Source organism: Gordonia sp. NPDC127522, from assembly GCF_042672305.1.
Taxonomy (GTDB): domain Bacteria; phylum Actinomycetota; class Actinomycetes; order Mycobacteriales; family Mycobacteriaceae; genus Gordonia; species Gordonia hongkongensis.
In genome coordinates, this window is sequence record NZ_JBHXVK010000002.1 from 57,210 (window position 1) to 518,582 (window position 461,373).

The 461,373-nt window shown below is 67.5% G+C and carries 411 protein-coding genes, 3 tRNA genes and 4 pseudogenes (2 of these 418 running past the window's edge); 214 read left to right on the forward strand and 204 right to left on the reverse strand.

Annotated elements, in window-relative coordinates; all coding sequences use genetic code 11:
- From ACFVHY_RS04560 to ACFVHY_RS04585, 6 genes are all read left to right on the forward strand, one after another.
- Positions 1-678, forward strand: partial view of a lipase family protein gene (locus ACFVHY_RS04560; protein WP_390270311.1) — the 3' portion only. Its footprint begins 522 nt before the window's first position; the window shows 678 of its 1,200 coding nt (coding positions 523-1,200); its start codon lies off the left edge, out of view; its stop codon occupies positions 676-678.
- Positions 679-825: 147 nt separating this feature from the next.
- The gene (locus ACFVHY_RS04565; protein ID WP_065631340.1) at positions 826-1,257 is read left to right on the forward strand and encodes an STAS domain-containing protein; all 432 of its coding nucleotides are present in this window, start codon (positions 826-828) and stop codon (positions 1,255-1,257) included.
- A 6-nt stretch (positions 1,258-1,263) separates the two neighbouring features.
- Positions 1,264-1,725, forward strand: coding sequence for an ATP-binding protein (locus ACFVHY_RS04570; protein WP_137809081.1), 462 nt, complete (start codon positions 1,264-1,266; stop codon positions 1,723-1,725).
- Between the two features lie 285 nt (positions 1,726-2,010).
- Positions 2,011-3,180 (forward strand): hypothetical protein, encoded by a 1,170-nt coding sequence (locus ACFVHY_RS04575; RefSeq protein ID WP_390268968.1) that lies wholly within the window; start codon positions 2,011-2,013, stop codon positions 3,178-3,180.
- A 143-nt stretch (positions 3,181-3,323) separates the two neighbouring features.
- Positions 3,324-4,121 (forward strand): hypothetical protein, encoded by a 798-nt coding sequence (locus ACFVHY_RS04580; protein ID WP_390268971.1) that lies wholly within the window; start codon positions 3,324-3,326, stop codon positions 4,119-4,121.
- Between the two features lie 87 nt (positions 4,122-4,208).
- Positions 4,209-5,501 (forward strand): hypothetical protein, encoded by a 1,293-nt coding sequence (locus tag ACFVHY_RS04585; RefSeq protein ID WP_390268973.1) that lies wholly within the window; start codon positions 4,209-4,211, stop codon positions 5,499-5,501.
- Between the two features lie 70 nt (positions 5,502-5,571).
- Here ACFVHY_RS04585 and ACFVHY_RS04590 read toward each other — a convergent pair whose 3' ends face one another.
- A complete protein-coding gene (locus tag ACFVHY_RS04590; RefSeq protein WP_390270314.1) occupies positions 5,572-6,114 on the reverse strand; it encodes a dihydrofolate reductase family protein in 543 nt (180 codons plus the stop codon).
- Positions 6,115-6,394: 280 nt separating this feature from the next.
- On the opposite strand from ACFVHY_RS04590, the gene ACFVHY_RS04595 reads away from it, so the two are divergent.
- The gene (locus tag ACFVHY_RS04595; protein WP_390268976.1) at positions 6,395-7,192 is read left to right on the forward strand and encodes an SDR family oxidoreductase; all 798 of its coding nucleotides are present in this window, start codon (positions 6,395-6,397) and stop codon (positions 7,190-7,192) included.
- Here the strand turns inward: ACFVHY_RS04595 and ACFVHY_RS04600 are convergent.
- The 9 genes from ACFVHY_RS04600 to ACFVHY_RS04640 form a co-directional block, all read right to left on the reverse strand.
- Complete coding sequence (locus tag ACFVHY_RS04600) at positions 7,171-8,454, reverse strand: lipopolysaccharide biosynthesis protein (RefSeq protein ID WP_390268978.1); 1,284 nt, start codon at positions 8,452-8,454, stop codon at positions 7,171-7,173. The genes ACFVHY_RS04595 and ACFVHY_RS04600 overlap by 22 nt on opposite strands.
- The gene (locus ACFVHY_RS04605; RefSeq protein ID WP_390268981.1) at positions 8,451-9,446 is read right to left on the reverse strand and encodes a glycosyltransferase family 2 protein; all 996 of its coding nucleotides are present in this window, start codon (positions 9,444-9,446) and stop codon (positions 8,451-8,453) included. The genes ACFVHY_RS04600 and ACFVHY_RS04605 overlap by 4 nt, the downstream gene beginning before the upstream one ends.
- A 42-nt stretch (positions 9,447-9,488) precedes the next feature.
- Positions 9,489-10,319: a family 16 glycosylhydrolase gene (locus ACFVHY_RS04610; protein WP_390268984.1), complete on the reverse strand. Its 831-nt coding sequence runs from the start codon at positions 10,317-10,319 to the stop codon at positions 9,489-9,491.
- A gap of 187 nt (positions 10,320-10,506) precedes the next feature.
- Positions 10,507-12,720 (reverse strand): hypothetical protein, encoded by a 2,214-nt coding sequence (locus ACFVHY_RS04615; RefSeq protein WP_390268986.1) that lies wholly within the window; start codon positions 12,718-12,720, stop codon positions 10,507-10,509.
- Between the two features lie 2 nt (positions 12,721-12,722).
- Positions 12,723-13,907, reverse strand: a complete 1,185-nt coding sequence (locus tag ACFVHY_RS04620) for a DegT/DnrJ/EryC1/StrS family aminotransferase (RefSeq protein WP_390268989.1) — start codon at positions 13,905-13,907, stop codon at positions 12,723-12,725.
- Entirely contained in the window at positions 13,904-14,671 is a 768-nt protein-coding gene (gene rfbF / locus ACFVHY_RS04625; RefSeq protein WP_390268992.1) for a glucose-1-phosphate cytidylyltransferase, read from the reverse strand. The genes ACFVHY_RS04620 and rfbF overlap by 4 nt, the downstream gene beginning before the upstream one ends.
- A complete protein-coding gene (locus ACFVHY_RS04630; RefSeq protein ID WP_390268995.1) occupies positions 14,668-15,702 on the reverse strand; it encodes an NAD-dependent epimerase/dehydratase family protein in 1,035 nt (344 codons plus the stop codon). Before ACFVHY_RS04630 ends, rfbF begins: the two co-directional genes overlap by 4 nt.
- Positions 15,699-16,805 (reverse strand): glycosyltransferase family 4 protein, encoded by a 1,107-nt coding sequence (locus ACFVHY_RS04635; protein WP_390268998.1) that lies wholly within the window; start codon positions 16,803-16,805, stop codon positions 15,699-15,701. The genes ACFVHY_RS04630 and ACFVHY_RS04635 overlap by 4 nt, the downstream gene beginning before the upstream one ends.
- Positions 16,806-16,808: 3 nt before the next feature.
- Positions 16,809-17,657 carry a glycosyltransferase family 2 protein gene (locus tag ACFVHY_RS04640; RefSeq protein WP_390269000.1) on the reverse strand — a complete coding sequence of 283 codons (849 nt, stop codon included), beginning with the start codon at positions 17,655-17,657 and terminating at the stop codon, positions 16,809-16,811.
- 673 nt (positions 17,658-18,330) lie between these two features.
- Between ACFVHY_RS04640 and ACFVHY_RS04645 the strand changes: the two genes are divergently transcribed.
- Complete coding sequence (locus ACFVHY_RS04645; RefSeq protein WP_390269003.1) at positions 18,331-19,665, forward strand: TetR/AcrR family transcriptional regulator; 1,335 nt, start codon at positions 18,331-18,333, stop codon at positions 19,663-19,665.
- Here ACFVHY_RS04645 and ACFVHY_RS04650 read toward each other — a convergent pair.
- The 10 genes from ACFVHY_RS04650 to ACFVHY_RS04695 all read right to left on the reverse strand — a co-directional run bounded on the left by ACFVHY_RS04650 (position 19,653) and on the right by ACFVHY_RS04695 (position 31,093).
- Positions 19,653-20,612: a phosphotriesterase gene (locus tag ACFVHY_RS04650; RefSeq protein WP_390269006.1), complete on the reverse strand. Its 960-nt coding sequence runs from the start codon at positions 20,610-20,612 to the stop codon at positions 19,653-19,655. The two genes, ACFVHY_RS04645 and ACFVHY_RS04650, sit on opposite strands and share 13 nt — an antisense overlap.
- A 127-nt stretch (positions 20,613-20,739) precedes the next feature.
- Positions 20,740-22,179 carry a cytosine permease gene (locus tag ACFVHY_RS04655; protein WP_390269009.1) on the reverse strand — a complete coding sequence of 480 codons (1,440 nt, stop codon included), beginning with the start codon at positions 22,177-22,179 and terminating at the stop codon, positions 20,740-20,742.
- 235 nt (positions 22,180-22,414) lie between these two features.
- Positions 22,415-23,317, reverse strand: coding sequence for an alpha/beta hydrolase family protein (locus ACFVHY_RS04660; protein WP_390270317.1), 903 nt, complete (start codon positions 23,315-23,317; stop codon positions 22,415-22,417).
- A 50-nt stretch (positions 23,318-23,367) separates the two neighbouring features.
- Positions 23,368-24,936 carry a hypothetical protein gene (locus tag ACFVHY_RS04665; protein WP_390269012.1) on the reverse strand — a complete coding sequence of 523 codons (1,569 nt, stop codon included), beginning with the start codon at positions 24,934-24,936 and terminating at the stop codon, positions 23,368-23,370.
- Between the two features lie 206 nt (positions 24,937-25,142).
- Positions 25,143-25,541 (reverse strand): hypothetical protein, encoded by a 399-nt coding sequence (locus ACFVHY_RS04670; protein ID WP_390269015.1) that lies wholly within the window; start codon positions 25,539-25,541, stop codon positions 25,143-25,145.
- A gap of 326 nt (positions 25,542-25,867) precedes the next feature.
- On the reverse strand, positions 25,868-26,707 hold the full coding sequence (locus ACFVHY_RS04675; RefSeq protein WP_390269018.1) for an HpcH/HpaI aldolase/citrate lyase family protein: 840 nt from the start codon (positions 26,705-26,707) through the stop codon (positions 25,868-25,870).
- Positions 26,704-27,867, reverse strand: a complete 1,164-nt coding sequence (locus ACFVHY_RS04680) for an acyl-CoA dehydrogenase family protein (protein ID WP_390269021.1) — start codon at positions 27,865-27,867, stop codon at positions 26,704-26,706. The genes ACFVHY_RS04675 and ACFVHY_RS04680 overlap by 4 nt, the downstream gene beginning before the upstream one ends.
- Positions 27,868-27,924: 57 nt before the next feature.
- Complete coding sequence (locus ACFVHY_RS04685; protein ID WP_390269024.1) at positions 27,925-29,310, reverse strand: MmgE/PrpD family protein; 1,386 nt, start codon at positions 29,308-29,310, stop codon at positions 27,925-27,927.
- Positions 29,307-30,524 (reverse strand): CaiB/BaiF CoA transferase family protein, encoded by a 1,218-nt coding sequence (locus ACFVHY_RS04690; RefSeq protein WP_390269027.1) that lies wholly within the window; start codon positions 30,522-30,524, stop codon positions 29,307-29,309. The genes ACFVHY_RS04685 and ACFVHY_RS04690 overlap by 4 nt, the downstream gene beginning before the upstream one ends.
- On the reverse strand, positions 30,521-31,093 hold the full coding sequence (locus ACFVHY_RS04695; RefSeq protein WP_390269030.1) for a MaoC family dehydratase: 573 nt from the start codon (positions 31,091-31,093) through the stop codon (positions 30,521-30,523). Before ACFVHY_RS04695 ends, ACFVHY_RS04690 begins: the two co-directional genes overlap by 4 nt.
- Before the next feature lie 255 nt (positions 31,094-31,348).
- On the opposite strand from ACFVHY_RS04695, the gene ACFVHY_RS04700 reads away from it, so the two are divergent.
- From ACFVHY_RS04700 to ACFVHY_RS04710, 3 genes are all read left to right on the forward strand, one after another.
- Positions 31,349-33,427 (forward strand): hydantoinase/oxoprolinase family protein, encoded by a 2,079-nt coding sequence (locus ACFVHY_RS04700; RefSeq protein ID WP_390269033.1) that lies wholly within the window; start codon positions 31,349-31,351, stop codon positions 33,425-33,427.
- 1 nt (position 33,428) lies between these two features.
- Entirely contained in the window at positions 33,429-35,249 is a 1,821-nt protein-coding gene (locus tag ACFVHY_RS04705) for a hydantoinase B/oxoprolinase family protein (protein ID WP_078114076.1), read from the forward strand.
- Positions 35,250-35,386: 137 nt separating this feature from the next.
- Positions 35,387-36,589, forward strand: coding sequence for an amidase (locus ACFVHY_RS04710; RefSeq protein WP_390270320.1), 1,203 nt, complete (start codon positions 35,387-35,389; stop codon positions 36,587-36,589).
- Positions 36,590-36,593: 4 nt separating this feature from the next.
- Here the strand turns inward: ACFVHY_RS04710 and ACFVHY_RS04715 are convergent, their stop codons facing one another.
- The 6 genes from ACFVHY_RS04715 to ACFVHY_RS04740 form a co-directional block, all read right to left on the reverse strand.
- Positions 36,594-37,319 (reverse strand): FadR/GntR family transcriptional regulator, encoded by a 726-nt coding sequence (locus ACFVHY_RS04715; RefSeq protein WP_390269037.1) that lies wholly within the window; start codon positions 37,317-37,319, stop codon positions 36,594-36,596.
- Positions 37,320-37,442: 123 nt separating this feature from the next.
- Positions 37,443-37,748, reverse strand: coding sequence for a hypothetical protein (locus ACFVHY_RS04720; RefSeq protein WP_390269040.1), 306 nt, complete (start codon positions 37,746-37,748; stop codon positions 37,443-37,445).
- A 275-nt stretch (positions 37,749-38,023) separates the two neighbouring features.
- Positions 38,024-39,268: a DUF222 domain-containing protein gene (locus ACFVHY_RS04725; RefSeq protein WP_390269043.1), complete on the reverse strand. Its 1,245-nt coding sequence runs from the start codon at positions 39,266-39,268 to the stop codon at positions 38,024-38,026.
- A 264-nt stretch (positions 39,269-39,532) separates the two neighbouring features.
- Positions 39,533-39,967 carry a hypothetical protein gene (locus tag ACFVHY_RS04730; RefSeq protein WP_390269046.1) on the reverse strand — a complete coding sequence of 145 codons (435 nt, stop codon included), beginning with the start codon at positions 39,965-39,967 and terminating at the stop codon, positions 39,533-39,535.
- Positions 39,964-40,194: a DUF2510 domain-containing protein gene (locus ACFVHY_RS04735; RefSeq protein WP_390269049.1), complete on the reverse strand. Its 231-nt coding sequence runs from the start codon at positions 40,192-40,194 to the stop codon at positions 39,964-39,966. The genes ACFVHY_RS04730 and ACFVHY_RS04735 overlap by 4 nt, the downstream gene beginning before the upstream one ends.
- 91 nt (positions 40,195-40,285) lie before the next feature.
- Positions 40,286-41,035: a DUF72 domain-containing protein gene (locus tag ACFVHY_RS04740; RefSeq protein ID WP_390269052.1), complete on the reverse strand. Its 750-nt coding sequence runs from the start codon at positions 41,033-41,035 to the stop codon at positions 40,286-40,288.
- Positions 41,036-41,167: 132 nt separating this feature from the next.
- Here ACFVHY_RS04740 and wrbA point away from each other — a divergent pair, with 132 nt between their 5' ends.
- The 4 genes from wrbA (at position 41,168) to ACFVHY_RS04760 (ending at position 44,502) form a co-directional block, all read left to right on the forward strand.
- Positions 41,168-41,767: an NAD(P)H:quinone oxidoreductase gene (gene wrbA / locus ACFVHY_RS04745; protein WP_390269055.1), complete on the forward strand. Its 600-nt coding sequence runs from the start codon at positions 41,168-41,170 to the stop codon at positions 41,765-41,767.
- 288 nt (positions 41,768-42,055) lie between these two features.
- Positions 42,056-42,550: an FBP domain-containing protein gene (locus ACFVHY_RS04750; protein ID WP_390269058.1), complete on the forward strand. Its 495-nt coding sequence runs from the start codon at positions 42,056-42,058 to the stop codon at positions 42,548-42,550.
- Between the two features lie 896 nt (positions 42,551-43,446).
- A complete protein-coding gene (locus ACFVHY_RS04755) occupies positions 43,447-43,875 on the forward strand; it encodes a nitroreductase family deazaflavin-dependent oxidoreductase (RefSeq protein WP_065630635.1) in 429 nt (142 codons plus the stop codon).
- Between the two features lie 78 nt (positions 43,876-43,953).
- Positions 43,954-44,502 carry a dihydrofolate reductase family protein gene (locus tag ACFVHY_RS04760; protein ID WP_390270323.1) on the forward strand — a complete coding sequence of 183 codons (549 nt, stop codon included), beginning with the start codon at positions 43,954-43,956 and terminating at the stop codon, positions 44,500-44,502.
- Positions 44,503-44,508: 6 nt separating this feature from the next.
- Here ACFVHY_RS04760 and ACFVHY_RS04765 read toward each other — a convergent pair whose 3' ends face one another.
- The gene (locus ACFVHY_RS04765; RefSeq protein WP_390269061.1) at positions 44,509-44,943 is read right to left on the reverse strand and encodes a DUF309 domain-containing protein; all 435 of its coding nucleotides are present in this window, start codon (positions 44,941-44,943) and stop codon (positions 44,509-44,511) included.
- Positions 44,944-45,056: 113 nt separating this feature from the next.
- On the opposite strand from ACFVHY_RS04765, the gene ACFVHY_RS04770 reads away from it, so the two are divergent.
- Positions 45,057-45,488 carry a DUF6325 family protein gene (locus ACFVHY_RS04770; protein WP_390269064.1) on the forward strand — a complete coding sequence of 144 codons (432 nt, stop codon included), beginning with the start codon at positions 45,057-45,059 and terminating at the stop codon, positions 45,486-45,488.
- Positions 45,489-45,509: 21 nt separating this feature from the next.
- On the opposite strand, the gene ACFVHY_RS04775 is transcribed toward ACFVHY_RS04770, so the two are convergent.
- Entirely contained in the window at positions 45,510-48,104 is a 2,595-nt protein-coding gene (locus ACFVHY_RS04775) for a LuxR C-terminal-related transcriptional regulator (protein ID WP_390269067.1), read from the reverse strand.
- A 615-nt stretch (positions 48,105-48,719) separates the two neighbouring features.
- Here ACFVHY_RS04775 and ACFVHY_RS04780 point away from each other — a divergent pair.
- Positions 48,720-49,100, forward strand: coding sequence for an SHOCT domain-containing protein (locus tag ACFVHY_RS04780; RefSeq protein ID WP_390269070.1), 381 nt, complete (start codon positions 48,720-48,722; stop codon positions 49,098-49,100).
- Between the two features lie 52 nt (positions 49,101-49,152).
- Positions 49,153-50,454: a DUF1254 domain-containing protein gene (locus ACFVHY_RS04785; protein ID WP_390269073.1), complete on the forward strand. Its 1,302-nt coding sequence runs from the start codon at positions 49,153-49,155 to the stop codon at positions 50,452-50,454.
- A 65-nt stretch (positions 50,455-50,519) separates the two neighbouring features.
- Here the strand turns inward: ACFVHY_RS04785 and ACFVHY_RS04790 are convergent.
- Positions 50,520-50,605, reverse strand: a tRNA-Leu gene (locus ACFVHY_RS04790).
- A 277-nt stretch (positions 50,606-50,882) separates the two neighbouring features.
- Here ACFVHY_RS04790 and ACFVHY_RS04795 point away from each other — a divergent pair.
- The 7 genes from ACFVHY_RS04795 to pknB all read left to right on the forward strand — a co-directional run bounded on the left by ACFVHY_RS04795 (position 50,883) and on the right by pknB (position 60,735).
- Complete coding sequence (locus tag ACFVHY_RS04795) at positions 50,883-52,208, forward strand: FhaA domain-containing protein (RefSeq protein WP_390269076.1); 1,326 nt, start codon at positions 50,883-50,885, stop codon at positions 52,206-52,208.
- A 222-nt stretch (positions 52,209-52,430) separates the two neighbouring features.
- The gene (locus ACFVHY_RS04800; protein ID WP_390269079.1) at positions 52,431-52,895 is read left to right on the forward strand and encodes an FHA domain-containing protein; all 465 of its coding nucleotides are present in this window, start codon (positions 52,431-52,433) and stop codon (positions 52,893-52,895) included.
- Positions 52,892-54,406, forward strand: coding sequence for a PP2C family protein-serine/threonine phosphatase (locus tag ACFVHY_RS04805; RefSeq protein WP_390269082.1), 1,515 nt, complete (start codon positions 52,892-52,894; stop codon positions 54,404-54,406). Before ACFVHY_RS04800 ends, ACFVHY_RS04805 begins: the two co-directional genes overlap by 4 nt.
- Positions 54,403-55,836: an FtsW/RodA/SpoVE family cell cycle protein gene (locus ACFVHY_RS04810; protein WP_390269085.1), complete on the forward strand. Its 1,434-nt coding sequence runs from the start codon at positions 54,403-54,405 to the stop codon at positions 55,834-55,836. The genes ACFVHY_RS04805 and ACFVHY_RS04810 overlap by 4 nt, the downstream gene beginning before the upstream one ends.
- Entirely contained in the window at positions 55,833-57,332 is a 1,500-nt protein-coding gene (locus ACFVHY_RS04815) for a penicillin-binding protein 2 (RefSeq protein ID WP_065630651.1), read from the forward strand. The genes ACFVHY_RS04810 and ACFVHY_RS04815 overlap by 4 nt, the downstream gene beginning before the upstream one ends.
- Positions 57,329-58,696, forward strand: a complete 1,368-nt coding sequence (locus ACFVHY_RS04820) for a protein kinase (RefSeq protein WP_058253015.1) — start codon at positions 57,329-57,331, stop codon at positions 58,694-58,696. The genes ACFVHY_RS04815 and ACFVHY_RS04820 overlap by 4 nt, the downstream gene beginning before the upstream one ends.
- Positions 58,697-58,788: 92 nt before the next feature.
- Positions 58,789-60,735, forward strand: a complete 1,947-nt coding sequence (gene pknB / locus ACFVHY_RS04825) for a Stk1 family PASTA domain-containing Ser/Thr kinase (protein WP_390269089.1) — start codon at positions 58,789-58,791, stop codon at positions 60,733-60,735.
- A 117-nt stretch (positions 60,736-60,852) separates the two neighbouring features.
- On the opposite strand, the gene ACFVHY_RS04830 is transcribed toward pknB, so the two are convergent.
- Positions 60,853-61,512, reverse strand: a complete 660-nt coding sequence (locus tag ACFVHY_RS04830) for an aminodeoxychorismate/anthranilate synthase component II (protein ID WP_390269092.1) — start codon at positions 61,510-61,512, stop codon at positions 60,853-60,855.
- Between the two features lie 149 nt (positions 61,513-61,661).
- Here ACFVHY_RS04830 and crgA point away from each other — a divergent pair, with 149 nt between their 5' ends.
- Positions 61,662-61,952 (forward strand): cell division protein CrgA, encoded by a 291-nt coding sequence (crgA, locus tag ACFVHY_RS04835; protein ID WP_010843022.1) that lies wholly within the window; start codon positions 61,662-61,664, stop codon positions 61,950-61,952.
- 115 nt (positions 61,953-62,067) lie between these two features.
- A complete protein-coding gene (locus ACFVHY_RS04840) occupies positions 62,068-62,571 on the forward strand; it encodes a PH domain-containing protein (RefSeq protein ID WP_159369729.1) in 504 nt (167 codons plus the stop codon).
- Between the two features lie 13 nt (positions 62,572-62,584).
- On the opposite strand, the gene ACFVHY_RS04845 is transcribed toward ACFVHY_RS04840, so the two are convergent.
- Positions 62,585-63,298 carry a rhomboid family intramembrane serine protease gene (locus ACFVHY_RS04845; RefSeq protein WP_338856402.1) on the reverse strand — a complete coding sequence of 238 codons (714 nt, stop codon included), beginning with the start codon at positions 63,296-63,298 and terminating at the stop codon, positions 62,585-62,587.
- Positions 63,299-63,507: 209 nt separating this feature from the next.
- Positions 63,508-64,029, reverse strand: coding sequence for a peptidylprolyl isomerase (locus ACFVHY_RS04850; protein WP_058253011.1), 522 nt, complete (start codon positions 64,027-64,029; stop codon positions 63,508-63,510).
- A gap of 110 nt (positions 64,030-64,139) precedes the next feature.
- On the opposite strand from ACFVHY_RS04850, the gene ACFVHY_RS04855 reads away from it, so the two are divergent.
- Both ACFVHY_RS04855 and ACFVHY_RS04860 read left to right on the forward strand, forming a co-directional pair.
- Positions 64,140-64,319: a hypothetical protein gene (locus ACFVHY_RS04855; protein WP_171011560.1), complete on the forward strand. Its 180-nt coding sequence runs from the start codon at positions 64,140-64,142 to the stop codon at positions 64,317-64,319.
- 932 nt (positions 64,320-65,251) lie between these two features.
- A complete protein-coding gene (locus ACFVHY_RS04860) occupies positions 65,252-65,497 on the forward strand; it encodes a DUF4190 domain-containing protein (protein WP_058253056.1) in 246 nt (81 codons plus the stop codon).
- Between the two features lie 125 nt (positions 65,498-65,622).
- On the opposite strand, the gene ACFVHY_RS04865 is transcribed toward ACFVHY_RS04860, so the two are convergent.
- Together ACFVHY_RS04865 and ACFVHY_RS04870 are read right to left on the reverse strand one after the other, a co-directional pair.
- Positions 65,623-66,825: an acyl-CoA dehydrogenase family protein gene (locus tag ACFVHY_RS04865; protein WP_068971163.1), complete on the reverse strand. Its 1,203-nt coding sequence runs from the start codon at positions 66,823-66,825 to the stop codon at positions 65,623-65,625.
- Positions 66,822-68,192, reverse strand: a complete 1,371-nt coding sequence (locus ACFVHY_RS04870) for an LLM class flavin-dependent oxidoreductase (protein WP_390269099.1) — start codon at positions 68,190-68,192, stop codon at positions 66,822-66,824. Before ACFVHY_RS04870 ends, ACFVHY_RS04865 begins: the two co-directional genes overlap by 4 nt.
- A gap of 216 nt (positions 68,193-68,408) precedes the next feature.
- Here ACFVHY_RS04870 and ACFVHY_RS04875 point away from each other — a divergent pair, with 216 nt between their 5' ends.
- The 4 genes from ACFVHY_RS04875 to ACFVHY_RS04890 are packed head-to-tail and all read left to right on the forward strand — an operon-like array spanning position 68,409 to position 73,667.
- Positions 68,409-70,091: an ABC transporter substrate-binding protein gene (locus ACFVHY_RS04875; RefSeq protein ID WP_390269102.1), complete on the forward strand. Its 1,683-nt coding sequence runs from the start codon at positions 68,409-68,411 to the stop codon at positions 70,089-70,091.
- Positions 70,088-71,077: an ABC transporter permease gene (locus ACFVHY_RS04880; RefSeq protein WP_390269105.1), complete on the forward strand. Its 990-nt coding sequence runs from the start codon at positions 70,088-70,090 to the stop codon at positions 71,075-71,077. The genes ACFVHY_RS04875 and ACFVHY_RS04880 overlap by 4 nt, the downstream gene beginning before the upstream one ends.
- Entirely contained in the window at positions 71,074-71,985 is a 912-nt protein-coding gene (locus tag ACFVHY_RS04885) for an ABC transporter permease (RefSeq protein ID WP_390269108.1), read from the forward strand. Before ACFVHY_RS04880 ends, ACFVHY_RS04885 begins: the two co-directional genes overlap by 4 nt.
- A complete protein-coding gene (locus ACFVHY_RS04890; RefSeq protein ID WP_390269111.1) occupies positions 71,982-73,667 on the forward strand; it encodes a dipeptide ABC transporter ATP-binding protein in 1,686 nt (561 codons plus the stop codon). Before ACFVHY_RS04885 ends, ACFVHY_RS04890 begins: the two co-directional genes overlap by 4 nt.
- Before the next feature lie 274 nt (positions 73,668-73,941).
- Here the strand turns inward: ACFVHY_RS04890 and ACFVHY_RS04895 are convergent, their stop codons facing one another.
- Positions 73,942-75,426, reverse strand: a complete 1,485-nt coding sequence (locus ACFVHY_RS04895; RefSeq protein WP_390269114.1) for a DHA2 family efflux MFS transporter permease subunit — start codon at positions 75,424-75,426, stop codon at positions 73,942-73,944.
- A gap of 78 nt (positions 75,427-75,504) precedes the next feature.
- Here ACFVHY_RS04895 and ACFVHY_RS04900 point away from each other — a divergent pair, with 78 nt between their 5' ends.
- The 3 genes from ACFVHY_RS04900 to ACFVHY_RS04910 all read left to right on the forward strand — a co-directional run bounded on the left by ACFVHY_RS04900 (position 75,505) and on the right by ACFVHY_RS04910 (position 77,421).
- Positions 75,505-75,756 carry a hypothetical protein gene (locus tag ACFVHY_RS04900; RefSeq protein WP_058253009.1) on the forward strand — a complete coding sequence of 84 codons (252 nt, stop codon included), beginning with the start codon at positions 75,505-75,507 and terminating at the stop codon, positions 75,754-75,756.
- The gene (locus ACFVHY_RS04905; RefSeq protein WP_390269117.1) at positions 75,746-76,594 is read left to right on the forward strand and encodes an SDR family NAD(P)-dependent oxidoreductase; all 849 of its coding nucleotides are present in this window, start codon (positions 75,746-75,748) and stop codon (positions 76,592-76,594) included. Before ACFVHY_RS04900 ends, ACFVHY_RS04905 begins: the two co-directional genes overlap by 11 nt.
- A gap of 107 nt (positions 76,595-76,701) precedes the next feature.
- Entirely contained in the window at positions 76,702-77,421 is a 720-nt protein-coding gene (locus tag ACFVHY_RS04910) for a type 1 glutamine amidotransferase domain-containing protein (RefSeq protein ID WP_058253007.1), read from the forward strand.
- 233 nt (positions 77,422-77,654) lie between these two features.
- Here ACFVHY_RS04910 and rpsR (ACFVHY_RS04915) read toward each other — a convergent pair whose 3' ends face one another.
- The 4 genes from rpsR (ACFVHY_RS04915) to rpmB are packed head-to-tail and all read right to left on the reverse strand — an operon-like array spanning position 77,655 to position 78,652.
- Positions 77,655-77,918, reverse strand: a complete 264-nt coding sequence (rpsR, locus tag ACFVHY_RS04915; RefSeq protein ID WP_058253006.1) for a 30S ribosomal protein S18 — start codon at positions 77,916-77,918, stop codon at positions 77,655-77,657.
- A gap of 28 nt (positions 77,919-77,946) precedes the next feature.
- The gene (gene rpsN, locus ACFVHY_RS04920; protein ID WP_058253005.1) at positions 77,947-78,252 is read right to left on the reverse strand and encodes a 30S ribosomal protein S14; all 306 of its coding nucleotides are present in this window, start codon (positions 78,250-78,252) and stop codon (positions 77,947-77,949) included.
- The gene (gene rpmG, locus ACFVHY_RS04925) at positions 78,252-78,416 is read right to left on the reverse strand and encodes a 50S ribosomal protein L33 (RefSeq protein WP_058253004.1); all 165 of its coding nucleotides are present in this window, start codon (positions 78,414-78,416) and stop codon (positions 78,252-78,254) included. The genes rpsN and rpmG overlap by 1 nt, the downstream gene beginning before the upstream one ends.
- Positions 78,416-78,652, reverse strand: coding sequence for a 50S ribosomal protein L28 (gene rpmB, locus ACFVHY_RS04930; RefSeq protein WP_004020952.1), 237 nt, complete (start codon positions 78,650-78,652; stop codon positions 78,416-78,418). The genes rpmG and rpmB overlap by 1 nt, the downstream gene beginning before the upstream one ends.
- A 104-nt stretch (positions 78,653-78,756) precedes the next feature.
- On the opposite strand from rpmB, the gene mrf reads away from it, so the two are divergent.
- Together mrf and ACFVHY_RS04940 are read left to right on the forward strand one after the other, a co-directional pair.
- The gene (gene mrf, locus ACFVHY_RS04935; protein ID WP_390269122.1) at positions 78,757-80,106 is read left to right on the forward strand and encodes a ribosome hibernation factor-recruiting GTPase MRF; all 1,350 of its coding nucleotides are present in this window, start codon (positions 78,757-78,759) and stop codon (positions 80,104-80,106) included.
- 37 nt (positions 80,107-80,143) lie between these two features.
- A complete protein-coding gene (locus ACFVHY_RS04940; protein WP_165629297.1) occupies positions 80,144-80,401 on the forward strand; it encodes a type B 50S ribosomal protein L31 in 258 nt (85 codons plus the stop codon).
- Positions 80,402-80,420: 19 nt separating this feature from the next.
- Here the strand turns inward: ACFVHY_RS04940 and ACFVHY_RS04945 are convergent, their stop codons facing one another.
- Positions 80,421-81,698 carry a protein kinase gene (locus tag ACFVHY_RS04945; RefSeq protein ID WP_390269126.1) on the reverse strand — a complete coding sequence of 426 codons (1,278 nt, stop codon included), beginning with the start codon at positions 81,696-81,698 and terminating at the stop codon, positions 80,421-80,423.
- A gap of 67 nt (positions 81,699-81,765) precedes the next feature.
- Positions 81,766-82,335 (reverse strand): TetR/AcrR family transcriptional regulator, encoded by a 570-nt coding sequence (locus ACFVHY_RS04950; protein ID WP_390269129.1) that lies wholly within the window; start codon positions 82,333-82,335, stop codon positions 81,766-81,768.
- A gap of 74 nt (positions 82,336-82,409) precedes the next feature.
- Between ACFVHY_RS04950 and ACFVHY_RS04955 the strand changes: the two genes are divergently transcribed.
- Positions 82,410-82,976 carry a dihydrofolate reductase family protein gene (locus tag ACFVHY_RS04955; protein ID WP_280360328.1) on the forward strand — a complete coding sequence of 189 codons (567 nt, stop codon included), beginning with the start codon at positions 82,410-82,412 and terminating at the stop codon, positions 82,974-82,976.
- An 8-nt stretch (positions 82,977-82,984) separates the two neighbouring features.
- On the opposite strand, the gene ACFVHY_RS04960 is transcribed toward ACFVHY_RS04955, so the two are convergent.
- Positions 82,985-83,917 (reverse strand): saccharopine dehydrogenase, encoded by a 933-nt coding sequence (locus ACFVHY_RS04960; protein WP_390269132.1) that lies wholly within the window; start codon positions 83,915-83,917, stop codon positions 82,985-82,987.
- A 98-nt stretch (positions 83,918-84,015) separates the two neighbouring features.
- On the opposite strand from ACFVHY_RS04960, the gene ACFVHY_RS04965 reads away from it, so the two are divergent.
- Entirely contained in the window at positions 84,016-84,594 is a 579-nt protein-coding gene (locus ACFVHY_RS04965) for a helix-turn-helix domain-containing protein (RefSeq protein ID WP_390269135.1), read from the forward strand.
- A gap of 122 nt (positions 84,595-84,716) precedes the next feature.
- On the opposite strand, the gene ACFVHY_RS04970 is transcribed toward ACFVHY_RS04965, so the two are convergent.
- From ACFVHY_RS04970 to dnaA, 9 genes are all read right to left on the reverse strand, one after another.
- Positions 84,717-84,792: transfer RNA gene (locus tag ACFVHY_RS04970), tRNA-Ala, on the reverse strand.
- Between the two features lie 61 nt (positions 84,793-84,853).
- Positions 84,854-84,927: transfer RNA gene (locus ACFVHY_RS04975), tRNA-Ile, on the reverse strand.
- Positions 84,928-84,993: 66 nt separating this feature from the next.
- Complete coding sequence (locus ACFVHY_RS04980; protein ID WP_058253052.1) at positions 84,994-85,884, reverse strand: DUF3566 domain-containing protein; 891 nt, start codon at positions 85,882-85,884, stop codon at positions 84,994-84,996.
- Between the two features lie 118 nt (positions 85,885-86,002).
- Entirely contained in the window at positions 86,003-88,492 is a 2,490-nt protein-coding gene (gene gyrA, locus ACFVHY_RS04985) for a DNA gyrase subunit A (RefSeq protein WP_390269139.1), read from the reverse strand.
- Positions 88,493-88,536: 44 nt separating this feature from the next.
- Positions 88,537-90,603 carry a DNA topoisomerase (ATP-hydrolyzing) subunit B gene (gene gyrB, locus ACFVHY_RS04990; RefSeq protein ID WP_390269142.1) on the reverse strand — a complete coding sequence of 689 codons (2,067 nt, stop codon included), beginning with the start codon at positions 90,601-90,603 and terminating at the stop codon, positions 88,537-88,539.
- A 342-nt stretch (positions 90,604-90,945) separates the two neighbouring features.
- The gene (locus tag ACFVHY_RS04995; RefSeq protein ID WP_390269145.1) at positions 90,946-91,530 is read right to left on the reverse strand and encodes a DUF721 family protein; all 585 of its coding nucleotides are present in this window, start codon (positions 91,528-91,530) and stop codon (positions 90,946-90,948) included.
- The gene (recF, locus tag ACFVHY_RS05000; RefSeq protein ID WP_137809134.1) at positions 91,527-92,723 is read right to left on the reverse strand and encodes a DNA replication/repair protein RecF; all 1,197 of its coding nucleotides are present in this window, start codon (positions 92,721-92,723) and stop codon (positions 91,527-91,529) included. The genes ACFVHY_RS04995 and recF overlap by 4 nt, the downstream gene beginning before the upstream one ends.
- A gap of 42 nt (positions 92,724-92,765) precedes the next feature.
- Positions 92,766-93,935 (reverse strand): DNA polymerase III subunit beta, encoded by a 1,170-nt coding sequence (gene dnaN / locus ACFVHY_RS05005; RefSeq protein ID WP_390269149.1) that lies wholly within the window; start codon positions 93,933-93,935, stop codon positions 92,766-92,768.
- Between the two features lie 654 nt (positions 93,936-94,589).
- On the reverse strand, positions 94,590-96,098 hold the full coding sequence (dnaA, locus tag ACFVHY_RS05010) for a chromosomal replication initiator protein DnaA (RefSeq protein WP_065630839.1): 1,509 nt from the start codon (positions 96,096-96,098) through the stop codon (positions 94,590-94,592).
- 499 nt (positions 96,099-96,597) lie between these two features.
- Between dnaA and rpmH the strand changes: the two genes are divergently transcribed.
- From rpmH to ACFVHY_RS05060, 10 genes are all read left to right on the forward strand, one after another.
- A complete protein-coding gene (gene rpmH / locus ACFVHY_RS05015) occupies positions 96,598-96,741 on the forward strand; it encodes a 50S ribosomal protein L34 (protein ID WP_004020968.1) in 144 nt (47 codons plus the stop codon).
- 46 nt (positions 96,742-96,787) lie between these two features.
- The gene (rnpA, locus tag ACFVHY_RS05020; RefSeq protein ID WP_390269153.1) at positions 96,788-97,216 is read left to right on the forward strand and encodes a ribonuclease P protein component; all 429 of its coding nucleotides are present in this window, start codon (positions 96,788-96,790) and stop codon (positions 97,214-97,216) included.
- Positions 97,216-97,641: a membrane protein insertion efficiency factor YidD gene (yidD, locus tag ACFVHY_RS05025; RefSeq protein WP_390269156.1), complete on the forward strand. Its 426-nt coding sequence runs from the start codon at positions 97,216-97,218 to the stop codon at positions 97,639-97,641. Before rnpA ends, yidD begins: the two co-directional genes overlap by 1 nt.
- A 27-nt stretch (positions 97,642-97,668) precedes the next feature.
- Positions 97,669-98,874 (forward strand): membrane protein insertase YidC, encoded by a 1,206-nt coding sequence (yidC, locus tag ACFVHY_RS05030; RefSeq protein ID WP_390269158.1) that lies wholly within the window; start codon positions 97,669-97,671, stop codon positions 98,872-98,874.
- Between the two features lie 45 nt (positions 98,875-98,919).
- The gene (locus tag ACFVHY_RS05035) at positions 98,920-99,606 is read left to right on the forward strand and encodes a protein jag (RefSeq protein ID WP_390269161.1); all 687 of its coding nucleotides are present in this window, start codon (positions 98,920-98,922) and stop codon (positions 99,604-99,606) included.
- 1,062 nt (positions 99,607-100,668) lie between these two features.
- Positions 100,669-100,926: a hypothetical protein gene (locus tag ACFVHY_RS05040; protein WP_390269164.1), complete on the forward strand. Its 258-nt coding sequence runs from the start codon at positions 100,669-100,671 to the stop codon at positions 100,924-100,926.
- Between the two features lie 361 nt (positions 100,927-101,287).
- Positions 101,288-101,995: a 16S rRNA (guanine(527)-N(7))-methyltransferase RsmG gene (gene rsmG, locus ACFVHY_RS05045; RefSeq protein WP_390269167.1), complete on the forward strand. Its 708-nt coding sequence runs from the start codon at positions 101,288-101,290 to the stop codon at positions 101,993-101,995.
- A 169-nt stretch (positions 101,996-102,164) separates the two neighbouring features.
- Positions 102,165-103,118: a ParA family protein gene (locus ACFVHY_RS05050; protein ID WP_058252988.1), complete on the forward strand. Its 954-nt coding sequence runs from the start codon at positions 102,165-102,167 to the stop codon at positions 103,116-103,118.
- A 64-nt stretch (positions 103,119-103,182) separates the two neighbouring features.
- On the forward strand, positions 103,183-104,235 hold the full coding sequence (locus ACFVHY_RS05055) for a ParB/RepB/Spo0J family partition protein (protein WP_058252987.1): 1,053 nt from the start codon (positions 103,183-103,185) through the stop codon (positions 104,233-104,235).
- A 148-nt stretch (positions 104,236-104,383) separates the two neighbouring features.
- The gene (locus ACFVHY_RS05060; RefSeq protein WP_390269171.1) at positions 104,384-105,238 is read left to right on the forward strand and encodes a hypothetical protein; all 855 of its coding nucleotides are present in this window, start codon (positions 104,384-104,386) and stop codon (positions 105,236-105,238) included.
- Here the strand turns inward: ACFVHY_RS05060 and ACFVHY_RS05065 are convergent.
- The 9 genes from ACFVHY_RS05065 to ACFVHY_RS05105 all read right to left on the reverse strand — a co-directional run bounded on the left by ACFVHY_RS05065 (position 105,183) and on the right by ACFVHY_RS05105 (position 112,931).
- Entirely contained in the window at positions 105,183-106,361 is a 1,179-nt protein-coding gene (locus ACFVHY_RS05065; RefSeq protein ID WP_390269174.1) for an N-acetylmuramoyl-L-alanine amidase, read from the reverse strand. The two genes, ACFVHY_RS05060 and ACFVHY_RS05065, sit on opposite strands and share 56 nt — an antisense overlap.
- A 269-nt stretch (positions 106,362-106,630) precedes the next feature.
- On the reverse strand, positions 106,631-106,969 hold the full coding sequence (trxA, locus tag ACFVHY_RS05070; RefSeq protein WP_058252984.1) for a thioredoxin: 339 nt from the start codon (positions 106,967-106,969) through the stop codon (positions 106,631-106,633).
- Positions 106,970-107,027: 58 nt separating this feature from the next.
- Entirely contained in the window at positions 107,028-108,044 is a 1,017-nt protein-coding gene (gene trxB, locus ACFVHY_RS05075; protein ID WP_390269178.1) for a thioredoxin-disulfide reductase, read from the reverse strand.
- 146 nt (positions 108,045-108,190) lie between these two features.
- Positions 108,191-108,964: a hypothetical protein gene (locus ACFVHY_RS05080; RefSeq protein WP_390269181.1), complete on the reverse strand. Its 774-nt coding sequence runs from the start codon at positions 108,962-108,964 to the stop codon at positions 108,191-108,193.
- A gap of 191 nt (positions 108,965-109,155) precedes the next feature.
- Positions 109,156-109,722 (reverse strand): RNA polymerase sigma factor SigM, encoded by a 567-nt coding sequence (gene sigM / locus ACFVHY_RS05085; protein WP_058252981.1) that lies wholly within the window; start codon positions 109,720-109,722, stop codon positions 109,156-109,158.
- Between the two features lie 96 nt (positions 109,723-109,818).
- Positions 109,819-110,190, reverse strand: coding sequence for a thiocyanate hydrolase (locus tag ACFVHY_RS05090; protein WP_390269185.1), 372 nt, complete (start codon positions 110,188-110,190; stop codon positions 109,819-109,821).
- A gap of 3 nt (positions 110,191-110,193) precedes the next feature.
- Entirely contained in the window at positions 110,194-110,910 is a 717-nt protein-coding gene (scnC, locus tag ACFVHY_RS05095; RefSeq protein WP_390269188.1) for a thiocyanate hydrolase subunit gamma, read from the reverse strand.
- Entirely contained in the window at positions 110,907-111,764 is an 858-nt protein-coding gene (locus tag ACFVHY_RS05100; RefSeq protein WP_390269191.1) for an SH3-like domain-containing protein, read from the reverse strand. Before ACFVHY_RS05100 ends, scnC begins: the two co-directional genes overlap by 4 nt.
- Before the next feature lie 453 nt (positions 111,765-112,217).
- Positions 112,218-112,931 carry a TetR/AcrR family transcriptional regulator gene (locus tag ACFVHY_RS05105; protein ID WP_390269194.1) on the reverse strand — a complete coding sequence of 238 codons (714 nt, stop codon included), beginning with the start codon at positions 112,929-112,931 and terminating at the stop codon, positions 112,218-112,220.
- Between the two features lie 103 nt (positions 112,932-113,034).
- Here ACFVHY_RS05105 and ACFVHY_RS05110 point away from each other — a divergent pair, with 103 nt between their 5' ends.
- The 3 genes from ACFVHY_RS05110 to ACFVHY_RS05120 all read left to right on the forward strand — a co-directional run bounded on the left by ACFVHY_RS05110 (position 113,035) and on the right by ACFVHY_RS05120 (position 116,046).
- Positions 113,035-113,970: a sterol desaturase family protein gene (locus tag ACFVHY_RS05110; RefSeq protein WP_390269197.1), complete on the forward strand. Its 936-nt coding sequence runs from the start codon at positions 113,035-113,037 to the stop codon at positions 113,968-113,970.
- A 77-nt stretch (positions 113,971-114,047) separates the two neighbouring features.
- Complete coding sequence (locus tag ACFVHY_RS05115) at positions 114,048-115,289, forward strand: MFS transporter (RefSeq protein WP_390269200.1); 1,242 nt, start codon at positions 114,048-114,050, stop codon at positions 115,287-115,289.
- Positions 115,276-116,046 (forward strand): MerR family transcriptional regulator, encoded by a 771-nt coding sequence (locus tag ACFVHY_RS05120; protein WP_390269203.1) that lies wholly within the window; start codon positions 115,276-115,278, stop codon positions 116,044-116,046. Before ACFVHY_RS05115 ends, ACFVHY_RS05120 begins: the two co-directional genes overlap by 14 nt.
- 9 nt (positions 116,047-116,055) lie before the next feature.
- Here the strand turns inward: ACFVHY_RS05120 and ACFVHY_RS05125 are convergent, their stop codons facing one another.
- From ACFVHY_RS05125 to ACFVHY_RS05135, 3 genes are read right to left on the reverse strand one after another with little or no spacing between them, the layout of a single operon-like run.
- Positions 116,056-120,135: a lipid II flippase MurJ gene (locus ACFVHY_RS05125; protein WP_390269206.1), complete on the reverse strand. Its 4,080-nt coding sequence runs from the start codon at positions 120,133-120,135 to the stop codon at positions 116,056-116,058.
- Complete coding sequence (locus tag ACFVHY_RS05130; RefSeq protein WP_390270326.1) at positions 120,132-122,774, reverse strand: DUF6049 family protein; 2,643 nt, start codon at positions 122,772-122,774, stop codon at positions 120,132-120,134. The genes ACFVHY_RS05125 and ACFVHY_RS05130 overlap by 4 nt, the downstream gene beginning before the upstream one ends.
- 58 nt (positions 122,775-122,832) lie before the next feature.
- Positions 122,833-124,065: an NUDIX domain-containing protein gene (locus ACFVHY_RS05135; protein WP_390269209.1), complete on the reverse strand. Its 1,233-nt coding sequence runs from the start codon at positions 124,063-124,065 to the stop codon at positions 122,833-122,835.
- Positions 124,066-124,299: 234 nt separating this feature from the next.
- Here ACFVHY_RS05135 and ACFVHY_RS05140 point away from each other — a divergent pair, with 234 nt between their 5' ends.
- Complete coding sequence (locus tag ACFVHY_RS05140) at positions 124,300-125,748, forward strand: CCA tRNA nucleotidyltransferase (protein ID WP_390270329.1); 1,449 nt, start codon at positions 124,300-124,302, stop codon at positions 125,746-125,748.
- Positions 125,749-125,772: 24 nt separating this feature from the next.
- On the opposite strand, the gene ACFVHY_RS05145 is transcribed toward ACFVHY_RS05140, so the two are convergent.
- On the reverse strand, positions 125,773-126,681 hold the full coding sequence (locus ACFVHY_RS05145) for a diacylglycerol/lipid kinase family protein (protein ID WP_390269212.1): 909 nt from the start codon (positions 126,679-126,681) through the stop codon (positions 125,773-125,775).
- Between the two features lie 49 nt (positions 126,682-126,730).
- Between ACFVHY_RS05145 and ACFVHY_RS05150 the strand changes: the two genes are divergently transcribed.
- Both ACFVHY_RS05150 and ACFVHY_RS05155 read left to right on the forward strand, forming a co-directional pair.
- The gene (locus ACFVHY_RS05150) at positions 126,731-127,327 is read left to right on the forward strand and encodes a TetR/AcrR family transcriptional regulator (RefSeq protein WP_390269215.1); all 597 of its coding nucleotides are present in this window, start codon (positions 126,731-126,733) and stop codon (positions 127,325-127,327) included.
- A gap of 33 nt (positions 127,328-127,360) precedes the next feature.
- Positions 127,361-128,884 carry a glycerol-3-phosphate dehydrogenase/oxidase gene (locus ACFVHY_RS05155; protein ID WP_390269218.1) on the forward strand — a complete coding sequence of 508 codons (1,524 nt, stop codon included), beginning with the start codon at positions 127,361-127,363 and terminating at the stop codon, positions 128,882-128,884.
- Between the two features lie 23 nt (positions 128,885-128,907).
- Here the strand turns inward: ACFVHY_RS05155 and ACFVHY_RS05160 are convergent, their stop codons facing one another.
- Entirely contained in the window at positions 128,908-129,999 is a 1,092-nt protein-coding gene (locus ACFVHY_RS05160; protein WP_390269221.1) for an aminotransferase class V-fold PLP-dependent enzyme, read from the reverse strand.
- A 120-nt stretch (positions 130,000-130,119) separates the two neighbouring features.
- On the opposite strand from ACFVHY_RS05160, the gene ACFVHY_RS05165 reads away from it, so the two are divergent.
- Complete coding sequence (locus ACFVHY_RS05165; RefSeq protein WP_390269224.1) at positions 130,120-130,677, forward strand: hypothetical protein; 558 nt, start codon at positions 130,120-130,122, stop codon at positions 130,675-130,677.
- On the opposite strand, the gene ACFVHY_RS05170 is transcribed toward ACFVHY_RS05165, so the two are convergent.
- Positions 130,658-131,992, reverse strand: coding sequence for an MFS transporter (locus ACFVHY_RS05170; RefSeq protein WP_390269227.1), 1,335 nt, complete (start codon positions 131,990-131,992; stop codon positions 130,658-130,660). The genes ACFVHY_RS05165 and ACFVHY_RS05170 overlap by 20 nt on opposite strands.
- A 145-nt stretch (positions 131,993-132,137) precedes the next feature.
- Between ACFVHY_RS05170 and ACFVHY_RS05175 the strand changes: the two genes are divergently transcribed.
- Complete coding sequence (locus ACFVHY_RS05175) at positions 132,138-132,731, forward strand: YqgE/AlgH family protein (RefSeq protein ID WP_065630864.1); 594 nt, start codon at positions 132,138-132,140, stop codon at positions 132,729-132,731.
- Between the two features lie 146 nt (positions 132,732-132,877).
- Entirely contained in the window at positions 132,878-134,929 is a 2,052-nt protein-coding gene (locus tag ACFVHY_RS05180) for a CocE/NonD family hydrolase (RefSeq protein WP_390269230.1), read from the forward strand.
- Between the two features lie 472 nt (positions 134,930-135,401).
- Here ACFVHY_RS05180 and ACFVHY_RS05185 read toward each other — a convergent pair whose 3' ends face one another.
- Both ACFVHY_RS05185 and ACFVHY_RS05190 read right to left on the reverse strand, forming a co-directional pair.
- A complete protein-coding gene (locus ACFVHY_RS05185; protein ID WP_390269233.1) occupies positions 135,402-136,418 on the reverse strand; it encodes a bile acid:sodium symporter family protein in 1,017 nt (338 codons plus the stop codon).
- A gap of 43 nt (positions 136,419-136,461) precedes the next feature.
- The gene (locus ACFVHY_RS05190; RefSeq protein ID WP_390269236.1) at positions 136,462-136,971 is read right to left on the reverse strand and encodes an SdpI family protein; all 510 of its coding nucleotides are present in this window, start codon (positions 136,969-136,971) and stop codon (positions 136,462-136,464) included.
- Between the two features lie 107 nt (positions 136,972-137,078).
- Between ACFVHY_RS05190 and leuS the strand changes: the two genes are divergently transcribed.
- A complete protein-coding gene (gene leuS, locus ACFVHY_RS05195; RefSeq protein ID WP_390269239.1) occupies positions 137,079-139,961 on the forward strand; it encodes a leucine--tRNA ligase in 2,883 nt (960 codons plus the stop codon).
- A gap of 497 nt (positions 139,962-140,458) precedes the next feature.
- On the opposite strand, the gene ACFVHY_RS05200 is transcribed toward leuS, so the two are convergent.
- Entirely contained in the window at positions 140,459-140,791 is a 333-nt protein-coding gene (locus ACFVHY_RS05200; protein WP_058253756.1) for a TfoX/Sxy family protein, read from the reverse strand.
- A gap of 72 nt (positions 140,792-140,863) precedes the next feature.
- On the opposite strand from ACFVHY_RS05200, the gene ACFVHY_RS05205 reads away from it, so the two are divergent.
- Positions 140,864-142,057 (forward strand): acyl-CoA dehydrogenase family protein, encoded by a 1,194-nt coding sequence (locus ACFVHY_RS05205; protein WP_390269242.1) that lies wholly within the window; start codon positions 140,864-140,866, stop codon positions 142,055-142,057.
- 123 nt (positions 142,058-142,180) lie between these two features.
- Here ACFVHY_RS05205 and ACFVHY_RS05210 read toward each other — a convergent pair whose 3' ends face one another.
- Positions 142,181-143,428, reverse strand: a complete 1,248-nt coding sequence (locus tag ACFVHY_RS05210) for a lipase family protein (protein WP_390269245.1) — start codon at positions 143,426-143,428, stop codon at positions 142,181-142,183.
- Between the two features lie 60 nt (positions 143,429-143,488).
- Positions 143,489-144,373: an RDD family protein gene (locus ACFVHY_RS05215; protein WP_390269248.1), complete on the reverse strand. Its 885-nt coding sequence runs from the start codon at positions 144,371-144,373 to the stop codon at positions 143,489-143,491.
- A gap of 111 nt (positions 144,374-144,484) precedes the next feature.
- Between ACFVHY_RS05215 and ACFVHY_RS05220 the strand changes: the two genes are divergently transcribed.
- Positions 144,485-145,480, forward strand: coding sequence for a stage II sporulation protein M (locus ACFVHY_RS05220; RefSeq protein WP_390269251.1), 996 nt, complete (start codon positions 144,485-144,487; stop codon positions 145,478-145,480).
- Between the two features lie 80 nt (positions 145,481-145,560).
- Positions 145,561-145,836: a hypothetical protein gene (locus ACFVHY_RS05225; protein WP_390269254.1), complete on the forward strand. Its 276-nt coding sequence runs from the start codon at positions 145,561-145,563 to the stop codon at positions 145,834-145,836.
- Positions 145,837-146,193: 357 nt separating this feature from the next.
- Here ACFVHY_RS05225 and ACFVHY_RS05230 read toward each other — a convergent pair whose 3' ends face one another.
- From ACFVHY_RS05230 to ACFVHY_RS05255, 6 genes are all read right to left on the reverse strand, one after another.
- Positions 146,194-146,928 (reverse strand): RraA family protein, encoded by a 735-nt coding sequence (locus ACFVHY_RS05230; RefSeq protein WP_390269257.1) that lies wholly within the window; start codon positions 146,926-146,928, stop codon positions 146,194-146,196.
- Positions 146,928-148,433: a tripartite tricarboxylate transporter permease gene (locus tag ACFVHY_RS05235; protein ID WP_390269260.1), complete on the reverse strand. Its 1,506-nt coding sequence runs from the start codon at positions 148,431-148,433 to the stop codon at positions 146,928-146,930. Before ACFVHY_RS05235 ends, ACFVHY_RS05230 begins: the two co-directional genes overlap by 1 nt.
- Positions 148,433-149,002, reverse strand: a complete 570-nt coding sequence (locus tag ACFVHY_RS05240; RefSeq protein ID WP_390269263.1) for a tripartite tricarboxylate transporter TctB family protein — start codon at positions 149,000-149,002, stop codon at positions 148,433-148,435. Before ACFVHY_RS05240 ends, ACFVHY_RS05235 begins: the two co-directional genes overlap by 1 nt.
- Positions 148,992-149,390 (reverse strand): universal stress protein, encoded by a 399-nt coding sequence (locus ACFVHY_RS05245; RefSeq protein ID WP_390269266.1) that lies wholly within the window; start codon positions 149,388-149,390, stop codon positions 148,992-148,994. Before ACFVHY_RS05245 ends, ACFVHY_RS05240 begins: the two co-directional genes overlap by 11 nt.
- A gap of 65 nt (positions 149,391-149,455) precedes the next feature.
- Complete coding sequence (locus ACFVHY_RS05250) at positions 149,456-150,502, reverse strand: Bug family tripartite tricarboxylate transporter substrate binding protein (RefSeq protein ID WP_390269269.1); 1,047 nt, start codon at positions 150,500-150,502, stop codon at positions 149,456-149,458.
- 218 nt (positions 150,503-150,720) lie between these two features.
- Entirely contained in the window at positions 150,721-151,401 is a 681-nt protein-coding gene (locus ACFVHY_RS05255) for a GntR family transcriptional regulator (RefSeq protein WP_390269272.1), read from the reverse strand.
- A gap of 108 nt (positions 151,402-151,509) precedes the next feature.
- Here ACFVHY_RS05255 and acnA point away from each other — a divergent pair, with 108 nt between their 5' ends.
- The 4 genes from acnA to ACFVHY_RS05275 all read left to right on the forward strand — a co-directional run bounded on the left by acnA (position 151,510) and on the right by ACFVHY_RS05275 (position 156,657).
- The gene (gene acnA / locus ACFVHY_RS05260) at positions 151,510-154,107 is read left to right on the forward strand and encodes an aconitate hydratase AcnA (RefSeq protein ID WP_390269275.1); all 2,598 of its coding nucleotides are present in this window, start codon (positions 151,510-151,512) and stop codon (positions 154,105-154,107) included.
- A 92-nt stretch (positions 154,108-154,199) separates the two neighbouring features.
- Complete coding sequence (locus ACFVHY_RS05265; RefSeq protein ID WP_390269278.1) at positions 154,200-154,493, forward strand: hypothetical protein; 294 nt, start codon at positions 154,200-154,202, stop codon at positions 154,491-154,493.
- Positions 154,494-155,345: 852 nt separating this feature from the next.
- On the forward strand, positions 155,346-155,711 hold the full coding sequence (locus ACFVHY_RS05270; RefSeq protein ID WP_390269281.1) for a nuclear transport factor 2 family protein: 366 nt from the start codon (positions 155,346-155,348) through the stop codon (positions 155,709-155,711).
- A 370-nt stretch (positions 155,712-156,081) separates the two neighbouring features.
- Entirely contained in the window at positions 156,082-156,657 is a 576-nt protein-coding gene (locus tag ACFVHY_RS05275; protein WP_390269284.1) for a TetR/AcrR family transcriptional regulator, read from the forward strand.
- Between the two features lie 450 nt (positions 156,658-157,107).
- Here the strand turns inward: ACFVHY_RS05275 and ACFVHY_RS05280 are convergent, their stop codons facing one another.
- From ACFVHY_RS05280 to ACFVHY_RS05305, 6 genes are all read right to left on the reverse strand, one after another.
- Complete coding sequence (locus tag ACFVHY_RS05280; RefSeq protein WP_390269287.1) at positions 157,108-157,512, reverse strand: DUF202 domain-containing protein; 405 nt, start codon at positions 157,510-157,512, stop codon at positions 157,108-157,110.
- Complete coding sequence (locus ACFVHY_RS05285) at positions 157,485-157,901, reverse strand: YidH family protein (protein ID WP_390269290.1); 417 nt, start codon at positions 157,899-157,901, stop codon at positions 157,485-157,487. The genes ACFVHY_RS05280 and ACFVHY_RS05285 overlap by 28 nt, the downstream gene beginning before the upstream one ends.
- Positions 157,898-158,890: an ABC transporter substrate-binding protein gene (locus ACFVHY_RS05290; protein ID WP_390269293.1), complete on the reverse strand. Its 993-nt coding sequence runs from the start codon at positions 158,888-158,890 to the stop codon at positions 157,898-157,900. The genes ACFVHY_RS05285 and ACFVHY_RS05290 overlap by 4 nt, the downstream gene beginning before the upstream one ends.
- Before the next feature lie 54 nt (positions 158,891-158,944).
- Positions 158,945-159,703 (reverse strand): ABC transporter ATP-binding protein, encoded by a 759-nt coding sequence (locus tag ACFVHY_RS05295; protein ID WP_390269296.1) that lies wholly within the window; start codon positions 159,701-159,703, stop codon positions 158,945-158,947.
- A gap of 1 nt (position 159,704) precedes the next feature.
- A complete protein-coding gene (locus tag ACFVHY_RS05300) occupies positions 159,705-160,307 on the reverse strand; it encodes an ABC transporter permease (protein ID WP_390269299.1) in 603 nt (200 codons plus the stop codon).
- 284 nt (positions 160,308-160,591) lie between these two features.
- Positions 160,592-161,887 (reverse strand): aryl-sulfate sulfotransferase, encoded by a 1,296-nt coding sequence (locus ACFVHY_RS05305; protein ID WP_390269302.1) that lies wholly within the window; start codon positions 161,885-161,887, stop codon positions 160,592-160,594.
- A 170-nt stretch (positions 161,888-162,057) separates the two neighbouring features.
- Here ACFVHY_RS05305 and ACFVHY_RS05310 point away from each other — a divergent pair, with 170 nt between their 5' ends.
- A complete protein-coding gene (locus tag ACFVHY_RS05310) occupies positions 162,058-163,140 on the forward strand; it encodes a LacI family DNA-binding transcriptional regulator (RefSeq protein ID WP_390269305.1) in 1,083 nt (360 codons plus the stop codon).
- 119 nt (positions 163,141-163,259) lie between these two features.
- Here the strand turns inward: ACFVHY_RS05310 and ACFVHY_RS05315 are convergent, their stop codons facing one another.
- From ACFVHY_RS05315 to ACFVHY_RS05335, 5 genes are read right to left on the reverse strand one after another with little or no spacing between them, the layout of a single operon-like run.
- On the reverse strand, positions 163,260-164,552 hold the full coding sequence (locus ACFVHY_RS05315; protein WP_390269308.1) for a DUF58 domain-containing protein: 1,293 nt from the start codon (positions 164,550-164,552) through the stop codon (positions 163,260-163,262).
- Entirely contained in the window at positions 164,552-165,634 is a 1,083-nt protein-coding gene (locus ACFVHY_RS05320; RefSeq protein WP_390269311.1) for an AAA family ATPase, read from the reverse strand. The genes ACFVHY_RS05315 and ACFVHY_RS05320 overlap by 1 nt, the downstream gene beginning before the upstream one ends.
- Positions 165,631-166,923 carry a DUF4350 domain-containing protein gene (locus ACFVHY_RS05325; RefSeq protein WP_390269314.1) on the reverse strand — a complete coding sequence of 431 codons (1,293 nt, stop codon included), beginning with the start codon at positions 166,921-166,923 and terminating at the stop codon, positions 165,631-165,633. Before ACFVHY_RS05325 ends, ACFVHY_RS05320 begins: the two co-directional genes overlap by 4 nt.
- Positions 166,920-167,600, reverse strand: a complete 681-nt coding sequence (locus ACFVHY_RS05330; protein WP_390269317.1) for a DUF4129 domain-containing protein — start codon at positions 167,598-167,600, stop codon at positions 166,920-166,922. Before ACFVHY_RS05330 ends, ACFVHY_RS05325 begins: the two co-directional genes overlap by 4 nt.
- Positions 167,597-168,541 (reverse strand): glycerophosphoryl diester phosphodiesterase membrane domain-containing protein, encoded by a 945-nt coding sequence (locus ACFVHY_RS05335; protein WP_390269320.1) that lies wholly within the window; start codon positions 168,539-168,541, stop codon positions 167,597-167,599. The genes ACFVHY_RS05330 and ACFVHY_RS05335 overlap by 4 nt, the downstream gene beginning before the upstream one ends.
- Before the next feature lie 316 nt (positions 168,542-168,857).
- Between ACFVHY_RS05335 and ACFVHY_RS05340 the strand changes: the two genes are divergently transcribed.
- Positions 168,858-169,247: a nuclear transport factor 2 family protein gene (locus ACFVHY_RS05340; RefSeq protein ID WP_065631129.1), complete on the forward strand. Its 390-nt coding sequence runs from the start codon at positions 168,858-168,860 to the stop codon at positions 169,245-169,247.
- A 321-nt stretch (positions 169,248-169,568) separates the two neighbouring features.
- Here ACFVHY_RS05340 and ACFVHY_RS05345 read toward each other — a convergent pair whose 3' ends face one another.
- Entirely contained in the window at positions 169,569-170,249 is a 681-nt protein-coding gene (locus ACFVHY_RS05345) for an SDR family oxidoreductase (RefSeq protein WP_390269324.1), read from the reverse strand.
- 85 nt (positions 170,250-170,334) lie between these two features.
- On the opposite strand from ACFVHY_RS05345, the gene ACFVHY_RS05350 reads away from it, so the two are divergent.
- On the forward strand, positions 170,335-171,675 hold the full coding sequence (locus tag ACFVHY_RS05350; RefSeq protein WP_390269327.1) for an amylo-alpha-1,6-glucosidase: 1,341 nt from the start codon (positions 170,335-170,337) through the stop codon (positions 171,673-171,675).
- Here ACFVHY_RS05350 and ACFVHY_RS05355 read toward each other — a convergent pair.
- A complete protein-coding gene (locus ACFVHY_RS05355; protein ID WP_390269330.1) occupies positions 171,672-172,295 on the reverse strand; it encodes a TetR family transcriptional regulator in 624 nt (207 codons plus the stop codon). The two genes, ACFVHY_RS05350 and ACFVHY_RS05355, sit on opposite strands and share 4 nt — an antisense overlap.
- Before the next feature lie 122 nt (positions 172,296-172,417).
- On the opposite strand from ACFVHY_RS05355, the gene ACFVHY_RS05360 reads away from it, so the two are divergent.
- Positions 172,418-173,893 carry an MDR family MFS transporter gene (locus ACFVHY_RS05360; RefSeq protein WP_390269333.1) on the forward strand — a complete coding sequence of 492 codons (1,476 nt, stop codon included), beginning with the start codon at positions 172,418-172,420 and terminating at the stop codon, positions 173,891-173,893.
- 26 nt (positions 173,894-173,919) lie between these two features.
- On the opposite strand, the gene ACFVHY_RS05365 is transcribed toward ACFVHY_RS05360, so the two are convergent.
- Together ACFVHY_RS05365 and ACFVHY_RS05370 are read right to left on the reverse strand one after the other, a co-directional pair.
- Positions 173,920-174,252 carry a hypothetical protein gene (locus tag ACFVHY_RS05365; RefSeq protein WP_390269336.1) on the reverse strand — a complete coding sequence of 111 codons (333 nt, stop codon included), beginning with the start codon at positions 174,250-174,252 and terminating at the stop codon, positions 173,920-173,922.
- A gap of 125 nt (positions 174,253-174,377) precedes the next feature.
- On the reverse strand, positions 174,378-174,668 hold the full coding sequence (locus ACFVHY_RS05370; protein WP_390269339.1) for a WhiB family transcriptional regulator: 291 nt from the start codon (positions 174,666-174,668) through the stop codon (positions 174,378-174,380).
- A gap of 570 nt (positions 174,669-175,238) precedes the next feature.
- Here ACFVHY_RS05370 and ACFVHY_RS05375 point away from each other — a divergent pair.
- From ACFVHY_RS05375 to ACFVHY_RS05435, 13 genes are all read left to right on the forward strand, one after another.
- The gene (locus tag ACFVHY_RS05375) at positions 175,239-175,622 is read left to right on the forward strand and encodes an ethanolamine utilization protein (protein ID WP_058252945.1); all 384 of its coding nucleotides are present in this window, start codon (positions 175,239-175,241) and stop codon (positions 175,620-175,622) included.
- An 8-nt stretch (positions 175,623-175,630) separates the two neighbouring features.
- A complete protein-coding gene (locus ACFVHY_RS05380; protein ID WP_390269342.1) occupies positions 175,631-176,215 on the forward strand; it encodes a dimethylamine monooxygenase subunit DmmA family protein in 585 nt (194 codons plus the stop codon).
- Positions 176,212-177,213 carry a PDR/VanB family oxidoreductase gene (locus ACFVHY_RS05385; protein ID WP_390269345.1) on the forward strand — a complete coding sequence of 334 codons (1,002 nt, stop codon included), beginning with the start codon at positions 176,212-176,214 and terminating at the stop codon, positions 177,211-177,213. Before ACFVHY_RS05380 ends, ACFVHY_RS05385 begins: the two co-directional genes overlap by 4 nt.
- Positions 177,210-178,742 carry a heme-dependent oxidative N-demethylase subunit alpha family protein gene (locus ACFVHY_RS05390; protein ID WP_390269347.1) on the forward strand — a complete coding sequence of 511 codons (1,533 nt, stop codon included), beginning with the start codon at positions 177,210-177,212 and terminating at the stop codon, positions 178,740-178,742. Before ACFVHY_RS05385 ends, ACFVHY_RS05390 begins: the two co-directional genes overlap by 4 nt.
- On the forward strand, positions 178,739-179,737 hold the full coding sequence (locus tag ACFVHY_RS05395; protein ID WP_390269350.1) for a PDR/VanB family oxidoreductase: 999 nt from the start codon (positions 178,739-178,741) through the stop codon (positions 179,735-179,737). The genes ACFVHY_RS05390 and ACFVHY_RS05395 overlap by 4 nt, the downstream gene beginning before the upstream one ends.
- Entirely contained in the window at positions 179,734-180,744 is a 1,011-nt protein-coding gene (locus ACFVHY_RS05400) for a DUF3445 domain-containing protein (RefSeq protein WP_390269353.1), read from the forward strand. Before ACFVHY_RS05395 ends, ACFVHY_RS05400 begins: the two co-directional genes overlap by 4 nt.
- Positions 180,745-180,800: 56 nt before the next feature.
- Positions 180,801-182,171: an ammonium transporter gene (locus ACFVHY_RS05405; protein WP_065631120.1), complete on the forward strand. Its 1,371-nt coding sequence runs from the start codon at positions 180,801-180,803 to the stop codon at positions 182,169-182,171.
- 227 nt (positions 182,172-182,398) lie between these two features.
- Positions 182,399-183,757, forward strand: coding sequence for a type III glutamate--ammonia ligase (glnT, locus tag ACFVHY_RS05410; RefSeq protein WP_390269356.1), 1,359 nt, complete (start codon positions 182,399-182,401; stop codon positions 183,755-183,757).
- Positions 183,758-183,821: 64 nt separating this feature from the next.
- Complete coding sequence (locus ACFVHY_RS05415; protein ID WP_390269359.1) at positions 183,822-184,718, forward strand: glutamine amidotransferase; 897 nt, start codon at positions 183,822-183,824, stop codon at positions 184,716-184,718.
- Positions 184,706-185,464 (forward strand): protein glxC, encoded by a 759-nt coding sequence (locus ACFVHY_RS05420; RefSeq protein WP_390269362.1) that lies wholly within the window; start codon positions 184,706-184,708, stop codon positions 185,462-185,464. Before ACFVHY_RS05415 ends, ACFVHY_RS05420 begins: the two co-directional genes overlap by 13 nt.
- 529 nt (positions 185,465-185,993) lie before the next feature.
- Positions 185,994-187,325, forward strand: coding sequence for an FMN-binding glutamate synthase family protein (locus ACFVHY_RS05425; RefSeq protein WP_390269365.1), 1,332 nt, complete (start codon positions 185,994-185,996; stop codon positions 187,323-187,325).
- Positions 187,322-188,512, forward strand: a complete 1,191-nt coding sequence (locus ACFVHY_RS05430; protein WP_390269367.1) for an NAD(P)/FAD-dependent oxidoreductase — start codon at positions 187,322-187,324, stop codon at positions 188,510-188,512. The genes ACFVHY_RS05425 and ACFVHY_RS05430 overlap by 4 nt, the downstream gene beginning before the upstream one ends.
- Positions 188,513-188,607: 95 nt before the next feature.
- Positions 188,608-189,255: a helix-turn-helix domain-containing protein gene (locus ACFVHY_RS05435; RefSeq protein ID WP_374100822.1), complete on the forward strand. Its 648-nt coding sequence runs from the start codon at positions 188,608-188,610 to the stop codon at positions 189,253-189,255.
- A gap of 9 nt (positions 189,256-189,264) precedes the next feature.
- On the opposite strand, the gene ACFVHY_RS05440 is transcribed toward ACFVHY_RS05435, so the two are convergent.
- The 10 genes and pseudogenes from ACFVHY_RS05440 to ACFVHY_RS05485 form a co-directional block, all read right to left on the reverse strand.
- A complete protein-coding gene (locus ACFVHY_RS05440; RefSeq protein ID WP_390269370.1) occupies positions 189,265-189,951 on the reverse strand; it encodes a hypothetical protein in 687 nt (228 codons plus the stop codon).
- A 436-nt stretch (positions 189,952-190,387) separates the two neighbouring features.
- Positions 190,388-191,674, reverse strand: a complete 1,287-nt coding sequence (locus tag ACFVHY_RS05445; protein ID WP_390269373.1) for an MFS transporter — start codon at positions 191,672-191,674, stop codon at positions 190,388-190,390.
- Between the two features lie 57 nt (positions 191,675-191,731).
- Positions 191,732-192,205 (reverse strand): MarR family winged helix-turn-helix transcriptional regulator, encoded by a 474-nt coding sequence (locus ACFVHY_RS05450; RefSeq protein ID WP_390269376.1) that lies wholly within the window; start codon positions 192,203-192,205, stop codon positions 191,732-191,734.
- A 90-nt stretch (positions 192,206-192,295) separates the two neighbouring features.
- Positions 192,296-192,925, reverse strand: a complete 630-nt coding sequence (locus tag ACFVHY_RS05455; RefSeq protein ID WP_390269379.1) for a TetR/AcrR family transcriptional regulator — start codon at positions 192,923-192,925, stop codon at positions 192,296-192,298.
- A gap of 130 nt (positions 192,926-193,055) precedes the next feature.
- A complete protein-coding gene (locus ACFVHY_RS05460) occupies positions 193,056-194,585 on the reverse strand; it encodes a long-chain fatty acid--CoA ligase (RefSeq protein WP_390269382.1) in 1,530 nt (509 codons plus the stop codon).
- Positions 194,586-194,592: 7 nt separating this feature from the next.
- Complete coding sequence (locus tag ACFVHY_RS05465) at positions 194,593-195,720, reverse strand: DUF5938 domain-containing protein (RefSeq protein ID WP_390269385.1); 1,128 nt, start codon at positions 195,718-195,720, stop codon at positions 194,593-194,595.
- Positions 195,721-195,797: 77 nt separating this feature from the next.
- Positions 195,798-196,601, reverse strand: coding sequence for an SDR family NAD(P)-dependent oxidoreductase (locus tag ACFVHY_RS05470; protein WP_390269388.1), 804 nt, complete (start codon positions 196,599-196,601; stop codon positions 195,798-195,800).
- Between the two features lie 260 nt (positions 196,602-196,861).
- A complete protein-coding gene (locus ACFVHY_RS05475; protein ID WP_390269390.1) occupies positions 196,862-198,952 on the reverse strand; it encodes a PhoX family protein in 2,091 nt (696 codons plus the stop codon).
- Positions 198,953-199,208: 256 nt separating this feature from the next.
- Positions 199,209-201,256 (reverse strand): annotated as a pseudogene (locus ACFVHY_RS05480) (TPM domain-containing protein).
- A gap of 92 nt (positions 201,257-201,348) precedes the next feature.
- The gene (locus tag ACFVHY_RS05485) at positions 201,349-202,140 is read right to left on the reverse strand and encodes an LLM class F420-dependent oxidoreductase (RefSeq protein ID WP_390269393.1); all 792 of its coding nucleotides are present in this window, start codon (positions 202,138-202,140) and stop codon (positions 201,349-201,351) included.
- A 92-nt stretch (positions 202,141-202,232) separates the two neighbouring features.
- Here ACFVHY_RS05485 and ACFVHY_RS05490 point away from each other — a divergent pair, with 92 nt between their 5' ends.
- The 3 genes from ACFVHY_RS05490 (at position 202,233) to ACFVHY_RS05500 (ending at position 205,701) form a co-directional block, all read left to right on the forward strand.
- The gene (locus ACFVHY_RS05490; RefSeq protein ID WP_390269396.1) at positions 202,233-203,396 is read left to right on the forward strand and encodes a MalY/PatB family protein; all 1,164 of its coding nucleotides are present in this window, start codon (positions 202,233-202,235) and stop codon (positions 203,394-203,396) included.
- A gap of 182 nt (positions 203,397-203,578) precedes the next feature.
- Positions 203,579-204,226, forward strand: coding sequence for a class I SAM-dependent methyltransferase (locus tag ACFVHY_RS05495; RefSeq protein ID WP_390269399.1), 648 nt, complete (start codon positions 203,579-203,581; stop codon positions 204,224-204,226).
- A gap of 113 nt (positions 204,227-204,339) precedes the next feature.
- Positions 204,340-205,701: an alpha/beta hydrolase gene (locus ACFVHY_RS05500; protein WP_390269402.1), complete on the forward strand. Its 1,362-nt coding sequence runs from the start codon at positions 204,340-204,342 to the stop codon at positions 205,699-205,701.
- A gap of 37 nt (positions 205,702-205,738) precedes the next feature.
- On the opposite strand, the gene ACFVHY_RS05505 is transcribed toward ACFVHY_RS05500, so the two are convergent.
- Together ACFVHY_RS05505 and ilvD are read right to left on the reverse strand one after the other, a co-directional pair.
- Positions 205,739-206,005, reverse strand: coding sequence for a lipopolysaccharide assembly protein LapA domain-containing protein (locus ACFVHY_RS05505; RefSeq protein WP_390269405.1), 267 nt, complete (start codon positions 206,003-206,005; stop codon positions 205,739-205,741).
- A 120-nt stretch (positions 206,006-206,125) separates the two neighbouring features.
- Positions 206,126-207,841: a dihydroxy-acid dehydratase gene (ilvD, locus tag ACFVHY_RS05510; RefSeq protein WP_065631105.1), complete on the reverse strand. Its 1,716-nt coding sequence runs from the start codon at positions 207,839-207,841 to the stop codon at positions 206,126-206,128.
- Between the two features lie 174 nt (positions 207,842-208,015).
- Between ilvD and ACFVHY_RS05515 the strand changes: the two genes are divergently transcribed.
- The 9 genes from ACFVHY_RS05515 (at position 208,016) to ACFVHY_RS05555 (ending at position 216,801) form a co-directional block, all read left to right on the forward strand.
- Positions 208,016-208,855, forward strand: a complete 840-nt coding sequence (locus ACFVHY_RS05515) for an alpha/beta fold hydrolase (RefSeq protein WP_390269409.1) — start codon at positions 208,016-208,018, stop codon at positions 208,853-208,855.
- Between the two features lie 177 nt (positions 208,856-209,032).
- Positions 209,033-209,998, forward strand: a complete 966-nt coding sequence (locus ACFVHY_RS05520) for a helix-turn-helix domain-containing protein (RefSeq protein WP_390269412.1) — start codon at positions 209,033-209,035, stop codon at positions 209,996-209,998.
- Positions 209,995-210,225: a hypothetical protein gene (locus ACFVHY_RS05525; RefSeq protein WP_390269415.1), complete on the forward strand. Its 231-nt coding sequence runs from the start codon at positions 209,995-209,997 to the stop codon at positions 210,223-210,225. Before ACFVHY_RS05520 ends, ACFVHY_RS05525 begins: the two co-directional genes overlap by 4 nt.
- Positions 210,195-210,914: a helix-turn-helix domain-containing protein gene (locus ACFVHY_RS05530; protein WP_390269418.1), complete on the forward strand. Its 720-nt coding sequence runs from the start codon at positions 210,195-210,197 to the stop codon at positions 210,912-210,914. The genes ACFVHY_RS05525 and ACFVHY_RS05530 overlap by 31 nt, the downstream gene beginning before the upstream one ends.
- Before the next feature lie 106 nt (positions 210,915-211,020).
- Entirely contained in the window at positions 211,021-211,857 is an 837-nt protein-coding gene (locus ACFVHY_RS05535; protein ID WP_390269421.1) for an alpha/beta fold hydrolase, read from the forward strand.
- 35 nt (positions 211,858-211,892) lie between these two features.
- Positions 211,893-212,720 carry an alpha/beta hydrolase gene (locus tag ACFVHY_RS05540; protein WP_390269424.1) on the forward strand — a complete coding sequence of 276 codons (828 nt, stop codon included), beginning with the start codon at positions 211,893-211,895 and terminating at the stop codon, positions 212,718-212,720.
- A gap of 227 nt (positions 212,721-212,947) precedes the next feature.
- Complete coding sequence (locus ACFVHY_RS05545; protein ID WP_058252919.1) at positions 212,948-213,235, forward strand: DUF1490 family protein; 288 nt, start codon at positions 212,948-212,950, stop codon at positions 213,233-213,235.
- A gap of 87 nt (positions 213,236-213,322) precedes the next feature.
- Entirely contained in the window at positions 213,323-215,464 is a 2,142-nt protein-coding gene (locus ACFVHY_RS05550) for a heavy metal translocating P-type ATPase (RefSeq protein ID WP_390270331.1), read from the forward strand.
- Entirely contained in the window at positions 215,461-216,801 is a 1,341-nt protein-coding gene (locus ACFVHY_RS05555; RefSeq protein ID WP_390269428.1) for a carboxylesterase family protein, read from the forward strand. The genes ACFVHY_RS05550 and ACFVHY_RS05555 overlap by 4 nt, the downstream gene beginning before the upstream one ends.
- 215 nt (positions 216,802-217,016) lie before the next feature.
- Here the strand turns inward: ACFVHY_RS05555 and ACFVHY_RS05560 are convergent, their stop codons facing one another.
- Entirely contained in the window at positions 217,017-218,339 is a 1,323-nt protein-coding gene (locus tag ACFVHY_RS05560) for a VWA domain-containing protein (RefSeq protein ID WP_390269430.1), read from the reverse strand.
- 178 nt (positions 218,340-218,517) lie between these two features.
- Positions 218,518-219,450, reverse strand: coding sequence for an ATP-binding protein (locus ACFVHY_RS05565; protein ID WP_390269433.1), 933 nt, complete (start codon positions 219,448-219,450; stop codon positions 218,518-218,520).
- A gap of 604 nt (positions 219,451-220,054) precedes the next feature.
- On the opposite strand from ACFVHY_RS05565, the gene ACFVHY_RS05570 reads away from it, so the two are divergent.
- The 4 genes from ACFVHY_RS05570 to ACFVHY_RS05585 all read left to right on the forward strand — a co-directional run bounded on the left by ACFVHY_RS05570 (position 220,055) and on the right by ACFVHY_RS05585 (position 224,888).
- Positions 220,055-221,932, forward strand: a complete 1,878-nt coding sequence (locus tag ACFVHY_RS05570; RefSeq protein WP_390269436.1) for an ABC transporter ATP-binding protein — start codon at positions 220,055-220,057, stop codon at positions 221,930-221,932.
- Positions 221,929-223,686 carry an ABC transporter ATP-binding protein gene (locus ACFVHY_RS05575; RefSeq protein WP_390269439.1) on the forward strand — a complete coding sequence of 586 codons (1,758 nt, stop codon included), beginning with the start codon at positions 221,929-221,931 and terminating at the stop codon, positions 223,684-223,686. Before ACFVHY_RS05570 ends, ACFVHY_RS05575 begins: the two co-directional genes overlap by 4 nt.
- 9 nt (positions 223,687-223,695) lie before the next feature.
- A complete protein-coding gene (locus ACFVHY_RS05580) occupies positions 223,696-224,352 on the forward strand; it encodes a TetR/AcrR family transcriptional regulator (RefSeq protein ID WP_390269441.1) in 657 nt (218 codons plus the stop codon).
- 131 nt (positions 224,353-224,483) lie between these two features.
- Positions 224,484-224,888, forward strand: a complete 405-nt coding sequence (locus tag ACFVHY_RS05585) for a VOC family protein (protein WP_390269444.1) — start codon at positions 224,484-224,486, stop codon at positions 224,886-224,888.
- Between the two features lie 342 nt (positions 224,889-225,230).
- Here ACFVHY_RS05585 and ACFVHY_RS05590 read toward each other — a convergent pair whose 3' ends face one another.
- The 12 genes from ACFVHY_RS05590 to ACFVHY_RS05645 are packed head-to-tail and all read right to left on the reverse strand — an operon-like array spanning position 225,231 to position 239,795.
- On the reverse strand, positions 225,231-226,067 hold the full coding sequence (locus ACFVHY_RS05590) for a class I SAM-dependent methyltransferase (RefSeq protein WP_390269447.1): 837 nt from the start codon (positions 226,065-226,067) through the stop codon (positions 225,231-225,233).
- A 51-nt stretch (positions 226,068-226,118) separates the two neighbouring features.
- On the reverse strand, positions 226,119-226,868 hold the full coding sequence (locus ACFVHY_RS05595) for a class I SAM-dependent methyltransferase (RefSeq protein ID WP_390269450.1): 750 nt from the start codon (positions 226,866-226,868) through the stop codon (positions 226,119-226,121).
- Positions 226,865-228,151: an MFS transporter gene (locus ACFVHY_RS05600; RefSeq protein WP_390269453.1), complete on the reverse strand. Its 1,287-nt coding sequence runs from the start codon at positions 228,149-228,151 to the stop codon at positions 226,865-226,867. Before ACFVHY_RS05600 ends, ACFVHY_RS05595 begins: the two co-directional genes overlap by 4 nt.
- Positions 228,148-229,422: an acetyl-CoA carboxylase biotin carboxylase subunit family protein gene (locus tag ACFVHY_RS05605; RefSeq protein WP_390269456.1), complete on the reverse strand. Its 1,275-nt coding sequence runs from the start codon at positions 229,420-229,422 to the stop codon at positions 228,148-228,150. The genes ACFVHY_RS05600 and ACFVHY_RS05605 overlap by 4 nt, the downstream gene beginning before the upstream one ends.
- Positions 229,419-230,711 carry an ATP-grasp domain-containing protein gene (locus ACFVHY_RS05610; protein ID WP_390269459.1) on the reverse strand — a complete coding sequence of 431 codons (1,293 nt, stop codon included), beginning with the start codon at positions 230,709-230,711 and terminating at the stop codon, positions 229,419-229,421. The genes ACFVHY_RS05605 and ACFVHY_RS05610 overlap by 4 nt, the downstream gene beginning before the upstream one ends.
- Entirely contained in the window at positions 230,708-231,949 is a 1,242-nt protein-coding gene (locus ACFVHY_RS05615; RefSeq protein WP_390269462.1) for an aminotransferase class V-fold PLP-dependent enzyme, read from the reverse strand. The genes ACFVHY_RS05610 and ACFVHY_RS05615 overlap by 4 nt, the downstream gene beginning before the upstream one ends.
- A complete protein-coding gene (locus ACFVHY_RS05620; RefSeq protein ID WP_390269465.1) occupies positions 231,946-233,286 on the reverse strand; it encodes a pyridoxal-phosphate dependent enzyme in 1,341 nt (446 codons plus the stop codon). The genes ACFVHY_RS05615 and ACFVHY_RS05620 overlap by 4 nt, the downstream gene beginning before the upstream one ends.
- 1 nt (position 233,287) lies before the next feature.
- The gene (locus ACFVHY_RS05625; protein WP_390269468.1) at positions 233,288-234,775 is read right to left on the reverse strand and encodes a Y4yA family PLP-dependent enzyme; all 1,488 of its coding nucleotides are present in this window, start codon (positions 234,773-234,775) and stop codon (positions 233,288-233,290) included.
- Entirely contained in the window at positions 234,772-236,295 is a 1,524-nt protein-coding gene (locus ACFVHY_RS05630; protein ID WP_390269471.1) for an ATP-binding cassette domain-containing protein, read from the reverse strand. The genes ACFVHY_RS05625 and ACFVHY_RS05630 overlap by 4 nt, the downstream gene beginning before the upstream one ends.
- A complete protein-coding gene (locus ACFVHY_RS05635; RefSeq protein WP_390269474.1) occupies positions 236,285-237,148 on the reverse strand; it encodes an ABC transporter permease in 864 nt (287 codons plus the stop codon). The genes ACFVHY_RS05630 and ACFVHY_RS05635 overlap by 11 nt, the downstream gene beginning before the upstream one ends.
- Positions 237,145-238,107 (reverse strand): ABC transporter permease, encoded by a 963-nt coding sequence (locus tag ACFVHY_RS05640; RefSeq protein ID WP_390269477.1) that lies wholly within the window; start codon positions 238,105-238,107, stop codon positions 237,145-237,147. Before ACFVHY_RS05640 ends, ACFVHY_RS05635 begins: the two co-directional genes overlap by 4 nt.
- A gap of 11 nt (positions 238,108-238,118) precedes the next feature.
- Positions 238,119-239,795, reverse strand: coding sequence for an ABC transporter family substrate-binding protein (locus ACFVHY_RS05645; RefSeq protein WP_390269479.1), 1,677 nt, complete (start codon positions 239,793-239,795; stop codon positions 238,119-238,121).
- Between the two features lie 228 nt (positions 239,796-240,023).
- Here ACFVHY_RS05645 and dinB point away from each other — a divergent pair, with 228 nt between their 5' ends.
- The 6 genes from dinB (at position 240,024) to ACFVHY_RS05675 (ending at position 247,507) form a co-directional block, all read left to right on the forward strand.
- Positions 240,024-241,268: a DNA polymerase IV gene (gene dinB, locus ACFVHY_RS05650; RefSeq protein ID WP_390269482.1), complete on the forward strand. Its 1,245-nt coding sequence runs from the start codon at positions 240,024-240,026 to the stop codon at positions 241,266-241,268.
- A gap of 121 nt (positions 241,269-241,389) precedes the next feature.
- Positions 241,390-242,877, forward strand: coding sequence for a CitMHS family transporter (locus ACFVHY_RS05655; RefSeq protein ID WP_390269486.1), 1,488 nt, complete (start codon positions 241,390-241,392; stop codon positions 242,875-242,877).
- A gap of 146 nt (positions 242,878-243,023) precedes the next feature.
- On the forward strand, positions 243,024-244,715 hold the full coding sequence (locus ACFVHY_RS05660; protein ID WP_390269489.1) for an ATP-binding protein: 1,692 nt from the start codon (positions 243,024-243,026) through the stop codon (positions 244,713-244,715).
- On the forward strand, positions 244,712-245,377 hold the full coding sequence (locus ACFVHY_RS05665; protein ID WP_390269492.1) for a response regulator: 666 nt from the start codon (positions 244,712-244,714) through the stop codon (positions 245,375-245,377). The genes ACFVHY_RS05660 and ACFVHY_RS05665 overlap by 4 nt, the downstream gene beginning before the upstream one ends.
- Before the next feature lie 64 nt (positions 245,378-245,441).
- The gene (locus ACFVHY_RS05670) at positions 245,442-246,752 is read left to right on the forward strand and encodes a TrpB-like pyridoxal phosphate-dependent enzyme (protein WP_390270334.1); all 1,311 of its coding nucleotides are present in this window, start codon (positions 245,442-245,444) and stop codon (positions 246,750-246,752) included.
- Positions 246,753-246,778: 26 nt separating this feature from the next.
- Entirely contained in the window at positions 246,779-247,507 is a 729-nt protein-coding gene (locus tag ACFVHY_RS05675) for a DUF429 domain-containing protein (RefSeq protein ID WP_390270337.1), read from the forward strand.
- A gap of 13 nt (positions 247,508-247,520) precedes the next feature.
- On the opposite strand, the gene ACFVHY_RS05680 is transcribed toward ACFVHY_RS05675, so the two are convergent.
- Together ACFVHY_RS05680 and ACFVHY_RS05685 are read right to left on the reverse strand one after the other, a co-directional pair.
- Positions 247,521-248,096 (reverse strand): GNAT family N-acetyltransferase, encoded by a 576-nt coding sequence (locus ACFVHY_RS05680; RefSeq protein ID WP_390269495.1) that lies wholly within the window; start codon positions 248,094-248,096, stop codon positions 247,521-247,523.
- 314 nt (positions 248,097-248,410) lie between these two features.
- The gene (locus ACFVHY_RS05685) at positions 248,411-249,028 is read right to left on the reverse strand and encodes a TetR/AcrR family transcriptional regulator (RefSeq protein ID WP_390269498.1); all 618 of its coding nucleotides are present in this window, start codon (positions 249,026-249,028) and stop codon (positions 248,411-248,413) included.
- A gap of 141 nt (positions 249,029-249,169) precedes the next feature.
- On the opposite strand from ACFVHY_RS05685, the gene ACFVHY_RS05690 reads away from it, so the two are divergent.
- A complete protein-coding gene (locus ACFVHY_RS05690) occupies positions 249,170-250,288 on the forward strand; it encodes a homogentisate 1,2-dioxygenase (protein ID WP_390269501.1) in 1,119 nt (372 codons plus the stop codon).
- Positions 250,285-251,472, forward strand: coding sequence for an alpha/beta fold hydrolase (locus tag ACFVHY_RS05695; protein WP_390269504.1), 1,188 nt, complete (start codon positions 250,285-250,287; stop codon positions 251,470-251,472). Before ACFVHY_RS05690 ends, ACFVHY_RS05695 begins: the two co-directional genes overlap by 4 nt.
- Positions 251,473-251,777: 305 nt before the next feature.
- On the opposite strand, the gene ACFVHY_RS05700 is transcribed toward ACFVHY_RS05695, so the two are convergent.
- A complete protein-coding gene (locus ACFVHY_RS05700) occupies positions 251,778-252,407 on the reverse strand; it encodes a hypothetical protein (protein WP_390269507.1) in 630 nt (209 codons plus the stop codon).
- Between the two features lie 151 nt (positions 252,408-252,558).
- Entirely contained in the window at positions 252,559-253,950 is a 1,392-nt protein-coding gene (locus tag ACFVHY_RS05705; protein WP_390269510.1) for an acyl-CoA synthetase, read from the reverse strand.
- 186 nt (positions 253,951-254,136) lie between these two features.
- Here ACFVHY_RS05705 and ACFVHY_RS05710 point away from each other — a divergent pair, with 186 nt between their 5' ends.
- Positions 254,137-255,306 (forward strand): low temperature requirement protein A, encoded by a 1,170-nt coding sequence (locus tag ACFVHY_RS05710; protein ID WP_390269513.1) that lies wholly within the window; start codon positions 254,137-254,139, stop codon positions 255,304-255,306.
- On the opposite strand, the gene ACFVHY_RS05715 is transcribed toward ACFVHY_RS05710, so the two are convergent.
- Entirely contained in the window at positions 255,307-255,930 is a 624-nt protein-coding gene (locus ACFVHY_RS05715; protein WP_068972316.1) for a TetR/AcrR family transcriptional regulator, read from the reverse strand.
- 189 nt (positions 255,931-256,119) lie between these two features.
- On the opposite strand from ACFVHY_RS05715, the gene ACFVHY_RS05720 reads away from it, so the two are divergent.
- From ACFVHY_RS05720 to ACFVHY_RS05730, 3 genes are read left to right on the forward strand one after another with little or no spacing between them, the layout of a single operon-like run.
- Positions 256,120-257,898, forward strand: coding sequence for a nucleotide disphospho-sugar-binding domain-containing protein (locus ACFVHY_RS05720; RefSeq protein ID WP_390269516.1), 1,779 nt, complete (start codon positions 256,120-256,122; stop codon positions 257,896-257,898).
- Positions 257,895-258,884 carry an alpha/beta hydrolase gene (locus ACFVHY_RS05725; protein WP_390269519.1) on the forward strand — a complete coding sequence of 330 codons (990 nt, stop codon included), beginning with the start codon at positions 257,895-257,897 and terminating at the stop codon, positions 258,882-258,884. Before ACFVHY_RS05720 ends, ACFVHY_RS05725 begins: the two co-directional genes overlap by 4 nt.
- 43 nt (positions 258,885-258,927) lie before the next feature.
- Positions 258,928-259,179 carry a DUF6480 family protein gene (locus tag ACFVHY_RS05730; RefSeq protein ID WP_078112504.1) on the forward strand — a complete coding sequence of 84 codons (252 nt, stop codon included), beginning with the start codon at positions 258,928-258,930 and terminating at the stop codon, positions 259,177-259,179.
- On the opposite strand, the gene ACFVHY_RS05735 is transcribed toward ACFVHY_RS05730, so the two are convergent.
- Together ACFVHY_RS05735 and ACFVHY_RS05740 are read right to left on the reverse strand one after the other, a co-directional pair.
- The gene (locus ACFVHY_RS05735; protein ID WP_390269522.1) at positions 259,176-259,643 is read right to left on the reverse strand and encodes a hypothetical protein; all 468 of its coding nucleotides are present in this window, start codon (positions 259,641-259,643) and stop codon (positions 259,176-259,178) included. The two genes, ACFVHY_RS05730 and ACFVHY_RS05735, sit on opposite strands and share 4 nt — an antisense overlap.
- Positions 259,644-259,726: 83 nt before the next feature.
- Positions 259,727-260,359 (reverse strand): helix-turn-helix transcriptional regulator, encoded by a 633-nt coding sequence (locus ACFVHY_RS05740; RefSeq protein WP_390269525.1) that lies wholly within the window; start codon positions 260,357-260,359, stop codon positions 259,727-259,729.
- A gap of 260 nt (positions 260,360-260,619) precedes the next feature.
- Between ACFVHY_RS05740 and ACFVHY_RS05745 the strand changes: the two genes are divergently transcribed.
- Complete coding sequence (locus tag ACFVHY_RS05745; RefSeq protein WP_137810171.1) at positions 260,620-261,360, forward strand: response regulator; 741 nt, start codon at positions 260,620-260,622, stop codon at positions 261,358-261,360.
- A gap of 13 nt (positions 261,361-261,373) precedes the next feature.
- On the opposite strand, the gene ACFVHY_RS05750 is transcribed toward ACFVHY_RS05745, so the two are convergent.
- Genes ACFVHY_RS05750 through ACFVHY_RS05770 form a run of 5 tightly spaced genes read right to left on the reverse strand, consistent with a single transcriptional unit; the run spans position 261,374 to position 266,994 of the window.
- Positions 261,374-262,255, reverse strand: a complete 882-nt coding sequence (locus ACFVHY_RS05750; RefSeq protein WP_390269529.1) for an HAD family hydrolase — start codon at positions 262,253-262,255, stop codon at positions 261,374-261,376.
- Complete coding sequence (locus tag ACFVHY_RS05755) at positions 262,252-263,376, reverse strand: cysteine protease StiP family protein (protein WP_390269532.1); 1,125 nt, start codon at positions 263,374-263,376, stop codon at positions 262,252-262,254. The genes ACFVHY_RS05750 and ACFVHY_RS05755 overlap by 4 nt, the downstream gene beginning before the upstream one ends.
- Positions 263,376-264,671: a phosphoribosyltransferase family protein gene (locus ACFVHY_RS05760; protein WP_390269535.1), complete on the reverse strand. Its 1,296-nt coding sequence runs from the start codon at positions 264,669-264,671 to the stop codon at positions 263,376-263,378. Before ACFVHY_RS05760 ends, ACFVHY_RS05755 begins: the two co-directional genes overlap by 1 nt.
- The gene (locus ACFVHY_RS05765; protein WP_390269538.1) at positions 264,668-265,885 is read right to left on the reverse strand and encodes an HpcH/HpaI aldolase/citrate lyase family protein; all 1,218 of its coding nucleotides are present in this window, start codon (positions 265,883-265,885) and stop codon (positions 264,668-264,670) included. Before ACFVHY_RS05765 ends, ACFVHY_RS05760 begins: the two co-directional genes overlap by 4 nt.
- Positions 265,882-266,994, reverse strand: coding sequence for a hypothetical protein (locus ACFVHY_RS05770; protein WP_390269541.1), 1,113 nt, complete (start codon positions 266,992-266,994; stop codon positions 265,882-265,884). The genes ACFVHY_RS05765 and ACFVHY_RS05770 overlap by 4 nt, the downstream gene beginning before the upstream one ends.
- Before the next feature lie 248 nt (positions 266,995-267,242).
- Between ACFVHY_RS05770 and ACFVHY_RS05775 the strand changes: the two genes are divergently transcribed.
- The 3 genes from ACFVHY_RS05775 to ACFVHY_RS05785 are packed head-to-tail and all read left to right on the forward strand — an operon-like array spanning position 267,243 to position 269,357.
- Positions 267,243-267,863: an AIM24 family protein gene (locus ACFVHY_RS05775; protein WP_033204169.1), complete on the forward strand. Its 621-nt coding sequence runs from the start codon at positions 267,243-267,245 to the stop codon at positions 267,861-267,863.
- A 16-nt stretch (positions 267,864-267,879) separates the two neighbouring features.
- Complete coding sequence (locus ACFVHY_RS05780; RefSeq protein ID WP_065629494.1) at positions 267,880-268,596, forward strand: AIM24 family protein; 717 nt, start codon at positions 267,880-267,882, stop codon at positions 268,594-268,596.
- Positions 268,593-269,357: an AIM24 family protein gene (locus ACFVHY_RS05785; protein WP_058252893.1), complete on the forward strand. Its 765-nt coding sequence runs from the start codon at positions 268,593-268,595 to the stop codon at positions 269,355-269,357. The genes ACFVHY_RS05780 and ACFVHY_RS05785 overlap by 4 nt, the downstream gene beginning before the upstream one ends.
- 384 nt (positions 269,358-269,741) lie before the next feature.
- Here the strand turns inward: ACFVHY_RS05785 and ACFVHY_RS05790 are convergent, their stop codons facing one another.
- The 4 genes from ACFVHY_RS05790 to ACFVHY_RS05805 all read right to left on the reverse strand — a co-directional run bounded on the left by ACFVHY_RS05790 (position 269,742) and on the right by ACFVHY_RS05805 (position 273,771).
- Positions 269,742-270,911, reverse strand: a complete 1,170-nt coding sequence (locus ACFVHY_RS05790; RefSeq protein WP_390269546.1) for a DUF475 domain-containing protein — start codon at positions 270,909-270,911, stop codon at positions 269,742-269,744.
- A 145-nt stretch (positions 270,912-271,056) separates the two neighbouring features.
- Positions 271,057-271,632 (reverse strand): TerD family protein, encoded by a 576-nt coding sequence (locus ACFVHY_RS05795; RefSeq protein ID WP_058252891.1) that lies wholly within the window; start codon positions 271,630-271,632, stop codon positions 271,057-271,059.
- A gap of 293 nt (positions 271,633-271,925) precedes the next feature.
- Positions 271,926-273,017 carry an inositol-3-phosphate synthase gene (locus ACFVHY_RS05800; protein WP_065629492.1) on the reverse strand — a complete coding sequence of 364 codons (1,092 nt, stop codon included), beginning with the start codon at positions 273,015-273,017 and terminating at the stop codon, positions 271,926-271,928.
- Positions 273,010-273,771, reverse strand: coding sequence for a PadR family transcriptional regulator (locus ACFVHY_RS05805; RefSeq protein WP_078112529.1), 762 nt, complete (start codon positions 273,769-273,771; stop codon positions 273,010-273,012). Before ACFVHY_RS05805 ends, ACFVHY_RS05800 begins: the two co-directional genes overlap by 8 nt.
- Before the next feature lie 273 nt (positions 273,772-274,044).
- Between ACFVHY_RS05805 and ACFVHY_RS05810 the strand changes: the two genes are divergently transcribed.
- The 5 genes from ACFVHY_RS05810 (at position 274,045) to ACFVHY_RS05830 (ending at position 279,966) form a co-directional block, all read left to right on the forward strand.
- Positions 274,045-274,437, forward strand: a complete 393-nt coding sequence (locus tag ACFVHY_RS05810; RefSeq protein ID WP_065629491.1) for a DUF5318 family protein — start codon at positions 274,045-274,047, stop codon at positions 274,435-274,437.
- A 127-nt stretch (positions 274,438-274,564) separates the two neighbouring features.
- On the forward strand, positions 274,565-276,925 hold the full coding sequence (locus ACFVHY_RS05815; protein ID WP_390269552.1) for a transglycosylase domain-containing protein: 2,361 nt from the start codon (positions 274,565-274,567) through the stop codon (positions 276,923-276,925).
- Positions 276,840-278,531, forward strand: coding sequence for a glycosyltransferase family 87 protein (locus tag ACFVHY_RS05820; protein WP_390270340.1), 1,692 nt, complete (start codon positions 276,840-276,842; stop codon positions 278,529-278,531). Before ACFVHY_RS05815 ends, ACFVHY_RS05820 begins: the two co-directional genes overlap by 86 nt.
- Before the next feature lie 52 nt (positions 278,532-278,583).
- On the forward strand, positions 278,584-279,522 hold the full coding sequence (locus ACFVHY_RS05825; protein WP_390269555.1) for a hypothetical protein: 939 nt from the start codon (positions 278,584-278,586) through the stop codon (positions 279,520-279,522).
- Between the two features lie 36 nt (positions 279,523-279,558).
- Positions 279,559-279,966, forward strand: a complete 408-nt coding sequence (locus ACFVHY_RS05830) for a hypothetical protein (protein WP_390269558.1) — start codon at positions 279,559-279,561, stop codon at positions 279,964-279,966.
- Between the two features lie 4 nt (positions 279,967-279,970).
- Here ACFVHY_RS05830 and ACFVHY_RS05835 read toward each other — a convergent pair whose 3' ends face one another.
- Positions 279,971-280,543 (reverse strand): GNAT family N-acetyltransferase, encoded by a 573-nt coding sequence (locus ACFVHY_RS05835; RefSeq protein ID WP_390270343.1) that lies wholly within the window; start codon positions 280,541-280,543, stop codon positions 279,971-279,973.
- The gene (locus ACFVHY_RS05840; protein WP_390269561.1) at positions 280,540-282,024 is read right to left on the reverse strand and encodes a hypothetical protein; all 1,485 of its coding nucleotides are present in this window, start codon (positions 282,022-282,024) and stop codon (positions 280,540-280,542) included. Before ACFVHY_RS05840 ends, ACFVHY_RS05835 begins: the two co-directional genes overlap by 4 nt.
- 167 nt (positions 282,025-282,191) lie before the next feature.
- Between ACFVHY_RS05840 and rpsF the strand changes: the two genes are divergently transcribed.
- The 4 genes from rpsF to rplI all read left to right on the forward strand — a co-directional run bounded on the left by rpsF (position 282,192) and on the right by rplI (position 283,928).
- Positions 282,192-282,473, forward strand: coding sequence for a 30S ribosomal protein S6 (gene rpsF / locus ACFVHY_RS05845; protein WP_058252882.1), 282 nt, complete (start codon positions 282,192-282,194; stop codon positions 282,471-282,473).
- 114 nt (positions 282,474-282,587) lie between these two features.
- A complete protein-coding gene (locus ACFVHY_RS05850; protein ID WP_058252881.1) occupies positions 282,588-283,109 on the forward strand; it encodes a single-stranded DNA-binding protein in 522 nt (173 codons plus the stop codon).
- Positions 283,110-283,195: 86 nt separating this feature from the next.
- A complete protein-coding gene (gene rpsR / locus ACFVHY_RS05855) occupies positions 283,196-283,453 on the forward strand; it encodes a 30S ribosomal protein S18 (protein ID WP_004020662.1) in 258 nt (85 codons plus the stop codon).
- A gap of 19 nt (positions 283,454-283,472) precedes the next feature.
- Positions 283,473-283,928: a 50S ribosomal protein L9 gene (rplI, locus tag ACFVHY_RS05860; protein WP_058252880.1), complete on the forward strand. Its 456-nt coding sequence runs from the start codon at positions 283,473-283,475 to the stop codon at positions 283,926-283,928.
- 348 nt (positions 283,929-284,276) lie between these two features.
- Here rplI and ACFVHY_RS05865 read toward each other — a convergent pair whose 3' ends face one another.
- Positions 284,277-284,939 carry a hypothetical protein gene (locus tag ACFVHY_RS05865; RefSeq protein ID WP_390269566.1) on the reverse strand — a complete coding sequence of 221 codons (663 nt, stop codon included), beginning with the start codon at positions 284,937-284,939 and terminating at the stop codon, positions 284,277-284,279.
- Between the two features lie 567 nt (positions 284,940-285,506).
- On the opposite strand from ACFVHY_RS05865, the gene dnaB reads away from it, so the two are divergent.
- Together dnaB and ACFVHY_RS05875 are read left to right on the forward strand one after the other, a co-directional pair.
- Entirely contained in the window at positions 285,507-287,735 is a 2,229-nt protein-coding gene (gene dnaB / locus ACFVHY_RS05870) for a replicative DNA helicase (RefSeq protein WP_390269569.1), read from the forward strand.
- Positions 287,736-287,882: 147 nt separating this feature from the next.
- Complete coding sequence (locus tag ACFVHY_RS05875) at positions 287,883-288,923, forward strand: hypothetical protein (protein WP_390269572.1); 1,041 nt, start codon at positions 287,883-287,885, stop codon at positions 288,921-288,923.
- Positions 288,924-289,236: 313 nt separating this feature from the next.
- Here ACFVHY_RS05875 and ACFVHY_RS05880 read toward each other — a convergent pair whose 3' ends face one another.
- Together ACFVHY_RS05880 and ACFVHY_RS05885 are read right to left on the reverse strand one after the other, a co-directional pair.
- Positions 289,237-290,697, reverse strand: a complete 1,461-nt coding sequence (locus tag ACFVHY_RS05880) for a hypothetical protein (protein ID WP_390269575.1) — start codon at positions 290,695-290,697, stop codon at positions 289,237-289,239.
- Positions 290,690-291,715 (reverse strand): hypothetical protein, encoded by a 1,026-nt coding sequence (locus ACFVHY_RS05885; RefSeq protein ID WP_390269578.1) that lies wholly within the window; start codon positions 291,713-291,715, stop codon positions 290,690-290,692. The genes ACFVHY_RS05880 and ACFVHY_RS05885 overlap by 8 nt, the downstream gene beginning before the upstream one ends.
- A gap of 157 nt (positions 291,716-291,872) precedes the next feature.
- On the opposite strand from ACFVHY_RS05885, the gene ACFVHY_RS05890 reads away from it, so the two are divergent.
- Together ACFVHY_RS05890 and ACFVHY_RS05895 are read left to right on the forward strand one after the other, a co-directional pair.
- Positions 291,873-293,189 carry a helicase-associated domain-containing protein gene (locus tag ACFVHY_RS05890; RefSeq protein ID WP_390269581.1) on the forward strand — a complete coding sequence of 439 codons (1,317 nt, stop codon included), beginning with the start codon at positions 291,873-291,875 and terminating at the stop codon, positions 293,187-293,189.
- Positions 293,190-293,293: 104 nt separating this feature from the next.
- Positions 293,294-294,574 carry a nitrate/nitrite transporter gene (locus ACFVHY_RS05895; protein WP_390269584.1) on the forward strand — a complete coding sequence of 427 codons (1,281 nt, stop codon included), beginning with the start codon at positions 293,294-293,296 and terminating at the stop codon, positions 294,572-294,574.
- An 11-nt stretch (positions 294,575-294,585) separates the two neighbouring features.
- On the opposite strand, the gene ACFVHY_RS05900 is transcribed toward ACFVHY_RS05895, so the two are convergent.
- Entirely contained in the window at positions 294,586-295,446 is an 861-nt protein-coding gene (locus tag ACFVHY_RS05900) for an LLM class F420-dependent oxidoreductase (protein WP_390269587.1), read from the reverse strand.
- A 220-nt stretch (positions 295,447-295,666) separates the two neighbouring features.
- Here ACFVHY_RS05900 and ACFVHY_RS05905 point away from each other — a divergent pair, with 220 nt between their 5' ends.
- Positions 295,667-295,981 (forward strand): hypothetical protein, encoded by a 315-nt coding sequence (locus tag ACFVHY_RS05905; RefSeq protein WP_226511901.1) that lies wholly within the window; start codon positions 295,667-295,669, stop codon positions 295,979-295,981.
- A gap of 66 nt (positions 295,982-296,047) precedes the next feature.
- Entirely contained in the window at positions 296,048-297,556 is a 1,509-nt protein-coding gene (locus ACFVHY_RS05910; RefSeq protein WP_390269590.1) for a class I adenylate-forming enzyme family protein, read from the forward strand.
- A gap of 40 nt (positions 297,557-297,596) precedes the next feature.
- Here ACFVHY_RS05910 and ACFVHY_RS05915 read toward each other — a convergent pair whose 3' ends face one another.
- The 4 genes from ACFVHY_RS05915 to ACFVHY_RS05930 form a co-directional block, all read right to left on the reverse strand.
- Positions 297,597-298,925, reverse strand: a complete 1,329-nt coding sequence (locus tag ACFVHY_RS05915; protein ID WP_390269593.1) for an MFS transporter — start codon at positions 298,923-298,925, stop codon at positions 297,597-297,599.
- A 68-nt stretch (positions 298,926-298,993) separates the two neighbouring features.
- Positions 298,994-299,182: a hypothetical protein gene (locus tag ACFVHY_RS05920; protein ID WP_390269596.1), complete on the reverse strand. Its 189-nt coding sequence runs from the start codon at positions 299,180-299,182 to the stop codon at positions 298,994-298,996.
- Between the two features lie 216 nt (positions 299,183-299,398).
- On the reverse strand, positions 299,399-299,854 hold the full coding sequence (locus tag ACFVHY_RS05925; RefSeq protein ID WP_390269599.1) for a Rieske 2Fe-2S domain-containing protein: 456 nt from the start codon (positions 299,852-299,854) through the stop codon (positions 299,399-299,401).
- A gap of 1,176 nt (positions 299,855-301,030) precedes the next feature.
- Positions 301,031-301,900 (reverse strand): TetR/AcrR family transcriptional regulator, encoded by an 870-nt coding sequence (locus ACFVHY_RS05930; RefSeq protein WP_390269602.1) that lies wholly within the window; start codon positions 301,898-301,900, stop codon positions 301,031-301,033.
- 90 nt (positions 301,901-301,990) lie between these two features.
- Between ACFVHY_RS05930 and ACFVHY_RS05935 the strand changes: the two genes are divergently transcribed.
- Entirely contained in the window at positions 301,991-302,698 is a 708-nt protein-coding gene (locus ACFVHY_RS05935) for a TetR/AcrR family transcriptional regulator (RefSeq protein WP_390269605.1), read from the forward strand.
- Positions 302,699-302,831: 133 nt separating this feature from the next.
- On the opposite strand, the gene ACFVHY_RS05940 is transcribed toward ACFVHY_RS05935, so the two are convergent.
- On the reverse strand, positions 302,832-303,086 hold the full coding sequence (locus tag ACFVHY_RS05940; protein WP_390269608.1) for an SDR family oxidoreductase: 255 nt from the start codon (positions 303,084-303,086) through the stop codon (positions 302,832-302,834).
- Here ACFVHY_RS05940 and ACFVHY_RS05945 point away from each other — a divergent pair.
- Both ACFVHY_RS05945 and ACFVHY_RS05950 read left to right on the forward strand, forming a co-directional pair.
- Positions 302,989-304,455: pseudogene (locus ACFVHY_RS05945) on the forward strand (hypothetical protein); the annotation flags it as partial. The gene ACFVHY_RS05940 and the pseudogene ACFVHY_RS05945 overlap by 98 nt on opposite strands.
- A 286-nt stretch (positions 304,456-304,741) precedes the next feature.
- Positions 304,742-305,491 carry a FadR/GntR family transcriptional regulator gene (locus ACFVHY_RS05950; protein ID WP_137810243.1) on the forward strand — a complete coding sequence of 250 codons (750 nt, stop codon included), beginning with the start codon at positions 304,742-304,744 and terminating at the stop codon, positions 305,489-305,491.
- 14 nt (positions 305,492-305,505) lie between these two features.
- Here ACFVHY_RS05950 and ACFVHY_RS05955 read toward each other — a convergent pair whose 3' ends face one another.
- From ACFVHY_RS05955 to ACFVHY_RS06005, 11 genes are all read right to left on the reverse strand, one after another.
- A complete protein-coding gene (locus ACFVHY_RS05955) occupies positions 305,506-306,651 on the reverse strand; it encodes a Wadjet anti-phage system protein JetD domain-containing protein (RefSeq protein WP_390269611.1) in 1,146 nt (381 codons plus the stop codon).
- Positions 306,648-310,046, reverse strand: a complete 3,399-nt coding sequence (locus ACFVHY_RS05960; RefSeq protein ID WP_390269614.1) for an ATP-binding protein — start codon at positions 310,044-310,046, stop codon at positions 306,648-306,650. Before ACFVHY_RS05960 ends, ACFVHY_RS05955 begins: the two co-directional genes overlap by 4 nt.
- On the reverse strand, positions 310,039-310,617 hold the full coding sequence (locus tag ACFVHY_RS05965; protein ID WP_065629471.1) for a DUF4194 domain-containing protein: 579 nt from the start codon (positions 310,615-310,617) through the stop codon (positions 310,039-310,041). Before ACFVHY_RS05965 ends, ACFVHY_RS05960 begins: the two co-directional genes overlap by 8 nt.
- Positions 310,614-312,056 (reverse strand): DUF3375 domain-containing protein, encoded by a 1,443-nt coding sequence (locus ACFVHY_RS05970; RefSeq protein ID WP_390269617.1) that lies wholly within the window; start codon positions 312,054-312,056, stop codon positions 310,614-310,616. The genes ACFVHY_RS05965 and ACFVHY_RS05970 overlap by 4 nt, the downstream gene beginning before the upstream one ends.
- A gap of 37 nt (positions 312,057-312,093) precedes the next feature.
- Positions 312,094-312,492 (reverse strand): type II toxin-antitoxin system VapC family toxin, encoded by a 399-nt coding sequence (locus tag ACFVHY_RS05975; RefSeq protein WP_065629469.1) that lies wholly within the window; start codon positions 312,490-312,492, stop codon positions 312,094-312,096.
- On the reverse strand, positions 312,489-312,722 hold the full coding sequence (locus ACFVHY_RS05980; protein WP_065629468.1) for a type II toxin-antitoxin system Phd/YefM family antitoxin: 234 nt from the start codon (positions 312,720-312,722) through the stop codon (positions 312,489-312,491). Before ACFVHY_RS05980 ends, ACFVHY_RS05975 begins: the two co-directional genes overlap by 4 nt.
- A gap of 69 nt (positions 312,723-312,791) precedes the next feature.
- On the reverse strand, positions 312,792-314,246 hold the full coding sequence (locus ACFVHY_RS05985; RefSeq protein ID WP_068972152.1) for a wax ester/triacylglycerol synthase domain-containing protein: 1,455 nt from the start codon (positions 314,244-314,246) through the stop codon (positions 312,792-312,794).
- Positions 314,243-315,736 (reverse strand): HAD-IB family hydrolase, encoded by a 1,494-nt coding sequence (locus ACFVHY_RS05990; RefSeq protein WP_058252824.1) that lies wholly within the window; start codon positions 315,734-315,736, stop codon positions 314,243-314,245. Before ACFVHY_RS05990 ends, ACFVHY_RS05985 begins: the two co-directional genes overlap by 4 nt.
- Positions 315,733-318,081, reverse strand: a complete 2,349-nt coding sequence (locus ACFVHY_RS05995; RefSeq protein WP_390270346.1) for a glycerol-3-phosphate 1-O-acyltransferase — start codon at positions 318,079-318,081, stop codon at positions 315,733-315,735. Before ACFVHY_RS05995 ends, ACFVHY_RS05990 begins: the two co-directional genes overlap by 4 nt.
- A gap of 67 nt (positions 318,082-318,148) precedes the next feature.
- Complete coding sequence (locus ACFVHY_RS06000) at positions 318,149-318,913, reverse strand: oxygenase MpaB family protein (protein ID WP_390269622.1); 765 nt, start codon at positions 318,911-318,913, stop codon at positions 318,149-318,151.
- A gap of 127 nt (positions 318,914-319,040) precedes the next feature.
- On the reverse strand, positions 319,041-319,244 hold the full coding sequence (locus ACFVHY_RS06005) for a cold-shock protein (RefSeq protein ID WP_058252822.1): 204 nt from the start codon (positions 319,242-319,244) through the stop codon (positions 319,041-319,043).
- Positions 319,245-319,461: 217 nt separating this feature from the next.
- On the opposite strand from ACFVHY_RS06005, the gene ACFVHY_RS06010 reads away from it, so the two are divergent.
- Positions 319,462-322,893, forward strand: coding sequence for a protein kinase (locus ACFVHY_RS06010; protein ID WP_390269625.1), 3,432 nt, complete (start codon positions 319,462-319,464; stop codon positions 322,891-322,893).
- A 115-nt stretch (positions 322,894-323,008) separates the two neighbouring features.
- The gene (locus ACFVHY_RS06015; RefSeq protein WP_390269628.1) at positions 323,009-323,842 is read left to right on the forward strand and encodes an aldo/keto reductase; all 834 of its coding nucleotides are present in this window, start codon (positions 323,009-323,011) and stop codon (positions 323,840-323,842) included.
- 235 nt (positions 323,843-324,077) lie between these two features.
- Here the strand turns inward: ACFVHY_RS06015 and ACFVHY_RS06020 are convergent, their stop codons facing one another.
- The 4 genes from ACFVHY_RS06020 to ACFVHY_RS06035 all read right to left on the reverse strand — a co-directional run bounded on the left by ACFVHY_RS06020 (position 324,078) and on the right by ACFVHY_RS06035 (position 328,893).
- Positions 324,078-324,872 (reverse strand): class I SAM-dependent methyltransferase, encoded by a 795-nt coding sequence (locus ACFVHY_RS06020; protein ID WP_390269630.1) that lies wholly within the window; start codon positions 324,870-324,872, stop codon positions 324,078-324,080.
- A gap of 93 nt (positions 324,873-324,965) precedes the next feature.
- Complete coding sequence (gene xylB / locus ACFVHY_RS06025; RefSeq protein WP_390269633.1) at positions 324,966-326,366, reverse strand: xylulokinase; 1,401 nt, start codon at positions 326,364-326,366, stop codon at positions 324,966-324,968.
- Complete coding sequence (locus ACFVHY_RS06030) at positions 326,363-327,838, reverse strand: mannitol dehydrogenase family protein (RefSeq protein WP_390269636.1); 1,476 nt, start codon at positions 327,836-327,838, stop codon at positions 326,363-326,365. The genes xylB and ACFVHY_RS06030 overlap by 4 nt, the downstream gene beginning before the upstream one ends.
- Positions 327,835-328,893, reverse strand: coding sequence for an NAD(P)-dependent alcohol dehydrogenase (locus ACFVHY_RS06035; RefSeq protein ID WP_390270349.1), 1,059 nt, complete (start codon positions 328,891-328,893; stop codon positions 327,835-327,837). The genes ACFVHY_RS06030 and ACFVHY_RS06035 overlap by 4 nt, the downstream gene beginning before the upstream one ends.
- 150 nt (positions 328,894-329,043) lie before the next feature.
- Between ACFVHY_RS06035 and ACFVHY_RS06040 the strand changes: the two genes are divergently transcribed.
- The 6 genes from ACFVHY_RS06040 (at position 329,044) to ACFVHY_RS06065 (ending at position 335,412) form a co-directional block, all read left to right on the forward strand.
- On the forward strand, positions 329,044-330,084 hold the full coding sequence (locus ACFVHY_RS06040; RefSeq protein WP_390269639.1) for a sugar-binding transcriptional regulator: 1,041 nt from the start codon (positions 329,044-329,046) through the stop codon (positions 330,082-330,084).
- The gene (locus ACFVHY_RS06045) at positions 330,081-331,439 is read left to right on the forward strand and encodes an ABC transporter substrate-binding protein (RefSeq protein ID WP_390269642.1); all 1,359 of its coding nucleotides are present in this window, start codon (positions 330,081-330,083) and stop codon (positions 331,437-331,439) included. Before ACFVHY_RS06040 ends, ACFVHY_RS06045 begins: the two co-directional genes overlap by 4 nt.
- Before the next feature lie 2 nt (positions 331,440-331,441).
- Positions 331,442-332,395: a carbohydrate ABC transporter permease gene (locus ACFVHY_RS06050; RefSeq protein WP_390269645.1), complete on the forward strand. Its 954-nt coding sequence runs from the start codon at positions 331,442-331,444 to the stop codon at positions 332,393-332,395.
- Entirely contained in the window at positions 332,395-333,282 is an 888-nt protein-coding gene (locus ACFVHY_RS06055) for a carbohydrate ABC transporter permease (RefSeq protein WP_390269648.1), read from the forward strand. The genes ACFVHY_RS06050 and ACFVHY_RS06055 overlap by 1 nt, the downstream gene beginning before the upstream one ends.
- Before the next feature lie 107 nt (positions 333,283-333,389).
- A complete protein-coding gene (locus ACFVHY_RS06060) occupies positions 333,390-334,496 on the forward strand; it encodes an ABC transporter ATP-binding protein (RefSeq protein WP_058252812.1) in 1,107 nt (368 codons plus the stop codon).
- 133 nt (positions 334,497-334,629) lie between these two features.
- Positions 334,630-335,412, forward strand: coding sequence for a sulfite exporter TauE/SafE family protein (locus tag ACFVHY_RS06065; RefSeq protein WP_165629390.1), 783 nt, complete (start codon positions 334,630-334,632; stop codon positions 335,410-335,412).
- Between the two features lie 51 nt (positions 335,413-335,463).
- Here ACFVHY_RS06065 and ACFVHY_RS06070 read toward each other — a convergent pair whose 3' ends face one another.
- Both ACFVHY_RS06070 and ACFVHY_RS06075 read right to left on the reverse strand, forming a co-directional pair.
- Entirely contained in the window at positions 335,464-336,417 is a 954-nt protein-coding gene (locus tag ACFVHY_RS06070) for a DUF808 domain-containing protein (RefSeq protein ID WP_058252869.1), read from the reverse strand.
- A 133-nt stretch (positions 336,418-336,550) separates the two neighbouring features.
- On the reverse strand, positions 336,551-336,889 hold the full coding sequence (locus tag ACFVHY_RS06075; protein WP_390269653.1) for a hypothetical protein: 339 nt from the start codon (positions 336,887-336,889) through the stop codon (positions 336,551-336,553).
- Positions 336,890-337,163: 274 nt separating this feature from the next.
- On the opposite strand from ACFVHY_RS06075, the gene ribB reads away from it, so the two are divergent.
- Both ribB and ACFVHY_RS06085 read left to right on the forward strand, forming a co-directional pair.
- Entirely contained in the window at positions 337,164-338,396 is a 1,233-nt protein-coding gene (gene ribB, locus ACFVHY_RS06080) for a 3,4-dihydroxy-2-butanone-4-phosphate synthase (protein ID WP_390269656.1), read from the forward strand.
- A gap of 208 nt (positions 338,397-338,604) precedes the next feature.
- A complete protein-coding gene (locus ACFVHY_RS06085) occupies positions 338,605-339,258 on the forward strand; it encodes a response regulator (RefSeq protein WP_390269659.1) in 654 nt (217 codons plus the stop codon).
- Between the two features lie 15 nt (positions 339,259-339,273).
- Here the strand turns inward: ACFVHY_RS06085 and ACFVHY_RS06090 are convergent, their stop codons facing one another.
- The gene (locus tag ACFVHY_RS06090; RefSeq protein WP_390269662.1) at positions 339,274-339,642 is read right to left on the reverse strand and encodes a LytR/AlgR family response regulator transcription factor; all 369 of its coding nucleotides are present in this window, start codon (positions 339,640-339,642) and stop codon (positions 339,274-339,276) included.
- Between the two features lie 229 nt (positions 339,643-339,871).
- Between ACFVHY_RS06090 and ACFVHY_RS06095 the strand changes: the two genes are divergently transcribed.
- From ACFVHY_RS06095 to ACFVHY_RS06105, 3 genes are all read left to right on the forward strand, one after another.
- Positions 339,872-341,548 carry a GAF domain-containing sensor histidine kinase gene (locus ACFVHY_RS06095; RefSeq protein WP_390270352.1) on the forward strand — a complete coding sequence of 559 codons (1,677 nt, stop codon included), beginning with the start codon at positions 339,872-339,874 and terminating at the stop codon, positions 341,546-341,548.
- Positions 341,549-341,666: 118 nt separating this feature from the next.
- Entirely contained in the window at positions 341,667-342,488 is an 822-nt protein-coding gene (locus ACFVHY_RS06100) for an alpha/beta fold hydrolase (RefSeq protein WP_390269665.1), read from the forward strand.
- Between the two features lie 94 nt (positions 342,489-342,582).
- On the forward strand, positions 342,583-342,945 hold the full coding sequence (locus tag ACFVHY_RS06105; protein WP_390269668.1) for a UBP-type zinc finger domain-containing protein: 363 nt from the start codon (positions 342,583-342,585) through the stop codon (positions 342,943-342,945).
- Positions 342,946-342,982: 37 nt separating this feature from the next.
- On the opposite strand, the gene ACFVHY_RS06110 is transcribed toward ACFVHY_RS06105, so the two are convergent.
- The 3 genes from ACFVHY_RS06110 to ACFVHY_RS06120 all read right to left on the reverse strand — a co-directional run bounded on the left by ACFVHY_RS06110 (position 342,983) and on the right by ACFVHY_RS06120 (position 344,941).
- Positions 342,983-343,489, reverse strand: a complete 507-nt coding sequence (locus tag ACFVHY_RS06110; protein ID WP_390269671.1) for a flavin reductase family protein — start codon at positions 343,487-343,489, stop codon at positions 342,983-342,985.
- Positions 343,486-344,001, reverse strand: a complete 516-nt coding sequence (locus ACFVHY_RS06115; protein ID WP_390269674.1) for an NADPH-dependent FMN reductase — start codon at positions 343,999-344,001, stop codon at positions 343,486-343,488. The genes ACFVHY_RS06110 and ACFVHY_RS06115 overlap by 4 nt, the downstream gene beginning before the upstream one ends.
- A gap of 82 nt (positions 344,002-344,083) precedes the next feature.
- Positions 344,084-344,941 (reverse strand): GntR family transcriptional regulator, encoded by an 858-nt coding sequence (locus tag ACFVHY_RS06120; RefSeq protein ID WP_390269677.1) that lies wholly within the window; start codon positions 344,939-344,941, stop codon positions 344,084-344,086.
- A 273-nt stretch (positions 344,942-345,214) separates the two neighbouring features.
- Between ACFVHY_RS06120 and ACFVHY_RS06125 the strand changes: the two genes are divergently transcribed.
- The 8 genes and pseudogenes from ACFVHY_RS06125 to ACFVHY_RS06160 all read left to right on the forward strand — a co-directional run bounded on the left by ACFVHY_RS06125 (position 345,215) and on the right by ACFVHY_RS06160 (position 356,157).
- Entirely contained in the window at positions 345,215-346,357 is a 1,143-nt protein-coding gene (locus ACFVHY_RS06125; protein ID WP_390269680.1) for an ABC transporter permease, read from the forward strand.
- Between the two features lies 1 nt (position 346,358).
- A complete protein-coding gene (locus tag ACFVHY_RS06130) occupies positions 346,359-347,258 on the forward strand; it encodes an ABC transporter permease (RefSeq protein WP_390269683.1) in 900 nt (299 codons plus the stop codon).
- Between the two features lie 61 nt (positions 347,259-347,319).
- Complete coding sequence (locus ACFVHY_RS06135; RefSeq protein WP_390269686.1) at positions 347,320-348,939, forward strand: ABC transporter substrate-binding protein; 1,620 nt, start codon at positions 347,320-347,322, stop codon at positions 348,937-348,939.
- Positions 348,936-349,772 carry an ATP-binding cassette domain-containing protein gene (locus ACFVHY_RS06140; RefSeq protein ID WP_390269689.1) on the forward strand — a complete coding sequence of 279 codons (837 nt, stop codon included), beginning with the start codon at positions 348,936-348,938 and terminating at the stop codon, positions 349,770-349,772. Before ACFVHY_RS06135 ends, ACFVHY_RS06140 begins: the two co-directional genes overlap by 4 nt.
- Entirely contained in the window at positions 349,769-350,542 is a 774-nt protein-coding gene (locus ACFVHY_RS06145) for an ABC transporter ATP-binding protein (RefSeq protein ID WP_390269692.1), read from the forward strand. Before ACFVHY_RS06140 ends, ACFVHY_RS06145 begins: the two co-directional genes overlap by 4 nt.
- A gap of 87 nt (positions 350,543-350,629) precedes the next feature.
- Complete coding sequence (locus ACFVHY_RS06150; protein WP_390270355.1) at positions 350,630-351,964, forward strand: NtaA/DmoA family FMN-dependent monooxygenase; 1,335 nt, start codon at positions 350,630-350,632, stop codon at positions 351,962-351,964.
- A 561-nt stretch (positions 351,965-352,525) separates the two neighbouring features.
- Positions 352,526-354,215, forward strand: a pseudogene (locus tag ACFVHY_RS06155) (DUF222 domain-containing protein).
- 295 nt (positions 354,216-354,510) lie between these two features.
- Positions 354,511-356,157, forward strand: coding sequence for an acyl-CoA synthetase (locus ACFVHY_RS06160; RefSeq protein ID WP_390269695.1), 1,647 nt, complete (start codon positions 354,511-354,513; stop codon positions 356,155-356,157).
- 91 nt (positions 356,158-356,248) lie between these two features.
- Here the strand turns inward: ACFVHY_RS06160 and ACFVHY_RS06165 are convergent, their stop codons facing one another.
- From ACFVHY_RS06165 to ACFVHY_RS06190, 6 genes are all read right to left on the reverse strand, one after another.
- Positions 356,249-358,744: a polynucleotide kinase-phosphatase gene (locus tag ACFVHY_RS06165; protein WP_390269698.1), complete on the reverse strand. Its 2,496-nt coding sequence runs from the start codon at positions 358,742-358,744 to the stop codon at positions 356,249-356,251.
- Complete coding sequence (locus ACFVHY_RS06170; RefSeq protein WP_390269701.1) at positions 358,741-360,153, reverse strand: 3' terminal RNA ribose 2'-O-methyltransferase Hen1; 1,413 nt, start codon at positions 360,151-360,153, stop codon at positions 358,741-358,743. Before ACFVHY_RS06170 ends, ACFVHY_RS06165 begins: the two co-directional genes overlap by 4 nt.
- A 164-nt stretch (positions 360,154-360,317) precedes the next feature.
- A complete protein-coding gene (locus tag ACFVHY_RS06175) occupies positions 360,318-361,598 on the reverse strand; it encodes a competence/damage-inducible protein A (RefSeq protein ID WP_390269704.1) in 1,281 nt (426 codons plus the stop codon).
- 87 nt (positions 361,599-361,685) lie between these two features.
- Positions 361,686-363,218, reverse strand: coding sequence for a catalase (locus ACFVHY_RS06180; protein WP_058252802.1), 1,533 nt, complete (start codon positions 363,216-363,218; stop codon positions 361,686-361,688).
- A 72-nt stretch (positions 363,219-363,290) separates the two neighbouring features.
- On the reverse strand, positions 363,291-364,469 hold the full coding sequence (locus tag ACFVHY_RS06185) for a CaiB/BaiF CoA transferase family protein (RefSeq protein ID WP_390269707.1): 1,179 nt from the start codon (positions 364,467-364,469) through the stop codon (positions 363,291-363,293).
- A gap of 32 nt (positions 364,470-364,501) precedes the next feature.
- The gene (locus tag ACFVHY_RS06190) at positions 364,502-364,996 is read right to left on the reverse strand and encodes a MarR family winged helix-turn-helix transcriptional regulator (RefSeq protein WP_058252800.1); all 495 of its coding nucleotides are present in this window, start codon (positions 364,994-364,996) and stop codon (positions 364,502-364,504) included.
- 55 nt (positions 364,997-365,051) lie between these two features.
- On the opposite strand from ACFVHY_RS06190, the gene ACFVHY_RS06195 reads away from it, so the two are divergent.
- Positions 365,052-365,474, forward strand: coding sequence for a DUF5313 domain-containing protein (locus tag ACFVHY_RS06195; protein WP_078112627.1), 423 nt, complete (start codon positions 365,052-365,054; stop codon positions 365,472-365,474).
- A gap of 19 nt (positions 365,475-365,493) precedes the next feature.
- Here the strand turns inward: ACFVHY_RS06195 and ACFVHY_RS06200 are convergent, their stop codons facing one another.
- Positions 365,494-366,330, reverse strand: a complete 837-nt coding sequence (locus ACFVHY_RS06200; protein ID WP_068970414.1) for an SDR family oxidoreductase — start codon at positions 366,328-366,330, stop codon at positions 365,494-365,496.
- 433 nt (positions 366,331-366,763) lie between these two features.
- Here ACFVHY_RS06200 and ACFVHY_RS06205 point away from each other — a divergent pair, with 433 nt between their 5' ends.
- On the forward strand, positions 366,764-368,365 hold the full coding sequence (locus tag ACFVHY_RS06205) for a GMC oxidoreductase (protein WP_390269712.1): 1,602 nt from the start codon (positions 366,764-366,766) through the stop codon (positions 368,363-368,365).
- Here ACFVHY_RS06205 and ACFVHY_RS06210 read toward each other — a convergent pair whose 3' ends face one another.
- Positions 368,366-369,004, reverse strand: coding sequence for a TetR/AcrR family transcriptional regulator (locus tag ACFVHY_RS06210; protein WP_390269715.1), 639 nt, complete (start codon positions 369,002-369,004; stop codon positions 368,366-368,368).
- Between the two features lie 247 nt (positions 369,005-369,251).
- Between ACFVHY_RS06210 and ACFVHY_RS06215 the strand changes: the two genes are divergently transcribed.
- On the forward strand, positions 369,252-371,246 hold the full coding sequence (locus tag ACFVHY_RS06215; protein ID WP_065629512.1) for an OPT family oligopeptide transporter: 1,995 nt from the start codon (positions 369,252-369,254) through the stop codon (positions 371,244-371,246).
- Positions 371,247-371,262: 16 nt separating this feature from the next.
- Positions 371,263-371,874, forward strand: coding sequence for a maleylpyruvate isomerase family mycothiol-dependent enzyme (locus tag ACFVHY_RS06220; RefSeq protein ID WP_390269718.1), 612 nt, complete (start codon positions 371,263-371,265; stop codon positions 371,872-371,874).
- 17 nt (positions 371,875-371,891) lie between these two features.
- On the opposite strand, the gene ACFVHY_RS06225 is transcribed toward ACFVHY_RS06220, so the two are convergent.
- A complete protein-coding gene (locus ACFVHY_RS06225) occupies positions 371,892-372,461 on the reverse strand; it encodes a type 1 glutamine amidotransferase domain-containing protein (RefSeq protein WP_058252794.1) in 570 nt (189 codons plus the stop codon).
- A gap of 153 nt (positions 372,462-372,614) precedes the next feature.
- Between ACFVHY_RS06225 and ACFVHY_RS06230 the strand changes: the two genes are divergently transcribed.
- From ACFVHY_RS06230 to ACFVHY_RS06245, 4 genes are read left to right on the forward strand one after another with little or no spacing between them, the layout of a single operon-like run.
- The gene (locus tag ACFVHY_RS06230) at positions 372,615-373,718 is read left to right on the forward strand and encodes an alpha/beta hydrolase (protein ID WP_390270358.1); all 1,104 of its coding nucleotides are present in this window, start codon (positions 372,615-372,617) and stop codon (positions 373,716-373,718) included.
- 57 nt (positions 373,719-373,775) lie between these two features.
- On the forward strand, positions 373,776-374,171 hold the full coding sequence (locus tag ACFVHY_RS06235; protein WP_390269721.1) for a hypothetical protein: 396 nt from the start codon (positions 373,776-373,778) through the stop codon (positions 374,169-374,171).
- The gene (locus tag ACFVHY_RS06240; protein ID WP_390269724.1) at positions 374,152-375,705 is read left to right on the forward strand and encodes a sensor histidine kinase; all 1,554 of its coding nucleotides are present in this window, start codon (positions 374,152-374,154) and stop codon (positions 375,703-375,705) included. Before ACFVHY_RS06235 ends, ACFVHY_RS06240 begins: the two co-directional genes overlap by 20 nt.
- Complete coding sequence (locus ACFVHY_RS06245) at positions 375,702-376,370, forward strand: response regulator transcription factor (protein WP_065629444.1); 669 nt, start codon at positions 375,702-375,704, stop codon at positions 376,368-376,370. The genes ACFVHY_RS06240 and ACFVHY_RS06245 overlap by 4 nt, the downstream gene beginning before the upstream one ends.
- 7 nt (positions 376,371-376,377) lie before the next feature.
- Here the strand turns inward: ACFVHY_RS06245 and ACFVHY_RS06250 are convergent, their stop codons facing one another.
- Positions 376,378-377,523 carry a hypothetical protein gene (locus ACFVHY_RS06250; protein WP_390269727.1) on the reverse strand — a complete coding sequence of 382 codons (1,146 nt, stop codon included), beginning with the start codon at positions 377,521-377,523 and terminating at the stop codon, positions 376,378-376,380.
- Between the two features lie 4 nt (positions 377,524-377,527).
- Entirely contained in the window at positions 377,528-378,661 is a 1,134-nt protein-coding gene (locus ACFVHY_RS06255) for a phosphotransferase family protein (RefSeq protein WP_390269730.1), read from the reverse strand.
- Positions 378,662-378,778: 117 nt separating this feature from the next.
- Between ACFVHY_RS06255 and ACFVHY_RS06260 the strand changes: the two genes are divergently transcribed.
- From ACFVHY_RS06260 to ACFVHY_RS06270, 3 genes are read left to right on the forward strand one after another with little or no spacing between them, the layout of a single operon-like run.
- The gene (locus tag ACFVHY_RS06260; RefSeq protein WP_390269733.1) at positions 378,779-379,366 is read left to right on the forward strand and encodes a TetR/AcrR family transcriptional regulator; all 588 of its coding nucleotides are present in this window, start codon (positions 378,779-378,781) and stop codon (positions 379,364-379,366) included.
- 28 nt (positions 379,367-379,394) lie between these two features.
- On the forward strand, positions 379,395-379,820 hold the full coding sequence (locus ACFVHY_RS06265; protein ID WP_058252786.1) for a CoA-binding protein: 426 nt from the start codon (positions 379,395-379,397) through the stop codon (positions 379,818-379,820).
- A gap of 16 nt (positions 379,821-379,836) precedes the next feature.
- Positions 379,837-380,607, forward strand: coding sequence for a hypothetical protein (locus tag ACFVHY_RS06270; RefSeq protein ID WP_390269736.1), 771 nt, complete (start codon positions 379,837-379,839; stop codon positions 380,605-380,607).
- Positions 380,608-380,780: 173 nt separating this feature from the next.
- On the opposite strand, the gene ACFVHY_RS06275 is transcribed toward ACFVHY_RS06270, so the two are convergent.
- The gene (locus tag ACFVHY_RS06275) at positions 380,781-381,659 is read right to left on the reverse strand and encodes a LysR family transcriptional regulator (protein WP_390269739.1); all 879 of its coding nucleotides are present in this window, start codon (positions 381,657-381,659) and stop codon (positions 380,781-380,783) included.
- Between the two features lie 93 nt (positions 381,660-381,752).
- Here ACFVHY_RS06275 and ACFVHY_RS06280 point away from each other — a divergent pair, with 93 nt between their 5' ends.
- The 4 genes from ACFVHY_RS06280 to ACFVHY_RS06295 all read left to right on the forward strand — a co-directional run bounded on the left by ACFVHY_RS06280 (position 381,753) and on the right by ACFVHY_RS06295 (position 385,424).
- The gene (locus ACFVHY_RS06280; RefSeq protein WP_390269742.1) at positions 381,753-382,121 is read left to right on the forward strand and encodes a YybH family protein; all 369 of its coding nucleotides are present in this window, start codon (positions 381,753-381,755) and stop codon (positions 382,119-382,121) included.
- Positions 382,122-382,224: 103 nt separating this feature from the next.
- Entirely contained in the window at positions 382,225-383,625 is a 1,401-nt protein-coding gene (locus ACFVHY_RS06285; protein WP_390269745.1) for a phosphotransferase family protein, read from the forward strand.
- Positions 383,626-383,662: 37 nt separating this feature from the next.
- On the forward strand, positions 383,663-384,934 hold the full coding sequence (locus ACFVHY_RS06290; RefSeq protein WP_058252783.1) for an acyl-CoA dehydrogenase family protein: 1,272 nt from the start codon (positions 383,663-383,665) through the stop codon (positions 384,932-384,934).
- Positions 384,935-384,947: 13 nt separating this feature from the next.
- A complete protein-coding gene (locus ACFVHY_RS06295) occupies positions 384,948-385,424 on the forward strand; it encodes a hypothetical protein (protein ID WP_065629435.1) in 477 nt (158 codons plus the stop codon).
- Positions 385,425-385,708: 284 nt separating this feature from the next.
- On the opposite strand, the gene ACFVHY_RS06300 is transcribed toward ACFVHY_RS06295, so the two are convergent.
- The 3 genes from ACFVHY_RS06300 to ACFVHY_RS06310 form a co-directional block, all read right to left on the reverse strand.
- The gene (locus ACFVHY_RS06300; protein WP_259936614.1) at positions 385,709-386,236 is read right to left on the reverse strand and encodes a DUF1697 domain-containing protein; all 528 of its coding nucleotides are present in this window, start codon (positions 386,234-386,236) and stop codon (positions 385,709-385,711) included.
- Positions 386,233-387,522 carry a DUF4185 domain-containing protein gene (locus ACFVHY_RS06305; protein WP_390269750.1) on the reverse strand — a complete coding sequence of 430 codons (1,290 nt, stop codon included), beginning with the start codon at positions 387,520-387,522 and terminating at the stop codon, positions 386,233-386,235. Before ACFVHY_RS06305 ends, ACFVHY_RS06300 begins: the two co-directional genes overlap by 4 nt.
- A 348-nt stretch (positions 387,523-387,870) precedes the next feature.
- Positions 387,871-388,638, reverse strand: coding sequence for a methyltransferase domain-containing protein (locus ACFVHY_RS06310; RefSeq protein ID WP_226511846.1), 768 nt, complete (start codon positions 388,636-388,638; stop codon positions 387,871-387,873).
- 59 nt (positions 388,639-388,697) lie between these two features.
- Here ACFVHY_RS06310 and rnhA point away from each other — a divergent pair, with 59 nt between their 5' ends.
- The 3 genes from rnhA to ACFVHY_RS06325 all read left to right on the forward strand — a co-directional run bounded on the left by rnhA (position 388,698) and on the right by ACFVHY_RS06325 (position 390,969).
- Positions 388,698-389,192, forward strand: a complete 495-nt coding sequence (rnhA, locus tag ACFVHY_RS06315; RefSeq protein ID WP_068971454.1) for a ribonuclease HI — start codon at positions 388,698-388,700, stop codon at positions 389,190-389,192.
- A complete protein-coding gene (locus tag ACFVHY_RS06320; protein ID WP_390269754.1) occupies positions 389,189-390,100 on the forward strand; it encodes a D-isomer specific 2-hydroxyacid dehydrogenase family protein in 912 nt (303 codons plus the stop codon). The genes rnhA and ACFVHY_RS06320 overlap by 4 nt, the downstream gene beginning before the upstream one ends.
- A gap of 77 nt (positions 390,101-390,177) precedes the next feature.
- The gene (locus ACFVHY_RS06325) at positions 390,178-390,969 is read left to right on the forward strand and encodes an SDR family oxidoreductase (protein WP_390269757.1); all 792 of its coding nucleotides are present in this window, start codon (positions 390,178-390,180) and stop codon (positions 390,967-390,969) included.
- A gap of 14 nt (positions 390,970-390,983) precedes the next feature.
- Here ACFVHY_RS06325 and ACFVHY_RS06330 read toward each other — a convergent pair whose 3' ends face one another.
- Positions 390,984-391,682, reverse strand: a complete 699-nt coding sequence (locus ACFVHY_RS06330) for a hypothetical protein (protein WP_390269760.1) — start codon at positions 391,680-391,682, stop codon at positions 390,984-390,986.
- Positions 391,683-391,727: 45 nt separating this feature from the next.
- Between ACFVHY_RS06330 and ACFVHY_RS06335 the strand changes: the two genes are divergently transcribed.
- Positions 391,728-392,300: a YdeI family protein gene (locus tag ACFVHY_RS06335; RefSeq protein WP_390269763.1), complete on the forward strand. Its 573-nt coding sequence runs from the start codon at positions 391,728-391,730 to the stop codon at positions 392,298-392,300.
- Positions 392,301-392,358: 58 nt separating this feature from the next.
- Here the strand turns inward: ACFVHY_RS06335 and ACFVHY_RS06340 are convergent, their stop codons facing one another.
- From ACFVHY_RS06340 to ACFVHY_RS06365, 6 genes are all read right to left on the reverse strand, one after another.
- Positions 392,359-394,278, reverse strand: a complete 1,920-nt coding sequence (locus ACFVHY_RS06340) for an ABC transporter ATP-binding protein (RefSeq protein WP_390269765.1) — start codon at positions 394,276-394,278, stop codon at positions 392,359-392,361.
- Positions 394,275-396,008, reverse strand: a complete 1,734-nt coding sequence (locus ACFVHY_RS06345; RefSeq protein WP_280360273.1) for an ABC transporter ATP-binding protein — start codon at positions 396,006-396,008, stop codon at positions 394,275-394,277. The genes ACFVHY_RS06340 and ACFVHY_RS06345 overlap by 4 nt, the downstream gene beginning before the upstream one ends.
- 171 nt (positions 396,009-396,179) lie before the next feature.
- The gene (locus ACFVHY_RS06350; RefSeq protein ID WP_058253785.1) at positions 396,180-396,989 is read right to left on the reverse strand and encodes a family 1 encapsulin nanocompartment shell protein; all 810 of its coding nucleotides are present in this window, start codon (positions 396,987-396,989) and stop codon (positions 396,180-396,182) included.
- A gap of 35 nt (positions 396,990-397,024) precedes the next feature.
- On the reverse strand, positions 397,025-398,029 hold the full coding sequence (locus tag ACFVHY_RS06355; RefSeq protein WP_390269770.1) for a Dyp-type peroxidase: 1,005 nt from the start codon (positions 398,027-398,029) through the stop codon (positions 397,025-397,027).
- Positions 398,030-398,127: 98 nt separating this feature from the next.
- Positions 398,128-399,801, reverse strand: coding sequence for an FAD-binding dehydrogenase (locus tag ACFVHY_RS06360; protein ID WP_390269773.1), 1,674 nt, complete (start codon positions 399,799-399,801; stop codon positions 398,128-398,130).
- A 75-nt stretch (positions 399,802-399,876) separates the two neighbouring features.
- Positions 399,877-401,355 (reverse strand): amidase, encoded by a 1,479-nt coding sequence (locus ACFVHY_RS06365; protein ID WP_390269776.1) that lies wholly within the window; start codon positions 401,353-401,355, stop codon positions 399,877-399,879.
- A gap of 437 nt (positions 401,356-401,792) precedes the next feature.
- Here ACFVHY_RS06365 and ACFVHY_RS06370 point away from each other — a divergent pair, with 437 nt between their 5' ends.
- The gene (locus ACFVHY_RS06370; protein ID WP_065632259.1) at positions 401,793-402,758 is read left to right on the forward strand and encodes an alpha/beta hydrolase family protein; all 966 of its coding nucleotides are present in this window, start codon (positions 401,793-401,795) and stop codon (positions 402,756-402,758) included.
- A gap of 445 nt (positions 402,759-403,203) precedes the next feature.
- On the opposite strand, the gene ACFVHY_RS06375 is transcribed toward ACFVHY_RS06370, so the two are convergent.
- Positions 403,204-404,556, reverse strand: coding sequence for a DUF3068 domain-containing protein (locus tag ACFVHY_RS06375; RefSeq protein WP_390269779.1), 1,353 nt, complete (start codon positions 404,554-404,556; stop codon positions 403,204-403,206).
- A 99-nt stretch (positions 404,557-404,655) separates the two neighbouring features.
- Positions 404,656-406,023: an ABC1 kinase family protein gene (locus ACFVHY_RS06380; RefSeq protein ID WP_390269782.1), complete on the reverse strand. Its 1,368-nt coding sequence runs from the start codon at positions 406,021-406,023 to the stop codon at positions 404,656-404,658.
- Positions 406,024-406,278: 255 nt separating this feature from the next.
- Here ACFVHY_RS06380 and ACFVHY_RS06385 point away from each other — a divergent pair, with 255 nt between their 5' ends.
- From ACFVHY_RS06385 to ACFVHY_RS06405, 5 genes and pseudogenes are all read left to right on the forward strand, one after another.
- Positions 406,279-407,322 carry an NAD(P)-dependent alcohol dehydrogenase gene (locus tag ACFVHY_RS06385; RefSeq protein WP_390269785.1) on the forward strand — a complete coding sequence of 348 codons (1,044 nt, stop codon included), beginning with the start codon at positions 406,279-406,281 and terminating at the stop codon, positions 407,320-407,322.
- Positions 407,323-407,409: 87 nt separating this feature from the next.
- Positions 407,410-408,506 (forward strand): annotated as a pseudogene (locus tag ACFVHY_RS06390) (hypothetical protein).
- A 16-nt stretch (positions 408,507-408,522) separates the two neighbouring features.
- Positions 408,523-408,618 (forward strand): DUF6766 family protein, encoded by a 96-nt coding sequence (locus tag ACFVHY_RS06395; RefSeq protein ID WP_390269788.1) that lies wholly within the window; start codon positions 408,523-408,525, stop codon positions 408,616-408,618.
- Positions 408,619-408,723: 105 nt separating this feature from the next.
- On the forward strand, positions 408,724-408,912 hold the full coding sequence (locus ACFVHY_RS06400; RefSeq protein WP_390269791.1) for a hypothetical protein: 189 nt from the start codon (positions 408,724-408,726) through the stop codon (positions 408,910-408,912).
- A 31-nt stretch (positions 408,913-408,943) separates the two neighbouring features.
- Positions 408,944-410,050, forward strand: coding sequence for a hypothetical protein (locus ACFVHY_RS06405; protein ID WP_390269794.1), 1,107 nt, complete (start codon positions 408,944-408,946; stop codon positions 410,048-410,050).
- Positions 410,051-410,109: 59 nt separating this feature from the next.
- On the opposite strand, the gene ACFVHY_RS06410 is transcribed toward ACFVHY_RS06405, so the two are convergent.
- From ACFVHY_RS06410 to ACFVHY_RS06420, 3 genes are read right to left on the reverse strand one after another with little or no spacing between them, the layout of a single operon-like run.
- Positions 410,110-410,715, reverse strand: a complete 606-nt coding sequence (locus tag ACFVHY_RS06410; RefSeq protein WP_390269797.1) for a flavodoxin family protein — start codon at positions 410,713-410,715, stop codon at positions 410,110-410,112.
- A 42-nt stretch (positions 410,716-410,757) separates the two neighbouring features.
- Positions 410,758-411,192 (reverse strand): SRPBCC family protein, encoded by a 435-nt coding sequence (locus ACFVHY_RS06415; protein ID WP_390269800.1) that lies wholly within the window; start codon positions 411,190-411,192, stop codon positions 410,758-410,760.
- 15 nt (positions 411,193-411,207) lie between these two features.
- Positions 411,208-412,809 carry a phytoene desaturase family protein gene (locus ACFVHY_RS06420; protein WP_390269803.1) on the reverse strand — a complete coding sequence of 534 codons (1,602 nt, stop codon included), beginning with the start codon at positions 412,807-412,809 and terminating at the stop codon, positions 411,208-411,210.
- Between the two features lie 205 nt (positions 412,810-413,014).
- Here ACFVHY_RS06420 and ACFVHY_RS06425 point away from each other — a divergent pair, with 205 nt between their 5' ends.
- A complete protein-coding gene (locus tag ACFVHY_RS06425; RefSeq protein WP_390269806.1) occupies positions 413,015-413,980 on the forward strand; it encodes an SDR family NAD(P)-dependent oxidoreductase in 966 nt (321 codons plus the stop codon).
- 46 nt (positions 413,981-414,026) lie between these two features.
- Here ACFVHY_RS06425 and ACFVHY_RS06430 read toward each other — a convergent pair whose 3' ends face one another.
- Complete coding sequence (locus ACFVHY_RS06430) at positions 414,027-415,553, reverse strand: FAD-dependent oxidoreductase (protein WP_390269809.1); 1,527 nt, start codon at positions 415,551-415,553, stop codon at positions 414,027-414,029.
- A gap of 195 nt (positions 415,554-415,748) precedes the next feature.
- On the opposite strand from ACFVHY_RS06430, the gene nadB reads away from it, so the two are divergent.
- From nadB to ACFVHY_RS06465, 7 genes are all read left to right on the forward strand, one after another.
- Entirely contained in the window at positions 415,749-417,398 is a 1,650-nt protein-coding gene (gene nadB, locus ACFVHY_RS06435; RefSeq protein ID WP_390269812.1) for an L-aspartate oxidase, read from the forward strand.
- A gap of 54 nt (positions 417,399-417,452) precedes the next feature.
- Positions 417,453-418,490 (forward strand): alpha/beta hydrolase, encoded by a 1,038-nt coding sequence (locus ACFVHY_RS06440; RefSeq protein ID WP_390269815.1) that lies wholly within the window; start codon positions 417,453-417,455, stop codon positions 418,488-418,490.
- A gap of 179 nt (positions 418,491-418,669) precedes the next feature.
- The gene (locus ACFVHY_RS06445) at positions 418,670-419,503 is read left to right on the forward strand and encodes a hypothetical protein (protein WP_390269818.1); all 834 of its coding nucleotides are present in this window, start codon (positions 418,670-418,672) and stop codon (positions 419,501-419,503) included.
- Positions 419,504-419,669: 166 nt separating this feature from the next.
- Positions 419,670-419,963 (forward strand): metal-sensitive transcriptional regulator, encoded by a 294-nt coding sequence (locus tag ACFVHY_RS06450; RefSeq protein WP_004020389.1) that lies wholly within the window; start codon positions 419,670-419,672, stop codon positions 419,961-419,963.
- 51 nt (positions 419,964-420,014) lie between these two features.
- Positions 420,015-420,221, forward strand: coding sequence for a heavy-metal-associated domain-containing protein (locus tag ACFVHY_RS06455; RefSeq protein ID WP_259935405.1), 207 nt, complete (start codon positions 420,015-420,017; stop codon positions 420,219-420,221).
- Between the two features lie 2 nt (positions 420,222-420,223).
- Positions 420,224-420,406, forward strand: a complete 183-nt coding sequence (locus ACFVHY_RS06460) for a hypothetical protein (RefSeq protein WP_058253801.1) — start codon at positions 420,224-420,226, stop codon at positions 420,404-420,406.
- Positions 420,403-422,691 carry a heavy metal translocating P-type ATPase gene (locus ACFVHY_RS06465; protein ID WP_390269822.1) on the forward strand — a complete coding sequence of 763 codons (2,289 nt, stop codon included), beginning with the start codon at positions 420,403-420,405 and terminating at the stop codon, positions 422,689-422,691. Before ACFVHY_RS06460 ends, ACFVHY_RS06465 begins: the two co-directional genes overlap by 4 nt.
- 86 nt (positions 422,692-422,777) lie before the next feature.
- Here the strand turns inward: ACFVHY_RS06465 and ACFVHY_RS06470 are convergent, their stop codons facing one another.
- On the reverse strand, positions 422,778-424,250 hold the full coding sequence (locus ACFVHY_RS06470; protein WP_390269825.1) for an FAD-binding protein: 1,473 nt from the start codon (positions 424,248-424,250) through the stop codon (positions 422,778-422,780).
- Between the two features lie 140 nt (positions 424,251-424,390).
- Here ACFVHY_RS06470 and ACFVHY_RS06475 point away from each other — a divergent pair, with 140 nt between their 5' ends.
- Entirely contained in the window at positions 424,391-425,974 is a 1,584-nt protein-coding gene (locus ACFVHY_RS06475) for a molybdopterin-dependent oxidoreductase (protein WP_390269828.1), read from the forward strand.
- 28 nt (positions 425,975-426,002) lie between these two features.
- On the opposite strand, the gene ACFVHY_RS06480 is transcribed toward ACFVHY_RS06475, so the two are convergent.
- Positions 426,003-426,401, reverse strand: a complete 399-nt coding sequence (locus tag ACFVHY_RS06480) for a VOC family protein (protein ID WP_390269831.1) — start codon at positions 426,399-426,401, stop codon at positions 426,003-426,005.
- A gap of 472 nt (positions 426,402-426,873) precedes the next feature.
- Between ACFVHY_RS06480 and ACFVHY_RS06485 the strand changes: the two genes are divergently transcribed.
- From ACFVHY_RS06485 to ACFVHY_RS06515, 7 genes are all read left to right on the forward strand, one after another.
- The gene (locus ACFVHY_RS06485) at positions 426,874-427,962 is read left to right on the forward strand and encodes a Re/Si-specific NAD(P)(+) transhydrogenase subunit alpha (protein ID WP_058253805.1); all 1,089 of its coding nucleotides are present in this window, start codon (positions 426,874-426,876) and stop codon (positions 427,960-427,962) included.
- Positions 427,962-428,267: an NAD(P) transhydrogenase subunit alpha gene (locus ACFVHY_RS06490; protein ID WP_058253806.1), complete on the forward strand. Its 306-nt coding sequence runs from the start codon at positions 427,962-427,964 to the stop codon at positions 428,265-428,267. The genes ACFVHY_RS06485 and ACFVHY_RS06490 overlap by 1 nt, the downstream gene beginning before the upstream one ends.
- Before the next feature lie 20 nt (positions 428,268-428,287).
- Entirely contained in the window at positions 428,288-429,814 is a 1,527-nt protein-coding gene (locus ACFVHY_RS06495) for an NAD(P)(+) transhydrogenase (Re/Si-specific) subunit beta (protein WP_165630771.1), read from the forward strand.
- 165 nt (positions 429,815-429,979) lie between these two features.
- On the forward strand, positions 429,980-430,414 hold the full coding sequence (locus ACFVHY_RS06500; protein ID WP_390269834.1) for a nitroreductase family deazaflavin-dependent oxidoreductase: 435 nt from the start codon (positions 429,980-429,982) through the stop codon (positions 430,412-430,414).
- A gap of 221 nt (positions 430,415-430,635) precedes the next feature.
- Positions 430,636-432,027 carry a DUF222 domain-containing protein gene (locus tag ACFVHY_RS06505; RefSeq protein ID WP_390269837.1) on the forward strand — a complete coding sequence of 464 codons (1,392 nt, stop codon included), beginning with the start codon at positions 430,636-430,638 and terminating at the stop codon, positions 432,025-432,027.
- 117 nt (positions 432,028-432,144) lie between these two features.
- Positions 432,145-432,609, forward strand: coding sequence for a DoxX family protein (locus tag ACFVHY_RS06510; protein WP_390269840.1), 465 nt, complete (start codon positions 432,145-432,147; stop codon positions 432,607-432,609).
- A gap of 97 nt (positions 432,610-432,706) precedes the next feature.
- Complete coding sequence (locus tag ACFVHY_RS06515; RefSeq protein ID WP_390270361.1) at positions 432,707-433,714, forward strand: YdcF family protein; 1,008 nt, start codon at positions 432,707-432,709, stop codon at positions 433,712-433,714.
- Between the two features lie 112 nt (positions 433,715-433,826).
- On the opposite strand, the gene ACFVHY_RS06520 is transcribed toward ACFVHY_RS06515, so the two are convergent.
- Positions 433,827-434,402 carry a TetR/AcrR family transcriptional regulator gene (locus ACFVHY_RS06520; protein ID WP_390269843.1) on the reverse strand — a complete coding sequence of 192 codons (576 nt, stop codon included), beginning with the start codon at positions 434,400-434,402 and terminating at the stop codon, positions 433,827-433,829.
- Between the two features lie 77 nt (positions 434,403-434,479).
- On the opposite strand from ACFVHY_RS06520, the gene ACFVHY_RS06525 reads away from it, so the two are divergent.
- Positions 434,480-435,304 carry an alpha/beta fold hydrolase gene (locus ACFVHY_RS06525; RefSeq protein ID WP_390270364.1) on the forward strand — a complete coding sequence of 275 codons (825 nt, stop codon included), beginning with the start codon at positions 434,480-434,482 and terminating at the stop codon, positions 435,302-435,304.
- Between the two features lie 123 nt (positions 435,305-435,427).
- Here ACFVHY_RS06525 and ACFVHY_RS06530 read toward each other — a convergent pair whose 3' ends face one another.
- On the reverse strand, positions 435,428-436,180 hold the full coding sequence (locus ACFVHY_RS06530; RefSeq protein ID WP_390269846.1) for a metallophosphoesterase: 753 nt from the start codon (positions 436,178-436,180) through the stop codon (positions 435,428-435,430).
- A gap of 359 nt (positions 436,181-436,539) precedes the next feature.
- Between ACFVHY_RS06530 and ACFVHY_RS06535 the strand changes: the two genes are divergently transcribed.
- The 5 genes from ACFVHY_RS06535 to ACFVHY_RS06555 are packed head-to-tail and all read left to right on the forward strand — an operon-like array spanning position 436,540 to position 442,952.
- A complete protein-coding gene (locus ACFVHY_RS06535; RefSeq protein WP_390269849.1) occupies positions 436,540-437,040 on the forward strand; it encodes a MarR family winged helix-turn-helix transcriptional regulator in 501 nt (166 codons plus the stop codon).
- The gene (locus tag ACFVHY_RS06540) at positions 437,037-438,740 is read left to right on the forward strand and encodes an MDR family MFS transporter (protein WP_390269852.1); all 1,704 of its coding nucleotides are present in this window, start codon (positions 437,037-437,039) and stop codon (positions 438,738-438,740) included. The genes ACFVHY_RS06535 and ACFVHY_RS06540 overlap by 4 nt, the downstream gene beginning before the upstream one ends.
- Entirely contained in the window at positions 438,737-439,606 is an 870-nt protein-coding gene (locus ACFVHY_RS06545; RefSeq protein ID WP_390269855.1) for a DUF998 domain-containing protein, read from the forward strand. Before ACFVHY_RS06540 ends, ACFVHY_RS06545 begins: the two co-directional genes overlap by 4 nt.
- 32 nt (positions 439,607-439,638) lie before the next feature.
- Complete coding sequence (locus ACFVHY_RS06550) at positions 439,639-441,624, forward strand: BTAD domain-containing putative transcriptional regulator (protein ID WP_390269858.1); 1,986 nt, start codon at positions 439,639-439,641, stop codon at positions 441,622-441,624.
- Positions 441,519-442,952 (forward strand): hypothetical protein, encoded by a 1,434-nt coding sequence (locus ACFVHY_RS06555; protein WP_390269861.1) that lies wholly within the window; start codon positions 441,519-441,521, stop codon positions 442,950-442,952. Before ACFVHY_RS06550 ends, ACFVHY_RS06555 begins: the two co-directional genes overlap by 106 nt.
- Here the strand turns inward: ACFVHY_RS06555 and ACFVHY_RS06560 are convergent.
- From ACFVHY_RS06560 to ACFVHY_RS06570, 3 genes are all read right to left on the reverse strand, one after another.
- Complete coding sequence (locus ACFVHY_RS06560) at positions 442,930-443,619, reverse strand: hemerythrin domain-containing protein (RefSeq protein ID WP_390269864.1); 690 nt, start codon at positions 443,617-443,619, stop codon at positions 442,930-442,932. The two genes, ACFVHY_RS06555 and ACFVHY_RS06560, sit on opposite strands and share 23 nt — an antisense overlap.
- 146 nt (positions 443,620-443,765) lie before the next feature.
- Positions 443,766-444,521 (reverse strand): dienelactone hydrolase family protein, encoded by a 756-nt coding sequence (locus ACFVHY_RS06565; protein WP_390269867.1) that lies wholly within the window; start codon positions 444,519-444,521, stop codon positions 443,766-443,768.
- A gap of 33 nt (positions 444,522-444,554) precedes the next feature.
- Complete coding sequence (locus ACFVHY_RS06570; RefSeq protein ID WP_390269870.1) at positions 444,555-446,924, reverse strand: ATP-dependent DNA ligase; 2,370 nt, start codon at positions 446,922-446,924, stop codon at positions 444,555-444,557.
- Positions 446,925-446,995: 71 nt separating this feature from the next.
- On the opposite strand from ACFVHY_RS06570, the gene ACFVHY_RS06575 reads away from it, so the two are divergent.
- From ACFVHY_RS06575 to ACFVHY_RS06585, 3 genes are all read left to right on the forward strand, one after another.
- The gene (locus tag ACFVHY_RS06575; protein ID WP_390269872.1) at positions 446,996-448,003 is read left to right on the forward strand and encodes a Ku protein; all 1,008 of its coding nucleotides are present in this window, start codon (positions 446,996-446,998) and stop codon (positions 448,001-448,003) included.
- A gap of 71 nt (positions 448,004-448,074) precedes the next feature.
- Complete coding sequence (locus tag ACFVHY_RS06580) at positions 448,075-449,409, forward strand: MFS transporter (RefSeq protein WP_390269875.1); 1,335 nt, start codon at positions 448,075-448,077, stop codon at positions 449,407-449,409.
- Between the two features lie 114 nt (positions 449,410-449,523).
- The gene (locus ACFVHY_RS06585; protein ID WP_390269878.1) at positions 449,524-450,771 is read left to right on the forward strand and encodes a hypothetical protein; all 1,248 of its coding nucleotides are present in this window, start codon (positions 449,524-449,526) and stop codon (positions 450,769-450,771) included.
- Between the two features lie 61 nt (positions 450,772-450,832).
- Here ACFVHY_RS06585 and ACFVHY_RS06590 read toward each other — a convergent pair whose 3' ends face one another.
- Together ACFVHY_RS06590 and ACFVHY_RS06595 are read right to left on the reverse strand one after the other, a co-directional pair.
- Complete coding sequence (locus tag ACFVHY_RS06590) at positions 450,833-451,744, reverse strand: LysR family transcriptional regulator ArgP (RefSeq protein ID WP_390269881.1); 912 nt, start codon at positions 451,742-451,744, stop codon at positions 450,833-450,835.
- Between the two features lie 58 nt (positions 451,745-451,802).
- On the reverse strand, positions 451,803-452,864 hold the full coding sequence (locus tag ACFVHY_RS06595) for an ABC transporter permease (protein WP_390269884.1): 1,062 nt from the start codon (positions 452,862-452,864) through the stop codon (positions 451,803-451,805).
- A gap of 93 nt (positions 452,865-452,957) precedes the next feature.
- Between ACFVHY_RS06595 and ACFVHY_RS06600 the strand changes: the two genes are divergently transcribed.
- The 9 genes from ACFVHY_RS06600 (at position 452,958) to ACFVHY_RS06640 (ending at position 460,164) form a co-directional block, all read left to right on the forward strand.
- Complete coding sequence (locus ACFVHY_RS06600; RefSeq protein ID WP_390269887.1) at positions 452,958-453,581, forward strand: TetR/AcrR family transcriptional regulator; 624 nt, start codon at positions 452,958-452,960, stop codon at positions 453,579-453,581.
- Positions 453,582-453,650: 69 nt separating this feature from the next.
- Complete coding sequence (locus ACFVHY_RS06605; protein WP_390269890.1) at positions 453,651-454,277, forward strand: LysE/ArgO family amino acid transporter; 627 nt, start codon at positions 453,651-453,653, stop codon at positions 454,275-454,277.
- Positions 454,278-454,458: 181 nt separating this feature from the next.
- Positions 454,459-455,352 (forward strand): YhjD/YihY/BrkB family envelope integrity protein, encoded by an 894-nt coding sequence (locus ACFVHY_RS06610; protein ID WP_390269893.1) that lies wholly within the window; start codon positions 454,459-454,461, stop codon positions 455,350-455,352.
- Complete coding sequence (locus ACFVHY_RS06615) at positions 455,336-456,079, forward strand: CDP-alcohol phosphatidyltransferase family protein (protein WP_390269896.1); 744 nt, start codon at positions 455,336-455,338, stop codon at positions 456,077-456,079. The genes ACFVHY_RS06610 and ACFVHY_RS06615 overlap by 17 nt, the downstream gene beginning before the upstream one ends.
- A 97-nt stretch (positions 456,080-456,176) precedes the next feature.
- The gene (gene idi, locus ACFVHY_RS06620; RefSeq protein ID WP_390269899.1) at positions 456,177-456,746 is read left to right on the forward strand and encodes an isopentenyl-diphosphate Delta-isomerase; all 570 of its coding nucleotides are present in this window, start codon (positions 456,177-456,179) and stop codon (positions 456,744-456,746) included.
- Positions 456,747-456,790: 44 nt separating this feature from the next.
- Positions 456,791-457,729, forward strand: coding sequence for a phytoene/squalene synthase family protein (locus tag ACFVHY_RS06625; protein ID WP_390269902.1), 939 nt, complete (start codon positions 456,791-456,793; stop codon positions 457,727-457,729).
- Positions 457,726-459,330, forward strand: a complete 1,605-nt coding sequence (crtI, locus tag ACFVHY_RS06630; RefSeq protein ID WP_390269905.1) for a phytoene desaturase family protein — start codon at positions 457,726-457,728, stop codon at positions 459,328-459,330. The genes ACFVHY_RS06625 and crtI overlap by 4 nt, the downstream gene beginning before the upstream one ends.
- Before the next feature lie 87 nt (positions 459,331-459,417).
- Positions 459,418-459,585 carry a hypothetical protein gene (locus ACFVHY_RS06635; protein WP_156422435.1) on the forward strand — a complete coding sequence of 56 codons (168 nt, stop codon included), beginning with the start codon at positions 459,418-459,420 and terminating at the stop codon, positions 459,583-459,585.
- Between the two features lie 171 nt (positions 459,586-459,756).
- Entirely contained in the window at positions 459,757-460,164 is a 408-nt protein-coding gene (locus ACFVHY_RS06640; protein ID WP_390270367.1) for a nitroreductase/quinone reductase family protein, read from the forward strand.
- A gap of 26 nt (positions 460,165-460,190) precedes the next feature.
- On the opposite strand, the gene ACFVHY_RS06645 is transcribed toward ACFVHY_RS06640, so the two are convergent.
- Positions 460,191-461,373: the 3' portion of a phytoene desaturase family protein gene (locus ACFVHY_RS06645; protein WP_390269908.1), read on the reverse strand. 314 nt of this gene lie beyond the right edge of the window; only the last 1,183 of its 1,497 coding nucleotides appear in the window; its start codon lies off the right edge, out of view; its stop codon occupies positions 460,191-460,193.

Here is a 461,373-nt window from a genome sequence, read left to right on the forward strand (position 1 = left end):
GCGGGCCGGGAGTTCTCCTCGACTCGACCTGTCGCACAACGGTTGTCGCGCTCCTGGGCGGCGGTCGGGCAGTCACAGGGCGGCGGCGCGGCCATCTACACCGCGCGCTACGCGACCGAGTTCGGCGGTGGAGAGCTCGACTACCGGGGTGCCGTCGGCACCGGCACGCCGGCCTACATCGAACGACTGGTCCAGATCGCGGGTCCGGGCGTCCCGCCGGTGGCGATCTCCCCGGCGCTGACCGCCTACCTCAGCTACATCCTCGCCGGACTCCGATACGCACACCCCGAGCTCGGCATCGATCGCATCCTCACGCCGACCGGCCGGAAGTATGTGGCCCTCGCCGAGACCCGCTGTGTCGGCGAATTCGAGGAGCAGCTCCGGGGCATCTCGCTCGGCGACTACTTCACCGCCCCGCTGACCAGTCTGCCGAAATTCTCGGCGACCCTGGCGAATTACCTGGGTATGCCTGAAAAGGGTTTCGACAAGCCATTTTTCATGGGCCACGGCCTGTTCGACACCGACGTGCCGTATCCCACCACCGCGGCCTATGCGGCGACGCTGACCGCCAACCGCCAGCCGGTGACCTTCCGGACCTATCCGAGCGACCACAGCGGCACGCTGGTCCGGTCGCAAGCCGACACCATCCCCTTCCTCGGCCGGCTCTTCGGAAAGTAACCGCCGAGGGCGTTCGCGCACCCCGGTACCGGCGTGGCGTCATGCCGTGGCACGATGGGATCACCGGTTGAGCAGCTGCCGTCGTACATCTCCCGGGACGGGGCCGCAAGTCGGGCTGCCGCCGTCCCCCGTAGAGAGGGCCACCCGATGCAGGCAGAGAATCCTGATGCTGTGATCGTCGACGACAGTGGCCTGAGTGCCGGACGCGCGCTGATGTCGGTGGTGTCCGCAGCACATGAGCAACTGGTGATCCTGACCGTGGAGGGCAGCATCGACGTGCTCACCGCCCCGCAATTGTCCGACGCCGTGTCGCAGGCGCTGAGCGGACAACCCGACGGTCTGATCATCGACCTGACGACCACCGAGTTCCTGGCCTCCGCCGGGATGGCGGCGCTCGTCGCGGCACACGAGGCCATCGCACCCACCGGCATGTTCGGAGTCGTGGCCGCCGGACCGGCGACCGCCCGCCCCCTCACCATCATGGGCCTCGACCAGACGATGGTGCTCTACCCGACGCTGAACCATGCGATCACGGCCATGACCACCACAGAGGGGCTGGCCGACCGTCCGGCTGGTTAGTCACAGATGGTTCGGATCTCATCGGCTCACCGAGACCCCGGCGACTCGGACGGGACGGACGCGACCGGTCTCGCATTTTCGGTCACGGCCTCTCCCGAGTCCGCCTACCGCTTCCGGCAACAGTTCGCGCAGTGGCTGGACGCGACGATCAGCGTGGACGCCGAGCGTCGCAGCGACATCGTCCTCGCGGTCTACGAGGCGGTCGCCAACGCGGCCGAGCACGCCTACGCCACCCCATCGCCCGGCACCCGGCCCGGTGCCATCGATGTCCGGGCGCGGAAGACGCGCGACGAGTCCCTGGAGGTCATCGTCACCGACACGGGGCAGTGGAAGACAGATGCGTCGTCGTCGCCGTACCGCGGTCGCGGACTCGCCCTGATCTCGGCACTCTGCGACGCATCCGACGTCACCAGCGGACCGCACGGGACCTCGGTGACCCTGAGCTGGCGTCAACGACAGAGCGTCTGAGAACCGCCCGAGAGACGGGTGTCCCCCGGGCTGGGGACACAAGTACTTCTTGTCGGTTAACAACCGATGCCTGAGTCAGCCGGGCCGCCGACCTAGGGGTACGGTTCGGGCAAGGCTTCGTCGACGGGTCTGTTCAAGTGACCAAGTCTGTCGGCCGAGTCACATAACCTGAAGTCCGAAGGCGGGTTCGGGGCCGGCCGTCGAACAGCTCGGTGGAGCGTGCTCCCGATCCTGACATCGCTGCACAATGCGCATGCACGTCAGCGCACGAGGAAGGGAGTCGAGATGACCGACTTCACCGTGGACTCGAACATCGACGACGCGTGGCGCACGTTCGCGTTGCACGTCGGAGATCGTCTGTCGCATCTCGAGCCGGGCGAGACCCTCACGATCCAGCAGGACCCCGCCATCCCGGAGGGTCCGCACGGGACGATGCGATTCTCGGTCACCGGTTCGCGCCGGTTGCGCTGCACCATCGAGGACACCGACCTGCATCCCACGCCGGAGTACTTCGCCGAGCACCTCGACCTCCTCGCCGCCCTCGGGTGGCGACGTCTGCGCAACGGCACCCACATCGTCGAAGTCGGGCGGCGCCGTGTCGATCAGCTCGCGCACACGACGGTGCTGACGCTCCGTCAGGTCTGGGAGGTCGTGCACCCCGCGTTCCTCGACCATTCCCCCGCCGCGCGCCCCGAACCCCAGATCGAGGTCGCGGTTCAGCCGTTCGACGCCGACCATCTGCGGGCATTGCTCGTCGGCTCGCTCGAGGACCTCACCGGCTGCCGTATCCAGACCGACGCCGACGGCGACATCGCCCTGCCCACCAAGCCCGTCTCGTCGTGGCTGAGTCCGCGCAGCGACGCACCCCGCTTCGAGTTCTTCGCGCGCCTCGCCGGTGACATCACCGACCGCCGGCGCGCCGCCGACATCGTCGCCGCCCAGCCGACCATGGGGTCGGCGGTACGTGTGCATCTCCTCGAGGACGAGGTCTTCGCGACGCTGACCGTCGAGTGCGCCGTGTACCATCCGCACAACCTGAGCTCGGCGCTGGCCGAGTGGTTCACTTTTTTGGCCGACTGCGCCCCGTCGGTCATCGCCAAGGTCGGTGAGGACGCACCACTGACCGCGAGGAACGACGGCCGTTTCCCCGACGCTCTGCAGACACTGCTCGAACTCGACCCCGACGGCCGGTCGCTGTCCGCCCGCGAGGTCGCGAAGATCTGCCGGTACAGCCAGGCCGACATCCTCTCGTACATCAACACCAGCGAGGAGCAGCACCTCACCTGGCGGCGGTCGGCGGTCGACGCGGCCGCCGCGTCGGACCCGGCCGAGGCCGACGCGTGCCGCCATGAAGCCGAGGCCTGGAAGGCGACCACGCACAACCTCCGGGCGGCGCTGCGCGTCGTCGTGCTGTCCGACGACGACGCCGCGGATCGCAGCTCACCGGCCAAGTGACTCAGGCAAATCGGTACCGGCAACACCTCTGCACGTAGTCCACGCGGACGATTTTCGACGCGGAGCATCGCACCGCGGCCAGATGAGGCGTTCAATTGGTTAGGCAACCCTCAGCGGTTCCAGTCATCGATCGGAGCCCTCACATGGCCATCACCACGGATCGCGGCGCACTCACGATCACCTTTCCCGAACTGGGTCGCGACGCGCGGTTGCACGTCACGTTCCAGCGGGCTCTGCGCACCCCGGACCCGGTCGGACGGCCCGGCTCGGTCGGCGGCCATGGCGCCCTCCGCCTCGCCCAGGGTTCACCAGACGGCGACGCGCACGCGACCATCCCGATGTGGCAGTCGGAGGCCACCTGGCTCGACTTCTCCTCGCCGCACCTGCACCCGTTCCTGGTGATGGTCGGCGTCGACGGTGTCAACGTCGTCAGCGGTAGTGCGTTCACGGGCGTGCCGGACTTCGACGCCGGCGACTACCTCGAGGTGCCCACACAACCGTCCCTCGCCTCGTATCGGAGCCTTGCCGGCGACAACCGTCAGTTCGTCGCACCGTCGACGCACACCGTGGGAAGCGCCGCCGGGACGCTCGTGCAGTTGACGGTCATCCCGATGCGCGCCGAAGCGTGGGCCGGACGCCGCCGTCATCTGCCGTCGGCGTCGGGGACCTGTGTGCTCTGCGACATGTCGCGAGCCGGGCAGTCCGGTGCGCATCCCCGGCTCCCCGCGCCGCGCGTGATGGGTCCGCTGGAGTCCGCGGACACCTGGCATCCGACGACGTCCGACGCCGCCGCGGTCCGCATCGTCAACTCGATCACGTGGAAATCGCTCACCGGGGAACCGGTACCCCACGTGGCGCTGACGAGCACCGACTACGCCGACCACGATCTCCCGTGGGACCCGGTCTACGACGAGACGATCGAGCACTCCGCCCCCCTGTAGTTCTGTTGCGGGTGTCGCCACGGGTGTCTGCGCGGCGTCGTACTATTCGGATCCGGTCCGCGTACGTCCCGCCCACGAGGAGCCTGCATGTCCCCCGATTTCGACGCCGACCTCGAGGCGGCCTGGCGGGACTTCGCCGACACTCTCGCGGTTCGGGTGCCACGTCTCCTGCCGGGTCAGACGCTGTCGATCGTCGAGGCGGCCGCCGGAGGATGGCGACGACGGATGACCTTCGCGGTGGCCGGAGGTCCCGAGTCGGCAGACCGCCTGCGCTGCACCATCTCGGCGGGGGACCTCACCTGGACCGACAAGGACCGGTGGATGCGCCAGGCCACCTACATCGTCGACCGTGGCTGGTGCCGGCTCGAGGGTCGCAGCGCCTTCTGCTTCGAAGCCGATGCCGTTCGGTCCGGCGACCTCGCCGGCGCCGCCGTGCGGGCGTTGCGCGAGGTGTGGGGTGTCATCCACCCGTCGTTCGTGAGCATCGGCGACCCGTCCTTCGCTCGACACCACTCCCCGGCTGACGGTATCGACACCGACGACGCCGACGAGACCGACGCCGGCCGGCCGGTTGACTCGGATCGAGTCGGCAGCACGGACGCCGACACCCTGCGCTTCACCGCCCCGGCCCGTTTCCTCGACGCCCCCGTCGAGGGCGGGGTGGTGCCGCAGTCGAAAGACCATCTCGTCGAATTGGCCCGCGCCGCGATGAGCGCGGCCGGACGTCCCGCCGTGGTGAGCCCACGCAAGGCCATCTTCCTGCGGTCGACGGGCACCTCACTGCTCCGACCGACCCGAGACGCCCGCTCCCTGGAGATCGTGACCATCCTCAGCTCGTCGGTGCCCGCTCCCTCGCTGCTCGGAATGGTCGTCGCCGAGTTCTCGCCGCGGTGGCCCGAAGTCGCGCTGGTCGTGCGCAACGGGCTCGTCTTCGCCCAGCGCCGCATCGACGTCGCGGTCTTCAGTCCGGCCAATCTCGATGCCGCACTCCGACGCTGGGACGACTTCGCCCGGTCGGCGCGTGGGGAGATGATCCGACGCCTCGAGAGCGGCCCCAAACTGGAGCACCGCCGCCGTGGCGATCGCCTTCCCGTGGCGCTGCAGGGGCTCCTACGGGTCAACCAGAAGCTCGACAACAAGCTCTCCCCGACGACCGTGCTGGCCATGTGCCGTCAGGATCGTGAGCGCGTCCACGAGTTCTTCGACATCTGCGCGGCCGAGATGCGGGAGTGGATGGACAATCTCACGACCGCCCGCAAGGCCGAACTCGGCGACGAGGAGATCGCGCTCTGCGAGGCCGAGCACCAGGCCTACGCCCGCGTCGCCCGGTTGCTCCTCACCGCGATGGACCTCGCCGACGGGCCTTCTTCCGCTCCCTGAGGTGTCGCTTCGCGCGCTCTTCAGAGAGCGGAGACGCCCGCACCTCTGAGTCCAAGCCGTCAGCAGCCGCTCAGTCGGTGGAGCTGTACGACAGGTGCACGACGCCGTTGTCGAACACGTCGGTGCCGACGAGCGTGAGCGGCAGGTCCGTCAGACCGTCGAACAGGCGGGCACCGCTGCCGAGTACGACCGGATAGACCAGCAGGTGCAACTCGTCGATCAGCTTGTCGCGCAGCAGCGCCCGCACGAGGGTGCCGCTGCCGCTGATGTAGAGGTCACGGTCCTTCTTGAGGTCGCGGATCCGGTCGGCGTCGTAGGCCCCGATGACCTCGGAGTTCTGCCACCCGGTCGCCTCGTCGAGGGTCGAGGACACCACGTATTTGGTGGTGTCGTTGAAGAACGGGGCGCCGGGATCGTCGTCGACGGTCCGGTCCGACCATGCCGGGCCGAACATCTCGAAGGTGTTGCGTCCGAGCAGGATTCCGGTGCAGTCGTTCATGAACGAACTGAGTGTCTCGCCGAGCGCGTCGGGGAACCCGTACGGCATCGTGAAACTCGGGTCCTCGTAACTGCCGTCGAGGGTGATGAACTCGTGGACGTGGATCTTTCCCATTGCGCTGCCTCTCGTCACTTCGGTGAACGTCACGATGTCAGACCGTGGGGCGGCGGGAAAGTCATCGGCGTCGAGAGTCTCGTGACTCTGTCGGGACCCTTCGTGACGCGCCCTCCGCAAGCTCCGGGCGCTCCTCAGGGAGCGGAGGGGGGCGCCCTCCGCAAGCTCCGAGCGCTCCTCAGGGAGCAGAAGGGGGTGAGCCCCTTCCCGCCGGCTGAGCCTGTCGAAGCCCCTCCGTCTGGTAACTCTGGACCCACACATCGGCGATCGAAGGAGATCCATGGACGTCGCAGGCAAGGTTGCCATCGTCACGGGTGGCGGTGGAGGTATCGGCGCGGCGATGGCGCACGCCCTGGTCGGTGCGGGCGCGCGGGTCGTCGTCACCGATCTCGACGAGTCCGGAGCCCGGGCCGTCGCCGAGGAACTAGGCGATTCGGCGGCCGCGCTCGCCGGTGATGCCTCGTCCGACGAACACATCGACGCCGCGGTCCGGTTGGCGGAGAACACCTTCGGTCCGGTCGACCTCTACTTCGCCAACGCCGGCGTCGGACTGGGCGGGGGCGTCGACACCGGGGAGGACGTGTGGGATCTCGCCTTCGACGTCAACCTCCGCGCCCACATCCGAGCAGCTCGACGCCTGATCCCGGGCTGGGTGGAGCGAGGCAGCGGCTACTTCGTCAGCACGGCGTCGGCCGCGGGTCTGCTCACCCAGATCGGCAACGCGCCGTACTCGGTCACCAAACACGCCGCAGTCGGTTTCGCGGAGTGGCTCAACATCACCCACGGGGACGACGGGGTCCGGGTCAGCTGCCTCTGCCCGATGGGCGTCGACACCAAGCTGCTACGGCCCGACGGTGATTCCGCCACCGCCGAACAGCGGTTGATGCAGCGGGCGGTGGAGAGCGCCGGCGCGGTGCTCACCCCCGGGACGGTGGCCGCGATCGTGTTGGAGGCCGTCGCCGACGAACGCTTCCTCATCCTCCCGCACCCGGAGGTTCTCGACATGTACCGCCAGAAGGGCGCGGACTACGACCGCTGGCTTCGCGGGATGCGCCGCTACCAGGCGAGCTTGCGGTGACCCTTTGCGTTCGACAACCATCGTCGTCTCAGGTCCCAGGTGCCGACAGCGCCCAGCAGGAGCGAGCTGACGAGCAGACCCGAGCCCGCACCGATGCTGCCCCAGGTGCCCGCCAGCACGAGGGTGACCGGAAAGGTGATGACGAACACCACCGTGTTGCATCGCAGGATCGTCTTGGTGTCCAACTCCGCCCGGAGCACTGACATCCAGATCGAATAGGGGACGCGAAGGACCGAGGCGGCCGCGAGCAGGCACAACGACGTCGTGAACTCCGAGCCCGAGTAGGCCGGGCCGAAGATCTTCCCGACGATCGGCGAGGCGGCGATCAGAACCCCTGCTCCGACCACGACCAGACATTGCGAGATGGCCCAGATTCGACGGATCTGCCCGGCCAGTGCCGCTGGATCGCGCGCGAGATGTGCGGTGAGCGCTGCTCCGATGCCATCCGGCACGAAGTCGAGCACCTGTGCCACCGCGAGCGCCAAGGCCAGAGTCGCACCCGCGACCGGTCCGGCGACGAGCGTGGTGAGGAACGGCAGCACGAGGATGAGTCCGAACGAGGTCGCGCTTCCGATGCCATCGCGAAGAGCGAACATCGGCATCTGGGCGCGATCCACCACCACGACACGGTGCGGGCTTGTGCGGTTCTCGGGGCGCCGCAGAATCCGGGGCACGAGGATGACGAACACCACGCACGCCCCGAGCGCGGCGGGCACGATCGTGGCCCACACCGCAGCGAGCGATACGACACTCGCCAACACGCAGACCAGGGCCACTTTCAGAACCACGGCGGCCACATTGACGATCGGAAGCCAGCGCGAGGCGTGCAGTCCGATCAGAGCGGCGTCCTTGAGTACGAACAGCGCCATGACGACGGACCCGCAGGCCACCAGCACGACGGTCGCCACCCGGTACTCGAGCATGTCGCCCGCGATCATCCCGCCCATCACGCCGAAGACGGCGGCCGAGCCGATGGTGATGAGCAGGCCCTCGAGCAACCGTTCGCGACGTGGGCAGTCGGGCGTCGACAGCATCGCCTTGTAGGCACTTCCCACCCCGTACGCGGTGATGGTGCCGACCGTCGTGACAAGTGACAACAGCGCGGTCTGGATGCCGAGCGCATGTGGAGGGATGACCCGGGCCGAGACCACCCAGAAGAGCATTCCCGCCCCAGCCGTGACGAAGAAGCTCGCCACCACGGCGACGGAGTCCACCGTCATCGCCCTCGAACCGAGCATCACCGGCCTGCTCACGATGCTCATGTCTGAGGACTCAACTCGCGCAACGTGCTTCGCGCTTCGGTCATCATCGCGAAGAGGTAGCCCAGACCTGCTGCGACGACGGTCCCGGCGAGAACGGTGCAGCGTCCGAGACCTCCGGGATCCGTCCTGCGCCGCTCGACCGTCACACCGTCGCAGAAGTAACGCATGATGGCCGCCGGGACCGTCCTGGCGAGATACGAACGCTCCGAGCTCGTGGCGTCCGCCGCCCCGACGAGGCCACTGATCTGTCTCTTGGAGACGCCCTCGCCGAACGACCGTCGCAAGACGTACCGGACGTGTGTCCTGTTCCGGCTCACATGGTGTCGCACACGGACATCCGGGTCGAAGATGATCCTCGCAGCCGGGTCATGACGGGCGATCCGGATACACAACTCGGTCTCTTCGCAGCCCACCGGCAGCGTGCCCACCCGTCCGAGGTCGGTGTCGAATCCCCCGACCTCGAGCAAGGTCCGGCGACGGAACGCCATGTTGCACCCCATCAGGTTGCGGACCGGCGCCGGCGCGGTCGGCAAACCCGCGTAACTGCATCCCACCGTCCAGTCACATTCCCGGGGAAACCAACGGGGTCGGTCGCCGGGCCACACCGGCTCCGCGTATCCGCCCACCGCCGCAACATCCGAATCGGTGAACTGCCCGGAAAGTCGCCGACGCCAACCGGGTTCGACGGCGGCGTCGTCATCGACGAACCCGACGATCGGACCGGAGGCGAGACGGGTGCCGCAGTTGCGGGCACCGGAGAGACCGCGCTTCTCGTCGTTGGCCACCACCCAGATCAGCGGCTTGAGCGACGAGGCGAACTCCCGCCTCGCCAGGTCGAACAGCTCGTCGTTGTGGTCGATCACCACGATCAGTTCATCGTCGTCGGTCAGTTCGCGTTCGGCGGCGTCGACCGATCGGATCAGGTCAGCCCATCGGTCGGTGGTGTAGGCACAGATCACCACCGACAACTTGCCGATGTCACTATTTCCCATCAGTCCTCTTCAGTTCCGGTCGAAGTCTTCGCTCGTGCAAGGTCATTCCTCGTACGACCACACCGCAGCCCAGTCCACGAGAACCCGGCCGCGGTTGTTCCCGTCGCCTCGGGTCTCGGTCTGCAGTTGCCAGCGCATCGGTGTCGTCGGGACCCACTGCGTGCTGTCCAGGACCACGGTGTCGTCGAGCAGGTACCGCACACGCCCCGGCGACCATTCGATGGTGTAGGTGTGCCAGTCGGTGAAGCGCGCCCCGATGTCCCGGGACGGGATCTTGCACCCGTCGCAGGAACCTTCGCCGGCGAAATGCTGCCATCCACCAACGGTTCTCGACAGCCAGCCCTCCGGAAAGTCGAGTTCGCCGTCCCGCGGCCACTGTTCCGATTGCGGCCACAGGAGCCATGCGACGTAGTACTCGTCGAGGTCTGGTGTGTCGACCCGCATCCGAACCGAGTAGCGCCCGTAGGTCTGGTACTGGCTGCCGGTGTCGAGTGTCGGTGATGCACTCGCCCCCGCCGGAACCCCGTCGACGTTGTGCAGATCGAAGACGAGGTACCCGTTGTCCACACTCAGTACCTCGTCCGCTCGATACGGCCGACGGTCGAAGGTGTCCGGGAAACACCGCGGATAGGTCAACCACTGCTGGCCTTCCGCGCCGGTGTACACGACGTCGTACGGGGAGCACTCGTTGGCCCAACTCCCCACCGGCGCATCACGATCGAAGTCGTCGAAGAACACCTGCTTCCAGCCGGGGAGGTCTCCGCGAGGAAACCCCCGCGCCGGTGTCATCCCACATCCGACTATCGGGGCGAGGAGAACCACCGTCAGCACTTGCAGGAATGTCCGGAACCAACCACCTCGCGCACGCGTCATATCCGGCCCACCATGTAGAGCAGGGCGGAAGCGCAGGCGATCGCCGTGGTCGTGATCGCCACGACGGTGAGGAGATGTGACACGCGATCGGTGCACACTACTCCCCGTGGAGGGACCCGATGCTCGCGCCGAACGCTGGCGGCTACGAAAAAGGCTGCGGCCGTGACGAACAGCAGAACGGTCGCGATCACGGCGCGGCCTCCAGATCGATGTCGGGCGCCCCCAGGCGCTTCAGCACGTGGACCTCTCCGTCGTCGTAGGCGGAGACGAAACCGTCCCGTTGCACCATCAGCGCGAGTTGTCGGGCGACCTCGTCCGGGCTGATCCCGTACCGGTACTGCAAGAGTTTCTCGTCCTCCTCGGATACCAGCAGATAGTCGATGTCCTCAGCCGCAGTGCATTCCGCCAGTTCGCGCTGTTCGGCGATGCACGAGGCCCCGATGTCGTAGGCCCGCGGCAGTCCGATCGTCGAGCCGTGCCCCCAGTAGGCGATCGCGGACGACGGCGCCTGGGTCACCAGCTCGTCGGAAACCCGCACGGTGGCCGGCCGCGAATACTCGAACGAGGTGTTGAGCGCACGATTGGAGACCCCCAACACCGCGACCACGAGAGTGACTGCGACCGCGCCGATCGCGAACACGGTGGCGGGCATGCGCGCGGAACCGCGGATTCGACGCGCCGCACCGACCACGGCGAGCGCGGCCAGTGCGGCCAGCGCGGGTGACGCATACAGGAAGCACCGTACGAGCACCTCGCCGCCGTAGCTCTGCACCACGACGAGTGCGAACGGGACCAGAGAGAGGATGGCGAGGGGTGATCGGAATCGGCTCTTGCCGAGACGGAACCAGCTGATCGTGGCCACCAGGAGGAGCAGGGCGGTGCCACCGATCCTGAGGTACTGCATCCGACCGTAGACCGGATCCCCGGTGATTCTGTCAGACAGCCCGGAGCTGACACTCGCGGTGACGTCGCCGATCTCGGTCAGGATCTGATCGAGGTGCCCGAGCCAATACCCGCTCGCACCGAAGGTGAACCAGGCACTGAACAGGAGCAGTCCGGCCAGCCAGAGCAGTTTGTGTCGTGTGGACCCGACGAGGGCGAGCCCCGCCAGGGCGGCAATGGTCACCATCGGGGTCAACTGGTGACTGACCACCATCGCGGCGATGAGGACGATCACAACTCCCTCGACCGCGTATGAGAATCCAGGTCCACGACCACGTGGTCGTCCTGGCACGCGTCGCCATGCGCGCCAGAAGCCGACGGGCGGGAGGGGTGAGACCCTCAGCTGCCAGATCAGCACAGCCACGATCGTCACGTACAACTGCATCGCGAGCGCCTGGGGCGCAAAGTAATCCTGCTGGTACCAGTTGAAGAGAATGTAGATGGTGACGGTCCCCCATCCGACGCGCGCGCTTCCGGACACGCTGTGTCCGAGTGCGTACAGGGGAAACATCAGCAGAGTTCCGAAGATCAGCGACGCGCTGGTGAGGAAGACCGTGCTGTCGTCGAGCCCACCCGTCCTCATCACATGCGCCGCGCCCGCGAAGAAGCCGCTCCAGCTGATCCGGCCGTCGACCGCGGGCGGCAGCGCGCCGAGCTCGGAGTACCAATCGGTCAGGAACCGGTGCACGTAGGCGGTCGGGAAAGGCGGTGTGCCACTAGACCATGCGACCGGCATGCTCATGTAGACGATGAGCATCACGTTGGTCGCAGCAAGACCCGTCCGGTGCAGACGGCGTCGGCGATACTCTCGGAACAGGGCCACGCAGAGCGCAGCCAATCCGACGAAGTAGGAGACCCCGAGGATCGGCACGAGCCCGTACACGCCCGCCTGCTCGGGATGCAATCGGGCGACCGCGATCAGAAACAGGACGAGGGATCCGCCCAGCAGCGCCGCGGTGACCCGATCGAACGTCCGGACCGACGTGATCACCGCCGACGCCGCCGCTCCGGCGCCCGCGCGCAGGTCGGACGACGGACGCGGACATCGCGCTCTGATGAGTACACCGGTTGCGACGGCAGCGATGACGAGGATGACCCCCTGCGCGAGCAGCGGATGCCAGAAGCCGGCGAGGAGCGAGGCCAGCGCGATGATGGCGGTGATGCTCAACGACAAGGCGATGGCGACGCTCGGCAGAAGTCCGTTGCGCGGCCACACGAACAGCCCCGCGATCGGTAGCCCAGGGAGAACCAGGGTCACACTCACCACCGCCACGGCGCGGAGCCCTTCGGGAAGGAGCTGAGCCACCCCGGACGCCGTCAGAACGCCCATCAGCGCCGAGACCGCGATCGCCATCATCGACAGGAGCGCGACGACGGCCGGTGCACGGTCGGGGATCGCGTGCGCGGTCGGCGGGGTCGGTACCGCCCGCGCGACCGCGCCCTCGAGTCGGTGAACCACGGCTATCCGTCCGTGGCCCGGCCCGAGCCGATCGCGGGGCGGTAGAAGGATGTCACCGCGGAAGCAACCCGGTCGAGATCCGCTTCGCTCATGTACGAGTGGAGCGGAAGGGTCAGAACCCGGTCGGCAGCGGCTTGGGTCACGGACAGATCGCCGCGTCGGCTGTTCCGGTAGTAGCTGAATTCATGCGCCCCCTGAAAGTGGATCCCGGTGGCGACCCCGGCGGACTTCAAGTGTTCGACCAACCGGGCGCGTTCGGCGCGACCCCCGGTCCTGATCACATAGATGTACGGTGCGACGTCAGACCAGTCCGTGTCGAACAGCTCGAGCTCGGGGATGTCGGCGAACGCCGAATCGTAGTGGCGGCAATAGCGTTGGCGATTGGCGATGAACTCGTCGACCCTGGCCAGTTGGGACAGACCGATCGCGGCGGGCACCGAGCCCAGATGGCACCGGTAGCCCTGCCGCACGACGTCGAAGTCCCAGTTGCGCTGGTTCCGGTATCGCGCGTCGGTGTCGGAGTCGATACCGAGATGGCGAAGCTCCCGAAGCACCTGCAGGTCAGCCGGATCGGAGGTGACGATCGCCCCGCCCTCGAGCGTCGTGATCATCTTGACCGGTCCGAAGCTGAAACATGTGATGTCACCGTGTGATCCGACGCGGCGTCCAGCCCGGATGCTACCGAAGGCGTGGGCGGCGTCCTCGATCACCCGCAGCCCGTGCTCGCGCGCAATGGCCATGAGCTCGTCGAGATCACACGGGAAGCCGAGGTAGTCGACCACCAGAATCGCCTTGGTGCGAGGCGTGATCAGCTCGCGCACACGCTGCGGGTCGATGTTGAGGTACCGGGGTTCGACGTCACAGAAGACCACCTCGGCTCCGGTCCGTGTCAGCGCCTGATGACCTGCCACGTAGGTGAACGACGGACAGATCACTTCGTCGGACGGGCCGAGTCCGATCAGCCGGGCCGCCAGATGGAGGGCTTCGGTACACGAATTCGTCGACACAACAGTTCTTTCGGACGCACCGAGGTAGGTTCCGACTTCTTCCTCGAACTGTTTGCTGAGTGCACCCATGCCCAGCCATCCGGCCGCGAGGGCATCGACCGCAGCCTGCTGGACATCCTCGCCCAGGTAGGGGCGGTAGACGGGCACCGTCGAGGTGGCTCGTTCCATCGACATCGTCATGACCAGCACCTCCACGGCGCCTCGCCGCGATCCCAGAGATCATTGAGGAAGACCTTGTCCCAGATGGTGTCCATCCCGCGCCAGAATCCGTCGTGCTGGTATGCCGACAGCTGCCCCTCAGCGGACAGGGTCTCCAGCGGCTCCTTCTCCAGCAGGGTGGCGTCGCCCGCGATGTAGTCGAGGATCTTCGGCGACGAGACGAAGAAACCGCCGTTGATCCAGCCGCTGCTGCCTTCCGGCTTCTCGACGAATCTGGTCTGCGACGACGAGACGTCGAGCGTGCCGAACCGCCCGGGCGGTTGCACGGCCGTCACCGTCGCGATGCTGCCCGACATCTCGTGATGTGCCAACACCTTTCGGATGTCGACGTCGGCGACTCCGTCGCCGTAGGTGAACGAGAAGGTCTCGTTGCCGATGTGTTCGCGAGCGCGCAGGAGGCGGCCGCCGGTCATCGTGTCCAGACCGGTGTCGAGGAGGGTGACGCGCCACGGCACGCCGTTCGACGAATGGTTCTCGATCGCGCCGGTGCCCAGATCCACGGTGACATCGCTGGCGTGCAGGAAGTAGTTGGCGAAGAACTCTTTGATCATGTAGCCCTTGTAGCCCAGCAGCACAACGAAATCCGTGACGCCGGCGGCCGCGTAGATCTGCATGATGTGCCAGATGATCGGGCGTCCGCCGATCTCGACCATGGGTTTCGGCCGGTCGACGGACTCCTCACTGATCCGGGTGCCTCTGCCTCCGGCGAGGATCACCGCTTTCATGACCGATCACCCGTCCATCGCAGATCGGCGTCGAGCGCGTCGGCGTCGAGGAGCTCGCGCAGGACTCGCAGCCGGACGAAGTCGTTTCCGTTGAACCGGTCCGCGCTCAGGCCCGCGTCGACGTAGGCGGCGTGGATCTCCGCGATGCCGGTGGCCAGGGTCCACTGCGGCGCATAGCCCGGTAGCGACGTCTCGATCTTGGTGAAGTCGACGACGTAGTTCCGGATGTCGGCGACGACGTCGTCGGCGAAGGCCACCTCGCACTCGGGCACGATGTCGGCGACCATCTTCGCGACATCCCGGATCTGATGGTTGTCGCTGTTGCGACCGACGTTGAACACCTCGTTGTGCACGGTGGCCGGTGGCGCCTGCAGGACCGTGACGATCGCGTGCGAGATGTCGCGGACATGGACGAGCGGTCGCCAGGCGGCGCCATTGCTCATCAACAGCACCTTTCCGGACGTGACCGCATGCCCGACGAGGTTGTTCACCACGACATCCGTGCGAAGGCGACGAGAGATCCCGTACGCGGTGGCGTTCCGGAGAAAGGTAGGGCAGAAGGTGTCGTCGGCCAGCTCGGTGATCGCCTGTTCGGCGCGGACTTTGGATTCGCCGTACGGAGTGACGGCCTCCATCTCGGCATCCTCGCTGAGCGCACCCTCCGCGCCTGCCCCGTAGAGGCTGCACGACGACGAGAAGACGAAGCGGGTTACACCGGCCGCCTTCGCGGCTCGGGCGATGCCCACGCTGGCCTCGAGATTGATGTCGTAGGTGAGCTCCGGGTTCAGCTCGCTGACCGGATCATTGGACAGTGCCGCCAGGTGGACGACGGCGTCGAAGCCCGCCAGATGACGCTGCTCGACGTCACGGATGTCCATGTCGAGCGTGGGTACGCGCAGCGGTTCCGTGCGGAAATCGCGGTCCCGGTAGTAGTCGGTGTCGAGCCCGACGACGTCGTGTCCGGCGTCGACGAGCATGGGGACCAACTCGGCTCCGATGTAACCGAGATGTCCGGTGACGAGAACCTTCATCCCCGTCCTCCTGTTCGTTGGCTGTCGAGGTGCCGAGTGGGCGCCTCGCTGAATACCGGGTCGATCCCGGCGTAGATGTGTCTGATCTGTTCCGTCATGCGGATTTCGCTGAATTCATCCGCTACGGCGAACGCTCTGTGCGCGAGCCGATTCCACGACGTCCGATCGGTCAGCACGTCGTTGATCCGGTCGGCACGGTCGTCCGCCTGCGGGTCGATGGCGACCCCGCACGACCTCTCGTTCACGATGTGTGCGATCTCGCCGCACGGGGTTGTCGCCACCGGCGTGCCGCTGGCCAGCGCCTCCAGCGCCGACAGCGGTAGTCCCTCCCACCGCGATGTGAGCAGGAACATCCGGGACCGGGCAACCTGTGCGCGTGTATGCGCGTGGGTGTCCCCGACGCTGATCTGGACCACGTCCTCGAGACCCAGTTCTTGGCGTCTTCGGAGAAAGTCGTCCTGCAGCGGTCCCCTACCGGGAGAGATCCACAGGCAACGAAGACTTTCCCGCCGCTCCGAAAGCTCCTTCACCAGTTCGAGGAACAGCAGCGGGTCCTTCTGCTCGTCGAACCGCGCGACGTTCACGAGGTCGTATGACCTGTCCTCATAGGCGGCCACGCCGGCGCCCAGCTTCCGTACCCCGTTGTGCACGACCGAGACCCGCTCAGAAGACACGTGTGGGAAGTTCGCGAGCAGTGACGCCCGGACGGCGCCCGACACCGCGACGATCCGCTGCGTGCGATACGACAGGCCGCGATGGTCGGTGAGCACGTTGTGTACGTGTTCGACCGTGCGGGAACCACGCCCGAGCGCAGCGGCGATCAGTCCGAGAAATCGTTGCTGACAATGGATCACGTCGGCGGATCGCAGTGCGCGGAGTGCTGCGGAGTCGGTGAGACGAAGCCGTCGGATGCCGGCATCGGCGAGCCGATGGTCCCATTCACCGGCCGCCAGCGACAGCACGTCGACCTGATGTCCCTCGCCCGCGAAGTGGGTCGCGACCTGCAGGATGAAATGACTCACCCCGCCGGGACTCATCCGATCCGTCATCACCACGATCCGACCACGCCGCTCACCGGCGTCGTCGACCTTGACGGAGGTCACGGCTCAGCCGGCCGGGTGACCCGAGGAGACCTGGGCGGCGCCTCGATGATTGTCATCAGGACGTATCGTCGCCGGCCGCCTGCCACCTCGCGCCTGCCACACGGTGCGCAGCACCCGTCGGCCGTCGGAGATCGCGTTGAGATTGGAATTACCTGTGCGACGGGGCATTTCCAGGCTCGGAACCTCAGCGATCCGCAGGCCGGCCTGCACCGCGCGGACAGTCATCTCGGCCTCGATCTCGAAGCCGGTCGCCTGCAGATCCAGAAGATCCAGGTATCGCCGATGGAAAGCGCAGAAGCCGTAACACAGATCGGTCAGCTCGGTTCGGTACAAGCTGTTGAAGAACGCGAGCAACCCGTAGTTGCCCAACCGCCGGAACCGGGTGATGTCGAGTGACCCGCCCCCGCCCATGAACCTCGAGCCCTTGACGAAGTCGTAACCGTTCTCGAGAAAATGCAAGAAATGCGTGATCTCCTGCGGAGCCATACTGCCATCGGCGTCCATCATGACGATCATGTCGGACGTCGCGGCGGCGAAACCGGTACGCAACGCACTGCCCTTGCCGGGTCCGCTCTGTTGCACGACCTTGATGTCGGGGCGGTAACTCCGCGCGGTGATAAGTGTTGCGTCGGTGGAGTTTCCGTCGATGAGGATGATCTCGTCGATCCGCTTGGGGATCTGTTCCAGCACCCACCCGATGTTCCGTGCTTCGTTGCGAACCGGAATGATGAGGCTCACCGTGGATGTCGTGGGGCCACGATCTCGGTGAGTGCCGAATTGCGTGTTGCTGAGTCGATGCTGGGCATCTGGTTGCGCCGCAACAGTTGCGGTCCCGTTGTTCTGGCCGGTCATTTCGATCACTGTGTCCATTCCCGCGCACGGTCCAACCACACGTGTGTGTACGAGACTTCCCCCCGGAAGCATCGACTGAACGAGTCGAGCGAGTGCGCGTTCTGAAGTAGAGAGACAGGGCCGTCCTCCCCGACGACCCGATTCGGACACTAGCAGAGGATTGGCGAGATGGGGAGGCGTACAGCGCGCCTGTGAAGCTTCGCAGAGTGAACGGATTCTGAATTCGGAACGCGCCGCAGCGCAACCGAACTCGTGCCTGGCCTACGTACCTGACGGTACGGACAGGCATCCTCCAGCCGCGGAGCACACGTCCCGGGTTAATGGCTGATACACGCGGTAACGCAATGCCTCCCGGGCGCGAAAACGGAATGAAACCACAGCACAGCGGCCGGCTTCCACACGCGGTCGGCGGAGTCAGTGAGTCGCCGTTACACACGCTGCGTCGTCGACCCGCGACTCACAGCTGGGTTCGAAGCGTCGTCCGACGACCGCGGTCCGCGGCCCCGAGCCGGGGACTCACGCCTACGCCGCGTGGTCAAGAGTCGTTCGGTTTCGATCCCAGAATCGAGAGTGTGATTCGCGGCACTGTTCGAGATCCACCCGGCGGGCTCCAACGAATGGAAAGTGACCCCCGAGGTCGTCAGACACGAGCAGGAGAGGCTGCCGGCGCGCGATGAACTCACCCACACCTCCGTCCCCGTCACGGTCGGCGCCGATCCCCGCGCCCCGAGACGAGAAGCCGGGGCGACCCCCGGAACCGCGGGTCGAGCAGCTCATCGCGGAAGCGACCGCGCTCTTTCAGGACGCCGGCTACCGGAATGTGAGCGTCGAGGAGATCGGCGCCGCCGTCGGACTGACCGGGCCGGCGGTGTACCGATATTTTCCGTCCAAGCAGGACATTCTGGCGAAAGCGCTGGCGACGCAGGTGGAGGGGGTACGCGCACTCCTGACCCAAGCCGAGGAGCGCAGCGAATCGCCGACCGAACAGCTCGGCGTGTTCTTCGACCTGCTTGCGACCAGGGCGGCGCACGGCGATGTCTCGACACTGTGGACCCGCGAGCGACGGCATCTCGACCGATCCGATCTCGACGACATGGACGCGCACCACCGCACCCTGATCGACGCATTGGCGTCGAAGTTCGACACCACCGAGGCCGGCATCGACCCCCAGACCGCGAAACTCCTCGCGACCGCGGCGGTCAGCGTGTTCTCGAGCACCGCCGCGATGCGGGGTTCGCTCACCCCACGGCGGCTCACGCAGATCCAGCGGGCGGTCGTGGACTCGATCCTGAGCTGTTCGCTTCCCCGCGGGGCACAGTCCCGTACGCGGTTCGCCGATGGATCCAGCCGGCAGCCCGCTGCGCGGCGTGATCGGATACTCGCCGCCGCGACCCGGATGTTCTTCGCGCGCGGATTTCCCAACGTCCGCATCCACGACATCGCCGCCGAAGCGGATGTGTCGCCGGCGACGGTCTACCAGGAGTACGCGGGAAAGACCGACATCTTGATGACCATCATGCGTCGAGGTCTCGAGAATCTGCACTGGATATCCGTCGACGCACTGGCGGAGTCCTCGGCGGTCGAAGCGCTGGACGTCCTTGTGGGTGTGTTCCTCGAGTACTCGCTCGGCCCGAACGGTCGATTGTTGGCCATCGCCATCCAGGACATCGTGTATCTGCCGGAAGCAGACCAGGTCTCACTTCGCCGGACGGCGTCGGATTACACCGCCGAGTGGACTGCCGCCATCCTGGCCCGTTCACCGACCCTGACGCACGCCGACGCCAACGCGCTCACGCAAGCACTCGCCGGATTCGTCTACCAGGTCATCTCGTCGCCGGAGCTCCGCTCGCGGCCGGGCATCGAAGGCGAGTTCCGTGCGCTGGCATCCGCCATCCTGAGCCCGGTCGAACTCTGTGGCGGTCCCGGTACCCAGGGCCTGAGTCCGCGCCGGCTCGCCGATATTCCGCGAAGCGAAGTGGTCCGTGCATCGCGGCCCTACTCGAAGTAGCGGCGCGGCACGTCGACGAGCATGGTCGCGATGTCGGCCTCACTCACACCGCGTTCCCGCAGGGCCGGCAACACCTCTTCACTGATGTGCCGGTAGTTCCACTTCGGGAGTGCTTGCTTCTTGGCCTCGTGGTCGAACCAGTCGATGAAGCAGGCGGCGTCGTGCGCGAGCGCCATGCGGTCGGCATAGCCGCGCTTGCACAGTTCGGCGACGGTGTTCACCCGTTCGTCGAATGGCAGGAGGAGGTCGAGCCCGAAACGATCCATGCCGAGGATGGAACCGGCGTCGGCGAGCTTCATCAGGTAGTCGAGGTCGACGCTGTCACCGGAGTGGCCGATGACCACCTTCGTCAGGTCGGCCCCTTCCTCGGCGAAGATCTTCTGGGCGACCAGTCCCGACTGGCTGTGCGGATCGGTGTGGACCGTGATCGGCGCACCGGTCTGGGCGCTCGTCTGTCCCACCGCGCGCATCACGCGCTCGACACCCGGTGTCAATCCCTGTGATTCGATGGCGCACTTCAGGAAGGCGGCTCGCACACCGGTGTCCGCGATCCCCTCGGTGAGGTCCTTCGTGAACAGGGTGACCAACGGTTCCGGGACGTCGAACAGCATTCCCGGTCCGGCATAGTGGAACTGGAACGGGATGTCGTTGTAGGTGTAGAGGCCGGTCGCCACGACGATGTTGAGGTCGATCTGTTCGGCGATCCGTTGGATACGCGGGATGTACCGGCCGAGACCGAGAACCGTCGGGTCGAGGATCGTGTCGATCCCGAGCTCCTTCAGTTCGGTCAGGTCGCGGACCGCTTCGGCGACCTTGTCATCCTCGTCCCAGTCATCCTGGTAGTTCTGCCGGAACTCCTCGCCGAGGACGAACACGTGCTCGTGCACCAGCACGTTTCCGAGGTCTTCGGAATCGATCGGGCCGGTCGCGGTGTGGACGGTGGCCATGGAACCTCCTCACCGAGAGGCCGCATTGCCTCCCACTCCGCCGAACCCTAGTCGACGCCCTGATGTGGCAGGCGGCTTTCGCCGTTCGTTGTCGCCGGCGACCGCCACGGTCCTCACCGGCCGGGTCTCAGGCAGCACGTGGCGCGGTGAGTTTCTCCATGGCCCAGTACGACGTGCCGGCGACGACCGCTCCGGCGAGCCACGACAGATCGATCCCACCGAGGGCGACGGCGACGGGGCCCTGCAGCACGGGCAGCATCCCGTACATGAACATCCACGTGGCCGTCACACCGAGAGCCAGCGCGACCAGTGCGGTCGGCCGCACCATCGGCAGGACACTGTCGGCCGGTGCGGCGAACAGGCGCTCGGCGTCGATCTGCTGCCGGGCGATCAGGAACCAGTGCACGAGAACCACGCTGCCCCATGGGCTCAACCATCCGACGATCGAGATCAGCCAGAAGTCGATCGTGGTCGCGAAGTCGCTGTTGAGCACGAAGTAGACGACGATCGCCATCGCCACGACACCGATGATCAGATTGAGCACACGTCGGTCGACGCGGATGTCGAGTGCCTGCGTCGACACCGTGCACGTGTAGATGTTGAGGATGTTGGTCGCGAGTGGTCCGTGGATCACCAGCAACAGAACCGGCAGTGCGAGAACGCCATACGCGTCGACGATGATCTCGCCCGGATCGGCGGAGTCACTCAATGTCGCCAGGGACGCGCCCAGCACACCGAGCCAGACGACCGGGATGAACTGTCCGAGTGCGCTCGCGAGAAACAGCTTGCGCGACGGGACGTCCCGGGACACGAAGCGCGAGTAGTCGCCGGCGTAACCGATCCACGTCAGGCCCCAGCCGATGCCGATCGCGGTCATCACCGCGGTGATCGCGCCGATGTGGGCCGACCCGGTCAGCTCCGGCGCGGTCGTCTGCCCCCAGTTCACGTCCAGGCCGACCCACGCGACGACGGTCATGACGAGCAGGATCGCGACCGTCGGGGGCACCGTCCACCGCTCGAAGGCGGAGATCACCCGATAGCCGAACCACGCGATCGTCACCTGCATAGCCATGATGACCGCCGCCACGACGATCCGTGCGCCGTTGTTGTCGAGCTCCGGGTCGACGAGCCCCAACTCGCCGAGCAGCGCCATCACCAGATCGAGGACGATCCAGGTGTTGACCGCGCACCAGCCCATGCAGACCAGGGCCTGCACGGCGGCGGGGACGTAGGCACCCCGACGCCCGAAGACGGCCCGCGAGAGCACCATTCCGGTGACCCCGGTGCGTTGGCCGATGACGACGAAGATGCCGAAGATCGTCATGCCGATGGCGTTGCCGACGACGAGGACCGCCACCGTCTCCCACAGGCCGAGGCCCATGGTGACGCCGAGCGCGCCCAGGACCCAGTTGATGGGTGCGATGTTCGCACCGGCCCAGATCCAGAACTGTCCGCGCACATCGTGGGTCTTGGCGGATTCGGGGATGAGTTCGAGTTCGGCCTCGGCCTGCGGGATCGAATGGTTCGGTCCGGGTGCCGACGGGGACGCGGCGTCGAGTGCGGTCATGGAGTCCGTCCAGAGATCTCGGCCCCGAGGTTCGGGCGCGGTCGGGCAGGGCGCGCGACGATGCGCAGTGTGTCCATCGTGGTCCGTCGCATCCGGACACGACAGCTACAGAACGCCCGCATTCTGTCCACCTGACACCGACAGTCTGTCCCGCCGCCGCTCGCGAATGGGCACGCGGGGATCAGGGTGCGCTTTGTCCCGGGAACCGGGAGAAAGCGCAACGGGATCCGATCTGTCAGGCCACGTCCTGCACGTCGGCGGCCGACGCGCCGGTGATGATGTCGAGGACCCGGGGGTATTCGGGTGCGTTCGAGGCGACCACCGAGCCGTGGTTGCCGCCCGGGATGAGTACGGCCTCCGCGTCGCCGCCGGCCTTGACGACGGCGGCGGCGTACCGCTGTGAGTTCGCCGGTGAGACCATTCGGTCGGCGGTTCCGTGGACGGCGACCACCGGGGTGTCGGGATCGATGTTCTGGATGGGATCGACCATCGTGTACCGCTGCGGAACCTGGGTCGGGGTGCCGCCGAGGGCGGTCACGATGCGGTCGTCGCCATGCGTTGCCGCATAGGTCATGTCGAGTGGACCGGCGAGGGAGACGACGCGCGTCGGGCGGAACAATGGTCGGGCACCGACCTCGTCGTCCTCCAGCTTGTGCCGGGTACCGCCCCACACCGCGAGTTGTGCACCCGCGCTGTGCCCGACGATCAGCTCGTCGTCGGTGTCGATCTGCGGGAACTGCCGGTCCACGACGACGACGTGATCGAGGGCGCTCGCGACGTCGCGGAACGTCGTCGGCCATCCACCGCCCGAACCGACTCGGCGGTACTCGATGTTGTAGACGGCCATGCCGCGGCCGGCGAGGTCTTGCGCCAGCGGCTCGAAGATGTCCGCGCCGAGAGCGCTCTGCCACGCACCGCCGTGGATGAGGACCACGAGCGGAATCGAATCGACCCGCTGCTCACCCGCGGGTAGATACAGTTCGGCCCAATTCTGCTCGGAGTCACCGTCATCCGGCGTCGGGTAGTCGACCCGGTGGACGGTCACCTCGTCGAGGTACTCGGCCGGGGCCGCCGTCGCACTGCTGGACGGGGTCGTGGTCGTCGTCGATCCGCCGGAACACGCGGACAGACCGACCACGCTCGCGACGAGAACGGCCGATGCGATGCGGCCGCCGACCGACGACGTCCTCACCGCGCGCTCAGGGGCACGGGGGTGATCGACGGGCCACTGCGGACGGTCGCCGGAAGCGGCCCGAATCCCGGCCACAGATTCACCGGCACCGTGACCGTCGCGCCCGCGGGCAGCGAGATCGACGTCGGGCTGACGGCGATCCGATCGGTGAAGGTGTCACTTCGTTCGACCTCCAGACGCAGTCGCTGCGCCCGTCCCTCCGACCGGACGGTGACACCGGTACTCGCGGTTCCGACCGACACCGCGGAACCCGGGCCGACGGCCAGCTGGGTGGTCTCGGTCGACAGCGAGCGCAGCGAGTTCTCGGTCGCGACCTGGAACTCGGCAGTCGATGCTGCCGACGAGGTCACCCGCATCCCGTGGCGCGCCGGGTCGGCATCGATGGCCGCGACCGCGCCTGCGGGCACCTCGAGATCACCCATCGCCACGACACCACCGGCGCTGAGCACCGTGGCGTCGATGTCCGCGGTGCGACCCGCCTCCACCCCGTCCACGATGATCCGGAACGGGCGGTTCGCGGGGACCGTGAAGGTGGCGGTGTTGTCATTGTTGAACAGGATCTTCTTGTCGACGCCCGGGATCGTACGACCCGCGGGGTCGGTGACCCGCACATCCCAGTCGACGTCGCCGGCGCCGCGGGCGCCACCGTTGTTGTCCGAGACGATGACCACGGTCTCGTCGCTGCGCAGTTCCGGATCCTGGTGACGTGCCAGGATCGGCGCCAACGGGACGAGCATCATCTTGTTGAGCGGGGAGCCCTGGAACAGCAGGGTCGGCTCCGACGGATTGGTCGCGGTCGAGTAGTACCAGCTGTTCGCGGCGGGGTCGGCGACGATCATCTTCTCGACGCCGGGGAAGTTGTTGTCGTACACGACGATGCCGCGCTTGCCCTGGCCGAGGTCGCGGATCGCGATCGGGTTGATGGCGTGTCCGGCGCTCTGTTCCTCGTCGGTGTAGATCGCCAAGACGTAGTTGTCGTTGCGCGCCCACGCCGACCGCAGACGGGACAGTGCCTGGGTGACCGTGACCTCGGACTGCGCCAGGTCGGTGGGCGGGAACCCCTGGGTGATGAACATCCGGGCGATGAGTTCGTCGAGCGGTGCCGACGGGCGGATGCTGTAGATGGACTGCCACGGCATCGCCAACGGGAACGGGTTCAGACGCTTGGTGGCATACAGTCCGGCGAGTGCGGCCATTCCGAAGCAGTGCCCGCCCGCCATCGACTCGTTGAATTCCTGCTGCACGAGTTCGGCCACCGTCGTCGGCGAACACACCCCGAGCACGATGCGGGCGCAGACCTCGTCACCGAAGACGGCACGCATGCCCTCGATGCTCAGGCCGCGGGTGTGCAGAGCATCATTCGGTCCCCAGTTCTCGAACGAGAATCCGTCTCGCCGGACCTGGAAATCGGTCTGCGCGACGAGCTTTCCGGCCCCGGGGTTCACCACGGGCGCAGCCTGCGACGGTCCGGACGAGACGATGGACAGACCTGCGGCCACGACCAGCACAAGTGCTGCCGCGGCGAGTCGGATCTGCCATCGATTTCCGCGTGCGCCAGTGAGCATTGCTAAACACTAGCGGACATTTCCGGCGTCGCCGGACGAGCTGACCAATTCGCGAAATGATCCCGGTAATGCGTCCCGAAATCGTCGCTCAGCACTTACCGAAATCGCACCGTGAATGTATGTACAAAAGGTCGACTCCCGACACAGCACACCGCCGGCCGCTCGGGAGAGCGACCGGCGGCTCGGTACCGGATGGGTGGGTGGGGTCAGCTGTAGAAGGTGACGGTCTTGGTCTGGGTCGTCCCGGGCTCACCCCAGTAACCGCGGATGACGGCCCGGTACTGGGTGTCCTCATACGCGGTGGCGAGGCTGCGGCACGTGTTGCCCGCAGAGCCGCCGGCGTAGGTGTTGCGCTCGGTGAAGTCGTGGCTCGGGCCGGGGCGACTGATGGCGGTCAGGGTGACCCGGACCGTACGGACTCCCTCGGTGTTCCACGCGAAAGCACAGAACCGGTCGCCCCCGTCGTCGTAACTCGCTGTGCCACCATGCGTGCTGGTGGAGAACGAGTTCGCCGACGCACCCGGCGAACCCACCACGCTGAGGACCGCCGCCGCGCCCATCGTCGCGGCGACCACCGACATCTTCTTCACCACAGATCGATTCATGATGCCGACCCTAGGATCAAGATCAGCGCATCACGAGGGGCCTCGAGCAGACTTCACCGAGCCTTCACCAGGGGTTCGTCGGTGATCCCTACGCGTCGACCCCGGGCCCGCCGGAGTTCGCCGAAATCTCCCCCGGATGTCCGCAGGTGGCCTACTTGACGCCCGAGAACACGTACTGCAGGACCGCCAGTGCCAGCTCGTTGTCCTGAATCGCCTGCCACAAGATGGTGTCCACCATGTCTGTCTCCGTTTCGATGTCGCGTGAGGTGTCGGGTCCGGCACGCCAGGCGGGAACCGTGGAGTCCCCCGACCCGGCGTCACCGATCTTACGTTGGCTGCCGGGCGAGAGTTCTTCGGGCGATCCGCGCGACGGCCTCATCGACGAGGCGGCCGGCGCTGTCGGTCGCCGCGCCACCACCGGCCGCGTCGAATGCGACCAGGACATCCCGAGCCGTGGCCACCTCGGACTCGGATGGAGCCATGCCGGATCGCGCGGGCGCGATCTGACGCGGATGGATGCAGGCCCGTCCGAAGAACCCGAGACCGATCAGCTGCCTGGTCTCGACCTCGAACGCGGCGTCATCACCGATCGAGGGCGACGCCGCCGCCAGGGGCGGACGGATCTTCGCGGCGGCTGACGCCGCCACCACTTGCGAACGTGCCCAGAGCAATTCGTTGCCGACCACTGGTGAGACACCGAGATCCGCGGCAAGGTCGACCTCGCCGATCTGGACGAACGCCACCCGCGGGCCCGCTGCAATCGCCGCCGCGTTGCACAGCCCGGCACCGGTCTCGATGAGCGGCGACACCGGCGTTCGCGGGCCGCCGAACTCGGTTTCCAGTTCCGTCAGCAGACCGTCCACACGGTCGAGGTTCGCCGCGTCGTCGACCTTGGGTAGCCAGACCCCGTCGGCGCCGGCCCGGACCGCCATGGTCAGGTCGTCGAGCAACTCGGGGCCCGGGTTCACCCGCACCCAGGCGGGCACACCCGCGCGGTCTCGGCTCGCCAGCCATTCGCCGACCGCTATGCGCGCGGTGTCCTTCCCGGCGAGCGGGACCGCGTCCTCGAGGTCGAGGACAATCGCATCGGCGCCAGAACCTGCCGCCTTGTCGAACCGCTCCGGCCGGTCCCCCGGGACGTACAGGAAGATCAGCGCCGGCGTCATCCGACGGTGACGGTGCCGTTGACCAGGGCCTTGGCGATGACGGTGCGCATGATGTCGTTGGTGCCCTCGCCGATGGACATGAGCGGGGCGTCGCGGTAGTAGCGCTCGACGTTGAACTCCGTCGAGTAGCCGTAACCACCGTGGATGCGCATCGCCTCCAGGCTTGCGGTGATCGCCGTCTCGGAGGCGAAGTACTTGGCCATGCCGGCTTCACCGTCGACGCGAGCGCCCGAATCCGCCTTCGCCGCAGCCCAATACGTCATCAAGCGGGCGGCCTGCAGCTGGGTGGCGATGTCGGCGAGCTTGAGCTGGATCGCCTGGAAGTCCGAGATCGGCTTGCCGAACGCGGTCCGCTCCCGCGAGTAGTTCAGCGCCGCGTCGTAGGACGCCTGGGCGATGCCGACACTGCGTCCGGCAATATTGAGGCGCCCGATCTCGAGGCCCGACAGGGCCTGCTGCATACCGCGACCCTCGACGCCGCCGAGCAGCGTCGACTGCGGGACGCGCACCTCGTCGAGGAAGATCTCGCACGACTCCGTGCCCTTGTAGCCGAGTTTGCCCATGTCGCGCTGGACCTCGAAGCCGGGAGTCGTGGTGTCCACCAGCAGGATACTCATGCCCTTGTGTGCCGGAGTGGCGGTCGGGTCCGTCTTCACCAGCACCGGAAGCACATTCGCGTGCCGCGCATTGGTGATCCAGGTCTTGGTGCCGCGGATGACGTAGTCGTCGCCGTCCTTGGTGGCGGTGGTCTTGATGCCCTGCAGGTCGGTCCCGGCCCCCGGTTCGGTGAGGCCGATGCCGGTGCGGCACTCGCCGCTCGCCAGGCGCGGGAGCCACTGCGCCTTCTGCTCGTCGGTGCCGTGGCGCGCGATCATCCAGCAGGACAGATTGTGGCTGCCCAGGATGCCGGCGATGCCCATCCAGCCACGCGCGAGTTCCTCGTACACGAGCGTGAACGACACCATGTCGAGTTCGAGGCCGCCGTACTCCTCGGGTGTGGTGATCCCGAACAGACCCATCTCCCGCAACCGGTCGACGATCTCGGTCGGATAGCGACCAGTGCGTTCCCACTCGTTGGCGACCGGGATGATCTCCTTGTCGACCAGCTGACGCAGGGCGGCGCGGAAGTCGCGCTGTTCCTCGGTGAAGCTGAAATCCATTGTGTTCTCCGTACTGTGAGGATGAAAGGCCGGGAGATCCCGGGCAGGGGCGAGCGTTCAACCGGCCGCGACGATGGCGGCCGCGAACTCGGTGAGCGGCGCCACCGACGGTGCGTCGCACAGACCGAAGACCGCGTCGACGAGAGCTTCGGTGTCGTCTCCCCCGCCGGTGTTGCCCCGGAACTTCTCGGCGACCGCGTCGTCGTCCATGGGCTGTCCCGACGTCCCGCGGCTGCACGGGACCTCGCCGACGACGCGCGTGGAGTCCTCGAAGGTGATGACCGCCCGGCCGGCGGCATCGGCGGCCGGGCGGTCATCGGGTACGGAGACGACCTCGACGAGACCGGCGGTCGTCGCGACCTCGGATCGCGCGATCGAGTGTTCGGCGTAGGTGTCGACGGTCACCGCACCGTCGTGGACCAGTGCGGCGACGCTCCACGGGAGGTCGAACTTCGCGTCGTAGACGCTGCGCGGTGCGCGGGTCCCGGTCCCGGGTCCGCAGACGATGTCCAGGCTGTCGGGGTGCACATCGACGAAGATGCTCGTGATCCGTTGCGGCGCTGGGTCGGCGCCGTCCTCACGCGCGGCCGCGAGGGCGGCGGCAACGGCGTCGAGCGAGGCGTGCATGAGCTGGCAGCTCGGGTACGGCTTGATCCCGATGGTCGCGCCCTCCCAACGGGTTCCGAGGTCGGCGACGATGGTGTCCGGGTCGATGTCGCGGTCGGCGAGCGCGCGGTACAGGCCACGTCGCCCCTCGAGCACCGACTCCGGTCCGCTCGCCCCCGCCACGGCCAGGCGCGCGGCCAGCACACCGCTGAGACCGGCGTTGCCCGGGTGCAGGGTCTTGGTGTTGGCACCGGTGTCGAGGAACTCGAGCAACCCACCCGACGACGACGCGGCGATCCCGATCGCATCGGTGAGCACGTCGGTGTCGGCACCGTAGAGGAGTCCGGCGGCCACGGCCCCGGCGAGGGGTCCGACCACTGCGGTCGCGTGCAGGCCCCGAGCGTGAAACCCGTGCGGAGCCGCCGCACCCAGACGACACGCGACCTCGAGCCCGGCGACCAGTGCGGTCACCGCCTGCGCTCCGGTGGCGCCGACCTCTTCGGCGACTGCGAGAACCGCGGGCGCCACAACGGTCGTCGGATGCACGAGAGCGCCGGCGTGCGTGTCGTCGAAGTCGAGCGCGTGCATCAGCACACCGTTCGCGAAGGCCGCTGCGGGTGCGGAGATCGCCTCGGCGTCCCCGAGTGGATGTGCCTGCGCCGGACCGCCGAGGCCGCGCGCCACGGACAGTCCCGGCCCGCCCTGGTCACGGCGTCGGGCACCGATCCCGTTGCCGAGACCGTCGAGGAGGTGCCGGAGCGCGGCGCGCCGGGTCTTCTCCGGAATGGCGTCGAGGCTCAGGCCGGTGGCCCAGCTCGCGAGTCGGCGGGCGGTCACGACGATTCCGGTGTCCGGTCGACAGACCCGAACGCGCCACCGTCGACGAGACCCCGGATGTCGTCCGCGCTGTATCCCAGCAGGCTCATCACCTCGTCGAAGTTCTCGTTGCGATGTGGTGCCCGACGATACTCGGGCGGCTCGGCGCCGAAGCGCACCGGTGAGGTCACCTGGCGTACCTCACCCCACACCTCGTGCTCGGTCGTCGCGATGAGTCCGCGCGCGAGCGTGTGCTCCTCGGTGAGTGCTTGCTCGACGTCGTTGATCGGGCCGGTGGGCACACCTGCGGTGGTCAGCAACCCCACCCAGTGCTCGACCGAGGCCTCGGCAAACCGCTTCTCCAGCAATGGGAGAAGCTCGTCCTTGTGCTGACCCCGGGCGGCGAAATCGGTGAACCGCGGATCGTCGAGCAGCTCCGCCAGGCCGATCGCCTCGGCGAGCCGAACCCAGAACTTCTCCTTGGCGCAGCCGACGACGAACCAGCCGTCGGCGGCCTCGAACGCCTGGAACGGGACGAGCGAGGGATGAGCCGAGTTCTTGGTCCGGCCGGGACGGTAGCCGGCGTTGAGGTGCCAGGCCGCCGGGTAGGTGAGCATCGAGACCGCGGTGTCGTACAGCGACACATCGCAGTCGCCGCCCACGCCGTCACGACGGGCCGCGTGCAGGCCGGCCAGCAAACTCAGCGCCGCGACGAAGCCACCGGAGAAATCCACAAGGGACAGACCGGATTTGGTGGGCGGGCCGTCCGGGTCACCGGTGAGGTCCATCCAGCCCGCGAGGCCCTGGAGGATGTAGTCGTAACCGGGCTGCTTTGCGCGCGGACCGGTCATGCCGAAGCCGGTGAGGCTGCAGCACACGATCGCCGGGTTGAGGTGCTTGAGGTCGTCGTAGGTGATCTTGATCTTCGCCGGGACGTCTCCCCGCAGATTCGAGTACACCGCGTCGCTGGTCCGCACCAGATCTTCGAAAACCCTGCGCCCGCCGGGTGTTTCGAGGTCGAGGGACAGGCTGCGCTTGTTGCGGTTGAAGGTCTCGAAGAACAGCGAGTCCTCACCGGAGTTGTACGGCGGGACATAGCGTCCCACGTCGCCGCCGGACTTCGGTTCCTCGATCTTGAGCACATCGGCACCGAGATCGGCGAGGTGGACGCTGCCGAACGGGCCGGCGCCGTACTGCTCGATCGCGATGATCCGGACGTCCTCGAGCGGCCTCATCGGACGGCCTCGGAGGTGGCGGTCTCGGAGCTCGCGACGGGGGCGATCTCGGTCAGCGCCGGCGCCTTGACCTCGGGGAAGTAGTTCTGGCCGATGCCGCTCTCGCGGGTCGCGACCATCACCGACCGCTTCCAGGAGATGACGACCTCACCGTCCTGATTGACCCCACGCGTCACCATCGACACGATCCCCGCGTAGGGGCGCGACTTCGACAGACGCAGGTCGGTGCAGATGCTCTCGGCGTAGATGGTGTCGCCGACATACACCGGGTGGGCAAGCTTGACGTCGGTGAACTGCAGGTTGGCCACCGCGTTCTGGCTCATGTCGATGACCGAGAGTCCGAGCACCAGGGCGATGGTCAGGCCCGAGTTCACGATGACCTTGCCGTCGGTGATGGGGTTCGTCGCGGCCAGATGTTCGTTGAAGTGGTTCTGGTTGGTGTTCATCGACAGGCACGTGATCCATGCGTTGTCGGTGTCGGTGATGGTGCGGCCCATCGGGTGTTGGTAGACGTCGCCCACGACGTAGTCCTCGAAGAAGCGTCCGAGCGTGGCGGGATGGGTGGTCAATGGTCCTCCTCAGGGTGCGGCGTCGTGGGGTGCACACAACGAGCCGTGACGCGGACCACCATAAACATCTGATCTTTAGGACGTCAAGGTCGTGTCATTCCTGGCGATACCTCGAATTTACATCCAGGTGTTGCCGAAACCATCGGATGTATTGCATGATGCTCCCGAGCGCATCTATGGCTCAGATCACTCCCGTCATCGGGGACACAGCTGAAGACGTCGGGGTGACGGCATGGAAAGAGGAAGCGAGTTTCGATGAAGCGAATCGGCGTGGATGTAGGCGGCACGTTCACCGACCTGGTCCTGTGGGACGACGACGGGACGGTCACGGTGCACAAGACTCCGTCGACCAACCACGATCCCTCGATCGGCACGATGGACGGGATCGGGGTGCTCGCCGAACGCGCGGGTATCGACGTCGCGGACATCGAGATGTTCTTCCACGGCACCACCGTGGCCACCAACATCGTGCTCGAGCACAACGGCAGCGACGTCGGCATGATCACCACCGACGGCTTTCGGGACCTCCTGCACATCGCGCGCAAGAAGCGCCCCTTGAACTACTCCAATTACCAGGACCTGCCCTGGCAGAAGTGGCAGCTGGTCCCCCGCCGCAACCGGCGGACCGTCGCGGAACGGATCGACGCCGCAGGCAACGTGCTGACCCCGCTCGACGAGGACGCGGTTCGTCGTGAGATCGGCCTGCTCCGCGAGCGCGGCGTCGAGGCGATCGCGGTCGCGTTCCTGCACGCCTACCGCAACCCCACGCACGAGCGTCGCGTCCGCGAGATCATCGCCGAGGAGTACCCCGGCGTGTTCGTCTCGCTGTCCAGCGATGTGGCGTCGCAGTACCGCGAGTACGAGCGCTTCTCCACGACGGCCCTCAACGCCTTCGTCGGTCCCAAGACCTCGCGCTACATCGAGAACCTGGCCGGCAAGGCGAAGGCCGCCCAGGTGGGCGAGGACGTCCACCTGATGACCTCCGCCGGCGGACTGGTGACCTCCCGCAGCGCGAGCGAGGTGCCCGTCTCGCTCCTGACCAGCGGCGTCGTCGCCGGCCTGCTCGGCGGCTGCTTCATCGGCAAGGCGTCGGGCTATCCGAGCGTCATCACCCTCGACGTCGGCGGTACCTCCGCCGACATCGGCGTCGCACCCGACGGCAAGCTCCGCATGAAGCACCTGCTCGACACCCGCATCGGCGACTACCACGCGATGGTCCCGATGGCCGAGGTCGACACCATCGGCGCCGGCGGCGGCTCGATCGCCAGCATCGACGAGGGCGGCATGTTCCGCGTCGGGCCGCGCAGCGCCGGCGCGATGCCCGGACCGGCCTGCTACAACCGCGGCGGCACCGAACCCACATCCACCGACGCGATGGTGGTCATGGGCTGGCTGGGCGCCGACAGCTTCCTGTCGGGAACCATGGAGGTCAAGCCGGAGCTCGCGACCGACGCGGTCAGGACCCACATCGCCGACAAGCTCGGCGCCGATCTCGAGCATGCCGCCATGGGCATCTTCCAGATCCTCGCCCATTCGATGACCGAGGCCATCTCGCTGCACTCGGTCCGGAAAGGCTATGACCCGCGCGAGTTCTCGCTGGTCGCCGAGGGCGGCGCCGGGCCGCTCTACGCCTGGCAGATCGCCGAGCACCTGGGCATACCACGCGTCATCGTCCCCGGCCATCCCGGGATCACCTCGGCGGTCGGCCTGCTGACCACCGACGTGCGCTATGAGGTCCCCACCACCGTGTGGACCTCGTCGGCCGAGCCCGACCTCGACCTGCTGCGTCGTGAGATGGATCGACTGTCCGAGCAGGCCGTGGCCCAGCTTCGGGCCGACGGCATCGCCGAGGACGCGATCACCCTCGAGCGCAGCGTCGACTGCCGTTATGTCGGACAGGGTTACGAACTTCGGGTGCCCGCACCCGCCGGGGACATCACCGCCGACTGGGTGGAGCAGACCGCGGCCACCTTCCACGAGGTGCACGGCCGCACCTACTCGCAACGCTTCGACGACAAGCCGGTCCAGCTGGTCAACATCCGCGTGACCGGTGTCGGCGCGGTCGAGCACATCCGTATCGCCGAGATCGAGAAGGGCGACGCCGACGCCTCGGCCGCGATCAAGAAGACCACCCGCGCGCTCTTCTGGAAGAACGACTCGGCTGATCCGGAATGGGTCGACACTCCCGTCTACGATCGCACACTCTTCAAGGCGGGCAACACCTTCGAGGGCCCGGCCATCGTCCAGCAGTTCGACTCGACGACCATCGTCGGCATCGGACAGAAGGCCACGGTCGACGCCGTGGGCCACATCATCATCGAGAGGAGCGCCTGACATGGCGAAGGCCCTGATGCCCACGGACGGCGTTTCGCTCGCCGCCGAGGCGAACCGGACATGGAACACCGTCGAGGTCGACCCGATCACGCTGCGCGTCATCGGCGGTGCGCTGAACTCGATGGCCAAGGAGATGGCCCAGGTCCTCTACCGGATGGCGTACTCGAGCCTGATCCGCGAGTCCGAGGATCTCGGCGCCGGCATCTTCGACGTCAACGGTCGCGAGCTGTGCGAGTCGGATTCGACTCCCATGCACTGTGGTTCGATCCCGGCCTACATCCGCGGCGTGAACCGCAAACTCGCCGGAACCTACAAGCCGGGTGACGTCATCCTGCACAACCACCCGTATCACGGTGCCGCGCACTCCCCCGACTACGGCGTGATCATCCCGATCTTCTGGGAGGGTGAGCACATCGGTTTCGCCGGCTGCACCGGCCACGTCTCCGACATCGGCGGCAATTTCCCCGGCCTGTGCATGGACGTCGTCGACGTCTGGGCCGAAGGCAAGCTGATGGACTCGATGAAGATCTACGACGGCGGCGTCCGCAACGACATGCTGATCCAGCACATCCTGGACAACGTGCGTACCCCCGAGCAGAACCGCGGCGACCTCGAGGCCCTCATCGCGTGCTCGCGCATCGGCGAGAAGCGGTTCGTCGAGTTGCTCGAGAAGTACGGCCTCGACGTCGTGATGTCCGCCGCCGACCGGTGGATGGACTACTCGGAAGAGATGCTGCGCAGCCGGATCCGCCAGATCCCCAACGGCAGCTACGAGGCGCCTATCGGTTATCTCGACGACGACGGCAAGAATCGCGGTGTGCCGCTGAAGGTCGCGGTGCGCGTGCAGGTCGAGGACGAAGACGTCCTCATCGACCTCACCGGCTCGAACGACCAGGTGCCGACCGCGTTCAACGTGCCGTTCGAGGGTTCGGTGCTGCCGGTCGCGGTCAGCGCCATCCGCACGATCCTGCTCGATGAGCACCTCACCGAGGAGTTCGTCCCGCAGAACGACGGTTGTTTCCGTCCGGTGCGCGCCTACGCGCCGGAGGGCACGATCTTCAACCCGGACTTCCCGGCGTCGTGCTTCGCACGCTTCTCGCAGGTGAACCGCATCTTCGACTCGATCAACCTGGCGCTCGCGCCGGTGCTGCCCGAGCGGGCGATCGCCGGTTCGTCGGCCGCCCTGTGCGCGATCGCCTACTCCGGTCTGGCCGAGGACGGCGAGTCGTACTGGGTGTACATCGAGATCAACGAGGGTTCCTACGGCGCCCGTAACGGCAAGGACGGCATGGACGCCGTCGACGCCCTGATGGCCAACACCCGCAACAACCCGATCGAGGAGCTCGAGCTCAACCACGCGATGCGTGCCGAGCGCTACGAACTCCGCGACGAGTCACCGGCACCCGGCCAATGGCGCGGCGGCATCGGCAGCGTGCGGACCTGGTACATGCAGACCGACACCTTCCTGGGGTCGGAAGCCGACAACCGGACCGACCCGCCCGCCGGCGCTCTCGGCGGCGGCGACGGCGCGTCGGGATCCTTCGTCCGCAACCCCGGTACCCCGGACGAGGAGGTGCTGTTCTCCAAGGTGACCCAGGAGGTCATCCGCGAGGGCGAGCGACTCGAGATCCGGATGCCGTCGGGCGGCGGCTTCGGCGATCCGTTCCTGCGCGACCCGTTCGCCGTCCTCTCCGACGTGTGGGACGAGTACCTCACCGCCGAGGAGGCACGCCAGGACTACGGTGTCGTCGTGAACACCGACGACTGGACGGTCGACGCAGCGGCCACCGAGCAGCTGCGCTCGTCGCGGGTGGCGTCCTGAACAGTTCGACAGGAAGGGCCGGTGATTCTGTCGCCGGCCCTTCCGGCGTCGGTGGCATTCCGCCCGCTCGCTCCGCTCCCAGCGCGGGCGGGAGTTCCTCTGCCGAAATCGTATCGCTCGCTGAGCAATTGAACACGGTGATCTCGTGGGTGCCCGAGGAGCTCGGCGTCGACCCCGGGGTTGAATCCGGCCCGCTGTCCGGGGCGCGGATCGGTGTGAAGGACAACATCGAGGTCGGCGGGGTGCGGTCCACCTGTGGGTCGGAGTACTTCGCCGACCGGGTGGCAGAGTCCGATGCAGCCTGTGTCGGTGCGTTGAAGCGTGCGGGTGCGACGATCACCTCGACGTTGAACCTCGCCGAGTTCGCGGTCGGTGTGACGAGTCAGAATTCGGCCTCGGGCGGGCCGGTGAACCCGTGGGACCCGACGCGTGTGCCGGGCGGGTCGAGCGGCGGTTCCGGTGTCGCGGTGGCGGCGGGAGTCGTCGATGTGTCGCTCGGTACCGACACGGGTGGATCGATTCGTTTGCCCGCCGCATGCTGCGGCGTGACCGGTCTGCGGCCGTCGGTCGGCGTGCTCGACATGTCCGGGATCTTCCCCGTCAGTGCGGACTTCGACACCGTCGGTCCACTGGCACGATCGGCCGCTCTGGTCCGGGACACGTTCGCGGTGCTCGCCGGCACTGATCCGACGCCGCTGCGGATCGGACCGCTGCGCATCTCGATGCCGTGGCCGTTCGTCACCGACGACGTGGATCCGGCAGTACGGGATGCGATGACCGGCGTCGCGGACCTGCTTCGCGAACTGGGCCACAGCATCGTGAATGTGCCGGTGCGTCACAGCGAGTCGGCACAGGACGTCGTCTACACCCTCATCTACTCGGATCTGGCGGAGGTCCACGCTGAGCGGTTGAACGATGAGCCGAGCCGGTTCCAACCCGCGACCCGGGAACGAATCCGTCTGGGCCTGAGCATCTTCGACGAGGAGGTCGTGGCCGCTCGGCGACAGCGTGACGTGTTCCGTGCCGGGACCGCTGAGTTGTTCGGCGAGGTCGATGTGGTCCTCACCCCGGCGATGCCCGGCGACGTCCCGCCGCTCGGTGGAGGTGATGCCGTTGTGGCTCAGGCGCGTCGGATGGGACAGCTCACCTACCCGTGGTCGCTGCACGACGGCCCGACCCTGGCGCTACCGGTGGGCGTGCATCCGTCCGGCATGCCCATCGGGGCGCAGTTGACCGCGGCGAGAGGTGGCGAGGGAACCTTGTTCGCACTCGCCGAACAGTTCCAGGCGCACACCGACTGGCATCGGCGACTTCCGCCGGTGCGAGTCGGCGAGGGCTGACAGCTCAGCCCTGGCGTCGGAGAAGGTCCATCTGTTTGTAGACGTCGCCCAGGTGGTCGAGGTGGCGGCGCATGAGGGTCATCGCGGTCATGGAGTCCCGCGCCTCGACCGCGTCGAGGATGGCGCGGTGATCTTCGTCGACGCACTTCCAGAAATCCTCGGGAGCGGCGTCGCGGCTGAATCGGCTGCCGATGACGCGGAAGACCGGCACGGTGATCAGGTCGAGCAGCGGGTTGTCCGCGGCCCGAAGCAGCACGCGGTGGAACTCCTGGTTGTTGGCGTACACCTCGGGACCGATCTCACCGGTTGGGTCGAAGATGGTGGCGCGCAACTCTTCCAGATGTACGTCCGTGTGCCGGTATGCCGCGACTCCCGCGGCGGGCACCTCGGTGAGCTGCCGGACCTCCATCAGTTGGTCGACGGTGACCCCCTCGGCCGCCGCGAGCAGGGTGACCCCGGCTTCGAGGTGAGCGCTCAGCTGGCCGATGTCGGGGGTGGCGACGAACGTCCCGCCGGTGACGCCGCGCGTGGTGTGGACCAGGTTCTCGCTGGCGAGCGAGCGGATGGCCTCGCGGACGGTGCTCTGCCCGACGCCGAACTCGGCCCGCAACTCGGTGTCGGATGGTAACCGCGTACCGGGGGTCAGCTCTCCCGCCAGGATGCGCACCCGGAGCGCATCGGCCACGACCTGGTACGCCGGGCGCCGCGCCGACTTATTCGCTTCCGTCACAACATCTTCCGATCGTGGATAGGTGTGACCCAACTTACCAGATCGACGAGAACCTCCCGTACTTCCCGACTTCGCTTCGACGACGCGACCTCGATCGAGGTCGCGTCGTCGAGCTGAGGTCTTTCAGTTGTGTGCTCTGGGAGGCCGTCGTGCGGTTCGTCGGCGCGCGGTTCGCCGCTCCGACGCCTCGACCTCCGCAATCGCAGTGCGGAGCATCTCCGCGAAACGACCCCAGTACGCGGCCTCGTCGTCGTAGACCCGAATTGTCAGCGGGTCGATTGCTGCCAACCGGGCACCGTTGGCTCTGCTCTGCCAGTTCTCCCACTGGTCCTCACACACCTCGAGGTAGCCGGCGAGTCTGGCGGCGCCGTGGTCTCTCAGTGCGGCGATCCTGCTCGGCATCGAAGTCCCCTCGTCGGTGTGATTCATGCACACGCTATGCCGTGGGTACGACACTCTCGGAAACCCACGATCGCCCCGGCATGCCGCCGGGATTCTGCAGCGAAAGTGCCTGCTGTACAGTGCCGCCGACCAACTGCTGGTTGAGCCGGTACCGAGAGCAGCGAGGAGCCGGGTCGAAGCCACCCAGCGTGGGCTCGCTACAGAATCCCGGGGGCCGGGTTCGGTCTCACACTGTGGAGTTGTCAAAGGTCGTGTGGCGTCGAGGTCGACGCCGGAGGGGCTGGTGAGGCCGGGGGGCCCGGTTAGACGAGGGCGTCGTCGAGTCGCATGGTGCGCCTGTTGTAGGCAGGCCGGGGTAGGTGTCGCGGGTCGATATCGGCCGGCGGGATCAGCCACGGATGCCGGTCCGGGCCCATCACCACCTGCCACCCGTGATGATGGACTTGGGTGTGACAGCGCTGGCAGAGTAAGCACCCGTTGTCCAGATCAGTCGGCCCACCCTCGCTCCAGTGGACCAGATGATGCACTTGCGTATGCGCGGCTGGCGCACCACATTTCACACAACACTGATCCCGCACGATGATCGCGTGACGGAGATGATGGGGGAACAGGCGTTTGGTGGTCCCCATCTGTAACGGCACGCCTTCGGCGTCGAGGACGATCTCGGCGACCCCGCCATCACACGACAACCGTTGCGTGGTCGACGCCGATACGGCTCCGACCCACGGCAAGCGTGCCGGATCAGCGCCGTCGCCCGGGATGGTGACCAGTAGTTGGGTGCGGGGTGCGCCGGCGGAGGTCATCGCTGCACCGATCGCAGCCTGATCGAGCAGCAACTCCAAACCATCCGCGCGGCGTTGGGCCGCGTCGCGTCGGTCGCCGACGCCGTCGGGTTCGGGACGTGGGCATGATCGTTCGTCGATCATCGTCAGAAACTTCTCGCCGATCGTCGCGGTCACGTCGGCGGTGATCGCGACTCTGCCTTCCTCGGTCATCCGGGTGTGCAGGGTGTTCAGTGATGCATCATCAGCCGCCGGGACCACATCGGAATCGGATGCGGTAGCACGCAGGGCGATAGTGCGGGCGTGGGTGTCGACCTCGGCGGGGGTGGCACCGGAGAACGCCTGCGCGAGCAAGTCACTCTCGAACACCGGCCGGTCCTCGTCGGTCACCGCAGCCGCAGCGTGTTTGTCGATGAACGCGATACCGCGGACGACTGCGTCGACGCACTCGGCAGACAAGTACCCCTCGGCGGCGCAGTGGGCGACTTTCGGCAACGATCCCAGCCCGCCGGCGATCCGCGCGCCCCGGTAGGCGGCCGAGGGTGGCATTCCCATGTCGATCAGCCACGACCGGGTTGTCGACCCGGCACGCACAGCCGCACCCGACGCGTCCAGGAGGGCGATGTGGACGGCGATCTGATGATCGAGAGCATTACGCAACACGCGCAGTTCGTCGAGTCGCTCCATGACCTTCCGACCAGTGCCGTCGTCGGGCGGTGGCTGCAGAGAGATGAGGGTGTCGCGGAGCTCAGTGATCGAGGGCATGACATCAGGGTACTCGCCGACACGTTCGACGACGAGATTTGTCCACAGCCCCATCGGATTCGATTTCAACTGTGCTGCAATTGATGTCACTCACGACCCAGCGGTGAACCGTGGTGAACTGCAGTGAACAGAAACCCCATTCGTCACATGTTCGGCTGTACCAGTGACCGGTCGATCACTGCCATGGCTGTGGATCTGCGACTGTCAGCCGTCGTGACGCTCGAGAGAGGCGCTCCGCCAGGCAGCCCGATTCACCTGGATCGGTCAGGTCGCGCCCGCCAGCACCGCAGCGCCGAGCCAGACGAGTGCGATCACCTTGACGACCTCGAATCCGACGTAGGCGACGTGGGCGTGACTCCGCGGTTCTTCGTGCCCGGCGAGCACGGCGTCGGATCGCTTGGTCAGCGCGGGTCGTACGAACGCCACCTGAATGACGAGCGCACCGATCGCCACCCCCGCTGCGACCGGCTCGGCGAGACCGGGCCACGACCCCAGCACGATCGCGACGAGAATGCCGACCGCCCACACGATTTCGGCCGCGTTCAGGGCGCGGAACACCAGCCGGCCGATGCCGAGTCCGATGGGCAGGGTCACCCCAGGTGCGCGGAACTTCAGCGGTGCCTCGATGAACGAGATGGCGAACACCATGCCGAGCCACAGTAAGGTCAGCGCGGTGACGAGCGCTCCGGAAGTGCTCACCGGGCGGGGTCGACACGAGGACGGGTGTGGGCGGTCCAGGTCTGGCCGTCGTGGTACCGGTCCGCGCTCGTGTCCTGGGGGTCCGGATACCAGCCACCCACGCCCCGTGCGTCGTCGACGGTCGAGCTCTTAGACTTCCGCGACATCAACACGACGATGCCGGCGATGATGCCGCCGAGAACGGCCACCAGCACGAGCAGGGCGAGGAGCATCAGGATGATCGACATGTCCGCACCGTACCGAGCGTGGCGCTCGATGCCACGTCCTCGACGCCGACCGCGCCCCGGTTCCGTCGAACGACGGACCCGCCCGTGAGGGTCAGCCGACGGTCTTCACCGGTATCCCCATCCACTGCGCGCGACGAATCATGGTGACCGCGTTGTCGATCGCTGCACACCCTGGGTCGTTGTTGAAATAGACGTAGACATCGCAGGAGTCGTCGTACGTCTCGGTCAGACGGCGCAACCAGCTGTCGATCGCTCGGGTTCCGTAACTCATCGGCCGCCGCGCCGTTCCGTCGTGCAGCCGTAGATAGCCGAAATCGCCTGTGCGCCAGAGCGGATTGAGTATCCGGTTCTTGCGGTCGGCCCAGCAGAGCGTCGCCTTGTGCCGTTCGAGGACCGACCTGACCTCGTCGGTCCACCAGGACTCGTGCCGGGGTTCGACGGCGACCTGGACCGTCTTCGGGAACAAGGAAAGCGTCTCGTCCAGGGCGTCGGGTGCGGCACGGAGGTTGGGCGGCAGCTGCAGGAGCACCGGTCCCAACCGTCCGTCGAGACCCGCCGAGCGATCGAGGAAGCGCTGGACCGGCTCGGCCGGCTCCTTCAACCGCTTGATGTGCGTCAGGTACCGGCTCATCTTCGCGGCCATCCGGAAGTCGGCGGGGACGGTCTCGGCCCAGTTCTCGAACGCCTTCCTCTCGGGCAGCCGATAGAAGGTGTTGTTGACCTCGGCGGTCGGGAACCGCTGCGCGTAATAGTCCAACCACAACCGCTGCGGGAGCTTCGCGGGGTAGAACGCGCCACGCCAGTCCCGGTACTGCCAGCCGGAGGTGCCGATGAACAGCATCGCGCAACTATCCGTTCGGGACGGGGCTACGAATCCCGTCCACGACGAGTGCCCGATATGCGCGTGGGTGTCGACTCACGGCTCGTGGGTACCCGTCGGTGGCACACGCCAATCACCGAGACGGGAGCACACATGACCAAGCTGGCGATCATCTACTACTCGGCCACCGGACACGGCACCGCAATGGCGCAGGCACTGTCGGACGCCGGTGAATCCGCCGGAGCCGAGGTCCGGGTCCGCCACATCGCCGAGACGAGGGATCCGGAGACGTTCGCCGACAACCCGGCCTGGTCGGCCAACTACGAGGCCACCAAGGACCTGCCCGCCGCGGCCGGCGACGACATCGTGTGGGCAGACGGCGTGATCTTCGGGAGCCCGACGCGGTTCGGCAGCACGGCTTCGCCGTTCCAGACATTCATCGATTCGCTCGGCGGACTGTGGGCCGAGGGCAAACTGGCCGACAAGGCCTACGCCGCCTTCACCTCCAGTCAGACCGTGCACGGCGGACAGGAGACCACCCTCACCGGTCTCTACACATCGCTGATGCACTTCGGCGGCATCCTCGTCCCGCCCGGGTACACCGACGGACTGAAGTTCGCCGACGGCAACCCGTACGGCGTCTCGCATGTCACGGGCCCGGAGAACAAGAACGAGCTCGACGACGCGACGAAGGCCGCGCTCGAACACATGGCGCAGCGGGTGGTGCGGATCGCGGGCCTCCTGGCCGCCTGACACCTTCGCTCACGAGATCCGTTCCCGCTCAGCCGGTTGGTTCGGGCGGGGACGGATCTTGTGAGCGTGCGGCCGCCGTAATCGAGTTGACAGCGAAGGTTCGGCGGTTCACCATCGGTGCTCGTGTATGTCAGTGTGTCGCCCTCCGGGCGTGAGGAGGTCGTCGGCGTCGTGCGCGCCGACGGTTGAGTAACCCGCTCCGATCGGCGCGCGTCCCCGCAGTGGTGGACCGCGCCCGTCGAATCGTGCACTCTTCTTCCTCCTCCGACACCTGAGGTGTACCCACTCATGCATTCCTTGACCGAAACCCAGATCCGCTCGTCGTTCGTCAACGCCTCCCAACGCGAGCGCAAGAGCGTGACCCTCCCACCCGATTTCAGCGACTTCGACTGGGAGCAGCTCGATTTCGTCGGCTGGCGCGATCCGAAACTACCGATGGTCGGATACGTGGTCATCCCGACCGACGACGACGTCGTGGGGATCATGCTCCGACTCGGTGGCCGCCAGCCGCGAACCCGTCCCCTGTGCTCGTTCTGCGAGGACGTGCATCTGCCCAACGAGGTCGCCTTCTTCAGTGCCAAACTCGCCGGCGCCGCGGGACGCAAGGGCAACACGGTCGGGACGTTGATCTGCTCGAACTTCGAGTGTTCGGCGAACGTCCGCGCCAAGCCGTCGGCCATCTTCTCCACCGACGACCCCGAAACCGTTCGACAACAGCGCATTCAGGCATTGCAGACCCACCTCGTGGGATTCGCGCAACGAGTGGCGAGCGGCGACAGCTGACGCGAGCCACTGCTCCCTGAGCTGAGGAGCCGCCGGAGCTTGCGGAGGGCGCGACCAACCCCGTTTCCTGATCCGAGAGAACGACGGATCAGCGGTTCCGGAGTCCGGAGAGCGGCCTGCGGGTCGAACAGATCACAACGGAGGGCGCCGGGCCCGTGACCGGCAGACTTCAACTCGACCGATGGACTTCGATCGAAGTCTAGGAGTCGAGTTGAAGTCTGTCGGTCACGAAAAATGCGGCAGGTATGCGAGACAGCTGCGCCGCCTGAGGCCGATGGTTCGTGCGGGTAGAGCGTTCCGGCCGGCGGGTGAGACCACACGACAGGTGCGCTACCTCGATCGTCCGCGTCACAGTGCACGCGAGTAGCGCAAGTTCGGCCGAAGTAGCGCTTCACGATAGGGCCGCAACGATGCAGTTCTTTCGACCCCACGACGGCCGCAGATACTGAGGAGCGTCCGGAGCTTGCGGAGGGCGCGTCAGCCCCCGTTCCCTGAGCCCTTCCAGCTATTACTAGGAGCGTCCGGAGCTTGCGGAGGGCGCATCAGCCCCCGTTCCCTGAGGAGCGTCCGGAGCTTGCGGAGGGCGCGTCAGCCCCCGTTCCCTGAGGAGCGTCCGGAGCTTGCGGAGGGCGCGTCAGCCCCCCCGTTCCCTGAGGAGCGTCCGGAGCTTGCGGAGGGCGCGTCACGAAGGGTCGTGCCACGCATCTCACCAGTACCCTTCGTGACGCTCGCAGGCTCGCTTCTCAGGGAGCGGGGTCTTCTCGAAGTCCACGATGGCCGCCAGGCCGCAGTAACTGAGGTGCGAGGAGCGGAAGCCGCCGATCCGCGCAATCGACGCAGGAGCGCCTCGAGGTCGAAAGGTCCCCTCTCGGCTCGACATCCGAGATAGTGGACCCATGACGTCGCTGTTCATCCGCGCACTGCAGACCCACCAATGGCTCTACGAGCATTCCGGCGGACTCGTCGGCCATCGGTTGCTGATGGGCAATCCCACGCTGCTGCTGCGCACGATCGGCCGCCGCACCGGTGAGGCGAGGTGCAATGCGCTCACCTATGCGCGCGACGGTGAGGCCTACCTGGTGGTCGCGTCGAACGGCGGATCGCCGCGACCACCGGGGTGGCTCGCCAACCTCAAAGCGCACCCCAACGTCGAAGTCCAGGTGGGTCGTCGTCGGATTCAGGTCACCGCGCGGGCGACCTACCCGGACGACCCGGACTACGCCCGGCGCTTCGTTCTCGTCGACGAAGTCAACAAGGGTCGCTACGCCGGCTATCAGAAGAAGACGACGCGCCCACTCGCCATCGTGGAGCTGACGCCGCGATAGGGGCGTGCCGTTCCGATGACTATCGACCGGCCCGCCGGTCGGTATCTGGGAGACAACGTCAACGACCCCGGGAGAGGCATGCGCACGCTGGCGATCACCCAGAACATGACGCTCGACGGTTCGATCGAGATGCTGACCAACTGGTTCGACCCGACCGTGGAGGCACCGGACCTCATGGCCGAATCGCACCGACAGGACGCCGAGGCCGACGCGCTGCTCGTCGGCCGGCAGACCTTCGAGGACTTCCGCGGCTTCTGGCCGCACCAGACCGACGACGCCACCGGGATCACCGACTACCTCAACACCGTGGACAAGTACGTGGTGTCGAGCACGATGACCGACCCGGAGTGGCAGAACTCGGCCGTTCTGTCCGGCGATGTCGTCGCCGAGGTGACCGCACTGAAGAACGCCGACGGCAAGGACATCGTCGTGACCGGCAGCATCAGCCTCTGCCACACGCTGATCGAAGCCGGTCTGGTCGACGAGTACCGGCTGTTCGTCTACCCGACCGTGCAGGGCGCGGGACGCCGCCTGTTCCCGGACGGCCTCGAGATCCCTGCGCTGCGACTCGTCGACACCCAACGCTTCGAGCTGGGCGTCTCGCTGCTGCGTTACCGGACGGTGTGACCCGATTCAGGCGGGGTCGGAGTCGATCTCCGCGAACGCACGGTCGCGGATCGCCGCGAGATCCATCCCGTATGTCAGTCCGTGAGACTGCTCGTACTCCTCCAACCGCGCAGCCGCCCGATCGTAAAGTCGGCGGGCACCGACGGCGTTCCCCCGACGGTGGTGCGTCAGTCCGACGCAGAGCTGCGCGAGTCCCTGCCACAGCGGCCGCTCCTCCGGCGGACACGACTTCCACCGGGTCTCGAACACCTCGTGCGCCGAGAACGGCCGCCCCTCTTCGAGCAACTGGCACGCGAGCGCGATCGTCTCATCGGGCGGCAACGGCTCCTCGGACACCGGTTCGACGCCCTGCGCGCCATACGGCAACGGCCTGCCCAACTCGTCGCGCGGCCGGGCCTGGCGGGCGCGACCATCGGGGTCGCGATCGCGGGCCTTGTCCATGGCTCACCTCCGGTTCGTCGAGACCGCCAGAACTGGCCTCGCTCACCCATTCAGCATGACGACATCGCCCGTCCTGCCGCGCACACTCTCCTCACAACGCGGAAGGAGTGACGATGACCAGAGAGCTCGGCCCGGTCGACTACGTCGTGGTGGAACTCCCGGCGGGTGCATCGTCCCTCGACAGGACCGTGCGCGACGAGCTCGCCGGGCTGGTCGACAACCACCTCGTCCGGGTGCTTGATCTGCTCGTCGTCAGCCGCCGCGCGGACGGAACCGTCGCGGTTGCCGAATTCGAGGACTCCGACCTGGACGAGCACGACTCACTCGGCAGTTCCATGATCGAGTTGCTCTCCCTCGAGGACGTCGAGAACCTCGCCATGGCCATCTCACCGGGCGGCTCCGGTCTCGCCATCGTCTGGGAGTACATCTGCACCGCGTCGTTCTTCTCGGCGGTGGCGTCGGCCGGAGGTCACCTCACCGCGCACGGACGAATACCTGAGCGAGCCATCGTCGCATCGCTTCGTGCCGCCAGGGAGTCGTCGTGAACGACCTCGTCATCGACTGCGCTACAACAGGTTCTGTTCTCTGGCACGGTCTACGGCATCCCGGCGCGACGACACCCCCAACTTGCGGTAGATCGCCTGCTGGTGGGTCTTGACCGTGTTGACCGACACGAACAGATCCGCGGCGATCTCTGCCGCCTTGTACATCGTCGGCAGGTACCGGAGAATCACCAACTCGCGTTCGGTCAACGCTTCGCCAACCGGTTCGGCGACGTCGAGATCGCCGGTGTGCGGGGCATCGTCGCCGAGGACTCCGAGCAGATCGAGAGCGAAACCGAGATCGACGTGCGGTCCGGCGGTCCGGACATGCCGGGCGAGCAGCACCCGTGCGGGCTCACCCATCGCCGCGAACGGACGGACCTGACCGGTCTCGGCCGCCAGCGCGACCGCAGCAGCCATCTGATCGAGCGCAGCGGATTCACGACGGAGTTGATGAGCCGCGACCGCCCACAGCACCCCGGCATCGACCGCCTGCAACCGGAACGGCGCGTAGTCGGTCAACCGGCCCAGCTGCGCAATCGCGTCAGCCGGCCTGCCGAGCTCCAAAAAGGCCCTGGCACGGGTGATTCGCCGGAGCACATCCGGGTAGGCGCCGATCGATCGCGTACCCGAGGCGTCGTGGACATCATCGAACGGTGCCCGCGCGACGACAGCGGCGTCACCTGCGAGGATGGCCACTTCCGCCGCGACCACGTCACACCAACTGCGCAGGAGCTGCGGCAGCGGGCCACATCGTTCGACGACCACCGCCATCCGACGCTGGGCCGCCCGGGCCGCGAACGCGTCCCGACGCGACACGGAGACGCCCACCGACGCGATCTCCACCAGCAACAACGCCGCGCTGTCGGGAGCCTGCCCGACAATTCGGCGAGCCGCGTCGATGGCGGCATCGGCGGCATCGAGCTCGTGACGTTCCAGCAGGAGCAGTGTCTGCGCCGCATACATCGCCATCATCTGGGGTTGCTGCGTCCAACCGCGGCGCCGGGCAATCGATTCGACGGTCGCGACGCGCTCGGCCGTTCGTGGCAGGTCTCCGACGATCAGATCGGTCAACGCCAGGTGCGCTTGCGTCGCCATGGCCATCAACGCCATCCCGGCCGCCTCCGCGGCCGCGTGCGCGCCCTCCAGTTCGGCTGCGGCCTCGCCGAAGTCACCGCGGTGGACCAGTCCCATGGCACGGTTCGCACGACCGATCAACGCGTAGGCCGGAGCCGCAGGCAGGGCGCTGCCCGATGGTGAGGTCGCCACCCTCGACACGGCTTCGCATCGGGACACGACGTCGTCGACAGCCTCGGCCCGGGCGCGCACCATGGCCGCGAGAGCCAGGATGATCTCGGCGGCCGCCGTCTTCAGATCCTCACGTTGCGCAACCGCGTCGGAGGCCGCCTCCGCGTGATGGAACATGACGCTGAAATCCCGGTCGTGGAACGAGGCGATCACGGAGGCGAGAAGTGTCTCGGCAGTGGGTTGTCGCGCTGCGTGCTCGACCGCGGGCCGCAACGCGGCCGCCAGCTCGCCCGCGTGCGGGGACAGCACGAGCGGAACTGCGGATCCCCCCAGGACCTCCAGGAGCCCGGCCCAATCCTGCGCCGACGCCAGATGCCGGATCGCCGAGATCGGGTCACCGGTACGACCGAACCAGGCCGCCGCCCGACGATGCAGTTCGGCGGGCGCATCCGGACTCTCGGCGGCCAGGCGCTCGGCCAGCAACTGCCGGAACAGCGGGTGGTAGGCGTACCAGTCCCGGCGACCCTCCAATCGAACGGTGAACAGGTTCGCATCGGCCAGCGATTCGAGAATTCGGCGGCAGTCCGGTCGTAACGTGATCGCCCCGGCCAGTGTCGGATCGAGCGCCTCCGCGACGCTGGTCGCCAGCAGGAACTTGCGGTCCGTCGGCGGGATCTGTTCGAGGACTTCCTCGAGCAGGTAGGACGCGATCAGCCGACCGGGTCCTCGCTTCAACCAAGCGCGTAGTCCTGAGGGTCCCGCACTCAGCAGCGCGAGTCGTACACCCGCCGCCCAGCCTTCGGTGCGTACCCAGAAGCCGACCAGATCGTCGTCGGACATGGGTCCTGCGCCGGCAAGCTCGGCGAACTGACCCACCTCGCCCCTGGTCATCGTCAGGATGTCCGCACCGATCTCGGTGAGACGCCCGTCGAGTTGCAGTCGTCGCAGGTGAAGACGTGGCGTCGTGCGCGAGATGACCACCAGGTGGACCTGGTCGGGCTGCGCCGCGATGAAATGCGCGATCGACTCCAACACGTCGCGATCACTGATTCGCTGGACATCGTCGAGGACGATGGTCAGCGGCTCCGGATGTGAGGCGAGGGCGTCGGCGATGAGGCCGACCTCGGCGAGCCCGAAGTCGTTGCCGGGCACCATCTCGGAGAACGAGCCATCGGCCAGGACCTGCGCTGCGGTCAGTGCACCGAGAAGGTCACCCCAGAACGTCGACAATCCGTCGATGTCGCTGACGGCAAGCCACACCGCCCGGTGCCGGTCGTCGCGGGCGGCGAGGTGAGCTGCGACCGCAAGTGTCTTGCCGTATCCGGGTCCCGCCGCGACGACGGTGACGTGGCGCGGTCCCCGAGGCCGCAAGTGCGTTTCGAGCCGGGGCCGCGGGACGAATCCCGGAGGAAGCTCGGGACGGGAGATGCGAAGCCGAAGAGACGGTGGGAGGCGTCGGCTCGCGTCGTTCACCTCGCTGCCTTTCCTCGATTCCCTCGGACCGACGTCACAAGGGTGCCGCAAATAGTAGTCGCGGCGATACGAGCGCGCGCGTAGAAATCGTCCGGTTCGAATGACGACGGCTCGACGACGACGAAGGAGCATCGAGCGGAGTATTCGTCGACCATCGGAGATCTCATGCCCCTTCGTCCCGGCCGGTCCGGCCGTCGGGCCGTCATAGGTCATCCCGTCGTCCGGGTGCTCGCGCGCCCGGGATCCGCGGATCTGATCGACCGATACGCCCGGGGCCTCGCTGCCGAGATGACGCTGCGGCACAACAGATCCGAGACACCGACGTCACCCGAGGGACACAACTGAGCCGCGATACCTGCCGCGTCTCACGGTGACCTCCCGACTGCCGGAACTCATACGAGGCGGGTGATCCGATCGGCACCCGAAGACGTCATCCTGACTCCGGGCTACCTGCCTCCTGGCCGGCTGCCGACACTCATCCTGTTCTGAACCTGGCCCCGAAGGAGAGAATTCATGTGGGATTCGTTCTGGGATTTCATCTGGTACACGCTGGTGATCTTCGCGTTCGTCGCTTACCTGATGATTCTGTTCACCATCCTCACCGACCTGTTCCGCGACCGTGAGTTGTCCGGCTGGTGGAAGGCGGTATGGGTCGTGGCGCTGGTCTTCGTGCCGTTCCTGTCCGCGCTCGTGTACCTCATCTCCCGCGGCAGCGGCATGCACAGCCGCGCTCTCGACGCGCAGCGGCAACTACAGCAGCAGACCGACGACTACATCCGTTCCGTCGGTCCGAAGTCATCCGCCGAGCAGATCGCCGATGCGAAAGCGCTCTTGGACTCCGGCGCGATCGACGACAACGAATTCTCCGCGCTCAAGGCCAAAGCACTCGCCTGATCGAGGTGCATTGCCACCCGGCGTGTAACCGACTCACACAAGGAGTTTCGTCATGACACGGTTGTCCGACGACCTCGCGTCTCTCAGCGCGGACGCGTACACCTACCTCTACTCACTGGTGACGATGGACGTCAGTCGTCGCCAACAGACTGCTCCCGGCGCGTCCGACCGTCCGGGCTTCGGACCCGCCAATCAGTTCCACCATTTATCGGAGTTCCCGTCGGCAGATTTCCGCGCGGTGGTCCGGCCGAACTTCGACACGCTGTATTCGTCGGCCTGGCTGGATCTGACCGGCGGCCCGGTCCTCATCGAGATCCCCGACAGTCAAGACCGCTATTACATGATGCCGATGCTGGACATGTGGACCGACGTCTTCGCCTCCCCTGGCAAACGAACCAGCGGCACCGGCCCTCAGCGGTACGTCGTCGCCCTGCGGGAGCACGACACCTCGCAGATCGACGACGCCGAGGTGATCGTGGCGCCGACCCCCTACGTCTGGGTGATCGGCCGTACCCAGACCAACGGGCCCGCCGACTACGCGTCGGTCAACGAGTTCCAGAAGGGTCTGTCGGTGACTGCTCTGGGGTCGCCGACCACCTCATCCGAGGAACCGGTGGACCCGACTGCCGAGCCGCTGCGCATCGTGAACGCGATGTCGGCCGTCGAGTTCTTCACCCGGGCGGCCGAGGTGTTGAGGGTCGTCCCACCGCACGCCACCGACAACTCCGTACTGATGCGGATTGCCGGACTCGGACTCGTCCCCGGCCGCAGCTTCGACGCGAGTCGCTTCGGCTCGGACGCGATCGCCGAGATCGAACGGGGAGCGAAGTCGGCTCTCGCGTCCATCGGCGATGTCATGCGCCTCGGCAGGGTCGCCAACGGCTGGGAAGTGGTCACGAAATCGATCGGGGTGTACGGCAACGACTATCTGGCGCGATCTCAGGTGACTCTGGTGGGGCTGGGCGCGAATCCGCCCGAAGACGCCATCTACCCGCTGTTGTTGACCGACTCCGACGGTCAACCGCTGTCGGGGGAACACGACTACCGACTTCACTTCGCCGCCGGAGAACTACCACCGGTCGATGCGTTCTGGTCGGTGACCATGTACGACGCCGAGGGCTACCAGGTCGGGAACGAGATCGACCGGTTCGCGATCGGCGACCGCGACAACTTGCGGTTCAACGACGACGGCTCACTGGACCTGTATCTCCAGCACGTCAACCCCGGGCCGGAGCTCGTCGACAACTGGTTGCCCACCCCCCGCGGGCCGCTGGGTGTGACGTTGCGCCTGTACGCGCCGCAACGGGCGGCGCTCACCGGGGCCTGGACTCCGCCTCCGGTGCGGCGGGTCTGACACGATCCGCACCGACGAAAAAGGTCAGGTCGCATGCGACCTGACCTTCTTCATGAGCTCTGCTCTGGTGGGCGAAGGGGGACTTGAACCCCCACGTCCCGAAGGACACTGGCACCTGAAGCCAGCGCGTCTGCCATTCCGCCACTCGCCCGTGGCCACCGGAGTTCCGGTGGGCATGTCGTCGAACTGGGTGTGTCCGGCGACTGGACGACGATAGCAGCACGCCACCGCCGAAACAAAACTCGATCTTCGACGTTGCATTTGTGCAGTACGTCGGGTTACGTCAGATGCCGAATACACACCACTGGGACAGGTGTTGCAGACGGTGCACCAGTTGCCTTGGTGGCACAGTTGGCCGTTGATGTCGCTATCATCAAACAAGGCCAGATGCACGGCGACACGCTCCATTGCCGCGAAAGGAGGTCTCGGTGGGGATCCTGCAACGACTGGAACGCAAGCTCGAAGGTGCAGTTGACGACGGTTTTGCCCGTGTCTTCGGTGGTCAGGTGGCCCCGCAGGAGATCGAGAACGGGCTACAGCGAGAAGCCGAGGAGTCGCTCGAGAACCTCGGTGACGGTACGGTCCTTGCGGCCAACAGCTACACGCTGCTGTTCAGTCCCACCGATCATCAGCACATCGCTGCGGAATACGAGCTGAACCGCAAGACTTTCTCGAAGCATTTGGAAAACTTCATCAAGGACAACGGGTGGCAGACCTACGGCAAGGTCGTCGTAGAGTTCGAGCAATCGCCGTCCTTGCACACGGGGATCTTCCGCGCACGCGGCACGGTCAACCCGGACGCGCGGCCCCGCCCGGTGGCGGCGCGTTCGGAACAGCCGCACGGTGCACCGGTCCCCGGCCGGCCGGCCGGACGCCCGGCCCCTGTTCCCCCACCTACCGACGCCCCCGACCAAGGAGCCCCCAAGATGACTCAGAATCCCGGATACGACCAGCGCAGGGGCGCCGATCCCGCGTACGACCAGTACGGCCAGGGATCGGGACAGCAGGGCGACCAGGGTTACGGCCAGCAGGGCTACGACCAGTACGGTCAGCAGCCCGGCTACGACCATGGATACGACCAGCAGGGCTACGGCCAGCAAGGGTACGACCAGGGTTACGGCCAGCAGCCCGGTTACGGCCAGCAGGGCTACAGCCAGCAACCCGGCTACGAGCAGCAGGGCTACAGCCAGCAACCCGGCTACGGACAACAGGGCTACGACCAGGGTTACGGCCAGCAGCCCGGTTACGAGCAGCAGGGCTACAGCCAGCAACCCGGCTACGGACAACAGGGTTACGACCAGCAGGGCTACGGCCAGCAGCCCGCCTATGACCAGGGTTACGGTCAGCAGGGCTATGAGCAGCAGGGCTACGGCCAGCAGGCCTACGGTCAGCAACCCGCCGGGTACGACTACCAGGGCGGTTACGACCAGGGTTACGGCGCGGGCCGGCCGGCAGCCGGGTACGCCCCGTCGTCGATCACGCTGCTCCTCGAGGACGGCAGCAACCGCACCTTCCAGCTGCACGAGGGATCCAATGTGATCGGCCGCGGACAGGACGCACAGTTCCGTCTTCCCGACACCGGCGTCTCGCGCCGTCACGTGGAGATCCGCTGGGACGGCGCGACCGCCATGCTCACCGACCTCAACTCGACCAACGGCACCACCGTCAACGATCTCCAGGTGAACACCTGGGAACTCGCCGACGGCGACCGCATCCGCGTCGGACACTCCGACATCACCGTCCGGTTCCAGTAGACCCGCATACGCCGAGCGCACGCCCACCGCGGGCGCGCGGCAGTCGACACCGGCCAGAGACCACTCCGGCCGGTTGATACTGAACTGTCATATCCGAATGACCGGGTTCGGCGGATCTGCCCATAAGATGCAGTCGGGTCCGCTCCTTTCGATCGGCGGTCCGACGACTGCTGCCGCGGGTACGACCCGACCGAGACGGAACGCGCTGGAGGTGAACACGACATGCAGGGCTTGGTGCTGCAACTGACCCGCATCGGGTTCCTGTTGTTGCTCTGGTTGTTCGTCTTCGCCGTGATCCGCACCCTGCGCGCCGACATCGCGTCGGCCGGCGGTCTGCGCATCCCCCGGTACTCGGGCGGCTCGGAGAAACGACGCCGCGGTGGTGGCGTCCGCGGCGCGGCCCGCTACCTCGTGGTGACCCACGGTGCACTGGCCAACACGCGGATCAGCCTCGGCCAGCAACCGGTCCTGCTCGGACGCGCGGACGACTCGACGCTCGTGCTCACCGACGACTACGCCTCCGAGCGGCACGCGCGGCTCTCGCGACGCGGCGACGACTGGTACGTCGAAGACCTCGGCTCCACCAACGGCACCTACCTCGATCGTTCCAAGGTGACGACCGCGGTCAAGGTGCCGCTGAACACGCCGATCCGCATCGGCAAGACCGTGATCGAGTTGCGCCCGTGACACTTGTGTTGCGCTACATCGCGCGCAGCGACCGCGGTCTCGTTCGGTCCAACAACGAGGACTCCTTCTACGCGGGTCCGCGCCTGCTCGCACTCGCCGACGGCATGGGCGGCCACGCGGCCGGCGAAGTCGCCAGCCAACTGGTCATCCGCGCGCTCAGCACGCTCGACGACGACGAGCCCGGCGGCGACCTGCTCACCCAGCTCGACAGCGCCACCCGCGCCGGCAACGAGGCGATCGCCGCGCAGGTGCAGGAGTCACCCGAACTCGACGGCATGGGCACCACGCTCACCGCGATCCTCTTCGCCGGTAGCCGAATCGGGTTGTGCCACATCGGCGATTCCCGCGGCTACATGTACCGCGACGGTGCCCTGACCCAGATCACCCGCGACGACACGTTCGTCCAGACCCTCGTCGACGAAGGTCGGATCACCGCCGAACAGGCACACACCCACCCGCAGCGTTCGCTGATCATGCGCGCACTGACCGGCACCGAGGTCGAGCCGACCCTCACCATGCGGGAAGCGCGCGCGGGTGACCGGTACATGCTCTGCAGCGACGGCCTGTCGGACGTCGTGACCGAGGACACCATCGCCGAGACCCTCGGCTCCATCGCCGACCCCAAGGAGTGCGCGGACCGCCTCATCGAGCTCGCACTGCGCGGGGGCGGCCCCGACAACGTGACCGTCGTCCTCGCCGACGTCGTCGACACCCAGTACGGCGACTCGCGGCCGATCGTCGGCGGGGCGGCCGGCGGCAACGAGGAGATCTACACCCCCGATCCCGCCACCGCAGCGGGACGCGCCGCGGCACTACGCCCACCGCCAGCCGAACCGCAGCGTCCGACGGTGCTGACCGAGGCCGAGCCCCCCGCCAAGCAGAAGAGCAAGTACCGCCGCTGGATCGTCGCCGGAGTCGCGCTGGCCGTGATCGCCGCGCTCGTCGTCGGAATCTTCGTCGTCCGCGCCATCGTGCGCAGCAACTACTACGTGGCCGCCGACGACACCGGCGATGTGCTCATCTACCAGGGTTCACCGGAGAAGGTCTTCTTCCTGTCGATGAGCAACCCGGTCCAGCGCGTCTGCGTCGAAGATCTCGACCAGGCGGAACCGAGCTACACGTTCATCTCCTACGACGCCTCCTGCGAGTTCCCGCTCAACGTCGACGACCTGGTGTCGGGACCTGCCCAGTCGGTCAAGAACGTGATGATCCGGAACAAGAGCGAAGAACAGATCCAAGGCGTCGTCACGGACGAGCTCACCTTCCGCTGCGACAACGCACCCTCGTCGCCCTCCCCCGCGCCGACTCCCCCGGCACCGGCACCGTCGGAGTCGACGCCGAGCACCGATCCGTCCGCCCCGGCACCCCGCGCCACCGCGGCGCCGGCACCGGGCATCCCCCAGCAGGGCGCCACCGAATCGGTGGCACCGTCCACCGGCAACGCCGGGCCGGCCGACACGCCCGCACCTGACCAGGACGCCGTCACGAGCTGCCGGCAGCAGGTGAGATGACTCAAGCCGCGCCCGCCCCGCACGCCCCGCCACGCCAACCCGCCACGAGCACCGGCCGCAACGCCGAACTGCTGCTCCTGGGATTCGCCATCGGCCTGGTGACGGTGGCGCTGCTCATCGTCCAAGCCGCCCAGGGCCAGAACCTGACCTGGGACATCCTCAAGTACGTCGCCGCGTACACCGCACTGTTCGGGGTCGCCCATCTGGTGGTTCGCCGCTACGCACCCCACGCCGATCCGATCATGCTCCCCGTCGTGGCCGTCCTGAACGGTCTCGGCCTGGTCCTGATCCATCGTCTCGACCTCGGCACGGGCAACACCGGGGAGTCGGTGAACGCCACCGAGGCGACCCGCAACGCCGACCAGCAGTTGCTGTGGGCAGTGCTGGGCATCGTGGCGTTCTCCGCGGTGCTCATCCTGATCCGCGACCACCGCACGCTCTCGCGGTACGCCTACACGCTCGGCCTCGGCGGACTGGTCTTCTTGATCATCCCGGCGATCCTGCCCAGCGCGTTCTCGGAGATCAACGGATCGAAGAACTGGATCATCACGCCGTTCTTCTCGATCCAGCCCAGTGAGTTCTCCAAGATCCTGATCATCATCTTCGCGGCCGCCGTGCTGGTCTCCAAGCGTGATCTGTTCATCACCGCAGGTCCGCACGTGCTCGGTGTCGACCTCCCGCGCGCCCGTGACCTCGGTCCGCTGCTGGCTGCCTGGGCCATCGCCATCGCCGTCATGGTGGTCCAGAAAGACCTGGGTACGTCGCTGCTGATCTTCGCGACCATCCTGACGATGCTCTACGTGGCCACCTCGCGCGTCGAGTGGCTGGTGCTGGGCATCGGGCTCTTCGCGATCGGCGCGGTCTTCGCGTGGTCGATCTTCTCGCACCTGCAGACCCGGGTCTCGGTGTGGCTGAACCCCTTCGAGGACTTCGACGGCTCGGGCTACCAGATCGGGCAGAGCCTGTTCGGTCTGGCCACGGGCGGACTGTTCGGCACCGGACTCGGTTCGGGCCGGCCCAACATCGTGCCGTTCGCCAACACCGACTTCATCATCTCGACCATCGGCGAGGAACTCGGCCTGGCCGGCCTCACCGCGATCCTGCTGCTGTACATGATCTTCATCCACCGCGGGCTGCGGACCGGCATCGCCGTCCGCGACAGCTTCGGCAAACTCCTGGCGACCGGCCTGGCGTTCACCATCGCGATGCAGATCGTCGTCGTCGTCGGCGGCGTCACCAAGCTGATCCCGCTGACGGGTCTCACGACGCCGTTCCTGTCCTACGGCGGATCGTCGCTGCTCGCCAACTACATCCTGGTCGCGTTGCTCATCCGGATCTCGAACGCCGCGCGGGAACCCGATCCCGGGAAGAAGCGTCCCGCCGCCAAGCCCGTCGAGGCACTGCCGACGCAGGTGGTGAAGCGTCGATGAACAAGCCGATCCGCAATGTGTCGATGGCGGTGATCGTGATGATCATCGCCCTGCTCGCCAACGCCACCTACGTGCAGGTGTTCAAGGCCGACGCCCTCAAGACCGACCCCCGCAACAATCGGGTGCTGCTCGACGAGTACTCCCGGCAGCGCGGCCTGATCACGACCGCCGACGGCACGGTGATCGCGTTGTCGGTGCCGATCGAGAGCCGCCTGAAGTTCCTGCGCCAGTACCCGCGGGAGGGCGCCGAGGCATTCGCCCCGGTCACCGGTTTCTACTCGTTCCAGTACCTTGCGAGCCAGATCGAGCACTACGAGAACAGCATCCTGAACGGATCCGACGACCGACTCTTCGGTCAGCGGTTCATGGACATGTTCTCCGGGCGCGACCCGCGCGGCGGCAACGTCGTCACGACGATCAACCCCAAGGTGCAGCAGGCGGCGTACCAGGCCATGCTCAACGGGCCGTGCGACGGTCCGTGCCGCGGGGCCGTCGTGGCGCTGCAGCCGAACACCGGCAAGATCCTGGCGATGGTCTCGACGCCGAGCTACGACCCCAACCGGCTCGCGAGCCACGACCAGGAGGTCCGCGAGAGCAGCTGGGAGGCGTGGAACCGGCCCGGTGACACCGCGCAGCCGATGCTCAACCGCGCGATCAGCCAGCTCTACCCGCCCGGCTCGACCTTCAAGGTCGTCACCTCCGCCGCGGCCCTGCGCGACAACATCACCCCGGGCATCCGCCTCACCGCAGCTCCGACCTTCCCGTTGCCGGGCACCGACGTCTCCCTCCCGAACTACGGCGGCGAGACCTGCCCCGGGTCGTCGGGCGGAACCGTGTCGCTCGAGACGGCGTTCAAGTACTCGTGCAACACCGCCTTCGCCGAACTGGTGACCGAGAAGATGTCCGACGCGATCCCCAAGTTCACCGAGACCGCGAGCCTGTTCGGCCTCGACCAGCCCGGCCCCGACATCCCGATGCCCGTCGTCGACTCGACGGTCGGGCAGATCCCGTCCCTCGACGTCCTCGCGCAGGCGTCCATCGGCCAGCGTGACGTCCGGCTCACCCCGCTACAGAACGCGATGATAGCCGCGACGGTGGCCAACGGAGGTGTGCGCATGCAGCCGTACCTGGTCGACAAGTTGCAGGCGGCGGACCTGCGGACCCTGCAGACCACACCGCCGACGACGGCCAACAAGCCGATCACGCCCGAGCAGGCCGCCGAGCTGACGTCGATGATGATCGAGTCGGAGCGGTCGACGGCCGGCGCGGGCGGCCCGGTGTCGATCGCGTCGAAGACCGGTACGGCGGAGAGCGGATCGAGCACGGACACCCCGTTCTCGTGGTACATCGCCTTCGGACCGTCGTCGAACGCACAGATCGCGGTGGCCGTCGTGGTGGAGAATGGACAATTCGGCGCGGACTCGGTCGGAGGGACCGTCGCGGCGCCGATCGGACGAGAAGTGATCAACTCACTGGTGGGAGGTGGCAGTCGATGAGCCTGCAGAACGGCACCACCATCGGCGACCGGTATCGACTCATCCGCCTGATCGCCACGGGCGGCATGGGCCAGGTGTGGGAGGCGCTCGACACGCGCCTGAATCGTCGCGTCGCGGTGAAGGTCCTCAAGGCCGAGTACACCAGCGATCCGGAGTTCATCGCGCGGTTCCGCGCGGAGGCCCAGACCACCGCGAAGCTGAACAACCCCGGGATCGCCAACGTCTTCGACTACGGCGAGACCCCGGATTACAACGGCGGCGACCCGCTCGCGTACCTGGTGATGGAACTCGTCGACGGTGAGCCCCTGAACTCGGTGATCTCCCGCCTCGGGCGGTTGTCGCTGACCAACACCCTCGACATGCTCGAGCAGACCGGCCGCGCCCTGCAGGCCGCGCACAGCCAGGGACTCGTCCACCGCGACGTCAAACCCGGCAACATCCTGATCACCCCCGTCGGCCAGGTGAAGATCACCGATTTCGGCATCGCCAAGGCCGTCGACTCCGCCCCGGTCACCAAGACCGGGATGGTCATGGGTACCGCGCAGTACATCTCCCCGGAGCAGGCCACCGGCGACGAGGCGACCGCGGCGTCGGATGTCTACTCGCTCGGTGTCGTCGGCTACGAGGCCCTCACCGGGCGTCGTCCGTTCCTCGGCGACGGTGCGATCACCGTCGCGATGAAGCACATCCGGGAGGCACCGCCACCCCTGCCGACGAACCTGCCGTCCGGGGTCCGCGAGCTCATCGAGATCACGATGGCCAAGGACCCGCGGCAGCGTTACGCCAACGGTGGTGAGTTCGCCGACGCGGTCGCCGCCGTGCGTGCCGGGCGTCGTCCGCCGCGACCAGGTGCGATCGCCGGTGCCGCGGCAGGCGCAGCGGGAGCCGCCGCGCTCGGCGCCGCAGTCGCTCGTGGGGCCACCCCGACGGGTGCGGCCTCGCGGCCGGTGACCCCTCGGCCGACGTCGCGGACCGCGGTGGCGCCACCGCCGCCGGACAACAGCTGGACCACCGGTCAGAAGGTCCTGGCCGGCATCGCGGCCGCCCTTCTCGTCGGTGCCATCGGGCTCATCGGGTTCTATCTGGTGAACAGCGGGAACGGGGACGCGGCGACACCGCCGCCGCCGTCGACGACGGTCGTCGAGACCACGACCGCGGTGGAACCGACGGAGGAGCCCGACGAGCCGACCACGACTCGACGCACGACCCGTACGACCACCAGCGAAGAGACGTCCAGCGAAGAAACGACGACGGAGACGACCACGCCGCGTCAGCAGACCGACACCTCCGAGCCGCCGCCGGACCCCGGTGCCGCCACCGGCACCCCGTGTTTCCCCGGCGTACCGTTCTCACCGCTGTGCTGATGGTGCTGCGTGTACGAGCCGCGCGTTTGAGCCGATAGTTTCCGAATGACCCGTTCTGACCACAGATCCTGAGGGGCGAACCACCGAGGCCGATGTCGACACCACACCACCTCTCCGACCGCTACGAACTCGGCGAAACGCTGGGTTTCGGTGGCATGTCCGAGGTGCACTACGCGCGCGACCTGTTGCTGCACCGCGACGTCGCGGTGAAGGTGCTGCGTGCCGACCTCGCCCGTGACCCGTCGTTCTATCTCCGGTTCCGCCGCGAGGCCCAGAACGCGGCGAAGCTGAACCACCCCACGATCGTGCAGGTCTTCGACACCGGCGAGGCCGAGACCGAGGACGGCCCGTTGCCGTTCATCGTCATGGAGTACGTCGACGGCGACACCCTCCGAGATGTGTTGCGCGCCAACGGCCCCATCTCGCCGCGACAGGCGATGACGTGGATGGCCGATGTCGCCGCGGCGATGGACTTCTCGCACCGCAACGGGATCGTCCACCGAGACATGAAGCCGGCGAACGTTATGATCGACAAGTCCGGCGCCGTCAAGGTCATGGACTTCGGCATCGCCCGCGCGATGAGCGACTCAACGTCGACGATGACCCAGACGTCCGCGGTCATGGGTACGGCGCAGTACCTGTCGCCCGAACAGGCCCGTGGCATCAAGGTCGATCCGCGCAGCGACATCTACTCGATGGGGTGCGTGCTCTTCGAACTGCTCACCGGCGAGCCACCGTTCACCGGGGACTCGCCGGTGGCGGTCGCACACCAGCACGTGCACGAGGATCCCCCGTGGCCGTCGCACGTCCGGCCGGAGATCCCGCGCGAACTCGATTCCGTCGTCCTCAAGGCGATGAGCAAGAACAAGGACAACCGGTATCAATCAGCGGCCGACCTGCGCGCCGATCTGATCCGGGTGCTCGCCGGTGGCAAACCGTCGGCGCCGATGCTGCTCTCGGACGAGGAACGCACCGAGTTCATCGACACCGGACCGCGCCGTCCCACCCGGACGGAGACGACCGGTCCGCGTCGGCCGATCGCGGGCCGGACCTCGAACGGCAACGGCGGAAACCACCGGCGTGACGAGGACACCGAGGAGACACCCCGACGCCGCTCACGGCTCCTCATGGCCGGCGCGCTGCTCGCCGTCGTGGTGCTCGTCGGAGGTCTCTTCCTGTGGTCGCCGTGGGGTTCGGGCTCGGCGGCGGAGGTGTCGGTGCCGGCGGTCTCGGGACTCAGCTCCGACGACGCGCAGGCCTCGCTGGAACGGGCCGGCTTCGAAGTCCGCGTGCTGGAGGAACCGAGCCTCGACGTCGGTGTCGGTCTCGCCACGCGGTCGACCCCGGGTGAGGGCGTGATGGCGGCCGAGGGATCCGAGGTCGCGCTCTATGTCTCGACGGGTCCTCAGCGTGTTCGATTGCCGTCGGATCTCGTGGGCAAGACGCCGGCCGAGGCGCTGGACCAGCTCAAGGTGCTCGGGTTCACCAACGTGCGAACCGACCGCGTGGATTCGACGACCGAGATGAAGGACAAGGTGGTCTCGACGGCACCGGCCGTCGGCGCCGAGGTCCCGGTCAACGGTGCGGTCGTCGTCAACGTGGGCAACGGCCCGCGCGAGGTGACGGTCCGCGATGTCGTCGGCATGTCCGAGAGTCAGGCACGAGCCGTGCTGGAAGAGCTCGGCATGATGGTCGTCGTGGTCGCGGCCGACTCCGAGCGTCCGGCCGGAGAGGTCATCAGCACCTCACCGGGTCCCGGGTCGACCACAGAGCAGGGCAGCACCGTGCAGATCAGCGTGTCGCGGGGCAACCTCTTCACCGTCCCGAACCTCCGGGGCAAGACGCCTGCCGAGGCCCAGGCCGATCTCGAGCGGGCCGGCTGGGAGCGGTCGACGCTGACGCGGCAGACCCGCAACGTGCCGCTCGGCAGCCCCGACGACGGTCGCGTCGTCGGCCAGGAGCCGAATCCCGGGTCCCAGGCCCGCAAGAGCGGTTCGATCACGATCATCGTCGGCCAGGCGAGCCTGCTGCCCAACTGATCGTCTCTGCTGGTTGAGCCGGCACCGAGCGGAGCCGCCGGGCCGAGCAAGCGACGAAGGAGCGCGCCGAGGTCGAGGAGCCGAGTCGAAACCACTTCGGTGACCTCGCCACCGAAGTCAGCCGACCGCGGTCGCCATCTCGGCTTCGAGGGCGGCCACGCGGGTCTCGTCGATCTCGATCCCACATGTCTTGAGCCAGTTGGCGAGCATCCGGTGACCGCCCTGGGTCAGGACGCTCTCCGGGTGGAACTGCACGCCGTGGATGGGCAGTTCACGGTGGGCCATCGCCATCACGATGCCCGACTCGGTGCGTCCGGTGACGACGAGTTCGTCGGGGATCGTCTCGGGCAGCACCGTCAGCGAGTGGTAGCGCGTGGCGGTGAACGGATCCGGCAGTCCTTCGAGCACGCCGGCGTCATTGTGGAAGACCAGTGAGGTCTTGCCGTGCAGGAGTTCGGGTGCGCGGTCGACGGTGCCGCCGAACGCCGCACCGATCGCCTGGTGTCCCAGGCACACGCCCAGCAGCGGCAGTTCCTGTTCGGCGGCGACACGGACCATCGGCATCGTCGCACCGGCCCGCTGGGGCGTGCCGGGACCGGGGCTGAGGAGGACGCCGTCGAATCCGGCAACGGCCTCGCGCAGATGGTCGGGATCGGCCGGGGAAAGTTGCGGGTCGTCGTTGCGCCACACGACGGCCTCGACGCCCAGCTGGCCCAAGTACTGGACCAGGTTGTAGACGAAGCTGTCGTAGTTGTCGACCACCAGAATGCGACTCACGCGAGAAAGGCTACCGCCGAAGCGGGTGGTCGGCGTCGGCGACCTGGTGAGATACCGTAGAACTCGAGTGTTTGCCAGTGGCGGGGACGAGCTCACCTTCTCCCGCCCGCGTACGACCGCCCCGGCGGTGCCGCACAACAGAGGAAGTCATGCCGAAGTCAAAAGTCCGGAAGAAGACCGATTACACCATCAACCCGGCCAGCCGGACGCCGGTCAAGGTCAAGGCTGGCCCTTCGAGCACCATCTATGTAGGCGTCATGCTCGGCCTGATGGTGCTGGGTCTCGCCTGGCTCGTCGTCTACTACCTGGCCGCCACGCCCACCGCGTACGGCGGCGAGGGCCAGGTCCTGCACTGGATGGCCGAGCTCAACTCGTGGAACTTCCTGATCGGTTTCTCGCTGATGGTGGCGGGCCTGTTGATGACGATGCGTTGGCGGTAGACGCCGACGGTTGTTCGCGTGTCGAATGCGCTGAGCTGCTGAAACACACGCGTGTAAGTTATCCACACTGTGGAAATCACATGTGTGTAAGTCATCCCCACTGTGAGTAACTCCTGTGGATAACTCCGAGGTCTCTTACACACATGCGTGGGCGACCCCCGTCGGCGCCGGTCTGGCCGGCTGCCTCGGCGGCGTCGCGTTGGTGGTGGCGGCGGTCGTCGCCGCCGCCGATCCGGCCGGCATGGTCCTGATGGGCGTCGCCGGGATTCTCCTTCTCGTGCTCGGCGCCTACACCCTGCTGGTGCGTCCCCGGCTGGCCATCACATCGGGGCCGAACCCCGCTCTGGTCCTCGGGACCTTGCGAGGCCAACGGACGTACCCCCCGGAACGCATCGAACGGATTCGGACGCTGTCGATCCGTCGGGTCGGCCGGCGGGTCGGACAGTTGGAGATCGACGTTCTCGACGACGACGCAGCCGGCACGACCGCGCACGACCGCGGCGTCGGCCCTCGCGACGACACCCGACTCGTGGTCTTCAGCCGCTGGGACCTCGGGACCGACCTGCCGACCGTGGTCGACGCGCTGCGCGACGCCGGCTTCGTCGTCGACGAGGGATAGGTCGCGCCGCAGCTCAGCGGATGTAGACGAGCCCGTCGTACGCGACGCCCGCGCCGATGCCGAGCCCCAGCGCCACGACGAACAGTGCGGCGAGCGCGATCCAGCCGACACGACTCGCGGCCTGGGGAGTCCGACGACCCGCGGGCAGCACGGCGTCGGGGAGGTACACGATGGCCGCGGTGGCGGCCGCTCCGAAGGCGAGCCCGCCGAGATGCCCGAGGACCGAGATGCCGGGCAGTGAGAACGACAGCACCACGTTGAAGCCGATGATGAGCAGAACCGGGACCGGGGACACGCGGGCCTTGAGGATGATCACGAGCATCGCGCCCATGAGTCCGTAGATGGCTCCGGAGGCTCCGGCGGTCAGGGCGCGGTCGTCCTCGAAGAGCATGACGGCAGCGCTGCCGCCGAGCAGTGCGATCAGGTAGACGGCCAGGTATCGGCCGATGCCGAGGGCGAGTTCGAGATCGCGGCCGAGGATGTAGAGCGACAGCATGTTGACGGCCACGTGCATGACGCTGAAATGCAGGAAGCCCGCGGTGAGGAGACGCCAGTACTCGCCGGCTGCGACATCGCTCTTGAGGAGGTCGCCGGCGCCGAAGATCGCCGCCCCGCCGGGATCGCCCACTCCGGCCTGGAGTACACACAGGGCAAAGATCAGCAGGTTGACCGCGATCAGCGCGTAGGTGGCGTAGGGCTGCGTCGGGGCCGTGCGGGTGCGCGCCATCACGGGGACACCGCGGCGTGGGCCGCCGAGTGATGGCGACCGTTGCACGCCGTCGTTGCGGAGGCACTCGAGACAGTGCTGGCCGACCGATGCCGGACGCAGGCACTCGGGACACGCCGGCCGTCCGCACCGGCTGCAGGACAGGCCGGTGGGACGGTCGGGATGCCGGTAACACACCGCCCGCTGCGGGGCGGTGTGTTCCGGAGAGGTCAGTTGACCTCGATCTTCTCGATGACGACCTCGTCGAGCGGGCGGTCGCTGCGGTCGGTCGACGTCGTGGCGATCGCGTCGACGACCTGCTGCGAAGCCGGATCGGTGACCTCACCGAAGATGGTGTGGCGACGGTTGAGGTGCGGGGTCGGGCCGACGGTGATGAAGAACTGCGAGCCGTTGGTACCCGGGCCGGCGTTGGCCATCGCGAGCAGGTACGGACGGTCGAACTGCAGCTCCGGGTGGAACTCGTCGCCGAACTGGTAGCCGGGGCCGCCCATGCCGGTTCCGGTAGGGTCGCCGCCCTGGATCATGAAGCCGGAGATGACGCGGTGGAAGACCGAGCCGTCGAAGAACGGGCCGGAGTTGCCGCCGGACGCGTTGGGCTTGCTGTACTCCTTGCTGCCGTCGGCCAGCCCGACGAAGTTCTCGACCGTCTTGGGTGCGTGGTTCGGGAACAGGTCGACCTTGATGTCGCCGCGATTGGTGTGGATGACTGCGGAGCTTTTCGGTGTAGTCATCCCTCCATCCAACCACTCACCCGGATCCGCTGGTCGGGACACGGCCCCGAGGTGCGCAGATGCACCGGGCGGGGTGGCAGCGGCGCACACCGGCTGGCACTCTTGAGCCCATGTCCAAGAACTACCTCTTGACCGCGCTGGGTGTGGTCGCCGCGTCCGTCACCGCCGCCGTCGTCGTCGGCTCGCTGCGCCGCGCCCGACGCGTGGTGGCCCCGGTGTCCCCGACCGTCCCGCGGATCGAGGAGGTCCGCGAGGCGCTCGCCGAGAGCACCGAGACGCAGGCTTCGTGACCCGCCGCGGCCGACGCGACACCGGGCCGCTCGCCACGCACGGGTAATTTGGTCTCGTGACCTCAGACGACGAGCGCTCCCCGAACCCGCCGCCGGGGTCCGGCGGCGCAGACGACCGGACCCGCGAGTCCTGGTCGGCGCCCGAGAGCTCCGCACCGACGAGCAACCCGGCGCCGTGGGAAAGGTCCCCCGCACGACCTGCGGGCTCGCCGACCTCGTCGCAGGGAGCCGACGCTCCCGACCGTTCCGACGGTCGGCCGGCGCCCCGCGGTGACTTCACGCCGCCGCCGGGGGGTCGACCGCCCACCAGACCCGGGCCCCCGCCGGGCCGGCGACCGGCCCCGCCGCGCGGTGACTCGTTCGGGACGTCTGGTCCCTCCGGGGGACCGCACCCGCCCGGTGCGCCGCGTCCGCGGCCGAACGGCCCCGGGCCCGCGCCGGCCGGGCCGGTGGCGGGCGGGCCGGTGGCGGGCGCCAACCCCACCGTGCAGCGCCCAGGCGGCAATCCGCCCGGCCCGGGTCCGCGACCGCCGATGCCATCCGGTCCGCCCGGACGCCGACCCCCGCCCGGTCAACGTCCGGGCCCGGGAGGAGCGCCGTTCGCCAAAGGCACTCCGCCGCAAGGCAATAGGACCACAGATGGCTCCCGTCCACCCTTCGCCGGACCCCGGCCGGGTGCAGCCCCGGGCGGACGACCCGACTCCGCCGGTCGGGATTCCGACCGGGACGATCACGCGACACAGGTGGTGGGTGCGGGCGGGCTGGCAATCGGTCTGTCCGGCGATCCGTCCCCTAATACCCGCGTCGTGGACGGTCCCGGAACGGCCGGCGCACCTGCGGCCGACCGCCCGGACACCGAGACCTCGGGCCCTGCCTCCCCGGCGACCCAGGCCTATTCAGCAGTCGAACCCGCCAGAAGTTCGGAGGACAGCGTGGCTCCCCAGTCCGGTGCCGGTCCGCGCGTCAATCGGATGGCGTTGTGGGCCCTGGCGTTGTCGATCCTCGGGATCACCTTCATCGTGGGACTGGTCCTCGGATACCGTGCGCGCACCCAGATCCGGCAGCGTCGCGAGGCGGGTCTCCCCTTCGCCACCGCCGCCATCTGGGTCGGCTGGGCCTACGCCGGGGTCTTCGTCTTCGGGCTGCTCGTCTACGGGTGGATTCTGTTCATCGCCTGAGCCGGACTCACAAGCGGCAAGCCGCCCTCCGCGTCCCCCTCTGCTCCCTGAGGAGGCCGGAGCTTGCGGAGGCCGTCACGAAAGGTCCTGGCGAGATGCGTCACCAACGGGACTGACACGCCCGGTCAGAAGTAGCCGTTGCCCGGCAACGGGGTGTCGTTCACGCGGAGGTCCCCGATGGCGACGGCCTTGTACGACGTGGGGTTGTGCAGGGTGATGGTCCGGATGTTGCGCCAGTGCCGGTCCAGGTTGCGGCTGCGGCTCGCCGACGACGCGCCACCCACGTCGAAGACGGCCGCCGCCGCCGGGAGGGCGATGCGATCGACGTGCACCTTGACGCGCGCGGCGGCGAGCGACGCCTGCGCGAACTGCTCGACGTCGATGACCCCGCGTCGTGCCAACGCGTTCGCGGTCTCGACATGTCGCGCGGCACTCAGGACCGCGTCACGCGCGACGTGTGCGGCCGCGTCGATCTCACCGATCCGTTCCAGCAGGATCGGATCCTGCCGTGGCTCGGGCGACGGCGCATGCTCGAAGGTCCGCGCACGCGAATGCAGCAGCGCCACTGCGTCATCCGAGGCGGACAGGAGGATGCCGGCGATCAGCGCCTGCAGGAACAGCTGCAGGAACGGGCCGTCGTTGGCGGCGGGCGGAGTGGAGTCGTCGAGTTCGACGAACTCGAGGACGTCGTCGGAGGTGACCCGGACATCGTCGAACAGCGTCGAGCCCGTGCCCGTGCGGTGTTGCCCGATGCCGTCCCAGTCGTCGACGACGCTCACCCCGTCGCGGTCTACCGGGACGACCACTTTCACCAGCCGTGAACGCAACGCGTCCGGGACGATCGCGAGCACCGTGACGTAGTCCGCGAAAGCCGTTCCGGTGCTGTAGAACTTCTCGCCGCGCAGGCGCCAGCCGTCGCCATCGGGGACGAGCTGTGTCGCGTACTGCCGTGACCCGGCGGCGACACCGCGTTCACTGGACGCGTTACCGACGATGGCCCCCGCGGCGATCCGCTCGCTCCAGCGGCTGCGCACCGGCCCGACCGGCAGACGTTCGATCTGCTCGACGAACCAGTAGTGGGCGCGCAGGATGTGCGCCGCGATCGGGTCGGCCCGGGCGAGGTCGATGATGAACTCGAAGAGTTCGACGCTTCCGGCCCCGGCACCCCCCGACTGCGTGTCGAGGGACAGCGCGGTCAGCCTCGACCGCCTGAGCAAGGCCACGGCCTCCCGCGGGTCCCGCCCTTGGCGCTCGCGCTCGGCCGAGCCGGCCGCGATCTCGGCGAGGATCTCGTTCCGGTCGGTCACGACCCGCGCGGGTGCGGTCATGCGGGGACCCCCGCGAACGCGCCGCGATAGCGTGCCGCGGGGTGTGACTCCGGAAGTCGGTCACGGCCAGACAGTTTGGCCCGTGAGGTCCCCTCGGCGTACTCCCGCTTCGCCAGGCCCCGCTCGCGCAGGACGGGCAGCACGTGTTCGGCGAACTCGACGTAGCTGCCGGGGATGGTCGCGTTGATGACGTTGATGCCACCCACGCCGGCGTCGCGCCACTGCTCGAGCCGGTCGGCGATCTGGTCCGGTGTGCCGACGACCCGGCCGGTCCGGCTCCGCAACTGGGCGAGATCGCGCACGGTCGGCTCGCGGTCGGGCACGGCTTCCCGGAGCCACAGCAGGAAGCTCTGGGAGCCCTCGGTGTGGATCTGCCCGATCGGGGTGTTGAGGTCGTAGTGTCCGAGATCCACGCCGATGCCGCCGGCCGAGTGGGCGATGATCGTGCTCGGGTCGATGAGCTCGTCGAGTTCGCGCGACTTGCGCGCAGCTTCCTCCTCGGTGCTTCCGATCACGAACGAGAGTCCCTGGAAGAACTGGAGATCCGTCGGTTCCCGGCCGGCCTCGGCTGCCAGCCGCCGGGTGTCGGCGATCAGCGTGCGAGCCGCGTCGGGCGACGGCGAGAGGATGAACTGGGCCTCGGCGTTGCGCGCCGCGAAGCTCCGTCCGGCAGGCGAGGAGCCGGCTTGGAACAGTACCGGGGTCCGCTGCGGGGACGGTGACACCAGATGTGGTCCCTCGACACGGTAGTGCTCGCCGACGTGGTTGATTTTGTGGACCCGGTCGTAGTCCCCGTGCAGGCCGCCGGTCTTGTCCTGGATGAGCGCACCCTCGTCCCAGGAACCCTCCCACAACTTGTAGGCGACGTCGACGTACTCGTCGGCCCACGCGTAGCGGTCGTCGTGTTTGGTGATCCCGTCGTATCCGAAGTTGCGCCAGGCGTTGTCGGACAAGCTCGTGACGATGTTCCACGCGATCCGACCCTTGCTCAGATGATCGAGGGTGGAGACCTTGCGAGCGAAGTCGAACGGGTGCTCCTGCAGGATCGAACTCGTGATGGCGATGCCCAGATGCTCTGTGTGCGAGGCGATCGCGGATGCCAGCACCAGCGGGTCGTTGCTCGGGATCTGCAGGCCGGAGTCGACGAACTTCTTCCAGTCTCCCTGATAGTCGTCGTACAGTCCGACCACGTCGGCGAAGAAGATGAAGTCGAACCGGGCCTCCTCCAACAGTTTTGCGAGGCCGATCCAGTGGTCGAGGTCGTTGAAGCGGTGTTGCTGCGCCTCCGGTGCCCGCCATGCTCCGTGCAGGATGTGCGACGTCGTGTTCATGACGAAGGCGGCGATGTTCAAGGGGGGCGCGGACATGGATGCTCCTGATCACGAGGCGTCGGACTCAGCGCGACGTTACGGCCGACCACGCGTGCGCGGCGACTTCGGATCACGGTGGCCTCAAGGGGTGCCCGACACCGTCCGAAGCCCCTAGGTTGTGGTGATTCCCGTCCCGACGCCGGGCTCGCGCTGTCGTGTCCCACGACCTCGAGCGGCGTTCGCCGCCATCTGTGCTGCCCGAGGAGATGTTCTGTGCTGCGACGAAGTCCTGTGCTGCGACCACCGCGCCGATCCCGCCTGCTGCCCGCGATCGGCATCGCTCTGACCTGCGCGGCATTGCTCGCCGGATGTGCCCAGCCACGCACCGGTGACGGCGAGTCGACAGGGGTCCCCGCCACACCGGGCCAGTACGTCTCGGGCGGAACCATCTCCTACGGCCACGAGCAGGAACCGCCCTGCGTGCACGGTGGGTGGGTCCAGAACGCCTATCTGGCAAGGCAATACCTCGACAACCTGGTGTCGCTGGACGACTCGGGACGAGTGGTGCCGTGGCTGGCCACCCGCTGGGACATCTCCCCCGACGGGCGCTCGTACACCTTCCACCTGAAGCCCGGTGTCGAGTTCAGCGACGGCACACCGCTCGACGCCGAGGCCGTTCGTACGACCTTCGCGTCGTATCTGAATCCGGACAAGCCCAACGGCACGGTGGTGTCCTACATCGGCAAGTACTTCGAGTCCGACGAGGTCGTCGGACCGCTGACCTACCGGATGAACCTCAAGTCGCCGTACACCCCCCTCCTCACCGTGCTGACGCAGGGTTACTTCGGAATCCAGTCGCCGACCGCGCTGGCGCGTGGTCCGAAGGCGAACTGCACCAGCCCGGTCGGGTCCGGTCCGTTCATCATCGAGCGCTGGGATCGCAACCGCAGCATCACTTTCGTGCGCAACCCGAACTACACCTCGCCGCCGGCGAACGCGAAGAACCAGGGTCCGGCCCACGTGGACAAACTGATCTGGAAGTTCCTCAAGGATCCGGTGCTGCGCTACGGATCGCTGCGCAGCGACTCCTCCGACGTCATCTACAACGTGCCGGCCATCAACTGGGCGGACGCGACCAGCCGCTATCAGGTCAGCCGCTACGTGACGCCGGGGCGCCCGAACGCCATCACCCTCAACGTCGACCATGCTCCATTCGACGACGTCCGGGTCCGCCAGGCGTTCGCCTACTCGGCCGACCGTCGCAAGGCCGTCGAGACGGCGTTTCTCGGCGTCGTCCCCTACAACGCCAACGGCGCCCTCAGCCAGAGCACCCCGGATTACGACCCGGCGGCCGGGAACTACCCGCACGATCCGGCGGCGGCCGCGGCCCTGCTCGACGAAGCGGGCTGGACCGGCAGAGACGACGACGGCATCCGCACGAAGGACGGCCGACGTCTGACCGCTCGGGTCGTGTACGCCGCGGACGCGATCGTCGGACCCGAGGGTGCCGCGATCCTGCAGGCGGTGGCTCGACAGGCGCGTGACGTCGGCTTCGACATCCAGCTCGTCCCGGCCACCCAGAGTGCCTACTTCGGCGGGCAGTACGCCAAGGCGCCGACCTACGACGCCTACGTCGGCTATTGGACCAGCCCGACCCCTGGCCTGCTGTACATCAACTGGCGTCAGCGACTCCCGGACAGTCCCAACCCGCACAACACCGCGTACTACAACGACCCACACCTGCAGACCCTCATCGAGCAGGGCAATTCCTCCTCGGATCCGGTGCAGGCCCGGGCGTTCTACCGCGACGCCCAGCGCCTCATCGGTGACAACGCGCTGTCTATCGGGTTGTACACGCAGACAACGTCGTTGGCGGTGTCGCCGCGCCTGCACGGGGTGTGGGTCGAGAAATCACAAGGCGAACCGGTGTTCGCGGATGCGAGGTTCGTGCGATGACCCTGGTCGACGACCCGGCCGCGGCCAGACGCCAGGTCCTCCCCCCGCGGGGCCTGACCCGGTGGGCGGGCAAGATCGGATCCGCTGTCTTCGTGCTGTGGGCCGCGGCCTCGGTCACCTTCCTGCTCCAGGTCCTCGCCCCCGGTGACCGCGCGACCCTGCTCCTCAACCTCTCATCGGGTGAGAGCCGGGAACGCACCCCGGACGAACTCGCCCCGGTCAATGCCGAGTACGGCTTCGAAGACTCGGTGTGGTCGCAGTACCTGGATTATCTCGGTGGCCTTCTGCACGGCGATCTCGGCATCTCGTACCAGCTGCAACAGCCGGTCACCGAGATCATCGCCGACCAGATCGGACCCACGCTCGTTCTCACCCTCACCGCCCTGGTCGTCGCGTGGCTCTTCGTGCTCGTCCTCACGACGCTCACCGCGGGCCGCCGCGGGCCCTGGGGCGCGGCCGGGTCCTTGATCGAGACCGTCAGCGCCGGCCTGCCGCAATACTGGGTGGGATCGATTCTCCTGGTGGTGTTCGCGATCAACCTCGGTTGGTTTCCCGTCGAGAGCGGAACCGGCCTCTGGGGACTCGTACTTCCGGTGCTCACCCTGGCCATCCCGCTGTCGGGGTTCCTCGGCCAGATCGCCCGCGACGAATTCGCCCGCGCACTGGATCAACCCTTCGTGCTCACCGCGCGGAGTCGGGGACTCGGTGACCTGTCGGTCCGATACCGACATATGTTGCGACACTCCGTCCTTCCCGCGATCACGGTCTCGGGTTGGGCGATGGGCGCGCTGTTGTCCGGTGCCGTCATCGCCGAAACCGTCTTCGCGCGTGCGGGTATCGGCCAGACGCTCGTCGCGGCGGCCAGTTCGCGCGACGTCCCGCTGGTGAGCGGCATCGTGCTCTTCGTCGCGCTCGTCTACACGGTCGCCAACCTCGTCGTGGACTTCCTCTACACCGTCATCGACCCCAGGATCGAGGTCCCATGACCCTCACCAATCCGGTCCGGCCCGCACTGACGAACGCGCTCTCGGCGGTCCGCAGGTCCACCACCGGCACGTCTCGCGGGCAGGACGACCACCCGCATCGCTCGTGGCCGCCGGCGACGGTGATCGCCGCGCTCGTGGTTCTCGCGCTACTGCTCGTGGCGGCGGTGGCACCCAACCTGCTCGCACCCTACGACCCGCTCGCCGTCGACCTGGACGCGACGTTGCAACCGCCCAGCTGGGCGCACCCGTTCGGCACCGACCTGTCGGGCCGAGACCTGCTGAGTCGCGTCATCGCCGGGACAAGACAATCGCTGATCATCGGGCTCGGCGCGGTCGCACTCGCATCGGTCCTGGCGGTGTTGCTCGGCATCGCCGCGGGGCTGTCCGGCCGCGTCGCCCAGGCACTGGCCAACAGGTGGATCGAGGTGATGTTCGCCTTTCCCATCGTGCTGCTGGGCCTGCTCCTCACGTCGGTGTTCGGCCCCGGGCAGTGGACACTCATCCTGGCGATCGGCATCGGTATCGCGCCCGGGTACGCCCGCATCGTCCGCGGTCAGGTCCTTGCCGTGCGCAACGCGCCCTACATCGAGGCCGCGACCGCCCTGGGACATCCTCGTCGCCGAATCCTCCTGCAGCACATCGCACCCAATGCACTCCGCCCGATGATCGTCACCGTGACACTCGGCGTGGGGCAGGCCATCATCTGGGCGTCGGGACTGGCCTACCTCGGACTCGGCGTACCACCACCCGCACCCGAGTGGGGCGCACTGCTCGACGCCGGACGCACCTACATCACCGTTGCCTGGTGGCTCGAGATCTTCCCCGGTCTCGTGATCGTCGCGGTGGCACTGGCATTCACGACCGTGGGCCGGTACCTCGGCACTCGCCTGGAAGGAGAACGTCGATGACCGTCGTCACCCGGGAGGCAGTGTCCGCCACCCGTGAAAACCCCACCGACACAACGCTGGCCGAGGTCCGCGACCTTCGCGTCTCGTTCGCCGGCCGCGAGGTCGTGAAGGGCGTGTCGTTCAAGGTCGACGCCGGACAGTGCCTGGCAATCGTCGGCGAATCGGGTTCCGGCAAGTCCGTCACCGCACGCACCCTGATCGGCCTCACCGGGCCGGGAGCCGAAATCGACGCCGCCGCCTTGTCGTTCGACGGACGCGACCTCCGCGGCCTGGTCGACCGCGACTGGCGCGCCATCCGAGGCCGCGAGATCGGATTCGTGCTCCAGGACGCCCTGGTGTCCCTGGATCAACTACGCACGGTGGGCAGCGAGATCGCCGAATCGCTGACCGCGCACGGTGGGGTCGGCCGCCGGACCCCGAAGCGGCTCGGGCGGGCGCTCCGAGAGGAACGAGTCGTCGAGCTGCTCGACCTCGTGGGCGTCCCCGAACCGCGGGTCCGGGCGCGTCAGCGTCCCCACGAACTCTCCGGCGGTCTCCGCCAGCGTGCCCTCATCGCATCCGCGCTCGCCCAGGATCCGAGACTCCTGATCGCCGACGAACCGACGACGGCCCTCGACGCCACGGTCCAGGCACAGATCCTCGACGTGCTGGCCGAGGCGAAGTCGCGTGGCAACGGCATCATCCTCATCTCGCATGATCTGGCCGTCGTGTCACGCCTCGCCGACCGCGTGGCCGTCATGCGCGACGGCGAGATCGTCGAGTACGGCAACACACGCGAGGTGCTCACCGCTCCCCAGCACGAGTACACCCGGGGTCTCATCGACGCGATCCCATCCCGCGCGTCCAAGGGCACGCTGCTCGTCAGCGGTGAACAGCTCGCGACTCCGGCGACGCCGAGACCCGAACAGCCACTCGCCCTGCGTGTCCGCGACCTGCACAAGTCGTTCACCGGCAAGGCGATCACCGCCCGACCGGCCGTGGCCGGGGTCAGCTTCGACCTCGCGCCCGGTCGTACCCTCGGCATCGTCGGCGAGTCGGGCTCGGGCAAGACCACCACCGCGCGGATCATCCTCGGTCTCACCGAACCCGATTCCGGCACGGTCGAATTGAACGGCGCGGCGTGGTCCGGACTCTCCGAAGCCCGCCGCCGCGAATCGCGCCACCTGATCTCGGTGATCTACCAGGACCCGCTCAGCTCGTTCGACCCACGATGGACCGTCGACCGCATCCTGGCGGACGCCCTGCGGGTGACCGGCGTTCGCAGCGCAGACCTCGACCACCGGATCACCGAACTCCTCGACCAGGTCGGACTGCCCGCTGAGTACCGGTACCGGCACCCCTCGCGTCTGTCGGGCGGACAGCGCCAGCGCGTCGCGATCGCCCGTGCGCTCGCGCCGCGGCCGGCCGTCATCGTGTGCGACGAACCGGTTTCGGCCCTCGACGTGTCCATCCAGGCGCGGATCCTCGACCTGCTGGCCCGCCTGCAGGCGGAAACCGGTGTCGCCCTGGTGTTCATCTCCCACGACCTGGGTGTCATCCACCACGTCAGCGACGACATCGCCGTGATGCGTGCCGGCGAGGTCGTCGAATACGGTTCGGCCGATGCGGTTTTCGACGACCCGCAACACCCGTACACCCGCGAGCTCCTCGCCGCGGTGCCGCGGATTGACCCTGCCCCCTGAGCCGGAAGAACTGCATAACCACTGCTCCCTAATCCGAAAGAACCTCAAACCCCTGATCCCTGAGGTGCGAGGAGCGCCAGCGACGAGCCACGAAGGGCCTGGTGAGGCGTGTTGCTACACCCTTCGTGGCTCGCTTCGCTCGCACCTCAGGGAGCATGGAGTTCTGACGCTCACGAGTTGCTTTTTCGCAGTCCACGACGGCCGCCAGGCCGCAGATACTGAGCAGCGAGCTCGCGCACATCACCCCGCACCCTCAGCAGCAAGCTTGCGAGCGTCACCCCGCCCCCTGAGGAGCGAGCTTGCGAGCGTCTCGAAGGGTCCGCCGCGCCGGCATCACGAACACGGCCGCGAGCAGGGCGCACACGAGAAGACCGGCCGTGAGGAGATACGTGTCGGCGATCGCCGAGGCCAACTCGGGCGCGGCGTCGATGCGTTCGGCGGGACTCAATGACATCGCACCCGCCACTCCCCGACCGTCGACCGCCGTACTGCGCGAATTCATCAGGGCCGCAATGGTGGCCGTGATCGCGGCCGACGCCAGCGCGACGGCGAACTGGTTCGAGGTCGTGAGGATGGTCGTGCCGCCCGGGGTGTCTGCGCCCTCGAGGTCGCGGGTGGCGGCCGTCATGGTGGGCAGCATCGTCGCGCCGACACCGATCCCCATGAGAGCGAGGATCGCGACGACGGCCGGGTAGGGGGTCGACTCGTCGAGCAGCGTGGCCATCAGAATCATCGCCGTCGTCGACAGCACGATGCCGCACATCGCAACCCGTCGCGGGTCCACGGAATCGGCGACCCGCGTGGCGATCTGGAGAGTGATGCCGCTCAGGAGCGCGGGGAGGACGAACAGCATGCCCGCGGTCGTGGCCGAATCGGACCGGACCGACTGGACGTAGATGGGCAGGATCGTCATCGACCCGAAGTACGCCCCGGCGAAGAAGATCATCACCACGACGCCACCGCGCAGACGCGCGTGCGCCAATAGCCGGAGATCCAGGACGGGCGTGCGGCTGCGCAGCGATCGTCGGACGAAGTATCCCAGCAAGACCAGTCCGATACCGACCGGGACAAGTATCGATGCCGTGAGCAGCGACCCGGTGTCCCCGGCGCGGGACAGGCCGAGAACCAGGAACGCCCCGCCCGGTGACAGCGCCGCCACGGCTCGCAGGTCGATTCGCGGCATGCCGCGCGTGGCGGTTCGGGGGAAGAACCGCCACGCCAGGGCCGCCGCGATCAGGCCGAGGGGCACGTTCACCGCGAAGACGACACGCCAGCTGCCGTGGTCGACGAGAACGCCGCCCAGCACCGGACCGAGCACGGGACCGACGAGGGTGGGCAGTCCGAGGATGGCCATCATCCGTCCGCGCAGCGCCTCCGGCACCGCCTGCAGCGCGATGGCCATGCCGACGGGTTGCAGCATCCCACCACCGAGCCCCTGGAGCGCACGAAACACGATGAGACTGCCGATGTTCCAGGACAGGGCGGTGAGGAGCGAACCGAGAACGAAGACCAGGAGGGCCGCGCAGTAGACCCGTCGGCCGCCGAAGCGGTTGCTGGCGTAGGCCGACAGCGGCATGACCGCGACAAGGGCCAGTGCATACGCGGTGGTCACCCACTGCACGCTGGACAGCGGCGCGTCGAATTCGGTGGTCAGTTGCGGCAGCGCGACGGTCACGACCGTCACGTCGAGCATCACCATGAGGGTCGGGACGACGAGGATGAGGCCGATACGCCGGCTCGCCGGGTCGAGTGTGGTCACGACGACGAGCACACAACCTCAAGTTCAGTTGAAGTCAAGGGCGGTGTGAAATCCTGCGTCTTGGGGCAAGGTGGAGAGATGCCGGACAACGAGAAGCCCACCTGGACCACGACCGACGATGAAGTGAAGGCCGACCCCGACATGCGGAGCGACCCCGACGAGAATGACGGGCCGGCCTCGGCACTGCCCACCGCAGGAGACACCGAGATCGGCGAGACCGACCGAATCCGGGAAGACAAGGCGTCTTACGACGGAGCACAGCCACCGGCCGACCACACTGACGAGGGTCACGCGGTCGGCGGATCGGAGGGCACGACCGATGGCCAGTGACACCCCCTCCGGACAGAAACGCACCATCGTCCTCACCGGCGCCAGCGACGGGATCGGCGCGATCGCCGCGCGTTCCCTGGCCGGACCCGACACCGACCTCGTCCTCGTCGGACGCTCGGCGAAGAAGCTGGCGCCGATCGCCGCCGAGACCGGTGCGCGGCAGTTCTCCGCCGACTTCTCCGCGCTCTCGGAGGTGCGGGATCTAGCCGCCGAGATCAATTCCGCCGTCGGGACCATCGACGTCCTGATGAACAACGCGGGCGGGACGTTCGACGCGTCGCAGCGGACTTCCGACGGACACGAACCGAACTTCCAGATCAACCACCTCGCGCCGTTCCTGCTGACCCACCTCCTACGGGACCGACTGGCCGCGGCCCCGCAATCGCTCGTCCTGAACACGTCCAGCGTCGGCAACCTCTTCGGGAAGGTCGACCTCGACGACCTGGATTTCGAGAAGCGCCGGACCCTCGCGATGCGGCCCTACGGTACGGCCAAGCTGATGAACATCCTGTTCACACGCGGGATCGCGCAGCGCTGGACCGGTGACAAGATCTATTCCGCCGCAGTGCATCCCGGACCGGCGGCGACGAGCTTCGGCCGCGACTCGCGCTTCGTCGGGCTCGCCTACCGGTCTCCGCTGACGCGCCTGGTGACCATCACCCCCGAGCAGGGAGCCGCCCCGCTCATCGCCCTGGCCGAGCGCGGCGCCGACCCGACGGTCAACGGCGTGTACTTCGATCGCCACAAGGCCAATGGTCGGGAGAACCGTCAGGCCCATGACCAGAAGCTGATCGACGGGTTGTGGCAGCGATCGGCGGAACTCACCGGTCTCACGTGACCTGACCCGTCTCCCCTGGCCTGACCTGGGCCGTGGCCGAGACCGCGGTTGTTCTCTACGTTGGCGGTCGGAGACCGACACCGTCTACCTGGACACAGGAGGTTCAGATGACACGCAACATCCTCTTCATCATGACCGGCGCCGGCAGCTGGACGCTGAATGACGGCTCGAGCCACAAGACCGGGTTCTGGGCCGAGGAGGCCGTCGCGCCGCTGGAAGTGTTCCGCGCAGCCGGCTACAAGGTGACCGTAGCCACTCCGAACGGCGCGAAACCACCCGTCGACGAGACGAGCCTCGCGGTCGAGAGCATCGGCACACCTGAGCGCGCCGCGGAGATCCGCCACGTCGTGGAGACCGCTCCGGAGCTGCAGAAGCCGATCGCGCTCACCGACGTTCGCATCGCCGACTACGACGCCGTGTTCGTCCCGGGCGGCCACGGACCCATGGAGGACCTGGCCGTCGACGCGGACGCGGGAGCTCTGCTGATAGCGGCCGACGAGGCGCAACTGCCGCTCGGAATCGTCTGTCACGGTCCGGCGATCCTGTTGGCGGCGAACAACTCCGACGGCGTCAACGCGTTCGCCGGCCGCACGGTGACCGGCTTCAGCAACGCCGAGGAGGAACAGGCCGGGCTTGCCGACAAGGCTCCCTGGCTCCTCCAGGATCGGCTCACCCAGGCAGGTTTCAAGGTCACCCTCGCCGAACCGTGGACGGTCCACATCGAGACCGACGGCAACCTGCTGACCGGCCAGAATCCCGCGTCGTCGGAATCCTTGGCACGCACCCTGTTGGATCGCCTCGAGAACGTGCCGCAGGGTTCCAAGTAGCACCTGCACCCCCGCTCCCCGAGGAACGCGACCCCATCTGCCCCCTGAGGTGCGAGGAACACACCATGCTCCCTGAGGTGCGAGGAGCGCAAGCGACGAGCCACGAAGGGCTGGTGACGTACGTTGCCACACCCTTCGTAGCTCGCTCCGCTCGCACCTCAGGGAGCAAGAATTGGACGCTCACGAGTTTTTTCGTGGACCACGAAGGCCGCGGGCCACCGATAGCCCAGTCCTCAGTGCCGAGAGTCGTACGGCAGCAACGCCATCTCTCGCGCGTTACGGATCGCGGTGGCTACCTGGCGCTGCTCCTGCGGGCTCAGCCCCGTGAGGCGTCGGCTGCGGATTCTGCCCTTGTCGGACAAGAACTGCCGCAGCAGCGCGACATCCTTGTAGTCCACTGGATTACGACCGTCGACCCGCACGCCCTGTGCGATGAGCAGGTTCCGTTTGCGCTTCGCCGGCACTTCCTCGCGCTGGCGTTGTCTTCTGTTGGCCATCACTGTTCCTAGTAGTCGTAAGTCCGGATCACCAGCTGGACTTCTGGATTCCGGGTAGTTCACCGCGGTGCGCGAGTTCACGGAACCGCACGCGGGACAGGCCCGCCTTGCCGATGTACCCGCGGGGGCGACCGTCGACGGCGTCCCGGTTGCGCAATCGAGTCGGGCTTGCGTTGCGCGGCAATCTTTGTAAGCGTCGTAGCGCTTCCGAACGCTCCTCGGGCGTCGAACTGGCTGCGACGCTCGCGCGCTTCAGTTCGGCGCGGAGGTCGGCATACCGCGCGACGACCTCGCGGCGCTGTTCGTTACGGACGATCTTGGACTTCTTGGCCATCAGCGGTCCTCTCGGAAGTCGACGTGGGCGCGGGCGATCGGGTCGTACTTGCGCAGCACCATCCGGTCGGGATCATTGCGGCGGTTCTTCCGGGTCACATAGGTGTATCCGGTCCCGGCGGTGGACCGCAGTTTGACGATCGGCCGGATCTCGTTGCGCGCCATCAGACCTTCTCCCCTCGGGCACGGATCTTGCGCAGCACCGACTCGATGCCGTGCTTGTCGATCGTCGAGATCCCCTTGGCGCTCACGCGCAGCGTCACGTACCGCCCCTCGCTGGGCACGTAGTAGCGACGGCGCTGGATGTTCGGGTCCCACCGGCGCGACGTCCGCTTGTGCGAATGCGACACCTGCTTGCCGAAGCCGGGTACCCGACCGGTGACCTGACACCTCTTGGACATGCTGCCTCCTGTTCTTATCGATAATGATTGGCATTAACTGTGCGGCCACGGTACCGTCGTCGAAGCACAAATGGAAATCATTCTCAATAGAACGGAGTGGAGTCGTGCTCGACGATCAACCCGCGAACCACCCGCAGGACGCCCCGGGCGACCAACGAACCCCGGTCGTGCTGGTCACCGGGCTCGACGCGTCGTCGATCCACCGGGTGGGCGACGCGTTGGAGTGCGGCGGCGTCGGCAGCGTCCAGGTCCACCACGACCTGACACAGGTCGAGGACGGCCGCGTCGTCCGGACCCTCAGCTGGCGGGGCCCCGACGGTCGCAGCCACCATGACGTCTGCATCGTGGAACTGGCCCACGGTTGCATCTCGTGCACCCTTCGCGAAGATCTGCTCCCTCTGTTGCGGCGGCTGCATCGTCGACCGTCGGTGAACCGGATCGTCCTCACACTCGATCCCGTCCTCGAACCCGAGCAGGTCGCCTGGTCGATCGAGAACGTCATCGTCTCGGACATGCCGGGGTTCGACGACGCCCCGGCGGCGGCCGACGTCCGCGTCGATCTCACCGTTGCCTGTGTGGCCGAGGAGGATTGGCTGACGTCGGCGACCGGCGATCTCTCACTCGCCGAGGGTGGGCATGTCGCGCTCGACGACGACCGCACCCTTGCCCAGGTGGCGGTCGGTCAGGTCGTTTTTGCCGACGCACTGGTGGTCGCAGCATGCGACCCGACCGTCCGCGACGCCTGGGCGTCCGCGCGACTCGTCGCCGTCCTCAAACGGCTCGCGCCGAACGTCCCGATGATGTTCGAGTTGCCGCAGCGCCCGATCACTCCCGTCCTGGCCGAGCAACTGCTCGCCGCGGTACCGCCCCGTTCACGTCGCGGACGCATCGACGGTCCGCACGACCCTCTCCTCGCGGGCGAACCGCCACTGGACTCCGACTGCGGGGTCACGTGGGTCGAGTTCCACAGCGATCGACCGCTGCACCCGGGTCGCTTCCACGAGGCGATCGACGCCCTCCTCGACGGGGTCGTCTGTGCCCGCGGGCGACTCTGGATCGCCACCCAGCCCGACGAGGCGCTCTGGCTCGAGTCGGCCGGCGGCGGACTGCGCGTCGCGCACGGAGGTCCCTGGCTCGCCTCGATGACCGATGACGAACTCGCGCAGGTACCCGACGAGCGTCGGGCTCTCGGTGCACTGCGCTGGGACGAGACCTTCGGCGACCGGCACACCTCGCTCGTCGCGCTCGTCCATCAGGGCGACCCCGCCGAGATCGAGGAGGCCCTCCGCGGCGCCTGCCTGAACGAGGTCGAATTCGCTGCCGGAGAACAGTTCTGGTCGACCTTCGTCGATCCGTTCGGGCAGTTCCACGCCGACCCGTGCGATGACCTCGACGTCGGCGAGTCGACCGTGGACGCATTCCCCGGCGTCGACGCTGATCCCCGGGACAACTGAACCCGCACCGACCCACATCTCACCGGAAGGCACCCACATGAAGAAGGGCATCCACCCCGATTACCACCCCGTCGTCATCCGCGACGGTTCGACGGGCAAGGAGTTCCTCACCCGATCGACGGCGACATCGTCGACGACCGTCACCTGGTCCGACGGCAACGAGTACCCGCTCATCACCGTCGATGTCACCAGCGACTCGCACCCGTTCTACACCGGGGTGAACACGATCCCCGACGTCGCCGGCCGGGTCGAGAAGTTCCGCCGGCGCTACGCGCACCTGAACAAGGACGACTGAGGGACGTCGATGGGCGACGTCAGTTCTTGTCGTCCTTCGGTTTCCCGTTCCCCTTGTTCTCGCTCTTGCCACCACCGCCGTTGCCACCACCGCTGTTGCCCCGCCCGTTTCCGCCGCTTCCGGCCGGTCCCTCCTCGGTCTGGGGGGTGTCGATCTCCGTCGCGCCGGTCGGCAGAGGGATCGGCGCGGGCGGGTCGATCGTGCTCGGCGGTGGAGTCGGCCGTGATTCGGTGGTCGAGGACTCGGCGGCCGGCAGGGAGGTCGGGGTCGCCGGAACTGGGGTGTCGTCGTCGGATCCGGTGGCGATGACGACGACGGCGACGAGAAGGGCGGTCAGCAGAGCGGCGGCGCCGCCCAGCACCGCGATCGACGTTCGACGTCGGGAGCGGTTCGGCCCTTCCGGAAGCGAAGCCGTCCCCGAGGCGGTGCGAGTTGGCGGGGACGGTGGCGGCATCGGCGCCGTGAGCCGACTCGTCCCGTCCGGGCCCATGTGGTCGCCATGCCCGGCCAGCGCCGCGCTCATCGCCGCAGCACTCGGAAACGGCACGGTGTCACCCGGACGCATGGCCCGGTCGATCGTCTCGCGCAGTGCCGGCGCGACATCCGGACGGATGTCGGCCAGCAGTGGCGGCGGCGCGTGCAGGATCGCGTGCGCGACGGCGGCAGGGTTGTCGTGGTCGTACGCTCGGCGACCCGTCAGAGCCTCATATGCGACGACCGCAGCCGCGTAGAGATCGTCGGCCGGTGTCGCCGCCCGGCCCAACACGCGACCGGGACTGAGGTAACAGATGGTTCCGACCACTTCTCCCGTCGCCGTGTGCGCCATCCCGGCCGTCTTGGCGATGCCGAGATCGGCAACCTTCACCCGGTCGCCGGACATCAGCAAGTTCGCGGGTTTGATGTCGCGGTGCAGCACCCCGGCGGAATGGGCGGCGTACAGGGCGGCCAGGACGTCCTCGAGGATCGCGGCGACGCGGTGGGGCGGCAACGGCCCGCCGGCCATGAGATCGCCGACCGTTGTGCCACTCAGCCGTTCCATCACGATGTACGGCGTTCCGTCGTGCTCGCCGAAGTCGTGGACGGCGACGATGTTGGGGTGGTTGAGCGCGGCGGCCGCCCGCGCCTCTGCAATGAACCGGTCACGTGCGACCGTCGGGGTCTCCGGCTCTGAGCGCAGTAGCTTGATGGCGACCGACCGGTGGAGTCGCCGGTCCCACCCGTCGTGGACCACCGCCATGCCACCGCGTCCGAGAACTCCCCGGATCTCGTAGCGTCCGTCGAGCAGGTCTCGGTCCACTTGTTCACGGTAGCGGGTGCCATTCCCGGCCATCGTCGACCCGGAGCCGGAGTCGGACGGCGTGATCTCAGCCCGGCAGCAACCCGTCGACCAGCGCGTCGACGATGTCGTCGACAGGCACATCCGGGAGCAGTGGGCCGGTCAGCTGGTCGAGGAGGAGTCCGTCGACGGCGTAGTGGAAGAGGGCGATCTCCCGGGCCGTCCCCGGCAGGCCGGCTTGTTCGTTGAACGCCACGTCCCCGGTGAACCCGGTCCGACGCCATTCCCCGATGATCTCCGCGACCTCGGGACGTCGAATTCCTTCCAACCGGAGTTCGATCAGTGCGATGGTGACGGTCCGGTTCACCATCAGGCGCTCGACGATGTTGCGGAGATACTCGGCGAACAGCTCGCGCGTCGGTGTCCGTCCGACCCGCTCGGCGATGAACTCGTCACTCGGTGCCAGTCGCTCGTAGATGCGCTCCACCAATCCGGTGAGAAGTGCTGAGCGAGAACGGAAGTAATTCGTCGTCGTACCGAGGGGCACGCCGGCGGCACGGTCCACCGCGCGGTGGGTGAGCCCCCGCGCGCCGGCGTCGGCGAGCACTTCTAGACCCGCATCGGCCAGGGCGCGTCGACGGTCGTCGTTACGGGCCATGAGAAAACGATAGCGCAACCACTACATGTGCTGTAGTTTCTCAACCACTACATCTGAAGTGATTGGGGATCAGCATGCGTGAACTCGTGTACTACGTGGCCGTGAGTCTCGACGGGTACATCGCCGGACCGGACGGCCAGTTCGACGCCTTTCTGATGGAGGGCGATCACATGGACGGCATCAACGAGCGGTTCGCCGACACCATCCCGACGGACTACGCCGCCGCACTCGGGATCGACCAGAGCACAGGGATTTTCGACACCGTCCTGATGGGAGCCGGTACCTATGCCGCCGGGTTGCCAGAGGTGACGAGTCCGTATCGCCACCTCGACCAGTACGTCTTCACCCATCGTCGACGCGACCCGGTGGACGGCGTGACGTTCACGGATCGCGACCCGGTCGAGGTGGTGCGTGAGCTCAAACAGCGCAAGGGAAAAGACATCTGGCTCTGCGGAGGCGGCGATCTCGCGACTCAACTGGCCGACGAGATCGACCGGTTTGTCCTCAAGCGTCAGCCGGTGATGTTCGGGAGCGGCATTCCGCTGATGGCGCCCGGCCGGTACGCGCCCAGGAGGTTTCGACGCGTCAGCGCACACGACTTCGACACCGGCGTGTCGATCGTCGAATACGCCGCAGCGTAGGAGCGGACCTACCTCAGCACCGTGAGCGCGTCGTCGAGTGAGACCAGGTCGGCCATCGTCACTATTCTCTTGGCGCCATGGAGTTCCGTCGCGGCGCGGATGGCGGCCAGCGCCGTCAGTCGGCCCGTGGCGTCGGACTGCCCCGTCCCGGAGGCCTCCCGACGCTCACCGGTGCGCCGATTCTCGGCGATGACGTGCCAGGCATCGGAACCAAGGGGAGGCGCCCACGTCAGCGTGCTGCGCAACGCCGGCACCCGCCCGATCAGGCCGAGCGCCGCGGTCATCGGGGCCGAGCTGAGAGTGAGATACGACCGGACCACGCCGGGTCTGTCGCCGAGAAGGACATGGTCGGGGAAGTCCGCGCGTAGGTAGCGCCGGGTCCGGCCGTCGGGTCCGGTCGCTTGCCGGCTTTCCCGGAGATTCCGCACCGGCCGAGTCTCCGGCGGGCAGTGGACGTCGGAGCCGACCAGTCCGACGGTCCACGCGACCGCGGCGGGACCGTGTTTCTCCCCGGCTCCGAGCATCACCAGCACATCGAGGTCGTCGTCCGGGCGCGAGTCGAGTGCGGCGGTCAGGATCGTGCTGAGCCCGGGCGCGAGGCCTGCCCCCAGGACGACGGGTCCGGTGGCGGTGGCGCGTAGTCGGTCGAGATAGGCACCGGAGGCCGAGATGTCGACCAGCGGCGTCTGCACGATCGCGGCTCCCAGCTCCGGGCGTTCGATGCCGGAGGCGTTGACGACGACATCGTTTTCGGCAGCGAGGTCGCGCAGGGTCGCGAGGTCGCCGCGCAGATCGATCCGGGCGTCCCCGCTCGCCGTGCGACTCGTCACGGTCACGACGTGACCGTCCTGCTCGAGTTCGCGGGCAACGACGGTGCCCACCGCTCCCCGTCCGCCGAGAAGCAGGACTCGGAGGTGCTCACCCTTGTTCGATTCGTTCATCTACTCCCCTTTCCTTGTTCCCGGTTCCTTCGGGACCATGCTCGGGGACGGCGGTCGCGACCGGCGAGGACTTTTGCGGAATCTGCAAAGATGGCGCCATGATCGCTGACCTGGGGGACCTGATCGGCGCGATCGGTCCGCGGCTGCGCGCTCTCCGTCTCACGCGGGCAATGACCCTGACAGCTGTGGCCGAGGAGTCGGGCCTCTCGGTCAGCACGCTGTCCCGGGTGGAGACCGGTAAACGGCAGCCGACCCTCGACGTCCTGCTCCCCCTGGCGCGCGTCTATCGGGTGTCCCTCGATCAACTCGTCGACGCACCGCCCACGGGTGATCCTCGCGTGCACCTCGAACCGCGGTCGATGGCGTCCGGGGGTGTCATCGTTCCCCTCACCGATTACCCCGGACGTGTGCGTGCGTTCAAGCACGTCCTCGGGCCTCGCGAACCGCGCCTGGCGACCCACGACGGACACGCGTGGCTCTACGTTCTCGCCGGCAGACTGCGGTTGCTCCTGGCCGACGCCGAGCACATCCTCGAACACGGCGAGACGGCCCAGTTCGATCCGACGACGCCGCACTGGTTCGGACCGGCCGATGACAACCCGGTGGAGATCCTGCATCTGTTCGGTCCACACGGTGACCGGCCGGTGTCGCGCCTGGACGACGTCAGCCCGCAATGACGGCGACCACGGTGACGTCCCGGACCGCACCGTGTGGCGTCGCCCGACCGACGTACGAAGACCGCGGCAATACGAAAGGCGACGAGGGCTCGTCGAGCCGCTGCGTCGCCTTCGAGGTGAAGTGGTGGAGCCTAGGAGATTCGAACTCCTGACATCTGCCTTGCAAAGGCAGCGCTCTACCAACTGAGCTAAGGCCCCGTGCCGTACCGATCGGTTCGGCGGGATGCGAGATTCCGATGTCCGAAAACATCTGTCGCAGTGGGCCTAGGAGGACTTGAACCTCCGACCTCTTCGTTATCAGCGAAGCGCTCTAACCGCCTGAGCTATAGGCCCTTGAACCGAGGAGTGAGATTACCCGACCGATGCCCCAACAAACAAAACGGCTGGTCAGGGGCTCGCTCAATCGAGGTCGGCGAGAGTCACCTCGGCGCCGCCGACGAGGTCGGCACAGATGTTGTAGATGTAGCTGCCGATCGTCGCGAGCGCGGTCAGCAGGATCGCGTTGATGGCGCCCAGGAGCGCCGCGGCGCCGAAGACGGTGCCCGCCCCGATCACGTCGTTACTCGCGGCCGATTCCTCCGCCATGAGCGTTCCGAAGCTGTTGTTCACCTGATCCCACACGCCCATGCCGTCGAGGATGAGGTACAGCACGGCGACGGAAATCATCCAGATGAAGAACCCGACCACCGACAGCACGGCCGCGACCTTGAACGTCGCCCACGGGTCGATCCGACGCACCTGCACCGAGGCGCGCAGCGCGGTCCCGGCGGCGAGTACCTGGCGAGGCGCCGACCGCGGTGCGGAGGGCTTGGATCCCGGCGCCTGTGCCGTCTCGGGTCGCTTCAGGTCCGCCGTGTGGTGGATCTGATCGAGGTCGGGCAGATCGTTCTCCGGAAGGTGTCCGCGGTCGATCGTGCTGGTGGGTGACTCGACGAAGCCGGGTTCCTCGGTCGCCGTCGCCGTACCCGATCGGCGCGGACTCTCCAGCTTGGTCACCGGGGCCTGCTGGCCGCTCATGCTGGCGGCAGCGGTGCCGCTGTTCGTCACGACGCCACGCGGCGGCGGGCCGCCCGGGTTGTTCAGCGGCGGGCCTGCCGGGCCCTCACCGGTGCTCGGACGCTGGGCGGCGTCGCGGTTGAACGTCTCGGTCGGGGCGGCTGACGGATCGTCGGCCGGCCCCCGCTGCCACGGCGGCACCAGTCCCCCGGTCGGGGTTCCCGTTCCGGGTCCCGCCGGTCCCCCGGCGGGGCGCCCGTTCTGGTCCTGATGCGGCTCGTTCGGTGTGCTCACAGACATTCCCTCACTCAGGCGTTCCTGACGTTGCTCGCTCGGCGCCGGGTCCGAGCCCGCCGTTCCCCGACCCGTCGACTCGCGACGGGTCGAGCAACAGTGGCCTTCACCCTAACGCCTAGGAAGAGACCTCTGTCTCGTCCGGCTCGTCGGCGTTGCGGGCGATGGCGATGACCGTGGTGCCCTCGTCGATGTTCATCAGACGGACACCCTTGGTCTGGCGTCCGGCCTTGCGCACCGATTTTGCCGTGGTGCGGATGACGCCGCCCCCCGAGGTGATGGCGTAGAGCTCGGAGTCGTCGTCGACGATGAGCGCGCCGATCAGTTCACCGCGTCGACGATCGTGGGCGATCGTCAGCACACCCTTGCCGCCGCGACCCTGCACCGGGTAGTCGTCCATACCGGTCCGCTTGGCGTACCCGCCGGACGTGGCGACCAGCAGGTAGGTGCCCTCGCGGACGACGTTCAGTGACAACAGCGTGTCGTCGGTGTTGAACCGCATGCCCTGGACGCCGGAGGTCTGCCGGCCCATCGGCCGCAGGGCTTCGTCGTCGGCGTGGAACCGGATCGACTGTCCCTTCTGCGACACCAGGAGCAGATCGTCGTCGGCGCTGCACAATTGGGCGCCGACCAACTCGTCCTCGCCACGCAGGTTGATCGCCGCGATGCCGCCGGAGCGGTTGGAGTCGAAGTCGACCAGTCGCGACTTCTTCACCAGGCCGTTGCGGGTGGCGAGCACCAGATACGGCGCATCCTCGTAGGTCTTCAGCTGGATGACCTGGGCGATCCGCTCCTCCGGCTGGAAGGCCAGGAGGTTGGCGACATGCTGACCACGGGCGGTGCGGTTCGCCTCGGGCAGCTCGTAGGCCTTGGCGCGGTAGACGCGACCCTTGGTGGTGAAGAACAGGATCCAGTCGTGGGTCGAGCACACGAAAAAGTGTTTGACGATGTCGTCCTGCTTGAGCCCGGCACCCTGCACACCCTTGCCGCCGCGACGCTGACTGCGGTACAGGTCGGTTTTCGTGCGCTTGGCGTATCCGGTCTCGGTGATCGTGACGACGACGTCCTCGCGGGCGATCAGATCCTCGTCGCTGACATCGCCGTCGGCCGCGATGATCTTGGTCCGACGCTCGTCACCGTACTTCTCGACGACCTCCTTGAGCTCGTCGCGCACGATGGCGCGCTGACGCTCGGGCCGGTTGAGGATGTCCTTGTAATCGGCGATCTCGAGTTCGATCTCGGCGAGTTCGTCGACGATCTTCTGGCGTTCCAGGGCCGACAGACGGCGCAACTGCATCGCGAGGATGGCATCGGCCTGGATCTCGTCGATGTCGAGGAGGTCGATCAGGCCGGTACGCGCGGTCTCGGTGTTGGCCGAGCGGCGGATCAGCGCGATCACTTCGTCAAGCGCGTCAAGGGCTTTCACCAGACCGCGCAGAATGTGTGCGCGCTCCTCGGCCTTGCGCAACCGGTACCGCGTCCGTCGCACGATGACGTCGATCTGATGCGCCACGTAGTAACGGATCATCTGGTCCAGACGCAGCGTGCGGGGCACGCCGTCGACGATGGACAGCATGTTCGCACCGAAGCTGGTCTGCAGCTGGCTGTGCTTGTACAGGTTGTTCAGGACGACCTTCGCGACGGCGTCGCGACGCAGCGTCACCACGATCCGCATGCCGACGCGGTCCGAGGACTGATCCTCGATCCGGCTAATGCCCTTCAGCTTTCCTTCGTTGACCTGCTCGGCGATCGATTGGATCAGGTTGTCCGGGTTGACCTGGTAGGGCAACTCGGTGACCACCAGCGTGGTAGATCCCTTGTTCTCCTCGATGTCGACAACACTGCGCATCCGGATGCTGCCACGCCCGGTGGTGTAGGCGTCCTTGATCCCCTGGCTGCCGACGATCAGTCCGGCCGTGGGGAAGTCGGGTCCCTTGATGCACTCCATGCACGCGGCGAGGGTGGTCTCGTCGTCGGCGTCGTGGTTCTCCAGCGCCCAGAACACCGCATCGGCAACCTCGTTGAGGTTGTGCGGGGGCATGTTCGTCGCCATGCCGACGGCAATACCGCCGGAACCATTGATCAGCAGGTTCGGGATACGCGACGGCAGGACCGTCGGTTCATTCGTCTTGCCGTCGTAGTTGGGGACGAAATCGACTGTCTCCTCCCCGATGTCGCGCAGCATCTCCATGGCCAGCGGGGTGAGACGGGCCTCGGTGTAACGCATCGCCGCGGCGCCGTCGTTGCCCCGCGAGCCGAAGTTGCCCTGACCGTCGATGAGCGGGTACCGCATCGACCACGGCTGGGCGAGGCGCACCAGGGCGTCGTAGATCGCGGTGTCGCCGTGCGGATGGTAGTTACCCATCGTCTCCGCAACGGGTTTCGCCGATTTGACGTAGCTGCGGTCCGGGCGGAACCCGGCGTCGAAGGACGCGTAGAGGAGGCGGCGGTGCACCGGCTTGAGACCGTCGCGGACCTCGGGAAGAGCGCGACCCACGATGACGCTCATCGCGTAGTCGATGTAGCTCTTCTGCATCTCCTGCCCGAGATCGACGGGCTCGATGCGATCGCCTTCACCGCCGGCGGGCGGCAGGGTGGTGTCAGTCATGTGTGTACTTTCTCCGATCGGAGCGGAATCGCAGGAACCCGCGATCAGACATCGAGGAAGCGAACGTCTTTCGCGTTGCGGGCGATGAAGCTGCGTCGGGCGGCGACGTCCTCACCCATCAGGATGGAGAACAGTTCGTCGGCGGCCGCGGCATCGTCGAGGGTGACCTGGCGCAGGACACGCACGGCCGGGTCCATCGTGGTCTCCCACAGTTCCTTGGCGTTCATCTCGCCGAGGCCCTTGTACCGCTGGATGCCGTCGTCGGTGTTGATCTTCTTGCCCGCCGCACGACCGGCCTCGAGCAGTCCGTCCCGCTCGCGATCGGAATAGGCGAACTCCGGAGCCGACTTCTGCCACTTGAGCTTGTACAGCGGCGGCATCGCGAGGAACACGTGACCGTGCTCGATGAGCGGCCGCATGAAGCGGAACAGCAGGGTGAGCAGGAGGGTCGAGATGTGCTGACCGTCGACGTCGGCGTCGGCCATCAGCACGATCTTGTGATAGCGGAGCTTGCTGATGTCGAACTCGTCGTGGATGCCCGTGCCAAAGGCGGTGATGATCGACTGGACCTCGGTGTTCTTGAGCACCCGGTCAATGCGCGCCTTCTCGACGTTGATGATCTTGCCGCGCAACGGCAGGATCGCCTGGTACATCGAGTCACGGCCCGACTTGGCGCTGCCGCCGGCCGAGTCGCCCTCCACGATGTAGACCTCGCACTTGCCGGGATCGTTGCTGCGGCAGTCGGCGAGCTTGCCGGGGAGACCACCGATGTCGGTGGCGGTCTTGCGGCGCACCAGATCGCGGGCATTGCGCGCTGCCATCCGGGCCCGCTGCGACTCGACGATCTTCTTGATGATCGTCTTCGCCTCGGCCGGGTTGGCCTCCAGCCAGTGCCCGAGGTGTTCACTGCAGACCCGCTGGACGAATCCCTTGACCTCGGTGTTGCCCAGCTTGGTCTTGGTCTGGCCCTCGAACTGCGGATCCCCGACCTTCACCGAGATCACCGCGGCGAGGCCCTCGCGGATGTCGTCACCCGAGAGGCGGTCTTCCTTCTTGTCCTTGATGAGCTTCTTGTCCACCGCGTACTTGTTCACGGTGAGGGTCAGCGCGGCGCGGAAACCCTCTTCGTGAGTACCGCCCTCGTGAGTGTTGATGGTGTTGGCGAAGGTGTGGACCGATTCGGAATAGCCTGCGTTCCACTGCATCGCGACCTCGACCTCGTGGCCGGTGCCCTGGCCGGTGAAGCCGACGACGGTGGTGTGGATCGACTGCTTGGTCCGGTTGAGGTGCTTGATGTAGTCGACGAGCCCGTCGGGGTAGTGATAGGTCCGAGTCTTCGGCTTGGCCGCGGCGGCGGCCTTCTCCTCCTCGGACTTCACCGCCTCGGCGGCCTCGGTGGTGCCGCTCTCCTCGTCACCGTCGGCGTCACCCGGCGGTTCGATGGCCTGCGGGCGCTGATCGGTCAACGTGATGGTGAGGCCCTTGTTCAGGAAGGCCATCTCCTGCAGACGACGCGCCACGGTCTCGGCGTTGAATCGTGTGGTCTCGGTGAAGATCTCGGGGTCCGGCCAGAACCGCACCGTGGTGCCGGTCTTGCGCGTCGGGGTCCCCTTCTCGAGGGCGCCGGGTGTCGCGTAGGTGTAGGTCTGCTCCCAGTTGAATCCGTCGTTCTGGATCTCCAGCTCCACCTTGGTGGACAACGCGTTGACCACCGAGATGCCGACGCCGTGCAGGCCACCGGACACCGCGTAGGCGTCGGAGTCGAACTTGCCGCCGGCGTGCAGCTGGGTCATAACGACCTCGACGGTCGGCACGCCCGTGCGGTGCATGCCGGTGGGGATGCCGCGGCCGTCGTCGACGACCTGGACACCCCCGTCGGCCAGGAGGGTCACGTCGACGCGCGAGGCGAAGCCGGCCATCGCCTCGTCGACCGAGTTGTCGACGACCTCCCAGATCAGGTGGTGCAGCCCTCGCTCACCGGTGGATCCGATGTACATGCCGGGCCGTTTGCGGACGGCCTCCAGACCTTCGAGGATGTTGATCGAATCGGCGCCATACTCTGACGGCTTCTTCTTGTTCTTCTTCGGTCCGGTGTCGTTGGTGTCGGCCACGAGGTGCGTCCGCTCCTGTTCTGCTCATCGACGGATCAGGTGGTCTCCGGATCCGTCGTCGATCCTTCTCGACGGGGCACACGGCGGTTGCGCGCACAGGAATACCCGGTGGGTACATCCGGGTAGCCTGGAGGCGCTGTCTGTCTGCTGTTGTGCACCCCTGTCGGGACAACTCTCCACAGTGTACTGCCTGACTCGCCCTGGAACGCGCATCCGGGGCCGCTAACAGGCCCTCAGAACGATTTTTTTGCCTCGATCCCGGTTCGATCGTGGCTTGGGGATGGAAAACGGCCCACGAGGCTCTGCAACTAGTAAAGTGCGGTCGAGTCTGCTAGCGGCGCGTCAGCCGTAGGTGTCGCGTGGGCCGCGCCCGCGCACATGCCGTTCACCCTTACGCCACGACGGGCCCTTCGGACCACTGATCCGCAACGAGGTGACCTGGCCGTTGCCGATGGCGGCCGCGATCTTGGCGAGGATCTGGGACTGGATGTAGCGAAGTTGCGTCGCCCACGCCGTCGACTCGGCCTGCACGTGGAGGACGTTGTCGCGCAACGCAACCGGCTTCGCATGAGCGGCGATGTCCGAACCCACGATCTGCTCCCACATCCCGAACAGCGCGCCTTCGCCGATCTTCTCCTGCCACCCGCGATCCTTCGCCAGACCTCCGACGAGCCGGCCGAACGGCTGCGGATCCCGCGGATCCGGACCGGAGCCGGACCAGCGTCGACGCCCCTGGGATCCGCGCGGGACCCGACGGACGGGCGACGCCCGGCCCCGGCCGACCGACTTACCCGCGGCACGGGCCTGTGCCCGGGCCTCCTCGAGCGCCTTGCGGGCACGCTCGTACCCGCCGAGTTCGCCGGGCGGTGTCGGCCGTGGTGCGGGGTCGGCGGGATCCGGGGACCCGGACGGGCGATCGTCACTCATGGGTGTCCTCCCCCCGCTGCCGTCACATCGTCGAGCGCTTCGTCGACGATGTGCGACCGCCGGCCCGCGTCGTCGTCGACCACATCGACGCCGATCCGCCGGCCACCAATCCGCCCGGGGATGTCCTCGGCGACGGCGGCGGTGATGAGGAGTTGCTCGGCGTCGGCGGTGAAATCGACGAGTTGCGCGCGCCGCTTGGCGTCGAGTTCGGCGAACACGTCATCGAGCATGATCACCGGCTCGACACCTTCGGCGCGGGTGAGCTCGACGGAGCCGAGGCGCAGAGCCAGTGCCAACGACCAGGATTCCCCGTGTGAGGCAAAGCCTTTCGCGATATCGCTGCCGAGCACGATGTCGATGTCGTCGCGATGCGGACCGACGAGACACAGGCCCCGCTCGATCTCCTTGTCGCGCAACTCCGTCAGGCGTAGTGCCAGCACGTCGGCGATCGCCTCGGGTGTGTGCTCCTCGATCTCGACACCGCCGGCGGGACGATACCGGAGCACGGCCGGCCGTGAATGCGGCGCGATCGAGGCGTATGAGCCGGTGAAGTGCGGCTCGAGCTCGGCGAGCACCGACAACCGTGCGGCGATCACCTGACCGCCGAGATCCGCGAGCTGACCATCCCAGACATCAAGTGTGCTGACCACCGAATCTGCCTGTTGCCCACCACGTCTCAGCGCCGCGGCGGCAGTCTTGAGCAAGGCCGACCGCTGACGCAGGACCCGGTCGTAGTCCGCGCGGGCGGCGGCGTAACGGGGACCCCGCTGGGCGACCAGTTCGTCGACGAAGCGTCGGCGGTCGCTCGGGTCACCACGCACCAGGGACAGGTCCTCGGGCGCGAACAGCACCGTACGGAGGATGCCGAGCAGGTCGCGGGGCCGCCGCGCCGGGCTCCGGTTGATGGTCGCCTTGTTGGCGCCCTCGGCATTGATCCGCAGCTCGGCGGTCAGCTCACGGCCGTCGTTCTCAACCGTCGCGGTGACCGACGCCGACGCGGAGCCCGCGTGTACGAGCGGTGCATCGGAACTCACCCGGTGTGAGCGCAGCGTCGAGAGATAGAACAGCGCCTCGAGCAGATTGGTCTTGCCGAAGCCGTTGCGGCCGGTGAAGACCGTCGGCCCGGGTGCCAGATCGAGGTCGACGGACCGCCACGATCGGAAATCGCGCAGATGCAGCTCACGGACGAACACGAGTCGGCGTCGATCCTGAGGACGGTGAGGCCGTGGCGGCCGTCAGCCCGGGAGGCGGACGGGCATCAACAGGTAGCTGAACGCGCTCTCGGGAGCGACGAAGGCGCCGGACTCGTCCGCGACCGGATCCTCTCCGCTGGCCGGGCGGAGGACGGCAGGCCGGCTGGGGGTGGTGAATCCGAAGTCCACCGCGTCGGCGTTGATCGCCGACAATCCGTCCTGCAGGTACCCGGGGTTGAACGCGATCGTGAGGGGCTCACCCTGGAACGACACGGGCAGCTCTTCCTCGGCCTTGCCGGCCTCGTCGCCGCCCGCGGTGAGTAGCACGGATCCCTCGGAGAACTCCATCCGGACCTGCGCGCCGCGCTCGGCGACCAGGGCCACACGACGGATCGCCTCGATCAGCGGGCCGCTGTCGATGGTGGCGACGGCGGTGTGACTGGCCGGGAGCAGCTGGCGGAACTTCGGGAACTCCGCGTCGAGCAGGCGGGTGGTGGTCTTCTTGGTCTCGCCGAGGATGCCGAGGATGCCGTCGGATCCGATGGCCGCGCCACCACCGAACGCCAGCGAGACGACGCCGGTGCCCTCGGCACCTGCGGTCTTGGCGCTCTCCGAGAGCGTCTTCGCGGGCACGAGGACGGCCCCCTTGGTGTCGGGATCGGAAGGCTCCCACTGCAATTCACGCACCGCGAGGCGGAATCGGTCGGTCGCGGCGAGGACGACGGAGTTGCCCTCGATCTCGACGCGGACACCGGTGAGCATGGGCAGGGTGTCGTCCTTGCCGGCCGCCACGGCCACCTGCGAGATCGCCTCGGCGAAGAGCTGCGACGGGATCGTTCCGGTGACGGAGGGCACGTCGGGCAACTGCGGGTAGTCCTCGACCGGCATCGTCGGGAGCGAGAACTTGGCGCTGCCACAGGTGATGGCGACGCGTGCACCGTCGAGGGTCACGTCGACCGGCTTGTTGGGCAGGGCCTTGGTGATGTCGGCGAGGAGCCGACCGGAGACCAGGACCTGTCCGGGCTCGGCGACCTCCGCGCCCAGATTTTCCTGGGCCGAGACCTCGTAGTCGAAACCCGAGACGGTCAGGCCGTTTTCGCCGACGTTGAGCACCACGCAGCCGAGAACCGGGACGGGCGGACGAGACGGGAGACTGCGGGCGACCCAGGCGACGGAATCAGCGAACTCGTCACGCGCGACACGAAACTTCATGCTGGGAGGTTGCCCTTCTCTCGTTCTCGTTCCCGCCTGGATCGCCGGGTCGGCGCCGCAGTGGGTCGGCCGGCCTGGAGTGGGATCCCGCATCCGGGAATCCCACTGTAGAACGCCGCCGCCGGAGCCGGAGTGGTTGGGGCCAAGTCAGACCGTCGTCGGAGCCGGCTGCGGCCGACCCGATCGGCGACGGTCTGTGCACAGACCTTCTTACAAAAGAATCTCTTTCTAGAGGGATCCATCTCAGTAATAGGAGTTGTGCAATCTGTGGACAACCATGACATCGGGCCAGTCCGGGCGGGTGTGGACGTGTGCATGACCGGTGGAGCAACGTCGAGCGGATCCGTCCGGGGATGTGGAGTTCTCATGTTGTTCGCGCGGCGTCCACCGCCGATGCACATGCCGACCCTGGTTATCCCAAGGATTGTTCACAGCTGGTGATCGATTCTGAGCAGGGTCGATGTCGGCCGAATCCGGGTGCGGGACGGAGGTCCACGGCGTCGAAGACTCTCGACCTGAGGACCAGACTTGGCATTCGGAGGGGCCATCGGGGCCGCCATCGGATGCCACTGCGGGTGGCGGAACACCCCCAGACGTCCGCACCCCCGGGCCGTCGTGGCCTCGGGGGTGCGGAGAGCTGTACGTGTGAGCGTGTCAGCCCACGGCGCGCTGCTTGATGCGGGCGGTGAGTTCCTGGACGTGGTCGTACACCCGGCGGCGCTCGGCCATCTCCTTGCGGATCTTCCGTTCGGCGTACATGACCGTCGTGTGATCGCGGTCGAAGGTCTCGCCGATCTTCGGCAGCGAGAGGTCGGTGAGCTCACGACACAGGTACATGGAGATCTGGCGGGCCTGAGCGATCGACCGTGTCTTACCGGGACCTCGGAGTTCCTCGACAGAGATGTCGAAGTACTCGGCGGTGATCGCGAGGATGCTCGCCGCGCTGACCTCCAGGGTCCCCGAGTTGGGCAGCAGGGCCTGCAGGACGACGTCGGCCAGGGACTTGTCGAGAGCGGCGTCGTTGAGCGACGCGAACGCCGTCACGCGGATGAGTGCGCCCTCGAGTTCGCGGATGTTGCGCTCGATCTTCGACGCGATGAGTTCGAGGACGTCGTCGGGAACCGCGATGTTGTCCATCTGCGCCTTCTTGCGCAGAATCGCGATCCGGGTCTCCAGATCGGGCGGCTGGACGTCGGTGATCAAGCCCCACTCGAACCGTGTACGGAGCCGATCTTCCAGTGTCGCAAGCTGTTTCGGCGGCCGATCAGAGGAGATGACGATCTGCTTGCTCGCGTTGTGCAGGGTGTTGAAGGTGTGGAAGAACTCTTCCTGGATACCTTCTTTGCCCACGAGGAACTGGATGTCGTCGACCAGCAGCACATCGACGTCGCGATACCGGCGCTTGAACGCCACCCGCCGGTCGTCGCGGAGCGAGTTGATGAAGTCGTTGGTGAATTCCTCGGTGGACACGTACTTGACCCGCATGCCCGGGAAGAGGCGTTGCGCGTAATGGCCCGCGGCGTGCAGCAGGTGCGTCTTGCCGAGTCCGGACTCTCCCCAGATGAACAGTGGGTTGTAGGCCCGGGCGGGGGCTTCCGAGACCGCCACCGCCGATGCGTGCGCGAATCGGTTCGACGCGCCGATGACGAAGGTGTCAAAGGTGTACTTGGGGTTGAGGTTTGCGCCGGTGGCCGGCGGCGTCGAGGTGGGCCGCTCGGCGAAGTACGACGCCCAGTCGCCGGACGGGCGCGTCGACTCCGGCATCGGGGACGGCGCGCGGCCCGCGCCCACGGGAGCGGCCGTGTAGTCAACTGCTGCGGCCGCTCCGGCGATGGGCCGTACGTCGGGAACGGGTGTTTCCGCCACCGGCTCGTCGTTACGCGGGGTGGCGATACGGACGCCGAGATCGACGGGTTCGTCGAGGTGGCGGCTGAGGACCGAGCGGATGGTCTCCCGGAGATTGCGTTCGATCTGTTCCTGGACCAGTGCCGTGGGCACGGTCAGCAGGGCGAAGCCTTCGGTGAGGGTCAGGGGTCGAACCAGTGACAGCCACGCCTTCTGCTGGCGTGTCAGTGGTTCGTGGTCGCGTGCGGCTTCGTCGTCGTTGAGTTCGGCGACGACCTGTTGCCACACCTCGCCGAAAGTGTCTCGGTCTGAAGTCACGGGGCTGGCCTCCTGGTCCGGAAAACTACCAGCGATCGCGAGAGCGGTGGCATCTGCGCCGTAGTGCCCGTCTCTCCACAGGGTTATCCACACCTGTGTACAAAGGTGACGAACTGGGGACTTCGGTCGGAGCCAGGTCCTCGAAGATCTACCTCGACGGGAGGGGGTGGCCGACGCTGTGAGTGAACGTAACAGAGGTCGAGGAGGGCCACAAAGCGATCGGGACGTTTGACTCGATTCTGCTGACAATCTTGCTTTCGTGGCCCAGAACACACTGGTCGCGAACGGTCCCGGAGAACGGACGTCGTCGTTTGATTTGGACGCCCGGTGTCAGTAGTCTCGACTGGTCATCCAGGTTGCGGATTTGCGCGGCGAACTTCCGTGTTCGCCGAGTCATCACCGACACCAGTTCGGCACCGTCCTGGATCAACAGACCAACCACAACATGTGGGTCATGCCCGGGTAACCGGCGTGCCCACAGGGAGCACAAGGAGTCACCGTGGCCAAGGGCAAGCGTACTTTCCAGCCGAACAACCGTCGTCGCGCGCGCGTGCACGGATTCCGTCTGCGCATGCGGACCCGCGCCGGACGTGCGATCGTCAGCGGCCGTCGTTCCAAGGGCCGCGCGAAGCTCACCGCCTGATCGTCGGCTCTCACCGGGTCCCGCACGGGGCCCGGTCAGCTGTTCGATGACTGCGCCCCTTCATCGGATCTCACGGGGATCCGACTTCTCTCGCACCCTCAAGTCCGGTGCGCGGGTGAACAGTCGTGACTTCGTCGTCCATCTCGCGATGGTCGGTCGTGAATGGCCCGACCCCCGCGGCCTTCGACGGGACGTGGCGATGTCCGGCGGTCCCTGGTTCGGTCTCGTGGTCAGCAAATCCGTCGGCGATGCGGTGACGCGCCATCTCGTCGCCCGCCGACTTCGCGCGGCATTCGCCGGCGCATCGCATCTGCTTCCCGACGAGACGTATGTGGTCGTCCGTGCCCGCCGAAGCGCGGCCGAGCGATCCAGCGACGAGCTCGCCGACCAGCTCCGCGACGCGTTCACCAGTCGTCGTGTCCTCGCCCTGTCCGAGGCCGTCGCGGCGTCGGCCGACGGAGCGGGACCGCGGTGATGAGCGGCACTACCGACACCACGCCGTCGCCCGAGACCGAGGCGGATCCGGCGACTCCGCACGCGGCCTCGAGCGGAACCGGCGCGCGCCTGTGGCGCGGACTCCGCCTTCTCCCCCGCCGCACCGTCATCTTCCTCATCGAGCTGTATCGCACCTGGGTGTCGCCGATGCGTCTGCCGTCCTGCAGGTTCGAACCCACCTGTTCGGGATATGCGGTCGAGGCACTGGACCGGCACGGCTTCCTCTATGGCTCGGTGCTGTCGGTCATCCGGCTCGCGAAGTGCGGGCCCTGGCACAAACCCGGCTACGACCCGGTTCCCGAACGCGGCTTCGGCGAACTGTGCCGCGACCTGTGGCGCTCGGCGACCGGCACACACCGACCTCGAAACCATCAGCACGCGTCCGGCGAGACGCCTGCTCTGTGAGTACAACAAGTGAGGGGTAACTGACCCGTGCTCGACTTCATCTATTACCCGGTCTCCGGGATCATGTGGGTCTGGCATTGGCTCTTCAGCCATGTCACGCCCGACTCCCCCGGTGGCGACGGCATCGCCTGGGCCCTGTCGGTGGTGTTCCTCGTGTTCACCCTGCGTGCGATTCTCTACAAGCCCTTCGTGAAGCAGATCCGCACCACGAAGAAGATGCAGGAGATCAACCCGCAGCTCCAGGCGATCCGTAAGAAGTACGCCAAGGATCGGGTGAAGATGACCGAGGAGATGCAGAAGCTGCAGAAGGAGCACGGGTTCAACCCGATGCTCGGCTGTCTGCCGATGCTGCTGCAGATCCCGGTCTTCATCGGTCTGTTCCACGTGCTGCGCTCGTTCAACCGTATGGGCACCGGCATGGGTCAGCTCGGCATGAGCGCGGCAGAGACCCGGTCCCAGGGCAACTACGTGTTCAGCGCCGAACAGGTGCAGAACTTCCTGGACGCCCGCCTCTTCGGTGTTCCGCTGTCGTCGTACCTCGTCGAGCCGGCGACCGAGTTCCAGGCCTTCGTCGAGCCCGGCTCCCCCATCGACTTCACGCGCCCGCAGATCGCGTTCGTCGTCATCCCCATGATGATCGTCGCCTCCATCGCGACGCACCTGAACTCGCGTGCGTCGGTCGCCCGCCAGCCGGAGGCGGCGCTGGAGAATCCGCAGACCCGGATGATGAACAACCTCGCGCTGTACGTCTTCCCGATCGGCATCCTCGTGACCGGTCCGTTCTTCCCGGTCGCCATCCTCCTGTACTGGATGAGCAACAACATCTGGACCTACGGTCAGCAGCACATCGTCTTCGGGCACATCGCCAAGGAAGAAGAAGAGGCCAAGCTCCTCAAGCAGGAGAAGCTGAAGGCCAATGCGCCGAAGCCGGGCGCGCGACCCGACCGGAAGAAGAAGCCCGCCGCGACGAACACCAACGGCGCCGCCTCGACGAACGTTTCCCTCTCGAAGGACGGGTCGTCGGACAAGGCCGGGACCGACGGTGTCGATGCAGATGCGTCGCCCGACGAGTCGACGACCGCCGCAGCGGACACCGGGGCGGGAGCCAAACCCAAGCCGGGTCAGAAGCCCACACGTCCCGGCGCCGGCGCCGCACCGGGCAAGAAGCAGAACCACAACCGCGGAAGCCGTTCGACAGCCAAACGCGGAAACAAACGCGGTGGCAAACGATGACCGCCCCAGACTTGTTCGATGAAGCACAGAAGTTAGGTGAATGAGATGACAGCAGAGACTGCAACTCAAGCCGGTACGGACGCCGAGACCACGGCGGGACCCCAGACCGAGGACCAGGCCGATACGTCTTCGTCGGCCGTCGGCGACGACGGTGCGGTGTCGGACAACGCCGTCACGGAAGCGGCGGATGTCGACGCCGATGATGAGGCCTCGGACGAGTCCGACGTCGATGAGTCCGATGACGACGACTCGGATGAGGACGAAGACGACGAAGACCGTCTGGTCGAAGAAGGCGAGATCGCCGGCGATTACCTCGAGCAGCTGCTCGACGTCCTCGACTTCGATGGCGACATCGACCTGGATGTGGATGGCGACCGAGCAGTCGTCAGCATCGATGGCGGCGACGACCTGACGAAGCTCGTGGGGCGCAAGGGCGAGGTCCTCGACGCGCTCCAGGAGCTGACCCGCCTGGCTGTCCAGCAGGCGACAGGTGAACGCAGCCGCCTGATGCTCGACATCGCCCGGTGGCGGGCTGATCGCCGCGATCGGCTTGCACGCCTCGGTCGTGAGGTCGCCGAGCGAGTCCTGTCGTCCGGCGAGCGCGAAGCGCTGGATCCGATGACCCCGTTCGAGCGGAAGATCGTGCACGACGCGGTCGCGGTCGTCGACGGCGTCGTCAGCGAGAGCGAGGGTGCAGAGCCGAAACGTCGCGTGGTGGTCCTCCCCTCGTAGCAAGCACTCCCCTCCCCCACGAGGTCAACAGGCCCCGACCGTCTCGGTCGGGGCCTGATTTCGTTTTCTGGGTACAGCTTGGTTGGGGCGGACACGAGGACGGCAGTTCATCAGAGCGTTCGCGATGGTTACTTACACGGGTGTTGTTTCACGTGAAACATCAGCCTGGCCGTTGAGGCGACCAGCAGAACGGATGCGCGCGGGGGTGCTGTTGACCGATCGACTCGACGGCCGCCGACCCTGCGACTCGGGTCGAGGTCGTACGTCCCAGGATGTGGCCGCCGGAATAGGTAACCGTCACCTTCGCTCCCCGCGCCCTGTGGCCGACTCAGTCGGCGACTTTGGTTGATCCTGTGTCCGACACAATGTGGTTGCTACACATGGCGGTGGCCGCGAACTCACACTGCATATGTCGCCATAATGCGGTGGATGCCTACGTGTACCGGGCGCGACGAGAGGTGCCCGAAGCCGTTCAGTTCCCGGCCAGGTCGAGGTGCGATCGGTCGAGCGTGGTCGGCGGCGCTGGTCTCGGCGGCCGCTGTAGCGATAGGGCAGATCCGGGTGTTGGCAGCGTGGACCGCGGCGGAGAGTCTCGGGCGGCACTGGCCAATGACACCGCTCGCTGCTCGGGTCCGGATGCAGAGCGAACGAATCGTCACGTGACGTTTCCGTTCGGCACCAGGGTGTGAGTCAGATCGGGTCGTCCTCAGGACCACCGAGGCTCGCTTCGCTCGCACCTCAGGGAGTTGGTCACGCCGAGCTCGCACGTCGGTATCTGTAGCCCGGTGACCGTTGTGGACCTCAAAACAACACTCGTACGACGTCGTGCTCCCCCTGGTCTGAAAGAACGACGTGCCTTCCGCTCTCTAAGGAGCGCCTGGAGCTTGCGGAGGGCGCGTGTGCTTCTGTTCCCTGAGGAGCGCCTGGAGCTTGCGCGTGTGCTTCTGTTCCCTGAGGAGCGCCTGGAGCTTGCGCGTGTGCTTCTGTTCCCTGAGGAGCGCCTGGAGCTTGCGGAGGGCGCGTCACGAAGGGTCTTCGCAACCCGAGTCACCAGGACCCTTCGTGACGCTCGCAAGCTCGCTCCTCAGGGAGCTGGTCGTGACGCTCGCAAGCTCGCTCCTCTGGGGGCTGGTGGTGGTGCTTGCGAGCTCGCTCCTCTGGGGGCTGGTGGTGGTGCTTGCGAGCTCGCTCCTCTGGGGGCTGGTGGTGGTGCTTGCGAGCTCGCTCCTCTGGGGGCTGGTGGTGGTGCTTGCAAGCTCGCTCCTCAGTATCTGCGGCCTGGCGGCCGTCGTGGGCTACGAGGGAACCTCCGCTCCCTGAGGAGGCCGGAGCTTGCGGAGGCCGTCACGAAGGGTCCTGGCGAGATGCGTCGCGAACCCGTCGAGCCTGGTCGACCTCGACCGTGCTGCTTCGTCGCGTGCTGGGCCTGGCGGCTTGTGCTTCTGACACCCCAGCTATCTAGAGGATCTCCCGGACTCGGGAGCGGGAGGGGCCGTAAGCGACGCAGATGTCGATCGCGGGTTCGACAGGTCGTCGCGCTCTGCCCTACCGGGGTGTCGCAGAATAACACTGATGTGTTTCACGTGAAACACCGCGCCCGGACCCCGATGTGCACCGACCTGGCAGAGGGTTGGGTTTCACGTGAAACACTGTCTAGGAATCCCACTCGAACGGAGGCGAAGTGCCGTCTGACGCACAACCCGAGCACGAGCACGATCTTGATGCGTTGGCGGTTCCGCCAGACATCGCGACTGATGTCTTCGGTGACCGGGTGGCGCTGGCGGTGGACTACTGGCGCATCCTCGCCACCGACGGGATCGACCACGGACTCATGGGTCCGAGAGAGGTCCCGCGACTGTGGGATCGTCACATCCTCAACTGCGGCGTACTCGGTGAGCTCATCTCGCGCGGGTCGCGCCTGATCGACATCGGCAGCGGTGCCGGCCTCCCCGGCATTCCCCTCGCCATTGCACGTCCGGATCTCTCGATCACGCTCATCGAACCGCTACTCCGACGCAGTACTTTCCTGGAGCGTGCCACTGCCGCGCTCTCGCTGGACAACGTGGTTGTGGTTCGTGGGCGAGCGGAAGAGAAGGCGGTGCGCGCCGCGGTCGAGCCCGCCGATGTGGTGACGTCGCGGGCGGTCGCGCCGCTCGAACGATTGGCGAAGTGGTCCGCTCCCCTGGTCCGTCCCGGAGGTCAGATGATCGCGATCAAGGGATCGTCAGCCGCCGAAGAGATCGAACGGGATCGGGCGGTGGTCGGACGCTCTGGGATCACAGAACTGACGGTTCACACGTGTGGCGGTCGAGTTCTCGAGACGCCGACGACCGTGATCGTGGGGACGAAGACCGAACGGTCGCGCGGTGGCCGTTCCGGACGGCGCTGAGGAGGCGATCGGATTGGTGTGGAGTCCGCGAAGGGCGCAGAATAGGAAGCGTTCTGTCGGCACCCCCGAAGGTGCTGCAATGGACGCTTCCGCGACCGTGGGGTCGGCAGCTACAGCCGCCGGCGGTACGGACGCGAGTCCGTACGAGGTCGGTCAAAGGAGTGCACGCGTGGTCGATCAAGACCCGAATGTTTCACGTGAAACCCCGGCAGGGGGTCACCCCGGAGTTGACGGCCAGCCTTTCGCCGACACCCCTATCGCAATGGCCGCCGAGCGCGCGAGCCAGGTCCTGACTCCCGGGGGTGCGGGGCAACTACCCAAACCGCCGCATACACGGATCATGACCGTCGCCAATCAAAAGGGCGGCGTCGGGAAGACCACGACGACCGTCAACCTCGCGGCGGGACTCGCCCTGCGCGGTCTTCGCGTCCTGGTTGTCGATCTCGACCCCCAGGGCAACGCCAGTACTGCGCTCGGCATCGACCATCGCGCGCAGGACATCGCATCGGTGTACGAGCTGTTGCTCGGTGAAGTCACCCTCGAGGAAGCGATCCAGGAATCGCCCAGCCAGCGCGGCCTGTTCTGCGTGCCCGCGACTCTCGATCTGGCCGGCGCCGAGATCGAACTCGTGTCGCTGGTGGCCCGCGAGAATCGGTTGCGTAATGCGCTCGCCGACGACGTGCTTGCCAAGTACCAGATCGACTACGTGTTCATCGACTGTCCCCCATCACTGGGTCTGCTCACCGTCAACGCGATGGTGGCCGCCCGTGAGGTTCTCATCCCGATCCAGTGCGAGTATTACGCACTCGAGGGTGTCGGACAGTTGCTGCGCAACATCGAACTCGTACAGGCGCACCTCAACCGTGAGCTCCACGTCTCCACGATCGTGCTGACGATGTACGACGGCAGAACAAAACTAGCCGACCAGGTGGCCGAAGAAGTGCGGCGTCACTTCGGCGACAAGGTGCTGAGCACGATCATCCCGCGGAGCGTCAAGGTCTCCGAGGCCCCCGGATACGGGATGACGATCATCGAGTACGACCCCGGCTCTCGCGGCGCAATGAGTTACCTCGATGCTGCACGCGAACTGGCGTTGCGGGCTGCCGAGGGGGCGCCGGCGTGATGCGGTATCGCCTCGGTTCACGTGACACGCCGGCCCACGACCATCATCGCGAAAGGGAGCACCAATGAGTCAACGAGACGCCGCTCAGCGCCGGGGTGGACTCGGACGAGGGCTCGCGGCGTTGATTCCGACCGGGCCTGCCGACGACCAATCGGGCGCCCCTCGCCTCGGCAACGCCGCAGCGGATGTCGTCATCGGCAAGGGTCCGACGACGGCTGATGATGGCGTCAAAACCTCGTCGACCGCCGCTACGCAGGCGACCGGGACGCAACCTCTCAGCCCGGAAGAGGCGGGCGCGGTGTACCGCGAGCTGCCCCCGAAGGAGATCCAGCCGAATCCAAGTCAGCCCAGAACCGTCTTCGATGACGAGGCGATGGCGGAGCTCGTGCATTCGATTCGAGAGTTCGGACTGATGCAGCCCATCGTGGTGCGCCGACTCAAGCAGCCCACCGCGGATGGGATCGCCTATCAGATCGTCATGGGTGAGCGCCGGTGGCGGGCCAGCCAGGAGGCAGGGCTAGAGGCCATCCCGGCGATCGTGCGGGAGACGCCTGACGGTGACATGCTGCGCGATGCGTTGTTGGAGAACATCCACCGTGCGCAGCTCAACCCACTCGAAGAAGCTGCGGCCTATCAGCAGCTGCTCGAGGAGTTCGGTGTGACGCACGAGGAGCTCGCCTCTCGCCTCGGCCGTTCCCGCCCGCTGATCAGCAACATGATCCGGTTGCTCAAACTCCCGATTCCGGTGCAACGCCGGGTCGCGGCGGGGGTGCTGTCGGCCGGCCATGCCCGCGCTCTCCTGTCCCTCGAGACCGGAAGCGACGCTCAGGAAGCTCTCGCGGCGCGGATCGTCGCCGAAGGATTGTCGGTGCGGGCGACCGAAGAAGCTGTCACGCTCGCCAATCGTGGCGACGGTCCGGAAGCGAAATCTCCGTCGGCACCGAAACGCCGTCCGATGCAGATGCCAGGTCTCCAGGATCTCGCGGAGAGACTGTCCGACAGTCTGGACACCAGGGTTACAGTCAGTCTAGGGAAAAGAAAAGGCAAGATCGTGGTGGAGTTCGGCTCGGTCGACGACCTGGAACGCATTGTCCAGTTCATCGATCCGAAGAAGTGAATTTCGGCGCGGGATTTCCGGTACCACTTAGACGCGGAAGTAATGTCACAGTGACGATTGAGGTAGCCAGCGGGCGCTCGTGCAGCGAAAGCTGTTGTTGCGCTGCTACATTCGGCATCCGTGGAACTCTCGACCGGGGCGCACCGACATGAGTGTGTCCGTCACTCGGTTGGAACTGGGATCCTTCGCCTCGCTCCCCCACCACACCCGCAAATGCGTCTTCTGGGAAGTCGAGCCCGTGGCGCAGACGAGCCGCGGCACGGGACCGGGCCCCGGCGATCTCGAACCCTACGAAAGCGAGTTCGACAAGGAGGCGTGGATCTCGGGTCTTCTCCTCGATTGGGGTGCGTGCGGGCAGGTCGCGATCGAGTCGAGCACGAACACTGTCATCGGTACAGCCTTCTACGCGCCGCCCAATCGTGTTCCGCGGTCGCAGCACTTCCCTACGTCGCCGGTCAGCCACGACGCCGTGCTGCTCACCAGCATCCGTACCGAGCCCGGACACGACGAAGTCGCCACCATCCTGCTGGACGCGGTGCTGGGCGACCTGATCCGGCGAGGCGTCCGGGCGGTCGAATCGTTCGGTCTGGTACGGAACGGGTCCGGCGCGGATCCCTTCGTGCTCGCCGGGAGCGCGGGCGGGGTGGCCGACGATCTCGAGCTCTGGTCGGATGAGGCGATCGTCGAAGTCGCGCGTGAGATCCTCGACGACCCACAGGCCGACCTCTGCACGAACTGTATGAATGACGCGTCGTTTCTGAAAGATTCCGGGTTCGACGTCGTGTCGTCGCACCAGAGGTTCCCGCGTTTCCGACTGGAGCTCGACGAAGGACTCGGCTGGAAGGTCGAGGTGGAGAGTGCGCTGCAGAAACTGGTGGTGATGGCCGAGATGGATCTGGCCGGTCGGCAACGGACGGCGGTCCCGGTGGGAAAAGGGCCGCAGCGGGTCAGCGGGAGCTGTTCTCCGCGGCCAGCAGATCCGCGAAAGTATAAGTGCCCGTAGGACGATCGTCCTGATCGAGCAGGTACAGTCGCTTCACCGCCACCACGATGGCGTCGGCGATGACGTTGCGCCAATCCGAATCAGCAAGCACTGCAGCGTCGTTCGGATTCGTGATGTAACCGACGTCGATGAGGGCCACGGGCATCCTGGTGAGCCGGAGGACATCCCAGGTGCGCTCGTGGGTCCGGCAGTCCGACAACGGCGTGCGTGCCGCGATCTCCCGCTGGATGAAGCCGGCGAGGTTGCGCCCGATCGTCGAGTACGAGTCGTTGTTGCCGAAGTAGAACGATGCGACACCGTTGGCGCGCGCGTTCCGGTAATGGCCGCAGCGGAGCGAGATCATCAAGTCGGCGTCCATCAGATTCGCGACGCGAGCGCGCTCGTCGTCCCCGGGACGTCCCCGACCGTCATGCGACAGGAACGTCTGCATCCCTGCGGCCGCCATCCGGCCTTCGAGACGAGCACCCAGGTCCCACAGCAGTTCCGACTCGCGATCGGCGACCTCACCCGTCGACAGGGCGTGGAGCCCACCGGAGCCGGGGTCGATGAGGATCCGCTTCCCGGACAACTGCGGTCCGGAACGACGGACGTGCTCTTCCTCGCGGATCGCGTACGGCGAACCGCCGGTCACCCTCGTACCGAGGCGCTCCAGCGAACGCAGGGTGGCCGGACCGCAGATCCCGTCGGAAGCGAGACCGTATTCACTCTGGTAAAGGCAGACTGCGTTATGAGTGGTCAGGCCGAAGACGCCGTCGACCAGCGACGTGAAGTAACCGAGGTTCTGCAGCCGGCTCTGCAGGGTCGCGACATCGTCGCCGACCATGGGCGCCGACAGCTGATACGAGAGTACTCGAGCGCCGAGTCGGTAGGACGCCTCGCGCAGGACGCGGTAGGTCGCCGGACCGACGATGCCGTCGACGATCAGGCCGCGCTCCTGCTGAAACGCACGGACGGCCCGGTCACACGCCTCGTCGAAGACGGCTTCGGGGGGATTCCACCCGTTCGCCGAACCACCGTGTGTGGCGTCGGAGGATCCATCGTCGGGCAACAGACCACGGCCGACGAGGATGGCGCGGATCTCGGCCACCGCCGAGCCGTGATCACCAAGTCGGAACAATGGCATCTGGTCACCCCTCGTACGAATCGCGGCAGGTGCGGCTCTGCGCGATGTCCGATGTAGCCATGCGGTACACCGGTGAAACGTCAGCCTGCATTCTCGCAGCTGGACTTCACTACACCAAACTGCACGGAGCCGAATCGGTGTGATCCGGCGTGCAGGGGTCTCCGGTCGAGACCACGGCCGACACTACCAACGCAAACAGTCCGCGGGTGGAACGGCAACGTCGTTCACCCGTCGGACTGTCGCGTCGATGTGCGGAGAATCGCAGGTCGTCAGGCCGACTGGCCGACGACCGAGTCGAGCTCACGAAGCAGAGCGGCCTTGCCCTTGGCGCCCACGATCGTCTTCACCGGCTGACCCTTGTCGAACAGGATCATGGTCGGGATGGACATGATCTGGAAGTCGCGCGCGGTCGACGGGCTCTCGTCGACATCGAGCTTGGCGACCGTCAGCTTGTCGCCGTGGTCGCGAGCGATCTCCTCGAGAACCGGAGCGACCATCCGGCAGGGACCGCACCAGGTGGCCCAGAAGTCCACCAGAACCGGCTTGTCGGCGCCGAGAACGGCGTCCTTGAACGTGGTGTCGGTGACGGCAACGGTGTGTGCACCCATGATCTGATCTCCTTGGTCGGACCGGGCCGTGTGGCCCAGGTGGTAAGTGGTTGACGGTTCAGGCGGGTGCCTGAACAGCGTCGATCTCGGAAACGGAGGCCGCCTCGGCGTCGTCCACGGTGAGGTCGGCTGCCTCACCCTGCTCGGCCAGCCAGCGCTCGGCGTCGATGGCCGCCGAACATCCACTGCCCGCGGCGGTGATGGCCTGTCGGTAGGTGTGGTCCACGAGGTCCCCGGCGGCGAACACGCCGGGAAGAGAAGTGAGGGTCGTACGTCCCTGAACCAGCACGTAACCCTCGGGATCCAGATCGACCTGCCCGCGGACCAGCTCGCTGCGCGGATCGTGGCCGATCGCGACGAACATGCCGGTCACATCAAGGGTGCTGACCTCGCCGGTGCGCGTGTCCTCGACCTTCAGGCCCGACACCGAACCGTCGCCGACCACGGACTGCACCGCGGCATTGGTGACGAAACGGATCTTGTCGTTGGCACGTGCCCGCTCGAGCATGATCTTCGACGCCCGGAACTCGTCACGACGGTGGACCAGCGTGACACTTCGCGCGAACTTGGTCAGGAACGTGGCCTCTTCCATCGCGGAGTCGCCGCCGCCGATGACGGCGATGTCCTGGTCCTTGAAGAAGAAACCGTCACAGGTGGCACAGGCGGACACACCGCGGCCGAGGAGCTGCTGCTCCCCCTCGATGCCGAGATAGCGCGCCGCCGCGCCCATGGCGAGGATGACGGCGCGAGCCCGGTAGATCTCCCCGCCGACCTCGACCTCCTTGATCCGGTCGGTCAGCCGGACGGTGTCCACGTCCTCCATGCGCAGGTCGGCGCCGAAGCGGATGGCCTGCTCTCGCATCTCGTCCATCAACGCCGGACCCTGGATACCGGTCTGGAAACCGGGGAAGTTCTCCACCTCGGTGGTCGTCATCAGGGCGCCACCGAACTGGGTGCCCTCGAAGACGATGGGAGATAGCTCGGCGCGCGCGGCGTAGATCGCTGCGGTGTACCCGGCAGGACCAGATCCGATGATGATCAACTCGTGGATCTGCTGGGTCTCTGGCTGGCTCACTTGTCCTCCGTGCTGTGGGTTTAGCGAGACCCGCCCAGTCCAGGCGGGTCACGGCTGCTTCAACACCAGGGTAGGCGGAGATGTTCCCGCTGACGCGACGCGTGCCCCGGCCGGTCGGCGCAGCCCTGGGTTTCGCGACGTGCCGGTCACCCGCCGACGATGCCCCGTGAGATCAGCGCCGGGTTTCCCAGGTCACAGTCGAGGCCGACGATCAGCGCGTCGAAACGTCCTGCCACGCCCGTCGACAAGAGAATCGCGGCGGCCCCGGTGCCGTCGACGAGGATGCGACCGGAACCCACGATCACCACCTCGACCGGTACCAGGTGCGCGGCGGTGCAGCGGCGGAGCGCCTCCACGGAACCGAACGGTGCTCCGTCGGTACGGCCGAGGACCGAGAGTGCGACCGCGACGCCCGCGGGACCCGCCGGGGTCGGGACCGACGACGACTGGGCGCGCGGTGTCTGCCCGGGACCGGTCGCGTCGGGCGTCGAGACCAGCCGCAGTACCCCGACCGTTCCGACCGCGACGATGATGACCGCGGCGGCAGCCAGTAACAGACGGCCGGCAATTCGACGGTCGTCGCGCGATCGGGAACGGTCGGGTCGACGCCTGCGGCGGCCGGCCGAGATGTCGACCGGTGCGGGATCCGGGCCGAGCGCGGCGAGGGTGGTCGCGACGTCTGCACGGACCTGGTCGGGAACGGGCGCGGGTGCCGGACCGGCGGAGCGCAGATCGTCGGAGGTGTGATCCAACGCGGCCAGGATCGATTGCCCGGCAACGTCATCGACGATGCGGGAACGGATGTGTGCGGCTGTCCGGTCGGGCAGTGCACCGGCGTGCAGGTCGGCGAGGATCTCCGCCGAATACGGCGGGTCCGGTAGATCGCCGGTCTCGTGGTCGTCTGGTCCCCGAGGGGTCATGGTGTCAGTCTTCCATTCCGGGGGATGGCGGGCGTTCGTGGAGTTCGGCTGGTTCACGAGCGGAGTCGGGTCAGAAGGAGGCGGACTCCCGGTCGCGATCCGTCGGATACTTGGACGCGGCCCGCCCCGATTCGGTTCCCCCGGACCGCGATCTGTCGGGAACGGGATGGACCAATCGGGGTGATGACGAGTCAGCCGCTCCGCAGATGTCCGAGGACCTGGGCGAGTTTGAGGCGGCCGCGAGCGCATCGACTCTTGATCGTGCCCTCGGCGACACCGAGGATCTCGGCCGCTTCGGCGACCGTGTAACCCTCGATGTCGACGGCGACGATGGCCGCTCGTTGCCCTTCGGGGAGGACGTGCAGCGCCCGCCCGATCGACACCGACAGGTCGACAGCGGCGATGTCGTCGGTGGTGTCGGCGATGGAGACCACGTCCCATTCCGGCAGCGGCACGGTTCTGCGGACCTTGTTCCGTCGGATGCGATCGAGGCCGGCGTTCACGACGATCCGGTGCAGCCAACTCGTCACCTTGGCATCGGACCGGAAGTCGTGTGCGGTCCGATGCGCGGCGAAGAGGGCGTCCTGCAACGCGTCTGCGGCATCCTCGGGATTCTGGCTGGTCCGCAGCGCCACCGACCACAGGTAATCGAGATGGCGGCTGATGAGATCGGAGAAGGCGTGTGGGTCACCGGCGAGGTGAGCATGCAGAAGCTGCTCGTCGCTACGCGTGTCGATCGCGTCGTTCCCCCCGGGCATGGGCTGAGAGTAGTGGAGCCGACACCGCGTCATCCGTTGGAGCGACGGCTGTGCACAGCTGTCGCCGGGTGACGGATCTGTCCTCAGGCCGGCCGGTCAGGACTCCAGGCGGGCGCGCACCGCAGCCAGCCGCGTCCGCAACTCACTCTCGTCGATGACCCCGCGGTCGAGCAGTGTGTGTGCCAGGGCGACCAGTTGGTTCTCGGGGTAGGGCAGGTCGGCGTAGATGGTCGCCGACAGCCGGTCCTCCTCGTCGCGTCGTTCGACGACGCCGGGGGTACCCGCGCTCACCGCGGTGGAGTCGGCGACCCGGTCGAGCGCATCGCAGAGACCGTCGAGGCTTGTCTTCCACGGTGGAACAGGGTTCTCCACACCGTATTTCGCGGCCATCCGGTGCCACACCTGGTTCCGGTCGACGATCTCCCCGAGTGGCCCGTGGGATGATCCGGTGCGTCCGTCCTCGGTCATCGGCTACTCCCCCGCCGGGTGGACGGCCGGGCGGATGGTCGAGACGACGTTGGTGGTGACACCCGGTCTGGGGAGCGCGACGCCGATGAGGCAGTCGCGGGTGATGATCTCCGACAGCTGCTGCTCGGTCCATCCTTCGGTGCCTGCCGGGCGCTGCGGCATCACCATGAAGCGGTGCTTCTGATTGGAGTCCTGCACGCGTACGGACACGCCCTCCGGGAGCTGGAGTCCGAACTCGGACAGCACCTGTCGCGGCCACCGCACCATCCGGCGGCGGTAGTTCGGCGTTCGGTACCACTCGGGCGAGTTCCCCAGGATCGGGCGCGGATAGCACGAGCACAGCGCACAAACGATCACGTGATGGATTGTGGGGGTGTCGGCGAGGATCTCGAAAGCCGTGAAATCGCTGGGGGTTCCGAAACCGGTCGGTTCGAGCCAGTCGACGCCGACCACCTTGCTGGCGGCCATCGGGTCGTCGAGTGCCAACCGCTCGAACTCGGGGTCGAGCCAGGCCCGGGCGACGAGCGTCGCAGCGGGCGTCGGGCCGATCTGTTCGGCGAACTCGGTGAAGCGGCGGTGCTCCTCGGCGGTGAAGAGTCCCTTCTCGATGCACAGCTCACGCAGCGCGATCTCGAGAACCTCGAAGTCGGTGATCTCGTCGACCATCGGCTTGACCGTCTGGTCGTGGTCGTGGTCGTGGGAGTCGTGATCGTCGCTCATCGGCGATCGTCCTCTCCGCCGGCGGATTCGAGCCAGCGTTCGGGGATCTCGGTCTGCAGGGTGTCGTCGGCGGGCCCGGTGTAGCCGTGCCAGAGGTCGCCCATGGTGAACCGGACCACGTAGAACCACTCCGGTTGGGCGTCGGAGAGACCCCAGGTCTCGTCCTCGGGCGCTGGGCTCTCGTAGGCGACGGCCGCGACCTCGCCGACCGCGCCCCGGACGTATTCCGGTGTCCGCGTGTACAACAGGACGGGCAGCTCGCGGACCCGGACCCGGTCCCCGATGCCGAATGCGGCGTCGCCCGCCCGCCCGGCGTAGATCTGCGGGTCGCCGATTCCGATCGCGTGCCGGTGGTGTGTGTTCCGCGGGACGTCGGATCCGTCACCGACGCCGCGCGGGCGGGCCTCGAGCCGCCGGCCGTCCAGTCCGCCCGCGTATCGCTCCCGAACCTCGAGCATGCGTTCACTGAGCTCGCCGAGCGCGATGTGGTGCTTCTCGACGAGAATTCTGGCGACAGCCAGCAACCAGCGTCCGTAGTACGGGATTCCGAGGTAGACCGCGCGACCGACGTCGACGTTGCCGATCCGACGCCGCTCTTCGGACAACCAGATCCCGCGCCAGGCGAGCACCTCACACATGACATAGGTCATGTGCTCCCATTCCTCGTACGCCTTGCCCTCGTAGGTGATCGGTGCGTCGGGCTCGCCCCCGACGTCGTGCACCGGCTTCATGTAGGCGACGAAGCGATCGTGGTCGAGAAGATCGGGCGTCGGGGCATCCGGCAGCTCGGGATACGAGGACTCAAGTCGCGCAACGAGTTCGAGTCGTCTCGCACGTTGTTCGGCAGTGGTCACCGGACACCTCCCGGACCCTTGTCCGACGGTTGCAGCGCAGTTGCAGGAGAACTTACACTCCGGCCGCGGGGTTCAGGAGCGTTTTCGGCACGCCCTTGCTCCCCGATCCGAACGAACGACAGACCGCTGGCCCGCTCTGCTCCGTGAGGAGCGCCCGGAGCTTGCGGAGCGGGCGACCAACTCCTGCTCCGTGAGGAGCGCCTAGAGCTTGCGGAGCGGGCGACCAACCCCTGCTCCCTGAGGAGCGCCCGGAGCTTGCGGAGGGCGCGTCACGAAGGGTCCTGGTGAGATGCGTCGGCAACCCTTCCTGGCTCGTCGCTTGCGCTCCTCGCACCTCAGGGAGCAGAGGGAGGGCATCGCTGTCACCCCAACACAGCAGCGGTTCTGTAGTTCTTTCGGATTCAGGGAGCGATGGGGGTCACTTCTTGCGGATCAGGGAGCAGCCTCGAAGGGTCAGGTCAGAAGCCGGCCGTAGGCGGCGACGAAGAGCTCCACACAGACGTCGAGGATCTCGTCGAGCGCGTAGCGTTCCGCGTCGGCCTCCCCCGCACCGGCGACGTACCAGTCGACGAGAAGCTGGGTGACTGCCCCGACCAGGCCCACCGACGCCAGCCGTTCGCGGTCCGACGTCGGTCGCGAGCCGCGAGCGAGCGCCAGGATGAGCGCGGCCCAGTCGTGGATCGCGCGCATCCGGACCCGCTCGATGTCCGGGGACACCCCCACCACTTCGACGAGCATCACGCGCGCGCGTCGGGGATCGTCGGCGAGGCAGGACATGAACGCGCCGAGAGCCGCTCGTGTGACCTCTGGAACGCGCTCGGCGGCAACGCCTTCCACCGAGTCCGATGATCCGGGGGCGGCGTCGACGATCGCCGCCGCGGCATCGACGGTCGCCGCCCTGACGAAGTCGACACAGTCGTCGTACACGGCGACGAGCAGTGCCGCGCGGTCGGTGAAGGACTCGTAGAAGTACCGCTGCGTCAGCCCGGCGAGGTCGCAGATCCCCTTCACCGACACGTTCGCGTACCCGTCGGTTCCGAAGGCATCGAGCCCGGCCGCGATCAGGGCGGCTCGGCGTCGTTCGCGCCTCTGCGTCGGATCGGCCCCGCCATAGCGTCGCCCGGGCGGGGTCGCCGTCGACGGGGTCGGTTCCGGTACGGCTGTCACGCGAACTCCCTCCCGGGGTCTTTACAGCGGATCTTCTGACACGTTACCTTGTCAGACGTAAGTGACATGGCGTCGTGTCAGATATCGCTGTGAGGGGACAATCGTGCTGGAGTTCTTGCCGGAGCCGATGCGTGAGCCGACCGTGCTCGCGGTCCCGTTCTTCGTCACCCTGCTGGCCATCGAGTGGTTCGCCGCGGCCAAGCTCGAGCACGATGACACCGACACGGCGCCGCCGGGCGCCTACGACTCGCGGGACGCGCGGTCGAGCGTCTCGATGGGACTGGTGTCGATCGCGACCAGCGCCTTCTGGAAATCCCTCGGACTCCTGCTGTACAGCGTGCTGTTCGCCTATGTCGCCCCGTGGCAGCTGCCCGCGGACGAGTGGTACACGTGGGTGATCGCCTTCCTGGGCGTGGACTTCCTCTTCTACTGGAGTCATCGCGTCTCGCATCGGGTCCGCCTGGTGTGGGCGACCCATCAGGCCCATCACTCCAGCGAGTACTTCAACTTCGCGACGGCGCTGCGGCAGAAGTGGAACATCAGCGCCGCGGTGCTGATGTGGATCCCGCTGCCGCTCCTGGGCATCCCGCCCGCACTGGTGTTCGCCGCCTACTCGCTGAATTTGATCTACCAGTTCTGGATTCACACCGAGCGGATCGGAAAACTGTGGGCACCCATCGAATTCGTGTTCAACACACCATCACATCATCGCGTGCACCACGGACGCGACCCCGAGTACCTCGACCGCAACTACGGCGGGGTCTTCATCCTGTGGGACCGCGTGTTCGGCACGTTCGCGCCGGAGATCCGCCGACCCCGCTACGGCTTGACCAAACCGGTGGACACCTACAACATCCTGCGTCTGCAGACGCACGAGTACGCCGCGATCGCTCGTGATGTCCGCGCCGCATCGTCGTGGCGTGCCCGACTCGGTCACGTCTTCGGACCGCCGGGATGGACGCCGCGCGATCAGGTCGGACAGGAGGCGTCGGTGTCGGCCGCGGATTCCGTCCGTCGATCTCCGTCGGCCGGCCACTGACCGGCGCGACGGGCGCAGGTGACCACCTGTACGCGCGGAGTTGACCCCGTCCCTACGTCATGGTTTCGACTGGGGGCATGCGCACACCCGTTGCCTATCTCGCCTCGTACCTGCTCTCGGTCCTCGGAAACGCGATCGCCGCAGTGGCTTTCCCGCTGATCGTTCTCGATGTCACGGGCAGCGCACTGGGAGCAGGGATCGTCGCCGCGTCGACGGCTGTCCCCGCGATCGTCGCGGGCATGTTCATGGGCGTCGTCATCGATCGGATCAACAAACGCACCTCGTCGGTGCTGACCGATCTGATATCCGCTGCGTGCGTCGCCGCGCTTCCGGTCGTCGACATGATCTGGGGGCTGGCGCTCGGCTGGTTCATCCTCTTCGGGATCCTCGGTTCGCTCGGGGACGTCCCCGGACTGACCGCTCGGGACGCTCTGCTCCCGGCGATCGTGCGTTCCGGTTCGCTCACCTCCGAGCGGCTCGTCGGTCTCCGCGAGAGCTTCGGTGCGGTGGCGCTGCTCCTGGGCCCGGCGCTGGCCGGGACGCTGATGGCCGTGTTCGGTGGCTCGACGCTGCTCTGGGTCACTGCAGCCACATCAGCAGCGGCCGCGGTGTGCACCCTTCTCATCCCTCGTCCCGTCGGGGAGGTGGCCTCGGCAGGTACCCGGGCGGGTGGCGCGTGGGCCGAACTCCGCGCCGGCTGGCGGGTTCTCGCCCGAAGTCGGTTCCTCGTGGCGACGACGATGCTCGGCGTGGCCGCGGTCGTCGTGCTGACCGGCTTCCAGGGCCTGGTGCTCCCGGTCTACTTCACGATGGTCGACGAGCCGGGGATGCTCGGCTTCGTCCTGACGGCGCTGGCCGCGGGATCGCTACTCGGCGGTGGTGTCTACGCGGCCGCCGGTGCCCGTGGGCGGAGAGCGATCTGGCTGGTGGCCGGACTCGTCGGTACCACAGCGGGTTTCGCGGTGATCGCGGGCCTCGCCTCGATTGCCGCGGTCTTCGGTGGCGCGGTTCTGGTCGGGGTCGCGAACGGTGTGTTCGGAAGCCTCATCGGCGTACTGATGATCGAGCGGATCCCCGAAGCGATGAGGGGGCGGATCATGGGGACGCAGAACGCGATCATGACCGCCGCACCCACCGTCGGTATCGTCGTCGCCGCGTTGGTCACCGAGTACGGCAGCGTGGAAGCCGCGGCAGTGGTGGTACCGCTGGTCTGGCTTATCGGCGTCGCACTGTTCACCCGCCCGGTTCTCCGTAACCTGGAGGCCGACGAACAGCGGCCGATCGCACACGAGGCGGTGACAATCGATGCGCAGCGGTGAACTTGCCGGTCTTGCCGGCGTCAGCGTTCGGGCCCTGCGGCACTACCACCAGGTGGGCGTCCTCGCCGAGCCCGCGCGACGCTCGAACGGCTACCGGACCTACGACGTCGAGGATCTGGTCCGGGTTCTGCGCATCAAACGCCTCTCGTCGCTGGGCATTCCACTGGACCGAATGTCCGGCCTCCTCGACGATTCTGCTGGAGCCGGCCCGGGCGCAACCGACTCGTTTCTGGAGGATCTGGATCGCGAACTCGCGGATCAGATTGCGCGACTTCGGGAACAGCGAGCAGCGATCGCGCATCTTCGCACCCATCGCACCTCTCCCGACATCCCGCCCGAGCTCGCCCGGTACTTCGCCGCCTACGCGGATGCCGGGGTGCCTGCAGCCGTGGCGCGAGTGGACCGCGACGGGTCGGTTCTGCTGACCCATCTCGTCGGCGCGGACGGGATGGCCGAGCTCGCGTCCTTCTACGAACGGCTCAGCGACCCGACGATCATCGGTTCGGTCGTCGGTCTCATCGACGAGTTCGGCAGGCTCGGCGCCGATGGCGCCGGCCATGACAGCGCTGACGACATCACAAACCTGGTGGACAGGTTCCTGGCGGTCGTGGCAAAGGCTTTCGCCGACCTCCCGGACCCCGAGCCCCCGATCGAGCTGGGCGCGTCCGCCCGCCTCCTGGGCGAACTCGTCGAGGGGCGTCTCAACGAACGTCAGCGGCAGGCGATTGCGCTACTCACCACGCGCCTGAACACCTGACGATGAGCGTCAGCCGGCCATCGTGACGCGCGAGATCTCGGCCTGGTAGCCGCTTCCCGAACTCGGCAGGCTCGTGAGCCACACCATGACGTAGCGGGTGGTCGGCGGCTGGGCGATCGGAATCGTGGTGGACGCCTGGTCCACCTGACCCGACGCCACCGGCGTCGTCCGGGCGAACGCCGGACGCGCCGACGGCGACGTACGGATCTCGACGCTGATCCCGGGCGTCGGACTCTCGATGGTGACCGACCGCACCGGGCGTTCCGCTCCGAGGTCGAACATGAGGCCCAGCCCCGGCTTGAGTCCGCCGAAGTCCGGACGTCCGCGGTAGTTGTCGGTCTGCCACGGCGGGGCGGCTCCGGTGATCACGTTGCGTACGTTCGCCGAATTGTCCGGCGTCTGCGCGGAGAAGTCGACGACCGAGACCGACTGCAGCGCAATGGGTTGCGGGGCCGCGGGCGTCGGCGGCGGCTGGGCGCCGGGCGGCGGCTGGGCGCCGGGCGGCGGCGAGGGCTCGGTCGTGGTGAGGATCGAGTCGATGTCGCTCGAGCCGCTGCTGCCGCCGAAGATGTTGGTGGCACCCACGATCAGCGCGATCACGATGAACAGGGCGAGGAGTCCGGCCCCGATGAGCAGCGCCAGGTTGCGGCGCGGTGGCTTCTCGTCGCCACCGGCACCCAGTCGGGGCGCCACGCTCACCGGCGGCGGGGCGTCGGCGTCGGTGATGGCCGGCAACATGTCGGTGTTCAGGTCGACGACCGTGGCCTGATCGAGGACGTGCTGCACCGTGGCCGCGGTACGGATCCCGCGGGAACCGTCGAGCGCGCGCGCCGCGACCGCCGAGATCTCGAACGGGATGTCGGGCTTGCTGAGCCGCGGCTCGACCGGCTGGCCGTCCTCACCGGGCGTGGCCACGGGGATCCCACCCACGGGCTCGGTGGAGTCGGCGTTGGTGATCAGCCGGGATCCGTCCGCGGGATCGAGCGCCCAGCGGTTGAGCAGGAGCGCGTACAGCACGGCCCCGAGGCCGCGGACATCGGACGCCTTGTCGTCCCCGGCGAGGGTGCCAGGGAACGCCAGCACGGCATTGCCGTCGTGGCTGATGCGGATGCGGTCGGGATGGTCGATGGACAGCGCGCCACCGGAGCGGTGGGCGATCTCGGCGGCCGCGGCGAGTGAACGCACTGCCCGCGCGGCGCCGATCGGCGACGGTCCCGACCCGGCGACGTCCGCCAGGGACGATCCGGGCACCCATTCGGCGACGACGATGCCGCCCGACGATCCGCGGACGACGTCGAGGACCCGTGCCACTCCGTCGGAGTTGATCTGGCCCAGGCGCAGGGTGCGCGACAACACGGCCTGCGGTCCCTGATCGGACAACTTGGCGGCCTGACCACGCTCGGGCGGCGGTGCGAGTTGCTCGGCGTCTACGAAGGTCAGCGCGACCTCGCGGTCGAGGTTGATGTCCTGGGCCCGCCAGAACTGCAGACCGCGGGTGCCGCCGTGCTGCTCGAGCAGTCGATACCGGCCGCCGGCGACCGCCGCGCCGGGGATGAGGCGCGGTCCGCGGCGGCGTGGGCTCGCCGGGCTGTCGGCCGCACCGGTCTCGGCGGCGGGAGTCGGGGTCGGTGGAGTGGGTGCGTCGCCGGCTCGGGGCTCGGCGGGCGGCCCGGTGGCAGCAGTGGTGTCGACCTCACTGTCACTCACGCGACGGACTCCTCTCCTGCGGTATCTGATGTCGCGCGGTACCGGCGCGCGTTCGGGGATGGGGCGCACATCCCGGGTCGTGCCGATCGCGCCACCGGAGTGTACGGAGTACGACTGCCACGTCGCGGTACCTCTGTCGAAGCGGCGCAGCACCTGTACCTGACCAGAGTACGGGAGCGATTCGTCGCCGGTGACGCGCGGAAACTGAACTGTGATCGCCGGTGACTGTTCACGTTCGGGCTGCGGCGGCGGCGCTAGCGCCGGGATGAACCGGCCGAGGAGACGGCGTACGGCCAGCCCGATCGCGACGACATCCGGTACGCGGGCCGCGGCGAGGCCGGCGTAGGTCACCGCGAGCACCACCGCGGCGGTCAGCCCGAGGTAGAGGACCGACCCCACCTTGCCCAGCCAGCCGATCATGTCGTCGAGGCCGGTGAGTTTCGCTACGGCCCACACGGTGGCGGAGACGCCGACGGAGACGGCGAGGGTGACGACGGATGTGCGTGCGACATCCGAGAGGCGGGCTCCGCGCAGACGGCTGCGGAGCAGGAAGTGACCGACGACGGCACCGACCAGATAGCCCAACCCATTGGACAACGCGAGCCAGCGCACGACGAGTTCGGGATCGTCGAAGAGCACCGGCCCCAGGTACGACGACACCACCTTCACCACGGTGATGCCCAGCGCGATGAACGTCGGGGTCCACGCGTCCTCGCGGGCGTAGAACACGCGCAGCTGGACGAGGGTCATGGAGTACGGGATGAGGGTGAACGCACCCCACGACAGCACCGAACCCAGCTGCGACGCGGAGGCGGCGTCGAACTTGCCGAAGTTGAACACGGCGATGGCGATGGCCGGTCCGAAGAACGTCATGAACGACACGACCGGGACGAGGGCGACCATCGTGAGTCGCGTCGCGAGGGAGAGGTCGTCGACGACGGCCTTGGTGTCGTCGGCGGTGGCGTTGCGTGACAGTCGCGGCATGATCGCGGTCAGGATGGTCACGCCCAGCACGCCGTACGGGAGCTGCAGCAACTGCCAGTGGGTGAAGTAGATGCTGACCCCGGACGCGTCGGCTGACGACGCGATCCGGTAGGTCGCGATCAGTCCCACCTGGAGCAGCGCCACATACGCGACGATCGCGACGGCCATGTTCCCGAACTGGCGCAGGCGCGCGTCGATGCCCCACTGCAGGCGCAGCCGCACCCCCGACTTGCGGAGGAACGGCACCAGTATCAGCGCCTGGAGCACGACACCGGTCGTGCAACCGATACCGAGCACCAGGAGCTGCGGATCGGTCATCCGGACGGGGTTGAGGGTGATCTCGCCGGGCACCGCCTCGTACAGCACGAGCGTGGTGATCTGCACGACGTTGTTCAGGACGGGCGCCCACGCACCCGGCTTGAAGTAGCCGCGCAGGTTGAGGATCGCGATGAACAGCGCGGACAGGCCGTAGAACAGGATCTCCGGCAACAGCAGGTAGGCGAGCGCGGTGGACAGCTCGCGATTGACCTGCCCGTCCCCCAGATTCAGGTAGGTGAGCAGCGGCGCCGCGATCACCGCCAACACCGTCGCGGTCCCGAGGACGACGACGGTGATGGTGAAGATCCGGTTGATGAAGCCCTCGCCGCCGTCGTCGTCCTCGGCCTCGGCCCGGGCGAGCAGCGGGATCACGATCGCCGTCAGTACGGCGCCGAGGACGACCTCGGCGATCATGTTCGGCAACACGTCGGCCGCCTGGAACGCCGAGGCGATGGCAGGGCCGAGCATCGCGAGGATGAGCACGGTCCGCAGGAAACCGGTGATGCGACTGAACAGGGTGGCGATCGCGATCGACCCGCTGGTGCGCAGGATGCTCGAGTCCGAGTCCCGCGCCAGACCGGTCGACGACGCTTTCCCGTCGGGCGCCTTCTCGTCGGGGGTCTTCTGAACGGACACCGCGCCGGCGGCCATCGGACCGTTCGACCGTCGACGGGGATCGGACGCGGTCATGACCCGGGCGTTGTTCTGGTCCGGTGACACGTCCGGCCGCGCCGGCGGGGTCGGTGGAGTAGGTGCCGATGGCGCGGGCGGACGCGGGGCCGAGGGTGCCGGCCCGCCCGGCCGCGGCGGCGCGGGTCGTGGGGCCGCAGACCGCGCGTCGGGCGATCGCGGTGCAGCAGGCCGTGGCGCAGTGGGTCCCGGATCCCGGGACCCGGGCGGGATCCGCGTCGGAGGGACCCGGCCACCCGGAACCCGGTTCGGCGGAATCCGCTGGGGTGCGGCGCGCTCGGGACGCTGGGGCGGCACCGGGCCGGGTGTCCCCGACCGCGGTGCACGCGGCTCATCGTTCCGGGTCACGTCGCTAGGGCCGCCGTCCTCGGGTCGTCTGATGTCGGTCATGGAGGGTCGTCGCCCGGTTCCTCGCCGTGCGTCCGACCCTCGCTCTGCAGGGTACGGCGTCGCTCCTGATACCCGCTTCCGGCAAGCATTCGCTCGAGTTCGTCGGGCTCGGGACGGTCGGCGTCGGCGGGATCGGGCTGGCCGCGGAAACGATGCCAGAGGCGACGCGCGGTGAGCAGGACGAGCGCTGCAGCGGCGATGATCGTGATGTAGAACAGCGGCTTGCCGTACGCGTTGGTGTGCACCGACAGGCTGATCGGCTGGCCCAGTGGCACGCCGGTGACCGTCGACAACCGGATCTGCACACTGATCGCCTCGGAAGCGTCGCCCTGGGTGGGCAGCTGGATCTGCCGGGTGCCGCGCGCCGGGATCTCGATCACCCCGAGGTCGCCGATCTCGATGCCCGCGGGCTCGGACGTGGTGATCCGGGCACGCACCGGGAGCGCGAGATCGTTGCTCACGACCAGCAGCAGCGGACTCCGCTCGGAGGCCAGCGTGTAACGACCGCCGGGATCGAGGATGGTGACCGACTGCGACATCCGGTACAGGGTCGACGAGACCGCGTCGATGCGTTCGGTCTGCGCGCGCCGCAGGTGGGTGTAGACGGCCGACCCCTGGGCATCCGGGGAGCGGATCGCCCGGAGCTGGTCCTCGCGCAGCGGCGACATGTACCGCTCGGGGGTGGCGGCGACATCCGCCGAGCGCACCAGGGCGCCCTCGAACTGCCAGCTGTCCTCGACATTGCGTCGTATCGATCCGGTCGCGTCGCTCGTCAGCACCGAGCCCACCTCGCCCACCGGACCGACCCCGGGCGGGTCGACCAGCCGCGCCTGCTCGGGCGCGGAACCGAGGTCGGCGGCCAGCGTCGACAGCGGAGCCGGTGTCGCGGCACCCGATTCGAGGAGCAGCCGTGCGGTGGTGAACAGGGCCTCGGCGTCGGCGGACGTGGGCGACCAGTACGTCGGGGGCATCAGGAACGCTGATCTGCCGACGACCGGGTCGGGCGACGGGCGTGCCCCGGGTGCGGTCGGACCGGGTTCCGGCGCGGCGATCGCGGGATAGGCGAGGGCACCGATCGCGCTCTGGCGCCTGCTTCCCTCGGACTCGTCGGACAGGTCGACGCGCTGACTCGGAGGCGTCAGAGCGGGGGTGGACGGTGCCGTACCGAGCGCGGCGAACGAGGCGGTGACGGGCGCGTCGTAGGTCTGGGCGGCGAGGTCACCGATCCGGTAGCGGCCGGCGGCGTCGCGGCGACCGACCGGCGCGATGGAGTTCGACGACACCGCGGTCGCGGTCATCTCGGCCTCGGTGAGGGCGGCCGCGCCGTCGGCGTCGATCGCCCCCAAGGCGGGGATCGAGAGACCGCGCACGCTCCGGACGCCGAGCACGGTGTCGATGATGTCCGCCGGTGACCGCAGCGCGGCCTCGGTGAGGCCGGTGTTGCCGATCCGGGTCAGGGAGGTCAGGTCGGCCTGCGCGTACGGCAGGGCCACCACACACATCCGCTGCGCGATCCATCGCAGGGTGGCGAGCCACCGACCGGCGGCCTCCGCGCCGTTGCCGGGCCGGGTCGTCGACCTCGGATCGGCGGGATTGTCGGACACCTCGTACCCCAGCGACATCGCGCGCACCGTGACGACGAGGTCGGGGTCGATCGCCAGGCACATGCTGTCGGCGAGCTTCTCCGATCCGGGCAGTGCGCTTGGTTCCGGGTTCTCCGGTGTCCCGGATGGCGGGGTGTCCGATGGCACCGAATCCGATTGTGCGGGTGGGGGTTCCCCGACGACCCGCTGCAGCGCGGCGAGGAGCTCGGCGAGTCTGCCACCGGCGGCGAGCGACCGCGCCATGTTCTCGTTGATCAGCCGGACCGGTTCGGTGTTGCCGCCCAGCACACCCGGCGCGAGCTGCGGTGGCGCGGCCAACGGCCACACCATCGTCATGCGTGCCGGGCTGGACAGGTTCGCCGACACCGACCCGTCCGGCCCGAGCCCGGCGACCGGGTCGGCGTCGGAGTACTCGGTCGACGGGTCGACGTAACCGGCGGCCCGGGTGTCGTCGGGCGGCAGGGACAACACCGGCAGCAGCATCCGCGATCCCGCGACCTGCGCGGTGTTGCCGTACTCGGGGGTGCCGTTGACGTTGACCTGCATCGGGTACACGCCGGGCTGGGAGATGGCCAGGCCCTGGCCGTCGGGACCGTTGTTGGCCGAGAGTGCCATCGACATGCGGAAGCCGATGCTCTCGCCGGGGGCGAGCGAGTCGGACAGCGCCTCGAAGGGGCCGGCCACGGCGACGGCCGGATCGTCGTCGGCGAGGTCGGTGCGCAGGCCCGCGGCCGACGCCACCGGATCGCCGCGCTCGAGCCGGATGGTGAGGTCGGTGATGGACCGGTCGCCGACGTTGTCGACGCGTCCGCTGACGGTGACCACCGGCCGGCTGGTCGTGGTCACGATGTTCGGGGTCATCGAATCGATGACGATCCGGGCGAAGCGGCTCGGTGACCGGTCCGACGTATCGGAACCGCTGGTGGCCGTCTCCGGCGCCGCCGACGCCGGTCCCACCGCGCCGGACAGGACCGTCAGACCGAGAACGGCCAGGACCACGGCGGAGGCCAGCGTCGCGAGCGCGCCGGACCGCATCGCATGCGAGAAGGCGAGAGAACGAGACGAACGGGGCTCGGCGGCGGACGGGCGCGGCTCAGCCATCGCCGGCCGCGGGCCGTCGTGGACGGCGCCGGCGCCGGCGCGGACGAACCGGGGGCGGTGGCTCGTTGCGGCGCTGGTTGCGCGCGGCGGCGGCTTTCTCATAGGCGTTGGGTTCGGTGCGGATGCTGTCGGCCTCGGACTGGGCCAGCCGGGTGGGGTCGGCGGCGAGTTCGGCGATCACACCCCGGGCCATCCGGGCGAGTCGCCGCTCGTCAGAGTACGTGAGCCGACGCGGGAGCTCGTGTAACGGCACCCAGGCCACCTCGGACACCTCGTAGTCGGCGTCGGACAGCTCGCCGCCCGTGCACCGCAGCAGGTAATGATGCACGGTCTTGTGGATCCGACGACCTTCGCTGACGAACCAATAGTCGATCTTGCCGAGCGGTGCCACCACCGTGCCCTGGATCCCGGTCTCCTCCTCGACCTCGCGGATGGCGGTCTGCTCGGCGGTCTCGCCGGTTTCGATGTGTCCCTTGGGCAGTGACCACATGGTGCGGCCGCGACGGTCGACGCGACCGATGAGCGCGGCTGACAACTGGTCGACGGGGAGGTCGAGGTCGGAGATGACGAGCCCCCCGGCCGAGGTCTCGCGCACGGTGCGGAGTTTCTCGTTGCCCGCGCGGTCGGGGTGGGCGCGCTCGGCGACCGGGCGTTCGGACGCGCGGTCCGCCCGCGCCGTGCGCCGTCGACCCTTCGACGCTTTGCCGCCGGCCTGGGTCAAACCGGTCTTGGTGAGCTTGGCGCTGACGGCGACCATGTCCGACGGCTTCGGCGGGGTGACGCGGGGTCGCGCACGCTCGGGATCGACCGGGAGCTTGTCGACGGGCTCGGCCTCGACCGGATCCGGGCACGCGGGATCGGCGGCCCGGGCGCGGGCGAGGTCATTTGGAGTCGGGTGATGAGTGGTGGGTGCCGGTTCGGAGGCCGGGTTGGGCGAGCCCGGTTTGTGGCCCGGCCGCGAGCCCGCCTGGCCGGGAGTCGGCTGTTTGTTCTTGGGTTGGGCATGACCGCTCTGTTTGTGCCCGTGGGGACTGTGCGCCGTCGGGGTGTGAGCGGGCGCCGCACCTCGGTTCTCGGACTTGCGCCGGCCCCGGCGGCGTCGGCCGCGCCGGGCACGACGCCCCTGGCCGGAGGCGTTCTGCTCGCCTTGTCCGCCACCCTCACCGTGCGCACCCGACGAGACGCCGCTGACGTCTGAAGGGTTGGTCGAGGAATCGGTGGACACTCCACGATGCTAGCGGCTGGTCACCTGCAGTTTGTCCGGACGCCTCCGAGGGCGCGTAGGTTGTGGATTCGCAGTGTCGCGAGTGCGCCGGGCGTGTATGAGTCGTCGCCGACGAGCTGTGCGGCGTCGTCGTCGCGGGTCACGACGGTAGGGTGGCAAGCCGTGAACGACACTTCCTCGTCCGGTGCGGCGGCGTCTGGGCGATTCCGGAATGGGGCAGCCCAGCCGGACCAGGTGCACTCGGCGGACCCGGAACGGCGCACCCGCCTGCTCGCCGCCGCGGCGATCGCACTGCGCGACCTCGACGACGTCCTCGTGCCCCTCGGCAAGCTGTTCGAGACCGCCGGCCACGAGCTGTACCTGGTGGGCGGCTCGGTGCGCGACGCGGTTCTCGGGCGTCTGGGCAACGACCTCGACTTCACGACCGATGCGCGCCCGGAAAAGGTCTCGCAGCTCCTCCGCGGCTGGGCCGACGCGTTCTGGGACGTCGGCATCGAGTTCGGCACGGTCGGGGTCCGCAAGGGTGACCACCTGATCGAGATCACGACGTTCCGAGCGGACTCGTATGACCAGGTCAGCCGCAATCCCGAGGTCACCTTCGGCAAGACCCTCGACGACGACCTGATCCGACGCGACTTCACCGTCAACGCGATGGCGGTCCGGATCGGCTCGGCGGGCGCCCAGGACTTCCGGGACCCGCTCGACGGGATGACCGCCCTGCTGGCCGGGGTCATCGACACCCCCGCCACGCCTGCACAGTCCTTCGGCGACGACCCGCTCCGGATGCTCCGCGCCGTCCGGTTCGTCTCCCAGCTCGGATTCCGGCTCGCGCCGCGCGTGTGGCAGGCGATCACCGACATGAACGGTGAGATCGAACGCATCACCGTCGAACGCATCCGCACCGAGCTGGACAAACTGATCTGCGGCGAGTTCCCGATCGAGGCGATCGACGCCATGGTCGAGACCGGTCTGGCCGAGCGGGTGCTGCCCGAGGTGCCCGGCATGAAGCTCACCATCGACGAGCACCACCAGCACAAGGACGTCTATCAGCACTCCCTGACCGTGCTCCGCCAGGCCATCGACCTCGAGGACGGCGATCCGGACCTGGTGTTGCGCTGGGCGGCCCTGTTGCACGACATCGGCAAACCCGCGACGCGGCGGCACGAACCGGGGGGTGGCGTCAGCTTCCATCACCACGAGGTCGTGGGCGCGAAGATGGTGCGCAAACGGATGCGGGCGCTGAAGTACCCGAAGGCGGTGGTGTCCGACGTGGCGCAGCTGGTCTTCCTGCACCTGCGCTTCCACGGTTACGGCGACGGCGCGTGGACCGACTCGGCCGTCCGCCGGTACGTCACCGATGCCGGCCCCCTGCTCGACAAGCTGAACAAGCTGGTGCGCGCCGACTGCACCACCCGTAACAAGCGGCGCGCCCGGCGGCTGCAGCAGAACTACGACAGTCTCGAGCAGCGGATCGCCGACCTACAGGCGGCCGAGGATCTCGAGAAGGTCCGGCCCGACCTCGACGGCAACGCGATCATGGAACTCCTCGGCGTACCGCCCGGCCCGATCGTCGGACAGGCGTGGCGTCATCTGAAGGAGCTACGCCTGGACCGTGGACCGCTCAGCCGCGACGAGGCGGAGGATGCCCTTCGCGAATGGTGGGCGGCGCGCAGCGGTCAGTGAGGACTGCGAGACTCCCCGGGGCTTTCAGCTCGCCGGCGCGAACACCTCGATCGCGTGCGGTACCGCCTCGAAGACCGCCGGCAGCTCGCCGATGAGGTCACCGTCGACCGACACGAGAGCCGGCGGATCGCAGTACAGCTCGACCTCCGCACCGCGCATGGTCCGGACGTTCGGACTGTCGATGTGCTTGCCGGAGAACACCTTCGGGAAGACACGCGCAATCGTCCAACGTGCCAGCCGCGGTGGGTTGAGCGCGAGGGTCACGTCGAGCCGGCCGTCGGTGATCGACGCCTGCGGCGTGATCTTCATGCCACCGCCGTACGACGTGGTGTTGCCGATCGCGGCGAAGATGAGGTCGGATTCGACGGCCTGGTCGTCGACGCGGACCTGGTAGTGACGCGACCGCAGAGCGAGTAGTTCGAGCAGCGCCGCGATCGTGTACCGGGACTGGCCGCGCGGCCGGCGCATGTCGATGGCCCGCGCGGTGACCGCGGCGTCGAACCCGGTGGCGGCGACCGTGCTGAACAGCGCGGTCTGCCCGTCCGGGAAGCTGACCCGGCCGAGGTCGATGGGTCGCCGGTGGCCGGCCAGGATGACCTCGACGGCGTCGGCCGGATCCAGTGGGATGCCGAGGTTGCGGGCGAAGTCGTTCCCGCTCCCGGCCGGGATGACGGCCAGCGGCTTGCCCGACCCGATCGTGGCCTCGACCGTCAGACGCACCGTGCCGTCGCCCCCCACGACGACGAGGACGTCGGTGTCCCCCCGGGCTGCCTTGCCGGCGAGATCGGCGGCGTCGGCGATGTCCTCGCCGACGATGATCTCCACTTCCACGCCGCGGGCACGCAGCAGCTCTGCGGCGTCGTGGGCGACGCGCAGGCCCGTTCCGTGCCGTGCGTACGGACTGGCCACGAGTGTGGCGTGTTCGATAGTCATATGAGTCGGCCCCCCGCCGTTCAAGTGATCCGTTACAGTGTTACACATCATGGCAATCCGTAACGAGGAGATCGGGGATCTCGTTCTGGATGCAGCACGGAGCTGTCTGCTGCGTAGCGGCGGACGCAAGGTGACTGTCTCCGAGGTGGCCCGACAAGCAGGCGTGAGCCGACCGACGGTGTACCGCCGGTGGCCTGACATCGACGAGATCATCCGCGGGCTGTTGACCCGCGAGGTCCTGGGGGTCGTCGAGGACGCCATCGGCGGACGAGGCGAACCCGCCGATCTGGATGCGCTCGTCGATCGGGTGGTCGCGGTCGTCGGCGCGCTCCGCGACGACGAACTGATCGCCTCGCTGTGGCGCGAGCAGCGAGACTTCATGGCGCCGTATGTCTTCGAGCGTCTCGGTACGAGTCAGCAAGGGGCGCTCGCGATTCTCTCGGACATGCTGTCGCAGGCCCAGGAACGGCGCCACGTCCGGGCGGGTGACGCCAAACGGATGGCGGCGATGGTGCTGCTGATCGCGCAGTCGTTCCTCCAGTCCGGGGCGCTGGTCTCCGACATCATCGCCGAGGGCTGGAGCACCGAGTTGCACGAGATGCTGGCCGGGTATCTGCGTCCGGCCGGTGCGGGCGTCGACGGATGACGTCGTGAGCGCCGGTCGCGCGGTGCGAATCTGATGGCGACCCTGTCCGCCGACACCCGTCGTCGTGCGCTCGACCGTCTGACGTCCGGCGATCCCCTGGATCTGCTGGTCATCGGCGGCGGTGTGACCGGCGCCGGGGTGGCGCTCGACGCCGCGACCCGTGGCCTGCGCGTCGCGCTCGTCGAGAAGGACGACCTCGCGGCCGGAACCTCGCGCTGGAGCAGCAAACTCGTCCACGGTGGTCTCCGTTATCTGGCCAGGGGTGATCTGCGGATCGCGCGCGAAAGTGCCGTCGAACGTCATCATCTGATGACCGCCATCGCGCCGCATCTGATCGCTCCCCTCCGCCAGATCATCCCCGACCGCGGCGGCAGGCAAACCTCGATCATCCGATTGGGCCTCCGCGCGGGAGATGTGCTCCGACGCAACGCCGGTACCCCCGACTCGCTGTTGCCGCCGCCGACCCGGGTGTCGGCGCTGGAGACCCTCGCCCGCTTCCCGGCGGTGTCCCCCCACGGTCTGCGCGGCGGTATCTCCACCTCCGACGGTCAGCTCGTCGACGACGCTCGGCTCGTCGTCGCCCTCGCACGTACGGCGGCTGGCTACGGCGCATCCGTCTGCACCCGGGTGCGGGCCGAGCGCGTGGACGGCCGCGGGGCCACCCTCACCGATCAGTTGACCGGTGAGAGCTTCGACGTCGGCGCGCGGATGGTCGTCAACGCCACCGGTGTCTGGTCCGGCGGCATCGATGATGCACTCGCCGTACATCCCAGTCGGGGAACGCATCTCGTCGTCGACGCGGCGCGGTTGGGATTCCCCGACGCCGCGCTGATGACCCCGCTCGGCACCTCGGTGTCCCGGTTCGTCTTCGTGATCCCCGCGCAACTGGGGCGCGTCTACGTCGGCCTCACCGATGTCGCGGCGCCCGGGCCGATCCCCGACGTCCCGATGCCGGACGAGTCGGAGTTCGACTTCCTGCTCGACGCCGTGAATCCCGCTCTCGCACGGCCGTTGGATCGCTCGGACATCATCGGCACGTTCGCGGGTCTGCGACCGTTGGTCGACACCCGCGGCGGCGGCCGCGACTCCGAGGCCCTCGCCGACGTCTCGCGGCAGCACCACGTCGGCGTCCGCGGCGATGGTCTCGTCAACGTCCTCGGCGGCAAGCTCACCACCTACCGGCGCATGGCCCAGGACGCCGTCGACGCCGCGCTCGCGACCACCGACCTCACCGCCGGGGACTGTGTCACGACCACGACCCCGCTGGTCGGAGCCCTGCGGAGTCCGCGTGAGCAGGGGCTGCCGGCTTCGCTCGTGCAGCGGTTCGGCGGGGAGGCGCCGGCGGTGGTGGACGCCGCCGTTCTCCCCCGTCCCCTGGATCCGATCGTCCCCGGCATCGATGTCACCCGCGCCGAAGTCGAGTTCGCGGTCACGCACGAGGGTGCCCTCGACACCGACGACATCCTGCACCGGCGCACGCGGATCGGCCTCGTGCAGGTCGACGCCGACGCGGCACGGCCGGAGATCGAGCGGATCGTCGGCGAGATCCTCGGGTGAGCGCGCTCGGCGTCGGGTGAGCGTCAGTAGCCCATGGTGCGCAACGTGTCTGCGACGCGGTCGAGTTCGGACCGGCGTACGTCGAGGTGCGGGCTGATCCGGAGGACCGGATGCTCGGTCGCCAGCGGGGCGCGCCAGGTGTCCGCGGCGGTGACCAGGACACCGAGTGACAGCAGCTTGTCGCGGGCCGCGGCGACGTCGTCGAACTGCCATCCGGGCGGTGGTGCGAGGGTGATGATCGCCGACGGCTCGTCGATCGGTTCGAGGACCTCCCAGCTCGCGATGCCGTGGAGTCGTTCGCGGGTGACCCGGCCGATCTTCGCGAGTTCGCGGAAGACGCGCTGCTGGCCGATCTCGAGCAACTCGCGGACCGCGACACCGAGTCCGAGGCGCCCGGCGATGAATGCCTCGGAACCGTCGATTCGTACCGGCCGCAACGAGTCTCGACGCACCGCGACGAACCCGACGCCACGCGGGCCGGTGAGCCACTTGCGGCTGGTGCCGTAGACGACGTCGGCACCGGTGACGGTGGGGACGTGACCGACCGACTGCGCCATGTCGACCACGACGGGCACACCGGCCCGGTGCGCGAGTTCGACGATCCGCGTGACCGGCTGCACCACACCGGACATCGAGCCGATGTGGCAGACGTGGATGAAGTCGGGCTGCTCGAACTGCAGCATGTTCTCGAGCGCGTCGGTGTCGACGTGACCGTAGACGTCCCCGTCGGGCATGGTCCGTACCGCGTACCCGCGGCGCTCGAACTCCTCGAGGTTGGGCCCGAACTCGTTCTTCGCCACCCACACGGTCGATGTGACGGGCAGGCTCCAGTTGGTGAGAAGGGCGCGCAGAGCGGCGCGGGCGCTCTCACGGAAGACCACCTCGTCGCCGGTGTGTCCGATCAGGGCAGCGAGATTCCTTGTGTCGCGCGAGATCTCCTCGGCGCGGTCGTCGGCGGCGACATACGACCCGCGTTCGGTCTCCCGCCAGAGATGCGCGGTCATCGCGCCGATCAGTGCGTACGACGAGCGGCCCGCCGAAGCAGAGTCGAGATGTGCCAGGGCTGGTTCGAGCCGGGCCGCATGCCACTGCTCGCCGAGATCGCTGACGTACATGGGCCACAACCTACCGGGTGGTCGAGGTGTCCACACCCATCGGGAACCGCACAGTGGGAACCCGGGCGCTGGGAACCGATCGATGGGAACCGGATTGGGCCCCGTTGCGTCCAAGACCTCATGGACCCGGCGATCGAGTACTTCTTCGGGACCGGCGACGGTCCGACGACGCGCTGGTCCGGGACCGCCGACCTCGCGCTCGGGGATCCGCGTTCCGATGTCCTGGACGCGATCGGGCTCGACTTCGACGGCGACGGCCGTCGCGATGACGCGATGTGGGACACCGACGCCGACGGTGTCGCCGACGTCGCCGCGCTCGACACCGACGACGACGGCGAGCCCGACGCCTTCTACCGCGACTCCGGTGCCGGTCTGTGGGACCGGCCCGTCGCGCGAGCCGACCTCGTCGGCGAACAACTGCCGCGGCGCGACGTTCCTGAGCGGACCCCGCAAACCCCGCCGGCGCAGGTCACCCGGGTCGACCTCGACGACGACGGCGACCCCGACGTCGAGATCGTCGGCGCCGACCGGGGCGGCCGGATTGTCGGCGAACGACTCTACGTCGACTCCGACGGGGACGGCAGCCACGATGTGATGCTGGTGGACCTGGATGCGAACGGCGTGGCCGACGCCGCCTACGACAACCGGGACCCGCGGTTCACGCGGCGGGGTCGGTGACGGTGTGCCGCACCGTCGTGGGCTCGGCGGACCAGTGCCCACGCGGATGCAGGAGGCGCACCACGAGCATGCCGAGCAGGTACAGCACCACCCCGAGCACGACGAGCCCGACCGCCCGGCCGTCGTCGGGGATCGCGAGGGCAGCGACGGTCACCGCACCCACGTAGGCGATGTTGAACACCGCGTCCTGCACCGAGAACACCTGTCCGCGCACCGCGTCATCCACGTCGACCTGCATCGCCACGTCGCCACACAGCTTGGCGATCTGCCCGATGAGTCCGAGTACGAACGCCGACCCGCAGATCACCGCGAATTCGAAGCTGAGTACGGACAGCTCGGCGACCGCGCCGACGGCCAATGCGGCGAGCAGCGTCACGTACCGGCCCACCCGCGCCACCGCGATCGGTGTGATGACCGCGGCGAGAAGCGCCCCCGCGCCGGTGAAACCGATGACCACGCTGACGCGGTCGACGCCGTCGCCGGGACCCATCTGGCGCGTCAGCACCAGGATCATCAGCGTGTTCATCCCGAACACCAGCCGGTGGGCCCCGATCGCCGACAACGCGGCGGCCACGGTCCTGTGGTGGACGACGGCGCGGGCACCGTGCCAGAGTCCGACCGAGACCGCGTGCACGGCCGAACGACCCGGATCGTCGGGCTCGTCGGGACCGAGTTGCAGGGGACGGAACCGATGCGCCAACCCGCCGGAGACGACGGCCAGCACGATCCCGGCGATCATCGTGAGGGCACTGCCCACGTTGTCGTCGCCGAAGATCGCGCGGAGTCCCAGGGTGATGCCGAGGCCGACGGTGAGCATCGCGCCGCCCAACGTGGTGAACAACGCATTGGTGGCGACCAGCACCTCACGCCGCGCGACGTGCGGCAGTCCGGCCGACAGTCCGGCCGCCACGAACCGGCTCGCACCCGTCGCAGCGAGGGCGGTGATCAGCACCACGACATCGGGTGCGCCGGAGGCGACGGCCAGTGCGACGAGCCCGATGATCAGCCCGCGCAGCAGGTTCGCGTACAGGAGAACGTTGCGTCGATCCCAGTGGTCGAGCAACGCGCCCGCGAACGGGCCGATGAGCGAATACGGCAGCAGCAGCACCGCGAGGCCACCGGCCACCGCGAGCGGATCGGCATGGCGCTCGGGGTTGAACAGGATGCTGCCGACCAGCGCGGCCTGGAAGATCCCGTCGGTGATCTGACTGGACAACCGGACCGACAACAACCGTCCGAGTCCTGGCGACGAACGGAGGGAGTGGACGAACACCGACCACCCGCGTTGGTCACGGGTCGCCTGGGTGCTGCTCACCGATCCAGCCTACCGAGCTGACGATGGACGTCGTCGGCCACGGACGTGCGATGATGGTCGGGTGGCCGGAGGTGAAGACGCAGACGATCCCGCACCGGAATCCCGCCCCGGAGAACACTCGGCGGACAGCGGTGGTGGTGCGCGTATGCCCGGCGTCCCCTGGGATGCCGACCCCACGCCGCGGGTGCGTCCGGGCACCGCGCTGATCGCCTCGACCGATCTCATCGAACCCACCTTCGCCCGAACCGTCATCTACGTCATCGAGCACAACGAGTCGGGCAGTCTCGGGGTCATCCTCAACCGGATGAGCCAGACCGCCGTGCACAACCTCCTGCCGCAGTGGACCGACATCGCGGCCTCGCCGCGCGCCCTCTATGTGGGCGGGCCGGTGAACCAGGAGGCGGCGCTGTGCCTGGGGGTGGTGAAACCCGGCACCGACATCGACGACGTGCCCGCCCTGCGTCCGGTCGACGGCCGGGTCGTCCTCGTCGATCTCGACGCCGACCCCGAGCCCCTCGCCGAGGTCCTCGAGGGTGTCCGGATCTTCGCGGGTTACAGCGGATGGGGCATCGGGCAACTCGACGACGAGCTCGACCAGTTCAGTTGGATGGTCGCCTCGGCACTCCCCCGCGACCTGCTCGCGCCGCCGGCGTCGGACGTGTGGTTCGACGTCCTGCGCAGGCAGGCCTGGCCGAAACCTCTCCTCGCGACCCACCCGATCGATCTCAGCGTGAACTGAGTCCGTCCGTCCGGACGGTGATGCTGAGCATTGCTTGAGACACCCGGTGATCCACGTCACCCGCGGGGTGTTAGGTTGTGGACGCTTGATCAATTTCTCGCTGGACAACCGTGGATTGCTCCAGCGCATGACATGCGGGGGTGTGCATGAGCGGGTCGAAGAGTGCGCGGGTTCTGGTCGGGGTGATCCTCGCGGTGGTCGCGCTGGTGGCGCCCATCGCCGTGGCAGGCGCCGCGCCGGTCGGACCCACCGGCGGCACCGACGGGGCGCGATGGGCAGCGAGCCACGACGGCCCGCAACCCTATGCCGGCGTCAACGTCACCTGGGATGTGCCGATCCGGATGAGCGACGGCACGGTTCTCCGGGCCAACGTGTACCGCCCGGCCGACGCACGTGAGCGCCCGACGTCGACGAAGACCCCGGTCGTCGTGAACATGACGCCCTACACCAAGCTCATCACCACCGTCGGATCCGCGGTGTTGCAGAACCCGGTGCTCGAGCCCTACTTGCTCCAGCTCGCGCGGTCGATCAATCTGTCCGGCACCCCGATCGACGGCGTCAACGACATCGCCCACACCATCCGCGACGGCGGCGCGAAGACCTTCCTCGTCGACTTCGATCTCGTCCGTAGCGGATACACGCAGGTCGTGGTGGACGTTCGGGGCACCGGCTTTTCGCAGGGAGTCTGGGACGTCTTCCAGTCGCGGGAACAGCGCGACACCATCGAGGTGATCGACTGGGCGTCGAAGCAGCGGTGGTCCAACGGCAAGGTCGGCATGTCGGGTGTGTCCTACTCGGCGATCAACCAGATCCAGGCCGCCAACAAGAACCCGAAGGCACTCAAGGCGATCTTCCCGGTCGAGCCGGGCGGCGACCTGATCCGCGACATCGTCGCCCCGGGCGGCGCTCTGGGCGTCGGCTTCCTGCCGCTGTGGCTGACGCTGGTCAACACCACCAAGATGATCCCGAACGTCGCGTCGATGCTGAACGGCACCTTCGACTGGAAGTGGTTGGCGGACCGGATCTCCGACCCGTTCACCTTCTACCCGCAGCTGTTCGCCGCGCTCCTGACCCCCGACATCCCGTCGGTACCGCCGAACCTGAAGGCGTTGCTGGACAACGGTTCCGAGCCGAGGTCGTCGTGGCTCGACCACGCCGACCGCATCACCACGCCGACGTTCATCTACGGCGGCTGGTTCGATCTCTTCACCAACAGTGAAGTCCGGATGTACAACAAGATCCCGCTGCCGCCGGGCCAGAAGCAACTCATCATGGGCGACGGTTATCACCTGACGATCGGCGGCGGCCAGGAGGGCAGACGCAACACCCCACCCCGGTTGGACGTCTTGCAGAAGGCGTGGTTCGACAAGTGGCTCAAGGGAATCGACAACGGTGTCGACGCCTACGGGCCCGTCAACCTCAAGCAGGTCGGCGACTCGTGGATCACCGCCCAGCAGTTCCCGCGGGCCGGGATGGAACGCCAGCGGCTCTACCTGACCGACCGGCGCAGCGGTACCGCGGCCCATGCGGTCCGTGATGGCAGCCTGACGCCGGTAGCACCCGCATCTCGTGCCCGGATGACCATCGCGCCCGGTCTGGCGCCGATGTGTTCACGCGACGCCGCGCAGCAACTGGCCGGTGCACTCGCCATCTTCCCGTTCTGCTCCGACGACGCCCGCATCTCCGAGCGCGCCGCGTTGACGTTCACCACTCCCCCGATGACGTCGACGCGCAGCGTGTCCGGGTACGCCAACGTGCGGTTGAACACCGTGCTCGACGCCACCGACGGGTACTGGACCGCCACCCTCAACGATGTAGCTCCCGACGGGACGTCGAAGGTCCTGACCTCCGGGCAGGTGATGGCGTCGCTGCGCGGATACGACGACGCGAAGTCGCAGTTCGCGCCCAACGGCGATGTGATCGACCCGTTCTACGAGCTCACACTGGCGTCACGCCAACCCGTCGCGCCGGGCCGCCCGGTGAGTGTCGACATCGGTCTGCTGCCGACCGAGGCACTGATCCAACCGGGACACCGCCTGCGGATCGACGTGTTCGCGATGAACTTCCCGCGCGGTCTGCCGTTGCGTCCGCTGCTGAACGAGTCCGGACTCCGGCCGCAACACATCCAGCTCGACCCGAACCGTCCGAGCTTCGTGAACCTGCCGTTGTCGACCCCGGTGGGACCCCCTGCTCCCTGAGGAGCGCCCGGAGCTTGCGGAGGGCGCGTCACGAAGGGTTCGGTGACCGAGGTTGCGAAGAGCCTTCGTGACGCTCGCAAGCTCGCACCTCAGCATCTGCGGCCTGGCGGCCGTCGTGGGGTCGAAAGAACTGCATCGTTGCCGCCCTATCTTGAAGCGCAATCTCTGCCGAACTTGCGCTACTCGCGTGCACTGTGGCGCGGACGATCGAGATAGCGCGGCTGTCGTGCCGTCTCACCGCCGGCCGGAACGCTCTACGCGCACGAGCCATCGGCCTCAGGCGGGCGCGGCTGTCTCGCGTGCCTGCCGCATTTTCGTGACCGACGAACTTCAACTCGACTCCTGGACTTCGATCGAAGTCCATCGGTCGAGTTGCAGTCTGCCGGTCGCGGGCCCGGCGCCCTCCGTTGTTTCTGCTCTACCCGCAGGCCGCTTTTCGGACTCCCGAACCGCTGACCTGGCGTTCTTTCGGTCAGGGAGCCGGGGTGGGCGCGCCGGCCGCTTCGGCGTCGTCCGCCTCGCGTCCGTACCGTGTCGCCAGCCACGAGCAGATCATGAGCTGGATCTGGTGGAAGATCATCAGCGGCAGCACGATGAGGCCGACGGTGGTGCCGGTGAACAGGACGGTCGCCATGGGCAGGCCGGTGGCCAGGCTCTTCTTGGTGCCGCAGAACTGGATGGCGATCGTGTCGGCGCGGCCGAAGCCGAGCCGCTTCGGGAGCCAGCCGGTGATCGCGAGCATCACGATGACGAGCAGCAGCGAGATGACGGTCACGGCGATCACCTGACCCACCTCCACCGACGACCAGATGCCCTGGACGACGCCCTCACTGAACGCGACGTAGACGACGAGCACGATGGCGCCGCGGTCGGCGAGCTTGGTGATCTTCGCGTGCCGGGTGAAGAACGGGCCGACCCACCGGCGGGCGAGCTGCCCGAGCAGGAACGGCACCAGGATCTGCGCGACGATCTTCAGGGCCGACGTCGCGTCGATGCTGATGTCGCCGGCGTTCTGCATCAGCGCGACCACCAGCAGCGGGGTCAGGAAGACGCCGAGGATGTTCGACGTGGATGCGCTGACGATCGCCCCGGCGATGTTGCCTCTGGCCATCGAGGTGAAAGCGATCGACGACTGCACCGTCGATGGGACCAGGCATAGAAAGAGCAGTCCGGCATAGAGGTCTTCGCCGATCAACGGCTCGACGACCGGCTTCAACGCCAGTCCCACGATCGGGAACACGATGAACGTGAACGCGAGGATCGTGACGTGCAGCCGCCAGTGCCGGAGACCTTCGAGCGCCTCGCGTGGATGAAGTCGAGTGCCGTAGAGGAAGAACAGTGCGGCGATCGCGACGATCACCACCCAGTCGAGTGCCTCTGCTGCCGCGCCGCGAGCCGGCAGGAATGCGGCCACCGCGACGGCGATGCAGATGGCCAGGATGAAGCCGTCGATCGGAGAACGATCGAGGAGATTCTTGAGAGTACGCATGGATGTGCCCCGAGATCAGTGGTGTGAGACGACGCCGGCCGGCTCAAGCCTGGGCCGAGTCACCTGCGCAGACGCCGCGCAACGAGCAGGCACCGCAGCTGCTGGTGCCGCAGTCGGCCGCCGGGTCCGAGGGGTTCTCGTCGGCGGCATGGCTGTGGGCGTCGCCGCCGGAACAGCAGGAACAGCCGTCGTCGTCGGCGGGTACGGCTGCAGCGGCGCGTACCCCGATGCCGCTGACCAGTCCGACCACCACGAGCGCGGCCACCAGCGCAACGAGTCCGAAGGCCAGTGCCCACCCGCCCGGGACGGCAACGGTCGCGATGGCCCCCAGCGTGAGGATCACCGACGCGCCGAGGGTGCCCGGTCCGGCGATGCGGTTGGCGATGCGGAAAGCCTCGTCGGATCGCATGGTCTCCGCGGAGCGGACGCCGATCCAACGATTGCGCGGGAGGGTGCCGCGGAGTCCGCGGATTCCTACCACCGCCCAGAGTCCGGCCAGCACGAAGAGCAGTACGGCAACGGCGACGGACACGGCATTCACGACCCACAGCATACGACCGTGCGTCGTACCGAGGTGAATCGGCATCGGACGAGCCGGTGCCGGTCACAGCGGAGGCGACCGGATTGGGGGCGGCGACGGACAGGATTTACCCTGGTCGCGTGACTTCAGCCGAGAAGACGAGCGGCGACACCGCCGGTACGACCGCCCACCGCTACACGGCGGCGGTCGCCGGCGAGATCGAGCAGCGCTGGCAGCAGACCTGGTCCGACGAGCACGCCTACGAGGCGCCGAATCCCGTCGGGCCGCTCGCCGGTGACCTGTCCGCCTTCGGCGGCGGGGACGCCGACGCCGCCGACAAGCTCTTTGTGCAGGACATGTTCCCCTACCCGTCCGGCGCAGGCCTGCATGTCGGCCACCCGCTCGGCTTCATCGCGAGCGATGTCTTCGCGCGCTACCAGCGGATGACCGGCAAGAACGTGCTGCACACGATGGGCTTCGACTCGTTCGGCCTGCCCGCCGAGCAGTACGCGGTGCAGACCGGCACCCATCCGCGCACCACCACCGAGCAGAACATCGAGCGCTACCTGGGCCAGATCCGACGGCTCGGGTTGGGTCACGACGAGCGCCGTCGGGTGGCCACCACCGATGTCGACTTCTACCGGTGGACCCAGTGGATCTTCCTGCAGATCTACAACGCGTGGTACGACACCGACCAGGGCAAGGCTCGGCGCATCTCCGAGCTGGTCGACGAATTCGCTTCAGATGCACGAGCATTGGGTGGAAAGCACGAGGGGCGCAGCTGGGCCGACCTCTCCCCCGCCGAGCGCACCGAGATCCTCGACGACCATCGCCTGGTGTACCTGAGTGATTCGCTGGTCAACTGGTGCCCGGGGCTGGGCACCGTGCTGGCCAACGAGGAGGTCACCGCCGACGGCCGCAGCGACCGCGGCAACTACCCGGTGTTCCGGAAGCACCTGCGGCAGTGGATGATGCGGATCACCGCGTACTCCGACCGGTTGCTCGACGACCTGGATGTGCTGGACTGGCCGGAGAAGGTCAAGACCATGCAGCGCAACTGGATCGGACGCTCGCGCGGCGCCCAGGTGCGCTTCGACGTGCCCGGCGTCGGCGGCATCGAGGTGTTCACGACCCGTCCCGACACCCTGTTCGGCGCCACCTACATGGTCCTCGCGCCGGAACATCCACTCGTCGACGAGCTGACCGCAGGAGAATGGCCTGCCGACACCGACCACCGCTGGACCCGCGGCGCGGCCGACCCCGCGGCCGCGATCGCGGAGTACCGCGCGTCGATCACCGCGAAGTCCGACCTCGAGCGCCAGGAGAACAAGGAGAAGACGGGCGTCTTCACCGGCAGCTTCGCCGTCAATCCCGTGAATGGCGAGCAGGTCCCGGTCTTCGTCGCCGACTACGTCCTCATGGGATACGGCACCGGCGCGATCATGGCGGTCCCGGCCCACGACGCCCGCGACCACGAGTTCGCGACGGTGTTGGGGCTGCCGATCCGCGAGGTCATCGGCTCCGACACCGATATCGCCACCGAGGCCTACATGGGCGACGGTCCCCTGGTGAACTCCGGGTTCCTGGACGGTCGCAACGTCGAGGAGGCCAAGGCGGCGATCGTCGAACATCTCGAGGCCGACGGTGTGGGCACCGGGAGAATCCAATACAAGTTGCGCGACTGGCTGTTCGCCCGTCAGCGCTACTGGGGCGAACCCTTCCCGATCGTCTACGACGCGGCCGGCCAGCCCCATGCACTGCCGGAAACGATGCTGCCGGTGGAGCTCCCGGAGGTCGACGACTACGCGCCGGTCTCCTTCGACCCCGACGACGCGGACAGCGAACCGTCGCCTCCACTGGCGAAGGCCACCGAGTGGATGACGGTGGAACTCGATCTGGGCGACGGCGTGCAGACCTACACCCGGGACGCCAACGTCATGCCCCAGTGGGCGGGCAGTTCGTGGTACCAGCTGCGTTATATCGACCCCACCAACTCGGAAACCCTGTGCGCCAAGGAGAACGAGGCGTACTGGATGGGTCCTCGGCCGGCACTGCACGGCGAGAACGACCCGGGTGGGCTCGACCTCTACATCGGTGGTGTCGAGCACGCGGTGCTGCACCTGCTGTACTCGCGATTCTGGCACAAGGTCCTCTTCGACCTCGGATACGTGACTAGTCGCGAGCCGTACCGGAAGCTGTTCAACCAGGGCATGATCCAGGCGTACGCCTACACCGACTCGCGCGGCATCTATGTGCCCGCCGAAGAGGTCACCGAAGAGAACGGCGAGTTCTTCTACCACGGTGAGAAGGTTCGCCGAGAGTACGGCAAGATGGGCAAGTCCCTGAAGAATTCGGTGGCGCCCGACGACATCTGCCGCGACTACGGCGCCGACACACTGCGCGTCTACGAGATGTTCATGGGTCCGCTCGACCAGTCACGGCCGTGGGCCACCAAGGACGTGGTGGGGTCGCAGCGATTCCTGCAGCGCATCTGGCGACTCGTCGTCGACGAGGAGTCCGGTGCGCTCCGGGTCGCCGGCACCGCGCTCGACGACGACACGAAACGGTTGCTGCACAAGACGATCGCCGGCGTCCGCGAGGACTACGACGCGTTGCGCAACAACACGGCGGTTGCCAAGCTCACGGTGCTGACCAATCACCTCACCAAGAACTTCGAGAAGACCGGCGCCCCCCGGGAGGCTGTCGAGGCACTGGTGATCATGCTGGCTCCCCTCGCGCCGCACATCGCCGAGGAGCTGTGGCATCGGCTGGGTCGGCAGACCCTGGTGGTGCGGACGGCGTTCCCGGTCGCCGATGAGGACTGGCTGGTCGAGGACACCGTCGAGATCCCGGTTCAGGTCAAGGGCAAGGTCCGCAGTCGGATCACCGTCCCGGCCGACGCCGACGAGGAGACCCTGCGTGCCGCGGCGCTCGCCGACGAGAAGATCGTCGCGCTCCTCGACGGCGCCGAACCCCGCAAGGTCATCGTGGTGCCCGGTCGGATGGTGAACATCGTTCCCTGACTCCCCGCGGTGCGAGGAGCGCGACCCCTCTGCTCCCCGGGTGGCTGGGTCGTGACCCCCTACTGCTCCCTGAGGAGCGAGCTTGCGAGCGTCTCACTCCTGCTCCCTGAGGAGCGAGCTTGCGAGCGTCTCACTCCTGCTCCCTGAGGAGCGAGCTTGCGAGCGTCACGAAGGGTCCTGGTGAGATGCCTGGCAGACCCTTCGTGACGCGCCCTCCGCAAGCTCCGGGCGCACCTCAGTATCTGCGGCCTGCCGGCCGTCGTGGACTACGAAAGAACCCGTTGTGCTCGGCGCGAGCCCAATCACTGCTCCCTGAGGAGGCCGGAGCTTGCGGAGGCCGTCACGAAGGGTCCTGGTGAGTCGGGTTGCGAAGACCCTTCGTGACGCGCCCTTCCGCAAGCTCCGGGCGCTCCTCAGGGAGCAGGGGGCAGGGCGTTCTTTCGGATTAGGGAGCAGATATTGACGCTCGCTCCTCAGGGAACGGAGGCCGGTCATATCTACTTCGGCGGCAACTTCCGCGCGTAGTCGGAACCGATCGCGATCCAGCGGGAGAGCTGGCGGTCGGTGGCGATGCCGGCGTCGTCGACGCGTAGCCATCCCCGGAGCTCGCGTTCCGACATCACCATCGGCCGGGTGTGCGGGTACTCGAGGAGGCTCTCGGTCTCCTCGGGTGCGACGCGCACCATGATCCCGCCCTTGCCGCTGGCGGCGACGGCCATGTTGCCGTTGATCAGGAAGGCCAGCCCGCCGAACATGCGCTTCTCGTCGAGGCCGCACTCGGTCGCCAGCAGAGCACGGATGCGGTAGGCCAGTTCCTCGTCGTACGCCACCGGTCCACATTATTCGGCTTCGGTCACGAGCCGGGACTTGGCAACGAACTTACTGCGCAGTAAGGTACTGCCATGGCGATCAACCTGGAGCTCCCGAAGAAGTTCGATTCGACGGTCGAGCGCACCCACATGGCTGCCGAGCACCTCTTCCGGCCGATCTCGCGCAAGTACGACCAGGCCGAGCACGAGTACCCGGTCGAACTCGACGAGCTGGCGAAGCTCGCCAAGCAGAGTCGCTCCACGGACAAGTCCGCCGACGCCGAGAAGTCCGCCTCCGACGCTCCGTCGGTGAACGGCGCGAACATGCGCGGGCTCTTGTCGGCTCTGGAGATGAGCTGGGGCGACGTGGGCCTGCTGCTCTCCATTCCCGGCCAGGGCCTGGGCAATGCCGCGATCGCGGCCGTGGCGAACCCCGAGCAGCTCGAGCGCTTCGGCGACGTGTGGGCGGCGATGGCCATCACCGAGCCGAGCTTCGGCTCGGACTCGGCGGCAGTGTCCACGACCGCGACCCTCGATGGCGACGAGTACATCCTGAACGGCGAGAAGATCTTCGTGACCGCGGGATCGCGCGCCGACCACGTCGTCGTGTGGGCGACGATCGACAAGAGCGTCGGACGCGCGGCCATCAAGAGCTTCGTCGTGCCGATGACCACCGAGGGCGTCACCGTGGCCCGCCTCGAGCACAAGCTGGGCATCAAGGCCTCCGACACGGCGGTCATCCGGTTCGAGAACGCGCGGGTCCCCGCCGAGAACCTGCTCGGCTCGCCGGAGATCGACACCAAAAAGGCCTTCGGCGGGGTCATGCAGACCTTCGACAACACCCGTCCGGTGGTCGCCGCGATGGCCATCGGGCTCGGTCGCGCCTCCCTGGAGGAGCTGCGTCGGATGCTGGAGGAGGCGGGTCACGAGATCGACTACGACCGTCCGGCGTCGTCGCAGCACGCCACCGTCGCCGAGTTCATCCGCCTCGAATCCGATTGGGAGGCCTCGTGGTTGCACACGGTGCGGGCGGCGTGGATGGCAGACAACAAGCAGCCCAACTCGACCGAGGCATCGATGTCGAAGGCTAAAGCCGGTCGGACCGTCACCGACATCACCAACAAGACCGTCGAGATCGGCTCCACGGCAGGCTATTCCGAGACGTCACTGGTGGAGAAGTGGGCGCGTGACTCGAAGATCCTCGACATCTTCGAGGGCACACAGCAGATCCAGCAGCTGATCATCGCCCGGCGCGTGTTGGGGAAGAGCTCGACCGATCTGACGTAAGACTCTCGAGAGTCGGCCGCAGTCGCGACCGCCGAAGAAGGCCACCTGCCGACCGCAACTCGACCGCCAGACCTCGATCGAAGTCTGGCGGTCGAGTTGAAGTCTGGGTGTCGTCGAACGTCCTCAAACCTGCGCGATGAGCCACGTCGCGATCGTCGCAGCGTTCGCGCGGTCGGTGGCCACGCCCGCATGCCCGGTGAACCGGTCGGAGTATGTGACGCGCACCCCGGCACGCCGATAGGTCTGCACCAGACCGGACACCAGCGGTTGCGGCGACACGGTGTCGACGGTGCCCGAGTCGATGCGGACCGGTAGCCCCCGATCAAAACGCAGACGGTCGACGTCGTTGTCGCGCAGCACTTTCAACAATGCGGCCTTCATCTCGTCGCCGCGCGGGCCCAGGAGCTGGGCCGGTGCGAGGCCGCCGAACGAGTCCGGTGAGGTCAAGTCGGCGTAGCAGCGGGCCTCGACCTGCGGACGGAGCCTGCTCGCCGCCGCGCTGAGCCCGCCGTTGGACATCAGCTCGTCGAACCCGGGATCGGCTGCGGCCGCACCATATCCGATGAGGGCGGCCAATCCCATCAGTTCGTTGATCGCGGGACCGGACACCGGGACGTAGGACGCCCCGTCGAGGAGCGCGGCCACCTGCGTCGGCGGTGCGAGTGCCGACACCGCGCGGAGTCGGAGGTCACCCCATTCCGATGACGGCCGCGCCGCGGCGGCCAAGGCGGCGACGGCGCCCTCGGAATGCCCGGCCACGACGACGTCGCGGCCGATCCGTCGGTCGTGATCCGCGACGGCAAGCGCCATGTCGACCGTCGATCGCGCCAGCGAGTCGCTGATGAGATACGGGTGCGGCCCGGGCCCGCCGATGCCCTCGAAGTCGGGCCGTGCCACGGCGAATCCGGCGTCGAGCAACCGGCCGACGATGCCGTCACCTGACGTCATGCGGGGCAGTTCGGAATGACCGGCCCGGGCTCGCGACGGCGCGCACCGGTCTGCGGCGCCGACCGTCATGTGATTCCAGACGGCGAGCGGCCAACCCCCGGCGGGCGGCGGCGTCGACGGTGTGAGCAGCGTGCCGGTCATCTCCGTCGGGAGGCCGCGAATGGACGTCGAGCTGTATCGCACGCGGAGTGTCGAACCCGCTTGGGGGAGTGCGATGACCGGGTCCGTCACGGTCTCGGAGTCGACGATGCGCGGGACCACGTGAACACCGGCCGCCGAATCCGGCCCCGGACCTCCCGCCCTGGCGGGAGCCTGCACGGTCAGCACCGTGGCGAAGGTCAACGCGACTCCGACGACTGCGGCGAGAAGCCGTCGGCCGCCGATCGATCTCGTGTCCTTCGCAAGCAGGGTGGGCAACGTCACCCGTAGCAGAGTAACCGGGATCCGGGTGCGCCGCGCCGCCTCGGTGGGTCGCAGCACAGATCAGCGCAGCAGACGTTGGCGCAGTGCGGCTTCGCGCGCGAGCCGTTCGGTGTCGCGGCGGCGGCGCTCGGCCATGATCGCCGACAACACGTCTTCGAACGGGGCGCCGGGCGGCGGAGCGGGTGCGACGAACGGCGCGACGTCGAACACGATCCTCCGGGCGGCATGGGCTCTCGGCTCGGGCTTCATGCCGTGGCGGCCGTCGAGGAACTGGCGGATGATCACCGCGAGTGGGTCGGGGAGCGCGGCCATGTCGGCGGACACGGCCCACGCGTGCAGGCCAGGTGGCATCTCGATGGGTGCCTGCTCGACGAGCCGGTGGCGGTCGCGGATGACGTAGGTCCCGGCGAGCAGGTCGCCCAGTCGCTTGCTCTTCCGCGAGATGGCCGCCGAGATCAGGGCTGGAAGCCCCAGGCACGCATACAGTTCGACGAAGCCGACGAGGGCGCGGGTCAGCGAGTGGCGGAACCCGGTCGGACCCGCGTCATCGCGGACTGTTCGGAGGCCCAGGACGAGGTGGCCCACGGTCTTGCCCGGGGTCACGGTCTCCAGCAGCGTCGGGAGTGCGACGACGGCGAGGATCGGGATCAGTGTGTTGATGGTTCCCCGCCACGCCTCGCTTGCCTCGCCGGCGACCTTGAACGACAACCACCACAGGAACAACCACAGGCCGAACCCCAGCAGGACGTCGATGATGCCGGAGAGAATCCGGTAGCCGAGGTTCGCGGGAGGCAGAGCGAGCGCGACCGCTTCGCCGGAGACGAGGTCGTTGCGTCCGACGCCGACCGTCGTCGTGGCGCCCGCACCCCACGCGACCGGACCGGGGCGGCCGGCGATGGGTCCACCGGGGACCGCGGGGGGTCGCGGCGGCACGGGATGAGACATCACGCCTCACCCTACGACGCGATCCGTCGAGCGGGCGTCAGGAACTCACAGCCCCGACGTCCGCTGAATGACACCCGCCGCGGACGCGAGAATGCCCGATACGCTGGCCGAGTGGATCTCGACGCCTATGTGTCCGCGCACCGCGCGACGTGGGAACGGCTCGACGCGCTCTCGCGGCGCCGCCGGCTCACCGGTGCCGAGGCCGACGAGATGATCGACACCTACCAGCGGGTGGCCACTCATCTGTCGGTCATCCGGTCGACGGCGCCCGATGCCTCGCTGGTGGCCTACCTGTCCGCTCTCCTGGCCCGCGCCCGCGGTCGCGCAACCGGAACCCGGGTCAGCACCCCGGCGACGGTGATCGAGTTCTTCACCCGCTCGTTCCCCGCGGCCCTGTACCGGCTGCGCTGGTGGTGGCTCTCGGTGATGGGCGGGTCGCTCGGGGCGGCCGTGATCATGACGTGGTGGGTCCTGGCGCACCCGCGGATCGAGAGTTCGTTCGCGTCGCCCGCCGAGATCGAGCGTCTCGTCACCAACGACTTCGAGAACTACTACAGCGAATACGAGGCGACGTCGTTCGCTGCGCGCGTGTGGACCAACAACTTCTGGCTCGCGGCGCTGTGTATCGCGCTCGGCGTCTTCGGGTTCCCGGTGATCTGGATGCTCTACACGAACATCCTCAACCTGGTGGTCGTGGCGTCGATCATGATCCGGCACGGTCGTGGTGACCTGTTCTTCGGACTGATCCTGCCGCACGGAATGCTCGAACTGACCTGCCTGTTCGTCGCCGCGGGAGTGGGTCTGCGGATCTTCTGGGCGTGGGTGGCTCCGGGAAACCGGACGCGTGCAACGGCTCTCGGGGAGGAGGGTCGGGCAGCGGTCGGCGTCGCGCTGGGCCTGGTCGTCGTGCTGCTGCTGTGCGGGGTCATCGAAGCGTTCGTCACACCGTCCCCGCTGCCGACCTGGGCGCGCATCGGGGTCGGTGTGACGGCCTGGTCACTGTTCATGGCGTACGTCTTCGTCGCCGGCCGTCGGGCGTACGAGTACGGCGACACCGGTGACCTCGATGAGGCCGACCGCGGGCTCACCGTCCCCACGGTGCGATAGCGGCCTGTCGACGTCGAGCCGGAAGACGACGACGCCTACGATCACCGGGAGAGTCGACGACGACGAAGGGGAACACTCTGATGGCAACTCGCAAGGGATCACTGGACGCTGTCTCGCTGCTGGGCGGGGGACTGGCCGCGACCGGGGTTGCGCACTTCATCAAGCCCGAGATCTTCGCCCCGATCACCGAGCCGGTGTTCCCCGACGACACCACCACCTGGACCTACCGCAACGGTGCCTGCGAGACCGCTATCGGCCTCGCACTGGTGTCGCCGCGGACCCGCCGGCTGGGCCTGGCCGGGCTGGCCGGATACGTCGGGTTCCTCGGTTATCGGGCGGCAATCGCGAAGAAGTGATCCCCAGTTCCCTGAGGTGCGAGGAGCGACAGCGACGAGCCTCGAAGGGCCACCCCTCTGCTCCCTGAGGAGCGCCCGGAGCCTGCAGAGGCGGCGTTTACTTTTGCTCCCTGAGGAGCGCCCGGAGCTTGCGGAGGCGGCGTTTACTTTTGCTCCCTGAGGAGCGCCCGGAGCTTGCGGAGGGCGCGTCACGAAGGGTCTGGCGACTGAGGCTGCGGGACCCTTCGTGACGCTCGCAAGCTCGCTCCTCAGGGAGCGGGGGGACGCTCGCAAGCTCGCTCCTCAGGGAGCGGGGGGACGCTCGCAAGCTCGCTCCTCAGGGAGCGGGGTGAAGCTCACTCCTCAGGACGCGCGCCGTCAGATCCGGCCGAACTCCGCCATCGCGTCGGCGAGGGTCATGCCGTTGCGGATGGCGGCACGGACGTCGATCTCCTTCTCCGTCATGATCTCCGCTGCCTCGAGCACGACGTCGACGATCCCGGCGGGGATGACGATGACACCGTCGTCGTCGCCGAGGATGAAGTCCCCGGGCTCGATGACGACCGGCTGTCCGGACGCACCCGGCAGGGTGACGGGTTGCTGCCATGTCTCGACGCGCCAACGGCCGCTGGTCTGGACCGCGGCCGGGTAACGGGAGAACGTCGTGAAACCGATCTCGTGGAGCCATTTCCGATCGCGCACACCTCCGTCGAGCACGGCACCGGGTGAACCCCGCTGCATCATCCCGATCGCGACGAGCTCACCGAAGTAACAGACGCCCCGACCGTTCCCCTGCCACACGGAGACCTCGTCCGGGCCGATCTGGCTGCAGGCCTGCGCTTTCAGCGGGTCCCGTCCCGGAGCGTCGCTCATCGCGCCACAGATGGTGAACGCCCAGCCGGCCAACCGTTCGCGCCCGGCCGCACACGTGAAGTCGGTGGCCAGCGCCTGATCACGGTGGCCGAGGTCGTCGAGGACGTCGGCGACATTGGCGACGTCGACGGCGAGGAACCGGGAACGGATGAGCGCGCGGTCGGTGGTGGTGCGCATGGGCATCGGCGGCTGACTTTCGGAGGGAGCGGGCGAGAAGCTCGGGACGAACTGCTGTCGCATCAGGTGTCCTGGCGCGTACGCATCCGGAGGCGGCGGAACGCGGTGAACAGGACGACGACGGCGAGGACGCCGTAGAGGACCCAGGTGATCGCGCTGCCGACCAGCACGCTCGGATCACCGCCGCTCGACATCATCGCGTTGCGCAGGCTGGTCTCGGCGAGGGGGCCGAGGACGACGCCGATCATGACCGGAGCGAGCGGGAAACCGTAGCGGCGCAGCAGATATCCGACGAAGGCGATGGCGATGACCAGGATGAGGTCGGTGATCGCGGCCGAGGTCGCGTAGACACCGAGGACGCAGAACACCGCGATCCCCGCGTAGAGGTAGTGCCTGGGGATCAGCAGCAGCTTCGCCCAGATGGCGGCGAACGGCATGTTGAGGATCAGCAGCATGATCAGGCCGATGAACAGGCTGGCGATGAGCGTCCAGACGAGGTCGGCGTTCCGTTCGAAGAGCAGGGGGCCGGGCTGCAGACCGTACTGCTGGAACGCGGCCAGCATGATCGCCGCGGTCGCCGAGGTGGGCAGGCCCATGGCGAGGAGGGCTCCCATCGCGGTGCCCGACGTCGCGTTGCCCGCCGCCTCCGGACCGGCGACACCGCGGATGGCGCCGTGACCGAACTGGGGGTCGGGTCGTTTGCGGTCGAGACGACGCTCGGTTCCGTAGGCGAGGAACGTCGGCACCTCCGCGCCGCCGACCGGGATGACGCCGAAGGGGACGCCGAAGCCGGTGCCGCGCAACCACGCCGGAAGCGCCTCGCGGAACTCGGCGCGCTTGAGGAAGGGCCGCCCGATGACGGCGTCCGCGTCCGGCGCACGCGTGCGGTGGATGCGGGAGGCGACGTAGAGGACCTCGCCCAGGGCCAGGGTGCCGACGGTGATGACGATGATGCTGATGCCGTCGAACAACTCGGGCGCGCCCATCGTGAAGCGCTGGGTGCCCGAGATCCCGTCGATCCCGATGACCGCAAGGATCAGCCCGATGAGGAGTCCGGTCAGGCCCTTGATGACGGAGTCGGAGACCACCGAGGCAATCGCGATGAAGGCGAAGACGGCGAGGGCGAAGTACTCGGCGGGACCGAATTGGATGGCGAGATCGGCGAGCTTGGGCGCGAAGAACACGACGATGGTCGTCGCGATCATGCCGCCGATGAAGGCGCCGATCGCGGCGGTGGCGAGGGCCTGGGCGGCCCGCCCGCGTTTGGCCATCCGATGGCCCTCGAATGATGTTGCGATGGCGGTGGACCCGCCGGGCGTGTTCATCAGGATGCCCATGGTCGAGTCACCGAACAGGCCGCCGAAGTACACGCCGGCGAACATGATGAACGCGGCGGTGGGGTCGAGGGTGAAGGTCACCGGCAGCAGCAGTGCGACGGCCATCGCCGAGCCGAGCCCCGGGAGCACACCCACCGCGGTGCCGAGCAGCGCGCCGATGAAGACCCAGAGCAGGTTCATCGGGGTGAGTGCCTGGGAGAAGCCCTCCAACAGGAGTGAGACGTTGTCCATCAGAACAGCCCTCCCAGGATGCCGGCGGGGAGGTTCAGCCCGAGACCCGCCGAGAAGAACGCCTGCACCGCACAGGAGACGACGAGCGACACAGCGATGTCGAGGACCGGACGGGTGGAACCCATGGCATAGGCGACGATCCAGAAGAGCAGCGCGGCGGACAGAATCCAACCGAGCGGAACCAGCAGCGCGGTGAAGGCGATGAGTCCGGCCAGGACGAGACCCAGTGCACGCCAATCACTCTGCGTTCGCCACTGACCGGTCGCGGGCGGCACGATGTCGGGGTCGGGCTCGTCGGGGTGACGCAGGGTCTGCACGGTCAGCAGTCCGGCGATCACGTACGCGCAGATCGTCAGGATGATCGGGAAGAACGCGGGTCCGGGAGTCGCTGCGCTACCCGGGATGTCCATCCCGATGATGCCGGCGGTCAGGTAGACGGCAAGTGCGAGCATGAGACCCGCGACGACCAGACCGCTTCGTCCGGTGAGCGGTCGGCGCGCGCGGTCCGATCCGTGTCCGTCGTCGAGCGTCGTGCCGGCGGGCTGCGCCGCCGCATTGTCAGTCGTCATGATGGGCTGCCTTCACTGCCAGTACCGGGACCTCGGCGTCGATGAGGATGCGCTGTGCGTTCGAGCCGAGCAGGAGTTTCCCGACGCGCGACCGGCGGCGCAGACCGACGACGATGAGATCGGCGGACAGCTCCTCGGAGACGTCGATGAGTTCGGCGGCCGGGTCGGAGTCCTCGCGACGGTGGCCGAGCCAACGAATCGCGGTGTTGTTGCCGGCGTTCTCGACAGGGGCGAAGTCGGGCTCGGGAATGCCACCGTCGTCGTCGACAGCGGGGGTCTCCATGTCGAAGACGATCAGTTGAGAGCTCTCGCTGCGCGCGAGGCGTCGGCCGTGCTCGAGCGCCGCTCGACCTTCGGGGGTGTGGGCGAAGGCGACAAGGATGGGCATGGGATCTCCGTGATGTCGTGTGGGTCAGGGGGTTGTGCGGTGCGGGTTCGCCGGCAGGCGGTCCGTCAGTACCCGAGGTCGGCCCAGATGCCGCGGACGAATTCCGACTGCTGGTCGATGACCTGGTTGAATCCGGTCCCCGGGGTGAACGTGTCGGACCAGTTGTTGCGCTGCAGTGCATCTCGCCACTCGGGTGATTCGACGACCTCGGTGACGATCGCCTCGAGCTCGGTTCGCTGGTCATCGGTGATCCCCGGCGGTGCGACGACTCCGCGCCAGTTGGTGAGGGTGACGTCGTAGCCCAGCTCCGACAGGGTCGGCAGATCGATGGCCGGGACGGGCTCGGGGGCCGAGATGGCCAGCGCGCGTAGATTTCCGGCGGCGATCTGGTCGACGAAGTCCTCGTAACCACTGACCGAGGCCTTGATCGTCCCGGACATGAGTGAGGTCGCCAGTTCGCCACCGCCGGAGTAGGCGATGTAGTTGACCGCGGCGGGGTCGATGCCGTTCTCCCGGGCCATCTGACTGATGATCATCTGGTCGACGCTGCCCAGCGAACCGCCACCGAACGTGAAGTTCTTGGGGTCCTTCTTCCATTCGGCCATCAACTCTTCGATGGTCGTGATCGGAGAATCCGCCGGTACGACGACGACGTCGTAGTCGTCGGCGAGCCGCGCGATGGGGGTGACGTCTCCGAGATCGACGTCCGAGCCGTTGATGTTGATCGCGCCCAGCATCGTGATGCCCATGACCATGATCGTGGTGGCGTCGCCGGTCATCCCGGCGAACTGGCTGAGTCCGATCGTGCCCCCGGCACCGGGGATGTTGACGACCTGCGAGTTGTTGACGATGTTCTGGGCCCGCAGCGCCTGCTGCATTTCGCGCGCCGCACCGTCCCAACCTCCACCGGCGGCGGCGGGCGCGATCAGGGTCAGTTGCGATCGCGCGTCGGCGCCGCCCTCGCTCCCGGCCGCGTCGACGACGCCGACGACGACGATCGCCGCGGCGACCAGTGCGCCGAGTGCTTTGACGAGCGTGGGAACACGTCTTGGCGGGCGAGGCGTCGGGGAGGCGTCGGCCGACTCGGCGGCAGCGGGCGGTGGTGAGGTCATGCGGTCCTCGGGTTTCATTCGGGGGCGGATGTGAGGACGACCACATCGGTGGTCACATCAGGAGTGTTGGCGTAACCGGCGTCACAGTCACGCTTGGACGCATAACTATCGTTATGCGCTTTTCGCTCGCTCATTCACAGGTTCGCGACCGTGCTGGTTATAGATTATAACCTATGGCCGTGACGCAAGCCACAAGTTAAATACAGCTGTGTGGCTCGTCAGCCGGCGACAGGGTCCTCGGTGAGAGCATCGATCGCGCGCCGCCCGAGACTGTTGCCGATGTGCTCGCGCATCACCGCGTCGGCGCGTTCGGCGTCACCGTCGGCGACGGCTTCCATGATCGCCCGGTGCTCGGCGGTCACCCGCGACCGGTCGTCGGGTGAGTCGCCCCGGTGGGAGAGGCCGATGACGCGGTAACGATCCGCTTTGTCCCAGAGTCGTTCGAGGATGTCGATGAGCACGGGGTTGCCCGACGCGCGGTACACCGCGCGATGGAACTCCCGGTGTCGGACAAGGGCATCGAGATCGGATGCACTGGCGATGGGCGACAGGCGATCGAAGGCGTTGCTGATGGCCGCGATGTCGGCCGCCGTTCGCGTCTGTGCGGCGAGCGCCGCCGCGAGCGGGTCGAGGTTCTCGCGCACCTGGTAGAGGTGGCGTGCCTCGTCGGCGGACACGGGAGTCACCCGAGCGTCTCGATGGGCCTCGAGTTCGACCATGCCCTCGGCGGATAGCCGGCGGATCGCCTCGCGGAGGGGAGTCGTGCTGACGCCGATCTCGGCCGCCAGCTTGGCCTGGGGGATCACCGCGCCGGCCGGTAGGACCCCGGTCAGAATTCGCCGCTGGAGCTCGGCGTATGCGTAATCGTTCTTGGTGAACATCCCGCCCGGTGTGGTCATGGCGGGCCTCCCGGCAGTGGTCATGGGACGTCGAGGTCCGGCAGTACCGGACGCCGCGATGATAACACCGGTGGTGCAAGTTATAGGTTATAACCTATGGTGGGACGCATGAGTGGAGCTGAACGCCGCGCGCAACCCGATCTGCCGGTGGTCGACGTCGAGCGGCGGGTCGGGTCCGACGTGTACCGGCAGTGGCCCACGGTGGTCCGTCTACTCGCCGAGAACGTGACTCGCCATGCCGACGCCGAGACGCGCGATCGAGCCCTGGACGACATGACCCGCTGGCTTCGCGCCGGCACCAGCGACGCCGAGATCCCGTATGTGCCGGGCCGGTTGCTGATGCACGACACGACCAGCACGCCCGCCCTCGTCGACATCGCCGCGATGCGTGACGCGGTTGCCGCCCGAGGTGGGGATCCGACGGCGTTGAGTCCCCGCCTGCCGGTGGAGGTCTCGGTGGACCATTCGCTCGCGGTCGAGTCGTTCGCGCGCCGCGATGCCGCCGCGGCCAATCTCGCCCATGACATGCGCCGCAACGCGGAGCGGTATCGCTTCCTGGCCTGGGCGGCGAAAACGATGGACACCGTGCACATCAACCCGCCGGGTACCGGGATCATGCACACGATCAACCTCGAACAGCTCGCCACCGTGGTGACGGTGGAGCCGGTGGACGGCGTCGATCACGCGGTTCCGGACATGATGCTCGGTACGGACAGCCACACGCCCATGATCAACGGGCTGGGTGTATTGGGCTGGGGCATAGGAGGTCTGGAAGCCGAGACGGTGATGTTCGGCATGCCGACCACACTGCGGATCCCCGAGGTCGTGGGAGTCCGCCTCACCGGGACGCTCGCCGCGGGCGTGCTGGCCACGGATCTCGCGCTGGTCGTCACGCACCGGCTGCGCGAGATCGGGGTCACGGGTGAGTTCGTCGAGTTCTACGGACCGGGCGTATCGGCGCTGACGGTGGGCGCACGGGCGGTGATCGCCAACATGGCCCCGGAATACGGTGCCACTACCGGGTTCTTCCCCGTCGACGCACAGACCGTCCGATACCTGGCCGACACGGGACGTACCGCAGAACACTGCGAGCTCGTCGAGTCGGTGACACGACGGCTCGGACTGTGGTTCGACCCCGATGCCGAGCCGCGTTTCACCCGCACGATCGACATCGACCTGGGTGCGGTGGTCCCGTCGGTGGCCGGTCCGCGTCGTCCGCAGGACCTGGTCCCGGTGACCGAGTTGCCGGCGACTTTCGACGCCGAGGGGCCTTCTCCATGTGACGACGACATCCCGATGCCCGCCTTCCCGATCGCCATCGCGTCGATCACGAGCTGTACCAACACCTCTGACCCGCGTCTCCTCATCGCCGCGGGTTTGGTCGCCCGCCGCGCACGGGAGCGAGGGATGCGGGTGCCGGAGTATGTGAAGACCTCCCTCGCGCCGGGTTCGCCCTCTGCCGCCGGCGTGCTCGAGCGGGCCGGTCTCATCGACGACCTGTCCGCGGTCGGCTTCGACATCGTCGGATTCGGTTGTGCCACCTGCATCGGCAACTCGGGACCGCTGCCGACGGAGATCACCGCGGTGGCCGAGGCTCGCACACGAAAGCCGGTGGCTGTACTGAGCGGCAACCGCAACTTCCCCGGCCGCGTCCACCCGGACCTCGAACTGGGCCTGCTGATGTCGCCTCCGATGGTGATCGTCTTCGCCCTTGCCGGTGATGCGGCCATCGATCCCACCTCGGAACCGATCGGCGTCGACGCCGACGGGCATGACGTGCTGCTCGCTGATCTGTGGCCCGCGCCGGAGGAGATCGACGCGCTCACCGACGCGGCGCGGCGTCCGCGTGATGTCGTCGACGACTTCGTCTCGGCGTCCCGCAATCCGGCGTGGGACGCACTCGATGTGCCGGATGGGCCGCTGTTTCCCTGGGACCCGTCGTCGACGGCCCTGCGGCGTCCTCCTTTTGCCGATGACGGCTACGCGCACACCATGCTCGGGGAGTACACCGCGCATCCCCTGCTCGTGCTCGGCGACGACATCACCACCGACCACATCTCCCCGGCCGGGGCGATCAAACCCGACAGCCCGACCGGTCGATACCTCGTGGAGCGAGGTGCGGAACCGGGCGACCTGAACGGCTACGCCTCCCGACGCGGCAATTGGGAAGCCATGCTGCGGGGCGGCTTTCAGAACAAGAACGTCCGCAACGCGCTCGCACGGGATGCGGCTCCCGCGCACACCGTGCATGCGCCCACCGGCGAGGTCGTCTCCCTCCCGGAGGCCGCGAGCCGGTACGCCGACGACGGCGACGCGGTGGTGATCGTGGCCGGGGAACGGTACGGCATGGGCAGCTCGCGCGACTGGGCGGCGAAACTGGTGCGCTTCCTCGGAGTGCGGGCCGTGCTCGCGCGCAGTTTCGAACGTATCCACCGGTCCAACCTGATCGGTGTCGGCGTCCTGCCGTTGCTGATTCCCGCTGACGTCGACGGCGGACTGCAGGACCTCCGGCCCGGAGATCGACTGCACGTCGTCGGGACAGCCGACGCCGTCGACCGCGGGACGGTGACGGTCGTGGTCCGACGGGTCGACGGTTCCGAGATGCGTTTCGACGCGCAGGTGGCCGCCGAGACGGATCTGGACCGTCGGCTTCTCCAACGCGGCGGAGTCATCCCCAGCATTCTCGACGAGCAATTCGTGCGATGACCTCGCGGACCTGGGGGTGGCAACGCGCAGCTGCCAGCGAATTCACAGTGATCGGTCAACCCCCTCATAACCTGCGGGTTCACTCTCGACACATGAGAAAGAACAAGCACATCTCCTCGGTCCCGCTCGTGGTCCTCGACGACCCGGCTGCCATCGATCACGCGTACGACCTGTTCCGTCGCAACATCCCGCTGGCTGTCGTCAGCAGTGAGTACTCGGCGGTTCTCCCGTTCATGCTCGGCAACAACGGGCACACCGCGGCATTCGTCGCCGACGTCGACGACCCCGACCAGCTCGCGGAGGCGATCGTGATCATCGAACGTCGTTTCGGCCGTGTCGGTTCGGTCATCCGCTACGCGGCCGACATCCCGGCGGTGGCGGTGTAGGAGGGGTAACAGGTTAGGAAAGTGTCAGAGCAGTACAGGGTGCGTCGTGATCCGTGAAGTGTGGATGCGTGTTGGCGCGCCCGGAGTCGGCGCTCAGCGGACGACGCGGCCCTAGAGGAGCGACTTGATCAGCTTCCGCCCGAGCGAGCTTTCCGAGTCGAGATCGCCCGGTTCCACCAGCGGGTGATGCATGCTCGTTTGCGACTGCCTGCGGGGCCAACGCTGATCACCATGCCGCGGGACATCGACACCACGGTGGCCGCGTGGGCCCGACCGCAGAGCGGCGCGAATTGAACACGATCACGACCACGCGTGACACGAGATCATGACGCAGAACAGACCCCGCCGAGCGACTCTTTTGCATGCGAATCCACCGGCGAGTGCGTCACCGCCGCGACTAGCGGTCCAGTTTCGTTGGGGCGCGCGTCGGGTATGCGGTGCGCAAATGTCCTGCGACCCGTGCCGTGCGCGAAATACGATGCAGTGGTGGAGGGTTCGTCGCCGCTCTAGCCCTCGTTCGCTAGTGTGCGATCAGGCCGCGCAGGGCGGGCTCACCCTACGTGTCGCAAGATCGATCCACCTGGCAGCGGCAGGCCGCGCCCGCCATCTCCGGGACAAGCGCGGCCTCCGAGGTCGTTTGGCATTCACCTACTACTAGCTGCAATCGCGAACTTAGCTGACAACTGACGCCGGCGACCACCAAGCGATCCGGAGAAGGCCGAACCAAGCTGCAGCGCAGATGCGGCCACCGTTTCGTCAGCGCCCCGGTACAACTCCTTCGGAGAGGCTGCTAGATCCAGCCCTCGTGAAGTGGACTTGCGGGTCCATTCCAGCAGCGGAAGCCTGTTCCATATGGCTACACCAGAAATCCTCAGAGCGGCAATGCACTCCTATCTGGATGCGGTGAACAGCGGTGGTGGGAAAGCCGTGCTCGAACTGTTCGCCGAGAACGGCACCGTCGAAGACCCGGTGGGATCACCTCCTGTGCTGGCGCGCGACTTCTTCGCAACGCCCTTCGAAGAGGTTCACGTGCAGCTGGTCTCGCCCGTATCGACATCGCTCGACTGCAGCGCCGCCGCGATGGCGTTCACGTTGGTAGCGACCATCGAGGGCGAGCAATTACGGATTAACGTTGTCGACGTCATGCAGTTCGACGAGGCGGGGCTGATCACGTCGATGCGCGCACATTGGGGGCCCTCGGACGCGACCCCGATCTGAACGACAGAAACCCGGAAGGGCACATGTGGCGGCGCGTGACAGGCTTGGCCACTCCTCGGACAATTCACAGAATCTGCGCGGAACCCGGATCTGGTGCCCTCGATAGGTGCGGCCTCGTCGCAGCCAGCCGACAACTCGAGCTCGCCGCGGACCGGGATCTCTGAGCGACGCCCGTCCGGACATCGGGCCGAGCATGCAGACTTCGTATGGTCAAACGCATTCAGACGCTGTGGAGAACGTCGTGCCCGCTACACTCGACAGCACTCGGTGAGGTTGCACTCTGGCCGGTATGCGCCGACGCCTTGCTGACCAGGTGGTGCACGGAAGGGAGTCCACTGTGGCGAGGGGGCGACTGACTGCCAAGGGCGAGGTGACGAAATCACGGATCATCGACGGGTACGCCGGGTTGGTTGGCAGGTACGGCTTAGCGTCGGTGACCCTCGACGATGTTCTTGCTCAGACCTCGACCAGTAAAAGCCAGCTCTTTCACTACTTCCCGAACGGAAAAGACGATCTGATGACGGCGGTCGCACACCGCCAATCCGAGCTCGTACGCGAAACCATCCGCGACCGAATGCCGCAACTTGTGACCTGGGATGCTTGGCGACAGTGGCGCGAGCAGTTGGTGTCCGAACGAGACATCAAGGGCGATCACTGCCCGCTGGGAGTCCTCGTCATCGATCTGCACCACGCGAGCCCAGGAGCCCGGGCGTTGATCGCGCAGGCGACGTCTCAACTGGCCTTCGAGATCGAAACTGGTATTGAGACAATGCGGAAGGCGGGGCGCATCGCAGATACCGCAGATCCGCATACGATCGCACTGTCTCTCACGGCTGGCATCTACGGGGCCGGCGCACTTCATCTCGCAACCGGGTCTAAGGCGGACGTGGCTGCCTTGATCGACACCACGATGGCCCACCTCGGTGCCAGCACGACCGATCGGTAGACGAATCGTCCTGGAGTCGGGTTGGGTCTGCGCAGAGAAGTCTGAGGTTCTCCTGACAGAGTGGACACGGTCAGCTTGATTGCTGACTTCTGTGCGATGAACCGTCCAGGGTCCGGCGGTGACCGTGATCTCACCAGGTGAATGCCGTATGGTGCACCGAGGAAGTTGATCCAGAGACACGTGAGCGGGCTGCGAGGATGTATCACGATCACCTCGCCGAGCACGGTGGCGGCGAGCTCGCCGCCCGTCAGCATGTGGGCGCATTGCTAGATATCTCCCTGGGAGTTGCAGCTAGCACCGCTCGACGGAATATGTGTACGCGCTCGATCGAAAGCCGGCGCCCCTCGGATATGCCAACGTTGCGATAGACCATCGGCCCGTTCACGCAGCGCGAGAATGGTTCTCGTCGACCAAGGCACCGGGTGGCCGCTAACGACAAGCATCACCAGTTCACATCGACCGCTGACTCTCCGCGTTGAGGGTGAAAGGGCTGGCGGAGTCGGTGGGTCGGGGCTCGGCAAAGCTGTGTACCGTGGCGAGGATTGCACAGGTGCAGGTGACCGAGAGAAGCGCCGATACCCGTCTTAGTGTCTGTGAGCTGATAGGGCTGCTGTGTCCGGTGTGGTGGTGATGGGCGAGGTCGCATAGGCAGAGAGCTGCGCTCAGTGCCGCGGCGCAAATGCACACCAGTACAGCGGGCAATGAGGGACTGACAACTGCGCCGCGTAAGGAGGCCACGGTGACGCACAGACTTGTCAGGTGGGTGCGTCGCCATGCTAGAGCGGTCCGTTCCAGCTGTAGCCCGGTGTCGCGTTCCTCTGCGGCGGTCATGCGGTTATGGCGATCGTGGCGCATAGAACTGCGATCACGCACACGCAGGCCAGTGTGAAGCGCGCGAGCGTAGAAGGTCTCTGCAGCGGTTGATTCTGGGAAATCGCTCGCTGAACCTTGTGCCAGTGGTGGTAGGCGGCCACAGAGAGCGCCGTCGCGGCAAGTACGCAAACGCACGCGAGAACGCGCACCGCGAGAGTGCGTAACGGCGATGCCTCTGACGAAGACAGGTACTCGCCGAGGATGATGCCCGCAGCGAGCAGCGCCAGCGCGGTGCGCATCCATGCCAGGAATGTTCGCTCGTTGGCCAGAGTGAAACGGTAGTCTGGTTCGGCGGTCTCGAGTGGGGTGCCTACCTGACGTCCGGATTTGCCGCGAAACCACCTGTTGGTGCCGAGCGGTCGGAATCTCATCCGACGAACTGTGTGTCGAGAACGCCGCTGTAATCGGGTAGTTCGACGTTCGGTTCGATGTTTCCTTCCGATTTGGCCCATGTCGCGAGTTGTTGCAGTTTCTCGGCCAGATCGGGAGTGAGTTGGACGGTGAAGTCGAACTCGCTCAGTATGGTTCGGATGAGATCGGCATCGAGTTGCGTTGCTGATGCTACAGCGCCGATGGCGTCGGAGTTGTTGTCAGCCAGCTTAACTCCGGCCTGGCGGATCGCAGCGAAGAACTTGGTGATCGCCTCACTCTTGGCTGAGATCGTCGGTTCCGTTGCGAGGTAGAGACTGTGCTGGCTGTATGCTCCGCCGGTGAGCTCGACCGCATCGGGGCCCAAGGCATTGATCGATTGGGCCTGATACGGCTGGAAGATCGATACGGCATCGACGTTGCGCTGCGTGATTGCGGTGACTATCGCGGGTGGTGCAACTTGAACCAATTCAGCGGTGACGTCGGCGGTCTCGAGAGCATTCGAGATGTAGTACGCGGCACTGGTGCCCAGAGGTGTGCCGATGGTTCGACCCGCGAGGTCGTCGACGGTGCGGATTCCGGAGCTTCGGCCGGTTACTATCTTCGAGCCCTCCCATCGTGAGCCGTCGGCGACAATCCGCAAGGAGGGGGTGCGGGCGAGGGCGGCCGAGGTGGGTACGTCTGCGGCGGTTGTGATGTCCACCTGGCCGGCGGTCACCGCTTGAAGCGCTTCGACTCCGGAGGAGAAGTTGATGACGTTGACCTCGATGCCCTGGTCGGCGAATAGTCCGGCGTCTGCGGCGACTGGTATCTGCGCCCATGAGGGGTCCACCACGAAACCTACGGAGAGCGTATTGGTGTCGGAGTCTGTCGCGGTGCACGAGATCAGAGAGACAGCGAGTGCCGCGACGGCGGATGTGTGCAGGAGAACGCGGCGAAGCGACCGGGTCATGACGGCTTTCCTTCTTTGTTTGGGTTCGTACGCCCGCACCAGTGAGGACCACAGGTGTGGGCGTGCGCGAGTGGGCGTGGGGCGCATTGCAGGTCAGTGCAGCGCTTGATCGGTACCGAGTTCGTGGTGCAGTGTCTTGCGGATGTCGCTGTAATGCGGTTGATCGGCGAGGCTGTCAGCAGGCCGCGGTCGACTGAGTGGGTTCGTGATGTGATTGGCGATGACGCCGTTCCGGAGAACTTCGATGGTGTCGCCGAGCCTGATCGCTTCGTCTATGTCGTGGGTGACGAATACGATGGTGCGGTTCAAGCGGGTCCACAGGTCAATAATCAGGTCCTGCATCTTGAGGCGGGTGAGCGCGTCGAGCGCGGCGAACGGTTCGTCCATCAACATGACCTCCGGCTCACCGGCCAGAACCCGGGCGATGCTCACTCGTTGCCGCATACCGCCGGACAGCTCCGTCGGCCGCTGCCTGCCGACCTGCTGAGAGAGACCGACGAGGTCGAGCAGTTCGTAGATCCGCGCGCTCCGTTGTTCGGCTGGCAGCCGGCGTGCGGTGAGGGCGAAGTCGATGTTCTCCGCCACCGTCATCCATGGAAACAGGACATCGCGCTGGAAGGCGACGCCGCGCCTGGGGTTTGGGGAGGTGATGACTTCGTCGTGGTCGGTGACCTGCCCCGAGGTAGGGTTGATGAGGCCCGCTAGGCAGTGCAGCAGCGTCGACTTGCCACTGCCGGATGCGCCGACGAGTACTGTGAAGGAACCCGGCGGGAATGTCATCGATATGTGGTCGAGAGTGGGTTCGGTCGTACCCGGGAAGTGGACGACGAGGTCATGGGTCTGAATGGTCATGTCAGTGTTGCTCTTTCGCCCAGCGGGTCATCGGCGTCGTTGCGGAGTTGATGGCGAGATCGCAGAGAGCGCCGATCGCGCCCAGGACGAGCAGACAGAAGATCAGGCGGTCAGCCTGCGAGAAGAGCTGTGCCTGATAGATGCGATACCCGATTCCCGCTGTGGTGCCCGTCATCTCGGCGACGACGATGAGAACGAAAGCCATGGCGGCACCCACGCGCAGGCCGGATGCGATGTCCGGGGCTGCTTCAGGCAGAGCCACCTTGCGCAGGGTTTGCCATCGCCCGGCCCCCATGCATCGCGCGGCATGGAGGTAATCGGTGGGGGTGCTGGCCAATCCGGCATGACTGTTGATCCAGACGGGCACGAACACTCCCAACGCGATGACCAGGAACTTGCTGTTCTCGCCGAGCCCGAACCACAGGATCGCCAGAGGGACCAAACCAATGGTGGGAATCGGCGAGAAGACACGGAGCACCGGTTGGAGTAGATTGCGGCCACCGGCCGTGGTCGCGGTGAGCACCGCGACCACCACGCCGATGAGCGCGCCCACCGCGAAGCCGACGGCCGCACGGCGGAGGCTGGCGAGGATGTCGTCGGCCAACAGTCCCTCCTGCCAGAGCATCTGACCAGCCGACAGGATCTCGGGGACGCTGGGGAACAGTTGGCGGGGGAATCGGCCGGTTGCCACGACTGCCGACCAGACGATTGCCGCGACCAGCAATCCGGCGAGAGTCCATCCCACCGCGGGCAACCGTGCGGTCAGCGGCTTCAGGTGGATTCGTCGGTGAGCGCGGTGTGGCGGTCCAGCGGGACCGGTGATGTCCGTCGCGGAGGAGCGTTGAGGTATTCGGATGCTCATGGTGTGGACTCAATCGAGGTTGCTGGTCAGGAACGATCGCGGCGATCGACGATCGGGAGTGGCTTGCTCGGCGGGTCGAGTGGCGTCCATTCGAATGGCACGGCCTGTGACCGGTAGACCAGAGGGGTCTTCGTCAGCCGGTCGACCCCCGGCACCCGAACTTGCTTGACTTCCGGCTCGCCGGCAACGCCGTAGCCGAGGTACGGGCTGTGGTACTCCCAGACGACGTCGCCCTGCGGTGTCACCTGGAAGAGCCGCCCCTGCATCCCCTCGGTGATGAGGGTGTTGCCGTTGGGCAGACGCTGAGCGTTGCTGACAAAGGAGCTGAAGAAGGCCCACGGTGGCAGATTGGAGTCCTCTGCGGTGTACTGCCAAACAATTTCTTTGCTGATCGGATCGATCTCGAGAACACGCGAACCGGCGTAGATTCCCAGCGCCGCGGGCGGATATCCGGCACCTCCCTGGTTGTCGAAGACCAAGACATTCCCACCGCCGGGTAGCTCTGGAGCGATCATATGCGGATTGTGTTGTCCCGAAGTCTGATCGAGTGGGCGCGGAACCTTGTGCGCGCTGATGCGCTGGTGCTGCGCTCCGGCGAGAGCGGAATAGTATGGGCCGCACTGCCATACTGGAGAACCGGTGGCTTTGTCGATCACCGCGATGATGTTTGCTTTGCGGAAGCTGATGATGATGTTGTCCGGGGCGAAGGTCGAGTTCGGATCGGCGTCGTGCCACCGGTTGGGGCCGAGCGTCTTGGCGCTGTTCATCTCCAGATAGCCCCAGGGATCTTCGGGATCCCGCGCGACGGTCTCTCGCAGCGCTGCCCAGCCGGCTTCGGAGAAGCCGAACTCGTGGAGGTGGTCGCCGGCCAGCCACGACCAGACGATGGTGCCGTCGGGCGCGACTTCGTGGAGGCCTTGGTCGCCCACTACGTGGTCCCCAAGGCCCGGGACGATACGAGGCACGGTGACCAGGACGAGTCGATTCCCATTGGGCAGGAGTTCCCAGTCATGATTCTGCCGTGCCGCCCCACCGGGGGCCTCAGTGCCCCACTCCCAGCGTCGTTCACCCGCCCAATCCAGTTGTCCGATGGTGCCGTTGGCGTAGATCCCGCCGCGTTCATCGCCGCTGTCGGAGAGCTGCACACCGACGTCTCCGATGCGTCCGCCGTTGAGCTTGGGGTCGAGAATACGAGGGGGGACACCCGCATACGGCCACTCATGCACCACGTCACCGGTCAGGTCGATGACACGAGTCACCGAATCGGCGCCGGTGAACAGTACGTAGCTGTTGTACACGAGCTCGGGGTCGAGGTAGGTCACTCCGTTGAGTCTCACGAAAGTCATGCCAACTACTCCACCAATGCGTTGTTACGAACGTGAGTCCGAGACGTTAAATATCTAATCGATTAGCGTAGTGCGGCGAAGCCGCCGGAGGTCTGTCACAATCAGGGTGCGCGAAACACTCCCAAGGCAACGGAAGGGCATCTACCGTGCGCGAAAAGCGTCCGACGCTGGCAGATGTGGCGCAACAGGCGGGAACGTCGACCGCAGTGGTGAGCTACGTCATCAACAACGGTCCACGCCCGGTCTCGGCGTCTCTACGCGCGAAAGTGATCCGTGCGATCAACGAACTGGACTATCGGCCCGACAGACGGGCGCAGGCACTCCGACGACAACGCCGGTGGCAGCAGATCGGTCTGCTTGTGCCAGACGTGACGCTGCCACTGTTCGGAGAGTTCGTCGGGAGTCTGGAACGGCATGCCCGTGCCCGCGAGCGGCTCACCATGATCGGCAATACCGGGTACGACCCGGCGCGTGAGGCCGAGTTTGTGACGTCCTTCATCGAAGCGGGCATCGACGGACTGATTGTCGTGGGTGCCAGCGACGCCTCCCACACCGAAGAACTCTGCGACCGTGCTCGAATCCCCGTGGTCTGGATGCACAACGTCCGCGGAGCCATACAGGACGTCGACATAGTCGGAGTCGATCACGTCAAGGCTGGGGAACTGGCGATCGATCACCTGGCGAAGACGCATCAATGCGCTGACGTCGCTTTCGTCGGCGGGTTCAGCGACACCGACGTCGTACACGGCGACCGTGAAACCGTCCACCAGCGCTTTCGCGGCGCCACAGCAGGGGGCGCGGCGATTTCTCACATCCACACCGATCTCACCGCCGACGACGCCTACCTCCAGGTCCGGTCCTTCCTCAAAACCGCCGCGGTCCCGGCGGGTGTCATCGTCGGAACGCATGCACAGACCGCCGCCACCACACGCGCACTCTTCGATCATGGGCTACGCATACCGGAGGACGTCAAAGTTGTTGGCTTCGACGGTAACCAGGCTCGGTACGGGCAGTACAACGTGACGAGCATCCAACAACCCATCGACACCATCGCCGACCATGCGCTGGATAGGCTGCTCGCCCCAACTCCCCAGATCGAGATACTGTCTCCCAAGCCAAAACCCCTGCTACACATAGGCAATACCTGCGGTTGTCAACACAAGGCCGGTACCGGCGATAGACGAGGACGAGTGGAAACAAGATGGGACGACTCGGCTTCCACATCCTGAGTGACTGCGCAGGTGGCTCACCGACAAGACCCCCCTCGTCGGCGCTGCTGAACGCACCCGGAATAGGAAAGTGGCTGTTGGGTGATCACTGTCATGAGGAAGAGCGCGGACCGCACCGGTCAGAGCAACCCGCGCGATTTGAGTAACAGATAGTGATCGGCGAGCTTGGCGGGCAGCTTGTCCGGCGGCGCATCCACCACATCGACGCCGAGCCGGCCCACCGCGGTGGCGGTCCGGTCCCGCAGGGTGAGCGTGCGTGCCGCGGCGGCGGCGTCGTAGATCTGCGCGGCGTCGTCGCGCTCGGTGAGCATGACGTCGAGGGCTGGGTCGGCGACGGAGCCGATGATGACCTTGTAGCGTTGCGCCAGCACCGACAGTGGGGGGAGCAGCGACTCCTCGACGGCCGCGGGTTCGAGAGGCGTGAGCAGGACCAGCAGCGCGCGCTGTCGTCCGATCTTGGCGACCTCGGCACCGAGAAGTGGCCAATCTGCCTCCAGGAGAGCGGGTTCGAGATCTGCCATCGCGGTGACGAGGCTGTTCAGCAGCATCGTGCGACCGACGCCGACCACCCGTCGGTGGACCCGCCGGTCACCGGCGATGAGATCGACCCGGTCGCCGGCATGCGACGCGAGTGCGGCCAGCAGCAACGCGGCATCCATCGCGGCATCGAGTCGAGGCGTGTCGCCCACGCGCCCGGCCGACGTCCGCGAGGTGTCCAGGACGATGACGATGTGCCGATCCTTCTCCGGCTGCCAGGTGCGGACCACCGTCGAACGACGCCGGGCGGTGGCCCGCCAGTCGATGCTGCGGACATCGTCGCCTTCGACATAGTCACGCAGAGAGTCGAATTCGGTGCCCTGACCGCGCACGCGCACCGCCGACCGACCGTCGAGCTGACGCAGATGGGCCAACCGTGACGGCAGCAGCCGCCGCGAGTCGAAGGGCGGGAGTGCGCGGACGCGGCCCGGCAACGGCACCGACCGTTGGCGTCCGGCGAGGCCGAGGGGACCCACCCGGCGGACGGCGACTCGGACCGCGAGTCGGTCACCGCGCCGGGTGGGGGTGAGAGTCGTTGTTACCGAGCGGGTCTCCGCGCGGGGGATGCTGACGTGGTGAGTGTTCGACGACGCGCCGGCGGAGGGCTGCCACCTGTCGCGAAACACGCCGCGGAACGTACCGGAACCGTGGTTGGTGACGGCGATCGCACACGTCGTGCTCTGGCCGAGCCGGAGCGGACCGGGTGCCGAGCGCGACATGGTGATCGACTTCGTGGACCCTGCCAGCGCGATGTCGAGGCACACGAGCAGGACACAGAACAGCGCCCACAGCACGGGGACGACATAGTTCGGCCAGACCAGGATGGGCGCCGCACCGAGCAGCACCAGGATCAGAAAGCGGCCGGTGAGGAACATCAGCGGGGGACTGGCACCGAGTTGATCGCGGCGTCGAGCACCGAACCCACCGACACCCCTTCGAGTTCGGCCTCCGGGCGCAACGACAGGCGGTGCGCGAGCGTCGACTGGGCGAGAGCCTGCACGTCGTCGGGGGTCACGAAGTCGCGGCCGTTCAGCCACGCCCATGCCCGGCTCGTGCCGAGCAGTGCGGTTGCGCCGCGTGGACTGACGCCGAGGGCCAGTGACGGCGAGAATCGGGTGGCCCGGGCGATGTCGACGATGTAGGCGGTGACCTGCGGGGCGACCGTGACCCGGCGGACCTGCTCGGCGCCGGCCTCGATGTCGGCGGCCGAGGCGACCGGACGGAGGCCGGCGGCGGACAGATTTCGCGGATCGAATCCGGAGGCGTGTCGCGTCAGCACGGTGATCTCGTCGTCGCGAGGGGGGAGCGGCAGGGTGACCTTCAGCAGGAAGCGGTCGAGCTGCGCTTCGGGCAGCGGGTAGGTGCCCTCGTACTCGACCGGGTTCTGCGTCGCCGCGACGAGGAACGGGCTCGGCAGCGGGCGGGGATCACCGTCGACGGTGACCTGCCGTTCCTCCATCGCCTCGAGCAGCGATGCCTGAGTCTTCGGCGGCGTGCGGTTGATCTCGTCGGCCAGCAGGAGATTGGTGAACACCGGTCCCTCGCGGAACGTGAACTCGGAGCTGGCGGAATCGAACACGAGCGAGCCGGTGACATCACCGGGCATGAGGTCGGGCGTGAACTGCACGCGCTTGGTCTCGACGTCGAGCGCGGCCGCCACCGACCGGGCGAGCAATGTCTTGGCCACGCCGGGAACACCTTCGAGCAGGATGTGCCCGCGGCAGAGCAGCGCGATCAGGATGCCCGCCACCGCCGGGTCCTGGCCGACAACGGCCTTCCCGACCTCGCCGCGGACGGCCCCGAGCGCATCGCGGGCCCGGTTCGGCGCTCCGCCGGGTCGGTGGTGGGCGTGCTCGGGTGGTGGCCCGGCAGGTGCCTTGGTGAACGGGTCTGCGTGTGAGGATGCGTCCGGGGCGAACGGACCGAGGCCTGGGTTGCGGGACGGGTCGACGGTCATGGCGTGTGTCGGACTTCCTTCTCGAGGTTGGTCAGTTCGGCGGTGAAGTGCACGAGCTGGGCGTCGGTGGTGGGGAGCGGACCGGACAGCAGCGACCGGACCTCGCCGAGATCACGGTGCGTAGCCCCCGCCACGGCGAGGACGATCGCCGACACCATCGGGTCCGAGTTCTCGGTCGACGCGACGACGGTGTCCCAGTCGGGTCGCGACAGTGCGTCGGTGGCGCGGGCGGCGTCGAAGGGAAGTCCCAGATACGACGCCAGCGAACCCAGTGTGTGGATGCGCAGCGCCGCCGCGGCGCGCGCGTCGGCACGGGCGCGGTGATACATCCGGCCCCGCGCCCGGGTGGTCTCGACCGCCTTGACGACCGCCGGGAGTGGCTCGGTGACCAGCGGACCGAATCGCCTGCCCCGCCACAACATCAGGGCCAGGACCGCGAGGACGGTCAACACGATCAGCGGCCCGACCGCGGCCGGGATGTCGGACTCCTCGTCCTCGGTCGCCACTTGATCGGTGAAGTAGGGCACGTACCAGAGGATCTCGTCGGAGCTCGCGAAGACCCGCACGGCGACGCCGGCGTTGTCCTGCTGTGCGAGTTGCTCGTTGGTGAGCATCGTGCCGCTGACCACGACGAATTCGGGGCGGTCGGCGGTGCGGGGCACCACGACGAGATTCGATGTCCCGCCGGACGTGAAGCAGGCGGTGGCCGCGGGCGAGGTCGGTGAGTATCCGAACGGACTGAAGTCGACGACGTCGGTGTCGTCGATGCCGGGCGTGCGGCAACCCGCGGGGACCGCTGCCGGGCCTGCGCCGTAACCGGACGTGACGGGCAGGTCGAGCGCGGTGAGCACGGTGGTGTCCGGCGCGATCAGGATCACGCGGTCGGCGTCCTGCACGCGCTCTCGGAACTGTTGCGTCGTACCGGGATTGAGAGATGAGGTCGAGCTCGCCACCACCGTGGTCCCGGAGCCGGGCCGCGGGGCGTCGGTGAACTCCTCGAGTCCGCGCACCTGCCGGAGGTCGGCCCCGTGGTCGTCGAGAATCTGAGCGAGAGCCCGCGATCCGGTGGGTTGGGCGTTGTCGGGGTCGTAGCTGACGCCGGGACCGGGCGTGCCCTGCACCCCGGTGAGTGCTGTGACACCGAGGAGTCCGACGCCGGCGACCACGACGACCACCACCAGCACGATGGTCACCCAGATCCACGCCGGCGTCTTGTTCTTCGCGGGCGCCGGTCGTGCCGGCGTCGACGTGACGGGTCCGGGTGGCGTCGCCTGCACGGTGCCGGTCACCGGGGCACCGCCAGTCGGCTCGACCGGACCGCGTCCTGGTCGACTGGCCGTGCGGACGAGACCCCGCGCTCGACGTCGAGGACCGCGCGCGCGGATTCGGCCGATGCGTGCCGGTCGCCGTAGGCGATGGCATCGAACAGGTCTGTCGCCGTTCGCAACCCGGAGTCGTAGGTCGGGAAACGGGGTCCGAGGTCGACCGCGACTTCGTGGGCGGTCAGAGACGGTTCATCGGCCAGCAGACCGCGCTCGATACCGCGACGGGCCACGGCACGCACGGCGGCGAGCACGCATTCGTCGTACCGGCCCGCGGCGAAGGCGGCGTCGGCGTCGGACCGGAAGTCGGCCGCGGACCGGGCCGGACCTGTCAGCACCGACCCCGTTGGCGGGGCACCGGTGGCGCGGGGAATTCGTGGGTTGCGTCGGAGATGCCGGACGACCGCGACGACGAGCCCGAGGACGAGGGCGATCGCCACGACGATCACGATGCCCCGAAGGGTGTCGGAGCCGCCGAACCAGCCGAAGACGTTGTCGGCGATCCACTCCCAGAGCCGCTCACCGAAACGGTCGAACCACGACGGTTCGGGCGGTTGATACTCGGATTCGGACAGCTCCTCCTCGGCCCACCGGCGTGCTTCGTCGTTGCCGGGGTCCAACGGCGCAGCGAGAACTTCGATCACCGGTCGCCCTGTCCGGAGAAGAACGGCGTCGGGGCCGCCTCGGCGCGTGCATCGTCATAGAGGACGGCCGGGACGACGGTCAGTACCGGCTGCACGACCATCGACGCCACGACGGTGCCGAACACCGCGACGACGGTCTCGGTGCCACGGGCGTCCCGGTCGTCGAACCACATGCCGACGATCGATCCGAGGAGATCGAACGGGTACATCATCGTCGTCATCGCGACCCACGCCAGCACGACCATGACCGCCAGGATGCCGAAGGTCCGCCAGAACCGCTCCGCCGACAACGACCCCGAGCGGGCGATCGCGTCTCGCACGGAGAGGCCGTCGATCACGATCGCCGGCGCCGTGAACACCGTGCGTACGAGCAACCACGTCACCGGGATGAGCGCGACGAGGAAGAGGAGGAGACTCCCGGTCATCAGCACGATTCCGTCGGAGCTGACTCCCAGACCGAGGAGTGCGACGCCCGGGGTGAACGCCGCCGCGACGGCGAGTCCCATGAGTGCGGTCCACCCCGACAGTCGGGCGAGGGACCGGCGTCCCGGGCGCAGGGTGTCGTCGAGCGTCGGTACGGACCCGGCGCGCAGGTGGGCCAGGGGACGGGCGGCGAGACCGCTGAGTGCGCCCGTCATGATGGTCCATTGCGCGAAGACGATGACGACGAACGCGGTGACCGGCGCCAGGCTCGACGCCCAGTCGTCCGGGTCGTCGAGGCTCGGTTCGGCGCTCACCAGCCACCACGTGACGAGCGCGACGGGTGCCGCCGCCGCCCCCCAGCTCACGCCGACGAGACCCAGGAAGACCCGCGGTGCCGCGAACGCGGCCGAGAAGATCTGTTGCAGCAGTGCGCTGACGGGCGTCGGTCGTCGTGGCGGCATCCACCCCGGCCACCCGTTGCCCGGAAGGGGAGCACTCGAACCAGGTGGGGTCGACATCGCCGAACCCCACCGCGGCTGCGGTCCGGGCACGGTCGGCGGCCGCGGTGTGAGTGGACCCTGCGGAGGTCCCGCATCTGGCACCGGGCTCCACTCGTCGGAGACGACGGGCGGCTGCCACTGGGGCGCGCCGGACGGTGGTGGAGGTACGCGCGGCGGCTCGGTCATCGAGAGGTGCACCGGCCTTTCCGCACGCGGGGGAACTGTGCGGCGAACGTATCAAACAACTCCGACCGGGCACCGAAATCATCCACCGGTTGACGGACGCCGTGCTACCGTGCCGAATTAGAACACGTTCTACTTTTCTGGAGGATTCATGACCGTGGAACAAGCCGGGCTCGCCGAGAAGATCGACGCGGCCGTCGACTCTTACATCGAGCTGCTCAACTCTGGTACCGCAGAGCAGATCGCCGACCTCTACGCCGCGGACGCGACCGTCGAGGACCCCATCGGCGCGGACATCCGGGACACCCGCGAGCAGCTCGTGGAGTTCTACTCGGTGATCACCGGTATGGACGAGCGCACCGCGACGCTCAAGTGGAAGAAGATCGCCGGCGACACCGCGGTCTTCGAGTTCACCCTGGTCACCAAGACCGCCGGACTCGCCTTCGAGATCACCCCCGTCGACATCATGGTCTTCGACGCCGAGGGCAAGGTGTCGACGATGCGCGCGGTCTGGCAGCAGTCGGATCTCAAGCAGCTCTGACCGCGATTCCCTCCTGCTCTCTGAGGCGCGAGCTTCGGAGGGCGCGGCCAACCACCGCTCCCTGAGTAGCGCGGCTGTCTCGCGTGCCTGCCGCATTTTCGTGACCGACAGACTTCAACTCGACTCCTAGACTTCGATCGAAGTCCATCGGTCGAGTTGAAGTCTGCCGGTCACGGGCCCGGCGCCCTACGTAGTTATCTGCTCTACCCGCAGGCCGCTTCCGGACCCGGAACCGCTGATCTGGCGTTGTTTCGGATGAGGGAGCGGAGTTCTTCCGTAGTCCACGATGTCGCAAGGCCGCGGATACGCGAGGTACGAGCGTCACCCCCGCCCGGTCGGCCTCAGCACGATTTCCTCGGGGTGGGCGTCGGCCGGGGTGGAGATGGCGTGCACGACTGCTCGGGCGACGGTCGCGGGACGCAGGAACCGCGACCCGTCGTACTCGTCTCCTTCGATGGCGACGATGTCGCGCTGCATGTCGGTGTCGATGCGGCCGGGGAAGACGGACGTCACCCGGAGGGTCGGTTCCTCGACACGCAACCCGTCGGCGAGCGCTCGCGCCGCGAACTTGCTTGCTGCATAGGGGGTCCATCCGGGGTTGACCCGACGTCCCGCGCCCGAGTTGATGAACACGACGTGGCCGGCGGCCGCTCGTAACGCGGGGAGCAGCAACCGCGTCAGTTCGGCAGCGGCGACGACATTCACCTCGAGGACATGACGCCATTCCTCGACGGGTGTCTCCGCGACCGGTTCGAGACTGCTGGCCACCCCGGCGTTGTGGACGAGGACGTCGAGCTCGGTGATCGCCTCGACCGCGGCCTCGACCTCGTCGTAGTCGGTGAGATCGACGGCGAAGGTGCTCGCGCCGTCGAGTTCGGTCGCCAGCCGATCGAGTTCGGGGGAGGGTCGTCCGCCGAGCAGGAGGTCGTGGGTCGGCGCGAGCTGGCGGGCGATCTCGGCTCCGAGGCCGCGGCTCGCCCCGGTGATCAACGCGGTGGGCACCTCTCGACCCTACTGCGAATTCGTGCGCGGCAGCCCCGTCGGGCTCGATGAGCAGACGCCGACGTCGCGGGGCACAATCGTCGACGTGGCCAGGTACGGATTCACCCCAACGCAGCTGTCGGCACGTGCCGCGTACCTGCTCCGAGGCAACGACCTGGGCACGATGACAAGCGCTGCGCCCAAGTTGTATCCGCACATGTGGAGCTGGGATGCGGCGTTCGTCACGGTCGGTCTCGCACCGTTGTCGGTGGAGCGGGCCGTCATCGAGATGGACACCCTGTTGTCGGCCCAGTGGCGTAACGGGATGATCCCGCACATCGTCTTCGCGAACGGCCGCGACGGCTACTTCCCGGGCCCGGCTCGATGGGAGTGCGCCCGACTGGCCGAGTGCGCACCGGATTTCCCCGACACCTCGGGCATCACCCAGCCGCCCGTGCATGCGATCGCGGTGCAGCGGATCCTCGATCACTCCCGACGCCACGGTCGCACCACGCGCGCTGTCGCCAACGAGTTCATCGACCGGCGCTGGAGTTCGCTGGTCCGGTGGCACCGCTGGCTGGCACACGCGCGGGACCCCAACGGCCGGGGGCGGATCACCATCTTCCACGGCTGGGAGTCGGGGATGGACAACTCGCCACGCTGGGATTCCGCATACGCCAACGTGATTCCCGGGGTGGACCTCCCCCCGTACCGACGCGCCGACCTCGACCACGTCGACGACTTCTCGATGCGGCCCACCGACCTCGAGTACGACCGCTACATCTGGCTGGTCGAACAGATGAAGCGCGCCAACTACGACGACGCGCTGCTGCCGAAGGCGATGAGCTTCGCCGTCGAGGATGTGTTCGTCAGCGCGATCTTCGCCGTCGCCTGCGATGTATTGGCGACGATCGGTGAGGACTACTCCAAGCCGCGGTCGGATGTCCGGGATCTCCGCGCCTGGGCCGACCGGTTCCGGGCCGGGGTCGTGTCCGCCGCCAACGACCGGAACGGCGCCGCACGGGATTTCGATCTGCGCGCCAACTCGTGGATCAACACCGAGACGATCGCGGTGTTCGCGCCGCTGCTGTGCGGCGGCCTCTCCCGGGACCGTGAACGCGCGCTGCTGCGACTCTTCGACGGCCCGCGCTACTGCGGCCACCCCGACCTGCGGTACGCGGTCCCGCCGTCGACGTCACCGATCTCGGCGGACTTCCGCCCCCGCGAGTACTGGCGCGGGCCCGTCTGGCCGGTGATGACCTGGCTCTTCAGTTGGGCGTTCGCACGACGAGGCTGGACCGAGCGGTCGGCGCGTCTGCGAGAAGAAGGCCTCCGCCAGGCCACCGACGGAACGTTCGCCGAGTACTACGAGCCGTTCACCGGTGAGCCGCTCGGCAGCATGCAGCAGAGCTGGACCGCCGCGTCGGTGCTGGACTGGCTCGACTAGAGCTCCCGCATCCGACGGCACACGTCGTCGTAGACGTCCACCAGTGGCCGGGGCGCCCCCGACGACCTGGGGCGCTCGTTGATCTCGACCCACTCCTCGAAGGCGCACTGGACCTCGAGATTGGCGATCTCCAGGATCATCCGGAGCTGACCCCGCGTCCGCGCCGAGCTGCGGTCGCCCAGGGCCTCGGGCCGTCGGCGTGACTTGTCGGCGTAGCGGCCGAGGGCGGCTCGGCTCAGGGTGGGTGTCGCGAGTACGAGTTTCTGCACGCGCACGAAATGGGCGGACACGTCGTCGCTGCGATCACCGAACCCCTCCAGGAGCTGCCGGTAGACGCCCTCGATGTCGGCGAGCGACAGGGCATCGGGGTCGATGCCGGCCAGATGGTCGTCGAGTGCCTGGTCGAAACCGAAGCGGTCGAAGAGCACGCACTCTTCCTTGGTCGGGAAGTACCGGAAGAACGTGCGCGGTGAGACCCCGGCGGCAGCGGCGATCTCGTCGACCGTCGTCTCGTCGAATCCGTTGCGCTCGAACAGTTCCACTGCGGCCTCGTGGATCTCCAGGCGCGTCGCATCTCGACGGCGGGCCCGCAACCCGCCGGTTTCGGAGGATTCCGGCATGGGTCGAGACTAGCGGTCGACCGGCGCGGGTGTCAGTCGGTGCCAGTCTGGCAGTCTCTGCCAATTTCCGGTAGCGTCGCCGTGTGATCGACCCGGACCACCACAGCGATGAGAGAACGACAGTGACCGAGAACGCCGCCCTCCCGGGCACCGACAACAGAACCGACACCGGCACGGATCGCAGCGCCGTGCTGCTCATCGGCGTCCTGCTGGTCGCGGCCTTCGTGGTGATCCTGAACGAGACGATCCTGAGCGTCGCGTTACCCACCCTGATGGCCGACCTCGAGATCACCGCCGCCACCGCGCAATGGCTCACCAGCGGGTTCCTGCTGACGATGGCGATCGTCATCCCGATCACCGGCTACCTGATGCAGCGATTCACCCTGCGGTCGATCTACATCGCGGCGATGACGTTGTTCACGATCGGCACCCTCGCGGCCGCCCTCGCGCCGGGCTTCGAACTCCTGATCGTCGCCCGCGTGGTGCAGGCGTCCGGCACCGCGCTCATGGTCCCGCTGCTGATGACGACGATCCTGAACGTCGTCCCGGAGCAGAATCGTGGCCGCACGATGGGACTGGTCTCCATCGTCATCGCCGTCGCGCCGGCCGTCGGTCCGACGGTGTCCGGCCTGATCCTGCAGTCCCTCAGCTGGCGAGCCATGTTCTGGATCGTGCTGCCCATCGCGATCGGTGCGCTGATCCTCGGCGGGGTGTTCGTCCGCAACGTCACCGAACGGCGGCCCGCGCAGCTCGACCTCATCTCGGTCCCGTTGTCGGCTCTCGGCTTCGGCGGCGTCGTCTACGGTCTCAGCAGCATCGGGGAGTCGGCGGGTGGGCACGCCCCGATCCCACCGTGGGTGCCACTCGTCATCGGCGCCGTCGCGCTCGCGTTGTTCGTCCTGCGGCAGCTCAAGCTCGCCGATCGCGGCTTGGCGCTGCTCGACCTGCGGACCTTCGCGATCGCACCGTTCCGCTTGGCCGTCGTGCTGATGGCCGGGTTCATGCTGACGCTCTTCGGCGCACTCATCCTGCTTCCCCTCTTCCTGCAGAACGTGATGGGCAAGGACGTCCTGACCACCGGCCTCGTGCTCCTGCCCGGTGGCCTGGTGATGGGTCTGTTGGCGCCGTTCGTCGGTGCAATGTTCGACAAGGTGGGTGCACGACCACTGGTGCTACCGGGCACCTTGGCCGTCAGTGCCGGCACGTGGCTGCTCACCACGCTCGATGCCGGGTCGTCGTTGGGCATGGTGATCGCGGCTCACGTGATCCTCAGTGCTGGTATCGCCTTCGGTCTGACGCCGCTCATGACCTCAGCGCTGGGATCGCTGAGTCCCGAGCTGTACTCGCACGGCAGCGCGACCGTCAGCACCATCCAGCAGGTCGCGGGAGCGGCAGGCACCGCGCTGTTCATCACGCTGATGTCCCGGGGTACACAGTCGGCCATCGACGACGGGGTGAACCCGTTGCAGGCAGGGGCCGACGGCATTCATCTGGCCTTCGTCGTCGCGGCCTGCCTGTCACTCGTGCTCGTCGCGGCGGCCGCGCTCGTCCGTGGCCGAACGGGTGCGCCGGCGGCCCGGGCCGCCGAGTCGGCCTAGCCGCTCGACCGTCGGCCCGGCCGGCCTCACCGGGTCCGGTAATCCAGCAGACCGGACCAGAACTCGTCGGGGATCTCCTCGCCGGCGCGCAGCACCTGAGCCAGGCCGGCGGCCATGAAGACGCCGAGCAGACCAAGCCACAGCCCGGACACCGAGATCGCCACCCAGGCGATCACGACGGCGGCAGGCCACGGGTCGAGGATCAACAAGACCGGCGCGAAGAAGAAGCCCGCCCCGATGAACCACGAGGACAGGGCGCGGTCGCACCGCATGACCGCGGTCAGCCACCGCGGACTCGAGCCCGTGGGCGCGAGGAGAGCAGCGGGCCTTTCGCCGACGGCGGTCGGTCGGTCGGTCATCGGACACCTCCTCTGCGGATCGTCGTGATCCCAGTGTCGGCGTCAGACGTCGTGAGAGCCACTACCTCTCAGGTAGTCGCCGCACCCGGGCCGATGTCGTGTGCAGGAGCCACCGCATCGTCGGGTCAGGCCGTCGTCCGGTGCTCTTCGTTCGGGAGTGCATGCGGAAAGCCGATGGACCGCAATCGATTCAGTGCATGGGTACGGGCCCGGTGCTGGTTGCCCGGCGGCGGCACGTAGACACCCGCCCAGATCCCGGTCAGGTGAGTCGGATCGTCCAGGGCAAGGCGGGCGCAGCGCGAACGGATCGGACATCGGACGCACCCGTCGAGAGCGTGCCGATTGGCCAGGCTCCGGGCACCGGCGGCCTGCTCCGGGAACCAGGCGTCCGGGTTCGAGGTACACGTGGGTTGCATGTCAGGCACTCCGCCGACACCGACGCGCACTTCGTGCACGACCTGTCGTGCTGGTTGCGCCGGCAACCGTCACCCACTGACGCCGATGGCCCATTGATCCCTCCGATCAAACTGAGAACGTATGTTGTCAGAGTCTGGTCGAAGGCGCAACACCGATCGTGAATCACGTTGCGGCGCTGTCGCAGTCGTGCCGAGCAGGCCCGCGGAGTGGAGTCATGAGACGGCGCCCGGCTGGGTTCTCAACCGGGCGCCTGGGCCGGGTCGCTCGCATGCGGCGGAACCGGCTTGGCGACCGCGGTACCCGACCGACCGGGGGCCGAAACGGTGAGCAGCTGCGGGTCGATGTCTGCATGCCCGACGTCTGCATGCCCGACCGATCACGTTGCCCGGGACGGGCCGGTCCCGTAGCACGCCATTACAGCGCCGTCACACCTACGAAACACGCCCCTTGTTTCATAGCAGGGGACAAAGTCCACTACGGGGAGTCGTGCCGATGGGGCGCGGACCCCGGATGTCGTCGACGTACCGCCGCCCGCGAGTACGCCCAGATCGAACCTGCGAAGGAGCATCGTGACCATCGAGAGTGCCAAGGCCCTGGAGTTCCGCGTGACCAGCGGCGGATACGAGGATCTGCCGAAGATGCCCGAGGCGGAGTACCCGGGCACCGAGGGCTTCATCGGAGACGTCTACGAGAACCCGGACGGAAGCCCCATGTGCAGCGGGTACTTCGAGCTGCGCCACACCGACGAACCGCTGTACTACGAGTACGAATACGACGAGATGAAGGTCGTGCTCGAAGGCGAGTTCCTCCTGGAGAACAAGGAGACCGGGCAGAAGACCGTAGCCAAGGCCAAGGACGCGATCTTCTTCCCGAAGGGGTCCAAGATCTACTTCAGCACCCCCGACTACGCGCTCGCCTTCTACACCGGGTTGCGCGACGCCACCCTCCTCTGATCGCTGCCATGTCGCAGATCGACTTCTCCAGCGTGCCGACGTGGGCACGCCCCGGCGTACCGATCGAGGCGACGACGCCCGCACCGACCGGCAACTCGTACGTGCTGGTCGGTGTCGGGGATGTCGCCGAGACCCTGGCCCGCTGGGAGTCATCACTACCTCCGCGTGCCACCACGCGTATCCACGGGGACACCGACTCGGTCGCCGCCCAGCTCGGCAGCACCCTCGCCGAAGCTGTTGTCGGCGTGCGAGTCTGGATGGTAGCGGAGCCGGGATCGGCACTGACACTGCGCGCGGTCGCACTCGGTGCCGGACTCGAGGACGACGAGATCGCCGTCGTACCGGTGACTTCCGCGCCGCAGACCGTCGTGGAGATCTTCTGCGCACACTGCCGATCGGTCACCCGCGCGGCCGCGGCCGTCGATGACATCGTCGGTTGCGTCGGCTGCCGTCGCGACCTGCTCGTGTACCACCACGTCTCGCGTCGAACCGGACAGTATCTGGGTTTCATGGCCGACGCCGAGACCGCCCAGTCGGCCTGTCCGGGAACCGGACCAGGCGAGGTACCCACCCTCATGAAGGACCCCTCATGAACACCGGAGTGGCCGAGACGAGCACCCCCGAGTCCGTCGTGCGTCCCGGAGCCGGCGCGACGACGCTGGAACTCGTCGTCACGGCTGTCGACGCCCCCGCCCGAGACATCCGCACGATCACCTTCGCCGATCCCGGCGGCAACGTACTGCCCGCGTACATCCCGGGCAGTCACGTCGTCGTGCACGCGGGTGCCTCCACCAATGCCTACAGCCTGACCGGCGACGGCGCGCATCCGTCGCACTACTCGATCTCGGTGCTCCGACTCGATGACGGCAAGGGCGGATCGCGTTGGCTGCATGACGAACTCGAGGTCGGCGCAACGGTGTCGGTGGGATTGCCGCGCAGCGCGTTCGCGCCGGTCGCCCGCGCGCGTAAACATCTCCTGATCGCCGGCGGGATCGGGATCACGCCGATGGTGTCCCACCTTCGGTCGGCCGCTCGCTGGCGCCGGGATGTGCAACTGCTGTACGTCTTCCGTGACTCGGCGGCCGCCCACCTCGACGAGGTCACCGCACTCGCCGGACCCCGTGCCGAACTGTTCACCGACCGGCACTCCTTCGCCGACCGCCTCGCACAGACCCTGCGTACCCAGCCGATCGGTACCCACCTGTACGTATGCGGTCCGTCGGCGATGATCGACGCGGTCACCGCTGCGGCGGTGGACGCCGGTTGGCCGGAATCGCGGATTCATCTCGAGCGGTTCGGGATCGACGCCCTCGATGCCGGCGACCCCTTCCGTGTGGAGCTGACCACTTCCGGGCGGACGGTCGATGTACCGGCGGGGACGAGCATGCTCGAGGCTCTCGAGAACGAGGGCATCGTCGTGCCGAATCTCTGCCGGCAAGGAGTGTGCGGTGAGTGCCGCATCACGCTCGCCGGCGGCACCCCGGTCCACCGCGATCTCTACCTCAGCCCGGAGGAGAAGGACGCGGGCAACGCCATCATGCCGTGCGTCTCGCGCGCTGCGGCCGCCAGCACCCTGGAGGTTCCCCTGTGACAGACACTCTCGACCCGGGCGGAGCGACGACGACGGTCGCGCCGGATCTCCTCGCGGGCTTCCCGTTCCCGTTCCCCGAGGACCGCTATCGCTACAGCACGAATGTCGAACCGGCCCAGACCCCGGTGACCACGGCGGCCGGCGAGTGGGGGTCGGCGGTTGTCGACATCGACTCGGAGTACCGCACCGAGATCGATCAGCGCGCGGTGATCCTGGCCGCCGATCCCACCCGCCATGCCGTGTTGCCGCACATGGTCCCGGCCGCGTGGGACGCGATGTTGACCCTCATGCGCGAGCTCGCCGCGACCTGTCCCGGGTTCCGGCTCGCGTCGACCGGACCCGACACCTGGCTGTGGCACAACGAGATCCTCGACCTCGAGCAACACTTCCGGTACGGTGACCCGGCGTCGCTTCCCGAGGAGCCGTTGCGCTACATCAGCTCTCAGGTCCAGGAGGACATCGCACTGCTGGATCAGCGCAATGGGCAACTCCACGTCGACGCCGGGGTCGTCACTTTCGCTGCCGATTGGAGTTTCGGGTTCGACGTCGGGATGAGCTTCCTCGAGATCCACGGACCGGTGCCGCGCATTCACCCCGAAGGCGTCATCACCCGTGCGCACGAGTTCCTCAAGCGCCTCCAACCTCATCAGCCGTATCGACGAACCAACTGGACGTTGACGATCGACCGCAGGCTCGACGTCTCGACCGAGATCTATCACGAGTGGGGACCGGACCGGGAGGTCATCCAGCAGGTCCCCGACGACGAGTTCGGCAGACGGGTACATCTCCGCGTCGAAGTGCAACACCTCATCCGGCTGCCGGATTCGGGTGCGGTCATGTTCCTCATCCGGACATACATGCTTCCGCTCGCGCAACTCGCCACCATCGACGTCTGGCGGCGGCGAACTGCGGACGTGCTGGCCGAATTGCCCACCGACATGGCCGAATACAAGGGAATCATCAAGTTCCGGGATCGTGCGGCGCAGTGGCTGCGCACGGCCTTCCCGGCGACGCCGGAGCCCAACGGGCCCGGCATGCCGCGGTGGCCCGCCTCGCCTCCGGCCGTCGACACCACCGGGGCGGCGTTCCTCGTGGTGGCGATCGGCGACGATCCGGCGGCCGCGCACGTGTCACGGAACTGGGTGGCGGCCGCCGAGGCCGCCGGAGGGACGCGGTTGGTGGTCCTGGACTCACTGGGCGACGTCGTCGACAGATCGGCGCTGCAGTCTGCTCTGGACGAGTGCCGCACCGGTACCCGAATCCTGGTCACCGGCGGGCAGTACGACGTCATGACGGCACTCGCAATGGCGCGTAACGCGGGGGCGGTGGCGGCCGAACTGTCGTGCTATGTCACGCACACCCGCGACCTACCGCTCTACTGCGCGCATTGCCGCGAGATCTTTCGCGCCGAGGCCGTTGTCGGCGGCGTCGTCGCGTGCCCCGGTTGCGCTCGGGATCTCGAGGTGCACGAACACCATTCACCGGTGATGGGCAGCTTCCTGGCCTCTGCGGTCGGCGGCGACGAATGACCGCGGTCGCCGTAGGGCAGTACCCGGCCCACCTTCATCCGGCCTACGCCACCGGTCCGCGACCGATGCGTGTCCTGTCCGTGCGGCAACTCACCGACGAGGTCACGCATTTCCGGTTCGGCCCCGTCGACGACGCCCACGCGGTCCTGACCGCGTACCAGCCGGGCAGCCATCTCATCATCTCGGCCGGCGGACAGCGGAATGCCTACTCGCTCGTCGACGACGGGATGTACCCGACCAGCTACGGCATCTCGGTGTTGCGACGTGGTGCGGGCGGTGGTTCGGATTGGTTGCACGACAACCTCGTCGTCGATGCCGTCGTCGAGATCGAGGGTCCGCGTTCGATGTTCCCGCCGGTGCTCGATCAGCGCGGCGCATTGCTGATCGCGGGCGGAATCGGGGTCACCCCGGTGCTGTCTCACGCCCGTGCCCTCGCTCGGGACGGGCGCCGGGCCGACATCGTCTACTCCTATCGGCGTGGACGCGGTGCGCACGCCGAGGACCTGCGGGCGCTCGCCATGCAACCCTCCGTGACGCTGCACGAGGTGTCCGGGGCCGCGGCCACCATGCGGGTGATCGCTGAGCGATTGCGGGCGCAGCCGCTCGGAACCCACGCCTATGCCTGCGGTCCCACCTCGCTCCTGGAGGCGTACACGCGGCTCGCTGAGGCGGCCGGATGGCCCAGCGCGCGAGTTCATCTCGAACGTTTCACCGCCCCCGAACAGGATCCCGGCGATCCCTTCACCGTGACGGTGGCGTCTTCCGGCCTCCGCATCGACGTGCCACCGGGTGTGTCGCTGCTGCAGCGGTTGCTCGACAACGGCGTCCCGGTGCCGAGTCTGTGCCGTCAAGGCGTGTGCGGCGAATGCCGAATCCCGGTGCGAAGCGGCCGAATCGAGCACCGCGACTTGGTACTGACCGACGACGAGCAGACCGTGGGCGACGCCATGCTGTGTTGTGTCTCGCGCGGTCAGGACATCGAGGTGGACCTGTGAGCATCGATTCGTTCCCGACCCGCCGGGTCGACCACCTGGCGAACCTGCCGTGGCCGTTTCCGGACGAGATGGACGAGTTCTCCTACAGCGTGAACGTCGAACCGGCGCGCATCCCGCGTCCGACCCGGGCCGGCGAATGGGGCAGGCACCTCGTCGATCTCGGCGGCGCCGAGTATCCGGAGATCATGGCCGAGCGACGGCGGATCCTCGACGCCGATCCGACACGCGTCCGGGTGCGCCCGGGGATGGAACTGGCCTCCTGGGATCTGCTGTTGTACTACCTGCGCGATCTCGGTCACGCCTACCCCGCGGCGATGGAGCTCTCCGAACACGGTGACGGCCGATTCCGTTGGTGCAACCGGCTTCTGGGTACGGATCAGGAGTTCGTCCTGGGTGATCCGGCCACCCTCCCCTGCGGCCCCATGGAATTCCTGGCGCGTGAGGTACCCGACGACCTGCTGCTCGTCACCGAACGCGACGGGCACCTGTACTTCGACGCCGGCGTGGTCACCTTCGCCGCCGCGTGGTCGGTGTCCTTCGACGTCGGGATGGACATGTACGAGATCCACGCGCCCGTTCCCCGTATGCTCCGCGAAGGCATCGTCGCCCGCGCCGAGCAGTTCCTGCGGAGGCTACCCGCAGACCAGGTGTACCGCAGGGTGAACTGGACGCTGTCGGCGTCGGACTCCCACAAACTCGACGTCAGCCTCGAGGAGCTGCCGGAGTGGGCGGGCGACGTCGCGGGCATGATCGCCGACGGCGATTTCGGCCGCGCGCGACTGCGCATCGAGCTGGAACACTTCGTCCGGTTGCCGATGTCGGGTGCGGTGACGTTCAATATCCGGACATTCATGGCCTCGCTCGAGGACGTGAAGCGCATACCCGAGTGGGCCGGTCAATTGGCGACCGTCATCGAGACGCTCGGCGAGGACATCGCCGCCTACAAGGGTTTTCTCGACTATCGCGACAACGTCGTCGCATATCTCCGCGGTCAAAGTCGCCCGTGAGCCCTGGTCCCGTAACACCCGACTTCTCGTAGAGTCCCAGAACCGAAAGATCGCTCATGGAACCCATACTCGCCGCCAATGCCGACCTGGCATGGATGCTGGCGGCCTTCGTCTTCGTCCTGCTGATGTTCCCGGGCCTGGCCTTCTTCTACGGGGGCATGGTCGGATCGAAGAACGTCCTCAACATCATGACGATGGTCATGTCCACCCTGGCGATCACGGCGGTCCTGTACGTCGTGATCGGGCACGGCCTGGTGTCCGGTCCGTCGGTGGGCGGGTGGGGCCTCATCGGCAACCCGACCGACTACATCGGCTTGACCAACTGGCTCACCGACGACGCCTCCGGTGCCACCCAGACGCTCTACTTCGCAGCCTGGTTCATCCTGTTCGCCGCCATCACGATCGCCATCGTCGCCAGCGGCGCGGCGGGCCGGATGAAGTTCTCGGCGTGGCTGGTCTTCGCGCCGATCTGGCTCATCGTGGTGTACTTCCCGGTCGCGCACTGGGTCTTCGCGGCCGACGTGGACGACAACTACAGCGGCGGTTTCCTGCTGAACGACCTCGAGATCGTCGACTACGCAGGCGGCACCGCAGTCCACATGAATGCCGGTGTCGCGGCCCTCGCCCTCGCGGTGGTGCTCGGTGCGCGCAAGCGGCGGATGGAGCGCCCGCACAACGTGCCGATGACGATCATGGGTGGCGGCATCCTGTTCTTCGGCTGGTTCGGGTTCAACGGCAGTTGCGCGCTCGGCGCCAACTTCCTCGCGCAGGCCGTCATCCTCAACACACTGCTGGCCGGTTCGGCGGGCATGATCGGTTTCGCGATCATCGAGAAGTGGCGCGAGGGGCACGTCACCTCGCTCGGGATGATCACCGGCACCGTCGCGGGCCTCGTCGGGATCACCCCCGCGGCCAGCAGCATGGCACCGCTCGGTGCGCTGCTCGTGGGCATCTTCGCCGCGGCGGTCGTGGCGTTCCTGCTCAGCTTCAAGAGCAAGCTCAAGATCGACGAGACGCTCGACGCCTTCGCGGTGCACGGTATCGGCGGCATCGTCGGAACCATCTGCATCGTGCTGTTCGCCACCGAGGCCGCGCCGGCCGGTGTGCAGGGCATCCTGTTCGGCGGACCGGTCGACATCGTCTGGCGCGAACTCGCCGGCATCGTCATCACCTGCACGTACTCGTTCGTGATGACCTGGCTGATCGCCAAGGGACTCGACAAGCTCATCGGCATGCGCGTCGACGAGGAGACCGAGATGGTCGGCCTCGACACCGCGGTCCACGCGGAGACGGCGTACGAGATCCCCGCCGCCTCGGTCGGTCACGCCGGCGGACTCGCGACCATGTCGCCGGCCCGCGCCGCGGACAAGGTGGAGGAGGCGATGCCGCCGTCGACTCCGGCCTCGGCGCCACCGGCCGGGGTCTGATCCATACCGGTCATCGGTTCGGCAACTGCTCGGGGGTTCACCGTTCGACGGTGGGCCCCCGAGCGCTGTGCGTCCGAGGACGTGGAAAACGTTGCCGGACAGATTGACACCCACCGCTCACGGAGTCGAAACAGGGACGAAACATCCTCCGGGTCTACTAATAGTAGACATTGGTTCACGCGAGTGGACATGCGGAACGAAAGCCCTTAGAGTCGACCCCGGAGCACATGATGACAACCACCGAGACGACGACCGGCGAACTCGCCGATCTCTGCGCGACGCACGGCACCAAGTTCATCCTGGCGATGTTCGTCGACCTCCGCGGCAAGCCCTGCGCCAAACTGGTGCCGGTGGAAGCGGTGGACGAATTGGCCACCGAGGGAGTAGGTTTCGCCGGATATGCGGTCGGCGCGATCGGCCAGGAGCCGAAGGATCCCGATCTCATCGCGATCCCCGATGTCCGGTCCTTCCTGCCCATCCCGTTCATCAAGGAGGGGCTCGCGGTCGTTCAGTGTGATCCCCATGTCGAGGGCAAGCCGTGGCCGTTCGCGCCTCGGAACATCCTCAAGGCGCTCATCGCGCAGACCGCGGACGCGGGTTTCGAGCCGTGGGTCGGCGCCGAGGTCGAGTACTTTCTCCTGAAACGGGCCGCCGACGGCTCGCTGGTGACCGCCGACGCCGCCGATGATTCCGACCAGCCGTGCTACGACGTCCGCGGTCTCACCCGGATGTACGACCACCTCACCACCGTGTCCACCGCGATGAACCAACTCGGGTGGAGCAACTACGCCAACGACCACGAAGACGGGAACGGCCAGTTCGAGCAGAACTTCGCCTACTCCGACGCGCTCACGACCGCCGATCGCGTCGTCACGCTCCGGTACCTGCTCTCCGCCCTGGCTGCGGAGAAGGGCATGATCGCGACCTTCATGCCGAAGCCCTTCGCGGAGCGCACCGGGTCGGGTCTGCACTTCCACCTGTCCCTCACGCAGGCGGGCGAGCCGGTGTTCCCGCAGGTCACTGGCGACGAGCGAGGACTGGGGTTGTCGGAGACGGCGTACGGGTTCATCGGTGGGATTCTGGAACACGCACCCGCGCTCCAAGCCGTGATCGCACCGACGGTCAACTCCTACAAGCGAACCGGTGCGACGGCGACGCGCTCGGGTGCGTCCTGGGCCCCGCGGCGGGCCACCTATGGCGGCAACGACCGGACCCACTACATCCGGGTGCCCGACGAGCAACGCGTCGAACTCCGTGGCGGTGACGGGTCGGCGAATCCGTACCTGGCCGTCGCCGCGCTGCTCGGTGCGGGACTCGACGGCATCAAGCGGAGTCTGGACCCGGGGGCCGTCGGGAACTGCCCCGGTCACATCGCCGAACTGCCGCTCACCCTCCTGCACGCGGTGGAGGCGCTGGAGGCCGACGGGGTCGTCGCCGGCACGCTCGACGCCGCGCTTCCCGAGGACTGGCCCGGGGACGAGCAGCGGGTCTCGGCATACTTCGCCGGACTCAAACGCGACGAGTTCTTCGACTGGCACGCGGCGGTCACGCCGTGGGAGGTCGACAAGTACCTGACGGCGTTCTGACCGTCCTTCCCCCAGAACACAAGAACTCTCCACGAGATTCATCGATCGACGTAAGGAACTGATCATGTGCGGAATCGTCGGGCTGCACCTGCGCAACCCTGACCTTCACCCCCGGCTGGGCGAGATGCTCGCCGGGATGCTCGGCGAGATGCAAGACCGTGGCGCGGATTCGGCGGGTATCGCCGTCTACGGCAACCCCAGGTGGGCACCGTCCGGACATGGCTGCATCTCCCTCCTCGAACTCGACGTTCTCCCCGACGAGGTGTCCACGACGCTGAGCGCGGCCCTCGGCGTGCCGGTCGCGGCACAGACGATCGACGTGACGCTGGTGGCCTCCGCCCCGGCGCCGGCCGACGAGCTGCTGGCCGCCGCCCGGGCCGCATACCCGCAGGCCCTGGTGGCCGGTTTCGGGTCGGACCTGACCGTCCTCAAGGGCGTCGGCGCACCCCGTGACCTGACCGAATCCTGGGGCCTGGCCGCGGCGTCGGGATGGCAGGGCGTCGGGCACACCCGGATGGCGACCGAATCGGCGGTCACCTCCTCGGGAGCCCATCCGTTTGCGGTCGGCCCCGAACAGTGCCTGGTCCACAACGGTTCGTTTGCGAATCACGCGACCATCCGGCGTGAACTGCGCGCTGCTGGAGTGGAGTTCGACAGTGAGAACGACACGGAGGTGGGGGCGCGCTTCGTCGCACACCAGCTTGCGGCGGGCAAGGACGTGGAAACGGCACTGAAAGAGGTGTGCGCGACCTTCGACGGTTTCTACACGTTGCTGGTGTCCAATCGTGATTCGTTCGCGGTGGTCCGCGATGCCATCGCATGCAAGCCGGCCGTGATCGCCGAGACCGACGACTGGGTGGCGATGGCGAGTGAGTACCGCGCACTGGCCAAACTGCCCGGCGTGGAGAACGCCCGCATCTGGGAGCCCGAGCCGGAGGTCGTCTACGCATGGACGCGATGACCGCCGAGTTTCCCTCCACCCCAATCGTTCCCGCCTCGAACGACACGGCGAAAGCTGAGACGATGAACCCCCATCACACCTTCGACCTCGCCGAAACCCCGTTGCGCGAGATCAACTCGTTGCTGCACGGGGACATCTCCGGCGAGATCGTCATCGACAACCCGGCCGGAGCCCACAGCGTGGCCGCGGGTGTCAACCTCCCGGTGAAGATCACGATCAACGGCCACGTCGGCTACTACGCGGCCGGGATGAACCAGCAGGCCGAGGTCACCATCGACGGCAACGCCGGCACCGGCGTCGCCGAGAACATGATGAGCGGCAGCGTGATCGTGAAGGGCAACGCCTCCCAGTCGGCCGGCGCCACCGCCCACGGCGGGCTCCTCGTCGTCGAGGGTGACGCCGCGGCACGCTGCGGCATCTCGATGAAGGGCGTCGACATCGTCGTCGGTGGAAACGTCGGGCACAACAGCGCTTTCATGGCGCAGGCGGGTCGCCTGGTCGTCCGCGGGGACGCCGGCGACGGTCTCGGTGACTCCATCTACGAGACCCGCATCTATGTGCGGGGCGAGGTCGCCTCGCTGGGTGCCGATTGCATCGCCAAACCGATGCGCGCCGAGCACCTCGAGGAACTGGCCGGGTTGCTCAAGGCCGCCGGTTTCGGCGACGACGACCCCCGCGACTACACCCGCTACGGCTCCGCCCGCGAGCTCTACCACTTCAAGGTCGACAACACCTCCGCGTACTGACCCGTCCTCCGCTCCCTGAGGAGCGCCCGGAGCTTGCGGAGGACGCGTCACGAAGGGTCTGGGGACCGAGCGTGCGAGACCCTTCGTGAAGCTCGCAATCTCGCTCCTCAGCGGTGATAGCGCCCACCCCTGCTCCCTGAGGTGCGAGGAGCGTTAGCGCGGCCGACCACCTGCTCCCTGAGGTGCGAGGAGCGATAGCGACGAGCCACGAAGGGTCCTGGCGAGACGAGTTGCGAAGACCCTTCGTGACGCCCCTCCGCAGGCTCCGGGGCTCCTCAGGGATCACGGGGACGCCCCTCCGCAGGCTCCGGGGCTCCTCAGGGATCAGGGGGACGCTCGCAAGCTCGCTTGTCGGGAAGCATCGACGGCACGAAACCCTTGCTCCCTGAGGTGCGAGGAGCGTTAGCGACGAGCCACGAAGGGTCCTGGCGAGACGAGTTGCGAAGACCCTTCGTGACGCCCCTCCGCAGGCTCCGGGGCTCCTCAGGGAGGTGAAATGCGCACGACCACACGACGAAAGAGAACCACCATGACCGACAACCTGAGCGTCGAACAGCGCGGCCTGCGCGAGTCTGCCACGTTCGACCGCACCACCATCGCCGCGATCCAGCGCGCGGCCGAGACCGGCATCTACGACATCCGTGGCTGGGGCGCCAAGCGCAAGCTGCCGCATTTCGACGATCTGCTGTTCCTGGGCGCGTCGATGTCCCGCTACCCCCTCGAGGGTTATCGCGAGCGCTGCGACACCGACGTCGTCCTCGGCTCGCGAAATGCGAAGTACCCGTTGCATCTCTCCACCCCGGTGACGATCGCCGGGATGAGCTTCGGCGCGCTGTCGGCCGGGGCGAAGGAAGCGCTGGGGCGCGGGGCCTCGGAGGTCGGTACCTCAACCACCACCGGTGACGGCGGGATGACGCCCGAAGAGCGGGGTCAGTCCAAACACCTCGTCTACCAATACCTTCCGTCGCGATACGGGATGAACCCCGACGACCTGCGCAAGGCCGACGCGATCGAGATCGTGCTCGGCCAGGGTGCCAAACCGGGCGGAGGGGGAATGCTGCTGGGACAGAAGATCTCCGAGCGTGTGGCGGGCATGCGTACCCTGCCGCAGGGAATCGACCAGCGCAGCGCGTGCCGTCACCCAGACTGGACCGGACCGGACGACCTGGCGATCAAGATCAACGAGTTGCGCGAGATCACCGACTGGGAGAAGCCGATCTATGTGAAGGTCGGCGCCACCCGCACGTATTACGACGTGAAACTCGCGGTGCATTCCGGCGCCGACGTCGTCGTGGTCGACGGCATGCAGGGCGGAACGGCGGCGACCCAAGACGTCTTCATCGAACACGTCGGCATCCCGACCCTCGCCGCCATCCCACAGGCGGTGCAGGCCCTGCAGGAGTTGGGCGTTCATAGGGACGTCCAACTCATCGTGTCGGGCGGAATCCGCAACGGCGCCGATGTCGCGAAGGCGATGGCCCTCGGTGCCGATGCCGTCGCCATCGGCACCGCAGCACTGATCGCGTTGGGCGACAACGATCCCCGATTAGCCGCGGAGTACGAGTCGCTGGGATCGGCCGCCGGTTACTACGACGACTTCCAGGACGGGCGTGATCCCGCGGGCATCAGCACGCAGGACCCGGAACTGTCGGCGCGTTTCGACCCTGTGCTCGGCGGAAAGCGCCTGGCGAACTTCGTGCGTGTGATGACCATGGAGGCCCAGACGATCGCCCGTGCGTGCGGCAAGGCGCACCTGCAGCACCTGGAACCGGAAGACCTCGTCGCCATCTCGATCGAGGCGTCGGCGATGGCCCGGGTTCCGCTCGCCGGGACGAACTGGATTCCGGGGGCCGGCCTGTGAGCACCGAGACCGCCTCGGTCGTCATCGTCGGTGGCGGCCTCGAGGGCGCGGCGGCCGCCTGGGCGTTGGGACAACGCGGCATCACCGATGTGATCGTCTGCGAGCGGGACACCGTCGGCGGCGGGATGACGGGCAAGTCGTCGGGCATCGTGCGGTGCCACTACGGCGTCGGTTCGCTGGCGGCGATGGCCGCGGTCGGACTCGAGGTCTTCGAGAAGGCGGAGGAGATCTTCGGCTCCGACATCGGATTCCGTCAGACCGGGTATGTCGTCGGCGTCGGCGAGCCCAATGTCGAGAACATGCGCAAGAGCCTCGCGGCGCAACGTGCGGTCGGCGTGCAGACCGAGGAGATCGACGCCGCCGACGTGGCCGCGATGTGGCCGGCCGCCGACCTCGAACCCTTCGCGGCCTTCGGTTGGGAAGAGCGCGGTGGGTACGGGGACGCGTATCAGACCGCGCAGGCCTTCGCGGCCTCGGCGCGGGCAACGGGAATCCGAATTCGTCAGGGCACCAACGTGACCGGCCTGACCGTAGACGCCGACCGGGTGACGGGAGTCCGACTCGCGGACGGTTCGACGATCGCCGCGGACACCGTGGTCGTCGCCACCGGTGTCTGGTCCAAACCGTTCCTCGCGCCCTACGGGGTCGACATCCCGATCGAGGTGCACCGCGAACAGATCGTGATGATTCACCCCGGTGAGGACCTCGGCGAGGTGCCGGTCTTCTCCGATCTGGTGTCGCTGCAGTACGTCCGACCGGACGTCCGGGGCGAGATCCTGTTCGGCAACAGCGATCTCGCGGCGCTCGACATAGCCGATCCCGACGCCTACCGCAATCGCGCGGACTCTGACTTCATCGACCTCACCGTCGAGAAGGTCGGTACGCGATTCCCCGGCTTCACCGATCCGGCCATCACCACGAGCTACGCCGGGTGCTACGACGTCACCCCCGACTGGAATCCGATCATCTCCACCGGACCACTGGACGGGCTCGTCCTGGCGGCCGGGTTCAGTGGGCACGGGTTCAAGATCTCGCCGGCGGTCGGCCGGCTGATCGCCGATCTCGTCGTCGACGGGCGCAGCGCCGACCCGCGTATCCCCGAGTCGGACTTCCGTTTCTCACGGTTCGCCGAGGGAGACCTGTTGAGGACGCGGTTCCCGTACGTGGGGGCCGGCGAGATGCGCTGACCCGGGGCGACGGATGATCCGAGGCCGTGGTCGTCGACTGGGGTGGGGCCGTGTGTCAACTGTCAGGAAACGTCGTTTCTCACTATGCTGGCGGCGTGACGGACGACCCTTTGATCCGGAATCAGTCCGGCACCGCGCGAGAGAGACCTGTCGACCAGTCGGTCGAGGAGTTGGAGCTCGAGACGGCGATCGCGCACAACGTGCGGCGCCTGCGACGTCAGCAGGGACTGTCGGTGGGGGACATGGCCACTCGCGTCGGCATCTCCAAGGCGATGCTGTCGAAGATCGAGAACGCGCAGACCTCGTGCAGTCTCAGCACGCTCGCCCGCTTGGCCAACGGCTTCGACGTGTCGGTCACCTCGTTGTTCCGCGGCGCGGAGATGGAGCGGTCGGCGGTGTTCGTCAAGGCGGGCGAGGGCTCGGAGATCGTGCGCGAGGGGTCTCGGGAGGGCCACGAGTACGAGCTGCTCGGGTCGCTGCGCGGTGAGCACAAACGCCTGGAATGTCTGCTCGTCACACTGACGGAGAAGTCGGTGACCCAACCGTTGTTCCAGCACGCGGGAACCGAGTTCCTGTACGTCCTCGAGGGCGTGATGGACTACGCCCACAGTCGCTCGGTGTACCGGATGCACCCGGGCGACTCGCTACAGCTCGACGGCGAGGGCGCGCATGGACCCGTCGAACTCGTCGAGTTGCCGGTGCGCTTCCTGTCGGTGATCGCGTTCCCGGATTCGGCCGTGTGACAGCCCGATTCAGGTTCGCGACCGGCTGAGGTCGAAGTCGTGGCGCGAGGTCGGCACCACGTCGAGGTGGCGGTCCGCGCCGAAGCGGGACACGCTCTCGAGCATCAGGGTCATCCGGCGCTCGAGTTCCTGCTGATCACCGCCGCTTCCGTAGAACGCGTGGATGTCGCTGACCGCCGCCATCGGGAAGAGTTCCTCGACGATGGCCGCGACCGGCGGGGTGTCCTCGGTCAACGGTCGCTCGACGATGTTCTGGACGTAACCGAACGTGGCCTGGGTGTCGATGGCGACCTGGGTGTGGTCGTCGAGCCACCGACGAAGCCACTCGTCGCGGTCGAGTTCGTCGGGGCGGCGCAGGAACGCGACGTTGGACAGTGCGTCGATCCGCGTCCCGTCCGCGGGCAGGTCCGGATCCAGCGGTGCCCGCGCGGTGACCTCCCAGGCGGCGATCGGACCGTCGAGCACGTCGCTGATGACAGCGAGTACGGGCCCGGTGTCGGGCGCCCAGAACGAGAGCACGGCGCCGATCGGCGGGTCGAGTTCGTCGATCCGCATGGACCCGGAGACCGCGTCGTCGCTGAGGTTGACCTGCACGCGCGTTGCCCCCGCCGCCGCACAGCGCTCGACGAGATCGTCGGCAGCGGTGCGGCTCGGCCCGTCGCCCCGGATGGCAACGATCACCTTGGAATCCGTCACCCCGCGGACGGTACCGGGCGATGCGCGCGACGGTCACCGATTCGCAGATCCACCGCCGTCTCACCAAGACCCTTCGTGACGCGGCCTCCGCAAGCTCCGGCCGCTCCTCAGGGAGCGGAGGGGTCGCTCCTCGGTATCCGCGGCCTGTCGGCCGTCGTGGACTACGAAGAACCCGTTGTGAATGGGGCGAGCCCTACTACTGCTCCCTGAGGAGGCCGGAGCTTGCGGAGGCCGTCACGAAGGGTCCTGGTGAGATGCGTCGCCAACCTTCCGAGGCTCGTTGACCTCGACGCGCGCCTTAGTCGCTTGCTCGGCCGGGGCGGCTATCGCTCCTCGCACCTCAGGGAGCAATGGATATGCGTTCTTTCGGATTAGAAGGGAGCAGGGGTCGGGCTCGCATGCGCACAGGGAGCGTGAAGCTGCGTGCGCGGGAGGCTCAGAACTCCTCGGCCCCGATGAGGGCGGCGTCGTCGGCGACCTTGTGGTCGTGGGCGACCTTGGCCAGCGACACCGCGCCGAGGGCGACGACGCAGTATCCGGTGGCGAACCACCACGGTGTCGCCTCCGAACCGGTCCACTTCGCGAGGTACGCGACGAGCACGGCCGCGATCGCGGCGCCCATCCAGCGGAGGAAGCTGAACCCGGCACTCGAGACCGAGCGCGGGGTGTCGCCGCCGACGGCCGACATCGCGACGTCGGTGAAGAGGGTGTTGAGCACGCCCGACGGGAAGCCGGAGAGGATGACGGCCAGGCCGATCAGCCAGATCTGTCCGGTGAACGTGCCGATCCCGGCCAGCACCATGACAAGTCCGTATGTCGAGATGGCAACCATGACACCGGCCTTCTCACCGACGACCCGAGCGAGCAGCGGCGCGACGAAGACTCCGGCGACCGCGGTGAGCAGACCCCAGCCGAAGAAGACGAGTCCGGCGTAGATGGGTCGCAGGCCCATCGCGATCGGCGCCCAGGCGATCACGGTGAAGAGCGCGCCGGTGTAGAAGGCAGAACCCACGGACGTGACGAACAGAGTGCGGTTGCGCAATACCTTGAGCGGGTCGACGATCCGGACGCGCACCCGTTCGGACCGGGGGCCGTCGGCGGGAAGCATGAACGCGCACAGGACGGCGCCCGCGAGCATCAGCAGGGCGGTACCGGCAAACGGTGCGCGCCAGGTCCATTCACCGAGCGTCGCACCCAGGAGCGGTCCGACGGCCAGTCCGATGCCCAGGGCGGCCTCGTACATCATGATGGCGCTGTTGCGGTTGCCGACCGCGGACTGGACGATGAAAGCCAGTGCGGTGGCGAGGAACAGCGCGTTGCCGAGGCCCCAGATCACCCGGTAGGCGATGAGCTGGTCGATGTTGTCGGCGAAGGCCGAGACGCCGGCTGCGACGACGATGAGTCCCAGCCCGACGGTGAGTGTGCGTCGCGGCCCGAAACGGTATGCGGCCCAACCGGTCAGCAGCATCGCGACGCACTGGACGCCGACGTAGACACCGAACAGGAGCGTGAGCTTCTCCGGTGGGGCGTTCAGCGCTTCGGCGATGCTGTGCAGGATCGGATCGACGAGGCCGATGCCCATGAAGGCGATGACGGCGGCGAAGGCGGTGATCCACACCGCGCGCGGTTGGGCGCGCAGAGAGGCGAGCATCGACGGTTCGGTTGCGGTGGTGTCGCGCGCAACCGCGGCGGTGTCGCCCGGGGTGTGTTCGGTGACGGTCATTGATTCCTCTGCCAGATCAGGCGGACGGCCGGCGGCGTCGAACCGCGACCGGGCCGCTCACGCACTCGCCGGGCGGGCGGGGTGCGATACCGGGTGATTGTCGAGCTGGTCGCGCAGGGCCTGCAGGGCCGGTCCGGCCGCGGCGATGGCTTCGCGCTGCTGATCGTCGAGTGCGGCGAGCGCACCGGTCAGGATGACGTCCCGCTCCTCGCGGATCTGCCGCACGAGGGTGCGCCCGTGGTCGGTGAGGCCGACGAGCACGGCTCGGCGGTCGTCTGGATCAGGTCTGCGTTCGACCAGGTCGTGCTTGGTGAGTCCGTCGATCACCGACGTCGCCGTCGGCATGCGGATGGATTCGCGGGTGGCGAATTCACCCATCCGCATCGGCCCGTGATCGGCGAGAACGCTCAGGGCGGACGTCTGCGCCGCGGTCAGCTCGACCGACGGTGCGCGACGACGAAGGGCCAGGTAGAGCCTGGTGATCGTCGGCCGCAGGGTCTGGGCGAGCTGGGTGGGGTCGGAAGCGGACACGTTTAGAGAGTCTAATACTTAGGGATTCGAAGTATTAGGGCAGGGGGCTGTGACGCTGCGCACGAACGTGCGGCTCGACTCGTCAGACAGTCAGTGGTGCCCCACGACTCTGAAGAAGGCGATCAGGTCCTCGCGGGCGGTCGCGACGCCGTCGGGCCGGCCGTCGATCTCGCTGAGCAGTCCGCGCTGGAAGATGCCGTCGAGCGCGATGTAGGCGACCGCCGGTGTCACCGCGGGCTGCGTCCCCGACAACTCGCAGAATCTCTCCACCACGCGCCAGATCATCTCTTCGCGCCGGCGCTCGATCTCGATCACGTCCGCGCGGAAGGAGTCGTCGAACATGCTCTGGTTGCGCAGGTCGTACCAGAGCCGATGAATGGCTGCCTCGGAGTGCATGCCTGCGAAGAAGGTGTCGGCGAACTCGTCGCGCAACTGGTCCGCGGTCACCGCGTGGGCCACGACCTCGTCGTAGCGGGTGACGCAGACGGCCTCGTACTGCCGGACCGCGTGGGCGATGAGGTCGAGCTTGTCGGTGAAGTAGTAGTGCAACACGCCGTGCGAGTACTCGGAGTTCTGCGCGATCTCGCGCAGGCTCGTTCGCGCGTACCCCAGTTCGGCCAGCGTCGTCAGAGTCGCCATGGCCAGCTCGTCGCGCTTGGCCTGGAACTTGTCTCGTGCGCGGGCCTCGATGCGGGCCTGTCGGTCGACGACCTGTGTCATCTCGCGGTCCTTGCCGGGGGATTCCCTTGCTCAGGGAGTGATGGAGTTCGAGACCCGAGTGTACCCACCCGGCCGAGTTCGACGCTTGTCGGCGCCGGCCCGGCGGGCACCGGGTGAGGCCTCGATCCGGTCAGCTGAATGCGCCCCGGACCTCGGTCTTCAGGATCTTGCCGACCTTGGACCGCGGCAGTTCGGTCCAGATCTCGATCTCCTTCGGCGCCTTGACGCTGCCGATCCGTTCCTTGACGAAGGCGATGAGCTCCTCGGTGTCGGCGTGGTGCCCCGCACGCAGTTCGACGGCGGCCGTCACTCGTTCGCCCCATTTGGGATCAGGCAGCCCGATGACGGCCGAGTCCTTCACCGCCGGATGGGCCAGCAACGCCTGTTCCACCTCGGCCGAGTACACGTTGAACCCGCCGGTGATGATCATGTCCTTGGCGCGGTCGACGACGAAGAGGTAGCCGTCGTCGTCGAGGTAGCCGACGTCGCCGGTGTGATGCCAGCCGTGTGCGCTCACTTCGGCGGTGGCCGTGGGGTTCTCGTGATAACCGTCCATCACGAGCGGTCCCCGGACGACGATCTCCCCGCGCTCGCCGCGACTCAGCAGCGACCCGTCGTCGGCCATGATCGCGACCGTGGTCAGCGGTGTCGGCCGACCGGCCGATCCGAACCGCTCGGTGGCCATCGACCCGTCGTCATGGAAGTGCTCGGCGGGCGCGAGGGTGGCGATCATGTTCGGCGCCTCCGTCTGGCCGAACAACTGGCCGAGCACCGGACCGATACGCCTCAGTGCTTCTTCCAGCCGCGTGGGCGACATCGGCGCCGCGCCGTACCACAGACATCGCAGCGAGCTCAGATCCCGACTGTCGAGGTCGGGATGGTCGAGCACCCCGTAGATCACCGTCGGCGGGAGGAAGGCGTGGGTGATGCGATGCCGCTCGATCAGCGCCAGGAACTCCCCGATGTCAGGTGCCGGCATGATCACGACCTCACCGCCGAGGCTGAGGATGGGAAACGTCAGCACCCCCGCCGAGTGGGTCAGCGGGGCGAGCGCCAGGTACCGGGGGCGCTCACCGAACGGGTAGCTCATCAACGCCAGCGCCGTCGAGGTCATCATGTTGTCCTCGGTGAGCCGCACCCCCTTCGGTCGGCCGGTCGTCCCACCGGTGCCGGCGAGCATGCACAGACCGCCATCAGGTCGTCGGCGTTCGTCCGGCTCGGCCCGATGTTCGTCGAGCCAGGCGTCGAACGGCGTCGCCCAGTCGACGTCGCCGTCCAAACAGATCAACCGGTCCAATTGTGGGAGCTGATCTTTGATCTTCTCGACCAGACCGGCGAACTTCGCCTGGAAGAACAGCAGCCGGCACCCGAAGAGATCGAACAGCTGTCGGTTCTCCTCGGCCTCGTTGCGCGGATTGACCGGGCACCAGACGGCACCCGCACGCGAGATGCCGAAGACGCACGTCAGGGCGAGCGGATCGTTGGCCGACAGGACGGCGACCCGGTCACCGGCCTCGATCCCGTTGTGCTGCAGCGCACCCGCGATGACTGTGGACCGATCCTGGACCTCGCCGTAGGTCGAGGTGACCCCGTCGGCGGTGAGGCACGGCGCGTCGCGTCCCAGCGAGGCGCCCTTGTCGAGGTACTCCGAGAGTCGCATGTCGTTCTCAGCGGTGCACGGTGACGATCGGGTCCAGGACCAGACCGAAAGCACGTAGGGTGCCCAGCAATTCGCGATGGCCGAACGCCTGGCAGCTCGAGACGAAGCCGACACGGCGGGGCCGGGCCTGGAGGAGTTCGTTCGCGGCGTGCGCGTTGAGCAGGGCGGTCTGCTTGTAGTTGGAGTTGCCGTGGATCACGCAGTGCGCGCGGCCGAGCGGACCGGAGGCGTAGACCGAGTCCAGCGAGGTGTTCAGGCGCGGGTTCTCACGCGGGGGCATCTCGCTGCGGATGGCGGCTGACTGCTCGTCGATGATCCGGTACTTCTCCTCCTCGGACTTGCCCTCCATCTGCTCGAGCGCGGCGGCCACCAGAACCGGAACGCCCTGCATCAGCGGACGATTGAACACGCCACCGAGCGCCTTGGCGGTGGCCACCCGCGGGTCGTTCTTGAACCACACCGGATGCGAGGTGCCGCCCCAGGGCAGAGCGAGACCGAGGTCGTGCTGGCCGGGCACGCTGACCGTGTACAGACCCGCGTCCGCCGGCCATTCGACGTACTCGTTCTCCTCGAGGTAGTACGCCTTCGCGAATGCGGCATTGGTGAGGATCGTGTTGGTCGACGCGACGGTCGGGTGGCCCTTCCAGAACACCTGGATGTCGAGGGTGTCCAGTCCGGGGTTCTCCAGGCAGATGTTCGCGGCGATCTCGCCGATCGAGTACATCTGTGCCAGGCCGGGCGTCAAGACCAGTTCGCGGGAGGCGAATTCGGCTCCGTACTGCGCCTCGGCATCGATCATCCAGTTCTGCTCGCCGTTGGTGTCGGTGTAGTGGGCCCCGATCTCCAGGCACGCCTGGACGACGTCGTGACCGTAGCGGGCGAACGGCCCGACCGTGTTCAGTACGACCTCGGCGCCGCGGAAGGCCTCGGTCAGGGCCTCGACCGTGTGCTCGACCTCGACGATGTCGTATGCGACCGTGTCGATGCCCGGCACCGCCTCGACGGCGCTCTTCAGCCGGGCGTGGTCGCGGCCCGCCGCCAGGAACGGGATGTTGTACTCGCGCAGGTACTCACAGATCAGTCGGCCGGTGTAGCCGGACGCTCCGTAGACGACGACGCGTTTGTCAGTGGGCATGGTGGGACTCCTCGTGTCTGGTTCGGTGTTCGATGCGGGTGTTCGGAAAAGCGTTGCGGCAGTGGACGTCGGCGGGATCACATCCCCATGCCGCCGTCGACCGGGAGGCCCGCGCCGGTGATGAACTTCGCGGCGTCGGAGACGAGGAAGACCACGGCGTCGGCCATGTCGTCGACCTGACCGAGCCGGCCCAGCGGTGTCAGTTCCGCGACCGCCTGGGCAGCGGCCTCCGGAGACTCGAACAGGCCCAGTGCCGCGGTCTCGACGGCCAGTTTGTTGCCCATCGCGGTCGGGGTGAGGGCGGGATAGATCGAGTTCACGCGCACGCCGTAGCCGAGCTTGCCGGATTCGGCGGCCGCCACCCGGGTGAGGCGGTCGATCCCCGACTTCGTCGCGGAGTAGACGCTGATACCGGGGAAGGCGATGGTCGCGGCGACCGATGCGATGTTCACGACCGCGCCGCCCTTGCCGGCGATGCCGCCGGGGCGCATCGCCCGGAACGCGTGCTTGATGCCGAGCGCAGTGCCCAACACGTTGACGTCCAACATCTTCGACGCCTCTGCGGCGTCGAGGTCGACCAGGAGATTCGTCACCTCGATGCCGGCGTTGTTCACGACGATGTCGAGCCCGCCCAGCGACTCGACGGTCGACGCCACGGCTGACTCCCAGGCTGCGTCGTCGGTCACGTCGAGCGCGACGAACTCGGCCTTCGCGCCTTGTGCCCGAAGCGTTTCGACCGTCTGCCGACCGCCGTCGGAGTTCACGTCGCCGATCGCGACGGACGCGCCCGCTGCGGCGAGCGCCTCGGCCATCCCGGCACCAAGACCCTGCGCACCACCGGTGACCAGTGCCGTCCGCCCGGTCAGGTCATAACTCGTCATCGTTCCACCTCCGTGAGACCGCCTCGCCCGAGGCGGAAAAGCAAGACACAGTCGAGACGACATGTGCTGCACGTCACATTAAGCAGAAGCCTGGACAGTCGTCAAGAAAAAGCTTGACGACTGTCATGATTGGGCTGTGGTCAACGGAAGGTCCAGGTCAACGGCTCGGTACCGCTGGACAGTCCTGGCGGGAGATGCAGAACACCCCCGAGCCGGGCCGCAGGGCCGGGACTCGAGGGTGCTCGGATGAAGGGGTGTGGTCAGACGCCGATCTCGCCTCCGTTGTCCCGCCACACGGCGACGACGGACGGCCGGGGTTGGGACTGTCCGCCGTCGGGCCAGTGGGACGCCGGATTGTCCGCGGAGTGGTCGTCGAGTTCGCCGGGGTGCTGTACGGCGATCAGAATGCGGTTGGTGTCGATGATCGGACCGCAGGTTTCGCCACCCTTGGGCACGGTCAGGAACTGCTTGGTCTCGCCGCGCCGGTCACCGTCGAGGGCGACCGCGAACAGTCCGTCGTTGCTGTCGAGAGCGTTGCCGTCGGTGGAGATCCACAGGTTCCCGTGCGGATCGAACGCGACGTTGTCCGGGCACGAGATGGGGCTGACCTTGGTCTTGTCGAACCCGCCGTAGTAGGTGTCGGCAGCAGCCGGGTCGCCACAAACCAAGAGGAGCTCCCAGGTAAACTCGGTGCCGGTGTGGTCGTCGGTCATCTCCAGGACCTGACCGTTCTTGTTCTCGTTGCGGGGGTTCGCCGCATCGGCAGGCGCTTCACCATCGGTGCCGCGGTCGTCGTTGTTCGTCAGTGCGCAATACACTTTGCCGGTCTTCGGGTTCGGCTCGATGTCCTCGGGGCGGTCCATCTTGGTCGCGCCGACGGTGTCGGCGGCCTGCCGCGTGAACACCGCGACCTCGGCGGGGGACATCCCGGGGATGTAGGAACGCGCCGAACCGTCGGCGTTCACCGTCAGCAGTGGCTTCCACGAGCCCTTGCCGGCGAACTTCCCTGACGCGGGCGGGGTTCCGGAACCGTCGACGGCGTCGGGGGAGTCCCCGGTGAAGGTGGCGACATAGAGCGTTCCCTCGTCGAGGATGCCCATGTTGTGTTCGCGTGCCGTCCTCGACAGCCCGGACTTCATCTTCCGGCTCGACACGAACTTGTAGATGTACTCGAATCGCTCGTCGTCGCCGCTGTAGGCGACGACTGTGTCCTTGTCGGGGCCACTGGGGACGACATAGATGTTGGCCGACTCGTGCTTGAACCGGCCCATCGAACTGTGCTTGACCGGAACGGCTTTCGGATCATGCGGGTCGACCTCGACGATGTAGCCGAACCGATTTCCCTCATTCGGTTCGACCGCGAGATCGAAGCGGTTGTCGAACCGCCCCCAGTGGTGCTCGTCGCCGTCGTCCTCGAAGGAGTAGCGCTCGAGCCGCTCCTTGGCCTTGGGGTCGGTGACGGTGCTCGGGTTCGCGAAGTAGTTGTTGAAGTTCTCTTCCCCGGAGAGCATCGTGCCCCACGGGGTGAGACCGCCGGAACAGTTGGCGAAGGTGCCCAGGACAGTGGTGCCGGCCGGGTCTGCGGCCGTCTTGACGAACTCGCTGCCGGCCGCGGGGCCGGTGATCCGGAACGGGCTCGAGGCTGTGAGGCGCTGATTACGCGGCCCCACAACAGGTGTCAGAGCGCCACTACCGGGCTGTGCGGTGACCTCGACGACGGCGATACCGACCGACGCCATCGCGATCCGGGCCTGCTGTTCGGTGGGTTCGCCGTCGGTGTACCCGGCGAACATGAACGGCTCGGTCGGGTACTCGAGGTTGGCGACCAGGTAGAAGTGGTCGGCCACGCCGTCCACGGGGATGAGGCCCGCGAAGTCGTTGTTGAACCCGAACTGTCCGGCCTGTGCCTCCGGGGTCTGGTTGGCGAAGTCGAACTCGGGCGCACCGGGCAGGACCGGGTCGCCCCATCGGATCACGACCTCCTGGCGGTACCCGTCCGGGATGACCACGGCGTCCTCGGTGTTCGGCGCAACGGCGTCGAACCTCATGCCGGGCAGGGCATCTCCAGATGGCGTACCAGAGGAGGACGCCGAACCCGACGAGCCGGAGTCGCCGCACGCCGCGAGAAGTGAGGTCGCACCGACGGCCGCCGCCGCACCGGCCGAGGTCTTGAGAACGCTGCGACGCGAGACCGCGGTGCGGACGACGTCCCGGAAGTAGTTGTTGTCGCTGGTGTTCCCGGGATCGTGGCGGCACGCGTCGCCGCACTTGTAGCGGCAGGTCACGTAGGCGCGGGACGAACGTCCGGCATCCTCACCGGTGGACATGAACAGCTGCAACGGAATACGCACACGGGCTCCTCTGAAAACATGGTCGCGCCACGGGGCCGGCGCACGACTAGGAGCACGTTAGGAGGATGAAACGAACCGATGGCTACCCGTGCGTTAACGGCAGCCCAACACCCCTGTTGGTTCCACGTGGAACATCACGCGGCCGCGTTGATCGACCCGCTCGCTGCGCTCCCGGCGCCGTGCTGATTCGGCCCGCTCGCTGCGCTCCCGGCGCCGTGCTGATTCGGCCCGCTCGCTGCGCTCCCGGCGCCGGGGCCTAGAACCGCCCGCCGGTTCCGATCCGGCCCGACGATCCGGAACCGCCGAACGAACCGGGGCTGCGTCCGCCGCTCCCGAAACCGCCCCCGCCGAAGCCGCCGCCGCCGAAGCCGCCCCCGCGTCCCGCCACGGTGCCGCGTAGGAAGCTGTCGACGAGGATTCCGCCGAGGACCGCACCGGCGGTGGACGAGCCGCCCGGATGTCGCTGTTGCGACTGCCAGTCGACGACGTCGGTCTGAGCGGCCATGAGCGCCTGGTCGGCCAGGGAACCGGCGCGACGTGCGGTCGCGGTCGCCACCGGTGCATCGGTGGCAGCGGCGTCCGTCGCGGACTGCAGAAGGCGCTGCGCCTCCGCCAGTCGGGTACGTGCCGTGGACTGCACGGCCCCCCGCCGGGTGCCGATGAAGTCGGCGGCCGCTGTCACCTTGGCCTGCGCCGATTCGAGTGCCGCGGTGAGGACCTGTGCCCGACGGATGCGCTCGGCAGCGGCGTCCCGCGCCGCGGCGAGTGCGTCGTCGAGATCGGCATCGGCATCGACGAGCGCCGTGAAGGTACCCAGCGGATCGGCGTCGAAGTTGCTTCGGGCATTCGCGACCGCGGCGCTCGCGACCTCGATCGCGGTCACCAGCGAGGTCCCGCCGGTCTGTGCCAGGGCGATGGCCTCGGCCAGTTCGTCGTCCACCTCGGCGATGAGCGCCGGCATCCGCGAGCGGGCGACGGCGATGTTCGCGTCTGCATGATCGATGGCGTCGAGCAGCGTGGTCGCCTGCTCGATCGATCCCTCGGCCGAGCGGATCGCAGCGACGGCCGGTCCCTGCTGACCCACCGGTGCGGCCATGGCGGCGCGCCCCTGATCCGCGGTCGCCTCGGCGAAGTCGATCTGGGCTCGGGCGAGATCGACGTTGTCGAGGATGGAGGTCAGCGGGGCCTCGCCGTGCTTGCCGATGAGCTCGGTCAGCTGCTGCGACGCCGTCTCCAGACGGGCGCGTAGACCGATGAGTTGCTGGGTGATGGAGTCGAATCGCGAGTCCGCATTGATGAGGAGGTTGCGCATCGCGTCGAAATTCTCGACATGGTCGTCCAGTGTGCTGTCGATCTCGGTGCAGGTGGTGATGATCTGGACGAGCATCGAGCATCGAGCATCGAGCGTCGTTCGTCGTCGGTCTCGGGAACGTTGTCATCGAGTCGCTGGCGCAGCGCGAACGCCCGTCCGAGCGCCTGCTCGGCGTGCCGCACGGTGTCGGTGAACGGGGCTGTCTCGGCCTCACCGAACTCGCCGACCGCCAACTGCAGCTCTTCCTTGCTGGTACGGATGGCGTTGTCGAGGTCCGTGAGCACCTCACGCGACCACGGGTCGAGCACCTCGAGGGGTTGCGCGGCCAACTGGTCGACGGTCAGTTCCTGCTCGCGCAGGGACTCGACGCTGTCGTCGATACGACGCTGCTTGCGGCGTCGGTAGTAGAGGTACGCGCCGCCGCCGCCGCCGAGGACGGCCACGCCGCCGACGACGCCGGCTGCGATCAGGCCGGTGTGGTTCGGATCGAGTGCGCCGGACAGTCCGTTGACCGCCGCCAGGCCCGCACCTGCCCAGTTCTCCTCACGCAATTGCGGGACGACGTCGTCGTTGGCCACTTCTTCGAGAGTCGATTGATCGAGACCGCCCACGCTGTCGGGTGCGAAGAGTCGATACCCCCGGTCCTCGGTGGCGACGGCGAGTAGGGCGTCATGGTCACCCAGCTCGCTGGCGGCAGCAGTCCGATCCGCCCATTCCTCGCTGGTCAGACCGTCGAAATCGCGGACGTACACGATCCACATCTGGACCGCGTGGGCGTTGTAGAGCGAGTCGATCGCCGTCTCGAGTTCGGTGCGCTGCGCCGGGGAGATCGCGTCGGCGGAGTCGACGACGTAGTTCGGCAGCCGGGTGGGCGGCTCCGCCGACGCCGCGCCGGGGGACGCCAGGGCCATGAGGACGCCCAGCAGTCCCGTCAGCGCGACCACCGAAGCCGCGCGTGTCAGCAGTTCCCGAAATGCCGGCACTCGATGCATGATCACAAACCTAGCCCTGCGGGCTTGCGGTGTCGTCGACGCCTTCGGGGAGTGTCGGCGCCCGGGCGCGGGTGCGCCCGGGCGCTACGCGGTCAGTTCCGCGAGTCGCGCCACCGGCACAGCGCCTCTAGCGCGGTGAGGTCGTAGTCGGGGCCGGTGACGCCGACGGTCAGCAGCGTGACGCCCTCGTCGGCGAGTGCATCGGCATCGCGCAGCAGCGCGTCGGCGTCCCCGTCGAACTGCACGCCCGACGACCGCTCGATGGTCTCGGGGTCTCGACCCACGGCGGCGCAGTGCTCGGCCAGCACCTTGGACTTGTGCCGGTACTGCTCGACGTCGTTGAAGCCGTGCCAGACGTCGCCGTGCTCGGCGATGTAGCGCAGCGTCTTCTTCTCGCCGCTGCCGCCGATGAGGATCGGGATGGCGCGTGTGGGAGCCGGATTGAGCTTGGCCAGCCGCGACTTGATCCGGGGGAGGGCGGCACCGAAATCGTTCAATCGGGAACCGACGGTGCCGAAGTCGTAGCCGTACTCGTCGTAGTCCTTCTGGAACCAGCCGGCTCCGACGCCCAGGATCAGACGGCCGTTGCTGATGTGGTCGACGGTGCGGGCCATATCGGCGAGCAACTCCGGATTCCGGTACGAGTTGCAGGTCACGAGCGCGCCGATCTCCACCCGGGAGGTCTGCTCGGCCCAGGCGCCGAGCATCGTCCAGCACTCGAAGTGTTCGCCTTCGGGGGCGCCGTAGAGCGGGTAGAAGTGATCCCAGTTGAACGCGATGTCGACGCCCGTGTCCTCGGCGCGGCGGACCGCGTCGCGGATCAGCGAGTACTCGGGTGCGTGCTGGGGCTGGATCTGGACACCGATACGAATGGGGAAGGCCATGCCGACCAGTCTGCCCGCTGACGGCGGAATCGTCGACGGACGTGGTGGCCGCACTCTTGGTGCCGCGTCGACATCGGCGGTACTAAGTAGCGGTGAGCATCAGACCGGTCGCGCCGCCGCTCGACGAACTACGCCGTCGTACGAGCGCGAAGTGGAGCACGCACCCCGACGACGTACTACCGCTGTTCATCGCGGAGATGGACTATCCGCTCGCACCGGTGGTCGCCGACGCCATCATCGACCGGGTACGTGCGTCCGACATCGGTTACGCGGCGACCTCGGGCTCGGCAGGCGAGGCCTTCGCCGGGTTCGCCGACCGTCGGTGGGGGTGGCGGGTGGATCCGGCTGACGTCAGCTCGACGACCGACGTGAGCGTCGTCATCGTCGAGAGTCTGCGCGTCGCGATCAGTCCCGGCGACGGTGTCGTGCTGATGCCCCCGGTCTATCCGCCGTTCTTCGAACTCATCCCCGAGGCCGGTGGTCGCGTCGTCGAGGTGCCCCTCCTCGAGGAACGCGGGTCGTCGTCGACGGCCTGGCGGATGGATCTGGCGGGCATCGAACGCGCCCTCGCCGCCGGCGCCCGGGCGGTTCTACTGTGTCATCCGCACAATCCGCTCGGTCTCGTCCACGACGCCACCGACCTCGAGCGACTGGCCGACTTGGCCGCGGCACATGGCGCGACCGTCGTCAGCGACGAGATCCATGCGCCGCTGGTCCACCCCGGCGTGGAGTTCGTCCCGTTCCTCGCCGTGAGCGACACGGCGCGTGACGTCGGCGTGGCCGCACATTCGGCGAGCAAGGCCTTCAATCTCGCCGGTGCCAAGTGCGCGCTCACAGTTGTCGCGTCGGATCGGAGCCGGGCTCTGATCGCGCGGCAACCCGACGAGGTGCGCTATCGCACGAGCATTCTGGGCCGCGCTGCGACCGAAGCGGCATTGGTGCACGGTGACGGGTGGCTCGACGCCACCCTCGAGGTCATCGGGGAGAGCTTCGATCTCCTCGAACTGCTTCTCGCGCAGTATCTTCCGACGGTGCGGTACACGCGGCCGGAGGCGTCGTATCTCGCGTGGCTCGACTTCCGCGCAACCGGGCTGGGCGACGACCCCGGGCTCGTCATTCTCGACAAAGCGCGCGTCGCCCTGCATTACGGACACGCCTTCGGCAATCCGGGTGCCGGTTTCGTTCGACTCAACGTCGCCTGCTCCGCCGACGTGCTGACCGAGGCCATCCGGCGGATCGCGGGCGTGGTGCACTGACCCGGGGTCTCCAGGTCTCTGCACGGACGACGAGAACGCCCGCACAGTCGACGAAAATGCCCGCACAGTCGACGGGTACGTATGCCGTCGTGACTGTCGAGCACGGGCCGCTCCACGATCACTTCTTGCCGGATCGGCAACCGTCCTTGCCGCTGACGACGGTGCGTGCCACTGTCGAAGGCATGACCACCGAGAACAGCCACCGCCCCGAGGCCGCCACCGAGTCCCGGGGGAGCAATGATCCTGGAACCGCCGAAGGGTGGGATGAGCGGTACCGCAGCGCGGACCGTCTGTGGACCTCCGACGTCAACCCTGCGCTCGTCGCCGAGGTGTCGGACATCGAGCCGGGCACCGCGCTCGACGTCGGGTCGGGTGAGGGGGCCGACGCCCGATGGCTCGCCGACCGCGGATGGCAGGTCACGGCCCTCGACATCTCGCAGGTCGCGGTGGATCGGGCCCGTGAGATCGACCCGCGACCGTCGATCACCTGGTTGCGTGCGGACGTGATCGCCGATGACGTGCCGGCGGCCGGCGTCGATCTCGTGACCATGCACTACTTCCCGATCCCGAAGGAGAATGTCGACGCGGCCCGCCGGCTGGTCGATGCCGTCGGCCCCGGCGGGTCCCTGCTCGTCGTGGCACACGCCCCCGAGGGTGTGCGCGCACATGGCTTCGACCCGGACGCCTATGTGCAGCCCAAGGACTTGGCGGCCTTGCTCGGCGACGGTTGGGAAATCGTCACCGACGAGACGCGGGAACGCGGCAAGGCCGCGGGAGGCGGTCACCACACGCACGACGTGGTGTTCCGGGCGCGGAGACAGGCCGCCTGAGATCCCGTTGCGTTTTGTCCCGGTAGCCGGGACAAAACGCAAGCTGAACTGACGGGTGGCCGGTCGTGAGTTCCGCTCCGCCCAGATTGAGTGCACATCTGTACACTCGGGGCATGACCGCCACGACCACGCGTGAGTCCGAGCTGCGGGCGCTCACCGATCTCGGGCTGTACGAGGTCGGCGCTGCGACGCGCGGCGTCGGAGCGATGCACCGCGTCATCGCCGGGCGCGTCTTCCGAATGCTCCGGCCTGTCCTGGGGAGTTCCGTCGACACCGCGCGGATCGTGCATGACGCCGTCAGCGAGGGGACGTACAACTCGATCACCGCGGCGCTCGACGCCGGTAGGACGGCGGCAGACCATGTGCCCTGGCCGGAGGGCCGTGCGCCCTCGCACACCCCTCGAGGCGCGGTGCTCCTCGGCATCCTCAACGGTCTCATCGGCGATGAACTGGAAACCGCGGACTCGCCCCTCACAGCCGACATGTCGATCCGCGTCGACGGCCGGCCGGTCTCCCCCGACGCCGAGTCGCTCCGCGATGGCTTCCCCGACGCGGGTGGACACGTCGTCGTGTTCCTGCACGGCCTGATGGAGTCGGAGTTCGCGTGGTCGCTCAGCTCGAAACGAACTGGGCCCGCTCGCTCCGCTCCCGGCGCCCGGCGAACTGGGCCCGCTCGCTCCGCTCCCGGCGCCCGGCGAACTGGGCCCGCTCGCTCCGCTCCCGGCGCCCGGCGACCCACATACGGCGAGCGGCTGACCCACGACATCGGCGCCACCGAGGTCCAGATCCGCTACAACACCGGTCGCCACATCAGCGAGAACGGCCGCGCCCTCGCCGACCTTCTCGACGCACTCGTCCTGCTCTGGCCGACGCCGGTGACACGACTGACCCTCATCGGGCATTCGATGGGTGGGCTGGTCGTCCGAAGTGCCTGCCACGCAGCCGATCAGCGCGGCGACTACTGGACGGGCCTGGTGTCGGAGACGGTCTGCCTCGGCACGCCGCACCTCGGGGCTCCACTCGCCCGCGGTGTCCACCTGGCCACGAATGCTCTGAACCGGACGCCGGTCACCCGCCCGATCGGCTCATTGCTGCGTCGTCGCAGCGCCGGGGTGCGAGACCTGTTCCACGGCAGCCTGACCGACGACGACTGGATAGGTCACGACCCGGACGCCTGGTCACAGCCGCCCGGCGCCGACGTGCCGCTGCTGGCGGGCGCTCGCCATCTCTTCGTCACCGCGACGATCACCCGCGACCCCGACCACCCGGTCGGGCGTCTGCTGGGTGACGGCCTGGTGTTGGCGCCGAGTGGGCGCGGGCAGCACACGCGGCAGCGTCGCGGGCTGAAGTTCCAGGAGGGGTTCCACATCGGCAACGCACACCACTTCACCCTGCTGAACAGCGACCCGATCTACGAGTGGCTGCTCGGCCACCTCACCCCGCGAAAGGCTTTGCCGCCCGGTCGGTCGTCGTGAGGGTGCTCGCGGATTCGTCGGCGCGGCGGCGTTCGGTTCAGTGCGGACGGCGCTGCCGGTAACGGCCGCGCGCGGCGAGTACGCCGACGACCCAGCCGACGAGAAAGACCACGGCCAGGATGAACCACAGCGGGGACTCGACACTCACCCAGAACAGGTCGATGCGCACCGTGGTCCGGTTCTGCACGATGAAGACCACCGCGAGAACCGTCAGTCCGATCGCAATCCATTGCGGCAGAGACACCTTCGACAACGCGGACGATTTCCCGGTTGCGGGTTTCGGGGTGCCACGGTCTTTGGCCATGCCAGAGACTGTAGGCGCATTCGACGGCGGTCACCGCAGATCCGTTGCGATTTGTCCCGCAATCCGGGACAAACCGCAACCTGACGCCGGCACCGGGCTCCAGCGGGACGGCTACCGCGCTCAGCGGCAGACCGCCCCTTGCGACGCGGAGGTGACGAGCTTGGAGTACTTCGCCAGCACGCCACGTGTGTACCGCGGGGGCAGGGGAGTGAACTCCTGTGCGCGCGAGGCGAGTTCATCGTCATCGACGAGGAGGTCGAGGAGACCGCGGCCGACGTCGAGCCGAATCCGGTCGCCGTCGCGGACCAGGGCGATCGGTCCGCCGTCCACGGCCTCCGGCGCGATGTGACCCACGCACAGACCGGTGGTGCCGCCGGAGAACCGGCCGTCGGTCATCAGGAGCACGTCCTTGCCGAGACCCGCGCCCTTGATGGCGCCGGTGATCGCGAGCATCTCCCGCATGCCCGGTCCGCCCTTCGGGCCTTCGTACCGGATGACGACGACGTCTCCGGCGGTGATCGTGCCGTCCTCGAGTGCGTCCATCGCGGCGCGTTCGCGGTCGAAAACCCGTGCCGTGCCCTCGAACACGTCCGAGTCGAAGCCGGCGGACTTCACCACGGCGCCCTCGGGGGCCAGCGATCCCTTGAGGATGGTGATGCCGCCGGTGGGATGGATGGGGGACTTCGTGGCCCGCAGGACCTGGCCGTCCGGGTCCGGCGGCGCGATGTGCGCCAGGTTCTCGGCGACCGTCGATCCGGTCACCGTCAGGCAGTCGCCGTGCAGGAGGCCCGCGTCGAGGAGTGCCTTCATCACCACCGGCACACCGCCGATGCGATCGACGTCGGTCATCACGTGCCGGCCGAACGGTTTGACGTCGGCCAGGTGCGGAACCCGGCTGCCGACGCTGATGAAGTCGTCGAGCGACAGTTCGACCTCGGCCTCGTTGGCGATGGCGAGGAGGTGGAGCACCGCATTGGTCGAGCCGCCGAACGCCATCACCACGGCGATCGCGTTCTCGAAGGCCTCGCGGGTCATGATGTCGCGCGCGGTGATCCCGCGGCGCAACATCTCGACGACGGCGACCCCGCTCTGGCGGGCGAACTGGTCGCGGCGCTTGTCCGGGGCCGGGGGGGCGGCACTGCCCGGGATGGACATCCCGAGTGCCTCGGCCGCGCTGGCCATCGTGTTGGCGGTGTACATGCCGCCGCACGCACCCTCACCCGGGCAGATCGCGCGTTCGATGGTGTCGACGTCCTCCCGGCTCATCAGTCCCCGCGAGCACGCGCCGACCGCCTCGAAGGCGTCGATGATGGTCACCTGACGCTCTTTGCCGTCCGACAGCGTCGCGTATCCGGGCAGCGTCGACCCGGCGTAGAGGAACACCGACGCGAGGTCGAGTCGGGCCGCGGCCATCAGCATGCCGGGCAGGGACTTGTCGCAGCCGGCCAGGAGGACCGAACCGTCCAACCGCTCGGCGCTCATGACGGTTTCGACGCTGTCGGCGATCACCTCGCGGGACACCAGCGAGAAGTGCATGCCCTCGTGACCCATCGAGATGCCGTCGGAGACCGAGATGGTGCCGAACTCGAGCGGGTACCCGCCACCCTCGTGCACACCTTCCTTGACCGCCTTGGCCAGCCGGTCCAGCGACAGGTTGCAGGGCGTGATCTCGTTCCACGACGACCCGACGCCGATCTGCGGTTTCACCCAGTCGTCGTCGCCCATGCCCACCGCGCGGAGCATGCCGCGGGCCGCGGTCTTCTCCAAGCCGTCCGTGACGTCGCGACTACGCGGTTTGATGTCGATCTCGGCGTCCGGTTCGGTTCGCTTGGTCATGAGGGCAAGAGTAGTGGTCATCGGCGGCGAGTGGTCGGAACACCCGGTGCCCGGCGACGGCGTCACCAGATCGTGCGCGGACAGCACAGAACCGTGCGCTCGTGACCAGATCGGTGCCCGCCGGAGTGGTTATGGTTCAGCTCGACCCCGTTCTCCCCTGGAAAGGCCGTCGGTATGAACCCCAGAATCGCGCTCCGGACGCTGGCCGGACGGGCAGTGCTCGTCTCGACGCTGATGGCCGCGGCCGTCGGCCTGTCGGTGGTCCCCGCCCACGCCCAGCCGTCGGCTCCGACAGTCGTCCTGGTGCATGGGGCGTTCGCGGATTCGTCGGGCTGGCGCGACGTCGCGCAGGATCTGCGCAGTCGGGGACTGGCAGTCCAGACCTTCGACAACCCGCTGCGGTCCCCGGCGTACGACTCCGAGCAGCTCGAGAAGAAGCTGGCGACGATCGACGGACCGATCGTCCTCGTCGGTCACTCCTACGGCGGCTTCGTCATCACCAACACCAAGGACCCCGACGTCCGTGCCAACGTCTACATCGCCGCCTTCGCGCCGACCACGGGCGAGTTCGTCCAGGGGCTGCTGAACCCGATCACCTATCCCGGTAGCCGGCTCCTTCCGCCGGCCCTGCAGCTGAAGGTGGTCGAAAACGACCCGACCGGCGTGGCCGGACGCAACGTCGACGGCTACATCGCACGCCCGTACTTCCGAGAGATCTTCGCGCAGGACGTGTCGCCCGCGGTCGCCGCCGACATGTTCGCCCACCAGAAGTCCGCGGCACTGCGCGCGAACCTGGAACCGTCGGGGCCGCCGTCGTGGGCAAAGGTCCCCAGCTGGTACCTCGTCTCGCAACAGGATCGGGTGATCCCACCGGCGCTGCAGCGATTCCTGGCCGCACGAGCCGCACCCGGGCGCACCGCCGAGGTCAACGCCTCGCACGCCTCACTGGTCTCGCGTCCCGACGCGGTCTCGCGGACGGTGCTCCGAGCGGTCGACGCGACGCAACCGCGCTGACACACCCCACCCTCCTTCGGGGCACGTAGTGAAGACACGACTCCGAGGCGATGCGCCCGGGGGCGGGAATTGTGCCCTGACCGGCGGTAACACCGTCACCGAATGGTGTTTGCCGGTATTGTTCCGCCTCGACCATCACTGTCGCTCAGCGAACGACCGAGTTGATGGGGCCCGGCCATGACCATCGTCTTCGCCTCGCACGAAGTGGCGGAGAAAGACCGTCGCGAGGCGACCTATTCGGCCTTCCTCGACCAGATCTGGCCGACCTCGGTGGAGTTCGACGACCCACTGCGCACGGACGCGACGATGGAGCGGATCGCCTATGGCAGCACGAGCATCTTCCGCTCCTACCTGACCGGACTCCGCTTGTCGCGCAACGTCGATCAAATCCGTCGTGGCCCGGCCGAGGTGCTGGCGATCGCGGTGCAGGAGCGCAGCGTCGGCGGATTCGATCAGTACGGGCATCAGCGGATGCTCGGGGTCGGCGACATGATGCTGTGCGACCTGAACACGCCCTACGACTACTACTGGCCGGGCAGGGGCGCGTCCCAGGCCCTGTACATCCCGCTCGATCAACTCGACCTGCCCCACGAGGTCATCCGGGGCGCAGCCGGTCGGCTGATCTCGAGTCCGCTCTGTCCGCTGCTGACCGACCGGATCGCTGCGATGGCGAACAACGGTGACATGCCGGTCGCGAATCCGATTGCCGCCGAGGCAATCGGCTCGTCCACCATCGACATCGCCCGGGCGTTGCTGGCCTCTGCCTACGATCCGGACTACGCCCGCGGTGCGATGGCGGTCGTCTTGCTCCCGCGAATCCGCGGTTACATCCGCAGGCACCTCGGGGATCCCGAACTCTCGGCCGGGATGATCGCCGAGGCACACGGGATCTCTGTCCGAAAGCTGTTCCGGCTCTGTGCCGACGCGGGTTTCGGCCTGGAGCAATGGATCATCGCGTGTCGTCTGGAGGGTGTCCGGAACGACCTGGCACGCCCCGATACCCGCCAGCAGTCGGTCGCGCGGATCGGGCGGCGATGGGGGGTGACCAACCCGTCCTTCCTCAGTCGCCGGTTCCGGGAGGTCTACGGCATGTCTCCACGCGAGTGGCGGGTGGTGGCGGGCGTTGTCGCGGAGGACGCGTGAGCACCGGTCGCGAGGTGACCTGTACGGACGTCTCCCGCTGCGGGCCGTGGGAGGGGGTGAGCGGCGTCGACGTCCTGGTTGCCACCCTGCGCCGCCCGGACAGCCCGTCCGCCGGGTTCTGGCCGATGGGGGAGGGCATGTGGTTGACCGAGGTCGATCATGGCGGAATCACTCTCGCGCGCAACAAGATCTCCGCATGGATGGGGCCACCCCGTTGCTCGTCGTAGCAGTGTCCTCGAACGACGCGTGGAACCTGAGTCGCGGTGCCGGTGGACGTGACGGTCCGCGCGATCTGATCGTCGTCGACATGCTGTTGCCCTTCGACTTCCGTGCGCACAGACCCGGGTCGCTCGTCGCCGTGCAGGCTCCGACGGCGTGGATCGGGCTCGCGCCGGAGACGGTTCGATCCGGTGTCGAGCACCTCCGAGAGGGCAACCCGTTGATCGGCTTCGTCCGCGACCACGTCCGACACCTGGCGGGGGTCGCCGCGGAATGCCCGGAGTCTCTCCCGGACCTGGCCGAGCCGACCGGTGCGATCATCCGGTCCATGCTCCTGACATCGGTGGACGCGGCAGAACGCTCGCAGTCCTCGGAGTTGGTCGCGGCCGTCAAGCGCTACATCGACGAGCACCTCACCGACGCCGACCTCGGCGCCCAGACGATCGCCGCCGCCCACCACGTGTCGACCCGAAAGCCATACTCGGCCTGGCCGACTGCGGAAGGTCGGTTGAGCGACTACGTCATCCGTCGGCGACTCGATCGTGCGCGCGACTCCCTCGTCGTCCAGCAACACCGGACGATCCCAGCTGTCGCCCGTGCACACGGCTTCAGCGACGCCACCCATTTCACCAAACGATTCCGGGCTGCGTACGGGATGACCCCGTCCCGGTGGCGTCGCGACCACACGGGCGTCTGAGCGGCGCGTCACCGACAGCACAGAACCGTGCAGCCTCGACACGATCGGCGCTCCGGTTTCCTCCTACGGTGATCCCACATCGACACCGGAGGATCTCGGAGGACCCATGCCCTACGTCACCACGCTCGACGGAACCGAGATCTATTACAAGGACTGGGGTGCCGGACGTCCGGTCGTGCTCAGCCACGGGTGGCCGCTCAACGCCGACAGTTGGGAAGCTCAACAGCTCTTTCTGGCGCAGAACGGGTATCGGGCGATCGCGCACGACCGTCGCGGACACGGCCGGTCGTCGCAGACATGGTCGGGCAACGAGATGGACACGTATGCCGACGATCTCGCGGAGCTGATCCGGCATCTCGATCTGCAGGAACTCACGCTCGTCGGGTTCTCCACCGGAGGCGGTGAGGTCACCCGTTACATCGGGCGGCACGGTACCGATCGCGTGGCGCAACTCGTGTTGGTCTCCGCGGTACCGCCGTTCATGCTCGAGACCGACGACAACCCCCGCGGAGTCCCGATCGAGGTGTTCGACGGCATTCGGTCGGCATCCACCGCCGATCGCTCGCAGGCCTATCGCGATCTCGCCGACGGGCCCTTCTTCGGCAACAACCGAGACGGCCAGAATCCGTCGCACGGCATGCGCGATGCTTTCTGGCGACAGGGTCTGCAGGCGGGCGCGCACAACGCCTACGAGAGCATCGCCGCGTTCTCCGCCACCGACTTCCGGCCCGACCTCGCACGCGTGGACGTCCCCACCCTCGTCATCCACGGCGACGACGATCAGGTGGTGCCTTTCGAGGTGGGCGGCAAGGCCTCCGCCGAACTGGTCGACGTCGCGGAGCTGAAGGTCTACCCCGGTGCACCTCACGGGATCACCGACACGCACAAGGGCGAGCTCAACGACGATCTGCTCGCCTTCCTCGACACCTACACCGCCCCCTGAGCCCACGCCCGGGCCCTGACAATCGGAGACAGCACATGACCACACCGCCGCCCGACACCATCGTCCTCGTCCACGGTCTGTGGGTGACCCCTCGATCCTGGGAGGACTGGATCGCGTACTACCAGGACAAGGGGTATCGGGTCATCGCCCCGGCCTACCCCGGCTTCGAGGTGGAAGTCGAGTCCCTGAGGGAGAACTCCGACGTGATCGCGGATCTCACGGTGCCCGCGACGGTCGACCACCTTGCCGGGACCATCCGCGCGCTGCCGTCGCCGCCGATCATCATGGGGCATTCCTTCGGTGGCGTGCTCACGCAGTTGCTGGTCGACCGCGGGCTCGGTGCGGCTGCGGTGGCAATCAACTCCGCGCCGACCGAAGGCGTACGGACGCAGCCGCTTTCGCAGGTGAAGTCGTTGTTCCCGATCCTCAAGCGCTTCTCGAACCGACACAAGGCGGCCGGTTTCACACCGAAGGAGTGGCACTACGCCTTCACCAACACCCTGAGCGACGAGGACTCGCGCGCGGTGTACGACCGGTACGCGATCGCCGCGCCCGGATCGTGGGTGTGGAAGTACGGCGTGTTCGCGAACCTCACCCCGGGACATCAGGAAACCTGGGTGGACTACCGGCGCGACGACCGTGCACCGCTGCTGTTCATCGCCGGCGGAGCCGACCACATCATGCCGCCCGCGGTGAACAAGTCGAACGCGAAGAAGTACCGCCGCTCCAAGGCGCTGACCGAGTACCACGAGTTCCCCGGGCGGTCGCACTGGACCTGCGGTGAGCCGGGGTGGGAGAAGGTCGCCGACCACGCGCTCCGGTGGGCGGAGGAGCACTCCGCGCGGGGAGCGTTGCCGGCGTAAACATAAGCGCTATCCCCGCTCCCTGAGGAGCGCTCGGAGCTTGCGGAGGGCGCGTCACGAAGGGTCCGGCGACCGAGTTCGAAGGGCGCCCTAACGGTGCCACTCACATTAGCGAGTCCGCATGTCCGACAACCGCACCCGCGGCCGCACCATGTGAGTCGCGGTACGCCTGTAGCGTGGTGTCCTGTCACCACGTGTGCAAGCACACCGGATAGCGAGGACCCCACATGGCACTTCATGCATTGCTCGCCAAGGCCGGCGCGACGGTCGCGACCGGTTTCGTCGGCGCCGTCGCCTACGACGCCGTACGCACCGTCGCCCGACGCGCCCCGCTGCGGGAGGGAGCGGTGGTGGCCACCACGTGGGGCATCCGCGGAACCCGTAAGGCCGAGGAGGTCGCCGAGTCGGTGCGACTCAACACCGCCGACATCGTCGCCGAGGCGAAGGAACGGCTGGGCGAGGAGTCGACCCCGCCGGGGACAGCGGTGGCTCACGACCACGACCACGATCACTGAATCGTGAGCACGTCCGCGCCGACGTACTCTCCCGAACTGCCACCGACCGAGATCGTCGTCCGGTCGTCGGCGGCGGGCCGGGTGCGTATGACGGTTCCGTGGCTGCGGGTCACCGATCGCACTGTCGCCGACCGCCGTGCCGTGGCCATCGAGGAGAGCGTCGCCCGGGTGACGGGTGTTCGCGCCGTGCACGCCTACCCGCGGACCGCCTCGGTCGTCGTGTGGTTCCGGGCGGACACCGACCGGGATGCCATCGATCATGCGATCGCCGCGGCCACGCACGCCGACCCCGCGAATCTCCCCGACCGCGCGCCGCATTCGGCCGACGTCACCAATGCCGACCTGCTGCGGATGGGCATAGGCGCGGGAGCCCTGGTCCTGCTGGGTTTCCGACGGTATGGGTTCCGCCGTCCGCCGCTGCTCGGGCCGGCGTCGCGCACCGTCGCCACCGGTGTCACCATCTTCTCCGGTTACCCGTTCCTCCGCGGTGCGCTCCGCTCGCTCCGTGGTGGCCGGGCCGGGACCGATGCGCTGGTCTCGGCGGCGACGATCGCGAGCCTGCTCCTTCGCGAGAACGTGGTCGCGCTGACCGTGCTGTGGTTGCTCAACATCGGTGAGTTCCTCCAGGACCTCACCCTGCGACGCACCCGCCGCGCCATCGCCGACCTCCTCCGCGGCACCCAGGACACGGCGTGGGTCCGCCTCGCCGACGGCACCGAGGTGCAGGTGGCCATCGATGCGCTGCACGTCGGGGACGCGGTAATCGTGCACGAGCAGGTCGCGGTGGCGGTCGACGGGGTGGTCGTCGACGGGGAGGCGGTGGTCGACCAGTCCGCCCTGACCGGCGAGAACCTGCCGGTGACCAAGCACGTCGGCGACCGCGTGCAGGCCGGCTCGGTGGTGCTCACCGGCCGGATCGTCATCGAGGCCCACGCGGTCGGCGACGACACCTCGATCGGTCGGATCATCGGCCGGGTCGAGGAGGCCCAGCGCGACCGCGCGCCCATCCAGACGGTCGGGGAGAACTTCTCCCGGCGGTTCGTACCCGCGTCGTTCGCGTTGTCGGCGCTGACGCTGCTGGTGACGCGCGATCTCCGTCGTGCGATGACCATGCTGCTGATCGCGTGTCCGTGTGCCGTGGGTCTGTCCACCCCGACCGCGATCAGCGGCGCCATCGGGAACGGCGCGCGCCGCGGCATCCTCATCAAGGGCGGCTCGCATCTCGAGGCCTCGGGACGGATCTCTGCGGTGGTGTTCGACAAGACCGGCACGCTGACCGTCGGGCGCCCGGTCGTGACCAACGTCGTGTCCTTCTCCGACGACTGGCAGCCCGAACAGATCCTCGCGTATGCCGCGAGCTCCGAGATCCATTCGCGCCACCCGCTCGCCGAAGCGGTCATCCGGTCCACGGAGGAACGTCACATCGAGATCCCGACGCATGCGGAATGCGAGGTCATCGTCGGACTCGGCATGCGCACCCGTGCCGAAGACGGGCGCGTGCTCCTGCTGGGCAATCCGTCGCTCCTCGACCGGCACGGTGTCGCGATCTCCGACGACGCCATCGGCTGGGTGGACCGGTTGCGGCAGGCGAGCGAGACACCGCTGCTGCTGGCCGTCGACGGCACGCTCGTCGGTCTGGTGAGTCTGTCCGACGAGCTGCGCCCCGAGGCGCGTGAGGTGCTCGACGCGCTGCGGGCCGACGGGGTCACCGAGATCGCCATGCTCACCGGCGATCACCCGGTCACCGCGGCGACCATCGCCGCCGAACTCGGCATCGAGCGGTGGGCCGCCGAGGTCACCCCCGACGACAAGCTCGCGGTGGTTCGTGAGCTGCAGGCCCTCGGTCACGTGGTCGCGGTGGTGGGTGACGGTGTGAACGACGCCCCCGCGTTGGCCGCCGCGGACATCGGTATCGCGATGGGGTTGGCCGGAACGGATGTCGCGGTCGAGACCGCGGACGTCGCGCTCGCCGGGGACGACCTGCGCAAGCTGCTCGACATCCGCGATCTGGGTTCGCACACCGTCGAGGTGATTCGACAGAACTACGGTATGTCGATCGCCGTCAACGCCTTGGGGCTGGTGATCGGTGCGGGCGGCGCGCTCTCACCGGTCCTCGCCGCCGTGCTGCACAACGCCTCGTCGGTTGCCGTGGTGCTCAACAGTTCTCGGCTCATCCGGTATCAGGTCGAACCGGCTCCGTCGGCGCCCGCCGGGGACGCCCGCTCATGACCGAGGTACCCACGACGACCCCGACCTTCGAGTGTCCGGCCGGGACGATCATCGCTCGCACCGACGGACAGGTCGTGCGCGCCACCGGTATCCGCTATGCGCAAGCGGCGCGCTTCGAGGTTCCGTCCCCGCGGCCGCCGGCCGACGAGCCGATCGATGCGACCTCGTGGTCGCCCGCCTGTCCCCAGCGCAACGGCGAGGGGATCGTCCACGACACCTTCGGCGATGCCGCGCTGGGCGAGATGGTCGGCGACGAGCACGCCCAGTACGTGTCGGTCACGATGCCGGTCGATCGTCGACCCGACGAGGCCTTGCCGGTGATGGTCTGGATTCACGGTGGGTCCTACATCATCGGCGCCGCCGACGCGCCCTGCCACGATCCGGCGGCGCTGGTCGCCGAGCAGCGGGTGATCGTCGTGTCGGTGACTTACCGCCTCGGGTTGTTCGGATTTCTCGGCGACGGTGTCAGTCGGCCCGCGAATCTCGGCCTCCTCGACATGATCGAAGCCCTGCGGTGGGTTCAGCGGAACATCGCGTCCTTCGGCGGCGATCCCGACGCCGTCACCGTCTTCGGCGAATCAGCCGGCGGCGACGCGGTTGCACAGTTGATGGCGGCCGACGGCGTGACGGGCCTGTTCCGCCGCGCCATCATCCAGAGTGCGCCGCTCGGCATCACCCGACGTCGCGAGCGGTTGCATGCGGACATGTTCGCGGCGTCGCACCAGGTGTCGGCGTCGGCGACCGTCGACGAGGTCCTGGCCGTCCAGGAGTCGATGATGGGACTCAAAGCGGTGCTGCAGCACGGACTTCCGGCGTTCATGTCCTTCGGTCCCCAGTACGGCCACCATCCGCTGCCACCCGAGGACGAGGTGGACGCGGTCTGGGAGAGTCGAGCGCGGGACGTCGAGGTCCTCATCGGCTGGTGCAGCCGCGAGGCCGCGTTCTTCACCGCGGCGATCGACGGGGTGTCGTCGCTCCCCGCGGTTCCGGTGGTCGGCACCCGCCTGTATGAATGCCTCGTCCAGCAACTCACCCGTGCCGTCTACACGTCGGCGGCCGACCGCTTCGCCCGACGCCACCGACGCGCCGGTGGCCAAGCCGCGCAGTACGTCATCGACTGGGGCGCAACAGACCACCCGCTGCGCGCCGTGCACACCGTCGACATCCCGTTGCTGTTCGGGACCCCGCAGATCTGGGCCGGTGCCCCGATCCTGGCGGGCCACGACGCCGATCGGGCTGCCGAGGACGGCCGCACGTTGCGACGGATCTGGGCGGACTTCGCGCGAGACGGGTGGACCGCGCCGGCCGATGTTCCGGGTCTGATCCGCTTCCCATGAGCCGGGGATCTCCCATGGGGTGAGTATGCGCGATATCGACCGTGTGGCTACGTATCTCGCTCTTCGGCCTGGGCCTCGTCGTCGGAGTCACGAGCCTCGATCCTCCTCGATACCCGGACGCGAGAAGTGAAACACGTTCTGATTTCGGATTCAAATGCGAATATCGCTATGCGACATATGGTTTCGGAGTCGACACGTGACCGACGGACGGGGACTCAGTTGAGCCCGGTCCGAATGATCGCGCCGGCCCTGGTCAGCCACTCGATGTCGGCGGGACGAATGCGAACGCCGGGGTTGGCCGTCGGCAGCACCAGGACCTGCTCGCAACGTCGTACGAGAAGTCCCAGCGCCGCCTCTGCCTGAGCAGCAGGCGATTCTGTTGTCCCGGTCACGTGTTCCTCGAGCCGGACGTTCGATCCGCCGTCGGACACCACGAGCACTCGCACCCCGGTGACCGGGTCGTCCCCGACCAGGCCGACGGCGAGCAGGAACGCCGATGCCAGGGGAGTGCCGCCGCCCGCCGGCAACCGGGTGATCGTAGCGTGCGCATCCCGTACGTCACGCGTAGGTTCCACGATAAGTTGCGCCGTTGCTCCCTGGGCTGAGATCACGGCCACTTTCGATCTGGCGCCGATGGACTCGTGGATCGCGCCGATGGCCCTACCCGCCGCGACGCGACCCTTCACACCGCTCATCGAATCCGACCGGTCGACGATGATGATCGTGAGTCGGCCACCGCGGCGGGTCCGGAAGCTGCTCCGCAGCGTATCCCGGTTGACCCCTCCCCGGCGCGCGGCTGCCGCCAGCGTCTTGTGGATGTCGAGTCCGAGTGCCACGTCGTAGTCGACGACACGCCGGACCCGACCGCGCCCTGTCAGGGCCGGCGCGCCCCGCCTTCCGGGCCGCTTCTGCAGTAGGTAGCGGCGCGCCGCTGACACGTTCGCCCACTCGGGCGTGGTCGCGGTGCCGGCTTCGGGATCGGGTACCCGCGTCACGTCCGCTTCGTCGTGGCCGAGTTCGTCCCCCGAGTCGCCGTCGGCGGCCCCTTCGGCGGACGGCGTCTGGTCGGCGTGCGCAGGGGCGATGACGGCTGCGTCGACCATCGGCCCCAGTCGCGGCCCGATGAGGTGACGTGCCAGCATCCTCGTCGGCGAAACGAACGCCTCATCCACGGCCAGTAGACATCGACAGGCTCCGATGTCCAACCGGTGGTCGTCGAAGCCGTTGACGGCCAGGGATCTCACGATCCATTCGGTCCGGTCGTCGAAGTCGGTGAGGGGCAGGCGCCGACACCTGGCCGCCGGCACGACTCCCAGTCCGACGATGGCGGGCAGACGCGAGAGGAGCGCTCCGGGAACACTTTCGACGTCAGGAGCAGACGCGAGGATTCGATCACAGTCGAGGAGCGCGGCGACAGCGGGGTCGACCAGGTCGGCGGTGGGGATGACGGCGCCGTCCGGACCCGAGGCCCGTGTGAGAACCGACGGCATCGGCACGCCGGTGGCGGTCACGTCGGCGGTCACGTCGGATTCGGTCATCGCCGCTGTGATCGTGACCGCCGACGGAGGGCGAAGGTGCGCCAAGACCGCGTCCCGCCGGCCGGCGTCGCCGACCAGCAGCAAACCGAATCGGCCACCGTTGCGCCATGCCCGGCACAGGTGGACCTCCCCCGCATCGAGAAACGACTCCGGAGGTCGTTGCCACGGCAGCACCACCTCAGGCTGCCGAACGGCCGACGACCGCCACCACCGCGTTCCGCACCCGCGCCGAGGGTGCCGCCGGACCCTCGAACTGGTTGCGCGGAATCCTGTGGCGTAGAACCGGAATCGCCGCGTCTGCGAGGTCGGCCGAGGTGACGGTCGGGTGTTCACGCAGTGCGGCCAGCGCGCGAGCTGCGCGGATCAGCATCACTTCGCCTCGGTGTCCGACGGCACCCACCTCGACGCACAACCGCACGGCGGACTCGAGTGCCCGGTCGCCGACCTCGACCTCGTCCACCAGGCGGCGGGCAGTGGTGAGGCGTTCGGCCAGCCGATGTTGCGACACCGCGAACCTGCCTGCGAAACCGTCGGGGTCGGAATCGAACTCGAGACGATGACGAACGATGCGCGTCCGGAGGGCGACGTCGTTGATCGTCTGCACATGGGTGGACAGGCCGAACCGGTCCTCCAGCTGTGGCCGCAATTGACCCTCCTCGGGGTTGCCGGAACCGACGAGGACGAATCGCGCCGGATGCCGGTGGCTGATGCCGTCGCGCTCGACGATGTTGAACCCGCTGGCGGCGACATCGAGAAGGAGGTCCACCAGAAAGTCGTCGAGCAGGTTCACCTCGTCGATGTAGAGGTAACCGCCGTGCGCTTCCGCCAGAAGGCCGGGGCGGAACACGGCCTCCTCGTCGCGCAACGCGCGATCCACATCGAGCGCGCCGACGACGCGGTCCTCGGTCGCTCCGAGCGGCAGGTCGACCACCGGCGCGGTCATTCCCGCCGTCGTCATCAGATCCCCGAGGGATCGGATGAGTGTGGACTTGGCCGTGCCGCGGTCTCCCATCGCCAGCACTCCGGAGATGCCCGGATCGACGGCAGTCATCAGTAGCGCACTCTTGAGCGAGTCGTGTCCGAGGACCGCGGTGAACGGGTAGGTCGCCATTCGGGTGTCACCTGCCTTGTTGCGCGACGATGAGTGCGGGCTGCAGCGAGTGCGGAATGGCCCGGCAGTCAGAAGACGACCGGATGCCGGCGATCCAGCGCATCAGACCGCATAGCACCGGCCCGCGGTCGGCCGTCGCGAAAGCGTGTCCGAAACGTGCGCGAGTGGACCCGGCGTCACGGTAGGCAACCCCCACGACCGGCCCTTGATGGCATACACCCAGGCATCTGGTCTTGATGAGAACCCCGCCCGGCGTCGTACGGATCGTGGCGCCCAGCTGCTGTGAGCACGCAACCGCTTCGTGTTCGCCCACCCCTCGGGCGGTCTCGTCGCGGAGCTGCCACAGCGCGCTGCACCGGTGTCCGGCGCACACGGTCACCAACGGCCCGCCTCGGTCTCCCGCATTCTCGTCGCAACCCATCCCGTAACGATAACCGTTGTCATTTAGGCCGGAAGCGAACGCCATGTCGACCTATTGCGAAGACGGGCGTCGATGCTTAAAGTGAACGCCATTCACTAATGAGTATGGCAACCCTAACCAACCGATCGGTGTGTTCTGCGCCGTCGACGGTGGGGACGGGTTGCCACCGTCGACGGGACCGAGATGATGACTGCTGCGTCCACCGAGATCACACCGCCCGACGACCCGCCGCGTCTCGAAACCGACGTCATCGACGCGAAGTCGAAGCAGAAGGCCGGCGCTCGCGCGCTCAAGACGTTGCTGAAACCGGTTGCCGGCCGGCTCGTCGCCGGCCGCCTGCTCGCGGCCGGGTCCGCTGTGCTGGCTGTGGTCCCCTACATCGCGCTCGTGCACATCGGCGGCGTGCTGCTCGACGCGTACGGGGCTGGGACGCAGGTCGACTCCGACGAGGTCGGTAGATGGGTCCGCATACTCGTCATCACCTTCGCTTTGCGATTGCTCGTGTACTTCGTCGCATTGCTCGTGACCCACGTCGCCGACATCGAACTCGGGCACGTGATCCAGGTCCGCATGATCCAGCGGTTCGCCCGGGTGCCCTTGGCATGGTTCACCTCCACCAACTCCGGACGTGTGCGCAAAGCTGTCCAGGATGACATCGGAACCATCCATCACCTCATCGCCCACCAGCCGGTCGACGGGACGAACGCGGTGGTCATGCCGGCGGCACTCATGGTGTACGCCTTCGTGATCGACTGGCGGCTGGGACTTCTCGCCGTCGCCACCCTGCCGCTCTACATCGCCTCGATGGCGATGTCCATGCGCGGGATGGGGGAGAAGACAGTGGAGATGGATCAGCGTCTGTCAACGGTGTCCGCACGGATGGTCGAGTTCGTCACGGGCATCGCGGTGGTCAAGGCCTTCGGTCGTGTGGGCCGCGCGCACCGCAGCTACCAGGAGTCGGCCGACGAGTTCTACGACTTCTACAGCGAGTGGGTCAAGCCCCTCATTCGTGTTGCCGCACTGGGGACGTCGATCCTTGCCGTCCCGCTGATCCTGCTCATCAACCTCGGTGTGGGTGCGGTGCTCGTGCATCGTGACGTGGTCGGCATCGCCGACGTGCTCGCCACGGCGCTCATCGCGCTGCTGATCCCGTACGCGCTCGAGACACTGATGAACTCGATGTGGTCGCAGCAGATCGCCGGTGCTTCCGCACTGCGACTCGCGGAGTTGTTGAGGACCCCGGTCCTGCCGGACGCCGACAACCCGGCCGGTCGCGAACCGGGTACGCATGATGTCGTCTTCGACCATGTCAGCTACGCCTACGACGCAGGTCCCGACACCGTTCTCGCCGTGGACGACGTCAGCTTCACCTTGCGCCAGAACACCGTCACCGCGCTCATCGGCCCGTCTGGCTCGGGTAAGTCCACGATCGCCACCTTGCTCGCACGATTCGACGACCCGCGATCGGGGGCCATCACCATCGGCGGCGTTCCTCTCCCGGACATGCCGGATCTGTACGCACACGTGGGTTTCGTGCTCCAGGACCCGCAGTTGTTGGGGATCAGCCTGCGGGACAACATCGCGCTGGGACGGCCGGACGCATCGGACGTCGACATCCGCGAAGCAGCCAGGGCCGCTCGCATCCTCGACGACATCGAGGCCCTGCCGGATGGCTTCGACACCGTCTATGGTGCCGACTCCGGGTTGTCCGGCGGCCAGGCCCAGCGCATCGCGATCGCGCGTGCACTGCTCGTCGACGCACCGGTTCTCATCCTCGACGAGGCGACCGCTCTCACCGACCCGGAGTCCGAACATCAGATCCAGCAGGCGCTCTCGGAGCTCGCGCAGGGTAGGACCGTCCTCGTCATCGCTCACCGGCCCGAGGTGATCAAAGGCGTCGACCAGATCATCGTCATCGAGTCCGGTCACGTGACCGCCACCGGAATGCACGAGGAGTTGATCGAGCATCCGAATTACGCGCGGCTCTGGCAGATCACCGGCGCCCAATCACGTCTTTCCCGAGGCGCCGAGCTCGACCCCACCGAAGGAGCCCGGCGATGAGCCTGCCCTTGATCGACATCGTCCCGCGTATGCGACGCATGGTCACGCATCCAGAAGCGATGCGTCCGGCCATCGTGGCGAGCATGGTCGTCGGCGCGGTGGAGGGAGTCGCGCTCGCGACTCTCCTGCCGACCATCACCGCACTGGCCAAGGGCACCGCGGTGTGGGGAATCGGACTGGCCGGATGGCTCGTGGTGCTCGCGGTCCTGTCGGTAGCCGGCTTCGGCCTGAACTACTTTGCTGAGCGGGCCAATTATGTTGTGGCGCTCGACTTCCTGCGCAGCCTTCATCGGCTTGTCGGGGACCAGGTGGCGAAGCAGCCGCTGGGTTGGTTCGCCCGACCGCTTGCGGGCGCGCTCTCCCGGATGGTGTCGACAGAGTTGATGTCGGCCGGTGAGATCTTCGCGCACATGTTCGGTCCGCTGGTGTCGCGGAGCACATCGGCATTCGTGATCATCGTCGCCGCGTGGTTCTGGGACCCGGCGCTCGGACTGATCCTCACCGTTGCCGTACCGGTCTTCGTCGTGATGACGCTGGCGTCCACGGCTTTGATGCGCAAGGGACGCTCGATCCACGAGCCATCCGAGGTGACCCTCGCCAACAGGGTGGTCGAATACGCACACTGTCAGGGCTCGATCCGCTCGTGCGGGCGCAGTGAGGATTACGCGCCGCTGCAGCGGGCGCTCGAGGGCACCTATACGGCGAAGAGGAACGGCCTCTGGCTCGAAACCGTCGGAATGTTGCTCAGCGGCATGGTGACCCAGGGGGTGATCGTCATCCTCATCACGGTCACCGGCTCACTCGCGGTCGACGGCAGCTTGGATCCGATTCCGGCGCTGGCATTCATCGGCCTGGCACTGCGGTTCACCTCGACGCTGCAAGCGATCACCACCAGTGCGATGGCCCTCGAATCACGACGTCCGCTCCTCGACGGACTCGACGACGTCCTCACCGCCCAAACACTGCCCGAGCCACGAACGGCTACAAACCTTCCCGCGCCGGGGACAGTGGAACTCCACAACGTGACGTTCTCGTACTCACCCGGCGCGCAGCCGGCACTTCGCGACGTGACGATGTCGGTGCCGGCCGGTTCCATGGTTGCTCTCGTCGGACCGTCGGGCGGTGGGAAGACCTCCATCGCGCGGGTCATCTCCCGCTTCTACGACGTCGACTCCGGACGGGTTCTGGTCGGTGGCCTGCCGGTGACCGAGCAGACCACCGAGCAACTGATGGGTCAGCTGTCCATGGTCTTCCAGGATGTGTACCTGTTCGACGACACGCTCGAAGCCAACGTCGCCGTCGGCCGGAGTGACGCGTCGACCACCGAGGTCCGGGCTGCCGCCGAACTCGCCGGGGTCACCGAGATCGCCGATCGCCTCTCCGACGGCTGGCGTTCGCGCGTGGGTGAGGGCGGACGCGCGCTGTCCGGCGGTGAGCGCCAACGCGTGGCGGTTGCCCGTGCGCTGCTGAAACGGGCGCCCATCGTCCTCCTCGACGAGGCGACGTCTGCGCTGGACATCGAGAACGAGGCCAACATCGTCGCCGCTGTCGAGAAGCTGCGCGAGGACTCGACGGTCATCGTGATCGCGCATCGTCTGTCGACGATCGCGCGAGCCGATCGGATCGTGGCGCTCGGCGCCGACGGTCGGGTAGAAGCACAGGGGACGCACGACGAGCTACTCGCCGCCGGCGGAACCTACGCGCAGTTCTGGCACCGGCTGGAGGATGCGCAGGGCTGGCAACTGACGAATTAGCCTGTTCGCATGGATGGCGATGGCGGCGGGCCCGTGAGTCGAGGGATCGGCAAGAGAGCCGGGCGCAAACCGGCGTTCACCGAACAGGATGTCGTCGCCGCAGTCCTCGAAGAGGGTGTCGACCGATTCACGCTGGCCGGGATCGCCAAGCGCCTCGGGGTCGTCACCGCCGCGCTCTATCGGCTCTACGACTCGCGTGAGGCCATCGTCGTCGCGACCCTGGACCACATCGCTGCCACCTTCCGCGTACCCGACGAGGGCTCTGATTGGCGTGCGGTGCTGCGACTCTGGGCGGACGAGTGCTGGCGGCTCTGCGAGGGCTACCCCGGTCTGAGCCGCGTCGTCTACAGCTACGCGCCCGCTTTCACCCGGATCGAACACGTCATCTCTGCCTACGCGGAGTGTCTGGCGGCGACCGGGAAGACAGCCAAGCAGGCAATGTTCGCTCTCGACTTCATCGGTGACACCGTTTTCGCGAGCTACCTGGGGGCGGAGTCGTGGCGGACCCGCAACAGTGACGGCGTCTCCGGGTTCGAGCAGGTGAAGGGCGTGGTGGACCGTGGGTCGATCATCGAACCCCGTGAAACCTGGTTGGAGCGAGGGGTGGTCGACACCAAGGTGGAGTTCATCCTCGCGGGACTCGAGCATTCCTGGCCGGAGATCTGATCGCCGCGCAGTCGTGCCGACGTGCATCGTTGAGTGTCGGCGAACTCACCGATGAGTTCTCGCCATCGCACGTGTCTACCGTCGTGACCGTCCCACCTCGGGGACGCCACACCTCTCGAAATGGAGATCCGATGTCCCGCATGCTGTTCGTCAACACCACCGCCACCGACATCCCGGCGACCCGAGAGTTCTTCAGCGGTCTGGGATTCGACTTCAACGACGACTTCTGCGACGACTCCACCCTGTGCCTGGTGGTCAACGAGTCGTCCTTCGTGATGATCATGAGGCCCGAGAAGTTCCAGGAGTTCATCACCGGTGGCATCGCCGACACCGCGACCGAGCGCGAGGTTCTCTTCGCGATCTCGGCCGAGTCGCGCGAAGCCGTCGACTCTCTGGTGGACAAGGCCTTGGCGACCGGAGGGAGCTCGTGGCAGGACACGCAGGACCACGGGTGGATGTACGGGCGCAGCTTCCGGGATCTCGACGGTCACGCATGGGAAGTGTCGTACATGGACCTCGCGGTCATGTCGGAGTGACGAACTCAGCTGGTCGAGCCGATCTCCCGCTGGTCGAGTCGGCACCGAGCGTAGCCGCCGGGTCGAGCGAGCGACGAAGGAGCGCGTCGAGATCGAGGAGCCGTGTCGAAGCCACTTGGTGACCTCGACGGACGCGGCGTCCTCGCTGCGCTCGGTCGACGCTGCTCGGCCAGCGGGGGAGCGGACGGCGCTTGGCTGCATTCGGTCGACGCTGCTCGGCCAGCGGGGGAGCGGACGGCGCTTGGCTGCGCTCGGTCGACGCTGCTCGGCCGGCGGGGGAGCGGACGGCGCTTGGCTGCGCTCGGTCGACGCTGCTCGGCCGGCGGATGAGGTGGCGCAGGGTCAGTCGGCGACCCGTTCACCCACGGCAATCAGTGTGTCACAATCGACTTCGGTGATGCCCTCGTCCGACAACCGCTGCAGGAAACCGACCCGTACATCCTCGACGGTGTCGGTGTCCAGGCCGGACAATGCGCCGCGCAACCCGCTACCGAGCACCATCGACCAGGAGAACTCGTCGGTCCGCGGCACACGGAGTTCGAGCACGGAAGATGATACTCCAACTGCGCCAAGCGATTCGAGCCACCCGGTGATCTTCTCCTCGGTGTCGATCCGCGTGATGGGATGGGGCGGGCCGTCGGACCGGGCGCGCGGGTCGGGGGGCGGCGGCGTGTTCTTCACACGGGCGACCTCCGCGAAGTAGGCGCTGGTGAAGTCGTAGAGTGCGTCGTCGTGCCACACGGCGACGGCGAGACGACCCCCCGGGCGCAGGAGCGGTAGCAGGTTCCGCACCGAACCGTCCATGTCCGGCAGGAAGAACACGCCGAAACCGCATGTGATGACGTCGTGTTCGTCGTGCTCTCGCCCGGGGAGCGAGGTCACGTCGTCGACTCGGAAGTCAATGTTGCGCAGACCGGCCGCATAGGCGCTGGTCCGGCCACGCTCCACCAGATCGGCGGCGAAGTCGACTGCCGTGACGTGTCCGTTGGGTCCGACCACCCGTGCGGCGGCCAGCGCGCTGGCGCCGGTCCCGGAACAGATGTCGAGAACGCGATCGCCCAGTGAGACCCGAGCCCGCGCTACAAGAGTCTCACCCGCCGGACCCCAGACCAGGGGAGTCACCAGATCGAAATCGGGACTGGTCGAGTTGAAGATCTCGGCGATGCTCGGTCCTGGCATGGGTTCAGCGTAGACGTGTTGACAACGGTTCCCGATAAAGTGGCGGACGTCTCATCGCGATGCCCTCGCGATGCCGACCATGACGGTGCTCATGCCCACCTGCCAGACGGTGCCGGCCTCGTCGAACCCGGATGCGAGCATGATCGAGCGGTGCTGGTCGACCGTCAGCTCGTTGTCGGCGACGTGCGGCGGCACCTCACGCGAGCGGCGTGCCAGCAGATCGGCGAACTCGGGCTCGTCAGTGACTGCATCCCACCATTGGGTCCATGTCTCCCGCCCGACGACGCCCTGCCGAGCGCCCACGCGCTCGGCGACCACCGATTCCACGGTGCGCAGGCCCGGAGAGTCGGCGGACAGATGATCGGCGTTGACCAACATTCCCCCTGGTCGCAACAGGTGCGAGCACTCGCGGTAGATCCCGGCGAGGACCGGCGCCGGTGGGTAGTGGAGTGCGGTGCTGGTGACGACTGCGGACACCGGTCGATCGCACAGGTCGCGTGTCCATCCCGGGTCGCCGAGATCCGCTTGCCGGAACTCGATGTGGGGATGGACAGTCGCACCGATTTCGAGGAGAAACGGATCGACATCGACCGCGATCGCGGAGCACTCGGGAAACGCATGCGATACGACCGCTGCCAATGAACCAGGGCCACAGCCCAAGTCGACCACCACCTGCGGGGGTGACGAACCCGTTGCGAGAACGTCGCAGATCACCTCGAACCGATCGGTCCGTCCCACGGCGTACCGCTCCTGCTGGCGTTCCCATCGATCGAACCATTCGAGGGCCAGATCCCGGTTCACGACAAGGCTCCGCTGTCCATCGTCGCGCGGCGGGAGCGGGCGGACATCCGGAGAGCGAGTGCGGCCAGACCTGCGGCGCCGGACGCCACGGCGCAGATCCAGAACGCGAGGGATACACCGTGGGCGTTGTTCTCGACCACCTGTCCGGCGATCGCCCCACCCAACGCGGCAACGCTCATGTTGACGCAGGTGAACCAGGTGAAGGCCTCGGTCAGCATGCCGGCCGGGACGGCCGCCGCCACGAGTTCGGCCAGCACGGCGGTGGCCGGTGCGATCACCGCGCCGGTCAGCACCAGGATGGCGGCAAACGCCGGAACCGAGTCGGTCAGGTTCCACGCCGCGTATCCGACGGCGAGCGCGGCGAGCACGACCGCCGCCCGGCGCGCGAGTCCGCTGATCGTGGCCTCCGGCCACGGCAGTGCGCCGTAGGTGAGTCCTCCGGCCGCGCTGCCCAGACTCCAGATGGCGATGAGCAGTCCGGTGACCGCGGAGCCGTCACCGCCGCTGTGCGCGTCGGCGAACGCCGCGATCGCCACGGGTGAGGCACCGAAGCCGAAGGCGATGGCAGCGGTGATGACGAGCATCGTCGGGAAACCGGGCACGCGAAGGGGTCCGAGTCCGACGGTCCGTCCGCCTTCGGCGTTTGCCGACACCGAGCGCAGCGCGGCACCCCGGGCAACGGCCACGGTGCCGAGCACGGTGGTCAGTGAGGCCACCACGATCGCCGAGGCCGTTCCGGCGGTCGCCGCGTCATCGACCCCGAGGCCCTCGGTAGCGATGACGAACGCCGACAGCAGCAGTGGACCCAGCACGAAGACCAGTTCGAACACGGTCGACTCCGCGGCCATCGCCGTGGTCCGCTGGGCTTCATGCCCGGAGCCGGCTCGGGTCAGGTGTGTCCACCCGGCTCGGATCGCCGGCGAGATGGGGGGGAACAGCGCGCCGGTGACGACCGCGACGGCGAGCATCATCGAGACGTGCTGGTCGGTCAGCGCGACCGTGAGCAGGATCAGCTGGGTGACCGAATAGGCCGCGGCGATGACAGGCAGCACGCGCGACACGGTGAACCGGTCCACGAGCCGACCGGCGACCGGCGCGGCGAAGGCCGTGGCCAGAGAGATGGCACCCGCGATCAACCCGGCCTCGGCGTAGTTGCCGCTCACCGCGCGTACGAGCAGCAGCCACGCCACGATGGTCACGCCGTGGCCGAGCCGAGCGATCGTGCCACAGACCATGAGCGCCGGGGCCCCGGGGATTCGCCAGAGTTCGAGATAGCGCTTCATACGGGGACACTCCGAGGACGTGGCGCCGGCACCGTTCGGCCGCTGATACGGACCCGGTCGGCGACCGTTCGTATCGCTCTCTCGAGCGAGGTGGTGTCGTGGCCGCGGAAACGGTATCGGCCGCCGACGTGCTCGTAGTATGCGTCGGCGTCGCTGATGACCTCTCCCGCCGGTACCACGTTCTCACCGTAGAGTTCGCCTGGCGCCCAATCGGTCCCGAGGGCGGTCTGAGTCGATGTGATCTCACACGGCCGCTGCGCGGGGGCCGCCACCAACAGCAACCCGGCCAGTTCACCGCGCCCGGCGCGGAAATCCGGTGCCGGGATCTCGACGGGCTCGCCGAGGGCCAGCCGGAAGGCGACACCCATCAGATCGTGGCCGTGGATGTCGCGCCACAGCAACGGGATCTCGGCGCCACCGACCCGCGCCCCGACCTCGAGGAAACTACAGGTCGGTCCGGAGTCCCCGAACGACACGAAAGTCTCCAGGTGGAAGACGGTGGACCGTCCCCGTGCGAGGCGGGAGACGATGGACAACGTGTGATCGTGCAGACTGCGCAGGACCGCCGGGTCGTCGATCTCCACCGAACCCACCCAGCCGCCGGCCCGGAATCCCAACGGGGTGTTGAGGTAACGGTGCGCACGCCATACCGGTAACGCGCCGTCGGCGTGCACGCCGTCGACGTGTACGAGGGTTCCGGTCGCTACCGTCTGAACGAGATGTGGACCCAGACTCGCCACGCGACCCTCGAGGTCGAAGGCGGCGAGTTCGTCTTCGGCCACGACGTCGACCCCGGTACTGGAGCTGCCGAACCGGGGTTTGAGAACCACCGGCCAACCATGCGCACGTCCGAAACCAGCTATGTCGTCGGCGGTCTCGGCCGCGGCGGAGACCGGCATCTGCTCGCCCGTGTCGGCCGCCGCCTTGGCCATCGCCAACTTGTCGCGGAACACCCGGAGGTCGTCGGCCGACCAACCCGGCAGACCGCGCCGCGCACGCAACCCGGCCGCCACCAGGAGATCGTCCTCCTTGAGCGCGATCACCGCGTCGGCATCGCCGAGCGCGACTTCGAGACTGCGCAGGGCGGTTTCGGCCTCGTCCGGATCGTCGGTGGCCGCGACGATCCGCATCGCCGCGGCACCGGCCGGCACCCCGTCCACGCCCGTGGGTGTCGTGATGTAGCTGACCCGGTCGACGGTGTGATCGACGTAGTCCTCGTACAGCGCGTAGGGGGCAGCCCACCGGTGGAGGACCACGATGTGCCGACTCACGATGGGGCGCCCGTCATTGCGTCGGCATCGGGACGATCCACGTCGTAGAAGCCCTCGCCGTCGAGGTACATGACGGTCGCGAGATCGCGTTCGAGGATGTCGCGGACGGGGTGGCTGAGGCCGATCATCATCGGTTCGGTGACGTCGGAAATCGTCACCGAGATGGGGGTGCCCGGTTCGACGATGACCTGATGGTTGTGATAGCTGGGCAGCGCCTGCACCTCAGGGAGTTTCGGGTAACCGCGTAGTCTCCCCGCCACCGGAGAGGTCAGGAAGGCCATCGCGGTATGGGCACGCTGCTGTCGTGGCCGTCGATGACCTTCCCGGAAGCTCTCAGGGTCGAGAAAAGCCCGGACCGTCCAGTCGATTTGGGACTCCCCGACGGCGAGGTCGGCGAAGTAGGCGGTGTCGGCGCCGCACAACCGTGCCCCGACCTCCACCAGCGCCGGACCTTCCGCGGTCATCATGATCTCGAGATGTGCTGGGCCGAAACGTATCCCGAGTGCGTCGAGGACGGTGACGCCGTAGTCGGCGAGCCGTCGCCCGATCGGGTCGTCGACCGCGATCGAGGTGGCGGCGGCGACGCGATCGGTCACACCGTTGGCGGAGATCTTGGTGTACTTCCACATGTCGGTGACGCGATGGCGACCCCCGCAGCTGACCGTGTTGACCACGTACTCGCCGCCTACCAGAAACTCCTGCACCACCACACCCTCGTTCCGGATTCCGAAGATGTTGTCGGATGAAGCGACCCGGTCGACGGCGAGTTGCGTCTGCTCCGGGGTGTCACAGAAATGCACGCCGTCGTTCGCGGAGCTGCGCGTCGGCTTGACGACCACGCGACCGCCTCGGGCTCGGTGCCATTCCGCGGCCACCGTCCCGTCGGGAACACGGGCCTGGGCGGCGGTGTGCAGGCCGCACTCGGACAGCCGATCGATCATGCCGAACTTGTCTCGGCGCACGGAGCTGAGCGCGGTGCCGTTGCCGGGCAGACCGAGTCGCTCTGCCAGTGCGTCGGCGAGTTCGACGCCCGTCTCGCCGCCGGTGATCACCGCGACCGGCCGGTGTGCGGCAACGGCGGCCGCCGTCCGGTCGAGGCCGGGCCCGTCGAACATGGAGCCCTCGTGCACGATCGGTGGTGCGAAGCCGGGTTCGTCGAAGCCGCCGTAGGCCGGCGGCACCTGTGGCGTGCTCTGCACACGGATCACCTCGTGCCCCGCGTCGAGGAAGCCGCGGGCCAGACGCAGCGTCGGGGCGTAGAGGTCGACCATCACGACGACGGAATTCATCGCGCGTTCTCCAGTTCTCGTAGGACCTCGATCAACCGGTGGATCTCATCGGCGGACGTGTAGGCGTGCAGGCTCGCGCGCACGGACGCGGTCTTCTCCCCGTCGCGGCCCTGACAGTGGCCGTCGGCGCGCACCATCAGACCCCGACCGTCGAGGATGAAACCGAGGTCGTTGGACGAGATGTGCCGGTGGCGGAAGGTGACGATGCCGACGCGGCGCTGCACCGGCGAGTCGAGCGACAGGCTGGACTGGCACCCGAGGACCTCGTAGACCTCCATGGCCGACAGCGCGTCGGTGAGTACCGCACCGAGTGCGAGTGTCCACTGGTGGATCCGTTCCGGCCCGGCGGCATCGAGCCAGTCGAGAGCGGCGCACAGACTGACGATCCCGCTGGTGTTCGGCGTCCCCGACCAACCGTTCGGTGCGAACCGGTGTCCGCGTCGGTTGCGTGCCCAGATGGCACCGATCCCGGGGAGCGCCAGTGCCTTGTGACCCGAGAAGACGGCGAAGTCGACGTCGAGCGCGTCGAGATCGACCGGGAGATGTCCCACACTCTGTGCCGCGTCGAGACAGATGACGACGTCCGGACCCACGGCCTCGCGTAACCGGTGGACGTTCATGTCGTTGCCGTAGACGTGATGGACATGGGTTGCGGCGACGAAGGTGGTCCTCGGCGTCAACAGTCGACGCAGCGCGTCGATGTCGTAATCGCCTGTGCCGGTGGACTCATAGGGCAAGGCGTCGACCCGGACTTCGATTCCCCGGGCCGACAGCATCTCGACGGCCTCGGTCCAGGGAAGGAGGTTGGCCTGATGATCGGCGAAGGGGACGATGATGTGGTCTCCGTCGCGCAGGTGTGTTGTCAACCAGTCCAGGGCAATACGGCGTAGACCGGCGCTCGTGCCGCTGGTGAAGGTGACCGACGAGTCGCCCGTTCCGAGGTCACCGAGAAACCGCGCCACCCGCCCGCGTGCCTGTTCGACGATGTCGGTGGTGGCGTTCGCCCAGGTGTACGTGCCGCGACCGGCGTTGGCGTTGGTCGTGCACAGGTAACCGTTCACGGCGTCGATGACCGCCTGCGGCTTCTGGGCGGTGGCCGAACTGTCCAGGTACGCCCGGTCGGGGTGGCCCGTGAGTATCGGGAACTGGGACCGGACCTCTCGGTTCCACGTACCCAACCGCTCGATGACCGCGGCGGGATCGGTCAGCTGCGAGGAGAGCAGCCCCGGTGTGGTCATCGGCCGACCCCCGAGCCCCGGACCAGAGGTGCGCCTGCGTCGCGCCAGGCGATCACGCCGCCGGACAGGCTGCGCACATCGCGATGTCCCATCCGGCGCATGAGAGCGCTGTAACGCAACGACTTCTCACCCACGGGACACACCAAGAGCACCGGTTGATCGGCCCCCACCGGCAGACCGCCGTGCAGGAGTTCGGCGAAGACCTCGTCCACGATGTTGATCGATCCCTCGATGTGGGCGGCCGCGAAGGCGAAACCTCCGCGCAGGTCGATCACCGTGGGCCGGTCCTGGGTGATCCACGCCCGGGCCTCGGCGGCGTCGACGACGTCTGCTGCGGCGAGGTCCTGGTCCCCGAGGTTGCGGACGTCATGGGTGCGCGGTGGCTGCTTCAGCAGCTCGGGGCGACGAGTGCGGACGTAACTCATGTAGCTCTCGACCCGGTCGCAGACGATGAACACGGCGGATTCGCGTCGTCCGGTGCCCTCGAGTTGGCTGTCGATCTTCGCGAGGTGACGCAGCGCGCCGAAATACGCAGCGCCGCCGGTCGGTCCGGCGAGCATCCCGCACCGGCGGACGAGGTCGAGCATGCCGTCGATGGCCTCGTCGGCACTGACCGCCTCGATCTCGTCGTAGGTCTCCGGGTCGAACAGGCCGACCTCGTGGACCTCGTCGATGTTGCGGATACCGGGTATGAAGTCCGATTTCGCGGCCACCAGACCGAGCACGTGCACGTCGGCATCGACGGCGCGCAGCGCGGTGGCGACACCGGTCGACGATCCGGCTGTCCCGACGCATGCGATGAAATGGTCGGGTGCGCCGCCGAGGTCGGCGACGATCTCCGGGCCGGTGCCGTCGATGTGCGACTGCACATTTCGGTCGTTGAAGTACTGATCGGTGTGGAAGAAGCCGCTTCCCGGCTCCGACACCGCCCGATGGATGCGGGCGAGCGGGTCGTCGGTGTCGGTGACGTCCAGGCACTCGGCCTGGCCGGGCAGTTCCTCGATGTCAGCGCCGAGCAGCAGCAGCAGGTCCTTGATCTCCGGGACCTTCATCCGGTTGGTGACCGAGCGGAACCGTACACCGTGCATGCCCGCGATCACCGCGAGCGCCTTGGCGGTGTTGCCGCTGGAGAGTTCGATCATCGTGCGGTCACCCGCCGCGGCGTCGTCGAGGCCGGGCTGTGCCATCGACCATGCCGCACGATCCTTCACCGATCCGAAGGGGTTGAGCATCTCCAGCTTGGCGTAGAGGTCGATGTTCCGCAGGCCGGTCACCGACGGTGCCATCCTGACCAAGGGGGTGTTGCCGATGACATCGGTCATGCTGTCGTAGATCATCTCAGGGCTCCTGGCTGGTCATCTGGTCGAAAGAGGGATCGAGCCACTGCGGCGACAGTGGCCAGTACTGGTCGTCGAGTTTCCACTTCCACTCGCCGGCTTCGGAATACATCGCGACCTTGGTGGCGACCGGTTGGCCGAGTGCGTGATCGGCGCTGAAGTCCATGAAGTAGCCGGCGGTGTTGGGGAAGGCGAGTAGGTCGCCCGCGATCGGCATCGCCGGGAAGAAGATCCGCCGTCGGCTGATCAGGTCGGATTCGAGACACAGGTTGCCGATGAGGTAACCACTCCCCGCGGGTCGGGGCGCGGAGTTCCGCGGCACCAGGACCGGATCGAGTTGCACGCCATGTTCTTCGAGACTGACATCGCGGGCGTTCATGTCCATGCGGACGAGGGCCTCGCCGGTGGGGGAGCGGCGGATCTCGAGTACTCGGGCCATCGCGAACCCGCACTGGTCCAGCAGGGCCCGGCCCGGCTCGATGGCGAGGTCGTACATGTTCTCGAGGATGATCGTGCCGAGGGGGCGTTGCATCGTCGGTGCCGCCGAGCTCAACAATCCGTCGAGGTACGCGGGGCCGGCCACCGGACGGTGGGCCGGATACAGACCGAGGGTTCCCCGGAGACGTCCACCATCGTTGCGGAGTCCGTATCCGCTGCCCTGCCAGGTGATGTGGTCGCGCTTGCCGAGCAGTGCCGCACCCAGCGCGGTGGTGAAGTCGTCCCACTCGGTAGCCGACGACAGGTAGTTCACGCCGTACCCGCCACCGATGTCGAGGACCGTCGGAGCGTGCCCGCGCCGCACCAACTCGTCGAGCAGGTGCAGACTCCCCTCGATGGCTCGTGTCTTCTCCGGCATGCCGACGGTGTCCAGGTGAAAGGCCACGCCACGCAACCGCACCTCGTCGCGGAACTTGTCGAGTAGAGCGAGCACGGTGTCGAGATCCTCGGCGCCGCAGCCGAAGCGCGACGGTTTGGTGAGGAGGGTGGTGCCGGCGGTTCGGAACTCGGAGAACCGGACGAGGACCTCGACCCGGGGGAGACGGGCACCGGAGACGATGCGGCCCAGCAGGGCGAGCTCGTCGGTTCCGTCGACGTTGACCGTGATGCCGCTGCGGGCGCACAGCCACACGAACTCCGGTGTCTTGGGGCCGGTGGCCATGATCCGTTCCGGGCTGAAGCCCGCGCCGAGGACGTGCTGGAGCTCGGCGGGCGAGGCGACGTCGATGCGCGCATCGGTGGCGGCCAGTTCCCGAACCAGCGCACTGGACCGGTTCGCCTTGTGCGCGTAGTAGACGTGTCCGCCGATCCGGTGTGCGGCCATGACCTCGCCGAACGCGGTGACATTGGTTCGTATTCGTTGGGGCAGAAGCACGTTGAGCGGAGATCCGAGGGCGCTGACGAGCTGGTGGAGCAGCGTGGCTTCGGAGAGCAGCGATGCCGTTTCCGCCGAGAGCGCAGGGGTCAGATGCAGCGGGGGTGGTCCGATCATGTCGTGGTCTCCAGTTCCGGGGGTGTGGGCAGAATGGGTGAATTCGGCTGTGGGACAGAGGGGTGCACGACCCGTCCGGACTGCAGCTCGACGATCCGGTCCGCGAAGCGGTGCACCAGCGCGAGGTCGTGGGACACCATCAGGTAGGCCAGTCCGGACTCGGTGCGCAGGTCGTCGAGCAGGGACATGATGTCCTCGCGCAGTGGGGCGTCGAGTGCGGACACCGGCTCGTCGAGCAACAGCAGTGTGGGTTCGAGTGCGATCGCACGCGCGATCGCGACCCGCTGCTGCTGGCCGCCGGACAACTCCGCGGGGCGCCTCGTGCGCAGGTCGGCGGTCAGACCGACCCGTACGAGCAGCTCGTCGATCCGCACGGGATCGGGGGAGCGCCGGTGGATACGCATGGGCTCGGCGATCAGGTCGGCCACTGTCATCCGCGGATCGAGCGAGTCGCCGGGGTCCTGGAATACGGTGCCCAACCGGCGGCGGAGTGCGTGCCTGCTGCGTCGGTCCAGAGTGCCGACCGGGGTGCCGAACAGTTCGACGGTCCCCTCGACCGGAGCACGCAGGGCGAGCACCTGGTTGAGCACAGTCGTCTTTCCACTTCCCGACTCGCCCACCAGGGCAACGGCTTCGCCGGCTCGAACATCGAGGTCGACGTCGACGCACCCCGTCGTGTGCTCCCGGGTGCCGCGAACACCCCGTCGTCCCGGGTAGCGCACGGTGAGCCCGCGGATGGCGAGGACCTCGGGGGTCTCCGGCCGTGACCGTGCCGGCGACCTCCCTAGACTGTGATCCGCAGGCCGTGGACGGGTACGGGGGCCGAGTACACCGGAGTCCATCTCGAGCGTGTCGTGGCACAACCTGTCGATCACCGCTGCGTCGTGGGAGATGACGAGCATCGCGAGGCGGCGGTGCTGCACGAGTTCGTCGAACAGATCGAGGATCCGCGCGCCGACCGAGGCATCGAGTGCGCTGGTCGGCTCGTCGGCGACGAGAACGTCAGGTTCGTTGGCGATCGCGATGGCGATCGCCACCCGCTGTCGCATGCCGCCGGAGAACTCGTGCGGGTAGGCGCCGGCGCGACGGCGCGCGTCCGGGATACCCACCGCCTCCATCAATCTGACGCCCTCCTCGCGTGCCGCGCGGCGACCTGTGCGGTGATGGACTGTGATGGCCTCGGCGATCTGATCAACGACGGTCATCGTGGGCGTGAGTGAGGCGAGCGGGTCCTGCCCCACCCAGCCGATCTGCCGGCCCCGGATGCCGCACCAGGCGCGCTCGTCGCGCCCGAGCAGTTCACGACCGCCGAGACGGACCGAACCGGTGACCGTCGCCCGCGGCGGGGCGAGGCCCAGGAGAACGGAGGCGGTCATTGTCTTGCCCGAGCCGGAACCACCGACGATTCCCAGGGCCCGGCCGGCCTGTAGGTCGAACGATGCGTGCCGGACCACGCGGTGCCCGTCGATGGACACGGCGAGCTCGCGGGCCTCGAGCAGGACGGGATGCTCAGCGTTCATGGCGCGGCTCGTCAAGTCGTAGGCGGACTCCCTCGCCGAGCAGCCCGACCGCCATCACCGTGGCCACCAGTGCGGCGGCCGGGAACACGAAGACCCAGGGAAAGGTCACCGCCGATGTGCTTCCGGCGGAGAGCAGCGTGCCCAGCGACACGTCGGGTGGCTGGACGCCGAATCCGAAGTAGCTCAGTCCGGCTTCGGCGATCACGGCGGTGCCGACGGTCAGGGTGACGTCGATGACCAGGAGCGGCACCATGTTCGGTATCAGGTGGCGGCAGATGATCCGGGCGCGGGAGGCACCCATCGCGGTGGCCGCTCGGACGAAGCCGCTCTCGCGCAGCACCAGGGTGCGGGAACGGATCATGCGGGCCGGAAGCATCCATTGGAACAGCGCTATGGCGACGACCAGCAGCAACCAGGACCCGTCCGAGAAGCCCGGGGACAACACGGCGACCACGACGATCGGTGGCAGCACCAGCAGGACATCGACGGCCCACATCGTCACCCCATCCGTGCGGCCGCCCAGCAAACCCGCGAAGGATCCGATCAGCGCGGCCAGCGCCGTCGAGATCACGGCGACCGCGATTCCGATGAGCAACGACTTCCGCATGCCGTGGAAGGTCTGTGCGGCAACGTCTTCGCCGAGCCGCCCGGTACCGAACCAGTGGTCGCCACTCGGGGGTGCCAGGATCTCGTCGTGACGCTGGGTGAGGTGGTCGGATCCGGCGACGAGCGGACCGAACAGGGCCGCGATCACCAGCAACAGCAGCAACGTCGCGCCGGAGGCGGCCATCAGGGTCCCGCGTCGGGGAGCAGACCTGCCGGGCGTGACCTCGGCTGCGGTGAGCAGAGTCATCGCACACCCTGAATCCGGATCCGCGGATCGAGCCGAGACACAACAACATCCGAGGTGAGCCCGGCGACCACGACGAGGACCGCGAAGAACAAGGTCACCGCGGCGACGACGGTGGCGTCGTGATCGTGGATCGCGGTGAGTACCCAGTCACCGAGACCATGCCAGCCGAAGACCCGTTCGGTGAAGACGCCGCCGGCGAGGTGGATGCCGAAACTGAAGGCGAACAACGAGATCACCGGAACCAGAGCCGAACGCAGGCCGTGTCGCCAGAAGGCCTGACGGCCGGACAGGCCCTTGGCGCGGGCGGTACGGATGAACTCGCTGCCGAGGACATCCAGCGCGGCCGCGCGCTGATATCGGGCGAAAAACGCCAACTGGGGGAGTGCGATGCAGATCGTGGGCAGGACGAGGTGCTGGAGTCGGTCGAGGAGGGCGGCGCCACCCGACAGGTTCGCGCCGACGGTCTGCTCGCCGGAGAAGTAGAGGATCTGCTGCCCGGTCATCGTGTTGACCGGCAGCCACAGGATCTTGAGCAGTGTGCCCAGGACGAAGGTCGGGATCGCGATCAGGGCCAGGGTCCAGAGCAGCGAGAACTGGTCGGCGCCGCGGCGCGTCGACATCGCACCGCGGACGCCGAGGACGACGCCCGCCACGACGGCCACCGCCGCGCCGATCAGGTACAGCCGCATGCTCGTTCCGGCCCGCCGCCACAGTTCGTCGGCGACCGGTTGATTGCCGACGGTCACGCCCAGGTCCCCGAAAGGGAGGCCCGACAGCCACTGCAGGAAGCGCTCGTGAATCGGTAGGTGCAGGCCCAGCCGGTGGGCCTGCGCGTCGATCACCGCCTGCGGTGGTCGTGGCTGTCGGGTCTCCAGATCAGCCAGTGGATCGAAGCTCCACGATGCCAGTGCGTAGGCGACGAACGTCGCTGCCAGACACAGGCACGTGCCTCCGATCAACCGGCGTGCGATCACTGCTGCCAGCCGGCCTTCTCGAAGCCGTATGCACCGAGACCGCGGGCACCGTAGTTCGCCAGGTCGGCGCGGACGGCATAGGCACCCGACTCCGCGTATGTCGGGAGGTGGTGCGCGTGCTCCCAGGCGAGCACGTCGATCTGGTTCGCGATCTCGTTGCGCTTGTCGGCGTCGAGTTCGGCCAGCCCCTGGTCGTAGAGCGCGTCGATCTCCGGGATGTAGATCCGGCCGTAGTTGCTGCCGAAGTCCTCACCCTCCACTTGCTGGAAGACCGGGCGGTCGTGAGCGAACGGGGACGCGGACTTCGTCCACTCGAAGGCGGCGATGTCGAAGTTCCCGGGCAGCAGGTTGGCGTCGTAGAACTGGTCGGGAGACACCGAGACGACGTCGGCGGTGATTCCCACGGCGGCAAGCTGATCTCGCACGACCCCGGACACCGTGGTCCCGACCGGGGTGTTCTGGACGAGTAGTCGCAACGTGAGCGGTTCGCCGTCCTTGGTCCGCACATCGTCGCCGGCCCGGGCCCAACCGGCCTCGTCGAGAGCCTGTTCGGCGGCCTCGCGATCGAACGGGAGCGTGCCGGAGTTGTCGACGTAACCGGTGTCGGTCGGCGGCAGGATGTGATTCCCCACCGGAGCGGCCCCGGGAACGATCTCGCCGAGAAGGACATTCGTGATCGCCGCCGGATCGATGGCCTGGGCAACGGCGACGCGGACTTGTTCGTCGGCGAGGATCGCGCCGTCGGCACCGTTGAACGTCAGCTGGCCGGCCCGACGTTCGGACGCCTGACGGATTTCCACGCCCGGGATCGACTGTGCGCGGGTGAACAGATCGATGTCCCCGCCGATCGGGTAGAGGTCGATCTCGTTGTTGGCCAGGGCATCGGCCCGCGCCGACGGGTCGAGCGCGCGGAAGCTGATCTGCTCGAGCGGTGGAGTCGTCGCCCACCATTCCGGATTACGTTCTACTACAACACTTTTGCTCACCGGATCGACGGAATCGACGACGAACGGTCCCGACGTGATGGTGGGTTCGTTCAGCCACCCGGTGTTGAACGCCTCCGGGTCGGCCGTCACCTCCTTGGGCACGATCAGGTTGAACAGTCCCTGCCATTCGGCGAACGGCTTGGCGAACGTCACGACGGCCTGCTGGTCGGACTCGCCGCGGGTCACCGATTCCACGTCCGAGTAGCCGACGGAGCTGTAACCCTCGAAGGCCGGGTTCTCCCCGCTCAGGGCATCGACCTGGGACCGCAGGTCCTCCCAGTCGAGGGGCCGCCTGTTGGACCACTCGGCCCCGTCGGCGATCGTGTAGGTCACGACCTGGGGCGAGTCCGAGGTCAGCTCGACGCTCGAGAAGAAGTCCTCGGCCAGAACATGTTTGCCGTCGGCGCCGTCACGGAACGCGCTGGGCAGGATGGCTTCGGCCAGCTGCCAGGTCACCACCCGCGCCCCGTTCACCTGCAGCGGGTTGTAGTTGGTGGGCAGTGCGTCGACAGGGATTCGGAGTTCGCCCCCCTGCCGCAGGGACGCGACGTCCTGCGCATTGATGTCCTGTGCCTGCGCCTGCGACGACGCGTTGTCCGCGGATTCCGAATTCGAACTGCACCCGGCGACCAGCGCCGCCGTCAGTGCCATGCCGGCGACGACGCGCCGGCCCCAGGTAACTCTCATGACTACGTGGTCGCCCCTTTGATGCCGCACGAGCCGTGCGGAGTGTGCTAATGCTAATGACAACCATTATCAATAGCACACGAGCCCGAGGCGCGCGAAGTGGGTTCGGCGGGGTGGCACCACCACCGTCGTCGCCGACGCAGCAGCGTGGAGGGGGCGGTGGCACCACGCTCGATGTCGCCTCGGGCTCGCTGGTGCGCGTCGGAGCCGCATGCGAACATATGTTCTATGCGCATCGAGCGGCGGGAGCGGCGGGATCCCTCGATCCTGCACGCCGATCTCGACTCGTTCTATGCCTCGGTCGAGCAGCGGGACGACCCCTCCCTGCGTGGTCGGCCCGTCCTCGTCGGTGGCGGCGTCGTTCTCGCGGCGAGCTACGAGGCCAAGGCCCGCGGCGTTCGGTCGCCGATGCCCGGCCACGAAGCGCGAGCGCTGTGTCCGGACGCGATCGTCGTCCGGCCGCGGTTCGAGGCCTACATGGAGGCGAGCCGCGAGGTCTTCGACATCTTCCACGACACCACTCCCGTGGTCGAGGGCATCTCGGTCGACGAGGCCTTCCTCGACGTCGGGGGTCTCGGCCGGATCAGCGGTACACCGCACGACGTCGCATCGACGATCCGACGCCGCGTCCGCGAGGAGGTCGGCCTTCCCATCACGGTCGGTGGAGCACGCAGCAAGTTCCTCGCCAAGGTCGCCAGCGCCGTCGGCAAGCCGGACGGCCTGCTCATCGTCGAACCGGGAACCGAACTCGACTTCCTGCATCCGCTCCCGGTCCGCCGACTCTGGGGGGTCGGTCCGGTCACCGAGGCCAAGCTGCACGACGCAGGAGTCGACACAGTGGGCCAGCTGGCAGCGCTCGGGGAGCGGTCGTTGCGCGGCATCGTCGGGTCAGGCGCCGGACGGCACCTCTTCGCGCTGTCACTCGCCCAGGACCCGCGTCGGGTGGAGACCGGCAAACGGCGCAGCTCGATCGGTTCACAACGCGCGCTCGGCCGACGCCCGAAGTCCGAGGCCGACCTCGAGGCGACCATCACCGCGATCGTCGAACGACTGGGCAAACGACTCCGAACCGCCGAACGAGTCTGTCGGACCGTCATTCTGCGGTTGCGCTTCGACGACTTCACCCGCGCCACCCGGTCCCGCACCCTGCTGGAGTCCACCGACCGCACCGACCTCATCATGGCGTCGGCGCGCGGCCTCCTCGCCGACGCGATGCCGATCATCCGCGAACGGGGATGCACCCTGGTCGGGTTGTCGCTGACCAACCTCGACGACCACGACAACATCCAGCTGACGCTGCCGCTCGACACCGATCACATCGGCGCCGGGAGCGGAGCGAGCGGGCCGACAGCTACCGAAGAACTCGACGCGACGATGGATCTGCTGTGGGACCGGTTCGGCCGCGACTCGGTCACCCGCGCGGTGCTCATCGGACGCAACCACGGCGACGACGCACCGATGCTGCCCGACTAGCGCGAAAAGCGCGAAACGCTACTTATGCGCCCAAGCGTGACTGTGATGCCGGTGACCCCAACACTTCTGATGTGGCCACCGTGTGGTCGCCCTCACATCCGCTGCAGAATCGAGTAAGACAATGTTGGTAGCCCTCGGCCTCGGGATGGTCGCCACCTTCATGGTGCTGATCATCACCAAGCGGGCGACGCCCGTGGTGGCGCTGATCCTCGTCCCCGTCGCCTTCGGCCTCTTCGCCGGTGCCGGTCTCGGCATCAGCGACATGATCACCGACGGCATCAAGGACCTCGCCCCCACCGCGGCGATGCTGTTCTTCGCGATCATCTTCTTCGGCATCATGATCGACGTCGGACTCTTCGACCCGGTGGTCCGGGCGGTCGTCCGCGCGGTGCACGACGACCCGGCACGCCTGGTGGTCGGAACCGCGGTGCTCGCCGGCGTCGTGTCGCTCGACGGTGACGGTTCGACGACCTTCATCATCACGACGGCCGCACTGCTGCCGCTGTACCTGAAGCTCGGCGTCAGCCCGGTCGTGCTCACGGTCGTCGCCGGACTCACCAACGGCACGATGAACATCCTGCCGTGGGGCGGTCCCACCGCCCGCGCCGCAAGTGCGCTGAACATCGACACCAACGACGTCTTCGTCCCGATGGTCCCCGCACTGGTGGCGGCGCTGGTCGTCGTGCTGCTCTTCGCCTATCACCTCGGTGTGCTCGAACGCCGCCGCATCGGCAAGCTGGAGATCCGGGATTCGATCCTCGCCCCGAAGGAAGAGGTACTGGTCGGCGCCGGTGGCGGAACCGGCCTGCCGCCGAAGGGTCGCCGCGCAGGCGGTTCGGGTTCGGTGGGAACGGGCTCGGGGGGAACGGGCTCGGGCGCCGACGACGACGCTCCCACCGGCGATCACGATCTCAGCCGCCCCGTGGCGGGCGCCGATGACGACGACCGCGACGCATCCTTCTCGGGCGTCCTCGACCCCAATCGGGAAACCTTGCGCCCCAAGCTCTTCTGGGTGAATGCCGGCCTCACCGTGGCCCTGCTGGCCATCCTCGGTGCCGACATCGTCGCCATCCCGGTGCTGTTCATGATCTTCGCCGGCATCGCCCTGGCCATCAACTTCCCGCACATCAAGCAGCAGCAGGAGGCCATCACCCGGCACAGCTCGAGCATCGTGTCGGTGGTCGCCATGGTCCTCGCCGCCGCCGTCCTCACCGGCGTGTTCAACGGCACCGGGATGGTCGACGCCATCGCGCACTGGCTGGCCGATGGCATCCCCGACTGGATGGGCCCCCACATGGCCATCGTGATCGGCGTGCTCTCGATCCCGCTCACCTTCCTGATGAGCAACGATGCCTTCTACTACGGGGTGCTGCCGGTCCTGTCCGAGACCGCGACCCGCTACGGCATCGACCCCACCGAGATGGCGCGGGCATCGATCACCGGCCAGACCGTGCACATGCAGAGCCCGCTCGTCCCGGCGATCCTGCTGCTGGTCGCACTGGCCGGGGTCACCCTGGCCGACCACCACAAGAAGGTCCTGTGGCGCGCCACGGTCGTCTCGCTGGTGATGCTCGCCGTCGGGGTCCTGGTCGGGGCCATCCCGTTCTGATCCGGCATCGATGACCGCGGGCGAGGAGCGCAGGTGTCGGACACCCTTCGTGACGGCCCTCCGCAAGCTCCGGGCCTCCTCAGGGAGCGGGGGCCCGGATCGCCGCGTCGGCGTGCCCGCCCCGCAGCGAGCATTAGGCTGACGTCATGCGTTTGCGGACGCAGGTGCTGCTCCTGCAGCTGGCGGTGATAGCGGTCAGCCTCGCGGTCGGGTTCGGTCTGGTCATCGCCGGAGCCGACGACCGGGTGCGCGACGAGTACGCGCAGCGCGCGCTCGCCATCGCGCAGTCGGTCGCCGCCGACGCCGAGGTCCGCAACGAGGTCGCCGCCCATCCCGGTGCCCGGGTGGACGCGGCGGACCTGGTCGACGGCCCGCTGCAACAACAGGCGGCGGCAGTACGAGCCCGGACCGGAGCCCTGTTCGTCGTCATCGGCAACGACCGCGGCATCCGTCTGGCACACCCCGAGGTGGCGGAGCTCGCCAGGACGGTCTCCACCGACCCGTCGAAGGTGCTGTCCGGATCGAACGAGGTGAACACCGACCGGGGCACCCTGGGCGAGTCGGTCCGCGCGAAGGTGCCGGTCCTGAACACCGACGGCGCAGTCGTCGGGTTCGTGAGCGTCGGTGTCTCCACCGAACGCCTGGGCTCCGAGACCCGCACCGACATCGTCGCGATCGCGCTCCTCGCGCTTGCGGCACTGGGTATCGGCGCGGTGGGTTCGGTGCTGCTGGCCCGTCGTTGGCGCCGACTAACCCTGGGTTTGGAGCCCGACGAACTGGCCGAACTCGTCCGGGAACAGGGGGCCGTGCTGCACTCGATGGCCGACGGTGTGCTCGCCGTCGACGCCGACGGCATCGTGCGCGTGGTCAACGACAGGGCGCGTGCGCTGCTCGACATCGACGCCCCGGTCGGCACCCCCGCCGGCGACCTCGGCCTGACCCCGCGGGTGGCGACGGTCCTGGCCACGCCGACCGACGAACCCCTCGCCGCCGGTGTCGGCGAACGGGTGGTCCTGGTGAGTTCCCATCGGGTGCGGGCCGACGGTCGCGACCTCGGCATGGTCCTGTCGGTGATCGATCGCACCGACGTCGAAGCACTCAGCCGCGAGGTGGATTCGATCAGGTCGATGAGCACCGCCCTGCGCGCACAGCGCCACGAAACCGCCAACCGGATGCACGTACTCGCCGGCCTCCTCCGGCACGGGCACGCCGACGAGGCGCTCGCCTACCTGGACGAGGTCACCGGAACCGGACCGGGAGGGGCGCTCCTCGCCGGACTCGACAATGTGCGCGAACCACACCTCCACGCGTTTCTCGACGCGAAGGCGGCTCAGGCGCGCGAGCGCCGGGTGGTGCTGCGACTCGGCGACCAGACCTGGATCCAGGGCGTGCTCACCGAACCCGTCGTCGTCACCGCCGTGCTCGGCAACCTCGTCGACAACGGGATCGATGCCGCGTCCGGACCGGACGGTGGACAGTCCGGTGAGGTCGAGGTCGAGGTCATCGCCGACGGCGACACGGTCCTGGTCACCGTCGGGGATACCGGACCCGGCATCGCTTTCGACGACCCCGACGATGTTTTCGCCGAGGGCGCCACGACCAAATCGGGCGCGCACGTACCCGGCGGCCGCGGTATGGGACTCGCTCTGGCCCGGCAGATCGCGCGTCGGATCGGCGGCGACGTGTGGGTCGCCGATGCGGGCGGATGTGTGGTCGCGGACGATGGCGGACCGGGCGGGGCGGTGTTCGTCGCCCGCCTGCCCGGTGTGCTCGCGCCGACGGACGAGGCCGAAGACGACTCGTACAGCCAGACCGACGAACCGGGAGTGACCCCATGACCGACGACCTCGGCGTCCTGATCGTCGACGACGACTTCCGGGTCGCGGCGCTGCACTCCGCGATCGTCGACGCCGTCCGGGGCTTCACCGTTCTAGCCCGGGCGGGCAGCATCAGTGCGGCACGTCAGGCGATCGCCGAACATCCCGACATCGATCTCGCACTCCTCGACGTCTACCTGCCGGACGGTTCGGGCATCGAACTGGTCGCCGAACTCGACTGCGACTGCTTCATCGTCGGTGCCGAGACCGACGCCTCGGCGGTACGAAGCGCGATGCGTGCCGGTGCGCTCGCCTACCTGATCAAACCCTTCGACGACGCCGACCTCGCGCGTCGGTTGGCCGGCTATGCCCAGTACCGGCGGATGCTGGTGGGCGAGAACGTCGACCAGCACGCCGTCGACGCAGCGCTGTCGGCACTGCGGTTCGGCACCCGCGCCGCGGACCGGGCCGACGGGGGTTCGCCGACCGAACAGCGGATCCTGGCGCTGTTCGCCGATGGCGCTCCGCTGTTCGCCGACGATGTGTCGCGGGAGATCGGCGTCGCGCCACCGACCGCGCGGCGGCACCTCGCGAACCTCGTGGCGGCCGGACGGTTGACGATGTCGCTGCAGTACGGCACCACCGGCCGGCCCCGGCAGGAGTACCGGCTGCCCGGGGCGTGACAGCGGGATCGGTCGGCACGGGGCGCGGGGACCGGCCCGAGGATTAGAGTGGTGACCCATGACGATGCACGGCGAATCGACTGCCACCGCCACCGGAAATCCGGATCTGATCACAGTGGATGTCCCGACCCATTGGTACAACCTCGCGGCCGAACTCGACACACCGATCCCGCCGCACCTGCATCCGGGCACCAAGGAACCGGTCGGGCCGGACGATCTCGCCGCGTTGTTCCCGAGCGGCCTCATCGCGCAAGAGGTGTCCACCGAGCCCTACATCGAGATCCCCGAACCGGTGCGCGAGATCTACCGGATGTGGCGGCCGTCGCCGCTGATCCGCGCGCGTCGTTTCGAGGAGGCGCTCAACACCAGGGCGCGGATCTACGTGAAGTACGAGGGTGTCAGCCCGGTCGGCAGCCACAAGACGAATTCGGCTGTCGCGCAGGCGTATTACAACAGCCTCGACGGTGTCACCAAACTGACGACGGAGACCGGAGCCGGTCAGTGGGGGAGCGCACTGGCGTTCGCGGGTGCGCAGTTCGGCATCGATGTCGAGGTGTGGCAGGTCCGAGCGTCGTACAGCTCGAAGCCCTACCGGGGGTTCCTCATCCGCACCTACGGCGGCACCATCCACCCCAGTCCGTCCGAGCTGACCGAGTCGGGTCGAGCGATGCTCGCCAGGGACCCGAACACCACGGGCAGTCTGGGGATGGCCGTCAGCGAGGCCGTCGAGGTCGCCGCCTCGAACCCCGACACCCGTTACGCGCTGGGCAGCGTGCTCAATCACGTGGTGCTGCACCAGAGTGTCATCGGGCAGGAGGCCGTCGACCAGCTCAACGCGGTGGAGCCGGGCGGCGCCGATGTCGTGTTCGGCTGTGCCGGAGGCGGTTCGAACCTCGCGGGGCTGTCGTTCCCGTTCCTGCGGGAGAAGCTGCACGGACGCTCGGATCCGCGCGTCATCGCCGCCGAGCCCGCCGCGTGCCCGTCGATCACGCAGGGGGAGTACCGCTACGACCACGGTGACGTCGCCGGACTCACCCCGTTGCTCAAGATGCACACGCTCGGTATGGATTTCGTGCCCGACCCGATCCACGCCGGTGGTCTGCGCTATCACGGCATGGCGCCGGCGCTGAGTCACACGGTGGAGCTCGGTCTGGTGCAGGGTGTCGCCATCTCCCAGCACGACGCGTTCTCCGCGGGCGTGCAGTTCGCCCGGACCCAGGGCATCGTCCCGGCTCCCGAGTCGACGCATGCGATTGCGGCCTGCGCCGCGCACGTCGCCGACAGCGACAAGGACGAGGTCGTCGTGATCGGACTGTCGGGCCACGGGCAACTCGATCTGCCGGCGTACGCCGAATTCCTCGAGGGCGACTTCTGACTCGACCCGGAACCGTGATCCCGGCGATGCGGACGGTCGGCGTCGATCTGTCTGCATCGCCGGCGAAAACGGCTGTCGCATGCGTCGATTGGCAGCCAGGTCGGGCCGTGCTCACCGACCTCGTGGTGGGCGCCGACGACGCCGCCATCCGGCGCCTCGTCGAGGGGTCGACCCGCATCGGGATCGACTCCCCCTTCGGCTGGCCCGACGAGTTCGTCGACTTCGTCGTCGCGCATCACCGAAACCAACTGCCGAAGGGGCGAGAGCTCGACGACATCGCTCGTCGCCGACCACTTGCGTTGCGGCGCACCGATCTGCGGATCGTCGACGCCGGGGCGGGCCGCCCCCTCAGTGTCTCGGCCGATCAGATCGCACACGTCGCATTCCGGTGTGCCGGATTGCTCGCGGATCTGGGCATCGACGACCGCGTCGACGGGTGGGCGGTCGAGGCGTATCCCGCGGGGGCACTCAAGCGTTGGGGACTGACCTCGCGGGGATACAAACGGGCCGCCAACGTTTCGGTGCTCGCCGGGCTCGTCGTCGCTCTCGGAGAAGCTGCGCCATGGCTGGATCTCGGCGATCATGCCGAGACCATGGCCCGTGACGACGACGCGTTCGACGCCGTGATCACCGCACTGATCGCGCGCGCCGCCGAGCTCGGCCGGACCATCTTGCCCGATGTCGCCGACCGCCCGATCGCCGTGCGGGAGGGGTGGATCCATGTACCCACCGTCGAGCTCGCGGAACTGAGGTGAGTAGTGGTCTCGATCAGTCCAGCGACAACCGCATGAGCACGCGCGGGAACCCGGCGAGGACCGACGAGGTGTCGGCCGCCTTGGTGAAACCGGCCTTCTCGAACAGGCCGCGGGTCCCGACATAAGCCATCGTCAGATCGACTCTGGCGCCCTGATTGTCGACGGGATAACCCTCGATCGCCGGCGCACCGTTCGACCGCGCGTAGTCGACGGCCCCGGCCAGCAGTGCGTGCGAGATCCCCTGCTTGCGATGACCGGGGCGGACACGCATGCACCACACCGACCACACCGGCAGGTCGTCCACGTGGGGGATCTTCCGGTTCCGTGCGAAGGTCGTGTCCGCGCGCGGTGAGACGGCTGCCCAACCGACGACCTCATCCGCGTCGCCGTAGGCGAGCACTCCCAGCGGAATGCCGCTGTCGCACAGCTCTTTCACGAACTCTCCCCGCTGCTCGCGGACCAGCTCCTGGTTCTGCGTGCTCGGGATGCGGTAGCTCAGGCACCAGCAGACGTTCGACGTCGGCTTCTTCGGACCGACCATCGTGGCGATGTCGTCGAAGATCGTCGCGGGCCTGACCTCGATGGGCATGAGTCCCATGGTTGTCGGCTCGGTCCGGGACGGCAAGCGGGCCGGTGTCGGCCCGGTGGCTGTCGCTCACACTCCTGCCCCCTGGGGAGCGAGCTTGCGCGCGTCCCCCTCTGCTCCCTGGGGAGCGAGCTTGCGAGCGTCCCCCTCTGCTCCCTGGGGAGCGAGCTTGCGCGCGTCCCCCTCTGCTCCCTGAGGAGCGAGCTTGCGAGCGTCACGAAGGGTCTTCGCAACCTCGGTCGCCGGACCCTTCGTGACGCGCCCTCCGCAAGCTCCGGGCGCTCCTCAGGGAGCGATGGGGGGTCGCTTCTTTCGGATTAGCGCGGAGAGGTCGCCGGTCCGGCCCCGAAGACGGTGCGGTACCAGATCGCGGTGAGGATCTCGATGGCCGTGTCGTCGTCGGGTATGGGCCCGGCGGCGTCACCGCGGACCGCAAGCCAGGTCCAGCACGTGGATTCGAGGGTCGCGACCAGTGCGGACGCCAGCGGTTCGAGCGGCAGGCCGATGGAGTACCCAGCGCGCTCGGCACCGTGCAGACCGGACAACACCTGCTTCACACCGGACACCCGGTTGGCCAGCCAGCGGTTGCGGAAATCGTCGTCGGTCATCGACATCTGGAACAGGCCGATGATCTCGGGCAGGTACTTCTTGTATGTCGTCCAATACGCGGTCACGGCCGCGCGGACGCTCGCCTCCGGCTCGGTGTGCCGGGTCGCGAGCGACTGCTCCACCACTTCGTCCGAGAACTGATCCAGCAGGGCTTCGAGCAGTCGGTCTTTGCTGTCGTAGTAGTTGTAGAACGAACCGGTCGACCGGCCGGCAGCGGCGGAGATGTCCGAGATCTTGGTGTTCAGGTAGCCCTTTTCGGCGAACGTCCGGCGCGCGGCGTCGAGAAACGCGGCCTCGGTCTGGCGACCTTTGTTCGTCGGCGGCACCGTGAGCTCCTTCCGCGGACCGATTCTCCATCGAACCATGTGGACGGTCGATGACCGCACTCGGATCGACGGGAAGTGTGACCCTTGTCATCTTCTGAACCTGAATCTAGCATCAGAAAAACGTAGAGACAGGAGTTCGGCATGGAATCGTTCGTCCAGCACCGCAAGGGGCGCACGCCTCGGCAGGTGCACCGAGATGTCGCCGATCTGAAAGACGATGAGCTCGGACGATACGGTTTCACCGGCCGCACGGCACATCTGTATCGACGCAACGACCCGACGCAGTTCCGGGCGGTGGGCACCCACACCGGCGTCGATCGAATCGTCACCGACCTCGCGCCCACCGACCAGAACGACCACGCGGGTGAGCCGCTGCTGATGTTCTCCAACGAGGACTGCCGGATTTCTTTGAGTCGTCGGAAAGAGGCCGCTCCGTTCTGGTTTCGCCCGGTCGACGGCGACGAACTCGTCTTCGTCCACGAGGGCACCGGGTATTTCGAGACCGAGTTCGGTCGATTGCCCTACCGGCCCGGCGATTACGTATATCTCCCCAAGGGGTGCACCTATCGTCAGGTGCCCGACGGTGCGTCGTTGCTGCTCGTCATCGAGGCGGTCGACGAGTTCCGGGTGCCCGAGCCGGGCGTGCTGGGCAGGTTCTTCCCCTTCGACTCCTCGCTCGTCGTCGTTCCCGAGGCGGAGGCGTTCGACGGTGACGGCCGAGACGAGTACGAGGTGCGGTTCCGGCAGCGAGAGGGGCAGACATCGCTGTTCTACCCGTTCCACCCGCTCGACGTAGAGGGCTGGCGTGGAGACAATTTCCCGTTCACGTTCAACATCGAGGACTACGACGTCATCACCTCCGAGACGGTGCATCTGCCGCCCACGGTGCATCTGTTCATGCAGGCGACCGGGGTGTACGTGATGAACTTCCTGCCGCGCCCCGCCGAGGCGCGCAAGGGTGCCGAACGGCTGCCGTGGTACCACCGGAACACCGACTTCGACGAGATCGCGTTCTTCCACGGCGGCAGCATGTTCGGAGTCGGCATGCCGCCGGGTCTGATCTCCCACGCACCCCAGGGGATGCATCACGGCATCCCGGAGCGGGCGCGAGAGCGTTCCCGGCGCAAGTTCGACGAGTTCGACCGCGTGGAATGGCAGGTGATCTCGATCGACACCCGTCGACGGTTGATCGCCGCACCCGCACTTTTCGAATCCGGGGTCGCGGACTCCGCACAGGCCGACGCCGGGTCACGAGTATGAGCGACCGGGGGGACGTGCCCCGTCACGACTACGACCGTATTCCGTACCTCGTTGTCTTCGAGGATCTCTCGGCGTACCAGGACACCTACGGCGGGGTCACCGAGAGCGTGGTGCTCGAGAGCTACCTGCTCCGCCCCCGTGGCGTGCCGTCGAAGAACGTCATCGTCTTCATGCACCCGATCGGGGGCGGCGCCTACTTGCCGATGACCAATGCGCTCGCCCGCGCCGGTCACCACGTCATCTACTGCAACAGCCGGTATCGCGGCGTCGACAGTGCGTTGATCATGGAGAAGGTGGTGCAGGATCTCGGTGCGTGCGTGAAGGATGCGCGCGAACGCCTCGGTTACGAGAAGGTCATCCTGGCCGGTTGGAGCGGTGGCGGCGCCCTGTCGCTGTACTACCAGCAGCAGGCACAGCACGCGACGGTCACCGCGACCCCCGCCGGTGAGCCGCCGGACCTGACCGCCCTCGACCTCCCCGCCGCGGACGGCATGATGCTGCTTGCGGCGCACGTCTCGCGGCACGGCACTCTGACCGAGTGGATGGACCCGTCGATTCTCGACGAGTCTGATCCCGACAACCGCGACCCGGAGCTGGACCTCTACAACCCCTCGAATCCGAACCAGCCGCCGTACTCGGCAGAGTTCCTCGACCGCTACCGCGCGGCGCAGATCGACCGTAACCGGCGGATCACCGCCTGGGTGAAAGAGCGACTCGTCGATCTGCGCGAGCGCGGCGAACCGCTGATGGAGCGCGGTTTCATCGTGCACGGAACGATGGCCGATCCGCGCTGGCTCGACCTGACCGTCGACCCGAGCGATCGCAGGCTCGGTTGCTACCTGGGTGATCCGCGGATCGTGAACATGGGACCGGTCGGGCTCGCCCGGTTCACCACGCTGCGAAGTTGGCTGTCGCAGTGGAGCTTCGACGACGCCAACGGCGACGGTCCCCGGTGTGCGGCCGATCTCGCCGTCCCGACACTGGTCATCGGCAACTCCGCCGACAACGCGTGCACGCCCAGTCATACGCACCGCCTCTTCGACGCGGTCGGTCATCCCGACAAGACCCTGCACACCATCGTCGGTGCGACGCACTACTACTCGGGCCGAGACCAGATCCCGCACCTGAGAGAAGCGGTCGGGACCATCACCCAGTGGCTGGCCGAGCGGGGGTGGGCCAACTGACGGCCTGGGTTCGCTGAAAACCGCCCGGTGGAAAGTGCTCGGGGACGTAGCGTTCGGTGTCCATTTCTGGTGGGCGGTTATCAGCTTGGCTTTCTCCAGGCAGGCGACCGGCTGCGGTGGTACCCGTGAGCGATGATCTCGGCGATGTCCGCATAGGTGTTGGCCCAATCACCGAAAACCTGCGCATAGGTGACCCGCAACGGAAAGTAACCGCGTGAGATCAGCTTTCGGTCTCGGGTGCGATCCTCCTCGTACTTCTCGATCCCGGTGTGGTGTTCGACGCTGTCCAGCTCGAGCGCGAGCCGTTATCCGACGAGCAGATCGACCCATCCGACACCGGGTACGTGGTGCTGGACCGTGACTCGCAAGCCGGCGCTTCTGAGACGCAGGCGGGCTGCTGTCTCGGTTCCCGACGCGGCGAGTCGGTGAGTCTTCTCGATGGCGCGCTTGATGAACATCGGCGCGTCATCGAACTCGGTGCGGAGTCGTGCGGGCGTGATCTTGCCGGTGTTGAGTGCGGAGTCGCACAGAATGACGAATCCCTCGACGTCGAAGCACCGGGCGGCGTACTGCAATGCTGTCGCGACATCGTCGACGGCGCCGTTGGCCGGGGTCGGCCGGCCGTACCGTCGGCACCTGTCGTGGGATCGGCGTCGCTCGTGGCGCGTCACACGCGAATGCACTTGTTCGGGATGTTCAGGTATCCAGAGTCCGTGGCGTCGTAGCGCGGTCGCACAGGAGACAACGCCATGATCGGCGACGGCCCCGACCACTTCTGGATCGGCGGCCTCGGTCCGGTACCACCCGTGGCGTATCGACGAGAGCGTGCCGGAACGGCACGCATCCCGGATCGATGCGGCGGTCTCGCCGGCGGCCAAGAGTTGATGGGTGGCGACGACGCCGCCGAACCGCTCGGTGAGCTCGTCGAAGGTCATGCGGGACAGTGTCTATCGTGGCGGCGGGCAGAACCCGGCGTCCGAGACGTCTGTGGATTACTACGTCAGCCGTGTGAAAACCGCCCGTGGAAAACGGACAGCCGGCAGACCGTCGTCGGGTCCGCTCCACCGGGCGGTTTTCAGACGACGGTCACTCCAGCAGCTTCTTCTGCACCTTGCCCATGGCATTGCGCGGGAGGGACTCGACGAACCGGATCTCGCGCGGCCGCTTGTGATTCGACAGCTCGCCGGCGACGAATTCGATGAGCTCGGTGTCGGCGACCTGGTCGCCGACGACGTAGGCGACGATGCGTTGGCCCAGGTAGTCGTCGGGGACGCCGATCACCGCCACCTCGCGGACCGCCGGGTGGGCGAGCAGGACTGTCTCGATTTCGCCGGCCCCGATGCGGAACCCGCCGGACTTGATGAGGTCGGTCGCTCGTCGGCCGACGATGCGGTGCATCCCGTCTCCGTCGATGACTGCGACGTCACCGGTCGCGAAAAAGCCGTCCGGAAGCCAGGATTCGGCAGTCGCATCCGGCCGATTGAGATATCCGGACGCCATCATCGGGCCGCGGACGTGGAGATCGCCCACGCTCTCGCCGTCGTGGGGTAGCGGCTTGCCGTTCTCCACCAGCCTTGTCTCCACGTGGGCGAGCGGGAGTCCCACCCATCCGGGCCGGCGCTGTCCGTCGACGCGCGTGCTGACGGTGATCAGTGTTTCGGTCATGCCGTAACGCTCGACGATCTCGTGGCCGGTGAGCTCGTGGATCCGCTCGAAGACCGGCACGGGAAGCGGGGCGCTGCCCGACACCAGGACTCGCGCCGACGACAGCGTCTGTGCCGCAGTCGGATCGGCGGCGACGCGGTTCCACACCGTCGGCACGCCGAAGAACATGGTCGCGCCGGATCCGGCGGCACCGGCGTAGGTGTCGGCGGTCGGGGTGACGGTGTGGATCAGTCGCCCGCCCCGTCGCAGGGGACCCAGGACCCCCAGGATCAACCCGTGGACGTGGAACAGCGGAAGGCCATGCGCCAGAGTGTCGTCGGCGGTCCACAGCCACGCATCGGCGAGTGCGTCGAGACCCTCGGCGATGCTCTGCCTGGTGATCGGAACACCTTTGGGGAGGCCGGTCGTGCCGGAGGTATAGAGGATCAGTGCGGTCGAATCGGCGTGCGGTTCCGGGTGACGGTGCCACGATTTCGCGTAGCGGCGGACCGGGATGACAGGAATGGTGGGTTCGGCGGGGGCCTGCCCGAGCCACGCCTGTGCCCCCGAGTCCGCGAGGATGTGCTCGAACTCGCGCGGCCCGGAGTCGGGCGGAACGGGGACGACCGGCACCCCGGCGATCAGCGCGCCCACGACCGCCAGCACCGTCTCCACCGTCGGCGTGGCCAGTACCGCGACGGTTCGGGCGCCGGCGATCCGTTCGGCGACTGCCGTCGCGGCCCCGACGAGGTCCTCGCGCGACAGCTTGTCGTCGCCGACACGGATCACGGCGGGGTCGTCCGGTGCGGTGGGGGTCAGGGTGGGCAGCAGCACGTGTTCACTGTGCCACGACGGGTCCATCCCGCCCGTCACCTGCGCAGATCGCCGAGGTCACACGGCGTGCGCCCCTCACGCCGACCGCCGTCGGCGGTGGGACACCCCGACCCGCACTCCTGAGCGCATGCCCTCGGCGCCGATGGCATGATCTCGTGCACACGCAGCGACCGATCGGGGGCAACGATGTCTGAGCGCTTTCACCTGAGCACCATGCGCCTACGAGACCCGGCCGAACCGGGCCGGACGGCCAGCACGCTCGAGCTCTTCTTCGATCTGGTCTTCGTGGTCGCGGTCAGCATCGCAGCCGTCCAGCTCCATCACGCACTCACCGAGAACCACATCGTCGACGGGGTCGTGTCGTACGCCTACATCTTCTTCGCCATCTGGTGGGCGTGGATGAACTTCACCTGGTTCGCGACATCGTTCGGCACCGACGACTGGCTCTACCGGGTGCTCACCTTCGTCCAGATGGCGGGTGTGCTGGTGCTGGCCGCCGGGATCGAGCCCGCCTTCGTCGACCACGAGTTCACCCTGGTCGTGTTCGGCTATGTGGTCATGCGCGTCGCGATGGTCGCGCAGTGGTTGCGCGCTTCCGGCTTTGCCGGAGACCGCCGCCGGACGACCCGGCTCTATGCCGCCGGGATCGCCGTCGTCCAGATCTTGTGGCTGCTATGGCTGCTCGTACCGTCGGGAGCAGCCGCAACCATCGGGTTCGTGGTGCTCGTCGGTGCCGAGCTCGCGGTGCCGGTGATCGCCGAGAAGCAGGGAAACACTCCGTGGCATCCGCATCACATCACCGAACGGTACGGACTGTTCACGCTGATCCTGCTCGGCGAGAGCCTGTTGGCGTCGTCGAACGCCATCATCGAGGCCCTGCACAACGAACAGGAGCTCGCCCCGCTGATCTCGATCGCGATCCTCACGTTCATCGCGACCGCCGCGCTGTGGTGGATCTACTTCTGGCCGCCGCACCACCGGGCCATCGGATCGCTCGCCGACTCCCTTCGATACGGATACGTCCACTACTTCGTCTTCGCCGCTGCCGGTGCCTTCTCGGCCGGTATCGAGGTCGAGATCGACGTCCTGACCCACCACAGCGAGCTGACGGAAACCCAGGCGTCGTTCACGGTCACGATCCCCATTGCCGTCTTCATCCTGGGCATCTGGTGGATTGCTCTGCGCGCCAACGCTGATCGCGTGGTGAACACCGTGGTACCGGTCGGTGCCGTGCTGGTCCTGCTCGACCCGGTCATCCCGGTCCCGTTCGCCTTGACCGCCGTCTTCCTCGTCGCGATCGTCGTCGTCCTGGTCCTTCGACCACCACTCACCACGGCCGGTGACCCGCAGGTGTGACTACCGCATCGCCGCCATGATGCCGGTGAGCAGCCAACTGCGTAATCGCGCGGTGCTCCAGTTCCGTTCGACGGTGAAGTAGCGATGGGTCGCCGGGCCGGTGAGATAGCTCAGAATGTCGGCGAATTCGTCGACCCGGGTGTCGGAGATCAGGCCCCGGTGGACGAACCAGTGGCAGCCGGTGTGCACGTCGTCGAGCCGGCGGAGCTCAGACCGCTCGAGTTGTTCGCCGATGGCCGGGTCGGTGTCGGCCGCCAGCGTCGCGGCATGCCATAGATCGGCGATCCGGCTGTTCGCGGCGACGACGTGGTCGACGTACCGCCCGATGGCGCGATCGGTGTCGGTGTCGTTCATGATCGCGATGAACTCGGGTCGCTCGAGCAGCGAGACGAACTTCTCGTCACCGGTGAAGGCGCGTTCGAGGACGGCCGTCATGAGGGACGCTTTCGACCCCGCCTGATGCACGGTGCCGACGGACACCCCGGCCTGCTGCGCGATCTGCTGCACGGTGGTCCGCGAATATCCCTGCTGGACGAACAGAGCCTGGGCGGCGTCGAGGATGCGTGTCCGCGTCTGCGCGGCGCTGATCGCGCGCTTACGCGGTGTGTAGGGGCGTTTGCTCACGCCGGCCTCCGGTCGGGTCGGACTCCAACGACAACGATAGTAGTGGCATTGCTGGGCTTCGCCCAAAGGTCGATCACGGTCCCCGAATTCACTTAGCCCGCTGAAGTGCAAAGATGGGACCAATCGCGTGAGAGCGCTCATCCGTCGTCCAATTTGGTTAGAGTCGAGCTCTATTCAAATGGAGGATCGATGTCGACCATTCTGTTGTGCGCCACGCCGCTGGCCGGACACGTCGGTCCGCTCAGCGCTGTCGGACGGGTGCTGGCGGATCGGGGTCACGAGGTGATCATGCTGACCGGCTCGCGCTTCGCCGACCGGGTTGGCGACGCGGGGTTGACCGTCGAATCGCTGACCGGAGTCGCCGATCTGGACGAACGTGACCCCGACAGCTTCACCCCCGACCGGCATCGGTACCGCGGACTGGCGCTGTCGCGCTATCAGGTCGAGCGGACGTTCATCGCGCCGCTGCCGGAGCAGGCGGCGGCGGTGGCGTCGGTCGTCGCCCGTCGGGGCGTCGACGTGATCCTGTGCGACGGCACCTTCGCCGGGATCATCCCCCTGCTGTCTCGACCACCGGGCCGCCGGCCGCCGGTCATCGGTGTCGGCACCATGCCGCTCGCTCAGTCCAGTCCCGACGTCGCCCCCTTCAACAGCGGCTTGCCGCCGATGTCCGGTCCACTGGGTCGGCTCCGTAACCGGTTGGCTCACATGGCAGTACGACGGGTGTTGTTCGCGTCCACGCAGTCCTCGGCGCGCGACCTGGTCCGACGGGCCGGGGGCTCGCTTGATCATTTCGTCCTCGACCTGTCCAGGGCGTTCGACCGTTTCGTTCAGTTGGGCCCGGCCGAATTCGAGTATCCCCGATCAGATCTCGCGCCGAACACGGTGTTCGCGGGGCCGGTGTTCCCTGGCGGTGCTGTTCCCCCGCCGCCGTGGTGGTCGGAGATGGTCGACGACGACCGCCCGATCGTTCACGTCACCCAGGGCACGCTCGACAACGACGACTTCTCCCAACTGATCGAACCCGCCGTCGCCGGGCTGGCCGAGATGGACGTCCAGGTCGTCGTGACAACCGGCGGTGCGGACCCGGATCCCGTGCCGCGGAACGACAACACGCGGGTCGCGCGGTTCCTCGACTACGACGCCCTGTTGCCGCGCACATCGGTGCTGATCACCAACGGCGGCTACGGCGGAGTGCTGCAGGCACTGCGCCACGGCGTGCCCGTCGTCGTCGCACCAGGGGGTGAGGACAAGCCCGAAGTCGCGGCTCGGGTGGCGTACTTCGGGGTCGGCGCAGATCTGGGGACCCGACGACCCGCTCCTGCGGACCTCGCCGCGACGGTACGCCGCATCCTGGCCGACGACGGCGTTGCCGTTCGGTGCCGGCAGATGGCGCATGCGATCGCCGGTTACGACTCGACCCAGACGATCGTGACCGAAGTCGATCGGGCGGTTCGTCGATCGACCCGCTCATCCCGACCCGCCGCGCGGTCTGTGTCATCCGGATACCCGAATGTCGGCGCACCTGCCGACGACAACCGAGAAAGAGAGCCCGACATGAGTGATGCACGAGCAGTCATCGACGCGCACGTCGATGCCTTCAACGATCGCGCACCGGAGAACGAACCATGGTCCGCCGATGCGGAATTGGTCTCACCGGGTGGGGTGTTCACGGGACGGGAGGGCGTACTGGGTTTCCTGTCCGTCTTCCAGGGCGCCTTCTCCGACGGTCGCCTCACCGTTGGTTCGTATGTCGTCGACGGCGACAACGCCTCGGTGGAGGGCACGTTCGACGGTGTCCACGACGGTGTGTTGCAGAGTCCGTCGGGTCGGGTCGAACCCACCGGACGGCCTGTCTCGTTCCGATGGAGTGCGACCTACCGGATCGACGGCTCGGAGCTGATGTCCGAGCACCTGTACTTCGATCAGCTCGACTTCCTCGGGCAGCTGGGTGTGCTCCCCGGATGAGTCGTGCTCGGCGCCGGTTGATCGGGGTCTTCGCGGCTGCGCTCGTCGCCGGTCCGATCGTCTCGGGTACGCAGGGAATCGTCTCGGCGGCACCGGTATCCGCGTCGGCGTCGGTGATCAGCAGTGTGGCGGTCGGGCCGCAGCGGCACGATCTGGTGATCCGTTCGGCTGCGATGGGCCGGGACGTGCCGGTGAGTGTGTTGCACCCGGCGCACTCCCGGTCGCGCGGGACGCTGTATCTCCTCGACGGGGGCGGCCGCAAGACGGCGATCAGCGACTGGATTCGGGAAGCCCGCGCGGACAGGTATTTCCGCGACAAGGACGTCAATGCGGTGCTGCCCGGCGGCCAGGGGGCGTTCTACACGAACTGGCAGCACGACGACGCGACGTTCGGGCGTCCGCAGTGGGAGACCTTCCTGACCGTCGAACTGCCGTCGCTGATCGACGGCCGGTTCCACGGCAACGGGCGGAACGCGGTCGCGGGCCTGTCCATGGGCGGCCAGGCCGCGTTCACACTCGCGACGCGCCGGCCGGGCTTGTACACGGGCGTCGGTTCCATCAGCGGTTGCCCGTTCACGACCGGCCCGGTGCACGAAGGGCAGATCCGAGCCGCGATCATCCGCGACGGTGGGGATCCCACCAACATGTGGGGTCCGTGGAACGCGCCGGGATGGGCCGACCACGACCCGGGTCGCCGCCTGCCGGCCCTCGTCGGGATGCGCGTCTTCATCGCGTCCGGGACCGGCGCGCCCGGCCCCCTCGATCAACGCACCCGGCTCGACCCGGGCCGGCACCGTGGGGAGAAGATCGCGACGGGAGCGGTACTCGAGAACTCGGTCAACGCGTGCTCGAACGAGTTCGCCCGCCGGATGAGGTCCGAGGGACTGCAGCCCGTCGTCCATCTCCGTGCGATCGGAACGCACGCATGGCCCTACTGGGCCGAGGATCTGCCCGTGATGTTCGCCGCACTCGCACCCGGCCTCTGATCGCCCACGAGTGACTTCGCGCCATTCCGGGTACACCGCCCATATGGCTGACAACGACCCCGCCCGCAAACCGTTCAACCCGCAGAACCCCGACCCGTCCAGCACGGCGGGACTCGAGCCCGGCGGCGGAGTGGCGCCCGGTGACACACCGCCGGCGGAATCCGCGGTCGGGGGAGAGGAGCACGAACCGCCGCAACGCAGGCGTGCCGGCGGCGTGATCGTCATCGCCATCGCGGCGATCATCTTTCTCATCGTCGCGCTCGGTCTGATCGGCCGCGCCGTGGGGCTCTTCTAGGGTTCAGCGCCGTCACCCGGCGTCGACGGGCAGCGGACACGCCGCCAGCGGATCGCCAGCGCGATCTCACCGATGCCGACGACGAAGAGCACGGGTTGTAGGAAGAAGAACACCTGCAGCAGCGCGATCTGGATGATGATCCAGACCATCAGCGACGACCCGGCGAGCAGGCCGCCGATTATGCCCAACCGCGCGGGCACGGACGGGACGGCGGCGACCACGGCAGCCACCAGGTGGGGTAACGCGATCACGGCGATCAGCGCGACACCGGGAGCGGTCCAGGTCTCGAACGGCGTGTGGGTGAGCCACTCCCGCGGCATCGACCACTGATCGGTCATGAGAGCCGAGCCCCCGGCGAGTGCCGACAACGACACGAACAGCTCCATCCCGGCGAGCGTCCACGCCGTGCCGGTCCGTCGGTTCCCGACCCCCCGTTCGTCGAGGGAGTCGGAGGGCGCGGTCATGGTCGGAAGTCTGCACCGTCCGAGAGCCTCTGTCGTGAGGCAAAGGACACCAACTGAGCCGCACGTCGGCCACGGCGGCGGTGTCAGGGGCGCACCCAGCCGTCGGCGATGAGCTCGACCAGCAACTGGGCCTTGTTCCCGATCGGCCGGCCGGCTTCCTCGTAGCGTCGGGCGACACGCCGATAGTGCTCGCGCACCGTGCTCTCGGCGATCTCGTGGACACGCGACGTCTGACGCAGCGTCGCACCCAGCGTGTAGGTCTGGAGGATCTCCAGCTCCCGCTGGGTGATACGTACCCGGTTCGCGAGTGTGGGTGCGGACGACGGGGTCGGCGGTCCCACCGCAGTCTCGAGCGCCCGCTGCAGCTCGTCCTCGGCGGCCGGGGCCCGCGGTGAGACACGGATGTGATCGAAGCCCGCGACCCCGTTGCCCACGAAGATGACGTTGACGGTGCGCAGCGATGCCACCCGCCGGACGAATCCGAGCATCGCGGCCGACCGCACCAGAATCGCGCTCGGGTTCCGTAGGGCAGCGAGCTGTGCGGGTTCGACGACCGTCGCGTCGTAGCCGGCGCTCTCCACGAGAGCGGCCAGGGCGGCGTCGAAGATGTCGTGCTCGGCAACGACGGCCGTGATCCGCCGCTCCGGACTCGGCGCGGCAGTGGGCCCGGTGCCGGGGGTCGCCGACCGGGGGGCGTCGTTGAGGGGTACGGACACGTGCCGGGATCTCCTGTCGACTTCGATTCGGCCGGGAGCTGTGAGCCGAACAAACGGCGGGACTCTCTCGGATGATCGACATGGCTCGCGATCGGGCATCGAGAATTTATTTCACGAACGCCAACTTCTTCAGCCTTACGAACGTGAGACGGTTTGTCAGCGGTATCTCGAACCCGATGTGATGATTGCAGGGTAAATAACTACCCTGTCGTCCGATCGGATGCGTGATCGCGCACACCGCGGACATATCGGGCATGATCATGCCTGTGCCGACCGACATGCGGGTCCTCGTCGCCTCCCCGCTGGGACACGTGGTCGCGGTGCCGCTGACCAAGGCGCTCGACCAGGCCACGGTCACCGTTGCCACCGGCCGCGACGAGTTCGTCCAGTGCATCGCCGGCAACGTGCGATTCGACGTCGTGGTGGCGGATCTGATCTGGAACCGACCCGACCTGGAATGGACCTTCGACGGACTCGACGTCATCGACACCCTCGACCACCATGACCGGCACGCGCCGGTTGTCCTGGCGACCCAGGGACACGGGCTGGAACAGGACCATCTCGACGAGGCGCGGTTGCGCGACGAGGTCGCGGGGGTCATCGCCAAATCGGACGGTTTCGCGACGCTGGTCGGTGTTGTGCGCTCGGTGGCGCTCGGCCAGGCCCTGCCCAGGGCCGCGTCGGCGCGCCGTCCACCGCTCTACGAGTTGTTCGATGGTCGGCGCGGCCATACCGCGGGCCGTCTCGCGGGGGCGATTGCGTCGGGCAGCGCCTCGGACAACGCCTCATTGGCCCGCGCCGCCAAGGTGTCGCCGAACACGGCGAACAAGGTGACGAGCCACTACCTCGGGCCCATCATCGTCGAGCGCGGTGAGCACGACGCATCGCTGCCGATGACCCAGGCCGCCGTCTACCGGTGGTGCGGCCTACACGCGCGATACCTGATCAGCTGGTGCCGACGCCACGGGCACTCCGACGTCCTCGGATCGATGCCCACGTGATCAGTTCGGTTGATCAGTTCGCGTGAACCCCGACGGTCCGGTCTCGCGCTGGAGGCGTCGCGGATTCCGGCACGCTGATCCCGCTCCGCTCGCCGAACCACCGCAGGATCTCGACACCGGCGAGGGCCCCGGTGCCGGCGGTGATCGCGAGCCCGGGCGCCGACCAGCCGAGTGCTTCCAGCTCACCGTGCCGCGGGCGGATCGCGTGATCGGCGGCGAGCAACAGGTCGGTGTCGAGCCAGCCGTCGCCGGCCGCGCAGAGCACTGCCGAGTCGTCGAGGGTGCCGTCTGCGACGAGCCGTCGCCGGACTTCGGCGATGGCCGCCGACTTGGTCACCGGCTGCGGGGTCGCGTAGATCTTGCGACCCTGCTGGGATGCCGTCCAGCCCCGTGCGTCGCACCACTGCTGCCACTGTTCGAGGAACTCCGGCGGTTGGACCGCGGGGTCGACGACCAGGTAACAGAAGAGGTCGTCGGCGGTCCGCAGAGCGGTGACCCAGGAGTCGTCGATGCGTGTTCGGAGTTCGTCGCGGACCTCGTCGAGGGTGGCGCCCGCGCGGGTCACCTCGCGGTCGATGTGCGCACGCCATTCCGGATCGTCGGCGCCGTCGACGAGGATCCGGCCACCGTTGCTAACCACGGCGTGGCGAAATGGGCTGCCCGGCAGCTCGATCCGGGCAAACTGTGCCGGGGTGCGAGTGGTCGTCGGTACGACGACGACCTCACGTGCCAGACGGGTCATCAGTTCGACGGCGGTCGTGGTCATGTACGACAGCGGCGCGTCGCGGTAGATCTCGACGCACACGGTCTCCAGGGCCGCGAACTGCTCGTCGCCCATGGCGGCGCGTGAGTAGATCATGGTCCGATCGAGATCGGTGGCGACCAGCGCGTTCACGAGTCCTCCTTGATGAGCCCGACGCACGAGTAGGCGAGATCGGGCGAGACCTCCACGGGCACATCTCGTTCGGCGGCGAGCAACCGGATGTGGCGATGTTCGGGCAGATCGTCGGCGCGCACCAGGATGCGCCACGGTACGCGACGCAGCAGCACCCGCGTCGTCTCGCCGACGCCGGGCTTGACCAGGTTGATCGACGACAGGCCGTACTCGGCTTGGATCTGTTCCACGGAACGCCAGCCGGACCAGTCGGGCCTACGTGACTCCGGCGTCATCGCCGACACCGTCGCCCGGACTCGGTCGGCGACTGCATCGAACTCGGCGCTGACGGTGTCCAGGAACAGTCCCGAGACATCGAAGTCGGCGAGATGGCGGTAGAACTTCGCTCCGTGGAACTCGCCCGGACCGATGTGGTCGGCGTTCAGGACGGTGCGCGAGACCAGGCCGGAGACAGTGGAATTCAAGCAGGCGGAGGCGATGAGGAAGTCGTCCCTGGTGCCGAACAGGGTCGTGCAGGAGCCGGAGTCCGCCAGCACCGCGAGTTCGTCGTGCAGTTGCGGCCGGCCGGCGCGCGCGTAGTCGTCGACAGCGGCGGTGAGTTCGCGCTGGATGGCGCCCTTGCCGGTCCAGCCGTCGACGAAGACGACCGACTCGGCAGGGTGCCGCGCCACGATGTGATCGAGTGCGACGGTGTCGATCCCGCGGGCGCGCACGATCGAGATCGTGTAGTGCTGGGGTTCGATGCCGTGGACGGCTGCCATCCACCGTCGGATCAGGATGCCGACCGGGGTGCCGGCCCGCGCCAGCGACACCAGCGTCGGCGTGGAATGCCGCTCGGCCAGGATGAGTTCGGACACCACGCCGACGGCTTCCGCGAGGCGCTGGGCCGAAGACCGTAGCGTCGCATAAAAGAGTTCCTGGTACTCGCGGCCGGGTTGGTACTCGATCGGCAGCGACTCCGCGTAGTGGGCCTGACCGGACTGGATTCGACGCTCCCGTTCGCGCAGTTCACCTTCCAGCGCCACGTCGGACAGGTCTTTGAGCAGCCAGGTGACTTCGTCGGCCGCGTACGAACCGAACTCCGGTCCGCACAGCGGTAGTGTGGTGGTGGCGATGTCCATCAGCGCACCGCCTCTCGGGTTCGTGCCAGGGCAGGCTGGTCGGTGGCGGGCAAGACGGCCAGTACCACCGGGTGCCCGGCGGCGGTGAGGACGTCGACGAGTCCACCGGGCGCGCGTAACTCATCGGTGTCCGCCGGCGAGTCGACGATCAGGACGACCTGCGGGTCCGGATGGTCGACGGAGGACACGTTGTAGACATAGCGCGGCGTCTCCGGATCGGGTTCCGGTGCGGTGAACCGGAATCCGCGCCGGAGCGGATACCCCGGGACGTCGTGCACCTGGGCCGGCGACCTCGTGGTGGTCTGGTATCCGGTGGCGAAGCCACGACGCTCCAGCGACTCGGCGATGCACAAGGGTGCGTACATCAGTTCCTCGTGCCCGATCACGACAACCGGGCGCCGCGGATCGAGTTGTGCCGCCACGGTGTCGGCGGCCGCGGTCGCCGCTCGCCGGAAGCCCGTCGAGTCGGTGCGGAGAATTCCGTGCCTCCCGCCGTCGGGAACTGCCGCCGGCCAGTCGAGGGCCACCGCGACCAGGCCGCCGCGCCGGGCTGCCACCGGGTTGAGCTCGTCGGACCCGAGCTGCCACACCGCATCGAGGAGGTCCGGGGGAAGGGTGATCGAGCCGTGCGCGAGCGCCACATAGGCGACCTCGACGCCGAGTTTCGCTGCGAGGTCATCGCATTCGGACTTCTGCGCGGGCGTACGCATGTCGACCAGGGACGCCACGACGAACCGCTTACGGGGACGGTCCGCGACGATGGCCTCGATGGCGCCGAGCGCGGTCTTGCCGGTGGAGATTTCGTCGTCGACCAGGATCAGCACCTCGTCCGGCGTCACGGGGTCGAGAAATGCGGGATCTTTGGGCTGCAGCAGATGCGTCGTCGCGTGCGAGTGCCCCTCCTCGAAGGTTCCTGACACCGTCACGCCGGCTCGTCTGCGCCGCGTCGAGTGCAGATACCGGGACGCGGAGATGCGTTCGGCGACACAGTGTCCGAGCCCGGTCGCGGTTTCGGCGAAACCGAAGACGACGGCGTCGCGCGCCGCATTCGCGCCGATCTCGGCGACGATCGCGGCGCCGAGATCGTCGGCGGCGCCACGCACAATCGCGGGCGAGGTCGGGATGTGCTTGCCCAGCACGGTCGAGACCAGCAGATGAGCACGGCGTCGGTTGTGGCGCAAGCCGAGTGAGACGAGGTCGCGGACCGTGTGACCCGGAGTGTCGCCGGCGTCGGCGATCTCGACGCCGAAACGTTCGGTCACCCAGTCGATGCCGACGGTGTCCGGATCGTTCACGAGGTGGCCGACCCGGGCGAGGCGAGCGCGGTGAGCAGGTCGACGAACGAGACCCCCTGGCGGGTCACGCCGAAGGCGGCAGCCCGATCGATGACCCGCAAGGCCCAGTTGCGGTGGGGCTTCAGCTCGTTCATCTTGTTGCGGTACGACGACGCCCGTACCCCGCCGGACTCACCGGCCAGGATGTCGAGTGCATCGTGATACTCCTCGTGGGTGACCGCCGACAACGCGTGCACCGCGGCGACATGCGCGGGGTGGATGACGGTCTTGCCGTGCAGGCCGTTGGCGCGGTCGAGGGTGATCTCGCGGAGGAGACCGTCCATGTCGCGGCTGACGAGCTGCTGCCGGAAGTAGACGGCGTCGTTCTCGCGGAACGGCGTGTGACGCAACATGGGCTGGAACATGCGCTCGTGGTCGGCGAAGTACTCCCACACCGGCCCCGTCACGACGAAGCCACTCTCGTCGCTGCGGCCGAGGTGGTTGACGATGCCGGCGATCACATCGGCCGCGACCCGGACGTCGTAGATGGTCAGGTCACGATCCCGGCGGATGCCGAAGTGACTACAGATGTCGGTGGCACCGATGCGCACGGCGAGCACGTGGTCACGGTGCGCGCTCAGGAGCGACGCGAGGGCGGTCAACTCGTCGTCGCGGGTCTCGCGGTGCACGACCGCGGCCGACTCGAGAACCGGCATGACCCAGAGGTGCTTGTCGAGGATCTGTCCGGCAGCGGCAACGGCGTCGAGGGCCTCGGGTGCATTCTCCGACGAGAACTTCGGGATGACGAACCCGGTCAGCGCCGACGGGGTGTCGAGCGCGGTGGCGATCGGCACTATCCGGTCGGCCGACCGCGGACGGACGAACAGCAATATCGGCCGGCACGGGTTCGCGGCGATACCGCGCAACGCGGCCACGGCGTGCTCGATCGCCTCGGCCTCCTCGTCGTCGGCGACGGCGTCCTCGAGGTCGATGACCATCGAGATCACACCCTCGGCGCGGCGTCGGCGGATGACCTCGGCGAGATCGGGCCGGGTGGCCGGGACGTACAGGGTGGCGCCCAGCGCGACGGCGAGCCGCTGCGCGGGCCAGGTCGGCTCGATCGGCTCGGGCTGCCGGTGGAACAGGGAGTTCGAGACCGACGGCTCCAGGTGGTCGAAGTGCCGGATCGTCCCGGGCTCGAGACCGGGGTCGTCGTGTCGTGCAGTGGTGGTCATCCTGCGGCCACCTGTCCTCTCATCCGCGAAACGATCTCGGTGATCCGGTCGTCCACCGCACGCAGCTGCGTCAGGTAGCTCCAGTAGTCGGGGTGGATGCGATCCAGAACCCCTTTGGCGCGCTCGATCCGGTCGGCCTGAGCATCGAGGACCGAGCCCCATTCGTCAACCAGACGGTGATTGACCGCAAAGAGCTGGGCGTCGCGCAGGCGAAAGCGCACGCGCTGCTCCGCGCCCCGCGGGTCGGCGCGCACCTCCCGCAGCAGGCGCAACCGGTCGAGCACGGCGTCGACGGCCTTCTCCGCGACGGCGAGGTCGTCGCGGGCGGCGTCGGCGCGGCCGATGGCCTGGTCGGGGGCAGCATCGACCATCGCACGGGCGGCCGCGAGCTCGGCGTCGGCGTGTTCGAGCCGTTCGTCGACGACCGAGCCGTTGCGCTGTAGATCGAGGGAGCAATCGGCACTGAACTCCCGGCGCAGTGCCGAGAGTGTGTCGGGGAGTTGCGCGCTCCGGGTGGATACCGCGCTCCGGCGCGTTTCCACCGAACGGATGACCTGCTGTGCGCGGTCGGCGAAGGCGGGGGCCTCGGCGAGAAGTTGCTCGAGGCGGCGCGCCGAGCTCAGCACAGCTGCCGCGGCGGTCTGCCGGTCACGCAGGCCCGCGCCCTGGTCGAAAGCCGTGAGCGCACGCGCGAGGTCGTCGGTGGCATCCGACACCGACTGCAGTCGTGCCACCGTCGGTGCGGCGTTCTCCAGGGCGGTCATCGCCCGGTTGGCGGCCACTCGGGCCTCGTGGTCCTGGGCATCGGCGGCCCGCACCGTGGCCCGCGCCCGCTCGAGGGTCTCGGCGTTGGTCTGGGCGAAGTCGCGCATCGAGGCGGTGATCGACCGCAGCGCCTGCGTCGACCGGTCGAGATCCCGCGGGTCGACGCGTGTGCCGACCGGCGGGGACACCAGCCGGAGGTAGTCCGACGTCGCCTGGGCGTGCTGCTCGCGGATGTCCGACCACGAGGCGCGCAGGCGCGACCGCGGGTCGAGGGCGGCGGTCACCGCGACGGCCGGATCGATCTCGGCCAAGACGGATTCGGACTCCAGGAACGCCGCCGTCATTTGTTCCGATGATGCAGGTGGCGCGGAATTCGTGCGTGAATCGTTCCCGAACCAACGACGTACGAAGTTTCCGGGCACCACTCGATGCTATCGGCTATTTTCATCTCGGTATGAGGCCGGATTCCCCGGCTCACGGCGAGCTGGGATGCCGAGATGCCGGCAGGTGCCGCGGTGCGGGGATGGCGTCGGGAGACGAACGAGGGATGGTCGATCGGCGGCCTCCCCACGGCGCGAGAGAGGCACGTCGAATGCAGTTGGTACAACGGTCCAAACGCGTGGTGGAAGCCAGGCTGAACAACTCCGCGGTCCGCGCGATCAGCGGGTCGATGGTCGCCTACGAGGGACAGGTCACCTTCAAATCGGCGGGCTTCGGCGGCGGCGACGGCGTGCTCGCGGGCCTGAAGCAGCGGGCCACCGGGGAGGCGCTGTCGCTCATGGAGGCCTCGGGCAACGGCATCGTGTACTTCGCGCACAACGCCGCCGAGACGACCGTCATCGAGCTCAACAACGAGACCCTGCAGGTGGAGTCCGAGCAGCTGATGGTGCTCAACGGCAACCTGCAGACCAACGTCACCTTCGCCGGTCTGCGCGGAGCGTCGTCGGGTCAGGGTCTGTTCACCACGACGGTGAGCGGCCACGGGCAGATCGCGCTGTTGTCCAACGGCGGCCCGCTCATCCACCTCGAGGTGTCACCGCAGTATCCGCTCGTGGTCGACCCGGACGCGTTTGTCTGCGCCCGCGGCCAGTTGAGTCAGTCCTTCGTCACCGATGTCTCCTGGCGGTCGGCGCTGGGACAGGGTGGCGGAGAGGCGTTCTCGTTGCGCTGGGATGGCAGCGGCGTCGTGTCGATCCAGCCGGCCGAGCGGTGAGGGTGAGGTAGCGAGAATGTTCACCAAGGTCAACAGCAAGGTCGTCTCCGTCGACATCGGCCGTACCGGGCCGGTCGTCGCACGACGCGGGGCGATGCTCTTCTACAAGGGCAACGTGCACTTCCAGCCCCACCAGATCGCGGGAGCCGGCGGTATGGGCGGCGGGATGCCGGGACTGGGCGGCATGGGCGGGATGGCCGGCCGGATGCTCGCCGGCGAGCACGAGTCGACGATGATCGCGCAGGGGCACGGCGAGGTGCACTACGGCTTCCTCGGCATCGAGGTGCACGTCGTGGATCTCGCGGCGGTCGGCGGCACGATCCGGGTCGAGGCGTCGCGGCTGCTCGCCTACGCGGCCAATCTGCAGGCCTCCGTCGTCTCGGTCGCCTCACAGGGCGGTGGTGGCGGCGGCGGTGGCGGCCTGTTCGGTGCATTGCGGTCCGCTGCTGCCGGAGCCGTCACCGGTCAGGGCATGTTCACGACGCAGCTGTCGGGTCCGGGTTCGGCGGTGCTGCTCGGGCACGGTGGGGTCTTCGAGCTCGAGGTGTCCCCGGCCAAGCCGCCGGTGACCGTCGACCCGCAGGCGTTCGTCGGGTCGGCCGGTCAGGTCAACACCAGCCTGCGGTCGGCGATGAGCTGGCGCAACGTGGGTCGAACCGGCGGTGAGGCAATGCAATTGGAGTGCTCCGGACAGGGCATCGTGTACGTGCAGGCATCGGAGGAGAAGCTGTGAGTCAACTCAACACCGTGTGGAGTCCGATGAACTTGCCGTCGGACGACAACGTGCCGGACAACAACTACTCCTTCTGCATCGACCTCAACCAGCCGTGGTTCATGTCCAAGGGCGCGATGATCGCCTACTACGGTCAGATGCAGTTCACCGCACTGACCCAGGGTCTGCAGGGAAACATGCTGCAGATGGTGGCGCAGCAGTTCTCCGCCCCGCTGTACCTCGGTGACTACGTCGTCGCCGAGGGCCACGGCAAGCTGATCATCGGCGACCGCGGATACGACATCAACGCCTACGACCTCGAAGACGGCAACCTCACCATCCGGGCAGCCAATCTTCTTGCCTTCCAGCCGAACCTGTCGCTCAACCAGTCGATCGTGCCGGGGTTCCTGACGCTCATCGGCACCGGTAAGTTCCTCGCGTCGTCAAACGGCCCGGTGATGTTCGTCGAACCGCCGGTGCGCGTGGATCCCGAAGCGCTTGTCGGATGGTCGGATTGCCCGTCGCCCAGTCACCACTACGACGAGGCGTGGGTCAACGGTTTCATCGCGGCCGCGGGCCGGCGGATGGGGTTGAACTCGGGCGAGGAGCGCCAGTTCGACTTCACCGGCGCCGGAACGGTTCTCGTGCAATCGAGCGAGAAGGTGCGCGACGACTCGTCGGTCCTGCGCACCATCCAGGGTCATCTCCCGGGCATGTCGGTGCCGAGCCTGCACCAGATCAACCAGCAGATCACCCAGCAACTCGGGCAGCAGCAGGGCTGAGTCCGGGTCGTCGAAACAACTGCGCCGCAGGACCTTCGGGTCCTGCGGCGCAGTTGTTCTCTCCTCTCCCCAATCCGAAAGGCGACATAGCCACTGCTCCCTAATCCGGAGCAACGACCTGCCCCCTGCTCCCTGAGCTGAGGAGCGCCCGGAGCTTGCGGAGGGCGCGTCACGCCCCTGGTCCCTGAGTTGAATCCGCCCGCGTCACGCCCCTGGTCCCTGAGTTGAATCCGCCCGCGTCACGCCCCTGGTCCCTGAGGAGCGCCCGGAGCTTGCGGAGGGCGCGTCACGAAGGGTCTTCGCAGCCCGACTCACCAAGACCCTTCGTGACGCTCGCAAGCTCGCTCCTCAGGGAGCGGTGGGTGACATTCGCGTCACGAAGGGTCAGATGTTGACCTTCTCCTCTTCGCCCTTCGCCGCGAGGCGGTTTCGTCGGACGATGCTGGAGATCAGCGAGGCGACGATCAGCGCGACGCCGACCAGGCCGGTGAAGATCTCCGGCACGTGGGTGCCGATCGAGTAGAGCAGGATGAACGCCAGCGCACCGATGGCCCAGTGGGCGCCGTGCTCGAGGTAGACGTACTCCGACAGCGTGCCCTTGCGCACCAGGTAGACGGTGAGCGAACGGACGAACATCGCGCCGATGAGGCCGAGGCCGAGGGCGATGATGATCGGGTCCGCGGTGATGGCGAACGCGCCGATGACGCCGTCGAACGAGAACGACGCGTCGAGGACCTCGAGGTAGAGGAACAGGAAGAACCCGGCCTTACCGGTGGCCTTGGCCAGGCCGGACGGGCCCGACTTGTCGCCCGGCTGAGCGTCGGCGCCGTTCTCCAGCGCGGCCTTCTCGGCGGCGTCCGTGCCCGGCTCGGCCGACTCGTCGTCCTCTTCGGTCTCGACGTTGAAGTACTCGCCGAGACCGTTCACCAGGATGTAGGTGATCATGCCGAGCGAGCCGGCGATCATGACCGTCGACTGCTCGTCGGGCGCGGCGATGTAGGTCGCGGTGAGGACGAGCAGGGTCATCGCGATGACGACCTCGAGCATCTCCAGCTTGCCGATCTTCTCGAGCGGCCGCTCGATCCACGACAACCAGGTGATCTCCTTCTGCCCGAAGAAGAAGCCGAGGAACAGCATCAGCAGGAACATGCCGCCGAACGACGCGATCTGCGGGTGGGCGTCGGTGATGATCGTCTCGTAGCTCGGATCGCCGTTGGGGAAGTAGGCCGCATCGTTGGGCGGCGGATTCAGCGCGAGGTCGAGGGCCTGCGCCGGGTTGAGGCCCGAGGCGATCCACACGATGACCAGCGGGAACACCAGGCGCATACCGAAGACGGCGATCAGGATGCCGATGGTGAGGAACATCTTCTGCCAGAACTCGCTCATCCGGCGGAGGATCGTGGCATTGATGACCGCGTTGTCGAAGGAGAGCGAGATCTCGAAGACGCCGAGGATGGCGGTCAGGATCAGTGCCTCGACACCGCCATAGAGGAACGCGATGATCAGCGACACGATCGTCACGGCGACCGAGAGGCCGAAGATTCTTACTACCACTGGCTTGTGGCCTTTCTAGGGTGCGTGGAAACCAGCCGACCGCATTGTCGGAGAGGAGTGGTGACGCGCGGATGCCGCACCCGTTCGACAACGGGTGCGGCATCCACGAGCACGTTCAGGCGGACAGCCGGAGTCTACGAGAGACTCAGACGTTCACACCGAAGTCGCGGGCGATACCCGCCAGACCCGAGGCGTAGCCCTGGCCGACCGCGCGGAACTTCCACTCCGACCCATGACGGTACAGCTCACCGAAAACCATCGCGGTCTCGGTCGAGGCATCCTCGCTGAGGTCGTAGCGGGCGATCTCGGCGCCGCCGGCCTGGTTGACGACGCGGATGAACGCGTTGCGGACCTGGCCGAACGACTGCGACCGTGCGTCCGCGTCGTAGATCGAGACGGGGAAGACGATGGAGTCGACGTTCGGCGGAACACCCGCGAGGTCGACCTTGATGACCTCGTCGTCGCCCTCGCCCTCACCGGTCAGGTTGTCGCCGGTGTGCTCGATCGAGCCGTCGGGCGAACGGAGGTTGTTGAAGAAGATGAAGTGCTGGTCGGAGAGGACTTTCTTGTCCGCGCCGAGCGCGATGGCGCTGGCGTCGAGGTCGAAGTCGGTACCGGTGGTGCTTCGGATGTCCCAGCCGAGGCCGACGGAGACCGCAGTCAGGCCCGGAGCCTCCTTGCTCAGCGAAACGTTTCCGCCCTTGCTCAGGCTCACGCCCATGGTTTGCGCCTTTCTGTTGGTACGGGGTCTCGTGATGTCCGATGTGCCCGATACGGGCCACTCGGAGCAATCGACAACACTCTATGTGAAGGGTCTGGCGCGGTCACTGATTTGGTTGGATGACCTGCGCGTTCGCCTCGCCGTGAGGCTCGCGGCGGCAGCGGTTCACCCCGATGCTGCATGTGTTCACGAGGAAGACCGCCCACCGGCGGCATGGCCGTCGACTCGAAGTCGTCGGCCGCCTCCGATGGGCGGTCTTCGTCGGATCTGTCGTAACAGGGACTCGCCGAGGCTCAGGCCTCGATGATGAACTCCTCGAGCTGCTGACGCGCGACGTCGTCGGCGAGCTGCTTCGGCGGTGACTTCATCAGGTAGGCCGAGGCCGGGATGACCGGTCCGCCGATACCGCGGTCCTTGGCGATCTTGGCGGCGCGCACGGCGTCGATGATGATGCCGGCCGAGTTGGGGGAGTCCCAGACCTCGAGCTTGTACTCGAGGTTGAGCGGCACGTCGCCGAAGGCGCGACCCTCGAGGCGGACGTAGGCCCACTTGCGGTCGTCGAGCCACTCGACGTGGTCCGACGGGCCGATGTGGACGTTCTTGTCGGCGATCTTGCCGGCCAGCGGGCCGTTCAGGTTCGAGGTCACGGCCTGGGTCTTGGAGACCTTCTTGGACTCCAGACGCTCACGCTCGAGCATGTTCTTGAAGTCCATGTTGCCGCCGACGTTGAGCTGGTAGGTGCGGTCGAGGGTGACGCCGCGATCCTCGAACAGCTTCGCCATCACGCGGTGGGTGATGGTGGCGCCGACCTGGCTCTTGATGTCGTCGCCGACGATCGGGACACCGGCGTCGGCGAACTTCTGGGCCCACTCGGGGTCCGAGGCGATGAACACCGGCAGGGCGTTGACGAACGCGACGCCTGCGTCGATGCAGCACTGGGCGTAGAACTTGTCGGCCTGCTCCGAGCCGACGGGGAGGTAGCTGACGAGGACGTCGACCTCGTTGTCCTTGAGGGCCTGGACGATGTCGACACCGGAGCCGTCGGCCTCGGTGATGGTCTCGAGGTAGTACTTGCCGAGGCCGTCGAGAGTGTGGCCGCGCTGGACGGTGACGCCGGTCGGCGGCACGTCGGCGATCTTGATGGTGTTGTTCTCGCTCGCGAAGATCGCGTCGGACAGGTCGAAGCCGACCTTCTTGGCGTCGACGTCGAACGCGGCGACGAACTCGACGTCGCGGACGTGGTACTGGCCGAACTTCACGTGCATGAGGCCGGGAACGGTGGAGCTCTCGTCGGCGTCCTTGTAGTACTGCACGCCCTGCACCAGGGATGAAGCGCAGTTTCCTACGCCCACAATGGCAACGCGCACCTTATTGGGCTCACCCATGGTCGGGTTCTCCTTCTTCTCGCGGCATCGCAGTCGTTCGCTGCGCAACCGGTGTTTTCCGTTGCTCGGGTTCGTCGAGCTGTTCGTCCCGGCTCGGCGTCGAGTCCGGGTCTTGATGTTCGTCATCGGCTCGTCCGGTGGAGGCCGTGGGCCGCCCCGGATCGAACGGTGACCGTTCGCCGTCGGCGAGGTCGTCGTCGAACTGTCCGTCGAACGGGTCTGGCGACCCGTCCTGCTGGGAGCTCTCGGCCGCGATCAGCTCGTTGAGCCAGCGGACCTCGCGTTCGCTGGATTCGAGGCTGAGCTGATGCAGCTGACGGGTGTACCGGTCCACGGCCCGGTTGGACCGCCCGACGATCTCCCGCAACCCTTCTCGACGCTCCTCGACCTGCCGCCGGCGACCTTCGAGGATGCGCATGCGCGCGACCGCGGGGGTCCGGCTGAAGAACGCCAGATGCACACCGAAACCGTCGTCGGTGTAGTTCTGGGGCCCGGTGTCGGCGACCAGCTCCGCGAACCGTTCCCGGCCCGCGTCGGTGAGCTGGTAGACGCGCCGGCCACGCCGCACCTTCACGCCCAGGGGCGTCTCCGGTTCGTCGATGAGGCCGTCGGCCTGCATGCGACGCAGCGTCGGGTAGAGCGATCCGTACGAGAACGCACGGAAGGCGCCGAGCAGGCCGGTGAGCCGCTTGCGCAGCTCATAACCGTGCATGGGGGATTCGAGAAGCAGTCCGAGAATGGCCAACTCGAGCACTTCGCCACCCCCTTCGCGGTCCTGCCGATGACTGTCACTACTTCCTCGGATCGATGTGCCGGCACACTCTGACGAGCCGACACCTCGTTCCGATGTGTTTGCCAATGTATCGCACCGATATAACTGTGTCCACGAGCGGTCGGTCGGCGGGAGGACGGACACGCGACGACGCCACCACGCGGCGATCGACCATCCCGGGTCTGGGTCCGTCGGACCCGCGTGCCGGACCCCGTCGGCCCGACGCCCCGGCGGAGACCACGTACCCTGAGAACCGTGCAACGCCAGATCGTCGACTACGCCCTGCAGCGGCGCGCTCGGCTGTCCTCGGTCCACGCGGGCCGGACCGCCGTTGCCGAGGTCTGTGATGCGAGCCCATATCTCCTGCGCGCCGCGAAATTCCATGGTCGGCCCAGCACCACGATGTGCCCGATCTGCCGAAAAGAGCAGGTCACGCTGGTTTCCTGGGTGTTCGGCGACCGCCTCGGTCAGGTGAGCGGGTCGGCGCGCAGCAACGAGGAGATCGCCCGGCTCGCGACGACCGCCGAGGAGTTCTCGGTGCACGTGGTCGAGGTGTGCCGGACCTGTAGTTGGAACCATCTGGTCCAGTCGTACGTTGCCGGGCTGCCGCCGCAGACCACGCGTCGCTCTCGACGCGTGGCCAAGTAGCGCGCCGGCCTGCGGTTTTTTGCCCGGGGCGGTGGCCTGCTGTCACAGTGGAGCGGCACGAGGCCAGAGAAGTTGACCGTGCTCGCCGGATGACGAATGTCCGTGCGACCCGGTAGGAAGGTGGACGATGAGCGAGGCACGTGGTTCTTCGCCCACGCCGCGACGCACCGGAGTCCGACCCGGTCCGGGCGGCGGCGGTCAGAACAGAAGTCAGACAGCGACACGACACCGACGGTTCGCGTGGGCGCTGGGGATCGTGGGCGCCATCGTCCCGGCGATCGTGCTGGTGCTCATCATCGCGTTCGCGGCCACCTACTTCACCGCCGAGATCCCCGAACCGGAGGTGAGCCAGAAGGCCACCATCGTCGACACGTCCGGGCGGACCCTGGCTGACGTCACCTCGCCCGACGGCAACCGCACGGTCGTCCCGTTCGACGAGATCCCCGAGACGATGAAGCAGGCGATCGTCGCCGCCGAGGACCGGGAGTTCTGGACCAACAACGGCTTCTCGCCGCGCGGCCTGTCCCGCGCTGCCATCGGGCAGATCACCGGCAACCAGACCGCCGGCGGTGGCTCGACCATCACGCAGCAGTACGTCAAGAACGCGATCGTCGGTGACGAGGTCAGCTACTCCCGAAAGTTCAAAGAACTCGCGATCGCCGCGAAGATGAACGACCGGCACGGCTGGTCGAAGGAGAAGATCCTCGAGGCCTACCTCAACACGATCTACTTCGGCCGGGGCGCCTACGGCGTCGCGGTGGCCGCGCAGAAGTTCTTCAACAAGTCGATCACCGACAAGCGTCGCGCCGAGCGTAACCCGCTCACCTTCGAAGAGGCCGCGCTGTTGTCGGCGGTCATCCGCGCGCCGTCCTATTACGACCCGGACACCAACCGCGAGGTCACCGAGGCGCGCTGGCGTTACGTCCTCGACGGCATGGTCGCGACCGGTGCGATCACCCGCGCGCAGGCCGACAACGCGGTCTTCCCCAAGACCGTCAAGGCGCGTGTCAGCGACTCCGACGAGACCCCCGGGCCCAACGGCCTCATCAAGCGACAGGTCCTCGCCGAGCTCAACCGCATCGGCATCACCGACAAGCAACTGCGGACCGGTGGTCTCAAGATCAGCACCACGATCGACCCGCAGGTCCAAAACGGCGTCGTCCAGGCGGCCTGCCGCAAGAACCGGATCTACAAGTGCCCCGAAGGTGAGCTGAACGGCGAACCCGATGATCTGCTGGCGTCGGTGGTGTCCATCGATCCGCAGACCGGCGGGGTGCGCGGTTACTACGGCGGTGACAACCCGGGCGGCTGGGACCTCGCCCAGGCGGGCCTGCAGACCGGGTCGTCGTTCAAGGTGTTCGCGCTCGTCGCGGCGCTCGAACAGGACATCCCGTTGTCGAAGACCTACAGCTCCGCACCGTTTCAGGCCAGTGGCGGACTCACCGTCGAGAACTCCGACGGCGAGAGCTGCGGTACCTGCAACCTCGCGACGGCGATGAAGATGTCCCTCAACACGGTGTACTACCGCCTGATGATGGACCTCGACGGTGGCGCCCGGGCGGTCGCCGACGCCGCGCATCGCGCGGGTGTGGCCGAGTCCTTCGGCAACATCGAGCGCACACTGCAGGAGGCCAACGGCGAGCCCGAGGGCGGCGTGGTCCTGGGCCAGTATCAGTCGCGGGTCATCGACATGGCCTCGGCGTACGCCACGCTCGCGGCCTCGGGCGTCTACCACGAGCCGCACTTCGTCCAGAAGGTCGTCGACGCCGAGGGGCAGGTCCTCTACGAGCGCAAGACCGAGGGTAAGCGGGTCTTCCCCGCGAAGGTCGCCGACAACGTCAGCGCGGCACTCGAACCGGTCGCGGCGTATTCGAACGGCAACTCGCTCTACGACTCTTCGCTCGGGTCGCGGCCGTCGGCCGCCAAGACCGGCACCGTCCAGCTCGGCGATACCGGGCAGAACAAGGACGCGTGGATGGTCGGTTACACCCCGCAGCTGTCGACCGCGGTCTGGGTCGGCACCAGCGACGGCACCGCCCTGACGAACTACAACGGCGCGTCGATCTACGGCAGCGGCCTGCCGTCGTCGATCTGGAAGTCGGCGATGGATGCCGCGCTCGAGGGCAAGGAGATCAAGCAGTTCCCCGAGCCGGAATCGGTCGGCGGCGTGGCGGGCGTGCCGTACGAGGCGCCGGCCACCACGTACGCGCCGTCGCAGCCCCGGCGTGGGCCGTCCATACCGAACTTCGACATCCCCGACCAGGGCGGTGACGGCAACCTCACCCTCGCGCCAGGCGTGACGATCCCGATCCCGGGCGCCCCGCGGAACGGCGGCGGCGGTGGCGCCGGCGGCGGGAACAGCCCCGGTGGTGGCGACGGTGGTGGCGACACCGGCGGTGGCGATGGTGGCGACCTCGGCGGCATACCCGGCGGCGGTGACGGCGGTGGAGACGGTGGCGGAGGAGTCCCTGAACCGCCCATCGGCTGACCCGGACCCGGCGGCCGACTCGGCAACGAGCGGCTCCGAACCCGTCTGGGACAGCCCTGCCCCCCTCGCGAGCGATCAGCGTGTCGACGATGCACGCATCTTGCCGACGCGTACGGACGGTCTGGTGCGGGAGGCGAGTTCGCTCGTCGGCGGGCCGATCGGGGCTCACGCCGTCATCGGACGCAGCCGACATCTGACTCCGCTGCGGGTGCTCTTCGCGCTCGCGTTGTGCGGACTCGCGCTCGGCTGGTTCGGCAAGGCCGGGTGCCTGCAGCAGGCGCCGGCCGACTCCGGGGCCAACGGCGCGAGCGCCGAGATGCGACTCGACTGGGACGATCAGCGCCAGTTCACCAACCTCTGCTACTCCGACGTGATCAGCCTGTTCGGTGCGGAACGCCTCAACCGGGGAGCGCTGCCCTACCGCGACTTCTGGTTCCAGGAGGGCTCCGAAGGCGAGACCATCAAGCGGTACATGGAGTATCCGGTCGTCACCGGGATGTTCATGTACGGCGCGGCGCAGTTGACGCAGGGCTGGCTCTGGGCCGAGGCCACCTGGGGCGTGCCCGGCGCGCTCGACGTCGTGCTGTTCTTCACCATCGTCGCCCTGGCGTTGGCGGCGTTCTGGCTCGTGACCGTGTGGGCGACGGCCCTCACCGCGCGCACCCGCATGTGGACGGTATGGCTGGTGGCGCTGTCCCCCCTCGTCGTCGTACACGCGTTCACCAACTTCGACGCCATCGCGACCGCGGCCGTCGCGGTGGCCCTGCTGGCCTGGTCGCGGGAGAAGTTCTGGGTGGCCGGCCTGTTCATCGGGCTCGGCGCGGCCGCGAAGCTGTATCCCGCACTCCTGTTGGTGGTGCTGGGTGCGCTCTGTCTGCGCAGCGGGAGAGTCCGCGAGTTCGGGATCACGGCTGCGACGGCGATCGGCGCCTGGCTCGCGGTCAACCTGCCGATCCTGATCCCGTACCCGACGGGGTGGTGGGAGTTCTTCCGATTCAACGGCGATCGGTCGGCGGACCCCGACACCATCTACCGGATCGTGGCCGACTCGGCTGGTTTCACATGGAACATCGGTTATCTGAACGCGTTGTCGGTGGGTCTGACGGTCGCCGTGATCGCGGCGGTGGCCGCGATCGGAATCCTCGCGCCGCACCGACCCCGCGTGGCCCAACTGACCTTTCTCGCGGTGGCGGGCTTCCTGCTGGTGAACAAGGTGTGGAGTCCCCAGTACTCGCTGTGGCTGGTTCCGCTTGCCGTGCTGGCCATTCCACATACTCGACTGCTGCTGGCCTGGATGACGCTCGACGCCCTGATCTGGGTGCCGCGGATGAGTCTGTTCCTCGAGGCCGAACGTCGCTGGCTTCCCGACCAGTGGTTCACCGCAGCCGTCGTGCTCCGCGGACTGATGGTGATGGTCCTCTGTGCCGTCGTCCTCTGGCAGATCTGGCATCCGCGCGACGACCTCGTCCGCCGCGGGAACGACGGCCGATGGTACGACGACCCGGCCGGTGGTGTCCTCGACGGTGCTCCCGACCGAATCGGCCGCCGGGCGAGGACACTCGGCACGGCGGAAGGTGCTCGGGAACCTGTCTCGGTGGGCGGCTGACGGTCATCGAACGCGACGGAACCGAACGGGGCCCCGCTGCGTCCAAACGACCATGAAGCACACCACACTCGCTCTCCCCGACGATCTCACCGACTGGCTCTCGGCGGGCGACCGGGCCGCCGAACTGCACTCCGACACCGTCGCCGTCGACCGGCAATGGTGGACGGATGCGCTCGCAGAACACGGGCTCCCGGATTCGTTGCTCGGCAACAAGATCAGCAGAGCAGACCTGTTCACGCTGGGGTCTCGGGCCACCGACTCGCCCGACGACGCGATCGGGTTGCTGTGGAACGTCGTCGCGTTCTGTCTCGGCCGCCGCACCTCCGACGGCAAGAAGCGGATCGCCGCGGTGTCCGCCGACCGGAAGTACCTCGGCGGGCTGCTGAGAGACGCGGCCGAGACGGGCCGCGAGGAGCCCGGCGCGGCGTACGCGATGCTTCGGCCCGACAAGGGCGGCAACATGATCGAGCGTCTGGGTCCAGCCGGTTTCACCTGGTTCCTCTACTTCGCCGGCGCCGGGGAGCCGAAACATCCGAGTCCGGTCCTCGAGAGCAAAGTGGCCAGGTCGCTGCGCCGCGCCGGCTGGCGGGACCTTCGCGAGTCGACGTGGACCGCGGCCGACTACGTCGCCTACTCGAAGGTCGTCGACGGGTGGCGTGCGGATGCGGGCATCGACCGCAACGACGTCATCGTGCGGGGCCTCTTCGCCATCTCGCCGCCGAGCGGCTGGGATCATCCGTGGCAGGCATGGGAACGACAGACGTGGGAACGGGAGAACTGGGTGAGGGGGCCGTTGACGACGGACGACCTGCGCGCCGTACACCGCTGGCTGTCCACGCTGGCCGCGCTCACCTCCAGATCGGCTGCCGCACACGAGGAGTTCGAGCGGCTGGGGCACAAGATCAACACCGCACTAGGAGGCGAGGTCGGTGAGATCAGGGCGTCGCTCGAGGGCGATCGCTACCGGCACTCCTACCACGGGGAGTACTGACGGTTGGGTGACCGCTCCGGTGGGTAATGACGGATCATGTCGGATACCGCACCACACATCTCGGACGACACCGCGGAAGCGGTCGGCAAGGTGGGGGAGGCTCTCGAGTACATCGAGCGCGCCCGCGGCCACCTCTATTCGTTCCACCAACTCATCGGGCGCGGCGATCTGCTGCTCGGGGAAGCAGTGGACGAATTACGGGAGGTCGGACACGGGGAGTTCGCCGACGAGCTGTCCACCGAGTTGGTGGGTCGCAACGTGCTCGAGGGGCGCTGGACATTCCAGGTCGTCGAGGAATTCGACGACACCTACTGGGGCCCGTTGCGCGAGTACGTCAACCGGGTTCGAGCCGATCTGACCGACGGCCAACGACACGTGCACGAGGCGCGGATGAAAGAAGACCGGCGCACCCAGGGTCACCCCGAGCACACCGCGAATCCCTAGGTCGTCAGGCAGAGATTCGCTGTAACAGGCGATCTCTCGCCGACGGCCACTCGTCGTCGGTCATCGCGTACAGGGCGGTCGTGCGCCAGCCGTCGCCGAATCGGCGGTGCTTGCGCAGCAGACCCTCGAAGCTCGCACCCAGTTTGGTGATCGCGGCGCGGGACTGGGTGTTGTTCTCGTGGGTGTGCCAGGTGAGGCGAACGGCGCCGCGCTCCTCGAACGCATGACGCATCAGCAGGAACTTGGCGGTGGGGTTCACCGCGGTCCCCTGGACTCGTTCGCTGTAGAAGGTGTATCCGATGCACGCGGACCGGTTGGCCTCGTCGATGTCGTAGAAGCTCGTCGACCCGACGACGCTGCCGTCGGTGTTGTCGACCACGGCGAACGCCAGCCGGGAACGGAGCGCCGAGCCGACGAACCGACGGGCGCTGTCCTCGTCCGTCGGCACTCCGGGGACCCACCGGAATCGGCTCGGGTCGTCGACCACGCGCGCCAACGGTCCGATGTCCTCGATGCTGATCGGTCGCAACGTGACTCGTCCGTGCACCAGGGGACCGGTGGCCAACCAGGAACTCAGGACGAGCCTTTCGCCATCGCGTCTCGCGGCGGGTGCCGGGGTGCAGGGACGGACCCCTGATCGGTGGCATCGTGCACGCGTGCGGCCACCCGGGAGGCCAACGGTTCCCGGAGCGGGGTCCGCGGGAGGGTCACGATCAGGTAGGCCAGCAGGGCGGCGTGCACCCACACCGAACCGGCGACACCGGTGACGATCCACCACGGCAGCGGATCGCCGGCATCGCGGATCGGGAACAGCCGGAAAATCGTCAGGTCGAGGGCGAGGTCGGTGAGCAGGTACGTCAGGATCACCGGCCACCGGATCTTCATCAGAACGAAGAACGGGAGGATCCAGAGCGTGTACTGCGGGGAGTGGACCTTGTGGAACAGCATGAAACCCGCGAGCATCGCGCCGCTCACGCCGATCCAGGGGAAGGTGCCGACGCGGTCGAAGCGGCGCCACCCGAGGTACATCGCGACCCCGAACGACGTGAGGATCAACAGCGGCGACAGCACACTGACCAGCGAGTGGTAGGTGTCACCGGTCCCGGTGACATAGCGCAGCCCCCAGTACCAGATGGAATTGGTGTCGACGTCGGCTCGTCGTCGACTCTGGAACGACAGCGCCGCCTTCCACCCGTCGAATCCGAGCACCATGAACGGCAACTGGATCGCGACCACGGTGACGACGGCAGCGCCCGCTACCCAACCGGCGCCCGTCCAGTCGAGACCGCCGCGGGCGTCTCGTCGTCGTTCGACCATGCGCGCTCCGCCGGCTCCGCGCGTGAGAACGTATGCCGCCAAGGGTAATACGAAGATCCCCGGGTAGAGCTTGAGGCAGAAACCGATCGCGAGCAGAACCGCCGCGATCACCGCGCTCGTACGAAGCGGTAGTCGTCGTCGACGGGTTACGGGGTGGACCGACGCGCCCCATGCCATCACGGCGACGGCCCCGACGGCGGTGGCGACGACCGGGAGTTCCCAGTTGTGGAAGGAGTACAGCACCAGCGGAGGTGTCGCGGCCCAGAGCAATGCCCACCAGCGGACCATCGATGCGAGCAGCACGGTGATCGCGAAACCGAACGGCGCCAACAGGAGCGCGGACTGGGTGAAGAATTCGGTGTCGGTGTCGGCGCCGACCGCACCGACGAACATGAGCACGCCGGAGAGCACCGGATATTCGACGACGCCACCGAACAGGGTGCCGTCCGATGTGATCCCACCGTGGATGTAGGGAAAGACGTGGGTGTTGATGTCGCGACCGAGCCAGAGATACATCAGGTCCGAGTAGCAGGGGATCACCGCGTCCGGATCGCCGGTCGGCCAGTTGTCGCTACGTCCGAGTGCATCGAACGGGGCGCCGCCGCACCGCAGCTTCGCCTGAAAACTCCAGAACATCGTCGCGGCTGTCGCCAACACCGAGACGAGGGCGATCACGGCCGTCTCACCACGGCCGGAGAGCCGCGCCGACCACCGGCCCGGGGTTGTCCGCCGCTCCGACATGGGCAACAGCGTAGGTGGTCTCATGATGTGTCGCCGAGGCGGCCCGCGACCACGGATTTCTCTGCGAACGGGCAGGTCATGTATCTTGGACCGGTTGCCGACGCAGGCGACCCTCCTGCCACGGACAGTCCGTGGCCGACCTAGCCCATAGGAGGTGATGTGGTCTTATGCGTCACTACGAATTGATGGTCATCCTCGATCCGAATCTGGACGAGCGCACCGTCGCACCCTCACTCGATACTTTCCTCAACGTTGTCCGTAAGGACGGCGGTTCGGTGGACGGCGTCGACATCTGGGGCAAGCGCCGACTCGCCTACGAGATCCTCAAGCACAACGAGGGCATCTACGCCGTCATCGATCTCAATGCCGAGCCCGCCACGGTCTCCGAGCTCGATCGTCAGCTGAAGCTGAACGAGTCGGTTCTGCGCACCAAGGTCCTGCGGAAGTAATCCACAGGGTTTCTTGATCGTCTGAAGACGTCGGTACCGGGTTCTAGGGTTGAGCCCAGAATCCGGTGCATGTCGATCAGCGAGTGCCCACCAACGACCCGAGGGGAAACACACATGGCAGGCGACACGGTCATCACCGTCATCGGCAATCTCACCGCCGACCCGGAATTGCGGTTCACGCCGTCCGGCGCAGCGGTTGCCAACTTCACGGTGGCTTCCACCCCGCGCACGTTCGACCGCCAGACCAACGAGTGGAAGGACGGCGAAGCGCTGTTCCTCCGCTGCAACATCTGGCGCGACGCCGCGGAGAACGTGACCGAAAGCCTGACCAAGGGCTCCCGGGTGATCGTGCAGGGACGGCTCAAGCAGCGGTCCTACGAAACCAAAGAGGGTGAACGACGCACGGTCGTGGAACTCGAGGTCGACGAGATCGGCCCCTCGCTGCGCTACGCCACCGCCAAGGTCAACCGGGCCTCGCGCGGCGGTGGCGGTGGCGGCGGTGGATTCGGATCGGGCGGCGGCGGTGGCCGCGGCGGCGGTTCGAACCAGCAGGTTGCCGACGATCCCTGGGGCAGCGCGCCTGCCAGCAACAGCGGGGGATCGTTCGGCGGCGGGGACGACGAACCACCTTTCTGATATCGGTCGGGGCACGATGACCCGCCCCGAACAGCCCGGGAACGGCAGCGACCGTCCCCGACAGCATTGACTGGAGCAACACACACATGGCAAAGGCAAAGCCGAGCCGGAAGCCTCGCGTCGAGAAGGTCACCAAGACCAAGGCGTGCAGCTTCTGCAAGGACAAGAAGGCCGTCATCGACTACAAGGACACCGCGCTGCTGCGTCGTTTCCTGTCCGACCGGGGCAAGATCCGGTCGCGTCGCGTGACCGGTAACTGCGTGCAGCATCAGCGCGACGTCGCTGTGGCAGTGAAGAACTCGCGTGAGGTGGCCCTGCTGCCCTTCACCTCGACCAGCCGATAAGCGGAAAGGATCAGTTGACATGAAGCTCATCCTCACCGCCGCCGTGGAGAACCTCGGCGAAGCCGGCGACATCGTCGTGGTCAAGGACGGCTACGGCCGCAACTACCTGCTGCCCCGCGGCCTGGCCATCAAGGCCACCCGCGGCGCCGAGAAGCAGGTCGAAGGCATCCGTCGGGCACAGGAGGCCCGCGAGGTCCGCGGTCTCGAGCACGCCAACGAGCTGAAGCAGGCCCTCGAGGGTCTCGCCGACGTCTCGCTGGACGTGAAGACCCACGACTCGGGCAAGCTCTTCGGTTCGGTCACCGCGGCAGACGTCGCCGGTGCCATCAAGACCGCGGGCGGTCCGACCCTCGACAAGCGCAGCGTCGAGCTGCCCAAGGGGCACATCAAGGCCACCGGTAGCTACCCGGTCGTCGTCAACCTGCACCCGCAGGTCTCGGCGACCGTCCAGCTCGCCGTCGTCGCCGCGAGCTGACCTCAGCGTTCTCAGACGCAAGGCCGGGTGGAGATCCTCCACCCGGCCTTGTCGTGTCCGGAGTGGCGAAGGCCGGTGTCTGTTTCTGCTCCCTGAGGAGCGGCCGGAGCTTGCGGAGGGCGCGGCCAACCACCGCTCCCTGAGGAGCGGCCGGAGCTTGCGGAGGGCGCGGCCAACCACCGCTCCCTGAGGAGCGGCCGGAGCTTGCGGAGGGCGCGGCCAACCACCGCTCCCTGAGGAGCGGCCGGAGCTTGCGGAGGCCGCGTCACGAAGGGTCCGGCGACCGAAGTTGCGAAGACCCTTCGTGACGCTCGCAAGCTCGCTCGTCAGGGGGCGGGGGTAGAGCCCCTATTTCGGCGCAGGCGGACTGGCCGGCAGCTGGTTCCAGTACTGCAGTCGTGGCGGTAGGTACTGCGGTGCCGGGTTGGCGCTGTGGTCGACCGCGTTGTTGCCCGGACCGAGGGTGTCCCAGGACGGGAAGAAGAACTTGTGCCAGGCGGGCGTGAAGATGAGAGCGCGGTCGCCGGTGCGGCAGGCGACGGTGTCGCGACGGGGCACGGTGCACGTGACGCCTTCGATGGTGACCCGTTTGCCGACACCGAGGACCGGTGGCCGGAAGCCGCTCTCCGGGCCGAACCGGTAGGTCTGATCGGCACGCGCCCACCACGGGCCCTGCTGATCGTCGGAGATCACCGCGCCGGTCGCGTTCGGCGGGGCGGTCGCGGGACGGCCCGCGCATCCGACGTAACGGTAGCCGGGACCAATCTCGCAGACCCACCTACCGGTGGTGAAGAAGGACCGTCCGTTGTCGACATAGGCCAGCGATCGGAACGTCGTCGGGACGACCGGCTGATAGCGCGACAGATCGAACTCGACGGGCATCGAGGGGCCTGGCGCTGCGGACGTCGGCGGGGCCGCCGCCAGTCCGGCGGCAGCGGTCAGGGCCGCCAGTACGGTGACCGCACGACGGACGACGACAGACCTCAACCCCAACCTCGACACGATCGACATTGCATCACACCCGAAGGGGCATCGTTCGGCGATCGCCGGTAAATCGTGCGAACCGGCGCCCGGCCCGTCTGGCCAGGTGTAACGCAGACCACACCGGATGTTCACCCGAATATTCGCCACGGGGAGTTGAACAGGTGTCCGCAACACGCCCGCAAGACGACGCGCCGAAGAAGTCCAAAGGATTTCCAATTACTTGATTGTGGAAATTAGTGAGGGCGTTGACCTGCGAAAACTGTGTTGTTCACACCCTGATTCCTCAGGTTGTCCACAAAGGCTGCACAACCCGTCCCCCCGCAACTCACACCCCGTCCACAAGTGTTCCCCAGATCCGTCAACAGGTCGGTTTGAGTAGCGGTCGCAGACGTCCTAGTGTCTCGCCTCAGCGTCTCCGTCCGTCTCGGCGCACACGACACTTCGCTGTCGGTGCCACCCGATAGGAAGAGACTGACCAGAACACGACGTCGACACCGGGGACTCGCGACGTGGCCTACCGGGGCCGACACCAGACTCAGGGTCGTACTCATTCGATGTCGGGTGGGATCGAACGTTGCGAGAGGTTTGACACGCGTGGCTGTTGTGGATGACCGCGGGCGCGGCCCCGCCGCCGGAGGGCGAGGCCGGGAAGACGAGATCCCCGCCGAGGACTTCGGTAGGCAGCCCCCGCAGGACCTTGCCGCCGAGCAATCAGTGCTCGGTGGCATGTTGCTGTCCAAGGACGCGGTCGCCGACGTCGTCGAGAAGATCCGCACCGGTGACTTCTACCGTCCGGCCCATCAAGCGGTCTTCGAGGCGATCCTCACCCTGTACTCGAAAGGCGAGCCCGCCGACGCGGTGACGGTCGCCGCGGAACTCGAACGGGCGGGCGAGCTCAAGCGCATCGGTGGTGCGCCGTACCTGCACACGCTGATCTCCACGGTGCCCACCGCCGCGAACGCCGGCTACTACGCCGAGATCGTTGCCGAGAAGGCATTGCTGCGTCGACTCGTGGAGGCCGGCACACGCATCGTCCAGTATGGCTACGCCGGCGCCGACGGGCAGGATGTCGCCGAGGTGGTCGACCGCGCCCAGGCCGAGGTGTACGAGGTCACCGAGAAGCGCACCGCCGAGGACTACGTCCCGCTCGAGGATCTCCTGCAGCCGACGATGGACGAGATCGACTCCATCGCGTCGCGAGGCGGCATCTCGCTCGGTGTCCCGACCGGCTTCGCCGATTTCGACAAGCTCACCAACGGGCTCCACCCCGGTCAGATGATCATCGTCGCCGCACGTCCTGGTGTCGGCAAGGCGCTCGCGCTCGACACCCCGCTGCCGACGCCCACCGGCTGGACCACGATGGGCAAGGTCGGGGTCGGCGATCACCTGCTCGATGCCCACGGCCGGCCCACCCGGGTCGTCGCCGCCACCGAGGTGATGACCGAACGGCCCTGCTACGAAATCGAATTCAACGACGGCGCGACGATCGTCGCCGACGAGCAACACCAGTGGGCGGCCGAGATCGACGGCGAGCGGCGGGTCATCACGACCGCCGGCCTGCGGGCACACGTCGGCTGCGCTGTCGTGCGCAACACCGCGCCGCTCGAGTTGCCGCGCAAGCGGTTCGCGTACGGCCCGTATACGGTGGCGGCGCTGGCCGGGATGGCCTTCGACGATCCCGAGATCAGCATGCGCATCGACGCGGAGGGCCCGGTCGACGTCATGACGCTGATGGCGGACCTCGGCGGCCGGATTCCGTACGAGTATCTCCGTGGTTCGATCGCGCAGCGTCGCGCTCTGCTCGCGGGGTTGCTGGATGCCCGTGCCTCGGTGGACGACGACGGCTGGATCACCGTGCCCGCCGCGACGCGGCACATGACGGCGGTGGTCGCCGACCTCGTGGCCGGCCTCGGTTTCAACTACAAGCGGTCGGCCACGGGGTGGTTGCGCGTCGACGCCGACGACGACGTGTTCACCGTGCACCATAAGGCGATTCGGCACAAGGAACTGCGTCGTCGGGCCGGTGTCCGACGCGTCGTCGCCGTGCGCCCCGTCGATCCGGTCCCGGTGCGCTGCGTGCAGGTCGACAACGCCGACCACCTGTATCTCGCGGGTGAAGCGATGGTCCCGACGCACAATTCGACGCTGGCGATGGACTTCCTGCGATCCGCGGCCATCGGACACGGTCTGACCGCCGCCATGTTCTCGCTGGAGATGAGCAAGACCGAGATCGTCATGCGCCTGCTGTCGGCGGAGGCGAAGATCAAGCTCGCCGACATGCGTGCCGGCACCATGAGCGACGACGACTGGACACGGCTCGCACGTCGAATGGGGGAGATCTCGGAGGCGCCGTTCTTCATCGACGACTCACCCAACCTCACGATGATGGAGATCCGCGCCAAGGCGCGCCGTCTCAAACAGCGTCACGACCTGAAAGTCGTTGCGGTGGACTACATGCAGCTGATGACGTCGGGTAAGAAGGTCGAGTCGCGTCAGCAGGAGGTGTCGGAGTTCTCCCGTCAGCTGAAGCTGCTGGCCAAGGAACTCGAGGTCCCGGTGATCGCGATCAGTCAGCTCAACCGTGGTCCCGAGCAACGTACCGACAAGAAGCCCCAGGTGTCGGACCTCCGTGAGTCCGGCTCGCTGGAGCAGGACGCCGACATGGTCATCCTGCTGCACCGCCCCGACTCGATCGAGCGTGACGACCCGCGAGCCGGCGAGGCCGACATCATCGTCGGCAAGCACCGTAACGGGCCCACTGCCACCATTACCGTTGCGCACCAGCTACATCTGAGCCGGTTCGTGGACATGGCGCGGGGGTAGACGGCGGTTCTCCTGAGCGCGGCGTGAGAACTCGCTGATAATCACGCGCCGGAGTGCTTCTCGATGAGGGGTTTCGCCGACCGGCCGGGTACCGTTCGCCCGGAAGTCACCCGCGAGAGTCAGTAGAGAAGTCGGATCGGTCGGCGAATGAGTTTGAGAAGTGTTGTGCGCAAGCGTGTTCCGACTTCGGCGTTGCCGGTCGGTGCACTGGCCGTGCTGCTGACCGCACTGTTGGTCGGCGGCGTCGTCTATCTGGTTCTCCCCACGAATCCTGCCGACGCCACGGACACCCGACCGCCGGCCGAGCAGATCGACTCGGCAAGCGACTCGGTGTCGTCGGCGAAGATGATGTTCCAGCTGATGTCCGCGGGCCTGAACAGCGCGACCGGCGGCATTGCGACGGCGACCGCGAGTGCGCGCGACATCTTCGATGCGGTCGACACCGCCGCGTCTGCGTCGGATCAGATGGTGCGCGGTCTGGGCGACGCGCCCGACGTCTCGTCGGCGACCCGGCAGGTCAACGACGGTGCGCTCGCGGTGTCGGCGGTGCTCGGTCAGCTGTCCTCACTGTCGGATTCGGTCACGCAGCTCGATTCGCTGGTCACACCGTTGATCGGCTACCTCGAGACCGCGCGGACCCCGGGGTCGGCGGACGCTCTCGAACGGCTTCGCGCGCTCCAGGGGTCGAGTCGGGAGATCAGCGACCAGCTCGGCTCGCTGGATTCCTTGCAGGGCGACCTGGCGACCATGCGGAGATCTCTCGAATCCTCGGCGGCGGGTATCGATTCTGCGATCTCCCAGGCCCAGACGGCGTCCCGGCAGCTGTCGACAGGGTTGAACCGCCTCGCTTCCGCCCGGGAAGACACGCTGAGCGCCACCGACAAGGTGAATGCCGGGGTGAAACAACTCCAGGGCGTGCTCACCTCGATCAACGACGACCTCGACAATGCCTCGACCAATCTGACGCCGGCGGCCCCCGACGAGACCGCGACTCCGGCATCGAACGAGTCCGCCGGCAGTGTCGCCGAACGTGTCAGCTGGGCGATCATCGTGGGTTCTTCGGTGGGCGCACTCCTGCTGGCGCTGTTGCTGATCCGTCTCGCGCGACCGCGGTCAGAGCCTGATGCGCGTATCGAGACCGCCGATGACGCGGAACTGTTCGGAGCGTCGGCGGGCGCCGACCGTTGACGATGCGTCTGCAGAGTTCGGAGTCTGTACCGACTCACTGTGCGAATTGCGCACTGTGTCAGGGGGCATCAAAATCCCGCCGCCAGCCGCGGGCGCCATCATGACCGGTGAACAGGCCAAATCAGGACGGGTCTGCTGGCGTGTGCGAGGAACACCGCGCACGTGTCCTCACCGCCGGACGTTGGGAAATGCCGGGCCCGTCCCTGCATGTTCGGGTGAGGCCCCCGTGCCTACAGAAGAACGGCCTGCGGCCGCACAGTGTTGCCTCGGCCTCATGGCTGCGCCTTGGAATCCTGGGGTGTAAAGCCTCCAGCTAGTCGAGGAAGTAGGCCATGACTTTCTCGTTGGTATCCAGCACCTCTTCGGACGACACCCCGACTTCGAGCGCAAGGGTGACGGAGCCGAGTAGGGCGACCTCTACGTCGGGGGAGAAGGCCCGCTCGAGCACCTCGAGGAAGTCGGACATGCTTGCATCGAGCTGGTCGATGAGTTCCCGATAGTCGGCGGCAAGTTGCTTGTCGAGCATCCGTTGCTCTTCGGCGTACTGTGCGATCAGCGACGCCTCCCGCTGGGAGAGCAACGACGAGACGGCTTTGTACATGATCATGCCTACGGTGTTGCCGATCACGGCGCCGAGGACTGGCACTGGGATAAGAGCCTGTCCGACAAAGGAAGACAGCGCACTGACTGCGGTTTCGAGACAAACGAGTTCTGCGTTTTCGATGAACTCCAGCTCGTCGATCTCGCCACGTCGAAACTTGTTCGCTTGCTCCGCGACACCGAACGACGCCGTGACGATTGAGCTGGCGACTGCTGCCGATGTCGGGGTGAAGTTCGTGAGCCCATAGACACTGAGCCCTCGGACACCACCTTTGACAACGCCGAAGCCTGTCTCGGCCGAGATCTCAGCCCAGTCCTCGCCAGTGAAGTCTCTGAGTTGCTTGCCAGTACGGCGCTTCTCGACCACGGCCAGCACCAAGGCTGTCCCGCCTTCGATTGCGGCCGCGGAGAGCGTGACCTTCGCACCCTCGCGCAGCGTCGGCCGACTCTCCTGGTAGGCGTCGTCCCGCCGGGACCTGTTGGTGGCGCGCAGCGAGTTCTTCTCCGCCTTCATCGTCGAGCCGTAGGCGCCCCTCTGAACCTCGGAGTAGTCCAGGTGCGAGGGCTCGATGGACTCGATTCCGACAGATCCCTGCTCGAAGAAGGCGTGGACTCGCTTCCAATCCTTGAACGACGGCCCGTCGGCGCCAAGCGTCAGGAGCTTGCCTGCTTCCTCGCGCGGCATGTTGTGCAGTTTCTTGATCAGCTCGAAGTGGTCGCGAGGAATCTGATACTTGCCGCCGTTCTCGACGAAGTCGGGATACTTCTGAAGGTGGTCGGCGATCGCACCGAGGCCCAAGCGGCCACCAGCAGCGACGAACTTCTGCTGGATCTCGACGCCCCCGCGGACCAGGTCCACCGGGCCGTTGTCATTGACCCACTGGTAAACAGCGTCCCCACCGCGAATCTGGCTCCGAGCATTGCCGACGCCCACCTCGGCAACTTCGGCGATGAAGCCATGAATGCCCTTGACACCACCCCGGTTGGCGGCGATCACTTCGAGATCGATCTTCCGGATCGCTTCGTCGACTGTGGTCAGAGCGTTCTTCAAGTTCGTGTTCTGCCGGCTGAGGGAGTTCAGCAGATTGTCCAGCCGGACCTGATTCAGGTGGTTGACCCAGGCGGCGACGGCTTGTTCCTGGTTGCTCTTGGCGAGCCTCGTTGCGTCACTCACCGCCCGGGCCTTGCTCGACACGTTTGCTCAGCAGTGCCGCGCACGCCTTGGTGCTGTTCACCAACGCGACAAGCTGGGACTGGTAGAGCACAGGCAGCGCGCGGAAGTCGGCGCCATAGCAGCGCAGTGCTTCGCCATAACTCGTCGCGAGCAACTCGCGAAGGGACGCGGTGCGCTGGAGGATGTCGCCAATCTGTGCGTCCATGCCTTTGACGAGCGCAGTGTTGTGTTTGACCGCGGTCAAGGCCTCCTGTTTTGCCTCGCGGTTCTCGAATTTGCTCTTGGCGAAAAGCGCGATTGACGCAAGAAGCGTGGCTCCCGCCACCGTCCAGCCGATGGGTCCGGCAAGGGCGAGCAGTGCACTGCCCGCAGCGGTTCCGCCGCCACCGGCCGCAACAGCTCCGCCGCCGAGCCATGCAAGAGCCGCGTTGCTCGCGGCGGCCCCCGAGAGTGTGGAGATCGCTGTGCCGGTCGAGGCCGTGCCAAAGGTGGTCGCAACCCACATCGCAGCTGTCGGAGCCATGCTTGCTACGGCAGCACCAGTCACGAAGCCAGTGCCGGCGCCGGCCGCTGACCTCCGCGCAGCCTCGAGGTCCTTGCGGGCGAACTCTTCCGCGGCCAGGAACTCCGCTTTGTAGAGGTCGATCTCGTCGAAGTCGGTCTTGAACGACTTCGGTGTGTTGACGATGCTGTTCACGAGCAGCTCGACAAACTCGATCAGGTCCGTCGAGCGTTCGCGCTGGCGTAGGAGAGAAACACCCGTATCGTTCATCGCGGTGAATGCGCCGTTGTACGCGGCGATCGCTTCCTCGTACGGGTCGGGCTTCTTCGCGGTCAGGTTCTCGAAGGAATTGGCAGCGGCTTCCCTGAAGTCGCCGGTTTGCGCAACGATTCGCTTGGAGCGACTCCGGGCAAAATTGCCGAAGTCGTCGACAGTCCTACCAAACCCTTGCCTACCTTCGTCGATTCTCGGCGGTTCAACCATCGATACCTCGCCCTCCGCACTTTTTGCCCTCATCAAAGGAGGGTATCGGCCACGACCGACAAGGTGGTCCTACTCGAACGCAAGCCGATACCGGCCAGTCCCCGACCAAGAGCACGCCCTCGGCTATCGGTGATTGGCCGCACCGGCAAAATGATGAGAGTCCTTCGACCCGACCCGGAGAGGTACACAAGTGGCGGACACAGGCACCGATGTCGGCACCCAGGTTCGATTGACCGAACAGGAAGCGCTGGCCAACATGCGCGCAGTCCTGGAGCTCTGCGCGTCGGGACAACTCAAATGCAGTGCAAAGACGGCCCGGCCATCCGCGGCAACGGTGAAGACTCTCGCCGGCCATCTTGTCAACGGCGACTTCTATCCCGATGAGGCGATCGCCGCGTTCGCCTGGCCACTACTCGTCCAGTCCGCCGGGCTGGCCAAACTGGACGGCACTCGTCTCACGTTGACACCGAAAGGTCGTGCAGCGCTGCGCAAACCGCCGGAGGATGTCGTCCTCGGTATGTGGCGCAGATGGCTCACGCACGGGGCGATCGATGAGTTCAGCCGAGTCGAGGTGATCAAGGGGCAGCGCGGCACCAATGTGCTCAGCGCGGTGAAGCGGCGCCGTTCAACCGTCGCCGATGGATTGGCCACCTGTCCTCCGGGCGAGTGGATCGAGATCGACGACCTCTTCGCCACCATGCGGCGCAAGCGCCTCAACCCGACCATCGCCAGAAGTGAACGGGCACTGTGGCGGCTCCACATTCTCGATCCCGAGTACGGGAGCTTCGGATACGACGGACATCATGGCTGGTCATTGCTCGAGGGCCGGTACACGATAGCGGTGACTTTCGAATACGCCGGCACGCTGGGCCTGTTCGATCTCGACTACCGAGATCCAGTCGGCGCCCGCACGGACTATCACAGCAATTGGGGGAGCGACCACCTCGACACCCTCAGCCGATACGACGGTCTTCGACGAATCCGGCTGACACCGCTCGGCGCCTATGCGTTGGGCCTCGCCGACACCTTCAGCCCGGCCGACGACACCGCCGAGATCTCGCAGTTGACGGTGCTGCCGAACCTCGACATCGTGGTCCCCCGCGGCATCACCCACACCGAGAGACTCACCCTCGCCGCTTTCGCCACCCAGACCGCCGACCACACCTGGAAGGTGTCGCCGACCACCCTGACCGCAGCTCTCGGGGCAGGGCGCGACCTCACCGAGTTCACCGACTTCCTACATCGTCGCGCCGAACACGAACTGCCTTCGACGCTCACCAGTCTGATAGAGGATGTCCGACGGCGGGGAGCGCAACTCATCGACCGCGGACATCTCCGCGTGATCGAGTGCGCCGATCCGGCCACCGCAATGCTCATCGCCCATGACCGCAAGACTGGACCGCTGTGCCATCTGCTCGGAGACCGATTCTTGGGTGTCCGACCCGAGCAAGAGTCGAAGTTCCGGACCGCTCTGCTGAAGCTCGGGTTCGGCTTACCCGTCGAGTGATGGCGGCGGTTCCGAGGGCGCTCGCGGCCTGTGTGCGCCGTGCCCGACAATAGTTAGGTGATCGAAAGAGTTCCCCGGGCTCGGCCCGACGGCGAGGTCCACAGGTGACCTCGCCGGCCAGTTCGCGGCAGGCGATGACCATCTGGGTCGTCGGGGTCGCGGTCTATTTCGTTGCGGTGCTGCAGCGCTCGTCGTTGGCCGTTGCCGGCCTGCTGGCTGCCGAGCGTTTCGAGATCAGCGCATCGCAGTTGTCGACTTTCGTCGTGCTCCAGCTGCTGGTGTACGCGCTGATGCAGGTGCCGGTCGGGCTCGTCGTCGACCGGTTCGGTCCGCGTCGGGTACTCCTCAGCGGAACGCTGATCCTCACGCTGGCCCAGATCAGCTTCGCGTTCGCGGACAACTACACGTGGGCGCTGTCGTCACGGTTCTTCGTCGGGGTCGGCGACGCCATGACCTTCGTGTGTGTCCTGCGACTGGTGACGCGCTGGTTTCCGGCGCGGCGAATCCCGCTGATCACGCAGCTCACCGGCGTGCTCGGCCAACTCGGCGCGGTCACGGCCGCCATACCGATGACCTGGGCACTGTCCACCTTCGGGTGGAGTCGCGCGTACCTGGCCACCGCTGGGATCGGCGCCGTCCTGCTCGTGGTCGCACTGGTCGTCGTGCGCGATTGCGCGGCGGTCCGGTCGGTGTCGGGACCGATGCTCGGGTTGGCCGGAATCCGGCGAAACCTTCGCGAGTCGTGGGATCACCCCGGCACCCGGCTGGGTTTCTGGATGCACTTCTCGACCCATTTCAGCGCCACCGTCATGGGGCTGCTGTGGGGCTACCCGTTCTTCGTGGAGGGCCAGGGGATGAGTTCCGCCGCGGCGGGTTCGCTCCTCACGATCATGGTGTTCGCCATCATCGGTTTCGGGCCCATGTTCGCGTGGCTGATCACCCGGTGGCCGTGGCACAGATCGACGCTGGTGTTGGCGGTGCTCGCCGGAATCGCAGCCACCTGGACGGTGGTACTGGCGTGGCCCGGCGGTGCGCCGTTCGCGCTCCTCGTGCTCTTGGTGGTGGTCTGTGGAATGGGCGGTCCGGCGTCGATGATCGGTTTCGATGTCGGCCGCACCTCCAATCCGGCATCGCGGGCGGGCACGGCCACCGGGATCATCAACCAGGCGGGGTTCATTGCCAGCTTGATCCTCGCGGGGCTCATCGGTCTCATCCTCGACTGGCGAACCCCGGACGGGGTCCAGGGATATCCGCCGGAGGCGTTCACCTGGGCGATGTCAGCGCAGTTCCTGCTCTGGGGGCTGGGCGCCGTCCAGATCTACCGCTATCGCCGCAAGGGGCGTGCGCGTCTGTTGCGTGAGGAGCCGGAACTGTGGTCACGCTAGTTCCGTCCGCCTCAGACCGCCCAGCGGTCCGCCAGCTCGTCCAGCCATCCCGGCACCGCACCGGAATCCGCGGGCGGTGATTCCACCAGCACCAGTTCGTCGACGCCGAGAGCGTCGAGACCGGCGCGGTCTGCGGGAACCGGATTCCGCAGCGCGACAGCGATATCGAGACCAGAACGGTCCCGTCCGCTCTCCTGGCAGAGCCGGTCGATCGCGCGGATCCGATCAGCCACCGCGTCGACGTCGTCGAGGTTGAATCCGTACCAGCCATCACCCCAGCCGACGACCCGGCGCATCGCCTGATCGCTGTTGCCGCCCACGACGAGCGGAATCCGCCCCGCCGCGGGTTTCGGATTGACCCGGATGCTCTCGAAGGCAACGAATTCCGAGCGATGTGTGGCGATCTCGTCCCGCCAGAGCGCGCGCATCGCCTCGACGTAGGCATCGGTCCGGGCACCTCGTCGGGCGAACGGCACACCCAGTGCCGCGAATTCCTCACGGGACCAACCGATTCCGACGCCAAGGGTCAGTCGTCCCCCGCTGAGAAGGTCGAGCGACGCGGCCTGTTTGGCCATGATGACTGGGTTGTGTTCGGGGAGCAGCAGCACCCCGGTGGCGAGCCGGATCGTGGTGGTGGCCGCGGCGGCGAAGGAGAGGGCGATCGTCGGGTCGAGCCAGTCCGCCTCGGCGGGAACCGCGATCTTCTTGTCGGGGGTGTATGGGTACGGCGACGCCGGGTCGTCGACCATCACGACATGCTCGCCGCACCACAGTGTGCGGAAACCGCGAGCCTCGGCTTCGCGGGCCACGGCGTCGATGATGTCGCGGCGTGCCCCGGTCCCGATGCCCAGAGCGTGCAGTCCGAGTCGCATGGTGCTCCGAATCTGTCGGGACGAGTCGTGGGAAGCGGCTGGCCAGAATCGTATGTCAACGCCGCGCGGTGCATCCGCACTTCAGGCCTGCCGCTCGATTCGCCTTGTCGGGCGGGCATCCGATGCGCGATGGCACCGAAACCTACGTCATTGCGCAGACGATTGCGGCCGGCCCGATCGACATGCTTGTCTCACCGATCCCCACAAGACAGGACATCCGATGAAGACGAGAAAGACCCTCGCCAAAGCCGCCGCGATCGCCCTCCTCGCCGCGGGCGGAGCGACTCTCGGAGCGGGCATGGCAGGAGCCGAGCCGGTGAACGTGCCCAAGCCTCAGACGCCCCCGTGGAGCAAGTCCGCCGACGGGTTGACCTACTGCTTCGAGGGTTACTGCGACAACTGGGACAAACGCTCGAACTACGTCTGCACCACGGGCGCACCGACGGCCCTGCTGTGCGATGGCATCATGCTCGGGGTCCGGGTGCTGCCCCCACTCGACATCGGACCGCTTGTCCCGCACAGCATCATCCGCTGACATCCGGATGACCGTCCATGTCGCGCGATACTGTCGGCGACAAGATCACCACAAGGGAACCGCCTCGTGACCGACACCGAAGGCTTCTCGACCTACGTGCACGACATCGAGGAACGGCTCCGACGCGACTCGGGCGATGTGGTCCTGGCCGACGCCAGAAAGCGCTTCACCGGTGGTGAACTCCTCGAACTCATCCACGGTCTCGCGACCGCCCTTGTCACTCACGGTGTGCGACGGAGACATCGTGTTGCACTTGTCGCGCCCGCAACGGGTGAGGCGATCGCGGTCCGCTACGCTGCGGCGCTCCTCGGTGCGTCCACCGTGTACTGCCCCGACGCGGGATCACCTGGGAGACTGCAGGTGTTCCTGTCGCGCATCGAGGCGGACGCGGTGATCGTCTTTCCGAGTACCGCCGCATCGGTAGGGCATTCGAGTGGCACGAATGTGCTTGCGGTCGGCAGGGTCCCGGGCCTGCCGGATCTCCTGACGGAGGGCCGGTCCCGATCCGACGGCGCCGGTCCGGAAGCCGGACGAGTCTCGTCCGACGACGAATGCGTTCTGGTCGCCACCGGAGGGACCACCGGTGTCTCGAAGGCCAGTGTCCGAACGCATGGAGAATATCGTCGGCTGGTCGACCTCGGCCCGACGCCCGGCAGACGTCAGCTGGTCTGCACTCCCCTGGCCTACATCGCTCAGACCCTCGTCGACACAGTCCTTCTCGGCGGTGGTCATGTGTTCCTCCAGGACGGATACGCGCCGGCGGCAGTCCTGCGGGCGATCGCCGACGAGCGGATCACGCACCTGGCTCTGGTCGAACCCCTCCTCGTCGAGCTGCTCGACAGCGAGGACCTCGCCGGCGCCGACCTCTCCTCCGTCGTCGGGATCAGCCATGTCGGCGCCGATGCGGCATCGTCGCTGCGACGCCGACTGTTGCGTCGGGTGGGGCGATCGATACTCGTCAATCCGTACGGTGCAAGCGAATTCGGGGTGGTGAGCATGCTCGCCGGACCGGACTACGGTGTCGACTCGCCGCATCTCGCGACCTCGGGGCGACCATTGCCGTCGACAGAGGTGCAGATCCGGACGGGCGACGGACGACTCTGTCCACCTCTCGAGGAGGGCATCATCCACGTCCGGACAGCGGCACAGGCCCACGGGTACAGCTTCACTCCGCCGCGCTCCGGTTTCACGGACGACGGTTGGTTCAGCACGGGCGACGTCGGGTTGTTCGACGAAGACGGTTACCTGCTCGTGCGAGGTCGCGCCGACGATCGTCGGCTCACCGACGCGGGCTCCGTTTTCCCGGTGGACATCCAGGAGGCGCTGTGCGCCCAGCCGCGGGTTCGCTATGCAGTGGTGGTGCCTGCGCCCGATGACGTCGACGCGGTTTTCGGGGCGGTCGTCGTGCTCGATCCAGACGCCACGCCGACCATCGACGAGCTCAGCGAGAATCTGCGAACGGCCCTCCCGCGCGCGGGCGAGATCTCGCTCGAGGTCGTCGACGAGGTTCCGGTCACCGAGCAGGGGAAGCCGAGCCGTCCGCTCATCACTGCGCGGTTGTTCGGGGACGGCTGAGCAGAATGAGGGATTCGTACCGGAAACCGGCACGAATGCCTCACTCCGCGGCCTTGCCCGACGAGGTGACAGCAGCGGCGATCGCAACGATGACGAGCAACGCGCCGGTGACAAGGAAGCCGATAGTGATCCCGAAGCGACCCGGGTACGCCGCGAGCAGCCCCGCGAACACCGCGACGCCGAGGATGGCACCCACCTGTCGGCTGGTGGTGATGACCCCGGGCGCCTGACCTCGCTGACCGGCCGGGACGGATGCGACGGTCGCGGTGGTGAGCGGACTGAGCAGAGCACCGATTCCGACGCCGACGGGTCCCAGTCCGAGGGCGATGACCGTCACCGAGGACACCGCGAAACCAACAGCCACGGTGATCATTCCGGCGGCCAGACACAGGCTCCCCGCCACCACGACCCGCTGCAGTCCGTAACGCTCGTACCGCGCGCCGACAAGGCGGGTGGCAGCCAGCAGCGGGATCACGAGCGGCAGAAGCGCGAGCCCCGACTCGACGGGCTCCAGGTGCATGGCCTCCTGCAGCGCGACCGCGCCGTAGACGGTCGCGGCGGACATGGCGAAACCGATCGCGGCGAGAGTCGTTGTGCGGACCGCGAAGTCTCGGTCGCGAAGCAGGCCGATGTCGAGAACGGGAACGGTTGCGCGCCTCGTCGCCAATGGGAACACCGACAGCGCCACGACGCCCACGACGAGCAGGGTGATCACCGCCAGCGATCGCCATCCCCACGCGGGTCCCTGCAGTAGCGCGGCGGCCACTGCGCCGAGACCCGTCACCAAGAGCGTCAATCCGGGCAGGTCCCACGATTGCGAGGTGCGCGCGCCGGACGGCGGGTGCGCCAGGACGCTGAGGACCACGGCCACGATGCCGACGGGGACATTGACGAGGAACCCGACCTGCCAGGTGAGGAACTGGGCGCACACGCCCCCGACAGCGGGCCCGATGAGTGCGAATCCTTGGCCGACACCCGTGTAGACCGCCATCGCGCCCGACCGGCGCACCTCGTCGACGGTCTGGATCAACAATGCAAGGGTTGCGGGCATGAGTACCGCGCCGGCGACGCCGGCCAGCGCGCGACCGGCGACGACCGCTTCGAAAAACGGCACCACGGCGATCATCGTCGACGCCGCGACGAAGCCGACCATCCCGACACGGAACATCGTCGCTGCACCGTGGACGTCGGCGAGTCGGCCGCCCACCGGAGCGAACACGGCCAGCATCAGCAGGTAGATCGACACCAGCCACGACGACTGGCTCACGCTGAGGTCCAGATCTCGCATCATCGTGGGCAGCATGACGCCGAGAATGCTCGAGTCGAGAACGAGCAGGACCATCGTCGAAGTGGTCGCGGTCAGCAGCATCGCTTCCCGGCGCCGGGCCGTTCGATCGGTACCGCGCACTCTGCGCTGCGAGGCTTCCGTCCCGGGCTTCAATCGAGCAGCAGCCATCCGAATCGCAGGCAGAGCGCGGTGACACCGAGGACCGCCGTCCCGATCAGCCACCGCCGGGCGAGCCGTTCGGCCCGCACATGGTCGTCACCAGGTCGTAGGTAGACATACGCCGCCGCCATCGCGCACCCGGCCGCCGCGGCCCCGACGACGAGCACGAGCGTTAGCATCAACACACCCACCATCATGCCGATCAGCAGGGAGTGGTTTCGACAAGCTCAACCAGCGGGGGGCAGCTCAACCAGCGGGGCGCAGCTCAACCAGCGGGGGCGCAGCTCAACCAGCCGGCGGGGGGCAGCTCAACCAGCGGGGGGGGTGCACAGTCGACGGGTACAGAACGAAGTCGGCGCTGCGGCTTCCTCCGAAGTCGCAGCGCCGAGTCGAGATCATCGACGACGGGGGATCAGTCGACTTCCTCGCCCACCCACTTCGCGAGCAGGTAGACGTCCATGATCGACGTTCGGGAACACCGTGTAGTAGATGCTGTCGAGTGGCTCGGCGTCGGACACGGTGTCCGCGTTGACATCACCCATGACGTCGCGGATCCCCTCGCGGGCGAGCAGGCCGGACATCTCGCGCGCGGTGACACCGTCGGGCAGGCCGACCATCGGGTCCTCGTCGGTGCGCGCATCCACCATCGAGTCGAACATCTCATCCTTGTCGACGTGGGGGAAATCCCATTCGCACGTCATGGATTTCAGCGATCCGTCCAGGTTCCAGCAGAAGCCGTGGAACGGGCAGCGCAGGTCGTTGCCCGCGGGACCGCTCTCCTCGCGGAGCATTCGGCCGCGGTGGAGGCACGAGTTGTAGAACGCGCGGATGGACATGTCCTTGCCGCGCACGACGAGGATCGACTTGTCGCAGTCTCGTAGATGTGCGTGTCGCCGGGCTCGGGGATCTCCTGTTCACGACACGCCATCTGCCAGACCTTGTACCACATACGATCTCGCTCGAGCTCGTGATACTTGCGGCTGATGTACCGCGAGACCGGGATGAAGTTCTGATCCTCGTAGAGGTCGTGGGTCTCCTCCCGCAGGACCTGCGGACCGGGTGGGTGTCGGTGTCGAGCAGTCGCTGGTAGCTGGCGACGTAGTCGGCCTGCTCGTCGTCGGATGCCGACGATCCTGGGTGCGTGTGTCGATCTCGGTCACAATTTGCCTCCTTCGGCCAGGCGATTGCTGCGGGCTTCGTCGGCGAGTCGGTCCGCCTGCACCTTCTCCAAGAGCTTGGCAGCGCATGAAGCGACGGTTCTGGGTGATGGGAACGGGCTCGCGCGGACCGAGACCGACCCAGCGGGCCATCTCCGGGTCAACGGATTTCACTTCGCCGTGCAGGTACCGGCCTTCGGGGTCGAAGGTGCCGGTCTTGCCGTCCTTGGTGGTCACGAGGACGATGAAGTCCTCGTCGAATTCGTAGATGGCTCGACTCATCGGATGCTGGATCTGACGCACCGGGTTCTCCTCGGTGGGGCTGGCGCGCCTCTTACTTGGCAGCGTATTCACTAACTGGAGCACCGAGAGTGAGCGGCAACACATTGCACTGTGTTCGATGTGAAAAGTTCAGATGGAGCGGGCGGGCCATCGGAGCGAGTTGGCGACCAGGGAGCGGTAGTCCGGGTGGGCGAGGGTGGCCGCAGGTAGCGGCCGCCGACGAACTCTGCCCACTCGTCCCAGTTGGCCCAGCTCGCGATCGCATGATGCAGGATGACGTATCCGTGCCCCGTCTCGCGGGCCGCGCAGACAGTCCCGCAACGACTCCGGCGGGTCGTACGGCTCGGGCAGGGTGCCCGACATGTCGTAGTGAAGGGACACGTCGTGGTCGGTGAGGTCGTCGGGCCCGATCGCGGCGTCGGATGTTCGCGCCAGGTGACGTCGCCGGGAAGGGCGTCGAGGAGATCGGCGAAGGCGGCTCGGTCGAAGGAGTGGCCGCCGGTGATCGCGAGGATGCGCATGTTCGAGACCAACCTGCATCGGAGTAACTGTTTCGGAATTGAAGTTACTCGACGGGCTCGGCTCGGGTCAGCGGCCTTCGATCATCTTGGTGCAGACGTCGGTGGTCGCGGTGCGCAGACTGCGGACCGGGATGTCCGACAGCGGCCCACCCTCGATACGCAGGGGTTGGATGGCGATGGTCATCGCGATCATCGTCCGGACCCGGAGGGTGCGCGCCGCGTGCTGTGCGGTGGCCGCACGCCGGTTGGGCGGGTCCTCACCGGACGGGAAGTAGTCGAACGCACGTCGGATGTGCCGTTCCTCGTACTCCTTCGCCAGCAGCCGGGTCCCGGGGGTCGCGCCGCCGGCCATCTGCAGGAACAGCATGCGGGCGGAATTGGGGTGCTCGGCGGTCCAGTCCCAGACCGCGGCGACGACGTCCTTGAACGAGTCCGCGCTCGCGGAGACATCGTCCGGACGAGCCGACTGCGCCGCGGACGAACTCGCGTCCATCGCATAGCCGAGTGCGCTCTCGAAGAGCTCCTCTTTGCTGGCGAAGTGATAGTAGACCGCGGTCGGGACCATTCCCGCCTCGGTGGCGATCTCCTGGATGGTGGCCTCCGCGAACCCCTTTCGCGAGAACACCCGAACCGCGGCCTTCACGATGAGATGCCGCCGCGACGGACGGTGGGCGGTCGTGCCGTTGCCGGCGCCCGATCCGTTCTGGACCGGTGAGTCCGGCGGTGCGCCCTCGGCGCCGGTCTCGTGTTCCACCGCCGAGATGTCGAGTGCGGCGTCGGGATCCACGTCCTCCTGTGGGCCGGTGCCCGCCCCCGGATCCGCGGCCGCCAGTGCGATGTCGTCGGCAGCCGGGGTCGAATCCCAACCGAGCCAGTCGGCGTCCGACTCCGACATGCGGTCGGCCGGCCGGGCGTTGCCTCGCCTCGATCTCGCCATACGTCCTCCTCGCCGTGCTCCCCGTCCCGATCCGCCGTGGCGCAGACCTCCCGGTTCCATTCACGGCGTGCCATCAGGATGGCACAGCCCGTGGCAGCCCCCGATGCTGTCATGATCTATCGCATGGCGGGCAAGAATCCCTCAGGACGAAGCACTTCCGGCCGACGCAACGCCGGGCGCGCGTCGGCGAGCGCTCTGAGTGGCGGCAGCGGCGCGAAGCGGGCCGCGCACCGGCCGTCTCGACGCGACGTCATCGTCGAGGCGGCGATGCACCTGTACTCCATGCGGTCGATCGAGGACGTCACCGTCGCCGACATCGCCGCCGAGGCGCAGATGACTTCGGCGGCAGTGTATTACCACTATCCCTCCAAGGAGGAGGTACTCCTCGGCGGACTGCGGATCTTCGCCGAGCAGATGCTCACCCAACTGCGCACGGAGATCGACGCCGATCCCGACGCCTCGCTCGGCGACGTGATCATCTCGGTGCTCGAGTGGACCGACGCCCACCGGGCGGCGTCGCTGGTCTACTTCGTGCGGTCGCCCGGATGGAGTCTGTCGATCGAGGCGCTGCGCCGGGAAGTGCGTCTGGAGATGCTCGCGAGCTTCTCCGCCGAGTTGCGGGTGCGGGACCGCATCATGTCCAAGGCCAAGCAGGCCGCTGCGGCGACGGCACTGTCCAGCCTCCTCGAGGTGTCCGCGTCGTCGTGGCTCACCGAGGACGTCGTCCTCGCGAACCTGGGGCGCCGGCGCTTCTCCGACGAAGTGCGTGAGCTCGCCGCCGACATCGCCAGCGTGTGATGTGACACCCTCGCACCCATAGCTTCGACGCCCTTCGTGGCTCGTCGCTGGCGCTCCTCGCACCTCAGGGAGCAATGGTCATGACGTTCTTTCAGATAAGGAGCGGACGTCGGTCGCTATCGCTCCTCGCACCTCAGGGAGCACGGAGGCGCCGCCTCTGTAAGCCGGGTGGCTCACCGAACAGCGTTGTGCGCCAACGCTTCCGGGGCATGGTCTGGCCGCTGCCGCAGGTGGCACCGCCGTCGACCGGGATGGTCGCGCCGGTGACGAACGAGGCCGGCGGGGAGGCGAGGAACGCGATCACCTCGGCGGCCTCGCGCGAGGCCACGACGGCCTTCGGCGACGGCACGGGCTTCCTGGAGCGGGCGGTGGTCGACGCCCGGCACATCGAGGTGCAGATCCTCGGGGACGCCACCGGCGAGGTCATTCATCTCTACGAACGTGACTGTTCGCTCCAGCACCGCCACCAGAAGGTCGTCGAGGTGGCCCCCGCACCCGCGCTCGACCCGGCTATCCGTGATCGGATCTGTTCGGATGCAGTGGCTTTCGCCAGGCACATCGGGTACACCTGCGCCGGGACCGTCGAGTTCCTGCTCGGTTCCGACGGGCGGCGCGGGTTCATCGAGATGAACCCGCGCATCCAGGTGGAACACACGATCACCGAGGAGATCACCGACGTCGACCTCGTCGCCACCCAGATGCAGATCGCATCCGGTGCGACGCTGCGGGAGCGGGGACTGACCAGGATTCGATCGAGATCCGCGGCGCGGCAGTGCAGATTCTGCGGTATCTCGCCGACGTCACCGTGAACCGACCGCACGGCGAGCGACCGTCCGCGGTGTACCCGGTCGACAAATTGCCGGCGATCTACCTCACGTCCCCACCGGCGCCGGGGTCCCGCGATCGACTCCGGGAGCTGGGGCCGGACGGTTTCGCCGCCGAATTCCGCGCGTCGACCGCACTCGCGCTGACCGACACCACCTTCCGCGACGCGCATCAGTCGCTGCTCGCCACCCGCGTGCGCAGCCGCGACCTGGTGACCGTCGCACCGCACGTCGCGCGGATGACCCCACAGCTGTGGTCGGTCGAGGCGTGGGGTGGGGCGACCTACGACGTCGCGCTGCGATTCCTCAAGGAGGATCCCTGGGAACGCCTGGCGGCCCTGCGCACGGCGATGCCCAACCTCTGCCTGCAGATGCTGTTGCGCGGCAAGAACACCGTCGGGTACACGCCGTACCCGGTGGAGGTGAACGACGCATTCGTCCGCGAGACGGCGGCCACGGGCGTCGACGTCTTCCGGATCTTCGACGCGTTGAACAACGTCGACGCGATGCGACCGGCCATCGACGCGGTGCGGGAGACGGGGACCGCGGTGGCGGAGGTGGCCATGTCCTACACCGGCGACCTGTCCGATCCCGGCGAGACCCTGTACACCCTGGACTACTACCTGGAGCTGGCCGAACGGATCGTCGACGCGGGTGCACACGTCCTGGCCATCAAAAGGACATGGCGGGCCTGTTGCGCCGGCCGCGGCGTCGACCCTGGTGCGCGCTCTGCGGTCGCGGTTCGACGTGCCCGTCCATCTGCACAGCCACGACACCGCCGGCGGGCAGCTGGCCACCTACCTCGCCGCCTGGGAGGCCGGGGTGGACGCGGTGGACGGGGCGAGCGCACCGCTGGCCGGCACGACGAGTCAGCCACCGTTGTCGGCGATCGTCGCCGCGACGGCGAACACCGATCCGGGAACCTCTCCGTCACCGTGCACCAGCCCGGTATCGCACTCGTCGAGCTCTCGCGGGGCAAGGTCAAGTCAGCGCCATCGACGGGCGATGTACGAGGACATCGTCGGGCCCCGGCGCGAACGAACGGAACGGAACTCACGGTAATCGAGCGAGCGAAATATGTACACAGTTACGACGACGGGTCGTCTCGCCGCCGCGCCGATCGTTCGGGGACGACCATTGCCACCCCGATCCGAATTGGAGGGCAGGTCCGGGCGGGTAAGGTGTCGGCACCGACCGATCAGCCGACCACGGGAGTCACATGACCGTCGCCGACGAGCCCGCCACCCGGCAGCCGCGCGGACAGAAGATGTCCGCGCGGGTGGCCAACATGGTGGCCGACCAGATCCTCGGCGGTGGCATCGTCGAGGGTCAGCGCCTGCCGACCGAGAAGGAGATGGTCAGCGAGTTCGGCGTGGCACGCACGACGGTGCGTGAGGCACTGCGGCTCCTCGAGAGCCGAGACCTCGTGACGATCAAGGCGGGAATCGGCGGCGGGCCCATAGCCAAACGGCCCGAACTCGATTCGCTCGGCAACATCATGAAGCTGTTCCTCCAGATCAACGGCGCGAACATCAGTGATGTCATCGACGTCCGGTTGATGCTCGAACCGATGGTCGCGCGGGCCGCGGCGCAGAACGTCACCGACGAGCAGATCGAGTCGATGCAGCGGGCACTGGACCGGATGCGCGACCATCCCGAGGACCACGCCAACTTCCAGGAGAACAACGCCGCATTCCAGCGCGGGGTGTACGAGGCGGCGGGCAATCCCGCACTGCGGGTGGTCATGGAGACGCTGTGGCTGCTCGTTCGCGACGCCGAACCCGTCGAGCATCCCATCGCGACGCGGCTCGCGGCCTTCGAACTCCAGCAGGACATCCTCGACGCCATGCGCGCTCGCGATGTCGAGGCCACCGCGGCCGCGATGGACGTCTTCAACCAGGAGTCCGCCCGGTACTACCGCCGACGGCTCCGCGACATCATCTCCCAGCCGGTGCAGTGGCAGATCTGATCGTCGGCACACGTCTACCTTTCGAGGTGCTCCAGAGCCCACGCCCAGTCGATGCGTTCTTGCTCGAGCCGAACCCGCTCACCGAGCGAGTCGTCCGCGAGGTCGGCGTACAGGTCGTGTTCTGCGGGTGAGAGGTGGCGGAGTGCGGCTGTGGTGGGGCTCGGCTCGGTAACCCATCGATCGCGATGCGCGAACAATGTTTCGCGATCCATCAAGATCGATTCGGTCTGCGGAAGCCAGGCACGTAGCCGGTCGAGAATCGCGAAGCCGTGTGTGTCGAGGTCACCCCAGTACCGAACAGGCACGTCAGTCAGCCAGGGAAGGCGCCCGATTCTGTCGATCTCGAATCCCTTGCCCCAGAACACGGCTCCGTGGGCTGGAACATCGACGCTGAGATAGGTGATCTCGTTCTCGATGACCAGGACGCGCGAGGGACGCAAGTCGATCCGGGTGAGCTCGTCAGCTCGGAGGCTCACCTCCGAAACGTGCTCGAGAAGTCCCAGCGACGGTGACGGTCGTAGTCTCACGAACTCTGGTTTCGTCTGCAAACCCAGCCCGGTCACGAAACCGGACGCCGTCGACGACACTCCGAGTATCGACGCCAAGACTCCCCGGTGCCTTTCGGTGAACTTGGTGTCGACCCCAGGTGCGCTGATCTCACGCAGGAAGCGTCGGGAGTCCCGATGCGTGTCGAGCCATCGGTGCGCGTCGATCAGTCGAGGAAACTCCGATGCCAGATCTATTGCGCGAAACGGGTTCTGGAACAGCCACGCGTGGACCGCGGGATCGTTGGCGGCGAGCTCGAGCAACCTCTCGAACTGCTGTACCGCTGCCTTCACGTTCAGAAGTGCCCACGCCTGCTCATAGGTGGAGATGATCGCCCGTCGTGGAAGCGTGTTACGCCCGACGTGCCGGCCGCCGATTGTTTGCCAGACCAGGGAGTACCTGGTGTCGCCACGACGTCCGCCGTCCAACGCCGTGACCCAGTCGCGAGCGGCGCCGAGATCTGCTCCTATCTGCGACGCGGTGGGCCCGCGCAGCGGAATCTCGATGGGCTCGAATGGTTCTCGGTTCGCAAACGTCCGGAGCAGCGTCCCGTCGTCCCAGCGGCGTCTGGCTTTGATGGCGATGTCGGCCGGGGTGGTCCAACGATCGGTCACCGCAGACGCCCGTCACGGCGTGACCGGTATTCCTCGATCGTCATCGTCTGCAGGCGTGAAAAAGTGCCCGTCGGATTGTCGACGAATCCGATCGCCTTCACGTAGGGCTCGATGACGTGCACCTTCTGCAAAGGGGTGACGATCAGGAGCTGCAGACCCAATTTGGCGAACAGGTCCAGCGCATAACGGGTCGACAGATCAGAGCCGCGCCCGAATGCCTCATCGATGACGGCGAACCGGAAGTCGCGCGACTTCTTCACACCCCACTCGAGTCCGAACTGGTAGGCAAGGGACGCGGCCAGGATCGTGTAGGCGAGCTTTTCTTTTTGCCCACCTGACTTGCCGTCGGAATCGCTGTAGTGTTCCCACTCCACGTCCGTCTCGACATCGCGTTCGGATGCGGAGAACACGAACCAGTTGCGCACATCGGTGACACGCCGCGTCCAATTCTTGTCGAGGTCGGCGTGGTTGTCCCGTCCGCGGAAACGCTCGATGATGCGTTTGACGTCGAGGAAACGCTGCTCCGAATACTGATCGCCGTCTACTGCGAGACTGTCGCTCGTCAGGTTCCGCAGGTCGGAGCGGAACTGTGCCACATCCTGATTCGTGGTTGACTCGCGCTCCAACCGGATATACCGACCGGGGTTGTAGGGCACGGCGCCCAGCGCTTCGTTGATCCGTCGCACGCGTTCGTCGATGAATGCGGCCTGCCGGTTGAGCCAGTTGTTGAAGCCGGCGAGTTCTTGAATGGCGTTCTTGTTCAGCTGTTCTTTGAACTCGAACTCGAAGCGCGGCAGATCGTCGGTCGCGACCCGTTCGCGGAGGGCGACGAAATCCGCCCTGGCATCGACGTCGGCATCCATGTCCGATCGCAGGTCCGGCCACCGGCGGAGAACCTCGGTCATGTGCTGCGCCAGGCGCTGTCCGAAGCCGCCGAGCTCGCGGGTGAGGCGCTCGATCCGTTGATGAAGCGTCGCGGTCAGTGTCGTTTGAGCTGTGGTGCAGTCTGCTGCCCTTGCCGGAACACCGCCGTCCAGCCGACGTTCCAGAGCGTCGTAGCATGCTCGTGCGGCGTCGAGTTCAGCCTCCGGGTGGTCCGCGACGAACTCGTCGTCGCTCTTCTTGTCCTGCTCGGCCCGATGACTCGCGGCGGCGGTGGTTGCGAGCTTGCCGGTGAGGTCGTCGATCGCGGCAGCCGTGGAATCCGCGAGCGCGGCGTTCTGCTCCAGCGCCGTGGTGATCTCGCGAAGGCGTGAGGACCCCGATTCGAGCCGGGCGCGCTCGGCCTCGTGGGTGGCGACGCGTCGTTGTGCTTCCTCGATGTCGAGCTCGGCCCAGGAATGGAATCCTTCCAGCCGCGCCAGGGACTCGCTGCGATTCTGGGTGGCGTCGCGTTCCTCCGACAGCGCCACCACCTCCGCCGAAGCAGCCACGCGCTCGCGGTCGGACTCGTCGAGATCCTCTCGTAGGACCGCGATCTTGCGCTCATTGGCCCATCCGAGCACCCATCGGCGTGGGTCGTCGACCCGGTGTCGGTCGTCCTTCTCGTGACGGCCACCGGACCGCACCTGACCTTCGCGGGTGACGGCGCGCTTGGCAGCGCGGAACTCCTCGATGGTGGCGGCCCGCTGATGTTCGGCGCGCCGGAGGAGTTCGTCGCGCAGATAGCCCTCGAACGGCCCGCTCTTGATCTCGAGGCAGTCAGCGAGAATCGGTAGATCAGAGTCATTTCTCTGCAGGGGAACTCGACGGATCGGCACTCGTTCGTACACGAGCCGGGCACCGACAGTCCGGCCGCCGTGATTGTGGAACGTGAGTCGGCGGGAGTTGACCCAGTTCGTCACGGCATCGTAGTGCTGCTGCGGTACCAGTAGCGACAGTGCGAAGCCACGCAAGACACGTTCGGCAGCGCCACGCCACTCGCTGTGTTCTTCGACGACGTCGATCAGTTCACCCGCGTAGGGCAGGTCGGCAGGTGTCAGGCCGGTGTCGGTGGCCAGCTGTTCGCGTATCTGGACCTGGTCGGGTGGCAGGTTGCTGGTGCGTTTCTGCAGATCGTCGAGCTCGGTCCGGATGGTCTCCTGACGTCGGGCCGCTTCTTTCTCTCGGCCGATGGCGTCGGCGCTCGCAGCATCGAGCGATCTCTTCGCCTCGACGAGTAGTGGGCGCTCGCGGGCGATGAAGCCGTGAAGATCAGTGAACTGCTCAACCGTTGTGACGGGGGCGAAGCCTGCAGCCGTGACGGTGGCGTCGAAGAGGGATCGTCCGTGACGGCGCTTCTCCACGTCGTCACGGGCAACGGCGGCGAGTCGCTCGAGTTCGCCGACTCGATCGCCGCCGGCTCTTGCCCGCTCCTCGATCAGAGACTCGCGTTCGCGGGCCAACTCGCGTAGCCGTCCTCTGGCCGCATCCTGGTTGCGGAGGAGCTGCTTGCCCTGGCTCGTATAGGTGGCGATGTCGTCTGCCAGCAGGCGCGAGCGATTCTCGGCTATGAACAGGCGTATGGCCGCACGCTGTACGTCGAGAGCGTCGCGCTCGGCAAGTGCGGCATTGTACTTCTCTGTGGCGACCACGATGGGATCCAGCGCCTCGAGCTGTTCGCGGGCGCGTTTGACCGCGTCGTACGACTTCGTGAGATTGTCGAAATGGTCGATGATGTCGCGGACCCGTTCGCCGGCGTCGCTCGGCTCGAGCATGTGGTTGCGCACGAAATCGTTCAGATTGCCCACGGACTTCATCGACACGGTCTGATGTAGTAGCTCCAACGCCTGCTCTGATCGGATGCCTAGCAATCGGCGCAGCGAAGTGGAGTACTTCGGGAACTCGTCGACCACCTCGGCCCCGCCGGACCGTAAGCGTTTACGAAGGTCGCGCAAATCTGAACCGAAATCGGCGAAGTCCGTCGTGATGGCGAGTTGTTTGGTTGCGGTGACGTAGAACCGGTAGGGCTGTCCGGCGGTGTCGCGCTGCTGGAAAACCTGCGCCAGGGTGACCGTCTCGTCATATCCTCGATTGCTGAAGACGCCCAGGATGACCGAGTATGTATTGCGCTCCTGCCGAAGGCCTTTGGCGCGAGAGCGGCCGGTTGCTTCCTGTCGTTCGGACTTGTAGTGGCCTTCGACGTAGGAGCGAAGCGTGCGTTCCTTGGCCTCAGCTCCCGCGGCCCTGTTGTAAGCGATCTTGTGTGCGGGCATCAGCAGTGTGGTCACCGCATCCACCAGCGTCGACTTGCCCGACCCGATGTCGCCGGTGAGTAGTGCGGTGTCTGTGTCGGGGGTGAGCCGCCACACCTGTCGGTCGAAGGTGCCCCAGTTCAACACCTCGACGTGCTGCAATCGGAACCCGGCGCCTCCGGCACCCCCGAGTTCGACCGCTGAGAACAGACCGTCAGTCATCGGGGCCCGCGGTTCCTGCGTATTGGCGCAGTTTGCCCGCGAAATCCGACAGTGTTTGCGCATCCACGTACGCCTTGATGATGCGACGCACCTCCCACTGGTCGGTCTGCCCACGTAACTGGCGCAGGAAGCCCAGTTCGACGGCCTTCTTGATGGTGTTATCGGCCTGTTCGACCAGGCGCGCCTCATTCGTCGATTCGGCTTGGAAGAGTTGTAGCATCTCCACGATCTGATCCGTTGACAGGACGAGTCGTCCTTCACCGCCGGTGATCTCGAACTCCAGCAGGCGTTTGCGTAGCAGCACGAGCAGCAGGCTCACGTTGTAGGTCAGCGCCCGCCTGCGGACCAACCGCGGAAGTGGCTCTTCGCCTTCCTCTTCCGGGTGCGAGCGCAGATAGGCGTAGCCCTCGGACTCGTCGACGATGACATCGACGCCGATCGTGGTGAAGTGATCGCGTACGCCGGCTCCCGAGCGTTCGAGTGTGGCCCAGATGTCCTCGTCCGATTCGCGGTACACCACGCCCCGCATCAATCGGATTATGGCACTCGAAATTGCGTGGTCGTCGGTCATCGTCGCCTCACAGTGACACTCGGCAGCCGGGCACGTTTGACCGTGCTCGGGTCACTCGGGTCGGCGTACTCGAGCAGGGTCTCGTCGGTGTCGTCGATGTCGACGCTGACATCGTCATCGTCGAGGGCGAGGTAACCGACGATCTCCGCCGCACCCCGTTCTATCGGATACATGGTGACCACATCGGATAGCAGTGCCGACGATCTCTCCGGGAGGATGCTGCGGATGTTGGCTGCCAGGCGGGCTTGGTCGACGAACGTCTGGGCGAACAACAGGTCTGCGTCCAGATTCTCGGTCGCGTCCTCGACCCGACTCTCGACGGTCGCAGAGGCGGGGTGTTGATAGAGTGGCCTGTCGAACGGCAGCGCGATCTCGATACCGGCCTGATCCACAGTGAGCCCGAAATCTGGTGTCCTGCCACGAATCTCGAGGGCGCTAGCCTCTACGGACCGGACCAGGTCGAGTACGCGGCGATTCTCCAGCCAGACCTGATCGTCGAGGAATCGGCGTAGCTGTTCAGAGATCTGTCGGACCATGCGCTGGGTTCGGTCGGCAGCCTCGGACCAGTCGTGATGGATGCTGCGGATGCGCTCGTCGACGTCGATCATCTCCAGTGACGACATCTTCGCAAGCAAGTCTGCCAGTTCCGTCTGGCGCGAATCGGACAGCAAGAATTCGTAGAACGACCCGAAGCTACGACCCTGATCGGACGAGGCGATCTCGGATCGGCTGCCCACCAGGTCGGCGAGGAGTTCGCCCTTGGGCCCGGTCCAGGACGCGATCTTCTCGCGGGCCGAGCGATCAAGAAGGCGGAAGTTGTCTTCTACCTCTCGGAAGTCGGCGAGCAGTTCACGTGCGGTCGACGCCACCTGCTGATAGCGGTCTCGAACCCCGGTCTGATCCAGATACGTCAGTTCGCCGCACTCGGCGGCGGCGATTTCTGCATCGATCTCGGCGCGACGCCGCCGCAGCTCTGCCAGTCGAACCTCGGGGTCTACCTCGGTGCCGTGCACGATCTGCCGAAGAAGCTCGACGACGGTGTGCAGTCGCGACTCGGTACCGACGAACGCTCTGCCCTGTAGAGAGACGATCCAGGCGTACGCCTTCTCGAAAGCCGGCGTCACCTCGTAATGGATTTCGTCGTCGCCGGAGGGGTAGAAGCGTCGTAGGAACCCAGCCTCGGTGCCGGCCCAATCCTCGAGGTAGGCGCGGGGTTCTTTGGGAAATCGAACCGAACCGTCGTTGGTGGGTAGCGAGGTGTTCAGGTCGTAGAGCAGATCATCCAGAGCGGTGGCCAGTTCCCCAGCTGAACTCGCACCACGGTTGCCCTCGACGAAGAATGTCCCGAGAAACGTCAGGATGAGCGGGGAGTGGTGGGCGCGCAGGAGCCGCCACGCGGGATGGCGTTCCCACAGAGTGGTGAACGCATCAAAGTCCATGAGTTCCACCCTAGGGGAGGGGACTGCCACCGAGGACTCACCGGCGAGTGTCGATGACAGGTGTCAGCGTGCCGGTCTGGATGACCTGATCGCTCGTCGCGATGGTCAGACCTCGGCGGGTGGCCTGAGCGACGATCATGCGATCGAAGGGATCGCGATGTTCCCAGGCGAGCTGTCCTGCTGTCACCGCGTCGCTGGAATCGATGGCGAGGTCGGTCGCTGACATGGACGAGAGGGTTTCTTCCCACGCGGCGAGGAGCGGCGCTCCGTCGAGTCTGCCCAGCCGCGTCTTGATGGCGATTTCCCAGGCCGACGCAGCCGACACGTAGAGAGCGTTGCCGGGATTCGCGAGGATGTCCAAGGTGGTGGGTGACAGCCGGTCCGGTTCGCTGACCAGCCACAGGACCGCGTTGGTGTCCAGCAGGACATCGGTCACGAACCCGACTCCCAGCGCTCGAGGTCGTCGGCGGACAGCGGTGCGTCGAAGTCGTCGGGAACAACCATGGCCGGGAACTGCCCGAATCGACGCGGAGGTGGTGCCACGGGCCTGAGTACTGCGACGGGTCGGCCATGCGTGGTGATAGTGATCTCTTCCCCGGTTCTCTCGATCTCAGCCAGCACGGCGTTGAGGCGCGCCTTGGCTTCTGTGCTGCTCAGGGTTCTCATGAGCCGATTCTACTCGGTTCTGACCATTCGGACTGGTTCGAATGCACAGAACGAGGGCCACGAGTTCCCTCACACCACCCGTCGCAGAACCCCCGGCACGACGTCGTCGTCGGCGGCGAGAGCCAGCACCTCACCGAAACCGGCGACGAGGCAGTCGGCGAACAACTCGAGGTCGGTGACCGCGGCGCCGTCGGAATTGATTCCGAGACAGGCCGTTCCGTTGTGGGTGATCATCGTCGCCATCATCGCGCAACCGGGCAGCGGGCCGAACGGGAACATCCGCTCGACCTTGGCGCCGGCCACGTAGGTGTCCCACGGGATGCCCGGCACGTTGCTGGCCTGCAGATCGTTCTGGCTGGTCGTGCCGCTGAACTGCATGAGCACCGATCCGGGCAACCAGGCCATCACCGAGCCCAGCGTGTTGAAGATGTCGACGGCCGGTTCATGCCGGGCGACGCGGACCTGTTCGCGGATGGTGAGGACCCGCTCGAAGGGGTCGGCGATCCCGACCGGTCCGGCGAGCCGTCCCACCGCGATCCGGTTGCCACCCGCCGGATCCTCCGGACGCCGCACCGAGATCGGGATCGCGACCGGCATCGTCTCGATCGGGGTGCCCATCTTCTCGTGATAGAGGCGGAAGCCGCCGATGAGCCCGGCGAGGTAGACGTCGTTGATCGACGCACGAGTCGCCGTCGCGGTCGCCTTGAGGTCGGTGAAGGGGACCTCGAACGCACTGAAACGCCACGACAGGCTCCGGTGCGCGAGCAACGGGGAACCCGGGGGACTGACCAGTCCCGCCACGCGTGGAACCGAGCGACCATAGCGGAGAACGGAACTCAGTGCCTGGCGGGGATGTGCCAGGGCGCGGACGCCGCGGAAGGTCGTGTCGACACGATGCGGGATCCGCCGGATCTCCTCGCCCACCTGCCGGCGGAGCAGGTCGACGGGCGTGATGTTCACCGGGTCGGGACTCGGCGGCTGGGGTTTGCCCGGATTGTGTTCGCGTGTGGGCGAATGCAGCTGGGCGAGTCCGATGATCGCGCCCAGGCCGTCGGTGAGCGCATGGTGGGCTTTGAGGAAGTATGCGGCCTTGCCGTCCGGCAGCCCTTCGATCAGCGTGCCCTCCCACGGCGGCCGTGCGGCGTCGAGCGCGGTCATCGCGAGCTGCTCGCACGTGACGAGCAGCTCACGCATGCTGCCGTTGCCGCCCAGACGGATTCGGCGCAGATGGTAGTGCAGGTCGAAGTCCGGGTCGACTGCCCAGCTGGGCGTTCCCATGCCGAACGGGGAGTCGACGACGCGCTGCCGGAATCGCGGGGCCATTCGGCTTCCCCATTCGTGCGCAGCCACGAGCCGGTCCCAGTCCGGGGCGCAGTCGTACACCTCGAGCATGCAGATGGTCCCGCGCATCCGGCGATCGGTGTCGCCTCGCCACATGATGGTGTCCACCGAGCTCATGTGGGGCTCGCTGGCCCAGTCGAGCGGTCGGTCCACCCCGTCGGTCAGGTCCGGCTCCTCGCTCACACTTGCCTCTCTTCCGGTACCTCGACCGGTGGCCGAGCGTCGTCGTCGGCGAAGAAGTCCAGCGGCCAGTCGGCCAGGGCGCTGATGTACATCTGCCGGACCTCCTCGGCGCGGTCGCCGATCTCGTCGGGCGACCAGTCGCTGGTGTCCACCGGCGGCAGCACCATCACCTCGACGGTCCCCGGTCGGATGAGTTGCGCACCGCGCCACATCAACTCGCCGGTGTTACGCAGGACCACCGGTACGACGGGGACACCCGCCTGCATCGCGATGTGGAACGGACCCTTCTTGAACCTGCCCACACGTGGTGTGGGCGACCGGGTGCCCTCGGGCGCGACCACGAGCGACATCCCCTCGTCCCGCAGAGCTGTGACGGCCGGCGCCAGCTGTTCGATCGCGCGACCCGGGTCGGCGCGATCGATGAACACCAGCCCCGCCTGCTGCAGGATCGGCCCGACCACCGGAACCCGTTGCACCTCCTTCTTGGCCACCCCCGTGGCCTCGGACCGCACGAGGTTGATCATCACCGGCAGGTCGAGTTTCGACTGGTGGTTGAACAGGAACACGCACGGCCGCGCCGACGTGAGGTACTCGCCTCCGTCGAGGACCTGCACGTGGATCCCGGCGAGTGACAGCCCGACATCGGTACCGGTCGGCAGGGCCTCGACGAGTGCGGCGGGGTCGCGTCGAACGAGCCCGGTGGTGACGCCCACCGCGGCGGAGGCGAGAAACGAACCGTAGAAGGCGCCGGTTCGGGCCAGCATCCCGAGCCGGTTGTACGTGGGATTCTTCAGGTCGATGATCGGCCAGCCGCGGGATTCGGCTTCCGCCCGCAGTATTCGGCGCGGGGAGACAGCCGCCGGGTTGCCCACCGACTCCAGGTACGGGATGTCCTCGTTGCCGTCGCTGTAGGCGAAGGAGGCGTCGAGGTCGATGCCGTGCTCACGGGCGAGGGTGCGTACCGCAGCGGCTTTTCCGGGTCCCCACAACGGCCGTCCCCGGATGTTGCCGGTGACCACCCCGTCGACGACCTCGACATCGGTGGCGAGTGCGAAGTCGGCCTCGATCTCCCGCGCGATGGGTTCGATCTGGAATCGGGTCGCCGACGACGCGATGACGATGGTGTGTCCCATCTCCCGATGCGCACGCAGGATCTGCCACATCTGCGGTCGCAGCTTGGCGGCCGTCTCGTATTTGAAGAGGTGTTCGCCGAACTCGATGAGTTCGGCGTAGGTCTTGCCGGCGAACGTGGGACGCGTGGCGTCGAGCACTTCCGCGTAATCCTGTTCGGACACGACGCCGCGCAATCCGATGAGCAGGAAGTCGGCGAGTTCGCCGAAACCGAATTCCATGCTGCGCAAGCGTGCTCGCATGATGGCGGCGGCGGAGAAGCCCTCGATCAGGGTGCCGTCGTAGTCGAAGAGCGCGGCGACCTTCTTACCGGTGGGTGCCGACCGGATGGCCCGCATCCGGTCGGTGAAGGCACTCACGGTGTCCCCTCCGACCAGACCGTGTCCATGGTGTCGGCTCCGCCCACGGCAGGCTGGAGATCCTCGATCGACGCGATCCGGGCCAGCCGCTCGCGCATCGATTCGACCTCGTCGAGCCAGTCCCGGCGGGCGGCCTCGAGGTCCGCGACCTCCTCGCCGTGGATCAGGTGGCGGTTGTCGGCGAGCTGGTAACAGCCGTCGTAGAGGTCCTTGGAAACCGAATCCTTGCTGCGCACAACACCTTGCAGGGACAGCTGGCGTCCCAGACCGAGGCATTCGACGATCAGGTCCTCCTTGTTGCGCGATGCGGTGCCGAGTTCCACGAGTTTGGTCGCGAAGACCAGTTGGGCGTCGAAGAACGGCTGCAGGGTGCGTCGGGCGAGGAGTCCGCCGGTATGGCCGTGCAGTACCTCGTAGGTCCACTCCTGCGTCGGCGTCACGGCACGCCAGCCCGGGGCCAGCAGATCGAGTTCGAGACCGAGTCGGTGCAGGAACTCGGTCTTGGCCGGGAAGAAGAACTCGAACTTGAGCAGATCGCGGATTCGCAGGGCCTCCCGTTGCGACGCCGCGAGCAGCCCCTCGTCGGCGTTCGGACCGTCGGCCGTCTCGTCGTATCCGACGGGGTGTTCGTCCGGCGGGATGTCGTCGGCCCGGACGTCACCGTCGGCCACGGCGAGCATGGCGACCTCGACGATCGCGCGGTCGACGAAGTGATGGAGCGCCCCGTTGCGGTAGTAGGCCGCGACCGCATGGTTGTCCGGCACGATGGACCACACCGGTTCGGAACCGCCGTCGAAGCAGCTCACCACGCCGTTGCCGGCGAGGACCCGGAGGGTCTGGGTCAGCCCGACCCCGCGGCACAGGGCCGGGTCCGGGCCGGGTAGCTCGCGCCGGCGGATGTAGTCGAGCAGGGGAGCCAGGATGGCCTCGATCTCCGCGAGCGTGTACGCCTTGTCGTGCGCGCCGAGGAGGGCGAAACCGGCCAGCGACGTCGCCGAGATCGGGGTGGCGGAGTTGATCTCGTCCATCACCCGGAACGCGACCTTCTCCAGCCGGGCGCGGCCCTCGCCGGCGTCGGCGAGAGCGGTCCGCAGCGAGATGGGGGTCCCGAATCGCACCCGGGCCTCGCCCAGGTAGGTGCGCTGCGCCTTCGCGTACCGCAACAGCCACCCGACGCCCTCGGGCTTCTTCGTGCCACCGGCGTCCTCGGCCGCCATCGCGCCGATCTCCTGGAGCTGGTCGTACACGATCGAGGTCGGCACGATCGTGACGTCGGCCTCGTCGAGCTGTGCCACCGCGTCGACGACGTAGGTGAGCAGTCCCAGTTTGGGCTTCCGGAGCTTGCCGGTCCGGCTGCGACCGCCCTCGATGTACCACTCCAGATTGAAGCGCTTCTCGACGATGTAGGCGAGGTAGGAGCGCATCGCGAACTTGTAGACCGGGTCCGCGCCGAACTTGCGTCGGATGAAGATCATGCCGGCGCGGCGGGCCACCGGGCCCACCGGCCAGAACGAGAGATTGTTCCCGCCGAGCACGAGGTTGGGTGGGAAGTCGTTGTTGCGCAGCACTTTCGCCAGGACCAGCGGATCGACATAGGACCGGTGGGAGGGCAGGAAGATCAGGCCGGTGGACTGGTTGAGGGTGCGCAGGGTGTTGAGGTTCTCGACGTCGACGGTGACGTTCCAGGCCCGCTCGTGCAGTCGGTTGAAAGTCGCCGAGAACACGTCGTCCATGAGCCGGCTCTGCGTGGCGACGAAGGTCGAGAGTTTGTCGGTGGCCTCGGCGACCACCGCATCGGTGGGCCGACCCAGTTCGGCCGCGAGTTTGGCCGCGGACGTCTGGAATCGCGACGAACTGCTGATCTGCTCGGCGACCAGCCGGGGGACCTTGTAGCGATCACCGACGATCTGGCGTTCGGCTCGCTCGGCCGACACCGACGCCTGGAACAGGACGAACTGGGCGAACGGCTCACCCTGCGCCTGGTGATGGGCATACCGGGTGCGTAGTTCATCGATCGTGGCGGGTGCACCGGCAACGACGCGGAGACTGTCCGGACGTCTCTTCCGGATCAGCGGCTGGACCGCGCCGAGCGGCCGCCGGGGATTGGACAGCACCAGGACGTCGCCCAGCGTGACCCGCCGCTCACCCTGCCGGACCGCCGGGAGCCAGACCGCCCGGACAGGCACGAGCAAGGTCTCCGGCGCCATGCCGTCGAAGTCGATCTCCGCCGATCGGGAGATCGTCGCGTCCGGATAGTTCGCCGCCGTCCACTCGCGTACCGCCCGCATCTCGCACGACGTACGGGCTTTGGTCAGCACCACCACCGGATCGGTCACCTGCATCACCCTCACGTCTCTGGGGTCCTGCCCCGCCTAATTGTGACGTGGACTACACCGAGGGGGGTGGTTTTCGTCAGGACGACCGACGCGCCGCGAGGACTTTCGTGCGTACCTCGCCCGGCCAGATGTTGCCGGCCGGAGCGAGTGTGTCGACAGCTCTCATCATCGATGCGGTGCGCGCGAGACTGCGTCGATCGGACCGCGACGGCGTCAGACCCAGATGCCGGGCGGCCACCGGGTGCTGGATCGCTCGCACGGCGGGCGTCGGGAGTGCGCGGAAGTACCAGTAGTCGGGGCGGAGCAGTTGATCCCGGTACAGCTCGAGGCCCGGGTCGGGATCGAGTTCGGTGGCGAGCGCATCGGCGAAGTAGTCGTCGAAGTCGCGGAGCGTGGCGGGCAGCGCACGCGCGGAGATGCCGTATCGCCGATACCATTCGCGCGTCTCGGCGTACAAGCGCTCGCGGTCGTCGGGTTCGAGTCCCCCGAAGAAGACGTCGACACAGGTGAACAGCGCGTCGACGTAGGTGGCGTGTTCGAAGAGGAAGACCTCGGGATTGAGTGCGTGGTAGCGCCTGCCGTCGGGGCGTCGACCATGAAACTCGTCGTGGGAGTAGCGGATTCGACGCACGGCGTCGAAATCTGCCTCGTAGGCCGACCGGATGACGCACGGCGTGGTCCGACGTTTGTGGACGAAGACCCGACTCCGGACTACCGAGAACTCATGGGTGGCCGACGCTATCGCCGGGTGCAGCATCTGCAATGAGACGGCCCGGCAGATGGACATCACGAACCGGCGATCACCCACATAGCGCCACAGCAGCGAATTCTCGTCGAGCATGGCCGGCTCCGTCCGCATCGCGACATCATCTGAATACGAACGTTATCAGATCATGTTCGGTCCGGAGACGACGAAACGCCCCATCCGACCGAGTGGCCGTCCGGGGCGTTTCGCGAAAGTCAGGAGCTCAGAGCGCGCTGACGTTGGTAGCCTGGGGGCCCTTGGCACCCTGCTCGACGTCGAATTCGACGCGCTGGTTCTCTTCGAGGTTGCGGAAGCCGCTACCTTGGATCGAGGAGTAGTGGACGAAGACATCTGCGCCCTGGTCGTCGGGAGCGATGAAGCCGAAGCCCTTTTCGCCGTTGAACCACTTGACGGTTCCCTGTGCCATACTGCTGTACTTCTTTCTTCAGTGTGCGCAACCACCAAGACCGATGGCCGCCCGTCAACTCTGTCACAGATGAGGACCGTTGGGAAACGCAGGGCGCAATCGGTGTGGGCGGTCCGCTGCGCGGGTACCCCGTTCGAGAACGAAACCCGGGTGTTCGGGGTCTGCGTGAGTAGGCTGGACAGGGCACCACGCGATCGACCTGCGATCGAGGCACGTCATGGCCGAGAACGATCCGCTGACCACACAACGCGATGCCGTCCGCGACGTCGCCGGTGAACTGGTGGAAGCAGGTTTCGCCGATCCGGTCGAGATCGGTCGTGGTGGCTACGGTGCCGTATATCGCTGCCGCCAGCCCGCATTGGACCGCGATGTCGCGGTCAAGGTGCTGACCGACCACCTCGACGCGCAGAACCTCGAGCGGTTCGTGCGTGAGCAGCGTGCGATGGGACGACTCTCCGGGCACCCGAACATCGTCAACATCCTCGAGGTCGGGTCCACGCCCGAGGGCTTTCCGTTCATCGTGATGCAATACCACCCCCACGCGTCGTTGGACCTGCGCATCCGCAGGGACGGTCCGCTCGACTGGCGCGACGTGCTCCGGCTCGGCATCAAGGTGGCCGGTGCGCTCGAGACGGCCCACCGGGCGGGCACACTGCACCGCGACATCAAGCCGGGGAACATCCTGCTCACCGAATACGGCGAACCCCAGTTGACCGACTTCGGCATCGCCCGTATCTCCGGCGGCTTCGAGACCGACGCCGATCTGGTCACCGGTTCGCCCGCCTTCACCGCCCCCGAACTCCTCGCCGGTGCGACGCCGTCGGTGACCTCCGACGTCTATGGGCTGGGCGCGACCCTGTTCTGTGCGCTGACCGGCCACGCGGCGTTCGAAAGGCGCAGCGGGGAGCAAGTGGTCGCGCACTTCCTCCGCGTCGCGAGCGAAGGAGTTCCCGATCTCACGTCGGCCGGATTCCCCGCGGAGGTGTCCGGCTGCATCGAACATGCGATGGCGCGCGAACCCGCGGACCGCCCCGGGTCGGCGGCAGAGCTGGGCGAGGAACTGCGGAACGCGCAGCGGCGGCTCGGGGTGCCACTCGACGGGATGGCGCTGCCGGACGGGTCCTCGGAGCCTGCCACCTCGACGACGCGGCGGCGGCGGCGGACGACGATGACGCTGCCCATGCCGTCGACGAAGTTCCGCCCACCCGTCCGGCCTCGGGCGCAGGTCACCAGGACCCGACTCCTGAAGACACTGCGCGACGGGAAGCTGCGCCGTCTCACGCTCATCCACGCACCCACCGGCTACGGGAAGACCACGGTCGCGGCCCAGTGGGCCGAGGAGCTCGCCGTCGACGGCGTACCGGTGGCGTGGCTGACGGTCGACGACACCGACAACGACGTCGCACGGTTTCTCGCCGACCTCGTCGAGGCACTGCGCCGGGCGGCCCCGGACACCGTCGGCGACCTCGCGGCGGCAGTCGAGGAGCACGGCGATCGTGCCGAGGAGTACGTGCTGACGTCGCTGATCAACGAGGTCCACGCGCACGGCCGGCGCATCGCGCTCATCGTCGACGACTGGCACCGGGTGACGGACCCGGCGGTCATCGGGGTGATGGACTATCTGCTCGAACACGGTTGTCATCACCTGCAGGTGATCGTGACCAGCCGAACCCGGCGAGGCCTCCCGGTCAGTCGTCTGCACGTCCACGACGAGATCATCGAGATCGACATGGACGCACTGTGTTTCGACGAGGCGGAAGCCGGGCGATTCCTCCTTGACGTCGCCGGTCTGGACCTGCGGGGCGACGAGGTCGCCGAACTGTGGTCATCGACCGACGGTTGGGTCGCGGCGCTGCAACTGGCGTGTGTGTCGCTGCGCCGATCCGGGCATCCCGGCGAGCTGATCGGCGACATCTCCGGCCGGCACCATGCCATCGGTGACTTCCTCGCCGAGAACGTCCTGGGCGTGCTGGAACCGGAGGTCCTGCATTTCCTGCTCACCGTCTCGCTGCCGGAACGGATCTGCGCCGATCTCGCGACCACGCTGAGCGGCGAGGCGCGAGGCCAGGCCATGCTCGAGGAGATCGAGCTCCGTGACCTGTTCCTCACCCGGGTCGATCAGGCCGGGGAGTGGTTCCGGTTCCACTCCCTGTTCGCCGAGTTTCTCCGGCGCAGGCTGGAACGCGATGAGCCGCAACTCATTCCGCAATTGCACCGCAGGGCGTCGGAGTGGTTCGCGGGGCACGGAATGCTGACCGAGGCGGTCGACCATGCGCTCGCCGCCGGTGACGCGGACCGCGCCATCGAACTCGTCGAGACCGACGGCCGGTCACTCATCGAACACTCGCGAATGACCACCCTGATCACGTTGATGGAGAAGTTGCCACCCGTGACGGTGGCGGCCAACCCGATCCTGCAGATGCAACTCGCGTGGGCGAACCTCCTCCTGCACCGCGCCGCGCTCGCCGAAGCCTCCCTCGAACGGGCGCGGGTCGCACTCGAGCGAGTGGCGAGGTCCGATGTTGCGCTGGGGATTCGGCGTGAGGCCGACATCGCCGAGGCGTGCGTGCGCGCCATCTCCGACCGGCTCGACGGGCTCGACGAACTGGTGGCGCGCCTGGCCGACGACCTCGACGGGTTGTCGCCGTTCCTCGTGTCGGCCATCCACAATGTCGGGACCCTCAGCGCCACCTTGCGATTCGACTTCGACGAGGCTCACCGCTGGCAACAACGCGCGATCCCGGCACACCGACGCAACACCGGTCCGTATGCGGTCATGTACGGTTACGGCCTCGACGGGCTCGCCTACGTCGAGCAACTCGACCTCGACCGTGCCGAAGCATGTTTCCGTACGGGACTCCGGTTGTCGCGCGAGCAGGGTTCGTCGACCCAGTCGCAGGGTGCGCAGCTCGCCAGCGCTCTTCTCGCGGCGGTCCGGTACGAGCGAGGTGATCTGTCCGAGGCCGAACGACTGCTCGACGAGAGCTTCTTCATCGGGGCCGCCGAAGGCGTCGTCGACATGATCGAGGCTCGCCACCTCGTCGGGGCGCGTGTGGCGTTGTGCCACGGTGACCGGGCGGTCGCGGCGTCCTACCTCGACGAAGCCGTGGACATCGCCGAGCGGCTCGACACCCCACGGCTGCGTGCTGTCGCCGAGAACGAGCAGGTGATGAGGCACCTCCCGGCTCGTCGTAGGGTGTCTGCGCGCGTCGATGCCGGCGCCGAGGTGCCGACACGCGGCATCGCGGCGATCGTCGCGCAACTCCATGCCGAGACCGCGATCCGGTTGATGCTCGACGCCGGCGAGTCCGCCGAAGCCCCTGACGTCGCCTGTCGGTGGGCGCAGGAGTGGGTGGACCGGTTGGCCGGCAGTGGCCGCCACCGGGCGTTTCTGCGGGCGCGACGACTACTGGCGGTGTGTCTCGCTGCGGCCGGGCGGACGCAGGAGGCACGCGCACACACCCTGGCTGTCCTGGCGCAGTGCGCAGCGTCGGGCATGGTTCGGTTTCCGCTGGATGGCGGCGACGAGTTCACCCGGCTCGTCGACGACGTCGCCCGCGGTGTTCGTGCCGGTGACCGTCCCGCTCCGGCAGCGTTGTCGCCGGATTTCCTCGACCGGTTGCTCGGCGACGGCGGCACCCGTTCGTGACCGGCCGGGAATACCAGGGCGGGCCGGCGGCCTTGAACCACAACGTGGCCCCACACCGCCCGCCGCGCGGGTGCGGGGCAGGTGTAGACGACCCCTAGAGAGAGGACAAGTGCTCATGGCAGTCCCGAACATCACACTGAACAACGGAATCACCATCCCGCAGTTGGGTTTCGGAGTCTTCCAGGTTCCGCCGGAGGACACGCGTGAAGCAACTCTGACCGCATTCGAGGTCGGATACCGCCACATCGACACCGCGGAGATGTACGGCAACGAGAAGGGCGTCGGCGAAGCGGTCCGCGATTCGGGCATTCCGCGCGACGACATCTTCATCACCAGCAAGCTGAACAACGGCTTCCACGATTACGACGACGCCCTGAAGGCGCTCGACGGAACCCTCGCCGACCTCGGCGTCGAGCAGATCGACCTCTTCCTGATCCACTGGCCACTGCCCGAGGTGGGCGATTACGTCCAGACCTGGAAGGCGCTCGAGAAGGCCTACGCCGACGGCAAGGCGCGCGCGATCGGCGTGTCGAATTTCCAGCAGGCGCATCTACAGCGTCTCTTCGACGAGACCGACGTGGTACCCGCGGTGAACCAGATCGAGGTGCACCCGTATCTGTCGCAGAACCCGTTGCGCGCGTTCAACTCCGAGCACGGCATCGCGACCGAGGCATGGTCCCCGATCGCCCAGGGCAAGGTGACCGACGACCCGGTCATCACCGAGATCGCCAAGTCCAAGGACCGCTCGCCCGCGCAGGTCACCCTGCGGTGGCACATCCAGCGCGGAGACATCGTCTTCCCGAAGTCGGTGACCCGCTCGCGCGTCGAGGAGAATTTCGCACTGTTCGACTTCGAACTGTCCGACGACGAGGTCGCCAAGATCGACCGCCTCAACAACGACGAGCGCATCGGGCCCGATCCGGACACGTTCAACTACGTGCCGGAGTGATTCGCCCGTTGGCTGTGCTCCCCTGAGGTGCGAGCGGTGACATCTTGAGGTGCGAGCTTGCGACCCCTCTTGCTCCCTGAGGAGCGAGCTTGCGAGCGTCACGAAGGGTCCTGGTGAGATGCGCGGCAGACCCTTCGTGACGCGCCCTCCGCAGGCTCCGGGCGCTCCTCAGGGAGCGGGACGGGCCATTGGGGCTGTCGTTCTCTCGGATCAGGGGACGGGGGTGCCCGGAAGGTCAGGAAAGGTTCTCGAGGCGAGCGCGTTTCGACAACGAGGCGCGAAGCTGGCTGAACCGGAACAGTGCGGGTTCGCCGACGACGTCGGTGTAGCGGTCGATGACCGTGTCGACGAAGTCGTCGACCGCACTGTCCGGTAGGCGGCTCGTCCAATCCGACGCCCCGACCGCGAACCATGCCCGGAAGTCGTCGACCGAATCGAACTGCCAGTTCAGATCCTTCACCGTCAGGTCGTCCACGATGAAACCGGCGTCGGTGGCGAGTTCCTCGAACCGCGACGGTTCCACATGGACGTAGGGCGCGTCGAAGCCGTCGAAGTAGCGTTTGCGCTCCGGTTGCGCCGCGACCTCCATCGCCACGTCCTCGATACTCGGTCTCTCGGTGGCGCACACCATCTGAAGCACCGCCCGACCGCCGTCGACGAGACTGCGCGCGATTCCTTGCAGCGCCGCCCCTTGGTCGTGCACCCAGTGCAGCGCGTTGAACGACACGGCGATGTCGAAGTCGTCGTCGAAGGGCAGGGCAAGCACGTCGTCGACGTGGAACTGGACGCGCAACAGGTCCGCCGGGACCCGCACGAGCGCGCGTTCGATCATCCGGCGCGAGGCGTCGACGCCGACGACCGAGCCCGACGGCAGCCGGTCGGCGAGCAGCATCGTGATGAAGCCGTCGCCGCACCCGATGTCCAGCAGGCGTTCGGTCCCGGCGAGTTCGAGGTCGCCGATCGACTCCTCGGCGACCATGCGCTGCAAGGCGCTCACGTCCGCGTACCGGTCACCGTCCCAATCGACCATCGCTCACTCCTCGGTTGTGTACCGACCCCGGGCCATTGTCCCGGCAAGCGCGCACGGTCGCCGGACGTTCGGCGTATCCGGGCCGCCGCAGTCCTACCGCCCCGCCGCGCGTTCCACCATGAGCGAGGCCTCCCGGTAGTGCGCGTACACCTCGGGCGTGGGCGTCCCGGTGAGCGTCTGGGTCGATGTCTCCCACGCGGGCAGTTCACCGGTCAGGGCCCACGCGGCCTGTCGCGCCGCACCGAGCGCCACGTGTTCGCCGTCGGCGGGGACGACGACCTCGCCGCCGAACAGACCCGGTGCGATGTGACGCACCGCAGCCGACTTCGCGCCACCGCCGGTGAGCAGCACGCGCTCGACGTCGATGCCCTGCCGCTCGATCCGTTCCCGGCAGAACACCAGCGACGAGACCAGGCCCTCGACGGCCGCGCGGGCGATCGCGGCCGGGGTGAAGTTGGCCGCGGTCAGCCCCGTCAGCGTGCCGGTCGCGTCAGGGAGGTTCGGCGAGCGCTCGCCGGCGAAGTAGGGCACCATCGTGACGCCACCCGCGCCGGGCTCAGCCGACATGGCCAACCGCGCGAACTCGGCCAGGTCCACGCCGAGCATCGACGCGGTCGACGCCAGCACCGGGGCGCCGTTCAGTGTGCAGACCAGTGGCAGGTGACGCCCGGTCGCGTCCGCGAACCCGGCCACCAGACCCGACGGATCATTCGGCGCCACGTCGCCGACGGCGCTGACCACGCCCGACGTACCCAGGGAGACAACGGCATCCCCGGGGCCCGCGTGCAGTCCCAGTGCGGCTGCGGCGTTGTCGCCCGCCCCGGCGCCCACGACGACGCCGGTCGGCGTGACGCCGGCCCGTTCCGCGGGGCCGAGGACCCGGGGCAGAAGCGGTCGACGGCCGCGGAACGCGGCTTCGAGCAGATCGGTTCGGTACTCGCCGGTTGCCGCGCTGAAATAGCCGGTGCCGGAGGCGTCGCTGCGGTCGGTCGTCAACTCGGCGAGGTCGCGACTGTCGCGCAGTCGCCAGGTCAGCCAATCGTGCGGAAGACAGATCGCAGCCGTGGCGTCGGCGTGCGCCGCTTCGTGGTCGGCCAGCCAGCGGAGTTTGGTCGCGGTGATGGAAGCCACCGGCACCACCCCGACCGAGCGCGCCCACTGCTCGGACCCGCCGAACTCGTCGACGAGAGCAGCAGCGCTCGGTGCGGAACGGGTGTCGTTCCACAGCAACGCTTCCCGGACCACCCGGCCGTTCCCGTCCAGACAGACCATGCCGTGCTGCTGGCCCGCCACGGACACCGCGGAGACGTCGTCGAAGCCGTCCGCGGCGGCGACCGCAGAGCACAGTGCGTCCCACCAGTGATCCGGGTGCACCTCCGTACCGGCGGGGTGCGGAGCGTGTCCGGTGCGCACCACCTGCCCGGTGTCGGCGTCACAGACGACCACCTTGCATGACTGGGTCGACGAATCGATCCCGGCGACCAGCGTCGTCATGCGAGCAGGTCGATCAGCGTCGCGCGGGCTCCCTTGCTGCGCAACGACTCCAGCGCCGACAGATACGGAGTGGTGAACAGCGGATCCTGCGCGAGGGTACCGAACAACTCGGGGTCGGCGACGAAGGCCAGCGGGTCGGTGCGGGACCGTTGCGCTCGCGGAACGAGTTCGGCCGCAAGCGGGTCGACGACGTCGATCGGTTCCCCCGCCTCGTCGGTACCCTCGGCGTAGCGGGTCCAGCTCGCCACGACCGCAGCGGCGAGGTCGCTTCGCCGGCCCTGTTCGAGGCGCTCGCGGATCACCGGGACCAGCCACTTCGGGATGCGGTCGGAGGAGTCCTGGCAGAGGCGCGCGATGGTGTCACCGATCGCCGGGTTGGCGAAACGTTCGAGGAGGGTGTCGATGTACTCCTCGACGTCGACGCCGGGAAGTGGACGGAGGGTGGTGGATCCTTCTTCGGTCATGTAGCGGTGCAACAGATTCTGGATGTCCGAGTCGGACGCCGCGTCGTGGACGTAGCGGAACCCGAGCAGATATCCGAAGTAGCACAGCGCCTGGTGACCGGCGTTGAGCAGTCGCAACTTCATGAGCTCGTACGGGGTGACGTCGTCGACGACCTGGACTCCCACCTGCTCCAGTGCGGGGCGTCCCATCGAGAACTCGTCCTCGAGCACCCACTGCGTGAAGGGCTCGGCGACCACCGGCCAATTGTCGTCGACACCGGTGCGATCAGCGACCTCGGCGGCCAGTCCGGGCGGGGTCGCGGGGGTGATGCGGTCCACCATCGAGTTCGGGAACCGCGTGTTGGTCTCGATCCACGCGGCCAGTTCTGGATCGCGCAGCTGCGCATAGGCGAGAAAGGTCGAGCGTGCCATGTGTCCGTTGCCCTGGATGTTGTCGCACGACATGACCGTGAACGACGGGACACCGCGGTTCCGGCGCCGCGCGAGTGCCTCGGTCACCAGTCCGAAGACGGTGCGCGGCGGCGCACTGGCCTCGAGGTCGGCGACGATGTCCGGGTTCGTGGCGTCGAACTCGCCGGTCGACGGTGAGAAGTTGTAGCCGCCCTCGGTCACCGTCAGCGAGACGATGCGTGTCGCCGGGTCGCTGAGCCGCTCGATGACCTTCTCGGGATCGTCAGGAGCGTAGAGGTATTCGACGATCGATCCGATCACCGAGGTCTCGACGGCGCCGTCGGGGTGTTTGAGGGTGAGTGTGAACAGTCCGTCCTGCGGCCCCAGGGCGTCGCGCATCGCGGCGTCGGCCGTACGGACGCCGACCCCGCAGATGCCCCACTCGCTCGTCGACGCGTCGGTCGCGAGGAGACGGTCGAGGTACATCGCCTGGTGTGCACGGTGGAACGCACCCACACCGAAGTGCACGATCCCGGGGGTGACGCCCGAACGGTCGTAAATGGGGACCGCCACGCCGGCGAGGCCCGACATCGTATCGTTGTTCAGGGGTGTGCTCATCGACGAGTTCCTTCCGTCTCGTTCGGGGCGGTATCGGCGCCGGTCCCGGGCTGGTATCTCGAAACAGACGGGTAGACCACGGCTTTGATGGTGCCGGGCGCGCGATCGGAGTCGAGCGCGTCGGCGAGTTGGTCGAGTCCGAACCTGGCGGTGACCATGGCGTCGAGATCGACGGCGCCGGACCGGACCAGCGCGAGGGCCGTCGGCCAGGTGTTGGCATAGCGGAACACCCCGGTCAGCACCAGTTCGCGGTTCTGGATGAGCGACACCGGCAGTTCCATCGAGTCGGCGCCCATCCCGACGAGGACGACACGCCCGCCGGGACGCACTCGGGCCAGTCCATCCCGGACCGCACCCGCGACACCGCTGGCATCGACGAAGGCGTCGACGGGTTCGCTCCCGGTTCCGGGCTCGATCACCGTGGTGGCACCGAATTCGAGTGCGCGAGAACGTCGCTGCTCATCGGGCTCACTGACGACGATGCGCGCGAGACCGGACGCCCGGGCGACCTGCGCCACCATCAGGCCGATCGGACCCGCGCCGGCGATCAGGACCGAGCCGCCCACCGACACCTCGGCTTTGCGCATTGCGGCGATGCCCACGGAGAGCGGCTCGAACAGGGCGGCGGCCTCGTCGGAGACCTCGGGTGGCACGGGATGGGCGAAATCGGCTCCGATGGTCACGAATTCGGCGAAGGCGCCGTCCACCGGAGGCGTCGCGTAGAACCGCATGTGTGGGCACAGGTGGTAGTCACCGCGTCTGCTCTCCGCTGTGGTCGGGTCGGGACGCTGCGGTTCGATGGACACCCGCTCGCCGACCCGGCCCGGGTCCACCCCTTCCCCGACGGCGACGACGACCCCGGCCGCCTCGTGACCGAGGACGAGCGGTTCGCGGACCACGTACTCGCCGATCCGTCCGTGACGAAAGTAGTGGGTGTCGGACCCGCAGACCCCCACCGCGCGCACGGCCACCGTGACGTCACCGGGCTCCGGGTCCGGCGACCTGCGACTTTCGGTGGTCACCGAGAGATCGGGATGCAGGACGGCGGCGCGCATCGCGTCGGGAACGTCCGCTATGGGGCGATCGGCTGTTGCGTGGGTCACACTCGGATGCTAGCTTATTGAGCACATTGACCGCCAGTGAGCAGATGCTCACCGTCGTTGGCTCAACGAGCGACGGCGACGACAGGGACGGGGCACGCGACCATGGCACCTCGGAAGTCGACGAGCGACGACGGCGAGCCGTCCGTCTCGACAGTCCGCGCGGCCTCGCGCGGAACTCCCGACTCCGGCCAGGACCTGCGTCTTCTCGTCCGCGCCGCGACGATGTACCACCTCGAGGGGCTCACCCAGGCCGAGATCGCATCACGCCTGGGCGTCTCGCGGCCGACCGCCGGTCGGCTGGTGGCGCGAGCCCGGGCGCAAGGCCTCGTCCGCGTGTCCGTGGCTGCGCCGGCGCACCTCTCGGCCTCGATCCATACCGATCTCGAACGCGCGGTGGAAGAGACCCTGGGTCTCGACGAGGTGCTCATCATCGACGAGGTGGCCGACGGCACCACCACCGGCAACGCCGCGCTCGGCCGCGCCGGGGCCTCGGTGCTCACCCGCCGCATCCAGGCGACCGACACCTTCGGATTCACCTGGGGGCCGGAGCAGGTGGCTGTCGCCGACGCCATGGCCGCATCGGCGTCGTGTCAGCGGGTCGTGCAGATGGACGGCTCGATGACCTCGGTGGAGTACCACACCGGCGTCGACCATGCACTGTCCCGGTTCTCCGAACGTCTTCATGCCCGTCCGCTGCGGCTGGTCGCACCGCTCTATGTCGACCCGGAGACGGTCACCGCCGTGAACCGTGATTCGATTCTGTCGCAAGCGCTCTCGGCGGCACGCGGTGCGCAGGTGATGCTCTTCGGCGTCGGGTCGGTGTCGACGTCGACCACATTGTTCGAGGGATCGTTCATCGATGCCGTCGTCCTCGACGAGCTCCTGGAACTCGGCGCGGTCGGAGAGATCGGCGGACGCTTCTACGACGCGCACGGCGCCGCGGTGCCCTCCAGTCTCGTCGATCGGACCGTCTCGGTGTCCCTCGACGCGGTACGGGCCTGCCCGACATCGATCCTCGTGTCCGGTGGCACACACCGTCGCGAATCCATCCTCGGTGCACTGCGCGGTGGCTACGCCACCATTCTCGTCACCGACCTCGCCACCGCCGAATGGCTTGTGGTGCAAGAGAAAGGCGAACAATGATGTTCTCCCGACACCGAGTGCGATGGGCGCTGGGTGCGATCATCGCGACCGTGACGCTGGTGCTCACCGGTTGTTCCGGCGCCGGTTCACTCACCGGCGGCGGTGGTCGTGAGATCACCGTCGCGATGGTCTCCAACTCGCAGATGCAGGACGCGGTCAAGCTGTCCACGCAGTTCGAGGAGCAGAATCCCGGCGTCACGGTGCGATTCGTGACCCTCTCCGAGAACGAGGCGCGGGCCAAGATCACCGCATCGGTGGCCACCGGCGGCGGTGAGTTCGACGTCGTGATGATCAGCAACTACGAGACCCCGATGTGGGGCGAGTACGGCTGGCTCGTGAATCTGACCCCGTACATGGATGCCGATCCCGAGTACGACGCCGACGACTTCATCCCGACGCTGAAAACGGCTCTCTCTCACGACGGTTCGATGTACTCGGCACCCTTCTACGGCGAGTCGTCGTTCCTGATGTACAACAAGAAGCTCTTCGCCGAGGCGGGGGTGTCGTTGCCGGCCCAGCCGACGTGGCCCCAGGTCGCGGAGGCGGCGGCCAAGCTCGACAACGAGCGCACCGCGGGCATCTGCCTGCGCGGCAAGCCCGGCTGGGGTGAGGTGCTCGCCCCGCTCAACACGGTGATCAACGCCTTCGGCGGCCGCTGGTACGACGAGGACTGGAACGCGCAGCTCAACAGTCCGGAGGTCGCCGCGGCGGTGAAGTTCTACGTCGACACCGTCCGGAACCACGGCGAGGCCGGCGCCGCGTCGTCGGGCTTCCAGGAGTGCGGAAACCTGTTGTCGCAGGGCCAGGTCGCGATGTGGTACGACGCGACCTCGGCGGTGTCGGTGCTCGAGAGCCCGGACACCTCGTCGATCGCCGGGGACGTCGGCTACCTGCCGGCGCCCAGTATGGCCAAGGGAGACAACGGCTGGCTGTACACCTGGTCGCTGGGCATCCCCACCAGCAGCGAGCACCAGGACGAGGCGTGGAAGTTCATCCGGTGGATGACCAGCAAGAGCTACATCGAGTACGTCTCGGAGACCCTGGGGCCCAGTCACGTCCCACCGGGCAGCCGCCTGTCCACGTATGAACTGCCGGCCTACAAGGAACTCGCCGCGCCGTTCGCCGAGCAGACACTGAGCGCGATGCGCGCCGCGAACCAGTTGAAGCCGACCCTCGAGCCGGTGCCCTACACCGGCGTCCAGTTCCTCGCGATCCCGGAGTTCCAGGACCTCGGAACCCGGGTGAGTCAACAGATCTCGGCAGCCATCGCCGGTCAGATCAGCGTCGACGACGCGCTCGCCCAGGCACAGGAGTACGCCCAGGTCGTCGGCAAGTCCTACCAGAGGGAGCAGTGATCATGGCCACCGCAGTCTCCACTCCACCACCCGACACGACGCCGAAGGCGCCGCTGACGTCCTCGCGTGATCGCGTCACGCGCGCCGAGGGCTGGCGGCGTCGCGGCCCGCTCCTGCCGGCCCTGATCTTCTTGATCGTGGTCACGCAGATCCCGTTCGTGTTCACGTTGTACTACTCCACCCAGTCCTGGAACCTGGTGCGTCCGGATTCGCGTGCGTTCGTCGGTCTCGACAACTATGTCGCGGTCTTCGGCGACAGTCAGTTCTGGCGGGTGACGGTCAACACGATCCTGCTGATCGTCGGCACGGTGCTCATCTCGGTGCTCCTCGGTCTGATGTTCGCCCTTCTGCTCGACCGGAAGTTCCTGGGCCGAGGCGTGGTTCGGACACTGCTCATCACGCCGTTCCTGGTGACCCCGGTGGCGGCTGCGCTGCTGTGGAAGACGAGCTTGCTCTCGCCGACCAACGGACTCGTCAACTGGGCTCTGAGTCCGTTCGGTATCGAGACCGACTGGCTGTCGGAGTTCCCGCTGATGAGCGTGATGGCCGAATTGGTCTGGCAGTGGACGCCGTTCATGATGCTGCTGATCCTCGCGGGCCTGCAATCGATGCCCCGTGACATCCAGGAAGCGGCACGCGTCGACGGCGCCACGAGCTTCCGGCTCTTCCGGGAACTCACCCTCCCGCATCTGCGCCGGTTCATCGAACTCGGTGCGGTGCTCGGGGCCATCTACCTGGTGAACACCTTCGACGCGGTGTACATGATGACCTCCGGTGGTCCGGGAGTCTCCAGTTCGAATCTGTCGTACTACATCTACCAGCGCGCGTTCCTCGGCTTCGACATCGGCCAGGCCGCGGCGATGGGTGTCGTGACGGTGATCGGCACGATCGTCGTCGCCACGCTCGCCCTGCGACTGATCTTCAAATCATTCTCCGGAACAGAGGAGCCGGCCTGATGACCACCGACATTCGCTCCGACCGCACGCCGGCCGGGCAGGCAGACGAGCAGTCCGGCACCGAGATCCGCCGTCGGCGACAACCGCGCCAGGCAGCCCTCACCGCCGTCACCTGGATCCTGGCCATCGGGTTCTTCTTCCCGGTGCTCTGGATGGTGCTGACGGCGTTCAAGCAGGAGGGCGACGCCGCGACGAACCCGCCGACCTTCTTCTTCGAGCCCACGCTGCAGCAGTTCCGAGACGTCTTCGACGCGGGAATCGCCACGCCCCTGTTGAATTCCTTGTTCGCGACGATCGTGTCGACGATCCTGGTGCTGTTGCTCGGCGTGCCGGCTGCGTTCGCGCTGTCGCTGCGCCCGGTACGCAAGACCAAGGATGCGCTGTTCTTCTTCATCAGCACCAAGATGCTGCCGATCGTCGCCGCAATCATCCCGCTCTATGTGATCGTCGGCGAGATCGGGATGCTCGACAACATCTGGACGCTGGTCATCCTCTACACCGCGATGAACCTACCGATCGCGGTGTGGATGATGCGGTCGTTCTTCCTCGAGGTCCCCGGGGAACTCCTCGAGGCCGCCAGCATCGACGGCGCTAGCCTGTGGACCTCGGTGCGTGAAGTGATCCTCCCGCTCATCTCGCCGGGAATCGCAGCGACAGCACTGATCTGCGTGATCTTCTCGTGGAACGAGTTCTTCTTCGCCGTCAACATGACCGCGGTCAACGCGCAGACGATGCCGGTGTTCCTGACCGGTTTCATGTCCGGCCAGGGCCTGTACTGGGCGCAGCTGTCCGCCGCATCCGTGCTCGCCGCGCTGCCGGTCGTCATCTGCGGCTGGATCGCCCAGAACAAGCTCGTCCGCGGCCTCTCGTTCGGCGCGATCAAGTGACAGCACAGTTCGGTGCCGCGCCACCGGTCCCAGCGCGGCGCAATCAAGTGATCCATTCCCCTCTGACACGCTCTCGCACAACACCTTTGTAGAAACCGGAGAACATCATGGCTTCCATCACCTACGACAAGGCCTGCTGCGTCTACCCCGGCGCGGACAAACTCGCCGTCGACTCACTGAACCTGGACATCGACGACGGTGAGTTCGTGGTCCTCGTCGGACCGTCGGGCTCGGGCAAGTCCACCGCCCTGCGCATGCTCGCCGGGCTCGAAGAGATCGACTCGGGTCAGATCCGGATCGGTGGCGACAACATGGTCGGCGTCGCGCCCAAGGACCGCGACATCGCGATGGTCTTCCAGAACTACGCGCTGTACCCCAACAAGACCGTCGGGGAGAACATGGGTTTCGCGTTGAAGATGCGCGGCGTGCCCGCCGACGAGCGCAAGCGCAAGGTCGCCGAGGCCGCGCGGTTGCTCGACCTGACCGACTTCCTCGACCGCAAGCCGGCGAAGCTGTCGGGTGGCCAGCGGCAGCGTGTCGCCATGGGGCGGGCCATCGTTCGCGAACCGCAGGTCTTCTGCATGGACGAACCGCTGTCGAACCTCGACGCCAAACTCCGCGTCCAGACCCGTACCCAGATCGCGGCCCTGCAGCGGCGTCTGGGCACCACGACCGTCTATGTCACCCACGACCAGGTCGAGGCGATGACGATGGGGGATCGTGTCGCTGTCCTCAAGAACGGTGTGCTGCAGCAGTTCTCCACGCCGACGGAACTGTACGACCGCCCGGTCAACGCATTCGTCGCCGGGTTCATCGGCTCGCCGGGGATGAACCTCTTCGTGGCGCCGGTCGTCGACGGTGTGATCACCGTGTCGGGCGCCGCCGTGGACATCGACGCCGAAGCGCAGGCCGCGCTGCGTCGTTCCGGTCTGGAGTCCGTGGTCGTGGGCATCCGTCCGGAACACCTCGCGTTGTCCGACGGTGGCACCGGACTCAACGCCGACGTCGCCCTCCTCGAGGAACTCGGCAGCGAGACCTACATCTACGCCAACCTCGCCGACGACTCGGTCCGCAACCTCGACGGCGATCCGATGGTGATGGTCGCGCGGTCTGCCGACCGGGCCCCGGCCAAGCGCGGTGAGGGCATCCGCCTGCGCCAGTCCGACAGTGCGGTGCACCTCTTCGACCCGTCCACCGGAGACCGGATCAACTGATCGACCCGTCGACTGGGCGTCGTCTCGCGACGCGAGGTTCTCCGCTGGTCGAGCCCTGTTCTCCGCTGGTTGAGCCCTGTCGAAACCACCCCGGTGCAGCCGCTGTAGATCTCGGAGGGCACCCTCGGAGACTGTGACCATCTGGGAACTAGTCGTCGTACTCGTCGCCGGCGTCGGGGCGGGAGCGATCAACGCCCTCGTGGGCAGCGGAACCCTCATCACGTTCCCGACGCTGGTCGCGTTCGGCGTCCCGCCCGTCACCGCGACGATGTCCAACGCGATCGGCCTCGTCGCCGGCGGGGTGTCCGGAACGTGGGGATACCGGCGTGAACTCGAGGGCCAGTGGCCGCGCCTCCGGTGGCAGATTCCGGCGTCGTTCACCGGCGCGATCGCCGGCTGCTGGCTTCTGCTCCATCTGCCGGAGACGGTGTTCGAGACCGTGGTCCCGATTCTGCTCGTCGCCGCGCTGATCCTCGTCGTCGCGCAGCCCTACATCCAGAGATGGGTGGGCACTCGCACGTCCCTCGGCGGAGACCTCACGCCATCGCACCTCGGTCCCCTGCGGATCGCGGCGATGACCCTCGGGACATTCGCCGTCGGTGTCTACGGCGGCTACTTCACCGCCGCGCAGGGCATCCTCTTGATGGGCATCCTGGGGGTGGTCGTACCGGACCACCTGCAACGGCTGAACGCGGCCAAGAACCTGCTGTCCCTGGTGGTCAACGTCGTCGCCGCCGTCACGTACACGCTGGTCGCGTTCGACCGGATCGATTGGTGGGCCGCGGCGGCCATCGCCGTCGGCTCGCTCATCGGCGGTTTCCTCGGCGCCAGGTACGGGCGGCGCCTCTCCCCCCGCGCGCTTCGCGGGGTGATCGTCGTCGTCGGGCTCATCGGCCTCTGGCGACTGCTCGCGTGATCCCGGGGTGCACGGTCGACGTGAATCGACGCCCAGTCGACGGGCCTCGGGTCAGTGCGCGGCGGCGGTGTCCTTCTTGCGCCGCGGGATGACGTGCAGGATCGCCACGATGATGGCACCGACCACGAGGCCGACGACGGCGGAGAGCACGGTGCCGGCCGTCCAGGACAGCACGGCGCCGAAGCCGCCGTGGACCAGCTCTTCGAACCAGTGCTCGACGTCGTGGAGCCGATCGGCGGGCCAATGGAAGCCGGCCTCGCCGACGTTGACGATCAGGATGTGGCCGCCCACCCAGAGCATGGCCGCGATACCGACGACCGTCAGCGTCGACATGATCTTGGGCATGGCGCGGACCAGACCGCGGCCGATCTTCTGCACCGTCGGCGACTCGCGCTGCGCCAGTGCCAGCCCGACGTCGTCCATCTTCACGATGACGGCGACTACGCCGTAGACGAGGGCGGTGATCAGGAAGGCGACGACCACGAGGACTGCGAGACGGGTCCAGAACGGTTCGGACTCGACGGAGGACAACGAGATGACCATGATCTCGGCGGACAGGATCAGGTCGGTGCGGATCGCGCCGCTGACCATCGTCTTCTCGAACTCGGGACCGGCTTGGCCGGCGGTCTGCTCCTCGGCGTGGTGGCCGCCGCCGATCGCCTCCCAGACCTTCTCGGCGCCCTCGAAGCAGAGGAACAGGCCGCCGGCGATCAGCAGGTAGGGAAGCGCCTGCGGGAGGAACTGGCTGAGGATCATCGCCACCGGCAGGATGATCAGCAACTTGTTGCGGATCGAGCCGAGGGCGATCTTGCGCACGATCGGCAATTCGCGGTCGGGCGTGAACCCGTGGACATAGCGGGGCGTGACCGCGGTGTCGTCGACCACGACTCCCGCCGCCTTGACACTGGCCTTGCCGGCCGCCGCGCCGATGTCGTCGAGAGATGCGGCGGCCGCCCGGGTGAGGGTCACGATGTCATCGAGCAGGGCGACGAGACCACTGGCCACGGGAGCCTCCGGGGGTTCGGGGAGCTGAGTTCTCGAACAGTATGCCCACACGGACGCGGACCACACGTCTGGCGCCGGCCCGCGTCCGTTTCGTCGGATTCGGTTGGCGGGCGCCGGATGACGCCGGGTCGGGTCAGGTACGCGCGGGAACGGCCGGGGTGTCGTCGGCAGCGTCACCGGCCTCGCCGAGTCCGCGGCGCTTCCGTCGGATCGTCAACAGCGTCAGCAGACCGATAGCGCTCGAACCGATGAGGAAGTAGGCGGGGGAGAGCGAGTTGCCGGTGCGGTCGATGAGCCACGTGGCGAGGGTGGCGGCGGTGAGCAGGCCGGCGGTCCAGGTGACCGCGGTCTGACTGTATCCACCCTCGCGGACGAGGTGGATGCCGATGTAGGTGAGCACCATGTACCCGGTCGCGTTCTGAGCGATACCCAACCCGAGGACCTGCAGGACCTGCGCGGGTTGGCTGCGCAACAGCTCTCGGAGCGGCGCCTTCGGCAGTTCGCGCCGTTCGGCGGTCTTGGTGAACTCGGGCGAGTCCGCGCGCCATGCTCGGACGGGCCCGCGCGGCGTCGGTGTAACCGGCGGAAGAGCGATTTCGGACCGCGCATTCGTGCTGGTCGTCGTCGCTGGCCTGCGGAGGTCTCGCCGCGCAGCCGCGAAATCCGCCTGCAACGAGCGGGCCTCGGAAACGACACGACCACGGTGTGCACTGGCGTGCCTAGTCGCCACACGTCGAGGAGATCTGATGAACGCCATCGAGAACGCGGTCGATGCCCTGCGCGCCGGCCGGCCGGTCCTGGTGACGGACGCCGCCGATCGGGAGAACGAGGGTGATGTCATCCTCGCCGCGGATCGCGTCACCACCGAGTGGACTGCGTGGACGGTGCGCCACACCTCGGGACTGCTGTGCGCGCCGATGACCTCGGAGCGCGCGGACCTGCTCGAACTGCCGCCGATGGTGACGAACAACGAAGATCCGAAGTCCACGGCCTACTCGGTGAGCGTCGATGCGGCACAGGGGGTCTCGACGGGCATCTCGGCGGCCGACCGCGCGTTGACCCTGCGGACGTTGGCCGCCGCGTCGACCGGGCCACGCGATCTCATCCGCCCGGGCCACATCCTGCCCCTCCGCGCCCGCCCCGGGGGCGTGCTCGAACGCCCCGGCCACACCGAGGCGGCGGTCGACCTGTGCGCGCTCGCCGACATCGCGCCGGTCGGGGTCATCGCCGAGCTGGTCGCCGACGACGGTTCGATGATGCGGTATCCGCAAGTGGCCGAGATGGGTTCCCGCATGGGTGTGCCGGTGTTGACCATCGAGGAGCTCGTGAACTACCGGCGTGCCCACGACGCGCGGCGATGGACGACGGCACCGCGGGTGCGCCGGGGTGCGGAAACCATCTTGCCCACGCCGACCGGGGAATTCCGTGCGATCGGCTACCTCGACACCGAGACCGGCGCCGAGCACATCGCGCTCGTGAACGACGGAATCGACCGATCGGGGCGGACCGGTGACCCGGTCCTGGTCCGCGTGCACTCGGAATGCCTGACGGGGGAGTCGTTCGCCTCGCAACGGTGCGAATGCGGACCGCAACTCGACGCCGCGCTCGAACGGATCAGTCGCGACGGCGGTGTCGTGGTGTACCTGCGCGGTCATGAGGGGCGGGGGATCGGGCTGCTCAAGAAGCTGGCGGCATACCGTCTGCAGGATCAGGGCTTCGACACCGTCGAGGCGAACCTCGAACTCGACGAGCCGGTCGACGCGCGCGAGTACGGCGCCGCAGCAGCGATTCTCACGGATCTGGGGGTGACGTGTGCCCGCCTGATGACGAACAACCCCGACAAGGTCCGCGGCCTGACCGCTGCCGGGGTCGAGGTCACCTCCCGGGTGCCCCTCGTCGTCGGGGTGATGCCGGCGAACGTCCGCTATCTCGACGCGAAACGGCAACGGCTGGGGCATCTCCTGGGGAGTGTGTCGTAGCAGTTCACCGGAACGCGTCGGCCGCGACGAGCGAACTGACGGCCGGCGCCACCGACGCCGGACCCAAGGGTTGGATAGAGTACGGCGAGCGCGCCGGCTCGAAGGTCGCGCATCATCTGGAGGAGTCGCGCCATGGGGCTGCATCGTCGGGTTTCGTTCTCCCGCGGTCGCTCGCGGGGGACGGGCAGCGAGAGCACGTCACACTGACATGCCGCTGCGTGTTGCGCTCGCGGACGACGATGTCCTGCTCAGAGAAGGCGTGGCGAGCCTGCTGACCACTGCGGGGATGGAGGTCGTCGGGCAGGCGGGCGACGCCGACGAATTGCTGGCGGTGGTGGCAGAGCACCGGCCCGACCTCGCGGTCGTCGACATCCGGATGCCACCCGGGCACTCCGCCGAAGGTCTCGACGCCGCCCTGCGGATACGGCGCGAGCACCCCGAGATCGGCATCCTCCTGCTGTCCGCGCATGTCGACGTCGAGCACGCCCTGGAACTCCTGGAGGGCGGCCGAGGTATCGGCTATCTGCTCAAGAGCCGGGTGACCGATGTCAGCGACTTCGTCGACACCGTGCAGCGGATCGCCAACGGGGCGTCGGTGATGGACCCTGCGCTGGTCCATGAGCTCGTGGCGGCACGCCGCCGGGACGACCCGCTCGAGGCGCTCAGTGCGCGGGAGCGCGAGGTGCTGACGCTGATGGCCGAGGGGCTGTCGAATGCGGGTATCGGGCGCCGGTTGTGGATCACCGAAGGCACCGTGGAAAAACACGTGCGCAGCATCCTGACCAAGCTCGACCTGTCCGAGACACCGGACGACCATCGTCGTGTGCGGGCCGTGATCGTGTTCCTCGACGCCACCACCTGAAGGCCCAAGCCTCGGTCAGCTCCGGGCCAACGCAGCGCGGACCCGGTCGGCAGTGAGTGCGAACTTCGGTACGAAACCGACGGCGGTGCTGGCGTCGATCATGTCGGCGAACTCTTCTTCCTCGTGGGTGGAGACGAGTACGACCGCGGGCCCCACCCCCGGCGCGTGCAGGGCTTCGGCGACGTCGAAGCCGCTCTCGCCGCCGAGATCGATGTCGACGAGGGCGACATCGGGGCGCGTCGACGCGGTCTCACGCAGCGCCTCGGCCAGGGTCGAGGCAGTTCCGACCACCATGATCCCGCCGGCCTCGAGCATCCCGCGGGCCGAGGTGCGGAAGGCGGCGCTGTCATCGACGATGAGGCAGCGCAAGCGTGGGGGTTCCATACTGTCGAGCGTGTCAGAAATCGATGGTCGGGTCATTCCCGCTAGCCGGAACATCGAGCGTGCCCCGCTGTCGGAGCGCATCGCGGCCGCGGTGCTCCGCCCGACGTCGCCTCCGCTGCGGTGGGGCGTGGTGACCGCCGTGGTGCTGATCGCACTCGAGGCCCTGGTGGTCCATTGGCTCAAAGAGTTCTCCCCGGAGAACGCCTTCGGTGCCGTGTTCTTGTTCGGGGTGCTGGTGGTGTCGGCCGGTTGGGGCTTCTGGCTGGCGCTGGCAACCTCGGTGGCAAGCGCCACGGCTTACGTGTGGTTCCACGCTTTGGAGGGCAGCGGCAGTCTGGTCCCTGCTGTCGTGGTGTTCTCGGTTCTCGCGCTGCTGACCAACGTGCTGGTGGGTCAATCACGGTTGCGGGCGCTGGAGTCCGACCAGCGTCGCCGCGAAGCGGATCTCTCGGCAGCGATGGCTCGGACGGTGTTGCGAGCGGCGGATCCGCCCGAGGCGCTCGCCGCGGCCAGTGCGCGTCTGTCCGACGTGCTCGAGTTGCCGGCGCCGGGCGCGATCCTCGGCGACCCCGACGCCGAGTGCGGCCGCCACCAGGAGTGCATCATGCTGCGTGACGACGACCGTACCGTCGGCTCACTGGTGGTGCCCTCGGACATCAGTGCAGCCGATCGGCGGCGCGTTCTCCGGATGGTGCCCAATCTGGAGGCGTTGCTCGCCGCGGCCCGCGACCGGGAAGTCCTCTACGGCAGGACCATCGCGATGGCCCGCCAGCAGGCGGCGCTGCGGCGGGTTGCCACCTTGGTCGCCAGTCGGGTCGAACCGGGCGAGGTGTTCCGTGCTGTCACCGATGAGTTGGCCGATGAGCTCGGCGTCGAGCACGTCACGCTGGTGCACTTCGACAGTGACGGGAGCTGTGACGTCCTGGCCGCCCGCGACGACGAGGCCGGCGCGGAGTCGAGCGGCCTCATCGTGGGAGAACGAATACCGCTCGGCGGTAAGAACATATCGACGGCGATCTTCGAAACCGGCGACACGGCGACCCTCGACTACTCGGGTGCCACCGGCCCGATCGGCGAGCGTCTCAAGGCTCGGGGGATACGGTCGGGCATCGGGGTGCCGATCACCGTCGAAGGCCATCCGTGGGGGGCGGTCATCGTGGGAATCACCCACCGATCGGCACCACCAGACCTGCGCCTGCGACTGACCGACTTCGCCGACCTGGTTGCCCGCGCGGTGTTCAACGACGAATCGCGTGCAGCGCTGAACCGATCGCGTGCCCGTGTCATCGCTGCGGCCGACCAGGCGCGCCGCGCCATCGAGCGAGACCTTCACGACGGAGCGCAGCAGCGCATCGTGTCCCTCGGGATGGACCTGCGGGCGGTTCAGGCCACCGTCCCCGAGGAGCAGTCGGATCTGCGCGGTCGGCTCGACACCGCGGTGGACTCGCTCTCGCAGATCCACACCGACCTGCAGGAACTGTCGCGCGGCATCCATCCCGCGATCCTGTCCCGCGGCGGGCTCGCTCCGGCGCTGAAGACGTTGGCCCGTCGCTCGCCGGTCCCGGTCTCACTGGACATCGCGGTCCCCGGCCGGTTGCCCGAGCCGGTGGAGGTGACGGCCTACTACGTGGTGGCCGAATCGTTGACGAACACCGCCAAATACGCCCAGGCCTCTGAGGTGAACATCGCGGCGCGGATCGACGACGATGACGTCCTGGTCCTGTCAGTGGCGGACGACGGGGTCGGAGGAGCGTTGCCCGACAGAGGGTCTGGACTCATCGGACTCCGGGACCGGGTCGAGGCGGTCGAGGGCACCTTCAACGTCGGCAGCTCCGCAGGCGTCGGGACCACCGTTCGCGCGGAGATCCCGCTGACTGGAGCGACGGCCGCGAGCACTACCGGCTAGCCGGTAGACGGACCCACCGGCCAGCGGCCAGTGACAATGGCGGTCAGCATCGACGACATCGACGACGGCCCGGACGAGTCTTGAGGTCACCGACGACAGTCACCGACCAGGAGGACCCATGCCGTACATCACCACCACCGATGGCACCGAGATCTACTACACCGAGCAGGGCAGCGGACAGCCTGTGCTGTTGAGCCATGGGTGGCCGTTGTCCTCGGACGCCTGGCAGGTCGAGATGAAGCTCCTCGCCGACGCCGGCTACCGGGCGATCGCGCACGATCGCCGCGGTCACGGTCGCTCCGCCAAAACCGGCTCGGGCAACGACATGGACACCTACGCCAAGGATCTCGCCGAACTCGTCGAGACACTCGACCTGCGTGATCTGGTCCTGATCGGCCACTCGACCGGCGGTGGGGAGGTCGTCCGGTACGCGGCGAAGTACGGCAAGGGCCGTGTCGCCAAGGTCATCACCGCCGGTGCGGTGCCCCCGCTGATGGTGCAGACTCCCGACAACCCGGAGGGCACCCCGATCGAGGTGTTCGACGGCATCCGTAAGGGAGTACTCACCGACCGCTCGCAGTTCTACCAGGACCTGGCCGAGACCTTCTACGGCGCCAACCGCGACGGAGCTCAGGTGTCCCAGGGCGCGAAAGACGACTTCTGGCGACAGGGCATGCTCGTCAACCTCTCCGCAGCCTATGACTGCGTCAAGGCCTTCTCCGAGACCGACCAGACCGAAGACCTCAAGGCCATCGAGGTGCCGATGCTCATCGCCCACGGCGACGACGACCAGATCGTGCCGATCGCGGCCGCTGCGGACAAGGCGATCAAGCTGGTGCGCAACGGCACTCAGAAGGTGTACCCCGGTGCCCCGCACGGCATCTACGGCGACTATCAGCAGGCCCTCGACGCCGACATCCTCGCGTTCATCGCCGAGTGATCCAACTCCGGACCGGCGGGGCGTCCCCCTCACCCCCGCCGGTCCGGTTCGTCCACCTCGCCCATCGATTCGGCTATTAGAGAACGGATTCCCGATGAACGTCGACAAGTCGATCAACACGTCCATCCCGCCGAGCGGCCCGGGATGCGCCGACTGCGAGGCCTCGGGGTCGTGGTGGTTCCACCTGCGGCGATGCGCGCAGTGCGGCCACGTCGGTTGCTGCGATGACTCGCTGAACCGTCACGCCAGCAGCCACGCCGCGCACACCGGGCACGCGATCATCCAGAGCTACGAGCCCGGCGAGGACTGGTTCTACGATTACGCCACCGACGAGATGTTCGCCGGCCCGACGCTCGCCGAGCCGACCGCACATCCCCACGATCAAACCGTGCCCGGGCCCCGAGCACGCGTCCCGCACGACTGGGTCGCTCAGCTCGACCAGGCCGGTTCCAGCTGAGTTGGCCCGAACCGGACGAGCCACGAGGAGGCCTCCTTCACGCGCTCAACCGCGCGAATGCGGACCGGTGGAAGACGATCGGCTGTTTCGAGTGATCGTTGGCCAAGCCGGTGACCCGCAGGACGACGATGTCGTGATCGCCCGCGACGTGTGAACTCTCGACCGCACACTCGAAGTGCACCGGCGCGTCATCGAGAAGCAATGCGCCGCTCGGCAACACCGTCGTCTCGACCCCGGCGAAGCGCTGCGACTTGTCCTTGGATGACAGCTGCCGGATGACATCGGTGTGGTTCTCGCCGAGCACCGAGACCCCCAGAGCGGGTAGGTCGCGAAGGGTGGGCCACGTCGTGGACGTCTGCTGGACGGCGAACATCACCAGCGGCGGGTCCTGGGAGACCCCGACCGCGAAGGACGACGCGACGAGGACGGTCGGCGTCGAGTCGGACACGGCGGCGAGCGCGACGACACCGGTCGGAAAGGCGCCGAACGCCATTCGCAGATCAGCGGGTTGCAGTTCGGCGGCGGGGATGAGGGTGGTGGTCATCGATCGCCCGCCGCAACCGGGGAGTTGGCCGAGGAGAGCACGACCGGGCCCCACCGGTCGATCCACGGCGCGAACGCATCGGCGTCGTCGTGCAATTTGTCCACGACATAGAGACCGGCCGTCGGAACGATTGCACCCAACTCGACGAGCACGGGCTTGAGCAGCAGTTCCGGAGCCAGGAAGTGGGCCGGACCCGCGCCCAGCATCAGCGGGATCGCGGTGACGTCCTGGAGTCCGTCACCCGTGGAGAACTGATCGAGGAAGAGCTTGAGCAACCCCGTGTAGGTCGCCTTGAAGGTCGGAGAGGCGAAGACGACCAGGTCGCTGCCCGCGACCGTGTCGACGGCGTGCGCGACCGACGCGTCACCCCAACCCAGTAGTCCCGCACCCAGATCGACCACGTCGATCACGTGGTCCGGCGCTGTGCCGGTCAGGGTGGAGGCCAGCAGTTCGGCGGCTGCCAGGGTCCTGGATGCGGGTTTCGGATTACCCGCCACCACGGAAACGATCACGATGCTCCCCTTCGAATGTCACGTGAAATGCGTTCGAGTGCAGCGTGCGCGGGGGAGATTGCCGAACCGTCAACCGGTCATTTCACCCAGATTGCGCGAGCGGGCCGGGCGGGGTGTCCGCCGAACGCTGCGGGATCGGTGTGCTCGCCGGTGATTCCTGCGCCGGCGGAGAGGGATTCGGCGTCGGGCACCAGGTGACGTCGGTGCTGTCGAGATGTGACTCGAAGCGGATTCGATCAGCCCGGAACCGGTCGAAGACGATCTCCAATGGTGCACCTTCGGCAGTCGTGTAGAGGATCTCCCGCGACAGCAAGGTCTCTCCGGGCCGGACGTCGAGCAGCCGGGCGGTGCGTTCGTCGGCGTTCTCGGCCCCGATCGACACCGTCGCGCCGCCCGGTGCGACACCGAAGAACTCGGCCAGTGTTCGCGCCATGGAGATAGGTTTGCCGCCGAGCATGTTGGGGTCGGCGTTGAACCGCGGGGAGAAGTACGCGCTGCGCATCCCGATGATCTCTCCGCGGGCGATGAACGAGTTCTCGACCAGCCGGACGACGTCGTCGTCGATACGGAGCCGCGATCGGATGAGGGGGAACGTGGGCACGATGCACTGGTCGGTCACCTGGATCTCGACCTGCTCACCGCCCGTGTCGGAGATATCCGCCAGTGCCACACCGAGATCACGTCGGCTGACACGGGTTCCGACACGTGGGCGCCTGATCACGACGCCGGCCTCGCTGAGGTCGTTCAGCGCGGCGCGGACCGACCCACGGCTCGAGTTGAACATGATCATCAGGTCTTCCTCGACCAGCTGCGCATCGATGTCGATGGTCCCGTTCCGGATCGACGCCAGCACGAGGTCGCGGACGCGCCGCGACGAGACCTGACGCCCGCGTGCGGATCCGCCGCGCGAGCGCGGGTGGTGAGGTGGTGGTGCGGTCATGAGGGGTCACCTTCGATCTCTGTACGGGTTGGCGAAGCCGATGACCAGTGAGTCTAAGAGGTTTCTCGACACTCGCATCTGCAAGTAGCGGTCGTCACAATCGGCGCAGAATCATCGGCGGCCCCGATCGACGACGCGATGACCTGCGAAGACGCCGACGTCTCGCCGATTGTGAACCCGCGCAATTGATCAGTCACGCCAGGACGCCGGTTTGGAAACAAACCACCCACAAGATCTGAGACCAACAGATCGAGCTCCAGTGGGAGGGATCGGGTGACCATCCAGACAACCAGGGTCGACACACGACTCGCATTGACAACAACCGTCGACGGCGGTTCGGGGACCGCCGGCCCGCCGGCGTCGCGTGGCCACGCCGTCGCGGCGCGACTGGCCGAGTACGCCTGGATCGGCCGCGCCGCATCCCGGGGGATCGTCAACTTCGTCATCTTCGTGGTGGCGGCGTTCTTCCTCGTGCAGTTGATCCCGGGTGACCCGCTGGTCTCCGCGTCCGGCGGTCGCCTCACCGGGGCGGCTCTGGAACAGGCGCGAGAGGAGTACGGGCTCAACGGCTCTGTGCTGTCTCAGTTCTGGTCCTACCTGTCGTCGTTGTTCAGCCTCGACCTGGGCAGCTCGATCGCGACCGGGCGGCCCGTCGCCGAGGACATGGCCACCCGGGTGCCGGCAACGCTCGAACTCATCGGCACGGGCCTGTTCTTCGCCTGCCTCGTCAGCCTCCCGATGTCGTACGTCATCGTGACGAACCCCTCCAATCGGTTCGCCAGAGTTTTTCGTTCCTATGCCAGTTCGGCCGGTGCGGTCCCGGAGTACGTGGTCGGCATCCTGTTCCTGTTCGTGTTCTTCGCGACACTGGCCTGGGTCCCCGCTCCATCGGGGCGGCTCGACCCGATCCTCATGCCGCCGCCGGAGGTGACCGGCTTCCCGGTTCTCGATGCGCTCATCGCCGGTGACACCGCGGCCGCGAGTTCCTACATCTCTCATCTGATCCTGCCGGTGGCGGTCATGGTGGTGTCACACACGGCGATCCTGCTCAAGTCGCTCGTGCTGGGACTGGACACCGAGATCGACAGCGGTGCAACTCGGTTCCGCATCGCCTCGGGCGCTCCGCGCCGCACGGTGATCCTGAGTGTCTATCGGCGGGCTCTCCCGTCCGCGGTCGCGATGCTCGGCATGATCTTCGGTCTGCTGCTGGGCGGCGCGGTCGTCCTGGAGTCGCTGTTCGGCCTCGGCGGTCTGGGACAGTACGCGGTCGACGCGGTGCGGGCATCCGACGTCTATGCGCTGCGGTCCTTCCTCGTCGTCATCGCGGCTCTGTGCCTCATCGTCTACTTCCTCACCGAGGTGGCCACCGGCCTTCTCGACCCTCGCCGCCGGGACTCCCGAGATCAGGAGATCTGACATGGTCATGGCCCCTCTCACCGAGACCACCGCCCAGCCCACGACATCCGTCGCGGTCGAACCGCGCACGCGGGAGGTGAATCGAACCCGTCCCCGGCTCCGCGAGTACGCGCCTCTGATCCCTTTCGCGATCGTCCTGCTGCTCGCCGTCTTCGGCCCGATGCTCGCCCCGCAGTCGGCGACGATGGTCGTCGGCACGCCGTCGACCGCGCCGTCGGGGGAACACTGGTTCGGCACGGACTCGAACGGATTCGACGTCCTGTCACGAACTCTCACCGGATTCCGGTTGGACGTATTGATCGCGATCGGCGTCACCGCACTGGCGACCGGGGTCGGTATCGCGATCGGAACGATCGCCGGCATGTACGGCACGCGTGGTGGAGTCCTCGGCGCGGTCGCCGCGACGCTCGGGCGGACGATCGACCTGGTGCAGGCGATGCCGGTGATGATCGGTGGCCTGGTGATCGTGTCGTTCTTCGGGCGCAACTCGCTCGTGATCGCGCTGGCCCTCGCACTGGTGATGATGCCGTTCCAGGGGCGCCTCATGCGGTCGGAGGTGTTGCGCACGCGCAGTGACGGATTCGTCACGGCGGCGCGGATGAGCGGCGAGTCCGAGACACGCATCCTGCTGCGCCACGTCATCCCCAACGCATGTGCGCCGGTGCTAGAGAACGCCTCGGCGATCTTCGGCATGGCGATCATCTTCTGCGCCGGACTCGGCTTCCTCGGCGTCGGAATTCCCGTCCCCGCCGCCGAGTGGGGAAACATGCTCGCCGACGGTGCCGCCGACGCCGCCGTCGGACGCTGGTGGCCGGCGCTGTTCCCCGTACTCGCGCTTGCGTTCTCGGTGTGGGCAGCAGCCAAGGTGACCAGCTTCGTGTCCCGACGCCGCCGTACGTGACTCGACCGCCCGGACCAGAACCCTTCCCGACCTCATCGAAGAAATGGAGTACCCGATCCCCATGAGACGTCTATCCACCCTGGTGAGCGGTACCGCGCTCGCCGTCGCCACGGCGTTGACGATCAGCGCGTGCGGTGGCGGCTCGTCGTCGGACTCCGCGGCGGGCGGCGTGGTCATCGTGACCGCCGCACAGCCGCCGAGCTTCAGCTACGAGACCAGCGCCACCGGCTATGAGTCCGCCGAGTTCTTCCTCAACACCGGCGCGACCCTCATCCGCAATCCGTACGTGTCCGGGTCCGACGGTCTGGCTGCCCACCAGGAACTGTTCGAGTTCGAACCGGTCCTCGCTCGCAGCTACGACGTCAGCCCTGACGGTCGGGTCTACACGTTCGCGCTCAACACCGACGCCCGGAGTGCCGCGGGCAACCCGCTGGACGCCGACGACGTGATCTTCTCCATGAAGCGCAAGTTCGAGGTGGACACCAGCATCGTCGGGTTCGTCAGCGCGCCGGTCATCACCTCACCGGATCAGGTGCGCAAGGTCGACGACGCCACGGTGACCATCACCATCGACGACCCGTCGTACGGCTTCACGCTGTTGTCGTTGCTGTCCAACGCGCCCTACAGCATCTACGATTCCGAGGTCCTGAGCGCGAACGCCACGCCCGACGACCCCTACGGCGTCGAGTACTCGAAGACCAATGCCGACTTCGGATTCGGGGCCTACAAACTGGTCGATTACACGCCGGGGCAACAGATGGTCTACGAGGCGAACCCGGGGTACGCGCTCGGTGAGCCGGCGGTCAAACGAGTCGTCCAGCGGGTCGTCGCCGATGCCGGCCAGCGCTCCAATCTCGTTCGCAGCGGGGATGCGTCGATCGCGACGCAGCTACGTCCCGCCGACCAGGTCGCACTCCGCGACGCGGATGCGGCACAGATCTTCACGGTGCCGAGCAACGCCTACGTCTACGTGCCCCTGACCACGTCCATGGCCCCGTTCGACAACGTCGAGGTCCGTCGTGCGTTCTCCTACGCCGTGCCCTACGAGGCGATCATGAAAGACGTCTACAAGGGCCGGTTGGGGCCGATCTCGTCGATCCTGAACGACACCCTGCCGGAGTACAACGATTCGGGTCTGCGGAGCAACACCACCGATCCGGAACGAGCACAGCAGATCTTGCGCGACGCCGGGATCACGACCCCCGTCGCCTTCGAACTCACCGTCAACAACGCGGTCCCGGACCTCAAGGAAACCGCTGTCCAAATCCAGACAGCCTCTCGCGCTGCAGGCTTCGACATCACGATCAACGAGGTCAACTCGGCGGTCTTCCAAGAGGGGCTCGCCAACAAGAGCTTCCAGGCCTCGATGGGCCGCGACTACGCGGTCGTGCAGTCACCTCCTTACGTGCTGTCGCTGTTCTACACGCCGGGGTCGCCGATCAACTGGCCGGACTTCGACTACGCCCCGATGAACGACGCGGTGGCCGAGGGCAATGCGGCGGGTGATCCGCTCGGTGTTCCGGCGTGGGCGAAATGGAATGAGGCCGAGCGCGTCCTGCAGGACCAGATGCCCACCGTGTACATCGGATATGTGCAGCCGCTCAACGCTTTCGCGAACGGCGTCGAGGGGTATGCGTTCCGCACCGACAGTGTGATCGACTATTCGGAGTTGCAGCCATGACCGCGCCGGTGCTGGAAGTGGTCGATCTGACCGTTCGCTACGGCGGGGTGGAGAAGGTCCATCCCACGTCGTTCACCATCGGGACGGCGGAGCGCGTGGCCGTCGTCGGCGAGTCGGGATCGGGAAAGTCGAGTATCGCCAATGCCCTCGGCGGGTTCATCCCGCCCGGTGTGGGTGAGGTGTCCGCCACGACGCTGTCGTTGTCGGGACGTGCTCTCCTGGAGGAGGTTCCGCGTCGGATTCCGCGACGTAGACAGGGGATCTCGATGATCTTCCAGGACGCGATGAGTTCACTCGACCCGATCTGGTCAGTTGGCAGCCAGCTGACCGCGGTCCTGTCGAAGTCGCAATACAGGTCCCGTTCGGCACGGTCCGCAGCAGCGGAGGAGCGGTTGGCACAGGTCGGCATCGTCGATCCGGCACGGGTTCTCTCGGCGCTGCCGGGACAGCTGTCCGGTGGGATGCGACAGCGCGTGATGATGGCGATCGCCCTTGCGTCCGAGCCGGAGCTGTTGATCGCCGACGAGCCGACGAGCGCACTCGACGCATCGCTCGCGGTCTCGGTGATGGAGCTGATGACGGGACTCACCATCGACAGCGGCGCGTCGCTGGTGTTCATCACCCACGACATCGCGCTGGCGCGCCGCTTCGCCGACAAGGTGCTGGTGATGCGCGGCGGTGAGATCGTCGAGACCGTCGCCGCGCGCGACCTCGAGCACGCGACCCACCCGTACACCCGGGGGTTGCTCGAATGTATGCCGACCTTGGGTTCGGCTCAGCTGGAGGCGCTTCCGACGCTGGACACGGTGATGGTGAAGGAGAACGCGGCATGAGCACGATCATCGAGGTGTGCGACGTGCACAAGCGTTACGGCCGCGGGGTGACCGCGCTGGGCGGGGTCACCGCCACGCTGGAGGCAGGTAGGGCCACCGGGATCGTCGGCGAGAGCGGTTCCGGCAAGTCGACTCTCGGCAAGCTGATCGTCGGTCTGGCCCAACCGACCTCGGGCCAGGTGCTCGTGGACGGTCGCGATCTGTCCCGGTTGCTCGAGCGTCGGCCCGGCCGGTTGGAGTACCGGCGCAAGGTGCAGCTCGTGGCCCAGGACACCACTACGACCTTCGATCCACGCCGCCGGGTGCGTGAAGCCATTCGACGCCCTGCCCAGATCCTGGCCGGGCTCGACTCCGCGGCGGCCGACGCCGCAGTCGACGAGATCGTCGGCGAACTGGGCATCGACGCCGATCTCGTCGACAGGTATCCCCATCAGCTGTCGGGAGGCCAGCGGCAGCGCCTGTCGATCGCCCGCGCGCTGGTCGTCCATCCCGACATCCTGGTCTGCGACGAGGCGGTCAGTGCCCTCGACGTGTCGGCGCAGGCCGTGGTGCTGAACCTGCTCAAGAACTACGTGCAGACGCACTCACTCGGGTTGGTGTTCATCTCCCACGGGTTGCCGGCCACTGCATTCATCACCGATGACCTGCTGGTCATGAACAGCGGGAAGGTCGTCGAATCCGGGGAGACCGCGACGATTCTGAACCGACCGTCGAACGCCTACACCAAGTCCCTCGTCGGGGCCTACCGGGAGATGGAGGCCGCCGCCTGACCCGGTTGGTCCCCCATCGGTGCACAAGTCGCTACTCGACTGTGCCGCAACAGAATCGGCAACACTTCATCAACAAGGAGATTGAGCATGTTCCATATGGGTTGGTTTCTCGGTGACGGCTTCGGCATCCACCCGTGGAGTCCGACGAACGGTGACGGTCCGTGGACCGGCACCAACGCCACCGACTGGATGAAACCGGGGATCTACGTGGACATGGCCACGAGCCTCGAACGCGCCGGGTTCGATTACATCCTGATCGAGGACACCTCGATGGTCGAGGACTCATACAACCAGTCCTCGGAGACCTCGCTGCGGCGCGGATTCATGGCACCGAAAAACGATCCGCTGCCGCTCGTCCCGCTGATGACCCAGGCCACCAAGCACATCGGCATCGTGCCCACGGTCTCGACGATCCAGTATCCGCCGTTCCTCGCAGCCCGGGCCTTCACCACGCTCGACCATCTCACCGAGGGTCGCGTGGGGATGAACGTGGTCACCAGTGTCACCGACCGGGTGGCGCAGAACTTCGGCTACGAGCGGCATCTCGAGCACGACGAGCGCTACGACATGGCGATGGAGTGGATCGACGTCGTCAAGGCGCTGCAGAACTCGTGGGAGGACGGCGCGGTCATCGCCGACCCCGTCGCGGGCGTGTACGCCGACCACACGAAGGTGAACCCGATCGAGTTCGTGGGCAAGTACTTCAAGTGCCGCGGACCCCTGAACACCATTCCCGGACCGCAGCGGACCGTGCCGGTGTGTTCTGCGGGCAGCTCGGAGATGGGGCGGGTCCTGGCCGCCCGGTACGACGACACCCAGATCGCCATCGTCAAGGACGCCGCCGCGGCGAAGACCTACCGCGCGGACATGCGCGCGCGGATCGCCGCCGCCGGGCGCGACCCCGACGACGTGAAGTTCCTCTTCATCGCCACGCCGACGATCGCCGCCACCGACGCCGAGGCCCAGGCCAACTATGAAGCAGCCCAGGCATTCCGGTCGTCGGACAAGGCCATCGAGTACAACCTGTGGAACATGTCGTACACGTCCGGCGGACGTATCGACTTCGGTGCGATCCACCCGGACACCCTCGTCGGCGACATCGATCTGTCCCGGCAGAACGGCGAGTTCACCTCGATCGCCGGCTTGTTCGACGGTCACGAGGACAAGACCCTTCGCGAGGTCGTGTCCAAGAGTTTCCAGGTCAAGGACATGGGTCTCGTCGGATCGCCCGCGACGGTAGCGGCCAAGATGGGGGAGATCATGGACGAGGCCGGCGGCGACGGATTCCTGTTCTACCTGCCGACGACCCGGATGAATCTCGCGATGGTCTCCGACGGTCTGGCGCCCGAACTCCGTCGGCGCGGCCTCATCCGAGAGGAGTACACGGGCTCGACGCTGAAGGAGAACCTCACCGCGTTCTGAGTCGACAGATCCGAGGACGAAGCACGTCGGGCCGATCCGCGGACGGCCCGACGTGCACGTCGCCGTTGTGAGAAGCCACTCTCCGCTGATTGAGCAGGTCCCCTCCGTCCGTGGAGGAGCCCTCCCCGCTGGTTCGAAAGGTGTCCCTCCCTCCGCTGGTTGAGCCGGCACCCACTCCGTTGGATGAGCCAGCACCCCCTCCGCTGGATGAACCGCCCACTCCGTTGGATGAGCCAGCACCCCCTCCGCTGGATGAACCGCCCACTCCGCTGGTTGAGCCGGCGCCCCCCTCCGCTGGTTGAGCCGGCACCCCCTCCGCTGGTTGAGCCGGCAACGAGCCGCTAGGCGAGTCGCCGTGTCGAAACCACCTGGCGACCCGACGATCTAATCCGCCGCCAACCCGGGCGGCACCATACCGCAACGCTCAGAGCACATTTCGTCTACGACAACGTCATCTGCCGTGAAGAATCATCCAGGTCTTGTCGGTGGTCGGGTTTAGATTGGTTGGTAGCAGAACACACCCCGGAGAAGGGGTGGGTCGAACAGGCGTCGGGGGGCGTTGTGAAGGCGTGGACCGATCTACCGGGCGAGTTCGTCGCCGGGGTCGATCCTGCCCACGCCGCCGAGACCGACATGGTCATGTTGATGGCCGGCCTCGACGCCACCCGGCGCGGCGAGTCATACCTCGCCTGGCACCAGTATCAGACGATCGCGGCGATGACCGACCGCCTGATCACCACCAGCGCGCAGGGGTTCGTGATGGACGGCCACGCCGACTGCGCCGCCCGCATCGCCCGCCAAGCCGGGGTGTCCCGCCGCCACGCCGAAACCCTCATCGACGAGGCCATCGCACTACGGGATCGGCTCCCCGAGGTAGCTGACACCCTGCGTGACGGGGTCCTGTCGCAGTGGCAGATCCGGTTGGTCATCTCCCGCACCGAACTGATCCCCACCGATGACCCGATCACCCCCGCGTTGGATGCCGAGATCGCCGACACGGTGCGCCGCCGAACAGGTGTGTGGGATCGGGCGCGGCTGCGCGACATGGTCGACCGCCTGGTGTTCCGCCATGACCCCGACGCGGTGCGGCAACGCCGCAAAGACGCGATGGATCAGCGTGGGGTGTGGACCCACGAACTGCCCGACGGCACCGCCGAACTCACCGCGGTGATGTCGGCGGAGAATGTGCGGATCTCGGCCAAAGCCGTCGCCATCCTCGCCGACTCGGTCTGCAAGCGGGATGGCCGCACCCAGGGGATACGACGATCCGATGCGATGTTCGCGCTGTTGACCCGCACGGCATTCGAGTGCCAGTGCGACGATGAACAGCCGTGCACCGCCGACATCCCAGACCCGCAAAGTGTCCTCGACGCCGTCCGCGCCGAGATCGTGATCCATGTGGTCACCGATGCCGCCACCCTGGCCGGGGCGCCAGGGGTCGGGTTCCTCGACGAACACGGCATCATTAGCGACGAACACGTCCGTGACCTCGCCGCCCGCCCCGATGCCACCCTCAGCCCGGTCACCCCCGCCCGCACCCAACCCACCTACGTGGCCCCCAGCAACAACGACGCCGACCAGCGGCGGACCGCCCAGCGCCCGGCACCAGCCGAGGACACCCGAGCCGACGCCGCCGCGACCGGCGCACACGGCGAAAACGGAACGGACGCAGCCGAACCCGATCGACCCGTCGAGACCACCGCGAGTGTCGCGGTGGTCTACCCGGCCACCCATCCCGGCAACGGGTACCGGCCCACCACGTCGTGCGCCGACTTCGTGCGGGTGCGGGACGGATACTGCACCGAACCCGGCTGCACCCGTTCAGCGTTCGCGTGCGATCTCGATCACGTCACCGAGTACGACCACACCGACCCCGCCCGGGGTGGGGCGACGTCGAGTGAGAACCTCAACGCCAAATGCCGCCCCGGTCACCTGTTGAAAACTCTCGGGGACTGGGTCGATGTGCAGTACCGCGACGACGACGGTCGCCTGGTCACCGAATACGAGACCCCCGAAGGGGTCACTCTGCCCGGCGATGCCGAAACGCTGGAAGACACCTTCGGCGAACCTGCGGCGGATCCGGTTCGAACAAGCCGCCCAAGCCCCACCCACCCCACGGGTCATCGCCTCCGACAATCCGGAGCGCACGCACAGCCGACTGGACGCCAAACTCGCCCGCCGGCGACAAGAACGCGCCCGAAACAAGCGAGCCCGCGAAGAACTCGACCGGTTGGACCCACCGCCGTACTGACCCGAGAGCACGTGGGCCTCCAATCTGATGACGCGAGTTGTCAGACTTGGTAACCTGTCGCCACGAGATCGCCGTTCGGTCGACCCCATCGGGACGGCGAACGGTGACCTGAGTGCGAAATGCGGTGAACTGATCAGTGTGACAACCGATTCGGGTGAAACGGACATCGGTCGGCATGGTCGGCATATCCTGCACCTGTGGCACGGCTGGTGACGACGGTGACCAGAGTGCGTCGGGCGCGCAGCCAACCGGAAGAGAGCGACGACGCGGCCCAGCCGCGGAAGGTGGGGTGGACATGGTTTCGGTGACCGGTGCGGTCGGCACGGTGATCGAATCGGCGCAGGACGCGTTCGGCGCGTTCCAGGTGCTGCGGCGGTCGGGTCTGGTGGATCCAACGAAACCCAAGGAGCTGCTGACCACGGTCAAGCGGGCCAAGATCATCGGTCCGTGTGCGGCGGCTGTGGCACACGGTGCCGACGAGTATCCCGAGGCCGGAGCCGTCGCCGACGAGCACGGCGAGCTCACCTTCGGGGAACTCAATGCGCACGCCAACGCGCTCGCCAACCACCTGCTCGCGTCGGGCATCAAGCCGGGATCGGTCATCGGCGTCATCGCGCGGGACCACCGGGGTCTGCTCACCACCATGAGCGCCGCGGGCAAGGCCGGGTTCCGCTTGGCCATGATGAACACCGGCTTCGGCAAGACCCAGTTCGCCGAGGTCGCCGAACGCGAGAAGATCGTGGCGATGCTCTACGACGAGGAGTTCACCGACCTCGCCGACTCCCTCCCTGCCGACACCTTGCGCATCGTCACCTGGATCGACGGCAACCGCCCCGTCGGTGACGGCGTCGGGACCCTCGACGACATCGCAGCCACCGGCGATACGTCGACTCCGCCCGAACCCGCCGCGTGGGGCGGACTCGTCATCCTCACCAGCGGCACGACCGGACTGCCCAAGGGCGCCCAGCGATCCAAGATGTCGCCGTTCGCCAGTGCGCTTCTGCTGGACCGGATCCCGTTGCCGCAGCGCAGCGCCATGGTGATCGTCTCGCCGATCTTCCACTCCACCGGTTTCGCATTGTGGGGGGTGGGGACGGCGCTGGGCAACAAGACCGTGGTGATGCGTCGGTTCGACGCGGAAAAGACCCTCGCCGCGATCGCCGAGCACAAGGCGGAGGTGCTGGTCGCCGTCCCGACCATGCTGCACCGCATGGTCGCCCTGGGTCCCGACGTCATCGGCAAGTACGACTTGTCGTCGCTGAAGATCGTCGTGCTCGCGGGTTCGGCTCTGTCGCCGACACTTTCGGAAGCCATTCAGGACACGTTCGGTGACGTGCTCTACAACCTCTACGGCTCCACCGAGGTCGCGATCGCCACGGTCGCGCAACCGAAGGAGCTGCGTCTGGCACCGGGTACGGTGGGCCGCGCACCGGTCACGAGCCGACTCGCGCTCTTCGACGACAAGGGCAACCGGATCTCCGGGACCAACGTGCGCGGCAGGCTGTTCGTGCGCAACGGCGCCCCGTTCGAGGGCTACACCGACGGACGCAACAAGGAGATCATCGACGGTTACATGTCCACCGGCGACATGGCCCGGTTCGACGAGCACGGGCTCCTCCACATCGACGGCCGTGACGACGACATGATCGTCTCCGGAGGCGAGAACGTCTACCCGCTCGAGGTGGAGAACCTGCTCGGTGAGCATCCCGACATCGACGACGTGGCGGTCATCGGCGTCGACGACGACGAGTACGGAAAACGCCTGCGCGCCTTCATCGTCGCCGCCGAACATGCGAATCCGACACCCGAGGACATCAAGGCGCACGTCAAGAAGCACCTCGCCCGGTACAAGGTGCCGCGCGACGTCGTCTTCGTCGAGGACCTGCCCCGCAATCCCACCGGCAAGCTCGTCCGCCGGCACCTCCCGACCGGCCCGCTCTGACCCTTCGAGGCTCGCTTCGCTCGCACCTCAGGGAGCAGAGAGTGTCGCTCGCACGCTCGCACCTCAGGGAGCAGGGGGTGGGGAGCGGAGGTTACAGCCGCGGGTCCACGGCCTCCGACTCCATCGCGAGGACGCCGAATACACATTGGTGGATGCGCCATGTCGGCTCTCCCGCCACTGCTCGACGCAGCGCCTCGAGCCCTAGGGCATACTCGCGCAGCGCCATCGACCGTTTCAATCGGAGGTTGCGGTTCTTGAGCCGGGCGAGGGTCGCCGCATCGGTGTAGTCGGGGCCGTAGATGATTCGCAGATACTCACGACCGCGGACTTTGAGCCCAGGCTGGACGAGGCCCTTCGGTCCGCGGACGAGATTGTCGATCGGCTTGACGACCATGCCCTCGCCGCCGCTCGCGGTGAGGTCCTCCCACCAACTGACGCCTGCTGCGCGCGACGATGCATCGGCTGTCTCCACGACGAGGCGTCGGGTGGGCCGGAACAACTCCGGGTCGGAGGCAACCAGGCGATCCGCTATGCCGAGGTGCCACTCGTGATCGCGGGTCTCATACGTCGCGGCATCCGTGGCGAGAAGTTGGAAGGGCGCCACCTGGATTCCCAACGGAGTGTCGATCGGTTGCACGTGGTGACGATAGGAGTCGACGAAGCGGTCGGCGTTGGCGGCGCGCGACCGCACCCTGGTGAGCAGATCACCGACATCGATTCCGCGCGCGGCTGCGACCGCCAGTACGTCGACGGCCGCCGGCAGTGCGTGCGTCGCCGCGGCGCCGACCCTGGCGTACTGGCTGCGAATCATGGCCTCCGCCTTGGCAGTCCACGGCAGCAGTTCAGCGTCGACGAGTATCCAGGTCGCGTCGAGGTCCGTCCACACACCGGCGCGGGTCACGGCATCGGCGATCCGCGACAGCAGTTCCGTCTGCCGTTCGTCGGAGAAGAAGGCGCGTCCGGTCCGCGAATGGATGCAGCCGTACCCGTCGCGCGCCACCCGGACGATCCCACGGGACCCCATGTGCTTCTCTTCGCAGACCACCCGGCCGATCGAGTGCTTCGCGTAGAATCCGAACGCCTCATCCGGGTGCTCCAGCAGTCCATCGCGCGACGAGCTGTCCACCGGCGACATCGTCGGCGGCAAGTAGAGCAGCTCGGCCGGCGGAATCGCGAATCTGCTCATCACCTCCAAGGCGCCGGCGGCGGTCTCGTCTCGCAGTGACACCCGACCCATGTGATGGGTGTCGACCACGCGCTGACCGAGGACGTCGGTCAGGGTCAGCACCTCGGGGCGGCGCGGCGGCGGGACCAGCGGACGGACGGGTTCGTAGTACGTCGCGCGTGCGGGTTCCGACACCACCTCGCGCTCGGGGTAGCGCAGCGCTGTGAGGCTGCCGCCGAAGACACATCCCGTGTCCAGGCACATGGTGTTGTTGACCCACTCGGTCACGGGCACCGGCGTATGCCCGTACAAAACCGTCGCCGTGCCGCGATACTCGGTCGCCCACGGGTAACGGATCGGTAGACCGAACTCGTCGGTCTCGCCGCTTGTGTCGCCGTACAGAGCGAACGCGCGTACCCGGCCGGACGCCCGACCGTGATATTTCTCGGCCAACCCCGCGTGTGCGACGACCAGCCTGCCGTCGTCGAGTACGTAGTGTGCGACGAGACCATCGCAGAACCGCCGCACCTCGGCGACGAACTGAGCGTCCTCTGCGGCCAGCTGATCCAGTGTCTCCTGCAGGCCGTGCGTGGGCTTGACGTCCTTACGGCCGAGAGCGCGAACGAGTTTCGCCTCGTGATTGCCCGACACACACAGCGCGTTGCCGGTCGTCACCATGCCCATCACCAGGCGCAGCACGCCCGCGGAGTCCGGACCGCGGTCGACGAGATCGCCGACGAAGACTGCTCGGCGGCCATCCGGATGCGCGGCGTCCACGCAGCGTCCCTCGTCGTCGCGGACGATCACATATCCCAATCGTTCGAGCAATGCCACGAGTTCCGCGCGGCAACCATGTACGTCACCGATCACATCGAACGGGCCGGGCTCGTCTCGACGGTCGTTGAACAGACGCGTCCGCACGATCGACGCCGATGAGACGGCCTCGACAGAATCCAGGACGTGGATCGTGCGGAACCCTTCCCGTTTGAGGTTGCGTAGCGACCGCCGTAGCTGATCGTGCTGACGCTTCACGACCTGCGCGCCGAAGTTCCGATCCGGCCGAGCGGCGTTGCGTTCCAGCGCCAGTGCGACCGGAACGTCGAGGACGATCGCCACCGGGAGGACATCGTGCTCCTTGGCCAGCGCCAACAACGACTTACGCGCGGATGTTTGCACATTGGTGGCATCGACGACGGTCAGCCGGCCGCGGTCGAGTCGCTTGCCGACGATGTACTCGAGCACATCGAACGCGTCCGACGTCGCGCCTTGATCATTGGGGTCATCCGAGACCATCGCTCGGCAGTCGTCGCTGGACACGACTTCCGTCGGAAGAAAGTGGCCGGCCGCGAAGGTCGACTTGCCAGAACCCGTCGTACCCACCAGGACTACCAGGGACAGTTCCGGAATGCTGAGTTCGGTCATGCGCTTGCCCCTCCCGTCGTCAGTTGTGCAAACACAGCCATCTGCGTCGGCGGCCCGATCGCATCGTCGCGCTCGCCCACCGGTCTGAAATCGACCACGTAGCCGTAGGATTCACACACCGCACCGGCCCAGGTCTCGAACTCCCGGCGCGTCCACTCGAAACGGTGGCCCGGGTGTCGAAAGCCGCCGCCGACCAGAGCCGGGTACCGCACGTTGTACTCGCTGTTGGGTGTCGTGACGACGACTCGGCGGGGCCGCATCGTCCCGAAGACGTTGTCGACGACCGCCGGGAGCCGTGGTGGATCGATGTGTTCGATGACCTCCATGAGAATCGCCAGATCAAGGCCTCCGAGGCGATCGTCCTCATACTGCAGCGACGACAGCAACAATGTGAGGCGCTCGGATTGACGCTCGGTCATCCGGTCGAGATGCAACCGCTTGGCCGCCTTCGACAGGGACGAGTCGGACACATCTGTGCCGATCACCCGTGTCACGCCGCGCAATTCGAGCAACGCGCCGAGCAGAGCCCCCGTCCCACATCCGAGGTCGACGATCGTCGTCGGTCGGTACTCGCGCACGACGTCCAGGACCGCGTCGTGCCTTGTCCGCACCAGCGGGCGCGAGACATCGGGATCGTCGTCTTCCGCGGCGTCCTCGACCGGCCGGTCGTCCAGTTCGACCAACCGTTGGGTGGCAGCATCTTTCAGCCCACGCTGGTGGGCCAGGTAGCGATGGGTGATCAGCTCCCGCTCCGGATGGCCGGCCAACCATCCCGATCCGGCGCGGACGAGCTTGTCCACCTCGTCGTCACCGACCCAATAATGCTTGGCATCGTCGAGTACCGGCAGCAAGACGTAGAGGTGATTCAGTGCCTCGGCCAGACGAAACGATCCGACGAGGGCCAGGGACACGAGCGGCGCATCACCCCAATCGGGTCGCGTGGCATCCAGCTCGATGGCCTCGGCGGTGACAGTCCAACCCATGGGTTCGAACAGGAGGCACAACAGGGAGGGATCGCCCGGGACCACCGGGAGGGTGATCGTCAGATCCAACTTCGAGTCCGCAAGCTCTTGCCGACTCGCGCAGCGCCCGTGGAGCGCAGACCGGAAGACCTTTCCCATCGCCACCGCCAGCAACGACGAGGCGACGTAGGGCCGATCGTTCACGTACTGGCCCAACGCGAACCCGTCGCGCGTCCCGGATCGTCCTCGCACCAACGCAACCGGGTCGACCTCCACCAGGAGCGCGGCTGTGCAGCGAACACCGGTGACCTCGGGGTAGAAGACGTGCGCCGTTCCGCCGTACACGTCGAAGGGCTGCACCTTCTCCGGATGCTTGTGCAGCAGAAAGCCCAGATCGCTCGGGGTCTCGAGCGTGGACGAACGTTCGGCCGAGATGGTCAACAGCATCAGGACAGTCTGACCTACTGCGCATTGCCGGGAAACAGATTTCTGGGCGGCGGCCCTTCGAGGCTCGTCGCTTGCGCTCCTCGCACCTCAGGGAGCAATGGAGGGTCGCCTCTTGCGGGTTTGAGGAGCCGAGGATCGCTGCACTAAACCACCGCAGGGTCGCGTCAGGCGGAGGCGTCGCTGAGCGCGCGTACGACGAGATGCAGTGCGGCAGTGGTGGTCAGGGACCGGACACGCTCGCGGTCACCGGGGAACTTGCGCGTGACGGTGACCGTGGGCCGGTCTCGTAGAGCCACCCCGAAGCACACGGTGCCGACCGGTTTCGTCTCGGTGCCGCCACCGGGACCGGCCACTCCGGTGGTCGACACCGCGACATCGGTACCGAACCGTGCGAGCGCACCCTCGGCCATCGCGGCGGCGACCTCCTCGCTGACGGCTCCGTGCGTGGCGATGAGCTCGGCCGGGACGTCGAGCAGATCCGACTTGGCGTCGTTGGAGTACGACACCACGCCACCCATCACGTAGGCCGACGAGCCGGGCCGGTCGGTGAGCCGGGCCGCGACGAGCCCGCCGGTGCACGACTCGGCGGTCGCGATCAGTCTCCCGTCCAAGGCGGCGACCAGCAGATCGTCGATCGTGGACCCGTCGGTCGAGAAGATCTGCCGCCCATGATGTTCGACGAGGAGGTCGAGGAGGGAGTCGTAGACCGGCGCGTCGGCGGCCGCGAACCGGGTCACCATGTCGAGTTCGCCTCGCCGCAGGCAGGTGGTGATCTCGAGTTGCTCAAAGGCGCGGATCGCGGTCTCCGCCGATCGCAGCGTCTCGGCGAGTTCCGCTTCGAGGAGGCCGTAGGCGCGGATCGTCTCCTGTCGCAGATCGTCGGCGCGGGACAGGACGTCGGCGACGGCAGCCGTGGCGATCGCGGTCGGCCACATCGCCTGGAGCTCCGAGGGCGGGCCGGGCAGCACGACGATCGTCGGCACGCCGGCAGCCGCTGGGATGACGACACCCGGCGCGGTGCCGGTCGGTGGTACCGGAACCGCCCCGACCGGTACCAGGGCCTGCTTGCGGATACCCGCCCTCGTCGGGCCGGAATCGACGTCGAATCCGATCCCGCGCCAGCGCTGGATGATCGCGGCGATGTGCTCCTCGAGTCCGGGATCGAGGAGTAGTTCGCGGCCGCAGAACTCGGCGACGGTGGCGACGGTGAGGTCGTCGGCGGTGGGGCCGAGCCCGCCGCTGGTGACGATCAGATCCACCTGCTGCTCGGCGAGGAAGCGCAGTTGCGCGGTGAGGTCGGCGGGCCGGTCGCCGCAGATCGTGATGTGGGCGACGTCCACCCCGAGTTCGAGGAGTTCCTCGGACAGCCAGGGTCCGTTCTGGTCGGTGATCCGGCCGGTCAGGACTTCGGTTCCGGTGACCACGATGCCTGCGCGCACACTCACGCCATCGAGCCTAGTAGGCCACCGACGCAGAACGCGCCCCCCTCAGAGGGCGCGTTCCACGGTGCGGTGCGAACTCCGACGAGAATGTCAGGCCTTCTCGGCCTTGGCCTTCTCCTGGGCGGACGACCGGGCGGGGTTGGCCTGGTCATCGGCCTTCGGATCGGATTCGTCCTGCTTCTCGGTCACACCGGACTTGATCCGCGCACCGATGTCGGGGTCGACGCGATGCCAGTATTCGAACGCCCGCTGGAGGATCGGTTCGGACACGCCGTTGAGCAGGTGCCCGACGACGTTGTCCACGAAGCGTTCACGCTGCTCGTCGTCGAAGACCTCCCGGACCATCGTCCCCGCTTGACCCCAGTCGTCGTCCTCGGGATGGTCGACGTACGCGCTGCGCAGGATCTCCCCGTTCGCCGCCCACTGCGGTTCGCCCTGGCCGGGGTACAGCGCCGACGGGCCGCCCTTCGAATTGGGTGCGTAGACGGGGTCGGGGACGTTGTGGATGCGCATCGCCCCGTCCTTGGAGTACGAATGCACTTCGTTCTTCGGCGCGTTCACCGGGATCTGCTTGTAGTTGCCGCCGATCCGGTGGCGATGGGCGTCGGCATAGGAGAACACGCGCGCGAGCAGCATGCGGTCGGGACTGAAACCGATACCCGGCACGACGTTGTTCGGCTCGAACGCGGCCTGCTCGATCTGCGTGTGGTGATCGACCGGATTGGTGTGCAGGGTCATCTTGCCGACCTCGATGAGCGGGTAGTCGCCGTGCGGCCACACCTTCGTCAGGTCGAACGGGTTGAACCGGTAGCTCACCGCGTCGTCGAAGGGCATCAGCTGCACCTTGAGAGTCCAGCTCGGATGGTTGCCCGCCGCGATGTTCTCGAACAGGTCCCGAGTGTGGAAATCGGTGTCCGCAGAAGCCATCTGGTCGGCCTCGTGCTGGGTGAGGTGCTCGACTCCCTGGTCGGACTTGAAATGGTATTTGACCCAGTGCTTGACACCTTCGGAATTGACCCACAGGTAGGTGTGCGAGCTGTATCCGTTCATGTGGCGCCAGGTCTTGGGAATCCCCCGATCGCCCATCAGCCAGGTCACCTGATGCGCCGACTCCGGCGAGAGCGTCCAGAAGTCCCACTGCATGTCGTGGTCGCGAAGGTTGTTGTCCTGACGGCGTTTCTGCGAACGGATGAAGTGCTGGAACTTCATCGGGTCCTTGACGAAGAAGACCGGCGTGTTGTTGCCGACCATGTCGTAGATGCCTTCGTCGGTGTAGAACTTCAGTGCGAAACCACGCGGGTCACGCCAGGTGTCGGGGCTGCCGCGCTCGCCGGCAACGGTCGAGAACCGGGCCACCATCTCGGTTTTCACGCCGGGTTGGAACAGTGCGGCACAGGTGTAGGCCGAGACGTCTTGCGTCGTCTCGAAAGTGCCGAAAGCGCCGCTGCCCTTGGCATGCGGCTGGCGCTCGGGGATGCGCTCGCGATTGAACTGGGCCATCTGCTCGATCAGGTAGTGATCGTGCAGGACGATCGGGCCGCCGGCGCCAACCGTCAGGGAGTGTTCGTCACTCCCCGCGGGTGCTCCCGAATCCCGGGTGGTGAACAGAGAATCGTCGGACATATCGCCTCCGAGAGGTCGTCGTATCCGTGCATGACAAGCGGACCCGAGGGCTGCAGGTCCGTTCCGCCGATCCTACGCCGACGGCGTCGGTGGGACGCCGATCCCGAATTCCCGCAACACCGCCTCGGTGTGCTGTCCGAGAGCCGGTACCGGACCCATCGCGAGCTCGACGTCGTCGAAGGTCAGCGGCGGAAGCAGCGCCCGTACCGGGCCGACCTCGGTGTCCACCTCGCGCCAGCGGTCGCGCTCACTCAGCTGCGGATGCGCGACGACGCCTTCGAGGTCGCGGATCTCGGCCGCGGGAATGCCCGCGTCGGCGAGGCGACGGTCGAGCTCGTCGGTGGTGAAGCGTTTGGTCTCCGCGCCGATCGCGGCGTCGACCTCGGCTCGCCGGGCGACCCGCTCGATGTTGGTGCGATAGCGGGGGTCGTCGGCCAGATCCGGGCGCTCGAGGGCCACGCGGGTGAGCGTGTCCCAGCCGCGGTCGTTCTGGACGCCGATGAGGATGTCGCCGTCGGCGGTCGGGTACCTGTCGTAGGGCACGATCGCCGCATGGCCGAGCCCGGCACGGGCGATCTGCCGGCCGCCGTACAGGCGCATGTACATCGGGTGGCCCATCCATTCGACCGTGGCGTCGAACATGGCCACCGAGACGCGCGCGCCGACTCCGGTGGTGGCGCGTCGGAACAGCGCCGACAGTACGGAGGTCAGTGCGTACATACCGGCTGCGATGTCGGAGGTCGGGATACCCGTCTTGGACATCTCGTCGGGCGTCCCGGTCACCGAGATCAGCCCGGCCTCGGCCTGCACCAGCATGTCGTAGGCCTTGCGGTCGCGATACGGCCCGGCGTCGCCGTATCCGGACATGTCGACGACGACGAGCTCGGGATGGTCGGCGCGTAGATCGTCGGCGGCGAGGCCGAGCCGGGCGGCCGCCCCGGGAGCAAGATTCTGGACGAAGACGTCCGCGCCGGCGATCAGGGTTCGGATCGCCTGGCGTCCGTCCTCGCTCTTGAGGTCGAGGGCGACCGACTCCTTGCCGCGGTTGAGCCACACGAAGTGCGAGGCGGCGCCGCCGCGCACCGCCGCGTCGTACTGCCTCGCGAAGTCCCCGTCACCGACCCGTTCCACCTTGATGACCCGGGCGCCGAGATCGGCGAGATGTCGGGTGGCCAGCGGTGCGGCGACGGCCTGTTCGAGCGCCACCACGGTGATGCCCTCGAGCGGCAGAAGTCCTTCGTCCGGAGTCACCGGCCAAGGATCGCCGACGGTGCCACGCCCGGTCAACGAGACCCCTCGCCGGCCTCGGGATCGTTCGTGGCCTCGGTGAGGCGATGCAGCAGATACGTGAGCGTCCGGATGTCGTCGGGGTCCCATTGGGCCAACCGTGCCCGCCAATCGGTGACCGCCGAGGCGAGCACGGCGTCGACACGTTCACGACCGTGCTCGGTGAGGGTGACCACGCGGGCGCGGGCATCGCGCGGGTCCGGGTGCCGCTCGGCGAGCCCGAGCCGCACGATCGCGTCGATTTGCCGCGTCACCGTCGACTTCTCCATGCCGACGGCGGTGACCAGATCCGACATCGGCATCGAATGGTGCCGGGCCAGCACGGTGATGAGCGGGTAGCACGACGGGTCCAGCCGCGGGTCGATGGCGCGGGCGCGCAACCGGGTGCGCACCCGGCCCCGTCGCCAGAAATCGGTGAGTTCGGCCTCGAGGCCGCTGATCGGATCCGGGCCGGTGGGGTCGTCGGCCGACGCGGTCATCTCCGAACCCATGCCGGTCAGGTTACCCAGCCGGGGTGGGGGAGGCGACGTCGGACGACTCCCGCACGTGGTGCACGATCGACAGGTGACCTCTGCACCGCGCACCAAGCCGAATGCCTGGGAGTACGTGACGTACGCCTACTGGGCGCGTCTGCCGAAATCGATGCTCGGCTGGGTGACCAACGACCTGGCCGGCCCGGGTGCGTCGGTACGCATGGTGGTCCGCTGGGCGGTGCCGTGCATCATCGTGCTGACCCCGATGCTGTTCGTCCCGGCCGACTGGGGCGTCCGGATCACGATGACCATGCCGATCCTGCTGGCCTACCTCTTCTTCTCGATCGCGTTGAACCGGGTCTACCGCCGTCACCGGCTCGTCCAGCACGGACTCGATCCCGACCTGGTGAACAAGCTCGAACGAGAGAAGAACTCGGACCTCTACGACGAGTACCACCGCAAGTACCGCGGTGAACGACGCCGCCCGTCGAACTAGGCCGAGACGGCGCCCGCGTTCAGTACAGGTAGTCCTCGCCGCTGGCCCGGACCGTCACGTCGGACAGACTGATGCCCCACGGCTGGTCGATGACATGCACGACCGCCCGGGCGAGATCCTCCGGGGTGATCAGCCAGTACTTCACCGAGTCGACGTCGACGAGCTCGTCGGGCAGCGTGCCCTGCATCAGCTCCGTGATGTGCTCGCGGTACGACGCCGCACGTTGCCCGACGATCCCGCGGATCGCGCGGTCGTTGACGATCCAGCTCGCCAGGTTGGTGCCGGCCACGCCGGTCGGTTTGACCGTCGTCACCTTGATCTTGCCCTTGGCCTCGATGCGTAAGGAGTCCGACAGCATCGTCACGGCGGCCTTGGTCGCGCTGTAGACACCCGAGCCCTCGAAGCCGCCGTTGCCGTAGATCGACGCGATGTTGACCACCTGACCCCGGCCCTGCGCGACCATCTGGTCGTACACCGCCGAGATGCCGTTCACGACGCCCTTGATGTTGATGTCGATGGCCCGGTGCCACTTCTCCCAGGCCCGCTCGTGGTCGGCGAAGAACGCCAGCGGCATCACCCCGGCGTTGTTGACGATCACGTCGATCGCACCGAACCGGTCGACGGCCGCCGCCGCGGCGCCCTTCATCTGGTTCATGTCGGTGACGTCGGCGACGTGTGCGACAGCCGACCCGCCGGTGGCGGTGATGCCGTCGGCGACCGCGGTGAGCCCGTCGGCGTCGATGTCCACACCGACGATGTGAGCGCCCTGTGCCGCGCACATCTCCGCGATCACCTTGCCGAAACCGCCTCCGGCGCCGGTGATGATGATGGTCTTGCCCTGCAGATGATCAGACATGCAACTCCCCGCCCGCGACAAATGGTCGCGTCATCCTAGCGTTCCGTTGCCGCCTGCTCGGCGAACTCCCCGTCCTCTCTTCGCTCTTCGGCACTCGGCCACGATCCCGACCAGGTCCACGCGAGCGCGGCGCGCCGCACTCACGCCCGCGCATCGGCCGTACACCGATGGCGGCCCTACCCACGCCCGCGACGATTCAGTCACATGACTGAAGGGCTTGTCAAGGTTTGCGTCGGCGATGTCCCCGATCACCACTGGTTACCGAAGTGGCCCTTGACACACAGGTCGTCCATGACAAATCCTGTGTCGCGACGGCCACGCCCCGGTCCGTCCCACGCGGCGTCCTCGACCCGCGACCACGGTCTCCACCGTCTCTCGAGCTGCCGAATCACCAAGCACCCGGCGCCATCTCGCGCCGAACGACAGGAGAACCATGACCGGGGTATCACCGACGAGACGTACCTTCCTGCGAGCGGCGGCGATGACCGCGGCGGGTTCGGCGGCCGCGGCCGTCACCGGAGCCGGACCGGCGTCGGGAGATCCATCGCGACGTATCCGGCGAACACGCGAAGAGCATCGGGTGGTGATCGTCGGCTCGGGATTCGGCGGTGGCGTCGCGGCCCTCCGGCTCGCGCAGGCCGGCGTGCCGGTCCTGTTGCTCGAGCGGGGCCGGCGGTGGCCGACGGGTCCGAACTCGGAGACCTTCCCGCGTGCGTCGAGTCCGGACAAGCGGATCCTGTGGCACGAGTCGACCCCGAACCTCTTCGGCAAGCCGCTGAGCGTCGAACCCTATGTGGGACTGTTCGAGTCGGTCGCGGGCGTCAACATGACCGCACTCTGCCCGGCCGGCCTCGGCGGTGGTTCCCTTGTCTACCAGGGCATGACACTGCAACCGAGCGAGGCGGTGTTCAACGAGCACTTCCCGAACGCGCTCGACTGGCAACTGATGAACCGTGTGCACTACCCGCGGGTCGCGCGGATGCTGAAGGTCGCGGTGGCGCCCGATTCGGTGGTGCGTTCCCCGCAATACCTGGCACCGCGACAGTTCGCGAAACGAGTTCGGGCCGAGGGCCTTCCGCTGCAGAAGATCCCGATGCCGATCGACTGGGGGTATGCCGCGGCCGAGCTGCGTGGCGAGATGAAGCCCGCCTACACCAACGGCGACGGCGCCATCGGCGTGAACAACGGTGGCAAGCACAGCGTCGACGTCACCTATATCCGCGAGGCCGAGGCGACCGGGCGGGTTCAGGTCCGAACCCTGCACACCGTGCGGCAGGTCGCCCGCCGACCCGACGGCCGATGGTCCCTCGAGGTCGAACGCACCGACGAGTCCGGGAAAGTGTTGGAGCACAACGAACTGATCGCAGGGACACTCATCCTGTCGGCGGGCAGCGTGAACACGACCAAGCTGTTGGTGAAGGCGCGCGCGACCGGAACCGTGCCGGGCCTGCCCGACGGGGTGGGGCACGGATGGGGCACCAACGCCGACCGGATCTACACCTGGACCAGCCCCAGTATCGACTTCGGGACGGTACAGGGCGGACCGGTGGTCTTCGGCAGCCCCAACTGGAGTGATCCGAAGAGCGCGTTCACCGTCATCCAGGCATCGCTGCCGCCACTACCCGTGTACGCCGGGACCACGATGATGGTCGGCTTCGGGGTGAGCTCGGGACGTGGCGTCATCTCCTACGACTCGGCGATCGGAGATTCGGTGATCCGCTGGCCACACGAGGGCGATTCGGAGATCCAGACCAAGCACATCGACCGGACCGTGCGCCGGATCGCCGGACCCGACGCCATCCTGACCGACACCAATGCGGTGTTCCCCTCGACCTGGCACGCGCTCGGCGGGGCCAACATGGGTGCGGTGTGCGACCTCGAGGGACGCGTTCACGACCAGCGCGGGCTCTATGTCATCGACGGCGCACTCATGCCGGGAAACACCGCGGCGTGCAATCCGTCGATGACCATCGCGGCGATCGCCGAGCGCGCACTCGACCGGATCGTCGCCCAGGATGTCGGCACGGTCATCTGATCACCGGGAGGCGATCGGTGCGAGCCACATCCCGGTCAGCGCATCGACGACCAGGTCGCGCTCGTGCTGCCATGGGGCTGTTCGAGTCCCGCCGCCCTCGGCGGCCCGTTCGATGTCGGCGAGCGCGTTGACGATCATGTGGCGCGTCAGGTTGTTGCGCACCTCGAGCACGTCGTCGGGGAAGGTCGGCAAGGTGGCGTAGAACCGGTCGAGGATCGTCATGAGGACCTCCGATCGCGCGGTCTCCTCGTAGAGCAGGGCGGTCGCGGACGGATCGCTCGACACCTGGGCGAAGAACCGGGCGAAGTAGCTCGGAGCACCGATCTGTGCGAGGTACTCGACCTCGGGCCCGACGAGGCAGCGGAGCCAGTCGCGGACCCCGGGGTCGGGTCCGACCTCCGACAGGCATTTCTGGCGAAGCCGCTCGATCGGGACGTTGTGCGACGTCAGGGTGGCGCGGAGGAGATCGTCCTTGGAACCGAAGTGATGGCCGACGGCATAGTTGTTGCCCTGACCGGCCGCCTTGCTGATCTGGCGACTGGACACGGCCGCGACCCCGTTCAGGGCGATCAGTTTCTCGGCCGCCTCGATGAGCAGCGCACGGGTGCGGGCAGACTGCTCCGTCTTGCCTTCGCTCATGGATCGATGATGCCCTACCGTCGCCGATCGAGACGCCGGGATGGTGGCCGTGTCCGACTCGCCGAAACACCGCAAAGCGGTCAGTGCCGTACGGAGGTGCGTCGACGCGACACGCGAACCGACCCCGGCTGCGCGGGAAGTCGCAGCGCGAGTGGTCATCCGGGCCTAAGGTGGATCGACGAATGCCCGGATGATCCACCGTCCGACCGACCGCCGGTCGCAGGACCCGACTGTTGGGAGGGACCAGATGGCGACTGCGCCTCCGGCCACGGCGAACCTGCGAGAACTGACGCTCCGAGGTGCCGTCCTCGGTGGCATCATCACGCTGGTCTTCACGGCCGCCAACGTGTACCTCGGCCTCAAGGTGGGCCTCACGTTCGCCACCGCGATCCCGGCCGCCGTCATCTCGATGAGCATTCTGCGGTACTTCGCCAACCACTCGGTGGTCGAGAACAACATCGTCCAGACGATCGCGTCGGCCGCCGGCACGCTGTCGGCGATCATCTTCGTCATACCTGGTCTGGTCATCATCGGATGGTGGACGGGCTTTCCGTACTGGATCACGGTGGCGGTGTGCGCGATCGGCGGAATCCTCGGCGTCATGTACTCGATCCCGCTACGGCGCGCGCTGGTCACCGGCTCCGACCTGCCCTACCCGGAAGGCGTTGCGGCAGCAGAGGTACTGAAGGTCGGCGATTCCGCGGGCGGCGCCGCGGAGAACAAGGCCGGCCTGCGCACGATCGTCATCGGTTCGCTCGCGTCGGCCGGTTTCGCCCTGCTCACCAAACTCCAGGTCCTCAGCGATTCGATCTCGACGACGATCAGGATCGGCACGGGCGGAACGTTGTTCAGTGCCGGGTTGTCGATGTCGCTGATCGGCATCGGCCATCTCGTCGGGATCACCGTGGGCATCGCCATGCTCGTCGGGGTGGTGATCTCCTACGTCGTACTGCTGCCCATCGAGACCCAGGGGCGCACGGCGGGGGAGGATTTCGGCGACGCCGTCAGCTCGATCTTCGCCAACGACGTGCGACTCATCGGGGCCGGGGCGATCGCCATCGCGGCCGTCTGGACGCTGATCAAGGTCATCGGTCCGATCGTGCGGGGAATCCGGGCGGCCATGGTCTCCTCGCGATCGCGTCGGGAGGGGGTCACGGTCGACATCACCGAGCGGGACATGCCGATCAACATCGTCGGCGGCAGCATCCTCGTGCTGCTCATCCCGATCGGAATCCTGTTGTGGGACTTCGTGCGCGACACGGTTCTGGAGGGCAGTGCCACCGGGATCATCGTGGTCAGCATCGTCTTCGTGTTCGTCATCGGACTGGCGGTCGCGTCGGTGTGCGGGTACATGGCGGGCCTGATCGGGTCGTCGAACAGCCCCATCTCCGGCGTGGGCATCCTGGTGGTTCTCATCGCCGCACTGCTCGTGAAGCTGACCTTCGGGCCGGCGGACGACTCGCAGACCGACGCGCTCATCGCCTACACGTTGTTCACGGCCGCGGTCGTCTTCGGCGTCGCGACCATCTCCAATGACAACCTGCAGGACCTCAAGACCGGTCAACTCGTCGGGGCGACACCGTGGAAACAGCAGGTGGCGCTGATCATCGGCGTGCTGTTCGGGTCGGCCGTGATCCCGCCGATCCTGCAGCTGATGTACGAGGCCTTCGGGTTCGTCGGCGCGCCGGGTGCCACCGAGGACGCGCTCGCGGCACCGCAGGCCGGGTTGCTGACGACCCTCGCGCAAGGTGTCCTCGGGGCGGACCTGAACTGGGGACTCGTCGGAATCGGCGCCCTGATCGGCGCGGTGGTGATCGTTATCGACGAACTCCTCGGTCGCGCAGGGCGTTTCCGGCTGCCGCCGCTGGCTGTCGGGATGGGCATGTACCTGCCGATGTCGGTGGTCCTGATCATCCCGATCGGCGCCTTCATCGGTCACTACTACAACCGCTGGGCCGAACGCAGCGGCGGCGCAGTGGAACACAAGAAGAGGATGGGTGTCCTGCTGGCCACCGGCCTGATCGTCGGCGAGGCGCTCTTCGGCGTGGTCTTCGCCGGCATCGTGGCGGCCACGGGCGACGACTCGGCGCTGGCGATCGTCGGCGACGGCTTCGGGACCTGGGCACAGATCCTCGGCGTCATCGTGTTCGCCGCGACCATCGCCCTCCTCTACGACCGTGTCCGCAAGATAGCGACCGCGAGCGGGACGTCGTCGACGACCGCCGGCACTCCGAAGGACTGAGATGGCGGAGGGAACGATGGCAGAGGAAACCCTGACGCGTGCGATCGACGACTTCACGGCCGGTGCCGAGCATCTGACGCGGTTGGTGGACCTGATCGCCGACGATCGCTGGGACGGACCCGGTCTCGGCGAATGGTCGCTGCGATCGCTCGTCGGACACGCGAGCAGATCGCTGACGACGGTCGTCACCTACCTGGCCGAGCCCGCTGGTGATGTCGAATTGACCTCGACCGCGGCCTATTTCGCATCGATCCGCGGTTACGGAGACCCCGCGTCGGTCCGACAGCGAGGAGTGGACGCCGGGCTGTCCCTGGGGAACGACCCGCGCGCCGGGGTCCGGGAGCGGCGCGCACAGGCCGTCGACGCCCTTGCGGGAACGGGGGATCGGCCCCTGACGACGCCGTTCGGCGGCATCATGCTGTCCGATTACCTGCCCACCCGGACCTTCGAACTCGCGGTGCACGGTCTCGACATCTCGCGGGCGATCGGTTCCGATCTCCCGCTGCCGGCCGAGGTGCTGGCGTCAGCGCTGTCGACGGCGGCCGCCACCGCACTGCTCACCGGTCAGGGCGAGCAGGCGTTGCTCACCCTGACCGGCAGGGAATCTGCACCGTTGTCCGTCGTCTGACGTCCCCGACGGGGCGGTCAGCTCGCGACATTCGTGCGCGCGAACTCGGCGACGATCGCGGCGTTGAAGGCGGCGAGGTCGTCGGGCTTGCGGCTGGTGATCAGCACGTTGTCCCCGTCGCGGCATGTCACGACCTCCTCGTCGACCCAGGTGCCGCCGGCGTTGATGACGTCGGTGCGCACACTCGGGAACGACGTGAGGGTGCGGCCGCGGACAACGTCGGCCTCGATCAGGGTCCAGGGCGCGTGGCAGATGGCCGCGACCGGCTTGCCGGCATCGAAGAAGCTGCGCACGAAGCGGACGGCGGGCTCCGAGGTTCGCAGGAAATCCGGGTTCGCGACACCGCCCGGCAGGACCAGCGCGTCGAAGTCCATCACGCGGGCGTCCTCGAGAGGGGTGTCGACGGGGAAGGTGTCGGCCTTGTCGAGGTGGTTGAACGCCTGCACCGTGCCGGAGTCGGTGGACACCAGGACGGGCTTGCCGCCGCACGCCTCGACCGACTTCCACGGTTCGGTGAGTTCGACCTGCTCGGCGCCCTCCTGGGCGACGAGGAAAGCGATGGTGGTGCCGTTCAGTTCTTCGGCCATGGCCGTGTACCTCCTTGTACGCACCGACTACGGCATCGGTGCCTCGTCGGATCCGGTACCCGCGGGTGTCGTGCACCAAACGGTCACACCCCGCCCGGGCATGACCCGGGCGGGGTGTGTTGAATGTCCCCGGACGAAGACTGGGAGGTAGGGGTGGGTGGTTTCGACGGCGTCGCGACGCTGGTCCATCTGGCACGTGGTGGACAGATCGGCGAGTCCCACGAGACGCCGCACACGGTGATCGCCGACGCACCGCACCGCACGCTGCGGCGGTACGGCACCGACGACGAGGTGATCGCAGCCGTCGGCACGGGACGGCGGCCGGTGCTGCTGATCCCGCCGCTCGCGGTGTCCACATCGTGCTACGACCTCGCCGACGGGCTGTCGGTGGTGCAGTTCCTCCTGTCGACCGGCCGGGTTCCGTACGTGCTCGACTTCGGCGACATGACCCGCGCCGACCGGCACCTCGGGTTCGCCGACTTCTTCGACGACATCGTCCCCGGGGCCGTCGCCGCGACCGTCGCAGACTTCTACGGCAGCGCCGATGACCCGGCCGCCGGAACGTCGCGAGATTCCGCAGGAGTCGATCTGCTCGCGTGGAGTATCGGCGGGACGATCAGCCTGTTGACCGCTGCCGCGAACCCGGACCTGCCGGTGGCGTCGGTCGTCGCGGTCGGGACGCCTCTCGATTACTCCAAAGTCCCGCCGTATCCGCTGGTCAAGACGCTGATGAAACCGGTCGGCACCGCGCCGGTGACGATGGCGCTGCGAGCGCTCGGCGGGATCCCCGCGCCGCTGGTCCGCCTCGCCTATCGAGGCACGGCCTGGCAGCGCGAACTCAAGAAGCCGGGCTACATCCTGCGCAACGCCGACGACACCGACGCGCTGACCCGGATGAAGGCCATCGACCGTTTCCAGGAGACGATGCCCGGCTATCCGGGCAAGGTGTCCGAGCAGATGTGGGAGAACTTCATCATGCGCGGCGAACTCGCCGACGGGGTGCTCGACTTCGGCGGTCGAGTCGTCGACCTCGCCGAGGTGGCGGTACCGGTCGCGCTGTTCGGCAGTCACCGCGACGCGATCGTCAGCTGGGCCGCCGCCCACCACGGGGTGGGGCTGCTCTCCGGGGCGCCGCGCGTCGAGTTCACCACGGTGGAGACCAGCCATCTGGGATTGATCGCCGGGTCCGCTGCGGTCGAGCAGACGTGGCCCCGCATCGACGAGTTCCTGACGTCGGTGCACGCAGTTCGTAGATGAAAAAACCTTCATCTTCGACTCATGGACGCCTCACCGGCGTCCGTCAGAGTCGTTGACATGAACTTCTCACGAGTACTCGCCACCATCGCCCTCGGTGCGCTCGCGGTTGCCGTCGTGACCGCCAGCTTCTTCCTCATCCGTTCGCCCGAGCCCAGCCTGGCCTCCGACGCCGTGTCCGTGGACGTGTCCCAGACACCGGAGGCCAAGACTGCTCCCGCGCAGGTGCAGACCCCGGCCGCGGCCCCGGTTCCCCAGGTCCCGGCCGGCGCGCCGGTGCAGCGGGCCGTCCCACCGAACCTGGGTTCGGACGACGACGACTGGTGCGACGTCAACGCGGCCCATCGCGACGACGACTGTGATGACGACTGGGACGACAACGGCCGGGACGACGACGACTGGGACGACCAGAACGACGACTGGGACGATGACATCGATGACGGCCAGGACGACTGACGACGCGACAGCGAGACCAGCCGAGAGTGCGGGTGTGCGTCAGCGCCCCGCGCTCTCGGCGCGTTGGCGTATCACGGCCTGGATCATGCTCACCACGTTCCTGCTGCTGGTGGTGGTGTTCGTGGTGACGCGCAACCTGTTGCTCCGTGACGTCGACACCCGGGTGAACAACTACGTCGCGCAGGAGGCGAGCGAGTTCCGGACGTTCGCGTCCGAGGGGGTCGATCCGACGACGACGGAACCGTTCACCTCGGTGTCGCGACTGCTCGAGGTGTTCCTGTCGCGGCAGTCGGCCGGAGAGGGCGAGGTCATGGCCGGCGTCGTCGGCGACACCGAGATCCTCGAACTGCCGGGCAACGCCTGGCCGGCCCCGGGCGAGGGGCGTCGCGTCCTCGACGAACTGCGGGCGCAGAGCGGGGCGGCCGGGGTCTTGATGACTGCGCATGGTGAGATCCGCTGGGGCAAGGTGGATCTGACGCCCGTCGGCGGCGGCTCGGCCGACCCGGCGTCGGGCGCGTCGCAGCCGGGGACCTTCATCGTCGGCATCTACACCGACCCGGGCCGGGAACTGGTCGACCGCACGATGCGGGTGCTGGCGATCGTCGGCCTGGCCGGGATGATCGTCACCACCGGCGTGGCGTATCTGGTCGCGGGCCGGATCCTGGCGCCGGTCCGCAGTGTGCGGATGGTCGCCGCGGAGATCAGCGAGAACGACCTCACCGCACGGGTCCCGGTCATCGGACGCGACGACGTGGCCGCGCTGGCCCAGACCTTCAACGCGATGCTGGACCGTATCGAGGATGCCTACACGACGCAGCGGCAGTTCGTCGACGACGCCGGACATGAACTGCGGACTCCGATCACGGTCGTGCGCGGCCATCTCGAGTTGTTGCCCGACGATCCGGAGGAGAGGCGCAAGACCCTCGATCTCGTGGACAGCGAGCTGGGGCGGATGGGCCGCATCGTCGGCGATCTGCTCATGCTGGCGAAGTCGGAGCAACCCGACTTCGTGGTGGCCAGGCCGACCGACGCGGCTCAGCTGATGCTCGACATCGAGTCAAAGGTGCAACCGCTCGGTGACCGGCAGTGGTTGCTCATGGAGGTCGCCGAGGGCCCTTGCGTGGTGGATCACGACCGGATCACCCAGGCGATGCTGCAGTACGCCTCCAACGCGGTTCGGCACACCCATGCCGGTTCCGTCATCCAGCTGGGCTCACGCTTCGCCGGCGTCGGAGCGCAGCGACACCTGTCGATCTGGATCACCGACGACGGCCCGGGGGTCGAGCAGGAGGACGCGGCGCGGATCTTCGAGCGGTTCCAGCGCGGGCAGTCGGCGTCGGCGCCTCAGCACGCGTCCGGCGCCGGGCTGGGGCTGGCGATCGTGCGGGCCATCGCCGACGCCCATCACGGGATCGCCTGGGTACGTAGCATTCCCGGTCACGGTGCCACGTTCGGCATCGACGTCCCGGTTCCCGACACGACCCCCTACACCGATGCAGCGCCGTCGGTGCCAGCAGAAGGAGAGCGGCGATGAGCCGGGTTCTGATCGCCGAGGACGACGCGAGGATCGCCTCGTTCATCGGCAACGGACTGCGTGCGGCCGGCTACAGCACCGAGCACGTGTCCGACGGCTTGTCGGCGCTCGAGGCCGTGCGCAGCGGCGGTTTCGACATGGTCGTCCTCGACATCGGTCTCCCGGCGATGGATGGCTTCGATGTCCTGTATTCCATGCGCGGCGAGGGGATCACGACGCCCGTCGTCGTACTCACCGCCCGGGACAGCGTGAGCGACACGGTCAACGGCCTCGAGGGCGGTGCCAACGACTACATGACCAAGCCCTTCCAGTTCGCCGAACTGCTCGCCCGCATCCGGCTACGACTCGTCGACGACTCGGCCGTCGCGTCGGAGAACCTGTTGTCCGCCGGGGATCTTCGGTTGGATCTGAAGTCCAGGCGCGCCCGGGTGGGTGCGGAGACGTTCGACCTCACCGCGCGCGAGTTCGCACTACTGGAGGTGTTCCTGCGTCACCCCGATCAGGTGCTCTCGCGCGAACAGATCCTCGGCCACGTCTGGGGTTACGACTTCGACCCGGCGTCGAACGTGGTCGACGTCTACGTGCGCGCCCTCCGGAACAAGATCGGTTCTCACCGATTGGAGACGGTGCGCGGCATGGGGTATCGGCTACGCGCGTCGAACTAGTCGCTTCTCACTCCGGTGCGACACTGAGCCAGTCGGCGAACCCGGAGGGGTCGTGCCGGCCGAGTGCCCCGTGCTCGAAGAGTCCCCAGCCGGTGCGGGTGGTGCCGTCGGACTCCCGGCATTCGGCGCGTCCGACGTGATCGATCACGCCGAACGGCATGCGACCGACGATCTCGGCACTGGTCATGTCGTAGGTGCGGCGTTCGGTGAAGTCCGTTCCGCGCCAGGCGCCGTGGGTCCAGTCGGGGTCACCGCCGTAACCGCCGCCCACATGAATGGGCACGGGCAGCAGGGACTCCACCTCCAGCGTCACCGAGGATCCCCCCGCCCCGGTCGTGGAAATCGTTGCACCGGTGGGTACCCGGGTGCCAGGGGCGTAATGGACCGAGACGTTCGGCCAGCCCAGTTGCTCGACGCGGCCGTCTTTCCACACGCGCGAGCAGTCGTTGAGTGTGCGGTAACCGTCGGGGTCCTCCTGGAGGATGAGGACGAGCTGGAAGTCGTCGAAGGCCATGGGGACGTACAGCCACCACATGCCCTCGAACGGTGGATCCGCCGGTCGCCCCGCCGGCTCGGGCTCGCCGACCGGCCGGATTCCCCACGAACGGTCACGGGTGCCGATCCAGGTCGACGGGTCGACGACGATGTCCTCGCCATCGACGGTGATCGAACCACGCCAGCTGCCGACCTGCGCGAACCGCTGCGCGTCGAGGGTGACCTTCGCGCCTTGCCTCATCACGTGCGGCTGTTCGAGCAGTGCGTCGAACAGGCCCTCCCAGTGGAGATCCAGGGCGATGCCCTCGGTCTCGTCCAGCGTCAGGTGCAGCGCGCGCAGCGGGTTCTCGATGCTCAGCCGATAGTTGCCGACGCGCTGCTCGAGCCGGTTGTCGTCGATCGCGTCGCTGAGGTGCACCGCGGTCTGGGTGTCGGTGCCGTCCGGGTTCCGCCGCCGGATCAGCACGAACGCGTCCTTCACACCCAGGTTGGGGTAGTAACCGATGCCGGTGATGAGGAAGATGGTGCCGCTGCGGTCGTGGGCGTTGAGGTACGCACGGTCGTAGAAGTTGCGATCGCTGTTGCCCGGCCAGGCGATCGGCTGTGGCAGTTGGTGAATGGGATACTCGTCCATCGGCCCCAGGCCGCGTTGGCTCATGTGGTCAGTCCTCCTCGAGGAGTCGTTCGAGTAGTGGTCGGTGGTAGAACAGGGTGCCGTCGACGTCGTCGGGACGTTCGAGTTCGCCGAAGTGCACGCGGCGGGCGCCGGTCCGCATGAAGACACAGCACCACTGGACCGCGGCATGGACGTAGAACCAGCGCAGGTCGCCCAACTCGTCTCCGGTGAGCTCGCGGTAGGTGTCGCGGACGTCGTTCTCGCGGAGCAGGTCCGGCAATCCGGGAAGGCCGGCCATCGTCGCGAGCTCATGGAAGACCCGGTGTGCGAAGATCACCCAGGCGATGTCCAGTTCGCGGGGGCCGGTGCGCGCCATCTCCCAGTCGAGTACTGCCGTCGGGGTGAAGTCGACGAACATCATGTTCCCGATGCGCGAATCTCCCCAGGACAGCACCGGTTCGGCGTTCGCGGCATCGTCGGGGAAGTTGTCGGCGAGCCAGGCGAGCGCCCGCTCGACGAGAGGCGAGCGCCCGATCCCCTCGACCGAGAAGTCGTACCAGTCCCGCAACCAGGCGAGCAGACGAGCGAGGGGAGTGTCACCGGCGGGTAGGTCGTCGGAGAGGAAGTCGAACTGCCGGGCCGCGTCGGGGATCGAGTGCAGGGCGGCGATCACGCCGACCGCGGACTCCTGGGCCCGCCGGCGATCGTACTCGGCGGCGTCCCCGAACCAGTTGTCGCCGAACGTGTACGGCATGACATCGGGTGGGACTTCGCCCTCGCACCGGTCCATGAGGAAGAACGGGGCTCCCAGCAGCGAGCCGGTCGGCTCGAGGTGGTGCACGGCCGGGACCGGGACGTCGCTGAGCCGGGCGATCAAGCGCATCGTCTCGTACTGGTGATCCATTCGGTAGGAACGGAACACGGGGACGTCGGTGGTCGACGGCGCCATCCGCATCACCCAGTGCCGGGTGGGCTCGCCGGGCCACGAGACGGAGACGGGAATGGTCTCCGACGACATGCCGTTGCTGTCGCCGCCCGCCGCGACCGTGACGGCGGGGGTGTCGTCGGGAGTGTCGTCCTGCTCGGTGAGCCAGCGCGCGAGCGTGTCCGGGACAGAGGTGTTGTCCCGGCTCGAACGTTGCAGATGGTCGACCTGCTCGACGGCGGGCTCGGTGGCCATGGCACCCCCTGTGTTCGGCAGCGAGAGATTCGCTACGGTGAGTAGCGTTATGACAGCAGAACGGTCGGGCGGCCCGCAGCGACTTGGCGAAAATCTTCGACGGGAAGTCGGCGAGTGATGAGTGCTGGGACGGGGGAGTCGGTCTCGGGCCGACCGCGCGACCTGCGGATCGACTCCGCGGTGCTCGACGCCGCCGCCGAACTGCTCGTCGATGTCGGATACCGCAAGCTCACCATGGCCGCGATCGCGGAACGCGCGGGCACCACGAAGACCGCGCTCTACCGTCGCTGGACGGGTAAGGCAGAGCTGGTGCATGACGTCGCGTTCTCCCGGATGATGCGGCTGCCACCGTCCAGCGGTGAGGTCGCCGCCGACATCCGCATCATGGTCGCGGCGGCGCGTGACCTGTTCGCCAGTCCCGTGACCCGCGCGGCGTTGCCCGGTCTCATCTCGGACATGGCTGCCGAACCCGAGCTGGCGGCGCGTGTGCACGCCGGGTTCGCGGAGGTGTTCGGCGCGTTCCGCGACCGGTTGGTGATCGCGGTCGATCGCGGCGAGGTGCATCCCGATGTCGATCCGGATCGGCTCATCGAGGTCGTCGGCGGGGCGGCGATGCTGCATGCGCTGTTGCTCGACAATCGCGACTTCGAGGCCGCGTGGGCCGATCAGCTGAGCGCGATCGTCGTGCACGGAGTACTCCGATGACTCGCCCGCATCCACCTACACTCGTGGGATGACCGCCCCCAGCAACACCGACGATGTCGTCGAGCAGATCCTGTCCACCTACGACGCGATCACCGTGGTCGGTGCCAGCGCCAATCCGTCGAAGGCCGCCAACGAGGTGCCGGCGTACATGAAGAACCGTGGCTGGCGGATCATCCCGGTGAACCCCGCGGCCGACGAGATCGTCGGGGAGAAGGTGTACCGCACCCTGGCCGACATCCCGGAACAGGTCGGCCTCGTCGACGTGTTCCGCCCGGGGCCCGAGTGCGCCGACGTCGCCCGGGCGGCCGTCGCCGCCGGCGCGACCGCACTCTGGCTGCAGCTCGGGATCATCTCGGCGGAGGCGCGGGCGATCGCCGAGGATGCGGGTCTGCTGTACGTCGAGGACCGCTGCCTGATCATCGAGCAGCGCCGCACCGGCATCGTCCCCGGCTGACGCCGACGGTGGCCCGGTGAACTTCCTCGACGAGCTCACGCACCAGCGACTGCCGCTGTTCCTGCTGTTCGCGTCGTTCGTCATCACGTTCATCGTCACGCGGGTGATCACCCGACTCATCCGGGCGGGCAAGGGCCCCTTCCGCAACAACGTCTCGGACGGCGTGCACGTGCACCACATGGTGCCCGGTCTGATCCTGACGATCGTCGGCGCTTTCCTCTCGGTGGGTGTCAACGGGGTGTCGCCCGGTGCGGAGATCAGTGCGGTGCTGATCGGTGTCGGCGCCTCGCTCGTGCTCGACGAGTTCGCACTGATCCTGCGTCTGCAGGACGTGTATTGGTCACCGGAGGGCCAGCTCTCGGTTCAGGTGGTGGCGCTGACGGTAGCCGCGCTGGGCATGGCGGTGCTCGGGTTCAACCCGCTCGACGACGCGGACGTGGAAATCGGTCCCGTCGCGCTGGTGGCCACGGTGCCGATCAACGTCGCGTGCGCGATCCTGTGCGTGCTCAAGGGCAAGTTCTCCACCGCCATCGTCGGCGTCTTCATCCCGGTGTTCGCCTGGGCCGGTGCCATCCGGCTGGCCCGACCGCACTCGGCGTGGGCGAGCCGGCGGTACGCACCGGCGAAGGCGGAGAAAGCGCGGGCCCGCGCGAAGAGCTTCGACGACCGTTGGGGCCGTTGGGGTCTGAGCATCGGCGACCTCATCGCCGGCAAGCCCACCGACCCCACGAGCGTGGTGGTCAAGGGGGTGCTCGACACGAAGGACCGCGAGACTTCGGGTCCCTGATCCGAAACAAGCGACCCCCCATCGCTCCCTGAGCTGAGGAGCGCCCGGAGCTTACGGAGGGCGCGTCACGAAGGGTCTGCCACGCATCTCACCAGGACCCTTCGTGACGCTCGCAAGCTCGCTCCTCAGGGAGCGGGGGGACATGCTGAGCCACCGCTCCCCGAGCAACGAGGTCAATCATTCTTTCCGAAGGCGTCTCGGGCGATGTCGACGAAACGTGTTGCGGCGCTGGACGGACCTGACCTCCAGAGCAGACCGAGGTGCGCGGTGGCGTCGACGCCGCGAATGGGTATGGCGTATACACGGTCGTCGGCCGCGGTGATCGACTCGCTGAGGATGCCGACTCCCATTCCGCTGCAGACCAACTCGACGATGGCGTCCGGCGACGAGGCCTCGATCGCGGGCCGGATCGGTCCCCCCTGCACTGACACCGCAGCGTCGAACACGCTTCGGATACCCGCGCCGCGGGGCAGGCAGATGAGCGATCGGTCGCGCAGCGAGGCGAGATCGACGGTGCGGCCCCGGGGCCGGCTCCTCGTCGGAAACACTGCGACGACCCGCTCGGCGATGATCGTCAGCGACTCGACCCCGGGCGGGAGATCGTCTCCGTAACCGGCCAGGGCGATGTCGAGGTGTCCGCGGTCGACCGAGGTGATGAGGTCCGCGGAGGGCGACTCGCGAAGGCTCATCTCGATCTGTGGGTGAGCCGACCGGAAGGTACCCAGAGCGGCGAACAAGGGTGCGATCGTGCAACCCTCCACCATTCCGATCGACAGACTCCCACGCAGCAGCCCGCCGACCTCGGCGACCGCGCCGGCAACCCGCCCGGCGGCGTCCAGGGTGTCGCGCGCGGCCGGGAGCGCTGCACGTCCCGCCTCGGTCAATCGGACCGCACGCCCGGTGCGATCGAACAGCACGGAGCCGAGTTCTCGCTCGAGGGTGCGGATCTGGGCGCTGATGTTCGGCTGGGTCGTGTGGACATGCGCCGCTGCCGCGGTGAAGCTGCCCTGTTCGGCGACGGCCGCGAAGTACTCGAGTTGGCGAAGTTCCATAACTCAGAATGATACCGACGATATGCAGCATCACTTGGACTTATTTGTTTCCCGGCAGCAGCATGGACCCAGACGACATCGAGAGGAGCGACAATGACCACTTACGAGACCGCGCGAACGCCCGAGAACCTGACGAGACTCTTCGTCGAGTTCTCCAACGCCGGGGACGCCGAGGCCGTGGCCTCGCTGTACGACGAGAACGCGGTGATGGCGTATCCGCCCGGTGAGGTCACGCGCGGACGGGCCGCGATCCGGGATCTCTGGGCATCGGTCTTGGCGCACCGGCCGACCTTCGCGCCGGAACCGCCGTTGCCGACCCTGGTATTCGGGGACGATCTTGCACTCACGTCGACTCCACCCCGTGATGGTGCAGGTGCCCGCGCGCAGGTGGTGGCGCGGCAGGCCGACGGATCGTGGGTGCGGATCATCGACCAACCGGAGTTCCAGGCACCGAAGTACTGAGACTCCGGGCCCGGATTTCTGAGGCCGGATTCAGATCCCGTGCTAGCTTCGCTGTGGTGGCGGTTACATCCGCCGGGCGACGGTGCGAAGGGACGGATCGGGCGTGGGAGTACCGGAAGCGGACGGTGTCGCCGCGAAGATCGCGTCCCGGCTCGGCGACAAGCGTGGTGGCACGCTCTTGGTCGAGGGCGCGAGACTCCTGCCGACGGGCGCGAGCAGGGCGACGTACGCGGCCACCCTCGTCGACGGAACCGGGCAGGTCGAGCCGATCATCATCCGCGCGGTTCCCGCTGCAACCGACGACGGCGGACTGCGGGCCGAGGCACAGGTCCTGCGTGCCGCCGCCGACGCCGGGGTGCCGGTGCCGGAGATCCTCGACGCCGGATTCGACGAGGACGACAACGCGCTGGGATTCCCCTATCTGGCAATGAATTTCATCGACGGAGAATCCATCCCGCGGCGCATTCTGCGAGACGATGCCTACGAGGGTGCGCGCGCCGGATTCGTCGATCAGTGCGGCGAGATCCTCGCACGTATCCACCGGATAGACGTCGCACAGACGCCCGGTCTCGGTGATCTCGGCGATCCGATCGACGGTTTGCGGGACCTGTTCCCACGCGAGTTCGATGCGATGCCGGCCGGCCTGGTGCTGGCCACCCAGTGGCTCACGGACAACCGACCCGAACCGTCACCACGGCACACGCTCGTGCATGGCGACTTCCGGCTGGGCAATCTGCTCGTCGACGCCGAAGGAGTTGCGGCGGTTCTGGATTGGGAACTGGTGCACCTCGGCGATCCCGTCGAGGACCTAGGTTGGCTATGTGCGAAGGCGTGGCGTTTCGGAGGGTCGACGCCCGTGGCCGGGATGGGTGACCGGACCTCGCTCCTCGACGCCTATGCGCGCGAGGCGGGTTGGCGTCCCACCGAACAAGCCCTGCGCTGGTGGGAGCTCTACGCCACCGTCAAGTGGGGACTGATCTGCGCGGTGCAGGCCGCCCGGCACCTCGATGGCGTCGAACGATCCGTCGAACTGGCCGCGATCGGACGCCGAAGTGCCGAGCAGGAGTTCGACGCACTGCTCGACCTGGGTCTCGTGTCGCCGGGACCGGTACCCGATCCGCTGGCCGAGGCGCCGGGCGAGGAACCGGACAACGATCTCTACGGTTCACCGACTGCAGTCGAACTACTCGAGGCGCTCACCGAATTCCTGCGGTCCGACGCGGTACAGGCAGACCTGTCGCCGCAGGTGCGTTTCCATACGAGAGTGGCCGGCAACGTCGTCGACGTCGTGCGTCGACAGATGCTCACCGGTGCACGGGACGCCGAAGCGAGCGCGCAACGTCTGAGTGCGCTCGGGGTCACTGATCAGCACGCGCTGTGCGAGGCCCTGCGTTCCGGCGAACTCGACGGCACCGACCCGAAGGTCCTTGACGCCGTTGTCGCCGACGTACGGGCGCGACTCCTGGTCGCCAACCCCAAGTACTTCGCGGTCCCTCACCCGTGACCGCCGGACATCCGATCCCAACCGAGAGGGGTTCATCGTGGACTTCGCACTGCCCGAGTCGCTGACCGACTATCTTGCCGAACTCGATGCCTTCATCGAGGCGGAGATCATTCCCCTCGAGCAGACCGACGACAACATCCGCTTCTTCGACCATCGGCGCGAGGACTCCCGAACAGACTGGGAGCGTGGTGGTTTGCCGAACAAGGAGTGGGAAGCTCTTCTGGGAGAGGCGAGACGACGCGCGGATGCGGCCGGCCACTTCCGCTACCCCTTCCCGTCCGAGTTCGGTGGTCGGGACGGATCGAACCTGGCGATGGCGATCATCCGCGAGCACCTGGCGTCGAAAGGTCTGGGGCTGCACTGCGATCTGCAGAACGAGCACGCCATCGTCGGCAACAACATCGGGCTGCTCCTCATGCTCGAGTACGGCACCCCCGAGCAGCGGGAGGAATGGGTGGAGGGCCTGGCCGCGGGTACGAAGTTCTTCGCCTTCGGCATCACCGAACCCGACCACGGCTCCGACGCCACGTGGATGGAGACGACCGCCGTCCGCGACGGCGACGACTGGATCATCAACGGCGAGAAGACGTGGAACACCGGTATCCACGCCGCCCATCGCGACATCATCTTCGCGCGCACCAGCGGCGAACCGGGCGAGGCCCGCGGCATCACGGCGTTCCTCGTCGACCCGCAGGATCCGGGTTTCGCCGTGGAGGAATATCTCTGGACGTTCAACATGCCCACCGACCACGCGCACATCACGCTGCGGGACGTCCGGGTGCCGAACTCCGCGGTGTTCGGGGCGGAGGGAGCCGGCCTGCAGGTCGTGCAGCACTTCTTCAACGAGAACCGCATCCGGCAGGCGGCCTCCAGTCTCGGTGCCGCCCAGTACTGCGTCGACCGTGCGGTGGCCTACGCCAACGAGCGCGCGCCGTTCGGCAAGAAGCTCTCGACGAACCAGGCGATCCAGTTCCCGCTCGTCGACCTGCACACCCGGTGCGCGATGATCCGGGCGCTGATCCGCGAAACCGCCTGGAAGATGGACACCTACGGGCCGTTCGCCGCGTCGGCCGAGGTCTCCATGTGCAACTACCAGGCGAACCGGCTGTGCTGCGATGCCGCCGACCAGGCGATGCAGGTGTTCGGCGGACGCGGATACTCGCGGCACGAGCCGTTCGAGCACATCTACCGGCACCATCGGCGCTACCGGATCACCGAAGGTGCCGACGAGATCCAGATGCGACGCGTCGCCGGATACCTGTTCGGTTTCATGTCGGGAAAGGCGCCCAAGGGAGTGCAGTCGTCCTGAGTAGGCTGACCACATGATCGCGGTCATCATCATCGTGGCCACTGTGGTGGTTGCCCTGTTCATCCTCGGCGGCGCCGCCTGGTTCGCGTACGACTCGGACAAACGGGTGCGCACCTTCGCCCGATCCACCGACCTGATTCCCGGCCGACCGGGTCGGGCGCCGGAGAGCTGGGCCACCGACAACACCCGGGAAGCACTGCTGCATCGGCGCATTCGATACGCGATCGCCGACGTGCATGCCAACCCGGCGATCCCGCACGACGACGAACTCGTCGCGGCACGCAACCGCCTCGACGACGCGGTCTTCGAACTCGACGACCGGCTCATCGCATCGGTGGACCTCGGTGGCGAGGAGGCGACCGAAACCCTCGACCGAGCCGAAGCCGGGATCAAGGACCTCGAGAAGCTGCCGAAGAAGCTATGGGAGGCCCCCCGCGAGGAACAGCTCGCCGACCTCGACCGCGTCGCCCGAGTGCTGTCGCGCGGCTGACGGTCAGATCACCGTCGGCCGTGGCGGCGGGTCCGGCTGCGGGGGAGCCGGCTGTGGGTCGGGAGCCGGCGGCGGGGTCGGAACGGGAATCGGCGGCTCCGGCGGCGGCTCCGGGATGGGCTCGGGCGCAGGCACGGGCTCGGGCGGAGGTGGGGGCGGCGGGACCGGTTGACTCATGTGCGGACTCCTCTCGACGCGAATGTCTCGTTCGCGGTTCGCTTGGTTCGTCCTGATGACTTCTCCGACGCTACGCCCGTGCCGGGAGCCCGGCCACCGGGCGACACTCAGGGGCCGGCGAGTTCCAGCAGTGTGCGCACGGTCCGCAGGTTACGGCCGGTGCCCTGTACACCCAGGCCGCGCGCGATGACCGGTGCGGTCAGGGTCGATCGTCCGGCCCCGTCGGCGTAGCGGATGTGCAGGTCGGACCCGAGGACGCGGACCACATCGTCGCCGAAGTCCTTGCGTTCGAACGCGGCCACCTTGTCGCGCGCCGGTTCGCCGGTCAGGAAGTAGACGTAGGAGTATTTGTCGTCGACGACGTCGAACGGATGCGCCTCGAGCGCGGCCCGGACCTGTTCGGGCGAGCGGCTGATGACCTCCCGGAACCAGCCGTAGCGATCCTGCAGCGCGGTTTCGAGCGCGCGGTCGAACCGCTCGGGGTCGGCGGGCGGCGAACAGATCAGGTTCCCCGACGCGATGTAGGTCGAGATTTCCGTTGCCCCGAGATCGGCTGCCAGATCACGTAATTCGGCCATGGGGAGTTTCGCGCCGCCGACGTTCACCGCGCGGATCAGCACGATTCGCCGGCTCACGAACGTACCTTCGACAGGTCGGTCCGAATCAGCATCACGTTGTAGTCGTCCCACCGGGAGACGACGAAGTAGAGGTCCCTACCCGACGATCGAGGGTGGATGTAGGGCGTGTACAGACCGCTGGACTGCTTGTGCGAGACGAGCACCCGCTCGCCGCTCCACGGACCCACGGGTGACGGCGACGTGCGCATCACGATCGTCCCCGATCGCTCGGTCAGCATGATGAACCGGCCGAGGAATGCGTTGTACGCCACGGACATCTCGCTGACCGGGCCGGCGACGATCGGCGTGGCCTCGGCCGGATTCGACGACCAGCCCGTGCCGCCGCGAAAGTACTGGTATCGATCGAGGTTCAGGATGTCGGCGGGGCGGAAACGGGCCACGTGAGCAGAGCCGAAACGCCCGTTCGGAGTGCCGTACTGATAGATGTACTCGCCACTTCGCAGAAAGGCGCCCATCTGGAACCGGTTGTGGCCACGCGTCACCTGGGGGACGCCCGGGATCGTCAGGTCGGCATTCCAGCGAAGGGTGTTGTTGTCGACGGTCCAGGTCTGACCGTTGTTGTGCGACACGGCGATTCCCGAATAGTTGGTGTTCCAGCGGCCTGGGCCAAGCCACCGGTGGATCGACATGAAACTGACGAACTGCGTGCCGTTGATCGAGATCCCGCCGGTGGGAATCCGCCCGACCTCGATGTTGCGCACCCCGACCGCGTTGAACATGGGTTGCGCCCACGTCGGGTGGGCCGGTGTCACCGACGCGCCCGACCGGACCGATCCGGGTACGGCGTTCGGAAATCGGATTCCCCTGACGAGGTCGGAAGTCGCGTCGCTGCGCAGCATCGTGTTGTGCTTCCAGGTCATCTGTCCCGCGCATCTGCCCCAGGTGTCGCCGAAGGCCATCAGGATCTGACCGGAGCCGTTGTCCCACGGCACGCCGACGTCGGTCGCGGTGATGCCGAAACGGGTGTCGGTGCGGGCGGGACTGCGGGGACCGGTCACCCAGGAGATGGCCTTGCTGGCGCCGGTGAGCTTCGGGAGCGGGCCCTGCGGCTTCTTCCCACCCGCCCGATAGCTGCCGAAGTCGAGACTGCCCCACCCGAGCTCGCTGGACCCCGAACTGCCGGTGCTGCCGACATCGCCCCCGGTGATGCCGGTGGCGTTGCAGACCGCGGCTTCGGCGGGTGCGGACACAGCGGCGAGCAGGCCGCCCGTGAGGGCGGCGATCGCGACGGCTGCGAGCACGCGGCGGACCGGGCGCAGACGAATCCGGCTGCGTCGACGCATGGATGTACCCCCTGGGAGATGACAGGTGGTGTCAGTGTTGCAGAAGTGTCAGCTGGGAGAAGCGTCGATGCCAAACCGAGGCCGGTGCGTGACCCGGGAGGAGCGAGCTTGCGAGCCTTCCTCCTGCTCCCTGAGGAGCGAGCTTGCGAGCCTTAATCCTGCTCCCTGAGGAGCGAGCTTGCGAGCCTTCCTCCTGCTCCCTGAGGAGCGAGCTTGCGAGCGTCACGAAGGGTCTTGCAACCTCCGTCGCCGGACCCTTCGTGACGCACCCTCCGCAAGCTCCGGGCGCTCCTCAGGGAGCGGTGGGGGAGTTGTTTCTCTGGGATCTGGATCGTGGCGCCCAGCGGATCAGCGGCGGGTGGCCACCGCGAACGTGCGGCGGAAGGGCAGGACCGTGCCCCATTCGCGTCGGGGATAGGCCTCGGCGAGGCGTTGCTTGAGATCGGCGACGAACTGCACCCGGAGTTCGTCGGACAGCGCTTGCATGTACGGGCGGGCGCCGGTGCCGGACATCCAGTCGAACACGGGGTCCTGTCCGTCGAGCACGTGGAAGTAGGTCGTCTCCCAGGCGTCGGCGTGGTAACCGCGGCCGGCGAAGAACTCGAGGTACATCTCGGCGTCGAGTCGGGGCAGTGCCCGCAGGTCGCCGAAAGCTCCCAGATACGGCTCGGTCGCGGCGAGATCGGCGAGGACAGAGTGGGTGGGGGAGTCCGTGTTGTTGGGCACCTGCAGCGCGAACGCGCCTCCGTCGGTGAGGTGGCCGAGCAGTCGGTCGATGACGTCGAGGTGGTCGGGTACCCACTGAAACATCGCGTTGGAGATCATCAGGTCGACCGGCCGGTGAGGCGTCCACTGCGAGACGTCGGCGGCGTCGTAGTTGGCATGCGGATCGGTGTTGTCGCGGATCGCGCGATCGACCATCTCCGCCGAATCGTCGATGCCCAGGATCTCCGCCGACGGCCAGCGTGCCCGAAGGTGCTTGGTGAGATGACCCGGTCCGCAACCCAGGTCGATCACCGACAGCGGGTTGGTCGGGATCTGTGCGATGAGGTCGAGAAACGGACGCGCACGGACGTCGGCGAACTGCAGATAGCGTGTCGGGTCCCACACAACCATGACTCCACCCTAGCCGTGAGCCTGCGATCGGGGGTCGCGGCTGCCGTAGGCTTCCCTGCGTGACAGCTTCCGCGAAACAGGCAACCGACGGCTCCTCCGCAGATCCGGCGGCCGGCTCGGCCGTCGTCGAGATCTCGACCGACGGTGCCTGCCTGGGCAACCCGGGCCCGGGTGGCTGGGGCGCGGTGCTTCGATACAAGGGCACCGAGAAGCGGATCTCCGGGTCGGAGCCGGATACGACGAACAACAAGATGGAGCTCACGGCCGCCATCGAAGGCCTGGCGGCACTGACCAGGCCGTCGACCGTCATCATCTACACCGATTCAACCTACGTGCGCAACGGCATCATGAAGTGGGTCAACGGTTGGCAGGCGAACGGCTGGAAGACCAAGGATCGCAAGCCGGTCAAGAACGCGGATCTCTGGCGTCGTCTGGTCGAGGAGGAGAAGCGACATCAGGTGGAGTGGCGCTGGGTCAAGGGGCATGCCGGCGATCACTTCAACGAGATCGCCGACGAACTCGCGACCACCGCGGCTCGATCGGTGGCCCGATGACGCCGGTGGCGGTGGCCGTCGAACCCGTCCGCGACGAGCACCTGGTCGCCGCGATCGAAGGTGCGGGCGGCCAGATCGTCGGTCTCGACGACGCCCGGGTGCTGGTGTGGATCGGGCCGCCCGGGGAGTTCCCAGAGCTGCCGGACGCCGTCGAATGGGTGGCGCTCAAGACCGCGGGGATCGAGGATTTCGTGGCCGCCGACGTCCTCGACGACCGTCGGATCTGGACCAATGCGTCCGGCTTCTATGCGGAGAACGTCGCCGAACACGCACTGGCTCTACTCCTCGCCGGGCTCCGAAAGATCAATACCGCCGTCCTGTGCCACTGGGACAAGGAGCGGATCGACACCGCGGTCCGGTCGCTGCACGGTTCCACGGTCGCCATCGTCGGAGCCGGCGGGATCGGCGCCTCCCTCGCTCCGCGTCTTCGGGCATGTGGCGCTCGCGTCGTCGCGGTGAACCGGTCCGGGCGCGAGGTGCCCGGCGCGCACGAGGTCCGGCGGTCGAATGAGTTGGATCAGCTGTGGGGGACGTTCGACCACGTCGTGCTGGCCGCGCCGTCGACGCCGGAGACGCGGCACATGATCAACGCCGAGAGCCTCGCCGCACTACCCGCACACGCGTGGGTGGTGAACGTCGCGCGCGGGCCCCTTGTCGACGAGGAGGCGCTGCACCGCGCGCTGGTCGACGGGCAGATCGCGGGGGCGGCGCTCGACGTGACCGATCCGGAACCGCCCGCCGACGACCATCCGCTCTGGTCGCTTCCGAACGTGATCATCACCCCGCACGTCGCCAACCCGGCGTCGGGGCTGACGCGTGAGCTCGCGCCGTGGGTCGCCGAGAACCTGCGCCGATTCGTCGCGAATGAGGAACTCCTGTCCGTGGTGACCACAAACCGCGACTACTGAGCCCGGGTGACCTGCCGGTTTCAGCCGATTTCTAGAACACGTTCTCGTTTCGTGCCTCGCCGTGGCATGGTCAACGGGTGATTCTCGACAGATTCCGGATAGACGACCAGGTGGCCATCGTGACCGGCGCGAGCCGGGGACTCGGGGCGGCGATCGCGGTCGCCTTCGCCGAGGCGGGCGGCGACGCGGTGATCGCGGCCCGCAGTGAGTCCGACCTCGCGCAGGTCGCCGACCGCATCCGTGCCGCGGGCCGACGGGCGCACGCCGTCGCCGTGGATCTCGCCGATCCCGACGCCGCGGCGGCACTCGCTCAGACCGCGGTCGACGAGTTCGGTCGCCTCGACACCGTGGTCAACAACGTCGGCGGTGCGATGCCGCGGCCGTTGTTCGACACCAGTCCCAAGCACCTGCGGGACGCCTTCGACTTCAACGTCGGCAACGCGCACGCGCTGGTCGTCGCCGGCGCCAAGCAGATCCTCGCGACCACCGGCCAGGGGTCGATCATCAACATCACCTCCGCGGTCGGCCGCGTGCCCGGCCGCGCCTATGCCGCCTACGGCACCGCGAAAGCCGCTCTCGCGCACTACACCCGCATCGCGGCGATGGATCTGAACCCGAAGATCCGGGTCAACGGCATCGCGCCGGGCGCCATCCTGACCTCGGCGTTGGAGATCGTCGCCGGCGACGAAGGGATGCGCACCGAGGTCGAGACCTCCACGCCGTTGCACCGCCTCGGTGATCCGGAGGACATCGCCGCGGCGGCCCTCTACCTTGCGTCGCCCGCCGGTGCGTACGTCACCGGCAAGATCCTCGAGGTCGACGGCGGGATCATCGCGCCCAACCTGGATCTCCCGATCCCGGACCTCTGATCGACCCGGAACGTTCAGTCCGAGCCGCGCTCCAGCGCGCCGGCGATCTGCTGTTCGAGATGTGCGGCCGCCACCCGGGGAACGTCGATGATGCCGTCGAGCTCGGCACGGACCTTCTTGTAGGCGGCCTGCCTCTCGGCCGGCGTGGCGCCGGTGTCGGCGGCGACGTTGATGAGTTTGCGCGCCCGGTCGAGTGCCTCTCGTTCGATTGGGGAGAACCCGGTCTGCTTGCGACGCCGCGCCTCTCGCTCGGCAGCGTCGAAGGCGGCGGCGTAGTCGCCAACCGCGTCGCGGTACTCGGCGAAATCGGCCGGGGACATCGGGGTCTCGGCCGTGGCGATGGAGGCGGAATCCGATTCGGGCCGTAGATCATCCGCGCGGACCCGGGCCCGGTGGAAGGCGAGCGTCAACGGTTCGCGCATGTCGGTCATCAGCGGGTACTCGATCAGTGTGGCGAGATCGAGTTCGTAGGCGAACCACTTCTCGTTGAGCGCGTCGTGCTGCTTACGGACCCGGCGCAACTGGTCGGCCGAGGTCGTCGTGAGCTTCAGCTGTTCGGTCTGGGCGTTCGCCTTGATCCGGGCGAGCTCGATCTTGTCCTTGCGTCGCTTCTCGTTGTACTTGCCGATCGAACCGGCCCACCCGCCGACGACCGCGCCGACCGGGAAGATCAGCCACCAGTAGCTCTCGGCGAAGTCGACGATCTCGTTCACGGCTCAACTGTACCGAGAGAAGGCCGAGGTCATTAGGGTGAACACATGGCCGACCCGGACGCGCCGAAGCTCAGCCTCGACACCGTCGAGGCCTGGCGAGAGTGGTTGCGCGACAACCATGAGACCTCGCCGGGGGTGTGGCTTGTGTTCTTGCGCAGGGGTTCGGGCCGGGAACCGCTCGACTACGACGAGTGCGTGCGCGAAGCGCTGTGCTGGGGGTGGATCGACGGTCACACCCGTGTGATCGACTCCGACCGCCGCGGCATGTGGTTCACCCGGCGCGGTCGCAACAGCGGATGGTCGGCGTCGAACAAGGCGCGGGTCGCCGACCTCGCGGCCGCCGGCCGCATCCAGCCCGCCGGGCAGGCCGTCATCGACGACGCTCAGGCCCGCGGCCTGTGGACGCTGTTCGACGACGCCGAGGCGCTCATCGAATCACCCGAACTCGCCGCCGCCCTGGACGCCGATCCCGTCGCGCGTGCCAACTGGGATGCTTTCCCGCCCAGCGCGCGCAAGTTCGGACTGTCGCAGCTCGCCCTGGCGAAGCGGCCGGAGACCAAGACCAAACGCATCGCCACCATCGTCGAACGGGCGGCGCGCAACGAGCGGCCGGCGTGACCCTTCGTGACGCGCCCTCCGCAAGCTCCGGGCGCTCCTCAGGGAGCGGTTGGGTTACTCAGCCCGCCTCGATGGCCCCGGTGAACTGGCTTTCGTACAGCCGGCAGTAGGCGCCGCGGGCGGCGAGCAGTTCGTCGTGGTTGCCCTGCTCGACGATGTGCCCGTCCTCCATGACGACGATGACGTCGGCGTCGCGCACCGTGGAGAGCCGGTGCGCGATGACGAAACTCGTGCGATCCGACCGCAGATTGGCCATCGCCTTCTGGATGAGCAGCTCGGTGCGGGTGTCGACCGAGCTCGTCGCCTCGTCGAGGATGAGGATCGTGGGCCGGGCGAGGAAGGCCCGCGCGATCGTGATGAGCTGCCGCTCACCGGCACTCACGCCACCGCCCTCGTCGTCGAGCACGGTGTCGTAGCCGTCGGGGAGGGTGCGCACGAAGTGGTGGACATGACTCATCCGGGCGGCGTCGAGCACCTCCTCTCGCGAGGCGGTGGGATCGCCGTAGGCGATGTTGTCGTAGATCGTGCCGCCGAACAGCCACGAGTCCTGCAGCACCATGCCGGTGCGCTCGCGCAAGTCGTTTCGCGTCATGTCCGTGGAGTCGACGCCATCGACCCGGATGGCGCCGGAATCTACGTCGTAGAACCGCATGATCAAGTTGACCAGGGTGGTCTTGCCCGCGCCGGTCGGGCCGACGATCGCGACCATGTGCCCGGGGCGCGCCACCAGGCTGAGATTCTCGATCAGCGGCTTGTCCTCGACGTAGCGGAAGGAGACGTCGTCGAACTCGATGAGTCCCTTGTCCTCGGCGGGCGTCTTCGGATTCGCGGCGTCGGGCGACTGCTCGTCGGCGTCCAGGATGTCGAAGATCCGCTCGGCGGAGGCGACACCGCTCTGCATCAGGTTGATCATCGAACCGATCTGCGTCAGCGGCTGCGTGAACTGCCGCGAGTACTGGATGAACGCCTGCACCTCACCGAGACTCAGCGAGCCCGACGCCACGCGCAGACCACCGACGACCGCGACCGCCACGTAGTTGAGGTTTCCCAGGAACATGATCGTCGGCATGATGACGCCGGAGATGAACTGCGCGCGCCAACTCGACTCGTACAGTTTCTCATTGCGCTCGTCGAAGGTCGCCTCGATCTCGCGCTGACGGCCGAAGGCGGTCACCAGCTCATGCCCGGTGAAGGCCTCCTCGACCTGAGCATTGAGCGCGCCCGTCGACGACCACTGGGCCGAGAAGTGCGGCTTCGAACGCTTCGCGATGATGCCGGTCGCGATGATCGCCAGCGGCACCGTGGCCACCGCGATGAGCGCCAGCAGCGGCGAGATCCAGATCATCATGATCAGCAGCGCGATCACCGTCAGCACCGAGTTGGCGAACTGGGAGATGGTCTGTTGCATGCTCTGCGACAGGTTGTCGAGATCGTTGGTCACCCGGCTCAACAGTTCGCCGCGCGGCATCGTGTCGTAGTAGCGCAGCGGCAGCCGATGCACCTTGGCCTCGACGTCGTCGCGGAGCCGGCGGATGGTGCCGACGACGACGATGTTGAGCAGGTACCCGGCGAGCCAGGCGAGCGCCGAGGACACCACGTACAGCACGAGGGTGATCAGCAGCACGCGCCCCACGGCGCCGAAATCCACTCCGACGCCGGGGGTCACGTTCATCGACGAGACCATGTCGGCGAACGTGTCGTCACCGCTCTCGCGGAGACCGGCCACCGCCTGCTCCTTGGTGAGCCCCTCGGGCAGGGTGCGGCCGATCACGCCGTCGAAGACGAGGTCGGTGGCGTACCCCAGCACGCGGGGCGCGATCGCGATCAGCACGACCGAGCCGACCAGCGACGCGAGCGTGATCGACATCAGCAGTCGATACGACGCAAGTTGTGCGACAACGCGTTTGACCGACGGCCAGAACGAGCGAGGCTTGGATTCGGGTCCGGCCGCCATCGGCGGGCCTCCGGGCCGGGTCATGAGCGCTCCTCCATCGCCATCTGCGATTCGACGATCTCGGCATAGGTCGGGCACGACTGCCGCAGCTCGTCGTGGGTACCGAGGCCGACGACCCGGCCGCGATCGAGCACGACGATCTGCTCGGCGTCGACGATGGTCGAGATGCGTTGCGCCACGACGATGACCGCGGCGTCGCGGGTGGCGGGGCGCAGTGCGGCGCGCAGCCGCGCATCGGTGGTCAGGTCGAGCGCGGAGAACGAGTCGTCGAAGAGGTAGATCGCGGGCCGCCGGATGAGGGCGCGTGCGATCGCCAGGCGCTGCCGCTGCCCGCCGGAGACGGTCGTACCGCCCTGGGACACCTTGGTGTCCAGACCGTCGGGCATCGCGGACACGAAGTCCTCCGCCTGCGCGATGCGCAGCGCCTCCCAGATCTCGTCGTCGGTGGCGTCGGCCTTGCCGTGCAGCAGGTTCGAGCGGATTGTTCCCGAGAACAGGTACGGCCGCTGGGGCACCAGCCCGACGACCGACCGGAGCTCATCGGGATCGAGTCGCTTGACGTCGGTGCCGCCGACCCGGACCGCGCCGGAGGTCGTGTCGATCAGCCGCGGCACCAGCCCGACCAGGGTGGTCTTGCCCGACCCCGTCGAGCCGACGATCGCAGTCGTGGTGCCCGGCTCGACGCGGAAGTCGATGCCGCTCAACACCGGGTCGTCGGCGCCGGGATAGCGGAACTCGGCGGCATCGAACTCCACGGTGCCGGGGTGGGTGGCGAAGCCGATCGGCTCACTCGGCGGATGGACCGAGGTGTCGGTGGCGAGGACCTCGGAGATGCGTTCGGCGCAGACCGCCGCGCGCGGGGCCATCATCGCCAGGAACGACGCCATCATCACCGACATCAGGATCTGCATCACGTAGCTCATCACCGCGGTCAGTGCGCCGATCTCCAGCGAACCGTCGGAGACCGCGTGCCCGCCGAACCAGATCACCGCGACGATGGTGACGTTGGTGATCACCATGACGACCGGGAACATCAGGGCCATCAACCGGCCGACGTGCAGGGTCGCGTCGGCGAGGTGGTCGTTGGCGACCGCGAAACGCTTGCGTTCGTAGTCTTCTCGCACGAACGCCCGCACAACCCGGATGCCGGTGATCTGTTCACGCAGGACGCGGTTGACGTTGTCGATCCGTTCCTGCATCGCGCGGAAGCCGGGGATCATCTTCGCGATGATGGCCCCCATCGACACCCCGAGGATGGGCACCGCGATGGCGATGACCCAGGACAGGGCCGGCGCCTCCCGAACGCCCATGACGATCCCGCCGATACACATGATCGGCGCCATCACCAGGATCGCGCTGCTCATCACGATGAGCAGCTGCACCTGCTGGACGTCGTTGGTGGTGCGGGTGATCAGCGACGGCGCGCCGAACGTGCCGACCTCGCGTGCGGAGAAGGAGTTCACCCGATGCAGGAGGTCGCCCCGGATGTCGCGCCCGACCCCGAGCGCGGCGCGCGCGCCGAAGTACTGCGCGGTCACCGTCACGATGATCTGGGCGACGCTCACCAGCAGCATCCAGCCGCCGATGCGCAGGATGTAGCCGGTGTCCCCGCGGGCTACACCGTTGTCGATGATGTCGGCGTTGAGGCTCGGCAGGTACAGCATCGCGATGGTCGCCAGCAGTTGCAGCACGATGACGAGCGCGACGTTGATGCGGTACCGGGAGAGGTAGGTGCGGACGAGTCGGGTCAGCATCTAGGCGCCGGGAGCGAAGCGAGCGGGCCGAAGGCAACGGTAGGCGCCGGGAGCGAGAGCCGGCCGGAGTTCACTGCGATCACCTGCGCCAGACTAGTTGCCGCTCGCAACGGACGCCCCTGAGTATCTGCCCACCGGGAATCCGCGTAGGCGAGGACCGTGGGCAGCTGCTCAGACGGTCGGCGGCTCGGTCAGCGCGACGGCTGCCTCGGCGGTGTGGGTGAGGAAGGTGAACGACTCCTGGAAGTACAGGTTCACCACGTCGGCGTCGTGTGAGTCGTAGCCGATCGACACGTCCTGGCCGATGGTCAGTTCGAAGTCGCCGCCGCGGGTGCTCATCACGAACGCGCCGCTGATCGCGGGCGCCCACACGATGTCGCCGGTGAACAGGCGCTGGATGTGTTCGAGGATCGGGTAGCCGTGGTTCGACGTCTCGTTGACCTGGGTGTAGGCCTCGGCCGACAGGGCCACCGCGTACGGACCGTCGACCGACGCCAGGCGCAGTGTGCTCAGCGCCTGGCTGACCGCCTCCGGGTAGTCGCGCACGTCGGCGGGCAGCGGGATGGGGGTGGCGGCGGCCTCGGCGCGGATGCCGGTGATCGACGCCGCGGCGTAACCCTCGAAGATCGCCCGGTCCTCGGCGAGCGCGAGTTCGCGCGCGGCCTCCACGACCGGGTCCCAGTCGGAGTCCTTGGCGCCGCGGTCGACGTCGTCGATGGCCTCGCGGGACACCGTGAACGGGACCTTGAGTTCCACGAGCGACTGGGTGCGCCGCTGGAAGGCAGTGATCCCCTGCGACGGTGAGTCGATCTTGGTGCGATGTCCGAGCGTCACCGATGCGGTGTCGGAGCCGAGCGGCCCGGTCACGTCGACGAGGCGACGGCCCGCGACGTTGCGCTTGAACGAGCGGGTCGCCTCCTCTTCGATCTCCGCCCAGGCCGCGTCGGAGATCGGTGCGAGTTCGCGATGCAGGTTGTTCATGGTGTCCTCCTGGTGCGGTGGTCGGAAGGGTGTCGTCAGTGCAGTGAACCGATGCCGAGCGAGCCGTCGGAACGTGTCGTCGGGGCGGGGGAAGCCGTGGGGGCGGCGTCGGGCGCGGGTGGCAGGTCTTCGAGGAAGTCGAGGGTCGGCGTGAAGAACTGGGCCCCGGTGACCGCGGTGGTGAAGTCGAGGAGGCGGTCGTAGGTGCCGGGTGGGTCGCCGATGAACATCTTGCGCAGCATCTCCTCGGTGACGTCGGGCGCTGCCGAGTAGGCGATGTAGAACGTGCCGTTGACACCGGCACCCGAGACGTCGCCGTACGGCATGTTGTCCCGCACGACGTCGATCTCCTCGCCGTTCTCGTCCTCGACGACGTTCAGCGCGATGTGGGAGTTCGGGGGCTTCACGTCGTCGGCCATCTCGACGTTGTCGAGCTTGGTGCGCCCGATCGCGGCTTCCTGCTCCTCGGTGCTCAGGTCGTTCCACGACGACAGGTCGTGTACGTAGCGCTGGATGGCGACGTAGCTGCCGCCCTCGAAGTCCGGGTCTTCCCCGCCGACCGTGATCGCGTCGATCGCCGCCTGCCCGATCGGGTTCTCGGTGCCGTCGACGAAGCCGATGAGGTCGCGCAGGTCGAAGTAGCGGAACCCGTGCACTTCGTCGACGACGGTGACCGCGTCCCCGAATGCCTCGGTGATCTTGGCGCCGAGTTCGTAGCACAGGCCCATGTCGTCGGACTTGATGTGCACGAGCAGATCGGCGGGCGTCGCCGGGGCGGTGTGGACATCGCCCTCGTAGGGGACGAACGGCCGCAACGAGCGTGGTCGCGGGCCGGTGAACAGGCGGTCCCACGCCGCGGAGCCGATCGACACGATCCCGGCCAGTGCTGCCTCGGGAGCCCGCGAGGACACCGCGTTGTTCAGGCCGGGGATGTCTTCCAGCGCAGCACGAACCGTGTCTTCACCGCCGTCGTCGATGGTGAAGACGAGGAAGATCGCCGACTTGGTCTTCCGCGTCAGGATCGTCTGGGGCACCGGCACGCTGAACACACTAGCCCATGCGTACAAACCGTGGGGCAGCAGATCGTGCCGCGAATGTATAGGGCAGGCAACCCTTTTCGACGCTGACCGGTGACGGGTCAGCGGCGCGTTGTGGCCCGCGCCACCGCCCGGCCGGCGGCGCGGCCGGAGAAGATGCATCCGCCGAGGAACGTCCCCTCGAGTGCGTTGTACCCGTGGACGCCACCGCCGCCGAAGCCCGCGACCTCGCCGGCGGCGAACAGGCCGTCGAAGGCGGTGCCGTCCGGCCGCAGGACCTGGGAGTCGAGATTGGTCTCGAGCCCGCCCAGGGTCTTGCGGGTCAGGATGTTGAGCCGGACCGCGATCAGCGGGCCGTGTTCGGGATCGAGCAGTCGATGCGGCTTGGCGACCCGAACGATCTTGTCGCCGACGAACTGTCGGGCATTGGTGATCGCCATCAGCTGTGCGTCCTTGGAGAACTTGTTGCCGATCTCGGCATCGCGTGCGGAGATGATGCGTTCGAGGTGCGCGAGGTCGAGTTCGGGGCCGCGGGCGATCTTGTTCATCCCGGCCACCAGTTCCGGGAGGTTGTCGGCGACCACGAAGTCGACGCCGTTGCGCACGAAGGCGTCGACCGGTCCCGCGGCGCCCTTCGCCAGCCGGCTCTTCGCGGCCAGTTTGACGTCCTTCGCGGTGATGTCGGGGTTCTGCTCCGAACCCGACAGCATGAACTCCTTCTCCACGATCGTCTGGGTGAGGACGAACCACGAGTAGTCGTGACCGGCCGCCAGGATCGCCTTCATCGTCGAGAGGGTGTCGAAGCCGGGGAAGTTCGGCGGTGCGAGGCGGTTGCCGTTGGCGTCGAGCCACAGTGACGACGGGCCGGGGATGATGCGGATCGCGTGGTCGGGCCAGATCGGGTCCCAGTTGTGGATGCCCTCGGTGTAATGCCACATCCGGTCCCGGTTGACGATGTTCGCGCCCGCGGTCTCGCTGATCTCCAGCATCCGGCCGTCGACGTGCGCCGGGACGCCCGAGATCATCGTCTCCGGCGCGGGGCCGAGACGGTCGACGGGCCAGTTCTTGCGGATCAGGTCGTGATTGTGGCCGATGCCGCCCGAGGTGACGATGACCGACCCGGCACGGATCTCGAAGTCGCCCATCACATCCCGGTTCGACGCCTGGCCGCGTTCGGCGTCGGTCGGGGCGAGCGTGACACCCCGTACGCCGACGGCGGCGCCGTCGTCGACGACGAGCTCGTCGACGCGATGCCGGAACCGGAACTCGACGAGCCCGCGCTTCTCCGCCTCCAGGACCGGCTCGGCGAAGACCCGCACGACCTCGGGTCCGGTTCCCCAGGTGAGGTGAAAGCGGGGCACCGAGTTGCCGTGGCCGTCGGCGAACCCGCCGCCGCGTTCGGCCCACCCGACGATCGGGGTGATGCGCAACCCGAGGTCGTGAAGGTACTGCCGTTTCTCGGTGGCCGCGAAGTCCACGTAGGCGCGGGCCCACTGGCGCGGCCAATAGTCCTCGTCGTCACGATCGAAACCGGCCGACCCCATCCAGTCCTGCAGGGCGAGATCCGCGGAGTCTTTGATGCCCAGCCGACGCTGCTCCGGCGTGTCCACCATGAACAACCCGCCCAGCGACCAGAATGCTTGCGCGCCAAGGTTGTTGCGATTCTCCTGGTCGACCACGACGACGCGGCGTCCGGCCTTGGTGAGTTCGTATGTCGCCACGAGACCCGCCAGTCCCGCGCCGACGACCACCGCGTCGGCCCCGTGCTCCGCCACCGCATCTCCTCACACCGCCAAAATGACCGGGCCGGTCCCGGGACATGTGCATTCGCAGACGAGATTAGCCCCGTACTACAGCGCGATGTCGGCGTACCGGTGGAACCACGGCGCGGCGGCTTCGAGGCCCGCGGCGAGGGCGAGGAGATCGCCGTCGGCGCCGAGTCGGCCGACGAACTGCACGCCGAGCGGGAGGCCGGCATCGGTCCAGTGCAGCGGCACGCTCATCGCCGGCCGGCCCGTGAGGTTGGCGAGCTGCGTGTACGGCACCCAGCCGAGGCTCTCGTAGATGAGCTTGTCGACGATCCCCAAGCGGGAGATCGCACGGCCGGACCGCGCGCGGGCGGCGACCCGCGACGCCCGCTGCAGCACCGGCGGCGTGGTCATCGACCCGACCCGCGGCGGCGGTACCGCGAGGGTGGGCGTCAGCAGCAGGTCGTGGGTCTGGTGGAAGCGGTCGAGCGCCAGGACGTGGTCGTTGATGTGGTCGAGCGCGGTGAACAGCGGGACGACGCCGGCGGCCCGGCCCAGTTCCGCCAGCGTCAGGGTGTCGGCCTCGAAGTGGGAGTCGGGAGCGCCGGTGAGGCGTCGGACCTCGTCGACCTGGGCGGCGCACTTGGCGAACCAGATGTCGAGGAAGTCGCGGGCGAGGGCGGCGTCGTCGTGCGGCGAATCGACCTCCTCGACCTGGTGGCCCAGATCGGTCAGGATCGACGCCGCGTGCTCGACCGCGGCGACGGCCTCCGGGTGCGGATTCGCGTTGATCGCCGAGGTCGTGGTGTACCCGATCCGCAGCAACCGGGGCGGGGTCGCGATCCGGGCGCTGTAGGTCTCGGTGTGCAGCGGCGCCGGGTAGGTCGACGACGGCGTCAGTCCGATCAGTGCGTCGTACAGTGCGGCAGCATCGCGGACGGTCCGGGTCACCACACCTTCGACGCCCATCCCGAACAGCGGTTCACCGGTCTGCGGACCGAACGGCATCAGGCCACGCGAGCTCTTGAGCCCGAACAACCCGGTACACGCGGCCGGGATGCGGATGGAACCGCCGCCATCGCTCGCCCCGGCCGCCGGCACGATCCCGGCGGCCACCGCAGCCGCACTGCCGCCCGACGATCCGCCGGGGGTCACGTCGAGGTCCCACGGATTGCGCGCGGGACCCCACAGGGTGGGTTCGGTGATGGCCTTCGCGCCGAACTCGGGGGTGTTCGTCTTGCCGAAGACGACGAGGCCGGCGTCGAGGAACCGGCGCACGCCGAAGGAGTGTTCGCGGGCGATGTGGGTGGCGAGGGCGCGCGAGCCGCGCGTCGTCGGGTACCCGCGGTAGTCCTGCGCGAGGTCCTTGATGAGGAACGGGACGCCGGCGAAAGGCCCGGTGAGGTCACTGCGGACGCGGGCGTCGGCTTCGGCATCCATGCGGATCACGATGGCGTTGAGCGACGGATTGACCGCGTCTGCACGGGCTCGTGCGAGGTCGAGGAGTTCGGCGGCCGTCACCTCGCCGGCGGCCACGAGACCGGCCAGGGTGGTCGCGTCCGCGGACAGATACTCGCCCATGTGCACGTCCCGACCCTAGTTGTTCGGGGAGCGGGCCGAGCGGACTTGGCGCCGATGGCCCGGCCTGTCCGGCGTCCGGCCCGTCACCGGAGAACCGGACGTCACCGTTGCCCGCGCAAACCGGTAACGGGCCGATCGCGGATGTGTGGCCCGAACAGATGAAGAATTCGCCACATGCGCCGCCTATGTACGAAATGAGCTGTTCAGCGGCGACCGCTGTGACGTGCACCACCGAAAGATGTCATCACAGGACTCGCTCTCGCCTTTGCCGAGGCGTTATCGTGCCGTTACACTTCAGCACGACGGGTACCGCTGCCCGGGGGGACCAATACAATCCCCCTACGTACGACTCCGTATGCAAGCCCGCAGCAGTACCCGGTAGGCAAGACCCGCAAGCGGCCGGCTCCGGCCGTGGTGATCCAAAGGAAAACTGACGAATGCTGACACGCGCCCGTAAGCGCCTCGTCGCCGGACTCGTGGCTCTCGTGGCCGTGTCGGGTGCGACGCTGGTCGCAGCTCCGCCGGAGGCCTCCGCGGCCAACGGTTGCAATGTCGAGTACGTCCGCTCGAACGCCATGAACCGGACCGTGCCCGTGTGCATCGTCTCGGCCGGCGGCGGCGGACCCAAGCCGACGCTCTACCTGCTCGACGGACTCCGTGCCCCGAACAACAACAGCGGCTGGCTGATCAACACCGACGTCGCCCGCTACATGGCCGGCAAGGGCACCAACGTCGCCATCCCGTTCGGTGGCGCAGGCAGCTTCTACACCGACTGGCAGACCCCCGATCCCAAGCTGGGTGTCAACAAGTGGGAGACGTTCCTGACCCGCGAACTGCCGCGGTACATGGCTGCGCGTCACGGCAGCGACAGCCGTCGCAACGGCATCGCCGGACTCTCGATGTCGGGCACCTCGGCGCTGAACCTCGCATCGCGCCACCCGAACTTCTACAAGGCGGTCGCGTCCTACAGCGGCTACCCGACGGTCACCATGCCGGGCTTCACCCAGGGCATCATGGCCTCGGTCGCGGAGGTCGGCGGCAACCCGTTCAACATGTGGGGCTTCTACCCCGCGGGCACCTGGTTCCAGAACGACCCGTTCCTGAGCGCGGGCAACCTGGCGGGCAAGAACGTGTACGTCTCGTCCGGTAGCGGTGTCGGCAGCAAGTACGACTCGTCGGTCAACCCGGCCAGCGCCAACTTCGACCCCGTCAAGTTCGCGCAGATGATCCCGCTCGAGGTCGCCGCGTCGACCTCCAGCCAGCTCTACATCGGCCGCCTCGCGCTCGTCCCGGGCGTCAAGCTCACCACGCGGATCACCCCGGACGGTGCGCACTGGTGGGACTACTGGCAGAGCACCTTCAAGGAGTCGTGGGCCAAGACCTTCCGCCCCGCCTTCTTCTGAGTCAGACCCTCTGACAAGGGCCGGTGACCTTCGGGTCACCGGCCCTTGTCGTGCGGACCCTCCTGCTCCCTGAGGAGCGAGCTTGCGAGCGTCACCCCCTGCTCCCTGAGGAGCGAGCTTGCGAGCGTCACGAAGGGTCTTCGCAACCTCGGTCGCCGACCCTTCGTGACGCGCCCTCCGCAAGCTCCGGGCGCTCCTCAGGGAGCGGGATTGGCCGCGCCCTCCGCAAGCTCCGGGCGCTCCTCAGGGAGCGGAAGACACTCTGCCGCGCGCAACCCCTGCTGGCCGAGCAGCTCGTGCATGCGTAGCGTGCCCGCGCGTCCGTCGAGGTCACTTGGGTGGGCCGGGCTACGCAGGGGTGTGTCACCGCCCCTCACCACAAACACAACACCGCGGGCGCATCCGGTGGTACCGGATGCGCCCGCGGTGGTCGTTGCGTCGCTGCCTACTCGGGCGGCGGCTGCTTGCGGAAGGTGCGCGTGGCCGAGTCGTCGGGCGGCGGCGTGTCACCGACCTTGGGGATCTGCTCGGTCGGCCGCTCCCATGGGTTGGCGCTCGCGGGTGCTGCACCGGCCGGCGGTGCGTCGCGCTTGATCAGCGTGGTGTCGCGCTCGTCGGTGGGCGGTGTCGTCGGCGGCGGGGTGTCATCGACCCGGTTGTCGTCGCGGCGTCCGCGGAAGAGCAGCAGCGCGGCGGCGATCAGCAGGATCACTCCGACGATGCCGAGGATGATCGGCACCCAGAAGCCGCCGACCTTCAGCTGGTCGACGTAGCCGCTGGCCTTGCTCGCCTGGTTGGAGACGGTGTCGTCGGTCCACTTGAAGGTGCCCTTCAGGGCGTCCATCCGGAACTCGCGCACCGCTTCCGGGGTGGCGTCGCTCTGGTCGGGCGACTTGAAGTACTGGTGCTGGTCCTCACGACCGTCGACGATGGTCCCGGTCTCCGGCTCGACCCACACGTGGCGGGTCGCGGCGGCGTACCGGTGCATCGTGATCGGGTCGTTCGCCCGCACTCCGCGCCCGGTGATGCCCCACCAGCGGGCGGGCATCGTCAGCATCGTGCCCAGAGCTGCTTCTCCCTGCGCGTTGGGGAGGTTGGAGAGATCGGTCTCCGGGACGTCACACACGAAGTGGTACGTGTTGATCCCGTCGATGGTCTCCTCGCCCTCGAACTTCGCCGCGCAGTCCTGGCGGGTGTTGAGGTCGTAGTACGGGTAGTCGCGCTGCTGCACGTCGAAACCGAACTTGTACTGGTATCCGGTGCGGTTGTCGATGGCGACCGACACGTCGTTGACGTTGCCGCCCTCGGGGACCGCCTCGAGCTGCAGCGAGCTGACCGCCCCGTTGGGTGCCGAAGTCTTGCGGTTCACCGACACGCGGTCGATGGTCGCGGTCAGCAGACCGTCCTCACAGGTGCGGGTTTCGCCCGCAGCCGCGAAGCTGGGTTCGGTCTCGGTTCCCTCGGCGTCGCGCAGGCGGTCGATGCGCACGGTCTGCGCCGACTGCAGGCTCGCCTGGCGGCTGTCCGACGGTTCGATGATGATCGAGCGTCGCTGCTGGGTGAGATGCGCCTCGAGAGTGCGGGCACGATCCTCGGACACCGAGCAACGGTCGAAGATCACCGCCGGGAAGCGCTCTCCGGTCGAACCGTCCGCCGCCACCGTGGTCGCGTCGGAGGTGATGTCCAGATCGAGCGGAACCACCTTCAACTGCGGCACGAGGTAGAGCGGTATGGCGATGGCCGCCGCGATACACGCAGCGCCGAAGAAGGCCAGCACTGCCGGCACAAAACGTCTCATGTGTGACTCCTGGAATCAGCTGATCGCTCCCACCCTAACTGTCGCGTTTGCCACAGTTGGCCACAGTCGGTCCGACATGCCGGGATCCGCGGCGGGGAGTCAGCCCTGGGCGGCTCGACGATCGCGTTCGGCCTCCTTCAGGATGCCGGCCATGTATCCATAGATCTCCTTGTCGGACATGGCCTTCCACCGAGGCGCCAGCAGCTTCGTGTACTTCTCGACGTACAGCAACTGCTTCCCGACGAGGACGAGTTCACGGGGCAGGCGTGCGTCGTGGGCCTTGGCGACGGCGGCGAGTTGCCGCCCGAGGTCGGTGTAGGACATCGAACCGAGGTCGGTGGTCGACAACGGGGTGGTCACCTTCTTGATGTCCTCGGCACCCTGCGTCGTCGAACCCGGTTTGTGGACGGCGCCGAGGAGGAAGATCGCCCGCCCGGCGGACTCGTAGTCCGCGCGGACCACGAGGTCGACGACGAGCTGGCGGAGTATGCGCCGGGTGCGCGGGGTGAATCGCCCGACGATGCCGAAGTCGAGGAGGACCAGCTTGCCCGCGTCGTCGACGAGGACGTTCCCGGCGTGCAGGTCACCATGGAACAACCCGCCGTGGAACGCCGAGTCCAGCAGGGACAGCAGGAGGTTGCGGCACAGCGCGACTCCATCATGGCCCGCGGCGCGTACGGCCGCGACGTCGTCGATGCGGGTGGCGTGGATTCGTTCCATGGTCAGCACGCGCTGCGTCGTGAAGTCGTCGTAGACGTGCGGCACGCGGACTCGGTCGCCGTACGGGCCCGGCTGCAGGCAGGCGAACCACTCACGCATGGTGTCGGCCTCGATGCGGAAGTCCAGTTCGGCGTCGAGGCCGGCCGCGAAGTCTTCGACCACGTGCCGCGCGCTGAGCATCCGGCCGTACTCGGAGATCTCGACGAGGCCGGCGAGGCGTTCGAGGATCGCGACGTCGGGTGCCAGGCGGTCGGCGATGCCCGGACGCTGGATCTTGACGACCACCTCCTCGCCGCCGTGCAGGGTCGCGGTGTGCACCTGGGCGATCGACGCCGACGCGATGGGCACCGGATCGAAGGTGGCGAAGACTTCCTCGGGTGCCCGGCCCAGTTCGGCGATGAACTGTGCACGCATGAGTGCGGGGTCGGCGGGTTTCACGCGGTCCAGGAGTGATTCGAACTCGGTGGACATCGATTCGGAGAAGACGCCGGGGCTCGAGGCGATGAGCTGGCCGAGCTTCACGTAGGTCGGACCCAGGTGTTCGAACGTGGTCCGGATCTCGTGAGCGACCCGGGCGGCGCCGGGTGGGCGACCCCGTAGGGCGTCCCCTGCCGTGTGGAGGACGAAGCGTCCGACGCCTGCAGCCGCGTGAGCGGTGGTCGTCCCGAATCGCGTGAGCTCGGCGATCGGGGACACCGGGTGCAACTGCGTGCGCTGACCGTCGTCGACTGAGCTGTTGATCGTCACCGTCGGTCATTGTAACGATCATTAGCGGCGGATCCAGCCCCACGGGGCGACGGCGGATCGCCTACGCGGCCCTGCGACGTGCCGTTATGGCGATGCGACGGGGTCGGCGGGCACACTGGCCACATCGGACACATGCATCGGCCCGCATCTGTTCGAGCCATTGAGCAGGTTTCGCACGACGAGCATTCCCGCTCACGGAATCGTGCCCGAACCCCGATTTCGCCCCGACCCCCGCATCACACCGAGGAGTTCTGCATGCCCACCACGGTCAACGCCTACATCGCGCCGGCTGCCGATCGTCCGCTCGAGCCCACCACCATCGAGCGACGCGATCTGGGCCCGAACGACGTGTCGATCGACATCGCGTTCGCCGGGATCTGTCATTCCGACATCCACACCGCCCGCGACGAATGGGGTGGGACCAGGTTCCCGGTGGTCCCCGGCCACGAGATCGCCGGGACGGTCGCGGCCGTCGGCGACGCCGTCACCCGGTATGCCGTGGGTGATCGGGTCGGCGTGGGCTGTTTCGTCGACTCGTGCCGCGAGTGCGAACCGTGCCGGCTCGGCGAGGAGCAGTACTGCGAGCGCGGCAACGTGGGCACCTACAACGCCGTCGGTCGCGATGGGACACCCACGCACGGCGGATACAGCACGTCGATCGTCGTCGACGAGAACTACGTCCTCCGGATTCCCGACGGCATCGCGCTCGACGAGGCGGCCCCGCTGCTGTGTGCCGGGATCACGCTCTACTCACCACTGCGGCACTGGGGCGCCGGTCCGGGAAAGAAGGTGGCGATCGTCGGCCTCGGCGGGCTCGGTCACGTCGGGGTCAAGATCGCCCACGCGCTCGGCGCCGAGGTGACGGTGCTGTCGCAGTCGCTGAAGAAGATGGAGGACGGTCTGCGGCTCGGCGCCGACCACTATCACGCAACCAGCGACCCACAGACCTTCCGGGAACTGCGCAGCACCTTCGACCTGATCCTGAACACCGTGTCGGCGAATCTTCCGATCGGCAAGTACCTGGGCATGCTCGCCCTCGACGGCACACTCGTGGAACTCGGTCTCCCCGAACACCCGATCGAGGTCCCGGCCGGCGCGCTGATCGGCAAGCGGCGGAGTTTCGCGGGTTCGATGATCGGCGGCATCGCGCAGACCCAGGAGATGCTGGACTTCTGCGCCGAGCACGGCATCGGCGCCGAGATCGAGGTGATCTCCGCCGACCGGATCAACGAGGCCTATGACCGCGTCGTGGCGTCGGATGTGCGCTACCGCTTCGTGATCGACACCTCGACGCTGTAGGGCTGCGTCGTCATGTTTGCGGCCTGAATCCGGTGGGCACCCGTCGAGAGAGTCGACGTGCCCCGACGACAGGCAAGGAGGCCGCGCATGAATTCGACCCGATTCCGCGAGCTGGCAACTGCAACCGGTCCGTTCGCCACCATCTACATCGACGACTCCCACAACACCGAGGACGCCGCCCACACGATGGAACTCCGGTGGCGAGCCCTGCGGGAGGAACTCGAGTCGGCGGGGGCCGACGCGGCGGTGGTGGAGTCCATCGGCAATGCCCTGCTCGACGGGACGCCGGCCGTCGGGCCCAGTGGCCGTGCGGTGATCGCCGGTCCCGACGGTGTCCTCCTCGACCAACACCTCATCCGACCACCGGTCACATCCGTGGCACGGTATTCGCCGGTGCCGTACCTGGTTCCGCTGGTCGAACACGGCACGAGTGCCCCGCGACATGTGATCGCCGCGGTCGATCACGCCGGCGCCGACATCGAGCTCTTCGACGCCGGCGGATCCTCGTTGATGCGCGAAAGCGTTGAGGGAGAGGGCTATCCGATCCACCACGCCGCCGGTGCGGAATCGCCCGGGTATGGGGACCCGCAGCAGCGCAGCGACGAGCAGAACCGCAAGAACATTCGTCAGATCGCCGACCGGCTGACCGCGATCGTCGACTCGGACAACCCCGAGCTCGTGTTCGTGATCGGTGAGCTCTCGTCGATGTCGGATCTGCGTTCAACGGCTCCCGAGCGGCTCGCCGAGCGACTGGTCGACCTCCAACTCGGCGCCCGGGACAGCGGCATCGCCGACGACGACGTCCGCAAGGCGGTGACCACCGAACTCGAACTACGCCAGAATCGCACGATGGCCGACGCGGCGGAGAGTCTGCAGGCAGGACTCGGGCATCGCCCGGCCCTCGCGGTCGAAGGACTGACGGCCGTGTGCGGGGCGTTGCGTAACGGCGAGGTCGAGACGCTGATCATCGGCGACCTCGGCGATGCGACGGTCTTCGACGGCGGAGACGCCGCGGGGGGCCTCGCCACGATCGCGCCGACGGCGGAGAACCTCTCTGAGCTGGGCCTGGCCCCGGAACGCACGCTGCGTGCCGACGAGGCCCTGCCGGTGGCGAGCGCGTTGCCCCGCGCGACGGGATCGGAGCGGTCCTTCGCTATGCGCCGAGGACGTCCGCCGACGACTGAGACGGGGTGAGTGCTGGTGGCGGCGATCGCCGTCTTGTCGGTCGTTCTGCGTCAACGCGGTTCGGCCGAGCCCAAGCCGGTGGCCGATCCACATGTGGCGACCGGGGCGTGATCGCGTTTACGTCATGTCGTCACCGGGAAAACGGACATGCGACAGAGGCTCCATCGCGAGACACCGACCGAAGGATCGATGAATCTGATGTCTGAGGAATTGCCCATGGAACCAGCCGAAACCGGCACGCCCGAGGCGACGCCGGATGATGCTCGACGCAAGGTCGACGAACTCGAGGAGCGGACCGTCGACGAACCCGACACGGACGAGCAGGTGGACCCCTCCGCCGCCGCCCGCGACGACAAGGACAACCCGAGTTCTCCGGCGGCGGGGGAGTCCGAACCGCCGGACTGAGGCCCGTCTGATCATGACGGCTGAGAAACACATGACCAGCGAGAATGACGATCCGCGGCGCGCCGGAGCGCTGCGGATCGTCGCCGAGCACGGGCTTCCGGCCACACTGATCGAGCGCGGTGAGGACCGCTTCGAGCAGATCGCCGACGAGCTGTCACTGGAGTACCGCGGACACACCGTCACGAGGGACACCACACTGCAGATGACGCCGCGCGGTGATCTGGAGACCGTCTGGGGCACGGATGACTCGGCCGACGAGGTGATCGTGTTCGTCACCGAGATGCCGCGGCTGTACAAGCCGCAGGACGCCGACGGCAACGATCGCAGCCCACGAAATCTCGTGGTGCTGGCTGAACTCGACCGCGAACGCAACGCCGCCGTCGTCTCGCTCCCCGCTCTCGGACCCGCTCCCCGGCGAGCGCTGCGGACCTTCATCTCGACCATCGCCGAGGCGGTGACCGGTGCGGGGTCCATGCGCGAGTTCGAGGAGCAGCGCGGCATCGTCGTCATCGGTGACGGCGACACCGAATACGTGTGCGCCGAAGGCTATTCGCGTCGTCTGAAGTTGATGGCCGGGATGGTTCGGGGGAATCGGCCGTGGCGGCTGATCCCGACCCTCACCGGCATGACCGCCGCAGCCGCCGCCGCGGCGTCGTTCGGCATCTTCTTCTCTACGATCTGGTCGATGGCCAATGCGCTGAGTGCGTGGCGTCTCGCCGCCATCACCCTGCTGTCGTTGGTGCTCGCCTCGCTGTGGCTCATCGTCAACAATCGCCTGTGGGAACGGGTGACGGTCACCGCGAAACCGCGTGCGCGCCTCTACAACATGGCGACGGTGTGCACTGTCGTGTTCAGTGCGGTGGTGCTGTACGCCGGGCTGTTCCTGGCGACACTGACGGCGGCGCTCATCGTCATCGAGGAGAACTTCCTCGCCTCGCAGCTCGGATATCCGGTGGGGCTGCGCAATTACGTGTACCTGGCATGGCTGGCGACGTCGATGGGGATCTTCGCCGGCGCCCTCGGTTCCAGTGCCGACAGCTACGACGACGTCCTGCGGGCCACCTACGGATACCGGGAGCGGCTGCGCCGCCAGGCCTCCGAGGACGCCGGTCATCTCGCGAGCGGCGAGAAGGAATGAGTCCCACGACATCAGACGACGATCGGCGGACGATCAAGGTCGTCCGGTAGATCCGCTGGTCACTTGTAGGGCGGAAAGCTGTTCTGCGACAGCAGTCGAGCGAGGTGTGCCGCGTTACGGGCGGCGGCATGGGTGGCGGAGTCGACGGGGTCGGGAACCGAGTCGAGGTCCTTGTAGTCGCGGCCACCCATGGCTTCGTCGTTCCAGTAGGTGTTGCCCTGTCCGGGGATCGTGAACCCGATGTCGTTGAGCGCGCCGAAGACGTCGGCGATGATCTTGTGCGCGCCGTCCTCGTTGCCGACGACGCCACACATCGCGACCTTGCCCAGCATGCCGGGGCGGCCGGCGTCGTCGGTCTCGGAGATCTCGGCGTCGAGGCGCTCGAGAACACGTTGGGTCACGCTGGACATGTGGCCCAGCCAGGTCGGGGTCGCGATCACCAGGATGTCGGCGGCGGCAACCCGTTCGAAGAGCGCGGGCCACTCGTCACCGTCGCCCATGTCTCGTTCGACTCCCGGCCGGATGTCGAAATCCACCGCCCGGACGATGTCCCCGGTCACGCCCTGCTCGGCGAGGGCGTCGAGGATGTGCCGCGCGATGAGCTCGCTGCTCGACTCAGCAGGCGACGGCTTGAGGGTGCAGTTGATGGCGAGTGCTGTGGTCATGCTCGAAGGCGTACCCCAACCCGCCGGGATGCAACCCCCCTGTCAGCTCGCGTGGTTCTCGGCAAGCATCGCCAGCCGTTTGAGGCATTCGTTGAGGCGGGGGGACATCACGGTTTCCTGAACCCTCGGCGGGATCCACTTGAAGGGCGGGGTCTCCGCGAACTCTTCCATGCCGATGAGAGAGCCGCTTCCGTCCTTCTCGACGGTCATACGGATGCGCGCGCGCCCGAGTGGCCAACCGGCAGCCGAAATCTCGAGGAGTCCTGCCTTCGACTCGATGGACTCCGTCTCGTCGTTGAGCAGGGCGGGCCACACGCCCACCGAATGGTGGATCTTCGATCCCGCCTGCGGCCACGAATGGTCGACGTCGCGGATTCGGGAGGCCCCGACGACCCACGAGGCGTACAGCCAGCCGTTGGACAGCACCGACCAGACCTGGGCCGGTGTGGCACTCGTATGACGTTCGACTCGGTTCATGCTCCCCGGCTCCGTTCAATGGTTGTTGTCGGTCTTGGTCAATCGTCGGATGACGTTGCGGTCGAACACTCTTCGCGGATACCCGCGAACACCGTCCGACGCGAGGGCGGCGCGCGCGGCGTTGTTGCCGCAGGCGCCGTGGACGCCGCCACCGGGATGCGCTCCCGACCCCGCCAGGTAGAGGCGATCCACCGGGGTCGACGCACCGCCGAGGTTCGGCGTCGGACGGAAGATCAACTGCTGGAACAGCTGTGCCGTTCCGCCGTTGACCGTCCCGTGAACGAGATTGGCGTCGGCGGCCTCCAGGTCGTGTGGGGTCTGGACGTGCCGGCCCACGATGAGGTCGGAGACACCGGGCGCGTGGGCTTCGAGGACGGCGTCCATCCTGCGGGCCAGCAGTTGGGCCGCCTCGTCGTCGGTCACCCCGCGCGGGAGATGGCTGTAGGACCAAGCGCTTTCGGTGCCCGCGGGGGACCGGCCCGGGTCCGCGGTGGTCATCTGGCCGAAGAGTAGGAACGGATGCTCCGGGACACGGCCGGTTTCGATGTCGGCGGTCCCGTAGGCGATGTTGCGCGCGTCGGCGCCGAGATGGATCGTGCCGGCTCCGCTGAGATTGGTACTGCGCCATGGGATCTTCTCACGCAGCGCATAGTTCACCTTGACCACCGGGGTGTCCCAGGTGAAGGTCCGCAGGTCGTCGAGGACGCGCGCGGGCACGTCGTCGGCCGAGAGCAGCTCGGTGTAGAGCGTGGGCGCTGCGACGTCGGCGAGAACGGCGCGCTTCGCCGGCCATCGGCGGCCGGTACTGTCCACGACCCCGGTGGCCCGCCCGCCCTGGACGTCGATCCGGGTGACGCGGGTGTCGCAGACGACGGTCACGCCGGCGCTCTCGGCGCGGCGTCGAAGGGCCGCGGGCAGCGCGCTCGCCCCGCCCACGGGTACGGGATAACCGGTGTCCTGGCCGAGCATGGTCAGCAGGTACCCCATCAATCCGCTGCCGGGTGCGTGGAGCGGGATGTCGGCGTGCAGGGAGTTGCCGATGATGAGCAGACCGGATTTCTCGCTGTGGAAGAGTTCACGCACCATCTGATCGGCCGGCAGGATCAGGAACCGGGCCAGGCGCAGGGCGTCGGCCGTGCCGAGCGAGCGGAGGAGCGACAACAGCGCGCGGACCGGGGGGAACGGACCGAACAGGCTGTCGAGGATCGCGGGCCGGAGTTGCTGCCACTGCTCGACCAGGTCGAGCCAGGCGCGCCGGTCACGCTCGTCGAAGGTGGCCAGATGCGCGGCCGTGTCGGCGGCATCGGGGAAGACGACCGGCGCGTTGACGTCGTCGGGCCCAGCGGGGTGGCCGAAGGCCAGCGGTGCGCGGCTCCACTCCAGACCGTGATCGGCGAGGTCGAGGTCGGCGAAGACCGGCGACGCCACCGCGAGCGGATAGAAGGCGCTGAACAGGTCGGTGACGTACCCGGGGGTGATCTCGGCGCTCCGGACCGCGCCGCCGACCTCGGGCTGCGCTTCGAGGAGCGTGACATCCCAGCCCGCATCGGCGAGCCGGATCGCGGCGACGAGCCCGTTGTGGCCGGCCCCGACGACCACTGCATCCGACACACTCAACGGTCGACTCCCCTCGTCCGTATCGATCTCACCCGGCCGATGTGCTCGGGGCCGGTACGCCTCGCTGTCCGGTGCGCGGGTTACCCGCGGCCCCCGACCGTAAACGCCGACGATGCGCGGGCGGTGGACGCGCGGGTCGAGGTGCAGCCGTGCCCGGCGATTCTGTGCGATGTGTAGCGCCGGGGCAAGCGGGTAGTCCGCACGGGTGACGAACTGGTCTGAACTCCGGTCGCTGCGCCTGGACCCGGCGTTTCCGCCCGCGCGACTGTGGCATCCGCAGGTCTCCGATGGCCGGCTTCGTCGGCGCTGCGCCGGGCGGCCGGTGGTGATCACCGGTGCCGGGGCGGGGATGGGCCGGGCACTGGCACGGCGGTTCGATCGTGCGGGTGTCGAGGTGTTCCTGAGCGATGTCGACCTTCCGGCTGCGCGGGAGACGGTGCGGTTGTGTGACGCCGGTGCCCGGGTGCATCTCGACGAGGTCGATGTGTCCGACGCCGATGCGATGACCGCATATGCCGACGTCGTCATCGGCCGGTCCGGCCCGCCGGCCATGGTGTTCAACAATGCCGGGATCACGATGGTGGCGGGCGTTCTCGAGGAGGACGACGAATACGCGCGGCGGATCATGGCCGTGAACCTCGGCGGCGTCGTGAACGGCACCGTGGCCTTCCTCCCTCATCTACAGGCGGCCGGCGGCGGGTCGATCGTGAACACCTCCAGCGCCTTCGGATTCCTCGGTTGCCCCACGCAGTCCGCGTACTCCGCCTCGAAGTTCGCCGCGCGCGGCTACTCCGAGACCATCCAGCTACAGCTTCGTGCCCAAGGGTCCGACGTCCGGGTGCACAGTGTTCATCCCGGCGTCGTGCACACCGAGATCGCCGCCCGCGCGTTGTACGTGACGCCCGGGGTGCGGGACTTCGTGACGCGGGGGTTCAACCGTCGCCTGCCCGGTACGCGGCCGGATGCCGCGGCAGCGGCGATCCTGCACGGGGTCCTGAGCGGCCGGGACCGCATCCCGGTCGGCCTCGACGCGCGAGCACTCGACGTCGGTGTCCGCGTCCTGGCCGGAGCGGTGCAGCGCCCGATCGCGACGCTGACCGGTCCGGTTTTCCGACGCATGCTGGGCGAGGCCGCGCTTGCCGGTTCGGCGCCGGCCGTCGTCCGGACTTGACAAGGCGAACCGTCGTCGGGCCCGACGACGGTCCGCTGTGTCCCGCTCAGTCGTTGTGCGAGGCCAGGTTCCGGGTGGCCGGACCTTCGAGGACCTCGCCGGTGTGGCTGAATCGCGAACCGTGCAGCGGGCAGTCCCAGGACTGTTCGGCGTCGTTCCATCGCAGCACGCCGTAGAGGTGCGTGCACAGCGGCGCGACGGACCGCGTCTGGCCCTGCACGGTGCACACGCCCTCGGGCTTCACGCCGGAACGCCCGACGCTGCCGTCGCCTTCCTCGGGTGCGCCGTCGGTCGGCTTCAGCAGCGACAGGTAACCGGCGGCCATGTATCCCGCGACCTGCGCGTTGGCCGACACCGCCGAGGCCAGCGAGCCGGGGCGGCTGATCTCGGTCGTGCGCCACGGGCGCAGGGTCGTCGACCACTGTGGTTCGGAACCGAGGATGCGTCCCGTCATCGCGAGCGCCGCGGCGACGCCGTTGGTCAGACCCCACTTGGCGAACCCGGTGGCCACCTGCACCGAGTCGACGCCCGGCAGAATCGGTCCGACATAGGGCAATTCGTCGATCGTCGTGTAGTCCTGGGCCGACCAGCGCGCGACCATCTGCGCCGAGGGGAAGTGCTTCTGGGTCCAGCTGATCAGGTCGAGGACATGCTGTCGCTCGGACTTCGTCCGGCCCACCTCGTGTCCGAAGCCGCCGACCATGAGCAGTTCGCGGTCGTAGCCGGGCCGGGAGACCGTCCGCAGTGAGACCGACGGGTTGTCGGAGCCGAGGTACATCTCGCCAGGGATGTCCCCGTCGACGGTGAACGCCGCGGCGTAGGACCGCTGGGGATGGACCCGGGCGAAGTAGCCGCCGCGGTCGAGGAAGGGCTGTCCGGTGGCGATGACCACCGAGTCGGCACGGACGTCACCGGCGTCGGTCGAGAGGACGTTCGGTGAGCCGTGGCGGAGGCCCTGCACACGGACGCCCTCGTAGAAGTGGCCGCCGTGTGCGCGCAGGTCGTCGGTCAGGGCACGGAGAACGACCATCGGGTCGATCTGGGCCTGACCGTCGAGGCGAATCGCGGTGCGGACGTCGAAGGGCAGTTCGGGACAGTCGACGTGTTCGACGGGGAGGTCATGCGCGCGGCAGGCTTCGAACTCCTTCTCCACCGACTTCGCGCCGGACGCGGTGGCGGCGAAGGTGAGGGCCGCGCGTTCGTCGACCTGCAGGCCGCGGTGTTCGAGATAGTGACGCAACCAGGCCTGTCCCTCGCGGTTGGCGTCGACGTAGTCCTGTACGGCCGAGTGGCCGTGGCGGCTCGCGATCGACGACAGTCGAGTGCCCTGGAGCAGCGAGAGCTTGCCGGTGGTGTGGCCGGTCGCCGCGGCACCCATGTGCCGGGCTTCGAGGACCGCGACCGACTGGCCCGCGCGGGCCAGCAGCAGGCCGGTCGTCAGACCGGTGATGCCACCTCCGACGATGACCTGGTCGAATCTGTCGACGACGTCGATGGGCATCGTCTCCGGGCGAACATCGGGCAGGTACTCGGGGGCTGCCTCACCTGCGGGGTCGAACCAGAGGGTTTTCATGCTGACCGGGTTTGCCCTTGCCGGAGGCGCTCAAACATCGGGGCCGGAGACGATCAAACATCGGAGCCGGCGGGCCGCCGAGCATTTCGGGTGGCGCAATCGCAGGGTAGGGTTTTCGACTGGGAATCGAAAACACATCCGGGGTGTTGCCCGGAGGGCCGGCGGCACCCTGAGCCGCGGCGAGAGGCGGTTGACATGAGCGGGTTGACTCGCGGACTGACCGGGACCGAGGAGACGGTCCGCGCCGACCTCGTGGTGGTGGGTGCCGGAATCGCCGGACTGACGGCGGCGCTGTGGGCCGCCCACGAGGGGCTCCGGGTAGTCGTGCTCAACAAGGGGCCGGGCTGGGACGTCGCGAATGCGGAGCAACCCACGTCCACGTTCTACGCGCAGGGTGGTGTCGCGGTCGTGATGCCCGGCGCGGAGACGGGAAGCTCGGACAACGCCGATTCCGTGGACCGCCACCTCGCCGACACGGTCGCCGCCGGCGGCGGTCTCACCGATGCCGCGGCGTCGGGCCTCATCCTCGCCGACGGCTGGGACTCGGTGTCGGCCCTGATCGGCTGGGGTGCCGAATTCGACCGGGACACCGACGGTCGGCTCCTGCGCACCCGTGAGGGCGGCCACACCCGCCGGCGCATCATCCACGCCGGCGGCGACGCAACGGGGGCCGCGATCCAGCGCGCGTTGCACGAGGCCGTCCGGCAGACCGCCGGCGGAGACGTGCCGCCGATCCGGTTCCTCGACGACACGATCGCCACCGCGATCCACCTCGACGACGGCCGGGCAGTCGGTGTCGCGTGCCTGCGCGACGGCCGTCCCACGTCGGTCCTCGCCCCGACCGTGCTCCTCGCGACCGGCGGGGCGGGGCACCTCTACGCCGCCACCACGAATCCGGCGGGCGCCACCTGCGACGGCATCGCGCTGGCACTGCGCGCCGGGGCGCAGGTGGCCGATCTCGAGTTCATCCAGTTTCACCCGACGATGCTCTACACCGCAGGCGCGCGGGGTCGGCGGACCCTCATCAGCGAGGCGGTGCGCGGTGAGGGCGGACGGCTCGTCGACGTCGACGGCCGGTCGGTCACCGCGGGCGTCCACCCGATGGGCGATCTCGCTCCCCGCGACGTGGTGGCCGACGCGGTGCAGACCGCGATCGAGCTCACCGGGCACCCGTGCGTGTATCTCGACATCGCCGACGTCGGCGACTTCGAGACACGCTTCCCGACGGTGACCGCCGGTGTCCGCGCGGCCGGCCTCGACCCAGCGTCCGGGCGGATCCCGGTCGTCCCCGGCGCGCACTATCTGTGCGGCGGGGTCGTGACCGACGAGTCGTCCCGCACCGCGGTCGACGGGTTGCTCGCGGCCGGCGAAGTCGCGCGGACCGGGCTGCACGGCGCCAATCGGCTGGCATCGAACAGCCTGCTGGAAGGCCTGGTGATGGGCCGTCGCGCGGCCGCCGTGGCAGTCGAGCGTCGCGAGATCCCGGTCCCCGAACACGCCGAACGCAAGGTCGAGCAGCCGGGCCCCGTCCTGGACCGCGAGCAGCTCCAGAACATGATGACGAGACATGTCGCGCTCCGACGGTCGGCTGCCGGTCTCGCCGAAGTCGCCGCGACTCTCGCCGCCGCGCCGCGTCGGACGGCCGACTCGGTACGCGACATCGAGGACGCGGCACTCACGCTCACCGCGTCCGCGGTCGTCGCCGCCGCTGCCGCGCGTACCGAATCCCGCGGAGCGCATGTCCGCACGGATTACCCGTTGACCGCGGATGTGGCGGAGTCGCGGGTGTTCCGGATCGTCGACGGCGAATTGCGGGAGGCCCGTCCCGTGAGCCTGCCCGGCTGAGCGGACCGGTCAAGTCGACGCCTCCGGGGTGCTGTCGGAGATAGATTGACCCCGATGACCCAGATCTCCGCAGACGGTTCGGGGCCCCAGGGCGGCCCCGATCGCGACGACCCGGATTCCCGCGCCCCTGTTCCCGGGGGCCCGGAACGAATCACCCTCGAGCTCGGACACATCACCCTGCATGCGCTCGCGTGGGGTCCCGCGGCCGGTCCGGTGGCCGTGTGCCTGCACGGATTTCCCGACTCGGCATGGACGTGGCGGCATCTCGGGCCCGAACTCGCCGGCGCCGGGTACCGCGTGGTCGCCCCGTTCACACGCGGTTACGCACCGTCGGAGGTACCGGAGGACAACGACTTTCACGTTGCGGCGCTGGCCTACGATGCGCTGGCGGTTCATCGCGCGGTCGGAGCCGGCGCCGACGCCGTCCTGATCGGGCACGACTGGGGCGCGATGACGGCGAACGCGGTGGCGCACCGCGACGACAATCCCTACGCGCGGGTGATCTCGATGTCGGTCCCGCCGGTTCCGGCGGTCCGGCGCTCGATCGGCGGTGGGGTCGACGGCGTCAAGACGCTCGCGCGTCAGGCGGTGATGAGCTGGTACATCGCGTTCAATCAGCTGCCGTGGTTGCCCGAACGGACTCTCGACCGCCTCATCCCGCTCCTGTGGCGCCGCTGGCGGCTGGATTCGGCGGCGACCCCTGTCCGGCCCGACCACCGACTGGACGTCGACCACGCGCTCGCGGCGCTGCCCACACGTGCCCATCGGACAGCCGCGCTCGGGTACTACCGCGCACTTCGCCGGCCGCGGACCCATCCTCGGTACGCCGCGTTGCGGAACGACTGGCTGGGCGAATCACGTTCTCCCACATTGTATTTGCATGGTGCAGACGACGGGTGCATGCAGTCGCGTCTTGCGGACGCGGTCCGCGAGGTGTTGCCGGCGGGCAGTGCGGCCGCGGTCGTCGCCGGGGCGGGCCATTTCCTGCACCTCGATAAGCCGGACGAGGTGAACGCGAGGATCCTCGCGTTCCTCGGTTCGGACGCGCGGGGCCAAGAGGGTGGCACCGGACCGGCCCGCTTCGTACACTGACCCGCGGGATCTTCACCACACCGTGGCCACCGGGGGAGGGCCACCGCAGAAGCGCATGCCGGGGGGGCTTGCCACCGGGCGGCAGGAAGCCGACGGGTACGAGAAGACGACCGTGCGCGCCACACGGGTGTGGTCGCGCGAAGATCTCGCGGCGATGCAAGGCATGAAGGGGAGTCCGTATGAACGGCGAAGGCTGTTGGTCGACGGTGGTGTGCCGGCCGACCGAACGCGCGGCGCTGGGGCTGTCGGGTGACTCCGATTGGTTGCTGCAATGCCGTCTGGCGATCGGCCATCGGGGCAATCACGCCACCGACGCGAGCACTCACCCACGGCACGACCGCCGGTTGTGGCTCGAATGGAACGACTTCGACGACCGCGCGCAGTCGCTCATCGAACGCAATCCGTGCCCGGTTCCGTCCCCAGAGGGCGCCGGATGCGTGTTCTTCGCCGGGCACGGCGGCCCGCACTTCTACGCGCGCAGCAACGGCCACGCACCGTCGGTGATGACCGGCGCGAGCGCTTCCAACCCGCAGACCGTCGCGCCTGATCACGCCGTCGACCCGCTGCGTCAGCCGCCGCAGATGGGTTCGTCACGGATGGGTTCGCACCGCCTGCCCGACTCGCACCCGGCTGCCCTGCCGACGCAACCCCCGGCGGCCGAGCCCGAACCGGGTGAGTACCGCGGCGGACGCCGGTCGACCAATGCCGAGCCGCTGGCTGCCGAGGACTACCACGGCCGACGCCACCGGACCGACGGCTACGACGTCGCCTACTCGCCGGCGCCAGACCCCGGCAGATCGTTCGACGGACAGGCAGGCAGCGGCCAGGCCGGCCCGTCGGTCCGTGTCCCGGGTTCGGAGACGACGGGCATCGCGCCGGGGAACGTCCCGGCGGTGCCCGTGCCCGACCCCACCGCTCCGGGCTTCGACGCGGCGCGTGTTGCCGCCATCGGGGACGCGCTCGACGAGGTCGCCGCCGCCCTGGCGAAACTGGCCGCAGCACTCCGCTCGTAGGGGCATCCGAAACACCACGACACCGCTGGTTCTCAGGGAGCAGTAGTTGGGCTCGCTCCGAGCACAACGGGTTCGTTCCGCATACGGTAGGGGGGTACCGTTTCGGGTTCGACGGTGGTATACCTGGTCGGGCATACCCTTGAGGGGTATCCGGACGGGAGAGATCATGGACGAGCATCAGCACGGCTACATCGGCCGGAAGGATGACTATCTGCGCCGCCTGAAGCGCATCGAAGGTCAGGCGCGCGGTCTGCAGCGGATGGTGGAGGAAGACACCTACTGCATCGACATCCTGACGCAGGTGTCGGCGATGACCAAGGCGCTGCAAGCGGTCAGCCTCGGTCTCCTCGAAGAGCACATGGCCCATTGCGTCGTGCATGCCGCGCAGGAGAGCGACGAGGCCGGCAAGGCCAAGGTCGACGAGGCCATGGCCGCGATCACCCGCCTGGTCAAGTCCTGACCGTCCTTCCTGATCCAACCCGTTGACTTCGACGATCCGAGGAGTTCCCGCATGAGCACCACCAGCACCTACACCGTCACCGGCATGACCTGCGGCCACTGTGCCGCGTCCGTTCGCGAGGAGATCGAGGCGCTGCCGGGCGTGACCAGTGTCGAGGTCACCGTCGACGACGGCTCGGTGCGGGTCGCGGCCGACCGTGAACTCGGTCGAGACGAGGTCGCGGCCGCCGTCACCGAAGCCGGCTACGCGCTGGCCTGACCATGAGATCCGTTGTCACCGGGCCCCTCGCCTACGTCGTCGCGCTGATCGCGGTCTTCGTGATCGCGTTCGGCGTCGGGCGTGCGTGGGGCCCCGACGTGGAGCCGGTGACTCACGACGCACCGTCACACGGCGTCGTCACCGGCGAACCGACATCCGACCCGCATGAAGGTGGTCACCCATGACCGCGAGCACCGGACAACTGGTCGACCTCGACATCTCCGGCATGACCTGCGCGTCCTGCGCCAACCGCATCGAGCGCAAGCTCAACAAGATCGACGGTGTGACCGCGTCGGTGAACTACGCGACCGAACGTGCCCACGTCGAGGTACCTGCGGGTCTGGCGCCCGGCGACCTCGTCGAGGTGGTCCGCGCGGCCGGCTACGACGCGTCGCCGATCCTGACCGATTCGTCGGCGGACGCTCCGGAGAACCCAGATGCGGGGTCCGGCGATCCCGAATTGGACGGTCTCCGGCAGCGCCTGATCGTCTCCGCGATCCTCTCGGTGCCGGTGATCGCGCTCGCGATGATCCCGGCGCTGCAGTTCACGTACTGGCAGTGGTTGTCCCTGACGCTCGCCGCGCCGGTCGTCGTGTGGGGGGCCTACCCGTTCCACCGCGCAGCGTGGATCAACCTGCGCCACGGCGCCACGACGATGGACACCCTCGTGTCCGTCGGCACCCTCGCGGCGTTCGGATGGTCGCTGTACGCGCTGTTCCTCGGCACCGCGGGCACGCCCGGGCTCACCCACGGATTCGACCTGCTGCCCCAGCGGACCGACGGATCGTCGCACATCTACCTCGAGGCCGCGGCCGGCGTCACGACCTTCCTGCTGGCCGGCCGCTATTTCGAGAAGCGCGCCAAGCGGCGGGCCGGTGACGCACTCGCCGCGCTGATGGACCTCGGGGCCAAGGACGTCGTCGTCCGACGGTCCGACGGTGCCGAGTCCCGAATCCCCATCGCGCAGCTGGCGGTCGGCGACGAGTTCGTGGTCCGGCCCGGTGAGAAGATCGCCACCGACGGAGTCGTCGTCGACGGTGCGTCGGCGGTCGACGCGTCGATGGTGTCCGGCGAATCCGTACCGGTCGAGGTCACCTCCGGCGACTCGGTGGTCGGCGCGACCGTCAACACCAGCGGTCTGCTCGTCGTGCGTGCGACCGCTGTCGGTTCCGACACCGCGCTCGCCCAGATGGCCCGCATGGTGACGGCGGCGCAAGAGGGCAAGGCCGACGTCCAGCGGCTGGCCGACCGGATCTCGTCGGTGTTCGTCCCGATCGTGATCGCGATCTCGCTTGCGACCCTGGGCTTCTGGCTCGGCGTGGCGTCCACGACCGACTTCGCCGGTGGCGATGTGACCTTCGCGTTCACCGCCGCCGTCGCGGTCCTCATCATCGCGTGCCCGTGCGCGCTCGGACTCGCCACTCCGACGGCCCTGATGGTCGGTACCGGGCGAGGGGCACAGCTGGGCATCCTGCTGAAGGGCCCGGAGGTGTTGGAATCGACGCGACGCGTCGACACGATCGTGCTGGACAAGACCGGCACCGTGACGACGGGTGAGATGTCGCTGTCCGGGATCACCGTGGCCGACGGCTATGCGCGCGAACAGGTCCTGGGCTGGGCGGCATCGGTGGAGTCGGGATCGGAACACCCGATCGCGGCGGCCATCGTCGACGCGGGACGCGACCACATCGACGCCCGCGTCCGAGATTTCGTGTCCACGCAGGGCGCCGGTGTCGCCGGAATCGTCGGCGACCGGTTCGTGACAGTGGTGTCGCCGAACACGATCGACGCGCCGTTACCACCGTCGCTCGACGATGCGGTGGTCGTCGCGGAGTCCGACGGCGCAACCGCGGTCGTCGTCCTGATCGCCGAGAACGACTCGGAAGATGCTGTGGGACAGCTGGTTCCCGTCGCAGTTCTCGTGGTCGCGGACCAGGTCAAACCCTCGTCGGCCGCGGCGGTCGCCGAGTTCCGGCGACTGGGTTTGACGCCGATGCTGCTGACCGGCGACAACGAGGGCGCCGCTCGGGCGGTGGCGTCGAGCGTCGGCATCGACGACGTCACCGCCGGGGTCAGTCCGAAGCGGAAGCTCGAGGTCATCGCCGAACTGCAGGAGCAGGGCCACGTGGTGGCGATGGTCGGGGACGGGATCAACGACGCCGCGGCGCTTGCGCAGGCGGATCTCGGCCTCGCGATGGGTACCGGCACCGACGTCGCGATGGCCGCCAGCGATCTGACGATCGTGAGCGGTGACCTGCGCGCGGTGGCCGATGCCATCGCCCTGGCGCGTCGAACCCTCGGCACCATCAAGGGAAACCTGTTCTGGGCCTTCGGGTACAACGTCGCGGCCATTCCTCTCGCCGCCGCCGGGATGCTGAATCCCATGATCGCCGGCGCGGCCATGGCGCTCTCGTCAGTGTTCGTCGTCGGCAACAGCCTGCGACTCCGCGGGTTCACGCCGCGGCGCTGATAGGAAACCGCCCTCGCCGGCGACGCCGACGACTCTTCGTCGTCTATGGTTCGCTGGCGGGCGGTTTTCGATCGGGTGCCCGACCGTCAGGCGCTGGTGGCGACCCGCGCCGCCGCGTGCCGTCCGGCGCGCCGGCCGAAGTAGGAGCCCTCGCCCAATTGCGTTCCGCTGCAGTACCCCTTGCAGTCCTGCGCGATGTTTGTGGCGCTGGCCCCGGCGGCGTAGAGCCCGCGGATGACGGTGCCCGACTCGTCGAGTACCTCGCCGTCGAGTGACGTCGCCATACCGCCCATGGTGAACCCGGCGTACATGGCCTTGCCGAGGGAGAGGTCGTAGGCCGCCCACGGTCCGGTGTCCTGCGGCTCGAGGAACTCGGGTGCCTTGTGGAAGTCGGGGTCTTCCTTCTTCGCGGCGTTCTCGTTGTAGCGGGCCATTGTCGCCTGCAGCTTGCCCTCGGGGATGCCGAGGTCCCGCTCCATCTCCTCGATGGTCTCCCACCCGTCGATCAGCGGGACCAGGTAGTTCTGCTTCTCGTTCATGTGCGACTCGTTGACGATGAGGTAGGCCACCGAATCAGGTTGCTCGAGAACGAAGCCCGATGTCCGCGCATGGTAGGAGTCCTCGGTGACGAACCGCTCACCGTTCTTGTTCACGATGACGCCCATGACCATGCTGGCGGGCGGGTAGATGGGCGCGGTGATGAAGGCCTTGTCCATGTATTTCAGTGCGGCGCCGACGGACCGGCCCATCCGGAGACCGAGGCCGTCGTCGTAGGTGTTGCCGAGCACGAACGGCTTCTCGGCGAGATGGGGCGTGTGTTCGGCGACCATCTCGGGGTTCATGACGAAGCCGCCGGCCGCGATGATCACCGAGTCGGCACGGATGACGCCCTCGGCGTCGGGCGTCTTCCATGTCACGCCGACGACCGCACCCTGCTCGTCGACGACCAGCTGGCGGGCGCCGGTCTCATACCGCACCTCGGCACCCAGCTCGTCGAGGCGGGTGACGAGCAGATCGATGACCAGCTTCGCGCCCCCGGTCTCCCCGGGGACCGGGACCTTGTGGCCGCGCGGTGCGGGGACGGCCTGATTCTTGAACGGCCAGACCTTCTCGTTGCCGGTGAACATCAGTCCCTCGGTGCCGGGCTGGATCACGGCCTTCTCCGGATAGAAGCTGCGCTCGAAGGTGAAGCCGAGCCCTTCGAGCCAGTTGAAGTGATCGACGCTGTCGACGCAGTAGGCGTGGATCTTGTCGGCCTCGGGTTCGATCGACACGGCGGTGAGGTACTTCTCCATCTCTTCGACGGAGTCGTCCTGGCCCGTGGCCTGCTGTACCGCGGTCCCGCCGCCGAGGTAGAAGAACCCACCGGAGAGCGAGGTGGTGCCGCCGGGCGCGGCGGCGCGCTCGAGCACCAGCACACGCGCGCCGTTGGCAGCGGCCTCGGCGGCAGCGCATCCGCCGGCGATGCCGAATCCGATCACGACGACGTCGACCTCGTCGGAGAACTCGCTCACCGAATCGAGTGCGACGGTCTCGGGGATCTCGGTGCTGGTAGCCATGCCGCTCAGATTAGCGGACAAACTAGAACCTGTTCTAGTCTTGGTAACGATTCGTCGACGGAGTGCCGTCGGTGGTCACCGCCCGGTCTCGGACCATCCGGCGCACGGCATATTCACAGGGTTCTCCGGTACCAAGGGATATGGCCTCCATCACGAGACGTCACGCATCCTCGCCGGCTCCTGCGCTGGCGGGCGTGGTCGCCGTCGGCGCGGCTCTCGCCGCGGGCGAACTGGCCGCCGTCCCGATCTCGCCCGACGCCTCCCCGTACTTCGCGGTCGGATCGTCGGTCGTCGACCATTCGCCCGAGGCCGTACGCAAGTGGGCCATCGAGACGTTCGGCGTCAACGACAAGCTCGCACTGTTCATCGGGATGGGCATCATCATCGCGGTGCTCGCGGCGGCGTGCGGATACCTCGAACGACGACGACCTCCACTCGGCTCGGTGATCATCGGAGCCTTCGGGTTGGTCGGGGTGCTGGCCGCACTCAACCGTCCCGATGCCGGATGGACGCACGCACTGCCGTCGATCATCGCCGGCGTCGTCGGGATCGTCGTGCTGCGCGTCCTCATCGCGCAGCTGCGTCCCAAGGGGGCGGAGTCCCCCGAGGCGGATTCCGACGCCGCGGGCGACAAGCCCACATCAGCAGTGCGGTCCGGCTTCTCGCGCCGCTTCGTGCTCACCGCCGGCGGTATCGCGGCCGCCGCGGTCGTCGTCGGTGTCGTGGCCCGGCGAGTGCTCGCCGACACTGCGGGCGTCGTCGCCGACCGCGCCCGGGTGCTGTTGCCGCGCGCGGCGAGCCAGGCGCCGCCGATCCCGGCCGGGGCGCAGCTCGAGCTCTCGGGCGCAACCCCGTTCATGACCAGCAACGCCGACTTCTACCGCATCGACACCGCGTTGCAGGTTCCGACGCTCACGACCGACGAGTGGCGACTGCGGATTCACGGGGACGTCGAGCGCGAGGTGACCCTGTCCTGGGACGATCTGCTCGCCATGCCCATGACCGAGCGGATCGTGACGCTCGCCTGCGTGTCGAACGAGGTCGGCGGCGATCTCGTCGGCAACGCCAAGTGGCTGGGGGTGCCGATACGCGAGGTCCTCGATCTCGCCGGGGTGAGGCCCGGGGCGGACATGCTGCTGTCCACGAGCGTGGACGGATGGACTTGCGGCACTCCGATTTCGACGGTCACCGACGGGCGCGACGCGCTTCTCGCCGTCGGGATGAACGGCTCGCCGCTTCCCCTCGAGCACGGATACCCGGTCCGGCAGGTGGTGCCGGGACTGTACGGGTACGTCTCGGCGACCAAATGGGTCATCGACTGGGAGATCACGCGGTTCTCCGAGGCCAAGGCCTACTGGACGACCCGCGGGTGGTCGGCGCTCGGCCCGATCAAGATGGCGTCGCGCTTCGACCGTCCGGCCGATGGCACCGAGCATCCGGCCGGGGAGGTCGTCGTGGCCGGCACCGCATGGGCCCAGCACACGGGCGTCGAGCGCGTCGAGGTGCGCGTCGACCAGGGGCCATGGCAACCCGCGGAGTTGACGACGGAGTACAGCATCGACACGTGGCGGCAGTGGCGGTTCGCCTGGCAGGCGACCAAAGGCAACCACACCCTCGAGTGCCGGGCGATCGACAAGGAGGGCAAGCCGCAGATCGAGCGCTATCAGGCGCCGGCACCCGACGGCGCGAGCGGACTCGACGACCGCACCTACACCATCGTCTGAGGGTCTGCGCCGGGAAAATTAGACCGCGTCACGCGGGCGGAGCGAAGAACTCGAGCGCGATGTTGTCGGGATCGCGGAACGACAGACCGGAACCGTAGTTCGCGTGCCGGATCCCGCTATGTGCGATACCCGCCTCGTCGAGCCGGTCCTGCCAGGTCCGGAGTTCGTCCTGCGTGCAGGCGAAACCGACGTGATCGAGTCCGACGGCCCGCTCGTCGAATCGGCCGTCGGCGTTGCCCCCGGTATGGGCGTGGAGACCGAACAACATCCCACCCGCGAGCTCGAAAACGGTGTGGTGGAAGGTGCCGCCCTCTTCGTCTTCGTCCAGGACCGGGGCACTCCCGAACAGGATCTCGTACCACGCAGCACTCTTCTCGAGGTTGCTGACGGTGATCGCGACGTGGGCGATGGCGGGGAACGTCGCCATGATCGATTCTCCTCAGCGGTCTCGACGGTGTCACTCATGATGCGCCGCGCCGGAGGCGGAGAATGTCGGAACACCGAGGTCGGTACACCTTTGTGATGGCGGGGCCAACGACGTTGGGCGTGGCGTGACCCGGTCTTGCTGCCCGAGCCCAACAGGCGGAGGACGACACCTGTACAGACATGTGTCCAGAAATGGCGAAAACCGCAGCGTCAAGGGTGGAGTGAGGTATCTGACTCACCTGAGCTGTCGCTGAGAGCGCATGTTATGTTCATCGCACCTTTATGTGAGCCGGGTGACAGCCATCCTGTCCCATCCGAGCACCTCGTGACCTGCGTCAGGTCGTCCGCTGCGCCCACACATGGCGGAGCTGCACGATGTGGAGGCAGGTCACCTCGTTGACAAAGACGCGCCGAGTCCTGGCGCGCCGAACCGCGGCGCTGCTCGATGGCGCCGGATCAGACAGGTGAGATAGATGACAGTGGGTGTCGTGCGCGAGACGGCCGAGGGAGAGCGCCGGGTGGCGCTGGTCCCGAAGGTCGTCGCCGCGCTGGTGGGCAAGGGTGTGCCCGTCGTGGTGGAGTCGGGGGCCGGTCTCGGCGCCCTGATCCCCGACGAGGCGTACACCGAGGCCGGTGCGACGATCGGCGATCCATATGGGTCCGATGTGGTCCTGAGGGTGTCGCCGCCGTCGGATGCGGAGATCGCGAAGCTGCGGAGCGGGCAGAAGCTGATCGGCTTTCTCGCGCCGCGCAACGCCGACAATCAGATCGCCACGTTGCGGGAAGCGGGCGTGGAGGCGTACGCGGTGGAAGCCATTCCGCGTATCTCGCGCGCCCAGGTGATGGACGCGCTGAGTTCGCAGGCGAACGTCGCCGGCTACAAGTCGGTCGTGGTGGCCGCGGATGTGTCGACGCGGTTCTTCCCGATGCTGACCACGGCGGCCGGCACGGTGAAGCCGGCGACGGTGTTGGTCCTGGGTGTCGGAGTGGCCGGGCTGCAGGCCCTGGCCACGGCCAAGCGTCTGGGTGCGCGGACCACCGGTTACGACGTGCGTCCCGAGGTCGCCGAGCAGGTCCGTTCGGTCGGCGCGCAGTGGCTCGATCTGGGCATCGACGCCGCCGGTGAGGGCGGGTACGCCCGTGAGCTCACCGACGACGAGCGCGCGCAGCAGCAGCAGGCTCTCGAAGACGCGATCAAGGGTTTCGACGTGGTGATCACCACTGCGCTGGTGCCGGGTCGTCCGGCTCCCCGTCTGGTGACCGCGGCCGCGGTCGAGGGTATGAAGCCGGGCAGTGTCGTCGTCGACCTCGCCGGTGAGACCGGCGGTAACTGCGAGCTGACCGAGCCGGGTCAGACCGTCGTCAAACACGACGTCACCATCGCCGCACCGCTGAACCTGCCGGCCACGATGCCCGAGCACGCCAGCGAGCTGTACTCGAAGAACCTGTTGGCGCTGATCGAGTTGATGCTCGACGACAACGGCTCCATCACACCGGATTTCGACGACGAGGTCGTCGCGGCGGCGTGTGTCACCCGTACCGAGCAGGAGGTGTCTGCCTGATGTATGCCGGTCTTCTCGCGAATCTCGCGATCCTGGTGCTCGCCGGGTTCGTCGGTTTCGCCGTCATCTCCAAGGTCCCCAACACCCTGCACACCCCGTTGATGTCGGGCACCAACGCCATTCACGGCATCGTCGTGCTCGGTGCACTGGTCGTGCTGGGCAAGTTGCCCGCCGACGCCGGGTGGGGTGTGCGCATCATCGCGTTCGTCGCGCTGGTGTTCGGCACGCTCAACGTCATCGGTGGCTTCGCGGTCACCGACCGGATGCTGGGCATGTTCAAGGGTAAGAAAGAGGTGGCCAAGTGAACGGCTCCCCAGAGACTTCTGTGTCACAGCTGGTACTCGCGGCGGGTGCGCATACCCCGAGTGAGGGCGTCGGCTACCTGGTGACCGCGCTCTACATCGTCTCGTTCTCCCTGTTCATCTACGGGCTGATGGGTCTGACCGGACCGAAGACCGCGGTGCGTGGCAACTGGATCGCCGCGGTCGGTATGGGTCTGGCCGTCGCCGCGACGCTGCTCTACGTGTGGAACGAAGGGGCGGTCGGTTCCGACGGGCACTCGACCGAGGGCGTGCCCACGATCAACTGGGTGCTCATCGCCGTCGGTCTGGTTCTCGGTGTGGCGCTGGGTATCCCGCCCGCACTCAAGACCAAGATGACGGCCATGCCGCAGCTGGTCGCGCTGTTCAACGGCGTCGGCGGCGGTACCGTCGCGCTCATCGCGTGGGCCGAGTTCATCGAGACCTCCGGGTTCTCGTCGTTCCACAACGTCGAACCGGCTTCGCCGCTGGTGATCGGTTCGCTGATCGCCGCGATCATCGGGTCGGTCTCGTTCTGGGGATCGCTGGTGGCCTTCGCCAAGCTGCAGGAGATCATGCCCAAGGGGCTGGAGAAGACCTTCGTCTCCAACGCGAAGCTGTTCCAGGCCGCCAACATCGTGTTGCTGATCGTGGCGCTCGGGTTGGCGATCTACCTCGGTGTCGACGCCTCCAACGGAGGCGGCGCGAGTGTCTGGTGGATGGTCGGGGTCCTGGTCGCCGCAGGTGTGATGGGTCTGTTCGTGGTGTTCCCCATCGGTGGTGCGGACATGCCGGTGGTCATCTCACTGCTCAACGCGATGACGGGTCTGTCGGCCGCGGCCGCGGGTATCGCGCTGGACAACACGGCGTTGATCGTGGCCGGCATGATCGTCGGCGCCTCGGGTTCGATCCTGACCAACCTCATGGCCAAGGCGATGAATCGGTCGATCCCGGCGATCGTGTTCGGTTCGTTCGGTGGCGGCGATGCCGCTGCCGCGGGCGGTCCGGGTGCGGCCGGCGGCACGGTCAAGGCGACCTCGGCTGCCGACGCCGCGATCCAGATGGCGTATGCCAACCAGGTCATCGTTGTCCCGGGCTACGGTCTGGCCGTGGCGCAGGCCCAGCACGCGGTCAAGGAGATGGCGAAGCTGTTGGAGGCCAAGGGGGTCGAGGTCAAATACGCGATCCACCCGGTCGCCGGTCGCATGCCCGGTCACATGAACGTGCTGCTGGCCGAGGCCGACGTCGAGTACGACTCGATGAAGGAGATGGACGACATCAACGGCGAGTTCAGCCGGACCGACGTCGCCATCGTCATCGGCGCCAACGACGTCACCAACCCCGCGGCGCGCAACGATCCGAGTAGCCCGATCCACGGGATGCCGATCCTCAACGTCGACGAGGCGCGATCGACCATCGTGCTCAAGCGGTCGATGAGTTCGGGTTACGCCGGCATCGAGAACCCGCTGTTCTTCGCCGACGGCACCAGCATGCTCTTCGGCGACGCCAAGAAGAGCGTCGACAGCGTCATCGAGGAACTCAAGGCGCTCTAGCGTTTTCACGTTTCTCCCGAGGCCCCGGCAACCGTTCTGGTTGCCGGGGCCTCGCCGTCGCGGCGTCCGACCGTTCCGGGATCGACGATCGAGCAGGAATCGAGAAGCCGCGGAGCGGGTCGTCGCCATACTGTCGGCGCATCACCTGATCTCATCGGAGGAAACATGGCCCTGTCCCTACGTTCACTGTCGCTCTGGTACCAACGAAAGACGAACGAGCGCACCGTCGCCCGCATCCGCAAGAAGTCCGGATCGATGTGGGGCATGGAGATGCTCATCCTGCGCACGACCGGTCGGCGGTCGGGCCTCGTGCGTGAGACGCCGCTGAGTTGGTTCGCCGACGGCGACGACTGGTTGATCGTCGCGTCGGGCGGCGGCAAACGGAATCCGGACTGGTTCGCCAACCTGACCGCCCATCCCGATGGCGTGTCGGTCGAGCGTCACGGGGAGGCCCCGGTGCCGGTGACGCCGATCGTACTCGACGCTGCTGAGCGGGAGATCGCGTGGAACACGGTGGTCGAGGCGCAGCCGCGATACGCGAAGTATCAAAAGAAGTCGTCGCGTGAGTATCCGCTCGTCCGACTTGTCGCCGGTCGGTGACATTCGTGGTCCGAGACGGGGGCCGGGTGGGAGCTGGGGTGCGACAGCCGCGGCGGGGTTGATGGAGTAACCCCGGAGTGTTCCGCGGAACACTGTCGACCTCGGGTTGAGGCTCGAGGAATTGTCGGTGCCGGGCGATATCTTGTTGCTGTACTTATCGCTCGATTCTGGGGGTTGCGGTGGGGGTCAGTGCTTTTCGTTGCGGTGGGGATGTGTCGTCGATGTTCGACGGTGCGGATCCGGTCTCGTTGTCTGATGAGGTGCTCGAGGCGCGGGTGCTTGGGTATGCCGCGCAGATCACGGCGCTGACAGCGAATTTTCTTGAACTGGTGGCAGAACTGGATGAGCGGGAGTCGTGGCGGGGGCCCGGGATTCATTCGCTGGCGCACTGGTTGTCGTGGAAGGCCGGCATCGCACCGCGAACGGCACATGAGCAGTTGAGGGTCGCCAAGGCGATACGAGAATTGCCGGCGATCCGCACGGCGTTTCGCGAAGGTCGGCTGACGTATTCGAAGGTCCGCGCGTTGACACGGGTGGCCACTCCCGAGCGTGAGGCGGAGTTGGTGAATCTGGCGTTGTCGTGCACGGCGAGTCAGTTGGATCGGGCGGTACGGGCGATGGGCCAGATCGATCGTGACCGTGGCGTCGAGGAGGAAAGCCGGCCGCCGGTGGAGTCGACCGGCCGGTGGAAGTGGAACGATGACGGGTCGCTGTCGGTGTCGTTGCGGTTGAGTCCGTTGGATGGGGCGCGGTTCCTAGCTGGGACGGTGCGGGCGGAGTATGAACGCACCCGGACCTGCGATGACCCGGATCTACCGTCGGTCGAGAGTGTTCCGCGGAACACTGAATCAGGTTCAGAGTCGAAGGATTCGGAGGTGGTTCCGTCTCGGCGTCGGGATCTGTGGCGGCAGGTGCCGTCGAATGTGGCACCGGCGGTGGTGGCGATGGCCGACATGGTGCATGAAGGGATCGCGATGCCCGGCCTCGCGCCGGGTGCGGAGATCCTGATTCATGCCGGTGAGGGTGTGGAGTCGGTTCATCTCGATGATGGTCCGGCCCTGTCGGAGGCTGAGGTGGCCGAAGCCCGGTGCGGGGCGTCGACTCGGGAGGTGGTGAGCCGCCGGGTGCCCGGCCGGCCGGGGAAGTTGGCGTTGTTGGGGGTGGGGCGTCGGAAGCGGATGCCGAACAAGGCGTTGGTGCGGGCGTTGTTCGTGCGGGATCGGTGTTGTCAGGTGCCGGGGTGTGGGCGGACGCGTCATCTGCATGCCCATCATGTGGAGTTCTGGTCGGCGGGTGGGCGGACCGATCCGGACAATCTGATCTTGTTGTGTGGGTCGTGTCATCGGTCGTTGCATCGGGGCGAGTTCGCGATCACCGCGCATGGGTTGCAGCGGTTCAGCTTTCATCGGCCAGACGGGACGGAGATCGAGGTGGCGCCACCGACTTCGAGGCCGGGCGGGTGGCGACCCGATCAACGGATCGGGGTAGATGCGACGGTGCCGATCGGTGGGGGTCGGATGGATTTGGGTTACACCACCGAGGTGCTCTACGCCGTCTGGGAGTGGAAGGAAAGCAGGTCTTCTCGCGTCGACCCCGCGATGTCGGCGGCATAGTCGTCGATCGTCGTCGTGCTACTTCTAACGCCAGAATGCGCGCCCGGCGATGAGTTCTGACGAGCAGGCATGTCTATCCCTGCACAACACACTCGCACCACTCGCCAGGAGAACATGATGAGCCGCAACACCGTCACCGCAGGCCCCGCCGACCCGGCGGGCGCAACTGACACCACCGCCTCCGATGAGGCGCAACCGATCCGCAGGAACTGGCGTCGCACAACGGGAATCGTCATCAGTGTGCTGATCGGCGCCTTCTTGGTCTTCGACATCGTGATCAAGCTGACGCGTCCGCAGGAGGTGGTCGATTCCATGGCGAAACTCGGTTTCCCGATCGACCAGGCGCTTGTCATGGGTATCGTCCTGCTGGTCTGTCTCGTCGTGTTCGCCATCCCGCGCACCGCAGTCCTCGGCGCCCTGGGGATCACGGCTTACCTCGGAGGCGCGGTCACCGCCAACATGCGAATCGAGGCACCGCTGTTCGACACGGTCCTGTTCGCGGTCTACACCGGCGTGCTGATGTGGACCGGGCTGGTCCTGCGCCGCCCTGAGTTGCTGAAGGTGGCCGGCCTGAAGCGCTGAGCTTCGCCGCTGCCCGGCCCCGCACCCGTTACCGATCTGGGATCGGACGGGTGCGGGGTCGTTGTGCATCTCTCGTACCGTTACGCGAGTGACTGGTGTGACCAGAGTGAAGCGCAGGAAACTGGCGGCGGCCGCGACGATCGCGATCGCCGCCCTCGGCGGGGTGGCGGTCGGGACGCTGCCCGGGCCGGACGCCTCGGTTGTGACGACGGCCTCCGCGATCGACCCGGCCGGCCTGTACAACAGCGCGCAGTCGAAGTTCGCCGGAGGTGATGTCGCGGGCGGACTCGAACTCCTGCAGCAGGTCCTCGCGGTGGCGCCGGCCGATACCGACGCGCTTGCACTCCAGGCGATCTGGTCGGACCAGGTCGACGACGTCGTGGCGGGGCGCTCGGCCCTGAACCGGTTGTCGATGATGAACCCGTCCCTGGCGACAACGGCCCGCAACATCATCTCGGGTGTGGCGACGGCGGCGCAGATCGTCCCCGACACCACTCCGAAGCCGGTATCCGGTCGGGTGGCTATCGTCGTGCTGGGATTCGGGCTCAATGCGAACGGGAAGATGGCGCCGGAGCTCGTCAACCGGGTGTCCGCCGGCAAGGCTCAGTCGGAGCTCACGACGTCCGCGCCGATCGTCGTCACCGGAGGGGTGCCGAAGAAGGGCATCACCGAAGCAGCCGCGATGCGGACCTGGCTCGTGGACAACGGTGTCGGTGCGGACCGGATCCTCGTCGAGGACAAGTCCGGGTCGACGGTGGCCAATGCACAGAACACCGCCGAGATCCTGCGCGCACAGGGAATCCGGGACATCGTTCTCGTCACGTCGCCCAACCACATCCGGCGCGGGGCGGCGGACTTCGGTGCCATGGGCCTGCGCGTCGTCGGGACTCTCACCACCGCGACGGACCTGGAGAAGTACCGGACCCCGCTGGCCAAGGCGCAGCAGACCGGCATACGTGTGGAGGCCACCCGGACCGCGCGTATCCCGGCGACCCATGAGCCCGGTCTGCTGCCGCAGAACCTACCCGAGACCGGTCCCGGACTGATCCCGGAAATCGGCGGCCGGATCCTCCAAGAGCTCCTGAAGGCGGGATCGTCGGCCTGACGGGCCGATCTCGCCGCACCGTGCGCCCGAGTTCGGTGAAGTGAATCATGGTGCTGGTCCTGCTGTTTCACAGCTTGCGGGAGAAGCGCGGCTGCGCATCGACGGTCTCGTGCTACGACCCGACGGCGGCTTGCACGGCTTCCTGCACGCCGCGTCCGGCGACGAGGATCGGTTCGATGGAGCGCAGGGTGCGGCACAACACGAACGCACCTTCCAGCGCGGTCAGCGTGATCATCGCCAGCCGACGACGCTCCGGCTCGGCGACCTCGAGTTGTCCGAACCACGCCGCGAGACCGGTCAACCAGCTCTCGAAGACCTCGGCGGCCTCCAGCCTGAGGCGCTCGTTGGTACTCGCCACCTCGAGTGCGATGGTCTCGATGGAGCAGGCCTCGCTGTAGCCCTGCGACTCCAACAGTTTGCCGGCGTCCTCGAACAGCGTCGGGATGCCGGTCAGGGGGTCGGTCGTCTCCAACTGTGCGCCGACGAACGCGCCGTAACGCAGACCCTCGCGTCGGATGACCTCGACGCTGATCGCTTCCTTGCCGCCGGGGAAGTGATGGTAGATCGAACCGTAGGGTGCCTCCGCCGCCGCCGAGATCTGTTTGATCCCGGTGGCCGGCATGCCTTGCCGCCGGTACAGCTCTGCGGCCGCCTCCAGGATCCGGTCGCGAGTAGCGGAATCTGCCATGACGTCTCCATCCCTTGCGCATCGTGCCGTGTCAGCTTATCTTGCTTCTGAGTAGAACGATCTATCTAGGAGGCGACGTGCCAACAGTCGATGTGTCGGCCGGCTCCATCTCCTACGAAGACACCGGCGGTCCCGGGCCGATCCTCGTACTCGGCCGTGGGTTGCTGATGGACGGGCGGCAGTGGCGCAAGGTGATCCCGTTGCTTCCCGAATTCCGTTGCATCACACCGACGCTCCCGATGGGTGCGCACAGGGAGCCGATGCACGCCGACGCGGACCTGACCGAGACGGGTGTGGCATCCATCCTTGCCGACTTTCTCGACGCCCTCGACCTCGATGACGTGACGCTCGTCCTGAACGACTGGGGCGGTGGTCAATTCGTGATCTCCCAAGGCCGGGACAAGCGGATAGGGAGATTGGTGTTGGCCTCGTGCACGGCCTTCGACAACTACCCTCCCGAGCCGGCGCGCCCCGCGGCGCTGTTGTGCCGAGTGCCCGGCGGCGGGTGGATTCTCACGCGAATGCTGGGCACTCGATTCTTTCGGCACAGCACACGGGCCTATGGCGCGCTGACGAAGTCGGGGATTCCGGATTCGCTGTTCGACGAGTGGTTCCGTCCCGCCGTCGAAAACGCGTCGATCAGAAGGGATCTGGTCAAATTCGCCACGGGCGCGCCGTCCCGCCGCAGGCTGCTCGAACTGTCGGACATGATGCGGCGGTTCGATCGCCCGGTGCTCGTGGTCTGGGCAAGGGAAGACCGGATGATGCCCCTGGAGCATGCGGACCGCCTCGTCGAGCTCTTCCCGAACGCATCCAAGGTCGTCGTCGACGAATCGTGGACTCTCATCCCGGAAGACCAGCCGGAGGCGATGGCCGATCTGCTGCGCGGGTTCGTCAGATGACGCGTCGTCGCCGCCGCACCGATGGCGATACCGAGTTCGCTTTGTCGCCGACGACGTGGCTCGCCTGCCTCTCGATGCCGAGCGCGGAAGCGCCACGAACGGCTTCCGGCACCGCCCTGAATGTCAGAACATCACCGATCGGAAGTGGGTGACGAACCGCTCGTCGTCGTAGAGATGGAACGCGATCCCCGGCGGCTGACCGCGGTTGACGACCTCCCGGCCTTCGAACGGCAGGTTCAGTGTCGACGACACACCCGGTGCGATGCACAGCGGGCGGTCGGCGAACGTGCTCACCGCCGGGGTGTGGGCGTGTCCACACAGGAACGCGACGATGTTCGGGTGCCGGCCCACCAGAGCGGCGAGGCGACCCTCGTCGCGCTGGCGGATCGAGTCCATGAACGGCATCAGCAGATCGACCGGCGGATGGTGAAAGGCGATGAACACCGGCGTCTCCGCGGACGTCGCGGTGAGCTGGTCCGACAACCACGAGATGGTCGCGTCGTCGAGACGACCGTCGTTGCGTCCGGGTATCGAAGTGTCGCACATCAGGAAGAGGACGTCGGAGCCGTCGCGTCCGCGGACCGTCCGCGCGTGATTGATCGGACCAGAGGTCTCGGTGCCGATGAGGGCCGCGCTGAACGGTTCCCGAACGTCGTGGTTACCGGCGGTGATGAGCATCGGCAGTGGACTCTCGAGCACCCCGTGCGCCTCGCGGTACTCGCTCGCGGCACCCTCGTCGGCGATGTCGCCGGTGACCAGCAGGACGTCGATCCCGGCGGCGCGGGCGTTGATGTAGCTCAACGTCGACTGGATGCGGGCCCGATTGAACCGCGTCCCGTTGAAATGCAGGTCGCTGATGTGGGCGACAACGAACACGAAGAGCTCCTGTCACGGTTCCTGACTCCCACGAGGCTAACCGCAGGCGGGGTCCGACGATGCATCGCCTCAGGGCCGCGAGGCGCAACGCACTTCCGCGACGCCGATGTGGCTCAGCCCGCTCGGGTGCCGGCTCCCCTGTAACGCACAGCGGCCGGCGAGCGACATCGATGATGAGTCGCCGACCTGCCAACCCCCGACCTGGCAGGTCGGCGACCGTCTTTTGTCTCCGTCGATGCAAGACTTCGGCGCTGTTTGCATTCTCTCGAGTTCGCGCGCACACTGGCGAGCGGTGTTAGTTGCGCTCTGCAACTAATTGCAAAGAGCAAGTAAAACTTCTCGGGTAGGCGGTGAGGACAGTGCTCGATCAACACGCGATCGACGACCTCTTCGAGACCCTTCTGCGCTTCGTCCGCATCCGCGAACGGGCGGTCCACACGACGTTCCGTACGCGTGAGGGCGAGTTCGAGGCCGCGGCGTTCAAGGCGCTCTTCCCGCTCGCGCGACGGTCGATGCGATCGCGCGACCTCGCCGAGACGATGAATGCCGACCCGTCGACGGTGAGTCGGCACGTGGCTCAGCTCGTGGAGCACGGCCTGATCCGCCGCGAGGCGGACCCGGACGACGGGCGCGCCACCATGCTCGTCATCACCGCCGCCGGACGGGATCGCGTTGTGGCCATGCGCGAGATGCGTCGCGCCGCCATGGCCGATGTCATGGCCGACTGGACCGACGACGAACTCCACACCCTCGTGACACTTCTCGGGCGGTTCGTCGATGCCGCCGACGCAGCCCTGCACCCGGCGTGCCCGGACCGCAGCCCGGACACAGATGCGAATGAACCGAAAGGACGACAGTGACAGACTCTTCGGCCGCCGACACGGTGAACCACGACGAGGAGGTCGCCGGCGCCGGACTGACCCATCGCCAGATCCTGACCATCCTGGCCGGACTCATGCTGGGCATGTTCCTCGCCGCCCTCGACCAGACCATCGTGTCGACGGCGATCCGGACCATCGCCGACGATCTGCAAGGGTATGACCTGCAGGCCTGGGTGACCACGGCCTACCTCGTCACCGCGACGATCGTGACCCCCTTGTACGGCAAGCTGTCCGATCTCCACGGCCGGAAACCGTTCTTCCTGCTGGCGATCTCGATCTTCATCGTCGGTTCGCTGCTGTGCACGATCGCGTCGTCGATGTATCAACTCGCCGCGTTCCGCGCCTTCCAGGGGCTCGGCGCGGGCGGCTTGATGACGCTCGCACTGACGACCATCGGCGACATCGTCCCGCCGCGGGAACGCGCCAAATACCAGGGCTACTTCCTCGCCGTGTTCGGCACCTCCAGCGTCCTCGGCCCGGTCCTCGGCGGTCTGTTCGCCGGCCAGGAGACGATCCTCTGGGTGTCCGGTTGGCGCTGGGTGTTCCTGGTCAACGTGCCGATCGGACTCGTCGCGCTGTTCGTGGTCTACAAGGTGCTCAACTACGACCAGCAGAAGGGCGTCGGCGGGCGCACCGACTACTGGGGGGCGACGGCACTCGCCGTCGCCGTGGCTCCGCTGCTCATCGTCGCCGAACAGGGGCGCCAGTGGGGATGGACCTCCGGACTGTCGTTCCTCTGCTACGGGATCGGCGTCGCCGGCATCGCCGCGTTCATCTGGATCGAGCACCGCATGGGCGACGACGCCCTCATCCCGTTGCGCGTGTTCACCAACCGGGTGTTCAGCCAGGGCATCATCATCTCGGTCATCATCGGCGCCGTCATGTTCGGTGGAATCTCGATGCTGCCGCAGTACTTCCAGGTCCTCCGCGGATCGAGCCCCATGATCGCCGGCCTCCAGATGCTGCCGATGGTGCTCGGCCTGATGGCCGGTTCGATCCTGTCGGGCCAGCTGATCTCGCGCACCGGACGCTACAAGATCTTCACGGTCGTCGGCGCCGTGCTGATCACCGCGGGCACTTTCCTGCTGCACCTGGTGGGCACCGAGACGCCGCTCTACCTGGTCATGCTGATGGCCGCGCTGCTCGGCTTCGGGCTCGGCAATCTGATGCAGCCGATCACCCTGGCGATGCAGAACATCCTGCCGCCCAAGGACATGGGACTCTCCACCGGCACCGCCACCTTCTTCCGTCAGATCGGTGGAACGCTCGGTGTCGCGGTCTTCTTCTCGCTGTTGTTCTCCTTCATGGGGCCGAACATCAAGGACGAGATGGTCACAGCGGCAGCCCAACCCGAATACCGGGCGGCGGTCGTGGAGGCCTCGCAGAGCAGCGACCCGCAGGTCAGCGCGTTCGGGCAGTCGCTCATCGCGGCCGCTCAGAACCCCGGCGCCGCAGCCGGGTCGTCGGACAGTGTCATGAGTGACACCTCGGTCATCGAGAAGCTGCCGGCCGAACTGGCCCAACCCATCAAGGAGGGGTTCGCCGACTCGATGGACCGGGTGTTCCTGGCGGTGTCGATCATCGCGCTGCTCGCGATCATCGGTACGGTCACCTGGAAGGAACTCCCGCTGCGTCAGGGACGGCCGATCGGCGCACCGGAGTCGTCACCCGCGTCGTGAGGAGATCGCTCGCGGGCATCCTGATCGCCTTTGCGGGCCTGTGCTATTCATCGTGGGTGCTGGAGTTCGCGTGGGCGGACTCGCTGGACCCGATGCGCACGTTCCTCAGCGAGCTGGACGCCGCGAACCGTCCCCACCGCGACATCTACGTGGTCGGGGACGTGACCACCGGGGTCTGCGCACTCGTCGCGGCACTGCTGTTGCTCGTCCCGCGACCGCCTTTCCCCCGCTGGTTGAGCCGGCACCGAGCGGAGCGAGGCGCCGAGTCGAAGCCACCTGGTGACCTCGACAGGCTCGGCCAGCGGGAGGGGGACGCGACGTCGGTGTTCCGGGGTTGGACAGCGACCACCGCCGTTCTCGCACTGGCGGTGTTCGGCGCGGCGACCATCGCCGACGCCCTGCTCCCGATCGAGTGCATTCCGGGAGTCGACCCCGGGTGCCCGCGCGAACCGAGCGGACTGCTCCCGCAACTGCATCACATCCACGCGCTCACCAGTACGGTCGCGGTGTTCGCCATCTTCGCCGTCATGGTCGCCGCCGGCGTCTCGGCGGTACGCACGACACCGGACGGTCCCGTATGGCCGATGCTCCGGTGGGTCGGAAACGCGGTGCTCGTCATCGTCGCGCTCGCCACGGTCTGGATGCTGTTGGCGGACAACCTGGTCGGCGACTACCGGCTCGGACTCGCCCAGCGTATCCAGGTCGGCGGCATGAGTGTGTGGATGGTGCTCTGGGGGTGGGCCGTGGTCGGTTCGCGGGGCGGGGATCGGACCCCGGAGACGGAACACGTCGACGTTGCGCCGGGTGGGTTCACCGGCACGGAGTGGGGCGCCGTGAACGGCACGCGAGACCAGCAGCAGCGATAGTCTGACGTCGACGACGAGAGGATCGGGTGGGTATGGGGGTTCGGGATGGGCGTCCGGCCGGTGGTGCCGGTTCGACGCTCCGGATCTCGGTGCTGGGCCCCATCTCCTGCGAACTCGATTCCGAGGTGGTCGACCTGGGCCCGCGCCGGCAACGGGCGGTCTTGGCCCGCTTGGTGGCCGGCCGCGGTCGGGTGGTGTCCACGGATCGGTTGATCGACGATCTGTGGAACGGGGAACCACCGCCGAAGGCACTGGCAGGCCTCCAGGTGCAGGTGTCCAATCTGCGACGCGTCATCGAACCGTCTCGCCCGCCCCGCGCTCCGGCGACCGTGCTCGTCAGTGAGCAACCGGGTTATGCGTTACGGCTACCCCGTCCGAGCGTCGACGTCTGGGAATTCGAGGCCGTCGTCACCGTCGGCGGCGACGCGGACGATCCCGCCTCGAGGCTCCGCGAGCTGGATGGCGCGCTGCGGATGTGGCGCGGCGATCCCTACGGCGCCTGTTCGGGTGAGAGCTGGGCACAGCCCGAAGTCGCCCGACTCCACGATGTACGCCGGTCGGCGATCGAGCAGTGGGCCTCACTGGCGGTCGACCACGGACGCGCGGCGGAGGTGGCGCAGGTGCTGGCTGCGGAGTGCGACGACCAACCGGCCCGCGAAGAGTACTTCCGGTTGCTCGCGCTGGCGCAGTACCGACTGGGGCGGCAGGCAGACGCCCTGGCGACGCTGCGCCGGCTGCGGACGTACCTCGCCGACGAACTCGGAGTGGATCCAGGACCGCCGATCCAACTGCTCGAACGCGACATCCTGCAGCAGGCGCCCACCCTGGCGGCGCCGGTCGCACCGCCGGTGCCGGAGACGCCGAAACCGCCGAGCGTGCCGCCCGTCACCGCGTCGGCGGGTCGTCGCGAACCCGCCGGACGGGAGAACGAACTCGCGGCACTGCTCGGTCACGCCGAGGCCGCGAGCGCGACCGGTCTGCGCGTCGTATGGGTGAGCGCGGAGGCAGGCGGCGGCAAGAGCACGTTCGCGGATTCACTCGTCGCTCGTCTGGGCGCCACCGGCTGGGCCGGGGCGATTGGACACTGCCCCGAGGTCGACGGCGCCCCGACAGCCTGGGCGTGGCGAGAGATACTGCAGCAGACAAAGTTTCGCGGCGATCTGACGTCGGACGAGGGATTGGACAATTCGTTCGACATCGCCCGGCGGGTGATGGAAGCCTGCGGTTCGCACTCCGACGCGCCGGGAACGGTCCTCGTTCTCGACGACGCACACCGCGCCGATGGCGCCACGCTGCAGGTCCTTCGGCAACTGGTGACCTGGATGGCCCAGGCCCCGGTGCTCGTGCTGGTCACCTACCGGGCGTCGGAAGCCGGTGTGGACCTGTTGGCGACCACGGCATCTCTCGCCGCGGTGACCGCCGACCACATCGAGCTGAAGGGTCTGTCGGACAACGGTATCCGCGAGCTCGCGGCGTCGGTGGGACTGGAATCCGTGGACACCCCGGTGCTCGAACTGTTGCGCACGAGGACCGACGGCAACCCGCTCTTCGTGCGCGAGCTGGCCAAGCTCGTCGCCTCCCGCGGATTCTCGGCGGCTGCCGCCACGATCCCCCGTGGCGTCACCAGCGTGCTGATGCAGCGGATCGAACGGCTACCTGCCGAAGTGGCGACCGTCCTGCGCCTGGCCGCGCTCTTCGGGCGCCGCGCGCCGATCGATGGCGTACTCGCCCTGTGGAACAGGAACACCGACGCCACCGCCGAGGAACTCGTGCTCGACGCGATCGACACGGCCGTCGCCGCCGGATTGCTGACCGCAGACGTCGAGGCGGTCCACTTCAACCACGTTCTCGTGCGGGATGCCGTGTACGACAGCATCCCCGCACTGGGAAGCGGCGATCGCACTGGCAGATCGTGCTGTATCTCGAGCAGACCCCAGGCGTCGATCCGGACGAGCTGGCACACCATGCGGCTCTCGGCGCCGCCCCGGACACGGTCGAGCGCGCCCTCGAGTTGGTGACCGTCGCCGCCCTCGCGAGGTTCGGCACCGAGTTCAAGGCGGACTCGGCAGACCTGTGGCGCTCCGCCGTGCGTCTGCACGAGTTGGCCGGACACGCCGCGGGAACCGCTGACGCGGCCGGTCGGTCCGCGTTCGTCGTGGCGTTGACCCACCTGGTGACGGCGCTGGCGTTCCGCGGCGATGACACCGCTGAGGCCCGTGCGCGCCGCGGTCAGGCGCTCGCGACGGCCCGGGAACTGGACGACGACGATCTGGTCATGGCCGCGCTGACGTGTTGGCGGGCACCGGTCATCTGGACGACGCGCCGTCAGCGGATCGCCGACACGGAGTTGATCGCGGCCATGACGGACGCGCTGGGTCGCGCCACGGGTGCAGACCGGGTCTACCTCTTGGTGTTACTGGTCTTCGAAGTCGAGGGCGTCGACGACCGCCGCGCCATCGAGCTTGCCGCGTTGGCCGTGGAGGCCGCGAACGAACTCGAGGACCCCGAAGTCCGTTGCGCGGCCTGGAATGCGCGGGTGTACACCGCATTGGGGCCGGACCTCAGCGCGGAACTGCCGGCATTCACCGACGAATTCGACCGCGTGGCAGATGGATCCGGAGTGCTCGCGTACCAGGCGGCCGCGCACTTCTTCTCGTTCCTGGCGCGGGCCGCACGCGTGGACCTGCCCGGGGCCGTTGCCGAAGTGCAACAAGGCCTGCGGTCGGCGTCGAGCGGCCGTGCCGGCGAACTCGTCGTCGTCTTGTCGGCGTTCTCGGCGGTCCTGGAAGTACTCGGCGGCGACATCGACCAGGCAGAGCGCGAGTACCGCGACCTCACCGCCCGACTGCAGGCGGCGGGAGCAGTCAACTCGGCGGAGATCGGTCTGGTCGGCGACATGGTGATCGGCTGGTGCCGCGGTTCACTCGCACATCTCACCGAACCTCTAGCCGCGATCAATGATGTTGCCCCGAAGATGATCTCGTGGGTGTACGTCGTCGCACTCCTGGACGCCGGTCATCACGACCAGGCACGCCGCGTCGCCGGCACCGCCCCGCCGGTCAGCCGCGACTTCTACTGGACCGCGATGTCGGTCTTCCACGCACGCGCCCTCGTCCGGCTCGAGATGACCGAGGCTGCGGCCGCGCTCTACGACGAACTGCGGCGATGGTCGGGGACGATCGCCGGCCTGAACTCGGGATCTGTCGCATTCGGTCCGATGGACGTGGTGCTCGCCGAGCTCGCCGACCTCCTCGGCGACACGGCCGCCGCGGCCGCCCACCGTCGAACGGCCGTGGAGGTGCAGAACACGGTGCGAGTCGGCCTCACCGAACTGGGCCGGCGATGACGGCCTCGCGTTTGTCGAAGCTGCGAACGAGCACTGTGAGCACGGCCCGGATGACCGGTCCCGCCTCGCGCTTCATCTTCGCCAGCTCGCGCTCATCTGCGTGGCGAATCATCCTCGGTGCCTCGAACCGCATGCTCGCGCCGCTTCGGGCAGCCTTCTCCACTCGGTTCCAATCGGCCACGCTCACATAACGATCGACGATCGGGAACACGACCTTTTCTTCGTCGGCGATGTGCTCACCGAGCAGCTCGTGAACGTCGTCGAGGGTCGCGGCGAGCTCGTTCGCCGCGTCGCGGTGGTCGGCTTTCGCGGATGTGAACGCGGCTGTGCGAGCCTGCAGTGTCGCGAGCAGCGCATCGAGCTGGGTGTGGTCATCTTGCAGATCGTGGACGTCGACGGCCGCACCGGCGGATGCGGTGAGGATCGGCCACACCACCTCGTCCTCGATGGTGTGGTGATGGTGGATGGACGCGCACAACTGGTCGAGATAGTCGCCGATGGCTTTGCGGCGACGTCCGTCGCACGCCTCGCCACCTCCGATGCGGCCCAGGATCTCGGCGAAGCGACGTGTGTCGTCGAGCATGCCGCGGTGGGCGAGCTTCATGCCGGTGAGATCGGGGGTGGTCGGCGCGGTGGCATCGGTGCGGGCGGAAGGGCGGTTGGTCACGGGTGTCTCCTGAGGGCTCGTGGTAGCTGATTGCGGCCACTGTGCGCCTCCCGACTTACAGGCGACTTGTAGTCGCCTTGCGGGGCCCGCGGTACCTGTCCGACGATCGCACGATCGGACTCACCGGGGGTCGGAGCGGACCCACCTCACCCCGACAACGTCCGCCGGAAGAGAGTTTCGAGCTCGCTGAAGTGATGTTCGCAGGCCTCGTGGTGGTAGGCCGCCAGATCCGACATCGTATAACCGTGCGGCGCATCAGGATAGACGGTCGCCGAGTGCGCCACGCCCCCACCGGTCAGGGCGTGCTCGAACTGCGCGACCGCCATCGCGGGCAGCGATGAATCCTTGTCGGCGTGGATGGCGAGGACGAATGCGTCGATGCCGACGAGATGCAGGTGCGGACTGTCGTGGCCGTCGGTCACCAGGCCGCCGGTGTGGAACATGCCGACCGCGGCGACGTCGTCGGGCCGGGCGGCGGCGATGTTCAGCGCGAGCCGGCCGCCCATGCAGTAGCCCGTGACACCGACACGTCCTGGTGTGACGCCCGGGAGCGATTGCAGCGCGTCGAGGTAGGCGACGAGATCGGGACGTACCGCCTCGGGCGTGAGGGTTCGTGCCCGCGGCATCGCGGATCGGAAGAATGCGGTCCGCGCCTCGGGCAGCAGCAGATCCTCGGTGGGCGCCCACTCGGCCGCGGACCCGTACCGGTGGAACAGGTGCGGCACCAGCACGACGTAACCCCAGGACGCGATGCGGTCCGCCATGGCCTCGATGCGGGGTCGTAGGCCGATCACATCGGTGAGGAACAGGACTCCCGGAGACGTCCCGGATGAATCGGGCCGTGCCACATAGGCTTCGGTCTCTCCGTCGGCCGCCGAGATGGTGATCGTCTCACCCGTCATGTCCACGCTCCTCTGCTCGGTTCACGCCCCGGGTCACAGATCGCCGGGCAGTTTGTCCCGCCGGATCCCCCGCCAGCTGGGATGCCGCAGATGCCCGGCCGTCGTCCAGTCCATGAACCGGACCTCGCCGACGATCTTCGGCAGGACCCACACCGCGCTGGACTCGACGGGCCGGTCGAGTTTGTCCAGGAAGGGAGACCGCGAGATCTCCAATGGTCCGAGTTCCTCTGCAAGCGAACGCAACTGTGCGTCGGTGAAGCCGGTTCCCACGCGACCGACGTAGCGGAGTCCGGTCTCCTCGGGCAGACCGATGAGCAGGGAACCGATGGTGTGCGCGCGGTTGCCGCGGCCCGGCCGATATCCGCCGACGACGACCTCGATGTCGCTCCAGTTCTTGTGTTTCAGCCAGGTCGTCGACCGGCGCCCCTGCTGATACACCGAGTTGCGGCGTTTGGCGACAACGCCTTCGAGATTGTGTTCCCGGCTGTACTCGACGGCGGCCGATCCCGGGCCCGGGAGCAGCGGCGGAACTTCGACGAAGGCGGAGTTGCGGAACGCGGGCGCCAGCTCCTCGAGGAGTTCGCGCCGAGCCGACCACGGCTTGCGCAACAACGACGAACCGTTCAGGAACAGGATGTCGAACAGGTGTAGCCGCAACGAATACGGCTCGTCGGTGTGCCGACGCGAGGTCAGCAGCGTGAAGTTGGTGCGGCCCGACGAGTCGATCGCGACGACCTCGCCGTCGAGCACCACATCCATGAGGCCGAGATCGTCTGCGAGGCCGGCGAGTTCGGGGAAGTCGGCGGTCATGTCGATACCCGAGCGGGAGGTGAGCCGGAATTCGCCGCCGACCGAACGGATGAGGAGCCGATAACCGTCCCATTTGCCCTCGAATGCCCAGTCCCGACCGTTGAGTCCGTCGATCGACTCGTCGGTCGCGAGCATCGGGCGCGGGTCGGTGAGGCTGTCGGGGACGATCGGACGCGGTTCGTCACTCATCAGGTGGGCGAGCCAGTTCTTCTCACCGGTCCGGATCAAGGCGTACCGTCCCTGCACGCGCTCGCCGTGGAGGCGGACGATGACCTCCTTGTCCCGCCACTTCTCGAGCTCGAATGTGCCCCTGTCCCAGATGGACACGTGACCGCCGCCGTATTCGCCCGCCGGGATGTCGCCCTCGAAGTCGGCGTAATCCATCGGGTGGTCCTCGGTCTGCACCGCGAGCCGGTTCTGGTCGGGGTCGGTGGGCAGGTTCTTCGGTACGGCCCACGACACCAGGACCCCGTCGTGTTCCAGTCGGAAGTCGTAGTGCAACCGACGGGCGTGGTGCTCCTGGATCACGAAGATCGGTGCCCTCTCGGTCTGCGTGTCCGAGGAATCAGGTTCTGCAGCAGCACTCTCGGCTTCGATGCGCTGTCGATGCGCTTCATCGCCAAAGGGTTCGGGTGTCTTCGACTGGTCGCGCTTGCGCCGGTACTCCTTCAGGTTGATGACCTGTCCCGCCGCGGGCTCGACGACGACCTCCGGCTCGTCGTCGTAGGGGTCGTCCAGGCCGTCGAGGAGATCGCCGAACTCCTCGACGCGGTCCAGCACCTCGGTGTAGAGCAGTTGGGAGAGTCCGGGGTCCTCCATCTCCTCCCAGGTGCGCGGCGCGGCCACCCACGGCTGCTCGCGTCCGCGCATCGAGTACGGCGCGAGAGTGGTCTTGGCGGCGGTGTTCTGGCTCCAGTCGATGAAGACCTTGTCGTCGCGCAGCGATTTGGACATCTTGGCGGTGATGAAATCGCTGTGCTGACGGGCGAACTCGTTGGCGACCTCCTGAGCCACCTTGCGCGCCGCATCCGACGTCACGGGCTTCGGGAGCCGCGCGTAGAGGTGGATGCCCTTGCCGCCGCTGGTCACCGGGTACGTCGTCGCCCCGCCGAGCCAGTTGCGGATCTCGCATGCCACCTCCGCGGTCCGGTGCAGCGGCACCCGCGGGCCGGGATCGAGGTCGAAGACGATGCGGTTGGCCATCGGCGCGCCGTCGGGTCCCATGGGAAGCCGCCACTGCGGCGTGTGGATCTCGAGCACGGCCATCTGCGCGAGCCAGACCAGCGTGGCGCGGTCGTCGGCCATCGCATAGTTGATGACCCGCTCGCTGTGCTGGATGCCGTGGCGTCGAATCCAGTCAGGTGCGCTCTCCGGAACGTTCTTCTCGAAGAACGGGGTCGACTCGACGCCGTTGGGCCACCGCTTACGGGTGATGAGGCGGTTGCGTACATGGGGGAGGAGGACGTCGGCGATCCGCGAGTAGTAGTCGATGACCTCGAACTTCCGCGTCCCCGTCGCCGGATAGAGCACCTTCGAGAGATTGGTGATCGAGATCCGCCGACCGTCGACCTCCAGTGTCTCGCCGCCTGCCATGCTCCCATTGTCCACAACGCCGGTCAGAACGTCGCGCAGCTTGCCGCCATCCGGCCCGGATCCCTGGCAGAATGGCCCCCATGCGCTCGATCTGGAAGGGCGACCTCAGCTTTGGCCTGGTCAACGTGCCGGTCAAGGTCTATTCCGCGACCGAGAGTCACGACCGGAAGTCGTATCAGGTCGACTCGTCGGACGGAACCCGCATCCGCTATCGCCGCGTGCGCGAGGGCACCGACACCGAAGTCGACTACGGCGACATCGCCAACGCCTACGAATCCGAGTCCGGCGAGACCGTGATCCTCACCAAAGAAGACCTCGCCACGCTGCCGGTGCAGAAGAGTCCCGAGATCTCGATCCTGGAGTTCGTACCCGCCGAGCAGGTCGATCCGATCTACTTCGACAAGCCCTACTACCTCGAACCGTCGTCGAAGTCGCCGAAGGCCTACGTCCTGCTGGCCAAGGCGCTGGAGGAGACGGACCGGCTCGCGATCGCCTCCTTCACTCTGCGCAACCGGACACGCGTGGCCGCGCTGCGCGTCGTCGACGGGGTGATGACGCTGCAGACGCTGCTGTGGCCCGACGAGGTCCGCAAACCCGACTTCGGCTTCCTCGACGACGACACCGAGATCCGCGATCAGGAACTGCAGATGGCGGCCTCGCTGATCGAGTCGATGGCATCGGACTACGACCCCTCCGAGTTCGAGGACACCTATCAGAACGAGCTGACGAAGCTCATCGAGGCGAAGTCCGAGGGTGGCGAGGCGTTCCCCGAATCCGACGACGGAGACAAGGACACCGAGGACTCCGACGTCGCCGATCTCCTCGCCGCGCTGCGCGCGTCGGTGAAGGATCGCGGGGGATCGGATTCGAAGGATTCAGGTTCGGACTCGAAGGACACCGCGGCCAAGAAGGCACCGGCCAAGAAGGCTGCGGCGAAGACGGCCGCGAAGAAGGCGCCGGCCAAGAAGACCGCTTCCAGGTCGACGGCGAAGAAGACCTCCTCGGGGTCCGGCGAGTCCGGGAGCAAGTCCACGGCCAAGAAGGCACCCGCCAAGAAGTCCTCGCGCAAGGCGAGCTGACCCGCACCGCCGGACAACGGTGGTCCGAAAAGGGTTGGCACCACGCCCGCGGGTTCGGGCAAGCTCGAAGGGTGACCTCCGCCGCCGACTCCCGACTGCCCCGCGCGCTGCTGCCATTCGCGCGTCGGCAGTACCGGCTGCTCGCGTCCGGACTGATCCTCGCCATGTTCGCCGACGGCGTGTGGACGATCGCGGTGATCTGGCAGATCATCGCGCTCGGCGGCGGTCCGGGCCAGGTGTCGCTGGCCACCGGCGTGGCCGCGGTGGGAATGCTGTTCTCCACGTTGGCCGGTGGTGTGCTCGCCGACCGTATTTCGCAGCGCCACATCATGATCGGACTCGAGGTCGCGAAGATGATCGCGTTCGGTGCGATCGGTCTGGCGTCGATCGCGGGCGTACTGCAGCTCTGGCACGTGGTGGTGGCGTCCCTTCTGGGCGGCATCACCACCGGGATGTACTACCCCGCCTACTCGGCGTTGCTGCCCGGTGTCGTCGCGCCGTCGGAGCTGCAGGCGGCCAACGGGATCGAGGGCTTCTTCCGCCCGGTCGTCTTCCAGGCGGTCGGGCCGATGGTCGCCGGCGCGGTCATCGGTGCCTGGGCCCCGGGACCCGCGGTGTTGATGGCGGCTGTCGCCGCGATCCTGTCGAGTGTCTGTTATCTCGGGATGGCCCCGGTCACCGCGCGTCGGTTCGGCGAGACGGGCGAGGACGCGCCGGAGGTCGTCGAGGGTGCGGGTGCCCGCCGGATCGTCGGCGACCTGGCCGAGGGGTTCGTCTACATGGCCCGGACCCCGTGGCTGTGGGGCACGCTGCTCTTCGCCTGCGTTTTGGTGTTGGCGACGCTCGGCCCCATCGAGGTGCTCGTCCCGTTCGCATTACGTGAGCGCATCGACGGCGGCGCGACCCAGCACGCCTGGGTGCTCGCTGGATTCGGACTCGGCGCGGCCGCGGCGTCACTGGTATTCGCCTCGATCCCGATGCCGCGCCGGTACCTCACCGTCATGTTCTCGCTGTGGGCGTTCTCCAGCCTGCCGCTGCTGCTGATGGGTCTCGCCGATTCGACGTGGATGTTCGTCGCCGCCGGTGTGACCATGGGCATCCTCTTCGACGGCCCGATGGTGCTGTGGGGAACGCTCTTACAGCGTCGGGTGCCGCCGGCACTGTTGGGTCGCATCGCCAGTCTCGACTTCTTCGTATCGGTCGCGCTGATGCCGGTGTCGATGGCGATCGCCGCCCCGGTCTCGTCGGCGATCGGCCTGACCGCCACGTTCGTGCTGGCCGGGTTGCTCCCGGTGCCGATCGCGTGGGCGTTCTACTTCGCGGCCGGCATGTGGCGCGACGAGATCGAGAACCCCCTTGTCGACGAGTCGAATCCGAAGTTGGTCGACTCCGCCGCGGTCCGTTGACGTGACCTGGAGCACATACTACGGTGACACATCATTCACAGGGCATGACGTGACGTAGCGGAGTGGGCTCGGCGGCTCGGCGCCGGAGCGCGGCCATTGCAGGAGGCGGAGACGATGGCGGTCTGCACGCCGGGTGACGTCCCGTCGATCATCACCGGCTACCTGGGGTTCGAGTGCGAGGGCGCGAATCCGATTGTCACGATCCGGAATCCGGCCGACCTCGAGCACTGGACGCAACCGGTCCTCGAGGTCACGATCATCCTCGGTGCCGTCCTCGCGCTGATCCACGCGATCCGCCGACTGCGTCGCGACGGCGACCCCACCAACCTGACGGTGTGGATCGGATCGTTGGTCTACCTGTTCGTGATCGAGCCGCCGCTGTACTTCCCGAACTGGTTCCACGCCGAAGAAGCGATGGGATTCATGTTCTCCCACAACGTGTTCACGGTCATGTTCATGTACGACCGGCTGCCGTTGTACATTGTCGCGTTCTATCCGGCCGTGAGCCAGGTCGCCTACGAGATCGTGCGGGCGTGGGGCTTCTTCGACGGGTCGAAGCGCTCGGCGCTGCGCGGCTCGCTCGTTCTGGCCCTGGTGTTCCAGACCTTCTACGAGATCTTCGACCAGCTCGGCCCGCAGCTCAAGTGGTGGGCGTGGAACGTCGACGCGCCGTACTATCGCGACACCCTCGCCCAGCTCCGAGCTCAGGGCATCGCCCCCGACGAGCTCGGCAATCCCGCCGCGGAGCCCACACTGGCCGCGGTGCCGTGGGGGAGCGTCTGGCTTTTCGCGACCGTCTCGTTCGCCGTGCTCGTCTACGTCGCGGTGCGCTTGGTGCAGATCCCCACCTCCCACGGACGCGCCCCGCGCGGATGGTCGTTGACATGGCGCGTCGTCGTGTCCGGAGTTCTGGCCGTCGTCAGCATGCCCCTGCTGTCCATTCCGACAGCGCTGTTCGGCCGTGACGAGAACGCGAATCACGACGCGCAGACCGTCGTCTACTGGGGAGAGATGGCCCTGGTGTGGGGGATCGGACTGACCCTTCTGTACGTGCAATGGCGACGCATGCGCAGCGACCCGACGCTGGGCGTCGACGACGCTCGCAGCGCTCGGCCCTTCCTCGTCGTGTTCCCGGTCCTGTTCCTCGGGGTGCACCTCGTACTGTGGTGCACCGCGCTGCCCGCCTACCTCGACGCCGAGGACGGAATCACCGCCGACAACACACCGATCGGGAGTCTCCCCTACGTGATCGCCTGCCTCGTGGTCGCTGTGGGCGTTCTCGGCGTCGCGGTCGTTCGGGGCCGGCGCACGGTCGACGACAGCCCGGCGGTCGCGGGAACACCGTCGACCTCAGGCGTGTGACAACGTCCGATTCGTCCACAGCTGGGTCTGCCCGTCGTGGACGGCGGCGAGTCGAGCGCGATCAGTGCTGGAGAACCCGCGCGGCGCCGTCGACAACGCTCGTCGTGAGTGTCTGCAGCAGAGGCGAACTCAGCTTCCAGTGCTGCCAGTACAGCGGGACGTCGATGTGGTGGTCGGCGATGAGGCGGACGCGGCCGGTGTCGAGGGCGTCCGCGATCTGGACGACCGGGACGGCGCCCCAGCCGATGCCGAGCGTGACGGCGCGGTGGTATTCGGTCGACGCCGGGATGTAGACCGCGGGCGGGTCGACGGGCCGGCCGGCGAGGGCGGCCGAGATGTTCCGCTGGATGTGATCGTTGCGGTCGAACTGCACCATCGGGGCCCGGGCCAGTGCATCGGCATCGGGCCCGTCGGGTAGCCATGTGTCGATGAATTCCGGTGTGGCGACCGGCAGATAGCGCATCGTGCCGAGCGACTGCAGCGCACACCCGCGGATCGCCAGTGGTTCCGAGGTCACCGCGGCGAGCACGTCGCCGGTGCGGAGCAGGGTGCTGCTGCGGGTTTCGTCGTCTCGGAAGACCTCGATCGCCACCGCGTGCTCCCGGTGGAATCGCGCGAGCACGGGCAGTAACCAGGTCGCGAGCGAGTCGGCATTCGTCGCGACCGGGAGATGGACACGGGGACGTTCGACCAGCGGCAGATCGTCGTCGTCGGGCGCGCCCACGAACTCGGCGCGGGTCTCGGCCAGCAGTAATTCCCACTGTTTGGCCAACCGGACCAGCACCTCGCCATCGGGTGTGGCCGTCGCCGGCTTGGTCCGCCGGAGGAGTACCCGCCCGGCAGCGGACTCCAGCGCCTTGATCCGCTGGCTCACCGCCGACGGGGTGATGTGCAGGGCGGTGGCCGCGGCGTCGAAGGTGCCCTCGCGCAGGACCGCGGCCAGCGTGCGCAGGCCTTCCTGACTGATGTCCACGAGCCGAGGTTAGTGGTGTGTCCCGCCGGACCGCCGAGACACACCACCGCCGGCCGGATCAGGCGGGGACGGTGTCGCCCGCGGAGTCGGCCCGCCGTCCGCGCACCATGCCGAGTGTGAGGAGCGCGGCGCCGACGGCAATCCAGCCGAGGAGAACGGCGACCTGTCCGGTGATGCTCGCCGCCGGGAAATACGCGACCGAACGGAGCAGCGTGCCGCCGGCGCCGGGCGGCAACCACTGGCCGATCGTTCCCCACGGCGCGGGCAACAGGTACGGCGACGATGCCAGCCCCGACAGCGGGTTGGAGATCAGCACCATCACCAGCGCGGACACCCCGACCCCGGCGGGGCCGAGCAGGCTGCCCGCACCAACCGTGAACCAGGTGATCGCTCCGATCATCAGGGCTGCGGCGAGTCCGACGGGGCCGATACCGCCGTCGATGACGCCCAACCATGACCACGTCGCCGCGAAACCGAACCCGGCCACGAGCGGCCCCAGGACCGCCAGCGTCGCCTGCATGGCGGCTCGGCCGCGCAACCCGATCGCGGCCGCCCCGCCGAGCGCCATGCCGGCGATCAACAACGGCAACAGTCCGGCGGCGAAACCCGTTCCGCGGGCATCTGTCTCGGGAGTGGGGACCACGGATTCGACGGCGACCGGTACACGCTGGGCGGTGGCGATGCCGTTCCCGACCCCGGCGACGACCTGCGCCAGCACCGGCGAACCCGCCTCCGCGGTCAGCACCGTGACCCCGCCGGGCCCGACCGCGATCGCGCCGACCAGGTCGCGCCGTTCGATGGCGGCACGCGCGTCCTCGGTGTCGGCGAATCGTTCGACCGCGAAGGCGTCTTCACCGGCCCGGTCGGCGAGCGCCGTCTCGATCGCCTGTGCCGCGGGCGGTGGTGCGACGAGACCCAGTGGGGCTTGATGCGGCTCGGGATCGACGGCCAGTGACACGAACATCGCGGCGATCGCGATCACGAACGTCGGGATCAGCAGCGCCATCACCGCCACGAGGCGCCAACTGGGTGCCCGCCCGGTCGGGGGCGCACCGTCGGCCTCCGCGGTCGCAACGGGCGTCCGATCGCGCGCATCTGTCGAGTGCAGTTCAGTGCTCATGACCACTCCTAAAAAGAACGAATCTTCGTTTTTCTGAGTATGCGCGGAGGGCCGCGAGGAATCAAGAACGAATGTTCGTTTTAGACTGTCGGCATGCCGAAGATCAGCGACGAACGCAAGCTCGAACGAAGCCGGCAGATCCTCGCCGCCGCTCGCCGATGCTTCGTCGACAAGGGGTTCCACCGTGCGTCGATGTCTGACGTGATCCGGGAATCCGGGCTCAGTGCGGGTGCCGTCTACTCGTACTACTCGTCGAAAGAAGAACTGATCGCCGCCGTTGCGCGGTCGATCTTCGCCGCCTACGAGTCGGGGATCAGCAGCTTCGACGACCCGGTAGAGCAACCCCCGTCGCCTGAGGCGGTTGTACGCGCGCTGGCCGAACGGGTCCTGCTGGAGATCGCGCCGATGACCGACGGCTTCCGGATGGTTCTGACGGTATGGGGTGAGGCCGCCAACAACCCGGAGCTGCGCGAGACCGTGCGCGACATCATCTGTGGGCTGCGGGGCGTCTTCGAACGCGTGCTGACGGCCTGGCGGGCCGCGGGCCACGAACTGCCCGCGGAGCCCGCGGTGCTCGCGCAGGTGATGGTCTCGGCGATGCAGGGGGTGGTCGTTCAGCAGGGCCTGGTCGGCGATGTGGACGTCGCCGACTACATCGAGGCCTTGTGCGCGGTTCTACGCGGCATCGGACTGGGCGACGATGAGTCCACTATCTGAAGTTCAACTGTTCATTCGTGAAAAAGTTTCGCTGTACTGACCGGGGCGTGTCGCCCTAGCGTCGTCCCGGTGACCGCCTACCTCGTACCGACACTTGCCGGGCTCCTCACCGGCGCCGGTCTGATCATCGCCATCGGACCTCAGAACGTCTTCGTGCTGCGTCAGGGCGTCGCCCGCAGGCACACCGGTCAGATCGTCGCGGTCTGCGCGCTCTCCGACGTCGTTCTCATCGTGGCAGGGGTGGCCGGCCTCGGCGCGCTCGTCGCCGCGCATCCGGAGGTGGTGACGTTCGCGAAGGCGGCCGGCGGACTGTATGTCGGGGCGTTGGGCGTCATGGCCGCCAGACGCTGTGTGCGCAGTGACGAGGCCATCGCAGCCGCCACCGACGAGAGCGGGGCCGAGTCCACCGGCCGCTGGGTGGCGGTGGGTACGGCCCTGGCCCTGACCTGGCTCAACCCGCACGTCTACCTCGACACGGTCATCACCATGGGTGCCATCGCCAACGGTCACGGAAACGGCAAGTGGGCGTTCGCCTTCGGTGCCTGCATCGCGAGTGTCCTCTGGTTCACCGCGCTCGGCGGCGGTGCTCGGAGACTGTCCGGGTTCTTCGCGAGTCCGCGGGCGTGGAAGATGCTCGACGCGGTGGTCGCGGTCATCATGCTGGGGATGGCGATCGCGCTGTTCGCGTCGATCTGACACGCATTCCGAGCATGTGCGGGGCGCTCGTCGGTGACCGGTGTCGTCACCCGGGATCCCCCCGCAGCCGGACAGATGCAGGACCGCGGTGGATGCGACAAGGTGATCACGCTGGAGTCACCGAGGACTCAGATCGGACACTGCTGCGGCGCGAGAGGGGTGTTTCGGGTATCCCGGAGGGGTGACACCGCGCCGATCGGCCCCGACGGTGACTCGCGACACCACGATCCGCGAGCAGACGACGACGTTCGACGTGCGTGCGTTGGTGACCGATGTGCGCCGGGTACTTGGCCGGGGCGACCTGGCCGCGGCTGCTGCCACCCTCACCTACTTCGCGGCGATCGCCGTCGTGCCGTGGGCGTTGCTGGGGATCTGGTCGACGACCTGGCTCCGCGGCCCGTCCGCCGAGGAGTCCCTGACGGAGCTGCGCGTTCTCATCCCACCGGCCATGGGCGGCCGCGGCGTGTTCGACGAGGCCGTCGCGGTCGGCACCGGACTGACGCTGATGGGCGCACTGGTGTTGCTGTTCCCGGCGTCGTTCTACGGCGAGGGTCTTCGCCGCGCGTGTATGACGTTGTACCCGCGCGAGGACCGGTTCACGGGATGGCGGTCTCGGATCTGGGTGCTGGGCCTGGTGGTCGTCGTGCCGCCACTGGCGTATGTGGTCGTCGGCGTCGCGGGCACACTCACGACGTTTGCTCCCGAGGGAGGCGGAACGGGTGGTTTCGCCGACCTCGCGGTCCGGATCGTGGTCGAGTTCATCGTCGTGTGGATGCTGGTCACGGTGGCCCTGACCTGGGTGTACTGGAAGGTGACGCCCGGTGAGCCGTCGTTGGGGGTGGCGGCGGTCAGTGCGCTCGGCACCGCGTCGTTCATCGCCGGATTCACCCAGGGCTTCCTGCTGTTCCTGTCCCTGCCGATCGATGTCGGGATCCCGTACGGCGGTCTCCGGGTGATCGGCGGGGTGGTGGCGGTCGGTCTGTGGCTGTACGTCGCTCACGTCATCGTCATCATCGGATGGGCGTTCGGGCAGGCGATCGAGAAGCAGAGGAGGGGACGTGTCCGCGGAACCTGAGCGAGCGGGCCGGAGCCTCACGGCGGCGTCGGGTGCGGAGCGGACGACGAGCGCCCGGGACGAGGCACTCGACTCGTGGTCGAGGCTCCACGGAGGGCTCGATCCGCGCGCGAGTTTCTGGGTCCGGAACTGGGTGCTCGTCAGCCACGCCTGTGCGCGACCGTTGGCCGGACTGGGCCTCACGCCGAACACCGTGACAGCTCTCGGAGTCATCGCCACCGCGATCGCGCTGTGCCTGACCATTCTCGGCGACTGGTGGCCGCTGCTCGCCGCACTCGTCATCGTCCTGGCCGCGCTCCTCGACGGGATCGATGGTGCGATCGCGGCCCAGACCGGAACCGCCTCGCGGTGGGGACGCATCAATGACTCGGTGGCGGACCGGTTCTCGGACGTGATGCTCGTGGGCATCGTGGTGGTCGTGGGTGCACCGCCATGGCTCGGCGCGACGATCGCGGTGCTCACCCTCATCCTCGAGATCACCCGCGCCACGGCCCAGGCGGTGGGCATGAAGGGGCCGGGGACGGTCACCGTGTGGGAGCGGCCGTCGCGGGTGATACTGGCGGTCGTCGCAACTGTGAGTGCGGGTTCGTGGTGGTGCGCGGGACTGAGTTCAGCCGTCGCGTCCGGCCTGGCCCTGTTCATCGCGGCAATCGGGGCGGGCTTGGCGTTGATCGGGACGGTCCAGTTGGGGATCGCGGTGCGGAGGCAGACCCGACGGCTCGGATGAGTTCTCGTCGCGGGCGCTCCCATCCGGATCGCGCTCCAGTGACGAACAATGGTGCGAGGAGCAGCTCGCCCGATCTCGATGCGATGAGGAAATCTCGATGACGAACGACTCGGTGGTTCTCGCCGACGCCGACGGCCGCCCGTGCGGCACCGCCGACCGCGAGGGGGTGCACGGACCGGACACCCCGTTGCACTTCGCGTTTTCCTGCCATCTCGTCGAAGAGGGCCGCATCCTCATGACGCGCCGTGCGCTGTCCAAGCGCAGCTGGCCCGGGGTGTGGACCAACTCGTTCTGCGGTCATCCGCGCCCCGGCGAGGACGTCGTCGACGCCGTGCATCGGTATGCCCGGCGCGAGCTCGGTATCGAGGTGGCCGATGTTCGTTGCATCCTGCCGGACTTCCGGTATCGGGCGGTCGACGCGAGCGGCATCGTGGAGAACGAGATCTGCCCGGTGTTCGTCGCACGTCCGCTGGGAACACTCCGACCGGATCCCAGCGAGGTCGCCGAGCACGCCTGGGCCGACGTCGGCGACGTGTGGTCGCTCGTCGCGAACACCCCGTGGGCGGTCAGTCCGTGGTTCGTCGAGCAGGTGCAGCAGCTGCCGTCCGACGACCCCGGTTCGATGTACGACACCCATCCGGTGATGTCCCGGGCGTCGAATTCATGACGTCAGGTAATTGGCGTTCGGTCAACAGGTCGAGGAGCGGTCGGATGATGCACATTCCCGGTCACACTCAGGTGGTCCCCCCACACCGGCGATACGACGAGGTCGCGGAAGCCTGTGCGGCGATGGTGATCAGGTCGTACTCGAGTTCGTTCGGACTCGCTTCGCGTCTGCTCACGCCCCGTATTCGGCGCGACGTCCAGAACATCTACGCGCTCGTGCGGGTGGCCGACGAGATCGTCGACGCCCCTCGCCCGGAGCAGGGGCTCGTCGACCGCAGCAATGAGCTCGACCAGCTCGAAGAGCAGACCAGCGTCGCGCTCGTCACCGGATCGAGCAGCAACCTCGTCGTCCACGCCTTCGCGCAGACCGCCCGCCGGGTCGGTATCGATCTTGACCTGGTGGGCCCGTTCTTCGACTCGATGCGCAGCGATCTGACTCAGGTCCAGCACGACTTCGAGTCGCTGGCCACCTACATCTATGGCTCGGCCGAGGTGGTCGGTCTGATGTGCCTGCGTGCGTTCCTCGCCGACGAGCCGAAATCGGCCGCACAGTACGACCACCTCGCACCCGGCGCCCAACGGCTGGGCGCGGCTTTCCAGAAGATCAACTTCCTGCGCGACTTCGGCGAGGACAGCGACGGGCTGGGGCGGCGCTACCTGGTCGGCCTCGATCCCGACGATCCGGCGGACTCCGCCTGGTCGCTCTGGCTGGACGACATCGACCTCGACCTGACCGCCGCTGCGGAGGCCATCCCGCACCTGCCGGCGAGCAGCCGCGTCGCGGTGTGCACCGCGCACGACCTGTTCGCCGAGCTGACCGCCCGCCTTCGCGAGTCGTCGGCCACCGAGGCCCGCCGTACCCGCGTCCGCGTCCCGAACGCCGGCAAGGCGAAGATCGCCGCGTCCGCCGTTGCCCGGCGCGGCATGCCGCGACCCGCACGTGCCGACGCCTCCGGTCTGAACAGAAGGAAGAGCAACGTATGAGCGAGTCCCGACGCGTCGTCGTCATCGGTGGTGGAGTCGCCGGACTGGCAACCGCCGCCCTCCTCGCCCACGACGGGCACGACGTCGAACTCGTGGAAAAGAATGATGATCTCGGTGGTCGGGCCGGTACGTGGGATCGCGACGGGTTCCGCTTCGACACCGGTCCGTCGTGGTGGTTGATGCCGGAGGTGTTCGACCACTTCTTCGAGATGCTCGGGACGTCGACCGCCGAGCAGCTCGATCTCGTCCGCCTCGACCCCGGTTACCGAGTGTTCTTCGACGACAACGGGTCCGACGAGAAGCCGATCGACGTGTCCGGTGACCAGGACCGGAACCGTGCGCTCTTCGACGAGATCGAGCCCGGCGCGGGAGCCGCACTCGACGACTACCTGCGCACCGGCAGGCAGGCGTATGACCTTGCCGTGGAACGGTTTCTGTACACCAGCTTCGACTCGCCGCGTGCCTTCCTCGGCCTGCCGGTGTTGCGGCACGCGAAAACGCTTGTCACACTGCTGACGACGTCGCTGCAGTCCTACATCGCGGCTCGCTTCACCGACCGCCGGCTCCGCCAGGTCCTCGGGTATCCGGCGGTGTTCCTCGGTTCCTCGCCCGAGCGCACCCCCGCGATGTACCACCTGATGAGCTGGCTCGACCTCGCCGACGGTGTGCGGTATCCCAACGGCGGCTTCACCACCCTGGTCGACGCGCTGGAGCGGGTCGCCCGCGAACGGGGCGTGCGTATCTCGACCGGTACGGCCGCGACCGCCATCCTCACGCGGGAACGCGCGGGGAAGCGGTCCGGGCCGTCGCGTCGTCGCGCCGAGGTGGCCGGGGTTCGCGTCGAAGGAGCCGATGGTGCGCCGCGAGATCTGTTCGCGGACATCGTGATCGGCGCCACCGATCTGCACCATCTCGAGACTCAGTTGCTGCCCGAGGAGCTCCAGACCTTTCCCGAACGCTACTGGGACCGCGCCACTTCCGGCCCGGGGGCGGTGCTCGCGCTGCTCGGCGTACGCGGTGAGATGCCCGAGTTGGCGCATCACTCCCTGTTCTTCACCGAGGACTGGAAGACCAACTTCGACGCCATCTTCGAGAGTCCCACGCGCGTACCGGATCCGGCGTCGCTCTACGTGTGCAAGCCGTCGGCCACCGACCCGTCGGTCGCACCGCCGGATTCGGAGAACCTCTTCATCCTGGTGCCTGTCCCACCTGATCCGGGTCTCGGCCACGGCGGCGTGGACGGCGGCGGCGACCCCGACATCGAGAAGGTGACCGACCGGGCCATTGCGATGATCGGACAGTGGGCAGGTGTTCCCGACCTCGCCGATCGTGTCGTCGTCCGCCGCACCATCGGCCCCGCGGACTTCGTCGACTCGGTCAACTCGTGGTGCGGGGGAGCCCTCGGCCCGGCGCACACGCTGCGGCAGAGCGCGTTCCTGCGCTCGACGAACCGGTCACGCAAGGTCGATGGCCTCTATTACGCCGGGTCGAGCACGCGTCCCGGCATCGGCCTGCCGATGTGCCTGATCAGCGCCGAACTCATCCGGAAGAAGCTCCGCGGCGACCGGTCGGTGGGGCCGATGCCGGTCGCGACACGCTGACCTGCGCGGGAAGGTTTGGAACGCAGATCATCCGGGTACGGTCGCGTGACAGGGCTCACAGCGAGCGGCGCGAAAGGTACCGGTGACATGGAGAAGGCACGGACGAATGCATGGTGGCGCGGCCCGCGATGGACGTGGTCTCGTCAGCACCTGACCCCCGAAGAGCGCCGGAACCTCCAGGCCTCCCGTGTTCCGGTGGCGGTCGTGACGGCGTCGCTGGGTGGACATGCGTACAGCTATCGCGACCGGGTCTGATCTGACGCTTCCAGGTCCCTCGTCTCGCTGATCGCATCGTGGCGATGGTGATTGAAGCAGGTGCTCGATCACCGTACGGTGTACGGGATAACCGCAGTGCACGAAGTGACGCTCAGGAGCGAGCCGACGATACCGAAAACCCAGCACACCGCGCCACGCTGGCTCAAGCCGATGAACAAGCTGTTCCTGCTGCTGCAGCGGCTCGGCGGGATGAAGCAGCTACCAGTTCTCGTCGTCGCCGGACGGCGCACCGGCAAGCCGCGACGGACGCCGCTCACGGTGGTCGACCTGAGCGGCGAGCGCTACCTGCTCGAGGGTTTTCCCGGGTCGGACTGGGCACGCAACGTCCGTGCGGCCGAGGGACGTGCCCAGCTGTCGATTGGAGGCACGATGAGCGACGTCCGCCTCGTCGAACTGTCGGCTGACCAGGCCGTTCCGGTGCTACGCGCCTGGCCGGAGCTGGCGGGCACCGACGGCCCGAAGGTGATGAAGGACGCGGGAGTCGTCGACGACGTGACCCCGGAAGCCTTTGCTGCCGCGGCGGGCCGATGCGCCGTGTTTCGTATCGATCCGCGCTGACGGCTCCGATGAGCAAGGCCTGTCGGTCAGTGACTCACGGCCGGACCGATCAGCTCCGCCACGATCTTCGCCGACATGACCACGAGCGGCAGACCGCCGCCGGGATGCGACGACCCGCCGACGAGGTAGAGGCCCGGTACCGGTGAGGTGTTCGACGGCCGGAGGAACGCCGAGCGGGGTCCGTTCGACGACGATCCGTAGATCGAGCCACCCGGCGTCCTGGTCCGGCGCTCGAGGTCGGCAGGCGAGACGATGAGGCGGTGGCGGACCTGTCCGGTCACATCGAGTCCGCGGTCGGCCATGACGTCGAGAATCTGGTCGGCGTAAGAGTCCGCCAAGCCCTTGGCGTCCCAGTCGACGCCCTGCTCGGGGTCGTGGCGGGGTGCGTTCACCAGCACGAACCACGCGCCGGTTCCCGGGGCGGGCACGATCTCGGGATCGGTGGGAGCCGAGATGTACACGGTCGGTCGCGCGACCGGACGCGGTGGGCCGCGGAATCCGAAGACCGCGTCGAACTCCTCGTCGTAGTCCTCGGCGAACAGCACCTGGTGGTGCGGCGCAGCGGGCGGATCGTCGAGGGCGAGGAGGAGCACGAATCCGGACAGCGACGGCGTCGTCCGTCGCAGCAGCGCCGCGGGCCGGCGGGCGGCGCGACGCGGTACGAGGCGGTCGTAGACCTGCTGGGCGTCGGCGTTCGCGACGACCAGATCGGCCCGGCGTCGGCTTCCGTCGGTGAGCACCACGCCATCGGCCCGGCCGGTGTGGTCCACCGAGATCCGGTCGACCTCGACACCGAGTTCGACCCGCCCGCCGAGTTCGACGAGACGGTCGTGCATCGCGGTGGCGATACGGCCCAATCCGCCTCGTACATACCATGATCCGAACGCCTGCTCGGACCACGGCACGGACGCGAGTGCCGCCGGCGCGCGGCGCGGGTCGGAACCGGTGTAGGTCGCGTAGCGGTCCAGCAGCATCCGCAGGCGCGGGTCGTCGAGGTAACTCTCGCCGAGTCCGCGCAGCGTGCGCCATGGCGCGACGGTCCGCACATCCGACGGCGTGGCGATGCCGCCGATCATCGTGCGGATGCTCATCGGCGATTCCAGGAAGGGTTCGTGCGTGACGTCCCAGACACGTTGTGCGCGTTCCAGAAACGATGACCACTGGGCGCCTCTCCCATGCCCCAGTGCGGCGTCGAGGGCATCGGGGATG

What these genes read in the sequence shown, in the direction of transcription:
- ACFVHY_RS04565 (WP_065631340.1), top strand. Translation starts at nt 826, where the DNA reads ATGCAGGCAGAGAATCCTGATGCTGTGATCGTCGACGACAGTGGCCTG.
- ACFVHY_RS04570 (WP_137809081.1), top strand. Translation starts at nt 1,264, where the DNA reads ATGGTTCGGATCTCATCGGCTCACCGAGACCCCGGCGACTCGGACGGG.
- ACFVHY_RS04575 (WP_390268968.1), top strand. Translation starts at nt 2,011, where the DNA reads ATGACCGACTTCACCGTGGACTCGAACATCGACGACGCGTGGCGCACG.
- ACFVHY_RS04580 (WP_390268971.1), top strand. Translation starts at nt 3,324, where the DNA reads ATGGCCATCACCACGGATCGCGGCGCACTCACGATCACCTTTCCCGAA.
- ACFVHY_RS04585 (WP_390268973.1), top strand. Translation starts at nt 4,209, where the DNA reads ATGTCCCCCGATTTCGACGCCGACCTCGAGGCGGCCTGGCGGGACTTC.
- ACFVHY_RS04590 (WP_390270314.1), bottom strand. Translation starts at nt 6,114, where the DNA reads ATGGGAAAGATCCACGTCCACGAGTTCATCACCCTCGACGGCAGTTAC.
- ACFVHY_RS04595 (WP_390268976.1), top strand. Translation starts at nt 6,395, where the DNA reads ATGGACGTCGCAGGCAAGGTTGCCATCGTCACGGGTGGCGGTGGAGGT.
- ACFVHY_RS04600 (WP_390268978.1), bottom strand. Translation starts at nt 8,454, where the DNA reads ATGAGCATCGTGAGCAGGCCGGTGATGCTCGGTTCGAGGGCGATGACG.
- ACFVHY_RS04605 (WP_390268981.1), bottom strand. Translation starts at nt 9,446, where the DNA reads ATGGGAAATAGTGACATCGGCAAGTTGTCGGTGGTGATCTGTGCCTAC.
- ACFVHY_RS04610 (WP_390268984.1), bottom strand. Translation starts at nt 10,319, where the DNA reads ATGACGCGTGCGCGAGGTGGTTGGTTCCGGACATTCCTGCAAGTGCTG.
- ACFVHY_RS04620 (WP_390268989.1), bottom strand. Translation starts at nt 13,907, where the DNA reads ATGACGATGTCGATGGAACGAGCCACCTCGACGGTGCCCGTCTACCGC.
- rfbF (WP_390268992.1), bottom strand. Translation starts at nt 14,671, where the DNA reads ATGAAAGCGGTGATCCTCGCCGGAGGCAGAGGCACCCGGATCAGTGAG.
- ACFVHY_RS04630 (WP_390268995.1), bottom strand. Translation starts at nt 15,702, where the DNA reads ATGAAGGTTCTCGTCACCGGACATCTCGGTTACATCGGAGCCGAGTTG.
- ACFVHY_RS04640 (WP_390269000.1), bottom strand. Translation starts at nt 17,657, where the DNA reads ATGACCGGCCAGAACAACGGGACCGCAACTGTTGCGGCGCAACCAGAT.
- ACFVHY_RS04645 (WP_390269003.1), top strand. Translation starts at nt 18,331, where the DNA reads ATGAACTCACCCACACCTCCGTCCCCGTCACGGTCGGCGCCGATCCCC.
- ACFVHY_RS04650 (WP_390269006.1), bottom strand. Translation starts at nt 20,612, where the DNA reads ATGGCCACCGTCCACACCGCGACCGGCCCGATCGATTCCGAAGACCTC.
- ACFVHY_RS04655 (WP_390269009.1), bottom strand. Translation starts at nt 22,179, where the DNA reads ATGACCGCACTCGACGCCGCGTCCCCGTCGGCACCCGGACCGAACCAT.
- ACFVHY_RS04665 (WP_390269012.1), bottom strand. Translation starts at nt 24,936, where the DNA reads ATGCTCACTGGCGCACGCGGAAATCGATGGCAGATCCGACTCGCCGCG.
- ACFVHY_RS04670 (WP_390269015.1), bottom strand. Translation starts at nt 25,541, where the DNA reads ATGAATCGATCTGTGGTGAAGAAGATGTCGGTGGTCGCCGCGACGATG.
- ACFVHY_RS04675 (WP_390269018.1), bottom strand. Translation starts at nt 26,707, where the DNA reads ATGACGCCGGCGCTGATCTTCCTGTACGTCCCGGGGGACCGGCCGGAG.
- ACFVHY_RS04680 (WP_390269021.1), bottom strand. Translation starts at nt 27,867, where the DNA reads ATGGATTTCAGCTTCACCGAGGAACAGCGCGACTTCCGCGCCGCCCTG.
- ACFVHY_RS04690 (WP_390269027.1), bottom strand. Translation starts at nt 30,524, where the DNA reads ATGAGGCCGCTCGAGGACGTCCGGATCATCGCGATCGAGCAGTACGGC.
- ACFVHY_RS04700 (WP_390269033.1), top strand. Translation starts at nt 31,349, where the DNA reads ATGAAGCGAATCGGCGTGGATGTAGGCGGCACGTTCACCGACCTGGTC.
- ACFVHY_RS04705 (WP_078114076.1), top strand. Translation starts at nt 33,429, where the DNA reads ATGGCGAAGGCCCTGATGCCCACGGACGGCGTTTCGCTCGCCGCCGAG.
- ACFVHY_RS04720 (WP_390269040.1), bottom strand. Translation starts at nt 37,748, where the DNA reads ATGAATCACACCGACGAGGGGACTTCGATGCCGAGCAGGATCGCCGCA.
- ACFVHY_RS04725 (WP_390269043.1), bottom strand. Translation starts at nt 39,268, where the DNA reads ATGCCCTCGATCACTGAGCTCCGCGACACCCTCATCTCTCTGCAGCCA.
- ACFVHY_RS04735 (WP_390269049.1), bottom strand. Translation starts at nt 40,194, where the DNA reads ATGTCGATCATCCTGATGCTCCTCGCCCTGCTCGTGCTGGTGGCCGTT.
- ACFVHY_RS04740 (WP_390269052.1), bottom strand. Translation starts at nt 41,035, where the DNA reads ATGCTGTTCATCGGCACCTCCGGCTGGCAGTACCGGGACTGGCGTGGC.
- wrbA (WP_390269055.1), top strand. Translation starts at nt 41,168, where the DNA reads ATGACCAAGCTGGCGATCATCTACTACTCGGCCACCGGACACGGCACC.
- ACFVHY_RS04750 (WP_390269058.1), top strand. Translation starts at nt 42,056, where the DNA reads ATGCATTCCTTGACCGAAACCCAGATCCGCTCGTCGTTCGTCAACGCC.
- ACFVHY_RS04755 (WP_065630635.1), top strand. Translation starts at nt 43,447, where the DNA reads ATGACGTCGCTGTTCATCCGCGCACTGCAGACCCACCAATGGCTCTAC.
- ACFVHY_RS04760 (WP_390270323.1), top strand. Translation starts at nt 43,954, where the DNA reads ATGCGCACGCTGGCGATCACCCAGAACATGACGCTCGACGGTTCGATC.
- ACFVHY_RS04765 (WP_390269061.1), bottom strand. Translation starts at nt 44,943, where the DNA reads ATGGACAAGGCCCGCGATCGCGACCCCGATGGTCGCGCCCGCCAGGCC.
- ACFVHY_RS04770 (WP_390269064.1), top strand. Translation starts at nt 45,057, where the DNA reads ATGACCAGAGAGCTCGGCCCGGTCGACTACGTCGTGGTGGAACTCCCG.
- ACFVHY_RS04780 (WP_390269070.1), top strand. Translation starts at nt 48,720, where the DNA reads ATGTGGGATTCGTTCTGGGATTTCATCTGGTACACGCTGGTGATCTTC.
- ACFVHY_RS04785 (WP_390269073.1), top strand. Translation starts at nt 49,153, where the DNA reads ATGACACGGTTGTCCGACGACCTCGCGTCTCTCAGCGCGGACGCGTAC.
- ACFVHY_RS04800 (WP_390269079.1), top strand. Translation starts at nt 52,431, where the DNA reads ATGCAGGGCTTGGTGCTGCAACTGACCCGCATCGGGTTCCTGTTGTTG.
- ACFVHY_RS04810 (WP_390269085.1), top strand. Translation starts at nt 54,403, where the DNA reads ATGACTCAAGCCGCGCCCGCCCCGCACGCCCCGCCACGCCAACCCGCC.
- ACFVHY_RS04815 (WP_065630651.1), top strand. Translation starts at nt 55,833, where the DNA reads ATGAACAAGCCGATCCGCAATGTGTCGATGGCGGTGATCGTGATGATC.
- ACFVHY_RS04820 (WP_058253015.1), top strand. Translation starts at nt 57,329, where the DNA reads ATGAGCCTGCAGAACGGCACCACCATCGGCGACCGGTATCGACTCATC.
- pknB (WP_390269089.1), top strand. Translation starts at nt 58,789, where the DNA reads ATGTCGACACCACACCACCTCTCCGACCGCTACGAACTCGGCGAAACG.
- crgA (WP_010843022.1), top strand. Translation starts at nt 61,662, where the DNA reads ATGCCGAAGTCAAAAGTCCGGAAGAAGACCGATTACACCATCAACCCG.
- ACFVHY_RS04845 (WP_338856402.1), bottom strand. Translation starts at nt 63,298, where the DNA reads ATGGCGCGCACCCGCACGGCCCCGACGCAGCCCTACGCCACCTACGCG.
- ACFVHY_RS04850 (WP_058253011.1), bottom strand. Translation starts at nt 64,029, where the DNA reads ATGACTACACCGAAAAGCTCCGCAGTCATCCACACCAATCGCGGCGAC.
- ACFVHY_RS04855 (WP_171011560.1), top strand. Translation starts at nt 64,140, where the DNA reads ATGTCCAAGAACTACCTCTTGACCGCGCTGGGTGTGGTCGCCGCGTCC.
- ACFVHY_RS04865 (WP_068971163.1), bottom strand. Translation starts at nt 66,825, where the DNA reads ATGACCGCACCCGCGCGGGTCGTGACCGACCGGAACGAGATCCTCGCC.
- ACFVHY_RS04870 (WP_390269099.1), bottom strand. Translation starts at nt 68,192, where the DNA reads ATGTCCGCGCCCCCCTTGAACATCGCCGCCTTCGTCATGAACACGACG.
- ACFVHY_RS04880 (WP_390269105.1), top strand. Translation starts at nt 70,088, where the DNA reads ATGACCCTGGTCGACGACCCGGCCGCGGCCAGACGCCAGGTCCTCCCC.
- ACFVHY_RS04885 (WP_390269108.1), top strand. Translation starts at nt 71,074, where the DNA reads ATGACCCTCACCAATCCGGTCCGGCCCGCACTGACGAACGCGCTCTCG.
- ACFVHY_RS04890 (WP_390269111.1), top strand. Translation starts at nt 71,982, where the DNA reads ATGACCGTCGTCACCCGGGAGGCAGTGTCCGCCACCCGTGAAAACCCC.
- ACFVHY_RS04900 (WP_058253009.1), top strand. Translation starts at nt 75,505, where the DNA reads ATGCCGGACAACGAGAAGCCCACCTGGACCACGACCGACGATGAAGTG.
- ACFVHY_RS04905 (WP_390269117.1), top strand. Translation starts at nt 75,746, where the DNA reads ATGGCCAGTGACACCCCCTCCGGACAGAAACGCACCATCGTCCTCACC.
- ACFVHY_RS04910 (WP_058253007.1), top strand. Translation starts at nt 76,702, where the DNA reads ATGACACGCAACATCCTCTTCATCATGACCGGCGCCGGCAGCTGGACG.
- rpsR (WP_058253006.1), bottom strand. Translation starts at nt 77,918, where the DNA reads ATGGCCAACAGAAGACAACGCCAGCGCGAGGAAGTGCCGGCGAAGCGC.
- rpsN (WP_058253005.1), bottom strand. Translation starts at nt 78,252, where the DNA reads ATGGCCAAGAAGTCCAAGATCGTCCGTAACGAACAGCGCCGCGAGGTC.
- rpmG (WP_058253004.1), bottom strand. Translation starts at nt 78,416, where the DNA reads ATGGCGCGCAACGAGATCCGGCCGATCGTCAAACTGCGGTCCACCGCC.
- rpmB (WP_004020952.1), bottom strand. Translation starts at nt 78,652, where the DNA reads ATGTCCAAGAGGTGTCAGGTCACCGGTCGGGTACCCGGCTTCGGCAAG.
- ACFVHY_RS04940 (WP_165629297.1), top strand. Translation starts at nt 80,144, where the DNA reads ATGAAGAAGGGCATCCACCCCGATTACCACCCCGTCGTCATCCGCGAC.
- ACFVHY_RS04950 (WP_390269129.1), bottom strand. Translation starts at nt 82,335, where the DNA reads ATGGCCCGTAACGACGACCGTCGACGCGCCCTGGCCGATGCGGGTCTA.
- ACFVHY_RS04955 (WP_280360328.1), top strand. Translation starts at nt 82,410, where the DNA reads ATGCGTGAACTCGTGTACTACGTGGCCGTGAGTCTCGACGGGTACATC.
- ACFVHY_RS04960 (WP_390269132.1), bottom strand. Translation starts at nt 83,917, where the DNA reads ATGAACGAATCGAACAAGGGTGAGCACCTCCGAGTCCTGCTTCTCGGC.
- ACFVHY_RS04965 (WP_390269135.1), top strand. Translation starts at nt 84,016, where the DNA reads ATGATCGCTGACCTGGGGGACCTGATCGGCGCGATCGGTCCGCGGCTG.
- gyrA (WP_390269139.1), bottom strand. Translation starts at nt 88,492, where the DNA reads ATGACTGACACCACCCTGCCGCCCGCCGGCGGTGAAGGCGATCGCATC.
- ACFVHY_RS04995 (WP_390269145.1), bottom strand. Translation starts at nt 91,530, where the DNA reads ATGAGTGACGATCGCCCGTCCGGGTCCCCGGATCCCGCCGACCCCGCA.
- dnaN (WP_390269149.1), bottom strand. Translation starts at nt 93,935, where the DNA reads ATGAAGTTTCGTGTCGCGCGTGACGAGTTCGCTGATTCCGTCGCCTGG.
- rnpA (WP_390269153.1), top strand. Translation starts at nt 96,788, where the DNA reads ATGACTGCGCCCCTTCATCGGATCTCACGGGGATCCGACTTCTCTCGC.
- yidD (WP_390269156.1), top strand. Translation starts at nt 97,216, where the DNA reads ATGAGCGGCACTACCGACACCACGCCGTCGCCCGAGACCGAGGCGGAT.
- ACFVHY_RS05035 (WP_390269161.1), top strand. Translation starts at nt 98,920, where the DNA reads ATGACAGCAGAGACTGCAACTCAAGCCGGTACGGACGCCGAGACCACG.
- ACFVHY_RS05055 (WP_058252987.1), top strand. Translation starts at nt 103,183, where the DNA reads ATGAGTCAACGAGACGCCGCTCAGCGCCGGGGTGGACTCGGACGAGGG.
- ACFVHY_RS05060 (WP_390269171.1), top strand. Translation starts at nt 104,384, where the DNA reads ATGAGTGTGTCCGTCACTCGGTTGGAACTGGGATCCTTCGCCTCGCTC.
- ACFVHY_RS05065 (WP_390269174.1), bottom strand. Translation starts at nt 106,361, where the DNA reads ATGCCATTGTTCCGACTTGGTGATCACGGCTCGGCGGTGGCCGAGATC.
- trxA (WP_058252984.1), bottom strand. Translation starts at nt 106,969, where the DNA reads ATGGGTGCACACACCGTTGCCGTCACCGACACCACGTTCAAGGACGCC.
- ACFVHY_RS05080 (WP_390269181.1), bottom strand. Translation starts at nt 108,964, where the DNA reads ATGACCCCTCGGGGACCAGACGACCACGAGACCGGCGATCTACCGGAC.
- sigM (WP_058252981.1), bottom strand. Translation starts at nt 109,722, where the DNA reads ATGCCCGGGGGGAACGACGCGATCGACACGCGTAGCGACGAGCAGCTT.
- ACFVHY_RS05090 (WP_390269185.1), bottom strand. Translation starts at nt 110,190, where the DNA reads ATGACCGAGGACGGACGCACCGGATCATCCCACGGGCCACTCGGGGAG.
- scnC (WP_390269188.1), bottom strand. Translation starts at nt 110,910, where the DNA reads ATGAGCGACGATCACGACTCCCACGACCACGACCACGACCAGACGGTC.
- ACFVHY_RS05115 (WP_390269200.1), top strand. Translation starts at nt 114,048, where the DNA reads ATGCGCACACCCGTTGCCTATCTCGCCTCGTACCTGCTCTCGGTCCTC.
- ACFVHY_RS05120 (WP_390269203.1), top strand. Translation starts at nt 115,276, where the DNA reads ATGCGCAGCGGTGAACTTGCCGGTCTTGCCGGCGTCAGCGTTCGGGCC.
- ACFVHY_RS05125 (WP_390269206.1), bottom strand. Translation starts at nt 120,135, where the DNA reads ATGACCGACATCAGACGACCCGAGGACGGCGGCCCTAGCGACGTGACC.
- ACFVHY_RS05130 (WP_390270326.1), bottom strand. Translation starts at nt 122,774, where the DNA reads ATGCGGTCCGGCGCGCTCGCGACGCTGGCCTCCGCCGTGGTCCTGGCC.
- ACFVHY_RS05145 (WP_390269212.1), bottom strand. Translation starts at nt 126,681, where the DNA reads ATGACTATCGAACACGCCACACTCGTGGCCAGTCCGTACGCACGGCAC.
- ACFVHY_RS05150 (WP_390269215.1), top strand. Translation starts at nt 126,731, where the DNA reads ATGGCAATCCGTAACGAGGAGATCGGGGATCTCGTTCTGGATGCAGCA.
- ACFVHY_RS05155 (WP_390269218.1), top strand. Translation starts at nt 127,361, where the DNA reads ATGGCGACCCTGTCCGCCGACACCCGTCGTCGTGCGCTCGACCGTCTG.
- ACFVHY_RS05160 (WP_390269221.1), bottom strand. Translation starts at nt 129,999, where the DNA reads ATGTACGTCAGCGATCTCGGCGAGCAGTGGCATGCGGCCCGGCTCGAA.
- ACFVHY_RS05165 (WP_390269224.1), top strand. Translation starts at nt 130,120, where the DNA reads ATGGACCCGGCGATCGAGTACTTCTTCGGGACCGGCGACGGTCCGACG.
- ACFVHY_RS05175 (WP_065630864.1), top strand. Translation starts at nt 132,138, where the DNA reads ATGCCCGGCGTCCCCTGGGATGCCGACCCCACGCCGCGGGTGCGTCCG.
- ACFVHY_RS05180 (WP_390269230.1), top strand. Translation starts at nt 132,878, where the DNA reads ATGAGCGGGTCGAAGAGTGCGCGGGTTCTGGTCGGGGTGATCCTCGCG.
- ACFVHY_RS05185 (WP_390269233.1), bottom strand. Translation starts at nt 136,418, where the DNA reads ATGCGTACTCTCAAGAATCTCCTCGATCGTTCTCCGATCGACGGCTTC.
- ACFVHY_RS05190 (WP_390269236.1), bottom strand. Translation starts at nt 136,971, where the DNA reads ATGCTGTGGGTCGTGAATGCCGTGTCCGTCGCCGTTGCCGTACTGCTC.
- ACFVHY_RS05205 (WP_390269242.1), top strand. Translation starts at nt 140,864, where the DNA reads ATGGCGATCAACCTGGAGCTCCCGAAGAAGTTCGATTCGACGGTCGAG.
- ACFVHY_RS05215 (WP_390269248.1), bottom strand. Translation starts at nt 144,373, where the DNA reads ATGTCTCATCCCGTGCCGCCGCGACCCCCCGCGGTCCCCGGTGGACCC.
- ACFVHY_RS05225 (WP_390269254.1), top strand. Translation starts at nt 145,561, where the DNA reads ATGGCAACTCGCAAGGGATCACTGGACGCTGTCTCGCTGCTGGGCGGG.
- ACFVHY_RS05230 (WP_390269257.1), bottom strand. Translation starts at nt 146,928, where the DNA reads ATGCGACAGCAGTTCGTCCCGAGCTTCTCGCCCGCTCCCTCCGAAAGT.
- ACFVHY_RS05235 (WP_390269260.1), bottom strand. Translation starts at nt 148,433, where the DNA reads ATGGACAACGTCTCACTCCTGTTGGAGGGCTTCTCCCAGGCACTCACC.
- ACFVHY_RS05240 (WP_390269263.1), bottom strand. Translation starts at nt 149,002, where the DNA reads ATGACGACTGACAATGCGGCGGCGCAGCCCGCCGGCACGACGCTCGAC.
- ACFVHY_RS05245 (WP_390269266.1), bottom strand. Translation starts at nt 149,390, where the DNA reads ATGCCCATCCTTGTCGCCTTCGCCCACACCCCCGAAGGTCGAGCGGCG.
- ACFVHY_RS05250 (WP_390269269.1), bottom strand. Translation starts at nt 150,502, where the DNA reads ATGACCTCACCACCGCCCGCTGCCGCCGAGTCGGCCGACGCCTCCCCG.
- ACFVHY_RS05255 (WP_390269272.1), bottom strand. Translation starts at nt 151,401, where the DNA reads ATGACCACACCGGGCGGGATGTTCACCAAGAACGATTACGCATACGCC.
- acnA (WP_390269275.1), top strand. Translation starts at nt 151,510, where the DNA reads ATGAGTGGAGCTGAACGCCGCGCGCAACCCGATCTGCCGGTGGTCGAC.
- ACFVHY_RS05265 (WP_390269278.1), top strand. Translation starts at nt 154,200, where the DNA reads ATGAGAAAGAACAAGCACATCTCCTCGGTCCCGCTCGTGGTCCTCGAC.
- ACFVHY_RS05270 (WP_390269281.1), top strand. Translation starts at nt 155,346, where the DNA reads ATGGCTACACCAGAAATCCTCAGAGCGGCAATGCACTCCTATCTGGAT.
- ACFVHY_RS05280 (WP_390269287.1), bottom strand. Translation starts at nt 157,512, where the DNA reads ATGCGCCACGATCGCCATAACCGCATGACCGCCGCAGAGGAACGCGAC.
- ACFVHY_RS05285 (WP_390269290.1), bottom strand. Translation starts at nt 157,901, where the DNA reads ATGAGATTCCGACCGCTCGGCACCAACAGGTGGTTTCGCGGCAAATCC.
- ACFVHY_RS05295 (WP_390269296.1), bottom strand. Translation starts at nt 159,703, where the DNA reads ATGACCATTCAGACCCATGACCTCGTCGTCCACTTCCCGGGTACGACC.
- ACFVHY_RS05315 (WP_390269308.1), bottom strand. Translation starts at nt 164,552, where the DNA reads ATGTTCCTCACCGGCCGCTTTCTGATCCTGGTGCTGCTCGGTGCGGCG.
- ACFVHY_RS05320 (WP_390269311.1), bottom strand. Translation starts at nt 165,634, where the DNA reads ATGACCGTCGACCCGTCCCGCAACCCAGGCCTCGGTCCGTTCGCCCCG.
- ACFVHY_RS05335 (WP_390269320.1), bottom strand. Translation starts at nt 168,541, where the DNA reads ATGTCGACCCCACCTGGTTCGAGTGCTCCCCTTCCGGGCAACGGGTGG.
- ACFVHY_RS05340 (WP_065631129.1), top strand. Translation starts at nt 168,858, where the DNA reads ATGACCGTGGAACAAGCCGGGCTCGCCGAGAAGATCGACGCGGCCGTC.
- ACFVHY_RS05355 (WP_390269330.1), bottom strand. Translation starts at nt 172,295, where the DNA reads ATGCCGGAATCCTCCGAAACCGGCGGGTTGCGGGCCCGCCGTCGAGAT.
- ACFVHY_RS05365 (WP_390269336.1), bottom strand. Translation starts at nt 174,252, where the DNA reads ATGACCGACCGACCGACCGCCGTCGGCGAAAGGCCCGCTGCTCTCCTC.
- ACFVHY_RS05370 (WP_390269339.1), bottom strand. Translation starts at nt 174,668, where the DNA reads ATGCAACCCACGTGTACCTCGAACCCGGACGCCTGGTTCCCGGAGCAG.
- ACFVHY_RS05380 (WP_390269342.1), top strand. Translation starts at nt 175,631, where the DNA reads ATGTCGCAGATCGACTTCTCCAGCGTGCCGACGTGGGCACGCCCCGGC.
- ACFVHY_RS05385 (WP_390269345.1), top strand. Translation starts at nt 176,212, where the DNA reads ATGAACACCGGAGTGGCCGAGACGAGCACCCCCGAGTCCGTCGTGCGT.
- ACFVHY_RS05395 (WP_390269350.1), top strand. Translation starts at nt 178,739, where the DNA reads ATGACCGCGGTCGCCGTAGGGCAGTACCCGGCCCACCTTCATCCGGCC.
- ACFVHY_RS05405 (WP_065631120.1), top strand. Translation starts at nt 180,801, where the DNA reads ATGGAACCCATACTCGCCGCCAATGCCGACCTGGCATGGATGCTGGCG.
- glnT (WP_390269356.1), top strand. Translation starts at nt 182,399, where the DNA reads ATGATGACAACCACCGAGACGACGACCGGCGAACTCGCCGATCTCTGC.
- ACFVHY_RS05415 (WP_390269359.1), top strand. Translation starts at nt 183,822, where the DNA reads ATGTGCGGAATCGTCGGGCTGCACCTGCGCAACCCTGACCTTCACCCC.
- ACFVHY_RS05420 (WP_390269362.1), top strand. Translation starts at nt 184,706, where the DNA reads ATGGACGCGATGACCGCCGAGTTTCCCTCCACCCCAATCGTTCCCGCC.
- ACFVHY_RS05425 (WP_390269365.1), top strand. Translation starts at nt 185,994, where the DNA reads ATGACCGACAACCTGAGCGTCGAACAGCGCGGCCTGCGCGAGTCTGCC.
- ACFVHY_RS05445 (WP_390269373.1), bottom strand. Translation starts at nt 191,674, where the DNA reads ATGACCGTCACCGAACACACCCCGGGCGACACCGCCGCGGTTGCGCGC.
- ACFVHY_RS05455 (WP_390269379.1), bottom strand. Translation starts at nt 192,925, where the DNA reads ATGACACAGGTCGTCGACCGACAGGCCCGCATCGAGGCCCGCGCACGA.
- ACFVHY_RS05460 (WP_390269382.1), bottom strand. Translation starts at nt 194,585, where the DNA reads ATGCGACTCTCGGAGTACCTCGACAAGGGCGCCTCGCTGGGACGCGAC.
- ACFVHY_RS05465 (WP_390269385.1), bottom strand. Translation starts at nt 195,720, where the DNA reads ATGCCCACTGACAAACGCGTCGTCGTCTACGGAGCGTCCGGCTACACC.
- ACFVHY_RS05470 (WP_390269388.1), bottom strand. Translation starts at nt 196,601, where the DNA reads ATGACGAGTTATGACCTGACCGGGCGGACGGCACTGGTCACCGGTGGT.
- ACFVHY_RS05485 (WP_390269393.1), bottom strand. Translation starts at nt 202,140, where the DNA reads ATGGCCTTCCCCATTCGTATCGGTGTCCAGATCCAGCCCCAGCACGCA.
- ACFVHY_RS05495 (WP_390269399.1), top strand. Translation starts at nt 203,579, where the DNA reads ATGACCACCGAGAACAGCCACCGCCCCGAGGCCGCCACCGAGTCCCGG.
- ACFVHY_RS05500 (WP_390269402.1), top strand. Translation starts at nt 204,340, where the DNA reads ATGACCGCCACGACCACGCGTGAGTCCGAGCTGCGGGCGCTCACCGAT.
- ACFVHY_RS05505 (WP_390269405.1), bottom strand. Translation starts at nt 206,005, where the DNA reads ATGGCCAAAGACCGTGGCACCCCGAAACCCGCAACCGGGAAATCGTCC.
- ilvD (WP_065631105.1), bottom strand. Translation starts at nt 207,841, where the DNA reads ATGACCAAGCGAACCGAACCGGACGCCGAGATCGACATCAAACCGCGT.
- ACFVHY_RS05515 (WP_390269409.1), top strand. Translation starts at nt 208,016, where the DNA reads ATGAACCCCAGAATCGCGCTCCGGACGCTGGCCGGACGGGCAGTGCTC.
- ACFVHY_RS05520 (WP_390269412.1), top strand. Translation starts at nt 209,033, where the DNA reads ATGACCATCGTCTTCGCCTCGCACGAAGTGGCGGAGAAAGACCGTCGC.
- ACFVHY_RS05530 (WP_390269418.1), top strand. Translation starts at nt 210,195, where the DNA reads ATGGATGGGGCCACCCCGTTGCTCGTCGTAGCAGTGTCCTCGAACGAC.
- ACFVHY_RS05535 (WP_390269421.1), top strand. Translation starts at nt 211,021, where the DNA reads ATGCCCTACGTCACCACGCTCGACGGAACCGAGATCTATTACAAGGAC.
- ACFVHY_RS05540 (WP_390269424.1), top strand. Translation starts at nt 211,893, where the DNA reads ATGACCACACCGCCGCCCGACACCATCGTCCTCGTCCACGGTCTGTGG.
- ACFVHY_RS05545 (WP_058252919.1), top strand. Translation starts at nt 212,948, where the DNA reads ATGGCACTTCATGCATTGCTCGCCAAGGCCGGCGCGACGGTCGCGACC.
- ACFVHY_RS05550 (WP_390270331.1), top strand. Translation starts at nt 213,323, where the DNA reads ATGACGGTTCCGTGGCTGCGGGTCACCGATCGCACTGTCGCCGACCGC.
- ACFVHY_RS05555 (WP_390269428.1), top strand. Translation starts at nt 215,461, where the DNA reads ATGACCGAGGTACCCACGACGACCCCGACCTTCGAGTGTCCGGCCGGG.
- ACFVHY_RS05560 (WP_390269430.1), bottom strand. Translation starts at nt 218,339, where the DNA reads ATGACCGAATCCGACGTGACCGCCGACGTGACCGCCACCGGCGTGCCG.
- ACFVHY_RS05565 (WP_390269433.1), bottom strand. Translation starts at nt 219,450, where the DNA reads ATGGCGACCTACCCGTTCACCGCGGTCCTCGGACACGACTCGCTCAAG.
- ACFVHY_RS05570 (WP_390269436.1), top strand. Translation starts at nt 220,055, where the DNA reads ATGATGACTGCTGCGTCCACCGAGATCACACCGCCCGACGACCCGCCG.
- ACFVHY_RS05575 (WP_390269439.1), top strand. Translation starts at nt 221,929, where the DNA reads ATGAGCCTGCCCTTGATCGACATCGTCCCGCGTATGCGACGCATGGTC.
- ACFVHY_RS05580 (WP_390269441.1), top strand. Translation starts at nt 223,696, where the DNA reads ATGGATGGCGATGGCGGCGGGCCCGTGAGTCGAGGGATCGGCAAGAGA.
- ACFVHY_RS05585 (WP_390269444.1), top strand. Translation starts at nt 224,484, where the DNA reads ATGTCCCGCATGCTGTTCGTCAACACCACCGCCACCGACATCCCGGCG.
- ACFVHY_RS05590 (WP_390269447.1), bottom strand. Translation starts at nt 226,067, where the DNA reads ATGCCAGGACCGAGCATCGCCGAGATCTTCAACTCGACCAGTCCCGAT.
- ACFVHY_RS05600 (WP_390269453.1), bottom strand. Translation starts at nt 228,151, where the DNA reads ATGAAGCGCTATCTCGAACTCTGGCGAATCCCCGGGGCCCCGGCGCTC.
- ACFVHY_RS05610 (WP_390269459.1), bottom strand. Translation starts at nt 230,711, where the DNA reads ATGAATTCCGTCGTCGTGATGGTCGACCTCTACGCCCCGACGCTGCGT.
- ACFVHY_RS05615 (WP_390269462.1), bottom strand. Translation starts at nt 231,949, where the DNA reads ATGACCACACCGGGGCTGCTCTCCTCGCAGCTGACCGATCCCGCCGCG.
- ACFVHY_RS05620 (WP_390269465.1), bottom strand. Translation starts at nt 233,286, where the DNA reads ATGATCTACGACAGCATGACCGATGTCATCGGCAACACCCCCTTGGTC.
- ACFVHY_RS05625 (WP_390269468.1), bottom strand. Translation starts at nt 234,775, where the DNA reads ATGATCGGACCACCCCCGCTGCATCTGACCCCTGCGCTCTCGGCGGAA.
- ACFVHY_RS05630 (WP_390269471.1), bottom strand. Translation starts at nt 236,295, where the DNA reads ATGAACGCTGAGCATCCCGTCCTGCTCGAGGCCCGCGAGCTCGCCGTG.
- ACFVHY_RS05635 (WP_390269474.1), bottom strand. Translation starts at nt 237,148, where the DNA reads ATGACTCTGCTCACCGCAGCCGAGGTCACGCCCGGCAGGTCTGCTCCC.
- ACFVHY_RS05645 (WP_390269479.1), bottom strand. Translation starts at nt 239,795, where the DNA reads ATGAGAGTTACCTGGGGCCGGCGCGTCGTCGCCGGCATGGCACTGACG.
- dinB (WP_390269482.1), top strand. Translation starts at nt 240,024, where the DNA reads ATGCGCATCGAGCGGCGGGAGCGGCGGGATCCCTCGATCCTGCACGCC.
- ACFVHY_RS05655 (WP_390269486.1), top strand. Translation starts at nt 241,390, where the DNA reads ATGTTGGTAGCCCTCGGCCTCGGGATGGTCGCCACCTTCATGGTGCTG.
- ACFVHY_RS05660 (WP_390269489.1), top strand. Translation starts at nt 243,024, where the DNA reads ATGCGTTTGCGGACGCAGGTGCTGCTCCTGCAGCTGGCGGTGATAGCG.
- ACFVHY_RS05665 (WP_390269492.1), top strand. Translation starts at nt 244,712, where the DNA reads ATGACCGACGACCTCGGCGTCCTGATCGTCGACGACGACTTCCGGGTC.
- ACFVHY_RS05670 (WP_390270334.1), top strand. Translation starts at nt 245,442, where the DNA reads ATGCACGGCGAATCGACTGCCACCGCCACCGGAAATCCGGATCTGATC.
- ACFVHY_RS05675 (WP_390270337.1), top strand. Translation starts at nt 246,779, where the DNA reads ATGCGGACGGTCGGCGTCGATCTGTCTGCATCGCCGGCGAAAACGGCT.
- ACFVHY_RS05680 (WP_390269495.1), bottom strand. Translation starts at nt 248,096, where the DNA reads ATGCCCATCGAGGTCAGGCCCGCGACGATCTTCGACGACATCGCCACG.
- ACFVHY_RS05690 (WP_390269501.1), top strand. Translation starts at nt 249,170, where the DNA reads ATGGAATCGTTCGTCCAGCACCGCAAGGGGCGCACGCCTCGGCAGGTG.
- ACFVHY_RS05695 (WP_390269504.1), top strand. Translation starts at nt 250,285, where the DNA reads ATGAGCGACCGGGGGGACGTGCCCCGTCACGACTACGACCGTATTCCG.
- ACFVHY_RS05700 (WP_390269507.1), bottom strand. Translation starts at nt 252,407, where the DNA reads ATGACCTTCGACGAGCTCACCGAGCGGTTCGGCGGCGTCGTCGCCACC.
- ACFVHY_RS05710 (WP_390269513.1), top strand. Translation starts at nt 254,137, where the DNA reads ATGTCTGAGCGCTTTCACCTGAGCACCATGCGCCTACGAGACCCGGCC.
- ACFVHY_RS05720 (WP_390269516.1), top strand. Translation starts at nt 256,120, where the DNA reads ATGTCGACCATTCTGTTGTGCGCCACGCCGCTGGCCGGACACGTCGGT.
- ACFVHY_RS05725 (WP_390269519.1), top strand. Translation starts at nt 257,895, where the DNA reads ATGAGTCGTGCTCGGCGCCGGTTGATCGGGGTCTTCGCGGCTGCGCTC.
- ACFVHY_RS05730 (WP_078112504.1), top strand. Translation starts at nt 258,928, where the DNA reads ATGGCTGACAACGACCCCGCCCGCAAACCGTTCAACCCGCAGAACCCC.
- ACFVHY_RS05735 (WP_390269522.1), bottom strand. Translation starts at nt 259,643, where the DNA reads ATGACCGCGCCCTCCGACTCCCTCGACGAACGGGGGGTCGGGAACCGA.
- ACFVHY_RS05745 (WP_137810171.1), top strand. Translation starts at nt 260,620, where the DNA reads ATGCCTGTGCCGACCGACATGCGGGTCCTCGTCGCCTCCCCGCTGGGA.
- ACFVHY_RS05755 (WP_390269532.1), bottom strand. Translation starts at nt 263,376, where the DNA reads ATGGACATCGCCACCACCACACTACCGCTGTGCGGACCGGAGTTCGGT.
- ACFVHY_RS05765 (WP_390269538.1), bottom strand. Translation starts at nt 265,885, where the DNA reads ATGACCACCACTGCACGACACGACGACCCCGGTCTCGAGCCCGGGACG.
- ACFVHY_RS05770 (WP_390269541.1), bottom strand. Translation starts at nt 266,994, where the DNA reads ATGACGGCGGCGTTCCTGGAGTCCGAATCCGTCTTGGCCGAGATCGAT.
- ACFVHY_RS05775 (WP_033204169.1), top strand. Translation starts at nt 267,243, where the DNA reads ATGCAGTTGGTACAACGGTCCAAACGCGTGGTGGAAGCCAGGCTGAAC.
- ACFVHY_RS05780 (WP_065629494.1), top strand. Translation starts at nt 267,880, where the DNA reads ATGTTCACCAAGGTCAACAGCAAGGTCGTCTCCGTCGACATCGGCCGT.
- ACFVHY_RS05795 (WP_058252891.1), bottom strand. Translation starts at nt 271,632, where the DNA reads ATGGGCGTGAGCCTGAGCAAGGGCGGAAACGTTTCGCTGAGCAAGGAG.
- ACFVHY_RS05800 (WP_065629492.1), bottom strand. Translation starts at nt 273,017, where the DNA reads ATGGGTGAGCCCAATAAGGTGCGCGTTGCCATTGTGGGCGTAGGAAAC.
- ACFVHY_RS05815 (WP_390269552.1), top strand. Translation starts at nt 274,565, where the DNA reads ATGAGCGAGGCACGTGGTTCTTCGCCCACGCCGCGACGCACCGGAGTC.
- ACFVHY_RS05820 (WP_390270340.1), top strand. Translation starts at nt 276,840, where the DNA reads ATGGTGGCGACCTCGGCGGCATACCCGGCGGCGGTGACGGCGGTGGAG.
- ACFVHY_RS05825 (WP_390269555.1), top strand. Translation starts at nt 278,584, where the DNA reads ATGAAGCACACCACACTCGCTCTCCCCGACGATCTCACCGACTGGCTC.
- ACFVHY_RS05830 (WP_390269558.1), top strand. Translation starts at nt 279,559, where the DNA reads ATGTCGGATACCGCACCACACATCTCGGACGACACCGCGGAAGCGGTC.
- ACFVHY_RS05840 (WP_390269561.1), bottom strand. Translation starts at nt 282,024, where the DNA reads ATGTCGGAGCGGCGGACAACCCCGGGCCGGTGGTCGGCGCGGCTCTCC.
- rpsF (WP_058252882.1), top strand. Translation starts at nt 282,192, where the DNA reads ATGCGTCACTACGAATTGATGGTCATCCTCGATCCGAATCTGGACGAG.
- ACFVHY_RS05850 (WP_058252881.1), top strand. Translation starts at nt 282,588, where the DNA reads ATGGCAGGCGACACGGTCATCACCGTCATCGGCAATCTCACCGCCGAC.
- rpsR (WP_004020662.1), top strand. Translation starts at nt 283,196, where the DNA reads ATGGCAAAGGCAAAGCCGAGCCGGAAGCCTCGCGTCGAGAAGGTCACC.
- rplI (WP_058252880.1), top strand. Translation starts at nt 283,473, where the DNA reads ATGAAGCTCATCCTCACCGCCGCCGTGGAGAACCTCGGCGAAGCCGGC.
- ACFVHY_RS05865 (WP_390269566.1), bottom strand. Translation starts at nt 284,939, where the DNA reads ATGTCGATCGTGTCGAGGTTGGGGTTGAGGTCTGTCGTCGTCCGTCGT.
- ACFVHY_RS05875 (WP_390269572.1), top strand. Translation starts at nt 287,883, where the DNA reads ATGAGTTTGAGAAGTGTTGTGCGCAAGCGTGTTCCGACTTCGGCGTTG.
- ACFVHY_RS05885 (WP_390269578.1), bottom strand. Translation starts at nt 291,715, where the DNA reads ATGAGGGCAAAAAGTGCGGAGGGCGAGGTATCGATGGTTGAACCGCCG.
- ACFVHY_RS05900 (WP_390269587.1), bottom strand. Translation starts at nt 295,446, where the DNA reads ATGCGACTCGGACTGCACGCTCTGGGCATCGGGACCGGGGCACGCCGC.
- ACFVHY_RS05905 (WP_226511901.1), top strand. Translation starts at nt 295,667, where the DNA reads ATGAAGACGAGAAAGACCCTCGCCAAAGCCGCCGCGATCGCCCTCCTC.
- ACFVHY_RS05915 (WP_390269593.1), bottom strand. Translation starts at nt 298,925, where the DNA reads ATGCTGCTGACCGCGACCACTTCGACGATGGTCCTGCTCGTTCTCGAC.
- ACFVHY_RS05920 (WP_390269596.1), bottom strand. Translation starts at nt 299,182, where the DNA reads ATGCTAACGCTCGTGCTCGTCGTCGGGGCCGCGGCGGCCGGGTGCGCG.
- ACFVHY_RS05930 (WP_390269602.1), bottom strand. Translation starts at nt 301,900, where the DNA reads ATGGCGAGATCGAGGCGAGGCAACGCCCGGCCGGCCGACCGCATGTCG.
- ACFVHY_RS05940 (WP_390269608.1), bottom strand. Translation starts at nt 303,086, where the DNA reads ATGTGCCGGGCGTCGACCACCGCCCGCTCCAGGAAGCCCGTGCCGTCG.
- ACFVHY_RS05950 (WP_137810243.1), top strand. Translation starts at nt 304,742, where the DNA reads ATGACCGTCGCCGACGAGCCCGCCACCCGGCAGCCGCGCGGACAGAAG.
- ACFVHY_RS05960 (WP_390269614.1), bottom strand. Translation starts at nt 310,046, where the DNA reads ATGACTGACGGTCTGTTCTCAGCGGTCGAACTCGGGGGTGCCGGAGGC.
- ACFVHY_RS05965 (WP_065629471.1), bottom strand. Translation starts at nt 310,617, where the DNA reads ATGACCGACGACCACGCAATTTCGAGTGCCATAATCCGATTGATGCGG.
- ACFVHY_RS05970 (WP_390269617.1), bottom strand. Translation starts at nt 312,056, where the DNA reads ATGGACTTTGATGCGTTCACCACTCTGTGGGAACGCCATCCCGCGTGG.
- ACFVHY_RS05980 (WP_065629468.1), bottom strand. Translation starts at nt 312,722, where the DNA reads ATGAGAACCCTGAGCAGCACAGAAGCCAAGGCGCGCCTCAACGCCGTG.
- ACFVHY_RS06000 (WP_390269622.1), bottom strand. Translation starts at nt 318,913, where the DNA reads ATGCTCGACGAGAATTCGCTGCTGTGGCGCTATGTGGGTGATCGCCGG.
- ACFVHY_RS06005 (WP_058252822.1), bottom strand. Translation starts at nt 319,244, where the DNA reads ATGGCACAGGGAACCGTCAAGTGGTTCAACGGCGAAAAGGGCTTCGGC.
- ACFVHY_RS06010 (WP_390269625.1), top strand. Translation starts at nt 319,462, where the DNA reads ATGGCCGAGAACGATCCGCTGACCACACAACGCGATGCCGTCCGCGAC.
- ACFVHY_RS06015 (WP_390269628.1), top strand. Translation starts at nt 323,009, where the DNA reads ATGGCAGTCCCGAACATCACACTGAACAACGGAATCACCATCCCGCAG.
- ACFVHY_RS06020 (WP_390269630.1), bottom strand. Translation starts at nt 324,872, where the DNA reads ATGGTCGATTGGGACGGTGACCGGTACGCGGACGTGAGCGCCTTGCAG.
- xylB (WP_390269633.1), bottom strand. Translation starts at nt 326,366, where the DNA reads ATGACGACGCTGGTCGCCGGGATCGATTCGTCGACCCAGTCATGCAAG.
- ACFVHY_RS06030 (WP_390269636.1), bottom strand. Translation starts at nt 327,838, where the DNA reads ATGAGCACACCCCTGAACAACGATACGATGTCGGGCCTCGCCGGCGTG.
- ACFVHY_RS06035 (WP_390270349.1), bottom strand. Translation starts at nt 328,893, where the DNA reads ATGCGCGCCGCCGTCCTGCATCCCGATCTCTCGGTGACCACCGAAAGT.
- ACFVHY_RS06040 (WP_390269639.1), top strand. Translation starts at nt 329,044, where the DNA reads ATGGCACCTCGGAAGTCGACGAGCGACGACGGCGAGCCGTCCGTCTCG.
- ACFVHY_RS06045 (WP_390269642.1), top strand. Translation starts at nt 330,081, where the DNA reads ATGATGTTCTCCCGACACCGAGTGCGATGGGCGCTGGGTGCGATCATC.
- ACFVHY_RS06050 (WP_390269645.1), top strand. Translation starts at nt 331,442, where the DNA reads ATGGCCACCGCAGTCTCCACTCCACCACCCGACACGACGCCGAAGGCG.
- ACFVHY_RS06055 (WP_390269648.1), top strand. Translation starts at nt 332,395, where the DNA reads ATGACCACCGACATTCGCTCCGACCGCACGCCGGCCGGGCAGGCAGAC.
- ACFVHY_RS06060 (WP_058252812.1), top strand. Translation starts at nt 333,390, where the DNA reads ATGGCTTCCATCACCTACGACAAGGCCTGCTGCGTCTACCCCGGCGCG.
- ribB (WP_390269656.1), top strand. Translation starts at nt 337,164, where the DNA reads ATGAACGCCATCGAGAACGCGGTCGATGCCCTGCGCGCCGGCCGGCCG.
- ACFVHY_RS06085 (WP_390269659.1), top strand. Translation starts at nt 338,605, where the DNA reads ATGCCGCTGCGTGTTGCGCTCGCGGACGACGATGTCCTGCTCAGAGAA.
- ACFVHY_RS06090 (WP_390269662.1), bottom strand. Translation starts at nt 339,642, where the DNA reads ATGGAACCCCCACGCTTGCGCTGCCTCATCGTCGATGACAGCGCCGCC.
- ACFVHY_RS06100 (WP_390269665.1), top strand. Translation starts at nt 341,667, where the DNA reads ATGCCGTACATCACCACCACCGATGGCACCGAGATCTACTACACCGAG.
- ACFVHY_RS06105 (WP_390269668.1), top strand. Translation starts at nt 342,583, where the DNA reads ATGAACGTCGACAAGTCGATCAACACGTCCATCCCGCCGAGCGGCCCG.
- ACFVHY_RS06110 (WP_390269671.1), bottom strand. Translation starts at nt 343,489, where the DNA reads ATGACCACCACCCTCATCCCCGCCGCCGAACTGCAACCCGCTGATCTG.
- ACFVHY_RS06120 (WP_390269677.1), bottom strand. Translation starts at nt 344,941, where the DNA reads ATGACCGCACCACCACCTCACCACCCGCGCTCGCGCGGCGGATCCGCA.
- ACFVHY_RS06130 (WP_390269683.1), top strand. Translation starts at nt 346,359, where the DNA reads ATGGTCATGGCCCCTCTCACCGAGACCACCGCCCAGCCCACGACATCC.
- ACFVHY_RS06135 (WP_390269686.1), top strand. Translation starts at nt 347,320, where the DNA reads ATGAGACGTCTATCCACCCTGGTGAGCGGTACCGCGCTCGCCGTCGCC.
- ACFVHY_RS06140 (WP_390269689.1), top strand. Translation starts at nt 348,936, where the DNA reads ATGACCGCGCCGGTGCTGGAAGTGGTCGATCTGACCGTTCGCTACGGC.
- ACFVHY_RS06145 (WP_390269692.1), top strand. Translation starts at nt 349,769, where the DNA reads ATGAGCACGATCATCGAGGTGTGCGACGTGCACAAGCGTTACGGCCGC.
- ACFVHY_RS06150 (WP_390270355.1), top strand. Translation starts at nt 350,630, where the DNA reads ATGTTCCATATGGGTTGGTTTCTCGGTGACGGCTTCGGCATCCACCCG.
- ACFVHY_RS06160 (WP_390269695.1), top strand. Translation starts at nt 354,511, where the DNA reads ATGGTTTCGGTGACCGGTGCGGTCGGCACGGTGATCGAATCGGCGCAG.
- ACFVHY_RS06165 (WP_390269698.1), bottom strand. Translation starts at nt 358,744, where the DNA reads ATGACCGAACTCAGCATTCCGGAACTGTCCCTGGTAGTCCTGGTGGGT.
- ACFVHY_RS06170 (WP_390269701.1), bottom strand. Translation starts at nt 360,153, where the DNA reads ATGCTGTTGACCATCTCGGCCGAACGTTCGTCCACGCTCGAGACCCCG.
- ACFVHY_RS06180 (WP_058252802.1), bottom strand. Translation starts at nt 363,218, where the DNA reads ATGTCCGACGATTCTCTGTTCACCACCCGGGATTCGGGAGCACCCGCG.
- ACFVHY_RS06190 (WP_058252800.1), bottom strand. Translation starts at nt 364,996, where the DNA reads ATGGGTTCGGAGATGACCGCGTCGGCCGACGACCCCACCGGCCCGGAT.
- ACFVHY_RS06200 (WP_068970414.1), bottom strand. Translation starts at nt 366,330, where the DNA reads ATGTCTGATCATCTGCAGGGCAAGACCATCATCATCACCGGCGCCGGA.
- ACFVHY_RS06205 (WP_390269712.1), top strand. Translation starts at nt 366,764, where the DNA reads ATGACCGGGGTATCACCGACGAGACGTACCTTCCTGCGAGCGGCGGCG.
- ACFVHY_RS06210 (WP_390269715.1), bottom strand. Translation starts at nt 369,004, where the DNA reads ATGAGCGAAGGCAAGACGGAGCAGTCTGCCCGCACCCGTGCGCTGCTC.
- ACFVHY_RS06215 (WP_065629512.1), top strand. Translation starts at nt 369,252, where the DNA reads ATGGCGACTGCGCCTCCGGCCACGGCGAACCTGCGAGAACTGACGCTC.
- ACFVHY_RS06220 (WP_390269718.1), top strand. Translation starts at nt 371,263, where the DNA reads ATGGCAGAGGAAACCCTGACGCGTGCGATCGACGACTTCACGGCCGGT.
- ACFVHY_RS06225 (WP_058252794.1), bottom strand. Translation starts at nt 372,461, where the DNA reads ATGGCCGAAGAACTGAACGGCACCACCATCGCTTTCCTCGTCGCCCAG.
- ACFVHY_RS06235 (WP_390269721.1), top strand. Translation starts at nt 373,776, where the DNA reads ATGAACTTCTCACGAGTACTCGCCACCATCGCCCTCGGTGCGCTCGCG.
- ACFVHY_RS06240 (WP_390269724.1), top strand. Translation starts at nt 374,152, where the DNA reads ATGACGGCCAGGACGACTGACGACGCGACAGCGAGACCAGCCGAGAGT.
- ACFVHY_RS06245 (WP_065629444.1), top strand. Translation starts at nt 375,702, where the DNA reads ATGAGCCGGGTTCTGATCGCCGAGGACGACGCGAGGATCGCCTCGTTC.
- ACFVHY_RS06250 (WP_390269727.1), bottom strand. Translation starts at nt 377,523, where the DNA reads ATGAGCCAACGCGGCCTGGGGCCGATGGACGAGTATCCCATTCACCAA.
- ACFVHY_RS06255 (WP_390269730.1), bottom strand. Translation starts at nt 378,661, where the DNA reads ATGGCCACCGAGCCCGCCGTCGAGCAGGTCGACCATCTGCAACGTTCG.
- ACFVHY_RS06260 (WP_390269733.1), top strand. Translation starts at nt 378,779, where the DNA reads ATGAGTGCTGGGACGGGGGAGTCGGTCTCGGGCCGACCGCGCGACCTG.
- ACFVHY_RS06265 (WP_058252786.1), top strand. Translation starts at nt 379,395, where the DNA reads ATGACCGCCCCCAGCAACACCGACGATGTCGTCGAGCAGATCCTGTCC.
- ACFVHY_RS06275 (WP_390269739.1), bottom strand. Translation starts at nt 381,659, where the DNA reads ATGGAACTTCGCCAACTCGAGTACTTCGCGGCCGTCGCCGAACAGGGC.
- ACFVHY_RS06280 (WP_390269742.1), top strand. Translation starts at nt 381,753, where the DNA reads ATGACCACTTACGAGACCGCGCGAACGCCCGAGAACCTGACGAGACTC.
- ACFVHY_RS06295 (WP_065629435.1), top strand. Translation starts at nt 384,948, where the DNA reads ATGATCGCGGTCATCATCATCGTGGCCACTGTGGTGGTTGCCCTGTTC.
- ACFVHY_RS06305 (WP_390269750.1), bottom strand. Translation starts at nt 387,522, where the DNA reads ATGCGTCGACGCAGCCGGATTCGTCTGCGCCCGGTCCGCCGCGTGCTC.
- ACFVHY_RS06310 (WP_226511846.1), bottom strand. Translation starts at nt 388,638, where the DNA reads ATGGTTGTGTGGGACCCGACACGCTATCTGCAGTTCGCCGACGTCCGT.
- ACFVHY_RS06320 (WP_390269754.1), top strand. Translation starts at nt 389,189, where the DNA reads ATGACGCCGGTGGCGGTGGCCGTCGAACCCGTCCGCGACGAGCACCTG.
- ACFVHY_RS06335 (WP_390269763.1), top strand. Translation starts at nt 391,728, where the DNA reads ATGGCCGACCCGGACGCGCCGAAGCTCAGCCTCGACACCGTCGAGGCC.
- ACFVHY_RS06340 (WP_390269765.1), bottom strand. Translation starts at nt 394,278, where the DNA reads ATGACCCGGCCCGGAGGCCCGCCGATGGCGGCCGGACCCGAATCCAAG.
- ACFVHY_RS06345 (WP_280360273.1), bottom strand. Translation starts at nt 396,008, where the DNA reads ATGCTGACCCGACTCGTCCGCACCTACCTCTCCCGGTACCGCATCAAC.
- ACFVHY_RS06350 (WP_058253785.1), bottom strand. Translation starts at nt 396,989, where the DNA reads ATGAACAACCTGCATCGCGAACTCGCACCGATCTCCGACGCGGCCTGG.
- ACFVHY_RS06365 (WP_390269776.1), bottom strand. Translation starts at nt 401,355, where the DNA reads ATGGGCGAGTATCTGTCCGCGGACGCGACCACCCTGGCCGGTCTCGTG.
- ACFVHY_RS06370 (WP_065632259.1), top strand. Translation starts at nt 401,793, where the DNA reads ATGCTGACACGCGCCCGTAAGCGCCTCGTCGCCGGACTCGTGGCTCTC.
- ACFVHY_RS06375 (WP_390269779.1), bottom strand. Translation starts at nt 404,556, where the DNA reads ATGAGACGTTTTGTGCCGGCAGTGCTGGCCTTCTTCGGCGCTGCGTGT.
- ACFVHY_RS06385 (WP_390269785.1), top strand. Translation starts at nt 406,279, where the DNA reads ATGCCCACCACGGTCAACGCCTACATCGCGCCGGCTGCCGATCGTCCG.
- ACFVHY_RS06400 (WP_390269791.1), top strand. Translation starts at nt 408,724, where the DNA reads ATGGAACCAGCCGAAACCGGCACGCCCGAGGCGACGCCGGATGATGCT.
- ACFVHY_RS06405 (WP_390269794.1), top strand. Translation starts at nt 408,944, where the DNA reads ATGACCAGCGAGAATGACGATCCGCGGCGCGCCGGAGCGCTGCGGATC.
- ACFVHY_RS06410 (WP_390269797.1), bottom strand. Translation starts at nt 410,715, where the DNA reads ATGACCACAGCACTCGCCATCAACTGCACCCTCAAGCCGTCGCCTGCT.
- ACFVHY_RS06415 (WP_390269800.1), bottom strand. Translation starts at nt 411,192, where the DNA reads ATGAACCGAGTCGAACGTCATACGAGTGCCACACCGGCCCAGGTCTGG.
- ACFVHY_RS06430 (WP_390269809.1), bottom strand. Translation starts at nt 415,553, where the DNA reads ATGAAAACCCTCTGGTTCGACCCCGCAGGTGAGGCAGCCCCCGAGTAC.
- nadB (WP_390269812.1), top strand. Translation starts at nt 415,749, where the DNA reads ATGAGCGGGTTGACTCGCGGACTGACCGGGACCGAGGAGACGGTCCGC.
- ACFVHY_RS06440 (WP_390269815.1), top strand. Translation starts at nt 417,453, where the DNA reads ATGACCCAGATCTCCGCAGACGGTTCGGGGCCCCAGGGCGGCCCCGAT.
- ACFVHY_RS06445 (WP_390269818.1), top strand. Translation starts at nt 418,670, where the DNA reads ATGAACGGCGAAGGCTGTTGGTCGACGGTGGTGTGCCGGCCGACCGAA.
- ACFVHY_RS06450 (WP_004020389.1), top strand. Translation starts at nt 419,670, where the DNA reads ATGGACGAGCATCAGCACGGCTACATCGGCCGGAAGGATGACTATCTG.
- ACFVHY_RS06455 (WP_259935405.1), top strand. Translation starts at nt 420,015, where the DNA reads ATGAGCACCACCAGCACCTACACCGTCACCGGCATGACCTGCGGCCAC.
- ACFVHY_RS06460 (WP_058253801.1), top strand. Translation starts at nt 420,224, where the DNA reads ATGAGATCCGTTGTCACCGGGCCCCTCGCCTACGTCGTCGCGCTGATC.
- ACFVHY_RS06465 (WP_390269822.1), top strand. Translation starts at nt 420,403, where the DNA reads ATGACCGCGAGCACCGGACAACTGGTCGACCTCGACATCTCCGGCATG.
- ACFVHY_RS06470 (WP_390269825.1), bottom strand. Translation starts at nt 424,250, where the DNA reads ATGGCTACCAGCACCGAGATCCCCGAGACCGTCGCACTCGATTCGGTG.
- ACFVHY_RS06475 (WP_390269828.1), top strand. Translation starts at nt 424,391, where the DNA reads ATGGCCTCCATCACGAGACGTCACGCATCCTCGCCGGCTCCTGCGCTG.
- ACFVHY_RS06480 (WP_390269831.1), bottom strand. Translation starts at nt 426,401, where the DNA reads ATGGCGACGTTCCCCGCCATCGCCCACGTCGCGATCACCGTCAGCAAC.
- ACFVHY_RS06485 (WP_058253805.1), top strand. Translation starts at nt 426,874, where the DNA reads ATGACAGTGGGTGTCGTGCGCGAGACGGCCGAGGGAGAGCGCCGGGTG.
- ACFVHY_RS06490 (WP_058253806.1), top strand. Translation starts at nt 427,962, where the DNA reads ATGTATGCCGGTCTTCTCGCGAATCTCGCGATCCTGGTGCTCGCCGGG.
- ACFVHY_RS06500 (WP_390269834.1), top strand. Translation starts at nt 429,980, where the DNA reads ATGGCCCTGTCCCTACGTTCACTGTCGCTCTGGTACCAACGAAAGACG.
- ACFVHY_RS06505 (WP_390269837.1), top strand. Translation starts at nt 430,636, where the DNA reads ATGTTCGACGGTGCGGATCCGGTCTCGTTGTCTGATGAGGTGCTCGAG.
- ACFVHY_RS06510 (WP_390269840.1), top strand. Translation starts at nt 432,145, where the DNA reads ATGAGCCGCAACACCGTCACCGCAGGCCCCGCCGACCCGGCGGGCGCA.
- ACFVHY_RS06520 (WP_390269843.1), bottom strand. Translation starts at nt 434,402, where the DNA reads ATGGCAGATTCCGCTACTCGCGACCGGATCCTGGAGGCGGCCGCAGAG.
- ACFVHY_RS06550 (WP_390269858.1), top strand. Translation starts at nt 439,639, where the DNA reads ATGGGGGTTCGGGATGGGCGTCCGGCCGGTGGTGCCGGTTCGACGCTC.
- ACFVHY_RS06565 (WP_390269867.1), bottom strand. Translation starts at nt 444,521, where the DNA reads ATGACGGGTGAGACGATCACCATCTCGGCGGCCGACGGAGAGACCGAA.
- ACFVHY_RS06570 (WP_390269870.1), bottom strand. Translation starts at nt 446,924, where the DNA reads ATGGCAGGCGGCGAGACACTGGAGGTCGACGGTCGGCGGATCTCGATC.
- ACFVHY_RS06575 (WP_390269872.1), top strand. Translation starts at nt 446,996, where the DNA reads ATGGCCCCCATGCGCTCGATCTGGAAGGGCGACCTCAGCTTTGGCCTG.
- ACFVHY_RS06585 (WP_390269878.1), top strand. Translation starts at nt 449,524, where the DNA reads ATGGCGGTCTGCACGCCGGGTGACGTCCCGTCGATCATCACCGGCTAC.
- ACFVHY_RS06595 (WP_390269884.1), bottom strand. Translation starts at nt 452,864, where the DNA reads ATGAGCACTGAACTGCACTCGACAGATGCGCGCGATCGGACGCCCGTT.
- ACFVHY_RS06600 (WP_390269887.1), top strand. Translation starts at nt 452,958, where the DNA reads ATGCCGAAGATCAGCGACGAACGCAAGCTCGAACGAAGCCGGCAGATC.
- idi (WP_390269899.1), top strand. Translation starts at nt 456,177, where the DNA reads ATGACGAACGACTCGGTGGTTCTCGCCGACGCCGACGGCCGCCCGTGC.
- ACFVHY_RS06625 (WP_390269902.1), top strand. Translation starts at nt 456,791, where the DNA reads ATGATGCACATTCCCGGTCACACTCAGGTGGTCCCCCCACACCGGCGA.
- crtI (WP_390269905.1), top strand. Translation starts at nt 457,726, where the DNA reads ATGAGCGAGTCCCGACGCGTCGTCGTCATCGGTGGTGGAGTCGCCGGA.
- ACFVHY_RS06635 (WP_156422435.1), top strand. Translation starts at nt 459,418, where the DNA reads ATGGAGAAGGCACGGACGAATGCATGGTGGCGCGGCCCGCGATGGACG.
- ACFVHY_RS06640 (WP_390270367.1), top strand. Translation starts at nt 459,757, where the DNA reads ATGAACAAGCTGTTCCTGCTGCTGCAGCGGCTCGGCGGGATGAAGCAG.